Raw genomic sequence first — 446,205 nt, 5'->3', positions numbered from 1 at the left:
GATCATCCTTGGAATCGTCATTCCCATCGCTACTGCGCGCTGGTGGCCCGACCGCCCCAAGTCATTCCGCACCTGGCCGATGCTGCGCTACTGCGTGCTGGTAATCTGGGACATTCTGGTCGCCAATGTGCAAGTGGCTTGGATCGTCCTGACCAAGCCCAATTCCAAGATGCAACCGAAATGGGTGGTCATCCCGCTGGAGCTGCGCTCGCCGGAGGCGATCAGCATTTTGGCCAGCACCATCACGCTGACCCCGGGCACTGTGTCGGCTGACCTCTCTGACGCGGGTCATTGCCTGCTGGTGCACGCCCTTGATGCCGAGGACGCAAACGCCGTACGCGACGAGATCAAGGACCGCTACGAACGCCGCCTACTGGAGATTTTCCAATGACCCTAGCCACAGATCTGATGAATTGGGCGCTGTCTGCGTCGTTCATAATCGTCGCGGGGTCGCAGATCATGGCGATGATCCGATTGTGGATTGGGCCAAGCACCGGTGACCGCATTTTGTCGCTCGACACCATGGTCATCAACGCGATAGCGCTGATCGTGCTGTTGGGCATCCACCAGGGCACCCAGATTTACTTTGAGGCCGCGCTGATTATCGCCATGCTGGGGTTCGTCTCAACCGTGGCCTACGCCCGGTTCGTGCTGCGGGGGGACATCATCGAATGAGCTTGGAAACCGTTGGCATCTTCGCAATTGCGCTGTCACTGCTGATTGGCATCATCTTCACGTTGGTGGCCGCGATTGGCCTGTTGAAGCTGAACGATTCCATGACGCGGCTGCACGCACCAACCAAAGCGGGCACTGTCGGGGTGGGGGCGTTCCTGATGGCGTCGATAATCAATTCCTACACGTTTCAGGACGGCTCACTGCACGAGCTCTTGATCATGGCCTTCCTGTTTGTCACCGCGCCGGTCTCGGCCAATTTCATCGCCAAGGTGAACATCCACCGCCGCGCCTGCGACGCGCTGCCCGAGCCGCCGCAAGATGACACATGGTCTACCCTGAACGTGCCCGAGGCTGACCTCGAGATTGAGGAAATGACGTCGGAGCAGTCTAGCTAGCGGCGGCCAAGGCGGGTTTTCTTGCTCGCCAAGCCGGGTTTTGGTACGCTCGCCCGGCATTATTGCGACAAGATTTATTAAAACGTGTAGCGCCCGCGCGGTGTTGGGGTTCATTTCTAACCCGGTTCCAACCTCGCTCATGCTGCCCATTGCCTGATTTTACGGGCATCATTTTGACGAGGAGATATTACAGTGAGCATCACCATCAATGGCGAAGAAAAGCGGATCGGGTTGGCGTTGTCTGGCGGCGGGTTCCGCGCAGCAGCCTTCCACCTTGGCACCTTCCGCAAGCTTCAGGACCTGGGGCTGCTCGACAAGGTCGATCTCTTGTCCTGCGTCAGCGGCGGCAGCATCGCCGGGGCGTTTCTGGCCTCCCACTGGGGCAACCCGAATGTGTTGGATTCCTTGGAAACCTATGTGCGGACCCGCTCGATAGCGGTCTCTTCTTTCCTTGGCGGCGCGCTGAACCCGTTCATCACGCGGCTCGACGCATTGGCCGCATCTTACGATAAGCACCTGTTTCAAGGGGCCACCATGTCTAGCCTCGCCAACGGGCCGCGCATCTACCTCAATTCGACCAATCTCTCGACCGGCAACATGTTCTTCTACGTTGCGGGCGGCGGGCTGCCTGAGGAGATGGGAGAACACGAGCTGGGCCAATCCTCTGCGTCCAACCAGAAGATCAGCGATGCTGTGGCTGCGTCGTCATCCTTCCCGCCGGTCTTTCCGCCCCTTATGGTATCTGAAACCGATTTTCCGAATGAAGAGACCGAATTTGTCACGCTGACAGACGGCGGCGTCTACGACAATTTGGGGGTCAATCCGTTGATGCGGATGGACCGCAACCGGCTGGACTACGCTTTGGTCAGCGACGGTGGCAAACCGTTCGTGATCAATGATGCGCCCACGCAGTCCGGCTCAAAAGTGTTGATCGAGGCGATTGGCATCCTGATGGAACAGGTCCGCGGCCTGCAATTCCAACGCATGGCCCTGGCGCATGCCGCCGGTTCCGGCCCGCACCCGGTCTGGTTCTCCATCGACAGCAAGGAGGGGGAGCTTCACCCGGGCGATTCTGAATTCGCCTCCAGCATCGGCACCAACCTCAAAAAGCTCAGCGAGGCCGAGTTCACGGTGCTGACCCGCCACGCCGGAGCCCTCTGCGAGGCCCGTATCCGCAAATGGGCGCCGGAGCTTATTCAATAGGCAGCTTAGCAGGGCCCTGCAGTTGGATCGCACATCAGCGTTTCGGGGATGCCCTCACCAAAGATCGACCTCAAGTTGGGCATGGCCGTTGCTTGTTCGCTCCATCGAATGGCCCTTGGGGCCGACAACGCCGCTGATGCGCGACCGGAAGTTAGAGAAGCCGTCGGAGGTAACGACGTCAATTGCCTCTTCCAGCTGCAGCTCCAAGCGGAACCATTGCGGCTTGACGTTGGCCACAGACACAACATGCGCCGTGAACGGTTTGGATAGGAACCTGCCTTTCACCTTGCTGCCAACAGTCCACCCGTGGGGAGGACCATTGGCAATTGCGGCGGACATCGTGTTCCAATCGCGAAAGCCGTGCCGATGGGCAACGATCTCAAGGGACTTGGCATGACCCAAAGGCGCGCCGTCCCTGCCAGCCTTGGTGCGCAATTGTCGGGCTTGGTCTTTCGCTTGCGCTGCTGTCGGAAGTTGCGGGCTCATGACGCGGCTCCTTTCTGAGCATGAAACAGGCCCCAATGCAGGGTCGATTTTCGCGCCGTTTTCCAAAGCACCAATCCCGTCAGACCGGCCAACATTGCCTCGGCAACGGGGCCGGCAGCCCAAATTCCGATCTCCCCAAGCCAAACAGGCAGCAAAAACGTTAGTGGGATTGCAAAGGCATAGGGTTTGGTCAACCCCAACAGGGCCGCTTTGCCGGCAGCCCCAATCGCCTGAAAATAGGCGGCAATCATCATCAACGGCCCCATCAGGAAGAACACACAGGTCATCAGCGGCAAAATGCGTGCCACTTCGGCGATGACTGCCACATCGTTGACAAAGGTGCTGGCGATTTGGGCGGGAAGGCTCATCACAACGATCTGCACAATGCTGCAGTAGAGAAATGCCCCCCATATCGCCATGCGCAAGCTGGCATCCGACCTGCTCCAGAGCGAGGCGCCGTAATTGTTGCCCGCAATCGTTTGCATGGCAAAGGATAGCCCCAGCAGTGGCAGGTAGGCAAAGGTGATGACGCGGGTGATGATCCCATAGGCCGTGATGGTGTCGGCATAACCTGGCCGACCAACCCATTGCAAAGCTGTGATAATCGCCGCCGATCCAAGCGCCAACCCGATGAAGCCCAGGCTTTGAGGTGCGCCCAATGCAAGGATTGCCCCCCAATTCCGGCTCAATGAATGGGACAGCAGCGTCGCGGGTCGCAGGGAAGTCTCGCCGCGGAAGCGAAATGCGAGAATGATCAGGAAGGCGAGCGCCTGTGCCGCTGCGGTGCCATAGGCAGACCCGGCCACGCCCATGTCCAACATAGCGATTAAGACGAAGTTGAACGCGATGTTTGCTATTGAGACCAAAAGGCTCATCGCCGCCATGAAGCCGACGCGCCCCTCGTTGCGCAGGGCGTCAGAGTTGACGGATAGCATGAACAGCAGTGGTGAGAAAAAGACCGTGATCCGAAGATAGACGACGCCCAACTCTGCCAGTGATTCCGTCCCTCCCGCTGCCAACAGGGCAACCGGTTGCCCAATGAGGACAAACAACAGGATCAAAAGAGCGCCCAACGCAATGGCCAAACCGTGCGCGCCCGCAAATGTGGCGCGTGCTCCGTCCATATCGGCGGCACCGAGCGACCGCGCGAGAAGGCTCGACATGCCATTGGCCACCAATGTGGAAAGCGCCACGATCAGCATATAGATCGGGAACATCAAGGTAACGGCTGCCAATGCGTCGGGACCGACGTAAATGCCAAGAAACAGCGCGTCCGCGACGGACAACAGCCCGTTCATTCCCATCACCAGAATGATCGGCAATGCGGTTTTGAGGTAAATGGTCCCAAGGGGCCCGTTGGTAAACGTATTTCTGGGGGTAACAGCCATATCCCGTATCTCTCTAGCCTGATCGCGCAGAATAAGATGGGACCCGCATTACCATCCGCGCGATATGCGGAAAGAGGTAGGTAGATATGTGTTGCAGAACTTCACCATGACAAGTGTCAGCGAGAGGCAGGCGTCTACGGCCTGCGCTTGGGCTATTCCAATATGTATCGATGGTCAAGATGGGGGTTGCCGACCGGGCATCCTCATTTGAAAGCAGCTGACAGTCTGAAGTCAGGTCCCGCAGATGTTGGGCACCAATGAGTGGCAGATCCCCCATCCGGTGCGGATCCGAATTCGACCTCATTGACCGTTGAGGTCGGCGCGAATCTCAGGATACGACACATGTGGGCGTTGATCGCTGCTGGCCCCTCTGTGCCCCTGAACGTTTAGAATAAGCGTCCGCAGCCCCGCTGCGGGTGATCGACACACCGCCCCGGCTGATGCCGCCATCAGTCGCGAAACCCCACTAGGACAGATCACCTTGTCAAAATAAATTAGAAATCTGGAATGCAATGGGTTTTGGCCTGCCTGGGCAATCAGGCGCGTTCGCTCGGGTCGATGCGGTCAAGACGCCGGTAGAGTGGGCCGCAACAATGGCGCGCATCCGCAGCGTTGCGGGTGAATTTGTTCAACGAGATCAATGTGACTATTGATTTTTAGTGGAGGCGAGTACCGGAATCGAACCGGTGTACACGGATTTGCAATCCGCTGCGTCACCACTCCGCCAACTCGCCTCACATGGTGCCGGATGTCTCTAGCCTAGGCATAATTTCCGCGCAAGAGCGCAAAGCGGCTGATCGGTTGTTGTCGCCCCTTTCTTTATGTGGCAAACCGAGTATAACCGAAACTAGACTGATGAGTTTAGTATGACTGACTTTGCCGCAAACCGCACCATGATGGTGGACACTCAGGTCCGCCCGTCTGACGTGACCAAATTTCCTATCATCGACGCCATGTTGACGGTGAGGCGGGAGGCCTATGTACCGTCCGCGCGCCGCGAGGTGGCTTATGTGGACGCAAACATTGGGCTGCAACCCGGCCGTGTCATCTTGGAGCCGCGTACCTTGGCCAAGATGCTGGACGCGATGGAGGTGGAGCAATCCGACGTGGTGCTCAACATCGGGGCAGGGCTTGGCTACACGGCGGCGGTTCTGTCGCGCATGGCGGAGGCCGTGATAGCGGTTGAGCAGGACGAAACCCTCGCCAAAGACGCAGAGGCCGCGTTGATTGAGCAGGGCGCCGACAACGTCGTGGTGATCGAGGCACCGCTCGCTGAAGGCGCTGCCAAACACGGGCCGTACGACGCCATTTTGATTGAGGGCGCCGTCGAAATGGTACCGGCTGCTCTGACTGACCAGCTCAAAGATGGTGGCCGCATTGCGGCCGTTTTCGCGAAAGGCGCGTTGGGCGAGTGCCGCATTGGCTACAAAATTGATGGCAATGTCAGCTGGCGGCTGGCGTTTAACGCAGGGGCACCGGTTCTTCCCGGATTTGAAGCCGAAAAGGCATTTTCCCTTTAAAGCAGGATTGCGAGGCGTGATGAAAACCAAAGTTTGGCGTAAGGTGGTTGGTGCCGCCGCGACAGTTGCAACGCTTGCTATCACCCCGACCGCCGCTTCGTCCGAGACCCTGCAAGACGCGTTGGTGGCGGCCTATCTCAATTCCAACCTGCTCGAGCAGAACCGTGCCTTGCTGCGCGCCACCGATGAAGACGTGGCTGTCGCGCTGTCGGCCCTGCGGCCGCAAATCTCGGCCATCTCGACGTTTGGACATGCCGATCAGGCCACCGGCCCGGCCGGCGGCAATCTTTCGGCCACGGTCAGCGTCGGCCTTGATCTGCTGCTCTATGATGCCGGGCGCACCAAGCTGGGGGTTGAGGCCGCCAAGGAGACGGTGCTCGCCACCCGTGCGCAGCTGGTAAATGCCGAGCAGCAGGTGCTGCTGAATGCGGTCAACGCTTATGTGGGGGTGCTGCGCGACGCGCGCGTGGTGTCGCTGCGCCAGAACAACCTGCGCCTGATTACCCAGGAACTGCGCGCCGCGCGGGATCGGTTTGACGTGGGTGAGGTGACCCGCACGGATGTGGCACAGGCCGAGGCCCGGCTGGCTGAGGCCCGCGGCGCGCTTGCTCAGGCGCAAGGCAATTTGGCCATTTCGCAGGAACTCTATGTGGCCACAGTCGGCAAACGCCCGGGGAACCTGAGCGCGATCCCGTCATTGCCGCCGCTGCCGGGCTCTGTCGCCGATGCCCGCGCCCTGGGGGAGCGTAACAGCCCCTCCATCGACCAGGCCCAGCACGAGATACGGGCCAACGAACTGAACGCCGCGCGCGCCCGCGCCGCAATCCGGCCCACCATTGGGCTGACCGCCAATGCTGGGCACAGCCGCCGCAATGACAACAACTCGTCCATCGGGCTGCAAATGACGGTGCCGATCTACCAAGGCGGGCAGCTAAAGGCATTGGAACGCAAGGCGCTCGCGCAGGTGCATGCGTCGCGGTCCAACCTCAATCAGGCGGTGCTGATCGTGCGCCAGAATGTGTCGGACAGCTGGTCGACGCTGGCCGTCGCCAATGCGCAGCTGCAGGCGTCTGAGCGCCAAATCCGCGCCGCGCAGGTGGCATTCAACGGGGTGCGTGAGGAGGCTAAACTTGGGGCCCGGACCACCCTCGACGTGCTAGATGCAGAGCAATCCCTGTTTGACGCCCGCACCAACCGCGTGGTGTTCGAGACACAGGTCTACGCTGCCGCATACCAGCTCTTGTCGTCCATGGGGTTGTTGACGGTCTCGGACCTCAAACTGCCTGTAAAACAATACGATCCCAACGAATATTTCGATGCCGTCAAGGGCGCTCCGGTACGTCGCACCAAGCAGGGCGACAAGCTCGATCGTATCCTCGGTCGCTATCAAAAGTAGCGACAATTTGATCCGTGAGTTGTCAGGGCAGGGCCCAGACGTTATTCTTTGCCCAAAAGTGTGGAGGCACGAGCATGTCTGACCCTGTAGCCAATGTTGGAGATGTCGAAGACGTTTTGTCTTCGATCCGTCGCCTTGTGTCCGAAACATCCTCAGACGCGCGCGCGGACGGCCCCGCGGATGATGAAGCTGAGGCTACGCCGGCCGAGGGTGAATCTGAGATGCTTACCGATGACACGACGCAGGTCGAACCTGAGGCACAGGCGCAAGATGCGCTGATCCTGACCTCTGCCCTGCGCATCAAAGAGCCTGAGCCCCCGGTCCCCGCCAACACCGTGTCCGAGCTGGACAGCCTGCGCAAAGCCGTGTCCGGCGCGTTTGGCGATGCTGACGAAACGGATGACGCGCCTGAGGTGGCCGAGGACGATGCGGCTGAGGCGACTGCCGGTGATGTCACCAAGCTGGACCTGCCTGAAAGCCGCCTGCATTTGGCCAGTTTCAAGGACATTGAGAACGCCGCCGAGGAAGAGCAGCAGCCGACAAGCTGGTCGGGGAAGCCGCCGGAAGACTATTACGAAGATGAGGTGGAGGAAGACGCCTCTATCGCCGCCGCCGCTGATGATGATGAGACATGGGTTTTCAAAAAGCCCGACATTGCGCCGGAAGAGGTGGAGGCTGAGGAAGACACGCTCGACGCTGCGACCGACGAAGTCGAGGATGAAATCACCGAGGAAGAGAATGGCGAGGTAGACAGCGCCGAAATCCACCAATTTGCGGCGCCCGAGGACGCAACAGCCGAAGAGGCCGTGGACCAGTGGCACGAAGGCGAAGCCGAAGCCGAAGATGTGGCAGTCGATGTCGCCGCGGAGGAAGACGTCGCAGAACACGCGGGCGATGAGGCTAACGATACGCCGCAGATGGCCACATTTGTGCGCGCCGCGCCAGATGTTTCAGAAGTTGAGGCCGCCGAGATCGCGGAGGCAGTCAACACAGAGGAAGAGCCCGCAACCATGTTCGACAGCGACGAGGAAGACGATCTAAGCGACGACGGCCCAACGATTGACCTGTCAGAATTGGACGAGGGCGTGATTGACGAGGATATGTTGCGCGACATGGTCGCCGACATCGTGCGTCAAGAGCTTACCGGCGCCATGGGTGAACGTATCACCCGTAATGTGCGAAAGCTGGTTCGTCGCGAAATTCACCGCGCGATGGTTGCGCGGGAATTCGACTAACTGTCTGATCTAAAATCTAAACATTCGTCGCAAGCGCAAGTAGGCGAGGGAGGTCGACATGCGCCTCCATATGATCGGCTAGGGCGTTTAGGGCGTCTTCGACGGACGCGGTATAGTCGCCCACCTGCGCAGTACCGCCCAGCTCGGCGATGAAGCCCGCGCGAAACGCATCCGACCCAAAAAGCCCGTGCAAATAGCAGCCGCGCACCCGGCCATTTTCTGAAGCCGCGCCAGCGGCTTTGCCCGCAATCTCCAACCACGCGCGCGCGCAATCCGGCCCGGTGGTGTGCCCGATATGGATCTCGTAGCCCGTCACTTCTGTGCCGCCGGGCCGTGTTTCACCACGTACCTGCGCCAGCTGTTTTTCTGGCGACATCACGGTTTCAACGTCGAGCAGACCCAACCCCTCGACCGCGCCCGGCGCGCCCTCAATGCCCTCCGGGTCGTCAATCCGCCGCCCCAACATCTGATAGCCGCCGCAAATCCCCAACACATGCCCGCCGCGCCTGACATGCGCGGTCAGATCAATATCCCAGCCTTGCGCTCTGAAATGCGCCAGATCTCCGATGGTGGATTTCGATCCGGGGATCAGCACCAGATCGGCGTCGCCGGGCAGGGGACGTCCCGCTTCGATTATTTCGACAGACACACCGGGTTCCTGGCTCAACGGATCCAGATCGTCGAAATTGGCAATCCGCGACAGGCGTGGCACCGCGATTTTGATCCCCGCACCCTTCGAGGACGCAATATCCATGATGTCTTCCGCGGGCAGCTTCCACGCATCGGTAAACCACGGCAGCACGCCCAACGCGGCCCAGCCCGTGCGCTGGGCAATCGCCGCGTCGCCCTCATCAAACAAGGACACGTCACCGCGAAACTTGTTCACCAAGTAGCCCACGATCCGCTCGCAATCCTCCGCCGGCAGCACCGCATGCGTACCCACCAGCTGCGCAATTACGCCGCCTCGGTCGATGTCACCCACCAACACCACCGGCGCGCCGACCGCTTCGGCAAAGCCCATATTGGCGATATCACCAGCCCGCAGGTTGATCTCCGCCGGGCTGCCCGCGCCCTCGATAATTACCAAATCCGCATCAGCCGCCAAACGCTGAAAGCTTTCTACCGTCTTCGACAACAACTCCGGCTTCGCCTTCGCGTAATCCCGCGCCTTCAACGTGGCAAACCGTTTGCCCTGCACGATCACCTGCGCGCCTACATCGCTTTCAGGCTTAAGCAACACAGGGTTCATATCCACCACCGCGGGTACCCCGCAGGCCAAAGCCTGCAGGGCCTGCGCGCGGCCAATTTCCCCGCCGTCGCTCGTCACGGCAGCGTTATTCGACATGTTTTGCGGCTTAAACGGGCGCACGCGCAGGCCCCGCCGCGCAAACACCCGACACAGCCCCGCCACGATCACCGACTTGCCCACATTCGAGCCCGCCCCTTGGATCATAATCGCCTTGGCCATTTCACGCTCCTGCCGTTACGGTTTCGGGGTGACAAGAAGCGGCACCAAAGTAAAGACCACATGAACACCCCGACTCATCTGATTTTCGGCGCCGCCGCCTTCGCGAAGGAAGGCCAGCCCCGCGTCACAACCGCCGCATTGCTCGGCGCGCTTGCCCCCGATCTGTCGCTCTATCTTATGGCCAGCTGGCACCTGTTCTTGATGGGAACCGACGCAGAGATCGTCTTCCGCGTCCTCTATTATTCCGACACATGGCAGGCGATCTTCGCGGTCGATAACTCCTTCTTCGTCTGGGGCGGGCTCCTGGGCTTTGCGCTTTGGGCCAAAAGCCCGGCCTTCATCGCCTTCGCAGGCGCGGGGCTGTTGCATTTGGCGCTTGATTTTCCGCTGCACAACGATGACGCCCGCGCGCATTTCTGGCCCGCCACCGATTGGAAATTCATCAGCCCCGTCAGTTATTGGGATCGCAACCACTATGCAGGCGTCGTCGGACCTATCGAGATGGTCGCAAGCGTCACCTGCCTAGCTATCCTCTGGCGCAGGTTCCAAACCCTGATCCCGCGTCTCATCCTGACATTGGCCGCGCTGATGCAGCTGGCTCCGGTCTTCATCTGGGTCTTCGTCTTCGACCGCTAAATCAGCTCTTCCTTCACCGCCTCCATCACCACATGGGTCGAGGTGTTCGACACATGCGGCAGTGACGAGATTTGCTCCCCCAAGACTTGTCGATACGCCTTCATCGACGACGTGCGCACCTTCAATATGTAGTCAAACCGCGACGCCGTCATGTGGCATTCCTCCACCTCTGGCACCGCCATGACGGCAGCGTTAAACGCGCTCAAAGCCGCCTCCCGCGTGTCGTCCAGCTTCACCTCGACAAAGGCGATGTGGTCCAGCCCCAGTTTCACCGGGTCCAGCATCGCCTTGTAGCCCGTGATGATCCCGTCCTTCTCCAGCCGTTTCACCCGCGCCTGCGTCGGCGTGTTCGACAGGTTGATCCGCCCCGCCAAATCGGTGATCGAAATGCGCCCCTCCGCCGCCAGAACCCGCAGAATAGCTTGGTCATAGTCGTCTAAGGTCTTATCCATGCATCTGCCGTTCGTCAGAGAATTTCACCACGTTTCTATCAAAAATGGAGAGAGTAAATCAAGAAATATGCTAAACTGCATGTAATCTATGTCAAAAGGTGCTGCTATGAAATCCCTCGAAAGCCTTCGCAAAACCATCCGCACCCACACCATGCCTGACGAGGGCGCGGCCGTCGCCCGTCTGACCAAAATGGCCAACCTTACCGCCAAGGAACGCGCTCGCATCGTGGTCGACGGCGCCAAGCTGGTCTCCGACATCCGCACCTCCGCCAAGCCCGGTCTGATGGAGGTCTTCCTCGCTGAATACGGCCTCAACACCGATGAAGGCGTGGCGCTGATGTGTCTGGCCGAAGCCTTGCTCCGGGTGCCGGACGCCGACACGATGGACGCGCTGATCGAGGACAAGATCGCCCCGTCCGATTGGGGCACGCATCTGGGCCATTCCTCCTCCTCCCTCGTCAACGCCTCCACCTGGGGGCTGATGCTGACGGGCAAGGTGTTGACCGACGACGAACCCGGCATCGCAGGCCAGCTGCGCGGCATGGTCAAACGGCTGGGGGAGCCGGTGATCCGGGCCGCAACCGCCCGCGCCATGAAAGAAATGGGCCGCCAATTCGTGCTGGGGGAGACCATCGAAACCGCGATGCTACGCGCCAAAGATGAGGAAGACCAAGGCTTCACCTACAGCTACGATATGCTTGGGGAGGCCGCCAAAACCGACTCCGACGCGCTGGGCTACCTCAAGTCCTACCGCGACGCGATCACCGAGATTGCCAAGGGCGCGACCCACCAAGATATCCGCGAAAACCCCGGCATCTCGGTCAAGCTGTCCGCCCTCTATCCGCGCTACGAGACGCCCCACAAAGAAGACGTCATGGCGATCCTGCAACCCCGCCTGTTGGAGCTGTGCCAACAAGCAGCAAAAGCCCAAGTGGGCCTCAACATCGACGCCGAAGAGGCTGACCGCCTTGATATCTCCCTCGATATCATCGAAAAAACTCTGAGCGATGAAACACTTAAAGGCTGGGACGGTTTCGGCGTCGTGGTGCAGGCCTACGGACACCGCGCCAGCTTCGTGATCGACTGGCTGCACGCGCTTGCCACCACCCATGACCGCAAAATCATGGTCCGCCTCGTCAAGGGCGCCTATTGGGACACTGAGATTAAGCGCTCTCAAGTGCTGGGGCTGGACGGCTTTCCCGTCTTCACCCACAAGCCTGCGACAGATATCAGCTACATCGCCAATGCCCGCAAATTACTGGGCCTGACGGACCGCATCTACCCGCAATTCGCCACTCACAACGCCCACACCGTCGCCGCTATCCTGTTCATGGCCGAGGACACACAATCATTCGAATTCCAGCGCCTGCATGGCATGGGCGACCGCCTGCATGACCTCGTCATGGCCAAAGGCGAGACCCGCTGCCGCATCTACGCCCCCGTCGGCGCGCATCGCGACCTCTTGGCCTATCTCGTCCGCCGCCTGCTGGAAAACGGGGCGAACTCCTCTTTCGTCAACCAAATTGTCGACGAAGACGTGACCCCAACCGAGGTCGCCTCCGACCCGTTCACCGACATTGAAGACGCCACATATCCCGCGGTCACCCACCCGCGCGACCTTTTTGCGCCGCGTATCAATTCCAAAGGCTGGGACTGGAACGACCCCGTCCACATGTCCAACATCGCCAAGGCCCGCGCCAGGTTCGCGGACACCCCGCTGACCTTCAAACCCGCCGATACCGCCAAGGCGCTAAAAGCCGCCAAACCGTGGGACGCCGACGTCAAAACCCGCGCTGACGTGCTGCGCAAGGCCGCAGACCTTTATGAGGACAATTACGGCCAAATCTTCGCCGTGCTCGCCCGCGAGGCCGGAAAGACCACCATCGATGTGATCGGAGAACTCCGCGAGGCCGTCGATTTCCTGCGTTATTACGCCGATGAGGCAGCAAATCACAAAGGCGCGCCGCGTGGCGTCTTCACCTGCATCTCGCCATGGAACTTCCCGCTGGCCATTTTCACCGGCCAAATCGCCGCCGCCTTGGCGACCGGCAACGCGGTTCTGGCCAAACCGGCCGAACAAACGCCGGTCATCGCTGAACTGGCCACGAAACTCCTGCACAAAGCTGGTGTGCCCAAATCCGCCCTTCAATTACTGTCCGGCGGCGGCGCTGTCGGGGCCGAATTGACTGCCAGCCCCGCCATCGACGGTGTGTGCTTCACCGGATCGACGGCGACAGCGAAACGCATCCACGAGACCCTCGCCACCAAAGGCAATTGCCAAGCGCCGCTCATTGCGGAAACCGGCGGCCTGAACGCCATGATCGTCGACAGCACTGCGCTGCCGGAACAAGCGACGCGGGACATCATCGCGTCGGCTTTTCAGTCCGCAGGGCAACGGTGCTCTGCGCTGCGCTGCCTCTACGTACAGGAGGATATTGCCGAAGGATTAACCGAGATGCTGACCGGTGCCATGGCCGCTTTGAAGGTCGGCGACCCGTGGGACATGGAAACCGATATCGGCCCGATCATCGACGCCCCCGCCCGCGACAAGATCGCCGCCCATATCGAAACCGCGCGGGGCGAGGGCAGGGTGGTCTTTGAGACGCCGCACAAAGCGACCGGCAACTTCATCGCCCCAACCATGATCAAACTCGGCGGCATCGCCGATATGGGCGAAGAGATCTTTGGCCCTGTCCTCCACATCGCAACCTTCAGGTCGCACGAACTGGATCAGGTCATCGCCGACATCAACGCCACCGGCTACGGGCTGACCTTCGGCCTGCACTCGCGCATCGACGACCGGGTGCAGCAGGTGGTCGATCAGGTCCATGCGGGCAATATCTATGTCAATCGAAACCAGATCGGGGCGATTGTCGGCTCGCAGCCCTTTGGCGGGGAGGGGCTGTCGGGCACCGGCCCCAAGGCGGGCGGGCCGAACTACCTCGCAAAATTTGTTTATACGCAGTCCAAACGCAAAGTAGACGGAACAAAGACATTGCCCGGACCCACCGGAGAGAGCAATCAGCTGACCATCCTCCCCCGCGCGCCGATGCTGTGCATCGGGCCCGATATTGGCAAGCAGATGGCGGCCGTGGACAAGGCCGGTGGCCGCCCGATTGAGGGCGAGATGGATGACATTGCCAAGCTCGAAGACATTGGCGGCGTGCTTTACTGGGGCAAAGACGGCGCGGTGATGCGGCAAATCCGCAAACTGCTCTCTGCGCGTGACGGGCCGATTTTGTCAATGATAACAGGCACGCCCAGCCCTGCAGACGTCATCGCAGAGCGGCATACCTGCATCGACACCACAGCCTCGGGCGGCAACGCGCAATTGCTGGCGGAGGTCGGCCAGTAACGGGCGGCACCAAACTCTCCCCGAGAGTTTGGAGGCAGAGTTTCGGTGAAACTCTGCGCCCCCTTGCCTCTGGCGGCAGACTAGGCCAGCCTCGCGCCCATGTTTCCAATTCGCGACCACAACCCGTCCGAGCGCACGCCCTATGTGACCTACGCGCTCCTGGCCGCCAACATCCTGATTTTCCTCAGCTATTGGCCGTTGCAAACCAACAACCCGAACGACCTGGGGGCCTTCTGGGACGCCTGGGCCATGCGCCCCGTCGAGATCAGCAATGGCATCGACCTGCACACGTTGGTAACCTCCATGTTCCTGCATGGCGGCTGGATGCATTTGGCCGGTAACATGCTGTTTTTGTACATCTTTGGCGACAATCTGGAGGATCAGCTGGGCCATGTGCCGTTCCTGCTGTTCTATCTTGCCTGCGGGGTGCTGGCGGATTTCGGGCAAATCCTGGCCGATCCCAATAGCCCGATCCCCAATGTGGGCGCGTCGGGCGCGATTGCGGGCGTGATGGGGGGGTACCTTCTGCTCTTCCCCAAGGCCAAGGTGGACATCATCATCATTTTTATCGTCTTCTTCAAAATCTTCCCGATCCCGGCTTGGGTGATGCTGGGCCTGTGGATGGCGTTTCAGCTGTTTAACGGGATCACGGCGGATATTTCGGGTGGCGGCGTCGCCTACTGGGCGCATGCGGGCGGGTTCATTGCGGGTTTCGTGATCCTGATTCCGTTTTGGCTCAGACGTGGCGGCCAAGCATTTTGGCAGCAGACCGAGGGACACCCGCCACATCCTGACGCCAAGTATTCACCCTCCACCATTCCCGTTATCCCGAGGCGCAAATGACCGAACGTTCCATTGCCACCTGCCATTGCGGTGCGGTGAAGATCTCCTTCGAGATGGAGGGCGGATTAGACGGCCTGCGCCGCTGCGATTGCTCTATCTGCCGCCGCAAATACCCCGCAGCCGTGTCGGGGCGCAGAGATGATGTGGTGATCGAGCAGGGGGCGGAGAACCTGTCCACCTACCAATTCGGCACGATGACCGCGAAGCATCATTTCTGCAAAACCTGTGGCATCCATGTCTATCACAACCGGCGGTCCAACCCGTTGGAAATAGGGGTCAATGTTGCCTGTGTGGAGGGCCTGCCGCCACGCATTGCGGGGGATGCCAGATGGGTCGACGGGGTGGTGCACCCCAACGACGCCTAGCGCGTCATGTAGAGCGCCCATTTCTCAAGGCTGACCTGTTTGAACCCCATGGCTTCAAGCTGCCCGATCATCGTCTCCAGCGAGGTGCCGCGCTGTTCCAGGAACTGCGGGTGGACCTCCATGATGATCTTGTCGCAATGGGCGAAAGTCTCGGCGTCTTGGGCCACCAGGTCGCCCTCCATGCCCTCGATGTCGCAGATCAGGGTGAAGCGGCCACCGACCAGCTGATGCAGCTCTTTTAGCGACGTGGTCGGCACCGAAAAGCTGTTCGCACCGGCGGCGGCACCCTCCACCACGCGGTTGTCCAGCAAGGAGGCATCCTGCTGCAATACCACCTCATCCACGCCATAGCCAATCGCGGCGCGGCGCATATGGGTGCGTTCCCCGCTGCCGGCATTTTTGGTGCAAATGTCAAAGATGGCCGGGTTGGGTTCGACCACAACATGGGTCCCTTCCGGCCCAATCTGGTCGCGGATCACCTTGGAAATCACGCCCAGCGCGCCGCCAAGTTCAATCACCGTTTCGCCGGAGACGACATGTTGGCGGATCAAGGCGGCCTCGGTGTTTTCGTACCGGTTGCGGGCGATGAAAAACCGGATGCGTGTGTCCACATCCGCAGGAATGTCCACCGTCACGCCGTGAATGGGGAATCGCGTGCGGGAGGCCCCGCCCGTCAGGGCGAGATACACCAATTTGCCGAATGTCTTGATGCGCCGTTTCATAGGCGGCAGCCCTATCAGGCCCGCTCGCTATATTCCATGCTTTCCGTGTCGACGATGATCGCCTCATCTACGTTGATGAAGGGCGGCACCATGATGCGGAACCCGTTATCCAGCACCGCAGGCTTGAAAGACTTCGACGCCGTCTGGCCTTTGACCACCGGTTCCGTCTCGGTCACCGTGCAGGTGACTTTTTGCGGCAGCGACACGCTCAGCGCTTCGCTTTCGTAATATTCGATCTGCGCGTTCATGCCATCCTGCAGGAAGGGGCGGCGCTCGCCCAGAAGGTCGGCGGGCAGTTCGATCTGTTCGTAGGTTTCGGTGTCCATGAAGGTCAGCATGCCGTCTGTCTCAAACAGAAATTGCTGGTCTTTCTGCTCAAGGCGGACCTTTTCGACCTTGTCGGCGGACCGGAAGCGTTCGTTCAATTTCGACCCGTTGCGCAGGTTCTTCATCTCGACCTGTGCAAATGCGCCACCCTTGCCGGGTTTTACGTGGTCAACCTTAACGGCGATCCACAGGCCGTCATTATGTTCCAGGATATTGCCCCCACGAATCTCGTTTCCGTTGATCTTTGGCATTGTGGCATTTCCTTGACAAAAGGTTGATCGAACTTTGGCCGGACCTATATATTGGTAATGAATCCGGGGCAAGACAGCTAAATGCAGTGACAATTTGGTTTAAGTTATGCGTTGAGCGCATAGCTGCTATATAAGAATTGCAATGACGAATCGGTAGAGATGCGTCATAAAGAGCGCCACGCCCAAGATACAAGAGCAAAAACAAAAGGACGCGAAATGGCTGCTGATTTCGTAGACGGTACCGCTTTTAACTTCGAGCAAGGTCAACGCTCCCGCAAGCTGTTTGCGGCTGTTGTTCTGGCTGCGCTGGATGATGCGATTGCCGACGATAAGAAATATGGAAATGGACCAGAGCAAATTGCGCGCTGGGCACGCTCCCGCGATGGGCGCGAAGTGCTGAGCTGCGCCGGCATCGACCCAAACGAGCGGGTTGTGTCGGGCCTGATGGAATTTGTGGGCAATGGTGTGCGCACCTCCGTCGCGCTATCGCGCGAAGAGAGCGAACGCCGCTCGCAGGCCGAAGCCGCTTAATCCGCGCCTTATCGGTCGACCTGATAGCGCGTCCCCTTGGGGGCGCGCTTTTTCGTTGGGGTTATGTCTTCCCCTGATAAAGTGCCCGACATGATCTTCGACAGCCCCACCCCCATCCTGCAGTTTCTGGACCTTGCCGCCGCCGTGGCCTTTGCCATCACCGGCGCGCTGGTGGCGTCGCGCAAGCAATTGGATGTGCTGGGCTTCATCTGGCTGGCGGTGATCACCGGCGTGGGCGGCGGCACGGTTCGGGATCTGGTCTTGGGTGTGCCGGTGTTCTGGGTGGTGGACCCGACACCTGTGGTCGCCTGCATGGTGACGGCCGTGTTGGTGCATTTCGGCGCGCATCTTCTGGAATCACGTTATCGGTTCATACTGTTCTTTGACGCGTTCGGCATGGCCTTGGTGGCTGTGGCCGGGACGGCGAAGGGGCTGGATGCGGGCACCAGCGCCCTGGTGGCGGTGATGATGGGCGTGATGACCGCCGCCTTGGGCGGCATCATCCGCGACACGTTCGGGCAGGAGCCGTCGATTATTCTGCGGCGCGAGATCTATGTGGCGGCTGCCGTCGCGGGCGCCTGCGCCTATGTTGTGATGGTACAGTTCGGGGTGGACCGCGTTGTTGCCATGGGGGCCAGCTTTGTGCTGGCCTTTGTGATCCGGGTTCTGGCCGTGCGCTACAACTGGTCACTGCCTGCGTACCGGGGCCGTGAAGGGCGGGATATGTCTGGAGAATGAGGGTTTGCGCCGGGCGTTGCCCGTCGCGATGCATGGGGGCTCTGCCCCCAAACCCCCGAGGTATTTTTGAAACAATGATGGGTCAGAGGTAAGGGGCGAGCACTGCGCCCATATCGACGTGCGCTTTCAGACGCGTGGCGAGCAGGTAGATGCCGCCGACTTTGCGTTGCAGAAACAGCGTGTCGACAGGGGGGAGGGGCACGTAGGAGCGGTCGTCAGCCATGTCGAGGCCAGCCTCGCGCAGCTCGCCCAAGAGGTCAGTGTTGCCGAAATCATAGACGGCACCGGAGCGCAGCGGGGCCATGGCCATCTCGAAAACGTGCATCAGGACCGCCTCGATACCTTCGGGGATCTGGTCGTCATAGAGGCCGATATCGATGAAGGCCGCGCGCAACGCCTCGCTGTCGGCGGCCATGCCCGCGTGAAGAACCGCCTTGTATTGACCGCCCATCTCGGGTGCGAAGATGCGGGTGGCGCCGAAATCGAGCAGCACGATATTGCCCGTCTCCGCATTGTAGCGGTAGTTGGCGAAGTTGGGGTCGGTCTGCATCACGCCAAATTCGAACAGCTCGCGCAGCACCAGCTTGATCAGCTCGGTGGCGACATGGTCGCGGGTGAGTTGGTCCGCCGTGGCAAGCTCTTCAATTGCCACGCCTTTCTCGAAGGACATACCCAGGATATCGGGGGTGACGAAATCCTCTTGCAAGCTGGGCAGGGTGAACCCCTCGGCCCCTTGCATCAGGTTGCGGTATCTCAGCAGGAAATTTGCCTCCCGTTCATAGTCGGCCTCGTCATGCAGCTGCAGGCGGGCTTCTTCGAGCATCGGCGCAATATCGAGGCCCTTGGGCAGCATGCCCGACATGGCGATCAGCGAGGCCACATTGCGCAGGTCGCTGTCGATACTGTCGCGCACGCCCAGGTACTGCACCTTCAGCGCGATGTCGCGGCCATCCGTCGTTGTTGCGCGGTGAACCTGCCCGATGGAGGCAGCGGCGATGGGGTGTACGTCGAAACGTTTGAACCGCTTGATGAAGCCTGCGCCCAAGTTAGCGGTCAGCACCTGTTTCAGCTGCTTGGGCGGCATGAAATGCGCGTCTGAGCGGAGCGCGGACAGGATGTCGGCAAGTTCGGGCGGCATCAGGTCTGCGGCCTCCATCGACAGCATCTGGCCCATCTTCATAGCCGCCCCGCGCATTTGCGACAGCTGCTTGGTCAGCCGCGCGGCGTTGGAGGGCGTCATCACCAGATCGCGCAGCTCGGGCCTGCGGCCCGACACCAGTTCCCGCCCGCCTGCAAGGGCGACGTTGCCTGCCACCGAAGCCGCCAACCCGCCCATCCGCGCCAGCCGGGAAATACGACCAGAGGGAACGGCGAGGCCGCGTCTTGTGTCCGGCTTCGGGCTCACAAGATAGCGAGCTTGATCAGGTACGCCACAACGCTCAGCACCGCGACGCCAGCGAACCAAAGGCCCACGAACCACGCCACCTTTGACATCAGTGGTACCCCTCATTCGGGTCGATCTTGCCGCGGAACACCCAGTAGGAATAAGCGGTGTAGGCCAGAATGATCGGGATCAGGATCACCGCGCCCACCAGCGCGAAGGCAAGGCTGCTGTCGGGGGCTGCGGCTTCCGCGATGGTCATGCCGGGCGGCACGATATGCGGGTAGAAGCTGATGCCGATGCCGACGAAGCCCAGCACGAACATGCCCACGGCGCACAGGAACGGCGCGGTGTCGTGATGCCGCGACAGCCCGAAGAACAGCCGCCAGATGCAGAAGGCCAGCAGCAGCGGGATGAGGGCGGCAAATGCGATGCTGGGCCAAGCAAACCAGCGGTCGAAATAGACCGGATCAAGGAACGGGGTCGCGAAACTGACCGCCCCCATGAACACCACGGTGGCAATGGCGGCGGGCCATGCAAGATCGCGCATATGGGATTGAATGCGACCCTCCAGCTTCATATTCAGCCATGTGGCCCCCAGCATCATGTAGCCCACGGTGACGGCCACCCCGGTCAGGATCGAGAACGGCGTCAGCCAATCCCACCAGCCGCCCGCGTAGGCGCGGTCCGCGACCTCGATGCCCTGCACCAACGCGCCAAGCGCGATACCCTGCATGAAACCCGCCATGTAAGACCCGCCCGCAAAGGACATGTCCCAGACCCATTTCCAGCGCTCAGTACGCCAGCGGTATTCAAAGGCCACGCCCCTGAACACCAGCGCCAGCAGCATCAAGGTGATCGGCATATAAAGCGCGGGCAACACAACCGCGTAGGCCAGCGGGAACACCGCAAATAACCCGCCGCCGCCCATGACCAGCCACGTCTCATTGCCGTCCCAGACGGGGGCGACCGAGTTCATCATCATATCCCGCTCCTTCTCCTTCTTGGTGAAGGGGAAGAGCATGCCGACGCCAAGATCGAACCCGTCGAGGATCACATAGGTCAGCACCGCGAAGGCGATGATGCCGGCCCAGATGAAAGAAAGTTCCAGTCCAAAGATCATGTCACTTGCTCCGCCGGTTGGCTGGTGCGGGGGCCAGCCGGGTGCAATCCGGTGCCGCGCATCGGGCCCTCGCGCAGGCCGATTTTCTTTTGGTCGGTGGGTGGCACGCCCATCATGCGCAGCAGGTAGAAAGTGCCCGCGCCGAAGACGAAGAAATAGACCACGATGAAGGCAATCAGCGAGGCCGCCACGGCCGGGGCCGCCACCGGCGCAAGGCTCTCGGAAGTACGCATCAGCCCGTAGACAGTGAAGGGTTGACGGCCCACTTCCGTGGTGACCCAACCCGCCAGCACGGCGACAAACCCCATTGGCCCCATCGCGAAGGACGCCCTGTGCAGCCATTTGGATGTGTAGAGCGTGCCGCTCCAGCGGGACCAAAGCGACCACAGACCCAGCCCCAGCATCGCAAAGCCGATGCCGATCATGATGCGGAAGGAGAAGAAGACGATTGTTACGGGCGGCTCGTCCTCGTCGGCAATCGTGTCCAGCCCATCCAGCGGCGCGTTCAGGTCGTGCTTGAGGATCAGGGAGGACAGTTTGGGGAATTCGATGGCGTAGTCGATCCGCTTCTCCTCCTCATTGGGGATGCCAAACAGGATCAGCGGGGCGCCCTCGGGGTAGCTGTCGTAATGCCCCTCCATCGCCATGACCTTTTGCGGTTGGTGCTCGTAGGTGTTCAGCCCGTGCAGATCGCCGGCAAAGATTTGCAGCGGGGTCACGATGACCAGCATCCACATGCCCATGGAAAACATCTTGCGGCTGGGTTTGTCGGCGTCGCCCTTGAGGAAGTGATACGCCCCGGCCCCCGCCACCACCAGCGCAGTGGTCAGGTAGGCGGCCAGCACCATATGGGTCAGGCGGTAGGGGAAGGACGGGTTGAAGACGATCTCCCACCAGTCTTCCGGTACGAACTGGCCAACTTCGTTGATGGAATAGCCCGCGGGGGTCTGCATCCAAGAGTTTACCGACAAAATCCACGTGGCCGACATCAGCGTGCCGAAGGCCACCATGCCGGTGGCAAACATATGCAGCTTGTCGCCCACGCGGTTGCGGCCAAAGAGCATGATGCCCAGGAATCCGGCCTCCAGGAAGAAGGCCGACAGGATTTCGTAGGCCATGAGCGGTCCAAGGATCGGCCCCGTGCGGTCGGAGAAGACCGACCAATTGGTGCCGAACTGATACGACATCACGATGCCGGACACGACGCCCATGCCGAAGGCCACGGCGAAGATTTTCTTCCAGTAGTTGAACAGGGTCAGATAGGTCTCGTCGCGGGTTTTGAGCCAAAGCGCGTTCAAAACCGCCAGATAGGAGGCCAACCCGATCGAGAAGGACGGGAAAATGATATGGAACGACACGGTAAACGCGAATTGGAACCGGGCCAGTGTCTCTGCTGTAAATCCGTCAAGCATGGGAAAATGCCTTCATCCGAGTTTTCTTTGTCTAACACATAGGGTGGCATTTGGGGCGCGACAGGTTCCTAACTGTCGCAGTCAGCCCCATTGGGGGGCGCAAAGTGACGCAGGGGCTTGGCTATTGCGACGAGGCGCGGAAGGCGCGGGGCGATTGTCCGGTTTTTGCCTCAAATGACCGGGTAAAGGCGCTGCGCGACGCAAATCCGACCAGCTCGGCGACGCGTTTCACCGGCAAGTCCGTTTCACGCAGCAGCGACCCAGCGCGGAGCATGCGCAAATCGCGCAGCAGCTCCATCGGGCCGGACCCATAGGCGTCGGCAAAGCGTTTCGCAAAGGAAGCCCTGCTCATGCCGACGCTGTCGGCCAGGCTTTCGACCGTATGTTTGTCGCCGGGCGCATCCAGCATGGACCGCAGGGCGTTCCACACCGACGGGTCGGCCAGGGCGGCCATCCAATGCAGGGCGCGGTCATTTGTCGTCAGCCTGGTCCGCAACATCTCAATCATGCATTGCATCAGAAGGGCGCGGATCATCGCGCGGCTGCCCAGACCGGGGTTGGACACCTCGACCAACAAAGCCTGAAGCGCGGGTCGCAACTGGCTGGAAGAGGACACGTTTTCGATCAGCGGCTCGCGAATGAGGTCGATAACGTCCGTGATGCCGCGCAATCCAACGCTGACATGGGCGCAAAGGGCGGTGAGTTGGCCATTGTCGCTCTGTCGGCTGCCGGCCATCAAGCTGGCCAGCTTCAGCGCGGCAGGTTTGCAGCTCGGCACCGGGTCGCGGGTGGTTCCAAAGCTGTGCAGGGCGTGGCTTTGCAGCGCCGGGATAAGGACCAGAGTGCCGCGCGATACCTTAAGCGGGGGCTTGGACCGCAGCCTGATTTCCCCCTCACCTGACAAGACGTAGTGCAAGGTGGCGGATGCGTCGCGGCCCAGGCCAAGGTCACAGGTCCCCTTCAGTTCGCAAAGCGCAAACGGGTTGGTCTCAATTTCCAGCTCTTCGAAGATGTGCTCGTAGTTCATGGCTTCTGCGTAACGCGATTTTAGACGGAAAGGCACCTTTGAAATAGATTGGGCACAAGTATCGGACGGAAAGGCACATGCGAGGTTCTAGGCATATTTCGCATACCGCAAAGAAAAGGATCCAAGAAATGTGTAATTGCGACAATCCAGACCACAACCACAAAGGCCCCGAGTTGACCCGCCGCGCGGCGCTGCGGGGCGGCATCGCGGCCTCCGCCGCCGCTGCAGCTGTTGTTGCCGGTAGCCAATCGGCGCAGGCGCAGGCGGCCAGCCCCTATGCTGACCCCGCCGAACCCGCGTTGCCGCCATCCAACATGAAGCTGGACCTGTCCCGCGCCGCGTTGGTGGTGACCGACCCGCAGGTTGATTTTCTGCACCCCGAGGGCGTGACCTGGGGCGTCATCGGCGCCAGCGTGACCGAGCATAACACCGTCGAAAACATCGAAACGCTGTTCAAAGCAGCGAAGGCTGCTGACATCACCACCGCCGTCTCGCCGCATTACTACTACCCGACGGATCACGGCTGGAAATTCGAAGGCGCGCTGGAAAAGCTGATGCACAAGATCGGCATGTTTGACCGCAAAGGCGCTTTGAACCTCGACGGGTTTGAAGGGTCCGGCGCTGATTGGATGCCTCAGTACAAGCAATATATCGAGGACGGAAAAACCATCGTGACGTCGCCGCACAAGGTCTACGGCAATGACACGAACGACCTGTCGCTGCAGCTGCGCAAGCAAGGGGTGGATCAGGTCATTCTGGCGGGTATGTCGGCCAATCTTTGCACCGAAAGCCACATGCGCGAACTGCTTGAAGACGGGTTCGAGGTTGCCGTTGTGCGCGACGCAACCGCTGCTGCAATGCTGCCGGAAGGGGACGGCTACCTCGCCGCCTTGATCAATTTCCGCTACATGGCGAATGCCGTCTGGAGCACCGAAGAGGCGGTTGCACAAATCCAGGCCGCAACCTGATGTTACGAACGACCCCTTGCCCCACTGGAATGGGGCAGGGGGTCAGCCCCGGCGCATCGCGACCTAGTGCAGATCGAATTCCTTACGTATTTCTGTGGCATGGGCGTTCAGCAGCGGCGCGCCTACCGTGGCCGACGGTCTTTGGCCGTCCAACCGAATGGGGCTTCGCATCGTTTCAAGCTTGGATGACGACGCGTGGCCGATGACGGAATGAATGCCCAGACGGTCAAACGCCCCCATCGCGGTAAGCTCGTCCCACCCGACCACCTCGGCGCACCAGACCTGCTTTGCGGACAAGTCGGCTTCCCAGTCGCGCGCTGGTCGCGTGCGAAGGTGACGTTCAATGCGGCGGTATACTTCGTCGCGGGACTGGAACGCCGCATGCGGCTCCCGAAGATCAGCAAAGAGGTCCGCGTCACCAAGCGCTTTGGCCAAAGCGGGGAGCGGGGTCATGGCAATGGCCAGAAAACCGTCTGACGTCGGGTATACGCCATATGGCGCGGCAAGGTAGCCATGCGCCGATCCGCGCTGCAGCCGCTCCGGGGGGACCAACCCGTTATTGCGATAGGTCGTCAGGAACTCGAATTGCAGGTCGATCAGGGCCTCAAGCAAGCTGGTTTCGACATGCGCGCCGCGCCCGGTCCTTGCGTGCCGGAAAAGTGCGCCCAACAGCCCCTGTGCCAGTGCGGCCCCTGCGGCAATGTCGGCAATCGGAAGGCCGAGCGGGACGGGGCCGTCATCGGAGTTTCCGCTGAGCCACATGATGCCGGATCGCGCTTGGGCCAGAAGGTCCTGACCTGGCGCGTCGGCCCAGGCGTCAGCGGCTCCGTAGCCTGAAATTGAGCCGTAGATAATGTCGGGTTTTATGGCCGCCGCAGTGGCATATCCCACACCCAACCTGTCCATGACGCCGGGCCGAAAGTTCTGGATTACGATGTCGGCCTGCGCCATCAATTTCCGCGCGCTTTCAAGGCCTTCAGCGGTTTTCAGGTTCAGCGCGATGCTTTGTTTGCCGCGGTTTATCGCGTGAAAAAGGGTGGAATCGCCGTCAACCTCGGTTTCGCTCAGGTAATGGCTCCGGCACAGGTCGCCGCCATCCGGGTTTTCAACCTTGATAACCCGCGCGCCCATGTCCAGCAGCCGCAATGATGCGTATGGGCCGGCAAGGAACTGGCTGAAATCGACGACAAGAACGCCGTCCAGAGGCAACTCCATGCGCTAGACCCTTTCTGCAAATATGTCCGCGGTATCTGCGCCAAGCCTCGGCGCGCCTTGCTCTGATCTCAGCTGCTTGCCGTCAATCCGGATCGGGCTGGTCGTGGTGCGCGCCTCTGCACCAGAGGTCGACCGAATGGTCTGAACCGCGTCAAGTGCCTTGAAGCCGTCCGTTTTGACAAAGTCCGGCCAATTCAGCACCGGCGCGCACCAGACGCCGGCGGGCTCCAACAGGTCAAGCCAATGCTGGGTGGGTTGGGTCAAAAACACGTCGGCGATAATCGCCTTGATCTCGTTGAGGTGGGAAAAGGACTGGTCTTGCGAAAAGGTTGCGACCTCGGGCGAGCCCAACAGATCCGCAACTTTTTCAAGCGGGGTCATCGCGAAGGCCAGATAGCCGTCCGCCGTTTTGTACACGCCGTAAGGGGCCGGTTGGTAAGGGTTGGCGTTGCCCAGCGCGTGGCGCTTTGGTTGGGTCAGATGGTCGTTCAGAAAGCAGGTGAATTGCTCAAATGTCATGTCGAGCGCGGCAGATAGCAGGTCCACCTCGACCAGACCGCCCTCGTTGGTGATCCCGCGGCGGACCAGACAGGCCAGTATGCCCTGCACCAGGTTGCCTGCGGTCGCCACGTCAAGCATCGCATAGCCCGTCGGCACCGGCCCGTCCTGCGCGTTGCCGTTCAGCCAGGCAATGCCTGACAGGGATTGGGCCAGCAAATCTTGCCCCGGTTTGTTGCTCCAGGGGCCCACGGTGCCGTAGCCTGACACTGCGCCATAGACGATACGCGGGTTGAGGCTACGCACCGTCTCATATCCGAGCCCGACACGGTCCATAACACCGGGGCGAAAGTTGTGGATCATCACGTCGGCGGTTTTGATCAGGCGTTTGACGGCGGCAAGGTCGCCGGGGTCCTTCAGATCCGCGGTGACGCTCTTCTTGCCGCGGTTGAATGTATGAAAAACAAGGCTGTCCTCGTCCAGCCTCTGATCGTTGACGACCATGGACCGGCACAGGTCGCCGCCTTGCGGTCGTTCGATTTTGATAACCTCAGCGCCCAGATCGCAAAGCCTCAGCGCAGCCACCGGTCCAGCAAGGAATTGAGCGAAGTCCAATACGCGCAGCCCTTGCAAGGGCAACTCAACGGCGGTCTGGGTCATCTTCACAGGGGGTCCTTATTGGGTGAGCGGGGTCTCAAACGGGCTGGTCTCCAGCAAGAAGCCCAATGACTGCGACAGCTCCAGCGCCGTCATCCGGATTGTTGCGAGCGCGGCGTCGGCATCGGTATTGGCGTCGCGTTGCTCGATAAAGCCGGACGTGATCGCCGCGGCGACGCCGCGCGTGTCAAAGACCGGGACGCAGAGGTTTCGAACGCCGTGGATCATGGTGCTGGGCGTGTCCTCAAACCCGTTCAGGCGGATGCGCTCAAGACGGGCCTTCACGGCGGATTGCTCCTTCTTGGGCAGCCGCCCGATATACCGCTCTTGGATGTCTGCCGTTGAAAACGCCAGGATGACATGGCCAGAACTGGTCTGATCGACCGGAAACAACGCGCCCGTGCGCACGGAATACCCGGCGGGCAGGGGGCTTGGCACGGATGCCAGCACAAGCACATTGGTGCGGTTGAGAACGCCCAGATGACAAGATTGCCGCGTCGCCGCCGCGATGCGTTCCAGCAAGGGGACCCCGGCGGCGATCAGCCGTTCGGTCGGGTCGTGGGTATGGGCCAGCTCAAACAGTTTGAGGGTCAGCGCGTAGCGGCTGGTGTCGCTGCTTTGCTGCAAAAAGCCGCGCTCCGCCAGGTAAACGACAACGCGGTACAGCTCGCCCATCGTCCGCCCCAGCGCGTCAACGATTTCGTTCATCGTCAAACCGTCCGGGGATCTGGCCAGCAGCTCCAGGACGTCCAGCGCCTTTTCAACGGCGGGAACCGCCACTTTGGACTTCCTGTCCGTGGCGGAAATGCTTTTGCCCTGTCGCGTCATGAGTGTTCTCCGTTTTTCTCAGCGCGCAGCTTAGCGTGTTCGGCCTTGGCAAAGCAAAGTGACATCAGATCATTCTCATGCCGCAGCCCCTGTTCGGTGGATAAATCCATCGCGCCACGCACGGCGGCCTTCACCGATTGAGTCGCAACGCTGGAATATTCGGCGATTTGCGCGGCTATCTCGCGCGCCTTGGCAAGCTCCGCCTCAGGCTCGTCCTGAACAAGCCATTCCACCATGCCCATTGCGTCCGCCTCCTCGGCGCTGAACCGGTCGCCTGTCAGCAGCAGCTTCATGGCCTGCCCGTAGCCGCACATTTGGGTCAGGTGCTGGGCCGCCCCGCCGGCTCCGTTCCATCCCAGCCGAACCTCTGGGGCCGAAAACACCGCAGACCGCGCCACCACCCTCATGTCGCAGGCAAGCGCGATTTCAAGCCCGCCGCCAAGCGCCCAGCCTTTGATCGCGGCGATGGACGGTTTGCGCAGGCCTAGGATTGGCGGGATGTAGTCGAACCTGTTGCGCCAGGCCCAGAAGTCTTCGTACCCCTCCAGCGCCTTGATGTCGGAGCCGGCGCAAAACGCGCGTTCACCGGCGCCGCGGATGATCACCACATGGACGGCGGATGTTTCATTGGCGTCGGCGCAGCAGGTCGCAATCTTGCGGTACATGTCCGGCGTCAACGCATTGTGTTTTGAGGGGCGGTCAAGGATGATTTCGCCGATGTGATTGTCGACGTCTAGCCGCACGTCGCCGTCCGTTTTGTCCGCCATATGCTCCTCGGGTCGCCCGGATGTCTGTCGTCGCGGGGAAGTCCGCAAATGTTAGTGACCACATTTTCCGCTCATCGTAATACCACGTCACTTGCAAATATCAAAATCATTTTGACACTTGCAAGTGATTGCCGCGCCGCGCCATAATCGATGGCAGGATTTGCAAGGCGGCAACGATGACACTCAAAGGAATGACCTGGGACCACCCGCGTGGCTACGATCCCGTTCTGGCGGCGTCTGAGCGGTTCGCGCTGCAGACCGGTGTGCGCATTGAGTGGGACAAGCGGTCGCTTCAGGCCTTTGCGGACGCGCCGATTCTGGGCTTGGCCGAAACCTACGACCTTATCGTGCTGGATCACCCGCATGTCGGACAAATCGCCGAGTCGGGGGCGTTGTTGCCGCTTGAGCCCCCAGATGATCCGGATGCTTCCTTAGGTGGGTCCGCCGAAAGCTACAATTGGAACGGGCAGTGCTGGGCCTACGCCTTGGATGCGGCCTGCCAGATGGCGGCCTATCGGCCTGATCTGGCCCCGCCGCTGCCAAAGAGGTGGGAAGACTTTTTGAGCGAAGAGGCCGCGCAGTACCGGCCGCTGACCCCGCTCTTGCCGGTTGATGCGTTTGATATGTTCATGACGCTGGTTGCCGGTCGGGGCGGCGCCGACATGCCGGTGGATGCTGACAGGTTCGTCAGTGACGACAATGGGATATACGCGCTGCAGGTCCTGCGCGCGCTCTATCGCCTCGGGCCGGGCGACCAGATCAAGATGAACCCCATAGCCGTGTTGGACACGCTTTGCGAGACGGACGAGTTCTCCTGCGCGCCCTGCCTGTTTGGCTACGTGAACTACGCAAGGCCGGGGTTTCGCCGAAACCGGGTCGCCTATTTTGATTTGCCGCTCTGCGCCGGGCAGTCCCTGCCACGTGCGATCCTGGGGGGCGCGGGGATTGGGGTCTCTGCCAAAACGACGCATCCGGACACCGCCACCCGGTTTGCGCGCTGGATCACATCGCGCGAGGTGCAGTCGGGCGTTTACCTGTCCAACAACGGCCAGCCCGCCAACCGGCACACGTGGCTCGACCATCAGGAAGACGCGGATGTTGCGGGATTTTTCAAAGGCGGCCTGCGCACCATTGACGCGGCATGGACCAGGCCCCGCGCGCCTTGGTTTCTGGGTTTCGTCGACGCCGCTTGCGAGATTATGCCCGGTTTCTTCACCACCGGCGTCGCGTCTGAGACCTTTCTCGCCACCATTAACACGCTTTATCGCCATCACGCAGGGAGGTACTGACCCATGCCCGTCGCCGTCATCACAGGTGGAAACAAGGGCCTCGGCCTCAGCCAGACCAAACGCTTTCTAGGGGCGGGGTTCGACGTGCATGTCGTGGCGCGCAGCCAAGGCGGCACAGATGCGCTTGGCGCGCACTGCGTCTTTCATGAATACGACATCGCCCAAGACCGCGACGCGACTTGGCTGGACGACATTTATCAGACCGCGGGCCCGATCGACGCGTTGATCAACAATGCTGGCGTGCATCTGAAAAAGCCGGTGTGGGACGTCAGCGCTGACGAGCTGGACATGGTGCTCGATATCAATGTGCGCGCGATGTTTGCGGCCTGTGGGCGGTATGTGAAGCTGCATCGCACGACAGGCGGGGCGATCGTCAACGTGGCGTCGATGGGCGGCATCATGGCGCTGCCATCGGCGGCTGCTTATGTCACCGCGAAAACGGCCGTGGTTGGGCTGACCCGCTCCGTCGCGGTGGACGCGGCGCTGTTTGGCATCCGCTGCAATGCGGTCAGCCCCGGCTTCATCGACACGGACATGACCAGAGCCGTGCTCGCCAAAGATCCGGCGCGCCGGGACAAGATAGAGGGGCGCATTCCGAGCCACCGTTTCGGCACCCCCGAGGATGTGGCCAACACCATCTATTATTTGGCGTCCGATCAGGCCGGATATGTCAACGGGGTCAATCTGCCCGTCGACGGCGGCTACGCCATTGGTTTTTGAGGGGCGAATGACATGTCGATGATTGAAACGAAATTGGTCGCGGCCCGCGAGGTGACGACCGCCACGCAGGCCAGCAACGTCTTGCCGGTGGGCCATGTGCGGGTGCAGCTTGCAGCGGCCAGCCTGTGCGGCACCGATCTGCATTACTATTCGCAATTCTCCAACGCCGGGTTCGTTCTGCAAAACCCGGTCACGCTGGGGCACGAGGCCTGCGGATACGTGGTGGACGCCAATGGGTCCGGGCTTGAGACTGGTCAGTTGGTGGCGCTGAACCCCATCATGAATTGCCAGATCTGCGACCCGTGCAAACGCGGCGAGATGAACCTGTGCACGGCAAAGAAATTCCCGGGGTCGGCGACCACGGTGCCGCATCTGGACGGTTTCTTTCGCGACGTCATTGATCACCCCGCACGGTGTTGCCGCCCGGTGGCCGGTAGCGTCAGCCCGCGTCACCTGACATTCGCGGAGCCGATGGCCTGCGCACTACACGCGCTCAACAAGGGCGAGGTGCAGGCGGGTCAAAAGGTACTGGTGACGGGCTGCGGCCCGATGGGGCTTTTGGCGGTTGCCGGTGCGGTCGCACGGGGCGCCGATGTCACGGCACTTGATCTGCGCGCCCCGGCTGTCGAGGTCGCAAAACGGGCAGGCGCGTCGACCGGGCTTGTCCCTGGCACGTTCAAGGACGCCGAGATCGAGAAACGATTTGATGTCGTGATCGAGGCCAGCGGCGCAATTGCCGCCTTCAACACGGCCCTGAAGGCGGTTCGGCAAAAGGGCCGCATTTCTATCCTCAGCAACATTCAATTGCGCTCCGCCGAAGTGGCGCTGCACCTGATCATGCTCAAGGAGATCGAACTTGTCGGCTCCTTCCAATTCAACCGCGAATTTGAAGAGGCGGTTCAGCTGATCGAATCCGGTGCGGTCGATTTTGACGCCCTGACGGCGCAGGCCTTCCCGCTGGGGCAAATAGATCAGGCTTTGCAACTCATGGCCTCGGGCGGGGCCTTCGGGAAAATCATTCTATTGGGGCAGGGGAGCTAGACGAATGTTCTATAAATGCATGATCGATAATGAATGGATCGGCGCGTCTAACGGTGCCCGCATGCCTGTGTTCAACCCCTCAACCGGCAAGCAATGGGCCGAGGTGCCTTCATGCACGCCAGATGACGTGGCGCGCGCGCTGGACAGCTCGCAAAAGGCGCAGCGCCGCTGGCAATTGCTGCCCCCGGTTGAACGCGCGCAGCACATCTACGCAATCGCCAAAGGCGTCGAAAACGAGCGCGAGCTGTTTGAGGAATTGCTGGTACAAGAACAGGGCAAGACCCGCACCGAGGCCGCGGGTGAGGTCACAGACACAATCCGGTACCTCACTTATTCGGCCGAGGCCGCAAGGCGGTTGCGCGGCGACATATTGCCCTCCGACAACCCGCGCGAGCAGCTGTTCATCTACAAAGTGCCCTATGGCGTCACGCTTGCGCTTTGCGCATACAATTATCCGTTGGCGCTAATCGGGCGCAAAGTCGGACCGGCGCTAGTCACCGGCAACACAATGATCATCAAGCCGCATGAGGCGACGCCGGTCACCGCGTCAGTCTTTTGCCGCATCGTGCAAGAGGCAGGGGTCCCGCCCGGCGTGATCAACATGGTTACGGGCACCGGCGTGGATGTCGGCGCGCCGCTGACCACCAGCCCCATCGTGCGCATGATCACGCTGACCGGCTCAATCCGCGCGGGTCAGATGGTGGCCGAAGCCTCGTCGAAAAACATCACCGCCCTGTCGCTGGAGCTCGGCGGCAGTGCGCCGTTCATCGTTCTCAAGGACGCCGATATCGATGCCGCCGTCGAGGCCGCAGTTGTCGCGCGATTTGCCAATGCCGGGCAGGTCTGCATCTGCAATGAAACCGTGCTGGTCGAGGACAGCATCGCCGACGAATTCACCGAAAAACTGCTGAAGCGTGCGGCCAAGGTCAAACTCTGCGACCCCACGTCAAATGGCGGGATGGGCCCAATAACCACGCCGGAGGCGCTTGAGCGCGTGGAAAGGATCGTCGCGGACACCGTGGCGCAGGGCGCCAAAATTGCGCTTGGCGGCAAACGGCCCAATGAGCCTGCGTTTCAGTCCGGGAATTGGTATGAGCCTACGGTTTTGGTCGGCGCGACGCCCGCCTCGGCGGCTGTTCAGGAAGAGATTTTCGGCCCCGTGCTGCCCATCGTGCGGGTCGCCGATTACGAAGAGGCGCTGTCTGTCGCAAATGCCAGGCCGGATGGGCTGTCTGCCTATTTGTGGACCCAAAACCCGTCAATCTACATGGACGCAATTCAGCGCCTTGAAACGGGCACGATTTTTCTGAACTCGGGAATTGTTGGCTATATTCAAGGCTATCACAACGGCCACAAGCTGAGCGGTGTGGGTGGCGAGGACGGTATGCACGGGATCGAAGGATACCTGCAAAAGCGCACGGTTTATCAAAAATTCTAGGACATGGCCCTTGCGATTCCGGGGCGCTCCGAGATCGGTTTATAGTTGTTGCAAATATAAAAGCGACTTGCTTAAATGAAAGTGGAGTAACTGAACGCCTTTCGTGACTGCGCTTCGCGGTCCGGCATTCAGTCGGGAAATTTGAGGAGGAAATCAGAAATGAAGATGCTATTTGGAGCGATTGCTGCGGCCGCGATGTCGATGGCCAACGCCGTGTTTGCGCAAGACATCACCATCGGGCTGTCGGTTGATCAGCTGTTTGAAAGCCGTGTTGCGGTGAATAACGGGATCAAGGCAGGCGCGGCCGACAAGGGCTACGCGGTTGTCGAAGTTGTCGCGGACGGCGACGCCCAGCAGCAAAACGCGCAGATCCAATCTCTGATTGCCCAAGGGGTGGACGCGATCCTCGTCTGCGCCGTGGACCAAAACACGATCGAGCGGGCGCTGATCGCCGCGAAACGGGCCGGTATTCCTGTTGTGGCCTATGATCGCGACCTGCCAGACAGCCAGGTTGTGCAGGCATTTGTCGGGCCGGACTCGCTGATTGATGGCCGTTTGGCAGGTGACTACACCGCGCAGGCGCTTGCGGGCCGCGAGGGCGAGATTGTGATCGTCGAGCTGATCGGCGCATTGAATGACCAGAATGGGATCGACCGCTCTGCGGGCTTCCGCGAAGGCATTGCCGCGCTCAAAAACGTCAAGCTGATCGAGGTTCCGACCGATTGGGACTCGGCGCGCGCCTTGTCCGGTACCCAGAACGCCATTCAGGCGAACCCCGACGTGGCGGCGGTCTTTGCGGCCACCGATACCCATATTCCGGCGGTTGAAACCGTTCTGGCCGATACCGGCAAGCTGGTGCCAATGGGCGAAGACGGCCATGTGGTCATCACCGGTGTGAACGGGTCGCGCGACGGCTATGACGCGGTCATGTCTGGCACCGCGGATGCGTTTGTGGTGATGGGAACAGACGCGACGGGCCGCAAGGCGGTTGATCTGGTGAGCAGCATTCTGGCAGGCGAAACCGTTGAGCGGCTGAACTATGTCGGTGGCAATCTCTACACCGCCGAAAACACCGAGGCGAACGCTGCCAAAATCTGGGGCGCGCCGAAGTAAAGGGCCCGAAGTAAGCCGCGATGTGCCGCTATGGTGGCACATCGCATATAGAATTCCGGGGCCCAGCGCGTGACATCCGCACTAAAATTTCTGAAATTCTACCCGGCACTTGCAATCATTGCTGTGCTGTTGACGGGGTTTTCGTTGCTGTCGCCCTTCTTCCTCACCGCAGGGAATGTCGAGGCGATGCTCGGCGCCAATGCGGTGGTTTTGATCGCCGCCGTGGGCATGACGGTTGTGTTTCTGACAGGCGGCATCGATTTGTCGATCTCGACGGTGATCAGCGTCAGCGCGGTCGTCTCCGGGCTGGCAATGGCCGCGACGGGAAACGTGGCGCTGGGGGCGGTCACGGCCGTCGCCGTCGGATTTGCGTTCGGGGTCCTGAATGGGGTGTTGATCGGCTATTTCCAGATGACGCCGTTTATCACGACCATGGCCACCGGGCTGATCGCGCGGGGGCTGGCCTTTGTGTTCAGCTCCGGCATCGCGGTGCGGGGAACGCCCTATTGGATGCTCGATTTCGGCTTCGTGCTCTGGCTCGGCATTCCCGCCGTTATGGTGATCGCCTTGGCCGTGGTGCTGGTGTCCGGCTTGGCCATGGCGCACACGACGTGGGGGCGGCACATCATGCTTGTCGGGTCCAACGCCGAGGCGGCGCGGTTTTCGGGCATAAATGTGCGCTTCACGACATTCAGCGCCTATCTCTTTGCCGGAACGCTGGGGGGCGTTGCGGGCTTTATCTCCATCGCCAATCTGGGCAACGCGATCCCGGGGGTGGGGGACACGTTGCTGCTGATCATCATTGGCGCGGTTGTGCTGGGCGGCACCGGCATGACCGGCGGCGAAGGTTCGGTGGAGCGCACCATATTGGGCGTCGCGATCCTGGCCATGCTGACGAACGGGCTGAACCTGCTGGGCATCCCGTTCTATGACCAACTGATCATTCAAGGGGTGCTGATCTTTCTGGGCACATGGATGGCGATGAAGCTTGGCGCGCGGAGGCAGCAATGACCGGCGCGCCGACCTTGTCCGTGCGCGGGCTGACGAAAACCTTCGGGGACAAAACGGTCGTCGCCGACGTCGCCTTTGACCTCAGGCCGGGCGAGGTTCTGGCGCTGGTGGGCGAAAACGGCGCTGGGAAGTCCACGACCAAGAACATGCTATGCGGATTGCTGCAACCGACCGGCGGCCAGATCACCATCGCCGGGCAGCAGGTGGCGAAAGTCACCGCGTCTGAACACGGCATTTCTGCGGTTCACCAGGAGCTGTCCTTGTTCGGATCGCTCAGCGTCGCTGAAAATATCTGCGTCTCCGATCTGCCGGGCTCCGCCGCGCGGGTGGACTGGTCACAGGCGGGACGTATTGCCCAGGAACAGATCAATTTTCTAGGGATCGACATCGACCCGCGGGCCCTGGTCGAAACGCTGGGCGCGGGCAAGCAGCAGGTGGTGGAAATCGCCAAGGCGCTGCTGCATGCCGATAACGTGCTGATCCTCGATGAACCGACGACCTCCCTGACGGCGGTCGAACGCGAAAAGCTGTTCGCGATCATCGATAAGTTGAAGGAGCGCGGGCTGTCGATCATCTTCATCTCGCATTTCATGGAGGAGATCTACCGCGTCTGCGACAGCTTCGTCGTGTTGCGCGATGGCCAGCAGGTGGGCCACGGCAGGTTGGAAGATGTCACCCAACGGGCGTTGGAAGAAATGATGGTGGGCCGCACCATCGAGGACGCGCAGGTCGCATTGGCCGCGCCCACGCAAACACCGGCGCTGGAGGTGCGGGGGCTGTCCTCGCCGGATTTCCGCGATGTCAGTTTCACCGTGAACCGCGGCGAAATTCTGGGCATCGCGGGGCTGATGGGGGCAGGGCGCACCGAGATCGCCGAGGCCATTTTTGGCCTGCGGCAGGCAACGGGCGACGTGCTGATCGACGGGGAAGTTGTGCCACGCACTGTGGCGGGGATGAAGGCGCAGGGCCTGTGCTATGTCACTGAGGACCGCCGCACCAACGGATTGTTCCTCAACCGCCCCGTGCGCGAAAACCTGTCGGCCTCCGCGATTGCAAATTACGTCAAGCGCGCCATGCGCGGCATCGGTTTCCGGGGCGAAAAGGCCAAGGCGGCCGGCATGGTCGAGGACATGAACATCTCGGTCCCGCATATCGAAAACCACGTCAGTGACCTATCGGGGGGCAACCAGCAGAAGGTGTTGCTGGGCCGCTGGCTGTCGATGAACCCGGACATCCTGATCTTTGACGAGCCGACAAAGGGCGTCGATATCGGCGCCAAGTTCGACATTCACGAAGCAATTGCCGATCTGGCCCGGTCGGGAAAAGCCATCCTGATCGTGTCCTCGGATTTGCCTGAGCTGCTGCATATCACGCACCGGTTGCTTGTCATGCGCAAGGGGTGGATCGTGGGGGAGGTGCAGCGCGAGAACTACGACAGCGTGGCCATTATCTCGATGGCGGCAAGTTCGCGCGAAGGAAGCAGCCATGACGCTTGATGCCCTGAAATCCCTGATGTCGCGCCAAAAATGGGTCGCGGTTGCGTTGGCCACCATTGTGCTGGCGGGCGTCTTGTCGGTGGCCTCGCCGGTGTTTCTGACCTTGTCGAATTTTCAGGCCATCCTCATGCAGTCAAGCGTCACCGCCATCATGGCTGTGGGCATGACCTTCATCATCTTGACCGCGGGCATCGACATTTCGGTCGGGGCGATCCTCTTTTTGACGTCGGCCTTGTTTGCACAACTGATGCTCGACACCGAAAACTACTTTCTGTCGTTCTTCGTGACCATCCTATGCGCGACGGGGCTTGGCGCGCTGAACGGGTGGCTCATCATAAGGTTCCGGGTGTCGCCCTTGATCACAACGCTGGCCACCTACTCGATTTATCGCGGCGCGGCGATCCACCTGACGGGGGCGCAAAACATCCCCGTCCCGCGCGAGATGGGTTTCCTGGGCAATGGGCGCATTCTGAACATTCCTGTGCCTATTCTGATCCTGGCGGTTGTGGTGATCGTGGGCGTCTATGTGCTGAGCCGTACGCGGCTTGGCGTCTACGCCCGCGCAATCGGAAACTCGGAACGCTCAGCCATGGAAACCAACCTGCCGGTGGGCCGCGTGACCGTTGCGGTCTACGCGTTCAGCGGGTTGGTGACGGGCATTGCGGCGCTGATCTTGCTGGCGCGCGTCGGCGGGCTGCAATCGGGCATCGGCATCGGGATAGAGTTCACGGTCATTGCGGCGGTGATCCTTGGCGGCACGAAGCTTACGGGCGGGTCGGGCACGGTGATCGGATCAGTGATCGGCGCGGTGTTTCTGGTGCTGATCGACAACGGCCTGAACCTGATGAACGCGTCGCCCTATATCTACGACGTGGTGCGCGGCTCAGTCCTGTTGGCGGCGGTTGCCATTGACCGCTATTCAGCGGTGCGAAGCCATGCCGCCCTGCAGGCGCGGAAAGCTGCGCGGCTGTAGCGGTCGCGCCTTGGTGGGGCACCCTTAGGTGAATTTGCGGAACAGTTTTGTCTGGTCGAACATGTCCTCCAGCGCCTCCATCCGGTCTTTGGTGTCGCCCCAGGTCAGGTTTTGCACCGCTGAAATCATCGCCTCCACCAGCAGCAGCGGCGTGGCGGCGGAATCCCAGGCGGAGGGGGCCACGATGCGGCTGCTGAGGCTGATATCGGCCAATTGATGCACCGGGGATCGCCATTGGTCCGTGAACAGGATCAGTTTCGCGCCTTTGGCATGGGCCATCTCGGCCAGCTTCAGGGTGTTGTTCTCGTAGCGGCGCATGTCGAAAATGATGAACACGTCGCCCTCCTTGACGTCCAGCAGATAATGCGGCCACGCGTTCGAGGTCGACTGGATATGGGTGATCTGCGGCCGGATGACCTGCATATGCAGAAACAGATACTCCGCCAGCGTGTGGGTGATGCGGCCCCCCACGATGTAGAGATGGCGGTCGGGGTCGGCGCACATCGCGCAGGCGGCGTCGAAATCGTCGGGGTCGATTTGTCCCAGCGTATGCCGGATGTTGTCGATCACGGCGTCGGTAAAGCGGTTCAGGATATGCTCGGACGGGGCGCCGCCCGCCCAGGTGTCATGCTTGGCGATCGGGCCTTTGGCCTTGGCTTTCAGCTCTTCGCGCAGCTCGGTCTGGAATTCGGGGTAGCCGTTGAAGCCCAGTTTCTGCACCATCCGCGCGACCGTGGGCACCGAGACTTTGGCGTCTTTGGCCAATGCGCTCAGCGGCCCCAGGCCGGAGGCGGGGTAATTTTCCAGAATGGAATGCGCCAGCTGCCGCTCCGCCCGGGTGAGGTCGTCAAACTGGTTCTGGATGCGATCCGAGATCGTCAGACTGGCTTCGCTCATCAAAGATGCCTCGCTTTTGATCGAAAAAATAACAACACGGCAGATTATGTGATAAATTTTTCACAAATATGTTGACAGATACGCCATTTGGCAAGACGTTTACCGGCACGGGGGACGCATGTCACTGAACCACATCGATGCATTGCAGGGCTATGTTGTGCCGATAAACCCGGACGGGTCGTCCTGCGTTGTGCTTGTGTGCGAACATGCCTCCAACCATATTCCGGCGTCCTTTGATGCGCTGGGGCTGTCGCCCGAGCAACGCCAAAGCCATGCCGCATGGGATCCCGGCGCGATGGGGGTGGCCAGCCGCCTTGCAGACCGGCTGGATGCGGCGTTGATCGCCGGTGGCGTGTCGCGGCTGGTCTATGATTGCAACCGCCCGCCCAGCGCGCCCGACGCGATGCCCGCCCGCAGCGAGGTGGTCGATGTGCCCGGCAATGCGGACCTGACCCAGTCCCAGCGCGCCGCGCGCGCGGCAGATTTTTACCACCCGTTCCATTCCGCCCTGCGGGCGCAGATCGCGCGGGTCACGGACCCGATCCTGATCACCATCCACAGCTTTACGCCGGTCTACCACGGCGCGCGCAGGGCGGTTGAAATTGGCGTCCTGCATGACAGCGACACCCGGTTGGCGGATGCGATGCTGCACACCGCCGCCGCCTACACGCAAGCCAATGTGCAGCGCAACGCGCCCTACGGGCCGGAGCATGGCGTGACCCACACGCTCAAGGAACACGCGATAGGGCAGGGGCATCTCAACGTCATGTTGGAGATGCGCAATGACCTGATCGAGACCGCCGCGCAGCAGGACGCCATGGCTGACATGTTGGCGTCATGGATTGCAGCGGCATGCGCCCATGTCGGGGCCGCGGGGGGTGTGCAATGTCGGGCGTGATGCGGGGCTATATCCGGGCCGTTGACGCCGCAAACTACCGCGTCGGGCGGCTGATGATGTATTTCATCTTTGTGCTGATGGGGATTTTGCTGTGGTCGTCGATCAGCAAGACCTTCTTCCTGCCGTCGCTCTGGACGTTGGAAATGGCGCAATTTGTGATGGTGGCCTACTACATCCTTGGGGGCCCGTACTCGTTGCAGCTTGGCTCCAACGTGCGCATGGACCTGCTCTACGGGGAGTGGTCGCCGCGCAAGAAGGCGTGGTTCGATCTGGTCACCGTGCTGTTCCTGATCTTCTACCTCGCGGTGCTGCTCTACGGGGCGATCAGCTCAACCGCCTATTCGCTGGGTTATTGGGGGACCGAGCCGTTCTCTTACTTCGGCGGGCTGTTGACCGGCTCAGAAGAACTCGGCCGGATGGAGCGTTCGTCAACGGCGTGGCGGCCATATCTGTGGCCGGTCAAGTCGATCATGATCCTGGGGATGTTTCTGATGCTGCTGCAATGCATCTCGGAGCTGTTGAAGGACGTGCTGCGGTTGCGGGGCGAGGCGATCTGATGAGCTACGAATTGATCGCCACCTTGATGTTTTCGTCCATGATGCTGATGCTGCTGACCGGGCAGCGGGTCTTTGGGGCCATTGGCTTCGTCGCCGTTGTGGCGGCGCTTTTGCTGTGGGGCGATCGGGGCGGGTTTGACATTGGCTTCGCCGCCGCCATGAAGCTGATGAAGTGGTACCCGCTGCTGACGCTGCCGATGTTCATTTTCATGGGCTACGTGTTGTCCGAGAGCAAGATCGCCGATGATCTCTACCGGATGTTTCATGTCTGGATGGGCGGCCTGCGGGGCGGGTTGGCCATCGGCACGATTGGCCTGATGGTTCTGATCTCGGCGATGAACGGGCTGAGCGTGGCGGGCATGGCCATTGGGGCCACCATTGCGCTGCCTGAGCTGTTGAAGCGCGGGTATGACAAGCGGATGGTGACGGGGGTGATCCAGGCGGGGTCCAGCCTGGGCATCCTGGTGCCGCCCTCGGTGGTGCTGGTGCTATACGCAATGATCGCGCGCCAGCCGGTGGGGCAGCTGTGGCTGGCCGGGGTTGTCCCGGGGCTGATGATGGCCGCGCTCTTTGTCATCTACATTGCGGTGCGCTGCCGGGTGAACCCGGTGTTGGGGCCGGTGCTGGACGAGGAGGAGCGCTCCATACCCCGCGCCGAGAAGCTGCGCCTGCTGCGCGCGGGGCTGCTGCCGGTGGTCATCTTCGCAACCATGATGGTGCCTTTCGTGAACGGCTGGACGTCGCTGGTGGAAAGCTCCGCCATCGGGGCGCTCGCGGCGTTCACTGCGGCGGTGCTGAAGGGCCGGATGACCAGAGAGGTATTCGAGAACTCGGTGCGCAACACCCTTGGGATCACCTGCATGTTCATGTGGATCATCCTGGCGGCGCTCGCCTTTGGGGCGGTGTTTGACGGGCTGGGCGCGGTCAAGGCGATTGAAAGCGTCTTCACCGAGCGGTTGAATCTCAGCCCGTGGATGATCCTGATCCTGATGCAGCTGAGCTTCATCCTGATGGGCACGTTCCTGGACGACACGGCGATGCTGGTGATTGTGGCGCCGCTCTATGTGCCGCTGGTCGGCGCGCTTGGGTTCGACCTGATCTGGTACGGCATCCTGTACACCATCACCACGCAGATCGCGTATATGACGCCGCCCTTTGGCTACAACCTGTTCCTGATGCGCGCCATGGCCCCGCCCGAAATTTCGCTGCGCGACATATACGCGTCAATCACGCCCTTTGTTCTGATCATGGTGGCGGCCCTGGCGCTGGTCATGGCCTTCCCCGGCATCGCGCTGTGGTTGCCTGAATATGTGTACGGGAGATGACCGCCATGGGGGCTAACTCCGCCGACCGGAACTGCCACGTTTTTCGAATGACCGAGGCCAAAAGATGGAGCCGTAATTCCAATTCAATTTAACCAGAGCCGCAACCAAAGCGGACGCCAATTTCAACGAAGGAGAAAAGCTATGACTTCAAGACGTAAGTTTATCCAAGGGGCGGCGATTGCGCCCGCAGCGGCGCTCGCGACACCGGCGCTTGCGCAAAGCACGATCAAATGGCGGATGCAGACCTATGCGGGGGCCTCACTGGCCGCCGAAGTGATCGTTCCGGCAGTTGAGATGTTCAACAAGATCGCGGGCGACCGCATGCAGATCGAGCTGTTCTTTGCCGACCAGCTGGTGCCGACGGGCGAGCTGTTTCAGGCCATGCAGCGCGGCACGATTGACGCGGTTCAATCCGATGACGACTCGATGGCCTCGCCCACCGACGTGACCGTGTTCGGCGGGTATTTCCCGTTCGGGTCGCGCTACTCGCTCGACGTGCCAGTGCTGTTCAACCAATACGGCCTGAACGAGATCTGGGACGAGGAATACTCCAAGGTCGGGGTCAAACATATCTCTGCCGGCGCGTGGGACCCGTGCCACTTTGCCACCAAGGACCCGATCCGCTCGCTCGAAGATCTCAAAGGCAAACGCATCTTCACCTTCCCGACCGCCGGCCGTTTCATGAGCCAGTTTGGCGTCGTGCCGGTGAACCTGCCATGGGAAGACATCGAGGTGGCGGTGCAAACCGGTGAGCTTGACGGCATCGCGTGGTCGGGCATCACCGAGGATTACACCGTCGGCTGGGCCGACGTGACCAACTACTTCCTGACCAACAACATCTCGGGCGCCTGGGCGGGGTCATTCTTTGCCAATATGGACCGCTGGAACGAGCTGCCGGAGAACCTGCAAACCCTGTTCCGCGTCTGCTGCGACCAGTCGCATTACTACCGCCAGTGGTGGTACTGGGGCGGCGAGGCCAACCTGCGCGTGAACGGCACCAAGATGGAGCTGACCACCATCCCCGACGAGGAATGGGCGACGGTTGAAGCCGCGGCTCAGGAGTTCTGGGAGGAAATCGCGGCAGAATCCGACGTGAAGCGCCGCGTGGTTGATATCTTCAAGAAGTATAATGCAGATATGATCAAAGCGGGCCGCCCGTATCGCTACGGCTGATCCTGACTGCGCATCATGGGGGCGACCGACCCGTCGCCCCTATCCCCCGATAGAAAGTTGAACAGACATGCCCGGATTGATGACATTTGACGAGCTGAAGGCCAGCGTTGCGGACGGGGCCATCGACACCGTTCTCGCCTGTTTCGTGGATATGCAGGGCCGCCTGATGGGCAAACGCTTTCACGGCGCGAATTTTGTGGAGACCTCGTTTGAGGAAACCCATTGCTGCAACTACCTGCTGGCCACCGATCTCGAGATGGCGACGCCCGACGGCTACGCCTCGACCAGCTGGCAATCTGGGTATGGCGACTATGTCATGAAGCCCGATCTGGCGACCATTCGCCCCGTGCCGTGGCTGGAGGGCACCGCGATGGTGCTGTGCGACATACTTGATCACCACACGCATGCGGACGTGCCACACGCGCCCCGCGCGATCCTCAAACGCCAGATTGCCCGGTTGGAGGCGCTGGGCTTTGAGGCCATGATGGCGACCGAACTTGAATTCTTCCTGTTCGAGCAGAGCTTTGACGACATCCGCAAGGGCGGTTACCGAGTTCTTGAGCCGATCAGCGGCTATAACGAAGATTACCACATTCTGCAGACCACCAAGGAAGAGGGCGTGATGCGGCCGGTGCGCAACCACCTCTACGCCGCGGGGCTGCCCATCGAGAATTCCAAGGGGGAGGCCGAGGCCGGGCAGGAAGAGCTGAACATCCGCTACGCCCCCGCGCTCGATTGCGCCGACCACCATTCCATCGCGAAACACGCGATCAAGGAAATTGCATGGCAGCAGGGGCGCGCCGCGACCTTCCTGCCCAAATGGCACAAGGACCGCGTCGGGTCCTCCAGCCACGTGCACCAGTCGCTCTGGACGGACGGCAAGCCCGCGTTTTTTGAGGCCTCCGCCAAGCACGGCATGTCGGATGTGATGGGCCACTACATGGCGGGGCTGATCAAATACGCGCCTGATTACACCTATTTTCTGGCCCCCTATGTCAACAGCTACAAACGTTTCGCGAAGGGCACTTTTGCGCCCACGAAAACCGTCTGGTCGGTTGACAACCGCACCGCCGGCTTCCGCCTGTGCGGCGAGGGCACCAAAGGGGTGCGGGTGGAATGCCGTATCGGCGGCTCGGACCTGAACCCCTATCTGGCGCAGGCCGTCATGCTGGCCGCCGGCATCAAAGGCATCGAGGACAAGCTGGACCTGGCGCCCGCCACGACCGGCGACGTCTACGAGGACCAAAAGGCGGCGGACATTCCGCAGACGCTGCGTGCGGCCACGCAAACGCTGCGCGGCTCGGGCTTTTTGCGCGAGGCGCTGGGCGATGACGTGGTGGACCACTACACCCGCGCCGCCGAATGGGAGCAGGAAGAATTTGACCGCGTCGTCACCGATTGGGAAATCGCGCGCGGCTTTGAAAGGGCTTAGGCTGATGAGTTTGGAATGTATCTCGCCGATTGACGGGTCGGTTTATGCGACACGCGAAACGCTGGGGCAGGCAGATGCCGAACGCGCCGTCGCGCGGGCCAAAGCGGCGCAAACCGCATGGGCGGCGCGCCCTCTGGCCGAGCGCATCGCATTGGTTCAGGCGGGCGTCGCCGCCGTGGGCGAGATGAATGACGAGATCGTGCCCGAGCTGGCATGGCAAATGGGCCGCCCGATCCGCTATGGCGGCGAATTCGGCGGCTTTGACGAGCGGGCAAGCTACATGGCGCAAATTGCGCAAGACGCGCTCGCCCCGATCGAGGTCGAAGACAGCGACGCCTTCCGCCGGGTGATCAAACGGGTGCCGCATGGGCTGGTTCTGGTCGTCGCACCTTGGAACTACCCCTACATGACGGCGATCAACACCGTCGCGCCCGCGTTGATCGCGGGCAATGCGGTGATGCTGAAACACGCGTCGCAGACCCCGCTGGTGGGGGAACGCATGGCGCGGGCCTTTCACGCGGCAGGCATCCCCGAAGACGTCTTTCAAAACGTGTTTCTTGACCACCAGACCACCTCGGCGCTGATTGCGGGGCGCGCGTTCGGCTTCGTGAATTTCACCGGCTCAGTCGGGGGCGGCAAAGCGATGGAGGCCGCGGCCAGCGGCACGTTTACCGGCCTCGGGCTTGAGCTTGGCGGCAAGGACCCCGGCTACGTGATGGAGGACGCAAACCTTGACGCGGCGGTCGACACGCTGATTGACGGGGCGATGTTCAACTCGGGCCAATGCTGCTGCGGGATCGAACGCATCTACGTGCAAGACAGCCTGTTTGCGGAGTTCGTCGACAAGGCCGTGGCCATTGTGAACGGCTATACGCTTGGCAATCCGCTGGACCCGGCCACAACGCTGGGGCCGATGGCGCATGTCCGCTTCGCCGATGCGGTGCGCGGGCAGGTAGCCGACGCGGTAGCAGACGGGGCGACGGTGCATGTCGACCCGGCGACCTTCCCGCAGGATGGCGGCGCGTATCTGATGCCGCAAATCCTGACCGGCGTGACCCACGATATGCGCGTGATGCACGAAGAAAGCTTCGGCCCCGTTGTGGGCATCATGCCCGTCAAGGACGATGCCGAGGCGATCGCGCTGATGAATGACAGCGACTTCGGGCTGACGGCGTCGCTGTGGACGCAGGACGCGGCGCGGGCGGAGGCCATTGCCGATCAGATCGATACCGGCACCGTGTTCATGAACCGCGCCGACTACCTTGATCCCGGGCTGTGCTGGACCGGCTGCAAGGATACCGGCCGCGGCGGCGGGCTGTCCGTCATCGGCTATCACAACCTGACCCGCCCAAAATCATACCACCTGAAGAGAGCCTGAAAGACATGAGCATCACCGCCAACTGGTCATACCCCACCGCCATCCGCTTTGGCGCAGGCCGTATCAGCGAAATTGCCGATGCCTGCGCGGCCGCCGGGATCACAAGGCCGCTGCTGGTCACGGATCGCGGGCTTGCCAACATGGACATCACCACCCGGACGCTGGACCTGCTGGAGGCCGCCGGGCTGAGCCGCGCGATCTTTGCCGATGTGGACCCGAACCCCAATGAAAAGAACGCCGCCGCCGGTGTGGAGGCCTTCAAAGCTGGCGGCCATGACGGGGTGGTTGCCTTTGGCGGCGGCTCCGGACTGGACCTTGGCAAGCTGGTGGCGTTTCTGGCGGGCCAGACCCGCCCGCTTTGGGATTTCGAGGATATCGGCGACTGGTGGACCCGCGCCGACGCCGATGCCATTGCCCCGATTGTGGCCGTGCCAACGACGGCGGGAACCGGGTCAGAGGTGGGGCGCGCCTCGGTCATCACCAACTCGGTGACCGAGGAGAAGAAGATCATCTTCCACCCGAAATTTCTGCCCAGCGTGGTGATTTGCGACCCCGAACTGACCGTCGGCATGCCCGCATTCATCACCGCCGGGACCGGCCTTGACGCGTTCGCCCATTGCGTGGAGGCGTTCTGCTCGCCCCATTACCACCCCATGTCGCAAGGCATGGCGCTTGAGGGCATGCGGCTGGTCAAGGAATATCTGCCCCGCGCCTATGCGGACGGCGCCGATATCGAGGCCCGCGCCCATATGATGTCCGCCGCCGCGATGGGGGCCACGGCGTTCCAAAAGGGGCTGGGCGCCATTCACGCGCTGTCCCACCCGATCGGGGCGATGTATCACACCCATCACGGCACCACGAATGCGGTGTGCATGCCGGCGGTGCTGCAGTTCAACAAACCCGAGATTGCGGACCGTCTAGGGCAGGCGGCAAACTACCTCGGGATCGCGGGCGGATTTGACGGGTTTTGCGCCTATGTTGACGCGCTGAATGCCTCGCTTGGCATTCCAAAGACGTTGGCCGGTCTTGGCGTGGAAAACCCTGATATCGACCGCATCGTCGCGGGCGCATTGGCCGACCCCAGCACCGGCGGCAACCCGGTTGAAATGACCAGGGAAAACACGACCAAGCTGCTGCTGGCCTGCCTGTGACGGGGGTGCCCTATTGGGCAGGTTGGTGCAGGTGAGAGGACAAACCTCGAACCAAACCAGTGCTCAAGTGGCGCTCCGCGCGGTAGCACAATAAAAGGTGGTGCGGGCGGGGGGACTTGAACCCCCACGGGCTATGCCCCACAGATTTTAAGTCTGCTATGTCTACCATTCCATCACGCCCGCGATGGTTTGCGGATGGAGTATCATGCCCTGTCGGATTGGCAAGAGCGCCCGTGACTTGGAGCGGCCTCACAGGTCGGTGTCGGAACCCGCGCCCCGCACGTCTTCCATGGCCTTGAGCTGAAACCGCTCCGGCAGCCAGGGGTTCATGGTCAGCGCGTGGCGCAGCGCCAGCTGGCCTTCCACGTCGCGGCCCATCCTGAGCAACGTCAGCGCCTTGCCGGAGGCCGCTCCGATATGGTCGGGCGTGATCTCCAGCGTTTTGTCCAGATCAACCAGCGCGGCGGGGTAATCCTCCCGCAGGAAGCTGACAAAGGCGCGTTGGTTGTAGCCCTCGGCGTAATGCGGGCAATAAGCGATCAGCGCGTCGAACGACGCCTTGGCGCCGAGAAAGTCAAAGGAGGCGCGGCGTGACATGCCGCTGTCCAGCATCTCCTGCGCCGCAGCGTCGGGCGCGGTGGTCCAAATCTCCCAGAGCCTGGTGTTCAGCTCTTGCGCCAGCGTCTCGGTGCCGGCGGCGCGGACCTGTTCCATCAGCTGGTCCTGCGCGGCGCTGCGCGCGGGAAGGGGCGGGCAAGTGGCCGCGGCCAATGACGGAGCGCAGATCAGGGCGAGGGCGAGCAGTCTCATACCGCCACCAAATGTCGCGGGCGCGCCGGGGTCAAGTCACGTTGCCGCCAGTGTAGCGCTGGACTTCGGGCCAGCTTCGTCGTTTGCTGCACGGGCATTGAGAGGTGGGCGCAGCATTTTATGAGACGGTTCGGGACATGGATTGCGTCGGTGTTTTTCGCGCTGGTTCTCCTTTGGGTTGCCACCGGGCCGGAACAGGCCGACCTGACGCTATATGACGCGGACGCGGTTTTGGAACGGGTGGGGGACGGCCATCTAAGCCCCAAGGCAGGCCGCGTCTTCAACGGTAACTTTCAGCGCCAGACATTTTTCGGGGCGTTTTACGTGGGCAAATCGGGCCATTTCGGCTGGGCCGCTGGCCGCCATTCCCTGGCGGAGGCCCATACCGAGGCCCGCGCGTATTGCGAGCAGGAGGGGCCGGGGGACTGCACCGCCTACGCCATCGTCGTGCCCGCCAATTATGACCCCGACCGGCCCGGTCTGACCGGGCGGCAGTCGATGAGCGATGTGCGCCACGCGAAATGGTTCGACCGTGGCCGTCCGGTGGTGTTTGCGATGTGCAACAGCGGCGCATGGGCGCTTGCGGGGTCAAAGGACGGGCCGGCGCTGCGCCACATCTTCGTGCGCCAGCGGGCGCAAGGGTTGGCGGGGGACAAGGGGCGTCCGGCCAAGCTTGGAGAGCCGGTTTGCCGCGCCTATCGCGGCACCGTCACCCGCCTGAAAGGCTGAGGCACACCTTGCGCCGCGCCAGCCTTGGGGCTGGGCGGTGGGGTCGTTGTCTCGTGCAGTGAAGGAAGAAAGGTGGCGCCACCCTGATCGACATGGGGGGGCGCGGTTCCCGCCGGGGTTTTGGCCCCGACCGGCCTTGCCTGTCTCCGGAGGGTGCAAGGCAGCCCAAACGAACTGCCGCAGTCCCGTTCTGTCTTTGCGCGGCGTGAGAGGCCCCGCTGGATCCGAGAGCGGGTTTAGCGCGTTGGAATGAGCGGATGGTTAACCATGCGGGCGCAGCGCCTGGGGTTGGCGCAACGCTTTTGCATATTTAGAGCAGAAAGAAGCGATCAGTCCCGCGTGCCTGCGAAACGTTGGGCCCATTCCTCGCGCTCATCGTCGGTGATTTTGGCAAACAGCACCTCGGGCACGGTGAATGCATGTCCAGCGGGCAGCGCCGTTAGCGCGACGTTCACGTCGTCAGGCCAGCTGGTGTCGAGCGTGTTCATCCCCGACAGCATTTTGGCGGCGGCGTCCGGGATGAAGGGCGCGGACAGCACGGCGTAGACGCGGATCAGGTTGAGGGCGAGGCGGATTTGCATCGCGGCGCGCTCGGGGTCGGTTTTGAAGACGGTCCACGGCGCCTCGGCCTGCAGGTATTCGTTGCCCGCCACCCAGATGCCGCGCAGCTCGTTTGCCGCCTTGCGCACGTCCATGTCGGCCATATGGGTCTCGTAGGCGCGGATTTTGGTGGTGAGATCGGCGATGAGCCTGGTTTCGGCCTCGCCATACGCGCCGCCCTCGGGCAGGGCCTCTGAGAATTTGGAGCGGCAGAACTTGGTAACGCGCGAGACGAAATTGCCCAGCACGTCGGCGAGGTCCTTGTTGGCATCCGTCTGGAACGCCTCCCAGGTGAATTCGGCGTCGGAGTTTTCCGGCGCGTGGCTGAGCAGCCACCAGCGCCAATAATCCGCGGGCAAAATCTCAAGCGCCTGATCCTGGAAGATGCCGCGCCCTTGGGAGGTGGAGAACTGCCCGCCATCATAATTGAGGTAGTTGAACGATTTGATGTAATCGACCAGCTTCCATGGCTGATTCGACCCCATGATCGTGGCGGGGAAGCTGAGCGTGTGGAATGGCACGTTGTCCTTGCCCATGAATTGCACGTATTTCACGTCATCCGCGCCCTTGTCGGTGCGCCACCAGCGTTCCCAGTCGCCGCCGGTTTTGTCGGCCCATTCATGGGTGGCCGCGATGTATTCGATGGGCGCGTCGAACCAGACGTAGAAAACCTTGCCTTCCATGCCGGGCCAGTCCTCGGTGCCGCGTTTGACCGGCACGCCCCAGTCCAGATCGCGGGTGATGCCGCGGTCTTGCAGCCCGTCGCCGTCATGCAGCCACTTCTTGGCGATCGACGTGGTGAGAACGGGCCAATCCGTCTTGCTGTCGATCCATGCCGACAGCTTGTCCTTCAGCTGGGACTGCTTGAGATACAGGTGCTTGGTGTCGCGCACCTCCAGATCGGTGGAGCCGGAGATGGCGGAGCGTGGCTCGATCAGATCAGTGGGGTCCAGCTGCTTGGTGCAGTTCTCGCATTGGTCGCCGCGGGCTTTGTCGTAGCCGCAATTGGGGCAGGTGCCTTCAATGTAGCGATCCGGCAGGAAACGGCCGTCGGCGTTGGAGTAGACCTGTTGTTCGGACACTTCCTCGATCAATCCCTCATCCGCCAACTGCCCAGCAAAGGCTTGGGTCAGCGCATGGTTTTGCGGCGAGGACGAGCGGCCGAAATGGTCAAAGGACAGCCCGAAGCCCGCGCCGATTTTGGCCTGCACCTCATGCATCTCGGCGCAGAATTCGGCCACCGGTTTGCCGGCCTTCTTGGCGGCAAGCTCGGCTGGGGTGCCATGCTCGTCCGTGGCGCAGATGAACATCACCTCATGGCCGCGCGCGCGCATGTAGCGGGCATAGAGATCGGCGGGCAGCTGCGAGCCCACCAGGTTGCCCAGATGCTTGATCCCGTTGATATAGGGGATCGCCGAGGTGATGAGGATACGAGCCATGAGACGCGCCTTCTTGGTTCAGGTCCGGCCCATGTACCGCAAGGCCGCGCGGCTTTCCAGCGGGGCCCTTGCATATTTTTGCCAAGATGAAACTAGGCGCCGTCGCGGTGACGCCTGAGCAAGCGGCCAATGGTGAAGGAGGTGCGCGGGGTGTAGGCGTAGGGGGTGCGGTCATCGACGGTCCGGCGCACCTTCATGCGGCTGAGGCCGAAGACGATCAACAGCCCGTGGCCCGCGGAGATCAGAATGAACAGCGCCTCCGGGCCGAACGCGTCGATCAGGCTGGAGGCGACCAGCGGCGAGGCAATCGCGCCGATGGCGTAGAAGAACATCAGCGCGGCGGAGAGTTCTACCCGTTGCTCGGAGGTCGCGAAGTCATGCGCGTGCGCCGCGGCCACCGAGAAGATGGGGAAGGTCGTGAAACCGAACAGGAACGCGGAAAACATCACGGCCTGCGTGCCGCCGCCCGCAAGGCCCACCGTTGCCCCGCATGCCAGCATCGACACCCCCGACAACCAGATCAGCACCCAGCGGCGGTCATATTTATCGGCCGCCCAGCCGGCCGGGTATTGCGCCATGGCCCCGCCCAGCACGAAGGCGGCCAGGAAATAGCCGATTTGTTCGGCGCCAAGGCCCACCTCCTGGCCATAGATCGGCCCGACCATCCGGAACGCCGCCGAAGTCAGGCCCGCGACCATCACCCCCGCCACGGCCAGCGGCGACATTGCCCAGGCCAGTTTCGGGCGCAAACGCGGGGCCTCGGGCGTGTCGGGCTGGCTGGCCTTGGTCAGCGTCAGGGGCAGGATCGCGGCGCAGCACAAGAGCGCCAGCAGGTTGTAGGACACGTAGGAGGCGGGCTCCAGCACCCCGATCATCAGCTGCGCCACCAGCGACCCACCCATGTCAACGATGCGGTAGGTGCCCATGGCCCGGCCGCGTGTCGTGTTGGTGACCTTTGCGTTCAGCCAGGCCTCGATCACCGTGTAGCACCCCGCCACGCAAATGCCCGACGCGACGCGCATCAGGGCCCAGGCATAGGGGTCGATGACCAGCATATGCGCCAAAAGGCCGATAGCCCCCGCGGCGGTGAAGGCCGCAAATGCGCGGGAATGGCCGACCGACCCCATCAGGCGCGGCGCCCACCAGCAGCCGACGAAAAAGCCCACAAAATGCGCCGAGCCCAGAAGCCCCACCTGCTGCGTGGAAAAGTCGAGCGAGAGGCCGGACAACGCGTCCAGCGGGCCTACCGCGCCGGAGCTGAGCTGCAGCAAGATCACGGACACAAACAGCGCGGCGAAGGAGATGAGCAAGCGCATGGGGGTGCTGGATCCGGTTGTGATGCGGGTTTGGTTCGCCCCAGCTAGATCACGGCCCGCACGGGGCCGCTAGCGGTTTTTCGACGGCGGGCGTCGTTTCTGGCTTTTGACCCGCTCAGCTTTTGACCCGGGCCACGATATCGAGCCGGATCGTGTCATCAACCAGGTCGCCGTAGCCCGTCGCCCCGAAGGCGCTGCGGCTGACGGTGCCGTTCAGCCGGAAGCTGAGTTTGGACAGGTCGCCCGCCTCGGTGCCGCGTTGCCGGAAGAGGGCGGCGTTCAGCGTCACCGGCCGGGTGACGCCGCGGATGGTCAGGTTGCCGTCAATCTTGGCTCCATCGGCCAGGTTGCCCGCCCCGTTCAGCCGGATGCGGGTCGACACAAACCGGATGGTGCCGAATTTCCGGGCGTTGAGCACGCTGGCCCCTTTCAGGGCCTCGGTGGCGAAGATGAAGCCGGTGCGCGCGCGGCGCACATCCACCGTGACATCCACCGATGAGCGCTGCAGCGCCGCGGTGTCGATGGTGATGTTGGACGATTTGATCGGCATGCTGCCTTTGGCGTCCGCATTGTTGAGCTTGAACACGAAGCCCACCTGCGACTTGGCGGCCTCCAGCGCGTAGGCCACGGGGGCGGCGATGACCGTGGCGGGCAGGGTCAGGGCGAGGGCGGTCAGAAGTGCTTTGATCATGGGGAATATCCTTCGGGGTTGTGGGCATCGTAGCTTGAAAACACGCGAGCGGGCCGAAATATGCGATCACGGCGTTTCACCTCCCTGTGTGTGATTGCCCCAGTGTGTGCTTGCCCCCGTCGGTCAACGCGTTAGCTTACGGGCAACAGTTTCCCCCGAATTGAGAGGCATTTTCAGATGAAAACCATCCCCCTTGGCGCGACCGACATTTCCGTTTCCCAGCTGTGCCTGGGCTCCATGACATGGGGCACCCAAACCTCGGAGGCGGGCGGGCACGCGCAGATCGACGCGGCGCTGGACGCAGGCATCAACTTCATCGACACCGCCGAGGCCTACCCGGTCAACCCGATGAACAAGGAAAACGCGGGCAAGACCGAAGCGATCATCGGCACCTGGCTGGCCGCGCGCGGGCGGCGCGACGCGGTGGTGATCGCCACCAAATGCGCGGGCGCGGGCAACTACATTCGGGACGGGGAGGCGATTTCGTCGAAAACCATCCGGGAAGCCGTTGAAGGCTCGCTCAAGCGGATGCAGACCGACTATATCGACCTTTACCAGCTGCACTGGCCCAACCGGGGCAGCTACATGTTCCGCCAGAACTGGACATATGACCCCTCCGGGCAGGACAAATCCGCCACGATTGCGCATATGGAAGACGTGCTGGGCGCGCTGAAGGCGTTGGTCGCCGAGGGCAAGATCCGGCACTTTGGCCTGTCGAATGAAAGCGCCTGGGGCACCGCGCAATGGCTAAAGGTTGCCGAGCGCATGGACGCGCCCCGCGTTGAGACCATGCAGAACGAATATTCGCTGCTGTGCCGCCTCTACGACACTGACATGGCAGAGCTGAGCCATAACGAGCAGGTCACGTTGCTGGCCTTCTCCCCTTTGGCCGCGGGATTTTTGACCGGCAAATATCAAGGGGGCGCGGTACCCGATGCGTCGCGCATGTCGATCAACGCCGGCATGGGCGGGCGCATGTCGGACCGCGTGCTGGGTGTGACCCAGGCCTATCTGGACATCGCCGCCAAACACGGGTTGCACCCGGTGCATATGGCGTTGGCGTGGTGCTGCCAGCGGCCATTCCCGGTGTCGCCAATCTTTGGCGCCACCGATATGGAGCAGCTGCAGATCATCCTGGACGGCAAGGATCTGGTGCTGGACGCCGAGATCATGACCGAGCTCGACGCCGCGCACCGCGCAAACCCGATGCCCTACTGAGCCCCGCGTGATCCAAATGGGCTGACGCGCGTGACAGACGCGGCCCCCACCCTGGCCCTCCCCCCGGGGGAGGGGAGCGGGAGTGCCGGCCGACCCCGTTTGAACGGCGATGTGCCTCTGAGCCCGCCCGGTATTTTGCATATTTGGGGCAGAAAGAAGCTTGGGACAATATTGGCTTCTTTCTGCTAAAAATATGCTTGCCTGACGGGTGCAAAAAGCGTCACCTCCGACAAAAGGGAGGAACGCGATGCCACTTGAGATGAACCGTGAGGTCTTTATCACCTGCGCCGTAACCGGAAGCGGCGGGACGCAGGATCGCAGCCCGCATGTGCCGCGCTCGCCCAAACAGATTGCCGACAGCGCGATTGCCGCCGCCAAGGCCGGGGCCGCCGTGGTGCATTGCCATGTGCGCGACCCTGAGACAGGCACGCCCGCGCGCGATCTGGCCTTGTACCGCGAGGTGACCGACCGCATTCGCGACGCCGAGGTTGACGTGGTGTTGAACCTGACCGCCGGCATGGGCGGGGATATTATGTTTGGCGGGGTCGAGACACCGCTGCCACCCATCGCTGGCACTGACATGGTGGGCGCGAGTGAGCGGGTGGCGCATATCGCCGAATGCCTGCCCGAGATTTGCACGCTGGATTGCGGCACGATGAATTTTGCCGAGGCCGATTACGTGATGACCAACACGCCCGGCATGTTGACCGCCATGGGCCGCATGATGACCGAGCTGGGCGTGAAGCCCGAGATCGAGGCCTTTGACACTGGCCATCTGTGGTATGCCAAGCAATTGGTCAAAGACGGCGTGCTGGACAGCCCCGCCTTGGTGCAGTTCTGCATGGGCGTGCCGTGGGGCGCGCCCGATGATCTGAACACCTTCATGGCGATGGTCAACAACGTGCCGGATGACTGGGCCTTCTCGGCCTTCGGGCTGGGGCGTCATCAGATGCCGTATGTGGCGGCCTCGGTGCTGGCAGGTGGCAATGTGCGGGTCGGGTTGGAGGACAACCTGATGCTGGACCGGGGCGTGCTGGCCACCAACGAGGCCCTGGTGGGCCGGGCGGTCGAGATTATTGAACGGCTTGGTGCATCGGTGATCGGGCCTGGCGAGGTGCGCGAGAAGCTGGGGCTGGTCAAGCGGGCAAGGCCGTGAAACGGGTTGCCGCCGCCTTATTGCTGGCGATAGCGGCCTGCGCACCGAGCGGCGAGGTGTCCTCAACCTTGCGGGACGTATCGGTTCCGATCACCTCCAGCACGCGCTTTGATGCGGCGCGATTTGCCGGGGATTGGCATCTGGTCGCGGCGATTTCCCCGTTTGCGGTGCCTGCTGGCGTGACCCGTTTCAGCTTTGACGGCATGGAGCGCATTTCAGTGCAAACTCTGCCTGCAGAAGGGGATACTGCCGATCTTGACGGGCGGCCCGTCCCCTATCGCCTTTCGGGACCGGGACAGATGACCGCGCTTGGCGCGGCGCTGCCCATTTGGGTCTTGTGGGTGGATGAGGATCATCGCACGGCCGTGATCGGCAACCCGCAGGGTAGCTTTGGGCAGATCATCAACCGCACCCCGGCGCTGCGCGCCGACCGGTTTCGCGCGGCGGCGGAAGTGCTGAAGTTCAACGGCTACGACCTGCGCGAGCTGAAGGCGGTGACCCCGTGATCTTCATTCTGGCCATTCTTGCCGTTGTCATGGCCGGCGCGATTGCCGCGTTCAAGCCGCGCTTTGGGTTGAAACGGCCTGCAATTGCGTTTTTCCTGCTTGGGCTATGCGGCGCGATCAGCAGCATGGTCGGCATGTCGCAAACCTCGATAGAGGACGTGGAGGCGGGGTTGGTGCCGATCTACGCCACGTTGGGCGTGCTGATGACGCTGATCGCGGTGCTTGGCCTTTTGGTGCTGGCGGTGCTGTTCGCGCATCGCAAATGGACCGGATTTTACAAGGAGCATAGCCCATGAAGACAGCGGCGATCATTGGCGGCGGGGTGATCGGCGGCGGCTGGGCCGCGCGGTTCCTGCTGATGGGGTGGAACGTGCGGGTGTTTGACCCCGACCCCGAGGCGGAGCGCAAGATTGACGAGGTGCTGGCCAATGCGCGGCGGTCCTTGCCGGGGCTGTCGGATCGCGCCATGCCCGCAGAGGGCGCGCTCAGCTTTCATGTGGAGATGGCCGACGCCGTGGCAGGCGCGTCCTGGATACAAGAGAGCGTGCCGGAGCGGTTGGAGCTGAAGCACAAAGTCTATGCCGCGCTGCAGGAGGCCTGCGATGAAGGTGCGGTGATCGGGTCCTCGACCTCCGGGTTCAAGCCGTCCGAGTTGCAGGAGGGGGCCGCGACCCCGGGGCAGATCGTCGTGGCGCATCCTTTCAACCCGGTCTACCTGCTGCCTTTGGTGGAGCTGGTGCCGTCAGAGGCGAATTCCTCTGCGGTGATAGACGCCGCCAAGGAGATACTGGCCGGGATCGGGATGTTCCCGCTGCATGTCCGCAAAGAGATTGACGCCCATATTGCCGACCGCTTTCTGGAAGCTGTCTGGCGGGAGGCGTTGTGGCTGATCAAGGACGGGGTGGCCACGACGGAGGAGATCGACAACGCGATCCGCTACGGCTTTGGCCTGCGCTGGGGGCAGATGGGGCTGTTCGAGACCTACCGCATCGCGGGTGGCGAGGCCGGGATGGCGCATTTCATCGAGCAGTTCGGGCCGTGCCTCGCCTGGCCCTGGACCAAGCTGATGGACGTGCCGGAGCTGACAGACGAGCTGGTGCAGACGATTGCGGACCAGTCGGATGCGCAATCTGGCATGCATTCGATCCGCGATCTGGAACGCCTGCGCGACAATAATCTGGTCGCAATGATGCGCGCGCTGAAGGCGCAGGATTTTGGGGCGGGGGCGTTGCTGAACGCCGCCGAGCCGGCGCCCGTGGAGCCGGAAGATATCAGCGGGCCGATTGTCACCGTGGCCCGCGCCGTGCCGCTCGATTGGACGGATTACAACGGCCATATGAACGAGGCGCGGTATTTGCAGGCCTTTGGCGACGCGACCGACCGGTTCATGGAGATTGTGGGTTGCGACGCTGAGTATATCGCCTCGGGCGGCAGCTATTTCACGGCGGAGACGCATATCCGGCATCTTGACGAGGTCCATGCCGGCGCGCGGATTTCGGTGGAGACGCAAGTGCTGCTGGGCGAAGGCAAGAAGATGCACCTGTTCCACCGGATGTTTGAGGGCGACCGGTTGTCGGCGACCGGGGAGCATATGCTGATCCATGTGTCTTTGGAGACCCGCAAAGCGTCGGTGCCTGCAGATCATATTGCGGCGCGTCTGGGGGAGATTGCGGCGGCACATGCCGCGTTGAGCCTGCCTGAGGGCGCGGGTGCCGCCGTGGGTAAACGATGAGGGTTTTGATCACGGCAGGGGCCTCCGGCATAGGGCGCGCGATGGGGCAGGCATTTGAGCAGGCCGGTGCGCAGGTCTGGGTGACGGATGTGGACGGCGCCGCACTGGACGCGTTGCCGGAGGGCTGGACGGGGCGCGAGGTGGATGCCAGCGACGAGGCGGGGATGGCCGCGCTTTTTGCCGAGATTGACGCCGAATGGGGCGGGCTGGATGTGCTGTGCGCCAATGCAGGCATTGCGGGTCCCACAGCATTGGTCGAAGACATCGCATTGGCGGACTTCCGGCGCTGCCTGCAGGTCAATCTTGAGGGCGCGTTTCTGGCCGCGAAATATGCGGCCCCGATGATGAAAAAGGCCGGGGCGGGCAGCATCATCGTGACCTCGTCAACCGCAGGGCAGCACGGCTTTCCCAACCGCGCGCCCTATGCCGCGGCCAAATGGGCGGTGATCGGGTTGATGAAAACGCTGGCGATGGAGCTGGGGCCCTTTGGCATCCGGGCCAATGCAATCTGCCCGGGCGCCGTTGAGGGCCCGCGCATGACCGGCGTCATGGAGCGCGAGGCGGCGGCCAAGGGGATGAGCTACGACCAGGTCTATCAGGGCTACGCGTCCGGGACGTCATTGGGATCGCTGGTGGAGGCGTCAGACATTGCCGATATGGCCGTGTTTCTGGCCTCAAAACAGGCGCGGATGGTGTCGGGGCAGGTGATGGCCGTGGATGGCCATACGGTGAACCCTGACCCGAAGCTGTGAGCTGCCCAAAGCTGTGACCTGATTGTGCGCCTGCGGCGCGCGTGATGTTTCGCGTTCTTTCGGGGCTTTGCCCCGGGCCACGCGGGCTAAAACCCCAAGGTATTTTTGAAACAATGATAGGATCAGGTGATCTCGTCATGCAGGGCGCGCAGGAAGGCGGGCACGTCACGGGATGACAGTTCGGCCTCCCGGATCAACCCGTCGAAATGCAGGGTGATGGCCTGCACCCGTTCAGTGTCGCGGAAGGCCAGATAGTTGCGCCCCAGATAAATCACCGCCAGCAAAGGCCCGAAAATTGTCACCGGCGCGGAGTAGAGCTTGCGGGCGTCAAAGGGATGCAGCCGCAGGCTGGGGTAAAGCTGGGTGTGCAGCTCGATCATATGGCGGAGCTGGTCGCGGCGCAGATCGGCGGACAGGCCGTCATAGTAGCCTTCCGCGCGCGCGAAGGCGCGCAGGTCATGGATCGGCAGGGCTATTTCATAGTCCGAACCTGAGGCCCGCATCCAGTCCAGCCGGTCCTCCGAGGCGCCGATGGCCTGATCGGTGGTGCGGCCGAGATGCGGCTCGTATTCCCATTGCAGAATGGCGCGGGTTTTCATCATGTCGGGCAGGCCTGCGGGGACGTGGCGGACCTTGTAGCCCGCAGCCTCCTGGTGCCATGCGAAGATTTGTTCGTCGACCAAGGCGCGCGGCGCCTCGGTCATGCTGAGGGCGGAGGCCAGCAGCTCTGCCGCCTGTTCCGGACGCTCGGTCAGGCCCAGCAGCCAATCGGCGGAGACCCCCAGCGCAGCGGCGCATTCCGCCACCAGCTGGGCGTTGGGCAGCCGCGCCGTATCCCCTTTGAGCAGCTGGGAGATCGTGGACCGGTCGACATTTGCCGCGCGGGCCAGCCCGCTTTGCGTAGCACCTGCCAGGTCCATCGCCTGCGCCAGCCGGGCCCGAAACAGGGTGGAGCGGTCGCGTTTGTCCGTATTTGTCACCATATGTCGCATAAAATCACATATGCTGGAAAATGTGAACTATTCGCGGAATTGTGGCACCACGCTGTCAGCAGGCACAGTCATTGCATGAACAGCAATCCCCGCAGCATCTTGAAAGCCACGCGTCAGACCGCCCTTCGGTACGGCGCGATGCGCCGTCGCGGGATCGAATGGCCGACCGTGGCCCTGATCGGGCTGTGCTACGGGGTCTGGCTGCTGGGCACCGGCCTGATGGCGCAATGGCATGTGGGGTTGGGCATTGTGGCGACGGCCCTGGCGATTGCGTTATATTCGTCATTGCAGCATGAGGTGATCCACGGCCACCCGTTCAGATGGCGTTGGGTGAACGAGGCGCTGGTGTTTCCGGCGCTCAACCTTGTCATTCCCTACACGCGTTTCCGCGACACCCATCTGGCGCATCACAAAGACGCCGATCTGACCGACCCCTATGACGACCCGGAAAGCAATTTTTGGGCCCTGTCGGATTTGCGGGCCCTGCCGCGATGGGTGCGCGCGGCCCTGCGGTTCAACAACACGCTGCTGGGGCGGCTGACCATCGGCCCGGTTGTGGCGCAGGTGGTGTTCACGCAGCAGGAATGGCGCCGCGCCCGGGCGGGTGAGCGGGCGGTGATCCGGGGTTGGGTGCTGCATGCCGCAGGGGCGGGTATGGTGCTGGTGTGGCTTTTGGTGTTTGCCTCGTTGCCCCTGTGGGCCTACGCGGCGGCGGCCTATGTGTCGCTGTCCATCGTCAAGATACGCACCTTTCTGGAACATCAGGCCCATGAGAAGGCGCGCGGGCGCACCGTTATCATTGAAGACCGCGGTCCGCTGGCGTTCCTGTTTCTCAACAACAACTTCCACGCGGTGCATCACATGTATCCCGGTGTGGCGTGGTACCGGCTGCCCGCGCTGTATGCCCGCGGCCGCGAGCGGTTCCTGCGGTGCAATGACGGTTATGTTTTCAAGTCATACCGCGACATCTTCCGCAGCTATTTCCTGACCGCCAAGGACGAGGTGGCGCATCCGCTCTGGCATCGCGACTGACACCGTGCCACAGAAGGCGGCATGAGCCTTTGGATACCCGTCACATTGCTGGCCGCTTTCATGCAGAACCTGCGGTTCATGCTGCAAAGGCATCTCAAAACCACCTCTTTGTCGACGGCGGGGGCCACCTATTCGCGGTTCCTGTTCTCGCTGCCGCTGATTGCGGCGGTGGTTGCGGGCTACCTTATGGTGACGGGCCACGGCTTCCCCGACCTGACGGGCCGGTTTTGGACGTTCATCGTGATTGGCTCTGTCTGCCAAATTCTGGCGACCTCCTTCGTGGTCGCGCTTTTTGCCGAGCGCAACTTTACGGTGGGCATCGCGCTGAAGAAATCGGAAGTCATCCTGACGGCCATTGTCGGCCTGCTGGTGCTGGGCGAGGCGGTCACGGCGATGGGGCTGGTGGCCATTGCCATCGGCTTTGCCGGGGTGATCCTACTGTCGGACCCGCCCAAGACGGATGTTAAACTGCGCTGGGCCGACCGGCTTTTCAACAAGGCCTCCGGCTACGGTTTGGGGTCAGGGTTGTTGTTTGGCTTTTCCGCCGTGGGCTATCGCGGCGCGACATTGGAGATCGCCTCGGACGATCCGTTCCTGCGGGCGATGTCGACATTGGCCGTGGCGATTGCGGTGCAGGTGCTGGTGATGACCGCCTACATGGCATGGCGCGAGCGCGACGAGATTGGCCGGGTGCTCGCCAGCTGGCGGGTGTCATCCCTGATCGGGGTGACGTCGATGCTGGGCTCGTTGGGGTGGTTCATCGCCTTCACCCTGCAAAATGCGGCCTATGTGAAAGCGTTGGGTCAGGTGGAGCTGATCTTCACCTTCATCGGCTCCTACTTCGTCTTCAAGGAGAGGTCTTCAACACGCGAAGTTTTGGGCGTTCTTCTGATCGTTGCGTCGATCTTGTGTTTGGTCGTCGCACTTTAGGTTTTTGGGCGGCTTGCCGCGCGCGGCTGATCCGGGCCCGTTCCTGCAACGCCTGGAGGCCCAACGGGTTGACCGGCTCGGCCTTGGGTCCGGGCAAATGCAGGGTCGGGAAGGTTTCCCTCAGGTAGCCGATGATCAGCTCCTGGCGGGTTTCGGTGAACTCCACAAGGAAGGGCTTTTCGGTCGTGCCTTGCCCGATTTGGGTGGGTGTCTTCTCGCGCGTTTCGCGCGACTGCACCGTATAGGACAACGCCAACAGCATCATGGTGATGCTGAAGGTGGCAATGGCGCATTTGAACAAAATTCGGATCACTTGGTACATTTCCCGCATTTGCAGTCGCGAAAAACTACACCGCAAATGTGGCCGAGATTGGACGGCTGTGCGGCCCCGATTTGGAGTTAAACCTGAAAAATGTCCGTTGCTTCAGGGTGTTTGCGCCGCCACATGTTCAAAAACGGGCACAGCGGAACCACCTGAAACCCGCCTGCGCGGGCGTCTTCGACAAGGAACCGCGCCAGCTGGCCCGCATGGCCCTGACCTTCGGCCCCAATTGGAACCTCGGTGTGGTCGACAATGACGAGTGTGGGAGAGGTGATCGAAAAAGTCATCACGGCCTCCCCCTTGTCGGTGGGAAGAGAATAGCGGCCGTGGCCGCCATCCAGTGTCTTGGTGACCTCAGACAATCGTGGCCTCGGTTGCGGCGCGCAGCTCGTCTTCCGTCACGCCGTCGGCGGTTTCGACGATGCTGAGGCCGCCTTCGACCACATCGAGCACGCCCAGATTGGTGATGATGCGGTCCACGACCTTCTGGCCTGTCAGCGGCAGGGTGCATTCGGTCAGCACCTTGCTGTCGCCGTGCTTGTTGGTGTGGTCCATGACCACCACCACGCGGCCGACGCCCGCGACCAGATCCATCGCGCCGCCCATGCCTTTGACCAGCTTGCCGGGGATCATCCAGTTGGCGAGATCACCGTTTTCGGCGACTTCCATGGCGCCCAGGATCGCCATGGCGATCTTGCCGCCGCGGATCATGCCGAAGCTTTGGGCGCTGTCGAAATAGGCGGTTTGCGGCAGCTCGGTGATGGTCTGCTTGCCCGCATTGATCAGGTCGGCGTCTATTTCGTCCTCGGTCGGGAACGGGCCCATGCCCAGCATCCCGTTTTCCGATTGCAGCGTCACCTCGACGCCGTCGGGGATGTAGTTGGACACCAGCGTCGGGATGCCGATGCCGAGGTTGACGTACCAGCCGTCTTGCAGTTCCTGCGCGGCGCGTGCGGCCATTTGGTTGCGATCCCACATTATGCTGCCCTCGTCGTGCGTTGTTCGATGCGTTTTTCGTGCTCGCCCTGGATGATGCGGTGCACGTAGATGCCGGGCAGGTGGATGCTGTCAGGGTCGAGCGATCCGGTTTCCACGATTTCCTCCACCTCGACCACGCAGGTTTTGCCGCACATCGCGGCGGGCGGGTTGAAATTGCGGGCGGTTTTGCGGAACACGAGGTTGCCGGTGGCATCCGCTTTCCACGCCTTCACGATGGACAGGTCGGCGAAGATGCCTTCCTCCATGATGTAGGTTTCGCCGTTGAAGTCCTTGTGCTCCTTGCCCTCGGCAATCACGGTGCCGACGCCGGTCTTGGTGTAGAAGCCCGGGATGCCGCAACCGCCTGCGCGCATGCGTTCGGCCAAGGTGCCCTGCGGGTTGAATTCCAGCTCCAGCTCGCCCGAGAGGTACTGGCGCATGAATTCCGCGTTTTCACCGACGTAAGAAGAGATCATCTTCTTCACTTGCCGCGTTTGCAGCAGGATGCCGATGCCGAAGTCATCCACGCCTGCGTTGTTGGAGGCAAAGGTCAGATCCTTGGTGCCCGCGTCCTTGATGGCGTCGAGCAGCAGCTCGGGAATGCCGCAAAGGCCAAAGCCGCCAGCAGCGATAAACATCCCGTCATGCAGCAGGCCGTCCAGGGCCTCGGCTGCGGAGTTGTAGACTTTTTTCATGTGACGTCGCGTCTCCCGAATGTCTGATGAATTTCGCGGCATTGTGACGTTGCTTTCAGCAGAGTCAACGAGATTGCTGCGATGCGGAAAAAATTGCAACCGGTTGCAAAAAACGGTAGCGCTAACCCCCGCATTTCCATGTCAGGTCAAGGCGTGTAACCCTGCAGCGGTCAACAAAGGGTGGACCCATGGCTAAACTGAAAACATCGGCTGCCGAGATGGTGGCGGCGGCAAGGGCGCGGATCGAAGAAGTCGAGACGGCGGACGCGATCAAAATGGTGGGCGACCCGGAGGTGGTTATCGTCGACATCCGCGACGTGCGCGAACGGGAGCGGGGCGGTTTCATCCCCGGCAGCTTTCACTGCCCGCGCGGGATGGTGGAGTTTTGGGTGGACCCCGACAGCCCCTATTTCAAAGAGGTGTTCGGGCAAGACAAGAAATTCGTCTTCCACTGCGCGTCAGGTTGGCGGTCCGCGCTAAGCGTGGCGACATTGCAGGATATGGGGTTTGAGGCCGCGCATATCCGGGAAGGGTTTTCCACCTGGGAAGAGCAGGGCGGGCCGGTGGAGCGGGTGGCCAAGTCAGAAAAATAGACCCTCCAGATCGTCTATGAAGCCGCTGTGCAAGCGTTGTAGCCGTTGGGAGGGTTGGCGGGCCTCAAACGTTTCGGCCAGCGGGTCGGGGGCGGCAATGCCGCTGCCCGACATTTGTTGCAGCACGGCGTGGCCGCAGAAGGGGACGTAGACCTCGGAATAGCCGCCCTCGTGCACCTGCACGAGACGCCCGTCGCACAGGTTGTCCGCGGCCTCCATCACCTGTTCGGTCATGGCGCGGAAGGTCTCTGCCGTGGCCAGCATGCGTGACAACGGGTCGATGGCCGCCGCGTCATAGCCGCAGGCGATGATGATGACATCGGGCTGATATTGGGCGAGCGCCGGCAGCACCAAGCGGTCCATGGCGTCGAGGTACAGCGCATGCCCGCCGCCCGGCGGCAGCGGGATGTTCATGTTGTAGCCTTCGCCTGCGCCAACCCCACGATCTTCCGCGTCGCCGGTATCTACAGGATAGTTATGTTCCTGATGCAGCGAGATCGTCAGCACGTCGTCCCGGTCGTAGAATATCGCCTCCGTCCCGTTGCCATGGTGCACGTCCCAATCGATGACGGCGACGCGTTCGGTCAGGCCCTCGGCCAAAGCGGCCTCGACCGCGATTGCGATATTGGCGAGCAGGCAGAAACCGTTGGGGAAGTCCGGCAGGCAGTGATGGCCGGGCGGGCGGGACAGGGCGTAGGCGTTGTCGACGCGGCCCTTCAGGACATCAAACAACGCGCCTTTGGCCAAACCTGCCGAAAGGGTTGCGGCCTCGAACCCGCCCTGGGCGAAGGGGGTGCGCAGGCCAACTTCGCCGCCGCCATTGTCTGACAGGTCCTTGAACTTGCGCAGGAAGGCGTCGGGGTGGACGCGGGCGAGATCGTCCCACGTGGCCTCGGGCGCGGATTTCGGTTTGAGGTCGTGGATCAGGCCGGTGACGTCGAGCAGGTTTTTCAGGCGGCGCTTGGTCTCTGGGCTTTCGGGCAGCCCGCCTGCGGCCAGTGGCTGGACCAACCCGCCCAAGGGCAGCGTAAACGCGTAATTGCCGCCGCCATGCCAGAAGCAGCGTTCATCCCAGAAGAAGGCGGTGCTCATGTCACTTCCCGCTTTTCAATCCGGTAGCTTCCCTCGGGCAGGTTCAGCGCGGCGGCAAGGTCGCTGGCCTGCCGCAAGGAAAAGGTGATGCGTTGCAGCCGGTCGGTCACCGTGTCGTGTTGTTCCAGCGTGACACAATCCTCGAACACGTTGACGGCGACATCATCTGTCAGATGCGGGCCGCCCTCATCGACCAAGGTGATGACGGTTGAATCAAATTCGTGCTCGATGGTGAACATGGGCGCGGGCCTCCTTTGCGTCGGGTTGATGAAAGCAGCGAACGCGGAAAAGTGCAAACGCCGCCTGTCGTGATCGGCTGGGGACTTGGCGCGGCCCGCCGGGGGCGTTAGGTGTGGGGCAACACATGAGGTCAAAATGAGAATAGCAGTCATCTTCGCCGCTGTGCTGGCACTTGCCGCGTGCGAACCGATCCCCACCGAGACCAGCAGCCCGTCCGGCAGCGAGGCAACCCCAGTCGCAACGCAAACCCCAGCGCCGCCAAAGGTGTCAACGCGTCAGGCACAGGCAAACTTCGCCGCCGTCGTGCGCCAGGTCGAGCCGGTCGCGGAGCGCGAATGCCGCCGCCGCGCGCCTGATCTGAATTGCGATTTCAAGATCGTCGTGCAAAGCGACCCTCGCCTGCCGCCGAACGCGTTCCAGACGCTGGACCGCACGGGGCGGCCGATTATCGGCTTCACCCTTGCCCTGATCAAAGACGCGCGCAACCGCGACGAGATCGCCTTCGTCATGGGGCATGAAACGGCGCACCACATCGCGCGCCACCTTGAAAAACAACGCCAGTCGGCCGTGGGCGGCGCCATTCTGGGGGGGCTGGTCGCCGCTGGGCTTGGCCTTGACGTCGATGCCGGTCAGCAGCTGGGCGGCACCGTGGGCGCCCGGGCCTATTCCAAGGACAACGAGCTGGAGGCTGACGCGCTAGGCACCGTGATCGCCAAACGTGCCGGGTTTGACCCGGTCAAAGGCGCGCAGTTCTTCACACGGATCCCCGACCCGGGCGACAGGTTCCTGGGCACCCATCCGCCCAACCGCCAGCGTATTGAGACGGTACGCCGCGTGAATTCGCAGCTTTGAGATGAAGCTTGTCCTGCTGGAATGGGCGCGGTTCGTGAACCGCTGCATCTGGTCCTGGCAGGGCGTCGCCGAAATTTGGCGCACCGAGGCGAGTTTTAGGACCTGGGTGCTGATCAACCTGATCTCGGCGATCTTTGCGGTGATGGTCGATCTCACCGGCGCGGAGCGGGCGTTGATCCTGTCGTTGGGCGTGCTCATTCTGGCGATGGAGTTGATGAATTCCGCCATTGAGCGCGCCATCGACTACATCAGCGAGGACATCCATCCCTTGGCCAAAGCCGCCAAGGATGCGGGCAGCGCGGCCGTGGCTGTCACGGCCGTTGGAGGCGGCATCGCGTGGCTGGTGATTTTGATCGGCTGAGTCGCCCCGGAGCAGTGGATAGATCCCGACATTGTTCGAAATTCGTGTTTAATCACAGGCTGCTAGCGGACACTGGCCCTGTTTCGGCGACAATATTCGTAATAAAGTAAGTGTTCCCGTAATTTCGGGAAGACGCATTCGTCCGTATTTTTGTCCTCAGTGCGTTCCTGCGAGCCCGATCTCCTCTGTTGTTTCATTCCGGCCCGCGTCCAACCACGAACCCGAGGCAAACCATGACACATATGACCACACTGCCAATCCCTCCCTCCGACGCGCAAGCGCCGGTCACTTTCAGTTTCCACCCGCGCCTTACCCTGCCGGCCCATGCGCGTTGGGCCAAGACCCCGGTGCATGCGCCCGTCGCAGGCGACGCGGGCGTTGAACTTGAGACGCACCTTTGCTTTGTCGCGGGCACCCGCCTGATCACCCGCGAAGGCCGGTTGCCGGTTGAGCGTCTGAGCGCGGGCAAAATGGTCTGGACCCTGCAAAACGGCTTCCAGCCGCTGCGCGCCATGGGCCGGTCCACCATCCGGCTGAGCAAGAGGTGCTTTGCCCGCCGTCCGGTATTGCTGCGCAAGGACGCGTTGCGGCCAGGCGCACCGTTGCGCGACATCCGCATCCCGCCGCGCCTGAACCTGCTGGTGGATGACTGGATCAACGAACCCGATATGAACGAGGCGGGTTGTTTCGTGTCCGCCGCCAAACTGATCGAGCAAGACCGCGCAGAGCGCGATCTGCACTGCAAGTCGGTGACCTATTTCTACCTTGTGTTCGACAAGCCCGAGATCGTCGAAACCGAAGGCCTGCTGAGCCAGATTCCTGCCAGCGAGAAGGTCAACGAATGCGCGTGATATCCGTGCCGTAAAGGCAGCGCGGGTAGAACGGGTAGGCGTCAGTCGCGAAATAGACGTATTCGCCGTCCAGCATGGCGCCGTTGCATTGGTCCAGGTTTCCATAGCCGCGCACGTATTCGAAATCCTCGTTGTAGGACCCGTCATACGCCCCGCCCGGCGCGGTGGGGCGTGTGCCGTTTTTGAGCATGTAGGACGGTTTGGCTGAGCCGCCGACATAGTGAATCTCAAACCCGTCAGCGGCCCAGCCGATCAACGTGTCATCGGACGTCTTGGCCAAAGCCTCCGGCACGCCGTGGTAATGGTAAATGCCGCGGTTATCGACATGCGCGTTATTGGCATCCAGCCCAAGCGTGTTGCCCGGCCCCATGCCATCGAGGTTCCACCCGCTGGAGCGGTCCCGCGAATGCCCCCGCGGGCTGGAGGCATCGTAGTAATCCGCCGTGCCAGGGCGGATGATGATACCGTTCTTGGCAATGCCAACCGTTTCCACCTCTTGTGCGCGGTTTCCCTTTTGCGGGTTGGAGGTCACGCAGACCTTGATGTTCTGGCTCTTGATGCTGTGCGGATTGCCGCGGTTGGGGAACTGCCCGACGGCATGGTCGGGGATCCCGTTGGAGGTGATGCATATCTCGTTGGCGGATTTGGCCAGGGCCACACGGTTGGTCAGCGCGTAAACAGCTGTCGTGAGGGTGGCAACCGCGACGGCGGCGAGCAGGAGTGCTTTGGAGTTCATGTCCCTGGGTCCTTTGTCGTTATCTTCCGTTCTAACGGCTGGCCTTCCGGGTTCCGTCGCGCTTATGTGGCGATATGCAGATTTTCGAAGGATTTTTGACCGACCGTGGCTCAAAATATGCGGTTTCGGGTGGCCCCGCAGTGACCAAGGCCGCGGCTGTGGATTTTGTTAAGTCTCTATGCCGAAACAAGAAATTTTCCAAGGCCACGCATAACACCTGGGCGGTTATCCTGCCCGACGGCACGCCTGTCAAAAACGATGACGGGGAAAGCGGGGCGGGGATGGTGATCCTCAGGATGCTGGAGCGCGAGGAGATAAGGGGCGAAATTGTCGTGGTCACCCGCTGGTTTGGCGGCACCAAGCTGGGCGGGGACCGGTTCCGCCGGGTGCAGGACTGCGTGCGCCATTACGTCGAGCATCGCGACTAATTCCCCGCGACGCGGGCGTCTGGACATCGTATTCAGCCCTTGTGCAAACCGCATAGACATATCAGGGGGTGGCGATGAAAGTTCTGATCAGCGTAGGGGTGCTCTGCTTGGCGCAAGGCGCGGCGGCGCAAGATGTGGGCCTTCAATTTGACGAGATGCCCGTTGGCACCCAATGGACCATTGAATATCTCGATGATCAGGCGCGCCGCGAGGAAACCTATCTTGGCCGGGAGGGCGACTTCCACATCACCGAATATGTCGGCATCAAGCCGACCGGCGAACGGCGGGTCATTTTCAAGCGTTCGTATGACGCGGAGGGGCGACTGGTCAAAGGGGAGCGCGACGGGGCGGCGAACACGACCTTGCCCTTCTCGTGCCGTTACGCCGTGGGTGAATGCACCCATGAGAGCAAGATCCCCAACGTCTACTCACCAAGTAATGACGGCTTTCTTGAGAGCACCCGGCGGCATGTGAACCGGCTGGAGGGCGGCGTGTTCTATTTCGGCATGGTGCTGTCGGACGGGACAGTGCGCGAGTTTCCGTTTGAGCTGGGCAAATACAACATCCGGGTGGCGCAGGAATATGAGAACAACCTCGGTCAGAAACGCGGCTTCAAGCTGATCTCGATCGTCGAGCCCTAGCGATTTGGTGCGCCAATGCCGCCCGCCGGCGCTGCGATGTTGAATTCCCGTAACAAAGCAAGCATGGTCGCGCGCAAGCGCGCCGCTTTCCCGTAACCGGGGGCGGTGCCGGGGCGACAAAAGAGGGGCCGTAAGGTGCGACACAGAATATGGTCTCTGCTGAGACGTTTGCGAGGATTTAGAATGGACCCAGAGGCCCTTCAGACAACCGAATTCGAGGTGGACGGCGTCCAGTACCGCTTTGTGTGCTCGACCCCCACCGACGCCATTCAGGCCACGCTGCTGGACGGCCGCCTGTTTGACCAAAACGAGCTGATGACGGTTGCGAAATACATCTCCGACGGGGACCGCATCGCCGATATCGGGGCCAATATCGGCAATCACGCGGTGTTCTTCTCCAAGCGCTTCCCGGCCTCCGAGATTGTGTGCTTTGAACCGAATGAGGAGGCCATGTTCCTGCTGCAACGCAATCTTGAGGAAAACAACTGCACCAATGTGGTTCAGGACTTTATCGGCTACGGCCTGTCCGACGAGCCCGGCGACGCCATCAGCTGGCGGGGCGGCGACAACAATCTTGGCGGCTCCCGCGTGGTGGACCTGAGCCATGCTGACATGGTCAAGGCGCATCCCGACAAATTCCATTACACAAAGCTGACCACCGGCGACGAGGTCTTCCTCGAGAGCGGGGTCGACTTCCTCAAGATCGACGTGGAGGGGCATGAAATCCCTTGTCTGAACGGCTTACGCCAGACCATCACCCGGCACCGCCCGGTCATTTTTGTCGAAATCTCGAACGAAAATATGGACGAGGTCATGGGGATGTTTGACGCGTTTGGGTACCGCGAGGAATGGGTGGACACCCATTATGCCAAGGTGACCAACAAGATCATGCTGCCAAACTGACGGGGGCCTGGGTGTCTCAGGCCTCGTCATCTGGCAGGTAGCGGATCACCAACTCTACCAGAAAGGCCGTTGAAAGTCCGAAGTTCAGCAGCCCTGTGACCGCCCCCATGGCGGCAAAGATGCGGATGTCCTCGCCCACGATAATGTCGCCGTAGCCCAGCGTGGTGTAGGTGGTGAGCGAGAAATAGAGCGCTTGATCAAGCGTGGCAAACGCCTCGAGCATTACGAAACAGATGGCCCAAATCCAGACCTGAATGGTGTGCCCCAGCACCACCGCTGTGAAGGCGCCTGCGATGAACCACCCCCAATGAAGGCGGCTGTGGTGTTTGTGGAACCTGCCCAGCACATTGACCGACCGGATCAGCAGGATCAGATGCACGGCGGAGCAAAGGCCAAGAACGGCGGAGCCTGCGGCGATTTGGGCGAATGTCGTCATGGCAATGAAACTTGCACAGCCAGGCGGCGGGGTGAACCCCGTCCTACCGATTGGTCTGAGACCGTCGCAGACGGGCTGGCTGGCGGATTGCCCGCAGGCCTACCAGAGGGCCTGCTGGGTCAAAAAGAAAGGTTTGCGAAGGGGGTTACGTGTCGATGCCATCTACATGTTCCCATTGCGCGGTGATCATGCCGGAATAGCTGAGATACCCGCCTTTGACCGCCGCGCCCGCCTGTTGCGGGGACCAGACAACGCCGAAATTACCGCCAATGGCGGTGACCACGGCCCAGTGGTATTCCGGCCCGTTGAACGCAGACGGCGCAGTGCCGCAGTCCTGGACTGGCCCCGTGCCGAAGCCGTAAGGCGCGGTTTGACCGTCTTCGTTCGGAAACATCCCCGACGGCATGAAGGAGGTAGAGCCGTAGCTGATTTGTTCCTCGCCCTCGAGGGTGGATGTGGTGTCGGCGTAGAACGCCTCGTCAGTCGGGTAGAGGGCGACCTCATGGGCGAAAACGGCGATGCGGGCCTGCACGGTTTTGCCGGTGAACATCTCGAAAGGAGCGGACACCTGTTTGGTGCGGCCGAACCAGCCCTTTTGGTCTTCCAATGCGCGTGACGACAGGTTCACCATCAGCGCCTGCGTACGGGTCGCGACCTCGCCGTCCTCAAGGATGGAAAGGTGCACGTCGGCCTCAAGGAACGCGTAAGTTTCCTGCCCCTCCAGCACCGCGTCCACCGTGGCGGCAAAAAGGCTGCCCTTGGAGAACATCGGGTTCGCGGTCAGCATATTGCCATTGCCGTCATCGCCGACCCAGACGGCCTCCGAGTTGGGGCCGGTGAAGACATTGTACCATTTGACGGGGCCCATGACTTCGCTGTGCGCGAGCCGCGGGTTGGCCTCCGGGTCGATACCGTTTTCAAGGTCCTCGTAGCGGAGGCCAATGCGGTCGAAATTGGAGAGTTCGGTCATGTGGGGGGCCTTGCTGCGCGTTTTGGGGAGCGTAGCCAGCGGGTGGGGGCGGTTCAATCGGGGTGGGTTCGTTCATCTTTGCGCCATTGAGGGGAATGCCCAGCGATGATGATAGTGTCGTTCCAATGAACCTTGAAGAAAGGGGATTGTGATGCCCGTTCTGCGGGACGAAGCTGCTGTTTGGTGAGGGCATAGCCGGACCGCGGGGTGGCGGCCCAACAGCCATTCGGCAGCACTTTATGGCAGCAAGGTCATCTTCCACACATTCGACGCGCCAAGATCAACAAAATCGCCAGCCCTGTCGGGCGGTCTGGCGATGCCCGGGGCCTACGGCCTGTTAACCGGGCTGGTGCAAAGAACTCAAGTCGGCAGGCAGGGGCTCAAACCAGACCTAAATTCATTGCGCTGACGAGCCCGGAACAAGGCGAAGCCGCCGGGCCAAAACCTGACCATTACCGGCAGGGTATCGCTTAGTGATGCCCGAGAGGCGTCCGGCGGGCTGGTGTTTTGGTTGCCGTGCCGTTCCGAAATTTTGTGGAGTGTGTTTGGCTGCCATTAAGCGCTGTCGAAGGGGGTGGGAACACCAGCCCCCGGTCAGGTGGTGGCCCGGCTTGGGGTGGTGTTGGATCGCGAGATGGGATCAAGAAGGGGGCTGGCCCTCGGGGCTCCGCCCGTCGAATGACCGAAACGATCCCCCGGATCGGTTCCTAGGAGGTCATTCGACCCCACAAATCATACTCCCCAGCTTCATCCACCTCGACCGTCACAAAATCCCCCGGCTTCAGCCCTTCGAACCCTTCGTCGATAAACAGGTTTCCGTCGATCTCGGGGGCGTCTGACATGGTGCGGCAGGTGGCGGCGTCGGCGTCAACCTCATCGACGATCACTTGGATCGTGCGGCCGACTTTGGCGGCGAGCTTGGTCTCGGATATGGCTTGTGCCTTCTTCATGAAACGGTCCCAGCGGTCTTGTTTGACCTCCGGGGCGACGTGGTCCGGCAGGGCGTTGGAGCGGGCGCCGTCGACATTTTCGTATTGGAAGCAGCCGACGCGGTCGAGCTGGGCCTCGTCAAGCCAATCCAGGAGGGTTTGGAACTCGGCCTCCGTCTCGCCGGGGTAGCCCACGATGAAGGTGCTCCGCAGCGTGATGTCGGGGCAATCCGCGCGCCATGCGGCGATTTCATCGAGGGTTTTGGCCCCATGCGCGGGGCGGGCCATGCGTTTGAGCGTGTCGGGATGGGCGTGTTGGAACGGGATATCGAGATAGGGCAGCACTGCGTTCGCGGGGTCGGCCATCAGCGGGATCAGCTCGCGGACATGGGGGTAGGGGTAGACGTAGTGCAGCCGCACCCAGAGGTCGTTTTGATGCGCCAACTGGCCCAGCTCGCGCGACAGATCGGTGATGTGGGAGCGGACCTCGCGGTCCTTCCACGGGTTCAGGTCATAGCGGCGGTCGAGGCCGTAGGCGGAGGTGTCCTGCGAGATGACCAGCAGTTCCTTGACGCCGTTGTCCACCAGCTTTTCGGCCTCGCGCAGGATGGCGTGGGCGGGGCGGGAGGCGAGCTTGCCGCGCATGTCGGGGATGATGCAGAACTTGCACTTGTGGTTACAGCCCTCGGAGATCTTGAGGTAGCTGTAGTGGCGCGGGGTCAGGCTGACGCCGGTGGCGGGCAGCAGGTCGATGAACGGGTCTGGGCTGGGCGGCACAGCTTGGTGGACGGCGTCGAGGACCTGTTCGTATTGGTGCGGGCCGGTGACGGCCAGCACGGAGGGGTGGGTGCCGCGGATGTAGTCCTCCTCCGCGCCCAGGCAGCCGGTGACGATGACGCGGCCGTTTTCTGTCAGCGCCTCCCCGATGGCATCGAGGGATTCCGCCTTGGCGCTGTCCAGGAAGCCGCATGTGTTCACGATGACGGCCTCGGCCCCTTGGTAGTCGGGGGAGATCGCGTAGCCCTCCGCGCGCAGGCGGGTGAGGATGCGTTCGCTGTCGACCAGCGCCTTGGGGCAGCCGAGGGAGACCATGCCGATTTTGGGCTGGTTATTGCGGGTCTCTGGGACCTGAGCGCGGGCGAGGTCGGGGCGGAGGTTTGGGGGGTTCTGAGCCATGCACGGCTTCTACGCGGGGACTGGGGGGAAGGAAAGTGCTCCTGCTTGCAGTGGGGCGCTCAGTCCAACACCGCGAAACGGGCCTTTAGCAGCGCCTCGTTGTATTCGTCTTCCAGCGTGCTGTCATGCACGATGCCGCCGCCGACGTTGAGGCGTACCTGGTCGGTGGCGTCGCAGATCAGGGTGCGGATAGCGACGTTGAAGGACATCGCCCCCGACGGCGCGATCCAGCCGATGGCGCCGCAATAGGCGTCGCGGGGTGCGGGTTCCAGATCGCGCAGGATTTGCATGGCGCGGATTTTTGGCGCACCCGTGATCGAGCCGCAGGGGAAAAGCGCCCTGAAGATCTCCGCAAGGGTGGTGCCCGCGTTCAACCGCGCGGTGATGGTAGAGGTCATCTGGTGGAGCGTGGCATAGGTTTCGATCTCGAACAGGCGCGGCACCTTCACAGTCCCGATGCGGGCCACGCGCGAGATGTCGTTGCGCAGCAGGTCGGTGATCATCAGGTTCTCGGCACGGTTTTTCTCGGACCTGCGCAGCCAGTCCACGTTTTGCGCATCCTGCGCGGGCGTGCCGCCGCGCCGGGCGGTGCCTTTCATCGGGCGAGCGGTGAGGCCCCCATGCTCATCGATGCGGAAGAACAGCTCGGGCGAGCGCGACAAAAGCGTTCCGTCCCCCAGATCGACCAGCGCCCCGTGCGGGGCGGGCTGCTTGGCACGCAGCCTTGCATACAGCGCGTCAATCGAACCGCTGCGCCGTGCCGTCAGCGGGAAGGTGAGGTTGGCCTGATAGATGTCGCCCGCGGCAATGAAGTCCTGCAACGCCGCGAAGGCGGGCGCGTAGTCGTCCAGCCCCCATTGGGCGCGGGGCGGGGTCAGGGTGGCGTCCTCATCGGTGTCACGAGGCGTAGGTTCGGGCGCGTCGAACACGCCAAACTGCAGCAGCGGCGCGCCACGGGTTTGGGGCAGCAGATCATGCAGCTTGCGCGAAAACAGGTAGCCAAGCTCGTAGCTGGCGAACCCCGCCAGCCATTTGCCGTCGGACTGAGCCTCTTGCAGCGCGGACAGGGCAGCGGGCACGTCCTGCGCGGCGTCTGCTCGGATCACTGCTCCAGGGGCGCGGAACGCGGTCCCGCCCGCAAGTGGGCCGTGGTCAAAAAGGACGCGCGGGGACATGGGTCAGATATCGGCGGCGATGCGCAATTCGCGCAGCGGGCGCACGACGGTGATGGCCTCGGCGTAGATCGGGTGCGCCTTGTAGGCGGCCATGTCGGCGGCACTGGCAAATTCGGCGTATACCACCACGTCGACCTCTCCCGACAAGGCGTCGGATTGGGTGTTTTCACGCACTTCAAAAACCTGAGAATGCGGGATATTTCCGAGCTCCGACAGCCCGGCCACGATTGCGGGGACGTCGGATTTGTCCTTTGCGGAGAAGAACACGATGTGGCGGATGGCGGGGCGGTTGGGCATGGCGGTTTCCTGTGTTGCGCAGATGCGGCCAGTGACCACGCCGCCCTACCACGCGCAAGGCAAACCCAAGCCCGCGATTGCGACATTTTTTCCGGCCTTCAGCGCGGTACGCTTGAGCGAAGGCGGGGTTCGGCCTAGCATTGACAAAAATACAAGGCGGAGCAGGCCATGCGGTGGATCATTCGGATTTTTCTGACCCTTTTGACGTTTGTGGTCGTGGCCATAGCCGCGGTGTTCCTGATCCCGGCAGAAAAGATTGCACGCATTGCCGAGACCCAATTCGAAAAGAACACCGGTCGCAGTTTGTCGATCACTGGCGGTGTGTCCCCGACCCTATGGCCCCGACTGGGGGTGACGCTTGAGGGCGTGACCATTTCCAACGCGGATTGGGCGGGGGACGCGCCGATGGTGCAGACCGCCAAGCTGGACGTGGGCGTGGGGCTCGCCGCGCTGCTGGGCGGCGATATCGAGGTGCAGGGTTTTTCTATCGAGAACCCGGTGATCTTGCTGGAAAAACGCGCCGACGGCGTCGCAAATTGGGAATTTCTGAGCGAATTGGGCGGGAGTGAGGACGCGGGCGACGGAAGCGGGATCAACTCGCTGTCTTTGCCCAAGGGCGTGATCACCGGCGCGATTGTGCGCTACCGCGACGCGGTGACCGGCGTGTCGGAAACCTTGGAAAACCTGGATGCCGAGGTCTCGCTGACCGGGTTGGGCGGGGAGGCGACGGTGACGATGTCGGCGCTGCGCAACGGGCAGGCCTTTGCGCTGGACGCCCGCGTTGACGGGGTTCAGCAACTCCTTGACGGCGAGGTGCGGGGCGTTGTGGGCGCAGCCTCCTCAGGCCCCAACACGGTGAAGTTCGACGGGGCGGCCGGGTTGACCCCGTTGCAGGCCAAGGGCGCGCTGGACGTCGCCATCAAGGATCAAACGGCGCTTTTTGGGCTGCTGGGACAAAGCGCGCCTCGTATCCCGGAGGGGCTGGGCCAGCAGGTCGAGCTGCGCGGCGACCTGACCTTGACGCCGGATCTGGAGGTGTTTCTTCGCCAAGCCACCATCGCCTTGGATCAAAACATCCTGAAGGGAGACGTGGACGTCGCGCTGGGCGGATCGGTGCCGCAGGTGACTGCGCGGCTGGCGGGCGACCAATTGGATTTCTCCGCGATGAGCACAGACACCACGGAAGGTGACGGCGCGGCGAATGCCGGCGCGGGCGGTTGGTCGGACGCCCGGATTGACGTCAGCGGGCTGTCGGCGGCGGAAGGGTCCTTCACATTCAAGGCCAATGCCGTTGATCTGGGGTCGATCCAGCTTGGCCAAAGCGAAATTGCGGGGACGTTGGACCGCTCCCGGCTGGTTCTGGATTTCAAACAGCTGAGCGCGTTTGACGGATCGGTGACCGGCCAATTCGTGGTCAACAACCGCAGCGGGCTGTCGGTGGGCGGCGACATGACCGCCTCGGGCGTGGCGATGCAGCAGGTTCTGAACGATTTCGCGGGGTTTGACCGGCTGGTGGGTGACGCGGCGCTATCGCTTCAATTTCTGGGCGTGGGGCAGACGTTGGACCAGATCATGAAATCGCTCAGCGGGTCGGGGCGCATGGATGTGGGCGCGGGCGAGCTGCTGGGGCTCGACATCGCCGGGATGATCCGCAATCTTGATGCGTCCTATCAGGGCGAGGGGTCGAAAACGGTGTTTGACGACATCACGGCCAGCTTCAACATCAACGACGGTATTTTGCGCAATGATGACTTGCGGTTTGAGGCCTCGCTGCTGACCGCAGACGGGGCGGGGGCGCTTGATCTTGGCGGGCAGACGATTGACTACCGCGTGGTGCCTGTGGCCTTGGCCACGCAGATCGACAACGGGATCTCGGTACCGGTGCTGATCACGGGCCCATGGAGCAACATCAAATTCCGCCCAGACCTGAAGTCCCTGATCGACCGCGAGCTGGAAGAAGAGAAAGAGAAGCTGAAGGCGGCCGCAAAGGCCAAGGAGGCAGAGCTGCGCGCCGCCGCAAAGGCCCGCGAAGCTGAACTGAAAGCCCAGGCCGCGGCCAAGTTGGAAGATGAATTGGGCGTGACCCGCGAGACCGGCCAAAGCGCAGAGGATGCGCTAAAGCAGGGGTTGGAGGACAAAGCCAAGGACGCGTTGCGCAAGCTGTTCGACTGACATGGCGGCCATATCTGGCGCCTTTCTGCATACTGCCAGCTATGCCTCTGCTTCAAAAATCTCTTCTACCGTCTTTCCGAACAGCCCGGCGATGCGAAGCGCCAGAGGCAAGGACGGGTCGTATTTTCCGTTCTCGATGGCGTTGACCGAATTTCTCGAAACCCCCAATTCCTTTGCAAGGTCGGCTTGGGTCCATCGACGTTCGGCACGCAGGACCCTGATACTATTCTTCATCGCTTTGAGGCCCACCAGATGGTCGAGCCGACACAAAGAGAGGTGCACAGGGCGAATACGGCAAAGGCCACCCCCAAACCAAACCCTGCAGCAGCGGGGCTTAGATTGTTTTCTGCAGAACTCGCCATGAATGTGATCGCGTCTTGGATAGCCGGGACGGCGCTCATTACCATGACAAATGTTATCGAAAGGGGGGCACCAAGACCGCTTGCGAATGCGAGAGCATATCTCACACTTGCGGATTCAACCTCGTCCGGCCCCCGAAAAATTTCCATAAAGTACCACGCCGCCCAAGAGAAACAGACAAGCACAAAGATGATCTGAACGATGAAAGGTGGATTGAAGAAGAGCAAACAGGCTGTGCCAAGAAAGATGGCAAAGAGTGCAGCGACTTGGGCGCGTCCGGTGCGAATCATATCAAGCTTCCTTTTCATTATGCAAAGCAAACTTGTCACCAATTGATGCCGGAGTAAAGCCGTATTGTGCGTTGCAGAACCTGCCGGGTTGGTTCTGATCTGCTTCGATCCCGTGAATCGCGGCATCACATTCGCTCTGTACTTCAGAGTAACTCTGCGTTACAGAGTAGTTGAGAGCTGCGAGGAAAAATGAAGATACTCAACATCACAAACGGAGATGGTGCGGCGAACATCATCAAACAAAGCGCCATTGTTGGGGACGTGTTGCCGTGGCGAGATCCGATGCATCACGGGCCATTTCCTGCAAACCTGCCCCTTTCCGAACTGAGCAATCTGCGGGCCCGCTATCTGGTGGGGCCTGATGCAGATCCGACAGAGGCCGAAAGAGACTTTCAAATCAGAGATCAACATCTCACGACGTCGTCCGGCTACGACACCGTCATCCTGTGGTTCGAGCATGACCTGTTGGATCAACTTCAGGTTCTGCAAATTCTCGACTGGTTCCATCATGCGAAGGCGACGGGACCCAAGCTTGAAATGATTTGCATTGACCGATTTCCCGGAGAGCCAAACTTCCGCGGTATCGGCCAACTTAGTGCCGATCAAATGGCCACCCTTACCAGCCTTAAACGTCCCATCACGAAGCAGATGCTGAGATTGGCGGCGTCCGGATGGGCGGCATTCCGATCAAGCGACCCAAATGATCTGCTGGCCTATATCAATGGGGACCTGAGCGCATTGCCCTTTTTGGGTGCCGCCCTGCGTCGTCATGTTGAGGAATTCCCCAATGCGAAAACAGGGCTGAGCAGGACGGAGGCCCAATTGCTCAGCCTCATTGGCGCAGGCGTTCAAACGCCGGGGCAGCTCTTCTTGCAGAATATGGATTTGGAAACAGCTCTCTATATCGGCGACTGGCCGACCTTCAGGACAATCGACGCCCTTTGTAGGGGGGGCCTTGTCACGTGCGACCCAAACCCATTTCGTTTTCCTTCCTTCACAACGACGGAACATGCGGCATTCAAAACCCAAGTTCTGAGCCTGACGGAGGTTGGCCGCCGCGTCCTGGACGGTGCGCAAGACGCGACGGGTTTGATGAGACGTGATGGCTGGCTGGGCGGGGTCGAGCTGCAGCAGTCCGGCACCATCTGGACATGGCACAAGGACGCCGCGCATTTCTTGCGGCGGGGCATCTGATGGCGCCGGTACCGCCTGTCCCCGATGCAATGTTCCATCAGCCGGTAAGGACGCGGCTTGGGCTGTTGCTTTATGTCGGCGAGCCAAGTTTTTCCCAGCTGAAGGCGTCCCTTTCAATCACAGATGGAAATCTGGACGCCCATCTCAAGAAGCTTGGCGCTGCGGGCTATCTGCACAGCCGGATGGTTTTGGAGGGACGGCCGCATACGGTCTATTGCCTCTCCGATAGCGGCTCGGTCGCATTCCGGGCGTACCTGGATGTCCTCAAAGCCATCTGCGCAACAGCAGAAGCGCTGACTTGGGACACTGACTAGAACGCAGGCATTCGGGCGGTCTGCTGCATCGGACGAAGGGCCTACATATTACGGAAACGCCAAAAACGGCCAGACACGAAAAAGCCCGCGCAGATACCTTTGCGCGGGCCTGATAACTGTCAGGGTCGGTTCCCTACCGGCGGCGGTCGCGGCGGGCGGACATGGGTTGGAAGGCGACGCCAACATGGGCCTCGCAATAGGGTTTGCCCTGTTGCACGGTCAGCCCGCAGAACCAGAAGTCATCCGTGGCGGGATCACCAACAGGCCATTTGCAGGTCCGTTCGGTCAACTGCATCACCGTAAGCTTCTTGGCCTTCTTTTCGACCTCGCGCACCGAAGCGAGCGCTTCGGGGCTAATTTCATTTGCAGAGGGCTGCGGCGGCAGCGGTTTGCCCGCAGTCACAACCAGTTTGGGGCGCGGGATGATTTTCGCCGGCTCCAAAGTGGTGGGTTTGGGGTCGGGGGTCGAGGCCGCGACCTTGGGCTTTTCGGGCGCCTTGGGCTTGGCCGGTGCCTTTTCCTTGGCGGTTTTTGCGGGCGACGCGCCGCCGGAGCGATTGGACAGGCCCAGGCGATGCACTTTGCCGATCACGGCGTTGCGGGTCACGCCGCCAAGCTCCTTGGCGATTTGGGACGCGGATTTGCCCTCGCCCCACATTTTTTTCAGAACGTCTACGCGGTCTTCTGTCCAGGACATGTGTGTGCCTTCTGCTTGAATCGAGAAGCCGCCCCGTGACGGAGCGGCGTGTTGCTCTATATTTTAAGGGTGGTGGGCGGCGGATACAAGGCTCTTGCGTTCGCCGGAGGTTTGCGGCTAAGTCGCGGCCATGATCAAGACCGCACATATCACCGTATTGCGACGCCGACGCTAAGACCGTCCGCGATTGATCCCGCCTGGGCTTTGCCAGGCACCCGTTTTCTGAAATTGACACCACCTTCGAATATCCTGACAGTCAGGACTTCGTTTTATGCGTAAAGGAACACGCTCATGATCCCGTCCATTATGCCGACCTACGGCCGCGCCAAGATGACTTTTGAAAAAGGCGAAGGCAGCTGGCTGATCGAGCGAGACGGGACGCGCTACCTTGATTTCGGCGGCGGGATTGCCGTGACGGGATTGGGCCACGCGCATCCTGATCTGGTTCGGGTCGTGCAAGATCAGGCGGCGTCTTTGTGGCATACGTCGAACTTGTACAACATTCCCGCGCAGCAAGAGCTGGCCGACAAGTTGGTGGCGGAGACCTTTGCCGATACCTGTTTCTTCACCAACTCAGGCGCGGAAGCCATGGAATGCGCGTTGAAAACGGCGCGGAAATATTGGTCCAGCAAGGGCCAGCCGGAGCGGGTGAATATCATCACCTTTACCGGCTCGTTTCACGGGCGGACGCTGGCCACGATCTCGGCCGCGGCGTCTGAGAAGTTGACCGACGGGTTTGGTCCGTTATTGCCCGGGATTATCAACCTTGAGACGGGTGATCATGACGCTTTGACAGCCGCGATGGACGACACTATTGCCGCTGTCGTTGTGGAGCCGGTACAGGGCGAGGGCGGGATCATCCCGCTGCCCGACGCCTGCCTGAAGGGGCTGCGTGACCTGTGCGACCTGACTGGCGCGCTGATGATTTGTGATGAAATTCAATGCGGTATGGGGCGGACGGGCAAACTGTTTGCCCATGAATGGGCGGGCGTGACGCCTGACATTATGGCCGTGGCCAAGGGCATCGGGAACGGGTTTCCGTTGGGCGCTTGCTTGGCGACGGAAGACGCCGCAAGCGGCATGACGGCGGGCTCGCACGGCTCGACCTATGGCGGCAACCCGTTGGCCTGTTCCGTGGGATCGGCGGTGATGGACCATATCGCGGATGAGGAATTTTTGGCGGAGGTGAGCCGCAAGGCCGGTCTGATGCGGCAGAAACTGGAAGGGCTGGTGGCCTCCCACCCTGACATCTTCGAGCTGGTGCGTGGGGCAGGCTTGATGATTGGCTTGAAATGCAAGGTGCCCAATATGGACGTGATCGCGGCGGGGTATGAGCAAGAGATTTTGTCCATCCCCGGTGGTGACAATGTGATCAGGATTTTGCCTGCTCTCAACATCGGCGATGACGAGATTGCGGAAGGTGTGGCGCGGTTGGACCGGGCGGCGACTGCGTTGGAGGCGGCGTTGTGAAGCATTTTCTGGACATTCACACGACCTCTCCCGCTGATCTGCGCAAGATCATCGACACGGGCAGGATCATCAAAGAGGCGCGGGCGGGCAAGCCCAAAGGCGCGCTGGATCAGGACACGCCGCTGAAGGACCATGTGGTGGCGCTGATCTTTGAAAAGCCCTCCACCCGGACGCGCGTATCATTTGACGTGGGCGTGCGGCAAATGGGCGGCTCCACCATGGTTTTGTCGGGCGCCGATATGCAACTGGGGCATGGCGAGACGATTGCCGACACCGCGCAGGTGCTGTCGCGCTACGTGGATCTGATCATGATGCGGACCTTTGAAGAAGACACCCTGCTGGAGATGGCGGAACACGCCACGGTGCCGGTGATCAACGGGCTGACCAACCGCACGCATCCCTGCCAGATCATGGCCGATATCCTGACATTTGAGGAACATAACGGCCCGATCAAAGGCAAGAAGGTGGTGTGGTCCGGCGACGGCAACAACGTCTTTGCCAGCTTCGCCCATGCCGCCAAACAGTTCGAGTTTGATCTGGTGTTCACGGGGCCTCCGCCGTTGGACCCTGAGGCGTCATTGGACGGGCTTTATACGACAGTGCGCGATCCGCATGAGGCCGTGGACGGCGCGGATTTGGTGGTGACGGACACCTGGGTGTCGATGCATGACCCGCAATCGGCGCGGGAACGTCGGCACAACCAATTGCGCGGCTATCAGGTGAACCGGGCGCTGATGGACAGCGCCAAGCCGGACGCGTTGTTTATGCATTGCCTGCCCGCGCACCGCGATGACGAGGCGACGTCCGAGGTGATGGACGGGCCGAATTCCGTGATCTTTGACGAGGCGGAAAACCGGCTGCACGCGCAAAAGGCGGTGATGAAGTGGTGCTTGGAGAGTTGAACTCCGCATGACGATCTATTTTTACGCGCAAACCGACGCCTATTCCGAATTTTCCAACTTTGCGCCCTATGGTGTGGCCATGGATGGGGTCTGGTGGCCCACCGTGGAGCATTACTTCCAGGCGCAGAAATTCGGGGATTCCGGATATGCCGAGAAAATTCGCAAGGCCAATAAGCCCAAGGATGCCAAGGCCTTGGGCATGACCCGTGCCCTGCCGGTGCGCCCGGATTGGGAAGACATCAAGGACGCGATTATGCTGGACGCCGTGGAAGTGAAGTTTCGCACGCATGAAGTGCCGCGGGACTTGCTGCTGGGCACTGGCAATCAGCAGATCGTCGAAAATGCCCCAATGGACGCCTATTGGGGCTGCGGGCCGGACGGGCAGGGGCTTAACAAGCTGGGAAAAATCCTCATGGTGGTCAGAGACCGGCTGAGGGAGAAAATGCCATGATCGAAGAACCGCCACGGCTGACAGTTAATTCCAATCGGAAGAGACCCACGGCGGCGCAGATTGCGGCGTTTCAGGGGGTGCCCACGGGATTTGTTGTGGACGCGATGCATGGCAAGGGCGCGTTGTCGGGGACAATTGCGCCGATTGGCTTTGGGCGTGACATTGACTGCGTGGCGGCTGGGCCTGCGTTTACGGCAGACAACCGGCCCTCGGACATTATGGGGACTTTGGCGGCGCTGAATTTTTTGCAAGATGGCGACGTGATGGTCGCCGGGTTTGCCGGGTTTCAGGGCTGCGCCTCGGCTGGCGATCGGGTGTCGCAGATGATCAAGAATAGGGGCGGCGCAGGCTATGTGACCGACGGGCCGATGCGCGATTACGCGGGGGTCGTCGAGGTGGGGCTGCCGTGCTGGTGCACAGGGCTGACGCCGAACTCGCCCTATGCCTCTGGGCCCGCAACTGTGGGGCTGCCGGTCGATATTGGCGGCGTGCGGGTGGAGACTGGCGACATGATCGTGGCGGATCGCGACGGCGTCGTTGTCGTGCCATTTGCCCGGATTGATGCGGTGATTGCGGCGCTCGGCTCGGTCCGTGCCGCCGAGGAAGCGTTGGATGCCGAGCTGTCCGCTGACCTGACCCTTCCGTCTGGCATTATGCAGATCATCGAGGGCGACGACGTGTCTTACGTGTAAAGACGTATGAAACAGTTCGCGCGGCGCGTACGGCGTCACCGTGCCATTGGATCAAATATTTCACGTAAAAACAGCTGTGTAACAGGTTTGTTAGATGAGTGATCCTTTCGCGCATTGCCGCGTATCCCTTATCACATGCCGATTGGGCATGGGGACATTTAGGGAGACAAACTCATGAAAACTCTGATCAAGGCCGCCGCCATTGCCGCCGCAACCGCTGGCGCCGCGCAGGCGGCCACCATCGCCGAAATCGCCTCGGGCGATGAGCGGTTCACGACGCTTGTGGCCGCCGTCAGCGCCGCCGGGCTTGTTGATACGCTGAACAGCGAAGGCCCGTTCACCGTGTTTGCGCCTGTAAACGACGCGTTTGCCGCGTTGCCGGAGGGGACTGTGGAAACGCTGCTGAAACCTGAGAACAAAGGCCAGCTGACCGACGTGCTGCTGTACCATGTGGACGACCGCAACCTGACCGCTGAAAAAATCCCGGGCGGGTCGAACTATTTCAAGCCGGTTCTGGCCTCTGAGCGTCTGTGCATTACCAAGGATGCCTCCGGCGTGTCGATCGCAGATGGCACCGGCGAGTCGGCCAATGTGGTGATTGCCAACATCCAGGCCAGCAACGGCGTGATTCATGTGATCGACAAAGTGCTGCTGCCCGGCACGCGTCCAGCGTGCCATTGATAAAAGCGGCTACCCGCCCGGCCTAGCCACTAAAGCGCCACTGAAGCATTGGGCGGCGGGGGGCCGCGCATGATGCGTGTGCCCCCCTCCTGGGCCTCCCCCTTAGGGGGAGGAAAGCCTTGGCTGGCCGACCCAGCCAGATGGACCGCCGCGCCTTCGGGTTTGCGGCGGTTTTCGCATATTTTTGCCAAGATGAAACGGCTTACGGCGTCATGATGATGCAGGTGGTGGAGCCTGTGGCGTAGAGTTTTTGGTCGCTGACACCCACGACTTGGCCCGTTGAGACACCGGTGGAGCGGCCAGCGTGCTCGGTGGTACCGATGCAGTCGACCTGCATGCCTTCGGGGATCGGACGGATGATGTTGAGTTTGAGCTCCAGCGTTGTGTAGAGCGATCCCTTGGGCACCTTCGTCATGATCGCGCAGGCCATGGCACTGTCGAGGATGGTGGCGTACCAGCCGCCATGAATTGTGCCGACGGGGTTCATGTGGTCGAACGCAGGCGTGCCGCGGAAGGTGACCGATCCGTCCTCGACGGCGTGCAGCTGGAAGCCCAGCGTTTGCGCGATGGGGGCGGAGGGGATTTTGCCCTCCAGAATGGCGCGCATGAAGTCGAAGCCGGACAAGGACAGTACAGTGTCGCGGTCGGGCAGCTCTGCGGCATTGTTTGCAAAGAAAATATCGGTCAATTTGTGCCTGCCTCCTATGGTCGGGGAGACGTTAGGAGGCAGGCACATGCTGCGCAAGCAGCATATCTCAGGCGATGGGCCACGTGTGGGTCACGCGACTTGAGCAAGCTCCACCTGAGGGGATAGGCCAAGCGCGACGCAGACGTCGCGGGTCAGTTCGGGGCGGTTGAGAGTGTAGAAGTGCAAGTGATCCACGCCGCCTTCCATCAGATCGGTGCACAGCTCGGTCGCGATTGCCGTTGAGAGCAGGTCAGCGCGGCCGTCACGGATGGCAGCAGCATAGGCTTCCTCCAGCCAGGTAGGGATTTGCGCGCCGCAGCGGGCGGCGAATTTGCGGGTGCCGGCCCAGTTTTCAATGGGCAGGATGCCTGGCAGGATTGGCTTGTCGATCCCGGCTTTGACGCAGGCATCGCGGAACCGGAAAAAGGTGTCGGCCTCGAAGAAGAACTGCGTGATGGCGGCGTCGGCGCCTGCATCAAATTTGGCCTTGAGGTAGTCGATATCTTGCGCGGTGTTGATCGCCTCAGGGTGCGGGTCCGGGTAGGCACCCACCCGTAGCGTGAAATTGCCGGTGTTTTTCAGGGCGGAGATCAGTTCCACCGAGGATTTGAACCCGTCTTTGGTGGGTTGGAACAGCCCGCCGCCCGGCGCATCGCCGCGCAGGGCAACGATATCGGTGACGCCTGCATCGGCGTAGCGCTGCGCGATCTGCAGCGTCTCGGCCTTGGTGGCATCGACGCAAGTCAGATGCGCGGCAACCTTCAGGCCGGTGGATTTTCGGATGGTGGTCACCGCCTCATGGGTCAGCTGCCGCGTGGTGCCGCCTGCGCCGTAGGTTACCGAGACAAATTCCGGCGCGTAAGGGGCCAGCACATTGAGCGTGTCCCAGAGCCGGAAGGAGCCTGCGAGGTCCTTTGGCGGGAAGAATTCGTAGGAAACGGTGGGGGCGGGCATTGCGGAGATTCCTTTCAAAGGTCTGTCAGGGTTGTCCCACAGGCCGCTTTGTGAAACAAATTCATAACATTCAAGATAAACATGAGGTTCATGTGCATATCGAATTTCGCCACCTGCGCACCGTCAAAGCCATCCATGAATGCGGCGGGTTGGCCAAGGCGGCAGACCAGCTCAACATCACCCAGTCGGCGTTGAGCCATCAGATCAAAGGGCTGGAGGACCAGGCGGGGGTTGAGCTGTTTATCCGCCGCTCAAAGCCGATGAAGCTGTCGCCTGCCGGGATGAAGCTGCTGCGCGCCGCGGAACGCATATTGCCGGAAGTCGCGGCGCTGCAGGAGGAGTTCCTGTCGCTCAGGATGGGCAAAACTGGGCGGCTGCATATCGCGATTGAGTGTCACGCCTGCTTTGAATGGCTGTTTCCGGTGCTCGAAGGGTTCCGCCAAAGCTGGCCCGATATTGATGTCGATATCCGGCCCGGCTTGTCGTTTGACGGGCTGCCTGCGCTGATGCGCGAAGAGGTGGATTTGGTTGTCTCGTCCGACCCTGAGGATCTGCCGGGCGTCGATTTTACGCCGCTGTTTGACTATGAGCCGGTTTTTGTGGCCTCAAGCGCCAACCCTTTGGCACAGAAAGACTTTATTGAGGCGGAGGACCTGAAGGACCAGATGCTGATCACCTACCCGGTGGACCGCACGCGGCTGGATGTGTTTACCGAATTGCTGATCCCCGCAGGCGTCGAGCCGCGCGCGATGCGGCAGGTGGAGTTGACGGCTGTGATCTTGCTGTTGGTGGCCTCCAACAGGGGCGTTGCGGTTCTGCCCGACTGGGTTGTGCGGGAGGTGCGGTATAACTCGGACTATGTGACGCGGCCCTTGACCAAAGGGGGCAAGACCAAGCGGCTTTACGCGGCCACCCGCAGCGAGGACACGCATAAGCCGTTCATGTCCAACGTGATCCGGCTGGCGCGGACCGAGCCCGTGAAGCTGCAGCGCACAGGCTAAGCCGCGCGCGCTGTCCGGTTCTCGCGGAAGATGATGTAGAGGCCAGCGGCGATGGTGATGGCGATGCCCAATTGGGCCAACCCGTTGGGCCAGTCGCGGAAGATCAGGTAGCCGATCACCGTGGCGACGGGAATTTCAAGATATTGCATGGGTGCCAGCGTTGCTGAGGGCGCGAAGCGCAGCGACCATGTCATTAAGAGATGCGCGAACGTGCCCAGTGAGCCGATCAGCAAAAGCAGCATCAGTTCACTTTGCGACGGGGTGACGATGGCCAAGGCCCCGCCCATCATGCCGCCAAAGAGCGGGTAGAGTGCGCCGAGGATCACGCAGGCCATGACGCCGGACACCGCTTGCATCGAAATCGGGTCAACATCCTTGGCCACCTGCCGTGTGACCAGCATGAACAGCGCAAAGACTACCGCGACCAGCAGGGGCAAAAGCGCAGGCGCGCCCACGGCGGCGAAGCTGGGCTGGATCACAAAAAGTGTGCCGATGAAGCCCACGATGCAGGCGATGAGGCGGCGGGGGCCGACCTCCTCGCCCAGCACGTATTTGCCCAAGAGCAGCATGATGAAGGGCATAACGAAGGCAATGGCCACCGTGTCGGCCAGCGGCATGTAGCGCAGCGCGGTGAACATCGCGCCAATGCCCACAATGTGCAGCACCGTGCGCAGCGCGGTCAGCTTGAGCACGCGGGCAGACATGGCGAAGCTGCGCGCCGTGAAGAGGACTAACGGGATCAGCAGGAGTGCCTGCACGCCGAAGCGTGTCAGCAGCAATTGGCCAAGCGGGATGGTTTCGCCCAAGAGCTTGGCCAAAGCATCGCCCATGGGCGCGAGCACGCAAAAGCCCAGCATCAAAAGAATGCCGAGCGACGGGCGGTCTGCTGTTGTGGTTTGCGTCATAGGTAAGAGGTTATGCCCTAAATTGGCGACCCGCAATGGGTGCTCTCCCGGCCTGCTTTGACGTCGGGGGCGTGGGTTGACCAGCATGCACCGAGGCTGTTGGCCCCGGAAATTTTTGGCGGGGGTTCACATTCCCCGCCGCACCGCCTATGGGTCGCGCTGATCTTTTCACGGAGTCTCTGACATGCAAGGCAGCGCCAATCTCAACATCATGGTGAAAGCCGCCCGGGCGGCGGGCCGGTCCCTGGTGAAGGACTTCCGCGAGGTGGAAAACCTGCAGGTCTCGATGAAGGGCGCGGGGGATTTCGTCTCGAAGGCCGACATTGCCGCCGAGGCGATCCTGAAAGAAGAGCTGATGGGCGCGCGTCCGACTTATGGCTGGCTGGGCGAGGAAAGCGCGGAGGAAGAGGGCAAGGACCCGACGCGCCGCTGGATCGTCGACCCGCTGGATGGCACCACCAACTTTCTGCACGGCATGCCGCATTGGGCGGTTTCGATTGCGTTGGAGCATAAGGGCGAGATCGTTTCTGCGGTGGTCTACGACCCCGCCAAGGACGAGATGTTTTTTGCCGAAAAGGGGCAGGGCTGCTGGCTAAACGACAAGACGCGTTTGCGCGTCTCGGGCCGGTCGCGGATGATTGAAAGCGTGTTTGCCACGGGCGTGCCATTTGGCGGCGGCAAATATTTGCCCGCCACCTTGCAGGACCTTGCGGGGCTGATGCCCGAATGCGCCGGCGTACGCCGCTGGGGTGCTGCGGCGCTGGATTTGGCCTATGTCGCGGCCGGCCGTTATGACGGTTATTGGGAACGCGGGCTGCATATCTGGGACATTGCGGGCGGCGTGTTGCTGGTTAAGGAAGCTGGCGGCTTTGTGGAGCCGATCCGCGAGGGGCAGAACCTTTTGGAGGACGGCCACCTGATCTGCGCCAACCCCGATATTTTCCCGGCGTTTTCCAAAGTGATCCGCGCGCGCGACTAAATTGTGCGGCTGCGCCGCGCATGATGTTTTTGCGCTGTCGCGCAGACTTGGGGCGCTGCCCCAAACCCCGGAGTATTTTCAACCAGTTGGAGGGGTCAGGGTGAGCGTGGCCGCCCCGGCTTGCATTGTGCCCTTGGCGCGGTCAAAACGCAGATAGGCGAGGGCCTGGTTGCCCGCAACCGTGTGCAGCGTGCCGACGGGTTTGCCATCTGCCGTGATCTCGGTGCCTTGCGCCGCGGAGCCGTCAAGGGTGACTTTTGCAAGACCTTTGCGCAGCTCTGTCTTGTGTTTCATGCGGGCGGTGACCTCCTGGCCGACATAGCAGCCCTTTTTGAAATCGACGCCATTCAGCCGCTCGAACCCCATTTCAAGGATGTAGCTGGCATCCGGGATCAGTTCCGCGCCTGAGGCGGGGATTTGGTGGGTGACATAGAGGGATGCCCAATCGGTCTGCGGGGTGTCGCCTGATGGGCCATAGGCGCGCCAACCCAGCGCGGGATGTCTGGGATCAGCGAAACCGCCGTCCGGGGCGGGGCCAGTGCCGCCGGTCACGGCAATATCGGCGGGGGTGACGTCCACCTTGGCGCGCAGGCGGTACATGGTCAGGCGTTTCAGAAGCGCGGGCGCGAGCGTGTCGGCCACGTCGATCAAGATCGCCTCGGGCTGGGGGGCCAGAAAGAAATCGGCCAGATATTTGCCCTGCGGCGACAAAAGGGCGGCGTAGACCAGCCCGTCTGAGAGCTTGTCCACATCATTGGTCACCAGCCCTTGCAGGAAGGGGATACGGTCCTCGCCCGTGACGGTGAGGATTTGGCGGTGCTCGATCAGTTCGCCGGTCAAAATTTGCTCTCCCGCTTTGGGTGTGGGTGACATATAGGAGGTCGGGACCGCCGCCAACAGGGGCAACATGGCCGCAAGACTATCCATCATCATCCCAACCTTGAACGCCGAGGCCGATTTGCCCGCGACACTGGACGCTCTGTTGCCGGGCGTGGCGCAGGGGGTGATCCGGGAGCTGATCGTCACGGATGGGGGCAGTCAGGACGCCACGGTTATCCTGGCTGATGATGCAGGGGCCGAGATTGTGACCGGCCGCGCAGGCCGGGGCGGGCAGCTTGCGCGCGGCGCGGCCACGGCGCGCGGGGACTGGCTGTTGTTTGTCCATGCTGACACGCATTTGCCGCCGGGTTGGGTCGGCGCGGTCTGCACCCATATGGACCGCTGTGAGGGCGCGGCAGTGTTTCGGCTGTCTTTCCGCGCAAGCGGGATCATGGCACGGGTCACGGCGGGCTGGGCAAATCTGCGCACAAGGCTGTTCGGTCTGCCATATGGCGATCAGGGGCTGCTGATCTCGCGCGGGCTTTATGACGCGGTTGGCGGGTTTGCCGACCTCGCGTTGATGGAGGATGTGGCCATGGCCCGGGCCCTGAAGGGGCGCATCACGGTGCTGGATGAAACCGTCACCACCGACGCAGGCCGCTACGTTGCAGGGGGCTGGCTGCGGCGCGGTACCCGCAATTTGTGGACACTGACACGCTATCTTGCAGGGGCTGACCCAAAGCAGCTGGCCGCGCGTTATCACAAACGGTGATTGTACCTGTCACATGTCTGCGATTGACCCCGGCCAGGGGCCAGCCTACCTCTGGTCGCATTGTTGGAAAGGACCTCTGCGATGACGTTGAACCATGGCCGCCATACCCTCGCCATTCCGGGCCCCTCGATCATGCCGGACCGGGTGCTGCAGGCCATGCACCGCGCCGCGCCCAACATCTATACTGGCGAGTTGATTGATCTGGCGGCCACGTTGGTGCCAGACCTCAAGACGATTGCCCGCACCAAGCACAAGGTCGCAATGTATATCGGCAATGGCCACGCCGCTTGGGAGGCATCGCTGGTCAATGTGCTGGCCCCCGGTGATACGGCCTTGGTGCCTGCCACGGGCAATTTTTCGCATGGCTGGGCCGGTATGGCTGAGCGGCTGGGGATCACTACTCAGGTCATTGAGTTCGGACGGCGGTCGGCCTTGGAACCGGCTTTGGTGGCCGAGGCGTTGGACGCTGACAAAGGCCATAAGATCAAAGCGGTGCTGTGCGTGCAGACGGACACTGCGACCTCGGCCAAATCGGATGTGGCGGCCTTGCGCGCTGCGATGGATGCCACCGGCCACCCGGCGCTGCTGATGGTCGATTGCATCGCCTGCCTTGGCTGCGACGAGATGCAGATGGACGATTGGGGCGTCGACGTGATGGTGGCGGGCTGCCAGAAGGGGCTGATGACCCCGCCGGGCATGTCTTTCGTGTTCTTCAACGACAAAGCTGCCGAGATCCGCGCCAAAATGGAACGCGTGTCGAGCTATTGGGACTGGACCCCACGCGCCGACCCAGAGCAGTTCTACCAATATTGGTGTGGCACTGCGCCGACCCATCACTTGTATGGCTTGCGCGTGGCGCTGGACATGATTGTGCATGAGGAAGGGCTGGAGGCCGTTTGGGCGCGCCACGCGACGCTGGCCCGCGCGGTTTGGGCCGCGTTTGAGGCCTGGGAAGTGGGCGGTCCTTTGGAGCTGAACTTGGCGAACCGGGCCATCCGGTCAAACGCCGTGACGTCAGTCCGCATTGGGGCGCCGACGGGCACGCAGCTGCGCAATTGGCTGACGGAGCAGGCGGGCGTCACGCTGGGCATCGGTTTGGGCATGGCCACAGAGGAGGACCCGCAATCAGACGGGTTCTTCCGCGTGGGCCATATGGGGCATCTCAATTCCCACATGCTGCTTGGCACGCTGGGCAGCATTCAGGCCGGGCTCAATGCCCTCCAGATCCCGCATGGCGGCGGCGCATTGGAGGCGGCGGCGCAGGTCTGTGCAGCCGGTGCCGACGACACTGCTGATTTGACCGTTGGCGCGTCAGGAAGTTGCTGCGGCTAGTCCGCGCGTGGCAGCAGCCCGATCGCAAGGCGGATCACGCCCGCCCCGAGCAGGGCCGCAAGATACCCGAAGCTGGCCCAAAGCGCGACCAGCCCCATGAACAGCACCAGCCCGGCCGACCACAGAAAGGCTGTGGTGTAATTCTCGACGCGGCCCGCCGGGCGTCTGGGTTGGTACTCTCTCATAGCGTCGATGTTAGCGGGATTTTCGGGTTAGGGAAGGGCGCTCAGGGCCTTGGGAAGGGCGGCTGCGAATATGTCCAGATCGGCCTCTGGCCCGCAGCTGATGCGGATGCAGCGGTCTTGCGGGGCCACGAAGGGCATGCGCACGAAGACGCCTTGCTGGATCAGCGCGGCCAGCACCGCGCGGGCATGGTCTCCGTCTTTGCCGCAATCAATCGCGACAAAGTTGGTGGCGGAGGGCAGCGGGGTCAGCCCGTTTTCTTGCGCAATCAATGAGATACGGTCGCGCGCGGCGGCGACTTTGGCCTGCACATCCGCCAGATAGCCTTGGTCTTGCAGCGCGGCCAAGGCCCCGGCCTGGCTGATGCGGCACATGCCGAAATGGTTGCGGATCTTGTTGAAGGCGTCGATCAGCCCGGCCTCGCCAATCGAGTACCCCACCCGCGCGCCGGCCATGCCGTAGCCCTTGGAAAACGTGCGCATGCGGATCACATTTGCGTTCGAGGTGTCAATCGGCGGCGAGACGCTGCCCGGTGCCAGCTCTACATAGGCCTCGTCCAGTACCAGCAGGCAGCCCTCGGGCACCGCGTCGATCATGTGCTGCACGGCGGCGGGGTCATGCCAGCTGCCCATCGGGTTGTCGGGGTTGGCGAAGTAGATCAGCTTGGCGTTGGTTTCGCGCGCCATGGCGAGCAGGCTGTCCGGGTCCTCTTTGTCGTCCACGTAAGGCACTTTGTGCAGCGCGCCGCCAAAACCTGCGACATGGTAGTTGAACGTCGGGTAGGCCCCGTCGCTTGTGACGACGGCGTCGCCCGGACCGATAAGCAAGCGGACCAGGTACCCCAGCAGGCAGTCGATGCCTTCGCCAATCATCACGTTGGCAGGGTCCACGTCGTGATGGGCCGCCACTGCGTGGCGCAGGTCATGGCTTTCCGGATCGCCATACATCCAAACCTCGCTGGCGGCCTTTTGCATCGCGGCGATCGCCTTGGGGGAGGGGCCGAAGATGCTCTCATTGGCGCCAAGTCTTGCGTCGAATGCCGCGCCTCGGGCGCGTTCGTGAGCCTCGGGGCCGACAAAAGGGACTGAGGCGGGCAAAGATTGGGCGAGCGGGGTGTATCTGGAGCCTGTCATGGCCGCGATCAAACCAGAAGCGCTGGGCAACGCAAGCTTGAAATGAGCCCGGGTAACGCCCACATGCAAATCACTCGCAACTAAGGGGGCCAACATCATGCCCAACCTCACCCGTCGCGGCTTTATCGCGGCCACCGTCGCCGCAGGCTCGGTCCGAGCGCTGCCGCAGATCGCCAAAGCCCCGCCTGCGCGGCGCATCCTGACGTTGGTCTATGATAAGTCCGTTGGCGCAGTGCGCGCCGTGGAGCGGGTCGTAAGGTAACGCTGGCCTCACGGCCCGCGCGCTTCTACGCTGCAAGGCATGAGCCTTGTAACTACCGAGATTGCCGACCGCATCGCCGTGGTCACCTTGAACCGACCTGATAAGTTGAACGCTATCAGCCTCGATATGCTGGACGCGGTGATCGACGCCGCCCATGCGTTGAAAGGCGCAGATATTGGTTGTGTGGTGCTGGCTGGCGCGGGGCGCGCGTTTTGCGCGGGCATCGACATCATGTCGCTCTCCAGCCTGCTGGGGCAGGACATGGAGGAGGTGTTGGTCAAACGCACCCATGGCGACACCAACCGGTTTCAGGAATTCGCGCTTGCCTGGCGGGACCTCGACGTTCCGGTCATTGCAGCGTTGCACGGCGCGTGTTTCGGGGCGGGGCTGCAGCTGGCCTTGGGGGCCGATATTCGGGTGGCTGCGCCCGACGCGAAACTGTCCGTGATGGAGATGAAATGGGGGCTGGTCCCCGATATGGGCGGCATGGTGTTGCTGCCGCCGCTGGTGCGCGGCGACATCCTGCGCCGCCTGACCTACACGGCCGAGATCATCGACGCGGCCCAAGCGCTGGACTGGGGGTTGGTGACCGAAATAGCGGATGATCCACTGGCGCAGGCCATGGAGCTGGCCATCCGGATTGCAGGTCAAAGTCCCAGCGCCATCCGCGCGGCGAAGCGGTTGATCGGGGAGGCGGAAACCGAGGGACGCGCCGATGTGCTGATGTCGGAATCGGTAGAACAAGCCGCCTTGATCGGAACACCCGACCAAATGGCCGCAATCGCGCGCGGCATTGCAAAGAAATAGGCGACCAGAGTTGCCCCCGGCCGCCTTGGTAAAGATCGCATTCAATGCGGTCTCCATCCGGTCCGGTCATCGGCTCTCCAGCCTGTACCGGATCTTCTGATTAACGCCATCTCGTTTCCATTTGGTTAAAAATACTCATATCGAAGCGCTTACCGCAGGCGTGAGAATTGAGTATTTGAAAACCAAATGGAAACAGGGGTTTATCCCAGTTCAGCCAACCGCGCGAGGGCGGCTTTCAACTTGCCTTCTTCCTCTTCGCGGGCGGCGAGGTTTTCTTTGGCTTCGGCCACCACCTCGTCAGGCGCGGAGGCCACGAATTTGGGGTTGTTCAACCGGCCACGCAAACCGCCGAGCTCTTTGGCGAGTTTTGCTAAGCTCTTCTCCAACCTCGCTTTTTCGGCGCTGACGTCGACAATGCCGGCCAGCGGCAGGGCGAAGTTGCCGCCCGCCACTGGGATGGAAACGGAGCCCTTCGGAGCCTCGCCGGTGCTGACCTCACCCAACCGCGCGAGCTTCTTGATCAGCGCTTCGTTATTGGCGAAAGCGGTTTGGCCCGCGTCGTCCAGATCAACCTGCACCAGCGGCACTTCCAGCGAGGCAGGCACGTTCATTTCGCCGCGGGCGGAGCGGACGGATTCGATCAACGTGATGACCCAGTTCATTTCGCGGTCGGCGTTTTCGTCAACCAAATCAGAGGCTTGGTAGGTGGGCCAGTCGGTGACGGCCAGCAGCTCGTCGCGCTTGTAGGTCTCTCCCCACAGCTCTTCGGTGATGAAGGGCATGGTGGGGTGCAGCATGATCATGCATTGGTCCAGAACCCAGCTCATGACCTCCCGCGTCTCGGCCTTTTGCGCGTCAGTGCCGTCGTAAAACAAGGGCTTGGACAGTTCGACATACCAGTCGCAGACCTTGCCCCAGACGAACTTGTACAACGCGTCGGCGGCGTCGTTGAAGCGGTAGGCCTCAAGCGCCGCATCCACCGTTTCGCGGACCTTGGCGGTCTCCCCGATGATCCATTTGTTAACGGTCTGAGTGATGTGCACATCGCGTACACCATCCGTACACACCCCGTACTGACGCGCGCCATCAGCGAAGCATTCGTTAAGCTCTGCAAAACGCACGGCGTTCCACAGTTTGGTGCCGAAATTGCGGTAGCCCGCGATGCGCTGGGTGTCGAGTTTCAGCACGCCCCCAAGCGAGGCCATGGCCGCGTTTGTGAAGCGCAGCGCGTCGGCGCCGAACTCGTCGATGATGTCGAGCGGGTCCACCACGTTGCCGGTGGATTTCGACATCTTCTTGCCCTTGGCGTCGCGGACGAGACCGTGGAGGTAGACGGTGTCGAATGGGACCTGATCGACGACGGCCAGCTGCATCATCATCATGCGGGCGACCCAGAAGAACAGGATGTCCTGGCCGGTGATCAGCGTCGAGGTCGGGAAGTATTTTTTGTATTCGTCGGTTTCCTCGGGCCAGCCGAGCGTGCCGATGGGCCAAAGGCCGGAGGAAAACCATGTGTCGAGGACGTCGGGGTCGCGCAAAAGAGTATATATCCATCGACCGTTGGCTAGTTTTTGCGGCGCAATTAGCGTTCTAAGCAGTATGTCAGGCGTCACGCGTAACCCGGACTTTTCATCAATTGGAAGTGTTTCACCCGAAATTTCTTCGTATTGCTTCGCGTTGTCGGGACTGAAAAAGTCAAAGAAGTAGATATTTTCTGGTTCTTCGCCCAACCTTGATGCGACGGTTTTGCGTGCCAAGTTTTCCGCTTCGCAGCGCGACACTGCGCAGAATTTCATTTTCTGATTGTCACGGTATACAAATCCTTCGTTCTGATTTGCTTTTGGCACGACTTCGCCGTTGATGTATTCGAAATCTCCAGCATACCAAACCGGGATCTGATGACCCCACCACAGCTGCCGTGAAATACACCAAGGCTCGATGTTTTCCAGCCAGTGGAAATACACCTTCTTGTCGCCCTCGGGCATGATCCGGGTGCGGCCATCATTGACCGCGTCCAGCGCGGGCTGGACGATTTGGGACGTGTCGACGAACCATTGATCCGTCAGCATCGGCTCGATCACCACCTTCGAGCGATCGCCGAAGGGCTGCATGATCGGTTTGCTCTCGACATAGGGCTCAAGGCGGGAGCTTTCTTGGCCGTCTTCCTCGTCAATGACAGGTACGGAGTGCATGACGGCGAGGCCTTCGTCGGTGATGTCTTGAACGACAGCCTTACGCGCCTCGAACCGATCCAAGCCGCGATAGGCCTCAGGCACCAAGTTCATCGCGGCGATCACGGACTCGTCCGGCATTGGCACGTCGCCATTGGCGATTTTCTGTGCGGCTTCGGCTTCCTCCGCATAGGGTTTGCCGTCGGCGCGCATCGCGCCTTTGGTGTCCATCAGCGAATACATCGGGATGCCGCCGCGCTTGGCGACCTCATAGTCGTTGAAGTCATGCGCGCCGGTGATTTTGACGGCACCCGAGCCGAACGTCATATCGGGATATTCATCCGTGATGATCGGGATCAGGCGGCGATGCTCTTTCGGGCCGACGGGGATTTCGCAGAGCTTGCCGACAATAGGCGCGTAGCGCGCGTCTTCGGGATGGACGGCAACCGCGCCGTCGCCGAGCATGGTTTCGGGGCGGGTCGTGGCGATGGAGATGTAGTCGCGGGTCTCGCGCAGGGTGACGTTCCCATCCTCATCCTTCTCGACATATTCATAGGTTTCGCCGCCCGCCAACGGGTATTTGAAGTGCCACATATGGCCCGGCGTCTCGATGTTCTCGACCTCCAGATCGGAGATCGCCGTCTCGAAATGCGGGTCCCAATTGACCAGCCGCTTGCCGCGGTAGATCAAGCCCTTGTTGTACATCTCGACAAAGACCTTGATGACGGCGTCGTGGAAATTGCCTTCGTTTCCGTCAGGCGCACCCGGGGCGCCGGACATGGTGAAGGCCTCGCGGGAATAGTCGCAGGACGCGCCCAGCCGCTTGAGCTGGTTGATGATGGTGCCGCCGCTTTCGGCCTTCCAGTCCCAGACCTTTTCAAGGAACTTTTCGCGCCCCATCTCGGTGCGCTTGGGCTGCTGGGTTTCCATCAGCTGGCGCTCCACCACCATCTGGGTGGCGATGCCCGCGTGGTCGGTGCCCGGCTGCCACAGCGTGTCGAAGCCGCGCATCCGGTGCCAGCGGATCAGAATGTCCTGCAACGTGTTGTTGAAGGCGTGGCCCATGTGCAAAACGCCCGTCACATTGGGGGGTGGGATCATGATGCAGAAGGTCTCGGACCGGCTCGCATTTGCGCCGGCCTTGAAGCAGCCCGCTTTTTCCCAAGCCGCCGACAGCCGCGCCTCGGCCTCGGCCGCATTGAATGTCTTTTCCATCGCCATGTCAGAATATCCCAATCCGCTTTGCGCACGGTCTACCCAATGGGCTGGCGGAGGGGAAGGCGGTTGGGACCGGGATTTTGAGTATTTGGGCCAAAACGAAACCCGTATACCCAATTGTAACGTTTCGCAGGGTAATGAGGCGGCGCGGTACAGGCGGGAGCGCCGATGGCCGTCCAAGACGAAGCCGCCCTGGTCAGAAGGCCTCGATGTTTCATCGCCCGGCTGATCAGGGCGTCTTCACTTGGGCTTCGTTTTGGCAAAAATACTCATGCGACGGCTGACGTCAGCGGCACCCTTTCCCCCGGACGGATCACGGCCGGGTCATACGGGTCCCGCGCGAAGACGGCGCGCACCATGTCGCGGAAGAACGCGACGTCCTCGTGGGGGTAGTCGGGGTCGAATGACGACTGGTCCCACCGCTCGCAAAACGTCGCGCAATCGTCGAAGTAGATATGACCCTTATAGGCGTCGCGCTTGTGCTGGTTCCCGCCCACATGGTGGCCGTAATACAGCATCTGGAAATCCCCGTGCTTTTCGACCACCCAGGTGCATTGCTCCCGCACGAAGGGTTTCAGGATCGAGGCCGCGTATTCGTCGTGGTTGTAGGGCGCGAAGATGTCGCCGATGTCGTGCAGCAGGGCGGAGACCACCCAGTCGATGTCGGCCCCGTCGCGATGCGCCCGCGTCGCCGATTGCAGCGAATGGCCCAGCCGGGTGACCTGATACCCCGACAGCGTTTCATCCAACGACACCAAGGCCGTCAGCAGCCGGTCGGCGGTGCCCGAGGCATATTCGACCTCTAGCGGGTGCAGCAGGTCGTAATCGGCTTTGTCGCCATCCTTCATGGCGGTGAATTTGACGGTGTCCATCGCGGCGTCCTCCCCGGTTTGCCAAGCCCACCTTGGCGCAAACCCGGGGCTGTGGGTAGCATTTTTCTGCGCCGTTCGATCGGGTGGTTGACGTCACTATAATCGCGGATAAGGTTAGTCCATGATTCGAGCAGAGGGCCATATATGAAACTTGGCGACGGTGTAGAGCAGGCTATTCATGCCGTGGCCATGCTGGCGGCGCTGCCGGATGGCGGGCTGCTGTCGGCGGCCGCCCTGGCGGAGTTTCACGGCGTCTCTGCCAGCTATCTGTTGAAGCACCTGCAATCGTTGTCGCGCGCCGGCATTATCGCCAGCGAGCCGGGGCCAACCGGCGGGTACAAGATCGCCAAGTCGCCCGACGCCATATCCCTGCTGGATATTGTGCTGGCGGTCGAGGGGCCGGAGCCCGCCTTCAGGTGCCGCGAAATCCGGCGCAACGGGCCGAACCCCATGCCGGATGGCAGCTTCACCGCCCCCTGCCAGATCAACGCCGCGATGTTGCGGGCCGAACGCGCCTACCGCCGGGAGCTTGGACGCGTCACCATCGCCCAGCTCGCCCGGGAGGTTGAGGCCAGCGACGACGGGTCCATCGCCGCGCGCGGCTGCGCCTTCGTGGAGCTGCACATGCGCCCCTCAAACCGACAAACCTAACCCTTGAAAGGACACCCCATGCACCCTCGTCTGGATTACACCAAAGCCGCCCCTGATGCGTTTCAGGCGGTCTACGCGTTGGAACGCTATGTGTCCGAGCAATCCGGGATCGAGCCGCGGCTGATCCATCTGCTGAAGCTGCGGGCGTCGCAGATCAACCACTGCGCCTACTGCGTTGATTTGCATACCAAAGAGGCGCGGCGCGACGGGTTGAGCGAACAATGGATCGCGCTGGTCTGCGTCTGGCGGGAATCGCCCCTTTTCGACGCCCGCGAACGCGCTTTGCTGGCTTGGGTAGAGGCCGTGACCCTGGTTGCCGATGAGGCGGTGCCGGACGAGATTTTTGACGGCATGCGGGCCCATTTCACCGATGAAGAGATCACCAAACTGACGGTCGCGATCGGCACGATCAACATCTGGAACCGGCTGTCGGTTGGCTTTCAGGTGACCCACCCGATTGATCAGGCGTAGATGCCCTTATTAGTGGCAGCGCCGTCCATCATCACCTTTGCCTGCGCCTGGCGGACGTCCTCGTAAAGCGCCAGGGCCGCGGGCTCAAAATTGGCTTGTGGGGCGGGTAGCAAAGTGGCCCGCCCGGATGTGTCGGACCCGCGCGCCAGCATCGCCTCGGTCCGGCCCTCGGCGGGGACAATGTCGGGGCGCATATAGCGGATGACGGCGGCGATGCGGCGGTCATCCGACACATTCGGGCCGGATCCGTGGATCGTCAGGCCGTGATGCAGGCTCATCTGGCCGGGGTGAATTTCAATGTTGACCTTGTCGGCCTCGTCCACATCCACCGCCACCTCCTGCCCGCGCGACAGCAGGTTGTTGGCGTCAAACGTGTCCTCATGCGGCAAGATCGCGTCTTTGTGGGAGCCGCGCACAAAATCCATGCATCCCGAGGCGGGCGTGGCGGGCGACAGCGCGACCCAGGCCGTGACCAGCCCGTCCACCGCGCCAAGGCCCCAATAGGTCAGATCCTGATGCATCGACACAATCTGCGTGGTGCGCGGCTCCTTGATGAAAAATTCGGCGGAAAACACCAGGATGTCCGGCCCCAAAACGCCCTCGACCACGTCGAGCACGCCGGGGTGCATGGCAATGCGGTGGGCCAGCGGCATCACGATGTTGGCGTTGACGCGTTTGTAAGTGTTGAGCGGCAGCGGAAGGTCTGCGTCCAGCCAGTCGCGTTCGATCTGTTGCAGCTCCGCGCGCATCTCTGCGGCCTCGGCCGGGTCCATGACGGGAACCGGGAACAAGAACCCGTCCTGCCAGTATTGTGTGCGAAGGGCGGCCGGCAGCGTGCCGTGATCCAGGGGCAGGGATGCAAGCATGGTTAGGTACCTCCTGCATCAAGACAACCCGTTTGAAGCGCGCAGGTCTTTTCAAAATGCGACACGGGGCCATGTCGCGATCCATCCTCGTTTCATCTTGGCAAAAATATGCACATCCGGCCGCTGGCCTACCCGCGCAGCCTTTTCATATCCGGGTGGCGTACCCAGGGCAGGCGCCGCGCCATGCCGCGTTTGCGCTCGAACACGCTTTCATGGGCCGTCTCGGATGGGTCGCGGCCAACCACCCGCGCCCGGCGTTGCAAAAACAGCTTGCCCCAGCCGCGAAACGTGCCGACCGACGGCGCGTTGACGTCGCGCGGGTAGCGGTCCTGCCAGCCCTCAGGCAGCGGCAGGCCACATCTGGACGCGTTTTCCAGCATCCAGACCAGCGGGATGTTGGACAGACCGCGCGCCGGCTCAAACCCCGTCAGATGCCCGCCCACATCGCCATGGCTGCCGGGGAACCAGACCTGCTTCAGCGTGCCGGTAAAGTCAGGGCGGCAGTTCCACAGCACCGGCGAGAACGCCTTGCGCGTCTCGTTCAGCGCGAGCGCGTGGAAGCCGTTGCGCACCGTGTTGCCCAGCGCGTGGGAATGAAATTCATGCTCCACCGGCGAAAAGCGCCACAAAACCGGTGCGCGAAACCCCAGCGCGCGCACCGTATCCCAGACGCCGACCATTTCGACCGGCGCGCTGTCATAGCAATGGGCGGCGCGGAAGGAAGTGGCGATCAGGCTGTCAGGGTCGATGCGGTAATGGCGAAAGGCCTGGCGAACGTTCCGCTCGGTCGCGTCCTCGGCGCGCAGCAGGCCCACGCGGTCGATGACACCCGCCAGTGACCGCACCGCATAGGCCCCGCGCGAATAGCCAAACAGAAAGATTTTGTCGCCAGGCCGGTAGCGCGAGGCGATGAACCCGTAGGCGCGCCTGATCTGGCGGTTGATGCCAACCCCCGCCAGCACGTCGACCGCCCGCGACAGGCCCTGCCACTGAATGCCCGCCTCGTATTTCAACGACACCGCTTTGTTTGGCCCCATCTCGGAAAGCAGCCGGAACGTGCGTCCCGCATTTGTTTCAAACCCTTCCTCCAGCGAGGACATGGTGCCGTCGAGAATAATGACATGGGTGACCGGACCGCGCGCGGCGGCGGCGGACGGGTGGACCGTCTGCTCTCCGGGCCCAAAGCCCGCCAGATGTTTGAGACGCCCCGACATGGACAACCCATGCCCCAAAAGTCTTTTCATCACGTTAGGCAGGCGCACGGTCGTCTGGTCCTTTCGGCAACATCAAGTCGCGTCACGTTAGGGCAGGTCGCGGGGCGGGGGAAGCGCCGCGCGCGGGATCAGGTGATGATCGTTGCAAACATGACCGAGGCCAGGCCGTAGCCAATCAGCAGCTCCAACACCATGACGTTGAGCATCATCTGCCGGAAACGATGGGCAAGTGCCACAATGGCCAGCGCACATAACAGCAGGTGGAACCCGGCGGCAAAAGCCGCCGCGGAGAAGTAGTAATAGGCGTCCGGCCCGAAACCGGGCTCCAGCACGACCTCGGTCACCACGCGGGCGCTGAAGGCAAGTGGCACAAGCAGCAAACCCAGCGCCATACCCAGCAAGATCATCCACTTTGACACCGTCTTGCGCGGTGGTTGCGCGACGCGGTCGTTGAAATCGGTATTCGCCATCGGGGCCTCGTTGAACGTCAGTGGCCCCCAATATTTTTGCAAATTTTGGCCGAATTATGGTGGCCGCGCGAATAACTGCCGCTGATTTGCGCCGCAACTCGCCCGAAATTCGGGGCGGCCCGGCCGCCTGAAGGTCAAAACCCGATGATCTTGCCGGCCGAGCGGTCTTCGGACAGCCGCATCTCGGACAGGGCCTCCGAAAAGTCGGTCTGCTGCAGCGCGACGGTTCCGTTCTCACCGCTCAGCCGTTCGCAGCCGATCTGGACGGCGCGGAATACCCATTCCTTGATAAAGGCCTGGCTGGCACCGTCCGTTTCCGCGCTCAGGGTGCCGATATCAAGATGGCCGCTGTCATAGTCGCGCAGCTGATGGCGGATGAACCGCGCCCGCAGGTCCGCATCCGGGGCGCCCATGTAGATGCACTGGCTGATACGCCCGGGCCGGTCCTTCAGCGCGTCTTCCATGCGGTCGATGGCGTTGGTGGTCATCACCACGCTGATGGCTTCATGCACCCGCAGCCCGTCCATCTGGTCCATCAGCTCGCCCAATATGCCGGTGTTCATGTTTACGTCGCGGTTGTTGAACATCAGGTCCGCGTCTTCGACAAAGACCACCGATGGCTGGAACAGCCGCGCCAGCGAGAACACGGCCCCCACATTGGCCAAAGACGAGCCGGTGACAAAGATATGGGTGACCTCGGGCATCTCGTTGCACAGATGGCGGCAGGCATAGGTTTTGCCGGTGCCGGGCGGGCCGTGCAGCAACACGCCTCGTTTTGGAGGGACGCCGTTGGCCTTCAGCAGCTCCCGCCGAGTCGCCAAATCGATGACATTGCGTTTCAGCAGGGCGCGGTGCTGCTCGCTCAGCACAATGTCCGCGCTGCCCACCGGGGTGATCGGAGAGAAGAGAACCCGCAGCATTTCCTGCTTCTCCACGTCGCCATATTCGTCACGCCGTTCGCTGCTATAGGACAGATGCAGGATCTTGCCACGATAGACGGAGTTTCGGCTGCTCGCCTCAACGATGTCGTTGATGATCCCTTCGGCCAGCTCCGGGCTGGGGGCGGCGGCCTCCAGATGCGCTTTGCCGGTCACCCGGTTGCGCAGCAGCCGGATCACAAATGCGCTGCTATTGTCGCCGCTGCGATACACCCAAAAGCAGCCGTTGGGCAGGAACTCCTCGCTGCCGGGGCCGTTTGCGAAAGGCACCCGGTTGGCCTTGCCGATGGCACGCACGGTCCATTGGTTGCGGCCGGTATGCAGCAGCTGCGTCAGCTCTTCCATCAGCTCGGATTCGATGACTTTGGCGTGGTCGCCCGCACGGGCCGCCGCTGCGTGGTAGAGGTCGAGATAGCGGTATTCCGGCAGCTCCAGCGCGCTGCAGACCAACAGAGACTTCAACGGGCCGATCAGCTCTTCCAGCCGGTCGTCCATCTGCGGTTCGGAATTGAAAAGGTTAGACAAAAATCCCATTAAATCAGTCTACTCCGCCGCATCATTCATCCAGCCCCACACGCGGTGCGGGGTGAAGGGCATGTCGACATGGCGCACGCCTTCCTCCCAAAGCGCGTCAAGTGCGGCATTGGCCACGGCGGCAAGCGCGCCCACGGTTCCGGCTTCCCCGCAGCCTTTCATGCCCAGATCATTGGCTGTTGAGGGCACGGGTTCGGAATAAAACGCAATCATCGGCACGTCGCCCGCGCGCGGCAGGCCGTAATCCATGAAGGTCGCGGTCAAAAGCTGGCCGTCCTCGTCAAACACCACATGCTCGCTGATCGCCTGGCCGATGCCTTGCACCACGCCGCCATGCACCTGTCCTTCGGCCAGCATCGGGTTCATCAGCACCCCGAAATCATCCACCACCGTGTATTTTGCCACCTGCGTGACGCCGGTGTCGCGGTCGATCTCCACCTCGGCGATGTGGCAGCCATTGGGGAAGGAGCGGCCGGGCAGGGTGGTGGTCTCGGACGTCACCAGCAGGTCATCATTGCCCGCCTCGCGCGCCAGATCCGCCGCCTCGATCAGCGTCATCACCGTGTTGGAGCCTTCGGCGCGGAAGGCACCATCCTCAAACGCCACGTCTGGGACGCCCAGCTGATCGGCCACGAAAGGCTTGAATTTCTCGACAATCGCCTCGCCGGTGGCCTTGATCGCGGTTCCTTGGGTGGTAACCGACCGAGACCCCCCGGTGCCGCCGCCCTTGGCAATCAGGTCGCTGTCGCCCTGCACAATGGTGATCTTGTCCAGCGGGATGCCGGTATAGTCGTGGGTCAGCTGGCGGTAGACGGTTTCATGCCCCTGACCGTTGGACTGGGTGCCGACATACAGCGTCGCGCCCCCTTCGGTGAAGGCGATCTTGGCGGTCTCGGACGGGTCGCCCAAAATGCTCTCGATATAGTAGCAGGTGCCGATGCCGCGCAGCTTGCCCGCCTTGGCCGACGCCGCCCTGCGCGCCGCGAACCCCGCCATATCGGCTTCCTGTTCGGCGCGGGTCAGCACCTTGTTGAAATCGCCCACATCGTAAATCTCGCCCGTCACGGTGGTGTAGGGGAAGTTGCCAGCCGGGATGAAGTTGCGCCGCCGCAGTTCATGTCCGTCCACGCCCAATTGGCGGGCGGCATGATCAATGGCGCGTTCCAGCTTGTAGATCGCCTCTGGCCGCCCCGCGCCGCGGTATGCGTCGACTTGGGTGGTGTTGGTGTAGATGCCCACATTGCGGAACCACGCGGCCTGTACGTCATAGACCCCCATCAGCACGCGGCTGGCCAGATCGGACTGGATGAACTGCGCAAAGCCCGAGTTGTAGGCCCCCATATTTGACGTGGTATCAACGCGGTAGCCGGTCATCTTCAGGTTCTCGTCAAACGCCATTTCCACGGTGGAAACCAGATCACGCCCCGCATTGTCGCTGAGCATGGATTCAGTGCGTTCCGCCTGCCAACGGACGGGTTTACCCAACGCATGAGCCGCATGACCAACCATGAAATATTCAGGGTAATCAAAGGCTTTCATGCCGAAGCCGCCACCCACATCGGGCGTCGTGACATGTACGCTTTCCTTGTCGATCCCCAGCGTGGACGACAGGGAGCCCTTCAGCCCCCACACCCCTTGGCCCGAATAGGCCATGTGCAGCCGGTCGCCGTTCATTTCGGCAAAGCAGCCGCGAGGCTCCATCGAATTGGCAATCACCCGGTTGTCGGCAATCACCACGCTGGTGGTATGGGCCGCCGCCGCAAAGGCGGCCTCCGTCGCGTCCTTGTCGCCTACGGCCCAGTCATAGGCCACATTGTCCGGCGCTTCAGGGTGGATCGCGGGTCCGCCCGGCTCGACCACCATGGAGGCCTCCAGATCGTCATAGTCGAACATGATCAGGTCAGCGGCGTCTTTCGCCTGCGCCATGGTATCGGCCACGATGAAGGCCAGCGGCTCGCCCACAAAGCGCACCCGGCCTTTGGCCAGAATGGGGCGCCCCGGGGCCGCGCCTTTCGTGCCGTCCTGATTGTTGATGATCGACGCGCCCATGTTGTTGGTCACGCCCGCCGCCTCAAATTCGGCCGCCGTCATCACCATATGCACGCCGTCCGCGTCCTGCGCGTCGCTGATATCAAGCACGGTGATCTCGCCATGTGCCACAGAGGACCGCAAAACATACAGATACAGCGCGCCCGCTGGCACGATGTCGTCAAGGTAGCCGCCGGTGCCGGTCAGGAAACGGTCATCCTCAAACCGGCGCACGGGTTGGGATGTGCCGAACTTGCTGCTTTGCTGGTTCATGGGGGCGCTCTCCTTGCTGAATTGATCTGACACTAGCGGGCGGGGGGCCGCTGTCCAGAGATGGCTGTTTCGTTTTGGCAAAAATAGTCAGGACACACGCTCACGTCCCGCGCGGTTTGGCCCGAACAGTGGGCTCCGCCTGTGTCGGGTCCTCCGGCCAGGGGTGGCGCGGGTAGCGCCCACGCATGTCCTTGCGCACATCGGCGTAGGAGTTGGTCCAAAACCCAGGCAGGTCCTGCGTCACCTGCACCGGCTTCTGGCCGGGCGAGAGCAGGGTGATTTTCACCGGCAGGCGGTCTGGCCCCACTGTGGGGTGCACGGTGCAACCAAACATTTCCTGCAGCCGCACCTCGATCCCCGGCACGTCGCCTGCGTAATCCACCTGTGCCTTGCGGCCCAGCGGCGTGGTGATCGCGGCGGGGGCCAGCCGGTCGATGTCCTGCAGCGCCTCCCAGCTCAGCGAGTTGCGCAAGGCCTCGGCCAGATTGACCGATTTCAGGTCCGCAGCCGTCTTCTTGCCCGCCAGATAAGGCAGCAGCCAATCCTCCAGCGAGGCCAGAAGCCCCGCATCCGACCAATCCACCGCGTCGCCCAAATACCGCCCCCGCGCCCGCAGCAAGGAGGCAGGCTTTGACCAGTTCAACGCGCCCAAACCCAGATCGCGCACACCCTCCAGCAAGGCCCGTGCCACGGCGTCGGGGTCGGGGTCCTGCCAGATGCGGTCATCCAGCACCAAGGCGCCCAGCATCTCCTGCTTGCGCGTCAAAACGCGCCCCTCGCGGCGAGACCATGCGCAGACGTCGCGCCAAGCGATCTGGTCTGCAAAAAGCCCGCGCAGCTCTGCCTCGCTGACCACGGCGGCTGCGCGCACCCGCGCCTCCCGCGCGTCGCCGTCCAGATCGGCCACGGCCAGCAGCCGCTGGCTGGCCAATGCGTCCTCGGCCGGCACCACCGCGCCCTTGCCGCCTGATAGATGATACCGCGCATCCGCGCCCTTGCGGCGCAAGGCCACGCGGTCGGGGTAGGCCAGTGCCACCATCTCGCCCAAGGACCGCCTTTCGCCCTTGGCAAACCGCGCCAGCCGCTTGGCCTCCGCGTTCACTTCGCGGCTCTGCGCGTCCCGCATCCGCGCCGCCAGATCAAGCGTGCGCGCCGCCCCTGGCCGGGCCGCCAACACAGCCGCGACCGAGGCCGCCTCAGCCCCCGACAAGGCCAGCATATGCGCCAGCCTCGGATGCAGCGGCACCCGTGCCAGGGCGCGCCCATGCTCAGTGATCCTGCCTTGGGTATCCAACGCGCCCAGCATCGCCAACACGCGGCGCGCGGCGGCAAATGCGCCCTCGGGCGGCATGCTCAAAAAGCTCAAATCAGCAGGCTCCGCGCCCCATGCCGCCAGATCCAGCGCCAGCCCCGCCAAATCCGCCGTCTCGATCTCGGGCGGGGCAAACGCGCCCATCACGCCTTCCTCGGCTTTGGTCCACAGCCGGTAGCACACCCCCTCCGCCACGCGCCCCGCGCGGCCCTGCCGCTGCGTGGCCTCCGCTTTTGACGCCCGCTCCGTCACCAGCCGTGACATGCCGGACCCGGCATCGTAGCGCGCGCGGCGCGCCAGCCCGGCATCGACCACCACCCGCACGTCCTCAATGGTCAGCGAGGTCTCGGCAATGGACGTTGCCAGCACCACTTTGCGCGCGCCGCCTTCAGCAGGCGCAATCGCCGCGCGTTGGGCGGCAAAGGGCAGGGCGCCATAAAGCGGGCGCACCACAACGCCCGCAGGCAGGCTCAACGCGCCCGCCACCCGCTCAATCTCCCGCGCGCCGGGCAGGAAGGCCAGCACGCCGCCCTCCGTCTCCGCCACGGCCAGCGCGATCAGCGCGGCCATATCTGCGTCCAGCCGCGCGCCGGCGCGGCGGGGTGTGTCCAGCCAACGGGTTTCCACCGGAAAACTGCGCCCTTCCGAGGTCACCACCCGCGCGCCGCCCAGCAACGCGGCCACGGGGGCTGCATCCAAGGTCGCCGACATCACCAGCACCTTCAGGTCCTCGCGCAGCGCCCCGCGCGTCTCCCACACCAGCGCCAGCCCCAGATCGCCATTGAGGGACCGCTCGTGAAACTCGTCAAACACCACGCAGCCCACGCCCGGCAATTCGGGGTCAGCCTGCACCATGCGGGTCAAAACGCCTTCGGTCACGACCTCGATGCGCGTGGCTTTGGAAGTCTTGCTCTCGCCGCGCATCCGGTAGCCGACGGTTTCGCCCACGCGCTCCCCCAAGACCTGCGCCATCCGCTCCGCCGCCGCCCGCGCCGCCAGGCGGCGCGGCTCCAGCATGATCAACCGGCCCGAAAAGGCCCCGGCCTCCAGCAAAGCCAACGGCACCCGCGTTGTCTTGCCCGCCCCCGGTGGGGCTTGCAAAACACAAACGCCCCCGCCGGTCATCTGACGGGCAAGGGCGTCTATCACATCTTCTATCGGCAAGCGGCTCATGGCCCCTGTCTAGCGCCCACGTCTCCAAGGCACAGCTTCTTTTTGCCAAAAATATGCCGGGGGAGGAGCGTCAGCGACGGGGGCAGAGCCCCCTAAATGAAAACCGGGGCAGAGCCCCTCCTTACCGCCGCGTCATCGTCGCATTGCCATAAAGCGTTTGCGTGACCACCTTCTCCACCCGGTACCGCCCGTCAGCCGTCTTGGCGTAATACAGGTTGAACGGGAACCGCGTCTTCTCGGCCATGTCCTCGGCGGAAAAGCCCTTCAGCCGCCGGTACTCGCCGTCGCATTTGATCATGTTGCCATCCGCGCGCGGGCTGGCCAGCTTCACCTGGGACCGGCGCTTGCCGTCAAACATCTGCACATTCAGCTTGCACACATCCGCCTGATCGACGTCGCGAAACGCCGCATAAATCGCTGTCTGCGGGTCCACCGTGCCCTTTTGCGAGGCGGGGTTCAGGTCGCCGGTTGATCCCGCCACCACCTTTGGCACGCCGCCCGAATAGGTCATGGTGGTCTTGGATTTGCGCTTGCCGGTATCGGCGTTCTCGTCATAGCGCCAGGGCCGGAACGACGACCCCTTCACCGCACCTTTGGCCGATGCGGTGTATTTCAGCGATTTCACCAGCCCAACCAGCCCGCCCGATTGCAAAACGCCGGTGGTGGAATAGCTGCCCCCCTGTTCCGACCCTTTGACCGTCAGGGTGCCGGCGGTGATCCCACGAATGGCCACGCTGAACACCGCGTTGGTAGACCCGTCAGACAGGGCAGGGGTGCCGCTCAGGCAGGCAACAGAGGCCAAACCAAACAAAATACGCTTCATTACTCTTACCTCGCAGATGCAATTCTTGCTTGCTCCTTCATATTGGGGCTTCCACAAAGGGGAACCACCCCCTTCACGGTGAATGGGGCGAAAAAACAAGCGAAAGACCGCGCAGCGTTGAAACATATTGAAGAATTGGCCGCCAAAGTCACCAGCGGGGAGCGCCGTGCGCTCGCGCGCGCCATCACGCTTGTCGAAAGCGGCCGCGCCGATCATCAACAGGACGCGCAGGCCCTGCTGCAATTGGCAGGCCAAAAGGGCAGGCAGGCCCTGCGCATTGGCCTCTCTGGCACCCCCGGCGTCGGCAAATCCACCTTTATCGAGGCCTTTGGCACGCATCTGACGGCTCAAGACCTGAAAGTTGCCGTGCTGGCGGTCGATCCCAGCTCAACCCGCTCCGGCGGCTCGATCCTGGGCGACAAAACCCGCATGGACCGGCTGTCGCGCGACAAAAACGCTTTCATCCGGCCCTCACCGTCGCAATCGCATCTGGGCGGGGTCGGGCGGCGTACCCGCGCGGTCGTGGCGCTGTGCGAAGCGGCAGGTTTCGACGTGATCCTGATCGAGACGGTGGGCGTCGGCCAATCGGAAACCATGGTGGCCGAGATGTCGGACATCTTCACCCTGCTGCTGGCCCCCGCAGGCGGGGATGAGCTGCAAGGCGTCAAACGCGGCATCATGGAGATTGCCGACCTTATTCTGGTGAACAAGGCCGATGGGGAGTTGAAACCGCAAGCCATCCGCACCACGGCAGATTACGCCGGTGCGCTGAGGTTGCTCAGAAAGCGTGCGCAAGACCCCGAAGGCTTCCCCAAGGCGCAACCTGTCTCCGCGCTGGAGGAAGACGGGCTGACGCAGGTCTGGCAGGACATGACCACGCTGGCCGATTGGCGCAAGGCCCAAGGACACTGGGACAAAAACCGCGCCCGGCAGGCCGTGCATTGGTTCGAAGAAGAGGTCCGCACAAGGCTGCTGTCGCGGCTGACGACCGACCCAGCGATCAAAGCGCAGATGGAAACCCTGTCAGCGCAGGTTCAATCACGCGCCACAACGCCGGCAAGCGCCGCAGAAACGCTGCTGAGCACCCTGCGCCAAAGCGATCCGTGACCCCATCACTGTTTCAAAAATACCTCGGGGGAGGAGCGTAGCGACGGGGGCAGAGCCCCCATAAAGCATGATGCGCCGCGCAGCGGCCCATTTTGATCCGCCCACGCCCCATTCCCCGCTTGACGCCCACAGACTCACTGGCTAAACCGCGCGGACAGAATTCAGAGGGTCGTGACCGGCCCTTTTACGTTATGAAAAGGAAACGTCATGTCTCGCGTTTGCGAACTTACTGGTAAAGGCCCGATGACTGGCAACAATGTCAGCCACGCCAACAACAGAACCCGTCGTCGTTTTCTGCCGAACCTCAATGATGTGACGCTGACCTCCGACACGCTGGGTCAGTCCTTCAAATTCCGCATCTCGGCAGCGGCGCTGCGCACCGTGGATCACCGCGGCGGCCTCGACGGCTTCATGGCGAAAGCCAAAGACGCCGAGCTGTCCACCAAGGCGCTGAAAGTCAAAAAGGACATCGCAAAGGCGCAGGCAGCCGCCTAAGCCCCGCGCGACGACCGGATTTGAAAACGGCCTCGGCCCACTCGGGCGGGGCCGTTTTCTGTTGCGCACCCCACATCTGCGTGAGCCTGCCGGGCTGCGACGCCATTGCCCCTTCACAATCCCCACAACGCCCCGTATCCCGAACCGGATATGAGCATGCTGCGCACCTTCCTGATGGGCTTTCTGGCCGCCGCGATGATCCTCACCTCCGGGGGGATGGCGGTTGCCCGCACCGCCCCTGACGGGCAGACCATGGTGATCTGCACCGGCATGGGCGTGGAAACGGTCACGCTTGACGCCAATGGCGAACCGATGGACGCCCCGCCAATCTGTCCCGATTGCGTCATCCACGCCGTAGCGGTGCTGGAAAATGGGCCGCGCGTCTCGGGCCCTACAAGTAAGCTGACGCTGCTGCACCCGACCCCGGCGGCGCAGCTCACCTTCTCCTTTGAAGCGGTGCAGGCCGCGGCCCGCGGGCCGCCTGCTGGTGCGTAACTCGCACCCGGCCCACCAAATACAACTTTTCAAAGGACGACACAGATGTCTTTCAAATCCACCCTCTTTGCTGCCGCGCTGACGCTGGCGCCTTTCGCGGCCTTGGCCGAAGACGCCAAGATCATGGTCATGGACCCCTACGCGCGCAGCTCCACGCCCAGCTCCAAATCGGGGGCGATCTTCTTCGAGCTGATGAACCACGGCCCCGCCGACCGGCTGATCGCCGCCTCCACCCCCGCCGCCAATGAGGCGCAGCTGCACACCCATCAGGAAGACGCCAATGGCGTTATGAAAATGCTCCATATCGAAGAGGGCTTCGAGGTCCCTGCAGAAGACTCCGTCACCTTCGCGCGTGGCGGCAAGCATGTGATGTTGATGGGGCTGACCGGCCCGCTGGAAGATGGCGCGACGGTGCCGTTGACCCTGACGTTTGAGAACGCGGGCGAGGTGACGGTTGACGTTCCGGTCGATCTGAAACGCAAACCGGCGCATGGCGACAGCGGTCACGGTGATCACGGTGATCACGGAAATCACGGGGCCGGCCACGGGCACACGCAAAAGGCGGATGACAGCTAAGGCTTGGGTTAACGTATACGGCCACGCCGGCGCTATTGGCTTGCGTGGCCCGACCACAACACAACTACGGTAATTAAGTACCACTTTAACCTTAGCGTAAGATTTGCTCTTCCCAAGCGGTCATTCCAAAAGGTAAGGAATTCCTTACCTTTTGGAATGACCCATGACCGACCGCATCCTCTTCGTATGTCTCGGCAATATCTGCCGCTCCCCCCTCGCGGAGGGGGTGTTGCGCCGACGCGCGGAAGAGGCCGGGCTTGATCTGTTCGTTGACAGTGCAGGCATCGGCGATTGGCATGTGGGCGACCCGCCGGATGCCCGCGCCATGGTGGCGGCCCGCAAACATGGTTTCGAGATTTCTGCACAACGCGCGCGGCAGTTCAGCTCGGAAGATTTCTCGCGCTTTTGCTACATCCTGGTGATGGATCACGACAACATGACCGAGGTCGAAGCCCGCCGGCTTCCCGACGACGAGGCCAAGGTCGACATGCTCACCAAATTTGGCAGCGGTACGCAGGGCGAGGACATCGCTGATCCGTATTATTCAGGCAAGTTCGACCCGGTGATTGCCAAGATCGAGGATTGCGTGGCGGGGCTGATCGCCTATCTCAAGGACGAGCAGGACCGCTCCGCGTCCGACGCAAACACTTTGTAGCGCTTCCAGAAGGCCTCGTTGCGGGGGTTGTCCGACTGGCGGACATCCTGCGCCTTTTGCGGGTTCGGGAAGAAGCTGGCCGCCAAAGACTGGTCGCTGGAAGACAGCTGGGTGTTGGCCACGGCCTGGATACAGCCGCAGAGCTGGCGGTTTGACGCCTTGCGGTCGGACCTGTTGCAGGCGTTTGAAATGGGGCCGGTGGCAAAGCTGGCCTGATAGCCGCTGCCGCCCGTTGGCGTCGCCAGCCGCCCGCCGCCGCAGCCTGCCAGCACAAGCGACAGCGCGCAGGCCGCCGCGAATTTCATTTGTTGGGTCATGCGTACCGCCCCTCAATTGCAAACCCTGCTGCCGGTGCCGGCTCGGGTCCGCGTTACCTCACATCGCCCGCTTATTGGTCTGCGGGTCGTATTGGGCGCAGCATACAAAAAAACCACGGCGAAACGCAATCGCCGCGGTTTTCACTTTTTGGCGCAGAGGCGGGCGCAAGCGGGGGCTCGCCGTCTCTGCTCCGGGTTAATAGTTGGCGTTGGCCTCGACCTGAAGGAACTGGCCGTTGGTGGGGCCGGTGACGCCTTGGGGCGGGGAAACGGTTTTGCCGGTTGTCACACCCACGCGGTCGCGTCGCACGAACAGCGTGTTGGCCTCGCTGTAGCCCGCATCGCGCACAATGCCGGTGCCGCGGTTCGGGCGGTAGTTGATCGGGTTGGAATAGCTGCCCGTGTAGCCCGTCACATGCGTGTGGACATAGCTAACCAATTGGTCGGCAGAGGCGGCAGAGGCAGACAGGCAGAGAGCGGCAGCGGCGATACGGAACATCAAAATCATCCTATTACAGAGGGCGGCAGAACAGATTTGCTTACCATCCGTTAACCCTTTGATGCCGTCAAGTTATTGCCATATTTCAAAGGGTTAAGACGGTTATTTGGTGTGTCGCATGATGTAAACCGCTATCCCTGCCATGATTGTTTCCGCACCGGAAACGCCGCTCGCCGCAATAGCGCCACATTTCAGACCTTGGGGGCGTAGGTGATTCACCCGCCCGGCGGCGCAAGGACCGCGGGATGCGGATGAGGCACGACCACCTCGCATCCCCCATTGACCAACCCCGCAAAGCCCTACATATCAACGCCATGACAGACCTCGCACATATCCGCAATTTCTCCATCGTGGCCCATATCGACCACGGCAAATCCACGCTGGCCGACCGGTTGATCCAAGAGACCAACACCGTGGCCGAGCGGGACATGAAAGAGCAGATGCTCGACAGCATGGATATCGAGCGGGAGCGCGGCATCACCATCAAGGCCAACACGGTCCGGATCGACTACACCGCCGATGACGGGGAGCAATATGTGCTCAACCTGATCGACACCCCCGGCCACGTGGACTTTGCCTATGAGGTCAGCCGGAGCATGCGCGCCGTCGAAGGCTCGCTGCTGGTCGTGGACTCCTCGCAAGGTGTCGAGGCGCAGACGCTGGCCAATGTCTACCACGCCATCGACGCCGACCACGACATCGTGCCGGTGCTCAACAAGATCGACCTGCCTGCCTCCGACTGCGACCGCGTGGCGGAGCAGATCGAGGACGTGATCGGCATCGACGCCACCGGCGCCATTCAGGTTTCCGCCAAAACGGGGCAGGGCATCCACGAGACGCTGGAGGCCATCGTCAAGGAACTGCCTGCCCCCAAGGGCAACCGGGACGCGCCCCTGAAGGCCATGCTGGTGGATTCGTGGTACGACAGTTACCTCGGCGTCATCGTGCTGGTCCGCATCATCGACGGCGTGCTGAAAAAGGGCGAGCGCATCAAGATGATGTCGAACAACTCGACCCACCACGTGGACCGCATCGGCGTATTCAAGCCGGAGCGCGAGGATATCGCGGAGCTTGGCCCGGGCGAGATCGGCTTCCTGACGGCGTCGATCAAACAGGTGCGCGACACCCGCGTCGGCGACACGATTACGCATGAGAAAAAGGGCTGCGAAACCCCGCTTCCGGGCTTCAAGCCGTCCCAGCCGGTGGTGTTCTGCGGCCTCTTCCCGGTGGACTCAGCCCAGTTCGAGGACCTGCGCGACGCCATCGAGAAACTGGCCCTGAACGACGCGTCCTTCAGCTACGAGATGGAAACCTCCGCCGCCCTCGGCTTCGGCTTCCGCTGCGGCTTTCTGGGCCTCTTGCACCTCGAAGTGATCCGCGACCGGATCGAGCGCGAATATGACATCGACCTGATCACCACCGCGCCGTCGGTGATCTACCACATCCACATGCGCGACGGCGAAATGATGGAGCTGCATAACCCCGCCGACATGCCGGACCTGACCCATGTCGACCATCTGGAGGAGCCGCGCATCAAGGCCACCATTCTGGTGCCTGACGAATATCTTGGCGACGTGCTGAAGCTCTGCCAGGACCGCCGCGGAATTCAGGAGGACCTGACCTATGCCGGCTCCCGCGCGATGGTGGTCTACGACCTGCCGCTGAACGAGGTGGTGTTCGACTTCTACGACCGCCTGAAATCGGTGACCAAGGGCTACGCGTCGTTTGATTATCAAATGACCGGCTACCGCGAGGACCGCTTGGTCAAGATGCAGATTTTGGTGAATGACGAGCCGGTAGACGCGCTGTCCACCATGGTCCATTTCGACCGCGCCGAGTCCCGTGGCCGCGCGATGGTCGAAAAGCTCAAAGACCTCATCCCCCGCCACATGTTCAAGATCCCGATCCAAGCCAGCATCGGCGGCCGCATCATCGCCCGCGAGACCCTCTCTGCCATGCGCAAGGACGTGACGGCGAAGTGTTATGGCGGGGACGCGTCAAGGAAGCGCAAGCTGCTGGACAAGCAGAAGGCGGGTAAAAAGAAGATGCGGCAGTTTGGGAAGGTGGATATTCCTCAAGAGGCGTTTATTTCGGCGTTGAAGATGGATGGGTAAGAATGAGAATTTACGAACCAGATTTCTCTAAAGATGGCGTTGACTTTTTTCAAGAGATGAAGAAATGGCAAAACTCTGTAACGCTAGATCGCATTGAACGACTTCAAGCAATTAAAACACAACTTGAAGTCGATGACATTTTTAATCCCCGTGACTTCCAGTCTGTTCGTTATGAGACTGGTTCACAGGGAGAATGGGCCGAGCACATCGGTGTATCTTCTGCAACGGTAGGCAATTATGAGAGAAATCTCACTACGCCAAACGCGAGCCGACGACGAGAAATCGCAAAGGCAATATCATTCTTTATTGACCAACAAAAGCGAACCATTGATCTTGCCGAGGAAAGAGTTGGAACAAACATCGATGTCCTTGCAGCAAAAGACAAGTTGCGTGACACCGTTCTAGAGGCTTCCCTTACAGATTTTTCATTTGACCCTTCCGTACAACAGATTGTTCCAGTTCCATTTGCTGAAGATGAAGATAATCGGTCGAGCAAACTGTTGGAACAGAATCGAAACGACCTCGCATCCGCACTCCGAGAACACGCTGCAGACATCTCAAACTCTCTAAGTAACTCCAATATTGGCGGTCTTAGACGGCTCGTCTCGTCACTCAAGAGTTATGAATTGGAGTGTGCAAAGGTTCGTGCAAATCCAAGAAGGCTCTATCGCCTCGGATTGACTATTTCTAGAGCCAGTACAAATAGGCAAGTTGTCGAAATTGTCTCGGAAGAAGATTTGTCGGAGTTAAATGGTTTTCGGCAAGACCACCAAGAACTAATGCGTCTCTACTACCGAGAAGCGTTGCTGAAGCTACAATCAATTGATGAGTTGGAAATAGTCGAGCAATTTGATTTACCTTCAGGGCAGGACTTCCGGAACTTTGCAGAGGAAATTGAAAAGGCCAAAGATAAAGACGGAAATAAGATATTTGACCCCGAAATTTCAAACCTTTTGATTGATATCTCATCTGAGGTTCAAGAGCTGGAATCAGATGAGATCCTAGCTGATACGGCGGCAACGAAAGAAATCGTGCGGAAAAGAAAGGGGCAGGCCGTGAAAAATGGTGCTATCCTCGTTGGACGGTTTGTCATCTTTGCGGGTTTTTTAGTTGCAGTAGACCCGCTTGTCGCAATCGGGGTCGCGGGGTCGATTGCGTCAATACTTGGCTTCATTGAACAAGGAAAGCCGGGTCTTATTCAAAAATACTATGAACAAATGCGTCAGGCTCTTCCTTTCCTTCCACCTTATCCGTTCCAAAGGCAGTAAATTGATCTTGATGACCCTTCCATAGGAGCTGCTTTCATCTAAAACGGCTTTCGGCGTGACATCTTACCCCCTCGTTTCCCCCTGACCCCCTCCCTACATTGAGGTATCCACAACACACCGCAATTCTTGAGGGGACGCCGCCCATGTTCAAATTCCTGTTTGGCAAGAAATCCGTTGAAGCCGTCAAAGAGACCCAGCGGGAGACCGTGACCCGCGCGATGGGGGAGGTGAACGACATCCTCGCCCTGATGGCCGAGAAGCCGAATGTGTCAGTGGATCTCAACACCGGGTTGGTCCACATCGTGCTGCCGGAGCAGATGCCGGACGAGGCGCTTGCGCTGCCCGCGCCCGAGGACACGCCGGAGCCTGAGGTCGACACCACCGAGCCAGAGCCGGACACCGAGGCCAAAGACGACGCAGAAGAAGAAAAGGCCGCCGCCTGATCCTGCGGGCGGGGCTGCTAAGCCTTGCAGTCCTGACGGGCTGCGCAGGACCGAACCATCTGGGCAACCCGCTGACGTTGCCGGTCAGAGGCCTGGCCTCAGCCTTGGAGAATGCCAGCTACAACAGCCAACGGCGCGCGGTCAAAAGCTGGATCGCCACCAACGCCGCCGCGATGCGCGCGGAAGGCTTCCAAGGGCCAGTGACCGATGAATTGCTGGCGACACTACCGGTGGACCACCGCGAGAAGGTCCGCCGCGAGATCGAAGAGGTAGCCTCCTTCCCCGATTTCACCGAGCGGGCGACGGTGATTGTGATGGTGCATCGCGACTGAGTCGCCACCACACCCGCGAAAATTCCGTGAAAATCTGAAACATCCGCGCCAACCGACGCCGCGCTGCCGCGCCCAAATTTGCTCTTGCGGCAACCGGGCCGGGGCGCAGGGAAATCCGGGACCATCCCCAATTCATCCACAGGCCTGTCCCCCGCCCGTGCAGGTTTTCATCCCCAAGAAATGCGCCGCCGCGGACAGATTTCATTTGCCCGAACGCCTCACCAAGCCCAATCTGACCCTACCGCAGCAGAGTTCTTTGAACGACGCGGTGGACGCAAAGACCCTCTGGGGGAACTGGCGCAAGGGGATAGGAGCTTCGGTTTCAGGCCCCAAGCGTAAAGACCACAGAGACGCAGGTCGGACTGTATGGGGGCGAAAGTCTCGAAACGGAAGGGCGGTGTCAGCAGGGGCGGCGCGGGGGATCGCAGGTTTTCGGATCGGTGGTTTCGGCTGAAAGGGGTGACCCTTGAAGGCAAGCTGGGCCGGCAATCGCCCTCTGGGGGGATGATAGGTTCAAGGAAGGCGTCAGGGTGTGCCGCAAGGCACGAACGCGAAGGTTTCGGCCGGAGCACCTGGCGCTTTTTCTTGTTTTACCCCCAAATTTCGTGAAATTACCCTGCGTCACGTCATTTCCGCGACGGTTTTCCCCCTTATTTTTCGATCCAAATCAGCCGAGACAGGGCGCATCACATTTGGGAGGATACGCAATGCTTGTTTCGACCTCATATCTTGTTGCCGGCATTATTGCCCTCGCGGCCTTGGTTTTGGTTGTTTGACCCGTGCGGGGCCCGGTTTGCGCCCTCGATTTGCCCAAGGCCTCATCGCTTGAGTGTTATTGATTTGCCGCGATGCCTGCGCTGGGGCAGAGTTGCGGCCATGCGGCTTTTCGTGATCCTTCTCTTGCTGTGCCAACCCGCTGTCGCGCAGTCGCGATACGAGTTGGACAACTCGCTGCGCGACCGCGCCAAGTGGAAGAGCTTTGGCGTTGAGGACTGGGTGACGGGCGACCCGATTGAACGCGCGCGGGCGGGGCGGGGCCGCGTGCAGACCTTTGAGCTGAACAGTATCGGCGGCGACACCCCCGTGGCGCGGCTGAAATCGCTGATTGCGGTCGCGGAGGCGGGCCCCAAGGGCTATGACGCGGTGCATGTGGGCGGGCCGAAGAAGCCGCCGAAACGCCCGACGCAGATGACCCTGCGCGAGATCGCCGCCTGGGTGAAGGCCACCCCCGGCCAGCCACATGCAATTGGGCGATACCAGATCATCCCGTCGACGATGAAAGAGCTGATCCGGCGGTCCGGCTTCTCCCCTCAGACGCGGTACTCGCCGCAGGTGCAGGACGCCTTTGCCGACATTTTGTTGGCCGATGCGGGGTTGCAGAAATTCCAGAAGGGGCGCATCTCGCGCAAGCGGTTCATGAACAACCTTGCCCGCATTTGGGCGGGGCTGCCGACGTCCAACGGCAAGAGCTACTATGACGGATATGCCGGGAACCGGGCTACGATCAGTCTGGCCTTCTATCGCCAGCAGATGGCGAAGTTCTTCCCACGCTCAAGCTGACAGGAAGACGCGCACCGTCGCCTCAAACTCGCGCGGCTTTTCGGCGTGCAGCCAGTGGCCCGTGCCAGGTAGCTTGGCGAAGCGCGCCGATGGGAAGAGCGGCTTGATGATAGGTCGATGTTCCCGCAGGACGTAGTCAGAGCTGCCACCCGACAGAAACAGCACCGGCTTGTCAAAGCTGCCGGAAACCTCGGGGAAGCCGATGATTTTGGGCATCTCCGCCTCCAAAACATCGAAGTTCAGCCGCCATTCCTTGGCCTTCACGTCGAGGGATTGCAGCAGGAAGGCGCGGATACCGTCTTCTTCGACGAACTGCGCCAATTGGCGGTCGGCGTCGCCCCGGGTTGCAACCTGCGACAGGTCGATCTTGCGCATCGCCTCGATCAGATGCGCCTGCGTGTGGCCGTAGCCCACAGGTGCAATGTCGGCAATCACCAGCTTTTCAACCAGCTCCGGGTGAGCAAGGGCCAGCACCATCGCGGATTTGCCGCCCATGGAGTGGCCCAAAACGTGCGACGGGCCGATGTCGCGCAACACCTCCGCCAGATCGCCCGCCATATCCGCGTAGCTTTGCGTCTGCCCGCGCGGGCTTTCGCCGTGGTTGCGCATGTCGACCGCGGTGACGTGGAACTGGTCGGACAGGCGTTTGGCGATCACCCCCCAATTGCGGGCGGAGCCGAACAGCCCGTGGGCGATCAGGAGGCGGGGCAGGGCGGGGTCGCCATATGTGACGGTTTTCAGCATCACGAGCGGCGTAACACGGGCGCGGGGGGCTTGGAAAGCGCAGGGGTGGGGTTGTAAGGAGGGGCGTCTTCTTAGGTGAGAGAGTCGTGGAACCCATCGTCATTCAGCAACTGACCAAGCGCGTGTTTGAGCTGCTTGAGGAAACGATGGGCGCCAAGGGGCGGACATTGGAAAAGCGGCTTACCTATGTGCAGCGCAAGCTGCCTGGGCGGGTCAAGCGCGCCGGCGCGGTGTTGGTCAGTGCCCAGGGTATGGCGGACAGCCCCCGGCTGGCGATGCAGCTGGACAGCGAAACGGTCAGCGCCGCCTATGACGAGATTGAACGTTACCTGAAAGAGCTGGATGTGGCGGCGGAGAAATCCCGCAAGCGCTACAACGTCATGGCGGCGGTTGCGGCGCAGTTTCTGCTGGTTGTGGGGGCTTTGGTCGCGCTGCTGGTCTGGCTTGGATACATTTGACTAAGGTCGGATCTGAGTATTTTTGCCAAAACGAAACATGAGTGTTCCGTATGAGGCCGCCCCCCGCTTGAGAGGCGGCCGTTCTCTATTTAGTGCGCCGGTTTGATGAACGTGTCGTTGCGCAGGTCGGCCATGGCCTGGCGCAATTCCTCTTGCGTGTTCATCACGATGGGGCCGTGCCAAGCGACAGGTTCCTCAATCGGCGCGCCTGAGATCAGCAGGAAGCGGACCCCTTGTTCACCTGCTTGCACGGTGACCTCGTCGCCCGTGCCGAATTGGATCAGCGTGCGGTCGCCGGAGAGGTCGCGGATGTTGACTTCTTCGCCGCGCACCTCTTTCTCCAACAAGATGCCTGCGGGTTGGGAGGCGTCGCGGAAATTGCCCGCGCCCTCGAACACATAGGCAAACGCGCGGCGGTAGGTGTCGACCTTGAAGGTCTTGCGCACGCCGGCCGGCACCGTGATGTCGAGGAATTGCGGATCGGCGGCGATGCCGTCCACAGGGCCTTTCTTGCCCCAGAACTCGCCGATAACCACCCGCACCTTGGTGCCGTCATCGTCGATGATCTCCGGAATTTCGCCTCCTTCGACGTCCTGATAGCGGGGCGCGGTCATTTTGAGCGAGCCCGGCAGGTTGGCCCAGAGCTGGAAGCCGTGCATCTGGCCTTGCGCGTTCCCCTTCGGCATCTCCTGATGGAGAATGCCGGAGCCCGCCGTCATCCACTGCACCGCGCCGTCCCGCAGCTTGCCGGTGTTACCCAGGCTGTCGCTATGTTCAACCTCGCCCTTCAGCACATAGGTGATGGTCTCGATGCCGCGATGGGGATGCCACGGGAAGCCGCGTTCGTAATGCGCAGGGATATCGTTGCGGAAATCATCCATCATCAGGAACGGGTCCAGCATGGTGGGATCAGTAAAGCCGAAGGCGCGGTGCAGATGCACGCCGGCGCCCTCCATTGTGGGCATCGCTTGCGAGGTTTCTTTGACGGGTCTGATGGACATGATTGCGTCCTCCTTTGCCCCCTAGGTAGGGCCTTGCGCGACGCGGAACAATCGCATGGGCGCACGGGGGCAGTTCTGCGACGCACAGAGGGTCGGTTTCGGGCAAGACGGGTGCGCCATAGCGGGCAGGGTGGGCTGAACGGGCGAGGGAGGAATGGCCATGAAGATCGGGTTTATCGGGTTGGGCAATGTGGGCGGCAAGCTGTCGGGGTCATTGATCCGCAACGGCTTGGACGTGACGGTGCGGGATTTGGACGACGGACTGGTGGCGGACGCGGTGGCGCGCGGGGCCAAATCGGCGGCGTCACCGCGCGAGATGATGGAGATCTGCGACGTGGTGATCACCTGCCTGCCGCATCCCACGATTTCGGCGGCGGTGGTTGAAGGCCAAGACGGGCTACTGGAGGCCAGCGGGCCGGGCAAGATCTGGTTGGAGATGTCCACAACAGACGAGGCGGAGATCAAGCGGCTGGGCGCGAAGGTGATCGCCACTGGCGCCGCAGCGGTGGATTGCCCGGTGTCGGGGGGCTGCCATAGGGCGGATACCGGCAATATCTCGATCTTCGCGGGCTGTGACCGCGCGACCTTTGAGCGGGTGTTGCCACTTCTGACCACAATGGGGCGGCGGGTGCTGCATACCGGCGATCTGGGCACGGCGTCCATGTTGAAGGTGATGACCAACTATCTGGCGACGGCGAACCTGCTGAGCGTGTGCGAGGCTTTGGTGGTGTCAAAAGCGGCGGGCATGGATTTGGCGACGACCTATGAGGCGATCAAGATTTCCAGTGGCACCTCCTTTGCGCATGAGACGGAGAGCCAAGTGATCCTGAACGGGTCGCGCTGCGTCGATTTCACCATGGATCTGGTGCTGAAGGATATCGGGCTGTTCCAGGAAATTGCCGACCGCAATGGGGTGCCGCTGGAGCTGTCGCCCAAGCTGATCGACATTTTCAAGGACGGGCAGGCGCGCTACGGCGAGCGGGCGCAATCGGATGACATCATCCGCCGATTGGAGGAAGCCACGGGGCTGGATATCCGTGCGCCGGGCTTCCCGGCGGAGCTGGTGGATGACGAGCCGGAGGAGCCGGGCTACGAGGTTGTGCCCAATCGCGGTTGAGACCGGCCCGCACAGGCGCTATGGCGTGGGCTGACGTTTTTGGAGGCGGCGCATATGTCTGAGGTTATCACCGGGATCATCCCCTCCGCCCCGCGGCGCGCGTTCGGCACGGGCGTTTTGTACGCGCTTGGCGCGACGTTGCTCTTCGTGTCGGTGACCAACCCGCCATCCCCCGCCTTGGCGCTGTTTCTGGTAGGCATGGGCGCGCTGTCGGTTTTTGGGGGCTACAAGATGTGGCAGGTGACGGGGCGCGTGATCGAGCTGACCGAGGACGAGCTGCGGCTGTCGGACGGCACGCTGATTTGCAAAACCGAGGATATCCAGAAAGTGGACCGCTCGTTTTTCGCGTTCAAGCCGTCGAACGGGTTTCTGGTGACCACCAATGTCAGCTACCCGACCGCATGGGCCCCGGGCTTGTGGTGGCGGTTTGGCAAGCGGATCGGCGTTGGCGGCGTGACGCCGGGATCGCAGAGCAAGGTCATGGCCGACACGTTAGCGGCGATGGTCGCGACGCGAAGCTGAGAGGTGCCGACCCGTAGCGCAAAAACTCTTCTCCGAAGAGTTTTGACGGAAGAATTTTCGATCGAAAATTCTTGCACCTGCGCCCGTCACAGCCGTTGGGCCGCGCGGGCTAAGGTGTCTCGGTATTCTGAATAAAGAAAGGTGGCGCCACCCTATTTGGCATCACGGGTTTTGCGGTTCCCCCAGCGGTATTGCCCGCCAGCGGCCTTGCCTTGTCACCGGTGATCGCAAGGCAGCCCAATGCGAATTGCCGCAATCCCTCTGTGCCGTTGTGCGACGGGTGTTCGCCGTCGCTGGATCCGGGGACGGGTTTAGCCCGTGAAATTTAGCGGGTGGTTAACCATGCGGGCGCAGCACCTGTGAATGGCGCAACGCATTTGCATATTTTTGGCAGAAAGAAGCCTAGAGACCCTTCGCGCGGTAGCTGCTGGCGATGCGTTCGATCGAGACCAGATAGGCTGCCATGCGCAAGTCTTCGACTTCGTCGCGTTCGTGCCAGACCTTGCGCATCGCCTGATAGGCCGTGCGCATCGTGTCGTCGAGGCCGGAACGGACCAGTTCCAGCTCCCCCGCGCCCTTCATGAACTTGGCCTTGAAATCGGGGCTGAGCTCCCAACCGAGACCCTTGTCGGAAGACAGCCGCTCCAGCTCTTCGATCAGCAAGCGGTGTTGCGCCTCTTCCTGGCGTTTTTCCATCCGGCCGAAGCGGATGTGGCTGAGGTTTTTGACCCATTCGAAGTAGGACACGGTCACACCGCCGGCATTGGCATAGAGGTCGGGGATGATGACGCAGCCCTTCTTACGCAGGATTTCGTCTGCGCCAGCGGTGACGGGACCGTTCGCGGCCTCGATAATCAGGGGGGCTTTGATATTTTTTGCGTTGCCCATGTGGATCACGCCTTCCAGCGCCGCCGGGATCAGGATGTCGCATTCCTTCTCCAGCACCGCGCTGCCGTCCTCCGTGTAGGTGCCGCCTGCAAAGCCCTTCACCCCGCCATTGGCACGGATATGGGCCGACAGTGCCTCAACGTCGAGGCCTTCGTCATTGATGATCGCGCCGTCGCGTTCGATCACGGCAGTGATCAGGGAGCCGTCCTCCTCGCTGAGGAACTTGGCCGCGTGAAAGCCCACATTGCCCAGGCCTTGTACCACCACGCGTTTGCCCGCCAACGTGCCGCTGAGCCCGGCCTTTTCCATATCTTCGGGGTAGCGGAAGAATTCCTGCAGCGCGTATTCGACGCCGCGGCCAGTGGCCTCCGTCCTGCCCTGGATGCCGCCCGCATTGATTGGCTTGCCTGTTACGCAGGCGCGCGCGTTGATGTCGGTGGTGTTCATCCGCGCATATTGATCGGCCATCCACGCCATTTCGCGCTCCCCCGTGCCCATGTCTGGCGCAGGTACGTTTTGCGAAGGGTGGATCAGGTCGCGCTTGGCCAGCTCATAGGCGAAGCGGCGGGTGATCTGTTCCAGCTCGTGCTCCTCCCATTCGTTGGGGTCGATGCGCAGCCCGCCCTTGGAGCCGCCAAAGGGCGTCTCCACCAGCGCGCATTTGAATGTCATGAGCGCAGCGAGCGCTTCGACCTCGTCCTGATGCACAGCCATGGCGAAGCGGATGCCACCTTTGACGGGCTCCATATGTTCCGAATGCACGGCGCGGTAGCCGGTGAATGTGTGCAGGTCGCCGCGCAGCCGGACCCCGAAGCGCACCGTGTAGGTCGCGTTGCAGACCCGAATTTTTTCCTCAAGACCAGGGGACAGGTCCATGAGCTTGACGGCCCGGCTGTACATGAGTTCGACTGAATCGCGGAAGGATGGCTCTTGAGTTGTGGACATGACGTCTCCCTGACGTGTCAAAGGCTATTCGATGATCTGTAGGATCAAATATATAGCAAAATATAAACACGGGCCGGTTGCAAACGTAACCAAAATAGTGTGCTGCCAGAAGATTGCGCCCGTTTGCCCCTGGATTCTGCCCATTTGCAGGCTATTGGACACGGTTGGGAAACAACCCCCGATATTCCGATTAATTGTATATTAACAAAGGGTTAATTTGCCCTTTTTTGAACATTTTTCGCCCAATTCTAGCCACACTGCTCAGGTCAATTGAGCGACGGACGAATCTCGTTCGTTGTATGTATTTGCGCGTGCTGGCGCAGGGAAGGGCAGTCATGAGTGGCTTGAAAAATTCAACTGCAGATTGCAGCGGCTTACGCCGCATCTGGCAGCGTGTGGCGGGGTTCCGTCGCAACGAAGGCGGCGGGATGATCATATTCGGCCTCTATATCTTCGTGATCATGCTCTGGATGGGCGGCATGGCGGTTGACTTCATGCGGTTCGAACATGAACGGGCCAAAGTGCAATACACGCTGGACCGCGCAGCACTTGCCGCGGCCTCCCTCAATCAGCCGCTGCCATGTGAAGACGTGGCGCGCGACTATTTCGAAAAATCTGGCATCGACAGCAATCAGGTAACCGTGACCGGCACATGCACGGACCTGTCTTCTATCGTGACCGTCAGCGCCGAAACCACGGTGAAGAGCTTCTTCATCAACCTGATGGGTATCGAGTCGATGACCGCCGCCGGCACAAGTACTGCCGAAGAAAGCATCAAGGACGTCGAAATCAGCATGGTGCTGGACGTCTCCGGCTCGATGGGCTGGGACGACGCCACCGGGACACAGACCAAATTGGCCGCGCTGCAGACCGCAGCGGGTGAGTTCCTGGACGAATTGCTGACCAATGACAACCTGGACCGTATCTCGGTCAACGTCATTCCCTACAACATGCAGGTGAATGCGGGCGAGGATATCCTCAACGAATTGAACGTCTCCAACGAGCACGATTATTCGCATTGCATCGACTTCAAATCTGAAGACTTCGCAACTGTGGAAATCAGTGCGGATGTTGCCGAAGGCGCGTCGCTGGGCGACCTGAGCCTGGACGGCACAACCGTGATGGGGACCCGCGACGAGCTGCAACGCTCGGGCCATTTTGATCCGTTCTACACGACCAAGGATCTGGACCACATCTCGTCCGATGACGGGGCCACACGGTTGTTCAACTGCCCGACGTCCGAGGAATCCGAAATCACATTGATGTCGCAAAACAAGTCCGAGCTGAAGACCATGATCAACAGCCTGACCGCTGGCGGCAACACATCCATCGACCTTGGCGTAAAATGGGGCTCGTTCTTCCTGAACCCCAATGCAGAGCCGCTGGTGGACGCGCTAGCCGACGACTCGACCAACCTGACATCTGGCGGCGTTCCCGTGGCCTTTCAAGATCGCCCATACGAGTATGACCGCGAGAACACGATCAAGATCATGGTTGTGATGACCGACGGCGTGAACACGACGCAATACATGCTTGACGAGGATTACGACTCCGGGGACTCCGACATCTGGCTGGACCCGAATTCGTCCTGGTTGTCGCACTACAAATGGCGCGCCGGCCCCGACAACAACTACTTCATGTCTTATGGCTCAACCAGCTATGACTATTTCAGCGGCAACCGGTACAATCAGGGCGGCGACGAGCGGCTGACATATCCTGAGCTGTGGAAGCAGGTCGGCGTGAAATACTTCGCCTACTACTACAACTACGTCCGCGACTGGGATGCCAACGAGTATTACGACACCCGCGACGACATCCTCGACTACGTCTATGCGTCGGAGAAGAACACGCGTTTGAACAACGCCTGTACCGCCGCCAAGGACGAAGGCGTGATCATCTACTCGATCGGGTTCGAGGTGTCTGATGCCTCCGCCGTCGTGATGGAGAACTGCGCGAGTACGCCGAGTGACTTCTTCCGAGTTGAAGGTACTGAAATTTCTGAAGCGTTTGGCAAGATTGCCCAGACCATTCAGCGCTTGAAGCTGACTCAATAGGGTCGCGGAGGTAGTAATGAGAAAATTGTGTAAATTGATACGCCGGAGCAAAAGCGAGGACGGCAACGCGTCGGTCGAATTCGCGCTGATGTCGCCGCTGTTCTTCTTCCTGTTCATCTCGATCTTCGAGCTGGGGATGGCAACAGTCCGCATCACGATGTTGGAGCACGGCATGGACATGACCATGCGTGACATCCGCCTGAGCACCGGCAGCGCCAACATCACGCAGGAGAAAATCCGCGACCGGATTTGTGAACGTGCGGGCCTATTGAAGGATTGCAACAATTCGCTGCTTGTTGAGATGGTGGTCATCGACCGCAACACATTCAGTCTGCCTGCTGTTCGCGCGACCTGCATCGACAAAAGTGAAACAGCCCTGCCGGTGACATCAGTCATCAGTGGCGGCGACAGCGACCTGATGTTCCTGCGCGCCTGTTTCGTGGTGCGCCCGCTGCTGCCGACCCTTGGTCTTGGCAAGCTGCTGAAGAAAGACCCGGCAGGGAACATGCAACTGGTGGCTAGCTCAATCTTTGCGCAGGAGCCGAAGTAATGTTGAAATTCCGCAAAACACTCGCCCGCGCCTGGGACACCGTTTCGGACCCATTGCGCAAGGAAGACGGATCGTTGACGGTTGAGGCCGTCATCATCCTGCCATTGCTGGCCGGCTTCTACTGCGCGTCCTTCGTGTGGTTTGACGCGTTCCGCCAAAAGACATTGGTGATGAAGGCCAGCTACGCTGTCAGTGACGTTTTGTCCCGCCAGTCCGAGGTAGATGAGCCGTTTCTCGACAACATGCACATGATGCTGGACTACATGATCCCAAGCTATGCGCGCCCGCGCATGCGGATTACCCACATCACCTACAACCCAAGCTCTTCCGACACCACAAGCGGTTACGAGATCAACTGGTCCTACGGCCCCAACGGCATGACCGACCTTACTCAGGCTGAAGTGGACAGCGACACCAGCTGGATCCCGATCATGGGCGAGTATGAAACGGTTGTTGTGACGGAGACTTTTGTGTCCTACCAGCCGATCTTCCGCGTCGGTATTCCGGACCAAATCTTCAAGAATGTCATCGTGACGCGCCCGCGCTTCCATCCGCAACTCAAAAAGGAGGGGGAATGGGACGGTTCGACCGATTATGATGACGAGGATGATGATGGTGATGGCGATCCAGTCGGATCATAATCCCTGACAAAGCATTGCGAAATGGCGGCCCCCGTGGCCGCCATTTTTCATTTTGGCGCTGGGAGGCCTGAATTTGTCTCATATGCGCATTGATCTCGCAGGGGCAGGGTGGTTGTCTGCAATGGATCCACATCCCGGGGGACATCGGCACATGGGCTACAACGCCTTTCGCATTCTCAAAGAGGGCCTGACCGGCAACAAGGGGTGGGGCCCCGTCTGGCGGTCGCCCGAACCCAAATCCGAGTATGACGTGATCATCATCGGCGGCGGCGGGCATGGGCTGTCGACCGCCTACTACCTGGCGAAGAACCACGGGATCACCAACATCGCGGTGCTGGAAAAGGGTTATATCGGCTCCGGCAATATTGGCCGCAACACCACGATCGTGCGGGCCAATTATCACATGCCCGGCAACTCGGAATTCTATTCCCATTCGCTCAAACTCTGGGAGGGGTTGGAACAAGAGCTGAATTACAACGTGATGATGTCGCAGCGCGGGGTGATCATGCTGTGCCATTCCGACGGTCAGCGCGACGCGTTTGCGCGGCGCGGCAACATGATGCGCAACCAAGGCGACGACGCCGAACTGTGGAGCCCCGAACAGGTGCGCGCGGAGATCCCCTTTCTCGATTTCGACAACACCCGCTTCCCGATTTATGGCGGGTTGATGCATTCGCGCGGCGGCTCTGCCCGCCATGACGCGGTGGCGTGGGGCTACGCGCGCGGGGCGGACCGGATGGGGGTCGACCTGATCCAGAACTGCGAGGTCACCGGCATCGATGTGGTGGGCGGCGTGGTTCAGGGGGTGCAGACCTCGCGCGGGCCGATCCGGGCCAAGCGGGTCGGCATTCTGGCCGCTGGCCGGTCGTCGCAAGTCGCGGCCATGGCGGGGCTTGAGGTCCCGATTGAAAGCCATGTGCTGCAGGCCTTTGTGTCGGAAGGGCTGAAGCCCGCGATCGACCACGTCATCAGCTACGGCATGGGGCATTTCTATGTCAGCCAGTCCGACAAGGGCGGGCTGGTCTTTGGCGGCGATCTGGATTTCTACGCAAGCTACGCCGCACGCGGCAACCTGCCGATGGTCGAACATGTGATGGAGGCGGGCATGACGCTGATGCCCGCCATTGGCAAAGCCAAGGTGCTGCGCAGCTGGGGCGGGATCATGGACATGACGCCCGACGGCTCCTTCATCATCGACCGCACGGAGGTGGAGGGCCTCTATATGGATTGCGGCTGGTGCTATGGCGGCTTCAAGGCGGTGCCCGCATCGGGCTGGTGCATGGCGCATCTGATGGCCGAGGACGCGCCCCACGAGGTCGCCAAGCGCCACACGTTTGATCGGTTCAAAACGGGCGAAGGCCTGATGGATGAGGAGGCCACCGGTGCGCAACATAATCTTCACTAGCCTTTTGGCCTTTGCACTGCCCGCGCAAGCGCAAGACATGCAGTCCTGCTACGCGCGGACCTATTCCGATGCGCATCTGGCCAAACATCCCGCGCAAGTGGTCAAGGCCATGGTGATGGCCTTCGAACTGGGTGATGCAGGGGACAGCTACATCCGGATGTCCGCGCTGATTGCCGATGGGGGCCACGCCAAAGGTGGGCCTTTGGTGGGCCAATGGGTTGATCAAGGGCTCTACTGCTTTGAGGGGAGTGCGGATCAGGTGGGTACGCGTTGCGGCATTGATTGCGACGGCGGTGTGCTGGAGGTCACCAAAGTCTCCACCCAAAGTCTGACCTTCCGCACCACTTACCTGACAGTGGGTGAGCGGGAGGAATGCGGCGGCTCCATCGATCTGGCAGAGGAAATCGGCAAGCCCGTCTCTTACAGGCTGGACCGCGTGGACCCGGCCATTTGCACGGAGCGATTGAGATGAGGATCACCTGTCCCATTTGCGGCGACCGCGACCGGCGCGAGTACTACTACATGGGCGCCGATGTGTTTCTGGACCGTCCGGAGGAGGGCGACCAGGACGCGATGCACCGCTATCTGCACCTCCGCGAAAACCCCGCAGGCGTGACCAAGGACCTGTGGCATCACGAGGCGGGCTGCGGCGCGTGGCTGGTGATCGAACGCAATGTGTCGACGCATGAGATTTTTGGGGTCGAACTGGCCTCGAAGGTGGCGTCATGAGGATTGAGGGCAAGGGGCTGGTGGACCGCTCCAAAAGCGTGACGTTTTCATTCGACGGCAATCGCTACACCGGGTTTGAGGGCGACACGATGGCGTCCGCACTTATGGCCAACGACATCAAGCTGGTGGGGCGGTCGTTTAAATATCACCGCCCGCGCGGGATCATGTCGGATGGGAGCCAGGAACCCAACGGTTTGGTCGAACTGCATCGCGGCAACCAGATCACCCCCAATGTGCGCATGACCCAGCAAGAGCTGCACTCCGCGCTGGACGCGCGGTCGCAGAACCACTGGGGCAGCCTCGAATGGGATGTGTTGGAACTGAACGACCTCTTGTCGCCATTTCTCAGCGCCGGGTTCTACTACAAGACCTTCATGTGGCCGAAAGCCTTCTGGGAAAAGCTGTACGAGCCAATCATTCGCCGCGCGGCGGGGTTGGGCAAGCTGTCGATGCAGGCCAATGACGACTACTACGAGAAGGCCTTCGCCTTCTGCGACGTGCTGGTCATAGGCTCCGGCCCGGCGGGCATCATGGCGGCACTGACGGCGGCTGGCGCGGGCGCGGATGTGATCCTTTGCGAAGAAGATTTCCGCCTTGGCGGCCGGCTGAACTTTGAAACCATCGAGGTCGGCGGGCAACCCGGGGCTGATTGGGCCGCTGCTCAAATTGCCAAGCTGCGCAAGATGCCCAACGTGCGGGTGATGGCGCGCACCACGGTGACGGGGGCCTATGACGGCGGTACCTATGGCGCGGTTGAACGGGTGTCCCACCATTTGGCCAAGGCGGGTGACGCCCCGGTGGAGACGTTCTGGCGCATCGTGGCCAAGGGCTGCGTCTATGCCGCCGGCGCGATGGAGCGGCCCGTGGCCTTTCGCAACAATGACCGGCCGGGTGTGATGATGGCGTCGGCCCTGCGCGGCTATCTCAACCGCTACGGCGTGGCGGCGGGCAAACGCGCGGTGATCTTCGGCAATAATGACGACGCGTTCCGCACAGCGCAGGATCTGGCGGCGGCGGGCGTGCATATCGCGGCCTATGTCGACAGCCGCACCGATGCGCAGATCAAGGGCGATTTCCCGATCCATTTGGGCTGCCAGGTCTCCAACGTCAAAGGCCGCATGGGGGTCGAGGGCGTGACAATCACGGGGCCGTCCGGCTCGGATGACGTGATGGCCGATTGTCTGGGCGTCTCCGGCGGGTGGAACCCGACGGTGCATCTGACGTGCCACATGAACGGACGCCCGCAATGGAATGAAAACATTGCCGGATTTATTCCCAAGCCCGGTATGATACCCGGCATGGAAGTGGCTGGCTCCGCTGGCGGCACCTTCTCCACCCATGGCTGTTTGAAGTCGGGCATCTTCCGCGCCAAGGAGGTGTTGAAGGCCCTCGGCATTACTGCGCGCGCCCCACGTATGCCGGAGGCGGAGGACGCGCCCTACAACATCAAACCGCTCTGGGCGGTGGAGGGCAAAGGCCGCGCCTGGTTGGATTTCCAGAACGACGTGACCGTGAAGGACGTGAAGCTGGCGGCGCAGGAGAACATGCAATCCGTCGAGCATATGAAGCGCTACACGACGCAAGGCATGGCGCCGGATCAGGGCAAGAATTCCAATGTCGGGGCCTTGGCTGTGCTGGCGGATGCAACCGGTCGGGGCATCCCGGAGACCGGAACAACGACCTTCCGCCCGCCCTATATGCCTGTGTCCATCGCGGCGATGGGGGCTTACGCGCAGGGTGACGGGTTCGCGCCGCAACGCCGGACCACCTCGGACGCGGCATCCCGCGCAATGAAGGCCCCGATGATCGAGGCCGGGCTGTGGTATCGCCCGTCCTACTTCCCCAAATCGGCGGAGACGCATTGGCGACAATCCTGCGACCGGGAGGTGGGCATGGTGCGCAGCGCCGTGGGGGTCTGCGATGTGTCCACCCTTGGCAAGATCGACCTGCAAGGCCCTGATGTCGGGGCATTTTTGGATTTCGTCTATACCAACACCTTCTCAACCTTGAAGATTGGCAAGGTGCGGTATGGGCTGATGCTGCGCGAGGATGGGCATGTGCTGGATGACGGCACCTGCGCGCGGATGGGGGAACATCACTACGTGATGACCACCACCACGGCAGCGGCCGGGCTGGTGATGCGGCATCTTGAGTTCGTGCATCAATGCCTGCGTCCCGATCTGGATGTGCAGTTCATCTCCACCACCGAGCAATGGGCGCAATTTGCCGTTGCCGGGCCGAAGTCGCGGGAGTTGCTGAATGCGGTTTTGGACAAAGAGATCGACAATGACAGCTTCCCCTTCATGGGCTGCGGCGAGGTGTCGGTTGGCAAGGTGAAGGGGCGGCTCTTCCGCATCTCCTTCTCGGGGGAGCATGCCTATGAGGTTGCGGTGCCTGCCAGATACGGTGCCGCGCTCTTTGACGCGCTGCTTGAAGCCGCCAAGCCGCTGGGTGGCGGGGCATACGGGATGGAGGCGCTCAATGTCATGCGGATCGAGAAAGGCTTCATCACGCATGCCGAAATTCATGGCCGGGTGACGGCGTTTGATATTGGCATGGGGCGGATGATCTCCGCCAAGAAGGACTGCATTGGCAAAACCGCCGCCGAACGCCCCGGATTGCTTGGCGACGGGCGCGAACAGCTGGTGGGGATCAAGCCCGTCGGTGCGGTGAAAGAGCTGAACGCGGGCGCGTTTTTCTTTGAGCCAGATGATGCCCCGGATGCCAAAAACCAGCAGGGCTACACCACCTCTGTCGGCTTCTCGCCTGAAATGGGCATGCTGGGCATGGGCTTCCTGCGCAACGGGCGCAACCGGCATGGCGAGACGGTCAAACTGGTGGATCATATCCGGCAGGTGGAAACGCTGGTGGAGGTTTGTGACCCGGTCTTTCTGGACCCAGAGGGAGGGAAAGCACGTGGTTAAACTTGATCCCGTAACCCCTTGTGATGGTTTGCTTCCTGTGGCGCATGGCGAGGTCTCGCTGCGGGAGCTGACGCCCGCCAGCATCACCTCCGTCGCGCCGTTGAGTGGCGCGGAAAAAGCTGTCTCGACCGCTTTGAAGAAAGCAATCGGCGCTGGTCTGCCGGATGTGGGGCGCGCCGTCACAGGCAAAACGGGCGAGGTCCTGTGGACCGGCCAAGGCCAGTATTTCGTGCTGGACGGCAAGGTGCCGAAATTGAAAGCCGCCGTCACGGATCAGTCCGACGCTTGGGCCTGCGTGGCGCTGGAGGGCGGCGGGGCTACGGATGTGATGGCGCGGCTCTGCCCGCTGGATTTTGGGGCCATGGATGAGGGCGACGTTGCGCGGTCCATGGTTGGGCATATGATGGCGGTGATTGTGCGGCGCTCGGACGGGTATGACCTGATGGTGTTCCGCTCGATGGCGGGGACGTTGGTGCACGAGATGTCCACCATCATGCGGTCGGTGGCCGCGCAGGCGGCGTTGAAGGGGTAAGCGATGAGCGAGACGGGCGGCAACATCAAGAAACGCTACCTTTTGTTGGGGCTTTTGGGGCTGGTCGTGTGCGTGGCGGCCTTCGGGTTGATCACCGTGATAACCCCAATGGTCGGCGATCCGGTGCTGGTGGCCTCGACGCTGGGGGTCATCGCCGGTTTGGGCGGCGCGGCGGGGTGCTGTTTTCTGCTGTTGGCGATCTTCAAGAAGAACCCGGAACCCTAGCCGAGGCCCTAGACTCTGCCCGCCCGCGCCCCGATATATGATCCATGAGCCTGCCACCCGGATTTCTTGACGAGCTGAAGACCCGCACCTCGATCGCGCAGGTGGTGGGGCGCAAGGTCGTGTGGGACGCGCGCAAGTCGCAGCCCGGCAAGGGCGACATGTGGGCGCCATGCCCGTTTCATCAGGAAAAATCAGCCTCCTTCCACGTGGATGACAAGAAGGGCTATTACTATTGCTTCGGCTGCCACGCCAAAGGCGACGCGCTGGGGTTCATCAAGGAAACCGAAAACGTCTCCTTCATGGAAGCGGTTGAGATCATGGCCCGCGAATGCGGCATGACCATGCCGGCCCGCGACCCCAAAGCGCAGGAAAAGCAGGACCGCCGCGCCGAGCTGGCGGATGTGATGGAAAAAGCCGTGCAGTTCTTCAAGCTGCAGCTGAAGACCAGCCAAGGCACCGCAGCCCGCGAATATCTGACGGGCCGTCAGCTGAACGAGCAGGCGCTGGACCGCTGGGAAATCGGCTTCGCGCCGGAGGGCTGGCAAAATCTGTGGGACCATCTGACTGGCAAAGGCGTCAAGGAAGACCAGATTTTGGCTGCGGGTCTCGCCAAGGCGTCCAACAAGGGAAAGAAGCCCTACGACACGTTCCGCAACCGTATCATGTACCCGATCCGCGACGCGCGGGGGCGCTGCATCGCGTTTGGTGGCCGTGCGATGGACCCCGCGGATAACGCCAAATACCTGAACTCGCCTGAGACGGAACTGTTCGACAAAGGCCGCTCGCTTTACAACCACGGCCCCGCGCGGGAGGCGTCCGGCAAGGGCGCGCCGCTGATCGTGGCCGAGGGATACATGGACGTGATCGCGCTCAGCGAGGCGGGTTTTGGCGCGACCGTGGCGCCGTTGGGGACGGCGGTGACCGAGATGCAGCTGCAAATGCTCTGGCGCATCGCGCCGGAACCCATCATCACGCTCGATGGCGACACGGCGGGTCAACGCGCGGCGCTCAGGCTCATCGACCTCGCGTTGCCACTCATTGGCCCCGGCCAGTCGCTGCGCTTTTGCATCCTGCCCGAAGGGTTGGACCCGGACGACCTGCTGAGAGACAAAGGGGCAGGGGCCATGCGCGCGTTGGTGGAGAACGCCAAACCGCTGGTGCATCTGCTATGGCAGCGCGAAACCGACGGCATCGTCCTGGACAGCCCCGAACGGCGCGCGGCGCTGGATCAGTCGCTAAGGGCGGCGCTGGGCAAGATCACCGATGCAGGCCTGCGCAACCACTACGCGGCCGAGATCAAGTACCTGCGGTCCGAATTGTTCGCCGCCCAACGCCCACAGCGCGAAAAGGGCGGGTGGCAGAAGGGCAACAGTGGCAACTGGTCCAAATCCGGCAAGGGCCGGTTTGAAAGCAAGGGCGTCGCGGTCCCGTCGACCAAGAATTCCCTGCTGGCGCAAAGCACCGATGTTGAAGAGCGGGTGCGCGAGGCGGTGATCTTGGCGATCCTTGTGAATCACCCCAAGCTGATCGGGGAGTTTCTGTCGGACCTCGAAGTGCTGGACCTGCATGGCCCCGACCACCGGGCGCTGATTGCCGGCCTCTTGCGTCATGTCGAGGAAACCGACCGCGAGGTGTTGCGTAAAATTTTAGAGGCCGAACTGGGCCCCGCGCCCCTTGAAAAGCTGTATTCGCTGCGCCATGTGCAGACTGTCCCCGCCACCAGAAGCGGGGCGGATGACGACCTTACCCGAATGACCCTGGCAGAGGAGCTGGCCAAATTGGAAGCGCGGCGCGGCGTGCAGCGTGAAGTGGCAGATGCCGTCGAAGACCTTGCAGGCGTGGCCGATGAAGGGCTGACCTGGCGGGTCGGGCAGGCGGCGGAAGCAAGCGAAGCGGCCAACCGCAAGTCCATGTCGGACGATGAGGGTGACGGCGAGGATCGGGGCGCTATGTCCCAGTATCTGCAAAGTCTCATCGACGGTGAGATTTGGGTAAAGAAACGAAAGTAAACCAGTTCGAGAAACCGGCGTGCGAATCACTCTGATTCGCGATATTGATTCGAATAACGAATCAGTGCGAATCACTTTAGCGATCCGTAGCCACACATCGCGTTAGCAGGAGCATCCCATGGCCCCCAAAGACACAGACGACCAGAAGCAGGAACGCGAAGATACCGCCGCTGGCCTCGATATGAGCCAGGCCGCGGTGAAGAAGATGATCGCCGAGGCGCGTCAGCGTGGCTACATCACCTATGACCAGCTGAACCAGGTTCTGCCGCCAGAGCAGGTCGCGTCCGAGCAGATCGAAGACGTGATGTCGATGCTGTCGGAAATGGGCATCAACATCATTGAAGACGAAGAAGCCGAAGATGACAGCTCGAAAGAGCTGGTGACCAAAGAGGGCGCGAAGGAAATCGTGCTGGCTGGCTCCAACACGGAAGCCTTGGACCGCACCGATGACCCTGTCCGCATGTACCTGCGCGAAATGGGCTCGGTCGAGCTGCTGAGCCGTGAAGGCGAGATCGCGATTGCCAAACGCATCGAAGCGGGCCGCAAAACCATGATCGAAGGGCTGTGCGAAAGCCCGCTGACCTTCCAGGCGATCACCATCTGGCGCGACGAGCTTTTGTCCGAGGACATTCTGCTGCGCGACGTGATTGATCTGGAAACCACCTTTGGCGACCAAATGGAGGAGGAAGGCGAAGACGAAAACGTCGTGGCCGCCCCCGGCGCCGAGAAAGCGGACAGCGCCAAGGAAGAAAAGCAAGAGTTGGATGCCGACGGCAACCCGATTGCCAGCGACGACGACGATGATGACGAGGACGAACAGGCCAACCTGTCGCTCGCCGCAATGGAAGCCGCGCTGAAACCGCGTGTGCTGGAAACGCTGGACGTCATCGCCGGTGACTACGAAAAACTGGCGGAGATGCAGGATTTGCGGATCTCGGCCGCCATCAACCATGACGACACCTTCTCCAAGAAGGAAGAGGGCGCGTATCAGAAGCTGCGTCAGGAAATCGTCGATCTGGTGAACTCGCTCCACCTGCATAACAACCGGATTGAAGCGCTGATTGACCAGCTTTACGGCATCAACCGCCGCATCATGTCGATTGACTCGTCCATGGTGAAACTGGCCGACCAGGCCCGCATCAACCGCCGCGAGTTCATCGACGAGTATCGCGGCTACGAGCTGGATCCGGGCTGGGTCGACCGCATCGCCGAAAAGACCGGCCGTGGCTGGGTCGCGCTGATCGAAAAGTCCCGCGAAAAGGTCGAAGACCTGCGCGCCGAGATGGCGCAAGTGGGTCAGTATGTGGGCGTTGATATTACAGAATTCCGCCGCATCGTGGCGCAAGTGCAAAAGGGCGAGAAAGAAGCCCGTCAGGCCAAGAAAGAAATGGTCGAAGCCAACCTGCGCCTCGTCATTTCGATTGCCAAGAAATACACGAACCGCGGCCTGCAATTCCTTGATCTTATTCAGGAAGGCAACATTGGCCTGATGAAGGCCGTGGACAAGTTCGAGTATCGCCGCGGCTACAAATTCTCCACCTACGCGACATGGTGGATCCGTCAGGCGATCACGCGTTCGATTGCGGACCAAGCCCGCACCATCCGTATCCCGGTCCACATGATCGAGACGATCAACAAGCTGGTCCGCACCGGCCGCCAGATGCTGCACGAAATTGGCCGCGAGCCGACGCCGGAGGAATTGGCAGAGAAGCTGCAAATGCCTTTGGAGAAGGTCCGCAAGGTCATGAAGATCGCGAAAGAGCCGATCTCCCTTGAGACGCCCATCGGCGACGAGGAAGACAGCCAGCTTGGCGATTTCATCGAGGACAAGAACGCGGTGCTGCCGCTGGACTCGGCCATTCAGGAGAACCTGAAAGAGACCACCACCCGTGTGCTGGCCTCGCTGACGCCGCGCGAAGAACGCGTGCTGCGCATGCGCTTCGGCATCGGCATGAACACCGATCATACGCTTGAAGAAGTGGGGCAGCAGTTCTCGGTCACCCGCGAACGTATCCGCCAGATCGAAGCGAAAGCGCTGCGTAAGCTCAAACACCCAAGCCGGTCACGCAAGCTGCGCAGCTTCCTCGACCAGTAGGCAAGCACCACAATCAGGAGGGGCCGATGTCACTCTTTTCTAAGCTGTTCGGCGGTTCCTCGGGATCAAAGCCCGAGGTGCAGAGCGTCGACTATAACGGCTTCAAGATCACGCCAACCCCGATGCCCGAGGGCGCGCGCTTCCGGTTGTCCGCCCAGATCGAGAAGGGCGAGCAAAGCCATACGCTGGTGCGCGCCGATGTGCTTGACAGCCACGACGCCGCCGCCGAGGCCGCGGTGAACAAAGCCAAGCAGGTGATTGACGAGCAGGGCGAGCGGCTCTTTTCCTGACAGACCCTGCCTGCCCAGCTGAGACTTTGGAATTCCCACAAGCTCTGCTAGCCTCCCACCAAGACCATGCGGTCAAGGTTATGGAAGGAGATGAATTTCATGCGCATTCTCAAATGGATATTGGGCATCGTTGCGGTGCTGGCCGTGGCCTTTGTGGCCGTTGGCATGTTGCTGCCGCGCGAGGTGACGGTGGAACGCTCAGCGGAAATTAACGCGACCGCCGACAAGGTGTTCCCGCATGTCAACAACCCCAAAGCGACGGAGGCATGGTCGCCATGGCTCGGCCTCGACCCGGATGTGCAGACCACCTATGGCGACATTGCCGAAGGCGTGGGCGCCAAGATGGAATGGGCGTCCGACAACCCGCAGGTCGGCAGCGGCAAGATGGAAATCATCGAAAGCGTGCCCAATGAGCGTGTCGCCTCAGCGCTGGATTTCGGCGATATGGGGACCGCCACGGCCACCTATCAGCTGACAGAGGCAGGTGGAAAAACCACCGTGACCTGGGGGCTGACGGCGGATATGGGCGCAGGGCCGGTGGGCCGCTGGTTCGGGTTGAAGATGGATGATTGGGTCGGCGCGGATTACGAAAAGGGCCTCGCCAACCTCAAGGCGCTGGTGGAAGGATAATCATGCGATCTTACGTTTTGGCGGCAGTGCTTCTGCCGCTGACAGCGCCTATGGGCTGGGCGGCCTGCGCGCCCGGCCAAGACGCCCGCTTTCACTGCAGCGTCAAAGGTGGGGCCAAGCTGGTCGAGGTTTGCCACGGCGGCGGCGTCACGCAATACAGCTTCGGCGCGGCGGGCAAACCGGCGGAACTGGCGCTTAATGACCCGATCGAGACATTGGATTACACCCCATGGAACGGCATCGGGCGCAGCATCTATGAAGAGGTCGCCTTCGCCAATGGCGACTACCTCTACACCGTCTATGCCGCCTATGACCGGTTGGTGGAAGGCGATGACGCCGATCGGCTGTCCGGCGGCGTCGTGGTGACCAAGGCGGATCAGACATTGGCGCAGCTGGAGTGCGACGCGGGCAGCATCAGCCACCAGCTGGACGCGTATTACGACGACAAACTGAACGCCGGCCAATGCTGGAATTTTGAAACCTTCAGCTGGTCCTCGGACTGCCCGTCCAACTGAGCCCAGGCAAACCACCGGTTTCACCATCCAGACCTCGGGGCAGGGGTTGTACGAATTTACGCGACAGGTCACCGGCTGGGTTGCCGGGCAGGCCGTTGAGGACGGGCTGCTGACGCTCTTTGTCCGCCACACCTCCTGCTCTCTGCTCATTCAGGAAAACGCGGACCCCGAGGTGCAGACCGATTTGCGCAACTTCTTCGCGCGGCTGGTGCCGCCAACGACGGACCCGTCCATGTCCTACCTCACCCATACCTATGAGGGCCCCGACGACATGCCGGCCCATATCAAGGCCGCGATGATGCCGGTGTCGCTGTCCATTCCGGTGCAATCGGGCGCGCCGGTCCTGGGGACATGGCAGGGCATTTACCTGTTCGAGCATCGCGACCGGCCGCATCAGCGGCAGGTTGTGGCCCATCTAGGGGGGTAAATTCCCCTCTACCCAAACTCTAGCTGGTCCCCTATAGTCACTGTGGATAACTGGGGATGAACACCCAGACGGGCTTTGAGAGGGAATTTCGGGATGCGCTGTCCTTTTTGCGGAAATGTAGACACTCAGGTGAAGGACTCACGTCCTGCCGAGGATCATGTGGCCATCAGGCGGCGTCGGTTCTGTCCGGCCTGCGGCGGGCGGTTCACCACCTATGAGCGCGTGCAGCTGCGCGATTTGGTGGTCATCAAGACCTCTGGCAAGCGCGAGGACTTTGACCGTGACAAGCTGGAGCGCTCGATCCGCATTTCCATGCAGAAACGCCCCATCGAGCCGGAGCGCATCGACCAGATGATTTCGGGCATTGTGCGGCGGCTGGAAAGCATGGGGGAAACGGATATCCCGTCTACCTCCATTGGTGAGATCGTGATGGAAGCGCTCGCGCGGATCGACACGGTCGCCTATGTGCGCTTTGCCTCCGTTTACAAAAACTTCCAGGCGGCAGACGATTTCGAAGAATTCGTCTCGGAACTGCGCCCGCCTGTCCCGTCTGACGATTAAACCATGAGTTCGGGTGCGGCGGTGCACGCCGACGCACAGGATGACGCGCGCTGGATGGCGCTTGCCCTGTCGCTGGGCAGGCGCGGCATGGGGCGCGTCTGGCCAAATCCGGCCGTCGGTTGCGTTATCGTGAAAGACGGCCGCGTCCTTGGGCGCGGTTGGACGCAAGATGGCGGCAGGCCGCATGCCGAAACGGTGGCGCTTGCGCAAGCAGGCGGTGCCGCGCGCGGCGCGGATGTGTTCGTGACGCTTGAGCCCTGCGCCCATACCGGAAAGACCCCGCCCTGTTGTGACGCGCTGATTGCCGCGGGGGTGGCGCGTGTGGTGGTGGCGATCTCTGATCCGGACGAGCGTGTGGCCGGGCAAGGTCTTGCGCGGCTGCGTGCGGCGGGTATTGACGTGGTGACCGGCGTCCTGGCGCAGGACGCCACGCAAGATCACGCGGGCTTTTTGTTGCGGATCGAACAGCACCGTCCTTTTGTCACCCTGAAACTTGCCATGTCGCTGGACGGGCGGATTGCGACCGCGTCTGGCGAAAGCCAATGGATCACTGGCCCCGAGGCGCGTCGCGCCGTGCACGCCATGCGCGCGCGCCATGACGCGGTGATGGTGGGCGCGGGCACGGCGCGGGCGGATGCGCCATCTCTGACGGTGCGCGGCCTTGGGGTCGCGAGACAGCCGGTGCGGGTGGTGCTCAGCCGGACGCTGGACGTGCCGCGGAGCGGGCCGCTCTTTGACACCGCGCAAACCGTGCCTGTGTGGCTGGTGCATTGCCGCGAAGCGCCACCTGAGGCGCGCAAAGCGTGGGCCGATGCCGGAGCGCGGCTTTTGGAGGGGGCGGATGGCACTGTCGCCTCCGCGCTGCAGGCTTTGGCGGCGCAAGGGCTGACCCGCGTCTTTTGCGAAGGCGGCGGCGCGGTCGCGGCCTCTTTGCTGGAGGCGGGGCTTGTTGATGAACTTGTGGTCTTCCATGCCGGGTTGGTGCTGGGGGCGGGCGGGGTCGCGGGCGTCGCGGCGCTGCCGGACGGCGCGCTTGGCGCGGCACCGCGCTGGAGCTTGCAGCGCACGCAACAGATTGGCGCGGATACGCTTCAGGTCTGGCGGCTCAGCGCGCGGCCAAACCTGACCTGATTGAAAAACCCCGAACCTGCGGTCCGGACTTTTGCACGATTCTGCCCTGCGGGCCGCATGTGGGTACGCGACGCGCCGAGACGGCCCATGCGCGCATTGAGGGCGTCGGCCGGGTACGGAATTCCGCCGCTCATCGCCACCCGGTGATGGTTTTGCTTGCATTGTGGCGGCGCTTGGCCGTCACTACATACACAGCAGGCACTAAAAACCGACAAGGCAGACGTTATGAGCTTACTCGGCTCGCTTCTTGGCCGCAGCAAGGGCCAGACCCAAACAGAACCCAAAGCGCCGGCCACGTTGCCCGCGCCGGATCAGCCGGTTTTCGCGATTGGCGATGTGCATGGGCGGCTGGAACTGCTGGAGCAGATATTGGAGCTGATCGACCACGAGATTGGCAGCAAGACGCTGAAAAACCCCAAGCTGGTCTTTGTCGGCAATCTGCTGGATCACGGGCCGGACAGTGCCCGGGTGCTGACGCGGATGCGCGAGCTGACGCGGGAATTTCCGCACAACGTGCTGTGTCTGATGGGCAATCACGAACAGATGTGCCTCGACTTCATCGACGCGCCCGCGGCCCGCCACGCCAGGTGGTTCAAGGACGGCGCCGGCGCCACCTTTGCCAGCTTTGGGGTGGCGGTGCCTGACGAGGGGTTGGACGGCGATGCGGCGCCACAGATGGCGGCGGCGCTAGGGCAGGCGATGGGCGAGGACATGGTCGCCTGGTTGCGCGACCGGCCGCTGATGACGTCGAGCGGCACGCTGCATGTGGTTCACGCGGCTGCCGACCCGCGCCGGGCCATGGATGATCAGGCCGCCCGGGTGCTGACCTGGGGCCACCCGGAATTTCTGTCGGTGACCCGCGGCGACGGGCAATGGGTGGCGCATGGGCACACAGTGTTCGAACGGCCTGTGCTCAAGGACAGCCGGATTTCGGTTGATACCGGGGCGTGGCAAAGCGGCATCCTGTCGGCGGCAATGATTCTGCCGAACGGGCAGGTCGAATTTGTGCAGGCGACGGCCTGACCGCCGGGCAGGCTGGTCCAACATTAGATACGTAACAACCGGCCAAATAGTTTCACAAAAAATCAAAATGTGAGCCGTTCTCGCGCGGTCGTTATGGGCTGCTCGGTGCTGCACTAAATTGGTGCGTGATTGCACAGACATTTCAAAATTCTCACGCTTACGTTCATTGATTGTGAGTTACCCGCCTCCTAAATTCAATTCATCGAAACGGCGCAACGCCAAATACTAGAACCACATACTGGAGAAACACATCATGAAAACCATCATCGCAACAGCCGCCCTCGCACTGTCCTTCGCTGCACCTGCCGCCGCGGACATCTCGACCCAGCAGTTCTTCGCATTGTCCAACGACTCCGCCGCTGAGCGTATCGTCAGCGAAACATCGACCGGTGACGTTGTCGCCGCTGCAAAGAAATTCGCGCTGACAAATGACAGCGTTGCTGAGACGACCGTCAACTTTGACCGCGCACGCAGCGTCGACGTTGATGCGCTGAAGAAATTCTTCGCCATGGGCAACGACTCTGCCGCAGAAATCTAAGCTTTGATGCCTTTGGTCTGACCCCTCATCTTCAGACTGGCAGCTGGCCCTCGCTTTTCAGGCGGGGGCCTTTTTCATGTCAGCGCCGCCAAAGCGGGGCAAAACCCGCAAACAGGCCCTGCAGCTTGGCCAATATCCGGTTTGACGCGCTTGGGCGTGGCAGATCGCCCTCTGCCAACCGCTCGACCACAATCATGGGCGGGCAGGGCAGGTTGGTCTTAGGGTCGTGATAGCGCGGGTAGTCGATCAGCGCGGCATGGATTAGTTGCAACAGATCGGGCTCAATCCCCCTCCTGCGTGCGGGCTGTGCCATACGGTCATCGCTCAGCCCCCAGCCTGCGTAAAACGGCATGCCGTAGCAGGTGACGGGAACGCCGCGCAACAAAGCTTCGAACCCCATGAGCGACGTCATCGTGGCGACCCGGTCGGCCTGCGCAAGCAGCGCATGCGGGTCCGCGTCATGCGCCACGAGATCGGCGTCAGGCTCTGACACAGCACCGGGGCGCAGCCCGGCCTCGATATCGGGATGCGGTTTGTAGACCACGAAACTATCGGGGAAATCCCGCCTGACGGCGGCCAGAAGCGCCGCATTGGTTGCCACCTTGTCAGTGCCCAGCCGGATCGAGGCGTCATCCTCGACCTGCCCCGGCACAAGGATGATCTTCTTGTCGCCCGCGTCAATCTGTGGCGTCTGCCCGTCCAGATTGTACTTGGTCACCCCTTGCTCGACGATCTTGCGCCGCAGCCGGTCGGCCCGCATCAGGGCCTGTTCCGGCAATTGCCGTGCGGCGCTGATTTTGGCCTCTATGTCCGATGGCCCGGTGGGGTCGTAATAGATGCCCTTCCAATCGGTCACCAAGGACACAGGCGCGATCAGGTCCGCGCCAAGCCCGCGCGAGCGCAGGAAACCGTCCTCGACTTTGGCGTAGGGGCGAGGCATATCGGGCGGCGTTTTGCTGGCCCATGTCAGGATCGGCTTGTTTGTGGCGCGCGCTTCGCTTTCGGTCTTTGCAAAGACCAGCGGCGTCGTCTGCCCGAAGAAGTCCTGCAGCGGTTTGCGCTTCCACAGGCTCATGCCCAATGCCACATGGCCGTTCTTGTCCTGACGATGCGCGCGGGTCATCGCCTCCAGCGTATCCAGTACCATTTCCAAGTCGCACAGCCGGTCGCGATAGGGATCATACCAGCGCGGGTACAGCATCATCGCGCCCGCAAACAATTGCGCGCGGGTCAGGTTGCGCTGCCGCCGGTCGATAGGCTGCATGTCTTGGGTCAGCCCCCAGCCCGCGTAAAACGGCTGGCCGAACACGATGGGTTTGTGGCCCGCCAGCACCGCCTCGAACCCCATGCCGGAACTGACGGTGTAGACGGCAATTGCCCCCTCCATCAGCGCGTGGGGGGAAACGGGGTCGGTCATCAGCGTCATGCGATCGGTCAGATGTTCGGGGCCGAAATGCCCGTCACGATGCCCGCCCACGGTTTCGGGGTGGGATTTGATGATGATGCGCGCGGTGGGGTGGTCTTGTTGCGCGTAGACCAGCATTTCGCGGAACGCGGCGACCGAGCCGCCGCCATATTCAATCGAGGCATCGCCCCGCGTCTGGTCGATGACCAGCACATAGCCCGGCTCAGGCATCGGGGTTGCAGGGTCGAAATCATTGTATTTCGACAGGTGCAGCGCCCTGATGCGTTCAATATTGGCCCGCGCACGGGTCATCATCGCGGCATCGTCCAGCGGCTCCTCGCTGAGGAGCGTTTCGAGATCAGACGGCCCGGAGCTGTCGAAATAGGGGCGTTTGTGGTCGATGGTCAGCCCCAAAGGCGGCTCCCCGTCGCGGCCCGGTTTGATGGAGCGTAAAAACGTGTCTTCGATATGGACCAACTGCGCGCCGGTATAGTCGCCGACAGCCTCCCCGCGCCCGGAGGTGGGGCTTTTGCCCCAGACGGCGATCTTGTCGCCCGCGCCGGGCTTGCCAAGGCTCAGGTCATAGCCTGCCAAATCAAGGATGCGCCGCACGCGGGATTGGGTGAAAAAGCCGCCATTGAAATAGAAAAGCCGCGAGCGGTGGGAGGATCCGCTCGCGGCCTTTGATGGGACTTGCGCCCCGGTTGTCACGTCAGTTGCCGCCAGCCGCGTTCGACAGCGCGTTGACCGAGCTGAGCGAGCCGGTCAGGGCGGAAATGGTCTTGTTCCAGGTCACAAACGGGGCTTCGGTCACATAAACCGTGTCGTCGTCGCGGACCACAAAATCACGCGCCTCAAACATGCCGGTGGGTTCGGTCAGGTCCAAAACGTAAACCACGCGCTGCGTGCCTTGCAGGTCGGTGCGGCCCAGCACTTGGTTGGCAATTTCGGCCGGCTCATTGCGGAACACAAACACGCCGGTGGGATCAGCCAGGTTGGAATTTAGACCGCCGACTTGGGCAATCGCCTCAATGGCCGACAGGGTTTGCGTTTCAAACTCCAGCCGGTTCTGCTGGCCGGTGGCGCCCAACACGGTGAAGGCGCGCTTGTCTTCCTCGATCAGGATGCGGTCGCCGCCGCGCAGGGCGATGTCGAATTCGGGGTTGGTGTAGAGGTCCTCAAACCAGATGGTGCAGCGATGCGAGCCGCGAAGAACGGTGATCTGCGCAATTTCCGGCGGGATGGAGATGCCGCCCGCGCGCGCGATCATCGCGGACAAGGTGCGGGTCGGGCGTTCAATGGCGAAGAGGCCCTGCTGGCCCACGCCGCCCACAAGCGACACGGTCGAGCCGTCGCCCGCGACGCGGCGCACGATGACCTGCGGGTCAGGAGTCTGGGTGTCCAGCTTGCCGGTGATGATGCGGCGCAAAGCTTCCGGCGTGTTACCGGCGGCTTTGATGCGGCCTGCGTAAGGAACGAAGATGAAGCCCTGCCCGTCCACCTGAACCTCGTCCAGCGGGGTGGCGTTTGCGCCGTCGGCGGCCAGAAGCCCGTCATCGACGTTCTCGTAGATCAGCAGGCCAAGGGTGTCGCCGGGGTTGATGGTGTCGGACCCCAAAATGCCTGCGTTCAGGAACGCGTTGGAAAAGCCCAGCACGGGTTGCACGGCCGTGGCGCGGGTGACGCGGCTGTTGACGGCCACGATGAACGCGTCGCCTTGCTTCTGGACGGAGCCTGCGAAGATTTCGCGTTTGCCCGGGCCGGAGCGCGGCAAACCGCATGATGCGACGAAGGACGCAATCAAAAGCGAGGACACAATTGTTGTGCCCTTTTTGGATAGAATAGTCACTGCGTGGGCTCCTCGTTGGGAAACTGCCTCAAGTTTTTCTTTTAAACCTATAGAAACGCGGTAAAAAAGAAAGGCCCTGTGTCAGTTGACCACGTGTAACTGTTGCCGTGGCGTCGCAGTGCCGGAGGTCAGGGCGTCATAGGGGTCTTCGGCCACCAACATCATGTCCACAACCTGGCGCAGCAATTGCCGCCGCCCGCGGGCCGAATAGAAGCCGCCCGGTATTTGCGATGTCTCAAGCAAATAATGCCTGTAGTCGCGATAGGCCTTGCTGTCGGGGCGGGTCGGGTTGACGAAAAATTCGGGCAATGACTGCGTCGAAACGAATTCCGGCTTGTTGTACACCGCCTCGCCGAAAACCTTCAGCGGGAAGCCGCGCCACAGCACCTGTTGGGCGGCTGTTGAATTTACCGTGACCGCGCTGCGGGCGGTGTTGAGAAGGGAGGCCAATTTGCCGCCCCGCACGTAATGCACGCGGGCCTCGACGCCCTTTTCGCGCGCCAGCCGCCTGATTTCACGCCGAACGGGCACGCGGCCGTCCTCCAAAGGGTGGGCTTTCAGAACCAAATGGTGATGCGCCGGCGCGCCCTTGGCGAAGCCGTCAATCGTCAGGTCCAGAAAGTCGGTCATCGTCTCGAAGGGGGAATGCATCTGGAAGCTCGAGTCATGTTCCAGCTGCAGCAGGCACAGATGGTAGGGGAAGCCGCCATGCTTGATGCGGTAGGTCGCGGCCGCGCGGCCCAACGCGGTGAAGGGCATTGTCATTAGGCGCTTGATATACAAGCGGAATTCCTTGGTGACCGGCACTGCGCGATGTGGGCGGAAGTTGCGGTATTTCCAGTTCCGCAGGAACACGAAGTAATGGTAAACGGCGCCGTAAAACACGTGCTGGCGCATGTCGCCCCAGCGGGCAGGCGCGTCTGGTAGGTCCAGGTCCAGCCCCTCCAATGCTTTGCGCATCTGGTCCACATCCATGTCCATCAGGCGGGAGTTGCCGTTGGTGCCGCCGCGCTCATACGTCACCCAATAGGGGCGCAAATAGCCCTCTTCGAAGACATGGACCTGCAGGCCCAGCTCATTGGCGATCTCGACCGCTTGCGCGTGGATCGGGCGGGTGTCGCCGTAAAGCACGATATCGGTGACGGATTTCTCGGCCACTATCTCGCGAAAGCGGTCGGGCCAGGTGTCTTGCGGGTCGGTGAAGGGCAGGTAGGTTTTGTTGGAGAACCAGAACGCGTCATCGCCCTTGTTGAAGCCCACACGCCACACGTCACAGCCCGCCGCCGTCAGCATTTTGCCAAGCCGGTAGAAAAACGGACCGTGCGGCCCTTGCAGAAACAAGAATGTGCGGCGTTCGCCGGACATGGCACTCTTTCCTTCGTCGAGCTGAGACAGCGTTCAACATACACGTGTGACCGCGATTTGCGATCCACAAGGCAGACCTATTACAGGATTTCGGCACCATTGTGGCGTCAGACCCGTCTTGCGGCAGATTTTTGGGCGGGGTAGGTCAGGGGGCAACCACCCGGAGCGACGCCCATGTTCACAGGTATTATCACCGATATCGGCCAGATCACCGAGCTAGAGCAGCGCGGCGACCTGCGCGCCCGCATCGCCTGCAGCTACGATACGTCCGGCATTGATCTGGGCGCGTCCATCGCCTGCGACGGCTGCTGTCTGACGGTGATCAATCTGGGCGCGGATTGGTTCGACGTCGAGATTTCCGCCGAAAGCGTGTCAAAGACCAACATTGGCGATTGGGCCGAGGGCAGCCGCATCAACCTGGAACGCGCCTTGAAGGTGGGGGACGAGCTGGGCGGCCACATTGTGTCCGGCCATGTCGATGGCGTGGCGGTGATCACGGCAATGGAAGACGAAGGCGACAGCACCCGCGTGACGCTTGAAGCCCCGGATGCTTTGGCGCGGTTCATCGCGCCGAAAGGCTCTGTTGCATTGAACGGCACGTCCCTGACGGTCAACGCGGTTGACGGCGCCAGCTTCGGCATCAACTTCATCCCACACACCAAACAGGTGACCAACTGGGGCGACGCCAAGACAGGCGACCGCATCAATTTGGAAATCGACACGCTCGCCCGCTATGTCGCACGTTTGCAGGATTGGGCATGAGTTTGCTTGGCCATAATAACGGCCCCTCGATGGAGGCCGGTTACGGCTGGCGCAAACACAGCTGGGCCAAGGCCCGGCGCGACTTGTTGCCGACCCTGCCCATCGAAGTTCTGCGCCGCCGGGTAAATCGCGCCAAAGAACTGGGTCTGCCATACAAAACCTACGCCTCCGTCCGCGCGGCATCGGGGCATGATGTGGTGGCGTTTCTTTTTTCCAGCAACGCGCTGCGTGTGTTTCGCGACGGCGCGCCGATGCCGGCGCATCGCGCTGAAAAACTGCTTTCGGTGGAAAGGGCGAGCCTCACGACGCTGGCCCAACCTCCCCTTGATCCGGCGCGGCTAATCGCGACGCTGATGTCGGAGCACGGCATCGCCCTGAAAGCCGCCGGACCTGCCCCGCATTTCGCGGCGTCATGGTCTGATATCGGGGCCGCCGTCATCGCCCCGCTGCGGGCGGCTGGCCTGCCGAGAGACGGCGTGTTGGTGGTGGGCGACACCGATGCGGAACGCGATTGGTGCGCGGCAGGACGGCTCGCAGGTTTTGTCCCAAGCGATGTACATTTTGGGGAAACGGCCTGAAAGTTTTGCCCCAAAATGTCGCAAAACTCCGCGAGGCGGGCTCTAACCCTTTAAATCGGCTTAAGCCCGCGCTATCTCGCGAGGGGAGTGAGGAAGGCTGCCCATGACCGATTATTCCGACGCGATTTCCCCGATTGAGGAGATTTTGGATGATGCCCGCAACGGCCGCATGTTCATTCTGGTGGACCATGAGGACCGCGAAAATGAGGGCGATCTGGTCATCCCAGCGCAGATGGCAACCCCGGAAGCCATTAATTTCATGGCAAAATATGGCCGCGGCCTGATTTGCCTGACTTTGACGGGTGAGCGCATCGACGCGTTGGGTCTGCCGTTGATGGCCTCCTACAACTCGTCGCGCCACGAGACCGCTTTTACCATCTCCATCGAGGCCCGCGAGGGCGTGACCACCGGTATCTCCGCCCACGATCGCGCCCGCACCGTCGCCGTTGCAATCGACCATTCCAAGACCGCCGCCGACATCGCCACCCCGGGTCACATATTCCCGCTAAGGGCCCGTAACGGCGGGGTTTTAGTGCGCGCAGGCCATACCGAGGCGGCTGTTGATGTGTCTCGTTTGGCAGGCCTAAATCCGTCCGGTGTGATCTGCGAAATCATGAATGAGGACGGGTCCATGTCCCGCTTGCCGGACCTTGTGGGCTTCGCGCAGTTGCATAACCTCAAGATCGGCACGATCAGCGACCTGATTGCCTATCGCCGCCGCCACGATAACCTTGTGAAAGAGTCGTCAATTCAAAAGGTTACGTCTGAGTTTGGCGGCGAGTGGGACATGCGGATTTTCACCGATGAGACACACGGATCGGAACATATTGCGCTGACCATGGGGAACCTTGAAAGCCCTGCGCCCGTTCTGACGCGTATGCACGCACTGAACCCGATCGAGGACGTGTTGGGCCTTGGTCCGTCACCCGCAGGTGAGCTGCGAAATGCAATGAAAACAATCGCCTCTGAAGGGCGCGGCGCGGTTGTTCTGCTGCGCGATACCACGATGAAGTTGGTCACAGATGGCGAAGTGTCGCCTCAAACATTGCGGCAGTACGGTCTCGGTGCGCAGATATTGGCAGCTCTTGGGCTACACAAGCTGGAGCTTTTGACCAACAGCCCCGCCCCAAATGTGGTCGGCCTCGACGCCTACGGGCTGGAGATCACCGGTACCCGCAACATCCCAACGGAGGGTTAGAAAATGGCCGGATCAGAGGCCCATCACGTGATGGACACGCCCAAGTTTGACGAGCCCACCAAGCTGCTGATTGTGGTGTCGCCCTACTATAAAGATATTGCAAACAATCTGTTAGAGGGCGCCAAGGCCGAGATCGAGGCTGCGGGTGCAACCTATGAGATTGAAGAAATGCCCGGCGCGTTGGAAGTGCCCTCTGCCATCCGCATTGCGGACAGACAGGGTGATTTTGACGGCTACGTGGCGCTGGGCTGCATCATTCGCGGGGAGACGACACATTACGAGACAGTCTGCAATGACAGTTCGCGCGGGCTGATGTTGCTGGGACTTCAGGGCTGCAATATCGGCAACGGTATCCTGACGGTGGAGAACCGAAAGCAGGCCGAGGTGCGCGCTGATCCGAAAGATCAGAATAAAGGCGGCGGTGCCGCCGCTGCGGCCTTGCATCTGATCGCGATGCAGCGCAGATACGGGCCGAAATCGCGCGGGCTGGGGTTCCGGCCGGGCGGCAATGATGAAGACGACGGAAGTTTCCAGATCGCATGACCACCTCGAACAACCAGAAACGGGCGATGAAATCGGCCTCCCGCCTCTACGCGGTGCAGGCCCTGTTCCAGATGGAGCATTCAAGCCAGTCGATTGACGCCGTCAGGGCGGAATTCGAGGACCACCGTTTTGGCGCGGTCTATGAGGGCGAGGAGATGATCGAGGGGGATATCGACACGTTCCGGGGGCTTTTGGAAGGGGCCGTGTCGGAGCAATCGCAGATTGATCAGCTGGCGGATCGGGCGATTGTAGAGACCTGGAAAATCGACCGAATTGATCCGACGTTGCGCGCCCTTTTCCGGGCGGCAGGTGCGGAATTGGTGGCGAAAAAGACGCCACCCAAGGTGGTAATCGTGGAATTTGTCGACGTCGCCAAGGCGTTTTTCCCTGATGGGCGCGAGCCGAAATTTGTGAACGCCGTTCTGGATCACATGGCCCGCGAGGCGCAGCCAGACGCATTCTAAGCGGATTTGCTTCTTCGGGAAAACGTGCAAGGGGCTTGGGTCGGCGGGTTACTCGGACGGGTCAGTCGCCATATTGTAGTCGGTCAATTGCTCGGGCAGCAGAACGTAAATCTCATCTGGTGGCGTGACCAAGGCGTGCCTCATGATCAAGGGGTCAACGCCCATATCGTCGAGATAGGCCATGACCTCGCCCTGACCGCGCTGAATGTCTTCTACCGCCAAAAAGGCAGGCAGGGCGGAATTGGTGCCGAAGTAATGTTGGTGCACACCGACCTGGGCGTCGTCATGAATGGTGCGTTCTGCGCCAGAGGCGAGGATGTAGGGGCAGGCGGAGAGGCAAATGTCGCCCGCGCCGAGAAGTGTGTTGTAGTCCTTTTCCCTCAGCTGGCGGCCGATTGTCAGCGCGTCGCGAACCGACCCACCTGGGGAGTTCAGGCGAATATGGGTGATGCTTTGCGGGTTGGCGTTGAGGTATTCGGCGAAACGGTCCGCGTCCCCTTCAGCAATTTGGCCGGTCAGAGTGAGCGTTTCTCCCTTGATTTCAAAGGATATGCGCGACGGCATATCGCCGGTGGAGCGATACGGACGCGCGGGGTTGCCCTCGTCCGCTGGCCGGAGCGGGGTATCGCCAGGATTGTAGCGGCGGGTTTGGTCGCCCGGGATAATGGGCGTGTCGAACCGAGGCTGGCTGGACGGCCAGGCGATATGCGGGATAGCCGCAAACAGGTCGCGTCCCATCAAGAACAGTGCGATCCCGAGCTGAACGGCCAGGACGAGCTTGATCACGCCCTTCGCGGTGATCTGGCCTTTGGGCTGGTCCGGCTTCAGGGCTTGCTTCGCCGCCTTGCGGGCCGCGCGCCTTTCAGCGCGGGTGGGCGGTAGAACCGGTATGTCCGTGCTGGCAGTCATGCCTGCTTGTCTGCCTTCACGCCGGACGGCACCGGTTTGATTTCGGGCTTTGTCTCAGGCTTTGGCGCGGGTGCAGGCGTCCAGGTTTCGCTACCTCTGAGCGAGTGCTCGACGTCTTGCACGGCATTCAGCGCAGCGCGCAACTCGGCCAATGTCAGGGTGTCTTCGACACCGACACGGGATTTTCCGGACCGGATCGCGGCCTGCGTGATCGCGAGAATGAACACCAAAACGGCGGGCAGCAGGTCGATGGCAATTGCACCAGCCCAACTTGGCACGAAATTTTCGGCATAGCGGATCACCGCGTCAGCAGTGCTGATGGGGGTATAGATCGTGTCTTGGGGGGGCTCCATCGCGATGACCCCGTCGGCGGCGATGCGCAAAGTGTCGGCACGTTGGCCCAGAAGCTGCAGGACGGAAGAGATAGTTGATTGCTGGCCCGCGCGGTTTTCGGCGGTGCGGCCGTCGAGTTCTGGCAGGATAACGGAGGCCGAGAGATCTTGGGCCGCGCGTGAGACAAGCGGAGCGACGGAAAGCTGCCTGAGCTGCGTGATCACGCCCGCAAGGCGCACGGCCTCTTCGGAAAATTGAACGGACCGGGCTTCGATGGGGCCGGGTTCCACAGTGAGGGATCGCATCCGGCTAAGAATGGCGTTTCCTTCCGTGAAGGCGGCATTTACCAGCGGTTGTTGCGACGCAATTTGACGTTCCAGCCCGGCGAGTTCGTCGGACTTTTGTCTCAGCACGCGGAACACCGCACCGCGACCGGCGAGGCCGGACAGATCACCGGTGGCTTCTTGTTCGGACAGGTCCTCGAACGACTGGCGGACGCGGGCGACATCGCGGCCGAGGCCCTGGGCGGAGACGGCGATTTCGTTGCTGCGTTCTAGGGCAGTTTGGTAGTCTTGCACCGTGCGGGCCAGGTGCTGTTCGACGGCGGCCGCGCCTGCGAGGGCAGCTGCATTGAGCCAGCTGGACATGGCGATGATGGCCAACGAGCCGAGCAACATCGATACGAAAAGCCCGATCCTAGCGCCCATTGTGCGGACCGCCGGCAGCAGGCGCATCAAGTAAGACCAGAAGACGAATATGCCGACCGAGACGGCGATGGAGTAGCTGACGGCGGCAAAGAAGCTGAGCGCACCGTTGTCATCAAGCAGGGAGGAGACACCGAGATAGGTGTAGATGCCTGAGGCCACGGCCAGCACACCGAGGGCGGCGGCGGTGAAACTGTCGAGCCAGGAAACATGGCCTTCCAGCTCTTTGGCGTAGCGCAACCCTTGCGCCTCAGCCCGGGTCAATCTGTCGTCATCCATGCGGCGTGCTCCCATAACCAGTGGCTAATATGGGGCGCTTACGGGGATTTGGCCAGTTACGAGTGCGTTAGAGCGGGCTGTTCAAGCGGCGTCACGCTGCGGCGGCTTGCCTGACAGGAGGTTGTTAAGTTCCTGCTCGGGCATGGGTTTGTGATAGAAGAAACCTTGCGCGAAGTGGCAGCCGAGATCGCGCAGGGTTTCGACATCTTCCACAGTTTCCAGCCCTTCCGCGATGATATCAACGCCAAGCTCCTTACCCAGAGCAAGCAAAAGCCGAACGATACCACGAGAGACGGGGTTTGCGTGTGCGTCGCCCGCGAAGGCGCGGTCAATCTTCAATGTCGTCAGGGGCAGCGACTTGAGATAGGCCAGATTGGAATAGCCCGTGCCGAAGTCATCCACCGAGATGCCGCAACCCAACCCGCGCAACCGATTGAGGTTCTTATCCGCGGTTTCAAAATCGTCAATCAACGCGGTCTCGGTTACCTCAAGTTTGATGTCGGACGGTTCAAGGTCGTTCAGGTCAAGAACATGCGTCAGAAAATCTGTGAAATTCGGGCGGGTGATATCCTCACCTGAGATGTTGATTGACGCATACAACCCCTCGGGTGCACCGCTTTGTTGCTTCATACGGGCGAGTGCCGCGCAAGCTTCCATGAGGGCAAGGTTGGTGAGATCGCCAATCGAGCCCATCGCCTCGGCACTGGCGATAAAGCGGTCTGGAGGCACAAAGCCGCGTGTTGGGTGAATCCAGCGCATCAGGGCCTCGAAGCCAACAATTCCTCCACCGGCAATTTCTACGATAGGTTGGTAGACGAGGAAAAACTCTTTGTTTTCAATGGCCTTTATCAAATCCGTTTCAAATTTGAATTCTTCAATGAGGTTGTCGGCGTCACGTAACGTGCTCGGCGCGAACGGGACTGTTGATCCCTTGTTGTTGGCCTGTTCGCTGAATGTCCCTGTAAAGCTGATTGAGGTTTCGACACAGGCGCGCAGCACCGGGTCGAGTTTTTCGAACCGGTTCAAAATCTGGTCGGCGGATACACGAAAGACCTGACAATCAGTGACCGCTTCCACGGTAACCGTGCGTGGCTGGCCGGTGAGAATTGACAACTCCCCCACGATGGACCCTGCGCCACGCCGTTCGATATCAACCCGCTGTCCGGCCAGGTCCGTGTGCAGGATGATCTCACCCGACGCAACAATGAAGCCGCAATCATTCGGATCGCCTTGTTGATACAAGATCTCCCCCGGGGAGAGCAGAATTTCGGTCACTGAAGACATGGCGACGGGTCTCGGCCAGTTGTGGTTTTAACTGGTGAAACGGATAATGGTCTTGATTGCCGAAACCGTTAATGGCCAGATTCAAACTGCGTGCAATTTGCCTTAACTCGTTCAGCGCCTGATAACATCTGTTACTCAGACGGATTGCATTCAGGGCAATTTGCGCTTTGCTTGCGCGTCTAGCTGGGCGACGAACGCGTCTTCAGACATCCCCTCAGACAATGCGCGGGACATGAATTCCGCCTGACTTTCCGGGATCAGGCCGCCGATTGGCGGATCGCGGTCGAGATTGGTGGGAAAGGCATACCCTTCCGCTGACGCCGCAATGACGCGGCGCGGATCGGCATGTGAGCGCAGCACCGGGTAAAGAGCCTTGCACATCGCGGCGCGGTCTACGCCCTCGATGCTGCGGCCAAAGGGTGAGCCGATTTGCAGCAGGTTTGCCAAGCGGAATTTATCCGTAGTCGTGTTGGTCCCCGCGCCGTGCATGACGGCCGGATTGAAGAAGACGGCGTCACCTTTCTCTAGCGGAAGCTGGGTGCGGTTGGCTTCGAAGTATCGCTGGAAGTCGTCGCGCTGGAAAGCCACGTAGCCTTCGAGCATTTGGTGGGAGTAGGGCAAGTATAGCGTGGGGCCGGTTTCCAGCGGCATGTCACAATGCGCGATTGCACCTTGCAGGGTCAGCAAGGGCGACAAGGCGTGCACCTGTGCGGGGTAGGTGGCCACGCGGGCAGAGGGCATGAAGCCGAGGTGGTAGTCGCGGTGCGCTGTTTGCGCGGCCCCGCCAGGGTTCACCCGGTTCACCTGCGCCGTCAACTGATAGCCTTCGCCCAGCCAGGCGCGGCAGGGCAGGTCAATGGCGGGGGTGTCGAAGTATTTGGCAAAATTGGCGGGGTCTTTGAGACAGTGCTTTTGGGCCGCGTTCCAGACCCGGTCATTGGCGCCGGGCTTTGCGAAATGGTCGCCGCCGCCTGTGCCGCGTTCATCCTCGATGAACTGCTCAAAGATTTGGGTGGCCGCGTCCAGCGTCGCCCGGTCAGAGATCGCGCCTTTGATGGCGACGATGCCGGGGCCCAGGTCGAAGACGCGGTTCAGCTCGGTCATGAGCGCGGTTCGGTCTGCGGTGCGGAACGTGTCGCCCGCATAAATCACGGTGTTTTGTTCGATGGCTGATGCCAGCGGATAGTCGGCCTTGTCGGTGTCCTGCTCTACCAGCCGTTTCAGATCATCCAGCGAGCCGGATGTGTCAGTGAGCCAGACGGGCGGTTTGGTGGATTTGAGCATGGCGGCCTCCCTATGGGGAGTTAGCCACGGATTTGCGCTCGGGGGAAGTGGTGACGGAACCGCCGCAGGGGTCGAAGAACTTATTCCCGCAGACCTGTATATACAGGTGGGCGCCAGGTAACTGGACCAGGGTCCAGACAGAGCCAGCTCCCGAGGAATTGCTTAAGGCCACCAGAATGTAGTCTTCATGTGTGACACAGAGGGCAGAACCGTCACCCTTGCAGATAAGGTGCGGCTGTCGGTCTGGCAAGGTGTGCTATGGTGCACGCGGAGGATTTGACCATGGTGACTGAGAACAAGACCAGGCCCGAGTCTGCGGATGTGACCGCCTTTGTGGCGGGTGTGGCCCATGACGTGCGGCGCGCGGATGCGGAGGTGCTGTTAGAGCTGTTTGGCCGCGTCACCGGCTGGGAGCCGCAGATGTGGGGCCCGAGCATCGTGGGCTATGGACGGTACCATTACCGCTATGACAGTGGCCGCGAGGGGGAGTCGCTTGTGACAGGGTTCAGCCCGCGCAAATCCTACACCAGCCTATACATCATGCCCGGATACCAGGACCTTTCAGACGAGCTGGGGCGGCTGGGCAAGCACAAGGCGGGCAAAGCCTGCATCAACATCAACAAGCTGGCGGATGTGGATCTGGGTGTGGTGGAAGAGATCGTGCGCAAAGGACTGGACATGATGTTGGTCCGCTACGAGACCTTCGACCGCTAAGGCCGAAGGCCCGTTGTTTTAGTCCGCGTGAGCATCAGCCCGCATGCGGGCGAGGTGATCGTCCCAGCCCTTGTCGAGCGCGAGGGTGAGGCCGAATGCGTCGGCCCCTTGGGGCAGGCCGACATGTTCCAGGGACAGGCGGGTGCCGCCGGGGACGTCTTCCAGCCGCCATTTGACGGTGCTGACGGCCTCACCCATCGGTTTGATGGTAAAGGTGTATTCCAACACATCATGCGGCTCGCAGGCGGTGACCTTGCCCCACATCAGCTTGTCGCCGCTTTCGGTGCCATACATCGCGTAGTCGGCGTCCTTTGCCAGCGTCTCTTTGGGTTTATGGAACCAGATGCCCAGCTTGTCAGGGTCTGTCAGATAGGCCCAGACGGTTCTCTTGTCGGCTTTGAGGAAGATGTTCTTTTGGATGATCGTGTCAGTCATTGGAATGATCCTTTTCAATGGCGGATATCAGGTCAGCAAGTTTGTCGTCCCAGAACTGGTCGAAATAGGAGAGCCAGTCGAAAACCGGGGCGAAGCCTTCCTTGTTGATGGCGTTGATCTTCTCGCGGCCTTGGGCGCGGACCGTGATGAGGCCGCCGTCACTGAGCACCGTGAGATGCTTTTTGACCGCAGCGCGGGTCATGTCGAAATTTTGCGCGACCTCGGCGATGGTCATGTCCTGACCGGCCAGATGACGCAGGATGTCCCGCCGTGTGGGGTCGGCGAGGGCGCGGAAGGTAGGTTGGCTGCTTGGCATCATTGCGTCACCGGCAGGAAGTCGAACTTCCCGTCTTGATAGAGGAAGGTGACGCAGGGCGTATCCGAGATGCAGGACGACACATGGGGCAAGTCCTTGGGGATTTTGTAGAACGCGCCGGTGGGCAGGGGCGTTGCCTGGGTTGTCGCTCCGTGCGGCGCGTGTGTCATGACGCCCTCGATGACGACCCCGAACATGTTGGCAGATTTGACATGGGGCGGGCTGACAAGGCCTGCGGGCAGACGGACCATGGCCATGTAGTCTTCGGTAAATCGGTCGCCTTGCAGGGGGGCGAAAGCGACGCCCTCGGGCGTGGTGGCCCAATCCAGCGCGGGCATGGGCTGGGTGATGATGTCTGTATCGGCGGCGAGGGCGGGGGCCGCGAGGCAGGTAAGTAGGAGGGTGAGGCTGCGCATGACGCGCTCCTTTCGAAAATATGAAACCATTTGGTATTGCTTATATATGAAACCATTTGGTATCGCGTCAAGCGATTCCTTGGGCTTGATTTTTGTTTACGTTTTGTTCACTAATTGCGGATGCCAGACGATTTGACGCCCTCCGTCCATATTCAACCCGGCCAGTTGCTTGCGCGCGGGGTATGCAGGCATCTTGCCAGCCATGATTTCGCGTGCATCGAGGAGTTCACGCCTGAGCGCGGCAAGCGCGTGGATGTTATCGGGCTTGGGCCAAAGGGCGAGATTTGGGTGATCGAATGCAAATCATCGCGCGCCGATTTTCAGACCGACAAGAAATGGGAAGGCTATCTGGAATGGTGCGACCGCTATTTTTGGGCCGTGGATGAGACGTTTCCCGCGGAACTGCTGCCTGACGGCACCGGGTTGATCATTGCTGACGCCTATGACGCCGAGATTATCCGCATGGGTCCGGAAGATAAGCTGGCTGCAGCAAGGCGGAAGGTGCTGATCACCAAATTCGCCCGTCACGCAGCACGACGGCTGCATGGGATGCGAGATCCGGATTTTGTTCTGCCTTTTGGGTGAGGTAATCCGATTGTGCGCCTGCGGCGCGCATGATGTTTTGCGTTCGCCACGCAGGCTTTGGGGCTCTGCCCCGCTCGCGTTGCTCGCCCCCCGGGATATTTATGAACGAAGGAAAGGGACAGGCGCTAGCCGATGGCGCGGGCGCGCTGCGCGGCAGCCTTGATTTCCGCGGCAATTTCTTCGGCCTCTTCCGGGTCGAAATCGAAGGGCAGGTCTATTCCCTCACCTTGGACATAGAGGCGCACCATGCCCTGATCGGTCGGGCCGATTTGCAGGTTTGCGGCGATATCGTTCTCTGTGTTGATGCCCATGGCGATGTCTCCTGACCGGTTCCGAATTAGCTACCGGCATCCTTGAGGGGAGGCAAGACATGCCAATCGTGCAGTGCCGCCGCTATCTTCATATTTGGCCGATGTTGGCCCGTTGCTCCGCTGAGTTGACACTCAGGCGGTGTCACAGCCACTGCGCGCTCCTTGAGGTGCAATTTAGTGGCGCAAACCTGAGCCGGAGCGCGTTAGAGGGTCTTGCATTCGCGCAAGGTCGCCGCTAAATCACCCCTCGTGTGTGCCGCCTTAGCTCAGTAGGTTAGAGCGCTTGATTGTGGATCAAGAGGTCCCTGGTTCGAGACCAGGAGGTGGTACCACACTTATCACTCAACGATGATGGTCTGGATCAGCTCTGACGTGATGCGATCGAAGATCAGGATTTGATTGTTCTGGGTGACCACGGCATACCAGTCGGGCGTGGTGGTGAACGCAGTTGCCACGGTGCCACCAGGCAGATTGATCTGCTGTGGGATCGCCAATGTCGCGGCGGGTTGCTGCACCCTGATGACAATCAATGCGATCAGGACTAGAAGGCCCCCAATCATCACCGCCGTCAGCGTCGTGACGAGGCGGCGCAGAAATTTCAGGTTGGCAGGTTCAGGCTGACCGCCTTCAGGATCGTTTATGTCTGACACTGTCATCTCCGTTGAAATCTCGGAAAACCCCGACAAGCGGCTTGATAAGGCATTGGCGCGCGACGTGCCAGTGGAGGCGAACCTGTCGCGGTCGCGGTTGGCCAAATTGCTGGCTGAGGGCGCGGTGTCGCGGAACGGCGTGGTGGTGACGGATCAAAAAGCGAAGGTGGCTGAGGGCGAGGTCTACGAAATCCGCGTGGCGGAGGCCGTGGATCTGGAGGCGTCGCCGGAAAACATACCGCTGGATGTCGTTTATGACGATGATGCGCTGATTGTGGTGAACAAGCCTGCGGGGATGGTGGTGCATCCGGCGCCGGGCTCGCCGTCCGGGACGTTGGTGAACGCGCTGCTGCATCACTCGGCGGACAGCCTGTCGGGGATTGGTGGGGCGAAACGACCGGGGATTGTCCACCGAATCGACAAGGACACGTCGGGGCTGCTGGTAGTCGCCAAATCGGACGCGGCGCATCAGGGGCTGGCCAAGCAGTTCGAGAAACATAGCGTGGAGCGGCATTACCGGGCGCTGTGTTACGGGCGGCCCGACGCGGCGGACCCGCGGCTGCGTGGCATGCCGGGCGTGGATTTTGAGGCGTCGAACTTGCTGCGGGTGAATGCCAATTTGGCGCGGCACAAGACGGATCGTCAAAGGCAGGCGGTGGTCAAGAACGCCGGGCGGCATGCGATCACCCGGGCGCGGGTGGTCGATAGCTACGGGACGCCGCCGACAGTGTCGTTGCTCGATTGTTGGCTGGAAACGGGCCGCACGCATCAGATCAGGGTGCATATGGCCTATTGCGGGCACTCCCTGATTGGGGACCCTGTGTATGGGGGCAAGCGCAAATTGGCGAAGAAATCGCTGCCCGATGCGGCGATTGCGGCGATCGGGGGCTTCCCGAGGCAGGCTTTGCATGCCGCCACTTTGGGGTTCATCCACCCTGTTTCTGGCGAAAAATTGAGCTTTGAAGCCCCATTGCCGCAAGATTTTGCCGAATTAATCACGGAATTGTCCCGCTGAGCGCACAAGTATGTGAAGCCTTATTACATTGGGTTTCGACGGATTATCTTTGACCGTACGTTTAACGAGAACTTAACGCGCACGGTTTATGTGCGCACGGTGATCTTGAAATTGAACCGACCTGTTCATATTTCTAAATCAACCAAGAAACTGAACCTCAAAGGGGGGCACATAATGGCTAATTACGCTAATCTTCCCGCACCAAGCCCGGAGCAGGGCCTGAACCGCTACATGCAGGAAATCCGCAAGTTCCCAATGTTGGAGCCTGAGGAAGAGTACATGCTGGCCAAGCGTTGGGTCGAGGAGGAAGACACCGAAGCCGCGCATAAGATGGTGACATCTCACCTGCGGCTCGCTGCCAAAATTGCAATGGGCTATCGCGGCTACGGCCTGCCGACGGCTGAGGTGATTTCCGAGGCCAATGTCGGCCTCATGCAGGCGGTCAAGAAATTCGACCCCGAAAAAGGCTTCCGCCTTGCAACATATGCGATGTGGTGGATCCGCGCCTCCATTCAGGAATATGTGCTGCGGTCGTGGTCTATGGTCAAACTTGGCACGACCTCCGCGCAGAAGAAGCTGTTTTTCAATCTGCGCAAAGCCAAGAACCGTATTGGCGCGTTGGAGGAGGGCGATTTGCGCCCTGAAAACGTGGCCCGTATCGCCAACGATCTGAATGTGACCGAGGACGAGGTGATCTCGATGAACCGGCGCATGTCGGGCGGGGACGCGTCGTTGAATGCTGTGATCTCGGCGGATGGCGAAGGGGCCACGCAGTGGCAGGACTGGCTGGAAGACGAGGATGCCGACCAAGCAGGCGATTACGAGGCCAAGGACGAGCTGGATGCCCGTCGTGAAATGATGGCAGAGGCCATGGACGTGCTGAATGATCGGGAAAAAGACATCCTGATGCAGCGCCGCCTGATGGAGAAGGCCGTGACGCTTGAAGAGCTGTCGGGCCAATACGACGTCAGCCGCGAACGTATCCGCCAAATCGAAGTGCGCGCGTTTGAAAAGCTGCAGAAGAAGATGCGCGAGTTGGCCGCCGAGAAGGGCATGCTTGCCACAGCCTAATTTCCGTCTCAATGACGCCATGAACGATTGCGATGCGTAGCGGGAAACCGCTGCGCATTTTATTTTGGCGGTTTGATGGAAGGACATTTTTTGACGGATAAGCACCCAGCGGATCAGGTTCGTGACGCAATTTTGGATTTTGCAGCCGCAGACAAGGCACAAGAGATTTCAGCACTGGCCAACATGTTGGGCGAGATAGGCGCAGTTGGGTCAAACCCCGATCTTGTTGTCGCGTTGGACGACCTGCCAACAGATCAGGCAGACGGGTTGCGCACCATGTTGGCTCAGGCGCAAGCGCTCGAAGCGCTGAGCGCAAGGCTGGTCACGGCAGAGGCCGCGGGCGACACACAAGCCATGCAGGCATTGACCGCCGAATTTCAGTCGGTCATGCCAATGCCGGAATTAGAACCAGATCCGCTGGACCCGCCATATGACCTGATCGAAGTCGCCATTCAGGACGACGATGTTGCCGCACTGGAATCGGCCTTGGCCGGCGACCCGGCACTGAACGTGCATCTCGGCAGGTATGGCAGCTTCCCACTTGCCAGCGTGATGCGCAGCCATGGCAGCAATAGGCTGTCAATGGCCAAGCTGATGCTGACCCGCGGCGCGGATGCAGCTTTCGCCACGCCAGAAGGCTACACGGCACTGCATGTTTTGATGGATTGTGGCGACCGCGCGGACACTGTTGCACTTATTGACGTGCTGATTGCCAATGGTGCGCCGACGGAGGCGGTCAATCACTATGGTTGGACACCTCTTCTGCAGGGCATCATGGAGGGTTCCGCCGTGATGATTGAGGCGTTGCTGGAGCGTGGTGCCAACGTGCATGCCCGTTTCCCCGACCAATCCATGCCCCCATTTACGCGGGGTTGCACGGCGATGATGGCCGCCTGCTACGAACCCGACAAAATCGGGGTCTTGCTGGCATATGGCGCGGATCCCGCCGGGGCGCATGACAACGGGCGTGGGTTCAACCGCTACGCGGATGCGGTGATCAAGGAAGGCAATGACGCAAGACTTGCGGCCTTGGTCGAAGACAGCCGCGCGTTGATCAATGCCGCAAAGCTCGCTTAGCCCTGTTGCTTCTTCCGGATTGCCTCTAGCCTGATTTGAGACAGGCAAAGGAGACAGCCATGCAAACTGTCAATTGGGGCATTCTGGGTGCTGCAAAATTTGCGCGCCAGCACATGGGGCCGGCCATTCATGCCGCTGCGGGGGCACGGCTTTACGGGGTTGCGTCGCGCTCGGGCGACATATCGGGGTTTACCGCATTTGCGCCGGATTGCGTGGGCTTTGACAGCTACGACGCGCTGCTGGCCTCCCCGGAAATTGACGCGGTTTACATCCCGCTGCCCAACCATCTGCACGTGGAATGGGCCGAAAAGGCGTTGCGGGCGGGCAAGCATGTGCTGTGCGAGAAACCGATTGCGATGAAGGCGGATGAGATCGACGCCCTGATCGCGCTGCGTGACGAGACGGGGCTGCTATGCGCGGAGGCCTACATGATCGTGCACCACCCGCAATGGCAGCGCGCCCGCGAGATTGTTCAATCGGGCGGCATAGGCGATCTGGTGCTGGTGGACGCGGTGTTCTCCTATGACAACTCCGCCGAGACGGACAACATCCGCAACAAGCCTGACACGGGCGGCGGCGGCATTCCCGACATTGGGGTCTACACCTTTGGGTCCGTGCGGTTTGTAACCGGCGAGGAGCCTTCGGAGGTGGATGCGCAGATCACATGGGAAAACGGAGTGGACGTATTCGCCCATGTCACGGCGGATTTTCCGTCTTTTCGCTATTCGTCCGTCACCTCCATGCGGATGCATCCACGGCAAGAGGTGACGTTTCAAGGGCGCGACGGGGTCTTGAAGCTGACCGCGCCGTTCAACCCCAACGTCTTTGGCGAGGCGCGGCTGCATTGGCACCGCAACACCCATGGCGGCGGAGCGCCGTCTGTCACGGTCGAACGCTGGCCCGGCGTGAACCATTACGTGCTGCAGGTAGAGGCGTTTTGCCGGACGGTGCGGGAGGGGGCTGATTATCCGACCACATTGGAATTCGCCAAGGGCACCCAGGCGATGATTGACCGCGTGTTTGAAGCGGCGGGCTGAGGATTTCGCCGCGCGTGCGCGCGTCGACCGGCTGGGGGCTCTGCCCCCAAACCCCCGGAATATTTGCGACCAAATGGAAAGGCGGGAAACCGCTATTTGGCTTAGAGGCGCTTCAGCTTCTCGTGGTTGTTTCGAATGTATTGGGCAATCGCGTCTGCTATAGAGCCAGCCTCGTCGAATATGTAGGCCTCTGCCGACTTTGCCTCATCTAAGAAATGACCAAATTTGTTGTCCGATAATGATGCGATTGCGTCGTCTATTTGTCTGGAGGTTGCCACCTTGTCGAGGCCGAGCAGGTTCAGTGCACGGGCTATGATTTCGGCAAACTGGGGAAGTCCGAGGTCCTTAAAGGCTTCATATCCGGAGGCAGCGTGTCGAGATTGCAACTCAAAGTAGCTGAACAACCCGCTTGACTGCGTGCACAGATAGAATTGATCTGCGGCGCAAATCAGGCGCTCTTCATGACACAGAAAGAGGCCGGATTGACAGAGCGCAAAAGAGTAGCGCCCCCAATCATCTTCTTGTCCGTCCAAAAACCTTGCCAGTTCTCGATTGGTATTCTCATTGTTGGAAATGGTCATGCTTGGTGGTGAAGACCGGCTGCGGTGCGACCTTTCACCCCTCCATCGCCTCCAGTTCGTCGATCATGCCGGAGATCATCGACAGGCCCTTGTCCCAGAATTTCGGGTCCGACGCGTCCAAACCAAAGGGCGCCAGAAGCTCCTTATGGTGTTTGGACCCGCCCGCCTTGAGCATCTCGAAATACTTGTCCTGGAAGTCGTCGCCGCCTTCCTCATACACCGCGTAAAGCGCGTTCACCAAGCCGTCGCCGAAGGCGTAGGCGTAGACGTAGAAGGGCGAATGCACGAAGTGGGGGATGTAGGCCCAGAAGGTTTCATACCCGTCCATGTATTCAAACGCAGGCCCGAGGCTTTCGGCTTGCACCGACATCCACAAAGCGTTGATGTCGTCCGGGGTCAGCTCGCCCTTGCCGCGGGCGTCGTGGAGCTTGCACTCAAAGTCGTAAAACGCAATTTGGCGCACGACTGTGTTGATCATGTCTTCGACCTTGCCCGCCAGCATGACCTTGCGCTGCTCCTGCGTATCGGCCCCATCGAGCATCTTGCGGAAGGTGAGCATCTCGCCGAAGACCGAGGCGGTTTCGGCCAAGGTCAGCGGGGTTGAGGACAGCATCTCGCCTTGGCCTGCGGCTAGAACCTGGTGCACGCCGTGGCCCAATTCATGCGCCAAGGTCATCACATCGCGCGGTTTGCCCAAGTAGTTCAGCATGACGTATGGGTGCACGTCAGTGACGGTGGGATGCGCGAAAGCGCCGGGAGCCTTGCCGGGTTTGACGGCTGCGTCGATCCAGCCATCCGTGAAGAACGGTTTGGCAATCTCGGCCATCTCGGGCGCGAAGTCGGCATAGGCTTCCATCACTGTGGATTGCGCCTTGTCCCAATGGACCAGCGTTGGATCTTCCATTGGCAAGGGCGCGTTGCGGTCCCAGACCTGCATCACGTCGAGACCCAGCCATTTGCGCTTCAGCTCGTAGTAGCGGTGGGAGAGCTTCGGGTAGGCGGCGACGACTGCATTGCGCAGGGCTTCGACCACCTCGGGCTCCACATGGTTGGACAGGTGGCGGCCGGTCTGGGGTGTGGGCATGCCGCGCCAGCGGTCCTCGATCTCTTTCTCCTTGGCCAGCGTGTTGTGCACGCGGGCAAACAGCTTGACGTTGTCGCCAAACACGCGGGCCAATTCCCGCGCGCCGGCCTCGCGGCGATCACGATCGGGGTCGGTCAGCAGGTTCAGTGTGCCTTCGATGTTCAGCTCTTCGTCGTCGACGGTGAAGGTCAGCCCGGCGATGGTTTCGTCAAACAACCTGTTCCACGCGGCGGAGCCGACGGTGGATTGATCATGCAGGAATTTCTCCAGCTCGTCAGACAGCTGATAGGGCTTCATCGCGCGCAGGCGCTCGAACACTGGCTTGTAGCGGCCAAGGTCGGCATTTTGGTCCAGCCAGCCGTCAAGTTCGGCATCGTCGATGCGGTTCAGCTCCAGCGAGAAAAACACCAGCGGCGTGGTGAAAGCGGTGATCTTGTCCTGCGCATTCGCCATGAATTGCGCGCGTTCCGCGTCGGTGGTGTTTTGGTAGTAGCGCAGGCCCGCGAAGGACATGATGCGGCCGGTGATGCTTTCGATTTTTTCGTATCGTAGAACGCATTCCAGCATCCCCGTCGCGCCCAGATTGGCCATTTTGCCTTCGTAGTCGACCGCGAAGTCGGCGCAGGCTTTTTCCAGCCAATCCATGTCGCGCTTCAGTTCTTTGGCGTCCTCGCCGGCGTAGAGATCGCTCAAGTCCCATTCCGGCAGCTCGCCAAGGCCCCCGCCGGCGTCGTGCGCATCACGCAAAAGGGTAGGGGCGGTCGGGCGGAATGGGCTTTGCATGCGGGGAGTCCTTTGAGCAATTGTTGCCACGAACCTATGGCCCCCAGCAGCCACTCTCAAGGCAATGCGCTAAAAAATCGCGTGACCCAGCAGTCCAAGCGCCATCACGCCGAGCAGCGCGAAGGTGGTGGTCATGGTGAGGGTGCGCATTTTGATCGATTCCGGCGTTTGCGATATGAAATAGGCGTGCCCCGTCCTGCTGACCAAGATAAGCGCACCAAAGAGATGCAGGACGTAGCCAGGGCTGCCCTGAAGCTCCATCACCACCAGCATTAGCAGCAGCATCGGCGCATATTCCGACAAATTGCCATGCGCGCGGATGCGTTTGCGCAGCTCCTTGTCGCCACCATCCCCATGTGTTGTGCGCGCGGTGTAGCGCTGCCGGACCACCCTGACGGCCAGGCACATGTAAAGCAGCGCGCACAGCGCGATGTAGATCGGCGAAATGGTGATCATGGAAGCCTCCAGCCAGAGATTAAGTTACTGATATTCATCCGGAAAATGGGTCGCGCAGAGGGGTTGCGGCCTCGGCGATTGCGAAGTCCTCGGTATGGACGACGAAGCCCGCGGGGCCGGCCAGAACGATGCCGTATGCACCCGGCTCATCAACGGAATGATCGGTATCGGCGGCGCCCAGCATCATCGGTTGCTGATGGCAGGGGCTTTTGAAGATGGTGAAGGACAGCCCGTTGGCATGGCCCGATATCGTGCGATGCAAGTGGCCGCAGATCACATGGACGAGCCCAGGGTAGTCGTTGAGGATCACGCGCAGTGCTGTCGGGTCGCGCAGTGCGATCCCGTCCATGCCGGGAAAGCCCGTTTCAACCGGCGGGTGATGCATGGCGATCAGAACTGGCCGCCCCTGGGCCCAGGCGAGGCAGTCTTGTAGCCATGTCAGTTGCGCCGCGGTTAATGCGCCGGAATGCGCAGGGTCCGCGTTAGGGTCCAGCGTGTCGAGGGTGATCAGGCAGGTTTCCCCCAAATCCACCATCTCCTGCACATCGCCGGAAGGGGTGGTTTCGGCGTGTGGGAAGAGCTTGCGGAACACATCGCGGTTGTCGTGGTTGCCCATCAGATAGCTGACGGGGACCGGCACATCGGCCAGAAGCGTTTTCAACCTCTCATACTGGGCTGTACGGCCCTGATGGGTCAGGTCGCCCATCAGCACCAGCCGCTTTGCATCAGGATGTTGGGACAGCGCGTGGTGCAGCCCTTGCGCAAACCGCGCGGCGGGGTCGAGGCCAATGATGTCCTCACCTTGGTTGACGAGATGCAGGTCGGTGAAGACAAGAAGCTTGGTGGGGAGGTCTGCCATGATGCGCTCGCGTTTGGTGCTGCGCCTAGTGTTAGGCTGGGTCTTGCCGCCGCGCAATACGGGCCGCGTCAGGATTGGGCCCCATTGCGGCGAAGCCATTCGTCGGCCACATCGCCCATGGTTTTGCCGGCTCCGTCCTTGATCCAGGCCATGAAAGGCCGATCAAATTTGAAGCCGTCCCCGCATTCAGCAGTCAGGAACCGGCGTACGTTCTGGGTGTTTTTGTAAGTGTTGGTCACCGGAGTGTCGCGGGTGATCGGGTTGGAGTGCCAGTCGAATGTCATGCGGGTCTCCTATTCAGGTGGTGCCGCATGACATTAGAGGTGTTGTCCAGTTACTCCAACTCCACCAGCAGGTCCTTGGCGTCGATCTGCCCACCGGGCGTGACGTGCACCGCGCTGATCACCGCGTCGCGTTCGGCGTGGATGCCGGTTTCCATCTTCATGGCTTCGATGGTCAACAGCAAATCACCTTCCTTGACTTCTGCGCCGGGTTTGACGGCGACCGTGGCCACCACGCCGGGCATTGGCGCGCCGATGTGGTTGGGGTTGCCAACCTCGGCCTTGGGCATCTTGGCGACCACGGCGGCTGCTTTGCGGTCCTGGATGCGCACCACGCGGGGTTGGCCGTTCAGCTCGAAGAAAACTTTGGCCTCGCCGTCATCATTTGTGGCAGATCGCGCCTGCATGCGGACCTCCAGCGTTTTGCCGGGGTCGATTTCCACGCTGATTTCTTCGCCGGGTTTCATGCCGTAGAAGAATGTGTGCGTGGGCAGGGTGCGGACCGGGCCGTAGGTGCGGTGACGGCCCATGTAATCAAGGTAGACCTTGGGGTACATAAGGTAGCCGTTGAGGTCCTCGTTATCGATCTCCTTGCCGTCCAAAAGGTCGGAGACCTCTTGACGCACCGCCTCAAGATCAACGGGTTTCAGCTCTTCGCCGGGCCGTTTGGTAGAGGGTTTTTCGCCCTTGAGGATCTTCTTCTGGATGCCTTTCGGCCAGCCGCCGGGTGGTTGGCCAAGCGAGCCGCGCATCATGTCGACGACGCTGTCAGGGAAGGCCACGTCCGTCTTGGGGTCCTCGACCTCTGCCTGCGACAGTCCTTGGGAGACCATCATCAAGGCCATGTCACCTACCACTTTCGACGACGGGGTCACCTTCACGATGTCGCCAAACATCTGGTTCACATCAGCATAGGTCTGCGCCACTTCATGCCAGCGTTCTTCAAGGCCGACTGATCTTGCCTGTGCCTTGAGGTTGGTGAACTGCCCACCGGGCATTTCGTGCAAGTAGACCTCGGAGGCCGGGGCCTGCATGCCGCTCTCGAACGCGGCATACTGTCCTCGCACCGCTTCCCAGTAGTCGGAGATTTGGCGCACAGTTTTGATGTCGAGGCCGGTGTCGCGCTCGGTATGGGCGAGGACCTCGACCACCGAGCCGAGCGTCGCTTGCGACGTGTTGCCCGACAGCGCGTCCATGGCGCAATCTACCGCGTCCACGCCCGCGTCTGAGGCCGCGAGGATCGTGGCCACGGCGGTGCCGGCGGTATCATGGGTGTGGAAGTGGATCGGCAGGCCGACCTCTTCTTTCAGCGCTTTTACCAGCAGGGTGGCAGAGGCGGGTTTCAGCAAACCGGCCATGTCTTTGAGGCCCAGCACATGTGCGCCAGCGGCTTTCAATTCCTTGCCCATGGCGACGTAATATTTCAGGTCGTACTTGGCTCGCTCTGGGTTCAGGATGTCGCCGGTGTAGCAGATCGAGCCCTCGCAGACCTTGCCGCTTTCCACGACCGCATCCATGGCGACGCGCATGTTTTCGACCCAGTTGAGGCTGTCAAAAACGCGGAACACGTCGACGCCGGTCTCAGCCGCCTGGCGGACAAATTCCTGCACCACGTTGTCGGGGTAGTTGGTGTAGCCCACGCCATTGGAGGCGCGCAAAAGCATCTGTGTCATCAGGTTGGGCATCGCTTTGCGCAGGTCGCGCAAGCGCTGCCATGGGCATTCCTGCAGGAAGCGATACGCCACATCGAACGTGGCGCCGCCCCAGCATTCCATTGAGAACAGCTGCGGCATGTTGGCGGCATAGGTCGGGGCCACGCGGATCATGTCTATGGATCGCATGCGGGTGGCCAGCAAGGACTGGTGCCCGTCGCGCATGGTGGTGTCGGTGATCAGCAGTTGTTTCTGTTCGCTCATCCAATCGGCCACGGCCTGCGGCCCATGATCTTCGAGGATATTGCGCGTGCCGTAGGCGGGCTCGCCCTGAGGTTCCGGCGCTTTCGGGGTGCGCATCTCGGCGGGTAGAGGCCGGCCTTCGGTTTCGGGGTGGCCGTTGACGGTGATGTCGGCGATGTAGGTCAGGATTTTCGTGGCCCGGTCGCGGCGCTTTTTGAAGTCAAACAGCTCCGGCGTCTCGTCGATGAATTTGGTGTGGTACTCGTAATTCAGGAAGGTCGGGTGCTTCAGCAGGTTTTCCACGAACGCGATATTGGTAGAGACGCCACGAATGCGGAATTCGCGCAGGGCGCGATCCATGCGGGCAATCGCGGCCTCGGGCGTAGGGGCCCATGCGGTGACTTTTTCCAGCAGCGAGTCGTAATAGCGGGTGATCACAGCACCGGAATAGGCGGTGCCGCCATCCAGCCGGATGCCCATGCCGGTGGCCCCGCGATAGGCGGTGATGCGGCCGTAATCGGGGATGAAATTGTTTTGTGGGTCTTCCGTGGTGACGCGGCACTGCAGCGCGTGGCCGTCGAGTTTGACGTCATATTGCGAGGCGGTGCCGGTGGCCTCGACCAGGCTCTTGCCCTCCGCAATCAGGATTTGTGCGCGGACGATGTCGATGCCGGTGACTTCTTCAGTGACGGTGTGTTCAACTTGGACGCGCGGGTTTACCTCGATGAAGTAAAACTCGCCCGAGTCCATATCCATCAGGAATTCGACCGTGCCCGCGCATTCGTAATTCACGTGCTCGCAAATCTTCTTGCCCAAGGCGCAAATCTGTTCGCGCTGGGTGCCGCTGAGATAGGGGGCAGGTGCGCGTTCGACGACCTTTTGGTTGCGGCGTTGCACGGAGCAGTCGCGTTCCCACAAGTGGTAGATTTGGCCGTGCGTATCGCCCAGGATTTGAACTTCCACGTGGCGCGCACGCAGGATCATTTTTTCCAGATAGCCTTCGCCATTGCCGAACGCGGCCTCCGCCTCGCGGCGGCCCTCGAGGACTTTTTCTTCCAGCTCATCCTCGGACATGATCGGACGCATGCCGCGTCCGCCGCCGCCCCAGCTTGCTTTGAGCATCAGCGGATATCCGACGTCTTTGGCGTCCTTCTTAATGGCTGTCATGTCGTCGCCCAGCACGTCTGTCGCAGGGATGACGGGGACGCCGGCTTCAATAGCCACTTTGCGCGCGGAGGCCTTGTCGCCGAGTTTACGCATGGTGGCGGCCTTAGGGCCGATAAAGGTGATGCCGTTTGCTTCGCAGGCATCTACGAATTCCGGGTTTTCCGACAGCAGGCCGTAGCCGGGGTGGATCGCGTCCGCGCCGGACATTTTGGCGACGCGGATGATTTCGTCGATAGACAGATAAGCGGCGACGGGGCCGAGGCCCTCACCGATGCGGTACGCCTCGTCGGCCTTGAAGCGGTGCAGGCCAAGCTTGTCTTCCTCGGCAAAGACCGCGACCGTTTTCTTGCCCATCTCATTGGCGGCACGCATCACGCGGATCGCAATTTCGCCCCGGTTGGCGATGAGAATTTTTTTGAAATCGGCCATGTCAGCTGTCCCCGCTAGGTCGTTCATTGTGCAGTTGCAGCATGCATAAGCAGGAATTGGCGTGACGTAAACTAGTTACAATTGGGTATGTCTGGTTTGCGGTGCGCTGCGCGCGCGTGAGGTTTTGCGTTCTTGAAGGGGCTTTGCCCCTTCGCCACGCAGGCAAATTCCCAGCATATTTCCGGCAGAAAGAAGCTAAAGCAGGCGGTGTGGCAGATCCTGCAGGGTTTTGGTGCCAAGTTGGCCCATATTGGCTTCCATATCCTTGCGCAGCATGTCAGCCAGATGGGCGGGGCCGTGCTTGCCAACGGCACCCAGCGCATAATGCCACGCACGTCCGAGCATGACGAAATCGGCGCCCAATGCGAGGGCGCGGATGATGTCGAGGCCTGACTCTATGCCGCTGTCGAAGATGACGGGGAGCGTGGTGGCGGCGCGCACATGCGGCAGCGCGGTGATGGCGCCTTGGGCGCCGTCAAACTGGCGGCCCGCATGGTTGGAGATCCAGATCGCGTCGACGCCTTCATCCTGCAGCCGGGCAGCGTCGTCGGCTTGCGTGACACCTTTGACAATGAGTGGGCCGTCCCATGCGTCGCGCAGGCGCTTGAGGTAATCCCAGTCGGGCGAAGTTCTGAGCAGATAGCCGATATGTTCCGTCGAGGGCAGTTGACCCTTGAAGTCCGAATATTTGTCGAGCGTTTTCATGCGCGGCATGCCGGTCTGGCGGATGCCGTTGAGCCAGATGGGACAGTTTGCGGCCTGCATGGCCAGGCGCGGGGTCAGCTGGGGCGGTTGCGTGAGGCCGCCGCGGGTTTGGCGCTCTCTTCTGCTGGCGACGGGGACGTCGACGGTCAGGATAAGGGTGCTGAAACCGGCTGCTTTGGCTCGGGATATCATGTCGTCGCGGATCGCTTCGTCCCGTGGCGGGTACATCTGGAACCATGCGTGGTCGCCCAAATGCGGCGCGATGTCTTCAGGGGTTTGGGTGGCGACGGTGGACATGGCATAGGGGATGCCGATGTCTTTGGCCGTGTCCGCCAACATCCGTTCTGCGCCGGGCCAGATCAGGCCGGACATGCCCACGGGCGCGATGCCAAAAGGCAGCGGGAAGCCACGACCCAAAAGTGTGGTGGTCAGGTCGGGTGCGAACTCGCCGTGCAGGATCGAGGCTTTGAACAGGATCTCGTCCAACGCAGTGCGGTTGCGTTTGGCGGTCATTTCATCACCGGTGGCGCTGTCCAGGTATTCCCACACGAAATGCGGGATGCGTTTGCGGGCGGCGCGGCGCAGGTCAGCGATGCCGGGATATTTGCTGTGCAGGTCCATATCACGCGTTGTCGGGCGGATGGCGGCGCTTGTCCACAGAAAGCTGCGGAACGAAAGCAGAACACCTCTTTCCCTGAAGGTCGGTTCGCGCTATCTTGAAACCCATGAGCAGCTCTGACGATTTTGACGCCTTCGAGGCGGCCGCGAGCGCGCCTGCGGGCGTGCCTTTGTCTCAACGTGCGTTCGGGGCGGCGGTCGCGTCGCGGGCCACGCCCTATCTGGACGGGTTGAACGACGCGCAGCGCGAGGCGGTCGAGGCCCTCGGCGGCCCGGTGCTGATGCTGGCGGGCGCGGGCACCGGCAAGACGCGGGCGCTGACGGCGCGGATTGCGCATTTGCTGACAACAGGCTCGGCGCGGCCCAATGAGATACTGGCGGTGACCTTCACCAACAAAGCGGCGCGCGAGATGAAGGACCGCGTGGGCAAGCTGTTGGGCGAGCAGGTGGAGGGGGTGCCCTGGCTGGGCACGTTTCATTCGATCTGCGTGAAGCTGTTGCGCCGCCATGCAGAGCTGGTCGGGTTGAAGTCGAATTTCACCATCCTGGACACGGATGACCAGCTGCGGCTTTTGAAGCAATTGATCGCCGCGGAGAATGTTGACGACAAACGCTGGCCCGCGCGGATGCTGGCGGGGCTGATCGACACCTGGAAGAACCGCGCCTGGACGCCGGAGGCTTTGCCTGCCTCCGAGGCGGGGGCCTATGACAACCGGGGGGGCGAATTCTATGCTGCCTACCAGCAACGGCTAAAGACGCTGAACGCGGTCGATTTCGGCGACCTGCTGCTGCACATGGTGACGATCTTTCAGAGCCACGAAGACGTGCTCGCGCAGTATCAACGTTGGTTCCGCTACATCCTTGTGGACGAGTATCAGGATACCAACGTGGCACAGTATCTGTGGCTGCGGCTCTTGGCGGCCGGGCACAAGAATATCTGCTGCGTCGGCGATGACGACCAGTCGATCTATGGCTGGCGAGGTGCGGAAGTCGGCAACATTTTGCGGTTCGAGAAGGATTTCGTAGGCGCCAAAATTGTTAAACTGGAACAAAACTACCGATCGACGGAACATATTCTGGCGGCCGCCTCAGGGGTTATTGCGGGCAACAAAGGCCGGTTGGGCAAAACGCTATATACCGAGGCCAAGGGCGGCGAAAAGGTCCGCCTGATCGGCCATTGGGACGGCGAGGAAGAGGCGCGCTGGGTTGGCGATGAACTTGAAGCCATGCAGCGCGGTACACGTGGAATGGACCCGATGTCGCTCGACGACATGGCAATCTTGGTGCGCGCGTCGCACCAGATGCGGGCGTTTGAAGATCGGTTCCTGACGATTGGGCTGCCATACCGGGTGATCGGCGGGCCGCGGTTTTACGAGCGGATGGAGATCCGCGACGCCATGGCCTATTTCCGGCTGGCGGTCAGTCCTGAGGATGATCTGGCGTTTGAGCGGATCGTGAACACGCCCAAGCGCGGACTTGGCGACAAGGCGCAGCAGAAAATTCAGATGACGGCGCGCAGCAACGGCGTGTCGCTGCATGAAGGTGCGCGGATTTTGCTGATGGCCAAGGGGCTGGGCGGCAAGGGTGCGGTTGAGTTGCAAAAGCTGGTGGATGGGATCGACCGCTGGTCGGCCCAAATCAGGGGCGAGGCGGATACGCATATTGAGACCTCTGAGATGATATTGGAGGAATCCGGCTACACCGAGATGTGGCAGAACGACAAAACGCCCGAGGCGCCTGGACGGCTGGAGAACCTCAAGGAGCTGATCAAGGCGTTGGAGGGGTTCGAGAATCTTCAGGGGTTCCTGGAACATATCTCGCTCGTGATGGACAACGATACGGAAAACGCCGGTGAGCAGGTCTCGATCATGACGCTGCACGGGGCCAAGGGGCTGGAGTTTCCCGCCGTATTCCTGCCGGGCTGGGAGGATGGGTTGTTCCCCTCGCAGCGGTCTATGGATGAGAGCGGGTTGAAAGGTTTGGAAGAAGAACGCCGGCTGGCCTATGTGGGCATTACGCGGGCGGAGCAGTTTTGCACGATTTCTTTTGCGGGCAACCGCAGGGTTTACGGGCAGTGGCAGTCGCAGCTGCCGTCGCGGTTCATTGATGAGCTTCCCGAGGATCATGTAGAGGTGCTGACCCCGCCGGGGCTTTATGGCCATCAGGGCGGCGGGCGGGATCACATGATGGGCTCGCTGGCGGGCAGTGATCTGCATGACAAGGCGGCGAATGCCAATGTTTACAATTCGCCGGGCTGGCGCCGGCTGCAGGAGCGGCAGGGGCAGCGGGGGATGAGCCAGCCTCGGGAGAGCAAGAATATGGTGATCGACGCGCAGGCGGTGTCGGCTTTCACGACGGGGGACCGGGTGTTTCACCAGAAATTCGGCTACGGCTCGGTAGAGGCGATTGAGGGCGACAAGCTGGACATCGCTTTTGATAAGGCCGGCTCAAAGAAGGTGGTTGGCAAGTTTCTTGTGGCGGCTGAGTCCGCCGGAGATGTGCCGTTCTAGGCATGGCCCCCGGCGTCCCAGTTCGCCAAATGCCATCTTCCGAGCGACCACCTGCCAATTTGCCGCGACTCTGCCAGTGACGGCTTTGCGGACAGAGCGCCATTTTGCTGCCAACTCACGAATGTCTGGATTGAAGAACGGACGGGACGGGTCGAGGAGCAGTCAAAGGTGTTCAATCATTTTGGTTGCGACTTCTAGTAACGACGCTTTGGCAATCGAACGGCGGTTGCCAAACGGACGAGATGCTCGTAGTATCAATTATTGACATAATGATCCACAATATGGACCAATTAAGATGACGAACACGCTATCTGGAATTCTGCCAGTGGTCCCTACGCCATACCAGGATGGCGGCGGCGTGGATGAAGGCGCCATGGCGCGGCTGGTGGAATACGCGATTGGCTCTGGTGTTGACGGGCTCGTCTTTCCCGGGTTCGCCAGCGAGGTTGAGCATTTGACAGCGCAGGAACGGCGCGACCTGTTGGGCAAAGTTGTGCACGAGACGGCGGGCAAGGTGCCCATCATTGCCGGAGCCAGCGCCGAGACGGCGGAGGACGTCATCGACCATGGGAAAGTGGCGAGCGAACTGGGCGTTCGATGGTTGATGATCCAGCCGCCCAAAAGCATAGGGTCGGACGCAGAAGCGGTGATAGCGTTTCTTGGCCAAGTCGCCGCCGCCCTTCCCGACGCCCGGATCATTTTGCAGAACGCGCCAGCACCACGGGGGTCTGATCTGTCGCCCGCCACCATTCTCGACGTGGCGCGCGCTGTGCCGCAGGTTGCCTATGTGAAGGAAGAAACGCTGCCCGCTGGTCCGGCGATCTCCGAGATCATGGCCCATAGACCCGACACGCTTTTGGGTGCCATCGGCGGTGGAGGCGCGCGCTATGTTCTGGACGAATACGCCCGCGGTGCCTGCGCCGCCATGCCCGCGATTGAGATTTCCGGCGAACATGTCGAACTTGACCGGGCCTGGCGGTCCGGCAATCAGGCGAAAGCCCGCGAAATTTACGTCAAGACGCTGCCGCTTCTGGCACTTCAGGCGGTTTACCGGATGCGATTGACCAAACACGTCATGATCCGGCGTGGCGTCCTGGAAAACACGATTGTTCGCGCGCCAACGCCTGAGCTTGATGAATTGGCCACCGCAGATATTGACGCGAACCTGCTGGAATTGGGGATAATAAGCCGTCAGGAGGATCTGATTGCCTGATGTCGTCGCATCCGTAGAGGTCTTCACCCTCACACAAACGCGGGAAACGCCCTATCTGGGCGAGCGCTTGCCCGGTGAGGAGGTAAACGCCAAAGGATATCTGGTGCGCAAAGACAATCGCACTGTCTATCCGACCTTTGACCGCTCGGTTCTTGTAAGGATCGAAACAAGGCAGGGCGTTATCGGATGGGGCGAGACCTATGGGATCGTGGCGCCCGGCGCGGTCGCGGCCATCATCAACGATTTGCTGGTTGATTTCACAATCGGACGAGACCCGACTGACCCATCCGCGATTTATGACGACCTTTACGATCTGATGCGCGTGCGCGGCTATACGGGCGGTTTCTACGTGGATGCGCTTGCGGCCATCGACATCGCCTTATGGGACATTGCGGGCAAACAGGCGTCCAAGCCGGTTGCCGAGATGCTTGGCGGCGTGGTTCATGGCCAAATCCCGGCCTATGTGTCGGGCCTGCCGGAAGTCACACTGGATGCGCGCTGCGCGCTGGCGGTAAGCTGGCAGGCAAAGGGGTATTCCGATTTCAAGTTCGCTTCGCCGATGGCAAATCAGGGCGTAGAGGCCGAATTGCGCGCTCTTCGCGCGGCCTTGGGGTCAGACGCGCGGATAGCGGCCGATTTGCACTGGAACCATACCGCCGACGAGGCAATATCGCTGATCACCGCCATGGAGCCGCATGGGCTCTGGTTCGCGGAAGCACCGGTCAGGACCGAGGGGATCGGGGCATTGGAACAGGTGAGCAAATCAGTGGAAACACCCGTCGCCGTGGGCGAGGAATGGCGCACCGATCATGACATGCGCCAACGGGTCGAGCGGTGCAGGATCGCGATTGTTCAGCCCGAGATGGGCCACAAGGGTATCACCAATTTCATGCGTATAGGAAAAATGGCGGCAGCGCATGGCATCGATGTTCTGCCCCATGCAACCATCGGGGCGGGCATTTTCTTGGCCGCAAGCCTTCAGGCCAGTTCTGCGCTTGAAGCCGTCATTGGTCACGAGTTTCAGCACTCGATCTTCGAGCCGAACCGCTGGTTGCTGACTGGCGACATGGACTGCGCGGCAGGCGCCTATTCACCACCGACAGGGCCCGGACTGGGCGTCGAACCGACAAGGAAGGCGCTAGATCTTCTGCAACAAATTTAACCAATCAATCTGATCCAACGGGAGGAGACTCAAACCATGAAATCCTTACTCAAGACAGTCGTTTGCACCGCTGCAACGGCAGCGCTGCTGTCGACAACGGCGCTGACAGCGGCACAGGCCGAGACCTTGCGCTTCATCTCGTGGCAAAACGACGATGGCGGAATGGGCGACTGGTGGCGCGCGGCCATCGCCAAGTTCGAGGCCGAAAACCCCGGAACTTCGGTAGACTTCACCAAGGTCGACCGGGGCAGCTATGCCGACACCATGACCACGCTCTTCGCAGGCGGCCAGCCGCCGCATATTGTTCACCTGGCTTCGTTCGAATATCAAAACTTCGCCGAGAACGGCTGGATGGAGAATCTCGACCCCTGGTTCGAGAAAGACGGCATCGACATGACGGGCTGGGCTGGTCAAAGCACCTGCGTCTGGAAAGGTGAAACGGCCTGCGTGATGCTGCTCTATTTTGGCTTCGTCATGGGCTACAACGAAAAAATCCTGGCCGAGGCGGGGCTCGAGGTTCCGACCACTTGGGACGAATACTTGAACGTCGTGCGTGCCACGACAAAGGACCTCAATGGCGACGGCATCACCGATCAGTTCGGCACCGGTCATGAAACCGTTGGCGGCGCTGGCCAGTATCTGACCGAACTTCTGAACTATGTCCTCAGCGCGGGCGCTTACTGGACCGACAAGGAGGGCAACGTCACGATGGACACGCCCGAGATGATCGAGGGTCTGACCCGCTACAAGACGATCATTGACGAAGGCTTGTCGCCTCGCGACATGAAGTCGGGCGATGTTCGCAACCTTTTTGCCGATGGCAAGATGGCGATCCGTCTGGATGGCCCTTGGATTTATCCGATCATGCAAAAGGGTGCCGCGGCGAGTGATCTGAAGATCGCGGTTCCGGCGATGAGCCCTCCGGTCGGTGGCTCGTCCAACGTCTTGGGCATGGCAAGCGAGATTTCGGATGACGAAAAAGAGCTTGTCTGGAAGTTCATGAAGATCGTCATGTCGCCTGAATTCCAGCGCACTTACGCAACGGAAGCAGGCAACACGCCGCCAAGCCCGGCCGCTGATTTGTCTGGTGTCGAGGAGAGCGTGCCGCACTTCCCGCTTCTGGTGGAAACGCAACAGGCCGCTGCTGCGGCTGGCGTCGACCGAATTCCGACCGGCCTGGAAATCCAGTACGGCGAGTTTGGCAAGATGGTGCAGGAAGAAGTCCTGCGCATGATCATCGAAGACCTTGATCCCGCCGACGTCGTGAAAGTGTTGCAGGAAAAAGCCGTCGCGATCCAGAACGGCTAAGCGTCCAAACAACGCACTGCCCCGTTGCTCTGGGGCAGTGCACCGATCCGGGATCACCCATTGCCAACCGACGGAGCCACGTCATGAGACTTGTACCAAAGCTCGATCTCGCCCGACCAAGCCGCCGGTATATCTTGGGGTATCTGTTGCTGGCACCGGCCCTGATCATGGTCGCGGCGATCATCATCTATCCGCTGCTAATTTCGTTGGATCTGTCCTTTCAAAACGTGAAACTGGCGCGCATCGGTGCGGCGCGCAAGCCGTTCACCCTCGGGAATTACGAAAAACTTCTCTTTTCGCCAGACTTCTGGATGGCCTGTTGGGTCACGCTGAAACTGGTTCTGGTGGTGGCCTCCGCCTGCCTCGTGATCGGGCTGGGCTCGGCACTATTGGTCAACAACCGTTTCAAGGGCCGCACAATGGCACGCCTTTTGATGGCTTTGCCCTGGGCGGTGCCAGAAGTGATCGCCGTGGTGATATTCGCCTGGATCTTTGACAGTTCGTTCGGGTTTCTCAGTTGGCTGTTCATCCAGATCGGGCTGGCCGACGAAATGATCACCTGGGTCTCAGATCCGTCCGCCGCCTTCTGGGCGGTGGCCCTGACGATGATCTGGAAGGGCTTTCCCTTCGTGTCAATCATGACGCTGGCCGGGCTGCAATCGATCCCCGAGGACTACTACGCCGCCGCAAAGGTGGACGGTGCCAGCGTCTTTCAACGGTTTCGCTGGATCACACTGCCGTCGCTTGTTCCGGTGCTTGGCGTCACGCTGGTCTTGGTGGTGCTTTGGGTCTTCCGCGACTTCTCGATCATCAAGGTCCTGACCGATGGCGGACCGCTGAAGGCGACGACAACGTTGTCGATCATGACCTACGATCAGGCGTTCGGGTTCTTCAAGTTCGGCTACGCCTCGGCCATCGGGGTTGTGACCCTGGTCATCTGCATCGTTGCATCGCTTTTGATGCTGCGCCGCGAAGACAAGTCGTTGATGTAGGGGGCCAAGATATGCGACGCACGCCTTTTCAAACCATCCTGCTCTACGCAACTGTATTTGCGGCAGCGATCATCATTTTGTTCCCGGTCTACTGGCTTTTGATCACGGCACTGTCCAGCACCGACGAGCTTTCCGGGCTACCGCCAACCTTCTGGCCCGCCGCGCCCGATTGGGGCGTGTTCGCGCGCGTGCTCGACGAAAAGCCGATCCCGGCATGGATGCTTAATTCCACACTGGCCGCCCTTGGAGCGGTCAGCCTGTCGATGGTCGTTTCTGTTCTGGCGGGTTACAGCCTGTCGCGATTTGACGTCAAAGGCAGCCACGAGTTGGGCTTGTTCATACTGACGGCCAAGATGCTGCCGGCTACATTAATGGTGATCCCTCTTTTCGCGGTGTTTCGCAGCTTTGGCATGATCGGCAGCCTTTGGACCGTCATCATCGCGCAGGCCACGCTGATCATTCCCTTCACCACCTGGATGCTGAAGGGCTATTTCGACACGATTCCGAAAGAACTGGAGCAGGCCGCAATGGTCGACGGGTGCACGCCAATCAGTGCAATGGTGCGCGTGGTGCTGCCAATCTCGGCGCCCGGGCTGGCTGCGACTGCGCTTTATGCCTTTGTCCTTAGCTGGTCGGAATACGCCTATGCGCGGACGTTTCTGGTGTCGGACAAGAATAATTGGACCGCGAACCTGGGCGTCGCCACGATGCGCGGGGAATATACATCGGAATGGAACGAGATTGCTGCGGCCTCGGTCTTTGTCGCGATACCGATCATCATCATCTACCTCTTCCTTGAACGCTACCTTGTCGGTGGGTTGACCGCCGGGTCGGAGAAATAACATGGCCAGCATTTCGATCCAGAACCTGCACAAAAGCTATGGCACTTTGAATGTGCTGAAGGAATTCTCGCTGGATATCGAGGACGGCGAATTTGTAGTGCTGGTAGGGCCGTCGGGGTGCGGCAAGTCCACGATCCTGAAACTGCTGGCTGGGTTGGAGCCTGCTTCGGGCGGCAAGATCATGCTGGGCGACCGCGATGTAACCGACGTGGCTCCCGGCGAACGTGACATCGCGATGGTGTTCCAAAACTACGCGCTTTACCCGCATCTGACGGTGGCCCAGAACATCGGCTTTGGCCTGAAGATGCGGAAGATGTCGCAAGCCGAAATCGACCGGCGCGTGATGGAGGCCGCCAAGACGTTGGCGGTTGATCCCTATCTCAACCGGCGACCCAAGGATCTGTCGGGAGGTCAGCGCCAGAGAGTTGCCCTGGGGCGCGCGATTGTGCGCGAACCACTGGCCTTCATGATGGACGAGCCGTTGTCGAACCTCGACGCAAAACTGAGGGTACACATGCGCGCCGAAATCGGTGCTCTGCACAAACGCGTCGGCGTCACCACGGTCTATGTCACCCACGATCAGGTCGAAGCGATGACCATGGCCGACCGCGTGGTGTTGATGCGCAACGGCGAAATTCAGCAGATCGCCGATCCTGACACTTTGTTCCAGAAACCCGACAACCTCTTTGTCGCCAGTTTTATCGGCTCGCCGGGGATGAACTTTGTCTCTTCGCCTGTGGAACGCGCCTCTGGTGCCGCGATGGTCGAGGTCCTTGGTACGAAAGTGGATGTGTCCGATCACAATGTTGACGGCGTCTCTGACGTCATCGTTGGTTTCCGCCCCGAGCACATCAACCTTGGCGACGGCCTCGTCAATTTCAATGTGCGCCCAAGTCTTGTCGAAAGCCTTGGCTCAGAAAAATACGTCTATTTCGATGGCGGATCGACACAGGTCAGATTGAGTGCGGGGACCGAGGATGAAAACTCCAAGGGCCTGATCGCCCGCGTGGCCCATACCGGTGCTTTCGACGAAACTGCGGAGCAGAGGATGTCGCTCGACCCCGCCAATCTTTACCTCTTTGATCCCAAAACGGAATTGGCGCTTTAGGATGAGAATTTTGGTCACCGGTGCCGCCGGACGGATCGGGTCGCGGGCTGTTTCAGCGCTTCTCGGCCGCGGCCATGAGGTGCGCGGATTTGATCTCCGCGCGGGCAACCAGCTTGACGAGTGTTATCAGGACATCGTTGGATCATTGGTAGACGATGCGCTGGTTCGAGAGGCCATGGCGGGCGTCGATGCCGTGCTGCACCTCGGCGCGTACATGTCCTGGGATCCGGCGGAACAGGGGCTGATGTTTCAATCAAACGTCGAAGGCACGTCCATCTTGCTCGAGGCCGCCAAAGCAGCCTCGGTCAACCGGTTCGTCTTTGCCAGCTCGGGCGAAGTTTATCCCGAGAACGCACCACAGACCTTGCCGGTCACCGAAGATCATCCGCTGCACGCGAACTCGCCCTATGGGCTAACCAAACTTCTGGGCGAGGAACTCGTGCGGTTCCACCAACGCACCGGCGACATGGATACGGTGATCCTGAGGTTCTCCCACACGCAAGACGCATCGGAACTGCTGGACGAAGAAAGCTTTTTTTCGGGCCCGCGTTTCTTTCTGCACCCCCGCATCCGGCAGCAAGAGAAATTCGGCAATCACGCGATTGCTGAGATCCTTCGGGCAGCTGATCCAGGAACGCCAGCCCATGTTTTGGCCCGCAATGAACACGGTCGGCCGTTTCAGATGCACATCACCGACACGCGCGACATAGTGCAAGGGCTGATCCTGGCGCTGGAACACAAGGACGCGGTCGGCGAAGTGTTCAATCTTGGTGCAACGGAGCCTGTCGATTTTGAACGCCTTCTGTCCAAAATGTCCGCCATAACGCAGCTGCCGGTGGTCACGGTCGACCTGCCCGGCGAAGGTGCCTATTATCAAAACTCAAACGCGAAGATGCGCAGTCAGTTGGGATTTGCACCGGAATGGACGATCGATCAGATGCTCATCGAAGCGCAGGCGGCGCGAAAGGCTCGGATGATGGGGTGATCGAAGCCAAAACCGATGTGCCCGCCGGGGCGGCGGCGCTGGCCAAGGGCTTGACGCTCTTGGACTTGATCGCGGACGCCGAAACGCCGCTTCGCTTCGCCGAGTTGCAACGGCGCTCCAAACTTCCAAAGCCTACGTTTGCGCGCATCATCAGGACGTTGATTGCCTTCGGTCTGGTGCATCAGAACGGCATCAAGGGAACCTACACACTTGGATCGCGGTTCATGGAATTGTCGCACCGGGTTTGGGATACCTTCGATCTTGTGTCCTTCGCTTCGCCGGAATTGGCAAGATTGTCCGAAGAACTGGGCGAAACCATCGCGCTTTGTCGTCTGGACGGGACCGAGGTTCAATATATTGGCGAACGGTCCGGATCCGGGCTGGGGGTACGTGTAGATACGGGACGACGCGCGCCGTTGCATTCCACTGCAGCGGGCAAGGTTCTTTTAGCATTTCTGGAGCCTTCAGTCAGCAGGCCGCTGATCGACCAATTGGACCTTGAGACTTTCACAAAGAACACTCTATCTACCAAGCAGACCCTTGCCGCCGACCTCGCCGTGATCCGGGCGCGTGGTTATTCGGTTTCATTTGAAGAACATCTGCAAGGCGTGAACTCGGTTGCCGTTGCAATCGTCGGGCAAGACGGTTCGCCGATTGGGGCTTTGGTGGTGCTCGGCCCGGCATCGCGATTGGATGCCGCCCAAATCCACCCGGTCGGCCGAGAACTCATCGCGGCGGCGCGTCGCATCACCGGCACTGCTGGTGCGGTCGCCATCAGCTCGCGTCCCCGTCCGCGCGTGACGGCCGATGCCGAGGTGACGAGCCTGGAATGCGTGCTGCCCTGGGGCGCTCAATTGGGCGAAGCGCCGGTGTGGCACCCGGGCGAAGACAGGCTCTATTGGGTCGACATCCTGCAACCCGCCGTCTATCGGTTTGATCCGAAATCCGAGCGCAACGAAACCTGCGCTTTGGGCAAACTGGTAAGCGCCGTGCTGCCGGTCGCCGGAGGAGGCGTTATGGTCGCGACCCAGGACGGGATCGAGGCCCTGGACTTCGATACCGGCGCCTTGACCGTCTTCGCCGATCCCGAAAGCGAGGTCGTCGACAACCGTTTGAACGACGCTAAGGTCGGGCCGGGCGGCGCGATTTGGGTTGGGTCCATGCGGTTGGATGCCAGCAAGCCGACCGGCGGGCTGTTCCGCGTCACGACAGGTGGCAGAACTGAGCGTAAGGAAAGCGGGATCACCGTTTCAAACGGTCTTGGCTGGAGCCCAGATGGCCGGACGTTCTACTTCGTCGATACGATCCCCGGCATCATCTATGCCTATGACAGCGAACCAGGCACGGGCGCCCTCAGCAACCGCCGGGTCTTTGCCCGGATCCCACAGGAAGAAGGACGCCCGGACGGGCTGACCATCGATCAAGCCGGCGGCGTCTGGTGTGCGATCTGGGACGGATGGTGCGTGCGCAGATACACGAGCGAAGGCGAGTTGGACCGGGTGATCGAACTGCCTGTGCCACGACCAACCAGCGTCAGTTTCGGCGGGCCGGACAACGCCACGCTTTACATCACCAGCGCACGCACGCGATTGCCTGCAACCACGCTAGCAGAGGCACCTCTTTCGGGCGGCATCTTCGCATGTACACCGGGCGAAACCGGGATCGCGTCAAGCCTGTTCGACTTGAAGCCATGAGCTTTGCCCTCGACGATATCTTCGGACTTACAGGACGCACCGCTTTGGTCACCGGCTCCAGCCGCGGAATTGGTGCCGCCATTGCTCAAGGACTGGCTGGCGCGGGCGCCCATGTCTTTGTGCATGGTCAGTCGGCAGCATCGGCGACGGCCACCCGCGATGCGATACGCGCAGCGGGCGGGCGTGCCGTTGCGGTCGGTGGCAATCTGGCTGAAGCCGGCGCTGGTAAAGACCTGATCGACCATTGCGTGAAACAGGCGGATCGTCTCGATATATTGGTGATCAACGCCTCGGCCCAGATCAACGCGCCCCTCGCTGATTTGACGCCAGACGATCTGTCGTTTCAGATTGACGTGAACCTACGCGCGACGATTGAAATGCTGCAAACCTGCCTGCCGCAGATGGCAGAGCACGGCTGGGGTCGCGTTATCAGCATCGGCTCCATCAACCAATCCGGGCCGAAACCCATCGTCACCGCCTATGCCGCGACCAAGGCCGCACAGCACAACCTAATCCAAAGCCAAGCCCGCGAATATGCCCAAACTGGCGTAGTCCTGAACACCCTGTCACCGGGCTTGATCGACACAGATCGCAACGCTCACCGAAAAGCCGAGGATCCAGACGCGTGGGATGCCTACACAAAGGAAGCCAACTGGATGGGACGTGCGGGCACTCCGCAAGACGTGGTTGGGGCTGCGATCTTTCTGGCTTCAGACGCGAGCACCTTCATGACCGGAGAGGTCGTCACCCTGTCGGGCGGTTGCTGAAACCGGACTGAAAACCTAGGCTTGCCGCGCCATGAATTCCAAGTATCTAGCGACATCCATGTCGGCAAAAAAAGCAACGACCGCAGCCCGAACAGGCCCGGCCATGCCCGAAAGGATGGCCCCTTCCCGCGATGCTGCGTCGTAGGTGCGCCAGGAGTGCGTGAACGCAAATGAGATCTTTGGGCTGTGTTGTAACGATCAGCGGGCATCATCGGGTTGAGGTCCAGCGTCGTCAATCCATCCTATAGAAAATCCGCGCAAGCAGACTTTTGCCACTCAGCGACCAACTAATGTAGGACCGATGGAGCCTCCTCGCCTACCAAACATATCGCGAACGTCCTCATAGGAAAGTAGGTATCAACAGTTCCAGCGCATCGCCAAAAGAATGACTTCTGTGGTAAGAGATATCAGTGGAATGAGTTCTCTTGCAAATTAGCTCATTCGCCTTTTTGGCTCACTTGAATGTTCACCGAAAGCAATCATCGCAACGGTCGCGATCAAGCCACATCGTTCGAGCCAACGTATCTCGTGCGTTCCTGTGTTCCACGCTCTTTTGGATGCGAAATTGGAACAGCTGACAAAAGCGCTTGTGTGTAGCTGTGTTGGGGGCTTGTGCACACGGCCTCGGTATCTCCGGCCTCGACAATTCTTCCCTTGTACATAACGATGACTCTGTCACAAAAGAAACGGACAAGCCCTACATCGTGGCTGATGAAGATGAAGCTAATATTGAGTTTTTCTTGTAAGTCCAGCAACAGCTCCATGATTTGGACACGTATACTGACATCAAGCGCCGATGTCGCTTCGTCCGCGATAACGATACGCGGGTTCGGTGCAATTGCGCGGGCGATGGAAATACGCTGACGTTGGCCGCCTGAGAACGCATGCGGGAAACGCTCCATCGCTGCAAGCGGCAATCCAACAAGCTCGAGCAATTCCGCGATGCGATCTCGCCGTTCCACTTTGTCGTGCATCCCGCTTAGGTAAAGGCTTTCGCCGATGATCTCAGAGACCGTCATTCTTGGATTGAGGGACGCAAACGGATCTTGAAACACCGTCCTGATATCCTGCCAAGCGGGCTTGAGCTCCTTGTCGCTGAGATATGCCAACTCCGTCGTCGAGCCTTGAGCGTCACGATAGCTGAGTTCGCCGCTGTCGATGGAATGAATGCGTTGGATGCAACGAGCAAGCGTCGTCTTACCTGACCCGCTTTCGCCAACTATACCCAGCGTTTCACCTTCCCGGAGATCAAAGACTGCATCGTCAAGGGCAAGAAACGTGTTTTTCTTTAATCCCAGAAAGCCGCCGCTGGACCGAAACTCTTTCCTAAGGCCCCTGGCCGACAAGACAACATCACCCAGAGGTCTTGCCTTTCGCATTTCAAGCCGCCTCTCCGACGGCCTTTGCGTCTCTTTCGCCGCGGAAAGGAGTGCTTGAGTGTATTCGTGTTTTGGAGCTTCGAAAATCTGATCGACCGGGCCGGCCTCTAACAGCTTTCCATGGCGCATAACCGCGACCTGATCTGCTGTCTCTGCAACAACACCCATGTCATGGGTTATGAAAAGGGTTGCCATATTGTGCTTTTCTTTCAAAGCTCCGAGCAAATCTAGGATTTCTGCCTGAATTGTAACATCGAGAGCTGTCGTCGGCTCATCTGCAATCAATACTTTTGGATTGCAGATGAGCGCCATCGCGATCATCGCGCGTTGACGCATGCCACCGGAAAATTCGAAAGGATACTTTTTCACGGCATTTTCAGGATCTGGAATCTCCACATCCCGCAGCATTTCGATTACACGCTCCATAGCAGCCTTCTTGGCAAGGCCTTCATGAAGCTTCACGCTTTCGGCAATCTGGTCACCAATTCTGTGAACAGGGGACAAGGAACTCATGGGTTCCTGGAAGATCATCCCAATGTCGCGCCCTCGGATATTTCGCATAATGCTACCGCGCGGATTGAGTTTAGCGAGGTTGAGGGTGCCGACGGCATGCTCGGACTTGGATGGGTTAGCCTGGTGCAAAAGGATGTCGCCTGAGACAACGCGACCAGGTTTGTCGACCAGTTGCAAAATCGATCGCGACAAAACACTTTTTCCGCTGCCGCTTTCCCCGACAAGGCAGAGTGTCTGCCCCGGACGCAGCGATAGCGAGACGTCGTCGACGGCATTGAACACGCCGTGACGTGTCTGGAAGGCTGTGACGAGATTTTTGATTTCTAGGATGGGTTCGACATCCGCCATTTGCATTCCCTCTCAGGTTGGATCTTGCGAGTAGGGATCAGCCGCGTCTCTCAGCCCGTCACCAAGGAAATTCAATGCAAGCACAGCAAACATGACGAAGAAGCCAGGCACAAACAGCCAAGGAGCCTGTGCAATCGAGCGAATATTCTGGGATTCCTGGAGCAGAACGCCCCACGAGATCGTGGGAGGCAAAAGACCCAAGCCGAGAAACGACAGTGACGTTTCCGCCAGGATCATTGCCGGGATCGCCAAGGACACAGACGCGATGATATGGCTCATGAGCGAAGGCATCATGTGACGGAACACCACCCGGCGTGGCGAGGCGCCATCCAGGCGGGCGGCAGTTACGAAATCCTCGGTGCGCAGGGCAAGAAATCGCCCGCGAACGACACGGGCAAGTTCTGTCCATCCGATAAGCGACAGTATCACTGTTATACCAAAGTACCGTAGAAGCGGGTCAATTGTCGGTGGGATCGTGGCGCTTAGCCCTAGCCAGATGGGAATCGTCGGCATGGACAAGATGAGTTCGATTGCGCGAGTCGAAATTGCGTCGAACCACCCGCCCAGATATCCAGCCAGTCCACCAATAAGCGTGCCAAGCACCAAACTTAGCGCGACGCCGACCAGACCAATTGACATCGAAATCCGAGTGCCCGCGATGGTCCGGCTGAACATATCACGCCCGAGACGATCAGCGCCGAATAGATAAAATCGTTCGCCCTCATTCACTGCCGCAATCAGCCGGGTCTGCATCGGAATGAACCCCATTAGTTCATAGGGCTCCGACTTTCCAAGAAGGCGGATATAGATCTTCTCATCCGGGTTCACTGCGTAAGACGTCGCAAGCGTCTCTGGATCACGTGTAAGCGTCATGCCCAGAAAATGCGGACGAAACTTGCGCTGTCCGTCCTTGCTCAGATCAAAAAACTGAATGGCTTGCGGAGGATGGAATACGTCCCGTCTGGAGGTTTCTTCCGGATCAAAGGTTTGGAAGAACTCCGAGAAAGCGGCAACCACATAAAACAACAGAACGATATAGAGGCTGATCAAGGCGACCTTGTGCTTCTTGAATCGCAGCCACATCAGTCGCCACTGTGAAGCCTCTGCGATGTCGGTTGGTTGGCGGGGATCAGACGTATCAGTCATGTCAGCGGAACCGAATTCTTGGGTCGATAAAGGCGAGAACGATGTCCGAAACGATCATGCCTACGATGGACATGACGCTTAGTAACAGGATGAACGCACCAGCTAGGTACATGTCTTGCGTAAGCAGCGCTCCGAGCATCAAAGGGTCAACCGTCGGGAGGGATAGCACCACGGCAACGATGGTTGATCCGGAAATGATTTGCGGAAAGATCCAGGCGATTGTCGATGCAAATGGATTGAGTGCTATGCGCACTGGGTACTTCATGATTGCCTTGAATTCGGTCAATCCCTTGGCTCTAGCGGTCGTCACATAGGGCTTGTAGAGCTCGTCTAACAAATTGGCTCGCATGATGCGGATAAGGCTGGCCGTTGCCGAGGTCCCAATGATGACGACCGGAATTATTAGGTGCTTGAGGAGGTCGACAAATTTTCCCCAAGACCAGGGCGCGTTCGCATACTCTGCTGAGAAAAGTCCGGTTACGTTCGTCCCAAACACTACGACACCCACATACATCAGGATCAGCGCGACAAGGAAATTGGGCGTCGCAAGGCCAATGAAGCCGATGACACTGAATATGTAGTCGCCCACACTATATTGCTTGACGGCTGAGTAGATCCCTATTGGCAACGCGATCGACCAAGTAAACAAGAGCGTCGATGTCGCCAATATCACCGATAATAACATGCGGTCACCGATCAGTTCGGATACCGGTTGCTGCCATTGGAACGAAAGTCCGAAGTCGCCCTTGGATATTCCACTAATCCATTTCCAATATTGGACGAGGAACGGTTCGTCCAAGCCGAAGCGATCCCGAAGCGATCGGATTCTGATTTCATCAACCTGTTGACCATCGGCCTCCAGCTTGGCCGCATAGCTCTCGACGTAGTCGCCGGGCGGCAATTGAATGATGACAAACGCCAGAAAGGATGCTGCGAAGAGAAACGGCACCGACCAAAGTAAACGGCGCAATATATACGCGAACATCGATCCTCCCCTACGACCAAAACCTGTCAGAACGCTCAATTACGAATCAGCACTTTTAGCCTTTAAAAGCCAATCATACGGCAATGACTGCTCCCTCAATTTAGTGTAAATAAGCTTATTTTTTCAAAATGTCGAGACTCATGTTGATTTTTTGGGTATAAAAAACCACATTTATGCTATGGAAACCATACGCCTGGATTTTGCGAAGCCAAAGAAGCTTCGGAAGCCGGCGACGGTTGAGCCGGTCCGGAAGGCGCACCTGCGCCCACGGCTTTTTTTCAAAAGGAGGAGAAAAATGAGACATAAATATTGGCCGGGGCTGCCTGCCACGTTGCTCACGTTATTGCTTGCAGGCGGAGCGCACGCCCAAGCGACCGGCGAAGCGCCGGAACTGGCTGAGCTTGTCGCAGCAGGGAAAATTCCACCAGTTTCTGAACGCGCCTCGATGGAACCGGAAGTCATCAACTACGGCTCCGTCGGCGAATATGGGGGCAAGATCCGCTTTGGGATGCGCGGCGTGTCAGATGAGGGCACTCTGCGACAGGCAGTTGGCACCAATGGGCTGGTGCGATGGCATCACAATTTATCCGACCTGATCCCCAATATCATCCGCGAGTACGAGGTCTCGGATGATGCAAGAGAGTTCACCTTTCACATGCGCCGCGGAATGAAGTGGTCGGACGGTGCGCCGTTTACGTCGGAAGATATCGACTTCAGCATCAACGATCTTTTGCTGAACCCCGATTGGGACGAACTGTCGACACGCTATAAGTCCGGTGGCGAACCGCTGATGCTTGAAGTCGTCGACGAGTACACGTTCAAGATCAAATTCGAACACCCAAATGGCGGTTTCCTGGGCCAAATGGCGCGCGAAGAAGGCGCGCGCCTCAATCATTATGCAAAGCACTACTGCAGCCAATTCCATCCCAACTACAACGACAACATTGACTCGGTGATCGCCGAGGAGAACGTCGCAGACTGGAAGGAGCTGATGTACAAGAAATGCGGCGACGTCAGAGACGAGGTCCGCTGGATCAATCCGGAACGTCCCGCGCTGGACCCATGGATTCTCGAAAGGCCCCTGCGTGGCGGCACAACCAGCGTTACCTTTGTGAGGAACCCCTATTTCTGGCAGGTCGATACTGAGGGCAATCAGCTTCCCTACATCGGTGAGATGGAGTCGACGATCTACCAGGATGCGGAAGCGATGCTGATCGCCGCGATCGCAGGCGATTTTGACTTCCAGTATCGGCGCATCGATGCGCCAGGCAACCGCCCCGTACTGGCAGAGAACCGCGAGGCGGGCGACTATCGCTTGTATGAAGTGACGGCTGCTGGCGGCAATTACAACTGGATCCAGCCCAACCTGAACCACAAGGATCCTGTCGTGAACACCCTTTTCAATGAAAAGGACTTCCGCATTGCTCTTTCAATTGGCACCGACAGACAGGAAGTCATCGACACAGCCTTGCTGGGCGTCGGTACGCCCTGGCAAACCGGGCCGTTCGAGGAAAGCCCTCTGCATCACGAGCGGATTGCCACACAATACTTGGACTACGATCCCGACGAGGCCAACCGGCTTCTCGACGAGCTTGGTCTGACTGAACGCGATCAGAACGGAATTCGGCTTTTGTCCGACGGTCGTCCGGCGCGGTTCCTTGTCGACATTCGAAATGGGCATCCGCACATCATCGACATGATGACCATCGTCAAGCCGCAGTGGGAAGAGATGCTGGGCATTCAAATTGACCTGAACGTTGTCGACCGCTCGGTGCATCGCCAACGGTCCCGTCAAGGAGACCATGACATGACGGCCGACAGCGGAAACGCGACTTGGCTCCCCGGCCAGCTGCCATCTGCGTTGCTCCCGATCGACAGCAGCTCGCGCCATGCGCCCCTTTGGACGGCCTGGTATCAAACGGATGGCGCAGATGGGCTTGTCCCACCTGATCACGTCATGGAGCGCTATAAGATCTGGGAAACGATCTATGCTACAGCCGACCCGGCCGAGCAAATCCGACGCTATCACCAGCTCGCCGACATTGCGGCTGATCAGTTTGAAGCTTTTGGGATCACCAAGAATGCTTCGACCTTTGGTGTGGTTAAGAACGGTCTCATGAATGTGCTCGAAGGCATGAAAAGCACGGGCCAATTCCCAAGCCCGGCCAATGTCTTCATGCCCCAGGCGTGGTACTGGAACCGGTGACGCCGGGCAGCTGAAGACAATTTCGGTCGGCGAATGGTGACCGAGTTTAACTTGAGTGAGGCGGCGTTCTTTAGGGCGCCGCCTCACGCATTGGTCAAGGAGGGACTGTCAGATTAAATCGGCTTGAGCCGAGCAGGGGACGCGCCTAGCCTTTTGGATGACCAAACCCAGCCCATTTCGTTACTTCAAAACCAGCTCTGAGATCATTCGCCTGGCAGTGATGCTTTACATCCGGTTCCCACTTTCACTTCGAAACGTTGAGGACCTGTTGCATGAACGTGAAATCGAAATCAGCCACGAAACAGTTCGCCTCTGGTGGAACCGCTAAGGTCCGATGTTCGCCAGCGAGATAAAGAAGCGCCGAATTCAAGGTATGAAATCCAGCAAGTGGAAGTGGAAGTGGCATTGAAATCCCTCAGGAAATTGATGCGCAAACATGGAAAATCTGATGATCTTGTTACCGACAGGCTCAAATCTTACGGCGCAGCCCTTCGCGATCTGAATGCGCCCTAAAAGCAAACGTGTGGCCGTTGGAAGAACAATCGGGCCGAAAATTCACATCTCCCTTTTCGACGACGAGAACGTGCAATGCTGCGGTTCAGGCGAATGCGATCTCTGCAGAAATTTGTGTCCGTCCACGCCTCAGTTTACAACCACTTCAATCAAGAAAGACTTCTTTCAAGCCGAGACATCTTCAAGCTGAAACGCACTGCTGCCCCTCGCGAGTGGCGCGGTCTTTGCGCGGGATATAGGACAGTCATCCTGTCCTAGCAGAGACTGGCTCGCATTAGTCTGACAGCACAACTTATGGACATGACCGACCCATGCGCACGAATTCCGCGCAATTGGTATTTGAAGACAGTCGTACTGTTTCCCCGTATTGCGGACATTTGTTCAAGGCGCAGCATGGGTCAATTTGGGCTCGAAGCGGCTATTTCTCTCAATTCCCCGGGCCCTAAATCAAGGCCGCTGGCTGCCAGAATGGCCCTCAGTTGGCGATTTCGAAAATTCCGGCGCGGGACAAGAATAGATAGAGGATCCGGCAACCATAAGGTTTTGCGGACCTGGCATCAGATCGCCATCCGCCGGTCTCGCGTTGCCCGGCTCGGGCTTTCTGCCCCACCGCATCACCTGTTCAGGATCGCGGCCATTTGCTGTTGCAGATCTGGCTCCCATTCGTCGGCCATGGCGCGGACCTGGGCCATGTAGGTCTCGTTTTCTGTGGCGGGGATGGCCGGGTCGTAATGCTGGGCGAGCGCCAGCATGGCTTTGCGGTCCATCTGGTTGAAGGCTTCCTTCATCTCTTCGGCCTTGTCTTGCGGGATGCCGAGGGACTCCAGCGCTGACCGACCCAGACGCAGAGAACTGTCATAGGTGTCGCGGATGATCTCACGACAGCCTGCCTGATAGAGGTCGTAAACATGTTGGCGGTCCACCGCGCGGGCCACAACCTTGAGGTTCGGGTAGGTCTTGATGGCGTAGGTCACCAGCTGGGTGATCTGTTCCTTGTTGTCGATGGCCACAACCAGCAGCTTGGCCTCGGCAATGCCTGCGGAGTTCAGCAGATCGGCGCGCGTGGCGTCGCCGTAATAGGCCTTGAAGCCGAATTTCGCGAGCATTTCGAGCTGTTTGGAGCTGTAGTCAATGACCGTGGGCGCATGGCCCGCGCCTTTCATCATCCGGTTGACAATGCCGCCGACGCGGCCATGGCCCGCAATGATGATGTGGCTGTCATGTTCGATCTCGTCGGCCTCACGGTCCTGGTCACTGTCGTATTTCGGCGCGATAACCTTGTCGTAGAGGATGAAGAGCGCAGGGGTTAAGAGCATTGAAAGAGCCACGACGAGGAGGAGCTGGTCGGCAACTGTGGGCGGGATCACCTGGTTTGCGACCGTGAAGGACAGCAGCACAAAGCCGAACTCGCCCGCCTGGGCAAGGCCGAGGGCGAAGAGCCATTTATCCGCACCCTTCAGTTTGAAGATGATCCCGAGGGCGTAAAGCACGCCTGCCTTCAGCACCATCAGCCCGATGGTCATGGTGAGGATCGCGCCGAGATTATCAAAGAGCAGCCCAAAGTTGATGCCCGCACCGACGGTCATGAAGAACAGGCCCAGAAGGAGACCCTTGAAGGGGTCGATGTCGGATTCAAGCTCGTGGCGGTACTCGCTATTGGCCAGCACCACGCCTGCGAGGAAGGTGCCAAGCGCGGGCGACAGACCAACGAGCGACATCAGAAGCGCAATGCCGATGACCATCATTAGCGCCGTGGCGGTGAACAGCTCGCGCAGCTGGGCGGCGGCGATGAAGCGGAAGATGGGGCCGGTCAGGAAGTTGCCGCCGAGGATGACAACGGCAATGGCGAGGATGTTGACGATGGCGGTTTCCCAAGGGCCGAGGCTCGCAACGAGGCTTATTTGTGACCCATGGCCGTCACCGTGATCATCGCCATGTGCATCACCATGGCTATCCGCGCCGTGGGCCAATTCGGCCTCCAGCCCCATCAATTCGGGCATGGCCAGCAAGGGGATCAGCGCCAGCATAGGGATGACAGCGATGTCCTGGAACAGCAGGACCGAGAAGCTGGACTGCCCGCCGTCGCTTTTCATCAGGCCCTTTTCGCCCAATGTTTGCAGGACGATGGCGGTAGAAGACAGGGCCAGAACAAGGCCGATGGCGAGCGCGATGGTCCAGGGCTGGCCAAAGATCATGGCTATGGCCATCACGGCGAGGGTGGTCAGGCCGACCTGACCTCCGCCAAGGCCCATGAGTTTGGTGCGCATTTGCCAGAGCATTTTGGGCTCAAGCTCCAGCCCCACGAGGAACAGCATCATCACCACGCCGAATTCAGCGAAATGCTGGATGGACACCACGTCGACATTGAGGATGGCGAGCACGGGGCTGATGACGATGCCCGCGATCAGGTAGCCCAGCACCGACCCGAGGCCGAAGCGCGACGCAATTGGCACCGCGATCACGCCGGCGATCAGGAAGATGAAGGCGAGCAGCAGGAAGTCGGTCATCGGTGGGTCCCCCAGTTGTTGCGGCCCAGCCTATGATCAGATGCGGAGAGCGAAAAGCCCTAAGCGCGCATGGCGCGATTTGCTAGGTGATCAGCACCGGATAGAGCGACGCGATCAGCAGCACCGCCATCCCCCAGTTGAATACCCGCAACCGGGTCGGGTTGGTCAGGATGCGGCGAAGTTGCTGGCCGATGATGGTCCACGTGCTGACCGCCGGGCCATTGACGATGCCGAAGGTTGCGGCCACTGCGGCGACGGCCAAGGGCGTGGTGCCCAGCGAATAGACGGTGACCGCCGTCAGCGCCATGGCCCAGGCCTTCGGGTTCACCCATTGGAAGGCCGCTGCCTGCAGGAAGGTCATGGGGGTGCCTGCTGTCTCGCCCTCCCGCGGGGGCGCCGCATTGGCGATTTTCCATGCCAGCCAGCACATGTAGAGCACGCTCAACACCTTCAGGACGTCATGCAGAACGGGGTAGGCGTCGAAAACCTGCGCCAAGCCCATGCCGACGAGAAACACCATCACGGTGAAGCCCAAAGCGATGCCCAGCATATGCGGCATGGTGCGCACGAACCCGAAATTTGCGCCTGACGCCATCAGCATCAGGTTGTTGGGGCCGGGGGTGATCGACGATACGAAGGCAAAGACCACGAGGCCGTAGAGGATGTCTATATTCATAGGCGCAACATTATGTCGGGGCTTGCGCAGTTTGATTGCGTTGTTACCCTGCGTGGCAATATTTTTGGCAACATGGCGGCGCGATGGATCAGATCAACGAAAAAATATTGCGGTTGCTCTCTGTGGATGGGCGGCTGAGCAATATCGAGCTGGCCGACCGCGTCGGCCTGTCGGCCTCGGCTTGCTTGCGGCGTGTGCAGGATTTGGAGCGGCGTGGGGTCATCAAAGGATACCGGGCTGTCTTGGACCGGGACCAGATGGGCGCCGGGTTCGTGGCCTACATTGCGGTGGGGTTGTCGGACCATTCCAAGGCCAGTCAGGAGGCGTTTGAGCGCTCCATCGGGCGGGCCAACGAGGTGCGGGAGTGTCACAACATCACCGGCACCGTTGAATACTTGCTGCGCATCGAATGCGCGGATCTGCCCAGCTACAAACATTTCCATACTGAAATTCTGGGTGTGCTGCCGCAGGTGAATTCGATCACCAGCTATATTGTGATGGGCTCGCCAAAAGACGAACGGGCATAGGTGACGCATTCGCCATTGGTGCGGCCCGTTTCAGTGGACCGAGCAAGCCAAGTAAACCACCCCTAGGAACCCTGGACAATTTCCCTGTCTACGCGGTCAATTTCTGCTTCATACCAAGCGATGGTTCCCTTGGGGTCTGCGCGAAACGCCTCTGCAAATGTGGCCGGGGCCTCTGTTTTGTCGTCATATTGTGTGGACCATACCATCAGGCCAATCAGGGCGGGCAAAATATCACGGGCCTTTCGCGTCGGGAAATAGCAGACGCGGCTCGCCTTGCGTGGGTCGATCTTCCGGTCAAGCAACGCCGCAGATTCCAGCCGGGACAAACGATCCGCCAGAATGTTGGTCGAGATGCCCTCAGGCGAGTTCAGAAAGTCGCTATAGGTCCGCTTTCCGTGCAGCAAGACGTCCCGCAAAATCAAAAAACACCATTTGTCACCGAAGATACCGGCGGCGTAGCGGGTTGGGCAGCCGTGCCACTCAAGAGGTTGGGGTCTGGTCATGCGTGGAACATAGGTGTGTGGAATAACTCTTGCAATATGCAAGTGCCTTGGGTAGCTAGAAATAACTTGCAAATTAAAAGAGGAATTCTGCTATGCCTTCACCCTTCGTCTGGTTCGACAATGTCGGGGGCAACCGCGCTGCCACCACCGACTTCATGACCAATGCTTTTGGTTGGGCCCCCAAGGATATTGGCCCGATGACCTTCCTGACCGCCGAGGGGGAGAGCATGCCGTTTGCTGCAACCACTGACGCGATGGAGGGGGTCACCGGTTGGGTTCCTTACCTCGAGGTCGATGATCTAGCTGCGGCCGTCGAAAACGCGCGCGCTCATGGGGCAGAAATTATTGCCGAAAATCTGAAGGGTCCGGCAGGCAATGCCAGCTTTATCCGAGATCCGGGCGGCGCGCCGCTGGCGCTTTGGAAACGCGCAGCCGGGATGTGAGGGACCTGTAATGACAAAGATACTTTTGGCGGCAACCGGCTACGTAGTCGTTGTCTTCCCGTTGGCGTATGTCTGGCACCTTGGCTTGTTCAAGGAAAAATACGAAGCGTTCGGCTACTTTGAAGGCGAGCCGAACATTCCGCTGGGCCTCGCGACAATTGTCATTCAGGGGGCGGCTCTGTCCCTGTTGTACATGTTCTTTCACACCGGTAGCGCCGGCCTTGCACGGGCGTTTCAGTTTGCGGGCCTTGTGGGGCTGTTCTTCTGGACGTCTCATGTTCTCGCCCTCGTTGCCAAGCAGGATGTGCCAAATGCTGGCAGCTTCATCGCCATGGAAACCGGGTATCTGGTGATGCAATTCGGGCTCTTTGCGTTGGTACTGGGGTTGGTCCATCGGGGGGCAGAATGACGCAACCAGACGTTGATGTTTCCGAAAAGGTCGATGCGCCGCTTGACGCTGTTTGGGAAAGCTGGGCCGACTTCGGCGGCATTTACAAGTTTCATAGCGACGTTCTGAGAACCACAATCTTGACCGGTTCGAATTCGCGTGGGGTCGGGGCTGTGCGCCGTTGCGAGCTTTCGGATCACCGCAATGATATCGAGGAACGCATTGTCGCTTGGGAACCCAAACGGTTGATCGGGTTTGAATTCAAACGGACCAGCCTGCCGATCGCTACGGCTTGGGGGGACTTTTCGTTTGAATCTTGTTCCGCTTCGCAAACACAGGTCCGTATGCGCTTTTGGTTTACGCCGCTGGGTCTGGTGCCACGGCTCATGAAGCCGGTGATGACCTGGAAAATGCGATCAGGATTCGAAAAGCTGCTGGCGAACAACAAGAAATTTGTTGAGCAGGGCACGCATTGGTCGGAATACGAAACAGGACGAGAAAGCGCCTAGATACAAAAAAACGGTGGTGCCGGGAGGAGGTGGCACCACCGTTCTTATTGTCACGATCTAACCTCAGGGAGGAGGTTGGGTTAGACCGTTAAGTGCGGCGCGTTCCCTCGGGAGGAGGTGAGGGGGTGGCGTCGCAGGTCTTGCGGTGGGGCATCAATCGGGAGGACATCGGACCCAGCGCAAATTCGGTTAGTTCTTGTAAGCGGCCTCGTAAGCGAGGCGCTTGATCTCGGAGCGGTGGATACCCAGGTCTGCCAATTCGCGACCCGACAGAGCGTTCAGCTCAGCCGCAGTGGTGCGATAGACGCGTGCGTTTGCCGCGCGCTCGGAGAAGTCTGCGATTGCCGCACGGACACGATCCATGAAGCGGACGCTCGATGTAGAGATATAAGCCATGTTATATTCCTTTTGCGGTTGTGGCGGCGGTGCGGACGTTTCCGCGTTGCCGATGTTTGTTGTTCTGTTGTGACCCATATTTAGGGATATGCTGCGCCGCCGCAATACCCATGAACTCAATGCTGCTATGCAGCAATTGCATAGCTTATAGGATTGATTTTATTGGTTAACTTCACGTCAACGTGAGGCCCGGAGTGGCGAAATTTTGCCCGTTTTGTCGCCCAACTGCCGTCAATATGTGCCATTTTGCAAAACTGTCGCGGCTGCACGGGGTTGTTCTTTACCGCTGCGCCGTACAAGTAGGCAGTACGGTCACAATTGAGGCGTTCCGATGTCTGCCACCAACGAGCAAATTCTCGCTGCTTTGCGCAGCCTAGGTCTTCCCGATGGCGGCGATCTGGTCTCACGCGACATGATCCGCGCTTTGAGCATCGACGGCGGTGCCGTTCGATTCGTCATTGAGGTGTCTCCGGACCAGGCCCCGAAATTCGCAGGCGTGCGCGACGCGGCGCAAGCGATTGTCTCGCGCGTCGACGGTGTAGAGAGTGTCTCCGCGGTTCTGACCGCGCATGGCCCCGCGCCGACATCTGCCGCGTCAGCCGCGCCCGCGGGCGCACCACCTTCGCTGAAAATTGGCGGCCACCCCAAACCGCAGGCGGAAGCCACCAAACCGTCCGGCGTTGACCGCATCGTGGCGATTGCGTCCGGCAAGGGCGGGGTGGGCAAATCCACATTGTCGTCAAATCTCGCTGTCGCGCTTGCCAAACAAGGCCGCAAGGTCGGGCTTTTGGACGCTGATATATACGGGCCGTCTCAGCCGCGCATGATGGGCGTATCGGAGCGGCCAAAGTCGCCGGACGGCAAATCCATAATTCCGCTGCAATCGCATGGTGTCACGATGATGAGCATCGGGCTGATGATGGACCCGGACAAGGCCGTGGTCTGGCGGGGTCCGATGTTGATGGGCGCGCTGCAACAGATGATGGGGCAGGTAGAATGGGGCGAGCTGGACATTCTGCTGGTCGATCTGCCGCCGGGCACTGGCGACGTGCAGCTGACGCTCTGCACCAAAACGCAGATGACCGGAGCCATTGTGGTCTCCACTCCGCAAGACGTGGCGCTGCTGGATGCGCGCAAGGCGCTCGATATGTTCAAGACGCTGCACACGCCTGTCTTGGGGTTGGTTGAGAACATGTCACATTACATTTGTCCCACCTGCGGGACAGAAGCGCATATCTTCGGGCATGGTGGCGTCAGGGACGAGGCCGAGAAGCTGGGGCTGCCCTTCCTTGGTGAGATCCCGCTTGATTTGGATATCCGTCTTGCGGGTGACAGCGGCACACCGATCTCAGCAGGCGAGGGGGCATTGGCTGCCGCCTACACCACGTTGGCGCGCCGTTTGATCGATGGCGGCATGGCCTGACGGGCTGACCAAACGCAATTCAGTTGGTTTAGGGGGGGGCGCTCCGGCGCAATCCCGCCGGCGTGCCTGTGGATAACCTTGAATCGCGAATCAAAATGACTCACATACGGGTGATTCGGTGGGGTTGGCATGGGAATTGATCCCCAAATTGGTCGCGAAACCGAAAATTCGTGGGAAATTATGGGAAAACTCACCAAAAAATTGACCCACTATATCTAGTAGCTATCGGACCGCGTTCCGCTAGTGGTGCCGATTTTGGGGTCAAAATGGGATGTGTCGCCAAGCTGTGTGACCACATGTGACCATCATTACCCATAATTTTCCATTGCTTCCCATGATCTCCCATGGCACAACAGTTCCACGATGAGGACGGGCCATAACAAGGGGCGCTCAAGAACCCCAAAGGCGACCAAAAGGTTTCATACAGGCACCCTTTCACATCGAAAGACGTCGGACCCTGCGCGAGCAGACATCCCCCCAGGTGGCGCGGGTCCGACACCTCCCCAAGTGGGAACACGCGGCGAGTTGATCAGTGGCAGCAGATCAACTCGCCGTTTCCATTTCTAAAGACGGCTGGGCGGGAATACGGGACAAGGGGTCACTTGAGTGGCGCAAAGGTTCAGAGGCGAAAGCGTCCACAAGGTGGACAGCAAGGGCAGGGTGTCTATCCCGGCCCTCTTTCGCCGTGTGCTGGAGGCCTCGGACGCTGATTGGACCGAAGGGCTGCAGCCCAACGTTGTAATCGTCTATGGCGGCGCGTCCCAAAACTACCTTGAATGCTATACACAAGAGGCGATCACCGAAGTTGACGCCAAAATCAGCGCTTTGCCGCGCGGCTCAAAAGGCCGCCGCGCGCTGGAACATATCTTTAACGGACAGTCGCTGCCAACGCAGACCGATGACACCGGTCGTCTGGTTCTGCCCGCCAAGTTACGTGAAAAAATTGGCATCACCAGCGAGGCATATTTCAAAGCGGCTGGCGACACATTCCAGATATGGGCACCTGACGCCTATGAGGCCCGCAACGCGGATATCGAGGATTGGCTGTCCGAGCAGGGGGATGATTTCGATCCTTTGACCCTGCTGGATGATGACCCAGTCGCGTCGGCGGGAGAGTAAGACATGGCCTCTTCCGTGCGCGAGCCTCAAAGTGATGCACCGCACCTGCCGGTTCTTATCGACGCTATTTTAGAACATGTGGACGCCTCGGGCGTCTGGTTGGACGGCACATTTGGCGCGGGCGGCTACAGCCGCGCGTTTCTGGACGCTGGGTCTTCCAAAGTCATCGGCGTCGACCGCGACCCGATGGTGTTCGACATGGCCGAGCCTTGGTTGGGCGACTACGGCGACCGGCTGATGCTGGTCGAGGGCACATTTTCCGATTTGGACAGTCTTGCGGGCGATTTGCTGCCATTAGACGGCGTGGTCTTGGATCTGGGTGTATCGTCAATGCAGCTGGACCAGCCGGAACGCGGCTTTTCCTTCTTGCGCGACGGGCCGCTGGACATGCGGATGGGGCAAGACGGGGTCTCTGCAGCCGATCTGGTGAATGGCGCGGACGAGGCGTTGCTTGCTGACATCCTGTTTCAATACGGTGAAGAGCGCGCCTCGCGTCGCATCGCCCGGGCCATATTGTCGGCGCGGCCAATGACGACAACAGGAGAGCTGGCGGCGGCGATTGAAAGCGTCTTGCCGAAATCAAAGCCGGGGCAAAGCCATCCCGCGACCCGCAGCTTTCAGGCGATCCGGATTGCGGTGAATGACGAATTTGGTCAATTGATCAAAGGCTTGGAGGCCGCGGAACGTGCGTTGAAACCCGGCGGGCAGCTGGCGGTTGTCAGCTTCCATTCGCTCGAAGACCGCGTGGTGAAGAAGTTCCTCGCCTCCCGCGCCGGCGCCACAGGCGGCGGGTCGCGCTACGCCCCGGCGGTCGAGACCGAGGCCCCCACATTCGATTTAACACCCCGCCGCGCGATCGCGGCGGATAATGACGAGCTAGCGCGCAACCCGCGCTCCCGCTCTGCAAAATTGCGGGTGGCGACCCGCACTGAGACCCCGCCACGCGACAGCGACCGCGCGGGGCTTGGACTGCCGAAACTTGTTGGGAAGGACCTATTGTAATGCGTGGTTTGTTGTTCGGGTTGTTTGCGGTGATCGTCATGGGCCTGGCCTATTGGTCTTACTCGGAAAACTACAAAACCCGCGACAGCCTACGCACAGCCAGCGGCTTGCAGCGCGAAATCGGCTCGTCGCGCGAAACCTTGAGCGTTTTGCAGGCGGAATGGGCCTATCTGAACCGCCCAGAACGTCTGGCCGATCTTGCCGATCTGAACTTCGAACGGCTGCAATTGCTGCCAATCACCAGCGCGCAATTTGGCAGCGTGACGCAAGTGGGCTTCCCGCCTGCGACCTTTGATATCAACGAGTTGACGGGTTCTGTTGACGTGCGTGGGCAGATTGATCCTGCCAACCAGACGTCGCCCGATGAGGACTATCCATGATCCGCACACCGCTGCGCCCGTTGGCGCGTATCCTTCCGGCCCGGCTGCGCGGCGAAAACACCGACCGTATCGAGGCCGACAACATCCGGCAGCGCCATGAGGAAATGCGCGACCGCGCGCGCGCGCGCGCTGAATCGCGTCTGCTCTTTGTCGCCGTGCTGTTCCTTGCGGGCTTCTCGGTTATCGGCGCGCGCATGACGGTTCTGGCCTCATCCGAGGCGGTCGAGCCGCAGGCCTCCGCCTCCTCCGCCAGCATCGTGGCGCAGCGCGCCAATATCGTGGACCGCAACGGGCGGGTGTTGGCGACCAATCTGATTACCAACTCGCTCTATGCTCAACCCAAGTTGATGGTAGAACCCGAACGCGCGGCCGAGGAATTGGCGGCGATCTTTCCTGACCTGAAAGAGGAACGCCTGCTGAAAGACTTCACGGGCGCGCGTAAGTTCCTGTGGGTGAAGAAGAAAATCAGCCCCGAGCAGATGCAAGCCGTGCATGACATTGGCGAACCGGGGCTGTTGTTTGGCCCCCGCGAGATGCGTCTTTATCCCAATGGCCGTCTGGCCGCCCACGTCCTCGGCGGCGCCTCCTTTGGGCGGGAAGGCGTTCATTCGGCCGAGGTGATCGGCACGGCGGGCGTCGAAAAGGCGTTTGACGACTTCCTGCGCGACCCGGCTCTGGAGGGCGCACCACTGCGCCTGTCCATCGACATGACCATCCAGTCGGCCATGCGCCGCGTGCTGGATGGCGGCATGAAGCTGATGAACGCCAAGGGAGCGACCGCCGTTTTGATGAAGGTCGACACCGGCGAGGTCGTGTCCATGGTGTCGCTGCCGGACTTTGATCCCAACACCCGCCCACGCGATCTGATCGAAGGCGATCCGTCGGACAGCCCGCTGTTCAACCGCGCCGTTCAGGGCGTCTATGAACTCGGCTCCACCTTCAAGATTTTCGCCGCCGCTCAGGCGTTGGAGCTGAAGTTGGTCAACCCTACTACGATGCTCGACACCAAAGGCCCGATGCGCTGGGGTCGCTACAAAATCCGCGATTTTTCCAACTATGGCGACACGCTCAGCGTCACGGATGTGATCGTTAAATCCTCCAACATCGGCACGGCGCGGATGGCGCTGAATATCGGCGCGAAGCGGCAGAAGGAATTTCTTGGCAGCTTGGGCTTCTTTGAGCCGTCCCCTGTGGAATTGGTCGAGGCACCCGGCGCCAAGCCGCTTTTGCCCAAGAAGTGGTCCGACATCTCCACGATGACGGTCAGCTACGGCCACGGCATGGCTGCCAGCCCGCTGCACTTGGCCTCGGCCTACGCAACCGTGGTTGGTGGCGGCACATTGGTGAAACCGACCTTGCTGAAGGTCGACAGCGTCAAACCCGGGCCTCGCGTGATGTCGGAACAAACCTCCCGTCAGGCGCGCGAGATGCTGCATCAGGTGGTCGAACGCGGCACCGCATCCTTCATGAAGGGCACGGGCTACATGGTGGGCGGCAAGACCGGCACCGCCGACAAGCCGAAACCACGCGGCGGCTACCACAAGGACAAAGTGATCGCGACGTTTGCCTCTGCCTTTCCGATGAATGACCCGCAATACGTGTTGATCGTGACGTTGGACGAGCCGTCCGAAAACTCTGGCAAGAAGCCACGTCGCACGGCAGGTTGGACGGCTGTCCCGGTCGCCGCCGAGATCGTAAAACGCACAGCGCCGCTCTTGGGCCTAAGACCGATTGAATCTGGTCCTGCAACCGGGGTAACAACGGTCAAATATTAAGGCGCAAACGCATTCGGGGGCTGCATGGGGCAAAGATCGGCAAAGCTAAGTGCCCTTGGGCTGACCGCCTCGGGCGGGGCCGACGCGGACATAACCGGCCTTTCCGTTGACAGCCGGTTCGTAAAGCCGGGGCATCTGTTTGCAGCCCTTCCCGGATCAGCGGCGCATGGCGCCGACTTCATCAAATATGCGTTGCGGATGGACTGCGCCGCCGTTCTGACCGATCCCGCCGGCGCCGAGATTGCGTCCGAGGAATTGGCCGCTACGGACGTCGCCGTTGTCGTCACCGAAGACCCGAGACAGGCGCTCGCATATGCCTCCGCCTTGTGGTTCGGTGCGCAGCCCGGCTCGATGGTGGCGGTGACGGGAACCAATGGCAAAACCTCCGTGGCCAGTTTCGTGCGTCAGATTTGGATGGAACTTGGGCTGGAAGGGGCAAACCTTGGCACCACCGGCGTCGAAGGCGCGTACAGCGCGCCGATGACCCACACGACGCCAGAGCCGATCACCTTGCACGGGCTGTTGGCAGACATGGCGAAAGCTGGGGTGACCCACGCCGCGATGGAGGCATCCTCCCACGGGTTGGAACAACGTCGCCTTGACGGCGTGCATCTGATGGCCGCGGCATTTACGAATTTCACGCAAGATCACCTCGATTACCACGCGACGTTTCAGGACTATTTTGACGCCAAAGCGGGCCTGTTCCGCCGAGTGCTGGCGCAAGACGGCGTGGCGGTGATCAACATGGACGACCCGCGTGGACGCGATATGGCATCGGTCGCCAAGGCGCGCGGGCATCATTTGCTGCGGGTTGGTTCTGCTGACGGGAATGAGCTGCAGCAGCTGGGCCAGCGGTTTGACGCCACGGGTCAGGAGCTGCGGTTTGCCTATGGCGGCGACGTGCATCAGGCGCGGCTGAACCTGATTGGCGGCTTCCAGGCCTCCAACGTGTTGGTGGCCGCCGGATTGGCGATTGGCTGCGGCGCGAAACCTTCAGACGTGTTCGAGACCCTGCCCATGCTGACAACTGTGCGCGGACGCATGGAAAAGGCGGCGACGCGTGAAAATGGTGCGGCGGTTTTCGTGGATTACGCCCATACCCCCGCCGCTTTGGAAACCGCACTGCAAGCCATGCGCCCCCATGTGATGGGCCGGCTGATTGTCGTCTTTGGCGCAGGCGGCGACCGCGATACCGGCAAGCGGCCTTTGATGGGCAAGGCCGCCGCAGACAATGCGGATGTAATCTTCGTGACGGACGACAACCCGCGATCCGAGAGTCCTGCCGACATTCGTGCGGCGATCATGGACGCTGTGCCCGATGCCACGGAGGTGGGCGACCGGGCGGAGGCGATCCTGCGCGGCGTCGACGCGCTTGGGCCGGGCGATACGCTGCTGATTGCCGGGAAGGGCCATGAAACCGGGCAAACCGTGGGTGATGACGTGCTGCCATTCGACGATGTAGAGCAGGCCAGCGTTGCCGTCGCCGCGCTGGATGGGAGGCTCTGACAATGGCGTTATGGACATCCTCAGAGGCTGCGAAAGCCACCGGGGGCCGCACTGTTGGTGACTGGTCAGTTGACGGCGTCTCCATCGACACGCGCACCATTGAGGCCGGCGACTTGTTTGTCGCCCTGAAGGATGTGCGTGATGGGCATGATTTTGTGGCCCAAGCATTGGAGGCCGGGGCCGGTGCTGCGCTGGTGTCACGTATTCCGGACGACGTGGCAAACGACGCGCCGCTTTTGGTTGTTGACGATGTGCTGCAGGGGCTGGAAGCCCTCGGTCGCGCCGCGCGGGCCCGCACGCAGGCCAAGGTCATCGGGGTGACTGGCTCGGTCGGCAAAACCTCGACCAAAGAGATGTTGCGCAGCTGCCTCGAAGGGCAGGGTGCGGTTCATGCGGCCGAAAAGAGCTACAACAACCATTGGGGCGTGCCGCTGACGTTGGCGCGGATGCCGCGAGAGACGGATTACGCGGTGATTGAGATCGGGATGAACCATCCCGGAGAAATCTCGCCCTTGGCGCAGATGGCGGATCTGGACGTGGCGCTGATCACAATTGTGGCGCCCGCGCATTTGGAAGCATTTGAGGACATCTCCGGCATCGCGCGCGAGAAAGCGGCCATTTTTGACGGGTTGCGCGACGGAGGCGTTGCGATTGTGAACGGGGATCTGGATGTCTCCGATCTGTTGATCTCTGCCGCGCCAGGCGCGTGCCAGACATTCGGCACGCAGGACGGCGCGACATGGCACATGCAACAGCCGCAGCAGGGGGCAGATTGTACAGTGTGCCGGGCGCGCCATGGGGATGAGACGGTGCTCTTCAAGATCAACGCCCCCGGAGCCCATTTCGCCATGAACGGCCTCGCCGCATTGGCAGGCTGCGTGGCTGCAGGGGCCGATCTGGGCCAGTCAGTGATTGCGCTGGGCCAATGGCAGCCGCCCAAGGGGCGCGGCCGCAGGCATTTCGTCCGGCTCGACGTGGTTGACGAGCGTGTCGGCATCGACTTGTTCGATGACGCCTACAATGCCAACCCGGCCTCAGTTGGGGCCGCGCTGAATGTGTTGTCTGTCATCCCGCCGCCGCATCCGCGCGGCAGACGAGTGGCCATCCTGGGCGACATGAAAGAATTGGGACCGACCGAGGCGCAGCTGCACGCCGAATTGGCGCAGCTGAAGGCCACAGGCGAGATCGGGATTTTCCATTGCGTCGGCCCCCTTATGAAACATTTCTACGACGCGCTGCCCTCAGAACAGCGCGGGCTTTGGGCGGAAACCTCCTCAGAGCTGGCCGCCAAACCGTCCCGGCTGGTGCATGCAGGTGACGTGGTGATGGCCAAGGGGTCGTTGAGCATGAAAATGGCACAGATCGTTGACGCCATCAAAAATTTGGGTCAAGCGGTAGACAACAAAGACGAGGGACACCGCTAGATGTTGTATTGGCTGACGCTTTTTTCGGATGGCGGGGATTTCTTCAACCTGTTTCGCTACATCACCTTCCGGGCAGGCGGCGCGTTCTTTACGGCGCTGATCTTTGGTTTCATCTTCGGACGCCCGCTGATCAATCTGCTCAAACGCAAGCAACGCAACGGCCAGCCGATCCGCGACGACGGGCCGGAAAGCCATTTGCTGACCAAGCAGGGCACACCCACCATGGGCGGCGTGCTGATTTTGGGGGCGTTGATCCTGTCGACATTGCTGTGGGCGCGGCTAGACAATGGCTTTGTCTGGGTGGTGTTGCTGGTCACGATGGGCTTCGGGCTGATCGGTTTTGTGGATGACTACGCCAAAGTCACGCAGAACTCCCATGGCGGGATTTCGGCGCGGTCGCGGTTGATTGTGGGCTTCGCTATTGCCGCCGTTGCGGGCTACGTCACCACGTTGTTGCACCCTGATGCGCTGACCAATCAACTGGCCTTGCCGGTGTTCAAAGACACGTTGGTGAATTTGGGCTTCATGTTTATCCCGTTTGCGATGTTTGTGATCGTGGGGGCGGCGAACTCGGTCAACTTGACGGATGGGTTGGACGGGCTGGCGATCATGCCGGTGATGATTGCGGCGGGCGCTTTGGGCGTGATTGCATACGCCGTGGGCCGGGTCGATTTCACCGACTATCTGGGTCTGCATTATGTGCCAGGCACCGGCGAGCTGTTGATTTTTGTCGCTGGCATCATCGGCGGGGGCCTTGGGTTTTTGTGGTACAACGCCCCGCCGGCGGCGGTGTTCATGGGCGACACCGGGTCGCTGGCTTTGGGCGGCGCGCTGGGCGCTATTGCGGTGCTGACCAAGCACGAGCTTGTCATGGGCATCATCGGCGGGCTGTTCGTGGTGGAAACGCTGAGCGTCATCATTCAGGTGCTCTATTTCAAGAAGACCGGCAAACGCGTTTTCCTGATGGCGCCGATCCACCACCATTTCGAAAAGAAGGGCTGGGCCGAGCCGCAGATCGTGATCCGGTTCTGGATCATCTCGCTGATCCTCGCGATGATCGGGCTGGCCACGCTTAAGATCAGATGATCCCAGTTCAGGGATATTCCGGCGCACACGTTGCCGTGCTCGGACTTGGCCGGACCGGGCTTTCGGCGGCCAAAGCTTTGCGTGAAGGCGGGGCAACGCCAATCCTTTGGGATGATAACGCCGAGGCGCGGGAGCGGGCGGAGGGCGAGAGGTTTGAGCTGCGCGATCTGACCAAGCAAGGCGCCTTTGAAGACATCGCGGCCCTGATCGTATCGCCTGGCATCCCGCATCTTTATCCAGCGCCAAACAAGACCATTGCGGCAGCGTGGGCTGCGGGGGTGCCGGTAGACAATGATATCTCGCTCTTCTTCCAGTCCTTTGCCACGCGGGACTGGGAAAGCTTCGACCAGATGCCCAAGGTCATCGCGGTCACAGGCTCTAACGGCAAATCCACGACATCGGCCCTGATCCACCACATCCTCGAAGAGGTGAACCGGCCGACGCAGCTGGCCGGCAATATCGGGCGCGGTGTGTTGGACATCGAACCCGCGATTGACGGCGAGGTGGTGGTGCTGGAACTGTCGTCCTACCAGACCGATCTGGCCCGCAACCTGACGCCGGATGTGGCGGTCTTCACCAATCTCAGCCCCGATCATCTGGACCGTCACGGCGGGTTTGGCGGGTATTTCGCGGCCAAGCGACGCCTGTTCGCCGAAGGCGGCCCCGACCGCGCGGTGATTGGCGTGGACGAGCCGGAGGGGCAATATCTAGCCAACCAATTGTCAGGCGGCAATGGTGATGACCGGGTGACCCAAATCTCCTCGGGTACCAAGCTCAGCGGTCCGGGGTGGAACGTCTTTGCCAAGAAGGGCTTTCTGGCGGAGTGGCGAAAGGGGCGGCAGGTCGCCAACATTGATCTGCGCGCGGTGCCCGGCCTACCCGGCGCGCATAACCATCAAAACGCTTGCGCGGCCTACGCCGCCTGCCGCACCTTGGGGTTGGCGCCTCGGGTGATTGAGAAGGCGTTTCACAGCTTTGGCGGCTTGCCGCACCGGTCCCAGCGGCTAGCTGAAATTGGCGGCGTGTCTTACGTCAACGACAGCAAGGCGACGAACGTGGACAGCGCCGCAAAGGCGCTGCAGGCCTTCAAGAACGTCCGCTGGATCTGTGGGGGGCTTGAAAAGGAAGGCGGGCTGGACGGGCTGCTGCCCCATCTGGGCGACGTCAGGAAAGCCTACGTCATTGGCCGCGAAGCGCAGGCCTTCGCGCTGCAGCTGGGCGATTTGCCTTGCGAGATTTGCACCTCGATGGATGTGGCGGTTGCCAAAGCGGCGGAGGAAGCGGAAAGCGGGGACACGGTGCTGTTGGCTCCGGCGGCGGCAAGCTTTGATCAGTATGATAGTTTCGAGAAACGCGGCGAGGATTTCGCAGCGCAGGTCGCGCGGATATCAGCGGGCTGACCAGCAATTGCGTGTAGGCTGCCTTCTTTTTGGTAGGCATAAACTTGTAACGCTCAAGACTTGGCGGCTCCTTCGCGCGGGATATGAACAGATTACCGCCGATTTCGTGGGGAGAACAGCCAAACTGAGGCTGGATTCGCATGGCAAATAAGGCTACTCTGGCCGGATAGACCCGAAAAATCGGGCGTTGAGGCAGTAATGGCGGTATTCTCATGACTGAGATGGTGTATGGCACCGTGACGGCACGCGTGGGCGAGCCGATCCTTCCCAAATGGTGGCGGACTGTGGATCGTTGGTCGATGGCCTGCGTGTTTGCTCTGTTCGGCATGGGGCTGTTGCTGGGGCTCGCCGCATCGCCGCCCCTGGCTGCGAAAAACGGGTTGGACCCGTTCCACTACGTCTCCCGGCAGGCGGTGTTTGGCTGCATGGCAATGACCACGATGGTGATCATCTCGATGATGTCGACCAATCTGGTGCGCCGTTTGGCCATTCTGATGTTCTTCGCGACATTTGCCGCCCTCGCATTGCTGCCAGTCTTCGGGACCGACTTTGGCAAGGGAGCGACCCGGTGGTACTCGTTGGGTTTTGCATCCTTGCAACCGTCTGAATTTCTCAAACCGGTTTTCATCGTGTTTTCAGCGTGGCTGATCGCCGCAAGCCAGGAAATCAACGGGCCTCCGGGCAAGGTGTTCTCCTTTTTGTTGACCTGTGTGGTGGTGGGGTTTTTGGCCCTGCAGCCCGACTTCGGGCAGGCCTGTCTGGTCCTCTTTGGCTGGGGCGTGGTGTATTTTGTTGCCGGCGCGCCGCTGACCTTGCTTGTAGGTATGGCAGGGGGCGTCGTCGCTGCCGGTGTCAGCGCCTACAACATGTCAGAACATTTCGCGCGCCGTATTGACGGATTTCTGGCGGCGGAAGTCGACCCGACCACGCAGCTCGGCTACGCCACAAACGCAATCCGCGAAGGCGGGTATTTCGGCGTCGGTGTGGGCGAGGGGTCTGTCAAATGGTCCCTGCCGGACGCGCATACCGATTTTATCATTGCCGTCGCGGCTGAGGAATACGGGTTGGTTATGGTGATCGCGATCATTGCGCTTTACGCCGTGTTCACGATCCGCGCGTTGCACCGCTTGATGAAGGAGCGCGACCCGTTCATCCGCCTGGCGGGCACCGGTCTTGCGGCCATGTTTGCGATGCAGGCCATTATCAACATGGGCGTGGCGGTCCGGTTGCTGCCTGCCAAGGGCATGACACTTCCGTTTGTGTCCAACGGCGGCTCCTCGTTGATCGCGGGCGGCATCGCGCTTGGCATGCTGTTGGCCTTTACCCGCAAACGCCCACAGGGCGATATGCGCGACATCATGATCCAACGGGGCCGGGGGTGAGCGCCCCGCTGCTTGTCATCGCGGCGGGCGGTACCGGCGGGCATATGTTTCCCGCGCAGGCCTTGGCTGAGGCCATGTTGGTCAAAGGTTGGCGGGTGAAGGTGACCACGGACGCGCGCGGCGCGCGGTACGTGGGTGGGTTCCCACACATTGTCGAGATAGAGCAGCTGAAGTCTGCGACGTTTTCGCGTGGTGGGGTGCTCGGAAAGCTGACGGCCCCGTTCAAGCTGGGCGCGGGCGTATTGTCGGCGATGTTGAAGTTTCGGCGCGACCCGCCATCTGTAGTGGTCGGCTTTGGCGGCTACCCTTCTTTCCCCGCAACTGCTGCAGCATGGGTCATGAAGCTGCCACGCATGATCCACGAGCAAAACGGTGTTTTGGGGAAGGTGAACACGTTTTTCGCCCGAAGGGTCGACAAGGTGGCTTGCGGTACCTGGCCGACAGATTTGCCCGAAGGCGTCGAGGGCGTATACACCGGCAACCCGGTGCGCGGCGCGATCCTGGAACGCGCGGCCGCGGGCTACATACCCCCAGGCGATTACCCAATGAGCCTCGTTGTGATCGGTGGAAGCCAAGGTGCGCGGATTCTGTCTGAGGTGGTTCCTGCGGCGGTCGCACTGCTGCCCGAGGCGCTGCGGGTCAATGTGCGGGTCGCCCATCAAGCGCGGGACGAGGACGCCGAAAATGCTGAAAGGGTCTACGCCGAGAATGGCATAACGGCAGAGATCTTGCCGTTCTTCAATGACATCCCGCGCCGGTTTTCCGAGGCGCAGCTGGTTGTCTCGCGCTCCGGTGCATCGTCCGTGGCAGACATATCTATCATTGGCAGGCCGTCTATCTTGATCCCATTTGCGGCCGCAATGGCAGATCATCAAACCGCAAATGCACGTGGGTTGGTTGAGGCGGGTGCCGCGATCATGATCCCGGAAAGCCAACTGACGGCGGACGCCCTGGCGGAGCAAATCAATACCATCCTGACGCAAGATCAAGCTGCCATTCAGATGGCGAATGCGGCATTGAGCGTGGGCAAACCCGATGCAACCGAGGCGCTTGTCGCCTTGACCGAAGAACTCAACGAGAAGAACAGCCAATGAATGCTGCAGCAACAAAGCTCCCCCTAGAACTCGGCGCGATCCACTTTGTGGGCATCGGTGGCATCGGAATGTCCGGTATCGCCGAGGTGCTGCTGAACCATGGATACAAGGTTCAGGGGTCGGACCTGAAGTCCTCGCCAATTACAAAACGTCTGGAGAAGCTCGGCGCGACGGTATTCGAAGGTCAGAGGGCCGAAAATCTGGAACATGCAGATGTCGTTGTGATTTCTTCGGCCATCAAGCCGGGAAATGCGGAGCTGGATGCGGCACGCTTGGCGGGCTTGCCCGTCGTAAGGCGGGCAGAGATGCTTGCGGAGCTGATGCGGTTGAAATCAAACATTGCGGTCGGTGGCACCCATGGCAAAACGACGACAACCACGATGGTCGCAGCGCTTTTGGATGCGGGCGGGATCGACCCGACGGTGATCAATGGAGGCATTATCCACGCCTATGGTTCCAACGCGCGCGTGGGGCAGGGCGAGTGGATGGTCGTCGAAGCGGATGAGAGCGACGGCACCTTCAACCGACTGCCCGCGACAATAGCAATTGTGACCAATATCGACCCTGAGCACATGGAGCATTGGGGCGATTTTGACAAGTTGCGCCAAGGGTTTATGGATTTTGTGTCCAACATTCCGTTCTACGGTTTGGCGGTGTGTTGCACGGACCATCCAGAGGTGCAGGCATTGGTCGGCAAAATTAGCGATCGGCGCGTGGTGACATTTGGGTTCAATGCCCAGGCCGATGTCCGGGCGGTGAATCTCAGCTACAAGGCAGGCGTCGCGCATTTTGACATCGCGCTGCAAAACGACGGAATGGTCATTGAGGGCTGCGAGCTGCCGATGCCCGGCGATCACAATGTTTCCAACGCCTTATCCGCCGTCGCCGTGGCGCGACATTTGGGGATGAAGGCAGAAGAGATTAAGGAAGCGTTAAAGAGTTTCGGTGGCGTTAACCGGCGATTTACCAAGGTGGGTGAGGTTGGTGGCGTGACGATCATTGATGATTACGGCCACCACCCGGTCGAGATTGCAGCCGTTCTGAAGGCCGCGCGGCAGGCCACCGAGGGGCGCGTCATTGCGGTGCATCAGCCGCACCGGTTTACCCGGTTGCATGACCTGTTTGACGACTTTTGCAGCTGCTTCAACGACGCCGATGTTGTTGGAATCACTGACATTTTCTCCGCCGGTGAGGATCCAATTGCTGGGGCGGGGCGCGATGATCTGGTGGCCGGTCTGATCCGGCACGGGCACCGTCATGCGCGTGTGGTGGAGGATGAAAACGGGCTCGAAAAGCTGGTGCGCGAGCAAGCCAAGCCGGGCGACATGGTGGTCTGCCTGGGCGCAGGAACCATCAGCGCCTGGGCAAATGCTTTGCCCGAGAAGCTGTCAACATGAGCGTGTATTCTCAGTACATTTTCCCCGCATGCAGCGTGTACCCGTCTGCGCGGAAACCCGTCCAAAGGTATGAAAAGCCTGACTTTCCTCTGAAACTCTCTCAAGGCAGACTGAACCCATCCGATGTGCTGGAGCATGTGTCGTGAGTCCATCGTTGATCCTCGCAGCCCTTTGGGCCGTTGCCGCCACGCTCGTGGCGCTTCTCCCTATGCGGTATCAATATGTGCCAGGCGTCACGCTGCTGATCGCAGCTCCCTTTTTGATTGGGTTCATCGGCTATGAGCACGGCATCTGGTTCGCGGCCCTCGGGTTGGCCGCGTTCGCGTCGATGTTCCGCAACCCGCTGATCTATTTCTACCGCCGCGCGCGGGGCGAGAAACCGGAGATCCCGCGATGAGCTGGTCTTTGCTGTGCGCCTTCCTCTGGCTGATCTCGGCCAATGTCGTGGCGATGTTCCCGTCGCGCGACCACCATTGGCGGTTTGCTTATGGCATGATCGCTTTAGGCATTCCGCTGCTGGGCTGGGTGACGTGGGAGAACGGGCCATGGATTGGACTTATCGCCATGGCTGCTGGGGTGTCGATCCTGCGCTGGCCGGTGCGCTACTTGGGTCGCTGGGTGCGGCGCAGGTTGGGGATGGGCAACCCCGTCCCTCCAGCGGAGTAGGTTGCGATACGACCCTGCGGGGCGGATATTTTTGAACATGGAAAGTTCTGGGTGCGGTGATGAGTGATAGGTTCCCCGAAGTGCGTGGCACGATAACGCCGGATCGGGGTTTGGCGGATTTGACATGGTTGCGCGTGGGCGGGCCTGCGACGGCCTTGTTTCAGCCAGCGGACCGGGATGACCTGTCGGATTTTCTAAAGAGTTATGACGGCGACGTGTTCCCGATGGGCGTGGGGTCCAACCTGATCGTGCGCGACGGCGGGGTTGAGGCCGTGGTGATCCGGCTGGGGCGTGGGTTCAATGGGTTCTCAGTCGACGGCAATCGCGTGACCGTGGGGCCTGCTCTATTGGACGCGCATTGCGCCCGGAAGGCGGCCGATGCGGCGTTGGATTTGACCTTCCTGAGAACTATCCCGGGCGCGATTGGCGGCGCGGTAGCGATGAATGCCGGGTGTTACGGCAGCTACATGGCAGATGTGTTTGTGCAGGCCACGGCGGTGCTGCGTTCGGGCGAGGTGGTTGTGTTGGGGCGCGACGATGTCTCTTTCGCCTACCGGCAGTCGGACCTGCCGGACGGCGCGGTGCTGGTCGAGGTGGTGATGGAGGCGCCGAGTGGTGATCCGGCGGAGCTGCATGCCCGGATGGAAGACCAACTGGCCAAGCGCGACGCGACACAGCCCACCAAGGACCGCACGGCGGGCAGCACGTTTCGCAATCCGGTCGGGTATTCCTCCACGGGCAAGGCCGATGACACGCATGATCTGAAAGCGTGGAAGGTGATTGACGACGCGGGACTGCGGGGCGCGCGGCTGGGCGGGGCGCAGATGAGCGAGAAACACCCCAACTTTCTGATCAACACCGGCGACGCCACGGCGGCGGATTTGGAAGATTTGGGCGAACTGGTGCGGAAAAAGGTTTTCGAGAACAGTGGAATAGAGTTACAATGGGAGGTGCTTCGGGTCGGTACACGTACTGGCTGAGGGGGCTCACAACATGTAGCGGTCAGCAAGGTCGCACATACAAAATAAGCTCTCACTAAGAGAGCGGCGGTAAAATGAGGCGGATATGTCGAGCAGGGCATTCCGCAAAGTAGTGGTTTTGATGGGCGGCCCCTCGGCTGAGCGCGAGGTATCGTTGTCCACTGGGCGTGAATGCGCCGCTGCATTGCGGGACGAAGGGTATGAGGTGATTGAGCTGGACGCGGGTCCGGATCTTGCCGCGCGCCTGAGCGGTATTTCCCCCGATTGCGTCTTCAACGCGCTGCATGGTCGCTGGGGCGAAGATGGCTGCGTGCAAGGCATGCTGGAGTGGATGAAGATCCCCTATACACATTCGGGCGTGCTGGCCTCGTCACTGGCGATGGATAAGGAACGCACCAAGGACGTCTACCGCGCGCACGGCCTACCGGTGTGTGACAGTGTACTGGCGTCGAAAGCGGATGTGATGGCGCGCCATGTGATGGCCGCGCCTTACGTGGTGAAGCCCTATAACGAAGGGTCCTCGGTCGGGGTTTATCTGGTGGCCGAGGGGGCGAACAGCCCGCCCAAATTGTCCGACGACATGCCGGAGACCGTCATGGTCGAGGCCTTTGCGCCGGGGCGCGAACTGACCACCACCGTGCTGGGCGACCGCGCCTTGGAGGTGACCGACATCATCACCGACGGGTGGTACGATTATGAGGCGAAATACGCTGATGGCGGATCGCGGCACGAGGTGCCTGCGGATATCCCATCCGACATTCGCGAATTGTGTTTTGACTATGCGCTGACGGCGCACCGCGCGCTGGGATGCCGCGGTGTGTCGCGCACCGACTTCCGGTGGGACGAGGCCAAGGCCCAAGCCGGCCTCGTTCTGCTGGAAACGAACACGCAGCCGGGCATGACCCGGACCTCGCTGACGCCGGAGCAGGCGGGCAAGGTTGGCATGAGCATGGGCGAATTGTGCTCCTGGATCGTGGAGGACGCCTCATGCGATCGTTGAGAGGGCAGAAGAAGATCAGCCTGAAGCGCGACCCCGCACCCAGCCGCTGGGCCTACCGGATGGAGCGGCTGTGGCTGACCCCAAATTTCCGCCGTGCCGTGCGCGTGGGCGCGCCCTTGGCTTTGGTGATCGCATCAGGCGTTTGGTATTTCGGCAACGAGGCGCGCCAGCAGGCGATTGTGGAATGGGTGGCCGAGGCGCGGGCATCGATAGAAGAACGCCCCGAATTCATGGTCAAGGTCATGGCTATCGACGGCGCATCCGACACCTTGGCGGGCCATATCCGCGAAGTGATGCCGGTGAGCCTGCCGATCTCCTCCTTTGATCTGGACCTCGAAGCGATGCGCAAGCAGGTCGAGAGCCTTGATGCTGTCAAGCGCGTCGACGTGCGCGTGCGCTCTGGCGGGTTGCTGGCAGTAAATGTGGTGGAACGCGTGCCTGCCGTGATCTGGCGCGGGCCGGACGGGTTGGAACTCTTGGACGAGGGCGGCCACCGGGTCGCAGCCATCGGGTCTCGGTTAGAGCGCTCGGACTTGCCGCTGATTGCTGGCGAGGGCGCAAACGTCTCGGTACCTGAAGCCCTGGCCTTGATTGAAACAGCGGCCCCGCTGAAAAGCCGCGTCGTGGGTCTGGTGCGGATGAGCGAGCTGCGTTGGGATGTCGTGATGGACCGCGGGCAGCGGATCATGCTGCCCCAAAACGGGGCGGGACCGGCCTTGGACCGCGTGATTGCACTGAATGAAGCACAGGATTTGCTGGCGCGAGACATTGCGCGGGTCGACGTGCGCAATGGGCAACGGCCGATTTTACGACTGACAGAAGGCGCGTTGGACGAATTGCGCGCGCTGAAGAGCATTGAGATCAAAGGGACCACAGAATGACCGATCTTTACCAAACCCAGCGAGCAATGCGGAACCGCAGGCAGGCGGCGATCCAACGTGGGGTGATTGCGGTGCTGGATGTGGGCTCTGCCAAGATCGCGTGTTTTGTGCTGCGCTTCGACGGGCCGGAGCGGTTCAAGGACAGCGACGGCATCGGCACGATGGCCGGGCAGTCGGCATTTCGGGTGATCGGGGCCGCGACGACCCGGTCGCGGGGCGTGCGCTTTGGCGAAATTGAAACCATGCACGAGACGGAGCGGGCCATTCGGACCGCCGTTCAGGCCGCGCAGAAGATGGCGAATGTGCGGGTGGACCATGTGATTGCGTGTTTCGCTGGCGCGAAGCCACGGTCTTACGGGCTGGCGGGGACGGTGGAGTTGCATGACGGGCAGGTGACCGACAATTGCGTGGCGCGGGTGCTATCGAGCTGTGACTTGCCGGAATATGGCCAGGACCGCGAGGTGTTGCACGCGCAGCCGGTAAACTTTGCGGTGGACCACCGGTCTGGCCTTGGTGACCCGCGCGGGCAGGCGGGCAATTCGCTGTCGACGGATTTGCATATGCTGACGGTGGACCGCTCGCCGATTGAGAACCTTCTTTACTGCATCAAGCGCTGCGATCTGGATGTCGCGGGGATTGCGTCGTCGTCCTATGCCGCCGGTATCTCGTCGCTGGTGGAAGACGAGCAAGAGCTCGGCGCGGCTTGTATTGATCTGGGCGGCGGGTCCACGGGGATTTCCATCTTTATCAAGAAGCACATGATTTATGCCGACACCGTGCGGATGGGCGGGGATCACGTGACCTCGGACATCAGTCAGGGGTTGCAGGTGCCGATGCCAACGGCGGAGCGGATCAAGACGTTTTACGGCGGCGTGGTGGCCACGGGTATGGATGATCGGGAGATGATTGATCTGTCGTCTGACACCGGTGACTGGGAGCATGACAGGCGTACCGTCAGCCGCGCCGAGGTGATTGGCGTGATGCGGCCACGGATGGAAGAGATCTTGGAGGAGGTGCGCTCCCGGCTGGATGCGGCCGGGTTCGAGCACCTTCCGAGCCAGCGGATCGTGTTGACCGGTGGGGCCTCGCAACTGCCGGGGCTGGATGGGCTGGCCACGAAGATTTTAGGACAACAGGTCCGGCTTGGAAGGCCTTTGCGGGTGCAGGGCTTGCCGCAGTCGGTGACCGGGCCTTCTTTCGCCGCGGCGGTGGGGACCTGCCTGTTTGCGGCGCATCCTCAGGACGAATGGTGGGACTTTGATGTGCCGGTCGACAGCTATCCGGCGCGGTCGCTGAAGCGGGCGATGAAGTGGTTTAAGGACAATTGGTGATCTGGCATATGTCGAATTGCTCGTAAGCCTTTGAGATAAAGCGGTAAACAACATCCATGTTTGCCCAGACGCTGCCCCGTCCATGGGGGAGAACAGAGAATCGGTGCGACGCTCAGTCGGCCCGGGCTGGAAATTTTTGCCTAAGTGTTGTGGTTGAGAAGGTTTTCGAGGCGAGATTTGCCGTGTTTGGCAAGATACCGCCGAAATTCCTAAAGTTTTCCCCAGATTTTGTGGCAAAAATGCCTTTTTCGCGTGACGCGGCCGCAGACTCGAGATACAGTTTTGCGTTAAGAGGCAAAATAATAAGGGCCGAATGGCTCATTTATACCCGGTACACGTACAGACAGGCGGACAACCCATGGCACTAAATCTTCGGATTCCCGAGCAACCAGAATTGAAACCACGCATCACCGTCTTCGGTGTGGGTGGCGCAGGCGGCAACGCGGTCAATAACATGATCGAAAAGGAACTCGACGGCGTCGAGTTTGTCACTGCCAACACGGATGCGCAGGCGCTGCAGCATTCCAAGGCAGCCGCAAAAATTCAGATGGGTGTCAAGGCCACTGAAGGTCTGGGCGCGGGCGCACGTCCGTCAGTTGGCTCCGCCGCCGCTGAAGAGACCATCGAAGAAATCGTCGACCATCTGGCCGGCGCGCATATGTGCTTCATCACCGCCGGCATGGGTGGCGGGACTGGCACAGGCGCTGCCCCAATCATCGCGCAAGCCGCGCGGGAGCTGGGTGTTCTGACCGTGGGTGTTGTCACCAAGCCGTTCCAGTTTGAGGGCGGCAAGCGCATGAAGCAAGCCGATGAAGGCATTGAAGCGCTTCAAAAAGTTGTCGACACGCTGATCATCATTCCAAACCAGAACCTTTTCCGTCTTGCCAACGAGAAAACCACCTTTACCGAGGCGTTTTCGATGGCTGACGACGTGCTCTACCAAGGTGTCAAAGGCGTCACCGACCTGATGGTGCGCCCGGGCCTGATCAACCTCGACTTTGCGGATGTTCGCGCCGTGATGGACGAGATGGGCAAAGCCATGATGGGCACCGGCGAGGCAGACGGCGAAGATCGCGCAATCCAAGCGGCTGAGAAGGCGATTGCCAACCCACTACTGGACGAGATTTCGCTGCGCGGCGCGAAGGGCGTGCTGATCAACATCACCGGCAGCCACGACCTGACCCTGTTCGAACTGGACGAGGCGGCCAACCGCATTCGTGAAGAAGTCGACCCGGATGCCAACATCATCGTGGGCTCCACTTTGGATACGTCGATGGACGGTCAGATGCGGGTCTCCGTAGTGGCCACCGGCATCGAGGCATCAGAAGAATTGCTGGCGCAGCCCGTGCCGCGCCGTTCACTGGCCGCGCCTCTAACACAAGATCGCCCCGGCGAGACCGGCGCGCCGGCTTCTGTCGCGGTCGAGATGACACCAATCGAGACGCCCGCTGTGACCGAACCGTCGCTGTTCGAAGGCGTTGCTGAAACGGCACCCGCTGCGCCTGCGGCCGAGGCCCCTGTATTCGCGGCTGCCGCAGCGCCAGAGCCGCAGATGGAAGATGGTCTGCCAGCTCCGGTTTACCAGCCCGCTCCTGAGCCAGCCCCGACACAAGCCGCGGAAGCGCCAGCGGCATATGCCGCACCAACGCCGCAAGCGCCGCCTGTCGCCGGAACACCAACTCCTGAAGCTATGGACCGGCTACGCGCCGCGGTCGGCAAATCACCCACCGCGGAACCTATGCGTGCGGAACCGGCTGCACCGTCAGCTGCGGATAAACCACGCTTCGGCATCAACTCCCTGATTGGTCGCATGACCGGCGGGGCAGGGGAAGAGGGCCAACAGGCGGTCCGTCAACAGCCGCAGCCCAGCACGTTGGAGCCATCAGCTGAAGTGGACCCAGAGCAGGAAAAGATCGAGATTCCGGCCTTCCTGCGGCGCCAGGCCAACTGACAAACCATACTGTGACGTAACGTCTAAGGCCGGGCAATGCCCGGCCTTTTTCTTTTGAAAACAGAGGCTTGCTGCGCCTGCAAAATCTTTTTGTTACAATACGACAGATATGTTGCAGACGGTCACAAAGAGTGAGTTGAGACCTTGGGACCCAAACCCTATTTTTCAGGCATCAGGAACTGGGGGGTTCTTGGGACGTTAAGTACAACTAGAAATCTGCCGCTTCTTAGGAGGCTCTACGGTGCAAGCAACTCTGATCTCTGATGTCACCTTTCACGGTGTCGGATTGCATTCCGGCGTCGCGACAAAGATGACTGTGCGCCCGGCTGGTATCGGCCACGGCGTCTGGTTCAAGCGCGTGGACGTGGCAGAGGACGGCTCTGGTCGCGACCCGCATGTGCCAGCCAGCTACGACGCCGTCGAGATGAAGCCGCTTTGCACCCGCATCGTGAATGCCGACGGCGTAGAAGTGCAAACGATCGAGCATATCACCGCGGCGCTTGCGGGGTGCGGCGTGCGCAACGCACTGATCGAGCTGGACGGACCGGAAGTGCCTATCATGGACGGCGCGTCGGGCGACTTTGTGCGCGCCTTTGTCGAGGCTGGCGTGAAGGCACAGGACGCGGCGATGTACGCGATCGAGATTTTGGACCCTGTCACGGTCGAGCAGGACGGCGCGGTTGCGACCCTGTCGCCCGCTCGATCACTGGAAATCGACTTCCGTATCGAGTTTGACGACGCCGCCATTGGAGCGCAGTCGAAGACACTGAACATGGCCAACGGCACTTTCGTGCGGGAGCTGTCGGACAGCCGCACCTTCTGCCGCAAATCCGACATCGACACGATGCATGCAAATGGGCTGGCCCTTGGCGGCACCTATGAGAACGCCGTTGTTGTTGACGGCGACGACGTGCTGAGCCCAGGTGGCCTGCGCCACGCGGATGAAGCGGTGCGCCACAAGATGCTGGACGCGTTGGGTGATTTGTCACTGGCCGGGGCGCCAATTCTGGGTCGCTACACGGGTGTCCGCGCCGGGCACGCGTTGACCAACAAGTTGCTGCACAAGCTTTTTGCGACACCCGGTTCCTATCGTTTGGTGCCATGCACCCCGGCTCAGCTAAGCCGCCTTCCCGGTGTGGGTGTGAAACGCGCCGACCTGGCCTTGGTTTCCTAAAGCTGACGGCGGTTTGACCGGCGGGGTGTTTTTACTTTGCAAAAACCGCACCAAAGACGTTTTGCATGCCCAATACATGTGCTAGAGCTTGTCGAAAGCGCCGCAACCCCGCAAAACGGGGGCGGTAACAGTGCAGGGTTGGCGGTCTTCTAATATGCCGAACAGGTCAGTCATCAAAACCGCGATCATGGTCTCGCTTGTGGCGAGCCTGTCTGCATGCGGCGGCGCGCGTGACGGTGAACGGGGTGGATTTCTGGGCGGGTTCTTCGCCTCGAAGCAAGAAGCGCCGCTTGAAAGTTTCCCTGCCGAAGAAATCTTCCGCCGCGGCGAAGCTGCTTTGGAAGGTGGCGATCCAAACGAAGCCGTCCGGCTTTTTGGCGAGGTGGAGCGGCTCTATCCTTATTCCGAATGGGCCAAACGCGCGCTGATCATGTCGGCCTTCGCCTACCATTCCGACCGCGAATACGAACAATCGCGCGCCTCCGCGCAGCGGTTCCTGGACTTCTACCCCGCCGATGAGGACGCGGCCTACGCGCAATATCTGCTGGCGATCAGCTATTACGACCAGATCGACCAGGTGGGGCGTGACCAGGGCCTGACTTTCCAGGCGCTGCAAGCGTTGCGCACCGTGATCGAGCGTTACCCAGATACGGAATATGCGCGCTCTTCGATCCTGAAATTTGACCTCGCTTTTGACCACCTTGCGGGGAAGGAAATGGAAATCGGGCGCTACTACCTGAAACGCGGGCATTATCCGGCGGCGATCAATCGCTTCCGCGTGGTTGTCGAAGAATTTCAAACCACATCCCACACTGCCGAAGCACTGCACCGGCTGGTGGAAAGCTACCTGTCCCTGGGCCTGACCGACGAGGCGCAGACGGCGGCAGCGATTTTGGGCTACAACTACCAGTCCAACGACTTCTACCAGGACAGCTTTGACCTGCTGGCGGGGCGCGGGCTGAAACCGGCGCCGCGCGGTACCGGCTGGTTGGTCGACATTTACCGGCAGGTTATCCGCGGCAAGTGGCTGTGAGGAAGGCGGGGTGAACCCCGCCCTACGGGCCGCATCATGCTTCGATCTTTAGACATTCGCGACATGCTGATCATCGATCAGCTGCTGCTTGAGTTTCAACCTGGCCTGAATGTGCTGACCGGTGAGACCGGCGCAGGTAAGTCTATCTTGCTGGATTCCTTGGGCTTTGTGCTGGGTTGGCGTGGTCGTGCTGAGCTGGTGCGCGCAGGTGCCGAGAAGGGCGAGGTCGTGGCGGAGTTTGATCTGCCTGCGGGCCATGCGGCCCACGCGGTTCTGGAAGAGGCGGGGTTTGACGCCGCTGATGAGTTGATCCTGCGGCGTGTGAATTATCCCGATGGGCGCAAGCAGGCCTGGGTGAATGACCGCCGCGCCTCGGGTGAGGTTTTGCGGGCGCTGTCAGACGTTTTGGTGGAATTGCATGGGCAGCATGACGACCGCGGGCTTTTGAACGCGCGGGAACACCGCGCGTTGCTGGATCAGTTTGCAGGGGTCGATCTGAGGCCGGTGCGTGCGACCTGGTCCGCCATGTCGAAGGCGCGCAAGGCGTTGCGCGAGGCCGAGGAAGCCCTGGCCCGAATGAGCGCGGAGGAAGATTTCCTGCGCCATTCTGTGGAGGAGCTGGAAGCGCTTGACCCGCAGCCCAGTGAAGAGCCTGCGTTGGACACACAACGCCGGACCATGCAGGCAGGTGAGCGGATCAAGGGCGATATTTCCAAAGCTTTACAGGCGCTTGGTGGGGCCGGGGCAGAAGGGCAGATGGCTGACGCCATTCGCTGGTTGGACGGTGTTGCCGACAAGGCAGACGGGCATCTGGAAGTGCCTTTGGCGGCGTTGGAACGGGCCTTGACCGAGCTGGGGGAGGCGCATCAAGGTGTAGAGAGCGCACTGGATGCAGTCTCATTCGATCCGTTTGAGTTGGAGCGCGTGGAAGAACGGCTGTTTGCGATCCGCGGGTTGGCGCGCAAGCATGATGTGTTGCCAGACGAGCTGACGGAATTGACCGCGTCCTACCGCGCGCGTCTTGACGCGCTGGATGGCGGTGCGGCGGAGATTGACGGGTTGGAGCGTGCCGTGACGGATGCCGAGGACGCATACGGCGTTGAGGCCGACAAGCTGCGCGACATACGTGTCGCGGCGGCCCTGAAGCTGGACGCGGCGATGATGACGGAATTGGCTCCGTTGAAGATGGAACGCGCCGTTTTCAAAACAGAAATCACTGATGAAGCCTACGGGCCGGAGGGGCATGACAACGTGGCCTTCACTGTGGCAACGAACCCCGGCACCCCCGCAGGGCCGCTGAACAAGATTGCCTCCGGCGGTGAATTGTCGCGATTCCTGCTGGCGTTGAAAGTGTGCCTGACCGGAACCACAGGCGACGTGACGATGATCTTTGACGAGATTGATCGCGGCGTGGGCGGAGCCACGGCGGACGCTGTCGGGCGGCGGCTGGCCTCGCTTGCGGATGGGTCGCAGGTTTTGGTGGTGACGCATTCGCCGCAAGTCGCGGCGTTGGGGGGGCATCACTGGCGGGTGCAGAAATCGGTGAATGATGAGGTGACGCTATCAACCGTTGTGGCGTTGGACATTGACGCGCGGGTCGATGAAATCGCGCGGATGGTGTCAGGGGATACCGTGACCGATGCAGCGCGCGACGCGGCAAGGGCTTTGCTGGACGGGGTGCATTGAGCCTCGTTTAGGAGAGTTTTGGGTTCTGTGGTACGGTTTGATCATCAGATCAGCCCGACGAGTGCCCGATGCCGCCAAATGATTCCGAAAATCAAGCCCCGTCCGAAAAGGACATTGATGCTGAATTGGCGGAGGCAACTCCACCAGATCAATGGTCGGATCGCTTCATTGAGGAGATATATTCCGAACGAAGCGATGAATGCCATATCTCCATTTCAGTGACCAAACCAACGTTTGGGCTTCCTGTGCTGGGCGATATTCGCGGGTTGTCGCAGGCAGAGGCGACCTTGGCAGATGTGGCTGGATTGGCAGGTGACATCACCAATCTGATCCGCGACGAATTGCCAGGTTTTGTGAATGATTTCCTCGACCCGTTTTTTGGTAGATTTACCCCGCCACCTAACACATTCCCATTTCCGATCCCGCGGCCGTTGCGGCTGCAAATGCGCGTCGGTGCTCTGGTGGCCCAGATAGCCGCCCAGCTTGACGCCTTCCCCCCGCGCTTTTCGGTGGTGCCGCCAACCCCGGCTGCGCCGCATTTCTCACCCGTTGATGGCAATGTTCACATTCGCTCGCGTGATGACACCGAGGTGGCTCTGTTCATGTGGTCCAAAATGACCTCAAGCTATACGTTTGGGCGGACGCTCGGCACGTCCCACACCCCCTCAGCCGCGCCCCTAGATCGCGGCACCGATCGCCCGTGGTTTGGCAAGGCGATCCTGCCCAAGGCGGTTTTTGACCCGCTGGTCGGTGACCAGTTTGTGGGCACCGGTCGGTCCTACGTCACCCAGCTTGGCATAGGCGGGGAGGAAACACGGCGGGTTGAGGGCACGCTCAAACTGCGAGCCATCAGCCATGGCGCGAGCTTTCCTGTGCGCTATTGCGGCAATTACGGGAAGCTGCGGGTGCTCGTGGTCCCAGAGGCGCCCTGCAAGGTGGTTTGGGTCGATATTGATGTCGCAGGCCCGTACGAGGAAGACATCGCCCGCCAGGAAGACCGCCGCTTCACCGCGATTGAGGTCCGGCGCGACGCTGCACGCAAGGCGATGGTCGATATTCAGAACACGCTGGTGATGTTGGGAATTGCGGCCTCTACCCTGCCAGTCGCCGGGCCTGTCATCAATCTGGCGCTGCGCCGAATCGTGCTTATGCTGGAGGACCGCAAGGAGACATTCTCGGAGAAACTAAACCGGATGAACCGCCAGCAGCGGGCGCTTAACTACAGCGCTGCAGAGTTCTACCCCGAATACGGGCCGATAGGCGGCACAGAAGATACGCCGCTGCCTTGACCGGATGGCAGACGCGGCAGGGGCGTCGCTAGACGGGTGATGCTGGGCGCAAATTCCTTCTGCGAAGGAATTCGAATTTTCTTCGATGAAGAAAATTGCCTTCGGCGGGGATATTTTTGGAACAATGATGGGGGTGGGTTGCGCCTAGTTTATCTGCACCATTTTGCCGGGGTTCAGGATGTTTTGCGGATCAAAGCTGCGTTTGATGTCTGACATGACGGACCAGGCGTCGCCGTGCTCGCGGGTCATGTACTTCATTTTGCCCATGCCGACGCCGTGCTCGCCCGTCACCGTACCGCCCATATCGAGGGCGCGGTCGACCATGCGGTCGGCGAGGCGTTTGGCTTCCTTGAGCTCCTCGGGGTTGTCGGGGTCCATCATCAGGATGGCGTGAAAATTGCCGTCGCCGACATGGCCTAGAATGGGGCCGGGCAGGGGGCTGTCTGCGATGTCGTCTTGGGTTTCGGTGACGGCCTCCGCGAGCCGTGAGATCGGCACGCAGATATCGGTAGACATGGCGGTGCAGCCCTTTCTTGACGCAAGGATCGCGTAATAGCCGTCATGGCGCAGCTTCCAGAGCGCGTTGCGGTCCTCAGGCCTTGTGGCCCATTCGAAGTCGGACCCGTCATGGTCCTTGACGATCTCGCCGAAGCGTTCGGATTGTTCTTTGACGGACGCGTCGGAGCCGTTGAATTCCACCAGCAGATGCGGTTTTTCGGGCATATCGCGTCCGGAATAGGCGTTGAAGGCCATGGTTGTGGCGGCGTCGACAAACTCGATCCGGGCCATTGGGATGCCCATTTGGATGGTGCTCATCACGCATTGCACGGCGTCCTCAATGCTGTTGAAGGCGCAGATACCGGCAGAGATGGCCTCGGGCTGGCCTCGCAGTTTGAGGGTCAGCTCGGTAATCAGGCCCAGCGTGCCCTCCGAGCCCACGAAGAGGTGCGTGAGGTCATAGCCCGCCGAGGTTTTGCGGGCGCGGGAGCCTGTGCGGATGATGCGACCATCGGCGAGCACCACTTCGAGCCCCATCACATTGTCGGCCATGGTGCCGTACATCACCGTCGTCGTACCCGACGCGCGGGTGGAGGCCATGCCACCGATGGACGCGTTTGCGCCAGGATCGACGGGAAAGAATAGCCCCGTAGCGCGCAAGTCCTCGTTGAGCGCGATGCGGGTGATGCCGGGTTGCACGCGGCAATCCATGTCTTCGGCGTTGACCTCGAGGACCTTGTTCATGCGCTGGAAGTCGACGGTGACGCCGCCTTTCAGAGCGAGCGCGTGTCCCTCCAGCGACGTGCCGGTGCCCCATGGGATGACAGGGCAGTCATGACGCGCGCAGGTTTTGACGATCTCGCTGACCTCTTGCGTCGTCTCGGGGTAGGCCACGGCGTCGGGGGGCATGGGTTGGTAATATACCTCGGACCGGCCGTGAATGTCGCGATCGGACTTGGAGACGTTGAGCCTTTCGCCTAAGAGGGATTGGAGTTCCGAGATCGCTGCGGCAACGGTCATGTCATTGGCCTTGCTGTGGTTTTGCCAGATGTTAGGCCAGTGCGGCCGCAAGGGAAAGCGTGAGGCTGTGTGATGGCCGACCCCAAGCCGTCCTTCGTGCGAGGACAGATCAACGACGTCGTGGAAGCCTGCCAAAAGGGCTGGACGGTGATGCGCCACCGGGGGCCGTCGCAGCTGCAGTTTTGGTTCATCGCATTGCTGATCGGGATTGCCGCCGGTCTAGCGGCGGCTGGGTTCCGGATCAGTATCGAGTGGCTGCAGGGCGTGCTGTACGACGCCAAAGACGTGCGGTCTTTGCAGGAATTTGTGACCGACCTTGAATGGTATTTCATCCTGCTGATCCCCGTCGCGGGCGGGCTGATCACCGGGGTGGTGCTGCATCTGTTCACCCCAGACGGGCGGGCGCGGTCGGTGGCTGAAGTGATTGAGGGCGCGGCCATGCACAATGGGCGCGTGGAGAAACGCGCCGGGCTGGCTTCGGCCTTTGCGTCGATGATCACGTTGTCCTCTGGTGGCTCAACCGGGCGGGAGGGGCCAGTGGTGCACCTGGCGGGCGTAATATCCAGCTGGGTGTCTGGGCTGATCAAGGCAGATGGTATCACCGGGCGCGACCTGTTGGGCTGCGCCGTGGCCGCCGCCGTGTCGGCCAGCTTTAATGCCCCGATTGCGGGTGCGCTATTTGCTTTGGAGGTCGTACTACGCCATTTTGCGGTGCACGCCTTTGCCCCGATTGTGATCGCCAGTGCGGCAGGCACCATCATCAGCAGACTGACTTTTGGGGACGTGACGGAATTCATGCTGCCGGTCGAGTCGGCATTGGGCTTCTACCGCGAACTGCCCGCCTTCCTGATGCTGGGGTTGCTCTGCGGATTGGCCGCCGTGGTGATGATGCGCGCCATCTTTTGGGCGGACACGATTGGGACCAAATTTCAGGCGGCGACAGGCATGCCGCGTTGGTTGCGCCCGGCCATGGCAGGATTGCTGCTGGGCGGGCTGGCCATCTGGTTCCCGCATATCATAGGGGTCGGATACGGAACCACCTCGGCGGCCTTGACAGGCGAGCTGTTCCTCTATGAGGCGGTGATCTTCACTGTGCTGAAGGTCATCGCGGTTGCCATCACGATGGCGGGGCGCATGGGGGGTGGGGTGTTTTCGCCGTCCCTCATGGTTGGCGCGCTGACCGGGCTGTCTTTCGGCTTGATTGCAACGGGGGTGTTCCCCGATGTGTCCGGGTCAGAGACGCTATATGCGCTTGCGGGAATGGGTGCGGTTGCGGCAGCTGTGCTGGGCGCGCCCATATCCACCACGTTGATTGTCTTTGAGCTGACTGGGGACTGGCAGACCGGTTTGGCAGTGATGGTGGCGGTGTCGCTATCCAGCGCGCTGTCCAGCAAGCTAGTCGACCGGTCCTTCTTTCTGACGCAGCTGGAGCGGCGCGGGGTGCATCTGGCGGCCGGGCCGCAGGCCTATCTGCTGTCGATGTTCCGCGTCAACAACGTGATGCGCGGGCCCGACCATCCGCAAGCGGCCGATGACGACCTGGTCTGGCAAGTGATCGAAGAGGGCGTGTTCATCGGTCCCAACGCGACGTTGGAAGACGCGATGCCCATTTTTGAGGACACCAACCGCGCCTTCCTGCCGGTTGTGACGCTGGGTGCGGAAGGTGAACCGCCCACCATCTTGGGGGCGCTCTTTCAGGTGGACGCCCTGAAGCAGTATAACCGCGCCTTAGCCGCCACGGCGGCCGAGGAGCATTCCTAGGTCTCTTCGACGGTGACTTTGTCGTTGTAAAACGCCAGATGTCCCGCGATGGATTCCAGGCCCGGTGTCGGGGTTTCATAGGACCATGCCGCATTGGCAATCGGGCCGCTTTTGGCCTGGATTGTGTAGTAGCTGGCATCGCCCTTGTGCGGGCAATGTGTGCTTTGATCGGTTTTGTCAAAGAATGCCATAGCGAGATCGGCACGTGGGACATAAAGCACGGGCGCGTAATCGCCCTCGCGCAATTCAATCACATTTGAGCTTTCCCCCAACACGGCCCCCGCCGCGCGGATGGAATATGTGCCACTGGCACCCTGCAACTTGATATGATCGGACATCCGACGAACCCTCCCTCGAAGAAATTTGCGCGTGAATGAATAGAGGCGCCACATGACAGGATTACGCCCAGCGGCACAAGGTCATGAATCGATCCATGGTGTCGCACCACGAATGCGGCTAAAGCGGCGCCGTGGCGGCCTCCAGCCAATCCTTTGCGGCCCCCTCAACGCTAATTTTGTTAGCGATTTCTGCGTGATAGGCATTGATCCAGTCGCGCTCATGCGGGGCAAGCATGTCGGTGGCAATCAGGCGGCGGTCAATCGGGACCCATGTGATGGTTTCAAAACTCAACTGGTCGCGGTTGTCGCCTAGTTTGGCCGCTTGCTGCACCACGATCAGGTTTTCTATGCGGATGCCGAACGCGCCTTCGCGGTAGTAGCCGGGCTCATTAGACAGGATCATGCCTTCCTTCAGCGGCACCTCGGACATCCGGCTGAGGCGTTGCGGACCCTCATGGACCGACAGGTAGGTGCCGACACCGTGGCCGGTGCCGTGATCGTAATCCAGACCATGCCGCCAAAGCGGCGCGCGGGCGAGCGCATCCAGATCACGGCCCGCCACGCCGCGCGGGAAGCGGGCTTGACTGATGGCGATCATGCCTTGCAGCACCAGCGTGAAGCACTTCTTTTGCTCCTCCGTCGGCTGGCCGATGGGGATGGTGCGGGTGATGTCGGTGGTGCCGTCGACATATTGCCCACCTGAATCCACCAGCATCAGGTCGCCGTCTTTGACGGTGCGGTTGGTGTCGTCGGTCACGCGGTAATGCACAATGGCCCCGTTGGGTCCCGCGCCAGAGATGGTTTCAAAGCTGACGTCGCGCAGCGCGTTGGTTTGCGCGCGGAAGCCTTCCAGGCTTGTGGCCACGTCGATTTCCGTGAAGGTGCCGGGGGTTTGGGCGTCAAGCCAGGCGAGGAAGCGCACCATCGCCTGCGCGTCGCGGATATGGGCCTGTTTGGTGCCCGAGATTTCAGTCTCGTTCTTGCAGGCCTTGCGGAGGATGCAAGGATCCATCGCATAGGCAATTTCTACCTCTGCCTGTTGCAAGATTTGCGAAACCGCCAAGGGTGCGCTGCCCGCGCCCACACGCACAGGGCCATCGAGCTGCGCGATTGCGTCCGCAAAGCTGTCTGGCGGTTTCACGGTGATGGCTGGGTCAGGTCCCAAATGATCGACGCGGGTCTGGTCGATGAACAGATCGACGCGGGCGTCAGCATGGATCACCGCGAAGCACTGCACGATGGGGATGCGCGGAATGTCTGTGCCGCGGATGTTCAACAGCCAGCAAATTGAATCCGGCAATGTCAGGATGGCGGCCGTGTGGCCCTTGTCGCGCAGTTTCTCCGCGATCTCTTGTCGCTTGTCAGGCGACCGCTTGCCGCTGAGCTCAATCGGGTAGGCCTCAACCTTTCCCGCGGGGGCGGCGGGCTGGTCTTCCCAAATCGCGTCGACGAAGTTGGCTGAGGGGACCAGCGTGATATCGGTGCCTTTCAGGCCTTCCGTGATTTCGTCAATTTGCAGCTTGGTAAATAGCCAAGGATCGAACGCGACCTTGCCGGATGTGAGCTTCTCCTTCAGCCAGTCTTCAGGCTTGGTTTCGGGCCAGTGCACGGGGGTGAAGTACGACGTGTCGACTTGTTCCTTCACCTGCACGCGGTATCGGCCGTCTACGAAAACGCCTGCAATATCTTGAAGAACAATGCAGAAACCGGCTGAACCCGTAAATCCCGTTAGCCAGCTCAAACGCGCGTCCCGGTCGGCGACATATTCGCCTTGATGGGCGTCGGCGCGCGGGACGATGAAGGCGTCAAATCCTTCCTTTTCAAGCGCTTCTCGCAAGGCTTTCAAACGGGGTGGGCCTTGCTCGGGGGAGGTCGTGGCTTGGAAGGTCTGGAACATCAGCTGGCCCGTTTCATGCCCATCACCCGCGCGCGGGCCCTTGGGTCGCTGTCAAAGAGCGCGGCCAGCTGTTCAGTCATCGCGCCGGCCAATTGTTCGACATCTGTAATTGTCACCGCACGGTCATAATAGCGGGTCACGTCATGCCCGATGCCCACCGCGATCAATTCGACCGCTTTGCGTTTCTCAACCATCGCGATCACATCGCGCAGGTGTTTTTCCAGATAATTTGCGGGGTTAACGGACAAAGTTGAATCGTCCACAGGTGCACCGTCAGAGATCACCATCAGGATCTTGCGGCTCTCGGGACGGCCCACCATGCGGCGATGGGCCCATTCCAGCGCCTCGCCGTCAATGTTCTCTTTTAACAAGCCCTCTTTCATCATCAGACCCAGATTTGGGCGCGCGCGACGCCACGGGGCGTCGGCGGATTTGTAGATGATGTGGCGCAGGTCATTCAGACGGCCCGGTGCCTGCGGGCGGCCGTCGTTCAGCCAGTTTTCCCGGCTTTGGCCACCTTTCCACGCGCGGGTGGTGAAGCCCAAAATTTCGGTTTTGACTTGGCACCGCTCTAACGTGCGCGCCAGAACGTCGGCGCAGATCGCGGCAATAGAGATCGGGCGCCCCCGCATGGAGCCGGAATTGTCCAAAAGCAGCGTCACGCAGGTGTCGCGGAATTCGGTGTCTTTCTCGACCTTGAACGACAGCGGCGTGGTTGGGCTGACGATCACACGGGCGAGGCGGCCTGCATCCAGAATGCCTTCCTCAAGGTCGAATTCCCAGGATCGGTTCTGCTGGGCCTGAAGGCGGCGTTGCAATTTGTTGGCCAGACGCGATACCGCGCCCTTGAGCGGTTCCAGCTGCTGGTCAAGGTAGGCGCGCAGGCGTTCCAACTCTGCCGGTTCGGCAAGGTCTTCGGCTTTGATTTCTTCATCAAACTCGGTCGAGTAGACGATGTAATTCTCATCCGCCTCCGAATGCGGCGCAGGCGGGGGCGGGTCCATTGGGGCCTCGCCCTCGGGCATCTCGGCCTCGTCGCCCATTTCGGCGTCGGCCATGTCATCCAGCTGCACCGTTGCTTGGGAAGCGTCTTTCTGTTCCTCCTGCGACTGCTCGCCAGACGCATCTGCATCTTCGGAATTGTCTTCCTTGTCAGGGTTGGCCTCGTCGTCTTGGTCGGCCTGATCTTCGTCCTGGCTGGCCTCGTCTTCCTGATCTTCGTTGATGTCGTCAGGGTCGTCGCCCAGCTGGTCGCCATAACCAAGATCATCAATGATCTGGCGCGCGAATTTCGCGAATTGAGCCTGATCGGACAGCACATCCTGCAGGTTGTCCAGCGTGCCACCGGCCGCGCCTTCGATAAAATCCTTCCAAAGATTCATCACGTTAGAGGCCGCAGGCGGCAGGTCGCGCCCTGTGGCGAGATGGCGGATCAGGTAGCCCGCCGCGACGGATAGCGGCGCTTGCCCGGCCTCGGTGATCTGGCCGTAGCCCTTGCGATCCGCCTCGTTGCCAATCTTGGCGTCGATATTGCCAGCGGTGCCCGGCATTGTGCGCGCGCCCATCGCCTCGCACCGGGCGGTTTCCATCGCGTCGTAGAGATCGCGGGCCATGTTGCCTTGTGGCTCATACCGGTTCGATGTTTGCGTGTTGTGAAATCTGCGGCGCAACGCGTAGGCATCAGCCGTGCCACGGGCCAAAAGAACCTCGTCCTTGGTCATCCGGCGCGTCACTTGCGGCAGCCGCACCTGATCATTGGTCATGCCCGGAGGGTCGACCGAATAGCTGACGCCAAGATCGGGGTCATTGGCCAGCGTTTTCGTGGCCTCGGCGAGGGCCTTCTTGAACGGGTCAGCAGGGTTATCGTTTTGGGCCATGTCGCACGCGATATAGATGATTTCCGCTGCAACTTAGTGCGAATTGCGGAGGATGACCATGCGAAAGAGGGGCGACTTATTGCCCAGTCGTGACACGTGTCTACAGCGCAGAACGCCTAGATTTGAGCGGCCAGATTGCGGCAAATTTGTAGGTCGGCGGCCCATAGCTCATCGGAGGAATAGGCGTCCGAACCAGCCGCCACGTTTTTTTCGTAGCGGCGGAAATACAGTGTAGATGCGGCAAAGGCTTCTGCCACAGCAAGCTGGCTGACATCCGCTTGTGCGCCGCCTGTTTCCGTCATGCGCAGCTGGGTGCCGGCTTCCAAGAACAGTGCCGCATTGTCCTTGGCCTGTTGGCTGGCTTCGACGCCTAAAAGCGCCTCGCCTGCGTAGTCCCAGACGGAATGGAACAGGCCGGCGCAACGCAAGGCGACGACACTCAGCTCAGCACCGCCCTCTACGATCTGACCGAGAGGAACAAAGGGGTTCGGCTCATGTTCTGCGGCAAAAAGCGGGGCGGCGATGAGCGCCCCCAAAAAGGTCCCGATATGCAGGACTTTCTTCACCCGAGGCTAACGGAAGCGGCGCTTTCGGGCAGCTCTTCGTCAAAGCAGCGCTGGTAGAACTCGGCCACTGTCTCGCGCTCCAGCTCGTCGCATTTGTTCAGGAAGGAGGTGCGGAACGCGTAGCCTACATCCTTGAAAATCATGGTGTTTTGCGCCCATGCGATAACGGTACGTGGCGACATAAGCGTAGACAGATCTCCGTTCATGAAGGCCGTGCGGGTCAGGTCCGCGACGGTCACCATCTGGCCCACGGTTTTGCGCCCTTTTTCGGTGTTGTAGGTTGGGTTCTTGGCCAACACGATCGCGGCTTCCGCGTCATGGCTGAGGTAATTCAGCGTGGTCACAAGCGACCAGCGGTCCATCTGGCCTTGGTTGATCTGCTGCGTGCCGTGATACAGACCCGTCGTGTCGCCCAAGCCAACCGTGTTGGCGGTCGCGAAGATGCGGAAATGGGGGTGCGGGTTGATCACTTTGTTCTGGTCGAGCAGCGTCAGCTTGCCGTCCACTTCCAGCACCCGCTGGATCACGAACATCACATCCGCGCGGCCTGCATCGTATTCGTCGAACACAATCGCGGTCGGATTGCGCAGCGCCCAAGGCAGGATGCCTTCCTGAAACTCGGTGACTTGCACGCCGTCTTTCAGCTTGATGGCGTCCTTGCCGATCAGGTCGATCCGCGAGATGTGGCTGTCGAGGTTCACCCGCACGCACGGCCAGTTCAACCGCGAGGCCACCTGTTCGATGTGGGTGGACTTCCCTGTGCCGTGATAGCCCTGGATCATCACCCGGCGATTATGGCTGAAGCCTGCGAGAATAGCCAAAGTGGTGTCGGGGTCGAACTTGTAGGTCGTGTCCAGATCAGGCACCCGTTCGGTGCGGTCGGCAAATCCTTTGACCGTAATGTCGCTGTCGATTCCAAACACTTCGCGCACCGAGACATCTTCGGTTGGTTTCGCGTTCAAATCGATGCTGCCGTCGGCCATGGTCTTGTCCCTTTCGCTATCTCTCGCGGCATGCCTCAATTCGGGGGGGAGAGCAAGGGGAAGCCCCCCAAATCATCCCGCGCCGGAGCGTCGCAGGCATATAGTAAGTCTCATTTCTTGAACTGGACGGCCCTAGTCCGCGAAATTGCGGCTTTCCTTGATCTGGTCCCAGGCCCAGACCACCTGCTGCAGCTGGTCCTCATCGGCGCGGTTGCCACCGTTCATGTCTGGGTGAAGTACCTTGATGAGCGCCTTGTAGAGCTTGCGCAGCTCCTTCTTTCCCATGTCGGGCTTGCCGTCGAGAATCTCCAGCGCCTGCCGCTCGGTCGGTGGCAGCTTGCGCCCGGCATTGCCGCCGTTGCGGCCCGGGTTGCGGGTGGCGTTCTCGCCCAGTACGGCCATCGGATCGTCCACGCCTAGGCGGGACCAGGCGCGCTGCTCCTCACCCTTTTTCATCGGCTTGGTGGGGCGTTCCCATACCTTGTCCGACGACATCTGGCGTTCCATCTCTTCCTGAGTATGGGTCTCGAAGAAGTTCCATTTCAGGTTGTATTCGCGGGCATGCGCTTTGCAGAACCAGTAGAAATCATCCAGCACGTCAGGGCTTTTGGGCGCGCGATACTGGCCGGGCTCTTCGCAGCCGGGAGCTTCGCATTGGCGCTGAGAGGTTTCGACCGCACCCGACATGCCGCGGCGGCCGCGGGCGCGTTTTTTCTTGTCGGTGGAAACGGAAATATCGAATTCAAACGGGTCGAACGGGGCGCGCGCCATCACTGAGCCTTTCGTAATTGGAGGGGAGAGTTTAGGGTTTTTTGGAGCAAGGTGAAGAGGCAAAGGGCAGAATTATGGGGATAGTTTCGGAAATTGAGCAAAAGCTCGCTGCGGCGTTTCAGCCCAGCGTATTGGAGGTGGTCGATGACAGCGAAAGCCATCGGGGCCATGCCGGGTTTCAGGAAGGCGGCGAAAGCCATTTCAACGTGAAAATCGTGTCAGACAAGTTTGGCGGCATGTCCCGAATTGCCCGCCATCGGGCCGTTCACGGAGCAATCGGGTCGGAGATTATCGGCCGGATTCACGCGCTTGCGCTGGACATTTCAGACTGAAGCTAACGCCTTACTCGGCGGCGACGTGGTCGCGTTTTTCCGCGTCGTCATTGGCAGGTTCGGGCATGTCTTCTTCAGGAGCGGCATCAACCGTTTCTTCAACGATTTCAGGCTCTTCCACCGGCTCAGGTTCGTCCACGGGTGCTGCGAGCGCGAGCGTTTCCTCCGCTTCTTCCACCTCGGTCGCCACCTCTTCGACGGGGCGACGGAAGACCAGCATGGAATGGTATTTCACCGTCTTGCCAGTCAGGCCCTGACGTTCTTCGCAGGGCAGGGTGTCGGCGCGCAGGTATTCCCAGCCATCGGTGCCCATCTCGTTCATCAGGCCGGTGACGGCATTAGCGAATTTCGCCGGTGCGCCGCGCGTGCCTTTGCCGGATTTGCCTTTGCGAGGGGCCGGAACGGCGCGGTACTCAAAAGCGGACATGATGGCGGTCTCCCCTAGAAAACAGGAGGTTTGGGTAGCATCCGGGGGGCGCGTGATCAAGGGGAAGCGGCACGGGTTGAGGCAGGGTGGTGCAAAGGGGAGACGTCCGCAATTCAGGCCCAAACCGGGTGTCTAGAAAGCGTCTTCGTTCCAAATAGATCGCGTATCGACGTTTGCCGGCCCATCGCGCAGCAGGTCCTTCTAAGACCGGCGGGCGAATTTGCGACGCAACCCCAGCATCGTCGTCCGGTTGAGATACCAAACAAAATATCCGATTGCGTTGTTGCGCGCGTCAGTCTGAGGCATCAGCCCACGCGACATGCGGTTCATCTGCCAGGCGTAATATTCGACCTGCGACACCGTGTTGATCAGCTTAATCAACCAATTTTGCGCATTCGCACCGAACCGGCCCTGACCGATCATCAGCCCATCTTCATTGATGCCAATGCGTTCGGCGGTGCCTTCAAGAATGGTGTTAACCGCATGTGGCTGAACGCATAAGGGGCGGGCCAGACCGATCATGTCGATGCCATCTTCTACAAGTCCCTGCTCCATGGCGGCCACGCTGCGAAATCCGCCTGTCACCGCCAGCGGAACGGAGACGGCCTTTCGCACCTCGCGGGCATATTCCAGAAAATAGGCCTCGCGTTTGACTGTGCTTTCGCGTTGTTGTTCTTCGGTTCCGTTCACGAAGCTCATCTGTTCATATGTGCCGCCTGACAGCTCGATCAGGTCAATGCCGTCCTGTTCCAGCCATTGGGCGACCTGGCAGCTGTCTTCGATGGTAAATCCGCCCTTCTGGAAATCGGCAGAGTTCAGCTTGACTGCTACCGGGAAGTCCTTGCCAACGGCAAGTCGCGTGGCGGCATAGACTTGCCGCAAAAACTTGGCACGGTTCTCAAGTGATCCGCCCCATTCATCGGTGCGCTGGTTAGTGATCGGCGACAGGAACTGGCTAATCAGGTAGCCGTGTGCGGCATGTATCTGCACGCCGTCAAACCCCGCCTTTTGCGCAATTTCCGCGGTCATGGCATAGCGCCGGATGGCGTCTTGGATATCATCAGAGGTCATGGCCTTCGGTTTGCCGAACAGGCCAAGAATGCGCAGCTTTTCTGCTGACGGTGACAAGGGCCGGGTGTTCACCACGATAGGGCACTGACGTCCGGGGTGGCTGATTTGCATAAAGATCTTGCTGCCACCTGACTTCGCGGCCTCTGCCCAGGCGCGTAGCGCGTAGAGGTTGGTGTCATCTTCGACAACCACGTTGCCGGGCCGTTCAAGATAGCGTCGGTCGACCATGACATTACCGGTCATCTGAAGGGCAACGCCGCCCTTGGACCATTCTGTATAGAGCTTTTGGTGCCCGTCATTCGGCGCGTCATTCGCCCCGGCAAGCGCTTCGGTCATAGCGCTGCGGGCAAAGCGGTTTTTCAGACGTATGCCGCAAGGCAGGTCGAGCGGTTCGGAAAATCTATGCGCGGTCATCGCCTGTCCTGCCAATCAGTAGCTGAATTCGGTTTTTGCTGGGGTGTGTCGGGGGCTTAGTCAATCGTCGGGCAGCCGGTGCCGCCTATACCGTCGCCGGTGATTTCTTCCTGAGCGCAGTCGATGGGGGACTTGGCGACAGGGGCCGGTTCTTCAATGACTATCGCCTCTTCGATGATCGGGTCTGACAGGCCGGCGTCCTCTTCAAGGGCGGGCGCGCAAGCGGCTGTCGCAAACAGAAAGGCAATGGCGGCGGTGCGGAGGGTCATTCTTGCGCGTCCTGCTGGGCTGCATCTGTGGGGTAAAAATAGGCCCCGGCCCTGAACCTATGGGTGGCCTCGCCAGAGGGCAATACCTTCATTGCGGCGGCCTTGGCGGAGAGCCGTTCGAACACCTGCATCTGGGCCTCGCGGTGATCGGCCTGCAGCAGCGCGATCTGCGCGGCGGTCAGGCCCTCGTAATGCACCGCGCGTTCAAAATGTGGGGGCGTGTGGCCGGTGACGTTATCTGTTGCGGCCGCCATGTGATCCCCGAGGTTATGGGCGAGATAGGCAATCTGATCCTCGCTGCCCGCCAGCGGTTGGTAGGAGGTCTGCGCCAGCGTGATGTGGTCTTGCTCAACGGTAACAGTTCCCGCGGCTTCCAAGGTGTCGAGCATGGTGCGCGGGTGGATGTCGCGGCGGATATCATTGGCGAGCGCTTCAAAGGACGGGGCGGGGCCGGATTTTGGGATCGGCTGGCCCACATAGGCCCGGTCGGTCTGCCATCGTGCAATGAGCGTGGCGAGGTGGTTGGGGCGTTCCTCACGTGGCGGCTCGGCCCGAAGACGCGCGATGTCGCGGCGTTGCAACCCGGTGATCACGGAGATGCGGCTGTCCGTCTTTGCGCCGGAGCGGGCGGCGGCGGCCACGTAATGCACCTTCAGCCGTTCGGCCAAGTCAGGGAACGCCACGCCGCGGGCCACCATGAGGCGGGCGAGGGGGGCGAGCAGGGAATCCAGTACCTGAAGCATGATGTGCAATTTACACATTTTTCTTGACGAGGCCAGCAGATTCGTGACATGTGCAATTTACACATTTTATTTGGAGAGGCGTGATGATGCTGACAATGCCAGAAATATTGAACCGCAGAGTATGGGCTGGATTGGCCTTGGTAGGGGCGTTGTCCGCCTGTGACACCACCGGCGTCCGGGACGGGGCAGTGCTGGTTGATCCTGTGATTGAGGACCCCATTGTTGTCGAAGAGGCCCCGGTCGCGTTGGAAAGCCCGGCAGAATCCGCAGTCATTGCCAAACGGGTTCCGTCGCGCAGCCCGCGCGCGCCAAGGCGGGGCGTTTTGACCGCAGGCGACATTGACGACGCGCTGAACCTCGCGGCGTTTGCCCGCTATCAAGCCGGAGCGGCGAAGCGCCTCAAACTGGCGCGCACCAACCTGTCCAAGCCGGTGCTGGCGCGGATCACCACATTTGACGGCAAGCCCGCACCCGGCGTACGGGTCACCTTGCGCAAACCAGGGGCGGCGGATGCGTTCTACACCGGCTATTCCGGCGTTGACGGCTTGGTCAGCGTGTTCCCGGCGGCCTATGGCCACGGGCGACCCGGCGCAGTGGAATTGCGCGCGTTCCCAGAGGGGCAGGGCGTGGCAGTCACGCAAAAAATTGCGACCAATGGCACCCGCGCCAATGTATCCATCGCGGATGCTGAGGGCTGGAAGCCCGATTTCCTTGACCTGGCCTTTGTCGTGGACACCACCGGCAGCATGGGCGACGAGCTGGCCTGGCTGACCAAGGAGCTAAAATCCATCGTGCGGCAAGCCCGCCGGGCCGCGCCGGGGGTCGATATCCGCTACGGATTGGTCGTCTACCGCGACCGGGGCGACCAATATGTGGTGCGCAACTACGGGTTCACCAAGTCGCAAGGACAGATGCAGAAATGGCTGCGCGCGCAAAACGCGGGCGGCGGCGGGGACTACCCGGAGGCTGCGGCAGAGGCGTTGATGGCGGGTGCCAACCTGAACTGGAGGCGCGGCAAAGGGGAACGGCTGATGTTTCACATCGCCGACGCGCCGCCGCATGACCGTGACGCCAAAACCTACCTGAAAGCGGCGCGGCGCGCGGCGGCCAAGGATGTGCAGGTCTTTGGGCTGGGTGCCAGCGGCGTGGGCGCGGAATCGGAGTTTCTGATGCGTCAGGCCTCGGTGCTGTCCAACGGGCGCTACCTGTTTCTGACCGATGACAGCGGCGTGGGCTACGGCCACGCGGAACCGACGATCAGCTGCTACCAGGTGTCCCGGCTGAACGACCTGATGGTGCGGGTGCTGAAATCAGAGCTGTCGGGCACACGCGTCGAGGCGAAACCGGGCTCTGTCATCCGGCAGGTCGGCAGCTATCGGCGCGGGGTTTGCTTGAATTGAGCAAGGTTTGGCTGGTCATGCTGCAGTGCCGCACAGGGGGTCTGCATAGGCACACAAAACTGAACTGAATGGTTCAAAAACTTGCGGCGGAGATACAAGTTTCCGCCGCGTCAGGTCCTTATCTGCTGTTCTATGAAAGCGGGGTTGCCTCCCAAATCCCGCTCCTCCCAACAGAAGATGAGGACCAGACCTATGAAAACTCTATTGATCCCCGCATTTGTAACCTTGATGGCCGCCCCTGCATTTGCCGATGCCGAAGATTTCGGTGAGAAGATGCTGGCACAGAACGGCTCCAACGCTACGGCACAGACGTTGGTCGTGGCGGTAAGCAAGCTCAGCGAGGACAAAACCACAGATCGCATCATGCTTGGCGACAACGAAATCGTCTCCCGGTCCAGCGATCAGATGACCATTGGTCATCTGCAACTGGCGCGCAACATGGGCGTGAACCCTGCCGATTTCACCGTGGCCGAACTGTCCGCGATGTATATCGGCAAATACGACTGATTGGCGTCCCCCCAATCTCAGTCGCAGGCCAGCGGGTTCCCACCCGCTGGCCTTTTTTGCTTGTGGGGGATCAGGCGCGCAAAGCGGCGCGGTATTTGCCAGGGCTGCGGCCATGTTCTGTTCGGAACACGCGCGAGAAATGAGCTTGATCGGCAAAGCCGCAGCGGATGGCGATCTCTCCCAATGATAGCTGCCCTTCATGCAAGTGCACCAAAGCGGCGCGCAGCCGGGCTTCTTTCACGAAAGCCATCGGTGATTGGCCGGTGCGTTGCTTGAATTTGCGCCCGAAGGTGGCCTCGCTCATGCCGACGAGCTGTGCCAGCCGCGCGGGGGTGATCTTGGCGTCTAGACGTGCCTCGATATGGTCGAGAATCAAAACGTAGTCGTCCAGCCCGAACCCCGCGGGGCCATGCGTGTCGTAGGTGCCGTAGCGGCGCACCAAAGTGACCAGAAACACCCGCGCCAATGCGTCGAGCAGGATGTCCCCCCCGACGCCGTTTTGGCGGGAGGCCGCGTGCAGCTGGAACGCCGCAGCAGACAAGTCGGGGTCGGTAACGACCACTTCGTTCTCCAGCGTATTGCCGGTCAGCATAAGCCGCATCTCATGTTCGATGAATCGCAGCAGCGCGGCGGGGTCGAGCTTGATCAGGATTACCTTGGCGTGGTCGAGCCATTCCCACAACGTGTGCGAGCCCTGCGTCGCCAGGGCAATATCACCCCGGTTCAGCGTGTATTGCTGCGCGATGCCATCACGGGTTGCAATCACCCGCATCGGCGTGTCTTGCGCCGGGACCACCAGACAATGGTGATGCTCAGTCTCGGCCGTCTTCCGGCCAGGTCCCCCTTCGCAATAGGCAAGGGTCAGGGTCCCGCCCGCAGCTACAAACGGGGCGATTGGTGTGTCAGACGTTGAAAGCCGTCCCATGTTGATCGTGTCCTCGTTTGAACCTGAATATGGTCACTCGGAACATCCCGTCCTCCAGAGCCTTAAACGGCTGGGAAGCGGTTTTCTGTCGCGAAAAAATGTGAACTGGTTCGTTCACCAGATATGGTTGAGATGGGGCGTTTCGGCCGGAGCTTCAAGGGCAAGATTTTGAAATAGGCGGATTATTTCCGCACCACTACTCGTCGATTGGTGCGCCGCCCTGTTCCGTGCGTTTCGCGATGAAAGCGTCAATCGCTTCCATCCGGTCTTGCGGGAAAGCCGGTGGTTGGAAGTCTTTCAGCTTTTGCTGCCAGATCTCGTGGGCCCGTTGGGTGGCGGTCTTGCTGCCGGCTTCGGTCCATTGGCCAAAGTTTGACAGATCCGACAGGAAGGGGCTGTAGAACGCGTCCTGATAGCGCTCCATCGTTTGGGCGGTCTCGAAGAAATGCCCGCCGGGTTGCACCTGCGCAATGGCGTCAAGCCCGATATGGGCGTCGTCCACGGGGACCTGTTGCATCGCCTCGGCCAGCCCTTGCAGAATTTCGCAGTCGATGACCCATTTTTCGTATGACACCGTCAGGCCACCTTCCAGCCACCCCGCGGCGTGGTAGATCACGTGCGAATGGCCCATCAACGCCCCCATCAGCCCCATCATGTTTTCATAAGTGGCCTGGACGTCTGGGGCGTTGGAGGCGCTGCCCGCGCCGGAGCGCCACGGGATGTTGATGAGCCGCGCCAGCTGCCCCGCGCCGATATTGGTTTTGAAATGCTCTGGCGTGCCAAAGGCGGGCGCGCCGGATTTCATGTCTACATTGGAGGAGAAGGCACCGTAGATAACCGGCACCCCGGGTTTGACGATTTGGGCGAGGGTAATGCCTGCAAGCGCCTCGGCGTGGCTGAGGGTCAGCGCGCCCGCGATGGTGATCGGGGCCATGGCCCCGGACAGGCAGAACGGCGTCATCACTATGGGCTGGCCGTAGGACGCGAAGTCGATGATGCCGCGGGTCATGGGGATGTCGAGCTGGCGCGGGGAGTTGGAGTTGATGACGGTCTGGGTCAGCAGGTGGTTGGGCAGGTCCTCGATATCCAGGCCACGGGCAAGGGCCAGCATCTCGAACCCATCGACGACTTGTCGGTGGCCGCGCGCGTAAATGAAGGGCAGCTTGTCGCTGAGTTCCAACTGCGCCCGCATGGTGGCGTAGTGGCGGAGGTGGACGGGGACGTCCTGGGGTTCGATGGACGAGGACAGCTTGGCGATGACGTCCCATTCCTGGCTTAGCTTCATCAGGTCGCGGAAGCTGGCCATGTCGCCGGGGCGGCGGCCTCGGGTCATGTCGGTGACATTTGGACAGCCGCCAGCCGGAGAGAAATTCACATGGGTTCCCCCCATATGGATGGCGCGTTTGGGGTTGTCGGTTCTGAGCGAGAACTCAAACGGGGCCTTGGCGATGTGGTCTGCCACCATATCCGCGTCGAGAAAGACCATCATCGTGTCTTCATCGACCTTTGCACCGGCCCGCTTGAACAGCGCGCGGCCCTCGGGGAGGAGGACCTTGATGCCAAGCTCTGACAGCACGCGCAGGGCGGAGGCGTGGATATGGGCCAGCTCGTCAGCGCTGAAGACCTCCGCCTGCGGGAAGCGGTTGCGCAGCTGCGTGTAGTGAGTGGCGCGGGGTGTGCTGGGTTTCGAGCGGGCGCGGCGTGCCATGGGCGTGATCCTTTGGTCAGGGGATCACGGTAGCTGGATTTGGGCGGAATGCTAGGGAGATTGAAGGGGATGGGGGACGACGCGCGGCTGCGCCGACGCCCCGCCCGCCATCCCGGGATCTTGGGTAATGTGGAGAGGTGGTGCCGCTCTCGGCGCGTTTTCGGACAGGGAAAACACGCCTGCCGCGCACTGAACCAAAAAGCGGCTTACGAGTTTAGTTTCTTTGAAACTAATTCGTTGACCGCTTTTGGGTTCGCCTTCCCTCCAGTTGCCTTCATCACCTGCCCGACAAACCAACCCGCAAGCTTCGGGTTCTCTTTCGCCTTGGCCACTTGATCGGGGTTGTCGGCGATGATCTGGTCGACGGCGGCCTCGATCGCGCCGGTATCCGTGACCTGTTTCATGCCGCGTGCTTCGACGATTTCGGCGGGGTCGCCGCCCTCCGTGTAGACGATCTCGAACAGGTCCTTGGCGATTTTGCCTGAGATGGCATCAGAGGTGATCAGGTCGATGATGCCGCCCAATTGCGCGGGCATGACGGGGCTATCGGTGATCGATTTGTCGTCGTCTTTCTTCAGGCGGCCGAACAGCTCGTTAATCACCCAGTTCGCGGCGAGCTTGCCGTCGCGACCATCCGCCACCTGTTCAAAATAGGCGGCGTTGGTGGTGTCGGCGGTCAGGACGCTTGCGTCATATTCCGACAGGCCGAAATCAGCCATGAAGCGGGCGCGTTTCTCGTCCGGCAGCTCGGGCAGGCCCTTGGCGATGTCGTCGACCCAGTCCTGTTCGATTTCCAACGGCAGCAGGTCGGGGCAGGGGAAGTAGCGGTAGTCATGCGCTTCCTCTTTCGACCGCATGGAGCGGGTTTCGCCCTTGTCGGGGTCATAGAGGCGCGTTTCCTGATCGACCGTGCCGCCAGCTTCAACAATGGCGATCTGGCGCTTGGCCTCGACCTCAATCGCTTGCTGGATGAAGCGCAAGGAGTTCATGTTCTTGATCTCGCACCGCGTGCCGAGATGGGAGAAGTCTTGCGTCTCTTGGTATTTGTCATAGGCGCCGGGTAGGCAGATGGAGACGTTTACATCGGCCCGCAGGTTGCCGTTTTGCATGTTGCCGTCGCAGGTGCCGAGATAGCGCATGATCTGGCGCAGTTTGGACACGTAGGCGGCGGCCTCTTCAGGGCCGCGGATGTCGGGGCGGGAGACGATCTCCATCAGTGCCACGCCGGTGCGGTTCAGGTCGACAAAGGACATGGTCGGGTCCATGTCGTGGATCGATTTGCCGGCGTCCTGTTCAAGGTGGATACGCTCGATCCGCACGGTGCGCGCGACGCCGGGTTCCATGTCCACATGCACCTCACCCTCACCCACGATTGGGTGGTAGAGCTGGCTGATTTGGTAGCCCTGCGGCAGGTCGGGGTAGAAGTAGTTTTTGCGGTCAAAGGCGGAATAGAGGTTGATGTCGGCCTTCAGGCCCAGGCCTGTGCGCACGGCTTGCGCCACACATTCCTCGTTGATGACGGGCAGCATGCCGGGCATGCCTGCGTCCACGAACGCCACGTTGGAATTGGGTTCGGCCCCGAATTGGGTGGAGGCGCCGGAGAACAGCTTGGCATTGGTGGCGACCTGCGCGTGGACCTCAAGGCCAATGACCAGTTCCCAGTCATGTTTCGCGCCTGCGATGACTTTCGGTTTTGGGGTCTCGTAGGTGAGGTCCAGCATGGGGGTGCTCCGTCGCGTGTGTAACGCGTTGCTTTTATGGGAGGCCCGCTGGGCGGGCAAGCGCTATCCGGTCAGTTTGTAGAGGTCATAGCCGATGTCTCCGGTCCAACGCCAAGCGGCCAGCAGGGGTTGGTCATGGGTAACGCTGGCATGCGGGGCCATGGATGGGTGGAAGATGATGTCGCCCGTTTTGCGTGTGGTGGTGGTGTCATAGCAGCGCCAGTCGGCGGCGCCCGCGACCATGATGAAGGTTTCCTCCGCCGCGTGGACGCGGGTGACATAGTCGAGGCCCGCCTGTTGGAAGAAGAACCCGACGCGCAGGTGGTCACAAGGTAGCATGGCGTTGCGGCCGATGATTTCGGTGGTGAGCATGTGGCGGGCGATGTCTTCGCGGATGCGACCATCGGCGAGGCCGGAATAGTGCCAATCGAGACTGAGGATTGTGTCCTTGAGCGCGACGGCTTGCGGGTTTGGGGCGTAATCAAAGACCCGTGCCAGCGCAGAGGTATCAACGGGCGGCTCAAGGTTCACTAGGGGCGGGTTGGTTGCCGCGATTTCTGTCAGCGCTTTGGCGGCGGCGTCGCCGCCGGGGCGGTTTTCGACGGCAAAGAGTGTGGATAAAAAGGTCAGTAACGCGGACATATCAGCCATGGGCACTCCCTCGATTGACGCCTGATGTGAGATGAAACAACGCCAAAACGGCGGGTTGTTGCGCGTCTGGAAACGACACCGCCGCAATTTCGACAAATTTGTTGTCATGGGCAGGCTGATCTGCTCTCTATCCCGGCCATGCGCTGCCACGCACTTATAATCGCTGCCGCTTTAGCGGCCTTCCCAGCATTTGGGACGCCCTTGCCGGAGGCCGGCTCGACGGCCCCCAAGGTCGTTGTGTTGACGCCGGGATCAGACGCGGTGCGCCCGGTGCAGCGCCCGTCATATCTGCCGCGCGCCCGCTGGGATTTCCGCAGCGACGGGCATTTATGGACCCGCGCCACGATGTCGGCGCTCAACGGGCATGGGCGGCCCTTGTTAGACCTGGTCCCCGCCGATATCGCAGATTGGTGCCCCGCTTACCCCGAGAACGGCCCTGAGAAACGCGCGGCGTTTTGGAACGGGTTCATCTCGGCCTTGGTCAAGCATGAAAGCACCTACAAGCCCCGCGCCGTGGGGGGAGGTGGCAAATGGTATGGGTTGACCCAGATCCTGCCGGCCACGGCGCGGGGCTACAAATGTCGGGTTGGCACCGGGGCCGCGTTGAAGCACGGCCCGTCCAATCTGAGCTGCGCGGTCCGCATCATGGCCTTCACCGTGAACCGTGACGGGGTGGTGGCCAAGAAGAACGGGCGGCTGGCGGGTGTGTCTGCCGACTGGGGCCCGATGCATAGCCGCAAGAAGCGCAGCGATATGGCGGCCTATACGAAGCGGCAGAAATACTGCCGGTTGCTGTCCTCGGTGAAGCCGGTGCCGCGGCCCGCATCCATTGAGGCAAAACGGCCACTGGCGGACCGGTTGTCTGGCATCAGGCCTGCACAACGTCCTGCGCCCGCGGCAATCCCCGCGCTGTATTCCACGTCCAACGAGTGATCCAAATGTGCCTTCGGCGCATGATGCTTTTGCGCTGTCGCGCAGACTTGGGGCGCTGCCCCAAACCCCGAGGTACTTCTGAAACAGTGATGGGGATTAGCGACCGCCCGAGACATCGACCGAAGTGCCGGTGATGTAACTTGCGCCTTCGCCGAGCAGAAAGAGGATTGCGTGAGCGCATTCCTCCGCGTCACCGGCGCGCTTCATTGGAACCAGATGGGCGAGGTCATCGCAGCGGTCGGGCAAGCCGCCCTTGGCGTGGATGGCCGTTTCGATCAGGCCGGGGCGGATGGCCACCACGCGGATGCCTTCGGCTGCGACCTCATCGCTGAGGCCCTTAGTGAAGATGTCGATGCCGGCCTTGGTGGCTGCGTAATCCACATATTGGCCACCTGAGCCCAGCCGCGCCGCAGCGGAGCCGGTGTTGACGATCACGCCACCATCGCCGCCATAGGCGGTGGACATGCGCAAGACCGCCTCTTTGGCGACGAGCATGGGGGCGATGAGGTTCACATCGACCATGCGGCGCAATCGGTCATAGGACATCTCATCCACGCGTTGCGGCTTGTCGACGATGCCCGCATTGTTGACCAGCGCATCAAGCTGCGCGAAGGCCGCGTCAAATTCGGAAAAGACCCGTGTGACGTCAACCGGGTTGGACAGATCGCCCTGCAGCATATGGGTGATTGCGCCTTCCTGCTCGCACATCTGGGCGACGAGCTGCGCGCCTTTCAGGTCGGAATTGTAGTGGATGCCGACATCATAGCCATGTTTTGACGCAAGAACGGCCGTGGCCGCGCCGATGCCGGAAGACGCCCCGGTGATGAGGATCGATTTCTTGCGTGCCATTTTGCGGTGCCTCAGCTGATTTTGAACGCGGCTTGGATGTCTTCCAGCGCGGATTGTTGTTTGGAATTCATCGGGCCTTCGGCCTCGTTCAGGATGGTTTTGAGCACGGACATCAGCGGCGTGAAGGACGCGGCCTTGTCGAGCTTGTAAAGCTTGCGCGCCATACGGTCGATGCCCTCCTGCGCGCCGTTGCATTGGGTCATCATCCAACGGCCCAGCACGGCGATTTCGCCTGCGTCTTTGACATTGAGGCCAAGCTCGGCCTGAAGGCCGCGGATCATGGCGTCTTTCTCTTCCTGGGTGGGGTAGTCATCCAGCTCAAGGAAACAGACCGCGATGCCAGCTATAGCGATATTCGGGTCTTCGATGTCTTCGACCGGGTGGCGGTTATGGTTGCGTCGGAACCCGAAGCGGCGGGCGGCAGCGCGGATGTCGTTGGCGACGTCGAGGATTTCATGGGCGGTATCGGCGGCGTTGCGCGCGCGCCAGATCCAAAAGCCGATGGCCGAAATTGCGCCGAGGATAGTCAGTAAAAGGGGCATCGTGTGAACTCGTTGCTGTTGAATTGGCTGTAAACAAGGCGAGTTTGGCGGATTTGTGGCAGGGTGAGCAAGTTTTTTGGTGATGCGGCGCGTTCCTAAACAGGCGGCACCTGTCGGATGCCCTGGGGACAGGCCAGGAGCGGCCTAGCAATGGCGCGCTGGGTCATCAGGCGTAGTGCGGGATTTCAAAGAGGTGGGGCGGCAAATCACGCCCCGTCATCGTGGTGTGTGACGACGTTGAACCCCTCTTCCTGATCTGGCCAGGTAAAGTGTTTTGACAGCTGCCAGTATTGCTCTTCAGTTGCGGCGAACGGGTGGTCGCCGGCCGCATTGCGCGCCTGTAGCCTGGTGATGCAAGTCGCGTCGGGGATGTCGAGGACGTGCAGCATGTGGTCCGCGCCAGAGGTCTCTATCAGCCCGCGCATCCAGTCGCGGGACTGCGTCGTGTTGGCCTGAAAGTCCAGCACCACCGACACACCGGCCTGCAGCAGCGCGATGACATGCGGCGCGATCACCTCGCGCAGCTTTGCGGCGCAGCGGACATAGTCCTGGATCGAAGACATCTGGTCGGAGAAGAGCGCGTTCAGCCAGTCATCTTCAGCGATGACGACAGTGTGGTCGTTGCGACTAAGCCTTGCGGACAGCGTCGACTTGCCGGAGGCGATCTTACCACACATCAGGTGCAAGGTTGGCGGGTTGTATGGCACAGGGTTGGTCCTTGTTTGGCGAGTTCGCCGCGACGTCTTTTGTTAAACGGTACCCTGTTTGAATCGTCGGGTGAATGGCTGTTTGAGCCCAATTTAGCAGCTGCTGCATCGTGGCCGAGCGGCAGCTATGAATGTGTGAGTCCTTGGTGACTATGACAATCGGTATCCCGACCGTAACGCCTTGGACCGGTTCAGCCACGGCAACCCTGTCGTCGCGGGAGGGGCCATGGCGACGCTGCTAAGACAGCGCCTTGTCGCTATGCCCCTGTCAGGTCTTGGGCGAGCATCAGGGCGTTGTCATCAGGATCATAGAAAGTCGCAGTTTTCACCATGCCTTCGATCACATCAGTCTCGCCATCAAACTTCACGTTGGCCTGCTCTAACTTCTGCCGGGCGGTGTCTAGGTCAGCGATCCCAAACACAGGAACGCAGTTGCCGGGGACGGGTTTGGTATGTTCGCCAAGGCCAATCGTCACGCCAACGGTTTTGGTTTGTAGCTCCGACCAGCCTGCGTCATCTGCATGGTAGATCGTCTCAAAGCCCAACATGCTTTCGTACCACTTGGCGCTCACGTGACGGTCTTTGACCGACATCGCGATAGTGATAGTTTCGTCCAATGTAACAAGTGCCATGGGCTTTCCTTTTGATGAAAAATGTAGTAACTATATTTTATGTACATTGAGTCTTTTGTCAACATCACTTCCAGGGCTTGGGCAATCCCCATATTGTCGAGCTTGCATGAGGGTGTTGCCGGGCGACAGGCGGCGTTGCTGACAGCGACAGGAGCAAGCAGAACCGCCTTCGCTCAAAGCATGGACCACCTCATCAAAATGGGGCTTTTGGAGCGAAACCCCGGGCACGGCCACCCATTGCGGCCCGAGTTTCGTCTCACCCAGTTTGGAAAAGAGGCCGCTGCACTTGCGCATAAAATTCAGCGTGTATCTACCGAGGATGATCAGCCTTTGTTGCGCAAGTCATGGACGTTGCCGGTGCTGACCTCCCTGCATACACCGTGCCATTTCGGCGATATCAAGCGAAACCTTCATACGATCACCGACCGCGCTTTGTCACAGTCATTGAAATCTATGGAGGTGAAGGATTGGGTACACCGCAGCGTTGACGAAACGGCGCGTCCCCCACGATCAATCTACCGGACCGTGAACACCGGAAGTGTTATCAGTAGCATCACCGGGCAGGAAATCAGTTTGAGCCGGCAATGATCATGGCCCCGTGGGAGCGGCCATTGGCGCAGCCGTAGCGCCCGCGGAAAAGCCCTGGCCTTGCCCTATCGAAGGTTGATCTGCGCCTCCGTCATCCCCCCAGCAGCCGCGTCACCATTTCGGTGGTGTCGCCGCTCAGGCCTTCGGTGGCTTTGATGCGCTCCAATGCCTCGCGCATCATGGCTTGGCGGTCGGCGTCGTAGCGCCGCCACGTGTCAAATACTGTGGTCATGCGGGCAGTGGTTTGCGGGTTGATTTTGTCCAAGGTGATCAGGGCATCGGCCATGACGCGATAACCCTCGCCTGAACGGTCGTGGAAGCCGGCCACGTTGCCGCCCAGCGCGCCAAAAACCGCGCGGAAGCGGTTGGGGTTGGTCATGGTGAAGTCCGGGTGCTGGGTCATCGCCTGCGCTTTCGGCGCGGCTTTGTCCAGCTTGGCATGCATCACCTGCATCGCGAACCATTTGTCCATCACCAGCCGGTCGTCCTTCCACTGGTCGTAGAAGGCCTGGTTCTGGTTTTCGCCGACCTCTGCCCGCAGCAAACAGCCCAGGGCGGCAAGCTGTTGGGTCATATTGTCTGCGGTCTCGTATTGCTTGGCCGCCTGCGCGCCGCCATCAATGCGCGACAACATGGCGAGCGCGGCGTTGCCCCAGGCGCGGCGATCGGAATCCTCGACTTTTGGGCTGTAGGGGCCGGTCACCTGCATCTCGGCATAGATGCGCGGCAGCAGGTCCTGCATGGCCTGGCTGATTGAAAGGTTCAGGGTCTGGCCCGTAAGGAAGATTTTGGTGGGGTCGGGGGTGACGCCGCTGTCGACCAGCGCCTGCTGGATGTCGTCGTTGGACGGCCCCGAGAAGCAGAACGCCTTGAAGCCGGGGTCCAGCGTGTCGTCGCGGGCCACGGCGACAAGGCCGTCGAGATAGGCCTGATCGGGCGTCGCATCCTCTGTCACCATGCGCACCATGACGTCGCGGGCGAGGGCGCGCCCGGCTTCCCATTTGTTGAACGGGTCGGTGTCGTGGGCCAGCAGGAACGCGCGTTCGGCGTTGCTCTGGTCGCGCTCCAGGATGATGGGGGCGGAGAAGCCGCGGTTGATCGACGGGATGGGCTTAGCGTCCAGCGAGGTGAAGCGGAACTTGTGGACCTCGTCGGTGACCTCGCAGATTTTGGTTGGGTGGATTTCTTCGCCCGCGTCATTCAGCAGGCCCACGGCAACGGGGATGACGCGCGGGTCTTTCGTGTCTTGGCCGGGCGTGGGGGGCGTGGATTGCGTGAAGGTCAGGGTGTAGGTGCCATCCTGGAACGCCTCGTCCACCTTGACGCGAGGGGTGCCCGCCTGTTGGTACCACAGCTTGAATTGGGTCAGGTCGCGGCCCGTCGTGTCCTCGAAGCATTTCAGCCAATCCTCGATGGTACACGCTTGCCCGTCATGACGGGTGAAATACAGATCGCAGCCTTCGTAATATGCCTCGTCCCCGATCAGCGTTTTCAGCATGCCGATCACCTCGGCACCTTTCTCGTAGACGGTGGCGGTGTAGAAATTGTTGATCTCGACGAAGGACTCCGGGCGCACCGGATGCGCCAAAGGCCCGTTATCTTCCCGGAACTGGCGGGCGCGCAGTTGCAGGACGTCGTTGATGCGTTCCACCGCATGACCGCGCGTATCGCCGGAGAATTGCTGGTCGCGGAAGACGGTCAGGCCTTCCTTCAGGCACAGCTGGAACCAGTCGCGGCAGGTGATGCGATTGCCTGTCCAATTGTGGAAATACTCATGCGCGATGATCGTCTCGATCCGGTGAAAGTTGCCGTCGGTGGAGGTGTCGGGCGACGCCAGCACGGCCGACGAGTTGAAGATGTTCAACCCCTTGTTTTCCATCGCGCCCATATTGAAATCGTCGACGGCCACGATGTTGAACAAGTCGAGGTCATACTCGCGTCCATAGACATCCTCGTCCCATTTCATGGACCGTTTGAGGGCGTCCATGCCAAAGGGGGTTTTGTGCAGGTCGCCGTCGCGCACATAGATGTTCAGATCGACCTCGCGGCCCGACTTGGTGGTGAACGTGTCGTGCAAGTTGACCAGATCGCCTGCGACCAGCGCGAAAAGGTAGGCGGGCTTTGGATGTGGGTCGTGCCACTTGCCATCCCCAAGGTCGTTGCCGTTTGACAGTTTGACCTTCTCATCGCCTTCGATGGTGACGGTGAACACCGCCATCACATCAGGACGGTCGGGGTAGTAGGAGATCTTGCGAAAGCCCTCTGCCTCGCATTGGGTGCAATACATGCCGTTCGACATGTAAAGCCCTTCCAATGCGGTGTTGGTGGAGGGGGAGATTTCGACCTCCGCCTCCCAGATGAACGGCGCGTCGGGAACCCGGGCGGTCAGGCCATGCTCGGTCGCGTATGGTTTCCAATCCTGCCCGTCGATAGAGGCGCGAATCAGGGTCAGGTCCTCCCCGTGCAGGTAGAACGTCTTGTCCGTCGCCTCAGGGTTGGGGCGGAATGCGATCTTCGAGATCACCCTTGTTTTCGTGGGATGCAGCTTGAAGGTCAGCTCTACCGTGTCGACCAGATAGGCGGGCGGTGTGTAGTCGCTCAGAAAGATTTCAAGCGGGGCGGCGGCGGGGCTGGCGTCTTTCATGGCGGCTCTCCTGCGGGCAAATGGGTCGGGTGTAGATAGGCATGGGCGTCAGGGCGGCGCAACTGCGATTGCCTTTGCGCGATGCGCGGCTAGGTCCGATTGCATGACGACGAAGTTCCATCGGCCGAAACGCGACGTGCGGGTCAGCGACCATACTGCGCTGCGCTTGGCGGCAGAGGGACGGGTTTGTATGCCAGTCGCCGCTGGTGCCCCGAGCTGGCCGAGGTGCCGGACAGGTTTCTGCAGGTGCCGTGTTGATGGGACGGGGCGGGGCGATATGTGATGGCAAAGATGCGCAAGAAGCCCGACCTGTCTTCCAAGACTTGCGCCACGTGCGGGTTGCCGTTCTCGTGGCGCAAGAAATGGGCGAAGGTCTGGAAGGAGGTGAAATATTGCTCCGAGCGATGCAGGCGGTCAAAATCCCCCTGATCGGATGGATTGGTAATTTTTTCTTACCAGTTTGTTGCGTTCAGGAAGTTTGTTTCGTAAAGGAAACATGTACGATTGCATACAAGGATTCTCTCCATGACTGACCGCGTCACACGCTCCGAGCTGGCTGTCGACAAAATCCTCGCGGATTTCATTGAAAATCAGGCGCTTGAGGGCACTGGCGTCTCGGCAGATACGTTTTGGGACGCGCTGTCGAAGCTGGCTCACGAAATGGGGCCGCGCAACGCCGCATTGCTGGAGAAACGCGAAACCATTCAGGGGCAGATTGACGCCTGGCATGTCGAAAATCGCGGCAAGACCCATGACCACGCCGCCTATAAGGCGTTTCTGCAAGAAATAGGGTATCTGGTACCCGAAGGGGGCGATTTTCAGATCGACACCGCCAATGTGGACGAAGAAATCGCGACAATCGCGGGCCCGCAGCTGGTGGTGCCCATCACCAATGCGCGCTACGCGCTGAACGCGGCAAACGCCCGCTGGGGCTCGCTCTATGATGGGTTCTACGGCACCGATGCTATGGGCACGCCCCCATCCAAGGGTGGCTATGATAAGGGGCGCGGTGCCCGGGTTGTGGCGCGCGCACGGGTGTTTCTGGACGAGGCCTTCCCGTTGGAAGGGACAAGCCACGCCGACGCCCGGCGCTATTCGGTGCGCGACGGCGCGCTGATGGTGGACGACATGCCGCTGGCCTCGCCTGAGAAATTTGTGGGCTACCGGGGTCATCCTAAAGCGCCTGACGCCATATTGTTGAAAAACAATGGCTTGCATGTCGAACTTGTCTTCGACCGCACCCATATGATCGGTTCTCGCGACCAGGCGGGGCTGGCCGATGTGGTGATGGAAAGCGCGATGTCGGCGATCATGGACTGCGAGGATTCGGTGGCTTGCGTGGATGCCGAAGACAAGGTGCTGGCCTATGGCAACTGGCTGGGCCTGATGCGCGGCGATCTGGAGGAGACGCTGGAAAAGGGCGGCAAGACCATCACCCGCGTGCTGAATGGGGACCGCACCTACACCGGGCCGGATGGCGGCAAAGTGGTTGTAAAGGGCCGCGCGCTGATGCTGGTGCGCAATGTCGGGCATTTGATGACCAACCCCGCCGTGCTGGACCGAGACGGCGGCGAAATTTACGAAGGGCTGATGGACGCGCTGGTCACCACGCTGATTGCGATGCATGACCTGCAGCGCGAGGGCGGCAACTCGGTGACGGGCTCCGTCTATGTGGTGAAGCCCAAAATGCATGGGCCGGAAGAGGTCGCCTTCACCGACGAGATTTTTACCATGGTGGAACAGGCGTTGGGCCTGCCCGCCAATACGGTGAAGATCGGCATCATGGACGAGGAACGCCGCACCACGGTGAATTTGAAGGAGTGCATCCGGGCCGCTAAGTCTCGGGTGGCGTTCATCAACACCGGGTTCCTGGACCGCACCGGCGACGAAATCCACACCTCGATGGAGGCGGGGCCGTTCTCGCGCAAGGATTTCATCAAGCGCAAGGCGTGGATTGGCGGCTACGAGAACCAGAATGTCGATATCGGGCTGGAATGCGGGCTGTCGGGCAAGGCGCAGATCGGCAAGGGGATGTGGGCCATGCCGGACATGATGGCGGCGATGCTGGAGCAGAAGATCGAGCATCCCAAATCGGGCGCCAACTGCGCCTGGGTGCCGTCGCCCACGGCGGCGACGCTGCATGCGCTGCATTACCACAAGGTTGACGTCTTCGCGGTCCAGGAGAAGCTTTTGAAAGGTGGCCGGCGCGGCCATGTGGAGACCATCTTGGAAATCCCGCTGGCAACTTACGGCATGTGGACCGAGGGTCAGATCATGCGGGAGGTGGAGAACAATGCGCAAGGCATTCTCGGTTATGTGGTGCGCTGGATCGATCAGGGGGTCGGCTGCTCAAAAGTGCCGGATATCAACAATGTGGGCCTCATGGAGGACCGCGCGACCTGCCGCATATCCAGCCAAGCCTTGGCCAACTGGCTGCACCACGACGTGGTCAACGGCCAGCAGGTGATGGCCGCGATGCAGAAGATGGCGGCTGTTGTGGATGAGCAGAACGCGGGCGACGCCAGCTACACCCCGATGGCGCCGGACTATAACGGCATCGCCTTTCAGGCGGCCTGCGATCTGGTCTTCAAGGGGCGGGTTCAGCCGTCGGGCTACACCGAACCGGTGCTGCATGCGCGGCGGCTGGAGCTGAAAGCAAGCTGATTTCGCCGCGCTTGCGCGCGTCGATCCGCGGGGGCCCGCCCCCGCACCCCCGGGATATTTCTAACCAAATGGAGACGGTATGGCTGAGATTTCGTTGAACAAGGCGCGCACCATTGTGCGGAAGGCGATTGCAAAGGGCCAGGAGCTGGAGCTTAAACCGCTCTCGGTGGTGGTGCTGGATGCGGGGGGCAACGTCAAAGCGTTTGAACGCGAGGACGGCGCCGCGCCGGGCCGCTTTGCGATTGCGCATGGCAAGGCCTACGGGTCGGTCATGCTGGGCATGGCGGGCACCGCGCAGATGGCACGCGCCGAGCAGCAGCACTACTTCATGACAGCCGTCAACGGGCTCTTTGGCGGGCAGGTCGTGCCTGTGCCTGGCGGCGTTCTGGTCCGCGACAAACGCGGGGCGGTGATCGGGGCCGTTGGGGTCACCGGCGACACCTCCGACAATGACGCGATTGCGGCCATGGCGGGCATCGACGCGGCCGTGCTCACGGGAGAGGCCTAAGCCTTTCTTAAACTGCACATGCTATGTGCGGCGGGACGGCTCGACACCGGGCCGTCCTTTTGCGTATGTTGCCTAAAATTAGGGAAGGTGACCACATGTCTCGGCCTGTCATTGGCATCATTGGCAACTCGTATCTGATCAACGACGAATACCCCGCCTATGCCTGCGGCAAGATGAATTGCGACGCCGTGGCTGACGCCACGGGCGCGCTGCCTGTGATCATTCCCACCAACCCCGATTATGCGACCACGTCTGAGCTGATGGACATGTGCGACGGCTTCCTGTTCACCGGTGGGCGGCCCAATGTGCACCCCGAGGAATACGGCGAACCCGCAACCGAGGCGCATGGCGCCTTTGACAGGGAACGCGACGGGGTTGCCTTGCCGCTGATCCGCGCCTGCGTGGCCTCAGGGTTGCCATTCTTTGGCGTCTGCCGGGGCTTTCAAGAGGTCAATGTGGCAATGGGCGGCACGCTCTACCCGGAAATCCGCGACCTGCCGGGCCGCATGAACCACCGGATGCCGCCCGATGGCACTTTGGAGGAAAAGTTCGAGTTGCGCCACACGGTCAAATTCACCGCAGGCGGCCCCTTCCACCAAATCCTCGGCGATGCGGAGGTGATGACCAATACGCTGCACGGGCAGGGTATCAAGGATGCGGGCGAGAGGGTGATCATCGACGGCTATGCACCCGATGGCACGCCCGAGGCAATCTACATCAAGGACGCGCCGGGATTTTGCCTGTCGGTGCAATGGCATCCCGAATATTGCGCGGTGCAGGACCCGGTGTCCAAACCGCTATTCGAGGCGTTTGGGGACGCGGCGCGGCAATGGAAGTCCGGCAACCGCCCAAAGGTTCTGAAAACGGCCTGAACGTCTTCTTTCTGCTCAAAATATGCCGGGTGAAGGCGCGTATGCGCCGAGGGCGGAGCCCTCAATATCGCTGATATCAGCGAGGGGCATAGGGTGCGGCGCAGCCGCTCAATTTGGTCACGCTGTGAGTATGTCGCTGACCTTCAGGGCGCGCATCTGGTTACCGTCGACCTTCAGCTTGCCCGACATCACCGCCATGATGGGATTTTGTGACCCGTCCAGAATGGCGCGGAAGGTTTTCTCGGACGCTTTCAGCGTCACGTCAGCGTCTCCATCTGTGGCCGTGGCCCCGTCTTCCGACAACATGACCGCACCGTGATCCTTGATCACCAGCTTGGCAGTGCCTTTGATGGTGCCTCGCACTTTTGGGGCGAGCGTCGTGACAAAGTCTTCTAGGACGGTTTGCATAGGGTCTCCTGACATTGGCGCCACTTTGGCACGCTCACCCGGCTTCGCAATGAAAACGTGGCGTCAGTCGAACCCGTAAAGCGCGACCGGCGCGTCAACGAGGATGGTCCGGCGCGCCGAGGCGCTGGAAACCACGCGGTGGAACGCGTCAAGCGCAAGGCCGGCATCGGGCATCTCGGCATCCGCAAGCATGATATAGGGGAAGTCGGACCCCCAGAGGCAACGTTCTGGGTTGGCCTGTGCCAGCGCTTCGACCAGCGGGTCAGTATCGTGCCACGGGGAGGTTGAGACGCGGTAGAGGCCCGAAAGTTTGACATAGGCGGCGCCGTCCTTGACGAGGGCCACCATAGCTTGAAAGCCAGGCTCGGTGGGGCCCGCGGCGACGTCGGGCCAGCCAATATGGTCGAAGACGACCGGGCATGGCAGCGCGCGGATATCGCCCGCGATTTCGGCCATATGTTTGTCAGAGTTGACCAGCATCTGCAGATGCATGCCGCGATCTGCGAGCGCGGGGGCAAGGGCCTTCGCGCCGTCCCAGCTGAGCACGCCGCCATGCACATAGTTCAGGCGGATGCCTTTGATGTTGGCCTCTGCCAAGGCGTCGAGCTGCGCTTCTGTGGCGTTGTCGGTCAGCAGGCCGATGCCGCGTGCGTCGTCGCCAAGGCGGCGGACGGCCTCGATGGTAACGGCGTTGTCCGCGCCGTACAGGATTGAATGCACCACCACAGTGCGGCGGATGCCGAGCGTGGCACATTGGCTTTTGTAGGCGTTGAGGAAGCCGTCCATCGTAAGGCCGGCTGGATCCTCGACCCGGGATGGGGACAGGGGGAACTCATCCGGCGCGCCCAGCACGTGAATATGGGTGTCTACCGCGCCCTCGGGGGCCTGTTGCTGCGGTGTGCTCGCCGGACGCGGGGCGGCGCTGATGGGGATATCGGGATTTTGCATATTTTTGCCAAGATGAAACTTAGCCGTATTGTTCCAGCATTTCGTTGAGGTCGTCCAGCGTGTTTGCCTCGTCTATCGGCTTATCATGCCGCCAGCGGGACATGCGCGGAAAGCGCAGGGCCACGCCGGATTTGTGTCGGGGGGATTTCTGGATGCCCTCGAATGCGATCTCGAACACATGTTGTGGGGTGACCTGCCGCACGGGGCCAAATTTTTGCACCGTGTTGCGTTTGACCCAAGCGGTGATCTGGCGGAATTCGGCATCCGTCAGGCCGGAATAGGCCTTTGTGAACGGGACCAGCTCGTTGCCGTTGCGCACGGCGAAGGTGAAGTCGGTGAACAGGTTGGCGCGCCGGCCCGATCCTGCTTGCGCATAGATCATCACCGCATCGATCATCAGCGGGTCGACCTTCCATTTCCACCAATCGCCCTTTTTGCGGCCCGACCGGTAGGGGCTGTCGCCGCGTTTCAGCATGAAGCCTTCTGCCAACCGGTCGCGGGAGATCTCGCGCAGCTGGCCAAGTGCGGCCCAATCCGCAAATGGCTCGTTGGCCGACAGGCAGATCGGGGCGTCGGGCGGCAGGGCGGCGATAGTTTCGGCGAGGTGTTTGCGTCTGACGTCATAGGGCTGGCCGCGGATGTCGGTGCCTTGATGCTCAAGCAGGTCATAGGCGTAAAGCACTGCCGGCGCTTCTTTGAGCAGCTTTTTGGGCACGGTTTTGCGGCCGATACGTGGTTGCAGCGCGTTGAAGGATTGCGGCGCGTCGGCCGTGTGGTCCCAGGCCAGTATTTCGCCGTCAAAGACGGTGCCGTCAGGGACGAAGTCGCGCAGCATGGCGAATTCGGGGAAGCGGTCGGTGATCAGCTCCTCCCCGCGCGACCACAGGTGATGGGCGCCGCGCCGGATCACCAATTGCCCGCGAATGCCGTCCCATTTCCATTCGGCGCGCCAGTCCTCGGGCGGGCCGAGTGCTTCAAGGTCTTCCAACTGATAAGCCAGATAGAACGGGTAGGGCTTGGAGGCGTCAGCCTCCGGGTTTTCCGACAGGATCAGGTCTTCGAAAGTGGTGGTGTCGGGTGTCCAGTCGCCCATCAGGCGGTGGGCAAGGGTGGCCTCCTCGATCTCGGTGGCCTGTGCCAGCGCGCGGGTCATCAGCTTTTGGCTAACCCCGATGCGCAGCCCGCCGGTGATGAGCTTGTTGAACAGGAAGCGTTCGATGGGGGGCAGGCTGTCCCATGCGTTGAGGATGATCTCTTTCTTGGTCGCGACCTCGTGTTTGCCGATGTCGCGCACCACCTCGATCCAAGCGGTCAGCGTGCGGTCCGAGGTGCCAGTGGCCGGCGGCAGCACCAGCGCGATGGTCTCCGACAGGTCGCCCACGATGGGGTAGCATTCCTCGAATAGCCAGAGCGGGATTCCCGCTTTCCCCGCCGCCCATTCGCGCAGCAATGTGGTGGTCACCCCGCGTTTGGGGCGGCGGCCCGACAACAGCGCGATGGTCCACAGCTTGTCGGTATCGGATGCGTCCCTGAAATAGGACGCGAGCGCGGCCACCTTGGCGTTGGTCTTGGTGGTCTGGTCCAGCGCCGTGAAGAGTTGGGCGAAGCGTTTCACGGCAGATGGGACCTCAGGAAAGCTGCCATGCGCGTCACGGCCTCGTCTGCTTCGGGGCTGCGGCCCGCGGCCAGTTGCCATCCATGCGGAACGTCCTGCCAAATGTCGACCGAGGCGTCGGGAATGGTGTCCCCCAAGGCCACGGCCTCGTCGAAGAACATCTCTCCTTCGGCGATCTGCACCAGCGTCGGAGGCAACGTAGACAGATCGGCAAAGGCGGGCGAGGCCTGCGAATCTGTGGCGTCATGCCCGGCCAAATAGCGTGCGGTGGAGCTGGTCACCCAGGAATGGGGCAGCACCATATCGGTGTCGCGGAATGCCTGCCTGCTGGCGCTGGACCCCGTCAGGTCGGTCAACGGTGACAGCAGCCCCAAGGCGGCTGGCATGGGCAGGCCCTGTTCTGCCGCTCGGGTCAGGGTGTTCAGCGCGAGGCACCCTCCCGCGCTGTCGCCTGCGATCACGATCCGCTTGGCGTCGGTCTGCTGCAACAACGCGCGGTAGGCGGCGAGGCAATCCTCGGGCGCGGCGGGGTAGGCGTGGCGGTCGCCAAGCCGGTAATCAGGCAGGTAGGCCGTGGCCCCGATCTGATCGGCAATGCGCGCGGCCAGCCAGCGGTAGGTGAAGGACGACCCGATGGTGAAGCCGCCGCCATGCAGGTAGAGCAGCGTGTTTCCTGCGGCCTGTGGCGGCGTCATCTGCCGTGTGGGCACGCCACCCAGCGCGGTCATGTTGTCTTGGGTGCCGGGCAGCGGCTTCATGGAATAGGCCATCAGGCCGAAGATCCGGTTCAACAACCGTTGGTTGCCGACATGGGCCAGCATCGGCTTTTGCAGGTAGCGCGACAGGGCGTTGAAACCCTTTTGTTGCTTTGAAATCATTCGACGACCTCCGGTTCCGGTTGGTCGAGGCTTTCGCCTTCAAACTCGGTCTCCACCACGGCGGCGTCATAGCCTTGATCGCTGAGCCAGCGGGAAAATTGAGCGGTGTAGCCATGTGTGACAAAGACCCGTTCCGCGCCGGTGGCCTTGATGGCGCTGTTCAGCCCCTCCCAATCGGCGTGATCCGACATCACGAACCCTCGGTCGGCGGAGCGGCGGCGGCGCACGCCGCGCATCGCCATCCAGCCGGACGCGAACGCGGTGGATGCTTGGCCGAATTTGCGCGCCCAGGGGCCATTCATGGCCGACGGCGTCGCGATGACCAGCGCGCCGGCGTGGTCTTTGACATGGGTGTCAGCCGTGACATGGACCGTGTCGGGCAGGGGCACGCCTTGCGCGCGCAAGACACGGTTGGTGTTCTCGATCGCGCCATGGGTCAGGATCGGCCCGATGGAGGTGTCGACATTGGCCAAAATGCGCTGCGCCTTGCCCAACGCATAGGCGCCGATGATCGAGAATTTGCCGGCGTCTTTGTTGGCCTGCCACCATGCGTTGATGGCGGCGATGACATCATCCTGGGCGTCCCATTTGAACACGGGCAGCCCGAATGTGCTTTCCGTGATGAACGCGTGGCATTGCACCGGCTCGAAGGGTTCCGACAGCCCGTCATCGGTGGTTTTGTAGTCGCCGGAGGCCACCCAGACCTCCCCGTCGACCTCAACGCGGACTTGCGCCGAGCCGGGCACGTGTCCCGCTGGGTGGAACGAGACCTTTGCGCCGCCGATCTGGCGGGTCTCGGCATATTTTGTGGTCTCGATCTTGATGTCGCCAAGGCGGTGCTTGATCACGGGCGTCGCGGCCTCGGTCGCGAGGTAGCGCTTCATGCCCCAATGCGAATGGTCGGCATGGCCATGGGTGATCAACGCGCGGTCCACCGGCTTCCACGGATCGATGTAGAAATCTCCGGCGGGGCAATAAATGCCTTGGGGGCGGAATTCGAGAACCATGTGCATATCCTAGCAGCGTTTCGCGGGGTTGCGAGGGCGGGGTTTTGGTATTTTTGAAACAATGATGGGAGAGGGGTTTCGCTTTGATCCTGCGGGCGTACTGTGTCCCCAAGCAATTGGGAGAAAGCATATGAGCATCGCGGATCTGAAAGCGCGGATGACAGGAGGGGACCGGCTGGTCGGCACGTTTTTGAAGACGCCGTCGGTGGATTTGATCGAGATACTGTCCGGGTCGGGCCTGGATTTCATTGTTTTGGACGCGGAACACGCGCCATTTGACCGGATGCGGCTGGATGCCTGCCTGGCCGTGGGCCGCGCCTTGGACTTTCCGCTGCTCGTGCGGGTGCCTGCGGGGACGCCTGATGAGCTGCTGAAAGTGCTGGATGCAGGTGCCGTGGGGGTTGTGGTGCCGCATGTCGACAGCGCCGAGAAGGCCGAGATAGTGGCGCGGTCCTCGCGCTTTGGGCCGGGTGGGCGCGGCTATGCCGGGTCGACCCGCTGGGCCGGGTTTGCGACGCGAAGCATGGCGGAGGTGCTTCAACAGGCGAAAGACGAGACGATTGTCATCGCGCAAATCGAAGAGGTCGAGGGCGTTGAGGCCATCGATGCCATTGCCGGATGCGACGGCATTGACGGCGTGTTTATTGGCCCGGCCGACCTCAGCGTGTCTCTGGGCAAATCGGATATCAATTCGCCGGAGCTGGGCGAGGCGATGCAGCGCGTGGGAGAGGCGGCCAAAGCCCATGGCGTGGCCTACATCACTTGGGTGCCGGGGCCGGAAAAGGCGGCGGAATGGGACAAGTATGGCTTCACCACCTATGTTGCGGCGTCCGAGCATAGCTGGATGTTGGCTGGCGCAAGGGCCGCGGCGGCGGGCATAAAAAGGTGACTTAAAGGAAGGTTACCTCCGGGCTATGCGTTTTATGCATAGCGGTTTTTCGCAATTGGGGGATGTTGCTGCGCCGCAGCATGCCTATCTTTGTCTCAACAGAAACAAAGACCCGAACCGGAGCAAACCCATGAGCGATACCTACCAGTCCATCAACCGTAACGACATCGAAGCCCGCGCTCGCCAACTGCGCGCAGAAGCGGCGCGCGAAGGCCTGCTGGCCCTGCGCAAAGCCGTCGCAAACGCCTTTTCGACAGTGTTCGCTGGGAAAGTCAAAGCGGCCTGAGCCTTCTCCTTCCGAGAGCAGTGGTCGCTTTAAGGCCCCGGAATCGCCCGTTGCGGCTGGTCCGGGGCCTTTTGTTTGAGGTGCCTTTGCCGCGAATGCGCCTTTCGCGCAGGGCCCAATGGGGGTAGGGGGAGGCCATGACAGATACTCAGCCCCCCGCCCAAATCGCCACCACCAGACCGGTGGTCCGCCTGAAACCCAAAGCCGACGCCCTGCGCATCCGGCGCGGCGCGCCTTGGGTCTATGCCGATGACATCGTGACCGACCGGCGCACCAAGAACATCGCGCCCGGTGCAATTGCCGTCCTGCAGGACGCGGAGCGGCAGGAGATCGGGCTGGTGGCCGTCAACGGGCTGTCCAAGATCATGGTGCGGATGCTGGATGACGACATAGAGGCGGAGATTGATCAGGCGTGGTTTAAGGCACGGTTTTCCCGTGCCTTGGCACTGCGCGAACGGCTCTATGACGCGCCGTTCTACCGCCTTGTCCACGCGGAAGGCGACGGGTTGCCCGGCGTGGTCGTGGACCGGTTCGGCGAGATTTGCGTGGTTCAGGCCAATGCGGCCTGGGCCGACACACGGTTCGACATGCTGGTGGACGCGCTTGTCGCGGCGACCGGCGTCGCGACCGTCTACAAAAGCGCCAGCGGACGCACGCGGGAATTGGAAGGCCTCGACACTGAAAGCAAACTGGTGCGCGGTGCGCTGGACGGCCTGGTGCCGGTGGTGATGAACGGGGCCACCTATTTGGCTGACATCGCGGGCGGGCAGAAGACAGGGCTCTTTTACGATCAACGGCCAAACCACGCCTTCGCGGCATCGCTGGCGGAGGGCGCGCGGGTGTTGGATGTGTTTTCCCATGTGGGCGGCTTCGGGCTGGCGGCCTTGGCGGGCGGCGCAGTGTCCGCTTTGGCCGTGGACGGATCGCAGCCCGCATTGGACCTCGCGGTGCAGGGCGCGGCGGCGTCAGGCTTCGCGGACCGCTTTGACACCCGCAAGGGCGACGCTTTCAAAACCATGGAGGCGTTGCTGGAAGAGGGGGCCAGTTTCGATCTGGTTATCGCCGACCCGCCTGCCTTTGCGCCCTCAAAGAAGGCGCTGCAAAACGGGCTGACGGCGTATAGCCGCGTGGCCTCGATGTCGGCCAAGCTGGTGGCTCCGGGGGGGTATCTGGTGCTGTGTTCCTGCTCCCATGCGGCGGAGCTATCGAAGTTTCGGCAAGCCTCGCTGCGCGGGGTGGCGCGCGCGGGACGCAGTGCGCAGTTGATCGGCACGGGTGGCGCGGGGCCGGACCATCCCGTGCATGCGGCTTTGGCCGAAAGCAGCTACCTCAAGGCGCTGTTTTTGCGGCTGGACTGATGCGCGTCTGTCTGGACGCTTGCGTGCTGTTTCCGACAGTGCTCAGGGAGGTGCTGACCGGTGTCGCGGCGCTGGGATTGTACCAGCCGATCTGGTCCGAGCGCATCTTGGAGGAATGGGCGCGCGCAACAGTGAAGCTTGGGCCGGGCGCGGAAACTCAGGCGCGGGGGGAGATCGCGGTGCTGAAGGCGCATTTCCCGAATGCGTCTGCGCAGCCCCGGGCGGGGGACATGGCGCGGCTGCATCTGCCCGATGAAGATGACATCCATGTGCTGGCCTCGGCCATTGCGGGCTCGGCGGATGTGATCGTGACGCTGAACGCGAAGGACTTCCCGCGCCAGACATTGGCGTTTGAAGGGGTCAAACGCCTCAGCCCCGACGAATTTCTGATGGACCGGTGGATGGAAGCGCCTGCGGCGGTCGAACAAGTGGTGAAGGACGTGCATGGTGTGGCGGTGCAGATGATGGGCGAAGACATCGCCCTGCGCGCGCTGATGAAACGGGCGCGGCTGCCGCGTTTGGGCAAGGCGCTCGCCTAGGGCGCCCATTTTTTCAACGAAAAAATGGAGCCAGAGTTTCGGGGAAACTCTGTCAGGTCACGCCCCACTTCGCCTCGTTTTCTTCAATGGCGGCGATACGCTCCGCTGTTTTGGGATGGCTTAGCAGCCAGGCAGGGGTTGCCCCGCCCATCCCCGCCGACAACATGTCCAGCTTTTCAAACAATGTTTTCTGCGGCCCGGTCCCGATGCCTGCTTTGGTCAGCAGGGCGGAGGCATAGGCGTCCGCCTCATACTCGTCACGGCGCGACAGCTTGGCGGCCAGCATTGTGGTCAGCATATTGGCCAACCAGACACCCGCAAAAGGGATCAGGCGGCCCAGCAACGAGGCCAGCACGACGCGTATCGCATTCTGGCCGGAGAAGTCGATCATCCGGCGGCGGCTATGGCCCAGCGCCACGTGCCCCAGCTCATGGGCGATGACGGAGGCCAGTTCCTCTGCGCTGACATCGCCAGCTTTGTACTTGTTGTAAAACCCCCGCGTGATGAAGATGCGCCCATCCGGCGCGGCCAGCCCGTTGACGGGCTCAACCTCGAAAATATGAACGTTGATCTGCGGCACATCCAACGCGCGGGCCATGTCCTTGTTCATCTGCTCCAGTGTCGGGTCGGCCAACCGGGTGGATTTGGCATTCAGCATCCGCCGCGTGTTCCACGCCGAGAAGCGGTAGGACACATATGCATAGAGGATGGCCAGCAGGATGGGGGTGAGCTTGATCATGTGTTGGATATGGGGCGCGGGGCGGTTGTTATCAAATTGAATCAGGGCGCATCGCGGTTTGCGGACGTGGGATTCGCATATTTTTGGCAGAAAGAAGCGGGGGGGGTTGCGCGCTTGTTTCAGCGTTCTCGCGTTTTGTGAGCGGGTTCTCACGGCGGCGTGAGCCTGTGGTCCGTGGTGTTTAGGTATATGTGCGTGAGCGCACTAAAATCACGTATGTTTCGTGTTTTGGTGCATTGAAAGAGGCGGCGGGAAGGCGCATATTCAACTCATCAAACGGCAAACACGCCGAACACACACAACGCCGGAAACGGCACCACATACTGGAGAAACTGAAATGAAAACTGTAATCGCATCCGCTCTCGTCGCCCTGTCCCTTGCTGCTCCTGCTGCGGCAGACGTGTCCGACGCAAAAGCCTTCTTCGCGCTGAGCAACGACTCTGCTGCCGAGCGCATCGTTGGCGACACATCCACCGGCAACCCCGTTGGTGCCGCCGAAGTTCTAGCGCTGACCAACGACTCGCCTGCCGAGAACATCGTGAACTTCGACCGTGCTCGCAACGTTGACGTGTCGGCGATCCAAGCGATGTTCGCGCTGACCAACGACTCGCCTGCAGAGAACTAAGTTCCCCCCCGATCTTTCCTCCCAGAAGATCACCAAGCGGCCTTCCCCAAACCGGGGGAGGCCGTTTCTTGTTATCTGGTGAGCAGTTTCATGCCGCGCTCGATGCCGTCCAACGTCATCGGGACCATGCGGTCCGCGCCAAAAATCTGTTGGATCATCTGCGTCGATTGGGTGTGGCGCCAGTAGCGTTCGTCCAGCGGGTTGATCCAGAGGTTGGACTGCCACTGGTCGCGGGCGCGGCCCAGCCAGACCTCGCCGGTTTCCGCGTTCCAATGCTCATTCGCGCCGCCGGGATAGGCGATCTCATAGGGTGACATCGACGCGTCGCCCACGAAAATGCATTTGTAATCCGGCCCATAGGTGCGCAGCAGTTCATGTGTTTCCGTTTGCTCAGACCAGCGGCGTTTGTTGTCCGTCCACACGCCTTCGTAAAGGCAATTGTGGAAGTAGTAATGTTTGAGATGTTTGAACTCGGTCTTGGCGGCCGAGAACAGCTCTTCCACCACTTTGACATGCGGGTCCATCGAGCCGCCCACATCCAGAAACAGCAGCACTTTGACGGCGTTGCGCCGTTCAGGCCGCGTTTTGACGTCCAGATAGCCGTTTTCCGCCGTGGCGCGGATGGTGCCGCTGAGGTCCAGCTCGTCTGCCGCGCCGTCACGGGCCCATTTGCGCAGGCGTTTCAGGGCCACCTTGATGTTGCGGGTGCCAAGCTCGGTGGTGCCATCCAAATCGCGGAATTCGCGCTTGTCCCAAACCTTGACCGCCCGCTGGTGGCGCGATTCATGCTGGCCGATGCGCACGCCTTCGGGGTTGTATCCATAGGCACCGAACGGGCTCGTACCGGCGGTGCCGATCCATTTGGAACCGCCTTGATGGCGCTTTTCCTGTTCTTTCAGGCGTTCTTTCAGCGTCTCCATCAGCTTGTCGAAGCCGCCCAGCGCTTCAATTTCGGCGCGCTCCTCCTCGCTGAGGTGCTTCTCGGCCAATTTGCGGATCCATTCCTCGGGGATGTCGACGGCTTCCAGCATTTCGGCGGTGTCGATATGTTCCAGCCCCTCGAAGGTGGCGGCGAAGGCGCGGTCGAACCGGTCGAGGTGGCGTTCATCCTTCACCATCACGGCGCGGGCGAAGTAGTAGAACCCGTCCATGTCGTAGGTCACCAATCCGGCGCGCAGCCCTTCCAGAAAGGACAGGTATTCGCGCAAGGAAACGGGGACTTTGGCGGATCGCAGATTTTCGAAAAACCGCAGAAACATAAGGGGTTACGCCGCCATGCGCAGCGCGAAAATCCAGATGAACATCGCCACAAAGCCGAAAGACACGCCGTAGCCGGCCGCGTATTGTGCGATGTCTTTCTTGTTGCCGCCGCGCCGACCGACAATGGTGCCGCCGGTGAGTGCGCCCACACAGGCGCCAATCAGGAAGGCTGTCATCTCAGCGGTTACCCTCGTCTGGGTGTCAGCGCCCGAATTTCGTTCAGCCGGGCGCGCACGTTGCGGTCAGAGCCGAACCCATACCGCCCCCAGGCCAGCGCGTCCAGCCGGGTGGCCTGCGCCTCTGCGTCGCGGTTGGTCTTTTCCAGGGCTTGCGCCTTGATCATCAATAGCGTCGCCAAAAGCGCGGCGTTTTCGCCGGCTTGGGCGGCGGGAATGGCCTCATTCGCGATTTGGATGGCTGTGCCATATTGCGCCGATGACAGCGCGAAAGCGGCCAATTGGGTGGAGACATGCGCGGCCTGAACCGACGCGCCGTACAGGCTTTTGTAAATCTCACCCGATTGCACGAAGCTTTCGATGGCCAGTTGCGGCTTTTGGCCCAAGGTGACCCGGCCCTGCACGAAGAGGGAGAACGCCAGCCGGTTGTCGCGCCACCCTTGGTTTTTGGCGATGTTGACGGCCTGGGCTGCCAGATTTGCACGTTTGGACGGGGTCGCGCGCGGTGCCAGTGAGGCGGCGATGATGCGGTTCCATTCCTGCGGCGTCGCAGATGCTGCGCGCATGCCGGTCCGGGCGCCGCGCGGGTTCAGCCGGGCCAAAAGACCGGGCAGAGCGGCGCGCGCTTGGGCGCGGTTCATGCCGTTGCGCATCTCGGGCGAATAGTAGGCGCGCAGGATCAGCATGTCGAAGCCGGTCAGGACGGTGTGAAAATTGTCGTCATTGAAGATCGAATCCGGCAAACGGTAGAGGTCATTGAGAGGCCCGAGCGCCTGGGCCACTTCCTCATGCAGGCAGTCGCGCACTTCTTGCGGGGAGACGTCGGACGGGATGATCACCGTGGCGCGCTTGCGCGTGGTCAGCTTGGTCCAGTCTGTGACCCCGCGGGCACGGTTCTTCTTGAATTCGGCCCAGCCCGACACGTTTGGCACCACGAAACAGGCCGCTTGCGGGACCGCTTTTTGTAGCTTTTTGCGCGGGATCGCTTCGATGATGATCTGCGCGCTTTCACCGCTGCGGGCGCGGGAGATGTCGATCCCCGCCTCGTTGCGCAGCCGCGACATCAGCTGTGCGAGGTCGTTTTCCAGGTTTGCCGGCGCCCCGCTGGAGACCGCTACTTTGATCGGTCCCTGAAATTTTGTGAGGAAGGGAAGCTGCCGCCCGCTTTCCATCTGGAAGGACAAGTCTATGAAATCACGCGCAATTTCTGCGTTTGACTTTAGGACAGGCTTGCCGCGCCTGGCGGCAAAGCTCTTCATGGGCGGCAGGTTGGACGTGGTCGCCGCGCGTTGCGCGACCTCCGTGACGGAGGTCGGGGCGCAGGCTGCAAGGAGGAAGCTCAGTCCCAGCGCTGCTGTCGGCAGAATCGGTTTCATATAGGCAAGCATCAGGCGGTTATACTCGTTTGTATTTGATAAAGGGGGTTTTTTCGCCAATGCGATCGTAGAGTTTTCGGGCCGTTTCGTTGAAGTCCTGCGTCAGCCAGTACACGCCCGGGGCGCCTGCTTCATCGGCGGCGGCGTAGACCGCCTCCATCAATGCACGTCCCGCGCCGGTGCCGCGAACGCCTGGATCGACATAGAGATCCTGTAGATAGCAGACATTTTCGACGGACCAGCCGTGGCGGTGAAACAGGTAATGGGTAAGCCCGACCGGTTGGCCGTCATAGAGCGCGATCAACCCGTGGTAGTCCTGCGGATCGTCGCCAAGAAGGCGGCCGAAATAGGTGTCGTAAACGGTTTGCGGGACCGTGGAGTCGTAGAAATCGAGATAGGCCGTCCACAGAACGCCCCACGCGTCCCTGTCCGCCGCCTCGAGCAGTCTGATCGTCAATTCACCCACAGGTATCGTCCCTCATTCGTATTCAATAGCCGTGATCCACCGAGATTGGGGCGGTGTCATGCAACGAATGCGGCATTTTATGGATCAATGCAGGATTTCGGTGGAGATTGTTTCGTTGACGTGGCGTTAAGCGATGCAGGCAGAAGACTGGGAGCTGGCGGTTATGCGCCGGCGGCTCGATGGTTGGCTTGCTGGAAGACGCCTCGACTTCGGCTTGCGCCTCAGCGACCCGCCCACCAGCCGCGCCTACCTCTGGGCCCGCGCCATGAAGGCAAGCCGTTCGAACAGATGCACGTCCTGCTCGTTCTTCAGCAATGCCCCATGCAGCTTGGGCAGCGCATTCGCGCCGTCACGTTTCAGGTCTGAGGGATCAAGGTCCTCTGCCAGCAGAAGTTTCAACCAGTCCAGCACCTCGGATGTTGAAGGCTTCTTCTTCAATCCCGGCGTCTCGCGTATCTCAAAAAACTCGGTCAGCGCGGCGTTCAGAAGCGCCGGTTTGATGCCCGGATGATGCACCTCGACAATCTTCTTCAGGGTCTCGGCATCCGGGAATTTGATGTAATGGAAGAAGCAGCGGCGCAGAAACGCGTCCGGCAGCTCTTTTTCATTGTTGGAGGTGATGATCACGATGGGTCGCTGTTTGGCCGTGATCGTCTCGCCGGTCTCGTAGACATGGAACTCCATCCGGTCGAGCTCCTGCAGCAGGTCGTTGGGGAATTCGATATCGGCCTTGTCGACCTCGTCAATCAGCAAGACCTTGCGCTCGGAGGCCTCAAAGGCCTGCCACAGCTTGCCTTTGCGGATGTAGTTCTTGACGTCATGCACCTTCTCGTCGCCCAGCTGGCTGTCGCGCAGCCGCGATACCGCGTCGTACTCATACAGACCCTGCTGCGCTTTCGTGGTGGATTTGACATGCCATTCGATCATCTCCAGCCCCAGCGCGGCCGAGACCTGGAGCGCCAGCTCGGTCTTTCCGGTGCCGGGCTCACCCTTGACCAAAAGCGGGCGCTGCAGCGCGACAGATGCGTTTACGGCCACCGTCAGGTCATCCGTGGCCACGTATGTGTCAGTTCCAGTAAATTTCATCGCGCGATCAAGCCCCTGCAGGTCGGTGTTGGCGAGGCTCACCTCGCGTTCAATTTCCCTTCATAACGTCCCTTATCTGCGTGACAAGGGCGGGCGGTTTCGGTAGACGATGCGCAGAGACAGCCAGCTGCGGGCCTTGAGTCGAGGGTGTTAACCATGTCTGGCCCAGTTTAGGGAGTTTAGGGGATGAAAGCTGAAGTGTTTTTGCCGGATGATTACCGTCCTGCCGAGGATGAGCCGTTCATGAACGAGCGCCAGACCGAATATTTTCGTCGCAAGCTGACCGATTGGCGGCAGTCCATCCTGGATGAGACCAACTCCACCATCGAAGGCATGCAGGAAGGCACCCGTAACATTCCCGACATTGCAGACCGTGCCTCGGAAGAAACCGACCGCGCGCTGGAATTGCGCACCCGGGACCGTCAACGCAAGGTGATCTCCAAGATTGATGCCGCGCTGCGCCGCATTGACGAAGGCGAATACGGCTATTGCGACGATACTGGGGAGCCGATTTCGCTGAAGCGTCTGGATGCCCGCCCCATTGCCACCCTGAGCCTTGAGGCGCAGGAACGCCACGAACGCCGCGAGAAAGTCCACCGCGACGACTAAGCCGCGACACAGATATTCGACGATGCCGGGCCTAGCGCCCGGCATTTTCTTTTGTAGGGTAGGGGTATGCTGAGTTTCGCCGCTGCCGTCTTCTTGTTGATCATCACCCCTGGTCCGGGCGTGCTGTCGCTGGCGGGCGTCGGCGCGGCCTACGGGTTTCGCGCGGGGCTGCGCTACTTCATGGGGCTGTTCATCGGCACCAATCTGGTGGGGTTGGCGGTGGTCACCGGGCTTGCGGCGTTGATCCTGGCCAATCCGGTGATCCGCACGGTGCTGATGGCGGCCTCGACCGGGTATCTGCTGTACATGGCCTTCAAGATTGCCACGGCGGGCAGCAAGATCGGCTTCACCGCCGCAACCCGACAGCCGGGCATTCGCGACGGGCTGATGCTGCAGGCGATCAATCCGAAGGCCTATGTGGTCAACACCACGCTGTTTTCGGGCTTTGCCTTCCTGCCGGGCGCCTATGCTTTGGAAGTCACGCTGAAATTCATCATCATGAATGTCATCTGGTGCGCGCTGCATTTCCTGTGGCTGTGGGTCGGTGCTCGCATCAAGGCGATGAACCTTGCCCATCGCACCCAACGCGCCATCAACATCTTCATGGCCTGCGCGATGCTCGCGGTCGTGGGGCTGGCCCTGTGGACGTCGCTGAACGCGTAGTCTTCATCTTGGAAGAAATATGCCGGGGGTTTGGGGGCAGAGCCCCCATGGAACGGGGGTGTGGGGGCTGGCCCCCACCATCGCGACGCGCGCAAGCGCGGCGCAAAACCTTACAAGTCGAGCTCCACCCAGACCGGCACGTGGTCTGATGGTTTCTCCCGCCCGCGTATCTCGAAATCAATCTTGCACTCGGTTAGACAATCCGCCGCCTGCGGCGATAGCAGCAGGTGGTCGATCCGGATACCGTCATTGCGGTTCCACGCACCGGCTTGGTAATCCCAAAAGGAGAACTGCTCCGGCAGCTGGTTGCGCGCGCGGAAGGCGTCGGTGAAGCCCAAATTCAGGATCTTGCGAAAGGCGGCGCGGCTCTCTGGCCGGAACAAGGCGTCGTCTTGCCAGGCGTCGGGCCGCTTGGCGTCCTCGGGCTGGGGGATAATGTTGTAATCGCCCGCCATCATGGCAGGGATTTCTTCAGCCAAAAGCTCTTGCGCGCGGACGTACATCCGCTCCATCCAGGCTAGCTTGTAGTCGTATTTCGGCCCCGGTGCCGGGTTGCCGTTGGGCAAATACAGCCCGCAAATGCGTATCGGACGGGTCTCGCCCATCACCAGCGCTTCGATCCAGCGGGCCTGTTCGTCCTCGTCGTCGCCTGGCAGGCCGCGCCGCACGTCTTCCAGCGGCAATTTGGACAGAATGGCCACGCCGTTGAACGACTTTTGCCCATGGGTTTCGACGTTGTAGCCGCGCTCTTCAAAAACCTCGCGGGGGAAGGCCTCATCCACCGATTTGATCTCTTGCAGCACCGCCACGTCAGGTCGCGCCTCGTCCAGCCAGACGGGCAGGGCGTTGATGCGGGCCTTGATGCCGTTGATGTTGAATGTGGCGATTTTCATGTGGCGGCCCCCAGATGCGTCATGGGTCACGTATCGCGCGAAGACCCCGCCGCCGCAAGCCAAAGCGCGTCCAGATCCGCCAGTGCGGCGGCGTCAAAGCGTTCCAGCTCCTCCCAATACCGACCGGAGGCGGCCATATAGCCCAGCGCGTCTTCGCGGTGCAGCGCGTCATCAACCAAATTCTCGACAAAGCCGCGCGGGGACACGTCCTGCAGATCAAACGGCGTCCGGCGCGGGAAGAGAAGGCGGCTGTCGGCTTGTGACAGGTTCACCACGGCGCAGCCTTGCCGCGCGGCAATTATTTCCAACCGCGCTGATTTCGCCTCCAGCGATTGCAGGGTGATGTCGTCACGCAGCGGGTCAGCTTCGCCTGTCCCGTAAAAATGTGTCTCCCCACGGGGGGCATAGGTCATGTCGCAGCCCAAATACGCCAGACAGCTGGGGCGGTGGTGACAAAGCGCCCAGTAGCCCGCCGTGAAGGCCATGGTGCCGCCCGCATAGACAAAGCCGCCATAAGCGTTTTGGGCGGGCACATAGTCATCAGCGGTCACAATGGATTGGGCGGGCTCCAGATGCCGGGGCAACCTGTCCGGGTCGAAATCTTCGGGGTGGATCAGGCTGTCCCAGTCGGGGCGCACTGCAAAGGCATTGTTAATCGCCAGAATGTGGTCAAACGGCGCGCGCGGCCAAACCCGCGCGTCCAGCACGTTTGGGCCGCTGCCCAGGATCAATACAGTCGTCATCTTCGATTCCGCTTCGCCCGTCTTGAGGCTTGACCTAAGGCGCAATCCGCGTTTGACGAGGGGGGAGGGACGCATTCTCGTGGCATTGTCTTCCTTTTTTGGACAATCCGGCTGGAATTGGAAGATTTTGCAAAAATTTTCGATATTGCCACATTTGCGCCCCAATCCCCGACGATAAGGGGAACAATAAAAAAGACGACCGAGCAAATTTACTGTGGGGCAGTGATGAAAAACGTAATGATTATAGGCGCTTTAGCTATGCTCGCCGCATGTGGTGTGCCGGCGAATGAGGACATTTCCTCCAAGTCCGACTTCAAACCTCTGGGACAGGCTTTCTTCGTGCCCGTCAACCCGGCTGAGCTTGCTCAGTCGCAGGCGTGGGCCGAGGTTGTGGAAAGCTATCAGTAAGCATGAAAAAGGGGCGATAAGACCCTATGCTTTCTGAATAAATTGAATTTCTGACCAATCGGCTGCGGCCGATATCACCTACATCGAAAAAGACGTCCCGCAGCCGCAGGACGAGGTGGCGTTCGGGTTGTCGATGACAAACCGGGCGCCTATCAGCTCTTCGGTGAAGTCGATCACCGCATTTTCCAAAAACGGCAGCGACACGCTGTCGACCACGACTTTCTGGCCTTTTTGTTCCAGCACCAGATCGTCATCGGCCGGCGCGTCGAGCTTGATTTCATACTGAAACCCCGAACATCCGCCGCCTTCGACAGCGACGCGCAGCGCTTGGCCTTCGTCACCTGCACCAATCTCGGCAAGGCGCGCGAAGGCGCGGTCGGTCACTTTTGGGGGCAGGGCGAGGTCCATGTCATGTCTCGTATCTGTTGCCAGCTCAATGTAGGATGCCTGCGGGACAAGAACAAGAAGAGGCAGCCACATGACGCGGGCAAACTACGCGTGCCACCCCGAAGACAGCCGGGGCAGGCTTTATCCTGAGCAGGAAAGCACCTTCCGCAGCTGCTTTCAGCGCGACCGGGACCGCATCATTCACGCCTCCGCCTTCCGGCGCTTGAAGCACAAGACACAAGTGTTCATCGAACATGAGGGCGATTATTTCCGCACCCGGCTGACCCATTCCATCGAGGTGGCGCAGGTGGCGCGCACCATCGCGGGCGTTTTGGGCCTGAACGAAGAACTGACCGAGGCTGTCGCCCTGGCCCATGATCTGGGCCATACCCCCTTTGGCCACACGGGCGAAGAGGCGCTGGACGCGTTGATGACCCCTTATGGCGGGTTTGACCACAACGCGCAGGCGCTGAAAATCGTGACCTCGCTGGAACGCCACTACGCGGAATGGGACGGGTTGAACCTCACCTGGGAAGCCCTTGAAGGCATTGCGAAACATAACGGGCCGGTTACGGGCGATTTGCCCTACGCATTGTCCGAATATTCTGCGCGTCACGATCTGGAATTGGGCACCTATGCCAGTGCCGAGGCGCAGGTCGCGGCCCTTGCCGACGACATCGCCTATAACAACCACGACCTGCATGACGGGCTGCGGGCCGAGCTGTTTTCCACCGACGAGCTGGCCGAGTTGCCGTTGGTGGGTCCGTGCTTTGCCCGGGTAGATGAGCTTTACCCCGGGCTGAACTACTACCGCCGCCGCCATGAGGCGCTGCGCCGGTTCTTCGGCATTCTGGTGGAAGATGTGATCGCCGTGGCAAAAGCGCGTTTGAACGCGCTTGGCCCGTCATCGGTGGTCGACATTCGTGCAGCAGGCAAGCCGATGGTGCAATTCTCGCCCGAGATATGGGAGCAATTGAAAGTGATCCGCCGCTTCCTGTTTGAACGCATGTACCGCGCGCCTGCCGTGGTGGAGATGCGGGTGCAGGTCACTCAGGTGGTGGATGAGTTGTTTCCGTTGTTCATGTCGCAGCCTGACCTGCTGCCCAAGCAGTGGCGCAAGGATGTTGAGGACGCTGCGGGCGAGGTGGAACTGGCGCGCATCGTGGCCGATTACATTGCGGGCATGACCGACCGGTTTGCCTTGCAGGAACATGCCCGCCTGATCGGCGGGATCGAGGCCGACAGCTACGTGATGGGGCAGCCTTGATCCAATTGTGCCTGCGGCGCGTCTTTGTTTATTGGGGGCTAGCCCCCAAACCCCCAAGGTATTTTTGAAACAATGATGGGGTGGACCGCAGGGCCTGTCGTGATAAACCGCGCGTAACTTTTTGAGGTGATGAGATGAACCTGTTTTCAGATATCCGCGCGCTGGTGATTGCCGCGCTCGACACCATGGTGGCCGAGGGCGTTTTGCCCGAGGGGTTGGACTTTGCCAATGTGGCGGTCGAGCCGCCGCGCGACGCGGCGCATGGCGATATGGCGACCAATGCGGCCATGGTTCTGGCCAAGCCCGCCAAGCTGAAGCCCCGCGATATCGCGGAGGCCCTGGCGGCGCATTTGCAGGCCGACCCTCGGGTGGATTTGGCCGAGGTCGCGGGGCCGGGCTTTTTGAATCTGCGGTTGGCAACATCCGTGTGGGACGGCGTGGTGCAGACGGCGTTGACGGATGGCGCCGCGTTTGGCCAGTCCTCCATGGGCGCGGGCCGGAAGGTGAATGTGGAATATGTCTCCGCCAACCCGACGGGGCCGCTGCATGTGGGCCACACCCGCGGGGCGGTGTTTGGCGACGCTTTGGCCTCCTTGCTGGCCTATGCGGGCCACGAGGTGACGCGGGAATATTACATCAACGACGGCGGCGCGCAGGTCGATGTTTTGGCGCGGTCGGTCTATTTGCGTTATCTGGAGGCACATGGTCAGGAGGTGGCGTTCCCCGATGGCACCTATCCCGGCGACTATCTGGTCGCCGTCGGTGAGGCGTTGAAGGCTAAGGTCGGCGACGCCTTTGTGGACAAGGGCGAGCAGTTTTGGCTGGATGACGTGCGCGACTTCTCAACAGAAGCCATGATGGATTTGATCCGGTCCGATCTTGCCGCTTTGGGCATCGAAATGGACGTGTTTTATTCGGAAAAGTCGCTCTACGGCACCGGCCGGATTGAGGCCGCCATTGCCGAGCTGGACGACAAGGGCCTGATCTACGAGGGCGTGCTGGAGCCGCCCAAAGGCAAGAAGCCGGAGGACTGGGAGCCGCGCGAACAGACGCTGTTCAAGTCAACCGAACACGGCGACGATGTGGACCGGCCTGTCAAGAAATCGGACGGGGCGTGGACCTATTTCGCGCCCGACATTGCTTATCATTATGATAAGGTTTCCAGAGGGTTCGACGCCCTTATTGATGTGTTTGGCGCCGATCACGGCGGCTACGTCAAACGCATGAAAGCGGCGGTGTCGGCGCTGTCTGACGGCAAGGTGCCGGTCGACATTAAGCTGACCCAGCTGGTGAAGCTGACCAAGAACGGCGAGCCCTTCAAGATGTCGAAACGCGCCGGCACCTTCATCACGTTGCGCGACGTGGTCGATCAGGTAGGCCCCGATGTGACCCGCTTCGTCATGCTGACCCGCAAGCAGGACGCGCCGCTGGATTTCGATCTGGACAAGGTGCTGGAGCAGTCCAAAGACAACCCGGTTTTCTACGTGCAATACGCCCATGCGCGGGTGTGCTCGGTCTTGCGCAAGGCGCAGGACGCGGGCTGGGACATGTCCGACGCGGTGCTGGCCAAGGCCGATCTGTCTGGCAACACGCATGAGGCCGAGCTGACGTTGGCCGCAAAGCTGGCCGAATGGCCGCGGTTGGTCGAAATTGCCGCCCGCACGAACGAGCCGCACCGCATCGCGTTCTACCTCTATGAGCTGGCCGGAGAACTGCACGCGCTGTGGAACCGGGGCAACGACGTGCCCGAATTGCGGTTCTTGCAGGACTCTGAGGCCGCATCCTTGCCAAAAATTGCGCTCGCACGTGCCACGGCGATTGTTATTTCCGCAGGTCTTGGTATTCTGGGCGTAACTCCGGCTACCGAGATGCGCTGACGCCAAACGATCAGCCTCCTGCCGCGAGTGACGAGCAGAGTTAAAGACAGACCATCCGGGCTTGAACCCGGGGGCGGAGAGGCTGACATGGCACATCACGACTACGACGCATATGGTGCGCAAAACGAGCCCTATGGCGGGCAGGAATTTCAAGTCCCGGCCCATCCCGGCATCCTGTCAAAAATGATGAGCTATGTGGGTGCGGCCAGTTCCGTGGCCCTCGTGATTGGCCTTGGCATTTGGGGCTACCAGCTGACGATCCGCGACGTGACCGAGGTGCCGGTGATCCGCGCCCTTGAGGGACCGGCTCGCGTGAAACCTGACAATGCAGGCGGCCAATTGGCCCAGCATCAGGGGCTGGCCGTCAACACAGTGCAAGCCGAGGGGGAGGCCGAGGGGCCGGTGCCCCAAGTGATCCTTGCGCCCGAACCGATTGACCTGACCAATGACGACATCATCCTCGCCGCGCCCTCCGAGACGGAGGTGGTCGCAGAGGACGAGGTGGCCGAGGCCATCGGCACCGTCGTGTCACTGTCGCTTGAAGAGCAAAACCTGACGGTCGAGCAGCAAGCCGAACTTTTGGCGTCGCGCCTGGCCGATGGGGTGGAGCCGCTGGAACCCCTGACAGGTGAGATTGGCGAGGTTCAAACCACTCTGGCGCGGCCGGAGGTGCCTGCCGTGGATCCGTCCGTGCCGGGGGTCAAACGATCACCGCGCCCTGCGCTTCGCCCGAAGGTGGATTTGCAGAACTTGCAGCAGACCGCGGCGATCGCTGCGGCCGTCGGCTCTGTACAGGCGATCACAGAGGTGGACCCTGCCAGCATCGCGTCCGGCACTCGGTTGGTGCAGCTGGGCGCCTATGATGACCGCGAAACCGCCATTTCCGAATGGAACAAGATCGCGGGCAAGTTTGAGGATTACATCGAGGGCAAGCAACGCCTGATCCAGGAAGCCAAAAGCGGCGGGCGCACATTCTACCGGCTGCGGGCGGTCGGGTTTGACGATCTAAACGCCTCTCGCCGGTTCTGCGCGGTGCTGGTGGCCGAAAACGCCGCCTGCATCCCCGTTTTGGCCCGCTAAAGTTGCACAATCACAAGCCGCTTGGCCCGACATGGCCAGAGGAAATTTGTAATGCCTTGTAATTCCGTCATTTTCGGCTGTGAAAGCGAGGTGCTCAGCCCCCAGGAATCTCGGTTTTTTGCAAGCGCAAACCCGTGGGGATTCATTCTATTTGCCCGAAATATCGCTGATCGAACGCAGCTGAAGCGGCTCACAGATGATCTGCGGGCCTCTGTTGGCTGGGATGCGCCGATCCTGATTGATCAGGAAGGCGGCAGGGTGCAGCGCATGCGCGCCCCTGAGTGGCGGGAGTATCTTCCGGCCTTGGACCAGATGCAGGCGGCAGGCGACAACGCCGCGCGCGCCATGTATCTGCGCAACCGGCTGATTGCCGAGGAGTTGCACGAAGTCGGCATCGACGTGAACTGCGCGCCCTTGGCCGATGTGATCTGGCCGGAAAGCCACCCCGTGTTGCGCAACCGTTGCTACGGCGACGACGTGGACACGGTGGTGGCCATGTGCCGCGAAACGGTCAGGGGTTTCCTCGATGGCGGGGTGCTGCCGGTGCTCAAACATATCCCCGGATATGGCCGCGCAGTGGTGGACGGGCACAAGGACCTGCCCACCGTCGATGTGTCCCGCGACGAACTGGAGAAATTGGATTTCGCGCCGTTCAAGCAGCTCAACGACATCAAGATGGGCATGACCGCGCATATTGTGTTTCCGGTGATCGACGACAAGCCCGCCACCACCAGCGCAAAGGCGATGGAAATGATCCGCAAAGATATCGGCTTTGACGGGTTGATCATGACCGACGACATCTCGATGGAGGCGCTGTCGGGCACGATTGCGGACCGATCAAAAGCCTCGCTCGACGCAGGCTGTGATCTGGTGCTGCATTGCAATGGCGAGATGGCGGATATGGTCGCCGTGGCCGAAATGTGCGGACCCATGCCACCCAAGGCGCAGGCCCGCGCGGATGCGGCGCTTGCGCAGCGCAAAACCCCAACAGAGATTGACATTTCAGCCGCCACCCGCGAACTTGAGCGCCTTATTTCTGGGTAGGGCGTAGCCTGTAAAAATGTCGGATGCTCCGGGCAGTGAAACGGTAGACACCTCGTGGGAAACCGAGGGGGTCGAGGCGCGTCTGGCCGCCGAGGCACTGATCGTCGATGTGGACGGTTTCGAAGGCCCGCTGGACCTGCTGCTGACCCTGTCGCGCACCCAAAAGGTCGACCTGCGGAAGGTCTCCGTCCTGCAACTGGCAGAGCAATACCTGCTATTCATCGAAAAGGCGAAAGAGCTGCGGCTGGAATTGGCCGCCGACTATCTGGTGATGGCCGCATGGCTCGCCTTCCTCAAATCCCGCCTGCTTTTGCCGCCGGACCCCACCGAAGAAGGTCCCTCAGGCGAAGAACTGGCCGCGCATCTGGCGTTCCAGTTGGAACGGCTGGCCGCAATGCGTGAGGCGTCGGCCAAATTGATGGCCCGCGACCAGCTGGGCCGCGATTTCTTTGCCCGTGGTATCCCCGAGGATGTGACCCGCATCCGCAAGGTGACCTACACCGCCACGCTGCTGGATTTGATGCAGGCCTATGCGCGGATCAAAACCAAGGACGAGTTTCGCCCCTTTGTGATGGACCGCGAAAAGGTCTTCACGATGGAGCAGGCGCTGGACCGTATGCGCGGCCTGATCGGCTTCGCGGGCGAATGGTCGGACCTGACAAGCTGGCTGCCCGAGGGGTGGGAAACCGACCCCGTCAAACGCCGCTCCGCCACGGCAGCCACTTTTGCGGCCTCGCTGGAACTGGCCAAGGCAGGTCAGATCGAATTGAGGCAGGGCGACGTGTTCGCCCCCATCCAAATCCGCAAACGAGACGAAAATGACCGAAGAAACTGAGACCAAAGAGGCCGAGGGCCCCGAAAATGACAGCCTGTTCGAGGCCCCGCCCATGGGCGAGCAGGAGCGCATGGTTGAGGCCATCCTCTTTGCCTCGGCAGAACCGATCTCGGTGCGCGAACTGACCGCGCGCATGCCGCATGGGTCGGACCCGGCGGAGGCGTTGGTGCATCTGCGCAAACGCTATGATGGGCGCGGCGTCAATCTGGTCAAGGTCGATGACGCATGGGCGATGCGCACGGCGGGCGATCTTGGATTTCTCATGCAAAAAGAGACAGTTGAGACCCGCAAACTGTCCCGCGCGGCGATCGAGACGCTGGCCATTTGCGCCTATCATCAGCCTGTCACCCGCGCTGAGATCGAAGAAATTCGCGGCGTGTCCGTGTCGCGCGGCACCGTCGATCAGCTGATCGAGATGGAATGGATCCGTTTTGGCCGGCGTCGCATGACCCCGGGCCGGCCCGTCACTTACGTGGTCACCCAGCATTTCCTCGACCATTTCGGGCTGGAAAACGCCCGCGACCTGCCGGGCCTCAAGGAATTGCGCGCTGCGGGCCTTCTGGACAACCGCCCGCCGCCCGGCGCGGATGCCTTGCCCGATGATGACGAGGACGAGGATGAAAGCCCCGAGGGTCAGAACGAGCTGTTCGAGGATTGAGCTGGTTTCGCGACCTCACAGGGCTGTCCTCTGACGGGCATGCCGAGGTCTGGGACGTGTTTGATGTCGATGGGCCGGAACTGGTCAGCCGCCATGACGGGCGGCGCCTGCATTTCGGGACACTCACCACCCCCAGCCTGTCAGACCTGCGCGCCCGCACGGCGGGGCTGCTGGATCGGGGGAAACCCATAGGAGCGTCGCAAATCGTGGCCGACGCCGCCGCGCTGCACCGCGACGCGGCGCATGCGGGGGCGCTGTTTCAGGTGGCCTCCCAGTTCAACCTGTTGGAGATGATCAGCCCAGAGGCGACGCCTGAGGACGGCATCACCGGCTACGCCCATGACCACACCCAGGGCCCGGTTTGCGCCATAGCCTGCGGGGCCGGAACGCTGTTTCGCAACTACTTCTTGCCGTTCGGCCCGCATCGCGGCCAGCTGATCTATCGTCAGCTCGACATGGCATCGGACTTGGAGGCGGCTTTGGGCGATGTGGGCAGCTATTGGCGGATGGAGAACGGCTACCTTCTGCCCCATAGCGAGGCTGCGTTGCATGAAGTGAATACCAAGTTAATGCCCGACATGGACGGGCTGCTGCGCATCGGATTGCAAGGCGACACCAGCGTCACCGGCACTGACATAAGGGTGACCCAAGCCTATTGCAGCGCCGTGCCTGTCAGTTATTCCGGCCTGTCGCCAACCCTGTGGAAGCCTCTGGGCTGCATGGTGCTGAACGCCGCCTACGAGGCGACACTTCACGCCGCCATTCTGAACGCAGAGGCCACCGGCAATGACCGCGTGTTCCTGACGCTGCTCGGCGGCGGGGCCTTCGGCAATCCCAAAGAGTGGATCACGGATGCCATTGAGGCAGCGCTGCGCTGCTTCTCGCGCTCTGGGCTGGACGTGCGCGTCGTCAGCTACGGCGCGCCCGACAGCGCGTTGGACGCGATGATCCAACGCGCGCTTTGAGCGGTTCCGTTCCCGTGCTATGCCAGCGTCATGAACCAGATTATCAACATGGCCGTCCGTATCCTGTTGCGTCAGCTGATGCGCTTGGGGATCAAGAAGGGCATTGGCATGATGTCGAAGCGGCAGGCCAAAACCGCCCATGCGCAAGAGATGACGCCGGAGCAGCAACGGATCGCTGCGGAGCAAAGCAAACGCGCCAAGCAAGCGATGCGCATGGCGCGCCGGGGTGGCAGATGAGTTTTGAAGAGGCCATTGCCCTTCAGCCCGCATGGGTCGGGATTTGGCTCAATGTGCTGTTTCTCGGGGCCTTCGTCCTGCCAGTGGCGCTGCTTTTCTGGAAACCGTCCCGCATGGTGGCCGTCTGGACACTGATCGCGTCGCTTTTGGCCGGGGTCAGCGTGGTCTGGATGTTCGGGCAGATGGGCTATGTCAAATTGCTGGGCCTGCCACATCTGATCCTCTGGACCCCGCTGGCGATTTACCTCTGGAGGCAGATCGGGCGTATCGACATGCCCATCTGGCCGCGCCGGATTATGTGGGTCATTCTGGGCATCATCGTGATTTCGCTGGCCTTCGATTACGTCGATGTCGCGCGATACATCCTGGGCGAGCGCGGCTCTTTCGTAGTGCAGGGGTAGGGCAGGGCAATCGCGCTTCCGCCAATCTCTCCGCTGACGTCAGCCTCCGCCCCTTTGCGCAGCGAAAGCCTGAAAGGCATCGCCTGCATGGCGTTTGGCATGTTCCTGTTCTCAGGCGCTGACACGTTGGCCAAACTGCTGACCAGCGACCTGCACCCGGTCCAGATCGTCTGGTCCCGGCAATTGGGGCTCTTGGTGGGGGTGTTGGTCCTGTTGGCGATCAAGGGGCGGGGCATATTGCGTTCCGCCAATCCCAAGCTGCAGATCGCGCGCGGGGTGTTGGCCGTCGGGTCCGGCACGTTCTTCATCTTTGCGATTGCCTATGTGCCGCTAGCCGATGCCGTGGCGGTCAGCTTTGTGGCCCCGTTCGTGGTCACCGTGCTGGGCGCGCTTGTGTTGAAAGAGCGGGTCGGCCGCCGCCGCTGGATGGCGGTCGGCGTGGGGTTTCTTGGCATGTTGATGGTGATCCGCCCCGGGTTGGGCGTGGTGCATCCCGCGATGTTGCTGGTGGTGGTGGCCGCCACATTCTTTGCGCTGCGCCAGATCCTCAGCCGGGTGCTGAGCGGCGCAGACAGCACCCTGACCACCGTGGCCTATACGGCGATCACTTCGAGCCTGATCCTGACCGTGCCGCTGCCCTTCGTGTGGCAAATGCCGGATTTGAGCACCGAGCTGCCCCTGCTGCTGGGGCTGGCCGCGCTTGCAGCCTGCGGCGAGACATTGGTGATCAAGTCGCTGGAGCTGGCGCAAGCCGTGGTGCTGGCCCCGGTGCATTATTCGCTGATCATTTGGGGGACGGGTTACGGGTATTTCGTCTTTGGCCAGCTGCCAGATATGTGGACCTGGGCCGGGGCGGCGGTGATCATGGCGACGGGGCTTTACGTGATCCACCGGGAGCGTTTGGCCAAAACCTAGTTTCGCCGCGCTTCGCGCGCCGATCCGTGGGGGCTCTGCCCCCACACCCCCGAGGTATTTTTGAAACAATGATGGGTCAGGGCGCTTTGAAATGCTTGGAGAGTTTCAAGCCCTGACCCTGGTAGTTTGACTTGATGTCGATGCCGTAAAGCTGGGCCGGGACCTCGGACATGTGTTCATAGACGAGCCGGCCAACCACCTGGCCGTGTTCCAGCACGAAAGGGGCCTCGTGGCAGCGCACTTCCAGCACCCCGCGTGAGCCGGTGCCTTCCGTGGAATGGCCAAAACCGGGGTCGAAGAACCCTGCGTAATGCACCCGGAATTCGCCGACCATGGCGAGGTAGGGCGCCATTTCGGCGGCGCAATTGGGCGGGATGGTGATCGCCTCACGGCTGACGAGGATATAGAACGCGCCGGGATCGAGGATGATGCGGCCATCGGTGGTGCGGATTTCTTCCCAATACTCCGCCGGGTTGTAATGGGCCAGATTGTCGAGATCGATAACGCCAGTATGCGGCTTGGCGCGGTAGCCTACGAGGTCGCCTTGTTCAGGCTTCAGATCGACCGAAAAGCCCAGCCCGTCTGAGATGACCGCGTCACCGGAGACAATCGGGGTCTCGGCGTGCAGCGCTTTCAGCGCGTCGTCGGTGATGATGGTTTTGCCGACGCGGAAGATGATCTGGTTCAGCATCTGCCCCTGCCTCGCCACGACGGAGAAGGAGCGGGGGCAAATTTCCACATAGAGCGGGCCTTGGTAGCCATCGGGCACACGGTCGAATTCCACGCCATTGTCAGTGATGACCCGGGTCAACAGGTCCAGCCGCCCGATGGAGGATTTGGCCGAGGCCGCACCCGTCATGCCCTTGGGCAGGGCGAGGCCTTCTTGCAGAGGGACCACATAGACGCAGCCCTTTTCCAGCACCGCGCCTTGGGTCAGGTCGATCTTGTGCATCTCGAACAGTTTCAGGCGGTCCGCAACAGTATTCCCTTTGCCGGCCAGAAACGAGGCGCGGACACGGTAGGCGGTTGATCCCAAGCGCAGGTCAAGGGACGCGGGCTGGATCTGGCCGTCGGTGATTGTCGTCTCAGACGTGATCTGGCCCGACGCGATCATCGCGGTCATTTGCCGGTCCGACAGGACCCCGTTTGCCATCTGCGTTGTCACGTTTCACACCCCTGATACACGAAACGCCCGCACCCCAAGGGGACGAGCGTTTGGTGATTGGTCGGGCTAGCAGGACTCGAACCTGCGACCTTCCGTCCCCCAGACGGACGCGCTACCAGGCTGCGCCATAGCCCGACGAATGGCCCTTCATACGAGTTTTGCGCGGGCGCGCAAGGGCCGGTTTTGGATTTAGGCGTCATTCGGTTGGATGCCGGTTCAATCGCCGCGCCTAGGGGGCGGCTGCGTCGTTGGCCATACGCTCACGCAGGGTCTTGAGGCGTTCGGCAGCGCGGGACGCGGCCTTGACCCGTTCCGGCGACAGATTGCCCACGGTCGAGGCATGACGCAGCGCTTTGCGGTTTGCTACGGCGTTGGCCTGATCCGCGTCCAGCATGATGCTGGCAGGATCGGGTGCGGGGGGTGCGTCGACTGGCGCCGCGGGGGTCGGTTCGGGGTCCGGTTCGGGCGTGACATCGGGTGCGGCCTCGGCGATTTCTGGCTCTGGCTCTGGCTCTGGCTCTGGCTCTGGCTCTGGCTCCGGCTCCGGCTCTGGCGCAGGGGTTGGTTCTGGCGCGGGGGCTGGCTCTGATGCGGTTTCAGGTTCGCTCTCAAGGTCGAATGTGGGTTCAGTGTCGGGCTCGGGGTCGGAGTCCTCTGCAGGCGCGACCTTGGGTGGGGCGGTGTCGCGGCCCATCATGGGGACCACGTTGTCGCCCCCAACGGGGGCGTCCTCGACATGGGTGAAGGGGGCCTCGGGGGCGTCTTGTTCTGTTGCGGCTTCTTCCGGGTGTGATGCTTCAGGTGCGGGTGCTGCGGGGGTAGGCGCGGGCGCTGCGTCGGTCTTTTCCGACTGGCGGGCGGCGCGGCGGGCGCGGCGGGCCTTGCGACGGGCGGCACCTTCTTCTTCCGATGGCATGTCCAATGGCGGGGCGAGGGCGGAGATGGCCTTCACCCCATCTTCTTTCAGCATCTTCTGAACGCCGCGAATGGTCAGCCCGTCATCGTGCAACAGCTTTTTGATGCCGCCGATCAGCCGCATGTCGGCGGGGCGGTAATACCGGCGTCCGCCTGCGCGTTTGACCGGCTTGATCTGGCTAAATTTGCTTTCCCAAAAGCGCAGCACATGGGCCGGGATGTCCAGCCAGTTGGCCACCTCGGAAATTGTACGAAACGCGTCGCGCGCCTTGTCAGCCATTACTGCTCCCCCGCTGGTGTCGCGATCAGGACTTGTTGCCGTCTGCGACGCGGTCTTTCATCAGGTGGGACGGGCGGAAGGTCAAAACGCGGCGCGGGTGGATTGGCACCTCTTCGCCTGTTTTGGGGTTGCGGCCCACGCGGGCCGACTTTTCGCGGACGCTGAACGTGCCGAAAGAGGAGATTTTCACCTGCTCCCCGCGCACAAGGGCGTCGGACATGTGTTGCAAAACGCTTTCGACCAGATCAGCCGATTCATTGCGGGACAGGCCTACTTCGCGAAACACCGCCTCGCTTAGATCCATCCGTGTTAGTGTCTTTGCACTCATTATGTCCCCCGACGTTGAATTCACTTATTTTTCAGCCACGATAGGGGACGCGCAAATTCAGAGTCAATATCAAGGGCTTGCAACACACCGTTTAAGCGCAAAAACGACGCTTACAGGCGCAAAACCACGGCGCCCCAGGCCAAACCGCCGCCGATTGCCTCCATCACCAGCACCTGGCCGGGGGCAAATTTGCCCTCTGACTTGGCCACGGACAGCGCCAATGGAATCGATGCGGCCGAGGTGTTGCCGTGGTCCTGCACGGTCATGACGACCCGGTCCATCGACACGCCCATCTTCTGCGCGGTGCGGGTGATGATGCGCGAATTGGCCTGATGCGGCACAATCCAGTCGACGTCGTCAGGGGTCAAACCGGCCTTTTCCAGCGCCGTTTCCGCCGTCTGTGCCAGCTTTTCGACCGCGTGGCGGAACACCTCCTTGCCCTGCATCACCAGCACGCCGGTGGTCTGAGTGGAGGACACGCCGCCATCAACGTAAAGCAGGTCGCGGAACCGCCCGTCGGAATTCAGATCTGTGGCCAGAATGCCCGCGTCACCGTCGCCCGCCTCCAGAACGACCGCGCCCGCGCCGTCGCCGAACAGCACGCAGGTGGTGCGGTCTTCCCAGTTCATGATGCGCGAAAAGGTTTCGGCCCCGATGACCAACACCCGGTTGGCCTGCCCGGAGGTGATGAACGCATTGGCGGTCGACATGGCGTAGACGAACCCCGCGCAGACGGCCTGCACGTCGAAGGCAAAGCCATTGGTGCCCAGCGCGCCCTGCACCACGGTCGCCACAGATGGGAAGGTCTGGTCAGGCGTCGAGGTGGCCACGACCAGCGCGTCGATGTCTTCTGCCCCTATCCCGGCATCGGCAAGGGCTGCCTTGGCGGCATGGATGGCCAGATCGGAGGTCAGCTCCCCCTCGGCGGCAAAATGGCGGCGTTCGATGCCGGAGCGGGTCTTGATCCACTCGTCGGTCGTGTCGACCATGCTCTCCATTTCGGCGTTCTCTACGACCCTTGCGGGCAGGTAATGCCCAACCCCGCGCAAGATGGCTTTGCGTGTCATTTGCTATCCGTTTGGTCGTTATGATCCCCAGCATCACCGCTGGTCTCAGCGGCGTCGCGTTCGTCACCTTGGCCCGAGGTGACATTGGATGCAACCCGTGCGGCCAGCTTCTCGGTGAATCCTGTTTGAGCGAGCGTGAAGCCCAGCTTGATCGCCGCCGAAACGCCGGTGGCGTCCGCCGATCCGTGGCTTTTGACCACGCTGCCGTTCAGCCCCAGAAACACCCCGCCATTGACCTGGCGCGGGTCGATCCGTTTCGAAAGGCGTTTCAGCGAGGGGTAGGCCAGCAGCGAGGCGATGCGCGACAGCGGCGTGTATTTGAACGCGGCGCGCAACAGTTCCGAGATCAGGGAAGCTGTGCCTTCGGCGGTCTTTAGCGCCACATTGCCGGTGAACCCGTCAGTGACGATGACGTCGACGCGGTCGCTGGGGATGTCGCCGCCCTCCACAAAACCCACATAGTCGAAATCATTGGCTTGCGCGGCGTCGGCGATGATATCGTTGGCCACTTTCAGCTCGGCGCGGCCTTTGTGTTCCTCGGTGCCCACATTCAGCAGCCCCACGCGCGGGCGCTTCAGCCCAAACCCGTTGCGGGCGTAACTCATGCCCATCAGCGCGTATTGCAGCAGGTCGTCCTGATCGGCGCGGATATCGGCGCCCACATCCAGCATGATGTTGAAGCCAGACGCGTTGCGCGACGGCCAGAGGCAGGCAATGGCGGGGCGGTTGACACCCTCGGCCTTGCGCAGCCGGATCATCGACACCGCCATCAGCGCGCCGGTATTGCCGCAGGAGATGCAGACATCCGCCTCCTTGTCGCGCACGCTTTCAATGGCCGACCACATCGAGGTCTTCTTGCCGTGGCGCATCACATAGGAGGGTTTGGCGTCCATCGACACCACTTCCGCCGCGTCGCGGATTTCGCATTGCGCGTCCAGTTTGCGTTTGGAGATCAGGGGGGCCAGTTCCGACCGCGGCCCATGCACGATGAACCGGATGTCGGGATTCTTGGCCGCAGATTTGGAAATACCGGCGACAACTGCCGCCGGTCCGCGATCCCCGCCCATGGCGTCGATCGAAATAACTGTCTTAGATGTGCCCAACGGCGTGCCTGCCCGAACTGTTCTACCCTACCTTGCGGTAAGCCAGTTCAGCCTAAGCTTATGCGGCGTCGTCGTCCAGTTCGACTTCGTCCACCATCGCAACAACTTCCTTGTCGTCGTAATGGCCGCACGAGGCGCAAACGTGGTGCGGGCGCTTCAGCTCGCCGCAGTTGGAGCATTCGTTGCGGGCATCTGCGCTCAGCGCGTCATGTGCGCGGCGGTTGTTGCGGCGCGACTTGGAAACTTTATTCTGCTGGACAGCCATCGTGTCGTCCTCGTTGGGGGAGGGGCAAAGGCCCTCGCGTGTCATCTGATTGTCGCCCCTTGAGGGCGCTTCGGGCTGCGTCTAACGACTCAGCGGGGGCCAGTCCAGCCCGTTTTCCGAAAGAAGCGTGGGATATACTTGGATTCTACATATTTGCAAGCCCCATGCGGCCTTGGCGGGGGCCAAAGACCAGGGCCTTTGCAGATTTTTTTGGCCCCGGATTGAACCAGATCATCCGCCCGGCGCACCTTAGATATGACAACGGCAAAAAAGGCAGGACGTCGGTGACCCGTAAATCGCGCAGTTTGGAGCATTACCTCGTGGCCGCCGCCCAATTGGGCGAGCGATCGGCGATGGAGCAGCTTGTTGCGTTGCGCGGGCCCAGGTTGCAGGTGCATGCCACCCGATTGCTGGGGGACCCCGAAGAGGCGCGCGACGCGGTTCAGGACGCTTGGGTGGCCATTTTCAAGGGCCTGAGCGGCCTGCGGGACACCCAAGCGTTCCCGGCCTGGGCGACCCGGATCGTGACCCGCCGCTGCGCTGCGGTGATCAAACGCAAGCAAGGCGACCGGGCGCTCAGCGCCGCGCTGCTGGCCGAACGTGAAGACGCCGCGCCCGAAACCGGGCCGGATGCGGTGCGTGCGGCCCATGTGCGTCGCGCCATTGCAAGCCTGCCACCCGACCAGGCCGCCACGGTGGCGCTGTTCTACCTCGACGATATGGGTGTCGCGGAGGTGTCCGTCGCGATGGACGTCCCCGTTGGCACCGTGAAACGCCGCCTGATGCTGGCGCGCGACAAATTGAGAACCACTCTGAAAGGAGAAGAAAATGACCAATAGCGAAAAAACCCGCCTCGACGACCTGATCAAGGCCGCCCTGACCGGGCAGGACAAAGACATACTCAAGGAGACGGAGGAATTGGGCTACCTCGCCCTTGGCCTCAGCCAGTTCGGCGGCAAGCTGGGCTGGGTGACATGGGTGATCATGGTGGTGCAGGCGGTCCTGTTCATCGTGGGCGTTTGTTGCGCGGTTCAACTCTTTGCTGCCGTCGACGTTTTGGCCGCGGTGAAATGGGGGATATCGTCCGCCGTGCTGATGATCATGGCGGTGCAGCTGAAGCTGAGCCTCGCGCCGCAAATGCAGGCCGACCGGGTCATCCGGGAGGTGAAGCGGCTGGAGTTGTTGGTGGTCAACGCGTCCGACACATGAGCAACGCTGCTGCGCATGCCCGCACCAATGCCTGCTTTGGGGCTTTTGGCCCCGCGCAGGTGGTGGGTGTCTCGAAGCTTGGTGTGGATGGGGTTGGCCATCCCGCCATATCGTTCGGGAGCGAAAGAAAGGTGGCGCCACCCTGATCCATATCAGAGGAAGCGGTTCCCGCCTGCGTTTTGTGCGCAGACCGGCCTTGCCTTGTCACCGGTGATCGCAAGGCAGCCCTGAACGAACTGCCGCAATCCGTGATATGTAGTTGGCGTTCGAAAGACGCCTCGGGTTCCCGGGGAGGGGTATAGCCGCGTGGATTTAGCAGGTGGTTAACGGGGCGTTCGGTGGGGGGCAAAGGATGCAATGCGACCCATTGCGGCCTTTTGACAGTTAAGCCAAATCATTGATCAGCTGTCTGTACAGGACATCTTTCGGCGTCGCGTCGAAAGGTGCCGTGACCCAAGTCCGATCAATTTCGAGCTTGCCAACCGCCACAATCTGGCGCGCGATTTCGGGCGGCGTCGTTTGATCAGCCAACCCGTTTTCCCAATCGTGAAGCGCGGTTGAGTAGCGAATGGATGCGCCGCTGGCTGGCAGCTCGATCAGGCCACCTTCCGCAAAAAACCTGAGACCGTCGCCCATGTCTTCTCCGATGATTTGCAGCTTGCGCTTCAGCCGATATCGCAGGATCGCGACAAAGACGATTGCAGCAGAGAAGGTGAACTTATCCACCAGCACGGCGCAGCCGTTTGTCCGGGCGCTTTCGGTGATAGCGTCGATCAGCGGCATCGTCGCCAGAAAGTCGCCTCCTGTGTTGCCTCGAAGATCGATCACAAGGAAGCCGTCGCGCCGGGACCGGACCCAAGTGGCGGCCCTGTCAATTGCTTCGGGGAACGCGCGTTCGTCAGGATCGAAGAAACTTGGCAGCGTCAATGCGAGGCCGTCATCGGCGTAGTCGTGGATGGCCACAAAACCATTTGGGGACCAGACGGGATCAACCTGGCCATGCTCGTTGCTGGGATAGAATTCCGACGCCGGGACAGCATCAGAGATAGACACATTCGCCTTGGCTGTGTGCCCGTCGCCAGTTTCAAACTGATATTGGGTTTTGTCACCGCTTGATGCACACCCCAGATGGACCAAAGCCGCCGGCCAGGCAAATAGCAGCGGCCCGATCACGCGTTTCCTCTGCGATGTCCCCGCCAACAGGCATTCTGCCGCGCGTTCGATACGTTCGACAGGGACGCCGTTCACCGCGACCAGCTTGCAGGGCGCAAATTCTGCGACCGGCGTTGATGCTTTCGTCAGGAACACCGACGTCCCGACTGTTACGAATCGAAGCGGCAGTACATGGATTGCATCATTGGGGATCAGGCGCGTGTGGCGATTGCCTGACAGGGCCAGCAGACGCATCGCCGAAAGCAGGAAACGGTCTTTTGCAGTCCCTGACGCGTACCGATGGGCATCTTCGGCATGAGAAGCGATCTGTTCAGGATCGACCGATCCAAAGCTCGGGTCGATCCGTTTTACGACGTCCAGAATGGGTGCAAGATCTTGGCTAAACGACACAGATGATCTTAGCGTCTTCGCAAAATGGATGTCCACCTGGGCTCGTAAGCGGACAGTCGACGAAGGCTCCCCACTATCCTGTCTCAGTTGGCTGCATTGCGGGACAAAACAGACCTCTAGGCAAATACGCTCGATGAGCGGTTCCAACCCAAAGCGGACATTGTATCATGGCGTTTACCAAGTAACCGAACGGATAATGTTGGCATTTTGAGAGTGTCCGCACTAAGACAAATCCAGTGTGATCGCCCACCAACCATGAGCAAACGCTTGCAGGACTCAGCCTAATCTACGGATTGTTCTGAACGTATTGCTCGGCCGCCATAAATGGGAATTGAACAAGTGTGGACCCGAGAAAAGAGAACAGAAATTCGCATAGCTTTCCTTTCGTGGATGCTTGTTTGGCGCGGTCAAGAGGCACAAAAATTTCATGAAAATGAGGTTACTGGAGACTTCAAAACTTGGAACATGTCGTACCGTGTAAGCATGGAAGTTTTGTCCGCTTTGTCTCTAATCGCTTCGATTGTTTTCGTTTGTCTCAGTTTCGGCTGGGACCGTCGCGATTGCGCCGAAGAGCCCATGTATTGGTTTCAGAGGTCAGGTGCATTGTTGGTTGCCGCTTCAGTTTTTGTCGAGTTCGCCAACTTGGGTCACGCGACTGGGTACAGAACGTTTGAGAGAGGCTGGGTGCATCCAGTCCGCAAGCTGTTACCATCAATTGGTTTTGTTCTAGCGTGTGCTGGCACAGTCATTTGGGCCTATGGCGACATCCCGTTTACTCGATAGTTTTGAATATAAGAGGTAAGTTGTTCTGTTGATCTTGGAATACTTTGCAAAGTCCACTTTCTGCGATTAGCCGCCGATCGTGTATCTTGCAGCAACAGTCAATTTGGGCTCAAAGCAGACTTCCCGTCACGTTGGCAACAGGCCCGGCCTATTGTCGCGCAGCCTCGGCCATCTCGCGTGCGGATGTCAGGATGCCGATACGCAGGTCGGGGGCGTCCTGCATGGTCAGCAGCACGAAGTCGAAAGAAAGGATGGTCAGCGGCTCCTCGGCCACGATTTTGTCGAAGGGCAGGAAGAAGGCCGGGTGGAAAGGGCGCAAGATGAAGGGTGGTTTGATGATGATGCCCGTCTTGGTGGCGCCGACGGCCAGGCGGCCGCGCATGCCGGCAAAGGGCAGGTGGGCACGGTAGACGCCGCCGCCGCCGCGGTGTTGCCATTTTAGCGCTTCTTCGCCGGAATAGGGGTAAAGCCGTGCCAGCACGTTCCAGCCCGACATGCGCGCCGTGATCCACAGCACGAAAGACCAGATCGCAAGGAACAACAATGGGAAGGCGATGACAAAGAACAGCCAGAAATAGGGGCTGTTTTCGAATTCTTGTAAGGATCCAGACATGGTAGCAGCTTACCCCTTTTTGGGGAGCTGCGTTAAGGGGAATTCGTGGCCCAGAACGCCAATTAGGGCGGGTTAGCCCTTGTTTTCCATCTTCTTCTTCAGATCTGCGAGGCTGGCGAAGGGTTTTACCGTTTCTTCGTTCAACGGCTCGATGCCGGGTTCTGCATGCACCATCGCCCCAAGTTCCGCGCCGTTGGCGCGCGGGTAGGCGGGGATGGCCAGCGACAAGGCCTCGGTGATCGTGGCCATAACGTCGATCTCGGCGCCCAGCGGCTCGGATGTGTCATCGCCGGGCATCTCTACCTCGGCATCCTCGGGGTCCTGCCAATCCGAGATGTAGTGCCGGGTCACGTCCTCCTCGACCCGCGTGGTGACCGGATCGAGCGTGATCACGCAAGGCTGCACCACGGTGGCCCCAAGATGGCCCGTGAGCGTCCAGTCGGTCTTGCCCGCGGCGCGTAGCGTGCCTTTGAAGGCCAGTTTCTTGATTTGGGCGACCTCCAGATCGGCGGCCATGGCCGCGCGCTGGGCCGCGTCTGCGGCAAATTCCAGCGGCGTGATCCGCTTTTGGGGCAGGTCAGCGGTGCGGAAGAACAATGGATTTGTGTCAGACATGTGAACGGCGCTCCCGCATCTTTCTTGAACAGCTTGGGTTCCTTCTGTAAGCCTAAGCCAAGCAAAAGAGCAAGACGTGAGGGTGCGGGCATGTTGCGGGCAATGAACCGGAAAACGGCGGGGGCAGTTCCGCTGCTGCTTTGCGCGGCGCTAATGGCGCTGAGCGCGTGCCAGGAAATCATCCGCCAGCACGGCTATATCCCGCCGCAAGAGGACCTGGACGCCATCATCGTGGGGGTCGACACCCGCGACAGCGTCGAGGCCGTTATCGGCAAACCGGCGGCCTCAGGCGTGCTGCGCGAAGGCGGCTATTTCTACATCGGCTCAAAAGTGCGCCATTTCGGCGCGAAAAAGCCAAAAGAAATCGACCGCCAGGTTGTGGCGATCCGCTTTGATGGCAATGACACGGTGACAAATGTGGAGCGGTTTGGGCTGGAACGCGGGCAGGTGGTTACGCTGTCGCGCCGCGTCACCGAGACATCGGTGCGGGATGTGACCTTCATCCGCCAAATCATTCGCAACTTCGGCCGGATTGACCTGGGCGAGGCGCTGGGAGGATAGGGCGGAAAATCCTCACCGAGGATTTTCAAGTAAAATTCTTCGACGAAGAATTTTGCCCCTCAGCCGCCGTCTGGCTCATGGGTCAGGGACGCCCCGTTGATGCAGTAGCGCAGCCCCGTGGGCTGCGGCCCGTCGGGAAAGACATGGCCCAGATGGCCGTCGCAGGCATTGCAATGCACCTCGGTGCGCTTCATGAACCAGCTGTTATCCTGGCTTTCGCCGACATTTTCGCCGTCAATCGGCGCATAGAAGCTGGGCCAGCCGGTACCGGAATCGAATTTGGTGTTGCCCTCAAACAGCGGTGTGCCGCACCCCTTGCAGAAATAGGTGCCGCCGGTTTTGGGGAAGGCGTCATTGCTGAAGGCGCGTTCGGTGCCATGTTTGCGCAGGACCTTGTATTCCATGTCGCTGAGCTGCGCGCGCCATTCGGCGTCGGATTTGATGACTTTGTCGACCATAGGTGATCCCTCCTGAACTGCCAACGTCATGCGCCCGTTACGGGCTATGCTTAGGCTTTGCGTTGCGCCATAGTTAATCGCGTGTGTGCTGCTGTCCAATAGCGGCTCGCGCTTGTGTGACCTGAGTGAAGGAAAACCGCCCCATGTTGCAAACGCCCATCCGCCTGTCGCGTGGCCGCTACACGGCCCGCTTCGCGTGTGGCGCGGCGGATTTGGCGGCGGCGCAAGGCCTGCGGCACCGGGTGTTTCGCGGCGGCGAGGGGGTGGATCGTGATGCGTATGACGCAAGCTGCGATCACGTGCTGGTGGAGGATGCCGAAACGGGTGCATTGGTGTGCTGCTTTCGGATGATGACGTTGGCCTCAGGGGACGAAATTTCGCGCAGCTACGCCGCGCAATTCTATGATTTGGCAGGGCTATCGGGATTTCAGGGCGCGATGGCCGAGGTCGGCCGTTTCTGCGTCTCGCCGCGGGCCCTGGATCCCGACATTTTGCGTGTTGCCTGGGGCGCGGTGACGGCGCATGTCGATGCGCATGGGGTGGGGCTGCTCTTTGGCTGCTCCTCCTTTGAGGGCACGGCGGCGGATCGGCATCTGGACGCGCTGTCCTTGCTCAACGACCGGCATTTGGGGCCCGATCCCTGGCGTCCGAAGGTCAAGGCGGGCGAGGTGGTGGCCTTTGTGGATGTCGTGACATCCGGCGCGTCGGACCTGCGGTTGGGGGTCAAGGGCCTGCCGCCGCTGTTGCGGACCTATCTGGCGATGGGCGGCTGGGTCAGCGACCATGCGGTCGTGGACCGTGATCTGGGGACGTTGCATGTGTTTACAGGCGTCGAAATTGCCGCCATCCCGCCGGCCCGGGCGAAGGCGCTGCGGGCGGTGGCCGGGTGATTTGCATATTTTCAGCAGAAAGAAGCCGTGAGGTTGACGCGCCGGGGCCGAGCGATTAGCGCCTGTCGGCATGGCTAGAGCACCCCTCCTTCAACTGACCGACATTTCGCTGACCTTTGGCGGGGATCCTGTTTTTTCCGACCTTGGGCTGGTGGTCCAGCAGGGCGACCGCGTCGCCTTGGTGGGGCGCAACGGGTCGGGCAAATCGACCTTGATGAAGGTGATGGGCGGGTTGGTGGAACCCGACACCGGGGCGCGGTTTTTGGCGCCGGGCGTGACCACCGGCTACATGCAGCAGGAGCCCGACCTGTCGGGGTTTGCCACGTTGGGGGATTTCGCGTTGAGCGAGATGGACCCTTCCGAGGAATACAAATTATTGAGTGCTGCGGAGGGGTTGAAGCTTAACCTTGATGCAACGGTCGAGGCCGCATCCGGTGGAGAGCGGCGCCGCGCGGCCTTGGCCAAGCTGCTGGCGGAAGCGCCGGAATTGATGTTGCTGGACGAGCCGACCAACCACCTGGATATCGAGGCAATTGCGTGGTTGGAGGACCATCTGTCGACCACGCGGGCGGCCTACATTTTGATCTCGCACGACCGGGCGTTTTTGCGGGCGCTGACGCGGGCGACATTGTGGATTGATCGCGGCAAGGTCAGCCGTCAGGAACAAGGGTTCGACCGCTTTGAGGAGTGGCGCGACAAGGCGTGGGAAGAGGAAGACGCGCAGCGCCACAAGCTGAACCGCAAGATCAAGGCGGAGGCGCGGTGGGCGGTTGAAGGCATCTCGGCCCGGCGCAAGCGCAATCAGGGGCGCGTGCGGGCGTTGCAGGAGCTGCGAGCGGAACGCGCCAGCCAGATCAAACGGCAGGGCACGGCCGCGATGGAGCTGGATGCGGGGCGCAAGTCCGGCAAGCAGGTGTTTGTGCTGGACGGCGTTTCCAAGGCGTTTGAGGACAAGACCATCGTGCGGGATTTCTCGATCAAGGTGAACCGGGGCGACCGGATTGCCTTGGTGGGGCCGAACGGGGCGGGCAAAACCACGTTGCTGAAGCTGATGACGGGGGAGGTTGACCCCGACAGCGGCACCGTGAAGATGGGCACCAATCTTGATATGGCGGTGTTTGACCAAAACCGCGCGGCGCTGAACCCGGAAGACACGTTGTGGGGCGCGCTGACCGAGGACCCCGCCACCCGGGTGCGGGGGATGGGCGACCATATCTCTGTGCGCGGCACGCCGAAACATGTGGTGGGGTATCTCAAGGACTTCCTGTTTGACGAGGCGCAGGCGCGCGCGCAGATCAAGTCGCTGTCCGGCGGCGAGAAGGCGCGGCTGCTTTTGGCGCGGATCATGGCGCGGGAAAGCAACCTGCTGATCCTTGACGAGCCGACCAACGATCTGGACATCGAGACGCTGGATTTGCTGCAGGAATTGATCGGCGATTATGACGGTACGGTGATTCTGGTCAGCCACGACCGGGATTTTCTGGACCGTGTGGCCTCCACCACCATTGCGTTGAAGGACGGCAAGGCAACGGTTTATGCTGGCGGCTGGTCTGACTATCAGGCGCAGGCCCGTGAGGGCGGCGGCGATGTCGTGCTGTCGGATGGGCCAGCCAAGTCGCGCCGCGCCAAAGGGCGGGAGGCGGCGGAGGCCAAGAAGGCGGAGAGCGGTTTGTCCTTTACCGAAAAGCACCGGCTGGAGGCGCTGCCCGACGAGATGGCGCGTCTGGAGGCCGAGATCGCCAAGCTGACCGAATTTCTGTCGAACCCTGAACTGTTCACGTCGCAGCCCGCCAAGTTTGCCAAAGCCAGCGAGGCTTTGGTAGAGCGCAACACCGCGTTGCAGAATGCGGAAGAAGAATGGCTGATGTTGGAGGAGAAGGCGGGTGGCTGAGGTAACGCTGGACCAGATTGAAGACGTCTCTTTTGCGGCTCTGCGCGCGCATGGGGCTGTCGAATGGATCGCACGAGAGGTGGCTCGCGCCGTTCGGCGGGCGGAGCAGACGGGCAATGTGATTTGCGGGCTGTATTATTTGGAAAGCTATTGCACGCAGTTGGCATCAGGGCGGGTGTCGGGCTCGGTGGAGCCTGAGGTGACCCGCGTGCGACCCGGTGCGGTGAAGGCGGATGCGAAGTTTGGCTTTGCGCAAGCCGCGTTTTCGCGCGGGTTTTCTGAGGCTTGCGCGGCCGCGCGGGAGAACGGCACCGCGTCATTTGCCGTGGCACATGCGCATACCTGCACCTCGCTGGGCTTCTTTACGGAGCAATTTGCAGAGGCTGGTTTGGTGGCGATTGGCATGACCAATGCGTCGCCGGTGGTTGCTCCTCCTGGCGGGAATGCCAAGACGATCGGGACCAACCCGATTGCGATGTCTGTGCCTGCCAAAGGTGGTGGCGTGGGGATGCATTTCGACTTTTCGACCTCGGCTGTGGCCTTGGGCAAGATCACCATGGCGAAAGCGGCAGGGGAGAGCATTCCACTGGGCTGGGCTGTGGATGCGGACGGGGAACCCACGGAGGACCCGGAGGCCGCTTTGGGCGGGGCGTTGGTCTCGGCTGGGGGCTACAAGGGTTGGGGCTTTGGGCTGATGGTGGAGCTGCTGGCGGCGGGCATGACGGGGTCGGTCAACTCGCTTGACGTTGGCGGGTTGAAGCTGGCCGACGGGCCGCCGCATGGGCTGGGGCAGTTCTACATCGTGATGGACCCCGGCACCTACACGGACGCGTTTTTCGACCGTTTTGCGCGGGTGGCTGAGGCCGTGGAGGCGCAAGAGGGCGCGCGCGTGCCCGGCGCTGCGCGGCGCGAGATGGATGTGGTCGATGTGCCGGATGCATTGTGGACGAGCGTGTCGGCGTTAGGCTAGCGGGCGGCGATTTGGGTGATGAAGACGCCCGCGGCCATCACCGTGATGCCAGAGGCGCGGATCCAAGTCAGGGGCGTTTGCGTGGCCCCGAACAGCGCGAAATGGTCAATGGCGGCGGCTGAGATCAGCTGGCCCAGGAGCACGAAGAACACCGCGTTGCCGACCCCGAAATGCGGGGCGATATAGGTGATACTCAGCACGTAGAACGCAATCAGCGCGCCCGCCAGCAGCAGGTGTTTTGGGGCCGTGGCGACCTTGGCTATGGCCTGCGGGCCGGTGAAGATCACCACGGCGAGCGAGGTCAGGAAGGCTACGACGAACAGCACCACCGAGGCGGCTGCAGGGGCCGAGATGGCGCGGCCCAAAGCGGCGTTGAGCGCGGCGAGCACGGGGATGCCGATGCCGGCCACCAGCATGATCAGGGCGTAGGATGTGTTGGTCATGGCGGGAGCCTCCGGCGGGGATATTTTGGAACATGGAAAGAGTGGGGCGTTGCGCGACGAAAGGGAAGAGGGGTGCACGGTGTTTGTGCGGAATTCGGGAGATGTGATCTTTGGCGGGGCGCGTTAACCTTAATGGAATGCTATGGAGCTGTGTCGATGCCGAATGTCTATCATGAGATCGCGTTTACCCCTGCCGTAAAGGCGCTGCAGGAGGCTGAGGGCAGCCGCGAGATGTACGCCAAATATGAGGCGTCCGAGAAGCGGATGAAGACGGAATTGGGTGAGCCGGAGATGGGATATATTGCGGGGCGAGACTCGTTTTATATGTCATCCGTGTCGGAGACCGGGTGGCCTTACATGCAGCATCGTGGCGGGCCGGTTGGGTTTGCCAAGGTGCTGAACGCGCAGGAATTTGGGTGGGCGGAGTATTGGGGGAACCGGCAATATATCTCGACCGGGAACATTGCGGGCAACGACCGAGTGTCGTTGTTTTTCATTGATTACGCGTCGAAGACACGGCTGAAAGTCTATGGCCATGCGCGGGTTGTGGGGTTGGACGACCCGGTGATGGAGACGCTCACCGAGGGCAGCGACGGGTTGAAGGTGGAGCGGGGCATGGTCGTGACAGTGGCGAGCTTCGAGTGGAATTGCCCGAAATATATCACCGAGCGCTACACCAAGGGCGAGGTGCAACAGGCGTTGGCCCAAATGGGCGCGCGGATCGCGGAGTTGGAGGCGCAGCTGGCGGCGAAGGGTTAGGGGCAGTTTTGCGGCGGGATGAGCGTTGATTTGTCGACGCCGGAGAACCGCGTTGTGGTTTGACGCATGCAAGCCTCCGCAAGTTCGGGGTGAAGCGCGTAATACAGGCTCGGAAGAGTTCTGCGTGATCCGTCGGCCAATTCTATGACAATCCCGGGCTCGCTTCGGGCGGCGTTTTCGGAGCTGGTGCGGGAGGTCCCCCGTTCAATGATCGATACGCGCACAAATGTCGGTTCAGTTTCAGGTTCCAGCCAAAAGACCATGATGGCTCCCAACATCAGAGCCAAGATAATCCACACAAAGACCGAGCTGGCCAGACGGGCCTTGTTGCGGCGGGGCGCCCGGCTCAATAGGTGGCCCGCCCGCCGGACAGATCAAACACCGCACCCGTCGTAAAGCTGTTCTCGGCGGAGACGATCCAGGCGATCATGTTGGCGGCTTCCTCGACCTCCAGGAAACGCTCGCGCGGGATTTTGGAGAGCATGTAGCCGATATGCTCCTCGCTCATCTGGTCGAAAATCGGCGTGCGGGCGGCGGCTGGGGTGACGCAGTTGACCGCGATGTCCTTATCGGCGTTTTCCTTGCCCGCCGATTTGGTGAAGCCGATGACGCCCGCCTTGGAGGCGGAATAGGCGCAGGCGTTGGGATTGCCCTCCTTGCCCGCGATGGAGGCGATGTTGAGGATGCGCCCGTAGCCGCGGTCCCGCATGCCCGGCAGCACCGCCTTGTTGGTGTTGTAGGTGCCAGTCAGGTTGATGGCGACGATCTGCGCCCAAGCGTCATCGGGGTAGTCCTGAATGGGCATGTTGGGCCCGGCGACGCCCGCCGAGTTGACCAAAATATCAACGGGACCAAGGGCTTGTTCGGTGGTCTTAAGTGCAGACTGGACGGAGGCCATATCCGCAATGTCGCAGCTTGCGTTGAAATCGCCCGCCTCCGAGGCAGTCATATCCCACACCGCGACCTTGGCGCCGGAGGCCTGCAGGCGCGTGACCACCGCCAGCCCGATGCCCTGCGCGCCGCCGGTGACGATTGCGGTTTTGCCGGTGAGATCGATGGTGTTCATGTAGGCTCCTTAGCTGCAAATGCCTTGGGTCATGACGCCTTTCCACGGCAGCACAACCGGGGTTTGGGGCAGGATTTTGCTGAGATTTTGGATCGGGAATTCCTGTTCCAGCAGGGCCTTCAGCCGCTGGGTGCGCCTGCCCTCGGGGTCCAGCGCGGCGCAGCACACGTATTCGGCGGCAATTGCGCCCTGTTGCTCGTAGCCGTAGTCGAGGAATTTGGCCTCGTTGGACAGATCAAACAGGTAGGGGTCTTCGGAATACTGGTGCTCGCGGGCGGCTTTCAGCGGGTGGTAGCCGGTGCGGTCGCGGTGCTGCCATTGCCATGTGTGCACCAGTTCATGGGCCAGAAACATCGTGGCGCGCAGATGCGCGGCGCGGGGCCAGGCGGCCATGTAGTCGCGGGCGGCGATGTCGGGGTTCACGGTGATCTTGTTGAACAGCACGGTCGCCGCGGGGGAGCCGGTGTAATGCGTGTCGGTGCTGGGCGGCAGGATATTTTCGGCGCAGGTGGTGCGCGGCGGGATGGGCGAGGTGGAGACGTAAAGCTTGATCAGCGGGTTCTGCACGATGCGCACCTTTTCGGTGTCCAAGCCCTCGCCGTGCCAGGCGCGGGCGAAGGCTTCCTCCCCCTCTGACAGGGGCCTGCCGCAGGCGGCGGTGAGGGCAAGAAGGAGCAGGGCGGCACGTCTCATGGGCGGAGAGTGGCCGACAGGCGGGGTCAGGGCAAGGGCTTGATTTGGGTCAAAGTAAGGGCTGCGGCGGGCGGCTAGGTTGGCAGGACCAAAACAGGAGCAGCATATGAGATATTTGGCCTTTCTTGCCGCGGTTCTGGCCGCCGGGTGCGCGCCGGAGCCCGAAACGCCAGACGGGGCGCGGCTTTTTGCGGAGAATTGCGCGGGGTGCCACGGGGCGGACGCCAAGGGCCGCGGGCAGGCGGCGACAGAGCTGGCGGTGCGGCCGGCCGACCTGACGCAGATCTCGGCGCGCAATGGCGGGTTGTTCCCGATGGCCGAGGTCTTGAGCACGATTGACGGGTTCCACCGCACGCGCCTGCCCGAAAGCGCCATGCCGGAATGGGGGCTTATCTTCAGCGACCCGACCGAGCTGGTGGATGTGGGCGACGGGGTGATGACGCCCGTGTCGCCCGAAATGCTGGCAATAGCGCAGTATCTGGAGGCGTTGCAGGAGGAGTGACTCGCCGCCGGTGGGGGCGCTGGTTTGGCCCGTGTCGATTGCATATTTTTGGCAGAAAGAAGCGTGGGCCCGGGCCGCCAGCCGGCCGCGTCAGGCCCGCTTGATTTCGTCAAAGGCCGCTTCCAGGCGGTCAAACTCGTGCTCGTCGAGGCGCACATAGAGGATGTTGCCCCAGGAGCTGAAGCGCAACATGTATTCAGGGTTGGCGGCGGTGCCGCGTTTTTGCACGCGGAGATTGGTGTGGTTCAAGCCCGGCCTGACCTCCGCCCGTGGCGAGGTGAAGGAGGAGAAGAAGTCCCTGAACGAGCTGTACATGAAATTGAATTGCATAGGGTCCTTTCTGTTGGGGGTAACTTAGAGGTTGGGACCGGGTGGCAGCGTTTCATGGGGAATTGGAGCGGCGGTTTCCCGATTTCGTGTATTTTACTTTGGGTTTCGGCGCATTCCTGCGCGGCTTGGGTGGGGTGGTGCGTGTTAATATGCACCCGACGCGTGCTACGGCTTGCCAGCTTTGACTACGGATGTTGCATTGAAAGCGGTTCTAATCCACGATTTGGCAAACGTGATTTCAAATAAAATATTTCTGTATGGAGAGTGAATTGAATACTTGGGATGTTGGTAGTGATGCACTTGCGCGTGTTCACCGTGAGGCTAATAACGGAAAATTTTCAGGCTATTTTACTGGGTTTCTGGAGGGTGTCCGGGCGAGTCAAAGAATTGAGCTTGGTGAAGTTGAACCTTTGGTTGTTGTATGCGCGCAGATGTTGGACGCAATGGGGGACGAAGACGCATACGACATACTAGAGGATTTCAAAGCTGACGTTTTGGATTTTCAGCAGCTGGAAGACATAGTTGTATTCCGAAGCAAGAACCTAAAGCAGAACTGCCAAAAAACAGAAATAAATAGGTTTATGGGCTATTGCTCAGGAATAGCTTGTGATGACCTAATCACTCTTGAGGAGGCGCAGGGGGTGCTTAATATGGCAGCAGCATCACCGTCAGTTCTGGAAGATCCCATTTCTCGTACCATCGTCGTCTGCTGTGCGGATTCAGTAGATGATGGAGTGATCGACCCGGGGGAATCACAGGAGATTTGTCGCGCGATCACCCGGCTAGTGGGAGATTGCTACGCAGATACTGGAATCAGTTCGCTTGGATATGTGCCGGTATTTGAAGAAGCGACACTATCTTCGATAGACGACTTTGAGAATTCGCTGCTTGTGTTGACAGGAAACTTCGAAACTAAACCGCGTCGAATTCTTGAGGACTACCTTGCTGCATGTGGCGCACGGGCAAAGTCGTCGCCATGCAAGAAAACCAATTTCGTGATAATAGCAAATGAGTCTTCTCGGGACTGGAAATATACTCACAAAGGTACCAAAATTGAAAAGGCTATTAAGTTAAGAGAAGCCTCCGGTAAGCCCGAGTTTATTTCAGAAACACAGCTGATGAAGTTGCTAGCTAGTGCAAATATCTAAACATCCACATCCTCAACAAACCGCGCGTTCTCCTGAATGTACTCGAACCGCAGTTCCGGCTTCTTGCCCATCAGCCGCTCGACCAGGTCGCCGGTCTCACCCGGAACGTCCTCGCCTAGGGTGACCCGGATGAGCTGGCGGGTTTTGGGGTTCATGGTGGTCTCTTTGAGGTCCTTGGCGTCCATCTCGCCCAAACCTTTGAACCGCTGCACGTCGATCTTGCCTTTGCCGCCCAGACCCTTCTCCATCATCTTGTCCTTTTCCTCGTCATTGGGGACGTAGATGCGGTGCGCGCCTTGGGTGAGGCGATAAAGCGGCGGGCAGGCCAGATACAGGTGGCCCTGATCGATCAGCGGGCGCATTTGCACGAAGAAGAAGGTCATCAGCAGTGACGCGATATGCGCGCCGTCGACATCGGCGTCGGTCATGATGATGATCTTTTCATACCGCAGGTCGTCAGCGTTGAACTTCGCGCCCATGCCGCAGCCGAGCGCTTCGCACAGATCGGAAATCTCGGCATTGGTGGTCAGCTTGTTTGAGGCCGCGCCCAGCACGTTCAGGATTTTGCCTTTCAGCGGCAACAGCGCCTGCGTTTCACGGTTGCGCGCGCCTTTGGCGGAGCCGCCAGCGGAGTCGCCCTCGACGATGAACAGCTCGGTGCCCTCGCGCGATTTGGCGGTGCAGTCGGTCAGCTTGCCGGGGAGGCGCAGCTTCTTGGTTGCGGATTTGCGGGCCGTTTCCTTTTCCTGGCGGCGGCGCAGGCGTTCTTCGGCGCGCAGCACGAGGAAGTCGAGGATGGCTCCGGCGGATTTGGTGTTGGCGGCAAGCCAGTTGTCGAAATGGTCGCGCACCGAATTCTCCACCATGCGCTGCGCATCGACCGTGGCCAGCCGGTCCTTGGTCTGGCCCACAAATTCGGGGTCGCGGATGAAGCAGCTGACCAGCGCGCCGGCCCCGGTCGTCAGATCCTCGCGGGTGATGGTGGAGGCCTTCTTGGTGTTGGTCAGCTCGCCATACGCCTTGATGCCTTTCAAGATCGCAGCCCAGAAGCCCGCCTCATGCGTGCCGCCCTCGGGCGTTGGGACGGTGTTACAGAAGGATTGCATGAACCCGTCGCGCGACGGGGTCCAGTTGATCGCCCATTCGACCTTGCCGGGTGCGTTGAACTTCTCGAACGACACGGAGCCCGCGAAGGGCGCATCGGCATAGGTTGTCGAGCCGCCCAGCGTTTGCATCAGGTAGTCCGACAGCCCGCCGGGGAAGCGGAACTTGGCCTCCGACGGTGTGGTGCCGTCGTCAATGCCGGTCTTCCAGCGGATTTCGACGCCGGAGAACAGGTAGGCCTTGCTTTCGGCCATCTTGTAGAGCACCGCCGGTTTCAGCTTCAGCGGGCCGAAGATTTCGGCATCCGGGTGGAAGGTGACGGCTGTGCCGCGCCGGTTGGGGGCCGCGCCGATCTTTTCCAGCTTGCCCTGCGGCACGCCACGGGAGAATTCCATGGCGAAGAGCTCTTTGTTGCGGGCCACTTCCACGCGCAGATAGTCCGACAGCGCGTTGACGACGGAGGAGCCGACGCCGTGCAAACCGCCAGAGGTCTGGTAGCTATCGCCTGAGAATTTGCCGCCCGCATTCAGCGTGCAGAAGATGATTTCCAGCGCCGACTTTGACGGGTCCTTGGGGTGCGGGCCGGTGGGGATGCCGCGGCCGTTGTCGCGGATGGAGACATGGCCACCATCATGCAGCTCCACCTCGATCCAGGTGGCGTGACCGGCGACGGCCTCGTCCATCGAGTTGTCGATGATCTCGGCGACCATGTGGTGCAGCGCGCGCTCGTCCTTGCCGCCGATATACATGCCGGGGCGCAGGCGGACATGTTCCATGTCCTCCAGCACCTCGATGGAGGAGGCGTCATACTGATCTGCGGATTCGGTCTTCAGAAGGTCGGACATGGGCTGGCTGCTCTGCTCTTTTGATTGCGGCTGAGTATGCCAGAGTGCGCGGGGCGGGGGAAGGGTTTGCGGTGCCTGGCGGGCAGAGGGATTGCTGGATTTTTCGAGGTGAATGTGTAGGCTTGGGGCACCTGGATACCGCTTGGCGTCGTCCAGTGCATTTGAGGAGAGTGGTAAATGGGACTAAAAATTGCATTATTCATGGTCATCGCGTTCGCGATCGGGACCTGTGAGACACCGAGATACTCTAGTCCGCAATTGGTCGGCACATATTCCTACGAGGGAAAGGAATACCAAATCGTCAGTATGACTTATCAGACCAATTCCTCTGGCGGCAGCGCCTATTTTCTATACGAGCCGGGCACCGACGACTATTTTCCGCACAAAGCTGCCGCATCCTGCTTGGATACGTCATTGGAAGCGTGCCGCACGGAATTCGGCAAGCAGCTGCGTGCCGCCGGGTCGGCCGTCCGCGATGAGGGCGGCATGTACTAATTTGGCCCGGCTCGGGCGGGGCAAGGAGGTATACAAATACGCCTTTTTCGGCAATGATACGGCATAGCTTTTCTTATTTGAGATGTCTGCCATGCCCAAATTGCTGCTTTGCGCGCTTGCGCTTTGTTTAAGCCTCCCCATCGCCGTCAATGCCGAGACCCTGACCAGCGGCGTTGACGTGTCCCACGATCAGGGCCCGGTTGATTGGGCCAAGGTGAAGGGGGCGGGCGTGGATTGGGCCTACGCCAAAGCGTCCGAGGGCGACACGGTGGGGGACCAGACCTTTGCCACCAATTGGCCCGCCATGAAATCCGCCGGGCTGACGCGGGGGGCCTATCATTTCTACGTGGTGGGAGACCCGCCCAAAGACCAGTTGGCCAATTTCACCAAACACGTGACGCTGGAGCCCGGGGACCTGCCGCCGATGGTGGACGTGGAGCGCAAGCAACACCCGCAGGGGCGCACCGCGATGATCGCCGACCTGCATGAATTCCTGAGCCTGTTGAAGGCGCATTACGGGGTCACACCGATCGTCTATACGGAGCCCGCGTTTTGGAACGCCAATTTCGACGGCTCATTCTCGGATTACCCGCTTTGGGTGGCCGAATACGGGGTACGCGCGCCGCGCCCTGTCACCGGTTGGACCGGCTGGACGATCTGGCAGCATTCTGAAAGCGGCAAGGTGTTAGGGATCAACACCCCGGTCGACCTGGACCACTTCAAAGGCACGTTGCAGGACCTGAAAAAGCTGGCGGTTCCGGGTGGATAAAGCCCGGGCATTGCCTATTGCCGTGGCCCCAATATCCCCATCTCGAAGCCCAGCCGGTTGTCCTCATCCACCTGCTTTTTGATGCGGTAGAGCTCGTCCCATGATCCGCCGTAATAGAGCCGAATTTTCTGTTTGCGGTCGGGGAAGTTGATGAACGCGCCTTCAACGTGACCCGTGTCGGCAAGCTTTTTGCGGAAGCCGCAGACCCAGTCAAGGATCTCGCAATTCTTCACCTTGGGTGAGTCCTTTATCCACCACGCTTGCACCTGCAACATGTAGGCCTTGCCGCGCCAGGGGAAGGCGGCGTCGACATTTTGGGTGGTATCCGCGCCGCATCCGCCCATGCCGTGCAGGCTGAGATACATATTGGTATCCGCCTTGTCCTGATGGGCGTCGATATAGGCCTCAGCGGCAGTTAGGACCGCCTCATCACACCCGTCTTCAACGATGGCGGAGCTGATCTTATGCGGCTCGGGGGTTTTGCAGGTGCTTTTGGGGCCGTCCGCCGACAGCGCCCCGACCTGCAACGCATAGGCCTGCAGCGGCAGCAGCTCGCCGGTGGCATTGTCGCGGGGACCTTCGCCCCCGGCGCTCAGGAACATGGCGCGCTGATAGCTGTCCTGCGTGCCGAATTCATGCGGCTCGATACTGATCGAGAAGGGCTCTTTCGCCAGCACCGGCTTGAGCGCCTCTGCGCAATCTGCCTGTGGGCCGTAGAACACCCCGATGATGGAAAACGCGGGCCGCCGCAGCTCGATGGCGTCGCCATCGGCGACCGACATGCGGGCGAATGTGTTGAGCCTGTGATCGGCTGATCTGCACAGCTCCATCCACGCCAAAGCCGCCTCGTGACGGCTGGGTTTGCCATATTGTAGTGCGAAGGTGGTGAAGACCGGGCCGGGGTCGTAAAGCTCGAACTTGAAGCGGGTGACCACCCCGAAATTGCCGCCGCCGCCGCCGCGGATGGCCCAGAACAGGTCCTTCGCCGTGGCGAGGTCGGTATTGCCTTTGGTGAATTTTTCCTTGTCGAAGGACACGATTTCCCCGTCGGGCAGCACCATCTCCACCTCGCGCAGTGCGTCCACTGTCAGCCCCTTGTTGCGGTAGGACATGCCCCAGCCGCCGCCATTGGTCAGCCCGCCCACATTGACCGAGCCGCAGCCGCCCGTTGGCATCATCCGACCATGCGAGGCCAGCTCGCCAATGATCTCGCCGAGCTTGCGTCCGGGCGCGATCCACGCGAAGTCACCGATGATCTTCAGCGGAATGTCGGGTTGCATCACCAGCACCACGCCATCGTCGTTGGAGCACATACCCTCGTGGTGATGCCCGCCGGAGCGCACCGAGATGGAGATGTCTATGCCCTCAAGCGACTGCATCCAGAAAGACACGTCTTGCGCGTCGCGGCAGGTCACGATGACCAGCGGATCGCTGTCCAGCCGCGCGTTGTGCACCGCTTTGCGCTCTTTGTAGTCGCCGCTGTTGCACGTGGTCACGGTCATGCCGCGCGCGCAGGCCTCGGTGATGATTTTTGTAATGTCTGGCGGTGTCGCTGATGCGTTGGTCATTCAATGATCCCCTTAAATACCGGTCGTGAAATGGCCCCCCAACGGGTGCCACAGCCGAAGCCTAGCGCCGGCATCGGGCGCAGACCAAGGAATTTCCGCTACGGGCGCCCAGTGCCGGGTGCGCGCCGAAACTACGATGCCGGCCTGGCGCGTCACCAAAATTGGTGATGCGTGACCGGGGAAAAGCGGCCAAGCTGCGGCTCTGTGGGGCAAAGAATGAGAGGTGTTATGAGACGATTTGTATTGGCGGCGCTGGCGCTAAGCTTCCTGGTGACCGCGTGCACCGTTTACGGCAACCGAAAGCGCGTAGGGACCTTCACCTATGAGGGCAAGGACTACCCGGTGTATAGCGCGATTGAGGACGGGCCGTTCCTGTCGCCGGGCGCTGTGTTGCTTATGTATGAACCGGGGGCCAACCTTGCGACCGCGTCGCCGATAGAGGTGTGTGAGGGTGAAGACCTGGAGGCTTGCCGGACCCGGTTCGGCAAGGCGCTTCGCCCCAAGGAGGCGACGCCGGTGCGCGACGAGGGCGGCATGGGGTATTGAGGGCTGATGCCGGTTGGGCGCCTAGTCCTGACCGGGCATCCCGCCTTTGATTTCGATAACGCGGCGCGGGTAGGGCATCTCGATGCCTTCGTCCTTCAACGCGTTCCAGATCAAAAACAGGATGTCGGAGGTGTATTTATGCTCCCCGTCATCCAGCCCGTTCACCCAGAATTCACAAGCAAAGTCGACGCCGCTTTCGCCGAAACCGCGCAGCTCGCAATCGGGGGGGAAGGGCTCGGACAGCACGTCCTTGTGGGTGGCGACAGCTTTTTCCACGATGTCAGGGACGCGGTTGATGTCGGTCTCGTAGGTGACGGAGAAGGGGGCTTCGAACCGGTTGGCGGAGCCGGAGTCGGAGTAGTTGATGACGCGGGTGGTGATGAAATCCTCGTTGGGCACCACGACCCAGCGGCCGTCGAACGTCTCCAGAATGGCGGCGCGGGCCATCATCTTGACGATCTTGCCCTGTTCGCCGCCATCGAGTTCCACGTAGTCGCCGACGGTGGCCTGACCTTCCAAGAGCAAGATCACGCCGGAGATGAAGTTGGACGCGATTTTCTGCAGGCCGAAGCCGAGGCCCACGCCGATGGCGCCGCCCAAGACGGCCAAAGCGGACAGATTGATGCCCATGATGTTCATCAACAACAGGAACGCCGCGCCGAAGATCAGGAACTCGACCGCCTTGATCAGCAGCGTGCGCAGCGAGGGGCGGATTTCCTGCTGCTCGATATAGTCAGCGGATTGCTGGTTGGACCAGCCACCGAGCCAGAACAGGATCGACCCCGCGATGACCCCGCGCACGATCGCCATCAGCGAGAAGCCGATATTGCCGATCTGCACACGGGTGTCTTCCAGAAACAGCGTGGCGTTGTCCAAAAGCCCGACCGCATAGAGCGCGGCCACCGGGATCAGGATGTATTTGCCAAGAAGCTTGAGGAACGGGACCTTCAGAATGTCGCGCACGAAGATGCGGGCGGCAATGAAGATGAAGACGCGTTTGCCAAAGGCGATGACCTCGCCGGAGCCGAAGATTGATCGCGTGGCCTGTTCGCCGACGCCAGTCAACACGAAGGCGATGAGCGGCAAGAGCAGCGGCAGGAATTGCAGCACGAAACGGCGCGCGGTTGCGAGGGCGGATTGATTGTCTGCCGGCGGGGTCAGCACTTTGGCGATGCGGGGCACCGCCATGCGGCTGACCACCACCGCCAGACCATAAGCCACCACCAGAATGGCAAATTGCGACCATGCGGCGGGGGACAGCAACCAGCCTTGGGCAATGTCCCAGCCCTGCGCCAGATAGTCCAATGCCTGGGCCACGAAAGGGGGCAGCGTGTCGGTGTCCATAATCGGTCTCGCCTGTCAGTCTTGCTGCACCGCTATGTCACAGCCGCCGCGCGTGAGGCAAGCGTGACCTGATTGAGCGCCTGCGGCGCGCGCCATATTTAGCCTCGCGGTGCTCGGCGCCCGCCCTGATCCGAAGGGCGCGCGTCGGGCCAGCGGGGACATATGAGTATTTGAGACCAAATGGAGCGACATCCGGACAGCCAAACTTTTTGGGCCGCATCACCAGAATTGGTGACGTCGAACGCCGCGCTTTGGGCCATCCTTTTGGCAACGCGTGTTGGCAACGCGCGGTACTTGCAAGAGGGACAGAGAAGGGGAGACCGATAATGAAGGCAATTGCGAAGACATTGGCGGCGGGGCTGATATTGGCGGTGAGCGCCTGCTCGTCGTTTGAGAATTTCAAGCGCATTGGCACGTATGAATACGAAGGCACGCAATACGATATCTACACAGCGGACGACGTCGAACACAGCGACAGTCAGGTCAACCAAAGCTCCTACGTCCTTATTCCAAAAGGCGAGAGGGCTCACCATTTGAATGTTGTGGTAAGCTGCGACATTGGCCTTGGCGGGCCATCGGCGGCCGGCTTGAAGGAATGCGAAAGGGAATTGGGCCGCCAGCTAAAGAACAAGGCGAACCCCACCGCGCCGCGCCAAGAAGGTGACATGTACTGACGCGCATTACCGCTTGAAATGGCCCCGGCGCAGGCGTAGCGCTGGGCCATGACCTACCCCCAGCACATACGCGCCCTTCTGGTTCTTGGGCTGCCACTCATTGGCAGCCACCTGGCGCAATTTGCCGTGCATGTGGTCGATACCATCATGCTGGGGTGGTATGACCTGACGGCGCTGGCGGCCTCGGTGCTGGCGACCTCCTTCTTCTTTGTGGTGTTCATCATGGGGTCGGGCTTTGCCTTCGCGGTGATGCCGATGGTGGCGGAAGCGGCCGAAAAAGACGACGCGATGCGCATACGCCGCGTCACCCGCATGGGGATGTGGCTGTCGGTGATCTATGCCGCCGTGTTCCTGCCCGCAATGATCTGGTCGGGGGCCTTGCTACAATTGGCCGGGCAGACGGAGGAGCTGTCGGCGCTGGCGCAAGACTATCTGCGCATCGCCGGTTTCGGGCTGTTCCCGTCTTTGCTGGTGATGGTGCTGAAAAGCTACCTGGCCTCGATGGAGCGCACGCAGGTGGTGCTGTGGGTGACCGTCGCGGCGATTGGCGTCAATGCGGGGCTGAACTGGCTGCTGATTTTCGGAAATGGCGGCTTCCCGGAAATGGGGCTGCGCGGCGCGGCTTTGGCATCGGTGCTGACGCAGGTGCTGACCCTCGCGGCGCTGGGCCTCTATGCCACGCAGGTCGACGGGCTGCGGGACCACGCCTTGTTCCAGCGCATCTGGCGGCCCGACACGGGCGCGCTGGACGAGGTGTTTCGGCTGGGCTGGCCCATTGGGCTGACCAATCTGGCCGAGAGCGGCATGTTTTCCGCCTCCGCGCTGATCATTGGGCTGATTGGCAAGCTGCCGCTGGCCGCGCATGGAATTGCGCTGCAAATCACCAGCGCCACCTTCATGATCCATATCGGGCTGAGCCAGGCGGTCACCGTGCGCGCTGGTCGCGCGGTTGGGCGGGGCGACATGGCGGGGCTGGGGCGCGGCGGGATGGCGGGCGTCGGGCTGTCGCTTGGGATTGTCGGGCTGACGATGATCGCGTTCCTCGGTGTGCCCGAACTGCTGATCAAAGGCTTCATCGCCCCCGACGAGCCGAACCGGGAGGTGATCCTGACCATAGGCGCGTCCCTGCTGGCGGTGGCGGCGCTGTTCCAGCTGGTGGATGCGGGCCAGGTGATGGCGCTTGGCGTGCTGCGCGGCATCCAGGACACCCGCGTGCCGATGATCATGGCCGCGTTCAGCTATTGGGTGATGGGCATCCCAGCCAGCTACATTCTTGGCATCACGCTGGGCTATGGCGGGGTGGGCGTGTGGATGGGGCTGGTCATCGGCTTGCTGTTTGCCACGGTGCTGCTGTGGTGGCGCTTCCTGCGCCGCTTCCGCGAGATGTCGGCAGGTGTGGCGCAAGGCGGCTAGTCCGAAGGACCTTCATAGAGCTTGATTTCGAGGCCAAGCCGGGCTGCCAACTGCTCCGCCTGCGCATCCAGCGCGTGCGGGTCGCCATGGGCGTAGGCCAGCGTGATCCAGCTTTCTGGCAAATGGGTCTGGCCGGAGCGGGCGAAATTCAACTTCACAAGTGCCTCCATGCCGCCCCGACCGCCGGTGATGCGATCCAGGGCTATGGCGGTGATCCAGCTGCGTGGCACGATGTCGACCAGCCCGGGCGCGGTGGCGCATAGCAGCGCCGCATCGTCTTGCGCGAAAGCCGGGCCGAGGGGCAGGGACGCCAAGTCACCCGGCCAGTCGCGGGTCAGCGGGCCGACAGGGCCGTAGGCGGCGGATTGGTGCGCGCCCAAATCCAAAGGCTGCGCGGTCTCGCAATAGGCGCGTTCTTCGGCGCTGAGCGGCGGCCGCCACGCGGGGGTGAAGGTAATCGACGCTTCGGTAATGGTTTCTGGAAACATGTCGTGCCGGGAATTGCGGCCCTTGTCCTGGCGCTCAGGCGGCCAGACGGTGCAGCTGAGCCTCGCATGGCCGAACCGCCACTCCCGCGCGACCGTGTTCGACGTGCTTGACGGCTCGCCTTTGCCAAACAGGCCGACAAGCGCATGGATCGCCTTGGCGTAGTTGAGGCGGTGGTCAGCGCTTTCCTGCACGGCGCAGAAGAAGTAGTTGGCCGGCACCAGCAGGTCGGTGTCGCGGGAAAACTGGAAAGTGGGCTGGTGGGCCAGCCCCGCAATGAATTGCGCGTGGCCTTGCGGCGTGCAGGTGTCGAGAGCCTCGCTCCACCCAATCGGGTAGGACCCGTATTGGGAAATCAGATCGGCCATCGGGGTGCGAAACGGAATGCCGCAGGCGTCGAGATGGTCCCAGAGCGGGGCTTCGGGTGCGGCTCCGACGAGGCGCCTTTTGCCCGCGGATGCCAAACGTTTCAACAACTTCATCTGGCGACTATGGCATTATTCGGCGGGGTCATCCAGCCGCGTGACGGGGACGCCGATGCGCTGTGCGACCTGCTGTGGCGGCGTCAGCCAATGGTCCGACGTGGCATCATAATGGGGGGTAAGCGCGGTGGTAAAGTCCCGCCCGCTTGCCCTCTGCTGGCGTAGCAGGCCCGCCATCGGGCGCCGGCAGGGTGGGGCAGTCCAACCACATGGTTTTCGTTCTACCCGTCACCCTTCAAGAGCCGGTCCGCCTTCTTGCGGACCAGCACGGTGCGCAGGTCATGCATCGCCAGCAAAAGCCCGTCAGTGACGTCTTCAAGCTGCTCTTCATCGGCGCGGGTCTGCGCCCAGTGGGTTGTGAGGTTGAGATAATCCACGGCGCGGTAGATGTCATCGATGGCGCGGGTTTCCATCACCGCGATGCGTTCGTTCATCCAGTCCTGGATGACCTCCATCTCGTCAGGCGTTAGCTCATGCTCGCCATGCGGCTTGATCTGCCCGTTCTTGACGTTGACCACCGCAATTTCCGACATGTCGATGCGGCGCTGCCGGTTCTCGGTGTCCACCCGAAACACGGTGGCCCCGTTCTCCCGAACGCGAAAATAAAACTCTGGAAGCTCGCCTGCCATGTCCTGTTACTTGCCTGTGACGTGAACGTTAGGCGTGCCTAGCACAAGTCAGTGCGCTCGGGGAACAGGGATTCTTGGCGCTTAATTCCCCGTTAACCTTTGTCCCAGGGTTGGCGGCTGCTTTCAAAGACATGGTTGCCAAAATCCACCTCTGGCGGATGTGACAGCGCGCCGGGGTAGATGAAGACCAGGTCAGCGGCCTTGCCGGTGGCCTTGAACAGCGGAGACCCGCATTCCGCGCAGAACGAGAAGAACAGGTCGCTGCCCGCGTCCGATTTCTGAGTGTAGGTCTTGACCGGCCCTGCGGAAGAGAATGCGGCGCGGGCGACGCCGATCTGCGGCAGATGCCCCCCGCCTGAGACGTGCTGGCAGTCCCGGCAATAGCATTGAATCGCGAATTTATGGGGTTCTGTGACGCTGAAGCTGGACGCCCCGCACAAGCACTGGCCTGTTGTTGTCTCGTTCATTGGATCCTCCGACCTGAGTTGGAGGATCCTAACACCAAAGCGCTGTTTCGCGAAGTCGCGGGTCCCTAAGTCAGCCCCGCGCAGAAAGCCTGAATGCGGGTGCAGGCCTCTTTCAGGTTCTCATCCGACGTCGCATAGCTGACGCGGAAGTTGGGGCTGAGCCCGAACGCCGCGCCGAAGACGACGGCAACGCCGTGCTCCTCCAGCAAGGCCGTGGCAAAGACCTCGTCGTTCTCGATCAGCGTGCCAGCGGCCGAGGTTTTGCCGATGCAGGCAGCGATGGAAGGGTAGACGTAGAATGCGCCCTCCGGCGTCGGGCAGGAAACGCCCTCGGCCGCGTTCAGCATCTCGATCACCATATTGCGGCGACGGACGAATGTCTCGTTGTTGGGCGCAAGGAAATCCTGCGTGCCGTTCAAAGCCTCAACCGCGGCCCATTGCGAGACGGAGCAGGGGTTCGACGTGGATTGCGACTGCACCTTGCGCATCGCCGCGATCAGCTTTTCGGGACCGGCGGCGTAGCCGATGCGCCAGCCGGTCATGGCATAGGCCTTGGACACCCCGTTGCAGGTCAATGTGCGGTCGTAGAGCTTTGGCTCCACCTCCGCCGGGGTGCAGAATTCGAACCCGTCATAGGCCAGATGCTCGTACATGTCGTCGGTCATGATCCAGACATGCGGGTGGCGCAGCAGCACGTCGGTGAGTTCCTTCAGCTCCTCGCGCGAATAGCCCGCTCCGGTCGGGTTGGACGGCGAGTTGAAGATGAACCATTTGGTGTTTGGCGTGATCGCGGCCTCCAGCTGGTCGGCGGTCAGCTTGAAATTGGTCTGCAAGGAGGCCTCCGCCACCACGGGGGTGCCACCTGCGAGCAGCACCATGTCGGGGTAGGACACCCAGTAGGGGGCGGGGATCACAACCTCGTCGCCCTCGTTGAGGGTCGCCATCAGCGCGTTATACAACGTCTGCTTGCCGCCAGTGCCCACCGAGACCTGCGCGGGGGTGTAGTCCAGCCCGTGGTCGCGTTTCATCTTGGCGCAAATCGCCTCTTTCAGCTCCGTAATGCCGTCTGGCGCGGTGTATTTGGTCTTGCCGTCCGCAATGGCCTGCACAGCGGCGTCCTTGATGTTTTGCGGCGTGTCGAAATCCGGCTCCCCCGCGCCAAGGCCGATCACGTCCTTGCCGGCGCGTTTCAGCTCAGCGGCCTTTTGCGTCACCGCAATGGTGGGGGACGGTTTTACGCGGGACAGGGTTTCGGACAGGAAAGACATAGTGTGACGCCTCGTCAGGTTGCATATGTACTCTTCGGCTTTTAGGCAGGGCAGCAGGCGCGTTCAAGCGCTGATATGGAGACACCGATGAGCGAGCAGGCAGAAGATTATTTTGGCAATGACACGGCAACATTTGGCGACCGTGTGACCGCCGCCCGCGAAGGGCTGGGGCTGGATCAGGAAACCTTTGCCCGCAAGCTGGGGGTCAAGCTGAAGACCGTGCGCGGCTGGGAGCAGGACCTCAACGAGCCGCGCGCCAACAAGCTGCAGATGATGGCGGGCATGTTGAACGTATCGATCATGTGGCTGCTGACCGGCGAGGGCGAGGGGCTGCGCGACATGGATGAGGAGGGCGCGCTGCCCGCCGACATGGCCGAGCTGCTGGTCGACCTGCGCCGCACCCAGGCCGACATGAGGGGGCTGACCAACCGCATGGGCCGGATGGAGAAGCGCCTGAAAGCCATGCTGGACGGCGTCTGATGCGCGAAGAGCCCCGCCATGACGAGCCGCGCGAGACGCGGGTGCGCCGTCTCAAGCTGCGCTCCATGCGGCGTGGCATCAAGGAGATGGACCTGATTTTGGGCGGTTTTGCCGCCGCGGGTTTGGACGGGCTGAGCGACGCGGATCTGGCGCTGTATGATGAGATGCTCAGCGAAAACGACCATGACATGTATGCTTGGGCCTCGGGGCAGGCCGCCGCGCCGGACCGTTTCGCCGCACTTATGGCACATGTGGTGGCCACTGGCGGCGCGCTAAAACGCTAAAATTCTTCTCAATTCCGTTTTTGGCTTAACCGAATATTCAACTCTGAGGCTCTATCACCGCTTCAAGAGCAGTTAAGCCACGGAGAAAATGATGAGTATTCAGCAACGTTTCATGCCCTCGGAGGCGCATGATTTCATGGCAGGCTATCTGGAAAGCCTCGCCCTCGTGGAACGGCTTCATCGCCTGTTGCTGGACGTCATCAAGGATGAATTCGAACGGCTGGGCCTTTTGGACATCAACGCCGTCCAGGCATTGCTGCTGTTCAACATTTCCGACAACGAGGTCACGGCAGGCGAATTGAAGTCGCGCGGCTACTACCAGGGGTCAAACGTATCCTACAATCTCAAGAAGCTGGTCGAAATGGGCTATATGCACCACCAGCGCTGCGAGATTGACCGCCGCTCGGTGCGGGTGCGTCTGACCCAAAAAGGGCGCGAAGTGCGCGACCACGTGCAGGGCCTGTTCTCCCGCCACGCGGAGGGGATGGAAAAGAACGGCTTGCTGGGCACAAACGGAATTGACGAAATCAACGGATCGCTGCGCCGGATGGAACGGTATTGGAGCGACCAGATCCGTTACATCTACTAAAGTTTATTTGGGCTTTTCGCCCAGCTGGGCTTCGATTTGCGCAAGCTGACGCTTCACCGCCCGGCTGCGCCAGACCGACAGCGCGATGATTGCAATCAGCGCCAACAGGGACACCGCATATGCGCTCAGGACGGCGTCCTGGTATTTTCCAAGGTCAGGCATCATTGCGCGGGACTTTCAACGGGAGCAGCAGCGGCGGCCTGTTCGCGCGCCAGCAGCGCCTTATATCTTCGGCTTCGTATTTCGGTGCGCGTTCTCAGCAAAACCAGCGCGATGAACAGCAACCCAAACCCAACCATAGAGATCGCCAGCGGCACAAAGAACACATCCGAGACTGAGCGTTCGCCGGTGGCCACCGGCACTGATGTGCCCTGGTGCAGACCCTGGTTCCAAAAATTCACCGCATAGCGGCTGAGCAATGCAAACACCGACCCGACCAGGCAAAGAATTGAGGTCAGATCAGCGGCGGTATCTTGCGTTTCAATCGCCTGCCACAGCGCGATGTAGCCAAGGTAGAACAGAAACAGGATCAGAAACGAGGTCAGGCGCGGATCCCAGGCCCAATAGGTGCCCCACATGGGTTCTCCCCAGATTGCGCCGGTGAGCAGGGCGATCACCGTCATCGTCAACCCCACAGGCGCGGCCGCCTTGGCCGCAAGCGCAGAGACATGGTGGCGCCGGACCAACCAGATCAGGGAGGCAACCAGCATCATCAGCCAGGCATTGATGGCCATCAACGCGGAGGGGACGTGCAGATAAATGATCTTGACGGTGGAGCCTTGGCGGAAATCATCGGGGGTAAAGAAGAAGCCCCAGATCAGCCCCGTCGCCACGCTGATGGCCGCCGACACGGAAAAGAGCGGCAGCATCCACGACGTGGTACGCATGAACTGCGTGGGGTTGGCGTATCTCCAAAGCGACATGATGCCGGTGTTACTTGAGCTGGCAGTGCGCCGCAATCGCAACCCACGAGAATGTTAGCGACGGCGGTTGGAATTTTCTTCGTCCGAAGAAAATTGCTCAAAACTCTTCGACGAAGAGTTTTACCGCTACGTCACCGCAAATTCATGCGCAGAGCAGCCGCCGTCGCAAACGGCAGCAGCGCCACGCAGCCCGCGGATATCCCCGCCATCAACAGCAGCGGGGTCGTGGCGTCCAGCCCCTCTGCGCCGCGGCGTGCGGCCTCGGCCCCGAAAAGTAGGGTTGGCATATAGAGCGGCAGCACCAGCAGCGAAATCAGCAACCCGCCGCGTTTCAGCCCGACCGTCAGCGCCGCACCGAACGTGCCGATCACCGACAAGGCGGGCGTGCCAAGCGCGAGCCCCAAAACCAACCATGGCGTGGCTTGGGCCGGAAGGCTCAGCAACTGCCCGAGCGGGGCGGCGGCCATTGTCAGCGGCAAGCCGGTCGTGATCCAATGAGCCAGCGACTTCAGTGTCGCCACGCCTTCCAGCGGCAATGGTGAGGTCGCAAGCAGGTCCAGCGTGCCGTCTTCGAAATCCAGTTGGAAGATGCGGTCAAGCGACAAGAGGCAGGCCAGCAACGCGCCCACCCACAGGATGCCCGGCGCGATTTTCGCAAGCGTGCCACTTTCAGGCCCGACGCCAAACGGCACCAGAAGGCACAGGATCAGGAAAAAGGCGAGGCCAAGGCCGAAGCCGCCGCCCGCGCGGACGGCCAAAGCCAAATCACGTCGCAGAAGGGCGATCATGACAGGGCCTCATCCAGGAATGGATCGCCCATACCTGTTTGCGCGGCCCTGAATTGGGACAATTCCAGCGTTTCGGCCTCTGCCAGCCCCAAGTCGATATGGGTTGCGATGACGGCCGCGCCGCCGCCTGCGAGATGGCCGCGCACGGCGTCCGCAAATTGCGCAACGGCGGTGGTGTCTAACGACACGGTCGGTTCATCCAGCGCCCAAAGCGGCCGGCCGGTGAGCACCAGCCGCGCCAGCGACAGGCGGCGCTTTTGCCCGGCAGACAGGTTTTGCGTGCGCCGCTCCAGCAACGGGCGCAAATCAAACGCATCAAGGGCCGCGGCCACATCGTGCGCGCCGAAAATTTGCGCCCAGAAGGTCACTGTCTCAAGGACGGTCATCTGCGCCTTCAGCCCGTCGGCATGGGCGGCGTAGGCGACGTCATCGGTGGAAAAGCCCAGCGACCCCGCGACAGGCGGCGTCAACCCGGCGAGACACCGCAACAGCGTGGTTTTGCCGGACCCGTTTGGCCCGCGCAGGATCAATGCGGTTCCCGGCCGCACCGTCAGGTTGACCCCCGAAAGCACCGTCAGGTCGCCGCGTCGGCAGGCCAGATCATGAACCGAAAATTCCATTTCACCGCCTTAGCGGATTGGCGCGGCGCAGGGAAGGGAGGGGCAAAACATGCCGCACGTATCGAATTGTATGCAATAGTATACGAAAATGTCGGAATCCCCCTTGATCCCTTTACCCGCTTGGCGGTAGAGCAGGGCCAAATTCATTGTCATCGCCACAGCCCTCAAGGAGCACAGCCCATGACCGTCACTGTCGGACACGATACCTCCAACACCCGCAAGACCCTGAAAGTTGGCGACAAGTCCTATGCTTTCTACTCCATCAAGGCCGCCGAAGAGGCCGGCTTGGGCGACTTTTCCAACCTGCCTGCCGCGTTGAAGGTGGTGCTGGAGAACATGCTGCGGTTTGAAGACGGCAAGACGGTGCATGTCGAGGACATCAAGGCCTTTGCCGATTGGGGCAAGGCCGGCGGCAAGAACCCGAAGGAGATTGCCTATCGTCCGGCGCGCGTTTTGATGCAGGATTTCACCGGTGTTCCGGCGGTGGTCGATCTGGCCGCGATGCGCGACGGGCTGGTGGCTTTGGGCGGCGACGCTGAAAAGATCAACCCGCTGAACCCGGTTGATCTGGTCATCGACCACTCGGTCATGATCGACGAGTTCGGCAACCCGCGCGCGTTCCAGATGAATGTGGACCGCGAATATGAACGCAACATGGAGCGCTACACCTTCCTGAAATGGGGCCAATCCGCGTTTGACAATTTCCGCGTGGTGCCGCCCGGCACCGGCATCTGCCACCAGGTGAACTTGGAATATCTCGCCAAAACGGTCTGGTCTGACACCGACCAGAATGGCGAGATGGTGGCCTATCCCGACACGCTGGTGGGCACGGACAGCCACACGACCATGGTCAACGGCGCGGCCGTGCTGGGCTGGGGCGTTGGCGGGATTGAGGCGGAGGCCGCGATGCTGGGCCAGCCAATCTCGATGCTGATCCCCGAAGTGATCGGCTTTGAGCTGACCGGCGCGATGGTGGAAGGGACCACCGGCACCGACCTCGTGTTGAAAGTGGTTGAGATGCTGCGCGAAAAAGGCGTGGTGGGCAAATTTGTCGAATTCTTCGGCGAAGGTTTGGACCGCTTGCCACTGGCAGACCGGGCGACCATCGGCAACATGGCCCCGGAATACGGTGCGACCTGTGGCTTCTTCCCGATTGACGGCGAGACCTTGCGCTACCTGCGCACGACCGGCCGTGAAGAAGAAACCATCGCATTGGTTGAGGCCTACGCCAAAGAAAACGGCTTCTGGCGCGACGCGGGCTACCGCCCGATCTACACCGACACGTTGAGCCTTGATATGGGCACGATTGTGCCTGCGATCTCGGGCCCGAAACGCCCGCAGGATTACGTGGCGCTTACCGAGGGCGGTGCTGCGTTCCGCCGCGAGATGGAAGAGACCTTCAAACGCCCGATGGGCAAAGAAGTGGCCGTTGCAGGCGAAGACTACACGATGGAAAGCGGCAAGGTGGTGATCGCGTCGATCACGTCGTGCACCAACACATCGAACCCCTATGTGATGATCGGGGCAGGGCTGGTGGCGCGTAAAGCGCGGGCGTTGGGGCTGAACCGCAAGCCTTGGGTGAAAACGTCGCTGGCGCCGGGCTCTCAGGTAGTCTCGGCCTATCTGGAAGCGGCCGAGCTGCAGGAAGATCTGGACGCAATTGGGTTCAACCTGGTGGGCTATGGCTGCACGACCTGTATCGGCAACTCCGGCCCGATCCAGAAAGAACTGTCGGATGCGATTGCCGAGGGCGATCTGGTGGCAACATCGGTGCTGTCAGGCAACCGCAACTTTGAAGGCCGCATCTCGCCTGACGTACGCGCCAACTATCTGGCATCGCCGCCGCTGGTGGTGGCCTACGCGCTGGCCGGAACGTTGGATATCAACCTCGCATCGGACGTCATCGCTCAGGACAAGGACGGCAATGACGTTTACCTGAAAGACATCTGGCCGACGTCACAAGAGGTGGCCGAACTGGTCGAGCAAACCGTGACCCGCGAAGCCTTCATGGAGAAATATGCCGAGGTCTTCACAGGCGACGAGAAATGGCAGGGCGTGGAAACCACCGACAGCCTGACCTATGACTGGCCGGCGACCTCGACCTATGTGCAGAACCCGCCCTATTTCCAAGGCATGTCGGCGGAGCCCGGCGTGATTGCGGATGTTAAGGGCGCGAAAGTGCTGGCGCTGTTGGGTGACATGATCACCACTGACCACATCTCACCAGCTGGCGCGTTCAAGGAATCGACCCCTGCGGGTCAGTACCTGATCGACCGTCAGGTCGCGCCGCGTGAGTTCAACAGCTACGGCTCGCGCCGGGGCAACCACGAGATCATGATGCGCGGCACGTTTGCCAATATCCGCATCAAGAACGAGATGCTGGACGGCGTTGAGGGTGGCTACACCAAGGGCCCTGATGGCGCGCAGACCTCGATCTTTGACGCGGCCATGGCGCATCAAGCCAACGGCACGCCGCTGGTGATCTTTGGGGGCGAGCAATACGGGGCAGGGTCGTCGCGCGACTGGGCGGCAAAAGGCACCGCGCTTTTGGGTGTGAAGGCCGTGATTGCCGAGAGCTTTGAGCGTATCCACCGCTCCAACCTGGTGGGTATGGGCGTGATCCCGTTTGAATTCACCGGGGGCGACTCGCGCAAATCGCTGGGTCTGACCGGTGAAGAAACCGTGTCGATCACCGGGCTGGAGGGCGATTTGAAGCCGCTGTCCGAAGTGCCTTGTGAGATCACGATGGCCGACGGCACCGTGAAAAACATCATGCTGAAATGCCGGATCGATACCGCGATCGAGAAAGAATATATCGAGCATGGCGGCGTGCTGCATTACGTGCTGCGCGATCTTGCAGCGGCGTAACGCCCGATTTTCTCTGTAGAAATGGCCCGCCCCGACTGCGTCGGTGCGGGTCTTTTTGTATTTAGGGGGCTCTGCCCCCGTCGCTGACGCTCCTCCCCCGAGGTATTTTTGAAACAATGATGGGGTTGGCGCGGCGCGTATTCACCGGCATGGTGCGCCCATGAAGGGGTTTCCTGATCTTCCGCCTGTGTGGCTTGTCGTGTTTTTGGTTTTGAACTGGGCCATTGAAAAAGTCGTGCCCGGCTTTCCTGTTGGCACATTCACAACCGCGCTCAGCTGGAGCCTGATTGGCCTTGGTCTGGCGCTGATCGGATGGGCGGCGGCGTGGTTTTGGCGACGCAAGACCACCATCGAGCCACATCACATGCCGCACAAGCTGATCGTCGAGGGCCCGTTCCGCCTGTCGCGCAACCCCATTTATCTGGCCATGGTGATCATCCTGATTGGCGCCATTTTTGGACGCGGCCAGCCTATCAGCCTGTTTTTGCTGCCAATTTTTGTCGTGGTGCTGAAGGCGCGTTTTGTGTTGCCGGAAGAGGACGCCTTGGCCAAAACCTTCGGCAGCGACGCGGAGGCGTATTTCAAGGGGACGCGCCGATGGCTGTAGGAGCCACATATAACAGACGCTCGCAAAGGGTTGATTGGCCTCATCGCGCGGGGGAGGCTAGGTGTAGCGTAGCCGAAAAAGGGATATCGACACATGCGTAAGGGTCTGGCAATCGCTGCCACACTGATGTTGGGACTGCTCCCGGTGCAACAGGCATCGGCGGATGTGGTCGTGGAACTTTATACGTCGCAGGGCTGCTCGTCCTGCCCGCCGGCAGATGCGCTGTTGGGCCAGCTGGCCAAGCGTGACGGGGTCATCGCCTTGTCCTTGCACGTGGATTATTGGGATTACCTTGGCTGGAAGGACGCGTTCGCCAACCCCGCCTTCAGTGACCGTCAACGGCGCTATGCCGCTGTGGCCGGGTCGTCGATGATTTACACGCCGCAAATGATTATTGGCGGCAAGGACCACATTGTGGGCACCAAAGGCATGGATCTGGCCGACACGATTGCCAAACACAGCGCCTTGCCTGAGAAGGTGACGATCAGCGCCAAACGCAGCGGCGAGGCCGTGATGGTTCGCGCGCAGGCCAAAGGCGCCGCGCCCGGTCGGATGGTGGTGCAGCTGGTGCAATATTCACCAAGCGAGAGCGTCGCCATCAAGCGTGGCGAGAACGCAGGCCGCCAGATCACCTACCACAACGTGGTGATGGGCTGGACCAAAGTGGCTGACTGGGACGGCAAAACGCCGTTGAGCTTCGACACCACAGCGCAAGGCGACCGCCCGGCCGTGATTATCATTCAGGAAGGTCTTGGCGGGCCCATCGTGGCCGCGGCCAAAGTGAACTAGGCCTTGCCGGCAATCTCGCGCAGCTCGGTCTGCTCGGGCTTCCAGCGGCGATGTATCCAAAACCACTGATCCATGTGCTCCCGGACCAGCGCTTCGAGAGAATCGTTAAGCGCCTGCGTCATCTCTTCTGGCGTGCTGTGCGGGATAGGGGCCTCGCAAACCACCTCGAAATCCAGGCCGTTGGGTTGGCGGATGCCATAGGTCGGCACCACCAGCGCGTCATATTTCAGCGCCAGCTCGGCCGCGGACAGCGCGGTGGGGGCCAGCTTGCCGAAGAAGGTCATATTGGCACCGTCAAACATGTATTGGTCGATCAGGAAGCCGCCCATGTTGCCCGCCCGCAGGAATTTGATCAACCCAGACAACCCCCGCCGCCCGCGCGGGAAGACCGGGGTGCCGACCTGGCTGATGGCGGCCACGTAATGGTCGTTGAAATAGCCGTTATTCATCTCGCGGTAGAGCGCGCCGACGTTGAACCCTTTGGCGATCAGGGCCGCGCGCGGCGCGTCGTAATTGCCGAAATGGCCGGTGACCAGCACGACGGGGCGTCCGGCGGCATGGGCCGCTTCCAAGGCTGCCACGCCGGGGCCAGTCAGCGGCGCGTGCGCGAAGCGGTCGGTGAAGCCTTTGCCGGAATAAATCTCGATCAAGGTGCGCCCGGCATTGTCGGGCACCGCGCGCATCAGGCGTTTGACTTCGGCCTCCGGCAGGTCGGGGCAGACATGGGCCAGGTTGTCCTTCACCCGCCGCGAATACCCTGCCAGCGGGGCCACCAGCCGCGACACGATCCAGCCTGCCATCGGCACGCGGTACCTGTAGGGCACCAGCATCGCCGCCCCGATCACCGCGCGGATCGCGAGGTTGGAGGCAAACTCGACCGGGCCCTTACGCCCGCCTGCTGTCTCACCTAAGGCCATGGGTTACACGTGCTTTCCTGAACTGCGACCCGGCCTGACATAATGGCGCTCTGCGCGGACCACAAGCCGCGGGCTTAGCCCGGCTGCTTGGGCAACCCGGTGCCGATCATGCTGTCGCGGGTCACCAGTTCGGCCAGTTGTTCCTGGCTCCACCCATCGGTGTCTGCAGGCCGCGCGGGCAGCACGATGTAGCGCATGTCGGCGGTGCTGTCATGCACGCGGCAGGTCGTGCCGTCGGGCAGATCAACGCCAAATTCGGCCAGCACCTTGCGCGGCTCCTTGACGGTGCGGGACCGGTACTCGCGGGTCTTGTACCAATCAGGCGGCAGCCCCAGCAGGTTGCGCGGGTAGCAGCTGCACAGGGTACAAACGATCACGTTATGCGTGTCTTCGGTGTTTTCCACGGCGACCAGGTTCATCGGGCCGATGTCGAACCCCATCTCGCGGGTGGCCTTTGAGCCGTCGGCCAGCAACGCCGCCTTGAACTCCGGCTCGTCCCAGGCGCGGGCCACAACCTTGGCGCCGTTGGTTGGGTTGCGGGCGTCCATGGCTTCGATCTGCGCGTTGACTTGCGCCGCGGTGAACTCGCCCTTTTCGATCATGATTTCGCGGATCGCGATTTCCATGGTCTGCCAGTAGCTGAGCGGCGCGTCATTGTCCTCACGATAAGGATGGCCCGACGGCGACAGGTGGTCATGGTCGTGATGATCATGCGGCATGGCTTAGCTTTCGATCCAGTGTTCGTAAATTTCGGCGTCCAGCGTGTCGTCCGGCGTCTCGGCGTCGTCGCCCCATAGCTCGGCCATGGAAAAGCGCACGCGGTAGAGCTGCTTTTCGGGGGCTGGCAGGCAATAGGCCCGCTGCTCAGGGTTTTCATATGGCCCAAGCGCGCGTTCGATCACGCCGGTTTTGCCGCGCAGATAATGCGGCGTCCGGATATGGCCGGGCGGGGACATGTTGCGGATGCGGACCTGCGCGCCTGCCTCAAGCATCCTGCGCCGCCCCGTATGTGTCGCCGCGCGCTTTGACCTCTGCCATCTTCGCGCCAAGTTCTTCCAGCGTGTAGACACCGGCCTCGATGAAATTCTGGTTCACGGAGGCGACCCAGCGCTCGTAATAGGTCATCTCTTCAAAGGCTTTCTCCCCCATGTCTTCGAGGCAGCGGCGCAGCCCGTCTACGGTGAAATGGCCGCGCGCCGATCCAAGGATCATCAGCGCGTCAACGCGCTTCTCCCACAAGGCGAAGTCATGTTGGTCAACGGGCACGGGACCGGCGGCGTCGCCGCCCATGTCGTGCCAGCGGCGCGCTTCGGAAAAGTCATGCCATCTATGGTCTGGTGATTTGCTCATAGGGGCAAGCTAGGACGCCGCTTACTAGTTCGCAAGCATATCCAACTGCCCGCGCATCTGCTCCATTGGGTAGCCCGCGTCAGCCATGGCGGCCAGAATGTCATCAGTCGCCATTCGCCCAGCCTGCGACAGCCCCCACAGGATCGCGGACCGGGTGCCAGACGCGCAATAGGCCAGCACTTTGCTGCCTTCTGTTTTGCCCGCACGCTGCGCCTCGATCATGTCCATCGACAGCTGCCCGCCGGCCATCGGGTTGTCGGTCCAGCCCAGCCCGGCACCCTCGGCGGCCTGTTTGATCAGGTCCGGCTGCTGGTCCGGCGCGCTTTCAAAAGCGGGGCGGTTGCAGATGACATGGGTGAAGCCTTGGTCGGCCAGAATAGCCACGTCCGCGGCATCAATCTGCGGGGCAACGGCGAAATCGGGGGAAAGGGTGCGGGTATCCATGCCCTTCAACTACCCCGCGCAAACGCCGCTGTCACCCGCGGCTGCGCCATCATCGCGGCGCACATGGCGACGAAAAACACCAGCCCTTGCCAGCCGCCAAACCCAAGCGAGGCCATGGCGGGGCCGGGACAAAGCCCCGACAGGCCCCAGCCGACCCCGAACAACGCGGACCCAACCGCAAGGCGCGGGGTGATCTCAGCGTCCGGCTGCGCGGGCATCACACCGCCCAGCACTGCATCGCGCCGCTTTGCCGCGATGCGCCAGGCAATGGCCATCGGGATAATCGCCCCGCCGAGCACGAAGGCCAAAGTCGGATCCCACGCGCCGAACAGGTCCAGCCAGCCTTGCACCTTGGTGGTGTCGGTCATGCCAGAGGTCAAAAGCCCCATCCCAAACAGCCCGCCAGCGGCCACTGCGATCAGCCCCCGCATCAGATCAGCCCCAACATATGGCGGAAAGCCAACACGGTCAGCCCGCCCGCGGCCAAATAGAGAACCGTCGCCACAATCCCACGCACCGAAAGCCGGGAGATGCCGCAGACCCCGTGCCCCGAGGTGCAGCCATTGGCCAACCGGGTGCCGAAACCAACGCATAACCCCGCCGCGATCAGCACGGCGATGTTAGACGTCAAATGCGTCTCCGGCGCGCCGCGCACCATATGCCAGACAAAGGGCACCCCGATCAGCCCCGCCAAAAACAGCACCGCCTCAGATCGCGCCGCGCCCTTGCGCGAGCCATCCACGACGCCGCCCAAAAGGCCCGAGGCCCCCATGATCCGCCCGTTCATCAACAAAAACACCGCCGCAGCCGTGCCAATCATAAGGCCCCCTACGAGGCCCCACACCCAATCCAAAGGCATCCCGCCCTCCGCTTCGTTTTGGTAAAAATACTCAAATCCCGCAGGTCACAAACCGTCGACCGGCACTTTCAGGAACACCTTCCCGCTGTCATCGGGCTCCGGCATGTTGCCCGCCCGCATGTTGACCTGCAAAGACGGGATGATCAGTTTCGGCATGCCCAGCGTGGCGTCGCGGCCCTCGCGCAATGCGACGAACGCCTCACGCGTGACGCCGCCGCCAATATGCACGTTGCCCGCCTTCTCCGCCGCCACCGAGGTTTCCCACGCAAACTCGTCCCGCCCCGGGGCCTTGTAGTCATGGCAAACAAAAATCCGGGTCTCATCCGGCAGCGCCAGTATCTTCTGAATGGAGTCGTACAAATCCCCCGCCGATCCGCCCGGAAAATCGCATCGCGCGGTGCCGAAATCCGGCATGAACAGCGTGTCGCCCACAAAAGCCGCGTCGCCGATCACGTAGGTCATGCAGGCAGGCGTGTGGCCCGGCGTGTGCAACACGTCGCCGCGCAGCTGGCCGATGTGGAAGCTGTCACCCTCCTTGAACAGCTGGTCAAACTGGGACCCGTCGCGCTGAAACGCGGTCCCCTCGTTGAAAACCTTGCCGAACTGTTCCTGCACCGTCGTGATCGCCGAGCCGATCCCGATCTTGCCGCCAAGCGCGTCCTGCAGATAGGGCGCGGCGGACAGGTGATCCGCGTGCACATGGGTTTCCAGCAACCAGTCCACCGACCAGCCCTTGTCTTTGACAAAGGCAATCACCTCGTCGGCAGAACGCGTATCCGTGCGCCCCGACGCGTAGTCAAAATCCAAAACGCTGTCGATAATCGCGCAGCTCGACCCGTTAGGGTCGCGCACCACGTAGGACGCGGTGTTGGTCGCTTCATCGAAAAAGGCGTGAACTTCGGGCTGCATATCCATGACGATGTCCTCCTGCGCGCCAGTTTCGCAGAATAAGCGTCTTCGTCCAATCACGAATGCTAGATTTTTTCCTGCGTATATCGTCGCAGCTCGGCGCGGGCGACCTGGCGGCGGTGCACCGCGTCCGGCCCATCGGCCAGCCGCAAGGTGCGCAGATGCGCCCATTGGCGCGCCAACGGCGTATCTTGCGAAATGCCCTGCGCCCCGAACATTTGCACCGCCTGATCGGTGATCTCCAAAGCGATGCGCGGGGCCTCCACCTTGATCTGCGAAATCCACGGCGCGGCGGCGCGTGCGTCGCCTTGGTCCATCATCCACGCGGCTTTCAGGCACAACAGCCGGGCCTGCTCGATCTGCATGCGGGCATTGGCGATGTAGTCAAAATTGCCGCCCAGCTGCGCCAGCGGTTTGCCGAAGGCCTCCCGCGCCAGCGAGCGTTTGCACATCAGCTCCAGCGCACGTTCCGCCATGCCAATCGCGCGCATGCAGTGATGAATACGTCCCGGCCCAAGGCGGCCTTGCGCAATCTCAAAACCGCGACCCTCCCCAAGCAACATATTCTCCGCAGGCACCCGCACATCCGTAAACCGGATATGCATATGTCCATGCGGGGCCTCGTCGTCGCCGTAAACCTGCATGGCGCGCAGCTTCTCAATCCCGTCCGTGTCCGAGGGCACCACAATCATCGAATGCTGCTGGTGCTTCGGCCCATCCACAGCCGTGCGCACCATCACGATATACACCGCGCAGCGCGGATCGCCCGCGCCGGTGGCCCACCACTTTTCACCATTCAGCACGTATTCATCGCCGTCTCGCACGCAAGACAGCGAAATGTTGGTCGCGTCAGAAGACGCAACATCCGGCTCCGTCATCAAATAGGCCGACCGGATCCGGCCTTCCAGCAATGGCACCAGCCACTGCGCCTTCATCTCGTCCGAGCCGTATTTCTCGAACACCTCCATATTGCCGGTATCCGGCGCGTTGCAGTTGAAGGTCTCCGGCCCCAGATGCGCCTTGCCCATCTCCTCGGCCAGGTAGGCGTAGTCCACCGTGGAAAGCTGATGGCCCGTCTTCGCTGACCACAGGTTCCATAGGCCCGCCGCCTTGGCCTTCGACTTCAACCCTTCCAAAATTTCGCTCTGGCGCGCGGTCAGCGTCCAGCGGTCACCCACCTCCACTTCGGCAAAATACTCCGCCTCCAACGGGGTCACGTCGTCGCGGACCATTGTTTTGACAGCCTCAAGGATGGGCTGCAGGCGGTCAGAGGGGCCGAGGTTCATGGGCAGTATCCTTCAAGAATGGGGGCAAAGCGCAGCCTATGGCGACCACACCGCTTGTCAATCGGCACCGCGCGCGTAAAGTCGGGGCATGGGGTCCTCCACCGACATACAAGTAGACGACTTAGCGCCCTATCTGGCCGATGCCGCGCCCGAGATCGGAGCGCCCCTGTCGTTGGAGAAATTTGCGACCGGCCAATCCAACCCGACCTACAAGCTGCACTGCGAAACAGGGACCTATGTGCTGCGCGCCAAACCCGCAGGCACGTTGCTGAAATCGGCCCACCAGGTCGACCGCGAACACCGCGTCATGGATGCGCTGCAGGGCAGCGACGTTCCGGTGCCGCGCATGATCCATCTGGCCACAGACGACGCATCCCCCTTGGCCCGGGCATTTTTCATCATGGAAATGGTGGCGGGCCGCATCTTCTGGGACCCGGCCACGTCTGAGGTGGGCAAGTCAGAGCGCGCCGCGATCTATGACGAAATGAACCGCGCACTGGCTGCGTTGCATGACGTGGATGTGGAGGCCGTGGGCCTTGGCGATTTTGGCAAACCCGGCAACTACTTCGCCCGTCAGACCGACCGTTGGTCGCGGCAATATGTGGCCTCCAAGGTAGCTGACAACGCGGATATGGACCGGCTGATGGCGTGGCTTGAGGCGCATATGCCTGCCGATGACGGCCAGGTGTCGCTGGTGCATGGCGATTACCGGCTGGACAACATGATCTTCGCGCCGGACAGCCCGACGGTCGTCGCAGTGCTGGATTGGGAGCTTAGCACATTGGGCCACCCGCTGGCCGATCTGGCCTATCAATGCATGCAATGGCGGCTGCCTCATCAGGGCGGCATGCGCGGACTTGGCGGGCTGGACCGCGCGGCGCTTGGCATCCCGTCGGAACAGGATTACGTCGCCAGCTACTGCGCCCGGCGCGGGATCGCCGCCCCCGACAACTGGCCATTCTACCTGGCCTTTTGCTTCTTCCGCCTTGCCGCGATCCTGGAAGGCGTTGTACGCCGCGCCCATGACGGCAACGCGTCAAACCCCGAGACGGCCAAAACCTACGCCGCCGCCATCCCCTTGCTGGCCCGCGCGGCGGGCGACATCATTTCCGGAAAGACCGCATGAAACACCCCGTCCGTCTAGAGCGCCAGAACGGCGTCGCCCTGATCGCCATCGAAAATCCGCCGGTCAACGCGCTGTCCACCGCCGTGCGGCGCGGCATCCTCGGCGCACTGGGCGCGGCGCTGTCTGATGATGCCATCAAAGCCATCGTCATCGCGGCCAACGGCAAAACCTTCCCGGCGGGCGCCGACATCTCCGAGTTTGGCCAACCCTTTGCGGAGCCCGACCTGCCAGAGCTGTGCGACCTGATCGAGGGCGCCGACAAGCCGGTGATCGCGGCGTTGCATGGCACGGTTCTTGGCGGCGGGTTGGAGCTGGCCATGGCCGCGCATTATCGCATCGCGCATGAAGACACCAAGCTGGGTCTGCCCGAAATCAAGCTGGGCCTTTTGCCCGGCGCGGGCGGCACGCAACGCGCGCCGCGGCTGGTGGGCGTTGATGTCGCGCTCGACATGATGCTGACCGGCGCGCCCATCACAGCCGCCCACGCGCAGCGCGCGGGGCTGGTCGATGGGTTGGCGGGCGATGATCTGCGCGACGTGGTCAAGGCGCTCGCCGCCGAGACAACCGATATCCGCCGCACGCGCGACCTGCGTCGGCACCTGACCGACGGGGCCGCCTACATGGCGCGGATCACGCAGCGCCGCGCGGCGTTGGGCAAGGATGTTGCGCCGCACAAGATCGTCGATTGCGTCGAGGCGGCGCTGCTGTTGCCTTTTGACGCCGGGCGGCAGGTGGAACGCACCGCGTTCGCTGAATGCCTGGCCACGCCGCGCTCGGCCGGGCTGCGCCACAGCTTCTTCGCCGAACGCCGCGCGGCGAAATTTGCAGAGCTGGCCCATGGCCATGTCAGGCCGATTGAGGGGATCGGCATCCTCGGTGGCGGTGCGTTGGGCGTCAGGATGGCGATCAATTGCCTTGATGCCGGGCTGCCGGTGACCCTGGTCGAGCAGGGGGAGGCGGGGGTCGGCCTCGTGCTGGACCGGATCGGGGCGCATTACCAGCAGGCCGTCAGCGCCGGGCGCATGTCCGAGGGGCAGGGGGCGGCGGCGCTGACCCATCTCAACCTGACAACAGATTTCGGCTCTCTGCGCAGCGCCGATATTATCATCGAGGCGTTGCCCGAGCAGGCCGGTCTGCGCCAGGCAGCCTTTGACGGGCTGGGCAAAACTGCCAAGCCGCGCGCGGTGCTGGCCACGACCAGCGCTTATGCCGACCTGAGCGAGCTGCAGCGGGTCAGCACCCGCGCCTCTGAGGTTGTGGCGCTCCATTCCTTCCCCGCGTTGCCGGGGCTGGACGGTATGGAAATTGGCGTGCCCGCCGGCGTGGACCCTGCCGCCGTCACCACGGCGCATGCTTTCGCCAAGATGCTGGGCAAGCTGCCCATTCGCAGCGCCGCGCATCCCGGGCTGGTCGGGGCCTATCTGATGGAGGCCGCCCGCCGCGCGGCGGACCGGCTGTTGCTGGACGGGGCGACGCCGGACCGCATTGATGCGGCGATGCGGTCCTTCGGGATGGCTTTGGGGCCGTATCAGGCGATGGACCTGATGGGCCTCAGGCAGGGCTGGATGCACCGCAAATCGCACCCGCATGAGCCGGACCCGCGTTATTTGGCGCTGGCCGACCGGATGTGCGAGGCCGGTTGGTTCGGCCGGGAGGCCGGGCGGGGCTACTATGTCTATGCCGAAGGGGAGACGCATAGCGTGCCAAACTCGGACATGCTGCAGCTGCTGGCCGAGGAGCGCCGGTCCAAAGGCATCACCACCCGCAGCTTCACCGACCGGCAGATGCGTGACCAGATCATTCTGACCTGGGTCAATGAGGGCGCACGGTTGGTGGGCAATGGCATCGCCACGCGGCCCTCGGATGTGGATGCGCTTCTGGTGCATGGGTTTGGCTACCCGCGCGGGCGCGGCGGGCCGATGCAGGACGCCGATCAGACGACAACTTTCCAGATTTTGCGCCGCGTTGAAATATTGCACGAGGCCGATCCGACGGGATGGGACATCGCTCCCTTGTTGCGCGAATTGGCGGCGGAGCGGCAGAATTTCGGGGACCTCAATGGCTGATAGCGAAAATTCGGGCTTGCAAACGCGCGCTGGGCTTGCCACGATCACGCTATCTGCTGCCAGAATACGTATTCTCTACTGAAAAAGTATGACTATTGGCGGTTTTCGATATTTCGGCCCCGGCCGCTAACCGCGGGTCACACCACAGGGAGAACCAAATGAAACACATGAAATTTGCACTGCTGAGCGGCGTTGCCGCTGTGGCATTTGCCTCCGCCGCAATGGCGGATGGTCATGCATGCGATATCGGCGAAGGCCGGGTCAGCATCATCGGCAATGAATTCCCGGCCATCCAGACTTTGGGCGCGGGGGCTGCGGCCTGTGCCTCGGACTCTGCTGAGGTCACGGCCAACCTGACCAAAGAGCACAAAAACATCCAAGTGCCCGGCATGACCAACAACCCGGCGGAATACACTGTCGCGATCATCTCGAACGGCTCTATCGCGCCGCTGATGACCGACAACCTGATCCGCCCGCTGGATGATCTGATCGCCGCGCACGCGCCTGACCTGCCCAACCAGCAAAAGATCACGCTGGACGGCAAGGTGATGGCCGTGGCCTTCATGGCGAACGCGCAGCACATGGTCTACCGTTCCGACATTCTGGCAGAGGCCGGTCTGGAAGCGCCGAAATCCTACGAGGACGTGCTGGCAAACGCCAAAGTCCTGCGTGACAAGGGCATCATGGAAAACCCCGTTGGCGGCGCATATTCCGCAGGTTGGGGCATCGGCCAGGAATTCAACAACATGTTCATCGGGCATGGCGGAGAGTTCTTCAAAGCAGGCACCGCCGAAGCGAACATCAACAACGAGAAGGGCGTCGCCACTCTTGAGATGATGAAGGCGCTGTCGGAATACATGAACCCCGACTTCCTTGCGCTGAACAACAACGAAATCTCCGCTGAATGGAAAGCTGGCAACGTGGCCATGCTGCAAATGTGGGGCTCGCGGACACCTGCGCTGCTGGACCCAGAGGGTTCTGTCGAAGGCGTGGCCGAGAACACCGCGTTGACCGGTCCAATGATGGTTGGCGATAGCGGCGTTCCTGCAACCACGCTGTGGTGGGACGGCTGGACCGTTGCGTCCAACATTTCCGACGCAGATGCGGAAGCGTCCTTCAAGGCGATGATGGCGTCCATTGATCCGTCCATTCTGGAAGCCGATGGCGTGAACGAGCAGGCGGTTTGGCTGATCGAAGGCTACGAGCCGACCAACCTGTCCGAGGGCGTGTTCCAGACCATCAAGTCCGGCGCCACACCTTACCCAACGCTGCCTTACATCGGCTTGCTGCACACCGCACTGGGTGCAGAGCTGCCTGACTTCATGCAGGGCAAGGAATCTGCAGAGCAGACGCTGGCTGACGTCGAAGCGGCTTACACTGCTGCGGCCAAAGAAGCAGGCTTCCTGCAATAAGACGACCTTGGCGCGGGGGCTTTCAAGCCCTCGCGCCAAGCACGAAGAATTGCTACCTCATGTAAATGAGGGTCGGGGGACACGGCGTTGAAACACAAGACATTCTTCTGGTTTTTCTTGCCCACCGGGCTGGCCATGTTGTTGTTTATTTTCCTGCCGATCGTCTCCGTTATCAGCCAATCCATGCACGTGCCGGTCGACGCCGTTTTGATCACGGTCGAGGAATGCGGACCGTTCGGCTGCAAACCCTCCACCACCATTGACCAGGAGGCCACGCAGATACTGCGCGACGCCAACCCGTTGGGCCAATGGGCGGGGCTGGAAATCTATCTTGACCGCAGCCATCTGGCGGTCGCCGAAGTCGGCGAATTGTGGCGTAATTCAGAGAGTTGGGGCGCGTTCTTCAACCGTCTGGGCAACCTGCCATTCTACCGCGCCATGGGTTTCACGCTCACCTACACGTTCGTGGTCACGCCGCTGATGATCGTCCTTGGTCTGATCATCGCGCTTGCGGTCAACACGCTCAGCAGCTGGGTTAAAGGCCTCGTGATCTTCTTCTCGCTGCTGCCCTTCATCGTAACGCCGCTGGTCGGCTCCCTGATCCTGTTCTGGATGATCGACGCCCGGGGGGTCGTCGGCTCGCTCATCCAATGGGTCTTCAATGACCCCACGCTCAGTCTGAAAGCCTCCACCCCGCTGACCTGGGTCACGTTGATGGTCTACGGCGTCTGGCACTCAGCGCCCTTTGCCTTCGTGATTTTCTACGCCGGTTTGCAAACATTGCCGCAGGACACGCTGGAGTCAGCGGTCATCGACGGCGCATCCCGCTGGCAGCGCATCCGCTACGTGGTGATCCCGCATCTGACGCCCTTGGTGACCTTCGTGGCGCTGATCCAGCTGATGGACAATTTTCGGGTGTTTGAGCCCATCGTGGGCTTCAACGCAGAGGCGCACGCGACCTCGCTCAGTTGGATCATCTACAATGACCTCAGCGGGGAGCAACGCTTGCTGACCTCGGCCGCAAGCACCTCGGTGCTGACCATCCTCTGCGTCGCCATCCTATTGAGCCCTGTGCTGATGCGCACATGGCGCGACTTCAACGGGAAGAGCTAAGCCATGTCGGAAACAACAGTGTCCCAAGCCCAGTCCCGCTCTGCCGCGCTGAATATCCTGATCTGGGTCTTCGTCGTCTTCTGGCTGATCCTCGCCGCGTTCCCGTTCATCTGGACCCTCTGGGGGTCGTTCAAGGTCGAGCTGGACTTCTTCTCCCTGCAGGACTGGACCAACGCGCTGTTTGGCCCGCAAACGCAAGCCGTGCACGGCTCTGCCTTCACCGGCGAGGGGTACGAGGGCGCTTGGGTACAGGAGGAATTCTGGAAAGCGGTGCTCAACACCTCCATCGTGTGCTTCTGCGTGGTTTGCATCTCGCTGACCTTCGGCACTCTGGGCGGATACGCGCTGTCGCGCTCGGGCTTCCGCTACACGTTCTGGCTGCTGATGATCGCGCTGATCTTCCGCGCCATGCCGCCGATCACGCTGGTCTCGGGCTATCTGCAGCCGTTCTTTGCATGGAACGTCTGGGGCATCCTGCCCACGTCGATCATCGTGCTGGTGGCGATCAACCAGCCGTTTACGCTGTGGATGCTGCATTCCTTCTTCACCAAAATCCCGATGGATCTGGACGAAAGCGCCAAGGTTGACGGCTGCACGCAATTTCAGGCCTTCCGCTATGTGATCATCCCGGTCATGTGGCCGGGCGTCATCACCACGGGGCTGTTTTCGTTCCTCTTGGCCTATAACGACTTCGCCGTGACCGCGATGCTCTTGGCCAAGGAGAACCAGACCATGGTGCCCAAGATCGCGGGTTTCCTCGGTACGACCCAGACCGAGGGCAACGTGATGTTCGCCGTCGCCGCCGTGGTCTCCGCCACTGCGCCCTTGTTCGTGCTGGTGCTCTTCTTCCAACGTCAAATTGTCAGCGGCCTGACCGCAGGCGCCGTGAAAGGCTGATCGAGATGGCTGAAATCAAACTCAAGAACGTTAACAAGCGCTGGGGCAGCTTTGTGGGGGTCAAGGACTTCAACCTCGACATTCCGGACAAGGAATTTCTGGTGCTGCTCGGCCCGTCCGGCTGCGGCAAGACCACGACAATGCGCATGATCGCAGGCCTTGAGGACCCGACCGAAGGCGAGGTCTGGATCGGCGACCGTATGGTCAACAATGTCGACCCCAAGGACCGCGATATCTCGATGGTGTTCCAGTCCTACGGGCTGTACCCGAATATGACGGTGTATGAGAACATCCGCTTCCCGCTGAAGGTCCGCAAGGTGCCGGAATCCGAGCATCATGACCGCGTCATGAAGGCCTCGGCCATGGTCGAACTTGACGATTTCCTCGACCGCAAGCCCGCCGCTTTGTCGGGCGGTCAGCGCCAGCGTGTCGCCTTGGCCCGTGCCATTGTCCGCAAGGCGCAGGTCTTCTTGATGGACGAACCGCTGTCCAATCTCGATGCCAAGTTGCGCGTCTCAACCCGTGCGCAGATCAAGAACCTCAGCCATGAACTGCAAGCCACCACTATCTACGTGACCCACGACCAGATCGAGGCGATGACCCTGGCCGACCGCGTCGTGGTGATGGAAAAAGGTATCGTCCAACAGGTCGGCACGCCGACCGACATTTACGACAACCCGGCCAACACCTTCGTGGCCTCCTTCATCGGCAACCCGGCGATGAACCTGGTGGAGGGGGAGCTGAAATCCGGCACCTTCACCGCCGCCAATATCGAGGTCAAAGGCCTGACCGGCCCCGACGGCCCCATCACGCTTGGCTTCCGGGCCGAGGACGCCTCGGTCTCGACCAAGAAGGCCCAGGTCGCGGCCCCGGTCTATTCAATGGAGCTGTTGGGGGACGCCACCATGGTCACGGTCCGGTCTGGGTCTGCGCTGATGGCGGTGAAAGCCGACAAGGAGTTCCGCGCCGAGATTGGCGACGACTTCAAAGCCAACGTGCCCGCCTCCATCTGCCACCTGTTCGACACCGCCACCGGCGCACGACTGTAGGGCGGGGTTCACCCCGCCTTCCCGTGGCGCGCCTTGGCTCCAAGCCACTTCAGCGCCCCGGATGAATGGCCGCTCAGGAGCCCAAATTGACCTCTCAATTGTCAGAAAATTGCGCTAGGCTAGGCGTCGAAATTAGGAGCAAGAGAAGGTCAGGTTAAGTGCATCTGAAGGAAGGTACACGAGTTAGGTATGATGGGCTCGAAGACGGAGCATCTGAGTATGGAGTTGTAGTGCATTGCTGGTTCAACGATGACATCCTAACCCATGATTGCTACATCGCATTTTTTGGACACGAGGAACCGGCCGGTGAGCCAAGTGAGAAGCCTTACATCCTTCGATACGCCGCAAGCTCTCTAACAGTGCTGTAATTTGCTTCTCGACAGTCCGCAAAGCAGACAGTGCCAGCACAGCCACCCTTTTCAAGTTGCCTCCCCAACCGCACCAAAATACCGTCCTGCCCATGAATATCCGCCACGCCACCCCCGATGACCACGACGCAATCTGGTCCATCCTGCGCCCCGTTTTCGCGGCCGGGGAAACCTATGCAATTGCGCGCGACATCTCGAAGGAAGACGCGCTGCAGCTCTGGCGCGATTTGCCCAAGGCCACCTACGTGGCCGAAGATCAGGGTCAGATCCTCGGCACCTACTACGTCAAGACCAACGCCGCAGGCGGCGGGGCGCATGTGTGCAATTGCGGCTACGTTACCGCCGCTGCCGCGCAGGGCAGGGGCGTGGCCCGCGCGATGTGTGAGCACTCCCAGACCGAGGCCCGCGCGCTGGGCTACCGCGCCATGCAGTTCAATATGGTGCTGGCGTCAAATGCCGGCGCGGTCGGGCTGTGGCACAAACTGGGGTTCGAAACCGTCGGCATGCTGCCGCGCGTCTTTGACCACCCCAAGCTCGGGCTGGTTGACGCGCATGTGATGTACAAATGGCTGGAGGAGGGATGACGCTGCGCCGCTCGCTCTTTCAGAGCATCGCCCCGCCCGCCATCCCGTAAACTGGCTGCGTTAACCTTGTCGCTGCGCAAGCCCCTGTCGGTACGGGCTGTGTACAGGGTGTGTACGCCCTGTGTACGTGGTTTTTAACGGTTTTGGGGTGTTAACCCTGTCGCGCGTCAACCCAGCAGGATGCCCACCACGACCATCATCAGGCCAAGCGCTGACAGGAACAATGCGCCCAGGTTCATCGGCACCGTGGCCTCCAGAACCGCCCGCAATTCTTCCTCCGGCAACCCCGCCTTGCGCGCCTTTGCCACCCGCAGGATACACACCATCAACAGGACCAACCCGACCACGGTGACGATGGCCCCTAGGGGGATAAGATATGCCATGAATTCAAGCCTTTAGCTGGGGTCGCGCGGGACCGAAGAAACCGGCGCTTGAAGCCTGCGCCATGCCGCTATATCCCATGGTCTCGACCCATTTTCAAGGAAGGCGCACCCCGATGTCCGATACCTCCGTAGTTGATAGTACCTACCGCGTCACCGCCGACGAGCTGCGCCAGTTTGTCGAGCGTTTTGAACGTCTTGAGATGGAGAAAAAGGACCTCGCCGACGCCCAGAAAGAGGTCATGGCCGAAGCCAAAGGCCGCGGCTACGACACGAAAGTTCTTCGTAAAATCATGGCGTTACGCAAGCGCGACCCGCAGGATATTTCTGAAGAGGAAGCGGTTCTGGAGCTCTACAAAGAAGCGCTTGGAATGTAGGTCTTAGAGCTTCGTTTTGGCAAAAATACTCAAAAGCCACTAAGGCCGCAGCAGCGTAACGCCTTCAATCAACGCGATTTTTTCGACGTCCTCGTCGTAAAGCGCCGACAGCTGTTCGACATAGTCCTCGGTCCAGCCCGGCAGATCGATCTCTTCCTCCAGCGCGTCTTCCATCGCGAACTTGTCCAGAAACGCCGACACAATCCGTCGCCGCTGCAGCTCGTTCTTCGGCGGATGCGCCTCAAGGTAGGACTGCATCCGCGCCAACCCGCCTTTGCGCATGAGCTCCCCCAGAAAATCGTCCCGCCCATCGAGCACGGTGAACTCGTCATGCCCGGACATTGCGCGCAGAATTTCGTGCCAAATCAACGGGGTATCTTCGTTGCACCAAACGGTGACAGGGGCGTCGGGGACCGCTGCGCGCAGCCGGGTGATCATGTCCGACCACCGCAGGCTAAGGGGGTCCGACCCCTCGATGAATTTCGCGAATTCAGGCTCCTTCGCCCGCCCGAACACGGCCGGAATGAACGTCGCGGGGTCGCGCAGGGCAATGAAAATCTCCACCTGAGATTGCCCAAACAGGTTGCGCAGCCGCGGCATCTTGAACGAGGTCGTTGTATAAAGCTGGTTGCTTTCAACCGCCCGCCCCGGCACCCCTAGAAAGCTGTCATGGCTCAACACGATGCGCGACGCGTCGTCGTCATCCATCATCGCGTCCAACAGCGTTTGCTGCATCTCGATCGGAGCGGCATCGTCCTGCAAAACATGCATAGCCTCGCGGATCACCGGCCGATAGCGACTGACATCGGGGACGTTGATCCCTTCCTCCGCCAGCTTTTCAGCGTTGCGGCGTAGGCATTTGGTCAACCGATCTTCATCCGTGCAATGAACGCCAAGGTGGAGGGCAATTTGCATGTGGTCATGGTCTCCGTTAACCGCGCCAAAGGGCGCATGTTGCTGTCTTATAGACCGGAATGTAGACAGGCAAACGCCTTTCAGTTAGGCACAGGGCCGATATGACTGAGCAAATCACTCAAGTAAGCCGCGTGCGGCGTCGGCCTGGCCCCGATATTTGGTCCGCAGGGGCTCTGCTGATTGCGGCGATGGTGCTTGCGCCGATCTTGGCGGTGTTCTGGATTGCACTGACCCCAACCGACAATATCTGGCCGCATCTCGTGTCCACAACGCTGCCACGGTACCTGATCAATACCGGGTTCCTGATGGTGGTCACCGGCAGTCTGGCGGCGGTTGCAGGCACTGCTGCGGCCTGGATGATAACGCAATACCGGTTCCCTTTGTCGCGGGTGCTGGAATGGGCGCTGCTTCTGCCCCTGTCGGTGCCGGCTTATGTCGGGGCTTACGCCTTGGTCGACTTCCTTGAATACGCAGGCCCGCTGCAGACGATGTTGCGTGATCTTTTTGGCTGGCAAAATGCGCAGGATTACCGCTTTCCCGAAATACGGTCACGTGGCTTTGCCTCCATTGTTCTGGCCGCGGCGCTCTATCCTTACGTCTATCTGCTGGCCCGCGCCGCGTTCCGCGAAGGCTCCGCCGACACATTTGATGTGGCCCGGGCTCTGGGGGCCGGGCCCTTTGCGCGCTTCTTCAAGATCGGTTTGCCGCTGGCCAGGCCGGCGATCGCTGCCGGCACGGCGATCGTATTGATGGAGACGGTCTCTGACTTCGGCACGGTCGAGTTTTTTGCGGTTCAAACGCTCACCACCGGCATCTTCTCGGTATGGCTGGAGGGCTACAATGCGGGCGGTGCGGCGCAGATCGCCTCGTTGGTCCTGATCCTTGTGCTTATGCTTGTGGGGTTTGAAAAGGCGGGCAGGGCGCGTTTGCGTTTCTTCCGACTGTCGCGGCAGAGCCGCCCTATCGTGAAGACGGCTCTGACGGGGCCGCGCGGTTGGCTGGCCTGCGCCCTGTGCGCTGTGCCGTTCCTCGTCGGGTTTGTGTTGCCCGCCACGGTCATAGCCTCCCACGCCGCCCACAACATTGAGGGGTGGGCCGACCCGGGCTTGATGCGGGCGTTGCTTAACAGCGCGGCCGTGGGCGGTACGGCCGCATTTGTCACCGTTCTGGGCGCGCTGTTCATGGTCTACGGCGTGCGGCAGACAGGCCGTCGCCTGCCAAGGCTGCTGCTGCCTTTCACGACCATTGGCTATGCTGCGCCTGGTGCAGTCATTGGCATAGGCATCTTGATTCCGTTGTCTTTTCTTGACCACGGTCTGGCCGATGCCATCACATTTATGACGGGCACGGACCCTGGATTGTTGCTCACCGGCAGCGCCTTCGCCATCGTGCTGGCTTATGTCGTGCGGTTCTTTGCGATTGCGCAGGGCGCTGTCGATAGCGCGATGGGCCGGGTGGCCCCGTCGCTGCCGCTCGCCGCCCGCTCGCTGGGGCGTGGTGTGGGCGGTGTGTTGCGCGAGATCTACGTCCCCCTGATCAAGGGTTCTGTTGGCACCGCATTGCTTTTGGTGTTTGTGGATTGCCTCAAGGAACTGCCGGCCACATTGCTGCTGCGGCCCTTCAATTTCGACACTCTCGCGACCCGTGTTTATGATCAGGCTTCGCTGGAAAACATAACAGACGCGGCGCCGCCCGCTTTGATGGTTATGGCCGTCAGCCTGGTCGCGGTGCTATGGCTTGCCCGGACCAACCGCTGAGGATCTGACCCACCTTCAGCTTGGTTCGAAAAGCGCGGTTTTTTCCCTTGCCACCGGCGCCCCGCCAAATGTATAGCACCGCCAGTGCCCCTATAGCTCAGCTGGTAGAGCAACTGATTTGTAATCAGTAGGTCCGCGGTTCGAGTCCGTGTGGGGGCACCATTTCTTGAAAAATCAAATACTTAACGTAACTTCCATCGGACCGTTTTATGGGTTCGGAATTAGTATTCCCATAGGAGCCAGGAGCTGAAATAGGAGCTGGGTCATCCTTTGGTGGCAGGTTACATGAAAGCACGGGCTCGGGTGGGGGCGCTGTCGGACCAATCTTCGAACGTCTGCGTCTGGACTTGGCGCTGTTGGACAAGATTGCTTAGAGGTGGCATAAATTGGGCTCACATCGCGTGCCGCCCAGGTGAACTACGAGGTATCTCATGTTTCATATTATGCGCCCCCTGCTGCTGAGCTTTGGCCTGATTCTTGTCAGCCCAACGGCTTTTGCCGACACCAAACCCAATCCCGTGCAGATGCATAACTCCAACACGGTCTGGTTTGAAAACTGGGTCGGGCTGGCCAATGCCTCGCTGGTTGTGGCCTCTCCGGACGGCACCATTGAACGGGTTGAGGCCCGGAACGGCACGCCGGTCTATCGCCTGTCCGGCAGTGCGATAGACGGCATTTACCAATTTGAACTGCGTGCCGCGACGGACAAAGAAGACACCCGCAAGCAAAAAAATGCCCTCCGGATCCAGGAAGATGACGACGCGCCCAAGCTGATGATCCCCTTCTACCGCACGGGCTTTTTTGTGGTGGAACGCGGTGTGGTCATCACACCTGAAGACGTCGAAGAAGAAGAGGAAGGCTGAGATCGCTTGAACAGGAAGGGGTCATCGCCCGGCAGATAGCCAACCAAATTCAAGCGGAAAGCGGCGTGGTCGCGACCATGGCTCGGCGAGCGTACCCAGAGGCGTTTTTGGCGAAAAGTTGACGTAAAGGAAGGGGCAGGGCACAATCGCGCGCACATGGTGAGTGACCGGACCGATCTCTGAGTACTGCCCGGCACCCTCATCTATCTTTGGAGGAGTAAGTGTTATGATGCGTTACCTAGTGCCCGCCTTCGCCCTTTGCCTGCACACCACACCGCTTTTGGCTGATCAGGTGATCAATGACGATTTGATTGTAACCCGCGACATCTGCGTCGGTTCAAGCACCTGCATGGACGGTGAGCCGTTCAACGGCGAAGACATCAAAATCCGCAGCACAAATCCCGAGATTCTGTTCTTTGATACCAGCACCACTGCTGGCAATATGTGGCGCATTCGGGGTGACAGCGACGTTGGTCTCTTCGACAGTTTTGCCATCAGAAACGACGCGACCGGGTTCACGCCCTTTATCATGAGTGAAGATGCGCCAGGCAGCGCATTCGTGATGGCCCCGGATGGGGATATTGGTCTGGGAACGGTCCTTCCAGAGACCACGCTTCATATCGTTGATACGGGGTCACCCGGCATCCGTATCGAGGCGACCAATGGTGTAGCGCCAGATTGGCTGATGAATGTGGGATCGTCCGGACTTGCCATCTTTGACATGAATGCTGGTCCGGCGGTTCCTTTTACCATCGCCAATGGCGCGCCCAGCAATTCGCTCCGCATCCGAGATAACGGCAACGTTGCCATGGGGGTGTCGTCGGCGTCCGTTCCTCTACACGTCAGCCGAGCAGACGGAACGGCCAGCGTATTGGTCGAGAACAGAGCTGGCTCTCCCTCTGCAGTGCGCGAGATGTTCAGAATGGCGAATAACGGCGGGTCCTTCTTCACCCTCGACAACACGCAATCGGGGACGGAGTGGTTCTTTGTTCATGAAAACGCTGCGCCCAACCGGTTCATCATCACCGATGGCATTCCCGACGGGCCGGAGATGACCCTGACCGCCGAAGGTGTTCTGACGGTCGAGGGCGGCTTTGTGGCCGGGTCCACGACGTTGAACGTGCCGGACTATGTGTTTGGGGAGGACTACGCGTTGCGACCCTTGGCAGAAGTGGCCAGTTTCGTCCGGAAAAACAGCCACCTGCCTGACGTGCCTTCTGCTGCCGAGATCGCCAGAGACGGGCTGAACATGACTGACATGCAGATGACCTTGCTCAAGAAGGTGGAAGAATTGACGCTATACACCATCGCGCTTGAGGAAGAGGCCCATATCCAGGCGGAAAACTACGCGAACCAAACCAGGCTGATTGCGGAACTCAGCGCGCGGCTGGACCGGCTGGAATAACCACCGGCCTTTGACCTCGATGGTGTGCTTTGGCGGCAGGTTCTTGTCTGACCTTTCTGAAGGTCTCTGTACGGCTGGAACCAGGGCAAGCAGGGTTCAAGTCGCTAGACAGGTTAACACAAACCTTCAATACTCATTGTCTAGTGAACGCTGGCACTGCCGGGTGAGGTACCGATTTGTTTGTTGAGAAGACTCTGACCCGGCCCGATGTTGTTTCAACTGCACCGCCCCAGAGGCGACCCCCCGTATTGGCTGACTTGAATGCGCCGTCTTGCACGCGCGCGGCGTCGATCTGTGCGGCCGCCGACCAAATCCCGGCCGGGGGGCGTGCCCGCACCCCCAAGCCACACCCTGAAGCGCATCAGTCGTTTTCCGAACACGGCGCTTTGCATCGCATACCGCAGAACCTTTCGTTCTGGCGCGTTTTTGAAAGGACTTTCTGATGAACCGACTTGTCTTAACTCTGGCAACCGCCGTGATGGCCACACCTCTGGCAGCCCAGAATCTTACTGGAAACGATCTCACCCTCAGTGGAGAGATCACCCAGAACGGGGCGGGGACAAACTTCTTTGACGCCAATGTCAATGCTATCGCAGGCCGCGCCTGTATCGGCCCAGTCTGCACCGGCACGGAGACCATTGTACAAGACCCCCTGCGGCTGAAATGGTCCGAGCCCGACATCCTGTTTGAAGACAGTTCCACCGCAACGGGCATTTCCAGCAACGATTGGCGGCTGCTCATCAATGACGTGACCGTCAGCAAGTTCGCCGTGCAAGACGTTGACGGAAACACCATTCCTTTCACCATCGAAGCGACGGCCCCAGACAACAGCCTGTTTGTGGAAGACTCCGGGGATATTGGCATCGGCACAAGCATTCCCACGGGCCGCATTCATGTCGAGGATGACTTCCGTGCAGATATCCGTCTGCACCGCAACACCTCTGGTGGGCGGACTCGCTCGGATTGGGAAATGGTATCCGACAGCAACGGCTATTACGTGAATGACCTAGTGAACGCTCAGGTGCCCTTCCGCATCGAAAACAATGCGCCGGTGAATGCCTTGCGGATCGGGGCGGGCACGGGGAATGTGGGGTTGGGCATTGCAAGCGCCGACGCTCCGCTGCACGTGGCGCGCAATGACGGCACAGCCCGTCTGATTGTCGAGAACGGCGGCGTCTCTCCCTCCGCGGTGCGCGAGATGTTCAAGATGTCAAATAACGGCGGCTCCTTTTTCACGCTGGAAAACTCGCAGGCGAACACGGAATGGTTCTTTGTCCATGAAAACGCCTCTCCGAACCGGTTCATCATCACCGATGGGGTGGCGGATGGGCCGGAAATGACCCTGACAGCGGACGGCAACCTGACCATCGAAGGGCAACTCTTCACCGCCGGGTCCTGCACGGCGGGTTGCGACCGGGTTTTTGACACGGACTATCCGCTGCCCACGATTGCAGAACAGGCGGCAATGATGCGCAAGCTCAAGCATCTGCCAAACGTTGGCCCCACGCCAGAGAGTGGGCCTTTCAACATCACCGCCATGACCGGTGGGATGCTCAACGAGCTGGAGAAAGCGCACCTATATATTGCGCAGCTCGAAGAGCGGCTTGCCGCTGTCGAGGTGCAATTGAAGGATTAGCGCGGCGCTTGACAAGGAGGGGCCACGCCGCACACATGGCGCGTCCTTCCTCGTTGCGGAGTGCCGCGTGAAAACCATCTATCTGCACATTGGCCGAGGCAAAACCGGCACCACGGCGCTGCAACATTTTCTCTCGACCAATCGCGAGGCCTTGTTGGCCGGTGGCATGGATTATCTGCTGACCGGCGACGCGGGGCAGGGGCATCAGGCCTTTGCCAAGAGCTTTATCGCAGACCCACCGGGCTACATGGAGATGCCGGACGATCTGGCGGAATTGCGTCGGCGCACAGGGCAGGAAATCTGCGACAGCGCAGCTTTTGCCGTTCTGCTCAGCTCGGAGAACTTTCCGCTTGCCGATATTCGAGCCCTTGCGAAGTGGCTTGACGATCTGCCCATCGAGACGTGTACCAAGGTCATCTTCTTCGCCCGCTCTCAAGATGAAGTGGCAGAATCCGAATACAACCAGATGGTCAAGCTGAAGGGCGAAACCCGCCCCTTTGCCGTCTATGCTGAGGCGCTGGAGGGGGCGGACTACGCGGCCGAATGTGACGCTTGGGCTGCGGTGTTTGGCGACGATGCCATCATAGCGCGGGTCTACGACGCGGCGCGAGACACGATCGAAGCGGATTTTTTGAACTGCCTGCCCTTGTCTGCGGACACGATCAACGCCCTCAGCATGGCCCGCAAGAACGCCCCGATGACCGTTGCCAACAGGTCGCTTGGCGCGCGCGCCTTGCAGGTGTTGCTGATGCTCAACGCGATCACTTTCGAGGACCGCAAGGCGCTACAAAGCAATCTGCTGGCGGCCCTTGGTCCCGAAGATATTCCGGCAGTCTTGATGGATGCACCCACCGCCGCGCAATACCGCGCCACATTTGCAGCCAGCAACGCCCAGTTTTTGTGCCGCTATCTGGGGCGTGAGGGAAGCGATCTGGGCGGGCGTCGTTTTGATGATGCAACACGCGATCGCCTGCACGCAGAGGTGCGCGCGCTGACCTTCCTGGTTTGACCGCCGCGCCTGTCCAAGGCCTTGCGAGGCTGGTCATCGGCACCGCACTGCCGTATGCCGGAAGAGCAGGGCCCGCAGGGTAAAGACCGAGATCACGCAATGGATTTGAAAGCCTATTACGATGCACGGGTGGCACAATTCGGCCCGGAACAGCACCTGGAACAGGTAGGTCATACCGTCAACGGTGCTCCTATACCGCGCGCTCATCTGGACGCGCTGCTCGCACAGATTGCGTCATTGCTGGCACTTGGGTCACAGGACTCTCTGTTGGATTTGTGCTGTGGCAACGGGGTGCTGACCAGCGCGCTCGCCCCCCGGGTGCGGTTGGTTTGCGGGGCGGATCTGTCGGACTGCATGATTTCTGTGGCCCAGAGCGCGCATTCCGCGCCTAACCTGCGCTATTTTTCCATGGACGCCCGTAACGCCGCTCACCTGCAAGACAGCGCAGAGGCTCCCTTTGACAAAGTCCTGCTCTATGGAGCGTGGCAGCATTTCGATGCTCAAACGGGCCGCGAAGTGCTGAACGGTCTGGCCAGGATCACAGCGCCTCAGGCTCGCATTCTGTTAGGTTTCGTGCCTGATCTTGCGCTCAAGGATCGCTTCCTTGACACCCCCGCCCGACGCGCGGCCCATGCGGCCCATGTGGCGTCGGGCACTGACATGATGGGCACCTGGTGGAACCGTGACACCCTCCGCGCGCTTAGCGAAGAACTCGGCTTCACCTGTAGCTTCAGCGATCTGCCTGCTGACCTGGATGCTGCGCGGTATCGGTTCAATGCCCTGCTCTGCCGTCCCTGAGCGCGCCATAGGCGGCGTCTTTGAGGCGCAGCCTGCGGGGGCGCCTGTACCGGGCAGCCTTTGGGCTACCATGACCGCCGGGGCCGCGTCGGTGTTGACCTTCCGCAACGCCCGTTCGGCCTTTGCCCATGTGCTGCGCAGCCTTGCACCACGCCGGGTGTTCTTGCCGGCCTATTGCTGCACCGACATGCGCGCGGCTGTAGCGGCGGTGAGCCAAGCGCCGGTGTTCTACCACAGCGATGTTGATCTTTGCCCGGATATTGGCGCGTTGGAACGTGCCCTGCGCCCTGGCGACTTGGTGTTGGGGATCAATCACTTTGGCCGCCCCGCGCAGGATCTGGCAGCCTTGGCGCGCGCGCGCAGCGATGTGATCTGGGTCGAGGATTGCGCGCAAAGCCTTGCAGGTAGCGGCTGGGCCGACCTGCGGATCTTCAGCCCGCGCAAATGGCTTGGCGTGGCGGATGGCGGCGTGCTGATCGACACGCAAGGGACGCTGCCACACCCGTACCAACGCCCTGCCGCGAGCGCCGCATTGCGCCATGCTGGGCTGCTGCGGCGACACGATCAGGCGGATCGCGACAATGCCCGCTGGTTTGCCGCCTTTCGCAGGGCCGAGGCGCACATGCAGGTCAGCGATTACGCGATGAGCGCTGACACATTACACATCCTCCAAGCGACTGCTTTCGCCCCGCTCGCTAACGCGCGCCGTGCCAATTATGCGCAGTTGTATGCGGCGTTGGGAGACTCGGCGCTCTGGTCTGATCCTGCGCCGGAATGGGTGCCCCTTGGCTTTGCGTTGCGCTGCGCGGATGCGGGTGCGCTCGCAGCGCGACTGGCCCGGCACCGCATCTTTGCGCCGCGCCATTGGCAAACACTGGCGAGCGACGCGCCTTCGCAAACGGAACGCATGCTATCCGGCAGCCTGCTGACGCTGCCCTGTGACCAACGTTACGGCAGCCGCGACATGGACCGCGTGATCGCCGCCGTTTCAGAGGCAATGGCATGACGCATCCCTACAACACGTTGACATATGGGCAAACTCTGGCGGGAACAGGGCAGGTGGTGATGTCCGAAACCCTGGGCGTCCCCCTGCATCTGCGCACAATCCCCGGCTGCGTGGAACTGGACGCTGCAGGGCTTTACCCGCTCTCCCCCAAGTTGCGCACCGTCACCCGCGACGCGGTGCGCGCGGAGCTGCGCGCGCTTGGTGCGATCAGTCTGGTGCTGGTCAGCGACCCGGCCAGCACACCGGTGCCGCCAGACTGTTTTGATCTCGTGCGCCCCTATAAGGACCACCACGTGATCGAAGGGCGGCGGACGCAGCCCCCCTACAGCAAGCACCACCGCGCGGAGCTGCGCCGGGCCGAGCGGCGCTGCGAGGCGCGTGAGATCGAGCTGGCGGATCATCTGCAGGACTTTACCCGGTTGTATGAAGTGCTGATCGCGCGCCATGCGCTGGGGGAAACTCACCGTTTTGAGGCGGCGCATTTTGCCCATCTGGCCGCACATCCAGAAGACTTCCCGGCTTTCGGAGCGTTTGCGGAAGGGCGTCTGGTCTCGGCCCATATCTGGGCGCGACATTGGCGTTTCGCCCATAGCCATCTGGCCGCTTCGGATGCGGAGGGCTACGAGGCAGGGGCGGCCTATGCCGTGAATGATGTGGCGATCCGCACCTTTGCGGGTAGCACCCTGATCAATCTTGGCGGTGTGGCGGATGACAGCGCGGGCGACGGGCTGGCGCGGTTCAAGGCGGGGTTTGCGAATGCGACCCGCCGTGCGTATCTGTGCGGCTTGGTCGCGGATCAAGAGGCTTACAACAGGCTGAGCGCGCCTCTGGCCGCTCTCGGCCCGTCCGAATACTTCCCGCGCTACCGTCAACCGCGCTCGACGCATTGAGCCTTGGGCCTAAACATGGCATGACGTGCTGACCGCCGCGCAAAGGCACACCCCGAGAATGACTGACACCGCTCCTCACAAACGCAAGGCTCTGCAGACCCCTGCTGATCTTGCTTTGCTGGGCGCGCCGCCTTTGTTTGCCGTTCCGCGCCATGTGAACCGACCCCATGTCCCGGATAAGGCCGCCTTCGACGCGCGCATCAACGCCGCGTGGGAACGCCGCTGGTTCACCAATGACGGCCCCCTCGTGAAGGAACTGGAGCAGCGCCTATGTGACTACCTAGACGTGCCGCACTGTGTGCTGATGTCCAACGCCACGGCTGCCCTTGATCTGACAATGAAGGCTCTTGGCGTCAAAGGGGAGGTGATCCTGCCCGCCTACACCTTCATCTCGACAGCCAACATATTGCACATCGCGGGGCTGACCCCGGTGTTTTGCGATGTGGACGCCTCGATGGCGCTGGACCAGGCGGCCTGTGCCGCGCGCATCGGGCCGCGGACAGGGGCGGTGGTCGCCACACACGTCTGGGGCAGCCCTTGCGACATAGACGCGCTGCAGGAGGTCTGCGACGCGCATGACATTCCGCTTTTGTTTGATGCAGCCCATGCCTTTGGCGCGCGCCATAAGGCTCACCGGCTGGGGCGATTTGGGCGGGCGGAGGTCTTTAGCCTGCATGCCACCAAAGCCTTTCACACATGTGAGGGTGGGCTGGTAACAACCTGCGACAGCACGCTGGCCAAAACACTGCGACGTATGCGCAACTTCGGCTTCGACCCCATGGGCGCGGTTGAGTGCGCGGGCCTCAACGCGAAGATGTCGGAGATGCACGCGGCAATGGGGCTGGGCAATCTGGATCAGATCAACGCCACCCGGGCCCTGGCCCAGGACGTGCACCGGGCCTATGCGCGCGGACTTGCGGACCTGCCGGGTTTCATTCTGAAGCTGCCCCCTGCGGCGGAGGAGAACAACCATCACTACGTTGTGGGACGCATCAACGCAGCGGAGTTCGGCATGGATCGTGACAGGTTGCATGCTGTGCTGGTCGCAGAAAACGTGCTGGCCCGACGGTACTTCCGTCCGGGCGGGCACCGCTGTCCTCCTTACATTGCGCAGACCAAGGCGGCGGGGTTGGAACTGCCGCAGACCGATGCGCTTTGCAATGATGTGCTGGTCCTGCCGGGCGGCGCGGCCGCCGATCCTGCGGATGTAGCGCTGATCTGCGCCCTGATCCGCTTTGCTCATGACAACGCTGCTGCCATTGCGCCCCCACAGGGCTAAGCGCCGATCCTATTGCTTGCGCCAGAACTGATAGCGTGCCGTACGCCGTTTGATCCGCGACCCCATCCCGGTGCCGGGGCGCTCGAACGGGTAAACCCCTTTGGTGATCTCATGGACATGGCGCTGGAACACGGCATTCGAGCCTTCGAGATCGTCTTCGAGGAACTCCGCGAACGCTCGGATGTCGGAAAAGATGTGATCCCGGCGAAACGGCTTTTCACGCAGGTAGTGCAAAAAGACCACCTGCGCGAGTTCGTTGGCTTGAAGCCTGTCTGCTCTGACATCATTGGGGAAGTTGTAGCGCATAGGTAGAGCATCGACAGGTAAACCAAGGTCAAAACAGGTTAGCGCCAACGACACCTGGGGTGCCCACCATTCTCCAAGCAGCGGGCTGACCTTGGGCCGCAGTTCCTTGTCCCGGTCGTTGAAGGCCTTGAGCTGAGCGGGCGGACCGGCAAACATGCCAAGGTTGATATAGAACGGGGCATCTGTCGGTGCGCCGGGATCAAGCAGCGTGTAGCTGAATGGCCGTGAAATATCGCGGCCCAGCACCGCATGCGCTATCTCGGGCCAGTCAATATCTGGTTGGGGTGCCCGTCCTTCCCAGGGAAAATGAAGATGCGCAATCACGCCTCCGAGAGCATTGGCCTGCTTGAGCTGGGCCGCCAACGGGGTGACCGGACGCAGCACCGCTACATCCGCATCACAGATGAAAGACACATCCGCGTCGGGGTCGAGCAGTTCAAAACGCATGTTGTGCTGTTTGGCATGTCCGGGATTATCTGCACCCGGTTCATGCGCCCAATGTACCTCGATCCGCTCAAAGAAGGGCTGCCATGCATTTGGTATCTCCGCCACTTCGTGATCACCAAAGACACAGACCAGCCGCGCTGCCGCCTCATCACCCCCTAGGGCATCAAGACAGAGCCGGAAGAACGCCATCTGCGAAAAAAAACCTTCCGTGGGGCTGCCACACAGCAGAAACTCAAGCTTCATGGGGAGGGCGATACTCCTTCGCGGCATCATCCGCCTTGATAGGCTGAACGATCAGCGCATTCACTGTCGGTTTGATGGCCCCTTTTTCAAACGACGGGGAAGGGCATTCGGGCAGTGCCATGGGTCGTATCCTTACGGCTCCGTTCGCATGCGCAACGCGGAAAATCAAAAGACTATCACCAAGCAGAATCATGCGCAATGTGATGGTGTTGATATCTGTACTGGCACCCCATTTGCTTGGGCGCGGGCCCGCGTGACCGGCACTTACTTGGTCTGGAGTCCATCATACCCAGCACCCCGCCAGACCGACCATAGGGGCATGTGACCTAACCCTCAAACTGGTGCTGTTGGGTTGGATTTTAGAATGGACAAAGGATGGTACGCAGGCCGCATTCAGACGAAACTGTATCGAAGCTACTGCGGAAGATTTACTGAAGCTGGCGACCGGTTCGGATATAGCATCGGCGACAACGTGCGAGTTCCACTAGCTCCGCATTTGGGCCGGTACCTAAAGGCCGGTTTGAGCGGCCTCATCGCAGCGTGTCATTCATGACGTGGATGGCGACTTGTGGGCAAATTGACGATCATGAGGGGCAGTGAGGTCTTGTCTAATAGTGTGGCTTGATTTATTTCGCTAAATAGCGAATATATTGCTATATAGCGAATCGTTAATCGGGAACGCCCCAATGACCCCATCTCAAAAAGCAGCACTTGATCAATTCTATGCCGGCGCCACGGCGCAGGACGCCTCGATGATCCGCCATCTGCTGACCGATGACTTCACCTTCAAAGCCCCGATGATGAGCTTTGATGAACCGGACGCCTACGTCGCCCATCTGGTCGGCTTTTGCGGCTATGCGAAGGGCTCGCGTTACATCGCCCAAGGCGATAACGTCGTTCACATCTTCACGCTGGTTGCCATGATGCCGGATGGAGAGAAGGAAATGGACATGTGTGATGTCTTCACCTTCAGGGGCGACAAGATCGTGCGGCAGGAACTCTATACCGACTCCAGACAATTCCCGGAAGAAGAAGCGGCCTAACCTTCTACTATTCCAATCCCGCAGCCAATGAGAATGTAGATGCAAGAGATTACCCCAGACTTGGTACGCACCTTTTCAGCCCTTAGCGATCCTGTGCGGATGGCAACGCTGGCCAGGCTGGCCGAAGGCCCGGCAACGGTAGGCGAGTTGGCCGAGCCGTTCGCTCTGTCCCCGGCGGGGTTCTCAAAACATCTGTCCGTTCTTCAAACGGCGGGATTGGTTTCGAAGAAGCTGGATGGACGCAAGCACATTTGCAGTTTGGAGGTGGAGCCACTCCACGCCGCATTCGATTGGCTGTCCTTCTATCGGCAATTCTGGTCAGACAATCTGGACCGGCTGGGAGAATTTCTTGAGCGAAGCAAGGCCAACGATCACGGGAAGAAAACAGGCAAATGACCGATGCTCACAGCGTCTTGCAGACACGTATCCTGAACGCCTCACCGGAGGAGGTCTGGGATGCGTGGACCAAGGCCGACCTCATGACACAATGGTTCTGTCCCTTGGGCATGAAAGCCGTTGAAGCCGAGACCAATCTGAAAATTGGCGGCGCATTTCGCATCGTCATGGACGCGAGTGATGCTCCGTTGAGGCCTCCCCCTGACATGGGAAATTTTCTGACCGCCTATGGCAGGTATCAGCGCATCGAACCGCCAAGGGAGCTGGTCTTTTCCTGGGCCTGGGAGGGGCGGGATGAGACGAGCCGCGTGACGATCACGCTCGCACCCAGAGGCGACAAGACAGTGCTGGTACTGGAACATGATGGGCTGATGGATGAGGCGAGCCGGATTTTCCATGAGGATGGGTGGGCGCCGACGCTGGAGAACCTATCGCAGTATCTGAGCGTCAGAGACGCTTGGGGATAGGTTCGCTCTTCAATTGTCGGACCGACAATGCTAGAGCACACGGACATTTCGGAGATTTTATGTCCCTGTAACGCGGATGGCCCAAAGGCCATCAAAAACCAGCACGAAAGCAAGCCGCTCAGCGGCCCGATTTGTGTGACTTCTCAACATAGATGACAACATGCCCCGACCTTAGGTCGGTGGCTGGGATATGAAAGTACCAAAACCAATGATCAGACAATATCAACCTGAAGATACCGACGCCGTGATCGCCGTATGGCAGAGGGCCAATGCCTATGCCCATCCGTTTCTGCCTGAGGACTTTGTTGTGCAAGGCACCAATGACATGCGTAACATTTACCTACCAAATGCTGAGACCTGGGTGCTTGAGCATGACGGGGCACTCGCTGGCTTCATTTCAATGGTCGGAACCGAGATCGGAGGCTTGTTCCTTGATCCGAGTTTGCATGGCAAAGGTTATGGTCGAGCGATGACAGATCATGTCGCCAAATCGCATGGCCCGCTGACTGTCGAAGTTTTCGAGCAAAACGCCGTGGGTCGACCGTTCTATGATCGTTATGGTTTCGTAGAAACCGGTCGATATGAACACGAGCCCACAGGCGAAGTGGTCATCAAGATGGCACTGAAGGCGTCATAGTGATGCAGCGGAGGCGACCCGTGGGTCGCCTCCCATTTCACAAAGCGTCGTCCCTGATAGTGAAGCGTTAGAGGACATTCGCAATACAGGGGCACTGGTCCGGTTCGTCCCGCGTTGCGACTTTCCGGGCCACTCTCGGCTGTGTCAAACGAGCAAGCGTCCGCGCTGACCCCATCCATACGACATCTGCGAGCGGCCGCTAACTTCGGCTTTGTTGTTCGATCTGTGGCGCAATGGACGCGCCTAGTGCATCCATTAAGGCCCGAACACGTGCGGTTTTCCTCAAGTCGGAATGCGTTACCATCCAGAGGTCAGTTTCGATCTCTGGCAGGTCAGCGCTTACACCAACCTGAGCGGAGGCGGCGTCACCAAGAGACCTCGGAAGAACACAAAGATCCTGACCGGCCTGCGCAGTGGCGTACATGCCCAGCACGCTATCTACTTCGTGCTTGCAGCGTGTATCGAGGTCCCGCTTTGACATCCAGGACTTCACCTCTGGATAGACCATGGCCTCATCCGCACCTATCCAGTTTCAATCCGCAAAACGGAGCCCCGTTCGGTCATCTGGCAAAATGTGTTTTGCTCCGTAGACGGCGAACTGTAGCGTCGCGACCTTTCTGCCAAAGAGTGTCATAGCCGACATTGCCCCGGGTTGCTTGGGCGGCAGAAAAGCCCTGCGTCGCAGTCATCAGTATCGATATTAACCTATTCGTTTTTCGACAGCATACTGTGCATAGGTGTTGGTTTTTGATGCAAGAAAGCATGGTATATCGAAGCTCATGAATTGGAACTCCATATCATTCGACTGGAACCAAGCCCGGTCATTCCTTGCGGTTGCGGAAGAACGGTCTCTCTCCGCGGCTGCCGAAGTTCTGGGCGTTACACAGCCGACAATCACGCGACAGATTGCGGCTCTGGAGAAGGATTTAGAAGTCACCCTGTTTGAACGTAGTGGGCGGTCAGTGTCCCTGACACCGATTGGTTTGAACCTTCTCGATCACGTTCGGATCATGGCCGACGGCGCAAATTTGATGTCACTGACGGCCTCCGGCCAATCCCAAGCCATCGAAGGTCTGGTCCGCATATCTGCCACGGAAGTGACCGCATCCTACGTGTTGCCGCCAATGCTTGATCAACTCATGGCGATTGCACCACAGCTTGAGCTGGATATCCTAGCGGACAACCAACTCAGCGACCTTCTGGTTCGTGAGGCTGACATCGCTATTCGCCATGTGCGGCCTGATCAACCGCACCTCATCGCGAAACTTGTGTGCGAAGATCCAGCCCGCTTCTACGCCGTCGCCAAATACGTGGAATGTTACGGTCAGCCCAAGCTGGACGAAGACCATTCACAGCACCAGTTTGTCAGCTTTGGTGATGTTGAGGGCATGCTTGAGCACCTTCTAAAACTCGGGCTCGTGCTGACAAAGAAAAATTTCAAATACGTTTCACGATCTCAAATCGTGGAGTGGGAAATTGCGCGCCAGGGACATGGCATTGCGATTATGACGGACCGTATCGCGGCAAAGTTCCCGGAATTCGAACCTGTGCTGACCGAAATTGAGCCCTTCTCAATACCAACCTGGCTGGTCGCACACCGTGAGCTGCACACCAGTCGCCGGATCAGGCTGGTGTTCGACCTGTTGACGAACTGCCTGTCCGAATAACCGTGGTGCATGGTTTCGCAGCACCACATATTTTTTCTTGCCAGAGAGGCGGATCATGCTTTTTCCTGCTTTGTTGCCCTATCTCATAATCGGCTGCGGCCTCATATTGGGACGGGTAGGCCTGCGCCCCGCGATGTTAGCTTGGGGGATCTGCATGATTGGTGCTCTTAGCGGGCTCGTCATTGCTGTCACGATCTTGGTGATTGGACCGGCGCATTCGTGGTTCCTTGCGGCTGTATCAGCTCTTCCATTTGTCACCGCTTGCATGATGGTGATCAAAGACTTGCGCCATCCACGCATTAACGACGTCGCCACTGATCTCGACAATCCAATTGCATTTGGCGCAGCGCTGCGTGCCCGTGCCAACGAAAATCGGGACATGACCTATCCCGAACACTTCAAGTCACGAGCTCGCAGTGCCTATCCGAGTGTGCGGCCGCTCATTCTGGACGAACCTGCTAACCAGGTCTTCGAGCGGGTCTGTCATCTTGCTGAAAGTCAACCTGGTTGGCGGATCACTCGCCAAGATAACGACAGCAAGACCGTTGAGGCGGAGGCTACGACTGCGCAACTGCGCTTTGTGGATGACGTCATCGTGCGAGTCACAAGTCAAGGCGGCAAATCCCGGGTCGATATGCGGTCCAAGTCGCGTGAAGGACTTGTGGACGCCGGAAAGAACGCACAGCGGATTGAGATGTTTTTGAAGCAGGTACCGCGGGGCGCGGCCGTCGGGAGCCCGCAAAGCCCAGACTGCTAAGCCGCCGGCTTTTTTAGGCTTCCCAAAGACCCCATATACGCCAGGCGAAGATGTGGTCGGCATTGTGGACGCCGTGGAACAGGACGTGACCAAACTTCAAGTCGGCGAACGCGTGGCTGGCTGGTCATTCGGGCAGGGCAGTGGATATTCTCAAACGATCACTCGGCCCGCTAACCACGTGTCCGTATTCCGACCAAGGCGGGTTTGACACCATCCGAGATACTTTTTAACAATGAAGATATGGGGCCCGCAAGAACCCCGTGAGGCGCCAGCCCTATCTTGCATCCTTCCAGTTCTATGATTTTCGCATGGAGGATGCTTTTTGGCGTCACATACAAAATTCTCGGCAACGACTGTGACGCTTGCGGCAGGCACACCGGATTGTCCCGTCTTTCCTGATATGCTTCGCGACGACGACTTCTACAATGATCGAAAGTCGATACCTGGTGCGTATCGCACCGCCAATCTGAAAGTTTCTGTTCCAGCGGAATTTCACGGAGAAATCCAAAATGGCCGCGAAGATGCTGGCCATTCCGATCTTGCTTGCCTCGGCAGTATTGGGGCGCTCGCGTGGCGACTGGTCCCATGACGAGGCGTCACCTAACTCTCATCGAACCACCGACTTCAGAAAGGGAACTCCCATGACCGATGCTTCGAACCCTTCACGCCAAGAGCCCATTGATCACTTAGTCAAAGGCATCCCATTCAAAGCACATAAAATCTCCGGCTTCACTCCGGAAATGCTGGAGCGGTATTACGAGAAGGACTATGGCGGCACGATCCGGGCGTTGAGTGAAATCGACACGAAAATAGCCGCGCTCCGGCATTCGGGCTCACCCAAGTCTGAGCTGGCCTCTTACGTCCGTCAGCAGGCCGCACTTGCCGATCTTGTTGTGCTTCAAGAACTGTTTTTGGCCGGTTTGGCGGAAGATGGCGGCGCAGACATCGATGACGGCGATCTGAAGAAAGCGATCTGCGAAACCTATGGTGATGTGGCGGGTTGGCAGGCGGAGTTCGCAATGATGGCGGTCTCGCAAAGTGACAGGTCAGGATGGGTGGCACTTGCGTGGTGCGCGCGGTTTGACCGCCTGCAAATCGTTGCATCCGAAGATGGTCGGTTGGTACTCGGCAGTTCGGTTCCGATACTGGCGTTGGATTTGCGCGAACAGGTCTATGCCGCGGACTTCGACGGCGATCAGCTCGCCTATGTGAAGACGTATTTGAACAATATCCACTGGGACCGCGTCGCAGAAGCGCTCCAACATGCCAAAGGCGCTACGCACCACGAAACGAAACCGTCAGAAAGCTCTGAACTGATATCTGTCGCCGAGCTCAAAAGCATGATGCAAAGAGACGAGGACGCCCCCCTTGTTCTTGACGTGCGCCACGACGATGATTGTGAGCGGTATACGTCGCGGATCAGCGACACGGCCTGGCGAGATTCATTCAAAGTCGCCGAATGGGTCAATGAAATGCCAAAGGACAAGCCCGTTATCGTCTATTGCATGTATGGGTTCTGGGTCAGCCAGAAAGTGGCGCAGGAACTGCGTGCCGCCGGGGTTGACGCACGTAGTCTCGAAGGTGGCGTAACCGCGTGGCGCGCCATGGGCTTTCCTTCGACGGAATACTGAGCGCCGCGGTGGTCAGAATGCCGTTGTGTCGCGGTATTCTTCCAAAAAGCGTCTCTTCAACGCTTCATATTCTCCTTCCGCAATCCCGGAGCGCACTTCATCTTGTTCCGCTGATAGGTCTTCGTAGTTGATTGGATGTTCGAATTGGGGGGCGGTGAAATCGATCGTTTCGCCTCGAACACTGTTGTAGAAATGAAGGCCGCCTTGCACCGGGGTCGCTAATATTCTGCCGCCAAAGAGCTCACTCACCAAAAGCGCCGTCACATTACACTGACCGGCGGCCGGGTTTTCGGCCGTCCATTGGCCCGCACTTTCGAGCGACCAGGCTCGCATCAGCGCGTCCTGAACAGATCTTTTTTCGTAGTTCATGTTACGAAGCTACGATAGGGGAGGGCCATTTCAAAGGCTGTCATTGGATGAGCCAAAAGAGTGGGCGGCTATGTCCGAAAGGCGCAGACTACCTGCCCTGAGCCCAACTTGGTCGACGCTGAGGTCTGCACGAACGACCCGTGCGGATGGGTCCTGCATAGCAAGACATCATTTGAAACTATAGGAGCGTTTGTAAGATCCAGTCGCGTTTCCGGCCCGATTGCGCAGCATTTAGTCGGCTACTGAAATTCTGATTCTAGCAGCACCTGTGTCGTAATATGCCTGATAATATTCGAGGCGCTCGCCATTTTGATCGTAGCCTATGGATTCAATATGGATCAGAGGCTTTGGGTCGTTCAACTCCATCCGCTCGCAGATCAGAGCATTTGGCATATGCGCATCCAACCAACGATCAGCACGGACCACTTTCAGGCCATAGAGCTGTTTGATTGCAGCAAGAATTGAGCGGTTCTTGATGTCTTTATGCGCGAAGCCCGGGAGTTTCGCCGCCGGAAAACTGATAACCGAATGGGTGATCGGCATGCCATCCACCCGAAACAGGCGCGTAATTCGGACGACGTCGTCATCGGGGCCTAGCAGCAACCCCTGTTGTTCTTCCGGGTCAGCTTTTTCGGTCGTGAAGGCGAATGTCTTCGTGTCAATTGAGGCTCCGCGCGCCATCATATCTTCGAACAGCGAGACGTTGGACGTGACAAACCCGCTTTCTTTTGGCCTTTCGCACACGAACATGCCTTTGCGGGGCAACTTCACCACAAGCCCCTTTGACGCAAGTGCAGAAATGGCATGGCGGACAACGGCCTTCGATACTCCAAACAGATCACACAATAGCGGTTCAGATGGGATGCGGCTGCCGACAGCCAGCTTGTCGCTCAAAATCAGGTTTTCGAGGTGTTGGTAGAGCTGTTCCCATAGCGGCAATGATGCCGTGCGCGACAGAACAACATGCTGTGACTGCCTTTGAAAAATCTCGAAGGCCATTCCTTCGACGGCCTGAAAACTGGGGCGCCCAGCCGTTCGTTTCTTGGTGTTGGAAGTATTCAAGGCCTTTGAAGTCCTCTAGTGGTCGAGCATTTTCCAGAGCTTGCGCTTGATATCCAGAAACTCTGATGTAAGGCGCATATCGTCACTGCGCGGGCGGGGCAGGCTGACATCCTCGATATGGCTTATCCGCCCGGGACGCGCCGACATAACAACAATCTGATCTGACAGGAAGATGGCCTCTTCAAGATCGTGAGTGACAAAGATGATGGTCTTTTGTGTCTCTTTCCAAGTGGCCAGAAGATCGGATTGCAGTCTTTCCTTGGTTTGCGCATCCAAGGCGCCGAAAGGTTCATCCATCAGCAGCACATCCGGGTCATTTGCGTAGACACGTCCGATATCGACGCGTTTGCGCATGCCGCCGGAAAGTTCGCGTGGCCACCGGTCCTCAAATCCTTTCAGGCCCACAGCCTCGACCCATTTGGCTTCAGCCGCTATCTGATCCGCCTTGGACGCCCCATGGATACGCGGCCCGTAGGAGATATTCTTGGCGACTGTCATCCAAGGGAAGACCGCGTCTTGCTGAAAGACCATGCCGCGCTTTCGGTCCGTTCCTTTGATGACTTGCCCGTCCAGTGTCATTTCGCCATCCGTCGGGTCGAACAGCCCTGCCATCATTTTCAGCAAGGTGGACTTGCCGCATCCAGACGTGCCGACGATGGATGTAAAGCTGCCGGCCGGAAAGGTCAGGTTGATCCCTTCCAGCACGGTCAGCGCCTCAGGTGTGCCTTTTGCAAAGGTATGGGTCAGGTTGTCGACAATGATTTCAGACATCATTCACGCGCCTCCGACCAAACCATCAGGCGTTTTTGGATCGCGCGGAATGTGCGGTCCATGATGAAGGCACAGGCTCCGATAATGACGATGATCATCATCACCTGATCGGTCAGGAAATACCTGCGGCCTTCCTGAAGCATGTAGCCCAGCCCGCTGGGTGCTGCTATCAGTTCTGCGGCGACCAGTGTTGTCCACGCGGCAGCCAAAGCGATGCGGTATCCCGTGATGATAAAGGGCGTGGCAGCCGGAATGGCGACGGTGCGAAACACCTGGAACCGCGAGGCCCCCATGGTAGACGCCGCGTCCACGTAGACTTGCGGGACGTTCTTCATGCCTGCGATGACATTCACCACGCAGACCATGAAACAGGCGATGGAAATGAGCAGCACCCGGCTGAACTCTTCGATTCCGAACCAGATGATGATGATCGGGATGTAGGCCAGCGGCGGTATAGGGCGGATCGCCTCGATCAAGGGATCGATCAGATACTCCACAGTTTTGTACCAGCCGACCAGACAGCCAATGATCAGGGCGCAGGTCGTGCCGATGAAAAACCCAAGGAAAATGCGGTAGAGACTGGCGCCCAATGCGGCTTGTAGTGAGCCCGCTTCGATATTGGTGAAAAAGCTGGCGATGATGTCGGGAATTGGGGGCAGAAGTGCAGGGTTGTTGTCCGGCTGCATCGTGATCAGCTGATAGGCGCCCAACACCAGCGTGATTGAAAGGGCGCCCAATGCAAAGCGCCCTGACAAGATGCGTTTAATTGCGTCCATCACAAACTAGATTTTCGCGACGATCTGGTCTGACACAAGCGCGTCGAGATCCGGCACGCCTCCGATCCGTTCGTTCGCGACGAGGAAGTCGGACTGCACCTGAAGCGCGCTATTGAGGATACCGCGGGCGTAGACGTCTTTGATCTCGGCCTTGTCGAAGTAGAAGTAGCCGTTCAGCAAAGGTTCGACATCTGCCGCCGTGACGCCGGCGCGGCCCATGCCGGTTTGCCATTCGATCATCCGCTCGACCACTGCCGCGTTGTCATCGCGCAGCATCGGCACGGCCTTGTCGTGGAACGCGCGAACGATTTCCACGTATGCGTCCTCATGAGCGTCGATGCTTTCTTGCGTCGACATGAAGACGTCCATGATGGATGGGCGCGCATCGATTGGCATGGCCGAGCCGTCGGCCAAAAGCGACGCGTCGGGAAGGGCATCGTAGATGAGTTTGCGCGAGGTCGCCAAAGGCACCGTCGCATCCACAGCACCCGCGATAAAGGCGGATTGGCCATCGATGGGTTCCATGTTCACACGTGTCAGAGGCATGTCGCTGAGCCCCTCATTGGCGAGTGCTACGCCAAGGAAGAAGTCAAAGTTCGAGCCGGAGGTGACGGCGATCTTCTTGCCTTCAAGGTCGGCCAGCGAACTCATTCCGGGTTTGCCGACGATCTGGAACAGGCCGGACGCGTCGCCGCAGATCGAGATTTCGCGGAAGTTTGCGACCTTGCGGAACATCGCTGCCAATGGGGGGACCGAGCCCACCGTGATCGTGTCAACCGATCCGCCAACCATGGCCTCGATCGCAGGAGGGCCCGACGGGAAAACGCTGAACTCCATCTCGACACCGGGCGCAAATCCTTGGTCTTGGATCAGCCAGTACAGGCCAAACGAGTATGCGGGAATGATGCCGACTTTGAGCTTCTCATTCGCTGCGTGGGCCTTGCCGACGAAGAATGTCGGTGCGGCCAGTGCGGCGCCTGCCGCCAAGCCTCCGCGCAATACGGTGCGCCTACTTGTGTAGCTGTTTTTTGAGTTCGCCATGATAATTTTCTCCCAGATGCTGTTCCGATTTAACAGGCTTGCAGTCGCCATCGGTTAATGCCTTTATGATTATGATCAGAAATGAGGTTCGTCAACTTTTCAAATTTATTATTGAGTTGAACCATAACATTCTGATTATAATCATTATGGCGTATTGCGCTGATGCCAGAGCTTTTGCTTGATTGGGGAGGACACCATGAACATCATTCTCGTCTTGGTTGACAGCCTCAACAAAGAGGCCTTGAAGATCTACAATTCTGACACCGTGTGCCGCACGCCGAACCTGGACGCCTTCGCTGATAAGTCGCTGGTATTCGACAATCATTTCATCTCGAGCTTGCCGTGCATGCCCGCCAGACGTGAAATTTTTGCCGGGCGCAAAGAGTTCATGTGGCGCCCATGGGGCCCGCTTGAAGTATTTGATCCCAAGCTGCCGCGCGAGGTGCAGAAGCAAGGCTACAACACCGGCATGGTCACCGATCACTACCATTATTGGGAAGAGACGGCGAATGGCTACATGCAAGGCTTCATGACGCTTGAGATGATTCGCGGGCATGAGACCGATTACCACCAACTGCCTCATGACGGAGACGTGCCCAAATGGGTCGAAAAGATGAGTGAGTATCGCTCACCTTATCATATGCGCCAATATTGGGAGAACGTGAAGGATTTTGGCGGCGAAGAGGATTACTTCCCGGCCAAGACGTTCACAGCGGCTTCAAACTGGCTACGAAAAAACGCCGGCCGTGGGCCGTTTTTCTTGCAAGTCGAGAGCTTTGACGTCCACGAGCCGTTCCATGTGCCCGCCCCCTACGACACGATGTATACGGACGATCTGAAGGGGGATGCGGGCGACTACAACATCTGGCCGCCGTATCAGGTCTATGCCGATCTTGATGCTTTTATGGCGCAGACAACGCCGGATGAACTGGCCTATCTGAAAGCTCAGTACTACGGCAAGACCACCATGGTGGATAAATGGTTCGGCCACTTGCTCGACACGATTGGGGATCTCGATTTGTGGGATGACACGATGGTCATCTTCACAACGGATCACGGGCATGATCTTGGTGAGCGCGGAGCCTTTGGCAAGCAATACCCGCATTACGACAGCCACGCGAATATTCCGATGGTCGTCTGGCATCCCGGTCGCAAAGGAGAAGGGGGGCGCTCAGCCGCGCTGACCCAGACTGTTGATCTGTTTTCGACGGTCATCGACGCCTCCGGTGGCACGCCGCCAGACGAAACGCGCCATTCCGTCAGCTTGATGCCGTTGATCTCAAAAGGCGAAGCGCCGCATGCAGACATCACCTACGGAACGTTCGGGCAGGGTGTTTGCATCACGGATGGGGAGTGGACGCTGTTTAAATCACCTGTCGATGGTCATGACTTGTTCAGCTATTCTACGATGATCGCGCGGCCGTTGCTGGTGGATAATCCGGTTGATGGGCGTGTGGGGAGCGCCCCGGCGCAGCCTGTGGATCAGGCGCAGTTCGATCCGTCGGTGCCCTATCCAATGTGGAAAATGCCGATCCAAGTTGACCCACGCACTTACGAAAACTTCTTGTTCCACAGGGGGCAGGACCCGGATCAGCGCGACAACCTATGGGACAGTCACCCAAGCGAACGGGACCGGATGGTCGCCTTGTTACTTCAACGCTTGCAAGAAGAAGGCTGCCCGCCTGAACAGCTTGAACGGTTGGGGCTCAACGCTGCCAACATCGCGGCCGAGTAGCGCCATGACGACCGGCGAAGAACATGACAAAAGACAGGCAATCATTGACCATTGCCTCAAGCTGAACAACTCTGGATTGAATCAGGGCACGTCTGGCAATGTCTCTATCCGGCATGGTGACGGCCTGCTGATTTCGCCAACATCGACGCCCTATGCGGACCTGACACCCGACAAAATTGCCTACGTACATATGGACGGGCGCGCGGAAGGGCCCATAGCGCCGTCGTCCGAGTGGCGGTTCCATCGAGATGTTCTTGCGGCGCGATCTGATGTCGGGGCAATCGTCCATGCGCATCCGACCTATTGCACGATTTTGGCAATCCATGGGCGGGAGATACCACCGATCCACTACATGATCGCGATTTTCGGCGGGCCAAACATTCGGGTGGCGCCCTATGCTATCTTTGGCAGTCAGGAGCTTTCTGATCATGCGGTGACCGCTCTCGAGGGGCGTCACGCTTGCCTCTTGGATCACCATGGCTCCATCGCTGTGGGTACGTCGATTGAACAGGCCTTTTGGCGCGCGGAAGAGTTAGAGACGTTGGCCCGGCAATATCACGGCGCACTGCTTTTGGGGGAGCCGCCGCTTTTGACTGAACAGCAAATAGAAGACGTGATGAACAAGATAGCGGGCTACGGCTTGACGGAGGCGGAATGACGGCGTGCGACCTGAGTGCCGTGGGCTTTGTCGTGCTGGACACGCTTTGCGCCCATGCGGATGCGATGCCGCCGCGCGGCGGGGCGACGTTTGTGGATCAGATGACGATGACCGTCGCGGGAACGGCTGGGGCAACCGCGCTGGACTGCGCGATGCTTGGGCTGAATGTGAAGGTCGCAACCGAGTTGGGCGAAGATCCCATGGGCGACTGGTTGGCTTCTGCCATGACCGATGCCGGGATCGACCTCTCTCTGGTCAATCGAAATGCCCAAGTGCAGACGCCCATGTCGATGCTGCCAATTGCGCCAGACGGCGCGCGGTCAGCTTTCTTTGTGCCGGGCACGTCCAACACTTTCACGTTGGACGACGCGGGGATCGAAGCGGCCTGCGATGCGCGGATCGTACATCTGGGCGGGACAGGGCTTCTGGCCGCTTTTGATGGCGCACGGTCCCTTGCGCTTTTGAAGCGGGCCAAAGAACTGGGCCGGACGACCGTCTTTGACCTGATCCTTGCCAATGACAAGACCATAGCGCTGGTTGAACCTTTGCTGCCTTACATCGACTATTTCGTCCCCTCTATCGAGGAGGCGCGGACCATGGCGGGGGGCGGCACTCCGGCGCAGGTGGCTGCATGGTTCAAAGCGCGCGGCGTACAGAATGCGCTGATCACGCTTGAGGGCGATGGTGTTTGGGTCGACCCCGCCGTTGGCGACGCTTTTCAGCTTCCGGCGCATAAGATCGACGTTGTCGACACCACTGGGTGCGGCGACAGCTTTTCCGCCGGCGTGATCGTGGGCCTGTCGAAAGGTTGGGACCTCGCTAAAACGGCGCGGTTTGCCAATACGGTGGCTGCGCATGTGGCGTGCGGGCTCGGCTCCCAGGGCATTCTGCGCGACTTTGATCAGACATATGCGGCCATGGAAAGCTGGCCGGTTAAGGAGCTAAACTCATGATCCTCAAAGACAAAACGGTTCTTGTCACCGGCGCATCACGGGGCATCGGCGCGGCACTGGCCAAAGGGATGGCAGAGGCGGGCGCGGATATCGTGATCACGGATTTGGAGCATGAAGCAAATGCCATGGCTGCCGTCGCGGGACAGGTTGAAGCCGCAGGCCGCCGCGCGATGTGCATCCCGATTGACGTCACCAACAAGGCCCGTGTCGAAGAAGTCGTTGCAGAAGCAACCGCCGAGATGGGCCAGATTGATGTCTTGGTGAATAACGCGGGCGTTTTGAAGCTCAGCCGTCTGGATGCTCTGGACGAGGCGACGTGGGATCAGCATTTCGATGTGAACGCCAAGGGCATCATGCTGTGCACCAATGCCATCCTGCCCCAAATGAAAGAGCGGGGGACAGGTCGTATCGTCAACATCGCCTCGCTTGCCGGGCGCCAAGGGATCGAACAGCAAGGCCACTACGCCGCGACAAAGGCGACGGCGATCACATTGACACGGGTCTATGCGCAAGAACTTGGCAACCAGGGCATCTACGTCAATGCGCTGTGCCCGGGGATCATCATGACGGAGATGGGCCAGAACAATCTGCAAAAGCAGGAAGACCGCGACTATTGGGCAGGCGCAACCGCGCTACGTCGTCTTGGTGAACCAGAGGACATTGTGGGGCCCGCCGTCTTCTTCGCCTCTGATCTGTCGGGCTTTGTGACCGGCCAAGCGCTCAATGTGTGCGGCGGTCTCTACTTCCATTGAGCCGCGAGGTCATCATCATCGGCGCGGGCCCATCTGGTTTAGCTGCCGCACGCTGGCTTTTGTCGCGCGGGTTTTCACCACGGATTTACGAGGCACATTCACAGGTCGGCGGGCAGTGGTCATGGACAAATCCGCGAAGCGGCGTTTGGCCCCAGATGGTCAGCAATACATACCGGGACGCAACCCGGTTCTCTGATTTGAATTTCCCAGATCGCACCCCGATCTTTCCGCATAACTCCGTAGTGCGGGACTATTTCGAGAGCTTCGCCAACAAGTTCGGGATTTTGGATCTTATCCAGTTTGGAACCAGCCTAAGACAGCTCCGACGCGGTGACACGGGGTGGGAGCTAGAGCTTGATCGCGATGGTACCCAACTCACCGACACCGCGCCCTATGTTGTCGTCGCAACCGGCAGGTTCAACGCACCCGTTATTCCCGACATTCCGGGGGCCGAAAATATGTCAGGTGAATTGGGTCTGATCCACGCTTTCAATTACAAGTCGCCGAAGGCGTACCAGGACAAGCGCGTTGCCGTTCTGGGCGGGTCGATATCCTCACTCGAAATCGCCTCGGATCTGTCGATGCTTGGCGCGGCCTCTGTGCATCTTTGCCAGCGGCGTCAGCGCTATGTGAACCCGAAGATGTTTCTGGGCGTTCCGATCGAATACCGGCTGTTTACTTACGAGCGGGGCCGCTTGGCCTTGGATGACCCCGACGCGCTCATGCGCGATAGCGAAGCCAAGGTGATGGAGCATGCAGGTGATCCCAGCAATTACGGCACGCCAAAGCCGCACTCCGATTTTGCCAAGGCAGGCGCAACCGGGTCGCAGCACTATTTGAACCTCGTGGCCGAAGGGCGCGTGCACCCGTTGCCATGGCCCAAAGAAATAGACGGGACATCCATCAGGTTTGCCGATGACCGCGCTATCGAGGTGGATGGCATCATTGCCGGAACCGGATACCAACTGAGCTTGCCGTTCCTGCCCTCAGACATCGCGGCCACTCTTAACCTTTCAGACACATCGATTGATCTGGACAGCTTCACCTTTCACCCCGACCTGCCGGGGCTGGCATTTATGGGGCTTTGGTCCCAAGCGGGAAGCTATCCGACCCCCATTGAACAACAAGCTCGGTTCCTCGCCTACACTTGGTCAGGGCAGATACCGCGACCTGTAGACACAATGCGCGAAGGACTTCTAGATTGCGTCCGGGAGGGTCATCAAACGATGCCGCATTCTCAGGCCGAAATGGCCCTGCGCTTTGCGCGGCTTTGCGGAACCGACCCATTGGGTGAGACGGACGGATGGGAGGCTGAGCATATCAAGGCCAGCCCGACGACCAGCATGCTGTACCGGCGGGTTGGCCCTGACCGCATTGAGCCCGCAGAGAGGATGAATGATGGCTGAGCGCACCTATTTGACGACCAACCACTGGGGCACCTACCGCGCGGTTGTCGAAGACGGCAAGCTTGTCGAGATGCGTGCGTTTGAGGAAGACAAGGACCCCTCCCCAATCGGGCAGGGCATCCTCGATGCGCTCAACGCACCTAGCCGCATCACATCACCAATGGTGCGCGAAAGCTGGCTACGTGATGGTCCTGGCGCACAGACCGATTTGCGCGGGAAGGACCGCTTTGTCGCGCTGGATTGGTCCGAGGTGGAAGAGCTGGTGGCGCGTGAGATCACGCGCGTGCGCGACACGCATGGCTCAAACGCCATTTATGCGGGGTCTTATGGATGGGCCAGTGCCGGGCGGTTTCACCATGCGCAAAGCCAGCTCAAGCGGTTTCTGAATTGTACGGGTGGGTTTACCAGTTCCAAGTTCACCTATTCCTTTGCGGCCGCTGAGGCGATGATCCCGCATGTGCTCGGGTCTTACCGCGAGTTTCTGAACACGACCAATAGCTGGAGCGCGATTGCAGATCATGGCCAGCTGGTCGTGGCGTTTGGCGGCATCCCAATCAAGAACAGTCAGATTGATGCAGGTGGCATGGGGGTCCACAGTCAGCGCGCGGGCATTGAACAGGCAGTCGCAGCGGGCGTTGAGTTCGTCAATATTTCCCCGTTGAAGGGCGACGTGATCCCTGAGACAAACGCGGAATGGCTGCCCGTAAGGCCCAATAGCGACGTTGCTTTGATGTTGGCTTTGGCCCACACGATTTACACTGAAAAGCTTCATGCGCAGGCGTTTCTGGATCGCTATTGCGTGGGGTTCGAGCGCTTTGCGAACTACCTGACGGGTGCCAAGGATAGCATTGCGAAAGACGCCGACTGGGCGGCTTCGCTGACCGAAATCCCGGCTGACACGATCCGGGCATTGGCGCGGCGTATGGCGCGCAGCAAGACTGTGATCTCGGTTGCCTGGTCCCTGACCCGGCAAGACCATGGCGAGCAGCCGTTTTGGATGGCGATCACTCTGGCGGCGATGCTGGGTCAGATCGGAATGCCCGGAGGTGGATTTGCCTTCGGCTTTGCTGCGACCAATAGCATTGGCGGGGATTATCCATTGCTCAAGGGCGGCTCCCTTCCGCAGGGTCAGAATGGCGTGACGGACTACATTCCTGTTGCGCGCATAACCGACCTTTTGCTGGGTGCTGGAAAGACCGTTGAATTTGACGGGCACAGCCTGACCTATCCCGACATAAAGCTTGTGTGGTGGGCAGGTGGTAACCCGTATCACCACCATCAGGACCTTAATGCTTTGGCAAAGGCGTGGGAAAAGCCTGACACGGTCATTTGCAATGACTGGTGCTGGACCCCCACGGCGAAGCGCGCAGATATTGTTCTGCCATGCACCACACATGTCGAGCGCGACGATATCAGCATGTCCCAGCGCGACCCCTATGTGATCCGGGTGGAACAGGCGGTGCCGCCTCCGGCGGATGTTCGAAACGACTATGACATCTTCACCGGCATCGCGCGTCAGATGGGTCTGGAGACACAATTTACCGAAGACAAAACAGCCGATGACTGGATCCGCGAAATCTATGGCAAGACGGCCTTTTCTGCCGGCAAAGTCGGCGACCTTGCGTCCACCGAAGTCGATCAGGCCAAGTCAGATCAGCCTAAGTTGAACTTACCGGATTGGGAGGCGTTTTGTGCCAAAGGCTGGCTTAAAGTGGAAACCAATGACCCACCGCGCGTGATGCTGCAGAGATTTGTAGATGATCCAGAGAGCAACCCGCTGAACACCCCAAGTGGAAAGATCGAAATTTTCTCGGAAACTGTCGCGGGCTTTGGGTATCGCGATTGCTTTGGGCATCCCGCGTGGTTTGACCCCTATGAGTGGCTTGGAAATGCGACGGGCGAAGACTTGCACCTGATTTCCAATCAGCCAAGCACAAAGCTGCACTCGCAATTGGATCAGGGTGCGATCAGTCTTGCAGGAAAAATAGACGGCCGCGAACCCGTCCTCATCAACCCGCAAGACGCCAAACGCCGTGCCATTGCCCACGGAGGTTTGGTCCGGTTGTTCAACGCGCGAGGTGCCTGTTTGGCTGTCGCCCAGGTTTCAGATGATGTGCGCGACGGGGTCGTTCAAATGGCGACCGGCGCTTGGTGGGATCCCGATGAAACCGGCATGTGTCGCCATGGAAACCCGAATGCTTTGACCCGCGACAAGGGGACATCTGATCTGGGGCAGGGGCCGACAGCGCATACCTGCCTCGTGAAAATTGAGCGGTTTGACCGCCCCGCGCCGGCGGTTCGTGCCTTTGATCCGCCAGAAATCATTGACGGGCGACAGAGCTAGTTCTGACAATCAGAGCGTTCAGCATCTAGCGAATTAAGGAGAGGAAAATGTCAGAGTGTTGTGGGCCGGGTTACGCTTCTCCTGCGGATGCGATTGAAGCGCCAAGGGAGACGCTGCTTTACACCATTGCGATCTATACCGGGACGGGCATTCAGAAGCCGGATTATCTGGCGACGGTGGATGTTGACCCGGACAGTCCGACCTACAGCCAGGTGATCCACCGGCTTGAGATGCCGGGGATCGGGGATGAGCTGCATCACATGGGCTGGAATGCGTGCTCGTCTTGTTTTGACGATGGCTCCATGTCGCGCAAATATCTGATCTTGCCCGGCGTGCGGTCGAACAATTTGCATATCGTGGACACGGCCACCGATCCGCGCGCGCCGCGTTTGCACAAGGTCATCGATGGGGCTGAGATCAAGGCCAAGACCGACTTGAGCGGCCCCCACACCGTGCATTGCCTGGGCTCCGAGATCATCATCTCGATGCTGGGCAATGCCAAGGGTGAGGCCCCGGGCGGCTATCTGCATCTCAACAAGGATTTCGAGATTGTAGGTCGGTGGGAAAACTCGATGGGCGACATCAAGTTCGGTTATGATTTCTGGTATCAGCCGCGTCACAACATCATGGTCAGTTCTGAATGGGCCGCGCCCAATACATTCATGCCGGGGTTTGATCTGGAAGAAGTCGGCCACCTGAAATACGGGCGCGAGCTGCATTTTTGGGATTTCGAAAAGCGCGAGCCGGTTGAAAGCTTCTATCTTGGCGAAGACGGGCTGTTGCCGTTGGAGGTCAAGTTCCATCACGACCCCGACAGCACGCACGGCTTTTGCGGGGCGGCGCTGAGCACCAATGTGATCCACTGGTGGAAAGAGGGCGGCAAATGGCAGTGGGAAAAGATCATTGACGTGGAAAACGAGATGCATCCCGATTGGCCGATCCCTTTGCCCGGTGTGATGAGCGCGATCCTGATCTCGATGGATGACAAATATCTGTATCTCAATAACTGGCTGCATGGCGACATGCGCCAATACGACATCTCTGATCCGCACAATCCGGTGCTGACGGGGCAGGTGTTTATGGGCGGGCTTCTGGGCAAAGCCCCGCAGGTTAATGGCGTAGATGTGGCAGGCGGGCCGCAGATGTTCCAGCTGAGCCTTGATGGGCGGCGGCTATACGTGACCACCAGCTTGTTCAGCACCTGGGACAACCAGTTCTACCCGGAAATCCGCACGAAAGGCGGTGTTATGGTGCAGATCGACTGCGATCCGGAAAATGGGGGCATGGTTATCAATCCAGACTTTATCGTTGATTTTGGTAAAGAACCAAATGGCCCCAGCCGCTGCCACGAGGCGCGCTATCCCGGTGGCGATTGCACAAGCGACATCTGGTTATGACCACTCACACCGTTACCCTGGCCAACCGCGAGAACGCGCAATACGCGGTCAATGATCGCCGTCCGCTGTTGGAGCAGTTGCGCCAACAGGGCGTCGATCTGCCCTACGGTTGCGAATATGGCGGTTGCATCACCTGCGCGGCCAAGCTGACGGATGGCAAAGTGGATCAGCGCCGCCAAGTCGCGCTGAGCAACCGCCAGATCGACAATGGCTATGTCATCTTGTGCGTCGCGCGGGCGACCTGTGACATCACACTGGAGATCGGGGTGGAAAGCCATGGCAAGCTTTACCGCAACCCGTTTCTCGATCCGCTGGAGCCCCACGAACTCAAGGCGGATATCGCCAGCCCGAAAGGACCCTGAGATGCCAGAGGCCGAAATAGACCATATCTATGATTATGATCCGAAGTACTTGGCCGACATCCTGAAGTCAGTCAAAACCATCGCCATGGTCGGGGCCAGTGCGGACAAAACCAAGTTCAGCTACGGCGTGTTGCGCCAGCTAAGCGAGATTGGGTACGATATTTTGCCGGTCAATCCCAATCCCAAGCTGAAAGACATTCGCGGGCTCAAAGTGTACCGTTCGCTCGAAGAGATCGATAAGCCGGTCGATATGGTCGACGTGTTTAGACCCAAAGAAGAGCTGTACGGGTTTGCCGAGAAAGCAATCTCTATCGGTGCCAAGGTTTTGTGGGGTCAGATCGGCGTCTATGACGATGCCGCCGCAAAACTGGCCGAAGACGCGGGCCTGAAGGTCGTCATGAATCGCTGCCCAAAGATTGAGCTGTTTCGCCCGTTCTGGAAGCCAAGGCTCGATTTGGAGATCTAACTGTCGAAGGCGCGCACAACTCAGAAATGTCTTCTTTTTCAGGACGTCGCCCGGGCACCTCTCAAAGCTTTGCCTTCGAGGGATTTTTTGATCCGTATACCCCGTCCGTTTTGAGCCCATATTGTTGAAGGCTGCTCTGCGCGAGAACGGCAGCCTTAGCTAGCAGGCCATGAGCCGATCCGTTTCTTGCGATTTCGATTCTGCATGCTCAACACGCGCAGGAAACGGGTCGAGCATGACATACCTCTTTCCCTATCTGTTCGGCATGCAAATTTGGAAAGGCATGGCCATGGAACTGAAAGACAAGACAATCATCATCACCGGGGCGAGTAGCGGCATAGGAGCCGCTGCAGCGCTTGTGTTTGCTGCGGAAGGGGCCAATGTCGTGCTGGGCGCCCGCCGTGAACCCCAACTCAGAACGCTTGTCGGGCAAATCACGCAAAGCAATGGGAGCGCTGTTTGCCTCGCGGGTGACGTGACTGACGAAACTTACTCCAGACAACTTGTCGACCTGGCCGAAAAGCGGTTTGGCGGACTTGACGGCGCATTTAACAACGCGGGCGTTTTGGGTGAGATAGGGCCAATTCCTGAAATGAATTCAGATACTTGGCAGTCGGTGCTCGCGACGAACCTAACCAGCGCGTTCTTCGCGGCAAAGGCTCAGATTCCGGCGCTGGAGAGACGTGGGGGAGGATCCATGGTGTTCACGGGCACCTTTGTTGGTTTCAGCAACGGGGGTATGCCCGGAATGGGTGCCTACGCCGCTTCAAAGGCCGGCTTGATTGGGCTCATGCAATCTCTGGCGTCAGATCATGCGGCAAATGGCGTTCGCATTAACACCATACTGCCTGGCGGAACGATGACCGATATGGCAGGCGACGATCCTGAGACACATGATTTCATCGCCAATCTACACCCCATGAAACCGATGGCTCAGCCAAAAGAAATCGCCCAATCTGCATTGTTCTTGTTGTCCGACAGATCCAGTTTTGTGACGGGGTCTCCGCTCGCCGTTGATGGCGGCATGGCAACTCGTCTGCTATGAAAATCTGCCGTTGGTTGCATCGCGACCAACGGCAATTTCGATCTGCATCCAGCGCAACCGCGGTTCAGATAATTTTGCTTGTGCAGCAAGGTCTGGAATGATGGGTCTGGCCACATGACACAGGCGCGACCCGCGAAGGTCAGAATTGGGCCATTGGTGAGGCTGTGGTGCTTTGGTTCCTGATGACATCACGCATGAGTTCAACAAACGCCTTCACGCGCGGTTTCCGAAAGGCCGATGGCAATTGGACGCTTTGGATTGGAATTGTGCGGGAGTGGAACTTGGGAAAAAGGTCAACCAGCCTTCCGGCTTTCAGGTCATCTGCAAGAAACACATCCGGACAAATGAAGATGCCTTGACCTGCGCGGGTTGGCACAAGACACGCGGAAGGGCTGTTTGCGAGGATAGGGCCGGAGACGGGCACCTGCACCGTCTGACCCTCGATCTGAAAAGGCCAACGATTTGGGTCGGGGTTGTTGGCGTCGCGTATGCAAATGTGATTGGACAATTCTGCTGGGTGGGAAGGTGTGCCGTATGTCGCCAGATAGGATGGCGTAGCGACGACCTTCATTTGGGTTTCTCCGAGTTTGCGGACAATCAGGCTTGAATCGCTGAGGGAGCCAATTCTGATGGCGATGTCGAACCCACCTTTGGCTAGATCGACGTAGCGGTCGGAGAGGTCAAGTTCGACTGTTACGTTTGGATGCTGTTCTACGAACCGGGCAGCGGCTTTCGCTACTGCCATGTCTCCATAAGTGATGGGCGCTGCCACGCGTACAACGCCTTTTAGACCTGCTGAGCCATCAAACTCGGATTCCAATTGTTCCAGCTCGGCCAGGACTCGCCGCGCACCTTCAAGGTAACGCTCGCCCTCATGGCTCAGCGACATAGATCGTGTTGTGCGGTGTAGCAGGGTCATCTCGAGGTGGTTCTCAAGCTGCGCCACTCGCTTGCTTACCAACTTGTTGGAAATTCCGAGGCGTTGCCCGGCTGCGGCAAAGGAGCCGGTGTCTACGACAGCCACAAAGCTCTGCATCCCATCAATACGGTCCATTTATTATCTCCAATTGAGCGATACATACTCCTATTTATCGCCATTTCATGGGTGAATGACCATCGCTAAGTTCGTCACAAGCTGAAACGTAGGAGAAAAGAACATGGCAACCTCAGACGCCCCTATCTCGATTGGTCAGGTCGCCCTGACGGTGCGCGATTTGGATATGACCGCGGCCTTCTATGAAGACGTGATCGGGCTGGGACTGATCGAACGCACGGGTGAGACCGCCAGACTGGGCAATGATACCGGCACACTGATTGAGCTGCGCCAAGATCGCGACGCCAAACCCTTGCCGAAAGAGGCCGGGCTGTTTCATACGGCATTTCTGCTGCCTTCCAAACAAGACCTTGGCGGGTGGCTGATCTATGCCGCAGAGCGGGGCGTGAAGCTTGACGGCGCATCCCATCATGGAGTTAGCGAGGCGCTTTACCTAAGTGACCCGGAAGGCAACGGCATCGAAATCTATCGGGACCTGCCCCGTGACGCCTGGAAGCGAGAGGGCGACATGGTACAGATGACCACGCGCCCACTTGACCTGAATTCACTTGCAGAAAGTGCCGCCGGATGGGAAGGCGCTCCACAAGGGACGGCCATCGGGCATGTCCATCTTCGTGTCGGTGATGTGAGTGAAGCTGCGCAGTTCATCACGCGAGAGCTTGGGATGGTTCAGACTTTCGCGCAGCCCTCCGCGCGCTGGTTTGGGTCCGGAGGATATCACCACCACCTTGCCGCGAATGAGTGGTACTCCAAAGGGGCAAATTTTCGTTCGAAAGGAAACACTGGACTCGCGAGTGTCGAGCTATTGGCCCCGCCCGAAAGCCACACCTCCGGATATTTGATCGATCCTTGGGGGACAGAATTCAAGATCACCTCGGCGCAAGCCCGCGCTGCGTGAGCTTGAGTTGCTCGTGATGTCACGTGTGCGGCGAAAGCCCGGAATGCGGGCTGCAACCGCGGCATAGTGAATGCAGGGTGAAGGTCCGGTTAGGATGAACCTTTCAATTCGCCTAGACTTTGTTCTGGGTCCAGCATCAGCCCATTGCAGAGTTGACCATGAACAAGATCGCGCCTGACAGAATTGCGGCGGCTTGGAGGGTGATGACCCAAGCCGCAACAGTTGTCATGGCGTGCGAGCGTCGGAACAGTTTTCGGCGCATAGATTGCTCATACCGGCAAAGCCAGCCGCGCTTTCCGGATCCGCTGTTCGGCGTCCCCTTCCCGGGATCCTAACAGCGGTGCTGGTTAGTTTGGTGACGGTCAAATAAGCCAATTAGACCAGTCCTTTCGCGCGGTGGTGCCGACCTGAAGCCGGTCCAATTGCTAACCGCCAAAATCTTGTCTCAGCACGTTCTTTTGCACCTTGCCCATGGTGTTGCGGGGTAGGGCGTGCATGGGGATGTACCGCCTCGGATGCTTGAAGCGCGCCAGTTGGGTTTCGACCTTGGCTTTGAGAAGTTCGACATCAAGGGCTGTGCCGTCTTGGGGCACCACCGCCGCAACGACGCTCTCCCCGAAGTCCGCATGAGGTATGCCAAAAACGGCGCTCTCTTTCACGCCGTTGATTTCGTTCAGCACATCTTCAATTTCTTTGGGGTAGATGTTGTAGCCGCCCGAGATGATCAGGTCCTTTGCGCGCCCTACGATCGTGATCCGACCGTCTTCGTCCTGGGTCGCGAGGTCGCCGGTCAGGAAGAACCCGTCTGCGCGGAGTTCCTCGGCGGTTTTCTCTGGCATGTTCCAATATCCTTGGAACACGTTGTCACCGCGCACCTCAATAACGCCGGTTTGGCCCACAGGCAGGATATCTCCGCTGTCGGGATCAGTGATTTTCACTTCGGTGCCGGGCAGCGGATACCCAACAGTGCCAGCCACCCGGTCGCCCTGGTACGGGTTCGACGTGATCATATTCGTTTCTGTCATTCCATAGCGCTCCAGAATGCGATGCCCGGTGCGGGCCTCGAACGTGGTGTGCGTCTCGGACAAAAGAGGGGCGGAGCCAGAGATAAACAGCCGCATCGAAGACGTCAGCGATTTACCGAAACGGGGATATTCCAGAAGGCGCGTATAGAATGTCGGGACCCCCATCATCAGTGTGGATCGGGGAAGCTCTTCAAGAATGGCATCCAGGTTGAAACCAGCCATCAACCGCACCTCTGCCCCCGCCAACAGCGCGGTGTTCATTGCCACAAACAGCCCATGCGTATGAAAGATTGGCAATGCGTGGATCAGGCGGTCTTTGGAGGTTATGCGCCATAGATCGGTCAAGACCTGTGCATTGGACAGCAGGTTCTTGTGCGACAGCATCGCGCCCTTCGACCGACCCGTGGTGCCAGAGGTATAAAGCAACGCCGCAAGGTCATCTGGTGCTCGAGGCACGGTGGCGAACTTGTCTGGTTGAGCGTCGGCAGCCGCGCTTAGGTTTCCAGAAGTGCCGGCTAGCGTCAGGACGCGCGCGTCGACGCCCTTTGCAATCTCAGTGACCGCGGCCTCGTCTTTGGTATCGCACACGATCAATGCCGGTCTGGCATCCTCGACGAAGTACCGCAGCTCGGCATGGGTATAGGCGGTGTTAAGCGGCAGATAGATTGCACCCGCCTGAACCGTTCCGGCAAAGAGCGCTACGGTGTCGGCCAGTTTTGGTGCCTGTACAACCACGCGGTCGCCCGGAGATACCCCAGCGGCGACAAGCAGATTTGCCATTTGTGCGCTTCGTTTCATGAAGTTTGCATAGGTCAGCGTGGTTCCATCGTCGCCGACCAGAAACGCAGAGCCATTTGCTTCATGCGGGGCGATTAATGCGTCATAGAGGGTATTGGTCACGCGGCTGTATCCTTGCACTTGGTGGGCTCGGGAAAATGAAGCAGTGATGCGGCAACAGGCAGGCCATGATCAACACCAAATGGCCTTGGTGGGCAAGGTGAGGGGGCCGGCTTTGCGTGTCGAGTTCACCATCAGGCATGCGTCAGTGGGTTCGTGATACGGTTTGTCGCCTTAGTCAGCTCAGTGCTCCAGCTACCTATGGGGGCCAGTATAGGTAAAGATGCGACCGGCCCCGTCCAGCGTATGGGTCGACTGCGCTGCCGTCCGGCCGCGGGTGATTTTTTCCATGTCGCCGGGAAGCAGGTCCGCAAGAAACAGGAAGTCAGTATGCTTCACAGCATATGTCTGTCCGGCATAATACTCTTTGAACTGGGATCCTGGCACGCGGTACTGCACCCGCCCGGGGGAGAACAAGGTCCCCATATTTTCGTAACTTCCCAGGAAATCCAGCGCCTTCACACCGCGATAGTAGTTGCCGCAGGCGTCGATGTAGGTGTCTGACAGAACATATCTCAGCACGACATCGGCCTGCTGGCATGGGATGCGCCGGCCCGTTTCTTCGGCCCGTCGGATGACCCGGTCGATAGCAGCCTGTGAACGGTTGCCACCCGCGCCGGGTCTACGGTCCCCAATTTGGGACAAGACGCATTCCTCGTCGCGTGCGTCCAGTTCGCGCGCGTTGTATCTTGCGCGATCGCCCACGTGGTAGGTTTTGTTGTCCTGTGCTGGATGCGTTGGGTAGAGATTTGGGTCTTGGGGGCATTGGAACTGTTTGCGTGACAACGCCTCAAGCGGGACATCGGGGACCGCGTATTCCCGAAAGGGGCCCAGTGCATCCGTGCTGTAGTCCTGCGCCATGGCTAACCTTCTTTGTCCCAGTCCGGTCCGTACTTCTTCAAGTTACGGACGCGGATATCGGCGCTCATGGTGCGAATGCCTTCGATGTCAAAGAGCGCGCGGTTCGGATGCGTGTCAGGGTCACATTTGAAGTTCGGGTTATCCTCCATGCTCTGCTGCCCAAGTATGAGATAGCTGTAGGCGAATGAGCTGAACGGAAGGTCATCCCAATACCCGCAGCGCCGCGCTGTCGCCAACAACTGATCCTCAAGTTCCACGCTGAAAGGCAACTTTAGATATTGCGCTTCCTGCTGGGCCAGTTGCCGGACGCAAAGGCGTCGCTGAAACAACTCAAATGCCGCTACAAAATCCTGGGTCAGTTCAGGGAAGGTGCCATAGGTCGCTTTTGCGTCGGACGCGTTCTGAATGTCGCACGCATGCACTACCCAGCCGCTGTTTTCGATCTGTTTGACCGGTATGGCCCGTACGGCATCAGGCAGGGTCAGTTCTTCGCGCAACCCGTTCTCGGTGGCCGGTTGCATCAATTTGGCCTGCAGAGCTTGGTCCTGAATGGAAAAGCTGAAGATGGTGTCCTGATAACCACGGGCAACGATCCGCGACATGTCATGGGTCAAATGGGCGGCAAGTGCGGGGCCTGCATTCAGCAGGAAAAAGGACATGATCACCGGCAGGCAAATCGCATAGCTGCCCAGCCGCCCGGTGGCCGGGTGAAAGTAATAAAGCCGCTCTCCGATCCGCGTCGCGAGGTCCTTCAGGGGTAAATGGGAGGCAACAAAGATGCCCAGACCTTTTGCGACCAAGGCATGGGTTGATGCTTCATCGCCGGGTGCCACGGGCAAGGCCAGCAAGTTGGGGGCATCGCCAATATGGGCTGCCTGGTCGAAGCCAGGAAATGCGCTCAAAGCGTCTTTTTGGGCAGGATCGGCAAGGGTCAAATCCGCCAGCACATAGTGCGGCATGGTTTCACTCATTGCGGCCGGCTTCTTTGTCGCATTCGCCGTCACCCAAGGGGGAGACGCTGCGGAAGCCTGTGGTGTTCAGCCCAGCGGCGGCCACGGTCGGCACAGAGGGGCGCATTTGTCCGATATTCACATTTGGCGAGCCAGCCGCCGCGGCTCCGCCGCAGTCAATCGGGTCACCCACGCGCCCTGCTTGTTTGCCGTTGATGTAAACCGTCGCGCTGCCCGACGCCAATGCGCGGCCATGTGGCGGCGCGGGGCAAGGGCCGCAGCCGTGGGGGGCGTAGGGATCGCCTTGGCGGACGGCGGGTATCCCATTCACATTGACATCCGGCGAGCCGCTTGTGGCAGGACTCGGCGGAAAGTGGCAGGCATGACCCGATCCAATGTCGCCGACGCGCGCTGCTGGTTTACCTGCCATTTCGGGCCTCCTGCCTGTTTTCTAGCACAGTCCCTACATAAATTCTGAATTGCAGCTTGATGGCAAGGCCGCGTTTGTTTTGTTCCTGTCGGCTTTCGCAGCTCGCGCGCAAGCGCGCCTGACCGAGACCCTATGGAAGGACCACAATGTTTCCTGTGTGTTGTTTCTCAATGAAGGCCGTTTGCGCCGCGTGCAACTCTTCCAGCGGGTAGGTCGCCGCAAGCGCGGGTCTGACGGCGCCGGCCTCAATGTAGCCCACCAGGTTTCGGGTGACTTGTGGGTCGATGACCGTTGATCCGGTGAAGGTCAGGTCGCGCAGATAAAATGTTCTGAGGTCAAGTTCCACGATTGGCCCCGCAATCGCGCCCGAACAGGTGTAGCGCCCGCCGCGTTCCAGGATATCGATGAGCTTGGGCCAGTAGTCTCCGCCAACTATGTCGGCAACGACGGTAATTTTCTCTTCGCCCAAAGCGGCCCGCAGGTCGGCGGGGCTGCGGTCAATCAAAACGTCCGGCCCAAACTCAGCAACGTCGGTATGTTTCGCGGCCGATGCCATTGCGATAACGCGGGCACCCCGGCGTTTGGCCAGCTGCACGAGACCGCTGCCGACACCGCCAGATGCGCCTGTTACCAGCACAGTGTCAGCATCGGTAACATTCGCACGGGTGAGCATGCCTTCGGCGGTCGAATAGGAACAGCTGAACGTTGCCAGTTCGGCATCAGACAGGTCAGAATGGACCGCAATCGCGTTGGTCGCCGGGATGGTCGTGTATTCCGCAAACCCGCCATCCCGCTCTGATCCGAAATACCCGGTTTTGCTTTTGTTGGTGGGGTCCGCCGGATCTCGCAGCCAATTGTCAGAAATGACGCGCTCACCAATGCGGGCCTGATCAACGCCGGTTCCGACCGCGACGATCTCGCCGCAAATGTCGGCCCCTTGAATGCGCGGAAATTGTATGGGCGCGGCGCCCCAAGTGGGGTCTTCGTCGCTGACGGTCTGATACGCGTCGCCTGTGGTGGCCTCGGTAACGGCCTTGGAATACCAACCAGAACGGGTGTTGACGTCGGTGTTGTTCAGCCCGCAGGCGCGCACGCGGATCAGAACATCCCCCTCCTTGGGCTCTGGCCTCGGCCAGTCCGTATGCAGCACCATTCTGTCCAGACCGCCATGGCCCTCGGTTACCATGGCCTTCATCGTCTTTGGCAATGTCATGGCTGTCCCTCCCAGAGTGTTGCGCCGTTTCGCCTCAGTCTATTGGGCGGCAGGCATGCTTTCGGAAGCAGCCGCGCCCTGTAACGATCTACGAACGACATCTTGCGGCGCGCCTGCTTGTGCGGCAAGTCTTCATGGTGGCAACGCGATGCCCGCCAATGGCTGCACGAAAGGGCTTGTTATGAGCGTATTTGATGAAGATCTGTTCCTGAAGGGGCTAGAGCAACGCAAGGCAACGCTTGGCGCTGACTATGTCGAAAAGAACCTTGCCGCCGCGGATGACTTCACTTTGCCGTTTCAGCAGGCGATGACCTCCTGGTGCTGGGGGTTTGGCTGGGGCGACGATGTCATAGACGCCAAGACCCGCTCCATGATGAACCTGTCCATGATTGGCGCGCTCGGGAAGATGGCGGAATGGGAATTGCATCTGAAAGGCGCATTGAACAACGGTGTCAGCGTCGAGGAAATTCGCGCAATCATCCACGTCATCGCGATCTATTGCGGGGTGCCGCAGGGGGTCGAGTGCTTTCGCGTCGCGCGTAACGTATTGACCGAAGAAGGCCGCCTTTAGGCGCGCTTCTTCTCGCTGGCGGCGTTTCGTGATGCTGCGAGGTCGGTGATCTCTGCCTCCGGTGCGCGCGCTGACTTGAGCGCCGACAGACGCGCGACACGCTTGTGGATGGCCCGTCCCGGCACGGAGGCGACGTCATGCTGCAAGAAATTCAACACAAGCTGAAATCCCACCAAAAGTGGGACAGCACTGAGCATGACCGTACCGGCAGTGGCCGGCGTGTCGGTCCGCGCGCCTTCTACCCATGCGTCGATGCCGAAGATGAGCCCGAACAGGATCATCGGCAACCCAACGATGAGGCTGAGCGACGCGGCAGAAAAACCGCGCAAGATGTAGTTGTAGACGATCCGCTTGAACAGGTTGCGACCGTGCAGGAACGGGAAGGATAGCAGCGTCTTCACCGCGCTCATGTTGCTGACCTCGTCGCCATAAATTGGCGCCATTGGCACGTCCACAATGCGTGCCCGGACGGTTGAAAGGCGGAACAACAGATCAGACTCGAAGAAATATCGCTGATGCAGCTTTTTCAGCGGCAGCACCCGCGCCACGTTGGCATGCAGCGCCGTGAACCCGTTGGTCGGGTCAAACAGATCCCAGTAGCCGGTGGTCATTTTGGTCATCAGCGACAGCCCCGCATTGCCGACAAGGCGCACGGTCGGCATGCAGCGCAATTCTTCGAGATCAAAGAACCGGTTGCCTTTGGTGTAGTCGGCGTCGCCCTCCAATATGGGAGCGATGAGCGGGGCAATGAAGTCAGGATCCATTTGGCCGTCAGCATCAATTTTCACCAAAATCTCCGCGCCTTCGTTCAGCGCCCGCAGATAGCCGGTAACCGTCGCGCCGCCGACACCCTTGTTTTTGACATGCGAGACGACCTTGACCCGCGCGTCGAAGCCCGCGATTTCGTCAAGCACCTCTTGCATGTTGTCATCGGAGCAGTCGTTTACGCAGACGATCGTTTTCACATAGGTGGGGACCGAGGCCACGACGTCACCAATGGAACGCGCCGCGCGGAAACACGGGATCACAACCGCAACATGCGCGTCGATCTCCGCTTCCGTCATCTCTTTCCCAAGATGTGCCATTTGCCTACTCCACCAGATATTCGTTTCGGCAAGGTTTATTTACAAAAATGGGCCAATCTATGGCTCGAAACCGGTTTGTCCGCCTTAATGTTGACAATTCTATTGGTAAGTTCCGCGAGACAATAACGAGCAAATGCGGGACATTGAGGAAATGCAGTCAACAATGGAAACGGGGCAAATGTCCGATTTTTCAACGGTTTCGGGTAAAGGGCGGGGCGTCCTTGCTGCTTTGCCCCATCTGGTCTTCTTTGGCCTTGCGGCCGCCTTCATGGCCGTGACGTGCTACGCGGCCACCCACTTGGCGTCCGTCGTCTCCTATGAACGCGATATCTGGCATCACCTGGCCGTCTACCGTGAACTCATTGCAGCGCCATTTAATGCGCTGAACCCCCATGTGGCCACCGATGATCCGTCCCGGTCATTCTCCCCCTGGACAGTTTCCGTCGCGATTATGGCGCGGTCGCTGGGGCTCGATGCCTTTGGCGCGATTGCCATTTCGGCCATTGCGTCAACTTTGTCCGTGTTGGCTGGCCTCTATCTGTTTTCCAAGGAGTATTGGCGCCATGTCTGGGCGCCCGCATTGATGCTGGTGACGTTTTTCGGGACGTGGATTTTGGGCGTCAACCACACCGGCTACCACACCATTGCGACTTTCCTCTATTCGATATCGTACCCGTTCGGCATTGTGCTGGGCGTTGGGTTCATCAGCTGGTGGTTGACGCTGCGCGCGTTGCGGTCACCGCGATATTTCCTGCTTTATGGTGTGTTGTTGACACTTATCAGCGCGGCGTTGTTCATCACGCATCAGCTGCAAGGGTTGTTTGCCGTCGGCGGGGCGCTTGCGTTTGCGCTGTTCGCGGGGCAGGCGGGGCTGGGTCGCAGGCTGCTGCTCGGCGCCTTCTTGTTGGGTGGGCTCTACCTGTCGCAATTCTGGATGTATTTCGACCCGGTGGCCTATGTGCTGAACCCGGAGGTGCGCAAGGGGCATTCGGCCGTGCGGTTCCTGAATTACTCGCTCGACAATATCCCCTATATTCTGGTCACACTCGGCCTGTCTTTGTTGGGCGTTCTGGGTCTGGTCGATCTCCGCACGGGGCGTCCCAGATACGAGCTGTTGCTCTCCGTCGCGGTTTTGCTGTCAGGTTTCGTCTTTCTGTTGTCGAAGGACAATTGGGTCAGCGTCCGTGTGGTGCCGTTGTTGGTGGTTTTCCTGCAATTGGGGTTGGTCAGCTTCTTGCTGACGCCGGCCGCACAGACCGCACTGGGCCGGGCCGGGCACGCATTGCGCGCGGTGATTGTTGTCGCCTTGTTGCTCGGGTTGTTGCTGAACATCACCAACGGGCGCAATGCCTACGCCAAGTCGCGCACCTTCCTGGAAACCGGCCAGATCGACGCGCAGCCGATCACATGGAGCAGGGACATTCTCGCCGCCTCTGATTTCGCTGTCTCCCTGGTGCCCGAGGGCTCAACCGTCATAGCGCATCTGCAAACCGCCTTCCCGATGGAGGCAACCTCGCTGAAGGTGGTGGCCATCCCGCGCCTGTTTGCGGAAGTCGCCGACATGCTGGAACGTCAGACCAACAACCGCGCTTTCTTTGACGCGGCGACCGATACAGAAACGCGGTGCGCGATCCTGGCGCAATACGATGTGCAAATGATCGTCTATCGTGACTATTGGCTTGATGACGCAGTAGAGGCGCAGCTGTCCGCCTTTGGCACCCGCCAACCCATGGGCGATATGTCCTTCATCCCTGCGGCAGACGGCAGGTTCGAGGCCTGCGCGGGATGACGTCCGAGACTAAGCCTTGGCGCTACATCCTGTCCGCAGGGCGGACCGGAACCGTGTTCCTGGAGAAGTTGCTGGCCGAATACGCGCCGGATGCCGTGGCCGAGCATGAGCCAAAGCCAACCCGTGGACAGATGATGCTGGCCAATATGCGCAACGATTGGGGCATCGGCCATAACGGTCTGGCGCGCTGGTTCAACGCAGCCCGCGCACGGCGCGACAAGGCGCATGGCACCTATATTGAGGTGAACCCGTTCCTATGTGCCATGACAGATCTATTGCCCGACCCCAAGCGGCCCATTCGGGTGGTCCACATAACGCGTGAACCCGCTGGCTGGGCGCGGTCCATGACCGTGTTCAAAGCGTCAACCAAGTTTCGCTGGTTCATCGACTATGTGCCCTTCGCCAAACCTTACCCAAGCCCCCGCCCGGACGGGTGGGCCGGTTGGTCCTTCTATGAACGTAATCTGGCGAGATGGGCATGGTGCAACACCCGCATCGCAGAGCTTGAGGGCAAAGCGCAGGCCTATGTCCACATCCGCTACGAGGATCTTTTTTCCGACGATCTGGTGACGAAAGAGGCGGCGGTGATGGCCCTCTTTGACACTTTGGGGTTGGAGCGGCCTTCCCAGATTGACTGGTCCCTCTTTGAAACCCGTGCAAATCCGGCCCCACCTTCAGGGGCAGAGTTTGACAAGGCAGCAGCGCCCCGGATCTGCGGCGACGCCGCCAGACGGTTCGACTATGACCTTTAGCCGCAATCGCATCTTGTTGGGCGTTGTGGTCGCAGTCATCCTGGTGGCGATCCTTGCAAAATTCGCCGACCTGAGATGGGCGGATTTCGCGAGGGTTTCACCGCACTATGTCGCGCTGTCAGTCTTGTTTTCCATGCTCACGCTGGCCTTGCGGGCGTTGAACTACCGGGTGATCGCGGCATTGCCGGAGCCGCGCCCGCTTGGCGCATGGATTGATCTCAGCCTGAGGCATCAGTTTCTGTTCACCGCGGTCCCCTCCGGCCTCGGCGATATCGGCTTCCCGGTGCTGGCCAAAAGGTTTGTCGGCACCGACATCGCGAAGGGGGCGGGTATCATCGGCATGGCGCGGTTGCGCGACCTGCTTGTTCTGCCGGGATTGGGGTGTCTTGGGCTGGCCGTCGGGGGGCATATGACGCCGCTGATCGGTGTTCTGGGCGCCGCACTTATCGGCGGCGGCCTGATGGCCGAACAATTGGTGGCACCACTGCGCGCGCTCTTGCGCCGGTTTGGCCTGTCAGGCCCAAACCTGTCAGGCCCCACTGCATTTCAAGCGCAACTACACCGAACCACCCTGACGCTGGCCAGTTGGGGCGCTGCCGGGGCGGCGCTTTGGTGCGCATACGCGGCAGCAGGGGCCACATTCCCGGTGGGTGATGTCTTCATTATGTTGGCTGGACTAAATCTCATTGGCGTCTTGGCCATATCGGTAGGAGGGCTCGGTGTGGCCGAGGCCGGCAGCACCGGCGTGTTGGCCTTTCTGGGATACACCTTGGAAAAGGCGGCGCAGCTATCCTTGGTGGCGCGGCCCATCCTGTTGGTCAGTGTGCTTTTGTCCTGCGTTTTGTGGTGGGGCATCCGCAAGCTCGCGCGCTAGCTGTTTGGGGCTTTGCAGCGGGCCAGACAAAGGCGTATGTTGCCCGTAGTCCTAACATCTTCCGAGGCCCCAATGATCACCCGCATCCTTGTCGCGCTGGTCGCGGCCTCAATTGGGGTCGTGGTGTTTATCGCAGCTGACCTGCCGCTGCCGTGGTTGTTGGGGCCGATGTTTGCCTGCCTGATCGTATCGCTTGCCGGCGTGCGCCTGAGTGGCCCGCCTTTGATTGGGGACGCGATGCGCACGGTTTTGGGGGTGGCTGTCGGTGCATCCATCACGCCGGATGTCGCCGCGCGCTTGCCCGATATGGCGGTTTCCATTGCGCTGATCCCGCCATTCATACTGGCCATTGGGCTGGTGGGTTACCCGTATTTCCGAAAGCTGTGCAAATTTGACGCCGCCACCAGTTATTACGGTGCGATGCCGGGCGGGTTGCAAGACATGCTGGTTTTCGGCGAAGAGGCTGGCGGCAATGTCAGGCATCTGTCGCTGATCCATGCCACGCGGGTGCTGATCGTTGTCAGCGCTCTGCCCGTGGCGCTGACCTACGTTCTGGGCCTCAGTATGGATCAGCCTATTGGCCAGCCCGCCGCGGACATCCCGCCGTTGGAGCTGCTATACATGGTGATCATCGCGATTGTCGGTTGGCTAGGGGCCAAACGCATTGGGCTGTTCGGGGCCTCTATCCTTGGGCCGCTGATCCTGGCCACCATCGCGAGCCTTGCCGGATTGATCCATTCCCGCCCCCCGATGGAGGCCATTCTTGCGGCACAGTTTTTCATCGGGTTGGCTGTTGGCGTCAAATATGTGGGCATTACATGGTCGGAACTGTCGCGCGTTGTGTTGGCAGCCGTGGGCTACACGGCGTTGATCGGTGTGCTGTCTCTGGCATTTGCTGAAATCGTGATCCATCTGGGCCTCGCTCCGGAGACCGAGGCGTTGTTGGCGTTCTCTCCGGGCGGGCAGGCCGAAATGACGGTGCTGGCAATTGTGGCGGGGGCCGATATTGCTTTTGTGGTGACCCATCACCTGACACGAATTGTCGTGGTGATCATTGGCGCGCCGATTGTGCGGAAATGGCTCTCGTAAAACTGTCTTGTTTCGTATCGGAAACCTGCTAAGCATACCGTCGTACACGACGGGAGAATCGACCAAGAAAGTCGATGCCGAAGGAGCAACCGCCCCGGAAACTCTCAGGCCACAGGGACCGGCGTGCGACGTAGAAAGACTCTGGAGAGAGGCGCCAAACGCGTCCGCCGAAGGGATAACGATCTCAGGCCAAAGGACAGAGGGGGCACCAAAGCGCGGGCATGCTCGCGACCAAATGGTGCCCGGACGATTTTTCAAAGAAAAATCACGCCGGCCTGAGAGAAGGCGGACGATCTATGTCTGATTTGCTGAAGACCCCGCTACACGGGCTGCATCTAGAGCTTGGGGCGAAGATGGTGCCGTTCGCAGGCTACGACATGCCGGTGCAATACCCCATGGGCGTGATGAAAGAACATCAGCACACCCGCGAAAAGGCTGGTCTTTTCGACGTCAGCCATATGGGGCAAGTGGTCGTCAAAGGCGCGTCCTACAAAGAAGCCGCATTGGCTTTGGAATCGCTGATCCCCGTTGACATCTGGACCCTTGGCGAAAATCGGCAGCGCTACGGCTATTTCACCAATGAGCAAGGCGGCATTGATGATGACCTGATGCTGGCCAATCGCGGCGACCATGTTTTTGTGGTTGTGAACGCTGCCTGCAAGGCGGCGGATATCGCTCGTATGAAAGCTGCCCTCGAACCCGCTGTTAAAGTTGAAGAAATCATCAATCGCGCTTTGCTCGCATTGCAGGGCCCGGCGTCACAGTCCGTGCTGGCCCAATTCGATGCAAAGGCCGCTGACATGTCCTTTATGGAGGTGGCCACACTTGAGGTGAACGGTGTCGAAGCGTGGGTTTCCCGCTCCGGCTATACGGGTGAGGACGGCTACGAAATCTCGGTCCCGTCCGATCAGGCAGAAACCATTGCCCGCGCCTTGCTGGTGCATGAAGATGTTGCACCAATCGGCCTCGGCGCTCGCGACTCCTTGCGCTTGGAGGCCGGGCTTTGCCTTTACGGCCATGATATTGACACTGGAACCACGCCAAGCGAGGCCGCACTGACTTGGGCAATCCAAAAGGCCCGCCGCGAGGGCGACCGCGCGGGCGGTTTCCCGGGCGCTGACATCATTCTGGCGCAAATGGCGAACGGCGCGGGGCGCAAACGCGTCGCGCTGCGGCCCGAAGGCCGCGCGCCAATGCGCGAGGGGGTTGAGCTGTTTGCCTCGGAAGACAGCACCAATCCAATCGGAACCATCACCTCAGGGGGATTTGGTCCGACGGTGGGGCACCCCGTCGCCATGGGCTACGTCGCCACCGAACAGGCGGCTATCGGCACGACAATATATGGCGAACTGAGGGGCAAACGGCTGCCACTGCAGGTCGCAAAGTTGCCTTTTGTGCCAGCGAATTTCAAACGATAACAGGGAGATAAGAGATGAAGTTTACAGAAGAACACGAGTGGCTGCGCGAAGAGGGCGACCTGATCGTCGTGGGCATCACCGAACACGCCGCCACGCAATTGGGCGACGTGGTGTTTGTGGAGTTGCCTGATGTGGGCACCACCGTGTCCAAGGATGACGAAATCGTTGTGATCGAGTCCGTCAAAGCGGCCTCAGACATTCTGGCGCCGCTGGATGGCGAGATTGTCGAGGTGAACGAGACGCTGGGCGATGAACCCTCAAAGGTCAATGACGACCCCATGGAAGGCGCGTGGTTCTTCAAGATGAAGGCCTCCGATCTGAGCCCCATGGACGACTACATGGACGAAGCCGCCTACAAGAAAATGATCGACTAAAGGAACTCGGACGATGACCTTCACCCCCACCGACTACCTGCCTTACGATTTCGCCAACCGCCGCCACATCGGGCCAAGCCCCGCTGAGATGGCCGAGATGTTGCAGCTGGTGGGGGCAAAATCGCTCGACGCGCTGATTGATGACACGCTGCCCGCAAATATCCGGCAGAAAAAGCCGCTGGATTTCGGCAAGGCCAAGTCAGAGCGGGAACTGCTGCACCACATGCGGGTGACGGCATCCAAGAACAAGGTGCTGACGTCGCTGATCGGGCAGGGCTATCATGGCACCGTTACACCGCCCGCCATTCAGCGCAACATCCTGGAAAACCCGGCCTGGTACACGGCCTACACGCCCTATCAACCCGAAATTAGCCAGGGCCGGTTGGAGGCACTGCTGAACTTCCAGACTATGGTGTCGGACCTCACGGGGCTTGAGATCGCCAATGCCTCCTTGCTGGACGAGGCAACCGCCTGCGCGGAGGCCATGACCATGGCGCAGCGCGTCAGCAAAACCAAAGCAACCGGCTTTTTTGTGGATGAAAACTGCCACCCGCAAAATATTGCCGTGATGAAGACCCGCGCTGCGCCGCTGGGCATTGAACTGATAATTGATGACCCCGATAAGCTGGATGCGTCGCAAGTCTTCGGTGCGATCTTCCAATACCCCGGCACCTACGGGCATCTGCGCGACTTTACTGACCCGATTGCGCAACTGCACGACCACAAAGCGATTGGCATCATCTCCGCCGACCCGCTGTCACTGACGCTGTTGAAAGAACCCGGCGCCATGGGGGCTGACATTGCCGTCGGCACAACGCAGCGCTTCGGCGTGCCTATCGGATATGGCGGTCCGCACGCGGCCTACATGGCGACCAAGGCCAACTACGCGCGCAACATGCCCGGCCGCATCGTCGGCGTCTCCATCGACAGCCATGGCAACCGCGCCTACCGCTTGTCGCTGCAAACCCGCGAGCAGCACATTCGGCGCGAAAAGGCCACGTCGAACGTATGTACCGCGCAGGCGCTGCTCGCTGTGATGGCGGGATTCTATGCGGTGTTCCACGGCCCTGAAGGCCTAAAAGCCATTGCCCAACGCATTCACCGCAAAACCGCGCGGCTGGCCGAAGGGCTGAAGCAGGCCGGTTTTGACGTCCGCCCGGCCACCTTCTTTGACACCATCACGATCGAGGTCGGACCGCTGCAATCGGCGATGATGAAATCTGCGGTAGACGAGGGCATCAACCTGCGCGCCGTGGGCGAGACCAAGATCGGTATCACCGTGGACGAGCGCACCCGCTCCGCCACGATCGAGGCCGTGTGGCGTGCCTTCGGTATTGACCGCAAGGACAAGGACTACACCCCGCATTACCACATGCCCGAAAAGCTGATCCGCACCTCGGACTATCTGACCCATCCCGTCTTTCATATGAACCGGGCGGAGACTGAGATGATGCGCTACATGCGCCGATTGGCGGATCGCGATCTGGCGCTCGACCGCGCCATGATCCCGCTTGGGTCCTGCACGATGAAGCTGAACTCGGCGGCGGAAATGATGCCGGTCAGTTGGCGCGAGTTTTCGCTGCTGCATCCGTTCTGCCCCAAAGATCAGGCCGAGGGCTATCACGAGATGATTGACGACCTGTCGTCCAAGCTTTGCGATGTGACGGGCTATGACGCGATCTCGATGCAGCCTAACTCCGGCGCTCAAGGCGAATATGCGGGGCTGTTGACCATCGCGGGCTACCACAAAGCGCGCGGCGAAGGGCACCGCAACATTTGCCTTATCCCAATGAGTGCGCATGGCACCAACCCTGCCTCCGCGCAGATGGTCGGTTGGAAAGTCGTGCCGGTGAAATCGGCTGATAACGGCGATATTGATCTCGATGACTTCAAAGAGAAGGTGGCGCTGCACCGCGACAACCTTGCGGGTTGCATGATCACCTATCCTTCCACCCACGGTGTTTTCGAGGAAACTGTCATTGATGTCTGTAAGATCACCCATGACGCAGGCGGGCAGGTCTATATTGATGGGGCCAACATGAACGCAATGGTCGGCCTCAGCCGCCCCGGCGATCTGGGCGGCGATGTCAGCCACCTCAACTTGCACAAGACCTTCTGCATCCCGCATGGAGGCGGCGGGCCCGGCATGGGGCCAATCGGGGTTAAGGATCATCTGATCCCGCATCTGCCCGGTGATCCAAACGGTGATCCGGCGACCGGCGAGGGTGCGGTTTCGGCCGCGCCCTTCGGCTCCCCATCCTTGTTGCCGATCTCGTGGGCTTATTGCCTGATGATGGGCGGGGAGGGGCTGACGCAGGCGACCCGCGTGGCCATTCTCAACGCCAACTACATCGCCAAGCGCCTCGAAGGCGCGTTTGACGTGCTCTACAAGGGGCCCTCGGGACGTGTGGCCCATGAGTGCATCATTGACACAAGGCCCTTTGCCGACAGCGCCCATGTCACGGTGGACGACATTGCAAAGCGCCTCAGCGATTGCGGTTTCCACGCGCCGACAATGTCTTGGCCGGTGGCGGGCACTTTGATGGTGGAACCCACGGAGTCCGAGACCAAGGCCGAGCTGGACCGCTTCTGCGACGCGATGCTCGGCATTCGCGAGGAAATCCGCGCGATCGAAAGCGGCGCGATGGATCCTGAAAATAACCCGCTGAAAAACGCGCCTCATACGATGGAGGATCTGGTGAAGGACTGGGACCGGCCCTACAGCCGCGAAACCGGCTGCTTTCCTGTGGGCGCGTTCCGGGTCGACAAGTACTGGCCACCCGTGGGGCGTGTCGACAACGTCTGGGGAGACCGCAACCTGACCTGCACCTGCCCGCCGATGGAGGACTACGCCGAGGCGGCCGAATAGGAGAGCCGCTTTGAGTTCCGCGGCAGGGGCGCGATTCAACCGTCTGAGGCGGTTTGTCGCGCTTTCTTGCCGCGCATTTGAGGCCGCGCCACGCCAAGTGCGTGATATGTAACAATATTTGTACAGTTGATTATGTCAATCAAACCTTACATACTTGGGGCATGACACTACCGATGTAAGTCGAGTTGTAGAGGTGGAGCCATATTTCCCCGTCGGGGAATGTGCTTTGGGTAACCAAGGCAGGCCCCGGCATACACACTAGGATACGGAGGGACGTCATGTCTTCAAATGATCCTGATAAGGTCTGGCCAACTGGCTTGACTCTGAGAGAAGCAGAAGAGCTTCACAGCTATCTTATCGACGGCACACGTGTCTTCGGTGGGATTGCGCTCCTGGCACACATACTCGTCGCTATTTCGACGCCGTGGCTGGGATAGGGAGGTAGCACAATGAACAATTCAAAAATGTGGCTTGTTGTGAAACCAACCGTCGGTGTTCCATTGTTCCTGTCGGCTGTGGCCGTCGGGTCCTTCGCGGTCCATGTGGCCGTGTTGTCGAACACCACTTGGGTGTCGGACTTCTTGTCCGGCAAAGAGCTTGGCGCAATGTCGTCCGCGGCTGTCATCATTGATGACCCGGACACAAATACCGCTAACGCTTCGTTCGTGACGCCGGAAACGGTCAGCGCGACGGGGGCTCAGGAAGTTCTGGTCACCATGCCGGACGGAACCCAAAGGCGGGCTGTGCTTCAACCTGCAGGTGAATCCCTCTAGCGAGGATCGCCTAACAAAATTGCCGTCCCCATCAGGGGCCGGTTTGTCGGGTGCCGTTCTGCGCGGCAACAGCCAAGGGGACGGCCCCGACGAATAATTCAGGACGGCGCGCGGTGCTGCGGGCCGCGCCATGAAGGCGCATACGATGTTGAACTATCGAAAATTTGCCTTGGGCAAACTGGCGCAAATCGGTCCCCGTTATCTGCCCTTCGCGGATGTGGCCTCTGAGAATGTGCCGCTATCCCGCCTTCTGCGGCTTTCATTGTTCCAGGTCACCGTCGGCATGGCCCTGGTGCTGCTTGTCGGCACCCTGAACCGCGTGATGATTGTCGAACTCGACGTCTCCGCCGCCCTGGTGGGCATCATGATTTCCCTGCCGTTGTTATTCGCGCCGTTCCGGACGCTGATCGGCTTCAAATCTGACACGTTCGGCTCCGCCTTCGGCTGGCGCCGCGTCCCGTTCATCTTCAAAGGCACTATGCTGCAATTCGGCGGCTTCGCGATCATGCCCTTCGCGCTGCTGGTCCTCTCTGGCTATGGGGAGGCGGTCGATGCGCCGCGCTGGATCGGCCTTGCCGCCGCGGGCCTTGCGTTTCTGCTTGTGGGCGCAGGCGTCCACATGGTGCAAACCGTGGGCCTCGCGCTAGCCACTGATCTGGTGCCCGAGGAGGATCAGCCCAACGTCGTTGGCCTCATGTATGTCATGCTGCTCGTCGGTATGATCGTCAGCGCCTTCATCTTCGGCGCGCTGCTGGAAAACTACACGCCGGGCCGCTTGATCCAATGCATCCAAGGCGCTGCGGTCATCACAATCGTGCTAAACGCGGTTGCCGTGTGGAAGCAGGAAGGCCGCAACTGGGACCGGGCCCAGGCCCATATTCGTGGTGACGCAAAACCGGAATTCTCCGACAGCTGGCGCGAGTTTATCGCGGGGCAGGGCGCCATGCGCTTGCTTGTGGTCATCGCCTTCGGGACGCTGGGCTTCGGCATGGCTGATGTGCTGCTGGAGCCATATGGCGGCCAAGTGCTGGGCATGAGCGTTGCCCAAACCACCAAGCTGACCGCCGTGTTGGCGTCTGGCAGCCTGATCGGGTTCGCGCTCGCCTCCCGTGTGCTCAGCAAAGGGGCAAGCCCCGTCAACATGTCCTTCTACGGCGCGGCGGTGGGGCTTCCGGCCTTCGCTGCGATTATTGCGTCCGCCCAATTGAACGCGCCGATGGTCTTCGTTCTCGCCACGCTCGCAGCGGGGTTCGGGGCCGGGCTATTCGGTCACGGCACGCTGACGGCTACAATGCGCAGCGCGCCAAAAGAACAGATCGGCCTGAGCCTTGGGGCGTGGGGCGCGGTGCAGGCAACTGCTGCAGGCGTGGGCGTCGCCGCTGGCGGCATCATCCGTGATGTCATGGTCAGCCTGCCAAGCGCTGCAACCGCGCCGCCGCAGACCGCCTACATTCCCGTTTTCGCGCTAGAGCTGGTCTTCCTGGCCGCAGCGCTCATCGCCATCTACCCGCTCATGAAGAAATTAACTGGAACCCGCCGGACCAAAACCTATCTTCCTGTCGAGGAAACCTGATCTAGGGCCGGCTAAAATTACGGCAACACAACACTGGAGGACCCATGACAACAGTCATCTCAAGGCTCTACGCCGACGCCAAAACCGCGAATGCGGCGGTCGCTGACCTCAAAAAGGCAGGCTACAAGGACGACATGCTGGACGTCATCAAACCCGGCCCCAGCGTGAAAGACGCGATGGAGCAGGCCCGTGTCGGGTCCGCCGCTATTGAGACATACGCCAGCCATCTGACCGGGTCGAACACGCTCGTCGTGGTCCGCGCCCCGCTGATGCCGCCGGGGGCGGCTTATGTTGCGATGGATTGTGTGGACGCGCACCCAAGCGTCAATGCGGGCGTCGCCAATCAGAACGAATATATCCGTGAGTCCTTTGACAGAAGCAGGTTCGGCAAATCCGTTGGCAATCACCGCCATATCATTGGTCAAGATCTGACGCCGGGTTACAGCGAAAGATACGGGTTGGTGACGCAGGCCTTCGGTCTGAAACACCTCAAGCCGCATCGCACCAAACGCTCCGCGATTGAAGGCGGCGGATTCAAGTCCCGCATGTTCTGGCCAATGCCGCTTCTCAAGAAGAAGGACGGGTCCAGCTCTGCCATTTCGGGTGGCGCACATATGTCCAAGTTCTTCTGGCCGATGCCGCTGATTTCCCGTCGGGAGGCCTCTGCCAAAACCTGGTAAGCACGCGACTGATCTAAAGTGAATGCCGTCTTGTCTCTCAGGGCGGCATTTTTAATGTATACATTATGGACTTGCCCTTCCTTCGGGATCGGCGTTGACTGCGGGCAATCAAACACCAAAGGAATATCCATGTTCGCAGTCACCGTAACCTTCACCATCAAAGAGGGCCAAATGGATGCCTTCCTGCCCCTGATACTCAAGAACGCGCGCGCCTCGGTGAAAGACGAACCCGGCTGTCGCCAATTTGACGTCTGCACTGACCCGAGCCACCCCAACACGGTGTTTCTCTACGAACTTTACGACGACGAGGCCGCTTTTGAGGCGCATCACCAAATGCCCCATTACAAAGACACGGGGCCAGCGGTCGCAGGCTTGGTCGCGGATAAGCAGCTGCGCACCTTTGATACCGTTGCCAGATGAGCAACTGGCAGGTCCACGCGGTCAAATACGCCGACCGCAACGCCCGCACGCGCGCTGACAGCTTCATCTTCGATGACAATCACGACGCGCCTCATGCGATGGATTACTTCATGTGGGTGCTCCGACGTGGCGATGACGTCATTCTGGTCGACACCGGATATGACGAGGCGGAAGCCGCCTCGCGCGACCGCCCAATCAGCATGGACCCGCGCGAGGCCCTAAAGCCGCTGGGCCTTGCTGCCGGAGACATCACCCAGCTGATTGTCACCCATCTGCATTACGATCACGCGGGCGGGCTGCACCTGTTCCCAAACGCCACCATCCACCTGCAAGCGGCCGAGATGGCCTTCGCCACGGGGCCATGTATGTGCCATGGCACCTTGCAAATGCCCTTCACGGCTGACCACGTGTGTGAGGCGGTGAAACGGGTCTATTCGGGTCGTTGTGTCTTCCATGAAGGCGACGGTGAGGTGGCTGACGGCGTCACTGTGCACTGCCTCGGTGGCCATTCGCGCGGCCTGCAGGCCGTCCGGGTGCGCACGGATGCCGGGTGGCTTTGCCTGGCATCAGATGCCACCCATTATTATGAAAATGTGTTTGAAAATAAGCCGTTCCCAATCGTTGTTGATCTCGAAGACATGCTGCAGGGCTTCGAGCGGCTGCACCGGTTGGCCTCCGATCCCAAGCTGATCATCCCCGGCCACGACCCGCTGGTTCGCGAGCTGTTCCCGCAAGATGTGGCCGACCATATCTACCGGCTCGACAAAGGCCCTGACCGCTGGGTCTTCTGACGCGACCCCTTTTCCATGTTCCCAATTTACCCCGACGGAGGCTCCAAGCCTGCGCCAGAGACTGTGTCACCCAATTTTCCAAACCGCACAAAATTTACCATTTGATAAAAAATAAAACTGTGCCAAGCTGAACCAGAATTCAGCGAGGGGGAATACATGCCCAACAGCCAGATGACGCCAGGAATAGTGCCGGGCAGGGTGCCCGCAAACCAGTTGGCCGATAATTTCGACGACCTGCACCCCGCCTACGCGCCGCATGAGGCTGCCGTGGCCGCAGATCGCTGCTACTTTTGCCACGATGCGCCCTGTATTACTGCCTGTCCCACTGACATCGACATCCCGCTGTTCATCCGCCAGATCCAGACCGGCACGCCAGAGGCGGCGGCCAAGACCATCCTGTCGCAAAACATCCTTGGCGGCATGTGCGCCCGTGTCTGCCCGACCGAGACATTGTGCGAACAGGTCTGCGTGCGTGAGGTTGCCGAAGGCAAACCGGTTGAAATCGGACGCCTGCAACGCCACGCAACAGATACGCTGATGGCGAAAAACTCCCATCCTTTTTCGAGGGCGCCGGACACCGGCAAATCCGTCGCCGTTGTGGGTGCAGGTCCAGCCGGTCTGGCCTGTGCGCACCGGCTCGCGATGCATGGCCACAGCGTCACGCTCTATGATGGGCGTGCCAAGGCGGGCGGGCTGAATGAATTTGGCATCGCCGCCTATAAGACTACCGATGATTTCGCCGCGCGCGAGGTTGATTGGCTAATGCAAATCGGCGGCATCACTTTGGAATTGGGGGCTCGCCTCGGCGAGGATCTTAGCCTCGAAGAACTCAAGAACATCAACGATGCCGTCTTCCTGGGTATCGGTCTGGGCGGTGTGAACTCCCTGCGCGCCGCCGGTGAAGAAAGGGACGGTGTCAGCGACGCCGTCTCTTTCATCGCAGATTTGCGGCAGGCGACAGATTTGGCTGAGTTGCCGGTCGGGCGCAACGTTGTTGTCATCGGCGGCGGCATGACCGCCGTGGATGCTGCCGTGCAATCCAAGCTGCTGGGCGCGGAAAATGTGACAATCGCCTACCGACGTGGCCGCGACGCCATGAGCGCCTCGCGTTTCGAACAGGACCTCGCCGCGTCGCATGGCGTCAACATCCTGTTCAACGTGCAGCCCAAAGAGGTGCATGGAAACGGCGCTGCGGCAGAGGTCGAATTCGAATACACCACCACTGACAACGGCAAGCTGAAAGGCACCGGCGAGACCTTCCGGATCAAGGCCGATCAGGTCTTCAAGGCCATCGGTCAAACGCTCGACGGTGTGCCGGACGGCTTGGACCAAGACGGCGGCAAGATCGCAGTCACCGGCGCGGGCCAAACCTCGATCCAGGGCGTCTGGGCGGGCGGTGACTGTGCGTTCGGTGGCGACGACCTGACGGTGACAGCCGTTGCCGAAGGCCGAGACGCGGCAGAAGACATCCATTCCACATTGATGGGCTAAGGAGAGCGACATGGCAGATCTGACAAGCACCTTCATTGGCATCAAAAGCCCAAACCCGTTCTGGCTGGCATCCGCGCCACCCACGGATAAGGAATACAATGTCCGCCGCGCCTTTGAGGCGGGCTGGGGCGGCGTAGTCTGGAAAACGCTGGGCGAAGAAGGCCCGCCCGTCGTCAACGTCAACGGCCCTCGCTACGGGGCGATTTACGGTGCCGACCGCCGCCTTCTGGGCCTCAACAATATTGAGCTGATCACCGACCGCCCGCTCCAGCAAAACCTGCGCGAAATCAAGGCTGTCAAACGGGACTACCCGGATCGCGCGATGGTCGTGTCCCTCATGGTGCCGTGCGAGGAGGAGGCGTGGAAGGCCATCCTGCCCGTGGTCGAAGAAACCGGCGCCGATGGGATCGAGCTGAATTTCGGCTGCCCGCATGGCATGTCGGAACGCGGCATGGGCGCGGCTGTGGGGCAGGTGCCCGAATACATTGAAATGGTCGCCCGCTGGTGCAAGCAAAACACCCGGATGCCGGTCATCGTAAAACTGACCCCTAATATTACGGACATCCGCAAACCGGCCGAAGCCGCTTTGCGGGGCGGGGCGGACGCGGTCTCGCTGATCAACACGATCAACTCGATCACATCCGTGAACCTCGACACGATGAGCCCAGAGCCATCCATCGACGGCAAAGGCAGCCATGGCGGCTATTGCGGTCCGGCGGTCAAACCCATCGCCATGTCAATGGTGTCCGAGATTGCCCGTCACGAGGCGACGCGCGGCCTGCCCATCTCAGGCATCGGCGGCATCACCACATGGCGCGACGCGGCAGAATTCATGTCGCTTGGCTGTGGCAATGTGCAGGTTTGCACGGCCGTGATGACCTACGGCTTCAAAATCGTGTCCGAGATGATCTCTGGCCTGTCCGATTGGATGGATGAGAAGGGCCACACATCTACCGCCGACTTCATCGGTCAGGCCGTGCCGAATGTCACCGACTGGCAGTATCTCAACCTCAACTACGTGGCCAAGGCCAAGATCGATCAGGATGCCTGCATCTCCTGCGGCCGCTGCTTTGCTGCCTGTGAGGACACGTCACATCAGGCAATCGCCATGTCCGAGGACCGCACTTTCAGCGTGATCGACGAGGAATGCGTGGCATGCAACCTCTGTGTTGATGTCTGCCCGGTGGAGGATTGCATCTCGATGGTGCCGATGGAGCCGGGGCAAACCGACCCGCGCACCGGCAAAGTGGTGGAAAAGGAATACGCCAACTGGACGACCCATCCCAACAATCCCGGTGCGGTTGCGGCGGAGTAAGATTTTTCGCCGAAAAATCTGTGCCAAAAACTCTTCGACGAAGAGTTTTTCTGCCTCGTGTGTTTCGCTCAAATATGTAACTGTGGGCGTGACTTCGAGCACAGAATGATAAATTGATCGCCCCATTCCATCACATGAAAGCCGCGGCTTTGCACTTCAACAAAGAAGCGTTCGCGGCCGACTTCCCGCTCTACATCGCAAACGGCGCGGCGGACAATTCCGCCGCTGCGGGCGGCCTTGGCGGAAAACAGATGGTCGATCCATGGATGGCGGGGCGCAGAGGCGATGTGATGCGTCATACCGCTGACATAACTGCCTCAATATGACTCAAACCTTAAGCGTTTGGTGAAAAACCTGGGTCAGATAGGCTTCCGCCCCATCAAACGGATCTTCTTCACCCAAAACGGCCCGCACCTGTACATCAAAATCGGCGTAATGCTGGGTCAGCGACCAGATTGAGAAAATCAGATGATGTGGATGGATGTCGGCAATTTTGCCATCTCTGGCCCACCCCCGGATGACCGTACATTTCTCGTCGACAAGTCGCTTGAGATTGCCTGATAGTTCCGCCCCAATATGAGGCGCACCTTGCAGGATTTCATTGGCGAACAGGCGGCTTTCGCGGGGGAACTCCTGGCTCATGCGCAGTTTGCGGCGCACATAGCCCATGATCTCTTCCACGGGGTCGCCATCGGGGCGCATTTCTTTCAGCGGGTCCAGCCAGGTTTCCAAGAGGCTCGATAGCAGCTCTGCATAGATCGCGTCTTTGGAGCGGAAGTAATACAGCAGGTTTGGCTTCGACAGGCCCGCTTCCGCGGCGATCTGGTCAAGGGTCGAGCCCCGAAACCCGTATTTCGAGAAAACCTGCAAGGCCGCTTCGCGAATGGTGGCCCTGTTCCGCGCCTGAATGCGGGTTTCTTGCCGCGGGGGGGTGATGTCATGCGGCATAATTTATCCGGTTGCCTAATCGTTTAGCAGGTGACGACAAACGCGGCGGATTGGCCAGCCTTTTTCTTGACGGATCGTAACTCTCTGTTAGCGTATGTTTGACCAGTCGGTCAAATTCTGGCTGGCGCAGCAATCGGCACCATTAGGTTGCCGCACTTGGGGGAAGTCATGGCAGCACCTGGTGAAAACCTGAAGATCGACGGCGCGCGGCTGTGGGACAGCCTGATGGAGATGGCCAAGATCGGCCCTGGCGTCGCCGGCGGCAACAACCGCCAGACAGTGACCGACGAGGATGGAGAGGGCAGGGCGCTTTTTCAAAGCTGGTGCGAGGCGGCGGGCTGCACCATGGGCCTTGATCAAATGGGCAACATGTTCGCGCGACGCGAGGGCACCGACCCTGACGCGCTGCCGGTCTATGTGGGCTCCCATCTCGACACGCAGCCCACTGGCGGCAAATATGACGGCGTTCTGGGTGTGCTCGGCGGGTTGGAGATCATTCGCTCCCTCAACGACCTGAACATCAAAACCAAACATCCCATCGTTGTGACCAACTTCACCAACGAGGAAGGCACGCGTTATGCACCAGCCATGCTGTCATCTGGCGTCTTTGCTGGCATCCACACGCAGGATTGGGCCTATGAACGCGAAGACGCGGATGGCAAGACATTCGGCGACGAGCTAAAGCGCATTGGCTGGCGCGGCGACGAGGAAACCGGCGCCCGCAAGATGCACGCCTTCTTTGAGCTGCATATCGAACAGGGCCCTATTCTGGAGGCCGAAAACACCGATATTGGTGTGGTCACACATGGCCAAGGCCTCAGCTGGGTCCAATTCACTGTCACGGGCAAGGACAGCCACACCGGCTCCACCCCGATGCCAATGCGCAAGAACGCAGGTCTCGGCATGGCGCATATCTTGCAAAAGGTGGATGAGATAGCGTTGTCCCACGCGCCCCATGCCGTGGGCGCGGCCGGCCATATCGACGTGTTCCCGAATTCGCGTAACGTGATCCCTGGAAAAGTGGTATTCACTGTTGATTTCCGCTCGCCAGACTTGTCGGTGATCGAGGATATGGAAAAACGCCTTGCCGCCGCCGCGCACGAGATCTGCGACGGGATGGGGCTTGGCCTCGAAATGGAAAAGGTGGGCGGCTTTGATCCCGTGGCCTTTGACGAAGGCTGCGTGACGGCGGTGCGCAACGCCGCTGAACGGCTTGGTTATAGCCACATGAACCTGATCTCCGGCGCGGGCCATGACGCCTGCTGGATCAACCGTGTGGCGCCTACAGCGATGGTGATGTGCCCCTGCGTAGATGGTCTCAGCCACAACGAGGCCGAGGAAATCAGCCCGGACTGGGCCGCAGCGGGGGCCAACGTGCTGTTTCACGCGGTCGTTGAGACCGCGGAGATCGTCGGGTGACGTCAGCCGGTCGTGAGTGTCTGCTGGCGGTCGCGCAGGGATGCGCTATGGTCAGGCCACGCCGCACCGTCGCGGCGCAACGCTGTGGTCGTGTAGACGTCGTTCTTGGCCTGCAGTCACAGATTGCTAAAGGCAACCCATGATCAGACTTTTCCGTTTCATATCAGCGCTTTTTGTTGTGGCTCTCATCGCCGCCTGCGCGCCGCCCGCGCCGCCCGTTTCAATCCGCGGAGGTATCGGGCAAACAGCAAATCTCGACGCTATTCGTCCGCCGTCCGGCGTGACCTACCGCTATCAGATGGAAACAGACGGCGTGCCGGTTCCGGTTGAGCTTCGTCTGCGTTCTAAGCGCCGCAGCGCGTCAGTCTACGACTATCGCGGCAATCTGACCATATTGCTGCCGGAGGCAGACAATCTCGAAGAGATCGGTCGCTTGATTGGTGAGACGTTGAAGGTCGATGACATCAAAATCGGCATCCAGGGCAACAAGTTGCTGATCCCGGTGAACTTGCGCACCGACAACCGGTTCCGCTCGCTGTCCTCCAGCCTGGTGCTGCTCGAAAGCAAATACGCGCCACATGATTGCTTCGCCGTCATCGGGACCTGCCGCTACACGGCTTTTGAGGGCGACAAGTCAATCGCGCTGGTTGCCGAGACGACGGAAAAAAACGGCGTCTGGCGCACCCGGACCAAGCCAGATCCGCGCAAACGTAAGCCCGGCCAGCAAACCGGGGCGCAGTCGCTTGTCTATTCGATCGACAAAAACGCGGTCCTGATCGACATGGTGCTGACCTCCGTGCGTGGCGGGCAGCGATCCTCGGTCGTGTTCCGCAGAAAATAGGCCCAACCCGAAGGAGACCCTCATGAGCAAAGTCATCAAAGGTGGAACCATTGTCACTGCAGATCGCAGCTGGCAGGCGGATGTGTTGATTGAAGGGGAGAAAATTGCGCAGATCGGGGAGAACCTAACAGGGGATGAGGTGATTGACGCCGAAGGAGCTTATGTCATCCCCGGTGGCATCGACCCGCATACGCATCTCGAAATGCCCTTCATGGGCACCACAGCCGCCGAAACCTTTGAAAGCGGGACCTTTGCGGCGGCGGCTGGCGGCACCACCATGCTGGTCGATTTCTGCTTGCCGGGCGAGGACGGATCGCTGCTCAATGCCATTGATGATTGGGACCGCAAATCCAAAGATCAGATTTGCTGTGACATCTCCTATCACATGGCGATCACCGGCTGGAACGAGAGCGTTTTCAACGAGATGCAGGACGTTGTTGAGAAACGCGGTATCAACACGTTCAAGCATTTCATGGCCTATAAGGGCGCGTTGATGGTGGAGGATGACGAGATGTACGCCTCCTTCAAGCGCTGCGCTGATCTGGGCGCGCTGCCGCTGGTCCATGCTGAGAACGGCGACATCGTGCAGGAGCTGCAGCAAAAATATCTGGCCGAAGGCATCACCGGCCCGGAGGGTCACGCCTATTCCCGTCCACCTGAGGTGGAAGGCGAGGCCGCCAACCGCGCCATCATGATCGCCGATGCGGCAGGCACGCCGCTTTACATCGTGCATGTGTCCTGCGAGCAGGCCCATGAGGCCATCCGCCGGGCCCGCCAAAAGGGGATGCGCGTCTATGGGGAGCCGCTGATCCAGCACCTGACCCTCGATGAAAGTGAATATTTCGACAAGGACTGGCAATACGCGGCGCGCCGCGTGATGTCGCCGCCATTTCGCTCCAAGGATCATCAGGCCTCGCTCTGGGCGGGGCTCAGTTCGGGGTCCCTGCAGGTCGTTGCCACCGATCACGCGGCTTTCACCGACAAACAGAAGCAAATGGGGCTCGACAATTTTACCACCATTCCCAACGGCACTGGGGGGCTGGAGGAACGCATGGCGATGCTCTGGACAACCGGTGTTGAGACCGGTCGGCTGACGCCGGAGGAATTCGTGGCGGCGACCTCCACCAACATCGCCAAAATCCTCAACATCTACCCGCTCAAGGGCGGCATCGCCGTTGGTGGCGACGCGGATATCGTGGTCTGGGACCCCAAGATCAGCAAGGAAATCGCGGTCTCAACCCAGAAATCCATCATTGATTACAACGTGTTCGAGGGTATGACGGTCACGGCGCAGCCTCGGTTCACGCTGTCACGTGGTGACGTGATCTGGGCGCATGGCCAAAACTCCCAGCCACAACCCGGTCGCGGCAAGTTCATCCGCCGTCCAGCCTTCGCCTCCGCGTCCAAGGCCTTGGGCAAATGGAAGGCCCTGAACACCCCGCGCAAGATCGAGCGCAACCCGATGAACATTCCGTCAGGCGTTTGAGACCTTATGCGTACTACGAACAATACCTTGGCAAACGCCCTACTAGCGTCACAGATTTGCCCAATTGCACTGCGAGACCCTTGCTCAATACAATTTTTTGACGAGGGAATTCATCATGAGTCCGAAACTCATTCGCGCGATGCTGGTCGTCGCATTGGCCTTCCTGGCGCTGGCCACATGGGTCAACGATATTGCCATGGCCGACGCCATGTTCATCTTCGCGGCGTTTTCGATTGGCGGCGTCTGGGCCAAAAACAGCCAGGCGGCAGACCCAGCCTAGCCCAACTTGCGACGAAGGGGCTTTAGATGGCCCCTCTACCCGATCCCGTCGTCTCGGCGCACAACCTTGATCTGACCTTTCAGACCGGGGATGGGCCTGTTCACGCACTCAAAGACGTTTCGCTCGACATCGAAAAGGGCGATTTCGTCAGCTTCATCGGCCCGTCCGGTTGCGGCAAAACCACCTTCCTGCGCTGCATTGCCGGGCTGGAGCAGCCCACGGGCGGCACGCTCACCGTCAACAACATGACCCCGGACGAGGCGCGCCGCGCGCGAGCCTATGGCTACGTCTTCCAGGCGGCAGGCCTCTACCCGTGGCGCAGCATTGCGCGCAACATCTCGCTGCCGCTGGAAATCATGGGCTACTCCAAATCCGACCAGAAAGCCCGCGTCGACCGCGTGCTCGATCTGGTAGAGCTGTCGGGCTTCGGCGGCAAATACCCGTGGCAATTGTCCGGCGGGATGCAGCAACGGGCCTCCATCGCGCGGGCACTGGCTTTTGATGCGGATATTTTGTTGATGGACGAACCGTTCGGTGCCTTGGATGAAATCGTCCGCGACCATCTTAATGAGCAGCTCTTGGCACTCTGGGCCCGCACCGAAAAAACCATAGGCTTTGTGACGCATTCAATCCCGGAGGCGGTGTACCTCTCCACCAAAATCGTCGTCATGAGCCCCCGTCCGGGACGGATCGCTGACGTCATCGACAGCCCGCTCCCAAAGGAACGGCCGCTGGATATCCGCGACAGCCAAGATTTCATCGACATCGCCCACCGGGTCCGAGAAGGGCTCAGGGCAGGGCACGCAGATGACGCTTGAACCAAATATTAAGGTTAACGCGCCCCGACCTGAAAACAGGCCGAGGCGACTGCAATGTGGTCAAAGACCCCATCACCGTTTACGGCCATCGACTCCTCAGCCTGTACCGCAAAGCCATGCTACGCTGGGATTTATGAACGAACCCTTACCATCACTGTTTCAAAAATACCTGAACTCTCTCGTCTCGACAGGTGCGCCATTTGCAGTTGTGGGACGCTCCGCGGGAGGTATTTTTGAAACAATGATAGGGAGGCGTCATGCGTAGCTTTCTGCCTATCTTCACCGTGATCGCCGCCATCATTGCCCTTTGGTACGCGGCGGTCGTGCCGATGAACATCAAGGAAACTCTGACCCAGCTGGAACGCGGCGGGGCGGAGGTCTCACCACCTTCCGCACAGGAGCGGCGCGATATGGGGCATCTGGGCTTGGTCGCGGCCAATAGCTTTGCGGCCTCCGCCACCCTCTCCCAAGACCGGCCCCGTTTGCCTGCGCCACATCAGGTCGCCGCCGAGCTTTGGGACGGCACGGTGGACAAGAAGATCACCTCCAAACGCAGCCTCGTCTATCACGGCTGGATCACCCTTAGCGCCACCTTGATGGGGTTCGCCATCGGCACCGGGCTTGGCATTTTTCTGGCGGTCGGCATCGTGCACAGCCGGGTGATGGACAAATCCGTCATGCCTTGGGCCATCGTCAGCCAAACCATCCCGATCATCGCATTGGCCCCAATGATCGTGGTGGTGCTTTATTCCGTCGGCCTGCAAGGCCTGTTCCCCAAGGCGGTGATCTCCGCCTATCTCAGCTTCTTTCCGGTGGTGGTCGGCATGGTCAAGGGGTTGCGCAGCCCCGACCAGATGCAGCTGGATCTGCTCAAAACCTACAATGCCAACACCAATCAGGGCTTTTGGAAATTGCGGCTTCCGGCCTCCATGCCCTATCTCTTTGCGTCCCTCAAAATCGGCATCGCGGCGGCCATGGTGGGGGCCATCGTGGGCGAGCTGCCGGTGCAGGGTGGGGGCCTTGGCAATCGCATGCTGACGGGTAGCTATTACGGCCAAACCATCCAAATCTGGTCCGCGCTCTTCGCCGCCGCCATACTGGCGGCCACGTTGGTTGCCGTCATCGCCATGATCCAGCGCGGCACGCTCAAGCGGATGGGGCTGGCATGATCTATCTCGTAGCAGCTTTCGCCATTTGGCTGGCGCTCTGGGCGCTCAACACCAAGTTGGCCAACGGGAGAAGCAGTGAAACCCGCGCTGTTTCCCTTGCCATCCCGCTGATCTTCGGGGCGACGCTTCTGATCATCTGGGAACTGGCCGTCCGAGGGCTTCAGGTCCCGCTCGTCATTCTGCCGCCGCCTAGCCTGATCGCGCAAACGGTGGCCAGCCAGACAGCAACGCTTTGGGCCGATTTTGTGCAAACCTTCATCAAGGGCGCGCTGAGCGGCTATGTCATTGGGGCGATTGCGGCCTTTGTGACCGCCATTCTGGTGGACCGTTACGACTTCCTCAAACGGGGCCTCCTGCCTGTGGGCAACTTCATGGCGGCGCTGCCCATCGTTGGCACGGCACCAATCCTCGTGATGTGGTTCGGCTTCGACTGGCAGTCCAAATCGGCGGTGGTCGTGGTCATGGTGTTCTTCCCGATCCTCGTCAACACCGTCGCGGGTCTGGGCGAAACCACACAAATGCAGCGCGACCTGATGCGCACCTACGGGGCCAGCTACATGCAAGGCCTGATCAAGCTTAGGCTCCCCGCCGCCATGCCCTTCATCTTCAATGGGCTCAAAATCTCCACCACCCTCGCGCTGGTGGGCGCCATTGTGGCCGAATTCTTCGGCTCGCCCACCCTTGGCATGGGGTTCCGCATTTCCACATCTGTGGGCCAATTGGCGCTCGACATGGTGTGGGCCGAAATTGTCGTCGCTGCTTTGGCGGGCAGCGCGTTTTATGGCATCATCGCCGCAATAGAGAAGGGGGTCACGTTCTGGCACCCCTCGCAACGCACGTAAAAACCAACCTGGGAGACTAACGATGAAAAAGCTACTCACAACGGCAGCCTTGGCCCTCGCAATGGCGACACCCGCCATGGCCGACGGCCACGCAAACAGCGTCAAGCTGCAGCTGCAATGGGTCACGCAAGCGCAATTCGCGGGCTACTACGTGGCGCTCGACAAGGGGTTCTACGAGGAAGAAAACCTAGAGGTCGAAATCCTCGCAGGCGGCCCCGATATTGCGCCCCCGCAGGTCCTCGCAGGTGGCGGCGCTGACGTCATGCTGAACTGGATGCCGTCGGCCTTGGCCGCGCGCGAAAAGGGGCTGCCCGTGGTCAACATCGCGCAGCCGTTCAAAACCTCCGGCCTGATGCTGACCTGCTGGAAAGACACTGGCATCACTGGCCCGCAGGACTTCAAGGGCAAGACCATCGGCGTCTGGTTCTTCGGCAACGAATACCCGTTCCTCAGCTGGATGAGCCAGGAAGGCATCTCTACCGATGGCGGTGAGGATGGCGTCACAGTGCTGAAACAGGGTTTCAACGTTGACCCGCTGTTGCAGCGCCAGGCCGACTGTATCTCGACGATGACCTACAATGAATACGGTCAGGTGCTGGATGCGGGCGTCTCCGAGGACGAGCTTGTCACCTTCAAATATGAAGAGCAGGGCGTGGCAACGTTGGAAGACGGCATCTATGCACTGGAAGAAAACCTCGCTGACCCGGTCTTCAAGGACAAAATGGTCCGCTTTGTGCGCGCCTCCATGAAGGGCTGGAAATATGCCGAGGCCAACCCGGATGAGGCCGCAGGCATTGTCCTCGACAATGACGAGACCGGCGCGCAAACCGAGGCACATCAGGTCCGCATGATGGGCGAGATCGCCAAACTGACCGCAGGCTCTGACGGGTCGCTGGACGAGGCTGATTTCCAGCGCACCGTTGACACGTTGCTGGCTGGCGGTTCCGACCCCGTGATTTCCAAACAGCCAGAAGGCGCTTGGACCTCCGAAATCACGGACGCCGCGCTGAACTAAGCGCAAGGGCGGGAGTTCCCCGCCGTCGCAAAAAGAACGCGCGCCCAAACGGGCGCGCGTTTTTGATTTTGGGTGTCCGAATTGCCGGGCTGCGGTATCGGCCGACTTTGCATCCTAACGACCAGTCTTAGGTGCCTCGGGCGGGATGCTGTCGCACAAACTCCTGTTCAAAAACCTCAGTGCCCCACTGTGTGCCAGGGGTTTCATGTGCCAATAGGAAGCCATGCTTTTCATAGAGGTGACGCGCTGCATCGAGCCCCCGAAAGGTCCAAAGACGCGTCCGATCAAAGCCTGTGTCGTCAACGAAAGCCGTGGCTTTGCCGAGCAACAGTTTTCCTATGCCCAAACCCTGCGAGTTAGGGCTGACGACAAACCAGCGCAGATGGGCTGCGCCGTCCCCCAAGTCTTCTCCATCGATGGACACCGACCCGAGCAGTTCGTCCCCGACAAAGGCAGAAAAAGTCGTGTTCACTGGGTTGTCCACCCGCCCCATGAATTCTGACATTTCCATCGCCACCTTACGCTCGAACACGGCGCCGAAGTTGTAATGCTGGGCGTAGAAGGTGGCATGAAGATGCGTCACAGAGGCGATGACACCGGCGCAGTAGCCTACCCGCACGTCGATCTGAGGTGTCGCTGCGGCAGCTTGCGGGGGCGGCGCTTTCATTGCTCTGGCAAACAAGGTCAGCCCGGTTTCAATCTGCGCCACGTCGTTTTGCGACAGCACATTCAAAGCAGACCGCAGCTGCGTCCGTCCGAAGTCTTCGACATCACGGAGCAGGGCTTGCCCCTTGGCAGTTAATGAGAACACACGGGAACGCATGTCATCTGGGTCAGGTTTGGCTAAGATCAGATCGTGCTTCTCGAGCTTTTGAACAAGGCGACTGACGCTGGATTTTTCCAAATGGAGAAGTGCTGCAAGATCACTTGCCGTCTTCACAGTGCCATAACCCAGTTCAATGATCGTATGTACCGCTGACGGTGAAAGGTCCGTGCCTGCAAGGCCCTTCTGCATAAAGCCAAGCTCACGGACTATATGCCGCGCTGATGAGCGTATCTTGTCGATGCGGTCGATTGAGAGGTCTTCAGACATAGTTGTATGATACAACCAATCTGATCTTGCTGTCTAGCGGAAACGGGCCGTCGTCGCTTCGCAGCAAGTACGGCAGCGCACATCAAAATCAATCGACCTGACGCCGTCTCGCGTTTGTCGTTAGCCCTGATGCATCATGATCTGTTTCCAGATCGCGACCTCGTCGAACAGGGTAAATTCATGCCGCAACCCGTTAGGTCCGAACTCCGCATGGGTCATGCCCATCACATGCACCTCGGCGCCGGTAGGGGCGCCAAACAGCCCGTATCCTTCATGTTTGCCTGTTAAGGACCAACGCACCGCAGCGCGCGGGGGCATCATTGGGTCTTCGCGGCCTATGACGTGATGCACCTCAAACTTGGCAGACGGAAAAGACGACCGCAAAGGCAGCCAGGCGCGGTCCGCGCCCTGATGCGAAATGCTGTCCCGCGCGCCGGGATGATAGATATGGCAGGCGCGGTCATATTCCGCTGGAATGACCGCAAAGTCCTTGTCCATGATGCGTGAAAGGATGTCGTTAAGTCGTTGACCCCATTCATTATCATTGCCCTTGGCGTTGTAGCCGCCGTCAATATCCTGATCGGGGGTGAAGGGCCTCACGCAATGCTCCACACCGCCCTCGCGCGCGATCATCTTGCGGGTGAATTTGCGCACGTCCTTGCCCAGTTGTTTGACGATGCCGGACACGTCGCGGATCAGCCATTCGTCGTAAATGGCGTTGTTCCTGGCGGCGCAGTCGGCAATCGCGCGGATGGTGAAGCGCTTCCCCGTGGGTTTGCCGAACGCGCCGTGACCCAGATGCGTGCCGGTGGTCAGGATACGGTGCGACGACAGAAAACCGGCGTCCTCGTCGCCGGACCAGATCACATCCTCGCCCAGCAATTCGCGGTCGGGAAATTCGGCAATCGTGGCCATCGTGCCGTTGATCACGTTCTGATTGCCGGTCACCAACCCTGACGGAAACCGCATCGGCAGGTCTTTGGCATAGTAGTGGTGCAGGGTGGCCAATCCGCGATCTTCCCAAATCTCCCGCGTGATCTTGATTATGTAGTCCGGCAGGTCTTTGAATTCGTTCGAGAAACCTCTCATTCGCCCCATCCCTTTGGTATGCGTGATGACCCTCTGACGATCAGCGGCCCGTCTATTTCAATATGCTGCGCCTCGCGCGACTTGCCCTCGATCTGCGCGATCAACTGCTCCACCACGGCATCCACCATGCGGTTCGCAGGTTGTCGCACTGTGGTTAACTCGAAAGTAGGCCAAGCGGCCAAAGCCACATCGTCATAGCCCACAACTGAGACGTCTTTCGCGGGCGCTATGCCCAGCTCGGTTCGCAGGACCTCGATCACAGCGAAGGCCATGTGATCGTTGCCGACAAAGATCGCATCCGGCGGAGGGCCGCCCGCAAACAAACCTCGTGTGGCCGCGGCCGCCGCTTCGCGCGAAAACAACCCATCTACGATCGCATGTGGCGTAAGCCCATGATTTGCAAGACCTTCCTTGAAGCCTTCGGAACGCTCGAAACCGGTTGAGGCCCCTTGCCACCCCGAAATGTGGGCAATCCGTTCATGTCCGCCGGCAACCAAAAATTCTGCCACTTTCAAGCCGCCTGCGTGGTTGGCGGATGTCACAGAGCTCAACGATTTGTCGCTATGCCCACGGTTGAAGAGGATCAGCGGAACGCCTTCATCCACCAGTCTTTCAGTTAATGCTGAAGAGGCAGAGACCGACGCCAGAATGATCCCGTCCACCTGATGATCCAACAAATCATGCACAACCCCGTCCACATCGCTGGCATGGTTCGCGGCCATGAAAATCATGATGTTGTAGCCGCGTTCCTTCAGCGTTTTGCTAAGCTTTTCAAGGGCTTCTGTGTAGAACGGGTTGTCCAGGTAGGCCACGATCAGCCCGATGGTCATGGATTGACCCGTGATCAGCGAGCGGGCCAGCGTGTTGGGGCGGTACCCCAATTCCCGCGCGGCGGTGCGAACCTTTTCTTCCAATGCCTCGGACACTTTCACGCCGGGGGTAAACACGCGGCTGACCGTAGGCTGGGAGACCCCGGCCGCGCGCGCGACGTCTTGGGAGGTGACCTTGAGCGTTGCCATGTCTATTCAGCCGCGTCTTTGTAGGGCGCGGGCCCGCCGTAGGGGATGTTCACGCCGCCATATCGCCGCACCCGCAGATTGCATTGCTCCGCATGGCCCACAAATCCTTCCAGCAGGCAAAGGCGGGACCCGTAAGCCCCAACATCCGCCGCCGCCTCATCGGTGGTTATTTTCTGATAGCTGTGCGTTTTCAGATACTTGCCGACCCAAAGGCCGCCGGTGTAACGCCCGGCCTTCTTGGTAGGCAGCGTATGGTTGGTGCCGATCACCTTGTCGCCATTGGCCACATTGGTGCGCGGCCCAAGGAACAGCGCGCCGTAACAGGTCATATTGTCCAGGAACCAATCGTCGCGATCTGTCATCACCTGAACATGCTCGGAGGCGATGTCGTCGGCAACTTCCAGCATCTCGTCATATGTGTCGCACAAGATGACCTCGCCGTAGTCTTCCCATGATTTCGTGGCCGTGTCCGCGGTCGGGATAATCTCAAGGATTCTGTCGATTTCGCTTAACGTGTCATCGGCCAGCTTGCGCGAGTTGGTCAGCAGCACGGCGGGCGAGTTGTACCCGTGCTCCGCCTGACCAAGCAGGTCAGTTGCACACATCTCGCCATCCACTGTTTCATCAGCAATCACCATCGTCTCGGTCGGACCAGCAAACAAGTCAATGCCCACACGACCAAAGAGCTGCCGTTTGGCTTCGGCCACAAAGGCATTGCCGGGGCCCACCAGCATATGTACCGGATCAATCGTCTCGGTGCCGATGGCCATGGCGCCGATGCCCTGAATGCCTCCCAGCACATAAATCTCATGCGCGCCGCCAAGGTGCATGGCGGCGATCACGGCTGGGTTCGGCTCCCCCTTGAAGGGCGGGGTGCAGGCGATGATGCGCGGAACCCCCGCGACCGAGGCCGTGGCCACCGACATATGCGCACTTGCCACCATCGGGAACTTACCGCCCGGCACGTAACAGCCAACGGACTGCACCGGAATGTTTTTATGGCCGAGGATCACACCCGGCATGGGTTCAACCTCGATATCCAGCATCGAATCCCGCTGGGCCTGCGCGAAATTGCGGACCTGTTCTTGCGCAAACTTGATGTCGGCCATGTCGCGGTCAGACACTTTTTCCATCAACGCTTCAATATCGGCCTCCGACAGCTTGAAGCTTTCGGGGGTGTAGCCGTCGAATTTCTCGGACAGCTCGCGCACAGCGACGTCGCCACGGGTTTCGATATCCTTCAGCGTCGTTTCTACAACCTGGCGGACCTGGGCATCGTCGTCTTTACGATCCGCTTCGGGTTTTCCGCGTTTCAGATATTCGATGGCCATGTATGATCCTCCGCTGGCAGCAGTGTTGCCTGAGTCTTATCACCCAAGAATACGTATTCAAGTTTATTCACAAAGGTGCGCCGTATAACGAGGAAGTTACAAGGCAGGGCAACACGTCGCGGCTCTGTCGCTTGACCTATTGGGGGTGAACCGCCCATTACAGAGACATGAATTTGGAACCTGCTCAATGATACCCGAACTTGGCCAATTCGCGCTCGCGCTCGCCTTGATGGCGGCGCTGGTACAGTCGGTGCTTCCGATCTGGGGCGCGTCGCGCGGCAATGCCACATGGATGAGCAGCGCGCAGACCACTGCTTTGACCCAGGCGCTGCTGGTGGCGTTTGCTTTCGGGGCCTTGATGCACAGCTTCATTGTCAGCGATTTCACAGTCCGCAATGTCGTGGAGAACTCCAATTCGCTGAAACCGATGCTCTACAAAGTGGCGGGCACTTGGGGCAGCCATGAGGGGTCGCTGCTGCTTTGGGTGCTGATCCTCGCGGTCTTCGGGGCGGCGGTTGCGGTGCTGGGCAACAACATCCCGCTGGCGCTGAAGGCGCGTACGCTGTCTGTGCAGGCGTGGATTTCGGTGGGCTTCCTGAGCTTTATGATCCTGACCTCCAACCCGTTTGACCGGGTTTTCCCTCCGCCGTTGGATGGCAACGACCTGAACCCGTTGCTGCAGGACTTCGGTTTGGCGATTCACCCACCGCTTTTGTACATTGGCTATGTCGGGTTCTCGATTGTGTTTTCCTTCGCTGTGGCCGCGCTGATCGAAGGGCGGGTCGACCCCGCGTGGGCGCGTTGGGTGCGCCCGTGGACGCTGGCCGCCTGGATGGCGCTGACCGGGGGTATCGCATTGGGGTCGTGGTGGGCCTATTACGAGCTTGGCTGGGGCGGATGGTGGTTCTGGGATCCGGTGGAGAACGTCTCGTTCATGCCGTGGCTGGCGGGGACCGCGCTGTTGCATTCGGCCATCGTGACCGAGAAACGCGATACATTCAAAGCGTGGACCATCCTGCTGGCAATCCTCACCTTTTCGCTGTCGCTGCTGGGCACATTCATCGTCCGCTCGGGGCTGCTGACCTCTGTCCATGCCTTCGCGGTGGACCCTGAACGCGGGCTCTATATCCTGGGCTTGCTTGGGGTTTCTATCCTCGGCTCACTTGCGCTATTCGCTTGGCGCGCGCCGTCGATGGAAGGCGGGGGGCTCTTCGCGCCCATTTCACGCGAGGCGGGGCTGCTGATCAACAACCTGCTGATTGCCACGGCCTGCGCAACCGTGCTGTTCGGCACGCTCTACCCGCTATTTCTGGAGGCGATCACGGATGAGAAAATCTCCGTTGGGCCGCCATTCTTCAACGCCTCCTTCATCCCGATCACCCTGCCGCTTATCATCGTCATGGGCATAGGGCCGCATCTCAGTTGGAAACGCGCTGACCTGCCGGGGGTGCTGGCGCGGCTGAAATGGCTGGGGGTTTTCGTGCTGCTGTTCATGTTGGTGGTCTGGTGGATCGCCAATGGCGGGCCGCTTCTGGCAGTCATCTCCATGGGCATCGCAGTGTGGCTGATCGGGGCAACCATTCAGGATTGGGCACGGCGCGCCAAGCTATTGCAACCTGGTGCATGGGCGCGCATCAAACGCCAACCCCGCGCCAGCCACGGCATGTCGCTGGCGCATCTGGGTGTCGGCGTGCTGATGATGGGCGCCATCGGCGCAAGCGCATGGAAAACGGACACGGTCAGCTTTGCCGAACCCGGCACGCAGGTGCCAATCGCGGGGTTCGAGGTCACCTTTGAGGGTATCAATCAAGTGCAGGGACCGAACTACATCGCCCAGGTCGCCACGCTCAACGTCACCAAGGACGGGGAGTTCGTAACGCAGCTGTTCCCAGAACGTCGCGTCTACCCGGTGGCGCAGACGACCACCACCGAAAGCGACATACGCCAAACTCTGGCCGGCGACCTTTATGTCTCGATCGCAGAGCCGGCGGCGGAGAATAGCGAAGGGCTGTGGACCCTGCGCCTGATCTATGAGCCGCTGGTGAATTTCCTCTGGCTTGGCTCGGTCATGCTGGTTCTGGGCGGCGGCTTGTCCCTGTCGGACCGCAGGCTGCGCGTCGGCGCGCCGCGTCGCAAAGCTGCCCCCGCAAACGCCACCCCAGCCGAGTGATCTGATATGAAACGCCTTCTTTTTGCAGCGCCGCTTTTGCTGGCAGTCGTCATCGGCGCTTTCGCGCTTTGGGGCCTGTCGGGGGACCGTGACCCGTCCGAGATACCTTCCGCGCTGATCTCCAAATCTGTGCCGGAATTCGACCTTGGGCCAATCGATGGCGTCGACACGCCCGGATTGAAAACCGCTGATTTGCAAGGACAGGGCCTGACACTCGTCAATGTCTTCGCCAGCTGGTGTGGCCCGTGCCGCGCGGAACATCCCGTCCTGACCCGCATGGTCGAGGATCAAGGCCTGCGCATCGTCGCGATGAACTACAAAGACAAGCCCGAGGCCGCTGCCGCCTGGCTGGAAGAGTTGGGCAATCCCTATGCGCTGATCGGCTCTGACTATTCCGGCCGCGCGGGCATTGAATGGGGCGTCACCGGCGTTCCGGAAACCTTCATCGTCAACAATGACGGCGTGGTTGTGCACCGCTTCCCGGGACCTGTTGTGGGCGACGGGCTGAGACGCTTCCAGGAGGCGCTGGATTTGGCGAAGGCAGCGCATTGAGGCACCTATTGCTTGCCATATGCATGGTGTTCGCCACCCCGCTTTTTGCGGTCGAACCGGACGAGGTGCTGGATGATCCTGTGCTCGAGGCCCGCGCGCGCGCAATTTCTGAGGATGTGCGCTGCGTGGTCTGCCAGAACGAGCCGATTGACAGCTCAAACGCGGGCGTGGCGCGTGACCTGCGGATGATCATCCGCGAACGGCTGTTGGTCGGGGATACTGATCAGGAGGTCTTCGATTTTCTGGTGCTGCGCTACGGCGATTACGTGTTGTTCAACCCGCCGTGGAAGCCCTCCACCTATGCGCTGTGGCTGGGGCCCTTTGTCATTTTGTTTGTTGGGTTCGTCGCCGTCGTGATCGCGTTGACCCGCCGTAGAACCGCGCAACCGGCATCCTTGACCAAGGCTGAGCAAGAGAAGCTGGACGCGATGCGGGGTGGGGACGCACCATGATCTGGGTCGTTGCCGCACTTATGGCGCTTTCGGTGGGTGTCGCGCTTTTGTGGCCGTTGGGATCAGGCGGGGCGCCGCGTCAGGGACGGGCCGCCAAGGCCATGGCCATCTACGAAGACCAGTTGTCTGAACTGGACCGTGACGCCGAACGCGGCCTGATCACGCCAGAGGAATCGCGCGCCGCACAGGTCGAAATCAAGCGACGTATGTTGGGTGTTGGTGATACGTCCGAAGCCACTGGCTCAACGTCGGGCCGCATGGCCATAGTCGCCGCCGCGCTATTTGTGCCGGTCGCGGCCTTTGGCCTCTACACACAGGTGGGCGCACCTAGCATTCCGGCGGTGCCGTTCGCCGAACGCAAGAACGAAGTGCAAAATGCAAACCAGCTCAACACCCTCATCGCTGAATTGGTGTCGCGTCTCGAAAACGATCCCGCCGGAGGAGAAACCCGCGGTTGGGAGCTGCTGGCGACCACCTACATGAACCAGGGTCGCCCAGCGGAGGCCGCTGCGGCCTTTGAGGAAATCATTGACCGAGACGACGCGACCTCCGCGACGTTCTCTCAATATGCGGAAGCCTTGATCACGGCTGATCGCGGCATAGTCACGCCGCTTGCCAGCCGGATGATCACGCGCTCCATGGAGCTGGACCCATCCAACCCTGCTGCCACGTTTTATCGCGCGATTGAGCTGGAACAGGCGGGGCAGGGCGCGCAGGCCCGCACGCTGCTGCTGGATCGTATTGCCCAGGAATCGCAGGCGCAACCATGGATGCCGACCTTCCTGCAGACGGCAAACCAGATGGGTGCGACGCTGGGCGAAGCTGCTGTGGAACTGCCAGATTTCGCGGCTCCACGTGGCCCCACGCAAGAAGATATCGAAGCGGCGTCCGAGTTGTCGGCCGAAGACCGGCAGGCCTTTATCCTCAACATGGTTGACGGGCTTGAAGAGCGGCTGCAGGATGAGCCGGAAAATCTAGACGGATGGCTGCAACTCGCCCGCGCCTTGGTGGTACTCGGGCAAGAAGACCGTGCCGTCAAAGCGCTGCGTAGCGCCAAGCCGTTGGTTGTTGATCTGCCCGAAGACGACCAACGCCGCCGCTTGGTTGAAGAAGGCCTCAAACGCTTTGAGGGCGGTAACTAGCCGGCGCCGCTGGCTTTGTTGATCGCGTCAATGACCGCGTCCTTAGTCAGCAGTTCCGGCAACGCGATGCCCTTGGGCGCGCCCGGCCCGTAGACGATGTTGAACGGGATGCCAAAACGGCCGTTTTCCTTCAGGTAGGTCAGGATGCCCTCATCGGGGCGGGTCCAGTCACCGCGCATGGCAATGATGCCGTCAGATGCCAGCATGCCGGCGACGGGGGCACGGTCCAGCACCAGCGCCTTGTTTGCCTTGCAGCTCAGGCACCAGTCGGCGGTGACGTCCACAAAAACCACGCGGCCCTCGACCACCCATCCAGAGATGCTGTTGGGGCTTAATGTCCGCCAATTCGATGTCGCTTCCTCAACGAGTTGGGCTGGAGGGGTCGATGCTGCTGGCACAACCAATGCGCAGGCGATGATGGCGGCACTTATACCGGCGCGTGCGCGAGGCGCGAAGGCGACGGCAATGACCGCGCCAAGCAACAACGCCGCTACGATCAACGCGGCGGTCCACCCGATCACGCCGATCAGGACGGAGACCAGCCAAAGCGCGGTTGCGGCCAGCAGGAGGCCCATCACCCATTTGACGGTGCCCATCCATTTTCCGGGCTTCGGCAAGGCGCGGACAGTTTGCGGCCAGACGGCGACGGCCAGGTATGGCAGGGCAAGGCCCAACCCAAGCGCGGTGAAGATCACCACGGTCTGCAGCGCCGATCCGGCAAGCGCGAAAGTGACGGCAGTGCCCAGGAATGGAGCCGAGCATGGTGTTGCCAACACAGCCGCCAATGCGCCGATCGCGAAGTCGCCCCGCAAGCTGCCTGCGCTGCCTGCATCCGCCATTTTGGTGTTCCATGATTGCGGCAGGGCGATCTCGAACAGGCCGAACATGTTGGCGGCAAAGAGCGTGACAATGGCGGTCATGATTGTCAGGAAGTAGGGGTTCTGGAACTGAATGCCCCATCCAACCGGGCCGCCCGCAGCGCGTATGGCAATCAGCGTAAGTGCGAGCGCCCACATGAAGGCCATGACGCCCAGCGCAGACATCAAAAAGCCGCTCCGCACCCGGGCAGGGCTTTGCGCGCCGGCCTTCAGGACTGAGGTGAATTTGATGCTCAACACCGGCAAGACGCAGGGCATGACGTTCAGGATCACGCCGCCGATGAAGGCCAGCAGGAAGAACCACAAGATGCCTGGTGCGTCGGTTGTTGTTTGCTGGATGGAACCACTGGTCGCTGGTGCGAAGGCAGCGGCGCGTGCCCCGTCCGTGACCACGAATTCCAGCGGCGGCGGCGCGTCAGGGGCAGACAGTATGTCAAAGCCCACCGTCGCCTTTGACCCGCCGTCTTGCAGCGCGATCTGCGGCGGTCCGAAAGCTGCATCGGGGCCTAGGTCGGGGATCACGCTCAGCGATGAAAAGGCATTTGCGCTGCTCAGGGCAAGCTCAACCCGTTTCGCGTCCAGATCGAGGGACGCGGCATCAATTACAATGTCCGAAGCGTCGGCCGGGATGGGTATCTTGTTCGCGGCCTGCGCAATCAGGGTTGCGGCATCACGGTCGATCGCGGTGCCGGTGGGCAAAACAAGGCTCAGCGAGAAATCTTCGGGCACGCAAAGGTCGGCGCAGACCAGCATATTGACGCGGGCGGACAGGACCAGCGCGTCGTCCGCACTGTCTACCATCAGTTTGATCGGGTAGGTGACGGCTTTTTCGTAGCCGTAATTTTCTATGTCGAATGCTTCGAACCGGGTCGGGGCGGGCCACAGGAGCTCATGGTCTTTCAGGTTCACAGACCCCGCCCAGTCAATCGAGACGGGGTAGCCAACAGCGCCCGGCGATTTCCAGTAGGTCTTCCAACCTTCGGCCAGGGTCACCTCCAACGCGGCGGAGACCACCTGCGCCCCGGGCGCCACGCCGTTTTCCGCCGTGATCAGCCGTGCGGTGACGCGGTCGCTCACATAGGCGGGGGAGCTGCCAGCGAATGCCGCGAAACTGAATGCGGCCAGTGCAATCAGGCTGAGCAAGGCTTGGCGCAAGAGGGTCATGAGGCGGCTTTCACGGGGGTTCGGCTAATATGGGCTGGCGTCACATGCGGCGGGTTGTGGGTGAAGGTCAATCAACATCGCCGTGAAGGCAAGCAAACTGCTGCGTTCTCACCGCTCTGTGATAGCGTCCTGTTTGACAACCGGCAGGGCAGGCCGCAGTGTCTGCGCAACAAAATTTCCTCCGCACCGCCAAAAGGTATCTTCACATGTTCCGACTGACCGCAGCCGCTGTAACGGCCCTGTCCCTCGCCTTGCCGGCCGCCGCGCAGCAGATGGATGAGGCGGCCATGCGCGCCCTGATCCTCGAGACGATCCGCACCAACCCCGAGATCGTCATGGAAGCCATCGAGATATTGCAGACCCGAGAAAATGAGGCGCAGGCCCTGGCCGCCGCGCAAGCGTTGGAGGCGCAGAAAGGCGCGCTGCACAACGACCCCAATGCGCCGGTGATGGGCAATCCCGACGGCGACGTCACAATCGTCGAATTTTTCGATTACAATTGCGGCTATTGCCGCCGCGTCTTTCCGTCAGTCAAAGAGCTGATCGCGGGCGATGACAACATCCGCGTGGTCATGCGGGAATGGCCCATTCTGGGCGAAGAAAGCGTCTTTGCGGCCCGCGCCGCCTTGGCGTCACGCAAGCAAGGCAAATATGCGGAATTCCATGACGCTCTGATGGCCAATGAGGGCCGCGCCTCGCAGGCCAATGTGTTGAGCATCGCCGATGATCTGGGCATGGACATCACCCAGCTGCAGGCCGACATGGCCGGGCCTGAGGTGGACGCCCATATCGCCACGTCGCGGCAATTGACCCAGGCGCTGGGGCTGAACGGAACGCCGGCCTTTGTTTTCGGGGATCAACTGGTTCCCGGCGCGATTGAATTGAACCAGATGCAGCAGCTGATCGAGCAGCTGCGCAGCTGAGTTTCGCCGAGGCTACGCCTCGTCGATCAGGCGGGGGCTTTGCCCCCCGTCGCTGACGCTCCTCCCCCCAGGATATTTTTGAACGAAGAAAGGGGACTAGGCGTTCGTGATGAGCGTGCTGATCTCTTTGACTTTGTCGGCCAGCAGCGCGCGGTCGCCCTTGGCCTCGACGTTGAGGCGTAGCACCGGTTCGGTGTTGGACTGACGCAGATTGACCCGCCATTCGCCCATATCAAGCGAGACGCCGTCCAGCCGGTCCACGTCCTTGGCGTGTTGGACATACCTTGCCTCAAACGCGTCAATGGCGGGTTGTTTGTCAGCAAGTTTGAAGTTGATCTCCCCTGAGGAGGGGAAACGCGCCTGCATATCCGCCACAAGCGCCGACAAGGGCTGGCCCGTGCGGCACATATGTTCCGCCACCAAGAGCCACGGGATCATGCCGCTGTCGCAATACATGAAATCGCGGAAATAGTGATGGGCCGACATCTCGCCGCCATAGACCGCGTCCACCTCGCGCATTTTGGCCTTGATGTGGGAGTGGCCGGATTGTGACACCACCGGCTCACCGCCGCCGGAGGCCAACAGGTCCGTAAGCGCCCAAATCACGCGTGGGTCATGGATGATCTTGGCGCCCGGATGTTTCGGCAGGAAGGCGGAGGCCAAGAGCCCCACCACGTATTCCCCGTCCACAAAGGCTCCAGTCTCATCAAAAAAGAAGCAGCGGTCAAAGTCGCCGTCCCAGGCAACGCCCAGATCGGCCCCTTCCGCGATGACGCGGTCGGCAGTTTGCGCGCGGTTTTCTTCCAGAAGCGGGTTGGGGATGCCATTTGGGAAGCTGCCGTCGGGGTCATGGTTGTGGCGGATGAACTCAAATGGCGCACCGGCTTTGGCCAGCTTGTCGGCAATGACGTCGAAGGAGGGCCCGGCCACCCCGTTGCCTGCATTGACCACGATCTTCATGGGTTTCAACGCGGACAAGTCTGCGAAGCTGACCACCCGATCCGCATAGGCGTCGCGCGGGTCGCGGGTTTCATAGGTGCCGCGCGCCTTGGGCGCGCCGAAATCATCCGCCGTGGCCAGGGTGTTGATCTCGCCCAAACCATCGGCGGCGGAAATGGGCCGGGAGCCTTCGCGCACCATTTTGATGCCGTTATAGTCAATCGGGTTATGCGACGCCGTGACCATCAGCCCGCCGCCCAAACCGTAATGGGAGGTCGCGAAATAGACCTCTTCGGTCCCGCATAGGCCGATGTCGATGACGTTGACGCCCTCGTCCCGCAGCCCCTCGGTGAGGGCGGCGGCCAAATCGGGCGATGTGGGGCGCACGTCGTAGCCGATCACCACGGTGTCGGGGGCCATGGCCACGGCGAAGCCGCGGCCGATGCGGTAGGCGATTTCCACGTTCAGCTCGTCGCCAAGCTGGCCCCGCACATCGTAGCTTTTGAAACAGGTCAGCATCGTCAATTCCCTTTCAGGTCCGCGGCTTGAGTAGCGCCATATGGGGCGGAGACCAAGGGGGCAAAATCAAAACGGCCCGCCATGTCAGGCGGGCCATTCGATTCGGTTCGCGGGGGCTAGACCTCTTCGGGAAGAAGGAGGTTCAGCGCGATCGCGACAATCGCGGTGGGAGCCACTGCGGAGGTTGCCAGGATCTTAACGACGCCCGGCAGGTACTGAACGGCTGTCGGCACCAGGTTCAGACCCAGACCAGCCGCCAGCGACACCGCGATGATGATCATGTTGCGGCGGTTCATCTTGACCTCGGTCAGCATGTTCAGACCCGCGGCGGCCACCATGCCGAACATCACAATCACGCCGCCACCCAGAACGGGCAGGGGCATGGAGGCGATGACGGCGCCCACCTTGGGGATCAATCCGCAAAGGATCATGATGATGCCCGCGATGGTCACCACGTGGCGCGACATGATGCCGGTCATCCCAACGATCCCCACGTTCTGGCTGAAGGAGGTGTTCGGCAGGCCGCCAAAGACGCCCGCAACTGCGGTGCCGAGGCCGTCGGCGTAGGTCGCGCCCGCGATCTCTTTGTCCGTTGCGATACGTCCGGCGCCTGCTTTGGTGGTGGCCGATGCGTCGCCCACCGTTTCAATGGCAGAGACCACCGACACCAAGGTCACTGCAATTACCGCGCCCAGCGAGAACTCAAATCCGTAGGGCAAGGGCTGGATGGAAGTGATCCACGACGCCTTGCCAACCGCCCCGAAATTCACCATGCCAAGGATGTAGGCCAGCACATAACCGGCCAGCAGGCCAATCAGGATGGCCGCGTTGGATATCGGGCCTTTCATGAAGAATTTCAGCGCAAGCGACACGACAATCACCGTCAGGGCGACCGACCAGTGCATCAAGGATCCGAAGCTTTCAGCCTCCATCTGGAACGAGGCGGCCCCGCCCGCGGCGTATTTGATCGCCACCGGGATCAGGTACAAACCAATCGCCAGGATCACCAGGCCGGTGATCAGCGGCGGGAACAACCAGCGCAGCTTCTGGATCACCGCACCAAGGCAGAAATGGATCACGCCGCCGATGATGCACGCGGTCAATGCCACGCCCAAACCTTGAACGGCTGCAACGCCTGCCAAAACACCAACAAATGCAAAAGACGTACCCTGCATGATGGGCAGGCGCGCACCAACTGGACCGATGCCCACGGTTTGGAACAAGGTTGCGACGCCCGCAAACAGCATCGCCATCTGGATAAGATAGACCTGTTCGGCAGAGCCAAAGGCCAGCCCGGCCGCACCCGCCACAATGATCGAAGGGGTCACGTTGGAGGCGAACATCGCCAATACATGTTGTAGGCCCAGCGGTACCGCTTGGGCCATGGGCGGGGTGGTATTCGGATCGGAATACGCCCCCGCGTTTGAAGTTGCGTCAGTCATGTCGTTTCTCTCCCCGAGATGTTATCTGGGCCGGTCGCGGTCCCTCGCGCCGTCTCTCTTGATATTGGCCCGCCAGCACGCAGGCTTTGAAAGGCGCAGCGGCGCCCGGTGCGAGCATTTATGCTCCGCACGTCAAAACCTAGTCATTTTGCGACATGTTTGTCTATATATTGTGCGTTTTTGGGGCTTTTGGTCCCATTTACAGCCCAGCGTGGCGGTTCACGTCCTTGTAGAGCAAGTAGCGGAACGGCCCTTCCCCCGTGGCGCGGCACGCCTGAGGGCAGAAGGCGCGCAGCCACATGAAATCGCCGGGACCCACGCTGACCCAGTCACGATTCAGCAGGTAATCGGCAGTGCCCTCCAGCACGAAAAGCCCGTGTTCCATCACATGGGTTTCTTCAAACGGGATCACGCCGCCGGGCTGAAAATTGACGATGTTCACGTGGAAGTCGTGGCGCAGGTCACTCGGCTCCACAAAGCGGGTGGTGGACCATTTGCCGCCTGTGTCGGGCATTTCGACCACTGTTCCGTCCTCGTCATGGGTCACAAAGCACTCGGGGGCAGGGACGCCGTGCGCCGGTTGGTACTTCTTGCGGATCCAGTGGAAGGTGGCGATCTGGTCGCCCTCGTTGCGCAACCGCCACCCTGCACCGGCAGGCAGGAACACGTAGCTGCCGGGGCGCAGATCGAAGCGGCCAAGCGGGCAGTGCAGCACCATATGGCCGGATGTGACGAACAGGACGCCTTGCGCCTCTGGGTTGCTTTCCGGGACGTCAGACCCGGCGCCGGGCTGCAATTCCACGATGTATTGCGAGAACGTTTCCGCGAACCCAGACAGGGGCCGCGCGATCATCCACATGCGCATCCCGTCCCAGCCAGGCAGGTAAGAGGTCACGATGTCGCGCATCGTGCCGGCGGGCAGAAACGCGTAGGCCTCGGTGAACACTGCCTTGCCGGTCAGGTCATCTGTCTGCTTGGGCAAACCGCCCATGGGGGTCGCGTAAGCCATCAGTGATCCTCCGGCAGCATAGTGGTGAGGCGGTGATAGGCGATGCGCTCTACCTGGCGGCAAGCTTCCTCGAATTCCACTTCGCTGGTATTGCCAATCCGCCGCTCAAACGCCGCCATGATCGAAGATTTGTCATGGTCCTTCACCGCAATAATGAAGGGAAATCCGTGCTTTGCGACGTAATCCTCGTTCATCTGGGCAAAGGCTGCGCGTTCTGCATCCGACAAGACATCCAACCCGGCAGAGGCCTGCTCTGCCGTGCTTTCCTTGGTCAATTGCTTTGCTGCGGCCAGCTTGCCAGCCAAATCAGGATGCGCATCCAACACATCCAAGCGTTGCGGCGCGGGGGCCGACCTGAACGCCCGGACCAGGGCTGCGTGCAGCCCCGTTGCGCTGTCATTGCTTGGGCCAAGTTCCAAGTCCCAAGCGTGTTCGGCGACCCAAGGGGAATGCTCAAACACGCTGCCGTAAGTGTTTGTAAAGGTGGTCTTATCCATCATGCATGGCCGCGTCTTCGGGGCCGCCGGGTGGACCTGTGCCCAATGATCCGCAATCTGTTCGCGCGTGGCAAACCATACGCCGTCATGGCTGTTGGCGTACTCAATAAACCGTTTCAGCGCCTGAACCCGCCCGGGGCGGCCCACCAAACGGCAATGCAGCCCAATGGACATCATCTTGGCAGCACCTTCGACGCCTTCGGCATAAAGCGCGTCAAACGTGTCGCGCAGATAGGCCTCGAACTGGTCGCCCGAGTTGAACCCTTGCGGCGTTGCAAACCGCATGTCGTTGCAATCCAACGTATAGGGCACCACCAGCTGATCGACCCCGTCAAACCGCGTCCAATAGGGCAGGTCGTCGGCGTAGCTGTCGGCGCAATAGGCGAAGCCGCCTTCTTCTGCCACCAGCCGCAACGTGTTCTCGGAACACCGCCCCGTGTACCAGCCGCGAGGCCGCTCCCCCACAACTTCCGTATGCAAAGCAATGGCTTGGCGCAGGTGGTCGCGCTCTTCGTCCTCGGTAAAGTCCTTGTACTCGATCCATTTCAACCCGTGGGAGGCGATCTCCCACCCGGCGTCTTTCATCGCCGCCAGCTGCTCAGGCGCGCGCGCCAGTGCCGTTGCCACGCCATACACAGTCACCGGCAAATCCTTCAGCAAACGGTGCAGCCGCCAGAATCCAGCGCGCGCGCCGTATTCGTAGATCGATTCCATGTTCCAGTGCCGCTGCGCGTCCCATGCAGAGGCGCCCACGATCTCCGACAAAAACGCCTCAGACGCCTTGTCGCCATGCAGGATGTTGTTCTCGCCGCCTTCTTCGTAGTTCAGCACGATCTGAACCGCGATTTTGGCCTCGTCAGGCCATTGCGGGTCCGGCGTGCGCGGACCGTAGCCGCGCATATCTCTGGGGTATCTGTTCATGGGTTAACCATTAGGCAAAACCCGTCCATCCGCCAAGCTTTATGCGGTGCGCGCGCGCCGGATGGTGTTGAGGAAGGCCAGGACAAATAGCCCTGACAGGATCAGCACGATGGTCGGCGCAGGCGCGCTGTCGATGAAGAAGCTCAGGTAAACTCCCGCAACACTTGAGAAAACCGCAACGGCCACAGCCGTCAGCAACATCTGCCCAAATTGCCGGGTCACCAGGAACGCAACCGCGCCGGGGCCCACGAGAAAGGCAATGGCCAAGATGATGCCCACGGCTTTCAATGCCGCCACGACGGTCAGCGAGATCACCGCCAGCAGCCCAAAATGCAACCAGCGCACATTCAACCCCAAGGCCCGTGCCTGCTGCTCATCAAACGCATGCAGAAGCAGGTCGCGCCAGAAGGCCAGCAGCAGGACGGTGACACCGAGGGCAATCACCCCCGTCAGCCACAGATCAGAAGGCCCCACGCCCAGCATATTGCCAAACAGAATGTGATCCAGATGCACGTCGCTCTCGATCTTGGTGTAAAGCACGATCCCCAGCCCAAACATGGCTGAGAACACCACCCCCATCACCGTGTCCCGCTTCACGCGGGAGTTTTCGTCGATCCACCCCGTTAGCAAAGCGCAGGCCATGCCTGCGGTAAAAGCGCCTATAACCAAGGGGATGCCGACGACATAGGCCAACACCACACCGGGCAAAACCGCATGCGAAATCGCGTCGCCCATCAGGGACCAGCCCTTCAGGACCAGAAAGCAGGACAGCAGCGCCGCAGGCACCGCCAGCATCACCGTGATCAAAAACGCGTCACGCATGAACTGGAATTGGAAGGGCAGCAGCAACTCGTCCATCACAGCGCCTCCGCCGCGCGTTTGCGCGACGCCAGCATCCCGTGTTTGGGCGCAAACAAGAATGCCAATCCAAAGACAGTTGCCTGTAAGCACACGATGACGCCGCCCGTGGCACCATCCAGGAAATAGCTGATATAGGCCCCGAAAAACGAGGTTAACGCGCCAATGGCCACCGACACCATCAACAGGCGCGGGAAGCGGTCCGTCAACAAATACGCCGTCGCCCCGGGCGTCACCACCATGGCAATCACCAGAAACGCGCCCACGGTCTGCAACGCCGCCACGGTGCAGGCGGATAACAACACAAAGAACAGCAGTTTCAGCCGCTCCGGGTTCAACCCGATGGACCGCGCGTGGCTTTCGTCAAAGAAGGTCACCATCAGGTCCTTCCACTTCACCAACAGGATCGCCAACGACACAAACCCGATGATCGCCAATTGCAAAATGTCGGAAGGGGAGATCGCCAGCACATTGCCCAAAATGATCGTCTGAATGTTGATCGAGGTCGGCGATAGCGACACCATGAACAGTCCCAGCCCGAAAAACGAAGTGAAGATCAGACCGATAATAGCGTCCTCTTTCAGCCCCGTGCGCTGGTTCAGAAACAGCATCGCGCCGCCCGCCAATCCACCGGCAAAAAAAGCGCCCAAGGCAAAGGGCAGCCCCAGCATATAGGCCCCGGCAACGCCGGGCACGATGGAATGGGACAACGCGTCTCCGATCAAAGACCACCCCTTAAGCATCAGATATGCCGACAGAAAAGCGCACACGCCGCCGACCAGGGCCGACACCCACATCGCATTCAGCATGTAGGTATAGGCAAACGGCTCAAGCATCGCTGTGGTCCCCGTCATCGTGGTCTTCGTAGATCACGAACGGCCGTTCATCATCGGAAATCACGGTCAGTCGCCGCTTATCCTCGTCATCATCATGCAGGTCCGCGCCTTGCATGACGAAATGCCTCAATACGCCGCCAAAGGCGCGTTCCAAGTTCTTCGAGGTAAAGATCTCCTCCGTCGGCCCATAGGCCAGCACGGTCCCCTTGATCAGAACGGTGCGGTCGCAATACTCCGGCACCGAGCCAAGGTTATGGGTCGACACCAACATCACGCGGCCTTCGTCGCGCATTTCGCGCAGCAGTTTGATAATCTCGTCCTCGGTCTGCACATCGACACCGGTAAACGGCTCATCCAGCAGGATAACCTTGGAATCCTGCGCCAAGGCACGCGCCAGAAACACGCGTTTCTTTTGCCCGCCGGACAGCTCGCCAATCTGGCGTTTGCGGTAGTCGATCATGCCGACGCGGGTTAGCGCGTCTTCCACGGCGCGGTGATCGGCAGGCTTGGCAATCCGCAAGAACCCCATATGCCCGTAGCGGCCCATCATCACCACGTCTTCGACCAGAACGGGGAAGGACCAATCCACTTCTTCCGCTTGAGGAACGTAGGCTACCACATTGCTTTTTAATGCATCTTTGACGCTTCCGCCGAGCACTGAAATGCTGCCAGACGCCGTTGGCACGAACCCCATAATCGCTTTGAACAGCGTCGATTTTCCCGACCCGTTCACGCCCACAAGTGCGGCAATCGTCCCCGTTGGCAGCTCAAAGGACGCGTCCCGCAGCGCCGTATGCCCGTTTCGGTACGTGACCGTGATGCCTTGGGCCGTCAGTCCCGTCACTTGGTTAACCCCGCGGCAATGATGCTCACCGTCTCACGCAACAAGTCCAGGTAGGTTGGCACCGGCCCATCTGCCGTGGATAGCGAGTCCACATACAACGCCCCGCCATACGCAGCCCCGGTCTCGCGCGCCACTTGCTCCGCAGGGGCCGAGGACACCGTGGATTCCGAGAACACCACCTTGATGTCGTTCTCGCGCACCGTATCAATCACAGCGCGCACTTGGCTTGGCGTGCCTTGCTGGTCCGCATTGATCGGCCACAAATACAGCTCTTTCAGCCCCAAATCCCGCGCCAGATACGAAAACGCCCCTTCCGAGGTCACCAACCAGCGGTCCGCCTCCGGCACCGCTTCAATCTGCGCATTCAACGGCCCAAGCTCTGCCAGAATCTGGGCTTTGTAGGCCGCGCCATTGGCCGCATAAACGTCAGCGTTTTCAACGTCATGCTCGGAAAAAGCGGCGACGATATTATCCACGTAAATGACCGCCGCGTCCACCGACATCCACGCATGTGGGTTCGGTTTGCCAGTGTAAGGGCCTTGCGCGATCCCCATCGGCTCCACCCCATCTGAGACCACCGCAGAGGGCACATCCCGCAGGTTGCGGAAAAACTGCTCGAACCACAGCTCCAGGTTCAACCCGTTCCACAGCACCAGATCGGCGTCCTGCGCCTTTAAGATATCGCGCGGGGTAGGGGCGTAGTTGTGAATTTCGGCGCCCGGCTTGGTGATGCTCTCCACCACGGCCGCGTCACCAGCCACATTTCGGGCCATGTCGGCGATCACGGTGAAGGTGGTGACGGCCTTGAACTTGTCCTCCGCCAGTACGGGGCCAGCCACAAGCAAAAGGGCGGAAATCAGCAGGGAGCGCATCGCGAAACACCTTATATTGTCAGGACATCAGACAATATGAGAACGATTCTCAATAAGTCAATCTAGTTGCGACTAATTCTTAGCTAAAGATCTTGCGCGCAGGTGGCGCGGGCCGCCGACCCCTTCGCGTTGCGCCATTTCCCGACGGGTCATTTCTGTGGGAATGTCGCCCGCCATGCCGACTTTGAAGGCCGGGTCGGCGGGCAGACAGCCCATCCCGCAGATTTGGCGAATGGATCGGGACCGGTAGTCTGTCATCCAGAAACGCCCCCCCGGGGTCGCGACGAAGCCGAAAACGCGGTCGGCGTAGTCAATGTCCAGATCGGCGAGCGAGGGGACCTCGGCATCTGCCATATGATCAAAGGCACCATGTGTGTGGTATGATGCTACCGGAACGATTGTTTTGTCGGCAAATCCACGCGGGTTGCACCCGCTGGTGCGGCCGCGGCGTGCGGGGCTGGCAATCAGCTCGCCCGCGCTGGTGCGCCCAATCATCCCGCAATACTCGCGGTTTCCGCTAAAGGACTGATGCTGCAAGGAAATCAGGCTCTTTTTGGCGAGCTTGGTGATGGCTTTCAGGTCGGATTCAGCAAATGCAGGCGCAGCGCAAGCCGACGCGACGATAGCAAGGCACAGTAGTGTCTTCTTCATCCGACAGGTTTCCCAGTTTCCCCAACCTTGTAAATAAGGGCTTTGACCATCAGTCGTCAAGGCCACGTTCCCGCGCGTCCAGCTGGGCTGCGGTGTAGCTCGACCGGACGCGGCCCTCGTCACTGGGGTCGTATTCGGGGTCTTTGGGCAAACACCCGACGCCACAGATCAGGCGAACCGAGTCGGTGTTGGGCTCGGTTTTCCAGAATCTGCCGCCCGGGGTGGCGACGAACCCGATGACGCCTTCCTCCTTATCCGCGCGCAAGTCATCTAACGAGGGGACCTCCGCGTCGGCGCCTGGGTCATGGCTGCCATGGGTGTGGTAGGACGCTAGCACGTCGACGTCATTTGTCCGAAAGGGGCGGGGCAGGCAGCTGTCGCGGCGTCCCTTGCGGGGGCGAGTGATCACGATGTTTCCGGCCGAGTTGCGCCCGATCATGCCGCAATATTCCCTGTCGGCATTGAAGGAATTGTCTTGAATGCTCGCCAACGTGGATTTGGCCGCGCTAATGAGGTCTGCGTCCTGTGCATGCGCTGGTGCGGCAAGGCACAAGGCCAATCCAAACATCTTTATCGCTCTCATTGCCCGCCACTTTCTGTTTACGCCCCACAAAACCCTATGCGGGGCGGGGCCGGTCTGTCAAAACACAGTTGAAATTAATGTTAACCAGTGAGACCGCATGACAAATTACGCAATTGATCCACCCGCGCAGGCCACCCTTTCCGTGGCCGGTAGTGACGCCTGTTTCCCGCTGAGGCGTGTGTTTTGCGTCGGCCGCAATTACGAGGCGCATGTGCGCGAGATGGGCAATGACACCCGCGAGCCGCCGTTTTTCTTCATGAAGCCCGCCGATGCCGTGGTGCCCAACAATGCCGCGATTGCCTACCCGTCGGCGACGTCGGAGCTCCATCATGAGGTGGAATTGGTCGTGGCTCTCGGTGCCGGCGGCAAAGATGTCTCGCCCGAGCAGGCGTTGGGCCTCATCTGGGGGGCTGCGGTGGGCATTGACCTGACCCGCCGCGACTTGCAGGCGCAGGCAAAGTCAAAAGGCAGGCCATGGGATATGGCCAAAGGGTTCGACGCCTCCGCCCCCATCGCGCCGTTGGTGCAAATGGCCGATGTGACAAGCCTCAGTTCTGGCAAGATCTGGCTGAGCGTCAACGGCAGGACGCGGCAGGACGCCAATCTGGCCGATATGATCTGGCCGGTGGCCGATTGCATCGCGCATCTGTCGACGCTGGTGGAATTGGCGCCGGGGGATCTGATCATGACCGGAACACCGGCCGGGGTGGCGGCCCTGTCTCCGGGGGATGAGGTTGTCGCGGGCATCACCGGGTTGCCGGACCTGAAGGTCTCCATCGCGCCTTAAGCGGTATCTACCGTGTAGGGCGTCGCCAGCGGATGCTCCTGCAAATTGGCTCCGGGGCCGATCCGGTCAACGACGGCGAACAGCCCGGGCGGGTGCAGGGGGGTCAGCACCCCGTGCCAGACGCCTTTGTGGATGTTTACCGCTTGCCCCGGTTGGCTCAGGAAAGCCAATGGGGTGCCGGGCACGCCGCCATCATCCGGGGCGACGCAGATCAGAAACCCGTGCTCGCTCATCGGAATGAAGCACTGGCTTCCCTGCGGGTGGCGCTCCATCAAATCCAGCGTGTAGGGCAGGGCGCGCGGTGTGGCCTGAAACAGGCTGACGCCTGCGCGGCCTTCGTCAAATTCCATATCGGCGCGATCATGGTAGCGCCCGCACATGCCCTGGTTGATGATTTTGTCCGGCGCGCCCGCGCAGTCGATGACGTCCCCAAAAGGGGCGAAGGCGGCGGCGGTCAGCTTTTGCGTTACAATTTTCGTCATGGCGCGGCCATAAAGCCCGCAATCCGGCGAAGCTTCAACCTTGCTTTCTGCTCCCGTTAGACGTGAGACTGCACCCAGACCCAAACGCTATCGGAGGCCCATATGCCCGGCTATCTCACCACCCACGTCCTCGACACCGCGCGCGGCTGCCCTGCGCAAGGGGTTAAGATCATGCTCTACCGGGTGTCTGGCAACAGCCACAGGAAAATCGCCGAGGCCGTCACTAATTCCGATGGCCGCACCGATGCGCCGATCCTGCCGGAGGGAAAGTTCAAGACCGGGACCTACGAGCTGATCTTCGATGTCGAGGCCTATCTCGACGCGTCTGGCACCCCGGCCGAAGAGCCGCGCTTTCTGGGCCAGATCCCAATCCGCTTCGGCGCGTCTGAGGAGGCCCATTACCATGTCCCGCTGCTGCTTTCCCCCTTTGGATATTCCACCTATCGCGGCAGCTGAGTGGGTCTTCCCCTCCCATACTCAAAAGTACCGCGCGGGTTACGCGCAAGGTACAGCGCCGCGTCTTTTTTCTTAGCGTGCGTAGATCACCGGGAACCAATCTTCGCGCAAACGGTCGCCCGCGGTCATGCCGTGACCCGGAAAGGGCGGCGAGGTGGGGCCGGGGCGCTCCACATATCGTGCGTCGTCGCCCACCATCCGCAAAGAGAACGCCCGCCGCCTCGCCGCCGCGTCATTGCCGCGCGCGCCATGTAGAACGTTGTAATTGAAGGCGACGGCGTCGCCGGGCTCCATTTCGAACTCGCGGATATCCATGCCGTCGGCATCCGGGTCAGGCACTGCCATATAGTCATCTTCATTGGGGTAGAATGAGGTCTCCGCCAACCAGCGGGTCGGCAAGACGGGCTTCTCCCACAAATGCGACCCGGCCACGCAGCGCAGGGACGCTTCGCGCACGGGGTCAACCGGCGCCCAGAACGACACGTTCTGGCGGCCTTGCACGAAGTAATAAGGCCCATCCGAATGCCAGGGCGTTGGTTTCGAGGTGCCGGGTTCTTTCACCAGCACATGGTCGTGGAAAAGCTGCGCGGTGTCTGACCCCATCAAATCCGCGGCAACCTCTGCCGCGGGGCTGTCACGGATCACGCGCTCAAATTCGGGGATGCGCTGCCAATTGCAGTAGTCATCAAAAAATCTGCCCTGTTCACCGTCTTTGAGGTTTTCGGCGGCGTAGGGGCCTGGTGCTGCCATGTTGGCCTCGATCCCGGCGCGGATTGTATCAACATGCCCCGCAAACAGCCTTTTGATCAGCACGACCCCGTCGCGCTGGAAGGTGTCGATATCTTTCTGGTGCAGCAAAGGGTGGGGCATCTGGTCTCTCCGTCTCGTCGCAGGCGAGCCTGCACCGGCGATGCGGCGCGGGCAAGCCTCGCTCTTTAAATGCGCTGCCGCCGGTGCTATCTGCCCGCCATGACCCGCAACCCCGCCACAATTGCCGCCAGGCTGTCCGTCGCGCCCATGATGGACTGGACCGACCGCCATTGCCGGTATTTCCACCGGCTGATGTCGCGCCGCGCGTTGCTTTATACGGAAATGGTGACCGCACCTGCTTTGGTGCGCGGCGGGGCCGTGCATTTGCTGGATCACGACGCGGCTGAGCATCCAGTCGCGTTGCAACTAGGCGGCTCTGACCCGGCCGAGTTGGCCGAGGCTGCGCGGATCGGGGCGGATCACGGCTATGACGAGATCAACCTCAATGTCGGCTGCCCCTCGGACCGCGTGCAATCGGGCTGCTTTGGCGCGGTGTTGATGGAGCGTCCGGGGCTGGTCGCTGAATGTGTTGCGGCTATGATCGCGGCCCAACCGGTCGATGTCACCGTCAAATGCCGCATCGGGGTGGATGATCAGGACCCCGCGCAGGTGTTGCCTGATTTCCTGACCCGCATCTCGGACGCAGGCGTGAGGCGCGTGACGATCCATGCGCGCAAGGCGTGGCTGCAGGGGCTGAGCCCCAAGGAAAACCGCGACATACCGCCGCTCGACTACGCATTGGTCCATGCGATGAAAGCACAGTTTCCGCAGCTCCATATCTCGATCAATGGCGGCATTGCGACGCTGGACGCGGCCGCGCCGCATCTGGATGGTCTGGACGGCGTGATGATCGGGCGGGCGGCCTATCACCAGCCATGGGACATTCTGGGGCGCGCCGACAGCGCGGTGTTCGGGGAGGCCGACCCGCTGCAATCGCCGCAGCAGGCCGTGCATGCCATGCTGCCCTATATCGAGCGGCACCTGTCCCAAGGGGGCAAGTTGCATCAGGTCACCCGCCACATGTTGGGCCTGTTCGCTGGCCGCCCCGGCGCGCGCCACTGGCGGCGGACACTGTCTGAGGGCGTTTCAAAAGAAGGCGCGGGGCCAGATTTGGTGCTGCAGGCGCTAGAGGCCGTTGATGCGCAACATCAGGCCGCACAATGACCCCAGAGGCGGCGTTGGCCACTAAAGGCTGGTGCCGGTTCGACCATGACCCACTGTTGTCCCAATGGGTGCACGCGGTGCATCCCATTGCCGCCGCGCTGACCCGCGACCCGCGAAACATCGAGGACTGGTTACGGTGCGGCGGCACATGGTTCGCGGGTGTCAACGTTTTGCCCAACGACGCGCAGGGCGGAGTGGAGGACGGGCCTCAGCTTTGCGGGCGCGCTGTGGACGTGGTCACGGCGCTACATGGCGCGCAAAATTGGGACCGCGCGCAGGTTTCGGTGATCTATCCGCGCTACCCGCTGCCGATGGAGGGGGAAAGCGCGGCCGCCTTCGCGTTCCGTCGCGACCGGGACGCTGCGCATGTGGATGGGCTGCTGCCCATTGGGCCAGACCGGCGTCGCCATCTGCACGAGCCGCATGGCTTCGTCCTGGGCATTCCGCTGACCGAAACCTCGAAAGGGGCCAGCCCTATGGTGGTCTGGGAGGGCAGCCATAAGATCATGCAAGCGGCATTCTGCAAAGTATTGGCAGATGTGGCGCCTCGGGAGTGGGGGCAGGTGGACCTGACTGACATCTATCAGGCGGCGCGCCGTCAGTGTTTCGCGGACTGCCCGCGCGTTGTGGTGCACGCGCAGCCGGGGGAGGCCTATCTGATCCACCGGCTGGCGCTGCACGGGGTGGCGCAATGGGTTGATGGCGCAGATGCGCCCCCCGAAGGGCGCATGATTGCTTATTTTCGCCCCGAACTTTCCGACATATCCCGGTGGTTGGCGTGACCTAAAGGCGCGTCTGACGACGCCCGCTATGCTTTATTTGGCACCCAGCACGGGCGGTTTGGCCTTCAATCTGGCAGCGCGCCCGCCGCGGCGTTTCTTCAACAGCCCCTCGCGGGATGGCAATTCGTCGATCAAGGCCGCGCGGGCTTCATTGCTCATCCGCGACCAGGCGGCGATCTCATCGATCGAGCGCAGGCAACCGGTGCAAATGCGCTCGGTGGGATGCACGACGCAAATTTTCACGCAAGGGCTTTGCACCTCGTCGCGGCTCCATATGTCGTCCATCAGCTGCTCTGCCTTATATGTCTTATGCGGTCCAACGCGCCTTGCAAGATATACCCAGCGGCGACGTGGTCAATCACCTCTGAGCGACGTTTTCGTGACGTATCTGCCTCCAATAGCGCGCGTTCGGCGGCGACGGTGGACAGGCGTTCATCCCAGAACGTGATCGGCAGGTCGGTCAGCCGCGACAGGTTGCGCGCAAATGCCCGCGTTGATTGCACGCGCGGCCCGTCCGAGCCGTCCATATTCAACGGCAGCCCAAGGATGAACCCGCCCAGCGACCGTTTCGCCGCGATCACCAGCAAAGCCTCAGCATCTTTGGTGAATTTGGTCCGGCGCACGGTTTCCAGCGGGGTGGAAACAGATTGCATCACGTCCGACACCGCCACGCCGACGGTTTTGGTCCCAAGATCAAGCCCCGCGAGGGGAGTAATGGTCCCCACGGCGTCTGCAAACTCAGCAATGTCGTTGAAAATTTCGCCCAAACGCCCTGTCTCCATTTGGTTCCAAATATTCATGCCACGCTGGCAAAGTCCACTGCCCGGCGGGACATAAAACCGCTCGGGGCAAGCTGGCATGTCGCAAGGCCTGCATGTAGTGTCGCGCAAGTTGCGACGCGGGGCCATGCGCTGTCGCAAAACATGTCAGAATTCTACGCGTTTGGACCTGCCCATATGAAACGTTATTCCGCCTTTGCAATCGCCCGCGAAGCCGCCCGATACCACCAGGGGTGGGAACGCGCCTGGGCCTCGCCTGAGCCCAAGAAGAAATACGACGCGATCATCATCGGGGCAGGCGGGCACGGGCTGGCCTCGGCCTATTACCTTGGTAAGAATTTCGGCATCACCAATGTGGCGGTGATCGAAAAGGGTTGGCTAGGGGGTGGCAACACGGGCCGCAACACCACGATCATCCGGTCGAACTACCTCCAAGACCCGTCGGCGGCGATTTACGAAAAAGCGCTCAGCCTTTATGAGACCATGTCGCAGGACCTCAACTATAACGTGATGTTTAGCCCCCGCGGCGTGATCATGCTGGCCCAGACCCATCACGAGGTGCGCGGCTATCAGCGCACGGCGCATGCCAATGCGTTGCAGGGCGTCAAAACCGAGTGGATTGAGCCTGCCCGTGTCAAGGAGCTGTGCCCGATCATGAACATCAACGGCCCTAGGTACCCCGTTCTGGGCGGCCTCTGGCAGGCACGCGGTGGGACGGCGCGCCATGACGCGGTCGCTTGGGGCTATGCGCGGGCGTGTTCTGATATGGGCATGGACATTTTGCAGAAATGCGAGGTTACGGGGGTGACCTCTGAGGGTGGCAAGGTAACGGGCGTGACCACGTCGCGTGGTGACATCGGCTGTGACAAGCTGGGCATCGTCGTGGCCGGCAATTCCGGCCATGTGGCGGAGATGGCGGGCTTCCGGCTGCCGCTCGAATCCGTGGCGCTGCAGGCGCTGGTCTCCGAGCCGATCAAGCCTTGCATGGACATCGTGGTGATGGCCAACACCGTGCACGGGTATCTCAGCCAGTCCGACAAGGGCGAGATGGTTATCGGCGGCGGCACCGACAGCTACAACAACTACACCCAGCGCGGGTCCTTCCACCATATCGAGGAAACCGTACGCGCCCTGATTGAGACTTTCCCGATGTTGTCGCGCCTCAAGATGCTGCGCCAATGGGGCGGCATCGTGGACGTCACCGGCGACCGATCACCCATCCTGTCGAAAACCCCGTTGGAAGGCTGTTTCATCAATTGCGGCTGGGGCACTGGCGGGTTCAAGGCGATCCCGGGCTCGGGCTGGGGCTTTGCGGAGCTGATGGCCAAGGGCTATTCGCCGCTCACGGCTGAATTCGGCATGGACCGCTTCAAAGAGGGCCGCTTCATCGACGAAAGCGTCGCCGCCGGGGTGGCGCACTGACATGTCGAAGCTGGGCGACATCTGGAAGGTGTTCCGCAACCTGTGGTCGCTGAGGGCGAGTGACGGGACAAATGCGGATATCCTTCACGCCACGCAGCAGACCATGGGCGATCTGGGGCTGGGCTACGGCTCGGCGCCCGCGCTGGATGACGCGGCGATCAACGCGCTGCTGGACCCGGATTTTGACGCGCTGTATCCCGACGCTGCTCGACTGACGCAAGGCCAGCTGATGCTGATCCGTAAGGCGCGGCTTGGCTGGAATACCATGGAAGTTGGGGCGCCCCAGCTTGATCTGGCAGAGCCATATACCGGGGGGCGTACGCCTCAGCATCTGGCGGAGATTTTGGGCGAGGACGCCACCGACATGGAAAAGGCGGAATTTCTGATCTCCATGGTGTCCGCGTATCAGCAGTTCTGCGGGCAGGCGCAGATAGCGCCCGGTTCCTACAAGGTGGCCAACATCCGCGAAGTCGATATCGCGGAGGCGGCGGGCCATGACGACGAACGCGCCGGGTGGTTTGGTCTGAACCCGGATGGCTCGGTCGTTCTGACCGAAGATCTCATTGCGCTGGTGCGCAACCTGCAATGGGCATGGCCCGACGAAGACGATATGGGCGACGTGCTCTACAAGGGTGAATTTGCGGGGCCAACGGTTGACCCCAAACGGCCCTATGGCGACATGTCATATTATCAGCTCGATATTCACCGCATCTTGGGCTGGCCGGCTGAGCAGAAAGACGAAGACGGCTACGTAAAGCTGACCGACGCACAAGAGGCGCGGGCGAGCGATCTGCATTTCAAAGTGATGCTGGCGGCTCAGGTGGTGATCGAACATGGCCAAATGGAGCTTGGCGATGCGCAATAACCCGCACATTTCTGGGATTGCGCGGGTATGCGCGGGGTTTTGCCTCTGGCGTGGCCGCGATTTGGCCGAAACAGGCTCAAAACCCCGGTGCAGCGCCGCAGCCGTTGAGACGCGTGCCGTGACTGGCGAATGTATCCTCACACAAATGGAGGAACACCCATGTCTGACTACACCACGAATGACGAAGGCCTTGGCGGCAAGGCTCTGGTTGTTGCCGCAGTACTCATTGGCCTCTTTATCCTTGCACTTGCCTTCATGGGCGCGGGCGATGCCCCGAACCTGCCAGCAGGTCTTACCGACCCGGCTGCACTTGAAGGCGCTGCACCCGCAGCCGAAGGCGCGACCCCAGCGGTCGACCCTAACGCTTTGGCGCCAGCAACCGACTGACGCCACCTCTAGAACTACTTCCCTCGATTTTACTGGCAGTCGCTTTTCAGCGGCTGCCTTTTTGCATGTCCAAAAGGTGCTGCCATGCTGATCCTCAACTGTCCTTATTGCGGTGTGGACGCCGACGAAACCGAGCTGGCCGCAGGCGGGCAGGCGCATATCAAGCGCGAAACCGTGGGTTCTACGGATGATGATTTCGAGGAATACATGTTCATGCGGGAAAACCCGCGCGGGGTGCATTTCGAACGCTGGCGGCACGCCAATGGCTGCGGCAAGTGGTTCCACGCCGCCCGCTGCACCACCACTTTGGAGGTCTTTGGCACGTATAGCGCGCAAACCCTGGCGCCGCCCAAAGAGATATGCGACCGCATCTCCGGCAAACGACCCGGCTGGTCCCTGGCACAATGGGGCGGGGGGATGTTCTCATGAGCACACGTTTGGCGTCTGGCGGTCGGCACCTCGACCGCAACACTTCCGTCACGTTCGAATTCAATGGCCGCAAGCTGAAAGGCTTCAAAGGCGACACGCTGGCCTCCGCGCTTCTGAGCAATGACCAGATGCTGGTGGGCCGCTCCTTCAAGTACCATCGCCCGCGTGGCATCGTGGCGGCGGGGCCGGAAGAGCCCAACGCGCTGATGAACCTCGGCGAAAACGGCCATTTTGAGCCCAACGCCCGCGCCACCACGACGGAGATTTTTTCAGGCCTGACCGCGCAGTCGCAAAACCACTGGCCGTCGCTGGATTACGACGTCGGCGTGGTCAACAACTACGCATCGCGCTTCATGCCCGCAGGCTTCTACTACAAAACCTTCATCCACCCGCGCCCCGCGTGGAAACACGTGTTCGAGCCGTTCATCCGCAAGGCCGCTGGCTTGGGCAAAGCCCCGAAAGAGCGCGACGCGGACACCTATGAGCATTTCTATGCCTTCGTCGACGTTCTGATCGTCGGCGGCGGTGTCGCGGGCCTTTTGGCTGCGGAGCGCGCAGGCAAAGCCGGGGCCAAGGTCCTGCTGCTGGAGCAATCCGCCCATTGGGGCGGCCGCGCGCCGGTAGATGGGGCCGAGATCGAAGGACGTCCGGCGGATGCCTGGGTGACGAACACCGTGCATGCGCTTGAAAACATGGACAATGTCACGATGTGCAAACGCTGCATGGGGGCGGGGGTCTATGACCACGGCTACGCGCTTGGCTACGAGCGGCTGACGGACCACGTGGCCCCCTCAACCGCGCCGCGTCACCGGCTCTGGCGCATCCGCGCCAAACATATCATCACCGCAACCGGCGCGATCGAGCGCCCGCTCAGCTTTGCAGGCAATGACGTGCCGGGCGTGATGCTGGCAGGCTCCGTGCGTGACTACGTGGTGAACTACGGCACCTCCGTAGGCGACCGCACCGTGGTCGTGACCAACAACGATGACGCCTACCGCACGGCGCTGATCCTGAAGGATGCAGGCCTAGATGTGCCGTGCATCGTCGATGCCCGCCCGCATGGTGGCGGCGCGTTGATGGAGAAGGCCAAAGCCGAAGGCATCCGGGTTGCGACCGGCAAGGCCATTGCCAAGGTCAAAGGCGGCAAGCGCGTCGAAGGCGTGGCGCTCTGCGCGCAGGCGGGCGAGGGCGCGGTGCTGGAGGAAATCGCCTGCGACGCGGTCGCCATGTCCGGCGGCTGGTCGCCGGTGGTGCATCTGTGGTCCCATTGCGGCGGCAAGCTGATCTGGGACGACGCGCATGCGCATTTCCGCCCCGATCCCGCCAAAGCGCCCACTGGCGCGGATGGCAAGGGCTTCGTGTCGGTGGTGGGCATCGCCAACGGCGCTATGAACACGGCGGAATGCCTGACGGATGCGGTCAAAGGCACCAACACGGTGCTGACCGATCTGGGTTTCTCCCCCAAACGGACCGCAGCGCCGAAAGCGGCGGAGGAGCCGGAAACCCCGATGGCCGCCGTCTGGAAAATGCCGCAGGGGGCCAGTTACAAGCTGCGCTCCAAGATGTTCCTGGACTACCAGAACGATGTGAAGGTCTCTGACGTGCAACTGGCCGCGCAGGAGGGCTTTGAAAGCGTCGAGCATACCAAACGCTACACGACGCTCGGCATGGCGACCGATCAAGGGAAACTCAGCAATATCAATGGATTGGCGATCCTTGCTGACAGCCTGAATGCGGAAATTCCAAAGGTCGGCACCACCACGTTCCGTCCACCATATCACCCCATCTCCATGGGCGCGATTGCGGGCGAAGCCAGCCGCGAAATCTTCCAGCCCATCGACAAAACCCCGCTGCATCAATGGGGCGAGGACAACGGCGCGCATTGGGAACCTGTAGGCCACTGGCGCCGCGCCTATTGCTACCGCAAGCCTGAAGAGAGCGTCGAACAAGCGGTCAACCGTGAGGTTAAGGCCGTGCGCGACAGCCTCGGCCTGCTGGATGCCTCCACCCTCGGCAAGATCATCGTCAAAGGGCCGGATGCAGGCAAATTCCTCGACATGATGTACACCAACATGATGTCCAACCTGAAACCCGGGAAATGCCGCTACGGGTTGATGTGCTCGGAGAATGGGTTCCTCAGCGATGACGGCGTGGCGGCACGTATCGACGACGACACGTGGCTCTGCCACACCACCACCGGCGGGGCGTCGCGGATCCACGCCCATATGGAGGAATGGCTGCAAACCGAATGGTGGGACTGGAAGGTCTACACCGCCAACCTCACCGAACAATACGCCCAAATCGCCGTGGTCGGACCAAATGCGCGGAAAGTGCTGGAAAAGCTGGGCGGCTTGGATGTGTCCAAAGAGGCGCTGGGCTTTATGGAATGGAAAGAGGGCAAGATCGGCGGTTTCGACGCCCGTGCCTTCCGCATCTCTTTCTCCGGCGAATTGAGCTACGAAATCGCCGTGCCTGCGAGCCAAGGCCGGGCCTTCTGGGACGCATTGATGGAAGCAGGGCAGGAGTTCAACGTCACCCCCTACGGCACTGAATGCCTTCACATTTTGCGCGCCGAGAAGGGTTTTATCATGATCGGGGACGAGACCGACGGGACCGTCATCCCACAAGACCTTGGTCTGCATTGGGCCTTGTCCAAGAAGAAGGACGACTACCTGGGCAAACGTGCGCAGCAGCGCGACCACATGACCGACCCGAACCGCTGGAAGCTGGTGGGGCTGGAAACGGTCGATGGCTCAGTGCTGCCGGACGGGGCCTATGCCGTCGCCGACGGCACCAACGAGAACGGGCAACGCAATACTGAGGGCCGCGTCACCTCGACCTATTACTCGGCCAATCTCGACAAGGGCATCGCCATGGGGCTGGTGCTGAATGGGCCGGACCGCATGGGCGAGGTGATCACCTTCCCCAAAGTGGACGGCACCGAAGTGCAGGCCAAAATCTGCGATCCGGTCTTCTATGACAAGGACGGGGAGAAGCAAAATGTCTAATGCAGTCAGCGCCTTGCAGGGCGTAACTTACGAAGGCTACGTCACCGTCACCGAGATGGGCCTGCGCGGCATGATCACCCTGCGCGGCGACTTGTCGTCGGCCAAGCTGAAGAAGGCGGTGAAGGCCGTGTCTGGCGTCGATGTGCCGGGCGTAAATTCTTGCGTGCTGAAGGGAGACCAGGCAGTTGCATGGATGAGCCCTGACGAGCTGCTGCTCATGTGTCCGCATGACAGGGCGGACACAGCAGTAGAAAAATTGTCAACGGCGTTGAAGGGCCAGCATTTTCTGGCCGCCAACGTCTCTGACGCCCGCGCCGTGTTTCAGGTTCAGGGGCAGGCAGCACGCGAGGTCATCGCAAAACTCGCCCCGGTCGACATGTCGCCGGACGCATTTCCTGCAGGCCACTTCCGGCGCACCCGGCTGGCCCAAACGCCCGCAGCATTCTACATGCCGGATGCACAGACCGTTGAATTGATCTGCTTCCGCTCTGTGGCGGGATATGTGTTTGACCTGTTGTCGCGGGCAGCTACACTGGGCGCTGAGGTTGAATATTTTTAGGGAATACAATTGTTTATGAGTATGTTTCGGGTGTTGGGCGTTGCGATTGTCGGGGCGGTAGCCCCATTTTTTGCAACGGCCGTGGCAGCTCAATCGGTCCCGACGCTGACCCAATGCCAGCTGGGCGGTAAGCCAAGCGGCATCATCGCGCCCGAGATCGCGTTCAGCGTTGCCCCGGACGGCAAAACCGCGACAGTGTCAGATGTTGTGACGCTCCGATTTGAGGGCCGGCCCGCCCCGGCAAAGGTCACGCGAAATACCAAACGCAAGCTCGGCCTGAGTTGGAAGGTCAACAATGTGCGCGACGCGCGGGGCAATGTTGCCGTCGCCATAGTCTACCGCGCGGTCCTGACCAAGGCGACGGGCGTTTTGAATGTCAGCGCCAGCCCGCTCGGGTTTTCAGAAACCTTCAGCCGCCGTGGCAAATGCCGCACCAACAGCGCGGCGGAGACGGCGGCGCTGACAGACAAGATCAAACGCGCCAGCCGATCTGTGAAACGGCAAGGCAATATGCCGTGGGGTATCAGCGCGCAGCGCAAGTTTGCATGCTCCGTGCCGCGCACCAAACAGGGATCGGGGCAGGCTCTGCCGGATTGGGCGTTCACGGCATTCCGCGTGGATCATGACACAACCCAAAGCGTCGCGCAGGTGACAGCGAGCTATGGCAATCTGGGCGTATCCTCGCGCAGCAGGGCCAAATTCACAAACAGACATAAGTTTGGCTACGTGTCTTACAGGTGGCAGGCCTCCGTTGTTTCGAAGCAAAAGCGCAAAGCGGGGGAGAGCGCCAAGGTCACCATGGAAGTCCGGTTGCGGGTGGGGATACAAGACAGCAAGGCGGAATTGGTGATTGACGGCCATAAATCGCGGCGCCTTCAGACCTTCTCGCTGAATGTGGATTGCAAGCCGATCTAAGCGAAATCACCCTGCCGCATCCGCATCCGCATCCGCACCGAAGTCCGGGGCTCAGCATACTTGCATGCGCGCCCGGGTTCCGCTTCACTGCCTTCAGGGGAGATTAACCAGAAGGACCATTGTTATGATGAACTTTAAGTTACTAAGTGCCCTCGCTTTTGGGATTATGACCATCTCTGCTCCGCTTTCTGCTGCCACCTATGACTGCAAGATCGCGCCCAAGAAAACGGTGACACACTATAATGGGGTGACGCCCACCAGAATGCGGGTGACGATCGGCTCAGGCGGGACCGTGCGTGTGTCCGACAACATCATTCGCAAATCGGGCCGCCGCAGCGTTGACGGTACCTTGGGGCGCAAGATCGGCAATGTGCAGCTGTTCAACTGGCGAATTTCGCCAGTGCCACGTAACATGCTGCCCCCGACTGAGACCAAATTTTACGAGCCAACGGTCAATTACCGGGCACGGCTCGACACCCGCACGGGCAAATTTTCAATGCGCGGCAGCTTCGTCACGCGGGAATCCAGCGCCAATAGTGGGGTGAATATGCAGGGCTTTGGTAAATGTCGTAGGGTCTGAGCGCCCTCAGTGGCTAGGAACGTTTCAAGCCATGGGAACGTTCGCGACGCCGCCGCGTTAGGGCTTTGCTACCTTGACGCGGCGCGCGAACGCGCTCAGTTAGGTCTCAGAACTTACACACCAACCGACAGGGGGCCCAAATGGCTTTTGAACTTCCACCACTTCCCTACGCCCATGACGCATTGGCCGATAACGGCATGTCCAAGGAAACCCTGGAATACCACCACGACCTGCACCACAACGCCTATGTCACCAACGGCAACAAGGCGATTGAGGGCACCGAGTGGGAGGGCAAGTCGCTCGAAGAGATCGTCAAAGGCACCTATGACGCCTCGGCCGTGGCACAGAACGGGATTTTCAACAACATCTCGCAACTGTGGAACCACAACCAGTTCTGGGAAATGATGGGGCCGGGCAAATCCTCCATGCCGTCCGAGCTGGAAGCCGCGCTGAAAGACAGCTTCGGGTCGGTTGATGAATTCAAATCGCAATTCTCTGCCGCCGGCGCGGGCCAGTTCGGGTCCGGCTGGGCCTGGTTGGTGAAAAACGCAGACGGCTCTTTGGCGGTGACCAAGACCGAGAATGGCGTCAACCCGCTGTGCTTCGACCAAACCGCACTTTTGGGCTGCGACGTGTGGGAGCACAGCTACTACATCGACTTCCGCAACGCGCGGCCGAAATACCTGACCAATTTCCTGGACAACCTGGTGAATTGGGAAAACGTCGCATCCCGTATGTGAACTGAAGTTATCCACAAGAAATCTGAACGGCTCGGGTGCTCCCGGGCCGTTTTCGTTTTGACAGGGTGAAATCCTTCCTCCAAATTTAAAGGTATTATTGTACGCGGCTTTGTCGCAATTTTAGCTTTGGGGGAAGCAATGAGAAATTTGGTACTAGGCTGTGTCTCAGCAGCCGTTTTGTTGTCTGGCTGCACATTTGTGAAAGATGAACGTGGATATCCTGGTGGATTCTCGGGTCGCATTGCCGACAACAAGATAATCCAGACGCGAAACCACGAACAGCGCATTGCGAGATACGCTTACTCACTTGCCCTTGTCGCCCCGCTTGTCGCAGAGACTGCACAAACTCCAAGTGAGGCGCAGGCCTCTGCGAACGCTATCAATGCGGTGTATGCAAAGTTGAAGCAGCTTGAAATGCTTCGGAAGAACTGCCCTCTACTGGTCGGCGAGGTTGAGGATACAACCGGTGCGATCTTCTCTTCAAATTCATGCAGTCTCGTTGGAGCAGGAGATGATGCAAGTACGGACTTGGGCAGTGCGTTTGCATTTGAGTCGAATGCTTTTGAGGTGGATCGGACCATGGTGCGTCTTGCGAAGACGGCTGCCGACAACATTGGGGTTCGCGGTTCGCTTAGCAGAGCTAAGAACCTCACGGTGATCGATTTGGCAAAATCCATTTACCGCGCGCGCAAGGTTGTGCCGATTGCGCTGAAGTACTTCGCAACTTATCGCGATGTCTCCCTCATTGTCGGTGATGCGATTGCTTCGACATGCACGGGGAACTGCGACAATGTCATTAACGATTTTCGTAGAGTTTTGTCAGATCGGTCGGATATTGCGGATGCTCGAAATGCATCGCGCCCGATCTCTAAGATATTTGCCGGAGCCAAGACGCTGGCAAGCAATGGCGTAGGATGGAGATTTAGTCCTCGCCACTACCGGGCCCTTGTTCATCACGTCGACCGTGCATGCGAACAACTCTATTACAGACAGCTGGTCACGGGGTCTGGCATAGCTCCAGTCCGCTGTAGCAGTGTCGATAATGGCGGCAGCGATGACCGAAACGAATTTCTGAGTACTTTCGTCAAAAGCGGTTAGCATTTTCTGGCGACATTGTGATTGGTCTGGAGGCGGCACCTCTGCCAGACGTCGATTTGGATATTTCTAACCAAATGGAGACACCATGCGCGCGCTTCTGAGTTTCGTTTTGATCGTGTGGGGGATGGCCGCGCAGGCGGAGATCGCACCGCGGGACGGTTGGGTCGTGATGCCCACCACCAAACCATATGCGCAGTTGGTCGATGACGTGAAATCGGCCGTGAAAGCCAACAAGATGGGTGTCGTGACCCAAGCCGGGCCAACGGGGGCCGCCAAGAACCGGGGGATTATCATTCCGGGCAACCGCGTCATCGGCGTCTTCAACAACAGGTTTGCCGTGCGCATTCTTGGCCTGTCGACTGCGGCGATGATTGAGGCGCCCATTCGCCTTTACGTGACCGAGAATGAAGACGGCACGGCCAGCTTGTCCTACAAAACGCCGTCTACCGTGTTTGCGCCCTATATGGCCGAGGCGGATGCCGATCTTGGCGTGGCGGCCGACGAACTGGACGCGATTTTCCTGTCGATTGCCAAGGCGGCTGTGCAATAACGCCAGCAATGGGCTGAGAAGGACATTTCCATGACCAAAGAGATGCGCGCCGCCGATCTGGTGGCCCACCGCCTGTATGAGGCGGGCTGCCGCCACGCCTTCGGCATGCCGGGCGGCGAGGTGCTGACCATTATCGACGCGTTGGAGCAGGCGGGGATCGAGTTTGTTCTGTGCAAACATGAAAACGCCGCCGGCTTCATGGCCGAAGGCGCGCATCACGTGACCGGCGCGCCGGGCATTCTGGTGGCCACTGTGGGGCCGGGCGCGATGAACGGGGTCAACGTGGTGGCCAACGCGCATCAGGACCGGGTGCCGTTGATTGTGCTGACCGGGTGCGTCGATGCGGATGAGGCGCTGACCTATACTCACCAAGTGCTGGACCACCGCGCCGTGTTTGACGAGATCACCAAGGCGACGTTTACGCTGACCGCTCAAGGCGCGGATATCATCGCCGACAAGGCAGTCGGCATTGCGCGCGAGGGCCGCGAGGGCCCGGTGCATATCGATGTGCCGATTTCCGTGGCGGATGAGAATGTCTCCCCACAGCTGCGGCGCAGACCGCCTGCCTCTGTCACCGCGCCGATTGGGCCGGATCTGCAATTGGCGCAAGACTGGCTGGGGGCCGCTGAACGGCCCGTCATCATTGCGGGCCTCGATGTGCTGAAAGACGGCAGCGCGCCTGTCCTGCAGGCCTTTGCCGAGGCGCGCGGCATCCCTGTTGTGACCAGCTACAAGGCCAAGGGTGTCTTGCCGGAAACCCATGAGCTGTCCCTGGGCGGCGCGGGGCTTTCCCCGTTGGCCGACAAGCACTTACTGCCCTTTGTTCAATCGGCAGATCTGATCCTTTGCGTGGGCTACGACCCCATTGAGATGCGCCCCGGGTGGCGGGAAATCTGGGACCCGTCCCAGACCCGCGTCATCGACATCGCGGCGGTGCCGAATGACCATTACATGCATCAGGCGACGTTGAATTTTGTCGCTGACACCGGCGCCACGCTGGTGGCGTTGGACGCGGCGCATACGCCTGTCACTTGGGATGGCGGCGAGGTTGCCGCGCTGAAATCGGCGCTGAACGCGGCCTTCCCGCTTGACGATGTCTGGGGGCCGGGGGCCGTGATTGATGTGTGCAACCGGATGTTGCCAGATGACGCGATTGCCACGGCGGATTCAGGCGCGCACCGCATTTTGCTCAGCCAGATGTGGACCTGCCACCACCCCAAGGGGCTGCTGCAATCCTCGGCTTTGTGCACCATGGGCTGCGCAGTCCCTCTGGCGATGGGGGCGAAATATGCTGACCCGTCGCGCACCGTCGTCAGCTTTTCGGGCGATGCCGGGTTCCTGATGGTGGCAGGCGAGCTTAGCACCGCCGCCGAGCACGGGCACAACACCATCTTTGTCGTTTTCGTGGATGCCTCGCTGGCGCTGATCGAGCTGAAACAGCGCGGTCGCCAAATGGCCAATCGCGGCGTGGATTTCGGGCGGCATGATTTCGCGGCCATTGGCGAGGCGTTTGGCGGGCATGGCCACACCGTCACCAACCGCGCCGAGCTGGAAGCCGCGTTGACGGCGGCGCAACAAGCCGACACATTCACCGTGATTGCGGCGGTCATCGACCGCCAGGGCTATGACGGACGTATCTAGATGATCCCCAAAGGCGCGTTGGATGGGCTGACCATCCTTGATCTGTCCCGCATTCTTGCGGGACCCACCTGCACCCAGCTTCTGGGTGATCTGGGCGCGGAGGTGATCAAGATCGAGAACCCAAAATCCGGCGGCGATGACACGCGCGGATGGGGCCCTCCGTTTGTGAATGGCGTGGATGGGGAGAAGACCGACCTCAGCGCCTATTTCATGTGCGCCAACCGCAACAAGCTGTCCGTCTCCATCGACATCGCGACGGAAGAGGGGCAGCAAACCGTCAAAGCTCTGGCGGCGACGGCGGATGTGGTGATCGAGAATTTCAAGCCGGACGGGCTGGTGAAATACGGGCTGGACCATGCCTCGATGCTGAAAGAGCACCCGCATCTGATCTATTGCTCCATTTCCGGCTTCGGGCAGACCGGGCCGAACCGCGAAAAGCCGGGCTACGACCTGATGGCGCAGGGCTATGGCGGGATCATGTCGCTGACGGGGGAGCCGGAGGGTCATCCCATGAAGGTCGCCGTCGGCATCGCCGACGTGGTCTGCGGGCTCTATTCCACCATTGGCATTCTGGCGGCACTCAGGCACCGCGACCAGACGGGGGAGGGGCAGCATATTGACGTCGCTTTGGTCGACACGCAGGTCAGCTGGCTGATCAACGAAGGCGTGGCACATCTGACCACCGGCAAGCCGCGCCCGCGCCGGGGCAACGAGCATGCAACAATCGTGCCCTACCAGACCTTCAAGACCAGCGACGGGCATGTGCTGGTCGCCGTTGGCAATGACAGCCAATACGCGCGGTTCTGCGACTATCTGGGCCGGCCTGATCTGGCCGAGGGCGAGAACGCGGTGAATGCCAACCGCGTCACCAACCGCGCGGCGTTGATCGCCGAGTATGAGGCGGAGCTGGCCAAACGCACCATGGCCGACGTGATCGCCGGGCTAGAGGCGCGCAAAGTGCCGGTTGGACCGGTGAATACGTTGGAGCAGGTTTTCACGTCCGAGCAGGTCGCGGCCCGCAACATGAAGATCGAAATGGCCCGCGACGATGTAGAAGGCGGCCACGTTAAGCTGATCGGCAACCCGCTGAACCTGTCGAAAACGCCCGTCACCTACCGCCACGCCCCGCCGCGCTTTGGCCAAGACACGGACGAGGTGTTGGGCAAGCTGGACAAGGGCTGATGGGCTTGGTCCATGGCGGCTGCCTTTGCGGCAAACTACGCTTTGTGGCCTCCGGTCAGCCAGACAGAGTTGGCATTTGCCATTGCATGGACTGCCGCAAACATCACGGTGCTCCGTTCTACGCAGCGGCGATATACCCCGAAGAGGCTGTGACCATTGAGGGCGAAGCGGGCGCATATCAAGGGCGACACTTTTGCCCGACCTGCGGGTCATCTGTCTTTGCACGCAGTGGAGCCGAGATCGAGCTGTATCTTGGTGCGTTGGACAAGCCCAACCAATTCACGCCCGAATACGAATGCTGGACCGTGCGGCGGGAAGCCTGGTTGCGTGAATTCGCCGGTGTGACTGGCTATCAACATGACCGCGACGGTGAGGAGTAGGACCGCTCTGGTCTGGACAATGGCAGGCGGTCACATCAAACTGACCACGATTTCTCGTTTCGGCTGCCTTCGGTAGATGCCCCCTGCGCATGCGTGGGGGCAATGCATTGACGCTGACCAAATGGAATTTCCAGACATGAAACACCCAACCATTCGCGCCGCCGTGGCGGAAGACCAACCCGCCTTGATGGGCATCGCTGAGGCCTGCGGGCTGTTTGATGCAGATGAGCTTGAGGACTTCACGCAGATGACCGCCGGGCATTTTGCCGACCCGCCACAAGACCACCATTGGCTGATCACCGAGACAGAGGATACAGCAATCGGGGCCGCTTACGTAACGCCGGAAGCATTGGCCGATGGCGTATGGAACCTATGGTTCATCGGCCTCATGCCGGCGGCGCAGGGCAAAGGGCAGGGCAGCGCGCTGTTAGCCCATGTCGAGGCATTGGCCACATCCTCCTCAGCCAGATTGTTGCTGATTGAGACGGCCAGCGGGGAGGATTTTGCGAACACGCGTGGCTTCTATTTAGCTCGTGGCTACAACCAAGAGGCGTTGATCCGGGATTACTACGCCAACGGCGTGGATAAGGTGGTCTTTCGCAAGGCGCTCTAGCGTTTGGGCCCGGCTGGGGCGAAACTTCAGTCGGGCTCAACCCCGTCCACGACATGCACCCCGGTGATGTACCCGCCATCCGAAAACCGGATGCCCAGCGACATGTGGCAGGATTGGGCGATATGCGATTTCAGCACGTCTTGCAGGTCAGACAGCAGCGATTGGATGAAGGCGGCGTCGCGATGCGCTTTGGGCAGCATGCACACCTCAAGCAAAACATGGGTATGGTGGACGTGGTCGCAGGGGTAAGCGCGGCCTTTGCAGGCGCCTGACCCGCTGTCCTTGGCTTGTATCGTCTCTTCAACCTTGCGCAGCAGGTCGGGGGCGTCGAATATCAGGTCGGAGGAATATTTCAGCTCGGCATGGGGCATAAAGTGGCCTTTCGGGGCGGTGACGCAATGTTAAAGGTGACAGCGGCGCGATCTTTGTTACGTTGACGTCAGAGTAGTATCGTATCCGCAACGCGCTGTAGTCTCATGCATTTTCCCCGTCTCCACGCCCGCGTCCACCCCGAAATTGCCGTCAAGTTCGCGTTGTTCCCCTATCTGCTGGCCCAGGGGGCCTGGTTGCGGCAAACGGCTCTGGTCTTGCCCGAGCCGCCCGGCGCGCGCACCGGATTTGCGGGCAAAGGCGCGCCGTTGCGCATGCTGGTGCTTGGTGACAGCTCTGCCGCCGGTGTGGGGACCGAGCACCTCGATCAGGCCCTGCCGGGGCAGCTGCGCGACCTGCTGGCGCCGCATTACGAAATTCACTGGCATCTGGAGGCCAAAACCGGCCGCACCACGCGCCAGATGTTCAAACGCCTGGTCAAGATGGAGCCGGAGCCCTTCGACATCGCCGTCACCGCCTTGGGGGTGAACGACATCACCAAACGGGCGTCGCGCGAAAACTGGCTGGAAGACACCGAATTGATGCTGGACCTGCTGGAGACCAAATTCGGGGTGCGCCAAACCTATGTGTCAGGCATCCCGCGCATCGGGGATTT

General features: G+C 60.7%; 466 protein-coding genes, 5 tRNA genes, 2 pseudogenes and 2 riboswitches (2 of these 475 only partly in view). Of the genes and pseudogenes, 278 read left to right on the top strand and 195 right to left on the bottom strand.

The window, feature by feature from the left end; all coding sequences use genetic code 11:
* The 4 genes from Q0899_RS08140 to Q0899_RS08125 form a co-directional block, all read left to right on the top strand.
* Positions 1 to 391: the 3' portion of a Na+/H+ antiporter subunit E gene (locus Q0899_RS08140; protein WP_298297754.1), read on the top strand. It extends 110 nt beyond the left edge of the window; only the last 391 of its 501 coding nucleotides appear in the window; its start codon lies off the left edge, out of view; its stop codon occupies positions 389 to 391.
* Positions 388 to 675, top strand: coding sequence for a K+/H+ antiporter subunit F (locus Q0899_RS08135; RefSeq protein WP_298296586.1), 288 nt, complete (start codon positions 388 to 390; stop codon positions 673 to 675). The genes Q0899_RS08140 and Q0899_RS08135 overlap by 4 nt, the downstream gene beginning before the upstream one ends.
* A complete protein-coding gene (gene mnhG, locus Q0899_RS08130) occupies positions 672 to 1,070 on the top strand; it encodes a monovalent cation/H(+) antiporter subunit G (RefSeq protein ID WP_298296589.1) in 399 nt (132 codons plus the stop codon). The genes Q0899_RS08135 and mnhG overlap by 4 nt, the downstream gene beginning before the upstream one ends.
* A gap of 192 nt (positions 1,071 to 1,262) precedes the next feature.
* Complete coding sequence (locus Q0899_RS08125) at positions 1,263 to 2,273, top strand: patatin-like phospholipase family protein (protein WP_298296592.1); 1,011 nt, start codon at positions 1,263 to 1,265, stop codon at positions 2,271 to 2,273.
* 54 nt (positions 2,274 to 2,327) lie between these two features.
* Here the strand turns inward: Q0899_RS08125 and Q0899_RS08120 are convergent, their stop codons facing one another.
* The 3 genes from Q0899_RS08120 to Q0899_RS08110 all read right to left on the bottom strand — a co-directional run bounded on the left by Q0899_RS08120 (position 2,328) and on the right by Q0899_RS08110 (position 4,881).
* Positions 2,328 to 2,759 (bottom strand): glyoxalase superfamily protein, encoded by a 432-nt coding sequence (locus tag Q0899_RS08120; RefSeq protein WP_299192063.1) that lies wholly within the window; start codon positions 2,757 to 2,759, stop codon positions 2,328 to 2,330.
* On the bottom strand, positions 2,756 to 4,147 hold the full coding sequence (locus Q0899_RS08115; protein ID WP_299192061.1) for an MATE family efflux transporter: 1,392 nt from the start codon (positions 4,145 to 4,147) through the stop codon (positions 2,756 to 2,758). The genes Q0899_RS08120 and Q0899_RS08115 overlap by 4 nt, the downstream gene beginning before the upstream one ends.
* 660 nt (positions 4,148 to 4,807) lie before the next feature.
* Positions 4,808 to 4,881: transfer RNA gene (locus Q0899_RS08110), tRNA-Cys, on the bottom strand.
* Positions 4,882 to 5,013: 132 nt separating this feature from the next.
* On the opposite strand from Q0899_RS08110, the gene Q0899_RS08105 reads away from it, so the two are divergent.
* From Q0899_RS08105 to Q0899_RS08095, 3 genes are all read left to right on the top strand, one after another.
* On the top strand, positions 5,014 to 5,667 hold the full coding sequence (locus tag Q0899_RS08105; RefSeq protein ID WP_298296714.1) for a protein-L-isoaspartate O-methyltransferase: 654 nt from the start codon (positions 5,014 to 5,016) through the stop codon (positions 5,665 to 5,667).
* Positions 5,668 to 5,686: 19 nt separating this feature from the next.
* Positions 5,687 to 7,063, top strand: coding sequence for a TolC family outer membrane protein (locus Q0899_RS08100; RefSeq protein ID WP_298296717.1), 1,377 nt, complete (start codon positions 5,687 to 5,689; stop codon positions 7,061 to 7,063).
* Positions 7,064 to 7,137: 74 nt separating this feature from the next.
* Entirely contained in the window at positions 7,138 to 8,298 is a 1,161-nt protein-coding gene (locus Q0899_RS08095; protein ID WP_299192058.1) for a hypothetical protein, read from the top strand.
* A 16-nt stretch (positions 8,299 to 8,314) separates the two neighbouring features.
* Here the strand turns inward: Q0899_RS08095 and Q0899_RS08090 are convergent, their stop codons facing one another.
* Positions 8,315 to 9,766, bottom strand: coding sequence for a cobyric acid synthase (locus Q0899_RS08090; RefSeq protein ID WP_299192056.1), 1,452 nt, complete (start codon positions 9,764 to 9,766; stop codon positions 8,315 to 8,317).
* Between the two features lie 60 nt (positions 9,767 to 9,826).
* On the opposite strand from Q0899_RS08090, the gene Q0899_RS08085 reads away from it, so the two are divergent.
* Positions 9,827 to 10,402, top strand: coding sequence for a cobalamin biosynthesis protein CobQ (locus tag Q0899_RS08085; RefSeq protein WP_299192054.1), 576 nt, complete (start codon positions 9,827 to 9,829; stop codon positions 10,400 to 10,402).
* On the opposite strand, the gene Q0899_RS08080 is transcribed toward Q0899_RS08085, so the two are convergent.
* Complete coding sequence (locus Q0899_RS08080; protein ID WP_298296729.1) at positions 10,399 to 10,854, bottom strand: Lrp/AsnC family transcriptional regulator; 456 nt, start codon at positions 10,852 to 10,854, stop codon at positions 10,399 to 10,401. The genes Q0899_RS08085 and Q0899_RS08080 overlap by 4 nt on opposite strands.
* Before the next feature lie 106 nt (positions 10,855 to 10,960).
* On the opposite strand from Q0899_RS08080, the gene Q0899_RS08075 reads away from it, so the two are divergent.
* The 3 genes from Q0899_RS08075 (at position 10,961) to Q0899_RS08065 (ending at position 15,417) form a co-directional block, all read left to right on the top strand.
* On the top strand, positions 10,961 to 14,209 hold the full coding sequence (locus Q0899_RS08075) for an L-glutamate gamma-semialdehyde dehydrogenase (RefSeq protein WP_299192051.1): 3,249 nt from the start codon (positions 10,961 to 10,963) through the stop codon (positions 14,207 to 14,209).
* A 99-nt stretch (positions 14,210 to 14,308) separates the two neighbouring features.
* Positions 14,309 to 15,052 (top strand): rhomboid family intramembrane serine protease, encoded by a 744-nt coding sequence (locus Q0899_RS08070; protein ID WP_299192049.1) that lies wholly within the window; start codon positions 14,309 to 14,311, stop codon positions 15,050 to 15,052.
* Entirely contained in the window at positions 15,049 to 15,417 is a 369-nt protein-coding gene (locus tag Q0899_RS08065; RefSeq protein WP_299192047.1) for a GFA family protein, read from the top strand. The genes Q0899_RS08070 and Q0899_RS08065 overlap by 4 nt, the downstream gene beginning before the upstream one ends.
* On the opposite strand, the gene Q0899_RS08060 is transcribed toward Q0899_RS08065, so the two are convergent.
* Positions 15,414 to 16,139: an FkbM family methyltransferase gene (locus Q0899_RS08060; protein ID WP_299192045.1), complete on the bottom strand. Its 726-nt coding sequence runs from the start codon at positions 16,137 to 16,139 to the stop codon at positions 15,414 to 15,416. The genes Q0899_RS08065 and Q0899_RS08060 overlap by 4 nt on opposite strands.
* 14 nt (positions 16,140 to 16,153) lie before the next feature.
* Positions 16,154 to 16,717, bottom strand: a complete 564-nt coding sequence (gene efp, locus Q0899_RS08055) for an elongation factor P (protein ID WP_299192043.1) — start codon at positions 16,715 to 16,717, stop codon at positions 16,154 to 16,156.
* Positions 16,718 to 16,933: 216 nt separating this feature from the next.
* Between efp and Q0899_RS08050 the strand changes: the two genes are divergently transcribed.
* Together Q0899_RS08050 and Q0899_RS08045 are read left to right on the top strand one after the other, a co-directional pair.
* Entirely contained in the window at positions 16,934 to 17,248 is a 315-nt protein-coding gene (locus Q0899_RS08050) for a DUF6280 family protein (RefSeq protein ID WP_298296748.1), read from the top strand.
* Positions 17,249 to 17,311: 63 nt separating this feature from the next.
* Entirely contained in the window at positions 17,312 to 17,986 is a 675-nt protein-coding gene (locus tag Q0899_RS08045; protein WP_299192040.1) for a trimeric intracellular cation channel family protein, read from the top strand.
* An 82-nt stretch (positions 17,987 to 18,068) separates the two neighbouring features.
* Here the strand turns inward: Q0899_RS08045 and Q0899_RS08040 are convergent, their stop codons facing one another.
* The 5 genes from Q0899_RS08040 to Q0899_RS08020 form a co-directional block, all read right to left on the bottom strand.
* Positions 18,069 to 19,391, bottom strand: coding sequence for an AarF/ABC1/UbiB kinase family protein (locus Q0899_RS08040; protein WP_299192038.1), 1,323 nt, complete (start codon positions 19,389 to 19,391; stop codon positions 18,069 to 18,071).
* Entirely contained in the window at positions 19,388 to 19,480 is a 93-nt protein-coding gene (locus Q0899_RS08035; protein ID WP_299192036.1) for a DUF2474 domain-containing protein, read from the bottom strand. The genes Q0899_RS08040 and Q0899_RS08035 overlap by 4 nt, the downstream gene beginning before the upstream one ends.
* On the bottom strand, positions 19,480 to 20,490 hold the full coding sequence (gene cydB / locus Q0899_RS08030; protein ID WP_299192034.1) for a cytochrome d ubiquinol oxidase subunit II: 1,011 nt from the start codon (positions 20,488 to 20,490) through the stop codon (positions 19,480 to 19,482). Before cydB ends, Q0899_RS08035 begins: the two co-directional genes overlap by 1 nt.
* Positions 20,487 to 21,902: a cytochrome ubiquinol oxidase subunit I gene (locus Q0899_RS08025; RefSeq protein WP_299192032.1), complete on the bottom strand. Its 1,416-nt coding sequence runs from the start codon at positions 21,900 to 21,902 to the stop codon at positions 20,487 to 20,489. Before Q0899_RS08025 ends, cydB begins: the two co-directional genes overlap by 4 nt.
* A 121-nt stretch (positions 21,903 to 22,023) precedes the next feature.
* Complete coding sequence (locus Q0899_RS08020) at positions 22,024 to 22,929, bottom strand: AraC family transcriptional regulator (protein ID WP_298296766.1); 906 nt, start codon at positions 22,927 to 22,929, stop codon at positions 22,024 to 22,026.
* A 128-nt stretch (positions 22,930 to 23,057) separates the two neighbouring features.
* On the opposite strand from Q0899_RS08020, the gene Q0899_RS08015 reads away from it, so the two are divergent.
* Positions 23,058 to 23,897 carry a cysteine hydrolase gene (locus Q0899_RS08015; RefSeq protein ID WP_298296769.1) on the top strand — a complete coding sequence of 280 codons (840 nt, stop codon included), beginning with the start codon at positions 23,058 to 23,060 and terminating at the stop codon, positions 23,895 to 23,897.
* Positions 23,898 to 23,960: 63 nt separating this feature from the next.
* Here the strand turns inward: Q0899_RS08015 and Q0899_RS08010 are convergent, their stop codons facing one another.
* The 4 genes from Q0899_RS08010 to Q0899_RS07995 are packed head-to-tail and all read right to left on the bottom strand — an operon-like array spanning position 23,961 to position 27,862.
* Entirely contained in the window at positions 23,961 to 25,112 is a 1,152-nt protein-coding gene (locus Q0899_RS08010; RefSeq protein WP_299192029.1) for a CaiB/BaiF CoA-transferase family protein, read from the bottom strand.
* 3 nt (positions 25,113 to 25,115) lie between these two features.
* Entirely contained in the window at positions 25,116 to 26,270 is a 1,155-nt protein-coding gene (locus tag Q0899_RS08005) for a CaiB/BaiF CoA-transferase family protein (RefSeq protein WP_299192027.1), read from the bottom strand.
* 15 nt (positions 26,271 to 26,285) lie between these two features.
* Entirely contained in the window at positions 26,286 to 27,095 is an 810-nt protein-coding gene (locus tag Q0899_RS08000; protein WP_299192025.1) for an IclR family transcriptional regulator, read from the bottom strand.
* The gene (locus Q0899_RS07995; RefSeq protein ID WP_299192023.1) at positions 27,092 to 27,862 is read right to left on the bottom strand and encodes an enoyl-CoA hydratase/isomerase family protein; all 771 of its coding nucleotides are present in this window, start codon (positions 27,860 to 27,862) and stop codon (positions 27,092 to 27,094) included. The genes Q0899_RS08000 and Q0899_RS07995 overlap by 4 nt, the downstream gene beginning before the upstream one ends.
* A 176-nt stretch (positions 27,863 to 28,038) precedes the next feature.
* On the opposite strand from Q0899_RS07995, the gene Q0899_RS07990 reads away from it, so the two are divergent.
* The 8 genes from Q0899_RS07990 to Q0899_RS07955 all read left to right on the top strand — a co-directional run bounded on the left by Q0899_RS07990 (position 28,039) and on the right by Q0899_RS07955 (position 36,943).
* Positions 28,039 to 29,151, top strand: coding sequence for an extracellular solute-binding protein (locus Q0899_RS07990; RefSeq protein ID WP_299192021.1), 1,113 nt, complete (start codon positions 28,039 to 28,041; stop codon positions 29,149 to 29,151).
* Positions 29,152 to 29,154: 3 nt separating this feature from the next.
* The gene (locus Q0899_RS07985) at positions 29,155 to 29,871 is read left to right on the top strand and encodes an SDR family NAD(P)-dependent oxidoreductase (protein ID WP_299192019.1); all 717 of its coding nucleotides are present in this window, start codon (positions 29,155 to 29,157) and stop codon (positions 29,869 to 29,871) included.
* A 12-nt stretch (positions 29,872 to 29,883) separates the two neighbouring features.
* The gene (locus tag Q0899_RS07980; RefSeq protein ID WP_299192017.1) at positions 29,884 to 30,912 is read left to right on the top strand and encodes an alcohol dehydrogenase catalytic domain-containing protein; all 1,029 of its coding nucleotides are present in this window, start codon (positions 29,884 to 29,886) and stop codon (positions 30,910 to 30,912) included.
* Between the two features lie 4 nt (positions 30,913 to 30,916).
* Positions 30,917 to 32,350 (top strand): aldehyde dehydrogenase family protein, encoded by a 1,434-nt coding sequence (locus Q0899_RS07975; protein WP_299192015.1) that lies wholly within the window; start codon positions 30,917 to 30,919, stop codon positions 32,348 to 32,350.
* Positions 32,351 to 32,509: 159 nt separating this feature from the next.
* Positions 32,510 to 33,463, top strand: coding sequence for a sugar ABC transporter substrate-binding protein (locus tag Q0899_RS07970; RefSeq protein ID WP_299192013.1), 954 nt, complete (start codon positions 32,510 to 32,512; stop codon positions 33,461 to 33,463).
* Positions 33,464 to 33,532: 69 nt separating this feature from the next.
* On the top strand, positions 33,533 to 34,474 hold the full coding sequence (locus Q0899_RS07965) for an ABC transporter permease (RefSeq protein WP_299192011.1): 942 nt from the start codon (positions 33,533 to 33,535) through the stop codon (positions 34,472 to 34,474).
* Complete coding sequence (locus Q0899_RS07960; protein WP_299192009.1) at positions 34,471 to 35,970, top strand: sugar ABC transporter ATP-binding protein; 1,500 nt, start codon at positions 34,471 to 34,473, stop codon at positions 35,968 to 35,970. The genes Q0899_RS07965 and Q0899_RS07960 overlap by 4 nt, the downstream gene beginning before the upstream one ends.
* The gene (locus Q0899_RS07955) at positions 35,960 to 36,943 is read left to right on the top strand and encodes an ABC transporter permease (protein WP_298296802.1); all 984 of its coding nucleotides are present in this window, start codon (positions 35,960 to 35,962) and stop codon (positions 36,941 to 36,943) included. The genes Q0899_RS07960 and Q0899_RS07955 overlap by 11 nt, the downstream gene beginning before the upstream one ends.
* Before the next feature lie 24 nt (positions 36,944 to 36,967).
* Here the strand turns inward: Q0899_RS07955 and Q0899_RS07950 are convergent, their stop codons facing one another.
* Positions 36,968 to 37,840 (bottom strand): MurR/RpiR family transcriptional regulator, encoded by an 873-nt coding sequence (locus Q0899_RS07950; RefSeq protein ID WP_298296804.1) that lies wholly within the window; start codon positions 37,838 to 37,840, stop codon positions 36,968 to 36,970.
* A gap of 118 nt (positions 37,841 to 37,958) precedes the next feature.
* Here Q0899_RS07950 and Q0899_RS07945 point away from each other — a divergent pair, with 118 nt between their 5' ends.
* The 7 genes from Q0899_RS07945 (at position 37,959) to Q0899_RS07915 (ending at position 45,754) form a co-directional block, all read left to right on the top strand.
* Entirely contained in the window at positions 37,959 to 38,738 is a 780-nt protein-coding gene (locus tag Q0899_RS07945) for an N-formylglutamate amidohydrolase (protein WP_299192006.1), read from the top strand.
* The gene (locus Q0899_RS07940; RefSeq protein ID WP_298296810.1) at positions 38,726 to 39,295 is read left to right on the top strand and encodes a TRAP transporter small permease subunit; all 570 of its coding nucleotides are present in this window, start codon (positions 38,726 to 38,728) and stop codon (positions 39,293 to 39,295) included. Before Q0899_RS07945 ends, Q0899_RS07940 begins: the two co-directional genes overlap by 13 nt.
* Positions 39,295 to 40,620 (top strand): TRAP transporter large permease subunit, encoded by a 1,326-nt coding sequence (locus tag Q0899_RS07935; RefSeq protein WP_299192003.1) that lies wholly within the window; start codon positions 39,295 to 39,297, stop codon positions 40,618 to 40,620. Before Q0899_RS07940 ends, Q0899_RS07935 begins: the two co-directional genes overlap by 1 nt.
* 141 nt (positions 40,621 to 40,761) lie before the next feature.
* Positions 40,762 to 41,793 carry a TRAP transporter substrate-binding protein gene (locus tag Q0899_RS07930; protein ID WP_299192001.1) on the top strand — a complete coding sequence of 344 codons (1,032 nt, stop codon included), beginning with the start codon at positions 40,762 to 40,764 and terminating at the stop codon, positions 41,791 to 41,793.
* A gap of 67 nt (positions 41,794 to 41,860) precedes the next feature.
* On the top strand, positions 41,861 to 43,225 hold the full coding sequence (locus Q0899_RS07925; protein ID WP_298296819.1) for a glutamine synthetase family protein: 1,365 nt from the start codon (positions 41,861 to 41,863) through the stop codon (positions 43,223 to 43,225).
* A 4-nt stretch (positions 43,226 to 43,229) separates the two neighbouring features.
* Positions 43,230 to 44,603: an aldehyde dehydrogenase family protein gene (locus Q0899_RS07920; protein WP_298296822.1), complete on the top strand. Its 1,374-nt coding sequence runs from the start codon at positions 43,230 to 43,232 to the stop codon at positions 44,601 to 44,603.
* A gap of 5 nt (positions 44,604 to 44,608) precedes the next feature.
* On the top strand, positions 44,609 to 45,754 hold the full coding sequence (locus Q0899_RS07915; protein WP_299191998.1) for an iron-containing alcohol dehydrogenase: 1,146 nt from the start codon (positions 44,609 to 44,611) through the stop codon (positions 45,752 to 45,754).
* A 98-nt stretch (positions 45,755 to 45,852) separates the two neighbouring features.
* Here the strand turns inward: Q0899_RS07915 and Q0899_RS07910 are convergent.
* Positions 45,853 to 45,937, bottom strand: a tRNA-Leu gene (locus tag Q0899_RS07910).
* A 66-nt stretch (positions 45,938 to 46,003) separates the two neighbouring features.
* Entirely contained in the window at positions 46,004 to 46,564 is a 561-nt protein-coding gene (locus tag Q0899_RS07905) for a hypothetical protein (RefSeq protein WP_299191996.1), read from the bottom strand.
* 120 nt (positions 46,565 to 46,684) lie between these two features.
* Here Q0899_RS07905 and Q0899_RS07900 point away from each other — a divergent pair, with 120 nt between their 5' ends.
* On the top strand, positions 46,685 to 47,293 hold the full coding sequence (locus Q0899_RS07900) for a hypothetical protein (protein WP_299191994.1): 609 nt from the start codon (positions 46,685 to 46,687) through the stop codon (positions 47,291 to 47,293).
* A 329-nt stretch (positions 47,294 to 47,622) separates the two neighbouring features.
* On the opposite strand, the gene metG is transcribed toward Q0899_RS07900, so the two are convergent.
* The 3 genes from metG to Q0899_RS07885 form a co-directional block, all read right to left on the bottom strand.
* Positions 47,623 to 49,332 (bottom strand): methionine--tRNA ligase, encoded by a 1,710-nt coding sequence (metG, locus tag Q0899_RS07895; protein WP_299191992.1) that lies wholly within the window; start codon positions 49,330 to 49,332, stop codon positions 47,623 to 47,625.
* 92 nt (positions 49,333 to 49,424) lie between these two features.
* Positions 49,425 to 50,648, bottom strand: coding sequence for an MFS transporter (locus Q0899_RS07890; RefSeq protein WP_298356264.1), 1,224 nt, complete (start codon positions 50,646 to 50,648; stop codon positions 49,425 to 49,427).
* A 115-nt stretch (positions 50,649 to 50,763) separates the two neighbouring features.
* Positions 50,764 to 51,339 carry a YceI family protein gene (locus Q0899_RS07885; protein WP_298296840.1) on the bottom strand — a complete coding sequence of 192 codons (576 nt, stop codon included), beginning with the start codon at positions 51,337 to 51,339 and terminating at the stop codon, positions 50,764 to 50,766.
* A gap of 177 nt (positions 51,340 to 51,516) precedes the next feature.
* Between Q0899_RS07885 and Q0899_RS07880 the strand changes: the two genes are divergently transcribed.
* The 6 genes from Q0899_RS07880 (at position 51,517) to Q0899_RS07855 (ending at position 56,703) form a co-directional block, all read left to right on the top strand.
* Positions 51,517 to 52,557, top strand: coding sequence for an aldo/keto reductase (locus Q0899_RS07880; RefSeq protein ID WP_299191989.1), 1,041 nt, complete (start codon positions 51,517 to 51,519; stop codon positions 52,555 to 52,557).
* A 247-nt stretch (positions 52,558 to 52,804) separates the two neighbouring features.
* On the top strand, positions 52,805 to 53,713 hold the full coding sequence (locus tag Q0899_RS07875) for a 3-keto-5-aminohexanoate cleavage protein (protein ID WP_298296846.1): 909 nt from the start codon (positions 52,805 to 52,807) through the stop codon (positions 53,711 to 53,713).
* Positions 53,710 to 54,219 carry a lipocalin family protein gene (locus tag Q0899_RS07870; RefSeq protein WP_299191987.1) on the top strand — a complete coding sequence of 170 codons (510 nt, stop codon included), beginning with the start codon at positions 53,710 to 53,712 and terminating at the stop codon, positions 54,217 to 54,219. The genes Q0899_RS07875 and Q0899_RS07870 overlap by 4 nt, the downstream gene beginning before the upstream one ends.
* Positions 54,216 to 54,515 carry a hypothetical protein gene (locus tag Q0899_RS07865; RefSeq protein ID WP_298356274.1) on the top strand — a complete coding sequence of 100 codons (300 nt, stop codon included), beginning with the start codon at positions 54,216 to 54,218 and terminating at the stop codon, positions 54,513 to 54,515. The genes Q0899_RS07870 and Q0899_RS07865 overlap by 4 nt, the downstream gene beginning before the upstream one ends.
* Positions 54,512 to 55,951 carry a carnitine 3-dehydrogenase gene (locus Q0899_RS07860; RefSeq protein ID WP_299191985.1) on the top strand — a complete coding sequence of 480 codons (1,440 nt, stop codon included), beginning with the start codon at positions 54,512 to 54,514 and terminating at the stop codon, positions 55,949 to 55,951. The genes Q0899_RS07865 and Q0899_RS07860 overlap by 4 nt, the downstream gene beginning before the upstream one ends.
* Positions 55,948 to 56,703 (top strand): SDR family oxidoreductase, encoded by a 756-nt coding sequence (locus Q0899_RS07855; RefSeq protein WP_299191983.1) that lies wholly within the window; start codon positions 55,948 to 55,950, stop codon positions 56,701 to 56,703. Before Q0899_RS07860 ends, Q0899_RS07855 begins: the two co-directional genes overlap by 4 nt.
* A 122-nt stretch (positions 56,704 to 56,825) precedes the next feature.
* On the opposite strand, the gene Q0899_RS07850 is transcribed toward Q0899_RS07855, so the two are convergent.
* Positions 56,826 to 57,686: a helix-turn-helix transcriptional regulator gene (locus Q0899_RS07850; protein ID WP_298296858.1), complete on the bottom strand. Its 861-nt coding sequence runs from the start codon at positions 57,684 to 57,686 to the stop codon at positions 56,826 to 56,828.
* Between the two features lie 84 nt (positions 57,687 to 57,770).
* Here Q0899_RS07850 and Q0899_RS07845 point away from each other — a divergent pair, with 84 nt between their 5' ends.
* Positions 57,771 to 58,727 carry a fatty acid desaturase gene (locus tag Q0899_RS07845; protein WP_366942099.1) on the top strand — a complete coding sequence of 319 codons (957 nt, stop codon included), beginning with the start codon at positions 57,771 to 57,773 and terminating at the stop codon, positions 58,725 to 58,727.
* 21 nt (positions 58,728 to 58,748) lie between these two features.
* The gene (locus Q0899_RS07840) at positions 58,749 to 59,657 is read left to right on the top strand and encodes a DMT family transporter (protein ID WP_299191980.1); all 909 of its coding nucleotides are present in this window, start codon (positions 58,749 to 58,751) and stop codon (positions 59,655 to 59,657) included.
* Here Q0899_RS07840 and Q0899_RS07835 read toward each other — a convergent pair.
* The 4 genes from Q0899_RS07835 to Q0899_RS07820 form a co-directional block, all read right to left on the bottom strand.
* Positions 59,575 to 59,970: a hypothetical protein gene (locus Q0899_RS07835; protein WP_299191978.1), complete on the bottom strand. Its 396-nt coding sequence runs from the start codon at positions 59,968 to 59,970 to the stop codon at positions 59,575 to 59,577. The two genes, Q0899_RS07840 and Q0899_RS07835, sit on opposite strands and share 83 nt — an antisense overlap.
* Before the next feature lie 86 nt (positions 59,971 to 60,056).
* Positions 60,057 to 60,341 carry a GNAT family N-acetyltransferase gene (locus Q0899_RS07830; RefSeq protein ID WP_298296867.1) on the bottom strand — a complete coding sequence of 95 codons (285 nt, stop codon included), beginning with the start codon at positions 60,339 to 60,341 and terminating at the stop codon, positions 60,057 to 60,059.
* Positions 60,334 to 60,960, bottom strand: coding sequence for a 3-oxoacid CoA-transferase subunit B (locus tag Q0899_RS07825; protein ID WP_298297770.1), 627 nt, complete (start codon positions 60,958 to 60,960; stop codon positions 60,334 to 60,336). Before Q0899_RS07825 ends, Q0899_RS07830 begins: the two co-directional genes overlap by 8 nt.
* Positions 60,957 to 61,652: a CoA transferase subunit A gene (locus Q0899_RS07820; RefSeq protein WP_298356290.1), complete on the bottom strand. Its 696-nt coding sequence runs from the start codon at positions 61,650 to 61,652 to the stop codon at positions 60,957 to 60,959. Before Q0899_RS07820 ends, Q0899_RS07825 begins: the two co-directional genes overlap by 4 nt.
* 188 nt (positions 61,653 to 61,840) lie before the next feature.
* On the opposite strand from Q0899_RS07820, the gene Q0899_RS07815 reads away from it, so the two are divergent.
* On the top strand, positions 61,841 to 62,245 hold the full coding sequence (locus Q0899_RS07815; RefSeq protein WP_298296873.1) for a rhodanese-like domain-containing protein: 405 nt from the start codon (positions 61,841 to 61,843) through the stop codon (positions 62,243 to 62,245).
* Here the strand turns inward: Q0899_RS07815 and Q0899_RS07810 are convergent.
* On the bottom strand, positions 62,234 to 63,337 hold the full coding sequence (locus Q0899_RS07810; RefSeq protein ID WP_299191975.1) for a class II histone deacetylase: 1,104 nt from the start codon (positions 63,335 to 63,337) through the stop codon (positions 62,234 to 62,236). The genes Q0899_RS07815 and Q0899_RS07810 overlap by 12 nt on opposite strands.
* Entirely contained in the window at positions 63,334 to 63,576 is a 243-nt protein-coding gene (locus Q0899_RS07805) for a hypothetical protein (protein WP_299191973.1), read from the bottom strand. Before Q0899_RS07805 ends, Q0899_RS07810 begins: the two co-directional genes overlap by 4 nt.
* Positions 63,577 to 63,712: 136 nt before the next feature.
* Between Q0899_RS07805 and Q0899_RS07800 the strand changes: the two genes are divergently transcribed.
* From Q0899_RS07800 to Q0899_RS07790, 3 genes are all read left to right on the top strand, one after another.
* Positions 63,713 to 64,429 carry a M48 family metallopeptidase gene (locus tag Q0899_RS07800; protein ID WP_298296882.1) on the top strand — a complete coding sequence of 239 codons (717 nt, stop codon included), beginning with the start codon at positions 63,713 to 63,715 and terminating at the stop codon, positions 64,427 to 64,429.
* A gap of 1 nt (position 64,430) precedes the next feature.
* A complete protein-coding gene (locus Q0899_RS07795; RefSeq protein WP_299191971.1) occupies positions 64,431 to 64,790 on the top strand; it encodes a diacylglycerol kinase in 360 nt (119 codons plus the stop codon).
* Positions 64,791 to 65,023: 233 nt separating this feature from the next.
* Positions 65,024 to 65,641, top strand: a complete 618-nt coding sequence (locus Q0899_RS07790; RefSeq protein WP_299191969.1) for a Hint domain-containing protein — start codon at positions 65,024 to 65,026, stop codon at positions 65,639 to 65,641.
* Here the strand turns inward: Q0899_RS07790 and Q0899_RS07785 are convergent.
* Positions 65,625 to 66,377, bottom strand: coding sequence for a YHYH protein (locus Q0899_RS07785; protein WP_298296891.1), 753 nt, complete (start codon positions 66,375 to 66,377; stop codon positions 65,625 to 65,627). The genes Q0899_RS07790 and Q0899_RS07785 overlap by 17 nt on opposite strands.
* Positions 66,378 to 66,451: 74 nt before the next feature.
* Here Q0899_RS07785 and Q0899_RS07780 point away from each other — a divergent pair, with 74 nt between their 5' ends.
* From Q0899_RS07780 to Q0899_RS07770, 3 genes are all read left to right on the top strand, one after another.
* Positions 66,452 to 66,805 carry a YigZ family protein gene (locus Q0899_RS07780; RefSeq protein ID WP_298296895.1) on the top strand — a complete coding sequence of 118 codons (354 nt, stop codon included), beginning with the start codon at positions 66,452 to 66,454 and terminating at the stop codon, positions 66,803 to 66,805.
* 74 nt (positions 66,806 to 66,879) lie between these two features.
* A complete protein-coding gene (locus Q0899_RS07775; RefSeq protein ID WP_298356311.1) occupies positions 66,880 to 67,446 on the top strand; it encodes a hypothetical protein in 567 nt (188 codons plus the stop codon).
* Positions 67,447 to 67,629: 183 nt separating this feature from the next.
* On the top strand, positions 67,630 to 68,349 hold the full coding sequence (locus tag Q0899_RS07770) for an FkbM family methyltransferase (RefSeq protein ID WP_298356314.1): 720 nt from the start codon (positions 67,630 to 67,632) through the stop codon (positions 68,347 to 68,349).
* 16 nt (positions 68,350 to 68,365) lie between these two features.
* Here the strand turns inward: Q0899_RS07770 and Q0899_RS07765 are convergent, their stop codons facing one another.
* The 5 genes from Q0899_RS07765 to Q0899_RS07745 form a co-directional block, all read right to left on the bottom strand.
* Positions 68,366 to 68,785: a potassium channel family protein gene (locus Q0899_RS07765; RefSeq protein ID WP_298356317.1), complete on the bottom strand. Its 420-nt coding sequence runs from the start codon at positions 68,783 to 68,785 to the stop codon at positions 68,366 to 68,368.
* 145 nt (positions 68,786 to 68,930) lie between these two features.
* On the bottom strand, positions 68,931 to 69,755 hold the full coding sequence (locus Q0899_RS07760; protein ID WP_299191966.1) for a hypothetical protein: 825 nt from the start codon (positions 69,753 to 69,755) through the stop codon (positions 68,931 to 68,933).
* A gap of 707 nt (positions 69,756 to 70,462) precedes the next feature.
* Positions 70,463 to 71,860 carry a 30S ribosomal protein S12 methylthiotransferase RimO gene (rimO, locus tag Q0899_RS07755; RefSeq protein WP_299191964.1) on the bottom strand — a complete coding sequence of 466 codons (1,398 nt, stop codon included), beginning with the start codon at positions 71,858 to 71,860 and terminating at the stop codon, positions 70,463 to 70,465.
* A gap of 59 nt (positions 71,861 to 71,919) precedes the next feature.
* A complete protein-coding gene (locus tag Q0899_RS07750; protein ID WP_298356327.1) occupies positions 71,920 to 73,035 on the bottom strand; it encodes an aminodeoxychorismate synthase component I in 1,116 nt (371 codons plus the stop codon).
* Between the two features lie 3 nt (positions 73,036 to 73,038).
* Positions 73,039 to 73,332 (bottom strand): Dabb family protein, encoded by a 294-nt coding sequence (locus tag Q0899_RS07745; protein WP_298296916.1) that lies wholly within the window; start codon positions 73,330 to 73,332, stop codon positions 73,039 to 73,041.
* 168 nt (positions 73,333 to 73,500) lie between these two features.
* Between Q0899_RS07745 and Q0899_RS07740 the strand changes: the two genes are divergently transcribed.
* Entirely contained in the window at positions 73,501 to 75,504 is a 2,004-nt protein-coding gene (locus Q0899_RS07740; RefSeq protein ID WP_299191961.1) for an AsmA family protein, read from the top strand.
* 39 nt (positions 75,505 to 75,543) lie between these two features.
* On the opposite strand, the gene Q0899_RS07735 is transcribed toward Q0899_RS07740, so the two are convergent.
* Both Q0899_RS07735 and Q0899_RS07730 read right to left on the bottom strand, forming a co-directional pair.
* Positions 75,544 to 75,738: a helix-turn-helix transcriptional regulator gene (locus Q0899_RS07735; RefSeq protein WP_298296922.1), complete on the bottom strand. Its 195-nt coding sequence runs from the start codon at positions 75,736 to 75,738 to the stop codon at positions 75,544 to 75,546.
* Positions 75,735 to 76,154, bottom strand: a complete 420-nt coding sequence (locus Q0899_RS07730; RefSeq protein ID WP_298296924.1) for a hypothetical protein — start codon at positions 76,152 to 76,154, stop codon at positions 75,735 to 75,737. The genes Q0899_RS07735 and Q0899_RS07730 overlap by 4 nt, the downstream gene beginning before the upstream one ends.
* 189 nt (positions 76,155 to 76,343) lie before the next feature.
* Here Q0899_RS07730 and Q0899_RS07725 point away from each other — a divergent pair, with 189 nt between their 5' ends.
* Together Q0899_RS07725 and Q0899_RS07720 are read left to right on the top strand one after the other, a co-directional pair.
* Complete coding sequence (locus Q0899_RS07725; RefSeq protein ID WP_299191958.1) at positions 76,344 to 77,348, top strand: hypothetical protein; 1,005 nt, start codon at positions 76,344 to 76,346, stop codon at positions 77,346 to 77,348.
* Positions 77,348 to 77,662 (top strand): transcriptional regulator, encoded by a 315-nt coding sequence (locus Q0899_RS07720; protein ID WP_298356336.1) that lies wholly within the window; start codon positions 77,348 to 77,350, stop codon positions 77,660 to 77,662. Before Q0899_RS07725 ends, Q0899_RS07720 begins: the two co-directional genes overlap by 1 nt.
* Before the next feature lie 133 nt (positions 77,663 to 77,795).
* Here Q0899_RS07720 and Q0899_RS07715 read toward each other — a convergent pair whose 3' ends face one another.
* Positions 77,796 to 78,359, bottom strand: a complete 564-nt coding sequence (locus tag Q0899_RS07715) for a GcrA family cell cycle regulator (RefSeq protein ID WP_298296932.1) — start codon at positions 78,357 to 78,359, stop codon at positions 77,796 to 77,798.
* 291 nt (positions 78,360 to 78,650) lie between these two features.
* Between Q0899_RS07715 and Q0899_RS07710 the strand changes: the two genes are divergently transcribed.
* From Q0899_RS07710 to Q0899_RS07690, 5 genes are all read left to right on the top strand, one after another.
* A complete protein-coding gene (locus tag Q0899_RS07710; protein ID WP_298296935.1) occupies positions 78,651 to 79,829 on the top strand; it encodes an aspartate aminotransferase family protein in 1,179 nt (392 codons plus the stop codon).
* A complete protein-coding gene (gene argF / locus Q0899_RS07705) occupies positions 79,826 to 80,731 on the top strand; it encodes an ornithine carbamoyltransferase (RefSeq protein WP_299191955.1) in 906 nt (301 codons plus the stop codon). Before Q0899_RS07710 ends, argF begins: the two co-directional genes overlap by 4 nt.
* Positions 80,732 to 80,738: 7 nt before the next feature.
* The gene (locus Q0899_RS07700; RefSeq protein ID WP_298296940.1) at positions 80,739 to 81,182 is read left to right on the top strand and encodes an NADAR family protein; all 444 of its coding nucleotides are present in this window, start codon (positions 80,739 to 80,741) and stop codon (positions 81,180 to 81,182) included.
* Positions 81,179 to 81,874 (top strand): RraA family protein, encoded by a 696-nt coding sequence (locus tag Q0899_RS07695; protein WP_299191952.1) that lies wholly within the window; start codon positions 81,179 to 81,181, stop codon positions 81,872 to 81,874. The genes Q0899_RS07700 and Q0899_RS07695 overlap by 4 nt, the downstream gene beginning before the upstream one ends.
* 174 nt (positions 81,875 to 82,048) lie before the next feature.
* Positions 82,049 to 82,555, top strand: coding sequence for a fasciclin domain-containing protein (locus Q0899_RS07690; RefSeq protein ID WP_298356352.1), 507 nt, complete (start codon positions 82,049 to 82,051; stop codon positions 82,553 to 82,555).
* Between the two features lie 202 nt (positions 82,556 to 82,757).
* On the opposite strand, the gene Q0899_RS07685 is transcribed toward Q0899_RS07690, so the two are convergent.
* Together Q0899_RS07685 and metF are read right to left on the bottom strand one after the other, a co-directional pair.
* A complete protein-coding gene (locus tag Q0899_RS07685; RefSeq protein ID WP_298297773.1) occupies positions 82,758 to 83,234 on the bottom strand; it encodes a PaaI family thioesterase in 477 nt (158 codons plus the stop codon).
* A 99-nt stretch (positions 83,235 to 83,333) separates the two neighbouring features.
* Positions 83,334 to 84,197: a methylenetetrahydrofolate reductase [NAD(P)H] gene (gene metF / locus Q0899_RS07680; RefSeq protein WP_299191950.1), complete on the bottom strand. Its 864-nt coding sequence runs from the start codon at positions 84,195 to 84,197 to the stop codon at positions 83,334 to 83,336.
* 92 nt (positions 84,198 to 84,289) lie between these two features.
* Here metF and Q0899_RS07675 point away from each other — a divergent pair, with 92 nt between their 5' ends.
* Positions 84,290 to 85,198, top strand: coding sequence for a LysR family transcriptional regulator (locus Q0899_RS07675; RefSeq protein WP_298356358.1), 909 nt, complete (start codon positions 84,290 to 84,292; stop codon positions 85,196 to 85,198).
* On the opposite strand, the gene Q0899_RS07670 is transcribed toward Q0899_RS07675, so the two are convergent.
* Positions 85,195 to 86,103: a DMT family transporter gene (locus Q0899_RS07670; protein ID WP_299191947.1), complete on the bottom strand. Its 909-nt coding sequence runs from the start codon at positions 86,101 to 86,103 to the stop codon at positions 85,195 to 85,197. The genes Q0899_RS07675 and Q0899_RS07670 overlap by 4 nt on opposite strands.
* A gap of 184 nt (positions 86,104 to 86,287) precedes the next feature.
* Between Q0899_RS07670 and Q0899_RS07665 the strand changes: the two genes are divergently transcribed.
* On the top strand, positions 86,288 to 87,082 hold the full coding sequence (locus Q0899_RS07665) for an inositol monophosphatase family protein (RefSeq protein WP_298296956.1): 795 nt from the start codon (positions 86,288 to 86,290) through the stop codon (positions 87,080 to 87,082).
* Positions 87,083 to 87,160: 78 nt separating this feature from the next.
* On the opposite strand, the gene Q0899_RS07660 is transcribed toward Q0899_RS07665, so the two are convergent.
* Positions 87,161 to 87,922, bottom strand: a complete 762-nt coding sequence (locus Q0899_RS07660; protein WP_299191945.1) for a folate-binding protein — start codon at positions 87,920 to 87,922, stop codon at positions 87,161 to 87,163.
* A 67-nt stretch (positions 87,923 to 87,989) separates the two neighbouring features.
* Between Q0899_RS07660 and Q0899_RS07655 the strand changes: the two genes are divergently transcribed.
* Both Q0899_RS07655 and Q0899_RS07650 read left to right on the top strand, forming a co-directional pair.
* Positions 87,990 to 88,673, top strand: a complete 684-nt coding sequence (locus Q0899_RS07655; RefSeq protein WP_299191943.1) for a TIGR04283 family arsenosugar biosynthesis glycosyltransferase — start codon at positions 87,990 to 87,992, stop codon at positions 88,671 to 88,673.
* Between the two features lie 81 nt (positions 88,674 to 88,754).
* Positions 88,755 to 90,005, top strand: a complete 1,251-nt coding sequence (locus Q0899_RS07650; RefSeq protein WP_299191941.1) for an aminotransferase class V-fold PLP-dependent enzyme — start codon at positions 88,755 to 88,757, stop codon at positions 90,003 to 90,005.
* Here Q0899_RS07650 and Q0899_RS07645 read toward each other — a convergent pair.
* Together Q0899_RS07645 and Q0899_RS07640 are read right to left on the bottom strand one after the other, a co-directional pair.
* The gene (locus Q0899_RS07645; RefSeq protein WP_298296967.1) at positions 90,002 to 90,190 is read right to left on the bottom strand and encodes a hypothetical protein; all 189 of its coding nucleotides are present in this window, start codon (positions 90,188 to 90,190) and stop codon (positions 90,002 to 90,004) included. The two genes, Q0899_RS07650 and Q0899_RS07645, sit on opposite strands and share 4 nt — an antisense overlap.
* Positions 90,191 to 90,217: 27 nt before the next feature.
* Positions 90,218 to 91,321: a pyridoxal phosphate-dependent aminotransferase gene (locus tag Q0899_RS07640; RefSeq protein WP_299191939.1), complete on the bottom strand. Its 1,104-nt coding sequence runs from the start codon at positions 91,319 to 91,321 to the stop codon at positions 90,218 to 90,220.
* Between the two features lie 97 nt (positions 91,322 to 91,418).
* Between Q0899_RS07640 and Q0899_RS07635 the strand changes: the two genes are divergently transcribed.
* Together Q0899_RS07635 and Q0899_RS07630 are read left to right on the top strand one after the other, a co-directional pair.
* Positions 91,419 to 91,583, top strand: coding sequence for a Tat pathway signal protein (locus Q0899_RS07635; RefSeq protein WP_299191937.1), 165 nt, complete (start codon positions 91,419 to 91,421; stop codon positions 91,581 to 91,583).
* Between the two features lie 39 nt (positions 91,584 to 91,622).
* Entirely contained in the window at positions 91,623 to 92,390 is a 768-nt protein-coding gene (locus Q0899_RS07630) for a crotonase/enoyl-CoA hydratase family protein (RefSeq protein WP_299191935.1), read from the top strand.
* Between the two features lie 200 nt (positions 92,391 to 92,590).
* On the opposite strand, the gene Q0899_RS07625 is transcribed toward Q0899_RS07630, so the two are convergent.
* Together Q0899_RS07625 and Q0899_RS07620 are read right to left on the bottom strand one after the other, a co-directional pair.
* Positions 92,591 to 95,782, bottom strand: coding sequence for a valine--tRNA ligase (locus tag Q0899_RS07625; protein WP_299191933.1), 3,192 nt, complete (start codon positions 95,780 to 95,782; stop codon positions 92,591 to 92,593).
* A 266-nt stretch (positions 95,783 to 96,048) separates the two neighbouring features.
* Positions 96,049 to 96,651, bottom strand: a complete 603-nt coding sequence (locus tag Q0899_RS07620) for an HD domain-containing protein (RefSeq protein WP_299191931.1) — start codon at positions 96,649 to 96,651, stop codon at positions 96,049 to 96,051.
* 144 nt (positions 96,652 to 96,795) lie between these two features.
* Between Q0899_RS07620 and Q0899_RS07615 the strand changes: the two genes are divergently transcribed.
* Positions 96,796 to 97,302: an Rrf2 family transcriptional regulator gene (locus Q0899_RS07615; RefSeq protein WP_299191929.1), complete on the top strand. Its 507-nt coding sequence runs from the start codon at positions 96,796 to 96,798 to the stop codon at positions 97,300 to 97,302.
* Between the two features lie 18 nt (positions 97,303 to 97,320).
* A complete protein-coding gene (locus Q0899_RS07610; protein ID WP_299191927.1) occupies positions 97,321 to 97,773 on the top strand; it encodes a carboxymuconolactone decarboxylase family protein in 453 nt (150 codons plus the stop codon).
* Here Q0899_RS07610 and Q0899_RS07605 read toward each other — a convergent pair.
* From Q0899_RS07605 to Q0899_RS07575, 7 genes are all read right to left on the bottom strand, one after another.
* Positions 97,764 to 98,639, bottom strand: coding sequence for a phytanoyl-CoA dioxygenase family protein (locus Q0899_RS07605; protein WP_299191925.1), 876 nt, complete (start codon positions 98,637 to 98,639; stop codon positions 97,764 to 97,766). The genes Q0899_RS07610 and Q0899_RS07605 overlap by 10 nt on opposite strands.
* Positions 98,640 to 98,767: 128 nt before the next feature.
* Entirely contained in the window at positions 98,768 to 99,901 is a 1,134-nt protein-coding gene (locus tag Q0899_RS07600) for a DUF2235 domain-containing protein (protein WP_299191923.1), read from the bottom strand.
* An 80-nt stretch (positions 99,902 to 99,981) separates the two neighbouring features.
* Complete coding sequence (locus tag Q0899_RS07595) at positions 99,982 to 100,323, bottom strand: hypothetical protein (protein ID WP_298296999.1); 342 nt, start codon at positions 100,321 to 100,323, stop codon at positions 99,982 to 99,984.
* Positions 100,324 to 100,457: 134 nt separating this feature from the next.
* The gene (locus tag Q0899_RS07590) at positions 100,458 to 101,795 is read right to left on the bottom strand and encodes an ATP-binding protein (RefSeq protein WP_298356400.1); all 1,338 of its coding nucleotides are present in this window, start codon (positions 101,793 to 101,795) and stop codon (positions 100,458 to 100,460) included.
* Positions 101,796 to 101,804: 9 nt separating this feature from the next.
* Entirely contained in the window at positions 101,805 to 104,096 is a 2,292-nt protein-coding gene (locus Q0899_RS07585; protein ID WP_299191920.1) for a xanthine dehydrogenase family protein molybdopterin-binding subunit, read from the bottom strand.
* A 100-nt stretch (positions 104,097 to 104,196) separates the two neighbouring features.
* Entirely contained in the window at positions 104,197 to 106,581 is a 2,385-nt protein-coding gene (gene hrpB, locus Q0899_RS07580) for an ATP-dependent helicase HrpB (RefSeq protein ID WP_299191918.1), read from the bottom strand.
* Positions 106,582 to 106,702: 121 nt separating this feature from the next.
* The gene (locus tag Q0899_RS07575) at positions 106,703 to 107,404 is read right to left on the bottom strand and encodes a DUF3108 domain-containing protein (protein WP_299191916.1); all 702 of its coding nucleotides are present in this window, start codon (positions 107,402 to 107,404) and stop codon (positions 106,703 to 106,705) included.
* 117 nt (positions 107,405 to 107,521) lie between these two features.
* Between Q0899_RS07575 and meaB the strand changes: the two genes are divergently transcribed.
* From meaB to Q0899_RS07550, 5 genes are all read left to right on the top strand, one after another.
* A complete protein-coding gene (meaB, locus tag Q0899_RS07570) occupies positions 107,522 to 108,511 on the top strand; it encodes a methylmalonyl Co-A mutase-associated GTPase MeaB (protein WP_298297015.1) in 990 nt (329 codons plus the stop codon).
* 207 nt (positions 108,512 to 108,718) lie between these two features.
* A complete protein-coding gene (rpmB, locus tag Q0899_RS07565) occupies positions 108,719 to 109,006 on the top strand; it encodes a 50S ribosomal protein L28 (protein ID WP_298297017.1) in 288 nt (95 codons plus the stop codon).
* Between the two features lie 156 nt (positions 109,007 to 109,162).
* Complete coding sequence (locus Q0899_RS07560; RefSeq protein WP_298297019.1) at positions 109,163 to 109,501, top strand: hypothetical protein; 339 nt, start codon at positions 109,163 to 109,165, stop codon at positions 109,499 to 109,501.
* 45 nt (positions 109,502 to 109,546) lie between these two features.
* Positions 109,547 to 110,077 carry a copper chaperone PCu(A)C gene (locus tag Q0899_RS07555; RefSeq protein WP_299191912.1) on the top strand — a complete coding sequence of 177 codons (531 nt, stop codon included), beginning with the start codon at positions 109,547 to 109,549 and terminating at the stop codon, positions 110,075 to 110,077.
* A 163-nt stretch (positions 110,078 to 110,240) separates the two neighbouring features.
* On the top strand, positions 110,241 to 110,732 hold the full coding sequence (locus Q0899_RS07550) for a low molecular weight protein-tyrosine-phosphatase (protein WP_298297025.1): 492 nt from the start codon (positions 110,241 to 110,243) through the stop codon (positions 110,730 to 110,732).
* On the opposite strand, the gene Q0899_RS07545 is transcribed toward Q0899_RS07550, so the two are convergent.
* Complete coding sequence (locus Q0899_RS07545) at positions 110,681 to 111,049, bottom strand: arginine transporter (RefSeq protein ID WP_298297028.1); 369 nt, start codon at positions 111,047 to 111,049, stop codon at positions 110,681 to 110,683. The genes Q0899_RS07550 and Q0899_RS07545 overlap by 52 nt on opposite strands.
* Before the next feature lie 196 nt (positions 111,050 to 111,245).
* Positions 111,246 to 111,548, bottom strand: a complete 303-nt coding sequence (locus Q0899_RS07540) for a hypothetical protein (RefSeq protein WP_298297031.1) — start codon at positions 111,546 to 111,548, stop codon at positions 111,246 to 111,248.
* 314 nt (positions 111,549 to 111,862) lie between these two features.
* On the opposite strand from Q0899_RS07540, the gene lepA reads away from it, so the two are divergent.
* From lepA to Q0899_RS07515, 5 genes are all read left to right on the top strand, one after another.
* Positions 111,863 to 113,662 carry a translation elongation factor 4 gene (gene lepA, locus Q0899_RS07535; protein WP_298297034.1) on the top strand — a complete coding sequence of 600 codons (1,800 nt, stop codon included), beginning with the start codon at positions 111,863 to 111,865 and terminating at the stop codon, positions 113,660 to 113,662.
* A 2-nt stretch (positions 113,663 to 113,664) separates the two neighbouring features.
* The gene (locus Q0899_RS07530; RefSeq protein WP_299191909.1) at positions 113,665 to 114,930 is read left to right on the top strand and encodes a helix-turn-helix transcriptional regulator; all 1,266 of its coding nucleotides are present in this window, start codon (positions 113,665 to 113,667) and stop codon (positions 114,928 to 114,930) included.
* Positions 114,931 to 115,073: 143 nt separating this feature from the next.
* Positions 115,074 to 115,373 carry a hypothetical protein gene (locus tag Q0899_RS07525; protein WP_299191907.1) on the top strand — a complete coding sequence of 100 codons (300 nt, stop codon included), beginning with the start codon at positions 115,074 to 115,076 and terminating at the stop codon, positions 115,371 to 115,373.
* A gap of 77 nt (positions 115,374 to 115,450) precedes the next feature.
* Positions 115,451 to 115,705 (top strand): hypothetical protein, encoded by a 255-nt coding sequence (locus Q0899_RS07520; RefSeq protein ID WP_299191905.1) that lies wholly within the window; start codon positions 115,451 to 115,453, stop codon positions 115,703 to 115,705.
* A gap of 888 nt (positions 115,706 to 116,593) precedes the next feature.
* A complete protein-coding gene (locus Q0899_RS07515; RefSeq protein WP_298356422.1) occupies positions 116,594 to 117,265 on the top strand; it encodes a hypothetical protein in 672 nt (223 codons plus the stop codon).
* On the opposite strand, the gene Q0899_RS07510 is transcribed toward Q0899_RS07515, so the two are convergent.
* The gene (locus Q0899_RS07510) at positions 117,257 to 118,009 is read right to left on the bottom strand and encodes an alpha/beta fold hydrolase (RefSeq protein ID WP_298297047.1); all 753 of its coding nucleotides are present in this window, start codon (positions 118,007 to 118,009) and stop codon (positions 117,257 to 117,259) included. The two genes, Q0899_RS07515 and Q0899_RS07510, sit on opposite strands and share 9 nt — an antisense overlap.
* An 86-nt stretch (positions 118,010 to 118,095) precedes the next feature.
* Here Q0899_RS07510 and Q0899_RS07505 point away from each other — a divergent pair, with 86 nt between their 5' ends.
* The gene (locus tag Q0899_RS07505) at positions 118,096 to 118,467 is read left to right on the top strand and encodes a hypothetical protein (RefSeq protein ID WP_298297050.1); all 372 of its coding nucleotides are present in this window, start codon (positions 118,096 to 118,098) and stop codon (positions 118,465 to 118,467) included.
* Positions 118,468 to 118,556: 89 nt separating this feature from the next.
* Here Q0899_RS07505 and Q0899_RS07500 read toward each other — a convergent pair whose 3' ends face one another.
* Positions 118,557 to 119,468: a pirin family protein gene (locus Q0899_RS07500; RefSeq protein ID WP_298297053.1), complete on the bottom strand. Its 912-nt coding sequence runs from the start codon at positions 119,466 to 119,468 to the stop codon at positions 118,557 to 118,559.
* A 160-nt stretch (positions 119,469 to 119,628) separates the two neighbouring features.
* Between Q0899_RS07500 and Q0899_RS07495 the strand changes: the two genes are divergently transcribed.
* The gene (locus tag Q0899_RS07495) at positions 119,629 to 120,585 is read left to right on the top strand and encodes an NAD(P)-dependent oxidoreductase (protein ID WP_299191902.1); all 957 of its coding nucleotides are present in this window, start codon (positions 119,629 to 119,631) and stop codon (positions 120,583 to 120,585) included.
* Between the two features lie 54 nt (positions 120,586 to 120,639).
* Positions 120,640 to 121,107 carry a hypothetical protein gene (locus Q0899_RS07490; RefSeq protein WP_298356431.1) on the top strand — a complete coding sequence of 156 codons (468 nt, stop codon included), beginning with the start codon at positions 120,640 to 120,642 and terminating at the stop codon, positions 121,105 to 121,107.
* 402 nt (positions 121,108 to 121,509) lie between these two features.
* Here Q0899_RS07490 and Q0899_RS07485 read toward each other — a convergent pair whose 3' ends face one another.
* Positions 121,510 to 122,940 (bottom strand): Glu/Leu/Phe/Val dehydrogenase dimerization domain-containing protein, encoded by a 1,431-nt coding sequence (locus Q0899_RS07485; protein WP_299191899.1) that lies wholly within the window; start codon positions 122,938 to 122,940, stop codon positions 121,510 to 121,512.
* Positions 122,941 to 123,275: 335 nt separating this feature from the next.
* Here Q0899_RS07485 and Q0899_RS07480 point away from each other — a divergent pair, with 335 nt between their 5' ends.
* From Q0899_RS07480 to Q0899_RS07390, 19 genes are all read left to right on the top strand, one after another.
* Positions 123,276 to 124,994, top strand: a complete 1,719-nt coding sequence (locus tag Q0899_RS07480) for a TadE/TadG family type IV pilus assembly protein (protein ID WP_298297063.1) — start codon at positions 123,276 to 123,278, stop codon at positions 124,992 to 124,994.
* A gap of 16 nt (positions 124,995 to 125,010) precedes the next feature.
* The gene (locus Q0899_RS07475; RefSeq protein WP_298297064.1) at positions 125,011 to 125,544 is read left to right on the top strand and encodes a TadE/TadG family type IV pilus assembly protein; all 534 of its coding nucleotides are present in this window, start codon (positions 125,011 to 125,013) and stop codon (positions 125,542 to 125,544) included.
* Positions 125,544 to 126,185 (top strand): hypothetical protein, encoded by a 642-nt coding sequence (locus Q0899_RS07470; protein WP_298297067.1) that lies wholly within the window; start codon positions 125,544 to 125,546, stop codon positions 126,183 to 126,185. Before Q0899_RS07475 ends, Q0899_RS07470 begins: the two co-directional genes overlap by 1 nt.
* Positions 126,186 to 126,336: 151 nt before the next feature.
* Complete coding sequence (locus tag Q0899_RS07465; protein WP_299191897.1) at positions 126,337 to 127,590, top strand: sarcosine oxidase subunit beta family protein; 1,254 nt, start codon at positions 126,337 to 126,339, stop codon at positions 127,588 to 127,590.
* Entirely contained in the window at positions 127,568 to 128,062 is a 495-nt protein-coding gene (locus tag Q0899_RS07460) for a hypothetical protein (RefSeq protein ID WP_298356437.1), read from the top strand. The genes Q0899_RS07465 and Q0899_RS07460 overlap by 23 nt, the downstream gene beginning before the upstream one ends.
* Positions 128,059 to 128,319, top strand: coding sequence for a sarcosine oxidase subunit delta (locus tag Q0899_RS07455; protein ID WP_298297077.1), 261 nt, complete (start codon positions 128,059 to 128,061; stop codon positions 128,317 to 128,319). Before Q0899_RS07460 ends, Q0899_RS07455 begins: the two co-directional genes overlap by 4 nt.
* Complete coding sequence (locus Q0899_RS07450) at positions 128,316 to 131,243, top strand: sarcosine oxidase subunit alpha family protein (RefSeq protein WP_299191894.1); 2,928 nt, start codon at positions 128,316 to 128,318, stop codon at positions 131,241 to 131,243. Before Q0899_RS07455 ends, Q0899_RS07450 begins: the two co-directional genes overlap by 4 nt.
* Positions 131,236 to 131,775 carry a sarcosine oxidase subunit gamma gene (locus tag Q0899_RS07445; RefSeq protein WP_299191892.1) on the top strand — a complete coding sequence of 180 codons (540 nt, stop codon included), beginning with the start codon at positions 131,236 to 131,238 and terminating at the stop codon, positions 131,773 to 131,775. Before Q0899_RS07450 ends, Q0899_RS07445 begins: the two co-directional genes overlap by 8 nt.
* A gap of 3 nt (positions 131,776 to 131,778) precedes the next feature.
* A complete protein-coding gene (locus tag Q0899_RS07440; RefSeq protein WP_299191890.1) occupies positions 131,779 to 132,000 on the top strand; it encodes a hypothetical protein in 222 nt (73 codons plus the stop codon).
* A gap of 44 nt (positions 132,001 to 132,044) precedes the next feature.
* Positions 132,045 to 134,009 (top strand): DNA primase, encoded by a 1,965-nt coding sequence (gene dnaG, locus Q0899_RS07435; RefSeq protein ID WP_298297087.1) that lies wholly within the window; start codon positions 132,045 to 132,047, stop codon positions 134,007 to 134,009.
* 118 nt (positions 134,010 to 134,127) lie between these two features.
* Positions 134,128 to 136,104: an RNA polymerase sigma factor RpoD gene (gene rpoD / locus Q0899_RS07430; RefSeq protein WP_299191888.1), complete on the top strand. Its 1,977-nt coding sequence runs from the start codon at positions 134,128 to 134,130 to the stop codon at positions 136,102 to 136,104.
* Positions 136,105 to 136,130: 26 nt separating this feature from the next.
* The gene (locus tag Q0899_RS07425) at positions 136,131 to 136,394 is read left to right on the top strand and encodes an HlyU family transcriptional regulator (protein ID WP_298297093.1); all 264 of its coding nucleotides are present in this window, start codon (positions 136,131 to 136,133) and stop codon (positions 136,392 to 136,394) included.
* 99 nt (positions 136,395 to 136,493) lie between these two features.
* Positions 136,494 to 137,024: an SRPBCC family protein gene (locus Q0899_RS07420; protein ID WP_298297096.1), complete on the top strand. Its 531-nt coding sequence runs from the start codon at positions 136,494 to 136,496 to the stop codon at positions 137,022 to 137,024.
* A 2-nt stretch (positions 137,025 to 137,026) separates the two neighbouring features.
* On the top strand, positions 137,027 to 137,539 hold the full coding sequence (locus Q0899_RS07415) for a hypothetical protein (protein WP_298356458.1): 513 nt from the start codon (positions 137,027 to 137,029) through the stop codon (positions 137,537 to 137,539).
* A 25-nt stretch (positions 137,540 to 137,564) separates the two neighbouring features.
* On the top strand, positions 137,565 to 137,966 hold the full coding sequence (locus Q0899_RS07410) for a secondary thiamine-phosphate synthase enzyme YjbQ (RefSeq protein WP_299195275.1): 402 nt from the start codon (positions 137,565 to 137,567) through the stop codon (positions 137,964 to 137,966).
* Between the two features lie 93 nt (positions 137,967 to 138,059).
* Positions 138,060 to 138,527, top strand: coding sequence for a transcriptional regulator NrdR (gene nrdR / locus Q0899_RS07405; RefSeq protein ID WP_298297106.1), 468 nt, complete (start codon positions 138,060 to 138,062; stop codon positions 138,525 to 138,527).
* A gap of 3 nt (positions 138,528 to 138,530) precedes the next feature.
* Positions 138,531 to 139,658, top strand: a complete 1,128-nt coding sequence (gene ribD, locus Q0899_RS07400; RefSeq protein ID WP_299191884.1) for a bifunctional diaminohydroxyphosphoribosylaminopyrimidine deaminase/5-amino-6-(5-phosphoribosylamino)uracil reductase RibD — start codon at positions 138,531 to 138,533, stop codon at positions 139,656 to 139,658.
* A gap of 225 nt (positions 139,659 to 139,883) precedes the next feature.
* Complete coding sequence (locus Q0899_RS07395; protein ID WP_299191882.1) at positions 139,884 to 140,681, top strand: metallophosphoesterase; 798 nt, start codon at positions 139,884 to 139,886, stop codon at positions 140,679 to 140,681.
* A gap of 253 nt (positions 140,682 to 140,934) precedes the next feature.
* On the top strand, positions 140,935 to 141,219 hold the full coding sequence (locus Q0899_RS07390) for a hypothetical protein (RefSeq protein WP_298297115.1): 285 nt from the start codon (positions 140,935 to 140,937) through the stop codon (positions 141,217 to 141,219).
* A gap of 79 nt (positions 141,220 to 141,298) precedes the next feature.
* On the opposite strand, the gene Q0899_RS07385 is transcribed toward Q0899_RS07390, so the two are convergent.
* The 3 genes from Q0899_RS07385 to Q0899_RS07375 form a co-directional block, all read right to left on the bottom strand.
* Positions 141,299 to 143,335: a capsular polysaccharide biosynthesis protein gene (locus Q0899_RS07385; RefSeq protein WP_299191879.1), complete on the bottom strand. Its 2,037-nt coding sequence runs from the start codon at positions 143,333 to 143,335 to the stop codon at positions 141,299 to 141,301.
* Between the two features lies 1 nt (position 143,336).
* Entirely contained in the window at positions 143,337 to 144,473 is a 1,137-nt protein-coding gene (locus Q0899_RS07380; RefSeq protein WP_298297122.1) for a polysaccharide biosynthesis/export family protein, read from the bottom strand.
* An 81-nt stretch (positions 144,474 to 144,554) separates the two neighbouring features.
* Positions 144,555 to 145,838: a capsular biosynthesis protein gene (locus Q0899_RS07375; RefSeq protein ID WP_298297125.1), complete on the bottom strand. Its 1,284-nt coding sequence runs from the start codon at positions 145,836 to 145,838 to the stop codon at positions 144,555 to 144,557.
* 174 nt (positions 145,839 to 146,012) lie between these two features.
* On the opposite strand from Q0899_RS07375, the gene Q0899_RS07370 reads away from it, so the two are divergent.
* From Q0899_RS07370 to nusB, 5 genes are all read left to right on the top strand, one after another.
* Positions 146,013 to 146,600, top strand: a complete 588-nt coding sequence (locus tag Q0899_RS07370) for a riboflavin synthase (RefSeq protein WP_299191876.1) — start codon at positions 146,013 to 146,015, stop codon at positions 146,598 to 146,600.
* Complete coding sequence (locus Q0899_RS07365) at positions 146,597 to 147,178, top strand: hypothetical protein (RefSeq protein WP_299191874.1); 582 nt, start codon at positions 146,597 to 146,599, stop codon at positions 147,176 to 147,178. Before Q0899_RS07370 ends, Q0899_RS07365 begins: the two co-directional genes overlap by 4 nt.
* 103 nt (positions 147,179 to 147,281) lie before the next feature.
* Positions 147,282 to 148,376 carry a 3,4-dihydroxy-2-butanone-4-phosphate synthase gene (gene ribB / locus Q0899_RS07360; RefSeq protein WP_298297133.1) on the top strand — a complete coding sequence of 365 codons (1,095 nt, stop codon included), beginning with the start codon at positions 147,282 to 147,284 and terminating at the stop codon, positions 148,374 to 148,376.
* Positions 148,377 to 148,379: 3 nt separating this feature from the next.
* Positions 148,380 to 148,919 (top strand): 6,7-dimethyl-8-ribityllumazine synthase, encoded by a 540-nt coding sequence (locus Q0899_RS07355; protein WP_298297136.1) that lies wholly within the window; start codon positions 148,380 to 148,382, stop codon positions 148,917 to 148,919.
* Positions 148,916 to 149,383 (top strand): transcription antitermination factor NusB, encoded by a 468-nt coding sequence (gene nusB / locus Q0899_RS07350; RefSeq protein WP_299191872.1) that lies wholly within the window; start codon positions 148,916 to 148,918, stop codon positions 149,381 to 149,383. Before Q0899_RS07355 ends, nusB begins: the two co-directional genes overlap by 4 nt.
* A gap of 48 nt (positions 149,384 to 149,431) precedes the next feature.
* On the opposite strand, the gene Q0899_RS07345 is transcribed toward nusB, so the two are convergent.
* From Q0899_RS07345 to Q0899_RS07330, 4 genes are all read right to left on the bottom strand, one after another.
* Entirely contained in the window at positions 149,432 to 150,292 is an 861-nt protein-coding gene (locus Q0899_RS07345) for a hypothetical protein (protein WP_298297142.1), read from the bottom strand.
* Positions 150,289 to 151,608 (bottom strand): hypothetical protein, encoded by a 1,320-nt coding sequence (locus Q0899_RS07340; RefSeq protein WP_298297145.1) that lies wholly within the window; start codon positions 151,606 to 151,608, stop codon positions 150,289 to 150,291. The genes Q0899_RS07345 and Q0899_RS07340 overlap by 4 nt, the downstream gene beginning before the upstream one ends.
* Before the next feature lie 81 nt (positions 151,609 to 151,689).
* The gene (locus tag Q0899_RS07335) at positions 151,690 to 152,892 is read right to left on the bottom strand and encodes an EAL domain-containing protein (RefSeq protein ID WP_298297150.1); all 1,203 of its coding nucleotides are present in this window, start codon (positions 152,890 to 152,892) and stop codon (positions 151,690 to 151,692) included.
* Between the two features lie 150 nt (positions 152,893 to 153,042).
* Positions 153,043 to 154,176, bottom strand: coding sequence for a phytanoyl-CoA dioxygenase family protein (locus tag Q0899_RS07330; protein ID WP_299191868.1), 1,134 nt, complete (start codon positions 154,174 to 154,176; stop codon positions 153,043 to 153,045).
* Between the two features lie 282 nt (positions 154,177 to 154,458).
* Between Q0899_RS07330 and Q0899_RS07325 the strand changes: the two genes are divergently transcribed.
* Positions 154,459 to 154,890 carry a DUF1801 domain-containing protein gene (locus Q0899_RS07325; protein WP_299191866.1) on the top strand — a complete coding sequence of 144 codons (432 nt, stop codon included), beginning with the start codon at positions 154,459 to 154,461 and terminating at the stop codon, positions 154,888 to 154,890.
* A gap of 18 nt (positions 154,891 to 154,908) precedes the next feature.
* Here the strand turns inward: Q0899_RS07325 and Q0899_RS07320 are convergent, their stop codons facing one another.
* From Q0899_RS07320 to Q0899_RS07310, 3 genes are read right to left on the bottom strand one after another with little or no spacing between them, the layout of a single operon-like run.
* Complete coding sequence (locus Q0899_RS07320) at positions 154,909 to 155,325, bottom strand: SRPBCC domain-containing protein (RefSeq protein ID WP_299191864.1); 417 nt, start codon at positions 155,323 to 155,325, stop codon at positions 154,909 to 154,911.
* Positions 155,318 to 155,644: a metalloregulator ArsR/SmtB family transcription factor gene (locus Q0899_RS07315; RefSeq protein WP_299191862.1), complete on the bottom strand. Its 327-nt coding sequence runs from the start codon at positions 155,642 to 155,644 to the stop codon at positions 155,318 to 155,320. Before Q0899_RS07315 ends, Q0899_RS07320 begins: the two co-directional genes overlap by 8 nt.
* The gene (locus Q0899_RS07310) at positions 155,641 to 156,057 is read right to left on the bottom strand and encodes a DUF4437 domain-containing protein (protein ID WP_299191860.1); all 417 of its coding nucleotides are present in this window, start codon (positions 156,055 to 156,057) and stop codon (positions 155,641 to 155,643) included. The genes Q0899_RS07315 and Q0899_RS07310 overlap by 4 nt, the downstream gene beginning before the upstream one ends.
* 120 nt (positions 156,058 to 156,177) lie before the next feature.
* Between Q0899_RS07310 and Q0899_RS07305 the strand changes: the two genes are divergently transcribed.
* Positions 156,178 to 156,642, top strand: coding sequence for an MmcB family DNA repair protein (locus tag Q0899_RS07305; RefSeq protein WP_299191858.1), 465 nt, complete (start codon positions 156,178 to 156,180; stop codon positions 156,640 to 156,642).
* Between the two features lie 125 nt (positions 156,643 to 156,767).
* Here the strand turns inward: Q0899_RS07305 and Q0899_RS07300 are convergent, their stop codons facing one another.
* A complete protein-coding gene (locus tag Q0899_RS07300) occupies positions 156,768 to 156,953 on the bottom strand; it encodes a DUF6324 family protein (protein WP_299191856.1) in 186 nt (61 codons plus the stop codon).
* 255 nt (positions 156,954 to 157,208) lie between these two features.
* Here Q0899_RS07300 and Q0899_RS07295 point away from each other — a divergent pair.
* Positions 157,209 to 157,285 (top strand) — tRNA-His (locus Q0899_RS07295).
* 6 nt (positions 157,286 to 157,291) lie between these two features.
* On the opposite strand, the gene Q0899_RS07290 is transcribed toward Q0899_RS07295, so the two are convergent.
* Complete coding sequence (locus Q0899_RS07290) at positions 157,292 to 157,609, bottom strand: DUF6476 family protein (RefSeq protein WP_298297173.1); 318 nt, start codon at positions 157,607 to 157,609, stop codon at positions 157,292 to 157,294.
* On the opposite strand from Q0899_RS07290, the gene Q0899_RS07285 reads away from it, so the two are divergent.
* From Q0899_RS07285 to Q0899_RS07270, 4 genes are all read left to right on the top strand, one after another.
* Positions 157,593 to 158,618, top strand: a complete 1,026-nt coding sequence (locus Q0899_RS07285) for an RluA family pseudouridine synthase (protein ID WP_299191854.1) — start codon at positions 157,593 to 157,595, stop codon at positions 158,616 to 158,618. The two genes, Q0899_RS07290 and Q0899_RS07285, sit on opposite strands and share 17 nt — an antisense overlap.
* A 174-nt stretch (positions 158,619 to 158,792) precedes the next feature.
* On the top strand, positions 158,793 to 159,689 hold the full coding sequence (rpoH, locus tag Q0899_RS07280) for an RNA polymerase sigma factor RpoH (protein ID WP_298297179.1): 897 nt from the start codon (positions 158,793 to 158,795) through the stop codon (positions 159,687 to 159,689).
* 90 nt (positions 159,690 to 159,779) lie between these two features.
* Positions 159,780 to 160,766: an ankyrin repeat domain-containing protein gene (locus Q0899_RS07275; protein ID WP_299191851.1), complete on the top strand. Its 987-nt coding sequence runs from the start codon at positions 159,780 to 159,782 to the stop codon at positions 160,764 to 160,766.
* A 59-nt stretch (positions 160,767 to 160,825) separates the two neighbouring features.
* Positions 160,826 to 161,803 (top strand): Gfo/Idh/MocA family oxidoreductase, encoded by a 978-nt coding sequence (locus tag Q0899_RS07270; RefSeq protein WP_299191849.1) that lies wholly within the window; start codon positions 160,826 to 160,828, stop codon positions 161,801 to 161,803.
* 101 nt (positions 161,804 to 161,904) lie between these two features.
* On the opposite strand, the gene Q0899_RS07265 is transcribed toward Q0899_RS07270, so the two are convergent.
* From Q0899_RS07265 to Q0899_RS07235, 7 genes are all read right to left on the bottom strand, one after another.
* Positions 161,905 to 162,384, bottom strand: a complete 480-nt coding sequence (locus Q0899_RS07265) for a DUF4375 domain-containing protein (protein ID WP_298356504.1) — start codon at positions 162,382 to 162,384, stop codon at positions 161,905 to 161,907.
* A 34-nt stretch (positions 162,385 to 162,418) separates the two neighbouring features.
* Positions 162,419 to 164,251: a M3 family oligoendopeptidase gene (locus Q0899_RS07260; RefSeq protein WP_299191847.1), complete on the bottom strand. Its 1,833-nt coding sequence runs from the start codon at positions 164,249 to 164,251 to the stop codon at positions 162,419 to 162,421.
* 69 nt (positions 164,252 to 164,320) lie between these two features.
* On the bottom strand, positions 164,321 to 164,707 hold the full coding sequence (locus Q0899_RS07255; protein ID WP_298297193.1) for an MAPEG family protein: 387 nt from the start codon (positions 164,705 to 164,707) through the stop codon (positions 164,321 to 164,323).
* A gap of 34 nt (positions 164,708 to 164,741) precedes the next feature.
* Positions 164,742 to 165,566, bottom strand: coding sequence for a metallophosphoesterase (locus Q0899_RS07250; RefSeq protein WP_299191844.1), 825 nt, complete (start codon positions 165,564 to 165,566; stop codon positions 164,742 to 164,744).
* A 68-nt stretch (positions 165,567 to 165,634) separates the two neighbouring features.
* On the bottom strand, positions 165,635 to 165,850 hold the full coding sequence (locus tag Q0899_RS07245; protein ID WP_299191842.1) for a DUF6434 domain-containing protein: 216 nt from the start codon (positions 165,848 to 165,850) through the stop codon (positions 165,635 to 165,637).
* Positions 165,851 to 165,900: 50 nt separating this feature from the next.
* Positions 165,901 to 169,338, bottom strand: a complete 3,438-nt coding sequence (locus Q0899_RS07240; protein ID WP_299191840.1) for a pyruvate carboxylase — start codon at positions 169,336 to 169,338, stop codon at positions 165,901 to 165,903.
* Between the two features lie 195 nt (positions 169,339 to 169,533).
* Positions 169,534 to 170,664, bottom strand: coding sequence for an alpha-hydroxy acid oxidase (locus Q0899_RS07235; protein ID WP_299191838.1), 1,131 nt, complete (start codon positions 170,662 to 170,664; stop codon positions 169,534 to 169,536).
* Between the two features lie 104 nt (positions 170,665 to 170,768).
* On the opposite strand from Q0899_RS07235, the gene Q0899_RS07230 reads away from it, so the two are divergent.
* The 10 genes from Q0899_RS07230 (at position 170,769) to Q0899_RS07185 (ending at position 183,242) form a co-directional block, all read left to right on the top strand.
* Positions 170,769 to 173,171: an ATP-dependent helicase gene (locus tag Q0899_RS07230; protein WP_299191836.1), complete on the top strand. Its 2,403-nt coding sequence runs from the start codon at positions 170,769 to 170,771 to the stop codon at positions 173,169 to 173,171.
* A gap of 295 nt (positions 173,172 to 173,466) precedes the next feature.
* The gene (locus tag Q0899_RS07225) at positions 173,467 to 174,384 is read left to right on the top strand and encodes a dihydrodipicolinate synthase family protein (protein WP_299191834.1); all 918 of its coding nucleotides are present in this window, start codon (positions 173,467 to 173,469) and stop codon (positions 174,382 to 174,384) included.
* Entirely contained in the window at positions 174,377 to 175,546 is a 1,170-nt protein-coding gene (locus Q0899_RS07220; protein ID WP_299191832.1) for a mandelate racemase/muconate lactonizing enzyme family protein, read from the top strand. The genes Q0899_RS07225 and Q0899_RS07220 overlap by 8 nt, the downstream gene beginning before the upstream one ends.
* A gap of 36 nt (positions 175,547 to 175,582) precedes the next feature.
* Entirely contained in the window at positions 175,583 to 176,854 is a 1,272-nt protein-coding gene (locus Q0899_RS07215; RefSeq protein WP_299191830.1) for a sugar ABC transporter substrate-binding protein, read from the top strand.
* 83 nt (positions 176,855 to 176,937) lie between these two features.
* Positions 176,938 to 177,846: a carbohydrate ABC transporter permease gene (locus Q0899_RS07210; RefSeq protein WP_299191828.1), complete on the top strand. Its 909-nt coding sequence runs from the start codon at positions 176,938 to 176,940 to the stop codon at positions 177,844 to 177,846.
* 11 nt (positions 177,847 to 177,857) lie between these two features.
* Positions 177,858 to 178,688, top strand: a complete 831-nt coding sequence (locus tag Q0899_RS07205) for a carbohydrate ABC transporter permease (RefSeq protein ID WP_298297226.1) — start codon at positions 177,858 to 177,860, stop codon at positions 178,686 to 178,688.
* A gap of 1 nt (position 178,689) precedes the next feature.
* On the top strand, positions 178,690 to 179,796 hold the full coding sequence (locus tag Q0899_RS07200) for an ABC transporter ATP-binding protein (protein WP_298356525.1): 1,107 nt from the start codon (positions 178,690 to 178,692) through the stop codon (positions 179,794 to 179,796).
* Position 179,797: 1 nt separating this feature from the next.
* Entirely contained in the window at positions 179,798 to 180,781 is a 984-nt protein-coding gene (locus Q0899_RS07195; protein WP_299191825.1) for an NAD(P)-dependent oxidoreductase, read from the top strand.
* Positions 180,718 to 182,475 carry an SMP-30/gluconolactonase/LRE family protein gene (locus tag Q0899_RS07190; RefSeq protein ID WP_298297235.1) on the top strand — a complete coding sequence of 586 codons (1,758 nt, stop codon included), beginning with the start codon at positions 180,718 to 180,720 and terminating at the stop codon, positions 182,473 to 182,475. Before Q0899_RS07195 ends, Q0899_RS07190 begins: the two co-directional genes overlap by 64 nt.
* The gene (locus tag Q0899_RS07185; protein WP_299191823.1) at positions 182,472 to 183,242 is read left to right on the top strand and encodes an SDR family oxidoreductase; all 771 of its coding nucleotides are present in this window, start codon (positions 182,472 to 182,474) and stop codon (positions 183,240 to 183,242) included. The genes Q0899_RS07190 and Q0899_RS07185 overlap by 4 nt, the downstream gene beginning before the upstream one ends.
* A 497-nt stretch (positions 183,243 to 183,739) precedes the next feature.
* On the opposite strand, the gene Q0899_RS07180 is transcribed toward Q0899_RS07185, so the two are convergent.
* Genes Q0899_RS07180 through Q0899_RS07170 form a run of 3 tightly spaced genes read right to left on the bottom strand, consistent with a single transcriptional unit; the run spans position 183,740 to position 187,613 of the window.
* Positions 183,740 to 185,482 carry an ABC transporter ATP-binding protein gene (locus Q0899_RS07180; RefSeq protein WP_299191821.1) on the bottom strand — a complete coding sequence of 581 codons (1,743 nt, stop codon included), beginning with the start codon at positions 185,480 to 185,482 and terminating at the stop codon, positions 183,740 to 183,742.
* Between the two features lie 12 nt (positions 185,483 to 185,494).
* A complete protein-coding gene (locus Q0899_RS07175) occupies positions 185,495 to 186,628 on the bottom strand; it encodes an ABC transporter permease (protein WP_298297244.1) in 1,134 nt (377 codons plus the stop codon).
* Position 186,629: 1 nt separating this feature from the next.
* Complete coding sequence (locus Q0899_RS07170; protein WP_298297247.1) at positions 186,630 to 187,613, bottom strand: ABC transporter permease; 984 nt, start codon at positions 187,611 to 187,613, stop codon at positions 186,630 to 186,632.
* A 295-nt stretch (positions 187,614 to 187,908) separates the two neighbouring features.
* On the opposite strand from Q0899_RS07170, the gene Q0899_RS07165 reads away from it, so the two are divergent.
* Positions 187,909 to 189,819, top strand: coding sequence for an ABC transporter substrate-binding protein (locus Q0899_RS07165; RefSeq protein WP_299191819.1), 1,911 nt, complete (start codon positions 187,909 to 187,911; stop codon positions 189,817 to 189,819).
* Between the two features lie 157 nt (positions 189,820 to 189,976).
* A pseudogene (locus tag Q0899_RS07160) lies at positions 189,977 to 190,590 on the top strand (DDE-type integrase/transposase/recombinase).
* A gap of 356 nt (positions 190,591 to 190,946) precedes the next feature.
* On the opposite strand, the gene Q0899_RS07155 reads toward Q0899_RS07160, so the two are convergent.
* Positions 190,947 to 192,839 carry a cation:proton antiporter gene (locus tag Q0899_RS07155; RefSeq protein ID WP_299191817.1) on the bottom strand — a complete coding sequence of 631 codons (1,893 nt, stop codon included), beginning with the start codon at positions 192,837 to 192,839 and terminating at the stop codon, positions 190,947 to 190,949.
* Positions 192,840 to 192,921: 82 nt separating this feature from the next.
* Positions 192,922 to 193,515 carry a LysE family translocator gene (locus tag Q0899_RS07150; RefSeq protein ID WP_299191815.1) on the bottom strand — a complete coding sequence of 198 codons (594 nt, stop codon included), beginning with the start codon at positions 193,513 to 193,515 and terminating at the stop codon, positions 192,922 to 192,924.
* Between the two features lie 83 nt (positions 193,516 to 193,598).
* Between Q0899_RS07150 and Q0899_RS07145 the strand changes: the two genes are divergently transcribed.
* Positions 193,599 to 194,042: an Lrp/AsnC family transcriptional regulator gene (locus Q0899_RS07145; protein WP_299191813.1), complete on the top strand. Its 444-nt coding sequence runs from the start codon at positions 193,599 to 193,601 to the stop codon at positions 194,040 to 194,042.
* A 62-nt stretch (positions 194,043 to 194,104) separates the two neighbouring features.
* Here the strand turns inward: Q0899_RS07145 and Q0899_RS07140 are convergent, their stop codons facing one another.
* Positions 194,105 to 194,545, bottom strand: a complete 441-nt coding sequence (locus Q0899_RS07140; protein ID WP_299191811.1) for a helix-turn-helix domain-containing protein — start codon at positions 194,543 to 194,545, stop codon at positions 194,105 to 194,107.
* Positions 194,546 to 194,637: 92 nt separating this feature from the next.
* Between Q0899_RS07140 and Q0899_RS07135 the strand changes: the two genes are divergently transcribed.
* Genes Q0899_RS07135 through Q0899_RS07125 form a run of 3 tightly spaced genes read left to right on the top strand, consistent with a single transcriptional unit; the run spans position 194,638 to position 195,885 of the window.
* Positions 194,638 to 194,988: a VOC family protein gene (locus tag Q0899_RS07135; protein WP_298356545.1), complete on the top strand. Its 351-nt coding sequence runs from the start codon at positions 194,638 to 194,640 to the stop codon at positions 194,986 to 194,988.
* A 10-nt stretch (positions 194,989 to 194,998) separates the two neighbouring features.
* Positions 194,999 to 195,397 carry a hypothetical protein gene (locus tag Q0899_RS07130; protein ID WP_298356547.1) on the top strand — a complete coding sequence of 133 codons (399 nt, stop codon included), beginning with the start codon at positions 194,999 to 195,001 and terminating at the stop codon, positions 195,395 to 195,397.
* On the top strand, positions 195,394 to 195,885 hold the full coding sequence (locus Q0899_RS07125) for an SRPBCC family protein (protein ID WP_299191808.1): 492 nt from the start codon (positions 195,394 to 195,396) through the stop codon (positions 195,883 to 195,885). The genes Q0899_RS07130 and Q0899_RS07125 overlap by 4 nt, the downstream gene beginning before the upstream one ends.
* Before the next feature lie 189 nt (positions 195,886 to 196,074).
* Here the strand turns inward: Q0899_RS07125 and Q0899_RS07120 are convergent, their stop codons facing one another.
* On the bottom strand, positions 196,075 to 196,248 hold the full coding sequence (locus Q0899_RS07120) for a DUF1127 domain-containing protein (protein ID WP_298297776.1): 174 nt from the start codon (positions 196,246 to 196,248) through the stop codon (positions 196,075 to 196,077).
* 364 nt (positions 196,249 to 196,612) lie between these two features.
* Here Q0899_RS07120 and Q0899_RS07115 point away from each other — a divergent pair, with 364 nt between their 5' ends.
* The 23 genes from Q0899_RS07115 (at position 196,613) to Q0899_RS07005 (ending at position 223,260) form a co-directional block, all read left to right on the top strand.
* Entirely contained in the window at positions 196,613 to 197,704 is a 1,092-nt protein-coding gene (locus Q0899_RS07115) for an Mrp/NBP35 family ATP-binding protein (RefSeq protein ID WP_298297274.1), read from the top strand.
* A 606-nt stretch (positions 197,705 to 198,310) separates the two neighbouring features.
* Positions 198,311 to 198,823 carry a division/cell wall cluster transcriptional repressor MraZ gene (gene mraZ, locus Q0899_RS07110; protein ID WP_298297277.1) on the top strand — a complete coding sequence of 171 codons (513 nt, stop codon included), beginning with the start codon at positions 198,311 to 198,313 and terminating at the stop codon, positions 198,821 to 198,823.
* A gap of 3 nt (positions 198,824 to 198,826) precedes the next feature.
* Positions 198,827 to 199,825 carry a 16S rRNA (cytosine(1402)-N(4))-methyltransferase RsmH gene (rsmH, locus tag Q0899_RS07105; RefSeq protein WP_298297280.1) on the top strand — a complete coding sequence of 333 codons (999 nt, stop codon included), beginning with the start codon at positions 198,827 to 198,829 and terminating at the stop codon, positions 199,823 to 199,825.
* Complete coding sequence (locus Q0899_RS07100; RefSeq protein ID WP_298297283.1) at positions 199,825 to 200,205, top strand: cell division protein FtsL; 381 nt, start codon at positions 199,825 to 199,827, stop codon at positions 200,203 to 200,205. The genes rsmH and Q0899_RS07100 overlap by 1 nt, the downstream gene beginning before the upstream one ends.
* Complete coding sequence (locus Q0899_RS07095; protein ID WP_299191804.1) at positions 200,202 to 201,980, top strand: penicillin-binding protein 2; 1,779 nt, start codon at positions 200,202 to 200,204, stop codon at positions 201,978 to 201,980. The genes Q0899_RS07100 and Q0899_RS07095 overlap by 4 nt, the downstream gene beginning before the upstream one ends.
* Positions 201,981 to 202,004: 24 nt before the next feature.
* The gene (locus Q0899_RS07090; protein WP_299191802.1) at positions 202,005 to 203,486 is read left to right on the top strand and encodes a UDP-N-acetylmuramoyl-L-alanyl-D-glutamate--2,6-diaminopimelate ligase; all 1,482 of its coding nucleotides are present in this window, start codon (positions 202,005 to 202,007) and stop codon (positions 203,484 to 203,486) included.
* 2 nt (positions 203,487 to 203,488) lie between these two features.
* A complete protein-coding gene (murF, locus tag Q0899_RS07085; protein WP_299191800.1) occupies positions 203,489 to 204,910 on the top strand; it encodes a UDP-N-acetylmuramoyl-tripeptide--D-alanyl-D-alanine ligase in 1,422 nt (473 codons plus the stop codon).
* Entirely contained in the window at positions 204,911 to 205,996 is a 1,086-nt protein-coding gene (mraY, locus tag Q0899_RS07080) for a phospho-N-acetylmuramoyl-pentapeptide-transferase (protein WP_298356563.1), read from the top strand.
* Entirely contained in the window at positions 205,993 to 207,396 is a 1,404-nt protein-coding gene (gene murD, locus Q0899_RS07075) for a UDP-N-acetylmuramoyl-L-alanine--D-glutamate ligase (RefSeq protein WP_299191797.1), read from the top strand. Before mraY ends, murD begins: the two co-directional genes overlap by 4 nt.
* 212 nt (positions 207,397 to 207,608) lie before the next feature.
* Positions 207,609 to 208,778, top strand: coding sequence for a putative peptidoglycan glycosyltransferase FtsW (locus Q0899_RS07070; RefSeq protein ID WP_298297300.1), 1,170 nt, complete (start codon positions 207,609 to 207,611; stop codon positions 208,776 to 208,778).
* Positions 208,775 to 209,872 (top strand): undecaprenyldiphospho-muramoylpentapeptide beta-N-acetylglucosaminyltransferase, encoded by a 1,098-nt coding sequence (gene murG / locus Q0899_RS07065; protein ID WP_299191795.1) that lies wholly within the window; start codon positions 208,775 to 208,777, stop codon positions 209,870 to 209,872. Before Q0899_RS07070 ends, murG begins: the two co-directional genes overlap by 4 nt.
* Entirely contained in the window at positions 209,869 to 211,269 is a 1,401-nt protein-coding gene (gene murC / locus Q0899_RS07060) for a UDP-N-acetylmuramate--L-alanine ligase (RefSeq protein WP_298297306.1), read from the top strand. The genes murG and murC overlap by 4 nt, the downstream gene beginning before the upstream one ends.
* Positions 211,270 to 211,411: 142 nt before the next feature.
* The gene (locus Q0899_RS07055) at positions 211,412 to 211,666 is read left to right on the top strand and encodes a DUF2484 family protein (RefSeq protein ID WP_298297309.1); all 255 of its coding nucleotides are present in this window, start codon (positions 211,412 to 211,414) and stop codon (positions 211,664 to 211,666) included.
* On the top strand, positions 211,663 to 211,935 hold the full coding sequence (locus Q0899_RS07050) for a DUF2484 family protein (RefSeq protein WP_298297313.1): 273 nt from the start codon (positions 211,663 to 211,665) through the stop codon (positions 211,933 to 211,935). The genes Q0899_RS07055 and Q0899_RS07050 overlap by 4 nt, the downstream gene beginning before the upstream one ends.
* Before the next feature lie 59 nt (positions 211,936 to 211,994).
* Positions 211,995 to 212,915 carry a UDP-N-acetylmuramate dehydrogenase gene (gene murB, locus Q0899_RS07045; RefSeq protein WP_299191791.1) on the top strand — a complete coding sequence of 307 codons (921 nt, stop codon included), beginning with the start codon at positions 211,995 to 211,997 and terminating at the stop codon, positions 212,913 to 212,915.
* A gap of 85 nt (positions 212,916 to 213,000) precedes the next feature.
* Entirely contained in the window at positions 213,001 to 213,915 is a 915-nt protein-coding gene (locus tag Q0899_RS07040) for a D-alanine--D-alanine ligase (RefSeq protein WP_299191789.1), read from the top strand.
* Complete coding sequence (locus Q0899_RS07035; RefSeq protein WP_298297321.1) at positions 213,903 to 214,796, top strand: cell division protein FtsQ/DivIB; 894 nt, start codon at positions 213,903 to 213,905, stop codon at positions 214,794 to 214,796. Before Q0899_RS07040 ends, Q0899_RS07035 begins: the two co-directional genes overlap by 13 nt.
* Positions 214,793 to 216,127: a cell division protein FtsA gene (gene ftsA, locus Q0899_RS07030; protein WP_298297323.1), complete on the top strand. Its 1,335-nt coding sequence runs from the start codon at positions 214,793 to 214,795 to the stop codon at positions 216,125 to 216,127. The genes Q0899_RS07035 and ftsA overlap by 4 nt, the downstream gene beginning before the upstream one ends.
* Before the next feature lie 358 nt (positions 216,128 to 216,485).
* A complete protein-coding gene (gene ftsZ / locus Q0899_RS07025) occupies positions 216,486 to 218,078 on the top strand; it encodes a cell division protein FtsZ (RefSeq protein WP_299191786.1) in 1,593 nt (530 codons plus the stop codon).
* A 241-nt stretch (positions 218,079 to 218,319) separates the two neighbouring features.
* Positions 218,320 to 219,252 carry a UDP-3-O-acyl-N-acetylglucosamine deacetylase gene (gene lpxC, locus Q0899_RS07020; protein ID WP_298297330.1) on the top strand — a complete coding sequence of 311 codons (933 nt, stop codon included), beginning with the start codon at positions 218,320 to 218,322 and terminating at the stop codon, positions 219,250 to 219,252.
* Positions 219,253 to 219,406: 154 nt separating this feature from the next.
* Complete coding sequence (locus tag Q0899_RS07015; RefSeq protein ID WP_299191784.1) at positions 219,407 to 220,285, top strand: outer membrane protein assembly factor BamD; 879 nt, start codon at positions 219,407 to 219,409, stop codon at positions 220,283 to 220,285.
* A 36-nt stretch (positions 220,286 to 220,321) separates the two neighbouring features.
* Positions 220,322 to 221,971 (top strand): DNA repair protein RecN, encoded by a 1,650-nt coding sequence (gene recN / locus Q0899_RS07010; protein ID WP_299191782.1) that lies wholly within the window; start codon positions 220,322 to 220,324, stop codon positions 221,969 to 221,971.
* A 68-nt stretch (positions 221,972 to 222,039) separates the two neighbouring features.
* On the top strand, positions 222,040 to 223,260 hold the full coding sequence (locus Q0899_RS07005; RefSeq protein ID WP_299191779.1) for a hypothetical protein: 1,221 nt from the start codon (positions 222,040 to 222,042) through the stop codon (positions 223,258 to 223,260).
* A 144-nt stretch (positions 223,261 to 223,404) separates the two neighbouring features.
* Here Q0899_RS07005 and Q0899_RS07000 read toward each other — a convergent pair whose 3' ends face one another.
* Positions 223,405 to 224,778, bottom strand: coding sequence for an FAD-linked oxidase C-terminal domain-containing protein (locus Q0899_RS07000; RefSeq protein WP_299191777.1), 1,374 nt, complete (start codon positions 224,776 to 224,778; stop codon positions 223,405 to 223,407).
* Between the two features lie 72 nt (positions 224,779 to 224,850).
* Between Q0899_RS07000 and Q0899_RS06995 the strand changes: the two genes are divergently transcribed.
* Positions 224,851 to 226,539 carry a chloride channel protein gene (locus Q0899_RS06995; RefSeq protein WP_299191775.1) on the top strand — a complete coding sequence of 563 codons (1,689 nt, stop codon included), beginning with the start codon at positions 224,851 to 224,853 and terminating at the stop codon, positions 226,537 to 226,539.
* Here the strand turns inward: Q0899_RS06995 and Q0899_RS06990 are convergent.
* The 6 genes from Q0899_RS06990 to Q0899_RS06965 form a co-directional block, all read right to left on the bottom strand.
* Positions 226,536 to 226,877, bottom strand: a complete 342-nt coding sequence (locus tag Q0899_RS06990) for a DUF427 domain-containing protein (RefSeq protein ID WP_299191773.1) — start codon at positions 226,875 to 226,877, stop codon at positions 226,536 to 226,538. The genes Q0899_RS06995 and Q0899_RS06990 overlap by 4 nt on opposite strands.
* A 118-nt stretch (positions 226,878 to 226,995) precedes the next feature.
* Positions 226,996 to 228,774: an aminopeptidase P family protein gene (locus tag Q0899_RS06985; protein ID WP_299191771.1), complete on the bottom strand. Its 1,779-nt coding sequence runs from the start codon at positions 228,772 to 228,774 to the stop codon at positions 226,996 to 226,998.
* On the bottom strand, positions 228,774 to 230,651 hold the full coding sequence (gene cobT, locus Q0899_RS06980; protein WP_298356593.1) for a cobaltochelatase subunit CobT: 1,878 nt from the start codon (positions 230,649 to 230,651) through the stop codon (positions 228,774 to 228,776). Before cobT ends, Q0899_RS06985 begins: the two co-directional genes overlap by 1 nt.
* Before the next feature lie 116 nt (positions 230,652 to 230,767).
* On the bottom strand, positions 230,768 to 231,217 hold the full coding sequence (locus Q0899_RS06975) for a hypothetical protein (RefSeq protein ID WP_299191769.1): 450 nt from the start codon (positions 231,215 to 231,217) through the stop codon (positions 230,768 to 230,770).
* Positions 231,214 to 232,200: a cobaltochelatase subunit CobS gene (gene cobS, locus Q0899_RS06970; RefSeq protein ID WP_298356599.1), complete on the bottom strand. Its 987-nt coding sequence runs from the start codon at positions 232,198 to 232,200 to the stop codon at positions 231,214 to 231,216. The genes Q0899_RS06975 and cobS overlap by 4 nt, the downstream gene beginning before the upstream one ends.
* Before the next feature lie 132 nt (positions 232,201 to 232,332).
* Positions 232,333 to 232,971 carry a J domain-containing protein gene (locus Q0899_RS06965; protein WP_298297365.1) on the bottom strand — a complete coding sequence of 213 codons (639 nt, stop codon included), beginning with the start codon at positions 232,969 to 232,971 and terminating at the stop codon, positions 232,333 to 232,335.
* 74 nt (positions 232,972 to 233,045) lie between these two features.
* On the opposite strand from Q0899_RS06965, the gene Q0899_RS06960 reads away from it, so the two are divergent.
* Positions 233,046 to 233,303 carry a BolA family transcriptional regulator gene (locus tag Q0899_RS06960; RefSeq protein ID WP_299191766.1) on the top strand — a complete coding sequence of 86 codons (258 nt, stop codon included), beginning with the start codon at positions 233,046 to 233,048 and terminating at the stop codon, positions 233,301 to 233,303.
* 10 nt (positions 233,304 to 233,313) lie between these two features.
* Here the strand turns inward: Q0899_RS06960 and Q0899_RS06955 are convergent, their stop codons facing one another.
* The 4 genes from Q0899_RS06955 to Q0899_RS06940 form a co-directional block, all read right to left on the bottom strand.
* Positions 233,314 to 233,730, bottom strand: a complete 417-nt coding sequence (locus Q0899_RS06955) for a DUF4177 domain-containing protein (protein WP_299191764.1) — start codon at positions 233,728 to 233,730, stop codon at positions 233,314 to 233,316.
* Between the two features lie 201 nt (positions 233,731 to 233,931).
* Positions 233,932 to 235,215 carry an NADH:flavin oxidoreductase/NADH oxidase family protein gene (locus Q0899_RS06950; protein WP_299191762.1) on the bottom strand — a complete coding sequence of 428 codons (1,284 nt, stop codon included), beginning with the start codon at positions 235,213 to 235,215 and terminating at the stop codon, positions 233,932 to 233,934.
* Between the two features lie 56 nt (positions 235,216 to 235,271).
* Positions 235,272 to 235,484, bottom strand: coding sequence for a hypothetical protein (locus tag Q0899_RS06945; protein WP_298356610.1), 213 nt, complete (start codon positions 235,482 to 235,484; stop codon positions 235,272 to 235,274).
* Entirely contained in the window at positions 235,481 to 236,245 is a 765-nt protein-coding gene (locus tag Q0899_RS06940) for a DUF6502 family protein (RefSeq protein ID WP_299191759.1), read from the bottom strand. Before Q0899_RS06940 ends, Q0899_RS06945 begins: the two co-directional genes overlap by 4 nt.
* A 65-nt stretch (positions 236,246 to 236,310) precedes the next feature.
* On the opposite strand from Q0899_RS06940, the gene Q0899_RS06935 reads away from it, so the two are divergent.
* Together Q0899_RS06935 and Q0899_RS06930 are read left to right on the top strand one after the other, a co-directional pair.
* Entirely contained in the window at positions 236,311 to 237,627 is a 1,317-nt protein-coding gene (locus tag Q0899_RS06935; RefSeq protein WP_299191757.1) for a vWA domain-containing protein, read from the top strand.
* 192 nt (positions 237,628 to 237,819) lie between these two features.
* Positions 237,820 to 238,134, top strand: a complete 315-nt coding sequence (locus Q0899_RS06930; protein ID WP_298356619.1) for a hypothetical protein — start codon at positions 237,820 to 237,822, stop codon at positions 238,132 to 238,134.
* Positions 238,135 to 238,204: 70 nt separating this feature from the next.
* On the opposite strand, the gene Q0899_RS06925 is transcribed toward Q0899_RS06930, so the two are convergent.
* The 4 genes from Q0899_RS06925 to Q0899_RS06910 form a co-directional block, all read right to left on the bottom strand.
* Complete coding sequence (locus tag Q0899_RS06925) at positions 238,205 to 239,059, bottom strand: AraC family transcriptional regulator (protein WP_299191754.1); 855 nt, start codon at positions 239,057 to 239,059, stop codon at positions 238,205 to 238,207.
* Positions 239,060 to 239,255: 196 nt separating this feature from the next.
* Complete coding sequence (locus Q0899_RS06920) at positions 239,256 to 240,767, bottom strand: trimethylamine methyltransferase family protein (protein WP_299191752.1); 1,512 nt, start codon at positions 240,765 to 240,767, stop codon at positions 239,256 to 239,258.
* 206 nt (positions 240,768 to 240,973) lie between these two features.
* On the bottom strand, positions 240,974 to 242,488 hold the full coding sequence (gene gatB, locus Q0899_RS06915; protein ID WP_298297394.1) for an Asp-tRNA(Asn)/Glu-tRNA(Gln) amidotransferase subunit GatB: 1,515 nt from the start codon (positions 242,486 to 242,488) through the stop codon (positions 240,974 to 240,976).
* Positions 242,489 to 242,551: 63 nt separating this feature from the next.
* Positions 242,552 to 243,139, bottom strand: coding sequence for a dimethylsulfonioproprionate lyase family protein (locus Q0899_RS06910; protein WP_298297398.1), 588 nt, complete (start codon positions 243,137 to 243,139; stop codon positions 242,552 to 242,554).
* A 201-nt stretch (positions 243,140 to 243,340) separates the two neighbouring features.
* Here Q0899_RS06910 and Q0899_RS06905 point away from each other — a divergent pair, with 201 nt between their 5' ends.
* Positions 243,341 to 244,072 (top strand): transglycosylase SLT domain-containing protein, encoded by a 732-nt coding sequence (locus Q0899_RS06905; protein ID WP_298356634.1) that lies wholly within the window; start codon positions 243,341 to 243,343, stop codon positions 244,070 to 244,072.
* A 96-nt stretch (positions 244,073 to 244,168) separates the two neighbouring features.
* Here Q0899_RS06905 and Q0899_RS06900 read toward each other — a convergent pair whose 3' ends face one another.
* From Q0899_RS06900 to Q0899_RS06885, 4 genes are all read right to left on the bottom strand, one after another.
* Entirely contained in the window at positions 244,169 to 244,921 is a 753-nt protein-coding gene (locus Q0899_RS06900; protein ID WP_298297404.1) for an SDR family oxidoreductase, read from the bottom strand.
* An 11-nt stretch (positions 244,922 to 244,932) separates the two neighbouring features.
* Positions 244,933 to 245,463 (bottom strand): hypothetical protein, encoded by a 531-nt coding sequence (locus Q0899_RS06895; protein ID WP_298297407.1) that lies wholly within the window; start codon positions 245,461 to 245,463, stop codon positions 244,933 to 244,935.
* A 206-nt stretch (positions 245,464 to 245,669) separates the two neighbouring features.
* Entirely contained in the window at positions 245,670 to 246,140 is a 471-nt protein-coding gene (locus tag Q0899_RS06890; RefSeq protein ID WP_298297410.1) for an ATP-binding protein, read from the bottom strand.
* Positions 246,141 to 246,427: 287 nt separating this feature from the next.
* Positions 246,428 to 246,802, bottom strand: coding sequence for a VOC family protein (locus tag Q0899_RS06885; RefSeq protein ID WP_298297413.1), 375 nt, complete (start codon positions 246,800 to 246,802; stop codon positions 246,428 to 246,430).
* Between the two features lie 39 nt (positions 246,803 to 246,841).
* Between Q0899_RS06885 and Q0899_RS06880 the strand changes: the two genes are divergently transcribed.
* Positions 246,842 to 247,390 (top strand): winged helix-turn-helix transcriptional regulator, encoded by a 549-nt coding sequence (locus tag Q0899_RS06880; RefSeq protein ID WP_298356641.1) that lies wholly within the window; start codon positions 246,842 to 246,844, stop codon positions 247,388 to 247,390.
* A 91-nt stretch (positions 247,391 to 247,481) separates the two neighbouring features.
* Here the strand turns inward: Q0899_RS06880 and pepN are convergent, their stop codons facing one another.
* Entirely contained in the window at positions 247,482 to 250,034 is a 2,553-nt protein-coding gene (gene pepN, locus Q0899_RS06875; protein ID WP_299191748.1) for an aminopeptidase N, read from the bottom strand.
* A gap of 282 nt (positions 250,035 to 250,316) precedes the next feature.
* On the opposite strand from pepN, the gene Q0899_RS06870 reads away from it, so the two are divergent.
* The 4 genes from Q0899_RS06870 (at position 250,317) to Q0899_RS06855 (ending at position 254,078) form a co-directional block, all read left to right on the top strand.
* Positions 250,317 to 250,463 carry a DUF2256 domain-containing protein gene (locus Q0899_RS06870; protein ID WP_298297421.1) on the top strand — a complete coding sequence of 49 codons (147 nt, stop codon included), beginning with the start codon at positions 250,317 to 250,319 and terminating at the stop codon, positions 250,461 to 250,463.
* 96 nt (positions 250,464 to 250,559) lie between these two features.
* Positions 250,560 to 252,698 carry a malate synthase G gene (locus tag Q0899_RS06865; RefSeq protein ID WP_299191745.1) on the top strand — a complete coding sequence of 713 codons (2,139 nt, stop codon included), beginning with the start codon at positions 250,560 to 250,562 and terminating at the stop codon, positions 252,696 to 252,698.
* Positions 252,699 to 252,777: 79 nt separating this feature from the next.
* Positions 252,778 to 253,206: a heme-binding protein gene (locus Q0899_RS06860; protein WP_299191743.1), complete on the top strand. Its 429-nt coding sequence runs from the start codon at positions 252,778 to 252,780 to the stop codon at positions 253,204 to 253,206.
* A 95-nt stretch (positions 253,207 to 253,301) separates the two neighbouring features.
* A complete protein-coding gene (locus tag Q0899_RS06855; protein ID WP_298297429.1) occupies positions 253,302 to 254,078 on the top strand; it encodes a gamma-glutamyl-gamma-aminobutyrate hydrolase family protein in 777 nt (258 codons plus the stop codon).
* Positions 254,079 to 254,195: 117 nt separating this feature from the next.
* Here Q0899_RS06855 and Q0899_RS06850 read toward each other — a convergent pair whose 3' ends face one another.
* The 5 genes from Q0899_RS06850 to Q0899_RS06830 form a co-directional block, all read right to left on the bottom strand.
* The gene (locus tag Q0899_RS06850) at positions 254,196 to 254,486 is read right to left on the bottom strand and encodes an SCP2 sterol-binding domain-containing protein (RefSeq protein ID WP_298297431.1); all 291 of its coding nucleotides are present in this window, start codon (positions 254,484 to 254,486) and stop codon (positions 254,196 to 254,198) included.
* 63 nt (positions 254,487 to 254,549) lie between these two features.
* Positions 254,550 to 255,434: an amidohydrolase family protein gene (locus Q0899_RS06845; RefSeq protein WP_299191740.1), complete on the bottom strand. Its 885-nt coding sequence runs from the start codon at positions 255,432 to 255,434 to the stop codon at positions 254,550 to 254,552.
* A 19-nt stretch (positions 255,435 to 255,453) separates the two neighbouring features.
* A complete protein-coding gene (locus Q0899_RS06840; protein ID WP_299191738.1) occupies positions 255,454 to 257,049 on the bottom strand; it encodes an ATP-dependent DNA ligase in 1,596 nt (531 codons plus the stop codon).
* Complete coding sequence (locus Q0899_RS06835) at positions 257,046 to 257,927, bottom strand: alpha/beta hydrolase (RefSeq protein ID WP_299191736.1); 882 nt, start codon at positions 257,925 to 257,927, stop codon at positions 257,046 to 257,048. Before Q0899_RS06835 ends, Q0899_RS06840 begins: the two co-directional genes overlap by 4 nt.
* A complete protein-coding gene (locus Q0899_RS06830) occupies positions 257,924 to 258,940 on the bottom strand; it encodes a ligase-associated DNA damage response exonuclease (protein ID WP_299191734.1) in 1,017 nt (338 codons plus the stop codon). Before Q0899_RS06830 ends, Q0899_RS06835 begins: the two co-directional genes overlap by 4 nt.
* A 124-nt stretch (positions 258,941 to 259,064) precedes the next feature.
* On the opposite strand from Q0899_RS06830, the gene Q0899_RS06825 reads away from it, so the two are divergent.
* From Q0899_RS06825 to Q0899_RS06810, 4 genes are all read left to right on the top strand, one after another.
* Positions 259,065 to 259,823, top strand: coding sequence for an aldolase/citrate lyase family protein (locus Q0899_RS06825; protein ID WP_298297445.1), 759 nt, complete (start codon positions 259,065 to 259,067; stop codon positions 259,821 to 259,823).
* Between the two features lie 130 nt (positions 259,824 to 259,953).
* Positions 259,954 to 260,109 (top strand): RSP_7527 family protein, encoded by a 156-nt coding sequence (locus Q0899_RS06820; protein WP_298297447.1) that lies wholly within the window; start codon positions 259,954 to 259,956, stop codon positions 260,107 to 260,109.
* Between the two features lie 137 nt (positions 260,110 to 260,246).
* Complete coding sequence (locus Q0899_RS06815) at positions 260,247 to 261,467, top strand: RSP_2647 family RNA methyltransferase (protein WP_298297449.1); 1,221 nt, start codon at positions 260,247 to 260,249, stop codon at positions 261,465 to 261,467.
* The gene (locus tag Q0899_RS06810) at positions 261,467 to 262,006 is read left to right on the top strand and encodes an RSP_2648 family PIN domain-containing protein (RefSeq protein WP_298356663.1); all 540 of its coding nucleotides are present in this window, start codon (positions 261,467 to 261,469) and stop codon (positions 262,004 to 262,006) included. Before Q0899_RS06815 ends, Q0899_RS06810 begins: the two co-directional genes overlap by 1 nt.
* A gap of 52 nt (positions 262,007 to 262,058) precedes the next feature.
* Here Q0899_RS06810 and Q0899_RS06805 read toward each other — a convergent pair whose 3' ends face one another.
* A complete protein-coding gene (locus Q0899_RS06805; protein ID WP_298297454.1) occupies positions 262,059 to 262,745 on the bottom strand; it encodes a M48 family metallopeptidase in 687 nt (228 codons plus the stop codon).
* Between the two features lie 337 nt (positions 262,746 to 263,082).
* Here Q0899_RS06805 and Q0899_RS06800 point away from each other — a divergent pair, with 337 nt between their 5' ends.
* On the top strand, positions 263,083 to 263,370 hold the full coding sequence (locus Q0899_RS06800; protein WP_299191730.1) for a hypothetical protein: 288 nt from the start codon (positions 263,083 to 263,085) through the stop codon (positions 263,368 to 263,370).
* Positions 263,371 to 263,441: 71 nt separating this feature from the next.
* Here Q0899_RS06800 and Q0899_RS06795 read toward each other — a convergent pair whose 3' ends face one another.
* The 5 genes from Q0899_RS06795 to Q0899_RS06775 form a co-directional block, all read right to left on the bottom strand.
* The gene (locus tag Q0899_RS06795) at positions 263,442 to 264,629 is read right to left on the bottom strand and encodes a VWA domain-containing protein (protein ID WP_298297457.1); all 1,188 of its coding nucleotides are present in this window, start codon (positions 264,627 to 264,629) and stop codon (positions 263,442 to 263,444) included.
* A 6-nt stretch (positions 264,630 to 264,635) separates the two neighbouring features.
* On the bottom strand, positions 264,636 to 264,806 hold the full coding sequence (locus Q0899_RS06790) for a hypothetical protein (protein WP_298297460.1): 171 nt from the start codon (positions 264,804 to 264,806) through the stop codon (positions 264,636 to 264,638).
* A gap of 8 nt (positions 264,807 to 264,814) precedes the next feature.
* A complete protein-coding gene (locus Q0899_RS06785; protein ID WP_299191727.1) occupies positions 264,815 to 266,182 on the bottom strand; it encodes a DUF2927 domain-containing protein in 1,368 nt (455 codons plus the stop codon).
* A gap of 19 nt (positions 266,183 to 266,201) precedes the next feature.
* Positions 266,202 to 266,648 carry a GNAT family N-acetyltransferase gene (locus tag Q0899_RS06780; protein WP_298356672.1) on the bottom strand — a complete coding sequence of 149 codons (447 nt, stop codon included), beginning with the start codon at positions 266,646 to 266,648 and terminating at the stop codon, positions 266,202 to 266,204.
* 246 nt (positions 266,649 to 266,894) lie between these two features.
* Complete coding sequence (locus tag Q0899_RS06775; protein ID WP_299195272.1) at positions 266,895 to 267,734, bottom strand: MoxR family ATPase; 840 nt, start codon at positions 267,732 to 267,734, stop codon at positions 266,895 to 266,897.
* A gap of 186 nt (positions 267,735 to 267,920) precedes the next feature.
* On the opposite strand from Q0899_RS06775, the gene dksA reads away from it, so the two are divergent.
* The gene (dksA, locus tag Q0899_RS06770) at positions 267,921 to 268,343 is read left to right on the top strand and encodes an RNA polymerase-binding protein DksA (protein ID WP_298297469.1); all 423 of its coding nucleotides are present in this window, start codon (positions 267,921 to 267,923) and stop codon (positions 268,341 to 268,343) included.
* Between the two features lie 66 nt (positions 268,344 to 268,409).
* The gene (locus Q0899_RS06765; protein WP_298297472.1) at positions 268,410 to 269,006 is read left to right on the top strand and encodes a LysE family translocator; all 597 of its coding nucleotides are present in this window, start codon (positions 268,410 to 268,412) and stop codon (positions 269,004 to 269,006) included.
* Between the two features lie 110 nt (positions 269,007 to 269,116).
* On the opposite strand, the gene xth is transcribed toward Q0899_RS06765, so the two are convergent.
* Both xth and Q0899_RS06755 read right to left on the bottom strand, forming a co-directional pair.
* Positions 269,117 to 269,899, bottom strand: coding sequence for an exodeoxyribonuclease III (gene xth, locus Q0899_RS06760; protein ID WP_299191724.1), 783 nt, complete (start codon positions 269,897 to 269,899; stop codon positions 269,117 to 269,119).
* 26 nt (positions 269,900 to 269,925) lie between these two features.
* Positions 269,926 to 270,642, bottom strand: coding sequence for a hypothetical protein (locus tag Q0899_RS06755; RefSeq protein WP_299191722.1), 717 nt, complete (start codon positions 270,640 to 270,642; stop codon positions 269,926 to 269,928).
* 258 nt (positions 270,643 to 270,900) lie between these two features.
* On the opposite strand from Q0899_RS06755, the gene Q0899_RS06750 reads away from it, so the two are divergent.
* Positions 270,901 to 271,050, top strand: coding sequence for a hypothetical protein (locus tag Q0899_RS06750; RefSeq protein ID WP_299191721.1), 150 nt, complete (start codon positions 270,901 to 270,903; stop codon positions 271,048 to 271,050).
* A 78-nt stretch (positions 271,051 to 271,128) separates the two neighbouring features.
* On the opposite strand, the gene Q0899_RS06745 is transcribed toward Q0899_RS06750, so the two are convergent.
* Positions 271,129 to 271,458, bottom strand: a complete 330-nt coding sequence (locus Q0899_RS06745) for an iron-sulfur cluster assembly accessory protein (RefSeq protein WP_298297779.1) — start codon at positions 271,456 to 271,458, stop codon at positions 271,129 to 271,131.
* 70 nt (positions 271,459 to 271,528) lie between these two features.
* On the opposite strand from Q0899_RS06745, the gene Q0899_RS06740 reads away from it, so the two are divergent.
* The 10 genes from Q0899_RS06740 (at position 271,529) to Q0899_RS06695 (ending at position 280,716) form a co-directional block, all read left to right on the top strand.
* Complete coding sequence (locus Q0899_RS06740) at positions 271,529 to 272,704, top strand: deoxyguanosinetriphosphate triphosphohydrolase (protein WP_298297484.1); 1,176 nt, start codon at positions 271,529 to 271,531, stop codon at positions 272,702 to 272,704.
* Positions 272,705 to 272,838: 134 nt separating this feature from the next.
* Positions 272,839 to 274,581 (top strand): arginine--tRNA ligase, encoded by a 1,743-nt coding sequence (gene argS, locus Q0899_RS06735; RefSeq protein WP_299191718.1) that lies wholly within the window; start codon positions 272,839 to 272,841, stop codon positions 274,579 to 274,581.
* An 87-nt stretch (positions 274,582 to 274,668) separates the two neighbouring features.
* Entirely contained in the window at positions 274,669 to 275,661 is a 993-nt protein-coding gene (locus tag Q0899_RS06730) for an SPOR domain-containing protein (protein WP_298297489.1), read from the top strand.
* A gap of 51 nt (positions 275,662 to 275,712) precedes the next feature.
* On the top strand, positions 275,713 to 276,705 hold the full coding sequence (nagZ, locus tag Q0899_RS06725; protein WP_299191716.1) for a beta-N-acetylhexosaminidase: 993 nt from the start codon (positions 275,713 to 275,715) through the stop codon (positions 276,703 to 276,705).
* 16 nt (positions 276,706 to 276,721) lie between these two features.
* Positions 276,722 to 277,540 carry a ScpA family protein gene (locus tag Q0899_RS06720; protein ID WP_299191714.1) on the top strand — a complete coding sequence of 273 codons (819 nt, stop codon included), beginning with the start codon at positions 276,722 to 276,724 and terminating at the stop codon, positions 277,538 to 277,540.
* A complete protein-coding gene (scpB, locus tag Q0899_RS06715; protein WP_299191712.1) occupies positions 277,524 to 278,198 on the top strand; it encodes an SMC-Scp complex subunit ScpB in 675 nt (224 codons plus the stop codon). Before Q0899_RS06720 ends, scpB begins: the two co-directional genes overlap by 17 nt.
* On the top strand, positions 278,195 to 279,163 hold the full coding sequence (locus tag Q0899_RS06710; protein ID WP_299191710.1) for a hypothetical protein: 969 nt from the start codon (positions 278,195 to 278,197) through the stop codon (positions 279,161 to 279,163). Before scpB ends, Q0899_RS06710 begins: the two co-directional genes overlap by 4 nt.
* A 30-nt stretch (positions 279,164 to 279,193) precedes the next feature.
* The gene (locus Q0899_RS06705; RefSeq protein WP_299191708.1) at positions 279,194 to 279,400 is read left to right on the top strand and encodes a hypothetical protein; all 207 of its coding nucleotides are present in this window, start codon (positions 279,194 to 279,196) and stop codon (positions 279,398 to 279,400) included.
* Positions 279,397 to 279,801: a hypothetical protein gene (locus tag Q0899_RS06700; protein WP_299191706.1), complete on the top strand. Its 405-nt coding sequence runs from the start codon at positions 279,397 to 279,399 to the stop codon at positions 279,799 to 279,801. Before Q0899_RS06705 ends, Q0899_RS06700 begins: the two co-directional genes overlap by 4 nt.
* A gap of 54 nt (positions 279,802 to 279,855) precedes the next feature.
* Positions 279,856 to 280,716 carry a DMT family transporter gene (locus tag Q0899_RS06695; RefSeq protein ID WP_299191704.1) on the top strand — a complete coding sequence of 287 codons (861 nt, stop codon included), beginning with the start codon at positions 279,856 to 279,858 and terminating at the stop codon, positions 280,714 to 280,716.
* A gap of 76 nt (positions 280,717 to 280,792) precedes the next feature.
* On the opposite strand, the gene Q0899_RS06690 is transcribed toward Q0899_RS06695, so the two are convergent.
* The 7 genes from Q0899_RS06690 to rpmF form a co-directional block, all read right to left on the bottom strand.
* Positions 280,793 to 281,869, bottom strand: a complete 1,077-nt coding sequence (locus Q0899_RS06690) for a 2'-deoxycytidine 5'-triphosphate deaminase (RefSeq protein ID WP_299195269.1) — start codon at positions 281,867 to 281,869, stop codon at positions 280,793 to 280,795.
* A 70-nt stretch (positions 281,870 to 281,939) separates the two neighbouring features.
* Positions 281,940 to 282,016 (bottom strand) — tRNA-Pro (locus tag Q0899_RS06685).
* Positions 282,017 to 282,110: 94 nt separating this feature from the next.
* Positions 282,111 to 283,076, bottom strand: a complete 966-nt coding sequence (locus tag Q0899_RS06680) for a MerR family transcriptional regulator (protein WP_299191702.1) — start codon at positions 283,074 to 283,076, stop codon at positions 282,111 to 282,113.
* 25 nt (positions 283,077 to 283,101) lie between these two features.
* A complete protein-coding gene (gene ihfA, locus Q0899_RS06675) occupies positions 283,102 to 283,404 on the bottom strand; it encodes an integration host factor subunit alpha (protein WP_298297514.1) in 303 nt (100 codons plus the stop codon).
* Positions 283,405 to 283,514: 110 nt separating this feature from the next.
* Positions 283,515 to 284,471 (bottom strand): beta-ketoacyl-ACP synthase III, encoded by a 957-nt coding sequence (locus Q0899_RS06670; protein ID WP_298356711.1) that lies wholly within the window; start codon positions 284,469 to 284,471, stop codon positions 283,515 to 283,517.
* Positions 284,468 to 285,574, bottom strand: coding sequence for a phosphate acyltransferase PlsX (gene plsX, locus Q0899_RS06665; RefSeq protein WP_298297520.1), 1,107 nt, complete (start codon positions 285,572 to 285,574; stop codon positions 284,468 to 284,470). The genes Q0899_RS06670 and plsX overlap by 4 nt, the downstream gene beginning before the upstream one ends.
* A 58-nt stretch (positions 285,575 to 285,632) precedes the next feature.
* Positions 285,633 to 285,839: a 50S ribosomal protein L32 gene (gene rpmF, locus Q0899_RS06660; RefSeq protein WP_298297780.1), complete on the bottom strand. Its 207-nt coding sequence runs from the start codon at positions 285,837 to 285,839 to the stop codon at positions 285,633 to 285,635.
* A 284-nt stretch (positions 285,840 to 286,123) separates the two neighbouring features.
* Between rpmF and Q0899_RS06655 the strand changes: the two genes are divergently transcribed.
* Together Q0899_RS06655 and Q0899_RS06650 are read left to right on the top strand one after the other, a co-directional pair.
* Positions 286,124 to 286,678, top strand: a complete 555-nt coding sequence (locus Q0899_RS06655) for an RNA polymerase sigma factor (RefSeq protein WP_299191699.1) — start codon at positions 286,124 to 286,126, stop codon at positions 286,676 to 286,678.
* Complete coding sequence (locus Q0899_RS06650) at positions 286,668 to 287,048, top strand: DUF6768 family protein (protein WP_299191697.1); 381 nt, start codon at positions 286,668 to 286,670, stop codon at positions 287,046 to 287,048. The genes Q0899_RS06655 and Q0899_RS06650 overlap by 11 nt, the downstream gene beginning before the upstream one ends.
* 384 nt (positions 287,049 to 287,432) lie before the next feature.
* Here the strand turns inward: Q0899_RS06650 and Q0899_RS06645 are convergent, their stop codons facing one another.
* The 3 genes from Q0899_RS06645 to Q0899_RS06635 form a co-directional block, all read right to left on the bottom strand.
* Positions 287,433 to 288,611, bottom strand: a complete 1,179-nt coding sequence (locus tag Q0899_RS06645; protein ID WP_299191695.1) for a peptidase S41 — start codon at positions 288,609 to 288,611, stop codon at positions 287,433 to 287,435.
* A 931-nt stretch (positions 288,612 to 289,542) separates the two neighbouring features.
* On the bottom strand, positions 289,543 to 290,007 hold the full coding sequence (locus Q0899_RS06640; protein ID WP_299191693.1) for a hypothetical protein: 465 nt from the start codon (positions 290,005 to 290,007) through the stop codon (positions 289,543 to 289,545).
* Between the two features lie 72 nt (positions 290,008 to 290,079).
* A complete protein-coding gene (locus Q0899_RS06635; protein ID WP_298356730.1) occupies positions 290,080 to 290,622 on the bottom strand; it encodes a DUF177 domain-containing protein in 543 nt (180 codons plus the stop codon).
* A 102-nt stretch (positions 290,623 to 290,724) separates the two neighbouring features.
* Here Q0899_RS06635 and bamE point away from each other — a divergent pair, with 102 nt between their 5' ends.
* Positions 290,725 to 291,183: an outer membrane protein assembly factor BamE gene (gene bamE, locus Q0899_RS06630; RefSeq protein WP_299191691.1), complete on the top strand. Its 459-nt coding sequence runs from the start codon at positions 290,725 to 290,727 to the stop codon at positions 291,181 to 291,183.
* A 59-nt stretch (positions 291,184 to 291,242) separates the two neighbouring features.
* Here the strand turns inward: bamE and msrB are convergent, their stop codons facing one another.
* On the bottom strand, positions 291,243 to 291,641 hold the full coding sequence (gene msrB, locus Q0899_RS06625) for a peptide-methionine (R)-S-oxide reductase MsrB (protein ID WP_298297543.1): 399 nt from the start codon (positions 291,639 to 291,641) through the stop codon (positions 291,243 to 291,245).
* A 143-nt stretch (positions 291,642 to 291,784) separates the two neighbouring features.
* On the opposite strand from msrB, the gene Q0899_RS06620 reads away from it, so the two are divergent.
* The 3 genes from Q0899_RS06620 (at position 291,785) to Q0899_RS06610 (ending at position 295,392) form a co-directional block, all read left to right on the top strand.
* On the top strand, positions 291,785 to 292,531 hold the full coding sequence (locus tag Q0899_RS06620; protein ID WP_299191688.1) for a GNAT family N-acetyltransferase: 747 nt from the start codon (positions 291,785 to 291,787) through the stop codon (positions 292,529 to 292,531).
* 70 nt (positions 292,532 to 292,601) lie between these two features.
* Positions 292,602 to 294,422 carry an ATP-binding cassette domain-containing protein gene (locus tag Q0899_RS06615; RefSeq protein WP_299191686.1) on the top strand — a complete coding sequence of 607 codons (1,821 nt, stop codon included), beginning with the start codon at positions 292,602 to 292,604 and terminating at the stop codon, positions 294,420 to 294,422.
* Positions 294,415 to 295,392 (top strand): Ldh family oxidoreductase, encoded by a 978-nt coding sequence (locus tag Q0899_RS06610; protein WP_299191684.1) that lies wholly within the window; start codon positions 294,415 to 294,417, stop codon positions 295,390 to 295,392. The genes Q0899_RS06615 and Q0899_RS06610 overlap by 8 nt, the downstream gene beginning before the upstream one ends.
* Here Q0899_RS06610 and Q0899_RS06605 read toward each other — a convergent pair.
* Positions 295,389 to 295,835: a DMT family transporter gene (locus Q0899_RS06605; protein ID WP_298297556.1), complete on the bottom strand. Its 447-nt coding sequence runs from the start codon at positions 295,833 to 295,835 to the stop codon at positions 295,389 to 295,391. The genes Q0899_RS06610 and Q0899_RS06605 overlap by 4 nt on opposite strands.
* A gap of 156 nt (positions 295,836 to 295,991) precedes the next feature.
* Here Q0899_RS06605 and Q0899_RS06600 point away from each other — a divergent pair, with 156 nt between their 5' ends.
* Positions 295,992 to 296,594, top strand: a complete 603-nt coding sequence (locus Q0899_RS06600) for a pyridoxamine 5'-phosphate oxidase family protein (RefSeq protein ID WP_298297560.1) — start codon at positions 295,992 to 295,994, stop codon at positions 296,592 to 296,594.
* Here Q0899_RS06600 and Q0899_RS06595 read toward each other — a convergent pair.
* The 3 genes from Q0899_RS06595 to Q0899_RS06585 are packed head-to-tail and all read right to left on the bottom strand — an operon-like array spanning position 296,591 to position 298,353.
* Positions 296,591 to 296,944 (bottom strand): hypothetical protein, encoded by a 354-nt coding sequence (locus Q0899_RS06595; protein WP_299191682.1) that lies wholly within the window; start codon positions 296,942 to 296,944, stop codon positions 296,591 to 296,593. The two genes, Q0899_RS06600 and Q0899_RS06595, sit on opposite strands and share 4 nt — an antisense overlap.
* Positions 296,941 to 297,660: an SDR family NAD(P)-dependent oxidoreductase gene (locus tag Q0899_RS06590; protein ID WP_299191680.1), complete on the bottom strand. Its 720-nt coding sequence runs from the start codon at positions 297,658 to 297,660 to the stop codon at positions 296,941 to 296,943. Before Q0899_RS06590 ends, Q0899_RS06595 begins: the two co-directional genes overlap by 4 nt.
* 9 nt (positions 297,661 to 297,669) lie before the next feature.
* On the bottom strand, positions 297,670 to 298,353 hold the full coding sequence (locus Q0899_RS06585) for a hypothetical protein (RefSeq protein WP_299191678.1): 684 nt from the start codon (positions 298,351 to 298,353) through the stop codon (positions 297,670 to 297,672).
* Between the two features lie 106 nt (positions 298,354 to 298,459).
* Here Q0899_RS06585 and Q0899_RS06580 point away from each other — a divergent pair, with 106 nt between their 5' ends.
* Entirely contained in the window at positions 298,460 to 298,855 is a 396-nt protein-coding gene (locus tag Q0899_RS06580; RefSeq protein ID WP_299191676.1) for a cytochrome c, read from the top strand.
* 90 nt (positions 298,856 to 298,945) lie between these two features.
* On the opposite strand, the gene Q0899_RS06575 is transcribed toward Q0899_RS06580, so the two are convergent.
* Positions 298,946 to 299,185, bottom strand: coding sequence for a hypothetical protein (locus tag Q0899_RS06575; protein ID WP_298356754.1), 240 nt, complete (start codon positions 299,183 to 299,185; stop codon positions 298,946 to 298,948).
* Positions 299,186 to 299,454: 269 nt separating this feature from the next.
* On the opposite strand from Q0899_RS06575, the gene Q0899_RS06570 reads away from it, so the two are divergent.
* Positions 299,455 to 300,333, top strand: a complete 879-nt coding sequence (locus Q0899_RS06570; protein WP_298356756.1) for a BRCT domain-containing protein — start codon at positions 299,455 to 299,457, stop codon at positions 300,331 to 300,333.
* Here Q0899_RS06570 and Q0899_RS06565 read toward each other — a convergent pair.
* Positions 300,330 to 302,282 carry a DNA topoisomerase IV subunit B gene (locus Q0899_RS06565; protein ID WP_299191673.1) on the bottom strand — a complete coding sequence of 651 codons (1,953 nt, stop codon included), beginning with the start codon at positions 302,280 to 302,282 and terminating at the stop codon, positions 300,330 to 300,332. The two genes, Q0899_RS06570 and Q0899_RS06565, sit on opposite strands and share 4 nt — an antisense overlap.
* Positions 302,283 to 302,459: 177 nt before the next feature.
* Here Q0899_RS06565 and Q0899_RS06560 point away from each other — a divergent pair, with 177 nt between their 5' ends.
* Together Q0899_RS06560 and Q0899_RS06555 are read left to right on the top strand one after the other, a co-directional pair.
* The gene (locus Q0899_RS06560) at positions 302,460 to 302,777 is read left to right on the top strand and encodes a hypothetical protein (protein WP_298356762.1); all 318 of its coding nucleotides are present in this window, start codon (positions 302,460 to 302,462) and stop codon (positions 302,775 to 302,777) included.
* A gap of 91 nt (positions 302,778 to 302,868) precedes the next feature.
* Positions 302,869 to 303,546: a glycoside hydrolase family 25 protein gene (locus Q0899_RS06555; RefSeq protein ID WP_299191671.1), complete on the top strand. Its 678-nt coding sequence runs from the start codon at positions 302,869 to 302,871 to the stop codon at positions 303,544 to 303,546.
* A 14-nt stretch (positions 303,547 to 303,560) separates the two neighbouring features.
* On the opposite strand, the gene Q0899_RS06550 is transcribed toward Q0899_RS06555, so the two are convergent.
* Entirely contained in the window at positions 303,561 to 305,114 is a 1,554-nt protein-coding gene (locus Q0899_RS06550; protein ID WP_299191669.1) for an FAD-binding protein, read from the bottom strand.
* Between the two features lie 228 nt (positions 305,115 to 305,342).
* On the opposite strand from Q0899_RS06550, the gene Q0899_RS06545 reads away from it, so the two are divergent.
* Complete coding sequence (locus Q0899_RS06545) at positions 305,343 to 305,660, top strand: hypothetical protein (protein WP_298297615.1); 318 nt, start codon at positions 305,343 to 305,345, stop codon at positions 305,658 to 305,660.
* Positions 305,661 to 305,681: 21 nt separating this feature from the next.
* On the opposite strand, the gene Q0899_RS06540 is transcribed toward Q0899_RS06545, so the two are convergent.
* Positions 305,682 to 307,004: a mechanosensitive ion channel domain-containing protein gene (locus tag Q0899_RS06540; protein WP_299191667.1), complete on the bottom strand. Its 1,323-nt coding sequence runs from the start codon at positions 307,002 to 307,004 to the stop codon at positions 305,682 to 305,684.
* 326 nt (positions 307,005 to 307,330) lie between these two features.
* Here Q0899_RS06540 and Q0899_RS06535 point away from each other — a divergent pair, with 326 nt between their 5' ends.
* Both Q0899_RS06535 and Q0899_RS06530 read left to right on the top strand, forming a co-directional pair.
* Entirely contained in the window at positions 307,331 to 307,678 is a 348-nt protein-coding gene (locus tag Q0899_RS06535) for a hypothetical protein (protein WP_299191665.1), read from the top strand.
* 48 nt (positions 307,679 to 307,726) lie between these two features.
* Positions 307,727 to 309,091, top strand: a complete 1,365-nt coding sequence (locus Q0899_RS06530) for an MATE family efflux transporter (RefSeq protein WP_299191663.1) — start codon at positions 307,727 to 307,729, stop codon at positions 309,089 to 309,091.
* On the opposite strand, the gene Q0899_RS06525 is transcribed toward Q0899_RS06530, so the two are convergent.
* The 5 genes from Q0899_RS06525 to Q0899_RS06505 all read right to left on the bottom strand — a co-directional run bounded on the left by Q0899_RS06525 (position 309,088) and on the right by Q0899_RS06505 (position 312,423).
* Positions 309,088 to 310,059 (bottom strand): hypothetical protein, encoded by a 972-nt coding sequence (locus tag Q0899_RS06525; protein ID WP_299191661.1) that lies wholly within the window; start codon positions 310,057 to 310,059, stop codon positions 309,088 to 309,090. The genes Q0899_RS06530 and Q0899_RS06525 overlap by 4 nt on opposite strands.
* A 15-nt stretch (positions 310,060 to 310,074) precedes the next feature.
* Entirely contained in the window at positions 310,075 to 310,236 is a 162-nt protein-coding gene (locus Q0899_RS06520; protein ID WP_299191659.1) for a hypothetical protein, read from the bottom strand.
* A gap of 44 nt (positions 310,237 to 310,280) precedes the next feature.
* Positions 310,281 to 310,688 carry a hypothetical protein gene (locus Q0899_RS06515; RefSeq protein WP_298297633.1) on the bottom strand — a complete coding sequence of 136 codons (408 nt, stop codon included), beginning with the start codon at positions 310,686 to 310,688 and terminating at the stop codon, positions 310,281 to 310,283.
* Between the two features lie 92 nt (positions 310,689 to 310,780).
* The gene (locus Q0899_RS06510) at positions 310,781 to 311,155 is read right to left on the bottom strand and encodes a GFA family protein (protein ID WP_298356779.1); all 375 of its coding nucleotides are present in this window, start codon (positions 311,153 to 311,155) and stop codon (positions 310,781 to 310,783) included.
* Positions 311,156 to 311,220: 65 nt separating this feature from the next.
* Entirely contained in the window at positions 311,221 to 312,423 is a 1,203-nt protein-coding gene (locus Q0899_RS06505) for a pyridoxal phosphate-dependent aminotransferase (protein WP_298297640.1), read from the bottom strand.
* Between the two features lie 87 nt (positions 312,424 to 312,510).
* Here Q0899_RS06505 and Q0899_RS06500 point away from each other — a divergent pair, with 87 nt between their 5' ends.
* The 3 genes from Q0899_RS06500 (at position 312,511) to Q0899_RS06490 (ending at position 313,776) form a co-directional block, all read left to right on the top strand.
* On the top strand, positions 312,511 to 312,903 hold the full coding sequence (locus tag Q0899_RS06500) for a helix-turn-helix domain-containing protein (RefSeq protein ID WP_298297643.1): 393 nt from the start codon (positions 312,511 to 312,513) through the stop codon (positions 312,901 to 312,903).
* Entirely contained in the window at positions 312,903 to 313,187 is a 285-nt protein-coding gene (locus tag Q0899_RS06495) for a succinate dehydrogenase assembly factor 2 (RefSeq protein WP_298297646.1), read from the top strand. Before Q0899_RS06500 ends, Q0899_RS06495 begins: the two co-directional genes overlap by 1 nt.
* A 91-nt stretch (positions 313,188 to 313,278) precedes the next feature.
* Entirely contained in the window at positions 313,279 to 313,776 is a 498-nt protein-coding gene (locus Q0899_RS06490) for a winged helix DNA-binding protein (protein ID WP_298297649.1), read from the top strand.
* Positions 313,777 to 313,779: 3 nt separating this feature from the next.
* On the opposite strand, the gene ccmD is transcribed toward Q0899_RS06490, so the two are convergent.
* The 4 genes from ccmD to ccmA all read right to left on the bottom strand — a co-directional run bounded on the left by ccmD (position 313,780) and on the right by ccmA (position 316,107).
* A complete protein-coding gene (ccmD, locus tag Q0899_RS06485; protein WP_298297652.1) occupies positions 313,780 to 313,941 on the bottom strand; it encodes a heme exporter protein CcmD in 162 nt (53 codons plus the stop codon).
* The gene (locus tag Q0899_RS06480) at positions 313,938 to 314,699 is read right to left on the bottom strand and encodes a heme ABC transporter permease (protein ID WP_299191655.1); all 762 of its coding nucleotides are present in this window, start codon (positions 314,697 to 314,699) and stop codon (positions 313,938 to 313,940) included. Before Q0899_RS06480 ends, ccmD begins: the two co-directional genes overlap by 4 nt.
* A gap of 131 nt (positions 314,700 to 314,830) precedes the next feature.
* Complete coding sequence (gene ccmB, locus Q0899_RS06475; protein ID WP_298297658.1) at positions 314,831 to 315,487, bottom strand: heme exporter protein CcmB; 657 nt, start codon at positions 315,485 to 315,487, stop codon at positions 314,831 to 314,833.
* The gene (gene ccmA / locus Q0899_RS06470) at positions 315,484 to 316,107 is read right to left on the bottom strand and encodes a heme ABC exporter ATP-binding protein CcmA (RefSeq protein ID WP_299191653.1); all 624 of its coding nucleotides are present in this window, start codon (positions 316,105 to 316,107) and stop codon (positions 315,484 to 315,486) included. Before ccmA ends, ccmB begins: the two co-directional genes overlap by 4 nt.
* 180 nt (positions 316,108 to 316,287) lie before the next feature.
* On the opposite strand from ccmA, the gene acnA reads away from it, so the two are divergent.
* From acnA to Q0899_RS06455, 3 genes are all read left to right on the top strand, one after another.
* Positions 316,288 to 318,975, top strand: a complete 2,688-nt coding sequence (gene acnA, locus Q0899_RS06465; RefSeq protein ID WP_299191651.1) for an aconitate hydratase AcnA — start codon at positions 316,288 to 316,290, stop codon at positions 318,973 to 318,975.
* A gap of 160 nt (positions 318,976 to 319,135) precedes the next feature.
* A complete protein-coding gene (locus Q0899_RS06460; RefSeq protein ID WP_298356794.1) occupies positions 319,136 to 319,582 on the top strand; it encodes an isoprenylcysteine carboxylmethyltransferase family protein in 447 nt (148 codons plus the stop codon).
* A 93-nt stretch (positions 319,583 to 319,675) separates the two neighbouring features.
* The gene (locus Q0899_RS06455; RefSeq protein WP_298356797.1) at positions 319,676 to 320,371 is read left to right on the top strand and encodes a thioredoxin family protein; all 696 of its coding nucleotides are present in this window, start codon (positions 319,676 to 319,678) and stop codon (positions 320,369 to 320,371) included.
* Here Q0899_RS06455 and Q0899_RS06450 read toward each other — a convergent pair.
* From Q0899_RS06450 to Q0899_RS06415, 9 genes are all read right to left on the bottom strand, one after another.
* Positions 320,368 to 321,288, bottom strand: a complete 921-nt coding sequence (locus Q0899_RS06450; RefSeq protein WP_298356800.1) for a lysophospholipid acyltransferase family protein — start codon at positions 321,286 to 321,288, stop codon at positions 320,368 to 320,370. The two genes, Q0899_RS06455 and Q0899_RS06450, sit on opposite strands and share 4 nt — an antisense overlap.
* 74 nt (positions 321,289 to 321,362) lie before the next feature.
* Positions 321,363 to 322,007, bottom strand: coding sequence for a nitrile hydratase subunit alpha (gene nthA / locus Q0899_RS06445; RefSeq protein ID WP_299191648.1), 645 nt, complete (start codon positions 322,005 to 322,007; stop codon positions 321,363 to 321,365).
* A 3-nt stretch (positions 322,008 to 322,010) separates the two neighbouring features.
* Positions 322,011 to 322,280 (bottom strand): SH3-like domain-containing protein, encoded by a 270-nt coding sequence (locus Q0899_RS19395; RefSeq protein ID WP_366941522.1) that lies wholly within the window; start codon positions 322,278 to 322,280, stop codon positions 322,011 to 322,013.
* The gene (locus Q0899_RS19390) at positions 322,273 to 322,578 is read right to left on the bottom strand and encodes a ScnB-like protein (protein ID WP_366942113.1); all 306 of its coding nucleotides are present in this window, start codon (positions 322,576 to 322,578) and stop codon (positions 322,273 to 322,275) included. The genes Q0899_RS19395 and Q0899_RS19390 overlap by 8 nt, the downstream gene beginning before the upstream one ends.
* Positions 322,579 to 322,662: 84 nt before the next feature.
* Entirely contained in the window at positions 322,663 to 323,082 is a 420-nt protein-coding gene (locus tag Q0899_RS06435) for a TIGR01244 family sulfur transferase (RefSeq protein WP_299191646.1), read from the bottom strand.
* A 5-nt stretch (positions 323,083 to 323,087) separates the two neighbouring features.
* Positions 323,088 to 323,513, bottom strand: a complete 426-nt coding sequence (locus tag Q0899_RS06430; protein WP_299191644.1) for a DUF6691 family protein — start codon at positions 323,511 to 323,513, stop codon at positions 323,088 to 323,090.
* On the bottom strand, positions 323,513 to 323,941 hold the full coding sequence (locus tag Q0899_RS06425) for a YeeE/YedE family protein (RefSeq protein WP_299191643.1): 429 nt from the start codon (positions 323,939 to 323,941) through the stop codon (positions 323,513 to 323,515). The genes Q0899_RS06430 and Q0899_RS06425 overlap by 1 nt, the downstream gene beginning before the upstream one ends.
* 45 nt (positions 323,942 to 323,986) lie before the next feature.
* Positions 323,987 to 324,850: an MBL fold metallo-hydrolase gene (locus tag Q0899_RS06420; protein ID WP_299195265.1), complete on the bottom strand. Its 864-nt coding sequence runs from the start codon at positions 324,848 to 324,850 to the stop codon at positions 323,987 to 323,989.
* 65 nt (positions 324,851 to 324,915) lie between these two features.
* Entirely contained in the window at positions 324,916 to 326,136 is a 1,221-nt protein-coding gene (locus Q0899_RS06415) for an acyl-CoA dehydrogenase family protein (RefSeq protein WP_299191640.1), read from the bottom strand.
* An 88-nt stretch (positions 326,137 to 326,224) separates the two neighbouring features.
* Here Q0899_RS06415 and Q0899_RS06410 point away from each other — a divergent pair, with 88 nt between their 5' ends.
* The 7 genes from Q0899_RS06410 (at position 326,225) to Q0899_RS06380 (ending at position 334,751) form a co-directional block, all read left to right on the top strand.
* The gene (locus tag Q0899_RS06410) at positions 326,225 to 327,262 is read left to right on the top strand and encodes a phosphotransferase family protein (RefSeq protein ID WP_299191638.1); all 1,038 of its coding nucleotides are present in this window, start codon (positions 326,225 to 326,227) and stop codon (positions 327,260 to 327,262) included.
* Positions 327,259 to 329,328, top strand: coding sequence for an enoyl-CoA hydratase-related protein (locus Q0899_RS06405; protein WP_299191636.1), 2,070 nt, complete (start codon positions 327,259 to 327,261; stop codon positions 329,326 to 329,328). The genes Q0899_RS06410 and Q0899_RS06405 overlap by 4 nt, the downstream gene beginning before the upstream one ends.
* 158 nt (positions 329,329 to 329,486) lie before the next feature.
* Complete coding sequence (locus Q0899_RS06400) at positions 329,487 to 330,740, top strand: extracellular solute-binding protein (RefSeq protein ID WP_298297698.1); 1,254 nt, start codon at positions 329,487 to 329,489, stop codon at positions 330,738 to 330,740.
* Positions 330,741 to 330,827: 87 nt separating this feature from the next.
* Positions 330,828 to 331,853, top strand: coding sequence for a carbohydrate ABC transporter permease (locus Q0899_RS06395; RefSeq protein ID WP_299191634.1), 1,026 nt, complete (start codon positions 330,828 to 330,830; stop codon positions 331,851 to 331,853).
* A 3-nt stretch (positions 331,854 to 331,856) separates the two neighbouring features.
* Positions 331,857 to 332,750: a carbohydrate ABC transporter permease gene (locus Q0899_RS06390; protein WP_298297704.1), complete on the top strand. Its 894-nt coding sequence runs from the start codon at positions 331,857 to 331,859 to the stop codon at positions 332,748 to 332,750.
* 5 nt (positions 332,751 to 332,755) lie between these two features.
* Positions 332,756 to 333,799 (top strand): ABC transporter ATP-binding protein, encoded by a 1,044-nt coding sequence (locus tag Q0899_RS06385; RefSeq protein WP_299191632.1) that lies wholly within the window; start codon positions 332,756 to 332,758, stop codon positions 333,797 to 333,799.
* A 460-nt stretch (positions 333,800 to 334,259) separates the two neighbouring features.
* The gene (locus Q0899_RS06380; RefSeq protein ID WP_298356823.1) at positions 334,260 to 334,751 is read left to right on the top strand and encodes an N-acetyltransferase; all 492 of its coding nucleotides are present in this window, start codon (positions 334,260 to 334,262) and stop codon (positions 334,749 to 334,751) included.
* A 167-nt stretch (positions 334,752 to 334,918) separates the two neighbouring features.
* Here the strand turns inward: Q0899_RS06380 and Q0899_RS06375 are convergent, their stop codons facing one another.
* A complete protein-coding gene (locus Q0899_RS06375; protein WP_298297715.1) occupies positions 334,919 to 335,134 on the bottom strand; it encodes a hypothetical protein in 216 nt (71 codons plus the stop codon).
* 113 nt (positions 335,135 to 335,247) lie between these two features.
* Here Q0899_RS06375 and Q0899_RS06370 point away from each other — a divergent pair, with 113 nt between their 5' ends.
* On the top strand, positions 335,248 to 335,508 hold the full coding sequence (locus Q0899_RS06370; protein WP_299191629.1) for a DUF2312 domain-containing protein: 261 nt from the start codon (positions 335,248 to 335,250) through the stop codon (positions 335,506 to 335,508).
* Between the two features lie 39 nt (positions 335,509 to 335,547).
* On the opposite strand, the gene Q0899_RS06365 is transcribed toward Q0899_RS06370, so the two are convergent.
* On the bottom strand, positions 335,548 to 336,423 hold the full coding sequence (locus Q0899_RS06365; protein WP_298356829.1) for a hypothetical protein: 876 nt from the start codon (positions 336,421 to 336,423) through the stop codon (positions 335,548 to 335,550).
* Positions 336,424 to 336,524: 101 nt separating this feature from the next.
* Here Q0899_RS06365 and Q0899_RS06360 point away from each other — a divergent pair, with 101 nt between their 5' ends.
* The 10 genes from Q0899_RS06360 (at position 336,525) to Q0899_RS06315 (ending at position 347,066) form a co-directional block, all read left to right on the top strand.
* Positions 336,525 to 338,180: an iron ABC transporter permease gene (locus Q0899_RS06360; protein ID WP_299191627.1), complete on the top strand. Its 1,656-nt coding sequence runs from the start codon at positions 336,525 to 336,527 to the stop codon at positions 338,178 to 338,180.
* A gap of 86 nt (positions 338,181 to 338,266) precedes the next feature.
* A tRNA-Thr gene (locus Q0899_RS06355) sits at positions 338,267 to 338,342 on the top strand.
* Positions 338,343 to 338,611: 269 nt separating this feature from the next.
* Entirely contained in the window at positions 338,612 to 339,043 is a 432-nt protein-coding gene (locus Q0899_RS06350) for a hypothetical protein (protein ID WP_298290009.1), read from the top strand.
* Positions 339,044 to 339,269: 226 nt separating this feature from the next.
* Positions 339,270 to 340,448, top strand: a complete 1,179-nt coding sequence (locus Q0899_RS06345) for a hypothetical protein (protein WP_299191625.1) — start codon at positions 339,270 to 339,272, stop codon at positions 340,446 to 340,448.
* Positions 340,449 to 340,890: 442 nt separating this feature from the next.
* Positions 340,891 to 342,084, top strand: coding sequence for a hypothetical protein (locus tag Q0899_RS06340; RefSeq protein WP_298290016.1), 1,194 nt, complete (start codon positions 340,891 to 340,893; stop codon positions 342,082 to 342,084).
* Positions 342,085 to 342,151: 67 nt separating this feature from the next.
* Positions 342,152 to 343,093 carry a hypothetical protein gene (locus tag Q0899_RS06335; RefSeq protein ID WP_299191622.1) on the top strand — a complete coding sequence of 314 codons (942 nt, stop codon included), beginning with the start codon at positions 342,152 to 342,154 and terminating at the stop codon, positions 343,091 to 343,093.
* A gap of 99 nt (positions 343,094 to 343,192) precedes the next feature.
* On the top strand, positions 343,193 to 343,891 hold the full coding sequence (locus tag Q0899_RS06330; RefSeq protein ID WP_299191620.1) for a class I SAM-dependent methyltransferase: 699 nt from the start codon (positions 343,193 to 343,195) through the stop codon (positions 343,889 to 343,891).
* Positions 343,892 to 343,961: 70 nt separating this feature from the next.
* Positions 343,962 to 344,897 (top strand): hypothetical protein, encoded by a 936-nt coding sequence (locus Q0899_RS06325; protein ID WP_299191618.1) that lies wholly within the window; start codon positions 343,962 to 343,964, stop codon positions 344,895 to 344,897.
* Positions 344,894 to 345,787: a GNAT family N-acetyltransferase gene (locus Q0899_RS06320; protein ID WP_299191616.1), complete on the top strand. Its 894-nt coding sequence runs from the start codon at positions 344,894 to 344,896 to the stop codon at positions 345,785 to 345,787. Before Q0899_RS06325 ends, Q0899_RS06320 begins: the two co-directional genes overlap by 4 nt.
* A gap of 58 nt (positions 345,788 to 345,845) precedes the next feature.
* Positions 345,846 to 347,066 (top strand): DegT/DnrJ/EryC1/StrS aminotransferase family protein, encoded by a 1,221-nt coding sequence (locus Q0899_RS06315; RefSeq protein WP_299191614.1) that lies wholly within the window; start codon positions 345,846 to 345,848, stop codon positions 347,064 to 347,066.
* A 9-nt stretch (positions 347,067 to 347,075) separates the two neighbouring features.
* On the opposite strand, the gene Q0899_RS06310 is transcribed toward Q0899_RS06315, so the two are convergent.
* Together Q0899_RS06310 and Q0899_RS06305 are read right to left on the bottom strand one after the other, a co-directional pair.
* Positions 347,076 to 348,062: a hypothetical protein gene (locus Q0899_RS06310; RefSeq protein WP_299191612.1), complete on the bottom strand. Its 987-nt coding sequence runs from the start codon at positions 348,060 to 348,062 to the stop codon at positions 347,076 to 347,078.
* Positions 348,052 to 348,183 carry a hypothetical protein gene (locus Q0899_RS06305; protein WP_299191610.1) on the bottom strand — a complete coding sequence of 44 codons (132 nt, stop codon included), beginning with the start codon at positions 348,181 to 348,183 and terminating at the stop codon, positions 348,052 to 348,054. The genes Q0899_RS06310 and Q0899_RS06305 overlap by 11 nt, the downstream gene beginning before the upstream one ends.
* A gap of 565 nt (positions 348,184 to 348,748) precedes the next feature.
* On the opposite strand from Q0899_RS06305, the gene Q0899_RS06300 reads away from it, so the two are divergent.
* From Q0899_RS06300 to Q0899_RS06285, 4 genes are all read left to right on the top strand, one after another.
* Complete coding sequence (locus Q0899_RS06300; protein ID WP_299191608.1) at positions 348,749 to 349,105, top strand: nuclear transport factor 2 family protein; 357 nt, start codon at positions 348,749 to 348,751, stop codon at positions 349,103 to 349,105.
* A gap of 39 nt (positions 349,106 to 349,144) precedes the next feature.
* Positions 349,145 to 349,501, top strand: coding sequence for a metalloregulator ArsR/SmtB family transcription factor (locus Q0899_RS06295; protein ID WP_298290042.1), 357 nt, complete (start codon positions 349,145 to 349,147; stop codon positions 349,499 to 349,501).
* Positions 349,498 to 349,968, top strand: a complete 471-nt coding sequence (locus Q0899_RS06290) for an SRPBCC domain-containing protein (protein ID WP_299191606.1) — start codon at positions 349,498 to 349,500, stop codon at positions 349,966 to 349,968. The genes Q0899_RS06295 and Q0899_RS06290 overlap by 4 nt, the downstream gene beginning before the upstream one ends.
* A 190-nt stretch (positions 349,969 to 350,158) precedes the next feature.
* The gene (locus tag Q0899_RS06285; RefSeq protein ID WP_299191604.1) at positions 350,159 to 350,605 is read left to right on the top strand and encodes a GNAT family N-acetyltransferase; all 447 of its coding nucleotides are present in this window, start codon (positions 350,159 to 350,161) and stop codon (positions 350,603 to 350,605) included.
* A gap of 199 nt (positions 350,606 to 350,804) precedes the next feature.
* On the opposite strand, the gene Q0899_RS19385 is transcribed toward Q0899_RS06285, so the two are convergent.
* Positions 350,805 to 351,113, bottom strand: a complete 309-nt coding sequence (locus tag Q0899_RS19385; RefSeq protein ID WP_366942098.1) for a LysR substrate-binding domain-containing protein — start codon at positions 351,111 to 351,113, stop codon at positions 350,805 to 350,807.
* Positions 351,114 to 351,342: 229 nt separating this feature from the next.
* Between Q0899_RS19385 and Q0899_RS06280 the strand changes: the two genes are divergently transcribed.
* The 4 genes and pseudogenes from Q0899_RS06280 (at position 351,343) to Q0899_RS06270 (ending at position 354,660) form a co-directional block, all read left to right on the top strand.
* The gene (locus Q0899_RS06280; RefSeq protein ID WP_366942097.1) at positions 351,343 to 352,272 is read left to right on the top strand and encodes a LysR family transcriptional regulator; all 930 of its coding nucleotides are present in this window, start codon (positions 351,343 to 351,345) and stop codon (positions 352,270 to 352,272) included.
* 55 nt (positions 352,273 to 352,327) lie between these two features.
* Positions 352,328 to 353,029: a DUF1499 domain-containing protein gene (locus Q0899_RS06275; RefSeq protein WP_299191602.1), complete on the top strand. Its 702-nt coding sequence runs from the start codon at positions 352,328 to 352,330 to the stop codon at positions 353,027 to 353,029.
* 34 nt (positions 353,030 to 353,063) lie between these two features.
* Positions 353,064 to 353,237: pseudogene (locus Q0899_RS19380) on the top strand (alcohol dehydrogenase catalytic domain-containing protein); the annotation flags it as partial.
* 433 nt (positions 353,238 to 353,670) lie between these two features.
* Positions 353,671 to 354,660: a Fe-Mn family superoxide dismutase gene (locus tag Q0899_RS06270; RefSeq protein WP_299191600.1), complete on the top strand. Its 990-nt coding sequence runs from the start codon at positions 353,671 to 353,673 to the stop codon at positions 354,658 to 354,660.
* Positions 354,661 to 354,672: 12 nt separating this feature from the next.
* Here Q0899_RS06270 and Q0899_RS06265 read toward each other — a convergent pair whose 3' ends face one another.
* From Q0899_RS06265 to Q0899_RS06245, 5 genes are all read right to left on the bottom strand, one after another.
* Entirely contained in the window at positions 354,673 to 355,029 is a 357-nt protein-coding gene (locus Q0899_RS06265; RefSeq protein ID WP_299191598.1) for a hypothetical protein, read from the bottom strand.
* A gap of 231 nt (positions 355,030 to 355,260) precedes the next feature.
* Complete coding sequence (locus Q0899_RS06260; protein ID WP_298290064.1) at positions 355,261 to 356,028, bottom strand: GntR family transcriptional regulator; 768 nt, start codon at positions 356,026 to 356,028, stop codon at positions 355,261 to 355,263.
* 78 nt (positions 356,029 to 356,106) lie between these two features.
* Positions 356,107 to 356,865: an ABC transporter ATP-binding protein gene (locus Q0899_RS06255; RefSeq protein ID WP_299191596.1), complete on the bottom strand. Its 759-nt coding sequence runs from the start codon at positions 356,863 to 356,865 to the stop codon at positions 356,107 to 356,109.
* Positions 356,862 to 357,599 (bottom strand): ABC transporter permease, encoded by a 738-nt coding sequence (locus Q0899_RS06250; RefSeq protein WP_299191594.1) that lies wholly within the window; start codon positions 357,597 to 357,599, stop codon positions 356,862 to 356,864. Before Q0899_RS06250 ends, Q0899_RS06255 begins: the two co-directional genes overlap by 4 nt.
* Before the next feature lie 45 nt (positions 357,600 to 357,644).
* A complete protein-coding gene (locus tag Q0899_RS06245; protein WP_298290070.1) occupies positions 357,645 to 358,679 on the bottom strand; it encodes an ABC transporter substrate-binding protein in 1,035 nt (344 codons plus the stop codon).
* Between the two features lie 196 nt (positions 358,680 to 358,875).
* Here Q0899_RS06245 and Q0899_RS06240 point away from each other — a divergent pair, with 196 nt between their 5' ends.
* The 10 genes from Q0899_RS06240 to Q0899_RS06195 all read left to right on the top strand — a co-directional run bounded on the left by Q0899_RS06240 (position 358,876) and on the right by Q0899_RS06195 (position 369,797).
* The gene (locus Q0899_RS06240) at positions 358,876 to 360,414 is read left to right on the top strand and encodes a sulfatase (RefSeq protein ID WP_299191592.1); all 1,539 of its coding nucleotides are present in this window, start codon (positions 358,876 to 358,878) and stop codon (positions 360,412 to 360,414) included.
* A 4-nt stretch (positions 360,415 to 360,418) separates the two neighbouring features.
* Positions 360,419 to 361,072 carry a class II aldolase/adducin family protein gene (locus Q0899_RS06235; protein WP_299191590.1) on the top strand — a complete coding sequence of 218 codons (654 nt, stop codon included), beginning with the start codon at positions 360,419 to 360,421 and terminating at the stop codon, positions 361,070 to 361,072.
* Positions 361,069 to 362,025, top strand: a complete 957-nt coding sequence (locus Q0899_RS06230; protein WP_299191588.1) for a carbohydrate kinase family protein — start codon at positions 361,069 to 361,071, stop codon at positions 362,023 to 362,025. The genes Q0899_RS06235 and Q0899_RS06230 overlap by 4 nt, the downstream gene beginning before the upstream one ends.
* The gene (locus Q0899_RS06225) at positions 362,022 to 362,777 is read left to right on the top strand and encodes an SDR family NAD(P)-dependent oxidoreductase (protein ID WP_298356875.1); all 756 of its coding nucleotides are present in this window, start codon (positions 362,022 to 362,024) and stop codon (positions 362,775 to 362,777) included. Before Q0899_RS06230 ends, Q0899_RS06225 begins: the two co-directional genes overlap by 4 nt.
* A complete protein-coding gene (locus Q0899_RS06220; RefSeq protein WP_299191586.1) occupies positions 362,753 to 364,183 on the top strand; it encodes an NAD(P)-binding domain-containing protein in 1,431 nt (476 codons plus the stop codon). Before Q0899_RS06225 ends, Q0899_RS06220 begins: the two co-directional genes overlap by 25 nt.
* Positions 364,176 to 366,527, top strand: a complete 2,352-nt coding sequence (locus Q0899_RS06215; protein WP_299191584.1) for a molybdopterin-dependent oxidoreductase — start codon at positions 364,176 to 364,178, stop codon at positions 366,525 to 366,527. The genes Q0899_RS06220 and Q0899_RS06215 overlap by 8 nt, the downstream gene beginning before the upstream one ends.
* A 47-nt stretch (positions 366,528 to 366,574) precedes the next feature.
* A complete protein-coding gene (locus Q0899_RS06210) occupies positions 366,575 to 367,924 on the top strand; it encodes a selenium-binding family protein (protein WP_299191582.1) in 1,350 nt (449 codons plus the stop codon).
* Positions 367,921 to 368,286 carry a 2Fe-2S iron-sulfur cluster-binding protein gene (locus tag Q0899_RS06205; RefSeq protein WP_299191580.1) on the top strand — a complete coding sequence of 122 codons (366 nt, stop codon included), beginning with the start codon at positions 367,921 to 367,923 and terminating at the stop codon, positions 368,284 to 368,286. The genes Q0899_RS06210 and Q0899_RS06205 overlap by 4 nt, the downstream gene beginning before the upstream one ends.
* Position 368,287: 1 nt before the next feature.
* Positions 368,288 to 368,752 (top strand): CoA-binding protein, encoded by a 465-nt coding sequence (locus Q0899_RS06200; protein WP_298290098.1) that lies wholly within the window; start codon positions 368,288 to 368,290, stop codon positions 368,750 to 368,752.
* Positions 368,753 to 369,041: 289 nt separating this feature from the next.
* Positions 369,042 to 369,797 (top strand): SDR family oxidoreductase, encoded by a 756-nt coding sequence (locus tag Q0899_RS06195; protein WP_299195259.1) that lies wholly within the window; start codon positions 369,042 to 369,044, stop codon positions 369,795 to 369,797.
* 139 nt (positions 369,798 to 369,936) lie between these two features.
* On the opposite strand, the gene Q0899_RS06190 is transcribed toward Q0899_RS06195, so the two are convergent.
* A complete protein-coding gene (locus Q0899_RS06190; protein ID WP_299191577.1) occupies positions 369,937 to 370,851 on the bottom strand; it encodes a LysR family transcriptional regulator in 915 nt (304 codons plus the stop codon).
* A gap of 103 nt (positions 370,852 to 370,954) precedes the next feature.
* On the opposite strand from Q0899_RS06190, the gene Q0899_RS06185 reads away from it, so the two are divergent.
* Entirely contained in the window at positions 370,955 to 371,749 is a 795-nt protein-coding gene (locus tag Q0899_RS06185; protein WP_299191575.1) for a VOC family protein, read from the top strand.
* Positions 371,750 to 371,885: 136 nt separating this feature from the next.
* Here the strand turns inward: Q0899_RS06185 and Q0899_RS06180 are convergent, their stop codons facing one another.
* From Q0899_RS06180 to Q0899_RS06155, 6 genes are all read right to left on the bottom strand, one after another.
* A complete protein-coding gene (locus tag Q0899_RS06180; protein ID WP_298293343.1) occupies positions 371,886 to 372,011 on the bottom strand; it encodes a hypothetical protein in 126 nt (41 codons plus the stop codon).
* A 163-nt stretch (positions 372,012 to 372,174) separates the two neighbouring features.
* Entirely contained in the window at positions 372,175 to 373,674 is a 1,500-nt protein-coding gene (locus Q0899_RS06175) for a malonyl-CoA synthase (protein WP_299191573.1), read from the bottom strand.
* Positions 373,675 to 373,866: 192 nt separating this feature from the next.
* Positions 373,867 to 374,532 (bottom strand): hypothetical protein, encoded by a 666-nt coding sequence (locus tag Q0899_RS06170; protein ID WP_298356898.1) that lies wholly within the window; start codon positions 374,530 to 374,532, stop codon positions 373,867 to 373,869.
* A 2-nt stretch (positions 374,533 to 374,534) separates the two neighbouring features.
* Positions 374,535 to 375,503 (bottom strand): hypothetical protein, encoded by a 969-nt coding sequence (locus tag Q0899_RS06165; protein ID WP_299191571.1) that lies wholly within the window; start codon positions 375,501 to 375,503, stop codon positions 374,535 to 374,537.
* A complete protein-coding gene (locus tag Q0899_RS06160; RefSeq protein WP_299191569.1) occupies positions 375,496 to 375,912 on the bottom strand; it encodes a PAAR domain-containing protein in 417 nt (138 codons plus the stop codon). Before Q0899_RS06160 ends, Q0899_RS06165 begins: the two co-directional genes overlap by 8 nt.
* 130 nt (positions 375,913 to 376,042) lie before the next feature.
* Positions 376,043 to 377,125: an alcohol dehydrogenase family protein gene (locus tag Q0899_RS06155; RefSeq protein WP_299191567.1), complete on the bottom strand. Its 1,083-nt coding sequence runs from the start codon at positions 377,123 to 377,125 to the stop codon at positions 376,043 to 376,045.
* Positions 377,126 to 377,306: 181 nt separating this feature from the next.
* On the opposite strand from Q0899_RS06155, the gene Q0899_RS06150 reads away from it, so the two are divergent.
* On the top strand, positions 377,307 to 377,696 hold the full coding sequence (locus Q0899_RS06150; RefSeq protein ID WP_298290121.1) for a carboxymuconolactone decarboxylase family protein: 390 nt from the start codon (positions 377,307 to 377,309) through the stop codon (positions 377,694 to 377,696).
* Here the strand turns inward: Q0899_RS06150 and Q0899_RS06145 are convergent.
* Complete coding sequence (locus Q0899_RS06145) at positions 377,693 to 378,781, bottom strand: glycosyltransferase family 2 protein (protein ID WP_299191565.1); 1,089 nt, start codon at positions 378,779 to 378,781, stop codon at positions 377,693 to 377,695. The genes Q0899_RS06150 and Q0899_RS06145 overlap by 4 nt on opposite strands.
* 178 nt (positions 378,782 to 378,959) lie before the next feature.
* Here Q0899_RS06145 and Q0899_RS06140 point away from each other — a divergent pair, with 178 nt between their 5' ends.
* From Q0899_RS06140 to preA, 15 genes are all read left to right on the top strand, one after another.
* Positions 378,960 to 380,570, top strand: a complete 1,611-nt coding sequence (locus Q0899_RS06140; protein WP_299191563.1) for a hypothetical protein — start codon at positions 378,960 to 378,962, stop codon at positions 380,568 to 380,570.
* A complete protein-coding gene (locus tag Q0899_RS06135; RefSeq protein WP_299191561.1) occupies positions 380,567 to 381,322 on the top strand; it encodes a hypothetical protein in 756 nt (251 codons plus the stop codon). Before Q0899_RS06140 ends, Q0899_RS06135 begins: the two co-directional genes overlap by 4 nt.
* Positions 381,312 to 382,196, top strand: a complete 885-nt coding sequence (locus Q0899_RS06130; protein WP_299191559.1) for a lysylphosphatidylglycerol synthase transmembrane domain-containing protein — start codon at positions 381,312 to 381,314, stop codon at positions 382,194 to 382,196. The genes Q0899_RS06135 and Q0899_RS06130 overlap by 11 nt, the downstream gene beginning before the upstream one ends.
* A 72-nt stretch (positions 382,197 to 382,268) precedes the next feature.
* Entirely contained in the window at positions 382,269 to 383,285 is a 1,017-nt protein-coding gene (locus tag Q0899_RS06125) for an AbrB family transcriptional regulator (RefSeq protein WP_299191557.1), read from the top strand.
* 40 nt (positions 383,286 to 383,325) lie between these two features.
* Positions 383,326 to 383,416: riboswitch (glycine riboswitch) on the top strand.
* A riboswitch (glycine riboswitch) is annotated at positions 383,417 to 383,495 on the top strand.
* Between the two features lie 86 nt (positions 383,496 to 383,581).
* Positions 383,582 to 384,703, top strand: a complete 1,122-nt coding sequence (gcvT, locus tag Q0899_RS06120) for a glycine cleavage system aminomethyltransferase GcvT (RefSeq protein WP_299191555.1) — start codon at positions 383,582 to 383,584, stop codon at positions 384,701 to 384,703.
* Between the two features lie 14 nt (positions 384,704 to 384,717).
* On the top strand, positions 384,718 to 385,077 hold the full coding sequence (gene gcvH, locus Q0899_RS06115; RefSeq protein WP_298356923.1) for a glycine cleavage system protein GcvH: 360 nt from the start codon (positions 384,718 to 384,720) through the stop codon (positions 385,075 to 385,077).
* A gap of 13 nt (positions 385,078 to 385,090) precedes the next feature.
* Positions 385,091 to 387,946, top strand: coding sequence for an aminomethyl-transferring glycine dehydrogenase (gene gcvP, locus Q0899_RS06110; RefSeq protein WP_299191553.1), 2,856 nt, complete (start codon positions 385,091 to 385,093; stop codon positions 387,944 to 387,946).
* 278 nt (positions 387,947 to 388,224) lie between these two features.
* Complete coding sequence (pufB, locus tag Q0899_RS06105; RefSeq protein WP_298290148.1) at positions 388,225 to 388,383, top strand: light-harvesting antenna LH1, beta subunit; 159 nt, start codon at positions 388,225 to 388,227, stop codon at positions 388,381 to 388,383.
* A 12-nt stretch (positions 388,384 to 388,395) separates the two neighbouring features.
* Positions 388,396 to 388,719, top strand: coding sequence for a light-harvesting protein (locus Q0899_RS06100; protein ID WP_298290151.1), 324 nt, complete (start codon positions 388,396 to 388,398; stop codon positions 388,717 to 388,719).
* A gap of 145 nt (positions 388,720 to 388,864) precedes the next feature.
* On the top strand, positions 388,865 to 390,292 hold the full coding sequence (locus Q0899_RS06095; RefSeq protein WP_299191551.1) for a PucC family protein: 1,428 nt from the start codon (positions 388,865 to 388,867) through the stop codon (positions 390,290 to 390,292).
* A gap of 44 nt (positions 390,293 to 390,336) precedes the next feature.
* The gene (locus Q0899_RS06090) at positions 390,337 to 390,972 is read left to right on the top strand and encodes a hypothetical protein (protein ID WP_299191549.1); all 636 of its coding nucleotides are present in this window, start codon (positions 390,337 to 390,339) and stop codon (positions 390,970 to 390,972) included.
* A gap of 129 nt (positions 390,973 to 391,101) precedes the next feature.
* Positions 391,102 to 391,392 carry a putative quinol monooxygenase gene (locus tag Q0899_RS06085; protein ID WP_299191547.1) on the top strand — a complete coding sequence of 97 codons (291 nt, stop codon included), beginning with the start codon at positions 391,102 to 391,104 and terminating at the stop codon, positions 391,390 to 391,392.
* Positions 391,389 to 392,183 carry an N-acyl homoserine lactonase family protein gene (locus tag Q0899_RS06080; RefSeq protein ID WP_298356938.1) on the top strand — a complete coding sequence of 265 codons (795 nt, stop codon included), beginning with the start codon at positions 391,389 to 391,391 and terminating at the stop codon, positions 392,181 to 392,183. Before Q0899_RS06085 ends, Q0899_RS06080 begins: the two co-directional genes overlap by 4 nt.
* Positions 392,184 to 392,339: 156 nt before the next feature.
* Positions 392,340 to 393,674 carry an NAD(P)-dependent oxidoreductase gene (locus tag Q0899_RS06075; protein WP_299191545.1) on the top strand — a complete coding sequence of 445 codons (1,335 nt, stop codon included), beginning with the start codon at positions 392,340 to 392,342 and terminating at the stop codon, positions 393,672 to 393,674.
* Positions 393,675 to 393,684: 10 nt separating this feature from the next.
* Complete coding sequence (gene preA, locus Q0899_RS06070) at positions 393,685 to 394,989, top strand: NAD-dependent dihydropyrimidine dehydrogenase subunit PreA (RefSeq protein ID WP_298290168.1); 1,305 nt, start codon at positions 393,685 to 393,687, stop codon at positions 394,987 to 394,989.
* A 68-nt stretch (positions 394,990 to 395,057) separates the two neighbouring features.
* Here the strand turns inward: preA and Q0899_RS06065 are convergent, their stop codons facing one another.
* Both Q0899_RS06065 and Q0899_RS06060 read right to left on the bottom strand, forming a co-directional pair.
* Complete coding sequence (locus Q0899_RS06065) at positions 395,058 to 395,288, bottom strand: N-(5'-phosphoribosyl)anthranilate isomerase (protein ID WP_298290171.1); 231 nt, start codon at positions 395,286 to 395,288, stop codon at positions 395,058 to 395,060.
* 28 nt (positions 395,289 to 395,316) lie between these two features.
* On the bottom strand, positions 395,317 to 395,937 hold the full coding sequence (locus Q0899_RS06060) for a TetR family transcriptional regulator C-terminal domain-containing protein (RefSeq protein ID WP_298290174.1): 621 nt from the start codon (positions 395,935 to 395,937) through the stop codon (positions 395,317 to 395,319).
* A gap of 168 nt (positions 395,938 to 396,105) precedes the next feature.
* Here Q0899_RS06060 and Q0899_RS06055 point away from each other — a divergent pair, with 168 nt between their 5' ends.
* The 8 genes from Q0899_RS06055 to Q0899_RS06020 all read left to right on the top strand — a co-directional run bounded on the left by Q0899_RS06055 (position 396,106) and on the right by Q0899_RS06020 (position 403,807).
* Positions 396,106 to 397,356 carry a Zn-dependent hydrolase gene (locus Q0899_RS06055; protein WP_299191542.1) on the top strand — a complete coding sequence of 417 codons (1,251 nt, stop codon included), beginning with the start codon at positions 396,106 to 396,108 and terminating at the stop codon, positions 397,354 to 397,356.
* 139 nt (positions 397,357 to 397,495) lie between these two features.
* Complete coding sequence (locus Q0899_RS06050) at positions 397,496 to 398,197, top strand: hypothetical protein (protein WP_298290181.1); 702 nt, start codon at positions 397,496 to 397,498, stop codon at positions 398,195 to 398,197.
* A gap of 22 nt (positions 398,198 to 398,219) precedes the next feature.
* On the top strand, positions 398,220 to 399,683 hold the full coding sequence (gene hydA / locus Q0899_RS06045) for a dihydropyrimidinase (RefSeq protein WP_299191540.1): 1,464 nt from the start codon (positions 398,220 to 398,222) through the stop codon (positions 399,681 to 399,683).
* A 115-nt stretch (positions 399,684 to 399,798) separates the two neighbouring features.
* Entirely contained in the window at positions 399,799 to 399,963 is a 165-nt protein-coding gene (locus tag Q0899_RS06040; RefSeq protein ID WP_299191538.1) for a hypothetical protein, read from the top strand.
* A 26-nt stretch (positions 399,964 to 399,989) separates the two neighbouring features.
* Positions 399,990 to 400,781 (top strand): ABC transporter ATP-binding protein, encoded by a 792-nt coding sequence (locus Q0899_RS06035; protein WP_298356950.1) that lies wholly within the window; start codon positions 399,990 to 399,992, stop codon positions 400,779 to 400,781.
* A 257-nt stretch (positions 400,782 to 401,038) separates the two neighbouring features.
* Positions 401,039 to 401,950, top strand: coding sequence for an ABC transporter permease (locus Q0899_RS06030; RefSeq protein WP_298290193.1), 912 nt, complete (start codon positions 401,039 to 401,041; stop codon positions 401,948 to 401,950).
* Positions 401,947 to 402,792 (top strand): ABC transporter permease, encoded by an 846-nt coding sequence (locus Q0899_RS06025; RefSeq protein ID WP_299191536.1) that lies wholly within the window; start codon positions 401,947 to 401,949, stop codon positions 402,790 to 402,792. Before Q0899_RS06030 ends, Q0899_RS06025 begins: the two co-directional genes overlap by 4 nt.
* A gap of 22 nt (positions 402,793 to 402,814) precedes the next feature.
* Complete coding sequence (locus Q0899_RS06020) at positions 402,815 to 403,807, top strand: ABC transporter substrate-binding protein (protein ID WP_298290199.1); 993 nt, start codon at positions 402,815 to 402,817, stop codon at positions 403,805 to 403,807.
* 127 nt (positions 403,808 to 403,934) lie between these two features.
* On the opposite strand, the gene Q0899_RS06015 is transcribed toward Q0899_RS06020, so the two are convergent.
* From Q0899_RS06015 to hisD, 4 genes are all read right to left on the bottom strand, one after another.
* Complete coding sequence (locus Q0899_RS06015; RefSeq protein WP_298290202.1) at positions 403,935 to 404,900, bottom strand: helix-turn-helix domain-containing GNAT family N-acetyltransferase; 966 nt, start codon at positions 404,898 to 404,900, stop codon at positions 403,935 to 403,937.
* A 120-nt stretch (positions 404,901 to 405,020) separates the two neighbouring features.
* Complete coding sequence (locus Q0899_RS06010; protein ID WP_298290205.1) at positions 405,021 to 405,989, bottom strand: ester cyclase; 969 nt, start codon at positions 405,987 to 405,989, stop codon at positions 405,021 to 405,023.
* A complete protein-coding gene (locus Q0899_RS06005; protein WP_299191533.1) occupies positions 405,986 to 407,008 on the bottom strand; it encodes a LacI family DNA-binding transcriptional regulator in 1,023 nt (340 codons plus the stop codon). Before Q0899_RS06005 ends, Q0899_RS06010 begins: the two co-directional genes overlap by 4 nt.
* Before the next feature lie 2 nt (positions 407,009 to 407,010).
* The gene (hisD, locus tag Q0899_RS06000; RefSeq protein ID WP_298356965.1) at positions 407,011 to 408,339 is read right to left on the bottom strand and encodes a histidinol dehydrogenase; all 1,329 of its coding nucleotides are present in this window, start codon (positions 408,337 to 408,339) and stop codon (positions 407,011 to 407,013) included.
* 187 nt (positions 408,340 to 408,526) lie between these two features.
* Between hisD and Q0899_RS05995 the strand changes: the two genes are divergently transcribed.
* From Q0899_RS05995 to ccmI, 4 genes are read left to right on the top strand one after another with little or no spacing between them, the layout of a single operon-like run.
* The gene (locus Q0899_RS05995; protein WP_298290214.1) at positions 408,527 to 410,509 is read left to right on the top strand and encodes a heme lyase CcmF/NrfE family subunit; all 1,983 of its coding nucleotides are present in this window, start codon (positions 408,527 to 408,529) and stop codon (positions 410,507 to 410,509) included.
* A 6-nt stretch (positions 410,510 to 410,515) separates the two neighbouring features.
* Positions 410,516 to 411,061 carry a DsbE family thiol:disulfide interchange protein gene (locus Q0899_RS05990; RefSeq protein ID WP_299191530.1) on the top strand — a complete coding sequence of 182 codons (546 nt, stop codon included), beginning with the start codon at positions 410,516 to 410,518 and terminating at the stop codon, positions 411,059 to 411,061.
* Positions 411,062 to 411,084: 23 nt separating this feature from the next.
* Positions 411,085 to 411,513 (top strand): cytochrome c-type biogenesis protein, encoded by a 429-nt coding sequence (locus Q0899_RS05985; RefSeq protein ID WP_299191528.1) that lies wholly within the window; start codon positions 411,085 to 411,087, stop codon positions 411,511 to 411,513.
* The gene (ccmI, locus tag Q0899_RS05980) at positions 411,510 to 412,655 is read left to right on the top strand and encodes a c-type cytochrome biogenesis protein CcmI (RefSeq protein ID WP_299191526.1); all 1,146 of its coding nucleotides are present in this window, start codon (positions 411,510 to 411,512) and stop codon (positions 412,653 to 412,655) included. The genes Q0899_RS05985 and ccmI overlap by 4 nt, the downstream gene beginning before the upstream one ends.
* On the opposite strand, the gene Q0899_RS05975 is transcribed toward ccmI, so the two are convergent.
* Entirely contained in the window at positions 412,652 to 414,697 is a 2,046-nt protein-coding gene (locus tag Q0899_RS05975) for a protein-disulfide reductase DsbD domain-containing protein (RefSeq protein WP_299191524.1), read from the bottom strand. The two genes, ccmI and Q0899_RS05975, sit on opposite strands and share 4 nt — an antisense overlap.
* Positions 414,698 to 414,903: 206 nt before the next feature.
* Here Q0899_RS05975 and Q0899_RS05970 point away from each other — a divergent pair, with 206 nt between their 5' ends.
* Positions 414,904 to 415,620, top strand: coding sequence for a DsbA family protein (locus tag Q0899_RS05970; RefSeq protein WP_298356984.1), 717 nt, complete (start codon positions 414,904 to 414,906; stop codon positions 415,618 to 415,620).
* A gap of 96 nt (positions 415,621 to 415,716) precedes the next feature.
* Here Q0899_RS05970 and Q0899_RS05965 read toward each other — a convergent pair whose 3' ends face one another.
* The 10 genes from Q0899_RS05965 to Q0899_RS05920 all read right to left on the bottom strand — a co-directional run bounded on the left by Q0899_RS05965 (position 415,717) and on the right by Q0899_RS05920 (position 425,591).
* Positions 415,717 to 417,084: a phosphomannomutase gene (locus Q0899_RS05965; RefSeq protein WP_299191522.1), complete on the bottom strand. Its 1,368-nt coding sequence runs from the start codon at positions 417,082 to 417,084 to the stop codon at positions 415,717 to 415,719.
* A gap of 110 nt (positions 417,085 to 417,194) precedes the next feature.
* Positions 417,195 to 418,520 carry a nucleobase:cation symporter-2 family protein gene (locus Q0899_RS05960; RefSeq protein ID WP_298290235.1) on the bottom strand — a complete coding sequence of 442 codons (1,326 nt, stop codon included), beginning with the start codon at positions 418,518 to 418,520 and terminating at the stop codon, positions 417,195 to 417,197.
* Positions 418,521 to 418,719: 199 nt separating this feature from the next.
* Complete coding sequence (locus Q0899_RS05955) at positions 418,720 to 419,532, bottom strand: bifunctional allantoicase/(S)-ureidoglycine aminohydrolase (protein WP_299195256.1); 813 nt, start codon at positions 419,530 to 419,532, stop codon at positions 418,720 to 418,722.
* Entirely contained in the window at positions 419,529 to 420,947 is a 1,419-nt protein-coding gene (puuE, locus tag Q0899_RS05950; protein WP_299191520.1) for an allantoinase PuuE, read from the bottom strand. Before puuE ends, Q0899_RS05955 begins: the two co-directional genes overlap by 4 nt.
* 39 nt (positions 420,948 to 420,986) lie before the next feature.
* Positions 420,987 to 421,808, bottom strand: a complete 822-nt coding sequence (locus tag Q0899_RS05945; protein WP_299191518.1) for a metal ABC transporter permease — start codon at positions 421,806 to 421,808, stop codon at positions 420,987 to 420,989.
* Positions 421,805 to 422,659, bottom strand: a complete 855-nt coding sequence (locus Q0899_RS05940) for a metal ABC transporter permease (protein WP_298290245.1) — start codon at positions 422,657 to 422,659, stop codon at positions 421,805 to 421,807. Before Q0899_RS05940 ends, Q0899_RS05945 begins: the two co-directional genes overlap by 4 nt.
* Positions 422,634 to 423,485, bottom strand: coding sequence for a manganese/iron ABC transporter ATP-binding protein (locus Q0899_RS05935; protein ID WP_299191516.1), 852 nt, complete (start codon positions 423,483 to 423,485; stop codon positions 422,634 to 422,636). Before Q0899_RS05935 ends, Q0899_RS05940 begins: the two co-directional genes overlap by 26 nt.
* Positions 423,482 to 424,357 (bottom strand): metal ABC transporter substrate-binding protein, encoded by an 876-nt coding sequence (locus tag Q0899_RS05930; RefSeq protein WP_299191514.1) that lies wholly within the window; start codon positions 424,355 to 424,357, stop codon positions 423,482 to 423,484. The genes Q0899_RS05935 and Q0899_RS05930 overlap by 4 nt, the downstream gene beginning before the upstream one ends.
* 72 nt (positions 424,358 to 424,429) lie before the next feature.
* Positions 424,430 to 425,008: a DUF4329 domain-containing protein gene (locus tag Q0899_RS05925; RefSeq protein ID WP_299191512.1), complete on the bottom strand. Its 579-nt coding sequence runs from the start codon at positions 425,006 to 425,008 to the stop codon at positions 424,430 to 424,432.
* Positions 425,009 to 425,057: 49 nt separating this feature from the next.
* Entirely contained in the window at positions 425,058 to 425,591 is a 534-nt protein-coding gene (locus Q0899_RS05920; protein WP_299191510.1) for a DUF4329 domain-containing protein, read from the bottom strand.
* Between the two features lie 97 nt (positions 425,592 to 425,688).
* Here Q0899_RS05920 and Q0899_RS05915 point away from each other — a divergent pair, with 97 nt between their 5' ends.
* Positions 425,689 to 426,378, top strand: a complete 690-nt coding sequence (locus tag Q0899_RS05915; protein ID WP_298290258.1) for a fumarylacetoacetate hydrolase family protein — start codon at positions 425,689 to 425,691, stop codon at positions 426,376 to 426,378.
* On the opposite strand, the gene Q0899_RS05910 is transcribed toward Q0899_RS05915, so the two are convergent.
* Positions 426,375 to 426,860 carry an ureidoglycolate lyase gene (locus tag Q0899_RS05910; RefSeq protein WP_298290261.1) on the bottom strand — a complete coding sequence of 162 codons (486 nt, stop codon included), beginning with the start codon at positions 426,858 to 426,860 and terminating at the stop codon, positions 426,375 to 426,377. The genes Q0899_RS05915 and Q0899_RS05910 overlap by 4 nt on opposite strands.
* 102 nt (positions 426,861 to 426,962) lie before the next feature.
* Between Q0899_RS05910 and uraH the strand changes: the two genes are divergently transcribed.
* Complete coding sequence (gene uraH / locus Q0899_RS05905) at positions 426,963 to 427,316, top strand: hydroxyisourate hydrolase (RefSeq protein ID WP_298290264.1); 354 nt, start codon at positions 426,963 to 426,965, stop codon at positions 427,314 to 427,316.
* 72 nt (positions 427,317 to 427,388) lie between these two features.
* Here the strand turns inward: uraH and Q0899_RS05900 are convergent, their stop codons facing one another.
* Positions 427,389 to 428,186: a phytanoyl-CoA dioxygenase family protein gene (locus Q0899_RS05900; RefSeq protein ID WP_299191507.1), complete on the bottom strand. Its 798-nt coding sequence runs from the start codon at positions 428,184 to 428,186 to the stop codon at positions 427,389 to 427,391.
* A 99-nt stretch (positions 428,187 to 428,285) separates the two neighbouring features.
* Between Q0899_RS05900 and dusA the strand changes: the two genes are divergently transcribed.
* Positions 428,286 to 429,290 carry a tRNA dihydrouridine(20/20a) synthase DusA gene (gene dusA, locus Q0899_RS05895; RefSeq protein ID WP_298357010.1) on the top strand — a complete coding sequence of 335 codons (1,005 nt, stop codon included), beginning with the start codon at positions 428,286 to 428,288 and terminating at the stop codon, positions 429,288 to 429,290.
* Positions 429,287 to 430,072, top strand: coding sequence for a hypothetical protein (locus Q0899_RS05890; protein WP_298357013.1), 786 nt, complete (start codon positions 429,287 to 429,289; stop codon positions 430,070 to 430,072). The genes dusA and Q0899_RS05890 overlap by 4 nt, the downstream gene beginning before the upstream one ends.
* Positions 430,073 to 430,105: 33 nt before the next feature.
* On the opposite strand, the gene Q0899_RS05885 is transcribed toward Q0899_RS05890, so the two are convergent.
* Both Q0899_RS05885 and ruvX read right to left on the bottom strand, forming a co-directional pair.
* Complete coding sequence (locus Q0899_RS05885) at positions 430,106 to 430,360, bottom strand: DUF1289 domain-containing protein (protein WP_298293262.1); 255 nt, start codon at positions 430,358 to 430,360, stop codon at positions 430,106 to 430,108.
* A complete protein-coding gene (gene ruvX, locus Q0899_RS05880; protein ID WP_298290276.1) occupies positions 430,357 to 430,872 on the bottom strand; it encodes a Holliday junction resolvase RuvX in 516 nt (171 codons plus the stop codon). Before ruvX ends, Q0899_RS05885 begins: the two co-directional genes overlap by 4 nt.
* Before the next feature lie 156 nt (positions 430,873 to 431,028).
* On the opposite strand from ruvX, the gene Q0899_RS05875 reads away from it, so the two are divergent.
* The 15 genes from Q0899_RS05875 to Q0899_RS05805 all read left to right on the top strand — a co-directional run bounded on the left by Q0899_RS05875 (position 431,029) and on the right by Q0899_RS05805 (position 445,220).
* Positions 431,029 to 432,273, top strand: coding sequence for a sarcosine oxidase subunit beta family protein (locus Q0899_RS05875; protein WP_299191504.1), 1,245 nt, complete (start codon positions 431,029 to 431,031; stop codon positions 432,271 to 432,273).
* A gap of 1 nt (position 432,274) precedes the next feature.
* The gene (locus tag Q0899_RS05870) at positions 432,275 to 433,138 is read left to right on the top strand and encodes a hypothetical protein (RefSeq protein ID WP_299191502.1); all 864 of its coding nucleotides are present in this window, start codon (positions 432,275 to 432,277) and stop codon (positions 433,136 to 433,138) included.
* A 159-nt stretch (positions 433,139 to 433,297) separates the two neighbouring features.
* The gene (locus tag Q0899_RS05865; protein ID WP_298290282.1) at positions 433,298 to 433,525 is read left to right on the top strand and encodes a hypothetical protein; all 228 of its coding nucleotides are present in this window, start codon (positions 433,298 to 433,300) and stop codon (positions 433,523 to 433,525) included.
* 84 nt (positions 433,526 to 433,609) lie between these two features.
* Positions 433,610 to 433,954, top strand: a complete 345-nt coding sequence (locus Q0899_RS05860; protein WP_298290284.1) for a sarcosine oxidase subunit delta — start codon at positions 433,610 to 433,612, stop codon at positions 433,952 to 433,954.
* Positions 433,951 to 436,962, top strand: a complete 3,012-nt coding sequence (locus tag Q0899_RS05855; protein ID WP_299191500.1) for a sarcosine oxidase subunit alpha family protein — start codon at positions 433,951 to 433,953, stop codon at positions 436,960 to 436,962. The genes Q0899_RS05860 and Q0899_RS05855 overlap by 4 nt, the downstream gene beginning before the upstream one ends.
* Positions 436,955 to 437,521, top strand: coding sequence for a sarcosine oxidase subunit gamma (locus Q0899_RS05850; protein ID WP_299191498.1), 567 nt, complete (start codon positions 436,955 to 436,957; stop codon positions 437,519 to 437,521). Before Q0899_RS05855 ends, Q0899_RS05850 begins: the two co-directional genes overlap by 8 nt.
* Positions 437,522 to 437,536: 15 nt before the next feature.
* Complete coding sequence (locus Q0899_RS05845) at positions 437,537 to 438,436, top strand: hypothetical protein (RefSeq protein ID WP_299191497.1); 900 nt, start codon at positions 437,537 to 437,539, stop codon at positions 438,434 to 438,436.
* Positions 438,437 to 438,560: 124 nt separating this feature from the next.
* Complete coding sequence (locus Q0899_RS05840) at positions 438,561 to 439,016, top strand: hypothetical protein (RefSeq protein ID WP_299191495.1); 456 nt, start codon at positions 438,561 to 438,563, stop codon at positions 439,014 to 439,016.
* Positions 439,017 to 439,156: 140 nt separating this feature from the next.
* Entirely contained in the window at positions 439,157 to 439,756 is a 600-nt protein-coding gene (locus Q0899_RS05835; RefSeq protein WP_299191493.1) for a superoxide dismutase, read from the top strand.
* A 138-nt stretch (positions 439,757 to 439,894) separates the two neighbouring features.
* Positions 439,895 to 440,854: a hypothetical protein gene (locus Q0899_RS05830; RefSeq protein ID WP_298357031.1), complete on the top strand. Its 960-nt coding sequence runs from the start codon at positions 439,895 to 439,897 to the stop codon at positions 440,852 to 440,854.
* Positions 440,855 to 440,939: 85 nt separating this feature from the next.
* A complete protein-coding gene (locus Q0899_RS05825) occupies positions 440,940 to 441,404 on the top strand; it encodes a DUF302 domain-containing protein (protein WP_299191491.1) in 465 nt (154 codons plus the stop codon).
* Between the two features lie 30 nt (positions 441,405 to 441,434).
* The gene (locus tag Q0899_RS05820; protein WP_299191489.1) at positions 441,435 to 443,045 is read left to right on the top strand and encodes a thiamine pyrophosphate-binding protein; all 1,611 of its coding nucleotides are present in this window, start codon (positions 441,435 to 441,437) and stop codon (positions 443,043 to 443,045) included.
* Positions 443,046 to 444,227, top strand: coding sequence for a CoA transferase (locus Q0899_RS05815; RefSeq protein WP_299191487.1), 1,182 nt, complete (start codon positions 443,046 to 443,048; stop codon positions 444,225 to 444,227).
* Complete coding sequence (locus Q0899_RS05810) at positions 444,227 to 444,607, top strand: GFA family protein (protein WP_298290311.1); 381 nt, start codon at positions 444,227 to 444,229, stop codon at positions 444,605 to 444,607. Before Q0899_RS05815 ends, Q0899_RS05810 begins: the two co-directional genes overlap by 1 nt.
* A 136-nt stretch (positions 444,608 to 444,743) precedes the next feature.
* On the top strand, positions 444,744 to 445,220 hold the full coding sequence (locus Q0899_RS05805; protein WP_299191485.1) for a GNAT family N-acetyltransferase: 477 nt from the start codon (positions 444,744 to 444,746) through the stop codon (positions 445,218 to 445,220).
* 26 nt (positions 445,221 to 445,246) lie between these two features.
* Here the strand turns inward: Q0899_RS05805 and Q0899_RS05800 are convergent, their stop codons facing one another.
* The gene (locus Q0899_RS05800) at positions 445,247 to 445,591 is read right to left on the bottom strand and encodes a hypothetical protein (protein ID WP_299191483.1); all 345 of its coding nucleotides are present in this window, start codon (positions 445,589 to 445,591) and stop codon (positions 445,247 to 445,249) included.
* A 105-nt stretch (positions 445,592 to 445,696) separates the two neighbouring features.
* On the opposite strand from Q0899_RS05800, the gene Q0899_RS05795 reads away from it, so the two are divergent.
* Positions 445,697 to 446,205, top strand: the 5' portion of a protein-coding gene (locus Q0899_RS05795; protein WP_299191481.1) for an SGNH/GDSL hydrolase family protein. The gene runs 259 nt beyond the window's last position; 509 of the gene's 768 nt are visible here — the first part of the coding sequence; its start codon is at positions 445,697 to 445,699; the stop codon falls past the right edge of the window.

Source organism: uncultured Litoreibacter sp., from assembly GCF_947501785.1.
Classification (GTDB): Bacteria; Pseudomonadota; Alphaproteobacteria; order Rhodobacterales; family Rhodobacteraceae; genus Litoreibacter.
Note: the sequence above shows the minus strand (reverse complement) of the source record. Positions and strands in the feature narration are given on the sequence as shown.

Coding starts and splice junctions, on each gene's coding strand:
- Q0899_RS08135 (WP_298296586.1), top strand. CDS start 388: ATGACCCTAGCCACAGATCTGATGAATTGGGCGCTGTCTGCGTCGTTC.
- mnhG (WP_298296589.1), top strand. CDS start 672: ATGAGCTTGGAAACCGTTGGCATCTTCGCAATTGCGCTGTCACTGCTG.
- Q0899_RS08120 (WP_299192063.1), bottom strand. CDS start 2,759: ATGAGCCCGCAACTTCCGACAGCAGCGCAAGCGAAAGACCAAGCCCGA.
- Q0899_RS08115 (WP_299192061.1), bottom strand. CDS start 4,147: ATGGCTGTTACCCCCAGAAATACGTTTACCAACGGGCCCCTTGGGACC.
- Q0899_RS08105 (WP_298296714.1), top strand. CDS start 5,014: ATGACTGACTTTGCCGCAAACCGCACCATGATGGTGGACACTCAGGTC.
- Q0899_RS08100 (WP_298296717.1), top strand. CDS start 5,687: ATGAAAACCAAAGTTTGGCGTAAGGTGGTTGGTGCCGCCGCGACAGTT.
- Q0899_RS08095 (WP_299192058.1), top strand. CDS start 7,138: ATGTCTGACCCTGTAGCCAATGTTGGAGATGTCGAAGACGTTTTGTCT.
- Q0899_RS08090 (WP_299192056.1), bottom strand. CDS start 9,766: ATGGCCAAGGCGATTATGATCCAAGGGGCGGGCTCGAATGTGGGCAAG.
- Q0899_RS08085 (WP_299192054.1), top strand. CDS start 9,827: ATGAACACCCCGACTCATCTGATTTTCGGCGCCGCCGCCTTCGCGAAG.
- Q0899_RS08080 (WP_298296729.1), bottom strand. CDS start 10,854: ATGGATAAGACCTTAGACGACTATGACCAAGCTATTCTGCGGGTTCTG.
- Q0899_RS08075 (WP_299192051.1), top strand. CDS start 10,961: ATGAAATCCCTCGAAAGCCTTCGCAAAACCATCCGCACCCACACCATG.
- Q0899_RS08070 (WP_299192049.1), top strand. CDS start 14,309: ATGTTTCCAATTCGCGACCACAACCCGTCCGAGCGCACGCCCTATGTG.
- Q0899_RS08065 (WP_299192047.1), top strand. CDS start 15,049: ATGACCGAACGTTCCATTGCCACCTGCCATTGCGGTGCGGTGAAGATC.
- Q0899_RS08060 (WP_299192045.1), bottom strand. CDS start 16,139: ATGAAACGGCGCATCAAGACATTCGGCAAATTGGTGTATCTCGCCCTG.
- efp (WP_299192043.1), bottom strand. CDS start 16,717: ATGCCAAAGATCAACGGAAACGAGATTCGTGGGGGCAATATCCTGGAA.
- Q0899_RS08050 (WP_298296748.1), top strand. CDS start 16,934: ATGGCTGCTGATTTCGTAGACGGTACCGCTTTTAACTTCGAGCAAGGT.
- Q0899_RS08045 (WP_299192040.1), top strand. CDS start 17,312: ATGTCTTCCCCTGATAAAGTGCCCGACATGATCTTCGACAGCCCCACC.
- Q0899_RS08035 (WP_299192036.1), bottom strand. CDS start 19,480: ATGTCAAAGGTGGCGTGGTTCGTGGGCCTTTGGTTCGCTGGCGTCGCG.
- cydB (WP_299192034.1), bottom strand. CDS start 20,490: ATGATCTTTGGACTGGAACTTTCTTTCATCTGGGCCGGCATCATCGCC.
- Q0899_RS08025 (WP_299192032.1), bottom strand. CDS start 21,902: ATGCTTGACGGATTTACAGCAGAGACACTGGCCCGGTTCCAATTCGCG.
- Q0899_RS08020 (WP_298296766.1), bottom strand. CDS start 22,929: ATGAACTACGAGCACATCTTCGAAGAGCTGGAAATTGAGACCAACCCG.
- Q0899_RS08015 (WP_298296769.1), top strand. CDS start 23,058: ATGTGTAATTGCGACAATCCAGACCACAACCACAAAGGCCCCGAGTTG.
- Q0899_RS08010 (WP_299192029.1), bottom strand. CDS start 25,112: ATGGAGTTGCCTCTGGACGGCGTTCTTGTCGTCGATTTCAGCCAGTTC.
- Q0899_RS08005 (WP_299192027.1), bottom strand. CDS start 26,270: ATGACCCAGACCGCCGTTGAGTTGCCCTTGCAAGGGCTGCGCGTATTG.
- Q0899_RS08000 (WP_299192025.1), bottom strand. CDS start 27,095: ATGACGCGACAGGGCAAAAGCATTTCCGCCACGGACAGGAAGTCCAAA.
- Q0899_RS07995 (WP_299192023.1), bottom strand. CDS start 27,862: ATGGCGGACAAAACGGACGGCGACGTGCGGCTAGACGTCGACAATCAC.
- Q0899_RS07990 (WP_299192021.1), top strand. CDS start 28,039: ATGACACTCAAAGGAATGACCTGGGACCACCCGCGTGGCTACGATCCC.
- Q0899_RS07985 (WP_299192019.1), top strand. CDS start 29,155: ATGCCCGTCGCCGTCATCACAGGTGGAAACAAGGGCCTCGGCCTCAGC.
- Q0899_RS07980 (WP_299192017.1), top strand. CDS start 29,884: ATGTCGATGATTGAAACGAAATTGGTCGCGGCCCGCGAGGTGACGACC.
- Q0899_RS07975 (WP_299192015.1), top strand. CDS start 30,917: ATGTTCTATAAATGCATGATCGATAATGAATGGATCGGCGCGTCTAAC.
- Q0899_RS07970 (WP_299192013.1), top strand. CDS start 32,510: ATGAAGATGCTATTTGGAGCGATTGCTGCGGCCGCGATGTCGATGGCC.
- Q0899_RS07960 (WP_299192009.1), top strand. CDS start 34,471: ATGACCGGCGCGCCGACCTTGTCCGTGCGCGGGCTGACGAAAACCTTC.
- Q0899_RS07955 (WP_298296802.1), top strand. CDS start 35,960: ATGACGCTTGATGCCCTGAAATCCCTGATGTCGCGCCAAAAATGGGTC.
- Q0899_RS07950 (WP_298296804.1), bottom strand. CDS start 37,840: ATGAGCGAAGCCAGTCTGACGATCTCGGATCGCATCCAGAACCAGTTT.
- Q0899_RS07945 (WP_299192006.1), top strand. CDS start 37,959: ATGTCACTGAACCACATCGATGCATTGCAGGGCTATGTTGTGCCGATA.
- Q0899_RS07940 (WP_298296810.1), top strand. CDS start 38,726: ATGTCGGGCGTGATGCGGGGCTATATCCGGGCCGTTGACGCCGCAAAC.
- Q0899_RS07935 (WP_299192003.1), top strand. CDS start 39,295: ATGAGCTACGAATTGATCGCCACCTTGATGTTTTCGTCCATGATGCTG.
- Q0899_RS07930 (WP_299192001.1), top strand. CDS start 40,762: ATGACTTCAAGACGTAAGTTTATCCAAGGGGCGGCGATTGCGCCCGCA.
- Q0899_RS07925 (WP_298296819.1), top strand. CDS start 41,861: ATGCCCGGATTGATGACATTTGACGAGCTGAAGGCCAGCGTTGCGGAC.
- Q0899_RS07920 (WP_298296822.1), top strand. CDS start 43,230: ATGAGTTTGGAATGTATCTCGCCGATTGACGGGTCGGTTTATGCGACA.
- Q0899_RS07915 (WP_299191998.1), top strand. CDS start 44,609: ATGAGCATCACCGCCAACTGGTCATACCCCACCGCCATCCGCTTTGGC.
- Q0899_RS07905 (WP_299191996.1), bottom strand. CDS start 46,564: ATGAGACTGCTCGCCCTCGCCCTGATCTGCGCTCCGTCATTGGCCGCG.
- Q0899_RS07900 (WP_299191994.1), top strand. CDS start 46,685: ATGAGACGGTTCGGGACATGGATTGCGTCGGTGTTTTTCGCGCTGGTT.
- metG (WP_299191992.1), bottom strand. CDS start 49,332: ATGGCTCGTATCCTCATCACCTCGGCGATCCCCTATATCAACGGGATC.
- Q0899_RS07890 (WP_298356264.1), bottom strand. CDS start 50,648: ATGCGCTTGCTCATCTCCTTCGCCGCGCTGTTTGTGTCCGTGATCTTG.
- Q0899_RS07885 (WP_298296840.1), bottom strand. CDS start 51,339: ATGATCAAAGCACTTCTGACCGCCCTCGCCCTGACCCTGCCCGCCACG.
- Q0899_RS07880 (WP_299191989.1), top strand. CDS start 51,517: ATGAAAACCATCCCCCTTGGCGCGACCGACATTTCCGTTTCCCAGCTG.
- Q0899_RS07875 (WP_298296846.1), top strand. CDS start 52,805: ATGCCACTTGAGATGAACCGTGAGGTCTTTATCACCTGCGCCGTAACC.
- Q0899_RS07860 (WP_299191985.1), top strand. CDS start 54,512: ATGAAGACAGCGGCGATCATTGGCGGCGGGGTGATCGGCGGCGGCTGG.
- Q0899_RS07855 (WP_299191983.1), top strand. CDS start 55,948: ATGAGGGTTTTGATCACGGCAGGGGCCTCCGGCATAGGGCGCGCGATG.
- Q0899_RS07850 (WP_298296858.1), bottom strand. CDS start 57,686: ATGGTGACAAATACGGACAAACGCGACCGCTCCACCCTGTTTCGGGCC.
- Q0899_RS07845 (WP_366942099.1), top strand. CDS start 57,771: ATGAACAGCAATCCCCGCAGCATCTTGAAAGCCACGCGTCAGACCGCC.
- Q0899_RS07840 (WP_299191980.1), top strand. CDS start 58,749: ATGAGCCTTTGGATACCCGTCACATTGCTGGCCGCTTTCATGCAGAAC.
- Q0899_RS07820 (WP_298356290.1), bottom strand. CDS start 61,652: ATGAAAAAAGTCTACAACTCCGCAGCCGAGGCCCTGGACGGCCTGCTG.
- Q0899_RS07815 (WP_298296873.1), top strand. CDS start 61,841: ATGGCTAAACTGAAAACATCGGCTGCCGAGATGGTGGCGGCGGCAAGG.
- Q0899_RS07810 (WP_299191975.1), bottom strand. CDS start 63,337: ATGAGCACCGCCTTCTTCTGGGATGAACGCTGCTTCTGGCATGGCGGC.
- Q0899_RS07805 (WP_299191973.1), bottom strand. CDS start 63,576: ATGTTCACCATCGAGCACGAATTTGATTCAACCGTCATCACCTTGGTC.
- Q0899_RS07800 (WP_298296882.1), top strand. CDS start 63,713: ATGAGAATAGCAGTCATCTTCGCCGCTGTGCTGGCACTTGCCGCGTGC.
- Q0899_RS07795 (WP_299191971.1), top strand. CDS start 64,431: ATGAAGCTTGTCCTGCTGGAATGGGCGCGGTTCGTGAACCGCTGCATC.
- Q0899_RS07790 (WP_299191969.1), top strand. CDS start 65,024: ATGACACATATGACCACACTGCCAATCCCTCCCTCCGACGCGCAAGCG.
- Q0899_RS07785 (WP_298296891.1), bottom strand. CDS start 66,377: ATGAACTCCAAAGCACTCCTGCTCGCCGCCGTCGCGGTTGCCACCCTC.
- Q0899_RS07780 (WP_298296895.1), top strand. CDS start 66,452: ATGCAGATTTTCGAAGGATTTTTGACCGACCGTGGCTCAAAATATGCG.
- Q0899_RS07775 (WP_298356311.1), top strand. CDS start 66,880: ATGAAAGTTCTGATCAGCGTAGGGGTGCTCTGCTTGGCGCAAGGCGCG.
- Q0899_RS07770 (WP_298356314.1), top strand. CDS start 67,630: ATGGACCCAGAGGCCCTTCAGACAACCGAATTCGAGGTGGACGGCGTC.
- Q0899_RS07765 (WP_298356317.1), bottom strand. CDS start 68,785: ATGACGACATTCGCCCAAATCGCCGCAGGCTCCGCCGTTCTTGGCCTT.
- Q0899_RS07760 (WP_299191966.1), bottom strand. CDS start 69,755: ATGACCGAACTCTCCAATTTCGACCGCATTGGCCTCCGCTACGAGGAC.
- rimO (WP_299191964.1), bottom strand. CDS start 71,860: ATGGCTCAGAACCCCCCAAACCTCCGCCCCGACCTCGCCCGCGCTCAG.
- Q0899_RS07750 (WP_298356327.1), bottom strand. CDS start 73,035: ATGTCCCCGCGCGTCCTTTTTGACCACGGCCCACTTGCGGGCGGGACC.
- Q0899_RS07745 (WP_298296916.1), bottom strand. CDS start 73,332: ATGCCCAACCGCCCCGCCATCCGCCACATCGTGTTCTTCTCCGCAAAG.
- Q0899_RS07740 (WP_299191961.1), top strand. CDS start 73,501: ATGCGGTGGATCATTCGGATTTTTCTGACCCTTTTGACGTTTGTGGTC.
- Q0899_RS07735 (WP_298296922.1), bottom strand. CDS start 75,738: ATGAAGAATAGTATCAGGGTCCTGCGTGCCGAACGTCGATGGACCCAA.
- Q0899_RS07730 (WP_298296924.1), bottom strand. CDS start 76,154: ATGATTCGCACCGGACGCGCCCAAGTCGCTGCACTCTTTGCCATCTTT.
- Q0899_RS07725 (WP_299191958.1), top strand. CDS start 76,344: ATGAAGATACTCAACATCACAAACGGAGATGGTGCGGCGAACATCATC.
- Q0899_RS07720 (WP_298356336.1), top strand. CDS start 77,348: ATGGCGCCGGTACCGCCTGTCCCCGATGCAATGTTCCATCAGCCGGTA.
- Q0899_RS07715 (WP_298296932.1), bottom strand. CDS start 78,359: ATGTCCTGGACAGAAGACCGCGTAGACGTTCTGAAAAAAATGTGGGGC.
- Q0899_RS07710 (WP_298296935.1), top strand. CDS start 78,651: ATGATCCCGTCCATTATGCCGACCTACGGCCGCGCCAAGATGACTTTT.
- Q0899_RS07700 (WP_298296940.1), top strand. CDS start 80,739: ATGACGATCTATTTTTACGCGCAAACCGACGCCTATTCCGAATTTTCC.
- Q0899_RS07695 (WP_299191952.1), top strand. CDS start 81,179: ATGATCGAAGAACCGCCACGGCTGACAGTTAATTCCAATCGGAAGAGA.
- Q0899_RS07690 (WP_298356352.1), top strand. CDS start 82,049: ATGAAAACTCTGATCAAGGCCGCCGCCATTGCCGCCGCAACCGCTGGC.
- metF (WP_299191950.1), bottom strand. CDS start 84,197: ATGCCCGCCCCCACCGTTTCCTACGAATTCTTCCCGCCAAAGGACCTC.
- Q0899_RS07670 (WP_299191947.1), bottom strand. CDS start 86,103: ATGACGCAAACCACAACAGCAGACCGCCCGTCGCTCGGCATTCTTTTG.
- Q0899_RS07665 (WP_298296956.1), top strand. CDS start 86,288: ATGCAAGGCAGCGCCAATCTCAACATCATGGTGAAAGCCGCCCGGGCG.
- Q0899_RS07655 (WP_299191943.1), top strand. CDS start 87,990: ATGGCCGCAAGACTATCCATCATCATCCCAACCTTGAACGCCGAGGCC.
- Q0899_RS07650 (WP_299191941.1), top strand. CDS start 88,755: ATGACGTTGAACCATGGCCGCCATACCCTCGCCATTCCGGGCCCCTCG.
- Q0899_RS07645 (WP_298296967.1), bottom strand. CDS start 90,190: ATGAGAGAGTACCAACCCAGACGCCCGGCGGGCCGCGTCGAGAATTAC.
- Q0899_RS07640 (WP_299191939.1), bottom strand. CDS start 91,321: ATGACAGGCTCCAGATACACCCCGCTCGCCCAATCTTTGCCCGCCTCA.
- Q0899_RS07635 (WP_299191937.1), top strand. CDS start 91,419: ATGCCCAACCTCACCCGTCGCGGCTTTATCGCGGCCACCGTCGCCGCA.
- Q0899_RS07630 (WP_299191935.1), top strand. CDS start 91,623: ATGAGCCTTGTAACTACCGAGATTGCCGACCGCATCGCCGTGGTCACC.
- Q0899_RS07625 (WP_299191933.1), bottom strand. CDS start 95,782: ATGGCGATGGAAAAGACATTCAATGCGGCCGAGGCCGAGGCGCGGCTG.
- Q0899_RS07620 (WP_299191931.1), bottom strand. CDS start 96,651: ATGGACACCGTCAAATTCACCGCCATGAAGGATGGCGACAAAGCCGAT.
- Q0899_RS07615 (WP_299191929.1), top strand. CDS start 96,796: ATGAAACTTGGCGACGGTGTAGAGCAGGCTATTCATGCCGTGGCCATG.
- Q0899_RS07610 (WP_299191927.1), top strand. CDS start 97,321: ATGCACCCTCGTCTGGATTACACCAAAGCCGCCCCTGATGCGTTTCAG.
- Q0899_RS07605 (WP_299191925.1), bottom strand. CDS start 98,639: ATGCTTGCATCCCTGCCCCTGGATCACGGCACGCTGCCGGCCGCCCTT.
- Q0899_RS07595 (WP_298296999.1), bottom strand. CDS start 100,323: ATGGCGAATACCGATTTCAACGACCGCGTCGCGCAACCACCGCGCAAG.
- Q0899_RS07590 (WP_298356400.1), bottom strand. CDS start 101,795: ATGGGATTTTTGTCTAACCTTTTCAATTCCGAACCGCAGATGGACGAC.
- Q0899_RS07585 (WP_299191920.1), bottom strand. CDS start 104,096: ATGAACCAGCAAAGCAGCAAGTTCGGCACATCCCAACCCGTGCGCCGG.
- hrpB (WP_299191918.1), bottom strand. CDS start 106,581: ATGAGCCGCTTGCCGATAGAAGATGTGATAGACGCCCTTGCCCGTCAG.
- Q0899_RS07575 (WP_299191916.1), bottom strand. CDS start 107,404: ATGAAGCGTATTTTGTTTGGTTTGGCCTCTGTTGCCTGCCTGAGCGGC.
- rpmB (WP_298297017.1), top strand. CDS start 108,719: ATGTCTCGCGTTTGCGAACTTACTGGTAAAGGCCCGATGACTGGCAAC.
- Q0899_RS07560 (WP_298297019.1), top strand. CDS start 109,163: ATGCTGCGCACCTTCCTGATGGGCTTTCTGGCCGCCGCGATGATCCTC.
- Q0899_RS07555 (WP_299191912.1), top strand. CDS start 109,547: ATGTCTTTCAAATCCACCCTCTTTGCTGCCGCGCTGACGCTGGCGCCT.
- Q0899_RS07550 (WP_298297025.1), top strand. CDS start 110,241: ATGACCGACCGCATCCTCTTCGTATGTCTCGGCAATATCTGCCGCTCC.
- Q0899_RS07545 (WP_298297028.1), bottom strand. CDS start 111,049: ATGACCCAACAAATGAAATTCGCGGCGGCCTGCGCGCTGTCGCTTGTG.
- Q0899_RS07540 (WP_298297031.1), bottom strand. CDS start 111,548: ATGTTCCGTATCGCCGCTGCCGCTCTCTGCCTGTCTGCCTCTGCCGCC.
- lepA (WP_298297034.1), top strand. CDS start 111,863: ATGACAGACCTCGCACATATCCGCAATTTCTCCATCGTGGCCCATATC.
- Q0899_RS07530 (WP_299191909.1), top strand. CDS start 113,665: ATGAGAATTTACGAACCAGATTTCTCTAAAGATGGCGTTGACTTTTTT.
- Q0899_RS07525 (WP_299191907.1), top strand. CDS start 115,074: ATGTTCAAATTCCTGTTTGGCAAGAAATCCGTTGAAGCCGTCAAAGAG.
- Q0899_RS07510 (WP_298297047.1), bottom strand. CDS start 118,009: ATGCTGAAAACCGTCACATATGGCGACCCCGCCCTGCCCCGCCTCCTG.
- Q0899_RS07500 (WP_298297053.1), bottom strand. CDS start 119,468: ATGTCCATCAGACCCGTCAAAGAAACCTCGCAAGCGATGCCCACAATG.
- Q0899_RS07495 (WP_299191902.1), top strand. CDS start 119,629: ATGAAGATCGGGTTTATCGGGTTGGGCAATGTGGGCGGCAAGCTGTCG.
- Q0899_RS07490 (WP_298356431.1), top strand. CDS start 120,640: ATGTCTGAGGTTATCACCGGGATCATCCCCTCCGCCCCGCGGCGCGCG.
- Q0899_RS07485 (WP_299191899.1), bottom strand. CDS start 122,940: ATGTCCACAACTCAAGAGCCATCCTTCCGCGATTCAGTCGAACTCATG.
- Q0899_RS07480 (WP_298297063.1), top strand. CDS start 123,276: ATGAGTGGCTTGAAAAATTCAACTGCAGATTGCAGCGGCTTACGCCGC.
- Q0899_RS07475 (WP_298297064.1), top strand. CDS start 125,011: ATGAGAAAATTGTGTAAATTGATACGCCGGAGCAAAAGCGAGGACGGC.
- Q0899_RS07470 (WP_298297067.1), top strand. CDS start 125,544: ATGTTGAAATTCCGCAAAACACTCGCCCGCGCCTGGGACACCGTTTCG.
- Q0899_RS07465 (WP_299191897.1), top strand. CDS start 126,337: ATGGGCTACAACGCCTTTCGCATTCTCAAAGAGGGCCTGACCGGCAAC.
- Q0899_RS07455 (WP_298297077.1), top strand. CDS start 128,059: ATGAGGATCACCTGTCCCATTTGCGGCGACCGCGACCGGCGCGAGTAC.
- Q0899_RS07450 (WP_299191894.1), top strand. CDS start 128,316: ATGAGGATTGAGGGCAAGGGGCTGGTGGACCGCTCCAAAAGCGTGACG.
- Q0899_RS07440 (WP_299191890.1), top strand. CDS start 131,779: ATGAGCGAGACGGGCGGCAACATCAAGAAACGCTACCTTTTGTTGGGG.
- dnaG (WP_298297087.1), top strand. CDS start 132,045: ATGAGCCTGCCACCCGGATTTCTTGACGAGCTGAAGACCCGCACCTCG.
- rpoD (WP_299191888.1), top strand. CDS start 134,128: ATGGCCCCCAAAGACACAGACGACCAGAAGCAGGAACGCGAAGATACC.
- Q0899_RS07425 (WP_298297093.1), top strand. CDS start 136,131: ATGTCACTCTTTTCTAAGCTGTTCGGCGGTTCCTCGGGATCAAAGCCC.
- Q0899_RS07420 (WP_298297096.1), top strand. CDS start 136,494: ATGCGCATTCTCAAATGGATATTGGGCATCGTTGCGGTGCTGGCCGTG.
- Q0899_RS07415 (WP_298356458.1), top strand. CDS start 137,027: ATGCGATCTTACGTTTTGGCGGCAGTGCTTCTGCCGCTGACAGCGCCT.
- nrdR (WP_298297106.1), top strand. CDS start 138,060: ATGCGCTGTCCTTTTTGCGGAAATGTAGACACTCAGGTGAAGGACTCA.
- ribD (WP_299191884.1), top strand. CDS start 138,531: ATGAGTTCGGGTGCGGCGGTGCACGCCGACGCACAGGATGACGCGCGC.
- Q0899_RS07395 (WP_299191882.1), top strand. CDS start 139,884: ATGAGCTTACTCGGCTCGCTTCTTGGCCGCAGCAAGGGCCAGACCCAA.
- Q0899_RS07390 (WP_298297115.1), top strand. CDS start 140,935: ATGAAAACCATCATCGCAACAGCCGCCCTCGCACTGTCCTTCGCTGCA.
- Q0899_RS07375 (WP_298297125.1), bottom strand. CDS start 145,838: ATGTCCGGCGAACGCCGCACATTCTTGTTTCTGCAAGGGCCGCACGGT.
- Q0899_RS07370 (WP_299191876.1), top strand. CDS start 146,013: ATGTTCACAGGTATTATCACCGATATCGGCCAGATCACCGAGCTAGAG.
- Q0899_RS07365 (WP_299191874.1), top strand. CDS start 146,597: ATGAGTTTGCTTGGCCATAATAACGGCCCCTCGATGGAGGCCGGTTAC.
- ribB (WP_298297133.1), top strand. CDS start 147,282: ATGACCGATTATTCCGACGCGATTTCCCCGATTGAGGAGATTTTGGAT.
- Q0899_RS07355 (WP_298297136.1), top strand. CDS start 148,380: ATGGCCGGATCAGAGGCCCATCACGTGATGGACACGCCCAAGTTTGAC.
- nusB (WP_299191872.1), top strand. CDS start 148,916: ATGACCACCTCGAACAACCAGAAACGGGCGATGAAATCGGCCTCCCGC.
- Q0899_RS07345 (WP_298297142.1), bottom strand. CDS start 150,292: ATGACTGCCAGCACGGACATACCGGTTCTACCGCCCACCCGCGCTGAA.
- Q0899_RS07340 (WP_298297145.1), bottom strand. CDS start 151,608: ATGGATGACGACAGATTGACCCGGGCTGAGGCGCAAGGGTTGCGCTAC.
- Q0899_RS07335 (WP_298297150.1), bottom strand. CDS start 152,892: ATGTCTTCAGTGACCGAAATTCTGCTCTCCCCGGGGGAGATCTTGTAT.
- Q0899_RS07330 (WP_299191868.1), bottom strand. CDS start 154,176: ATGCTCAAATCCACCAAACCGCCCGTCTGGCTCACTGACACATCCGGC.
- Q0899_RS07325 (WP_299191866.1), top strand. CDS start 154,459: ATGGTGACTGAGAACAAGACCAGGCCCGAGTCTGCGGATGTGACCGCC.
- Q0899_RS07320 (WP_299191864.1), bottom strand. CDS start 155,325: ATGACTGACACGATCATCCAAAAGAACATCTTCCTCAAAGCCGACAAG.
- Q0899_RS07315 (WP_299191862.1), bottom strand. CDS start 155,644: ATGATGCCAAGCAGCCAACCTACCTTCCGCGCCCTCGCCGACCCCACA.
- Q0899_RS07310 (WP_299191860.1), bottom strand. CDS start 156,057: ATGCGCAGCCTCACCCTCCTACTTACCTGCCTCGCGGCCCCCGCCCTC.
- Q0899_RS07305 (WP_299191858.1), top strand. CDS start 156,178: ATGCCAGACGATTTGACGCCCTCCGTCCATATTCAACCCGGCCAGTTG.
- Q0899_RS07300 (WP_299191856.1), bottom strand. CDS start 156,953: ATGGGCATCAACACAGAGAACGATATCGCCGCAAACCTGCAAATCGGC.
- Q0899_RS07285 (WP_299191854.1), top strand. CDS start 157,593: ATGTCTGACACTGTCATCTCCGTTGAAATCTCGGAAAACCCCGACAAG.
- Q0899_RS07290 (WP_298297173.1), bottom strand. CDS start 157,609: ATGACAGTGTCAGACATAAACGATCCTGAAGGCGGTCAGCCTGAACCT.
- rpoH (WP_298297179.1), top strand. CDS start 158,793: ATGGCTAATTACGCTAATCTTCCCGCACCAAGCCCGGAGCAGGGCCTG.
- Q0899_RS07270 (WP_299191849.1), top strand. CDS start 160,826: ATGCAAACTGTCAATTGGGGCATTCTGGGTGCTGCAAAATTTGCGCGC.
- Q0899_RS07265 (WP_298356504.1), bottom strand. CDS start 162,384: ATGACCATTTCCAACAATGAGAATACCAATCGAGAACTGGCAAGGTTT.
- Q0899_RS07260 (WP_299191847.1), bottom strand. CDS start 164,251: ATGCAAAGCCCATTCCGCCCGACCGCCCCTACCCTTTTGCGTGATGCG.
- Q0899_RS07255 (WP_298297193.1), bottom strand. CDS start 164,707: ATGATCACCATTTCGCCGATCTACATCGCGCTGTGCGCGCTGCTTTAC.
- Q0899_RS07250 (WP_299191844.1), bottom strand. CDS start 165,566: ATGGCAGACCTCCCCACCAAGCTTCTTGTCTTCACCGACCTGCATCTC.
- Q0899_RS07245 (WP_299191842.1), bottom strand. CDS start 165,850: ATGACATTCGACTGGCACTCCAACCCGATCACCCGCGACACTCCGGTG.
- Q0899_RS07240 (WP_299191840.1), bottom strand. CDS start 169,338: ATGGCCGATTTCAAAAAAATTCTCATCGCCAACCGGGGCGAAATTGCG.
- Q0899_RS07235 (WP_299191838.1), bottom strand. CDS start 170,664: ATGGACCTGCACAGCAAATATCCCGGCATCGCTGACCTGCGCCGCGCC.
- Q0899_RS07230 (WP_299191836.1), top strand. CDS start 170,769: ATGAGCAGCTCTGACGATTTTGACGCCTTCGAGGCGGCCGCGAGCGCG.
- Q0899_RS07225 (WP_299191834.1), top strand. CDS start 173,467: ATGACGAACACGCTATCTGGAATTCTGCCAGTGGTCCCTACGCCATAC.
- Q0899_RS07215 (WP_299191830.1), top strand. CDS start 175,583: ATGAAATCCTTACTCAAGACAGTCGTTTGCACCGCTGCAACGGCAGCG.
- Q0899_RS07210 (WP_299191828.1), top strand. CDS start 176,938: ATGAGACTTGTACCAAAGCTCGATCTCGCCCGACCAAGCCGCCGGTAT.
- Q0899_RS07205 (WP_298297226.1), top strand. CDS start 177,858: ATGCGACGCACGCCTTTTCAAACCATCCTGCTCTACGCAACTGTATTT.
- Q0899_RS07200 (WP_298356525.1), top strand. CDS start 178,690: ATGGCCAGCATTTCGATCCAGAACCTGCACAAAAGCTATGGCACTTTG.
- Q0899_RS07195 (WP_299191825.1), top strand. CDS start 179,798: ATGAGAATTTTGGTCACCGGTGCCGCCGGACGGATCGGGTCGCGGGCT.
- Q0899_RS07190 (WP_298297235.1), top strand. CDS start 180,718: ATGGACGATCGATCAGATGCTCATCGAAGCGCAGGCGGCGCGAAAGGC.
- Q0899_RS07185 (WP_299191823.1), top strand. CDS start 182,472: ATGAGCTTTGCCCTCGACGATATCTTCGGACTTACAGGACGCACCGCT.
- Q0899_RS07180 (WP_299191821.1), bottom strand. CDS start 185,482: ATGGCGGATGTCGAACCCATCCTAGAAATCAAAAATCTCGTCACAGCC.
- Q0899_RS07175 (WP_298297244.1), bottom strand. CDS start 186,628: ATGACTGATACGTCTGATCCCCGCCAACCAACCGACATCGCAGAGGCT.
- Q0899_RS07170 (WP_298297247.1), bottom strand. CDS start 187,613: ATGTTCGCGTATATATTGCGCCGTTTACTTTGGTCGGTGCCGTTTCTC.
- Q0899_RS07165 (WP_299191819.1), top strand. CDS start 187,909: ATGAGACATAAATATTGGCCGGGGCTGCCTGCCACGTTGCTCACGTTA.
- Q0899_RS07155 (WP_299191817.1), bottom strand. CDS start 192,839: ATGACCGACTTCCTGCTGCTCGCCTTCATCTTCCTGATCGCCGGCGTG.
- Q0899_RS07150 (WP_299191815.1), bottom strand. CDS start 193,515: ATGAATATAGACATCCTCTACGGCCTCGTGGTCTTTGCCTTCGTATCG.
- Q0899_RS07145 (WP_299191813.1), top strand. CDS start 193,599: ATGGATCAGATCAACGAAAAAATATTGCGGTTGCTCTCTGTGGATGGG.
- Q0899_RS07140 (WP_299191811.1), bottom strand. CDS start 194,545: ATGACCAGACCCCAACCTCTTGAGTGGCACGGCTGCCCAACCCGCTAC.
- Q0899_RS07135 (WP_298356545.1), top strand. CDS start 194,638: ATGCCTTCACCCTTCGTCTGGTTCGACAATGTCGGGGGCAACCGCGCT.
- Q0899_RS07130 (WP_298356547.1), top strand. CDS start 194,999: ATGACAAAGATACTTTTGGCGGCAACCGGCTACGTAGTCGTTGTCTTC.
- Q0899_RS07125 (WP_299191808.1), top strand. CDS start 195,394: ATGACGCAACCAGACGTTGATGTTTCCGAAAAGGTCGATGCGCCGCTT.
- Q0899_RS07120 (WP_298297776.1), bottom strand. CDS start 196,248: ATGGATCGTGTCCGTGCGGCAATCGCAGACTTCTCCGAGCGCGCGGCA.
- Q0899_RS07115 (WP_298297274.1), top strand. CDS start 196,613: ATGTCTGCCACCAACGAGCAAATTCTCGCTGCTTTGCGCAGCCTAGGT.
- rsmH (WP_298297280.1), top strand. CDS start 198,827: ATGGCCTCTTCCGTGCGCGAGCCTCAAAGTGATGCACCGCACCTGCCG.
- Q0899_RS07100 (WP_298297283.1), top strand. CDS start 199,825: ATGCGTGGTTTGTTGTTCGGGTTGTTTGCGGTGATCGTCATGGGCCTG.
- Q0899_RS07095 (WP_299191804.1), top strand. CDS start 200,202: ATGATCCGCACACCGCTGCGCCCGTTGGCGCGTATCCTTCCGGCCCGG.
- Q0899_RS07090 (WP_299191802.1), top strand. CDS start 202,005: ATGGGGCAAAGATCGGCAAAGCTAAGTGCCCTTGGGCTGACCGCCTCG.
- murF (WP_299191800.1), top strand. CDS start 203,489: ATGGCGTTATGGACATCCTCAGAGGCTGCGAAAGCCACCGGGGGCCGC.
- mraY (WP_298356563.1), top strand. CDS start 204,911: ATGTTGTATTGGCTGACGCTTTTTTCGGATGGCGGGGATTTCTTCAAC.
- murD (WP_299191797.1), top strand. CDS start 205,993: ATGATCCCAGTTCAGGGATATTCCGGCGCACACGTTGCCGTGCTCGGA.
- Q0899_RS07070 (WP_298297300.1), top strand. CDS start 207,609: ATGACTGAGATGGTGTATGGCACCGTGACGGCACGCGTGGGCGAGCCG.
- murC (WP_298297306.1), top strand. CDS start 209,869: ATGAATGCTGCAGCAACAAAGCTCCCCCTAGAACTCGGCGCGATCCAC.
- Q0899_RS07050 (WP_298297313.1), top strand. CDS start 211,663: ATGAGCTGGTCTTTGCTGTGCGCCTTCCTCTGGCTGATCTCGGCCAAT.
- murB (WP_299191791.1), top strand. CDS start 211,995: ATGAGTGATAGGTTCCCCGAAGTGCGTGGCACGATAACGCCGGATCGG.
- Q0899_RS07040 (WP_299191789.1), top strand. CDS start 213,001: ATGTCGAGCAGGGCATTCCGCAAAGTAGTGGTTTTGATGGGCGGCCCC.
- Q0899_RS07035 (WP_298297321.1), top strand. CDS start 213,903: ATGCGATCGTTGAGAGGGCAGAAGAAGATCAGCCTGAAGCGCGACCCC.
- ftsA (WP_298297323.1), top strand. CDS start 214,793: ATGACCGATCTTTACCAAACCCAGCGAGCAATGCGGAACCGCAGGCAG.
- ftsZ (WP_299191786.1), top strand. CDS start 216,486: ATGGCACTAAATCTTCGGATTCCCGAGCAACCAGAATTGAAACCACGC.
- Q0899_RS07015 (WP_299191784.1), top strand. CDS start 219,407: ATGCCGAACAGGTCAGTCATCAAAACCGCGATCATGGTCTCGCTTGTG.
- recN (WP_299191782.1), top strand. CDS start 220,322: ATGCTTCGATCTTTAGACATTCGCGACATGCTGATCATCGATCAGCTG.
- Q0899_RS07005 (WP_299191779.1), top strand. CDS start 222,040: ATGCCGCCAAATGATTCCGAAAATCAAGCCCCGTCCGAAAAGGACATT.
- Q0899_RS07000 (WP_299191777.1), bottom strand. CDS start 224,778: ATGACCGTTGCCGCAGCGATCTCGGAACTCCAATCCCTCTTAGGCGAA.
- Q0899_RS06995 (WP_299191775.1), top strand. CDS start 224,851: ATGGCCGACCCCAAGCCGTCCTTCGTGCGAGGACAGATCAACGACGTC.
- Q0899_RS06990 (WP_299191773.1), bottom strand. CDS start 226,877: ATGTCCGATCATATCAAGTTGCAGGGTGCCAGTGGCACATATTCCATC.
- Q0899_RS06985 (WP_299191771.1), bottom strand. CDS start 228,774: ATGTTCCAGACCTTCCAAGCCACGACCTCCCCCGAGCAAGGCCCACCC.
- cobT (WP_298356593.1), bottom strand. CDS start 230,651: ATGGCCCAAAACGATAACCCTGCTGACCCGTTCAAGAAGGCCCTCGCC.
- cobS (WP_298356599.1), bottom strand. CDS start 232,200: ATGGCCGACGGCAGCATCGATTTGAACGCGAAACCAACCGAAGATGTC.
- Q0899_RS06965 (WP_298297365.1), bottom strand. CDS start 232,971: ATGGCGCGCGCCCCGTTCGACCCGTTTGAATTCGATATTTCCGTTTCC.
- Q0899_RS06960 (WP_299191766.1), top strand. CDS start 233,046: ATGGGGATAGTTTCGGAAATTGAGCAAAAGCTCGCTGCGGCGTTTCAG.
- Q0899_RS06955 (WP_299191764.1), bottom strand. CDS start 233,730: ATGTCCGCTTTTGAGTACCGCGCCGTTCCGGCCCCTCGCAAAGGCAAA.
- Q0899_RS06950 (WP_299191762.1), bottom strand. CDS start 235,215: ATGACCGCGCATAGATTTTCCGAACCGCTCGACCTGCCTTGCGGCATA.
- Q0899_RS06945 (WP_298356610.1), bottom strand. CDS start 235,484: ATGACCCTCCGCACCGCCGCCATTGCCTTTCTGTTTGCGACAGCCGCT.
- Q0899_RS06940 (WP_299191759.1), bottom strand. CDS start 236,245: ATGTGTAAATTGCACATCATGCTTCAGGTACTGGATTCCCTGCTCGCC.
- Q0899_RS06935 (WP_299191757.1), top strand. CDS start 236,311: ATGATGCTGACAATGCCAGAAATATTGAACCGCAGAGTATGGGCTGGA.
- Q0899_RS06930 (WP_298356619.1), top strand. CDS start 237,820: ATGAAAACTCTATTGATCCCCGCATTTGTAACCTTGATGGCCGCCCCT.
- Q0899_RS06925 (WP_299191754.1), bottom strand. CDS start 239,059: ATGGGACGGCTTTCAACGTCTGACACACCAATCGCCCCGTTTGTAGCT.
- Q0899_RS06920 (WP_299191752.1), bottom strand. CDS start 240,767: ATGGCACGCCGCGCCCGCTCGAAACCCAGCACACCCCGCGCCACTCAC.
- gatB (WP_298297394.1), bottom strand. CDS start 242,488: ATGCTGGACCTCACCTACGAGACCCCAAAACCGAAAGTCATCGCAGGC.
- Q0899_RS06910 (WP_298297398.1), bottom strand. CDS start 243,139: ATGGCTGATATGTCCGCGTTACTGACCTTTTTATCCACACTCTTTGCC.
- Q0899_RS06900 (WP_298297404.1), bottom strand. CDS start 244,921: ATGGCACGCAAGAAATCGATCCTCATCACCGGGGCGTCTTCCGGCATC.
- Q0899_RS06895 (WP_298297407.1), bottom strand. CDS start 245,463: ATGCCCCTTTTACTGACTATCCTCGGCGCAATTTCGGCCATCGGCTTT.
- Q0899_RS06890 (WP_298297410.1), bottom strand. CDS start 246,140: ATGTGTGGTAAGATCGCCTCCGGCAAGTCGACGCTGTCCGCAAGGCTT.
- Q0899_RS06885 (WP_298297413.1), bottom strand. CDS start 246,802: ATGGCACTTGTTACATTGGACGAAACTATCACTATCGCGATGTCGGTC.
- Q0899_RS06880 (WP_298356641.1), top strand. CDS start 246,842: ATGTACATTGAGTCTTTTGTCAACATCACTTCCAGGGCTTGGGCAATC.
- pepN (WP_299191748.1), bottom strand. CDS start 250,034: ATGAAAGACGCCAGCCCCGCCGCCGCCCCGCTTGAAATCTTTCTGAGC.
- Q0899_RS06870 (WP_298297421.1), top strand. CDS start 250,317: ATGGCAAAGATGCGCAAGAAGCCCGACCTGTCTTCCAAGACTTGCGCC.
- Q0899_RS06865 (WP_299191745.1), top strand. CDS start 250,560: ATGACTGACCGCGTCACACGCTCCGAGCTGGCTGTCGACAAAATCCTC.
- Q0899_RS06860 (WP_299191743.1), top strand. CDS start 252,778: ATGGCTGAGATTTCGTTGAACAAGGCGCGCACCATTGTGCGGAAGGCG.
- Q0899_RS06855 (WP_298297429.1), top strand. CDS start 253,302: ATGTCTCGGCCTGTCATTGGCATCATTGGCAACTCGTATCTGATCAAC.
- Q0899_RS06850 (WP_298297431.1), bottom strand. CDS start 254,486: ATGCAAACCGTCCTAGAAGACTTTGTCACGACGCTCGCCCCAAAAGTG.
- Q0899_RS06845 (WP_299191740.1), bottom strand. CDS start 255,434: ATGCAAAATCCCGATATCCCCATCAGCGCCGCCCCGCGTCCGGCGAGC.
- Q0899_RS06835 (WP_299191736.1), bottom strand. CDS start 257,927: ATGATTTCAAAGCAACAAAAGGGTTTCAACGCCCTGTCGCGCTACCTG.
- Q0899_RS06830 (WP_299191734.1), bottom strand. CDS start 258,940: ATGCACATGGTTCTCGAATTCCGCCCCCAAGGCATTTATTGCCCCGCC.
- Q0899_RS06825 (WP_298297445.1), top strand. CDS start 259,065: ATGAGCATCGCGGATCTGAAAGCGCGGATGACAGGAGGGGACCGGCTG.
- Q0899_RS06820 (WP_298297447.1), top strand. CDS start 259,954: ATGAGCGATACCTACCAGTCCATCAACCGTAACGACATCGAAGCCCGC.
- Q0899_RS06815 (WP_298297449.1), top strand. CDS start 260,247: ATGACAGATACTCAGCCCCCCGCCCAAATCGCCACCACCAGACCGGTG.
- Q0899_RS06810 (WP_298356663.1), top strand. CDS start 261,467: ATGCGCGTCTGTCTGGACGCTTGCGTGCTGTTTCCGACAGTGCTCAGG.
- Q0899_RS06805 (WP_298297454.1), bottom strand. CDS start 262,745: ATGATCAAGCTCACCCCCATCCTGCTGGCCATCCTCTATGCATATGTG.
- Q0899_RS06800 (WP_299191730.1), top strand. CDS start 263,083: ATGAAAACTGTAATCGCATCCGCTCTCGTCGCCCTGTCCCTTGCTGCT.
- Q0899_RS06795 (WP_298297457.1), bottom strand. CDS start 264,629: ATGTTTCTGCGGTTTTTCGAAAATCTGCGATCCGCCAAAGTCCCCGTT.
- Q0899_RS06790 (WP_298297460.1), bottom strand. CDS start 264,806: ATGACAGCCTTCCTGATTGGCGCCTGTGTGGGCGCACTCACCGGCGGC.
- Q0899_RS06785 (WP_299191727.1), bottom strand. CDS start 266,182: ATGAAACCGATTCTGCCGACAGCAGCGCTGGGACTGAGCTTCCTCCTT.
- Q0899_RS06775 (WP_299195272.1), bottom strand. CDS start 267,734: ATGAAATTTACTGGAACTGACACATACGTGGCCACGGATGACCTGACG.
- dksA (WP_298297469.1), top strand. CDS start 267,921: ATGAAAGCTGAAGTGTTTTTGCCGGATGATTACCGTCCTGCCGAGGAT.
- Q0899_RS06765 (WP_298297472.1), top strand. CDS start 268,410: ATGCTGAGTTTCGCCGCTGCCGTCTTCTTGTTGATCATCACCCCTGGT.
- xth (WP_299191724.1), bottom strand. CDS start 269,899: ATGAAAATCGCCACATTCAACATCAACGGCATCAAGGCCCGCATCAAC.
- Q0899_RS06755 (WP_299191722.1), bottom strand. CDS start 270,642: ATGACGACTGTATTGATCCTGGGCAGCGGCCCAAACGTGCTGGACGCG.
- Q0899_RS06750 (WP_299191721.1), top strand. CDS start 270,901: ATGCTCGCCGCATGTGGTGTGCCGGCGAATGAGGACATTTCCTCCAAG.
- Q0899_RS06745 (WP_298297779.1), bottom strand. CDS start 271,458: ATGGACCTCGCCCTGCCCCCAAAAGTGACCGACCGCGCCTTCGCGCGC.
- Q0899_RS06740 (WP_298297484.1), top strand. CDS start 271,529: ATGACGCGGGCAAACTACGCGTGCCACCCCGAAGACAGCCGGGGCAGG.
- argS (WP_299191718.1), top strand. CDS start 272,839: ATGAACCTGTTTTCAGATATCCGCGCGCTGGTGATTGCCGCGCTCGAC.
- Q0899_RS06730 (WP_298297489.1), top strand. CDS start 274,669: ATGGCACATCACGACTACGACGCATATGGTGCGCAAAACGAGCCCTAT.
- nagZ (WP_299191716.1), top strand. CDS start 275,713: ATGCCTTGTAATTCCGTCATTTTCGGCTGTGAAAGCGAGGTGCTCAGC.
- Q0899_RS06720 (WP_299191714.1), top strand. CDS start 276,722: ATGTCGGATGCTCCGGGCAGTGAAACGGTAGACACCTCGTGGGAAACC.
- scpB (WP_299191712.1), top strand. CDS start 277,524: ATGACCGAAGAAACTGAGACCAAAGAGGCCGAGGGCCCCGAAAATGAC.
- Q0899_RS06705 (WP_299191708.1), top strand. CDS start 279,194: ATGAACCAGATTATCAACATGGCCGTCCGTATCCTGTTGCGTCAGCTG.
- Q0899_RS06700 (WP_299191706.1), top strand. CDS start 279,397: ATGAGTTTTGAAGAGGCCATTGCCCTTCAGCCCGCATGGGTCGGGATT.
- Q0899_RS06690 (WP_299195269.1), bottom strand. CDS start 281,869: ATGGCAAACGGGGTCCTGTCGGACCGGCAAATGACCGCGATGATCGCG.
- Q0899_RS06680 (WP_299191702.1), bottom strand. CDS start 283,076: ATGGCTGACAAGGCGCGCGACGCGTTTCGTACAATTTCCGAGGTGGCC.
- ihfA (WP_298297514.1), bottom strand. CDS start 283,404: ATGAGTGCAAAGACACTAACACGGATGGATCTAAGCGAGGCGGTGTTT.
- Q0899_RS06670 (WP_298356711.1), bottom strand. CDS start 284,471: ATGACACGCAAAGCCATCTTGCGCGGGGTTGGGCATTACCTGCCCGCA.
- rpmF (WP_298297780.1), bottom strand. CDS start 285,839: ATGGCTGTCCAGCAGAATAAAGTTTCCAAGTCGCGCCGCAACAACCGC.
- Q0899_RS06650 (WP_299191697.1), top strand. CDS start 286,668: ATGACCAATAGCGAAAAAACCCGCCTCGACGACCTGATCAAGGCCGCC.
- Q0899_RS06640 (WP_299191693.1), bottom strand. CDS start 290,007: ATGTCTGGATCCTTACAAGAATTCGAAAACAGCCCCTATTTCTGGCTG.
- Q0899_RS06635 (WP_298356730.1), bottom strand. CDS start 290,622: ATGTCTGACACAAATCCATTGTTCTTCCGCACCGCTGACCTGCCCCAA.
- bamE (WP_299191691.1), top strand. CDS start 290,725: ATGAACCGGAAAACGGCGGGGGCAGTTCCGCTGCTGCTTTGCGCGGCG.
- msrB (WP_298297543.1), bottom strand. CDS start 291,641: ATGGTCGACAAAGTCATCAAATCCGACGCCGAATGGCGCGCGCAGCTC.
- Q0899_RS06620 (WP_299191688.1), top strand. CDS start 291,785: ATGTTGCAAACGCCCATCCGCCTGTCGCGTGGCCGCTACACGGCCCGC.
- Q0899_RS06615 (WP_299191686.1), top strand. CDS start 292,602: ATGGCTAGAGCACCCCTCCTTCAACTGACCGACATTTCGCTGACCTTT.
- Q0899_RS06605 (WP_298297556.1), bottom strand. CDS start 295,835: ATGACCAACACATCCTACGCCCTGATCATGCTGGTGGCCGGCATCGGC.
- Q0899_RS06600 (WP_298297560.1), top strand. CDS start 295,992: ATGCCGAATGTCTATCATGAGATCGCGTTTACCCCTGCCGTAAAGGCG.
- Q0899_RS06590 (WP_299191680.1), bottom strand. CDS start 297,660: ATGAACACCATCGATCTCACCGGCAAAACCGCAATCGTCACCGGCGGC.
- Q0899_RS06585 (WP_299191678.1), bottom strand. CDS start 298,353: ATGAGACGTGCCGCCCTGCTCCTTCTTGCCCTCACCGCCGCCTGCGGC.
- Q0899_RS06580 (WP_299191676.1), top strand. CDS start 298,460: ATGAGATATTTGGCCTTTCTTGCCGCGGTTCTGGCCGCCGGGTGCGCG.
- Q0899_RS06575 (WP_298356754.1), bottom strand. CDS start 299,185: ATGCAATTCAATTTCATGTACAGCTCGTTCAGGGACTTCTTCTCCTCC.
- Q0899_RS06565 (WP_299191673.1), bottom strand. CDS start 302,282: ATGTCCGACCTTCTGAAGACCGAATCCGCAGATCAGTATGACGCCTCC.
- Q0899_RS06560 (WP_298356762.1), top strand. CDS start 302,460: ATGGGACTAAAAATTGCATTATTCATGGTCATCGCGTTCGCGATCGGG.
- Q0899_RS06555 (WP_299191671.1), top strand. CDS start 302,869: ATGCCCAAATTGCTGCTTTGCGCGCTTGCGCTTTGTTTAAGCCTCCCC.
- Q0899_RS06550 (WP_299191669.1), bottom strand. CDS start 305,114: ATGACCAACGCATCAGCGACACCGCCAGACATTACAAAAATCATCACC.
- Q0899_RS06545 (WP_298297615.1), top strand. CDS start 305,343: ATGAGACGATTTGTATTGGCGGCGCTGGCGCTAAGCTTCCTGGTGACC.
- Q0899_RS06540 (WP_299191667.1), bottom strand. CDS start 307,004: ATGGACACCGACACGCTGCCCCCTTTCGTGGCCCAGGCATTGGACTAT.
- Q0899_RS06535 (WP_299191665.1), top strand. CDS start 307,331: ATGAAGGCAATTGCGAAGACATTGGCGGCGGGGCTGATATTGGCGGTG.
- Q0899_RS06530 (WP_299191663.1), top strand. CDS start 307,727: ATGACCTACCCCCAGCACATACGCGCCCTTCTGGTTCTTGGGCTGCCA.
- Q0899_RS06525 (WP_299191661.1), bottom strand. CDS start 310,059: ATGAAGTTGTTGAAACGTTTGGCATCCGCGGGCAAAAGGCGCCTCGTC.
- Q0899_RS06520 (WP_299191659.1), bottom strand. CDS start 310,236: ATGGCGGGCCTGCTACGCCAGCAGAGGGCAAGCGGGCGGGACTTTACC.
- Q0899_RS06515 (WP_298297633.1), bottom strand. CDS start 310,688: ATGGCAGGCGAGCTTCCAGAGTTTTATTTTCGCGTTCGGGAGAACGGG.
- Q0899_RS06510 (WP_298356779.1), bottom strand. CDS start 311,155: ATGAACGAGACAACAACAGGCCAGTGCTTGTGCGGGGCGTCCAGCTTC.
- Q0899_RS06505 (WP_298297640.1), bottom strand. CDS start 312,423: ATGTCTTTCCTGTCCGAAACCCTGTCCCGCGTAAAACCGTCCCCCACC.
- Q0899_RS06500 (WP_298297643.1), top strand. CDS start 312,511: ATGAGCGAGCAGGCAGAAGATTATTTTGGCAATGACACGGCAACATTT.
- Q0899_RS06495 (WP_298297646.1), top strand. CDS start 312,903: ATGCGCGAAGAGCCCCGCCATGACGAGCCGCGCGAGACGCGGGTGCGC.
- Q0899_RS06490 (WP_298297649.1), top strand. CDS start 313,279: ATGAGTATTCAGCAACGTTTCATGCCCTCGGAGGCGCATGATTTCATG.
- ccmD (WP_298297652.1), bottom strand. CDS start 313,941: ATGATGCCTGACCTTGGAAAATACCAGGACGCCGTCCTGAGCGCATAT.
- Q0899_RS06480 (WP_299191655.1), bottom strand. CDS start 314,699: ATGTCGCTTTGGAGATACGCCAACCCCACGCAGTTCATGCGTACCACG.
- ccmB (WP_298297658.1), bottom strand. CDS start 315,487: ATGATCGCCCTTCTGCGACGTGATTTGGCTTTGGCCGTCCGCGCGGGC.
- ccmA (WP_299191653.1), bottom strand. CDS start 316,107: ATGGAATTTTCGGTTCATGATCTGGCCTGCCGACGCGGCGACCTGACG.
- acnA (WP_299191651.1), top strand. CDS start 316,288: ATGACCGTCACTGTCGGACACGATACCTCCAACACCCGCAAGACCCTG.
- Q0899_RS06460 (WP_298356794.1), top strand. CDS start 319,136: ATGAAGGGGTTTCCTGATCTTCCGCCTGTGTGGCTTGTCGTGTTTTTG.
- Q0899_RS06455 (WP_298356797.1), top strand. CDS start 319,676: ATGCGTAAGGGTCTGGCAATCGCTGCCACACTGATGTTGGGACTGCTC.
- Q0899_RS06450 (WP_298356800.1), bottom strand. CDS start 321,288: ATGGCCTTAGGTGAGACAGCAGGCGGGCGTAAGGGCCCGGTCGAGTTT.
- nthA (WP_299191648.1), bottom strand. CDS start 322,007: ATGCCGCATGATCATCACGACCATGACCACCTGTCGCCGTCGGGCCAT.
- Q0899_RS19395 (WP_366941522.1), bottom strand. CDS start 322,280: ATGCTTGAGGCAGGCGCGCAGGTCCGCATCCGCAACATGTCCCCGCCC.
- Q0899_RS19390 (WP_366942113.1), bottom strand. CDS start 322,578: ATGGGCGGCGACGCCGCCGGTCCCGTGCCCGTTGACCAACATGACTTC.
- Q0899_RS06435 (WP_299191646.1), bottom strand. CDS start 323,082: ATGGATACCCGCACCCTTTCCCCCGATTTCGCCGTTGCCCCGCAGATT.
- Q0899_RS06430 (WP_299191644.1), bottom strand. CDS start 323,513: ATGCGGGGGCTGATCGCAGTGGCCGCTGGCGGGCTGTTTGGGATGGGG.
- Q0899_RS06425 (WP_299191643.1), bottom strand. CDS start 323,941: ATGCCTTTGGATTGGGTGTGGGGCCTCGTAGGGGGCCTTATGATTGGC.
- Q0899_RS06420 (WP_299195265.1), bottom strand. CDS start 324,850: ATGCAGCCCGAAGTTCACGCCTTTTTCGATGAAGCGACCAACACCGCG.
- Q0899_RS06415 (WP_299191640.1), bottom strand. CDS start 326,136: ATGAACCTCGGCCCCTCTGACCGCCTGCAGCCCATCCTTGAGGCTGTC.
- Q0899_RS06410 (WP_299191638.1), top strand. CDS start 326,225: ATGGGGTCCTCCACCGACATACAAGTAGACGACTTAGCGCCCTATCTG.
- Q0899_RS06405 (WP_299191636.1), top strand. CDS start 327,259: ATGAAACACCCCGTCCGTCTAGAGCGCCAGAACGGCGTCGCCCTGATC.
- Q0899_RS06400 (WP_298297698.1), top strand. CDS start 329,487: ATGAAACACATGAAATTTGCACTGCTGAGCGGCGTTGCCGCTGTGGCA.
- Q0899_RS06390 (WP_298297704.1), top strand. CDS start 331,857: ATGTCGGAAACAACAGTGTCCCAAGCCCAGTCCCGCTCTGCCGCGCTG.
- Q0899_RS06385 (WP_299191632.1), top strand. CDS start 332,756: ATGGCTGAAATCAAACTCAAGAACGTTAACAAGCGCTGGGGCAGCTTT.
- Q0899_RS06380 (WP_298356823.1), top strand. CDS start 334,260: ATGAATATCCGCCACGCCACCCCCGATGACCACGACGCAATCTGGTCC.
- Q0899_RS06375 (WP_298297715.1), bottom strand. CDS start 335,134: ATGGCATATCTTATCCCCCTAGGGGCCATCGTCACCGTGGTCGGGTTG.
- Q0899_RS06370 (WP_299191629.1), top strand. CDS start 335,248: ATGTCCGATACCTCCGTAGTTGATAGTACCTACCGCGTCACCGCCGAC.
- Q0899_RS06365 (WP_298356829.1), bottom strand. CDS start 336,423: ATGCAAATTGCCCTCCACCTTGGCGTTCATTGCACGGATGAAGATCGG.
- Q0899_RS06360 (WP_299191627.1), top strand. CDS start 336,525: ATGACTGAGCAAATCACTCAAGTAAGCCGCGTGCGGCGTCGGCCTGGC.
- Q0899_RS06350 (WP_298290009.1), top strand. CDS start 338,612: ATGTTTCATATTATGCGCCCCCTGCTGCTGAGCTTTGGCCTGATTCTT.
- Q0899_RS06345 (WP_299191625.1), top strand. CDS start 339,270: ATGATGCGTTACCTAGTGCCCGCCTTCGCCCTTTGCCTGCACACCACA.
- Q0899_RS06340 (WP_298290016.1), top strand. CDS start 340,891: ATGAACCGACTTGTCTTAACTCTGGCAACCGCCGTGATGGCCACACCT.
- Q0899_RS06330 (WP_299191620.1), top strand. CDS start 343,193: ATGGATTTGAAAGCCTATTACGATGCACGGGTGGCACAATTCGGCCCG.
- Q0899_RS06325 (WP_299191618.1), top strand. CDS start 343,962: ATGACCGCCGGGGCCGCGTCGGTGTTGACCTTCCGCAACGCCCGTTCG.
- Q0899_RS06320 (WP_299191616.1), top strand. CDS start 344,894: ATGACGCATCCCTACAACACGTTGACATATGGGCAAACTCTGGCGGGA.
- Q0899_RS06315 (WP_299191614.1), top strand. CDS start 345,846: ATGACTGACACCGCTCCTCACAAACGCAAGGCTCTGCAGACCCCTGCT.
- Q0899_RS06310 (WP_299191612.1), bottom strand. CDS start 348,062: ATGAAGCTTGAGTTTCTGCTGTGTGGCAGCCCCACGGAAGGTTTTTTT.
- Q0899_RS06305 (WP_299191610.1), bottom strand. CDS start 348,183: ATGGCACTGCCCGAATGCCCTTCCCCGTCGTTTGAAAAAGGGGCCATC.
- Q0899_RS06300 (WP_299191608.1), top strand. CDS start 348,749: ATGACCCCATCTCAAAAAGCAGCACTTGATCAATTCTATGCCGGCGCC.
- Q0899_RS06295 (WP_298290042.1), top strand. CDS start 349,145: ATGCAAGAGATTACCCCAGACTTGGTACGCACCTTTTCAGCCCTTAGC.
- Q0899_RS06290 (WP_299191606.1), top strand. CDS start 349,498: ATGACCGATGCTCACAGCGTCTTGCAGACACGTATCCTGAACGCCTCA.
- Q0899_RS06285 (WP_299191604.1), top strand. CDS start 350,159: ATGAAAGTACCAAAACCAATGATCAGACAATATCAACCTGAAGATACC.
- Q0899_RS19385 (WP_366942098.1), bottom strand. CDS start 351,113: ATGGTCTATCCAGAGGTGAAGTCCTGGATGTCAAAGCGGGACCTCGAT.
- Q0899_RS06275 (WP_299191602.1), top strand. CDS start 352,328: ATGCTTTTTCCTGCTTTGTTGCCCTATCTCATAATCGGCTGCGGCCTC.
- Q0899_RS06270 (WP_299191600.1), top strand. CDS start 353,671: ATGACCGATGCTTCGAACCCTTCACGCCAAGAGCCCATTGATCACTTA.
- Q0899_RS06265 (WP_299191598.1), bottom strand. CDS start 355,029: ATGAACTACGAAAAAAGATCTGTTCAGGACGCGCTGATGCGAGCCTGG.
- Q0899_RS06260 (WP_298290064.1), bottom strand. CDS start 356,028: ATGGCCTTCGAGATTTTTCAAAGGCAGTCACAGCATGTTGTTCTGTCG.
- Q0899_RS06255 (WP_299191596.1), bottom strand. CDS start 356,865: ATGATGTCTGAAATCATTGTCGACAACCTGACCCATACCTTTGCAAAA.
- Q0899_RS06245 (WP_298290070.1), bottom strand. CDS start 358,679: ATGGCGAACTCAAAAAACAGCTACACAAGTAGGCGCACCGTATTGCGC.
- Q0899_RS06240 (WP_299191592.1), top strand. CDS start 358,876: ATGAACATCATTCTCGTCTTGGTTGACAGCCTCAACAAAGAGGCCTTG.
- Q0899_RS06235 (WP_299191590.1), top strand. CDS start 360,419: ATGACGACCGGCGAAGAACATGACAAAAGACAGGCAATCATTGACCAT.
- Q0899_RS06230 (WP_299191588.1), top strand. CDS start 361,069: ATGACGGCGTGCGACCTGAGTGCCGTGGGCTTTGTCGTGCTGGACACG.
- Q0899_RS06225 (WP_298356875.1), top strand. CDS start 362,022: ATGATCCTCAAAGACAAAACGGTTCTTGTCACCGGCGCATCACGGGGC.
- Q0899_RS06215 (WP_299191584.1), top strand. CDS start 364,176: ATGGCTGAGCGCACCTATTTGACGACCAACCACTGGGGCACCTACCGC.
- Q0899_RS06210 (WP_299191582.1), top strand. CDS start 366,575: ATGTCAGAGTGTTGTGGGCCGGGTTACGCTTCTCCTGCGGATGCGATT.
- Q0899_RS06205 (WP_299191580.1), top strand. CDS start 367,921: ATGACCACTCACACCGTTACCCTGGCCAACCGCGAGAACGCGCAATAC.
- Q0899_RS06200 (WP_298290098.1), top strand. CDS start 368,288: ATGCCAGAGGCCGAAATAGACCATATCTATGATTATGATCCGAAGTAC.
- Q0899_RS06195 (WP_299195259.1), top strand. CDS start 369,042: ATGGAACTGAAAGACAAGACAATCATCATCACCGGGGCGAGTAGCGGC.
- Q0899_RS06190 (WP_299191577.1), bottom strand. CDS start 370,851: ATGGACCGTATTGATGGGATGCAGAGCTTTGTGGCTGTCGTAGACACC.
- Q0899_RS06185 (WP_299191575.1), top strand. CDS start 370,955: ATGGCAACCTCAGACGCCCCTATCTCGATTGGTCAGGTCGCCCTGACG.
- Q0899_RS06180 (WP_298293343.1), bottom strand. CDS start 372,011: ATGCGCCGAAAACTGTTCCGACGCTCGCACGCCATGACAACTGTTGCG.
- Q0899_RS06170 (WP_298356898.1), bottom strand. CDS start 374,532: ATGGCGCAGGACTACAGCACGGATGCACTGGGCCCCTTTCGGGAATAC.
- Q0899_RS06165 (WP_299191571.1), bottom strand. CDS start 375,503: ATGAGTGAAACCATGCCGCACTATGTGCTGGCGGATTTGACCCTTGCC.
- Q0899_RS06160 (WP_299191569.1), bottom strand. CDS start 375,912: ATGGCAGGTAAACCAGCAGCGCGCGTCGGCGACATTGGATCGGGTCAT.
- Q0899_RS06155 (WP_299191567.1), bottom strand. CDS start 377,125: ATGACATTGCCAAAGACGATGAAGGCCATGGTAACCGAGGGCCATGGC.
- Q0899_RS06150 (WP_298290121.1), top strand. CDS start 377,307: ATGAGCGTATTTGATGAAGATCTGTTCCTGAAGGGGCTAGAGCAACGC.
- Q0899_RS06145 (WP_299191565.1), bottom strand. CDS start 378,781: ATGGCACATCTTGGGAAAGAGATGACGGAAGCGGAGATCGACGCGCAT.
- Q0899_RS06140 (WP_299191563.1), top strand. CDS start 378,960: ATGTCCGATTTTTCAACGGTTTCGGGTAAAGGGCGGGGCGTCCTTGCT.
- Q0899_RS06135 (WP_299191561.1), top strand. CDS start 380,567: ATGACGTCCGAGACTAAGCCTTGGCGCTACATCCTGTCCGCAGGGCGG.
- Q0899_RS06130 (WP_299191559.1), top strand. CDS start 381,312: ATGACCTTTAGCCGCAATCGCATCTTGTTGGGCGTTGTGGTCGCAGTC.
- Q0899_RS06125 (WP_299191557.1), top strand. CDS start 382,269: ATGATCACCCGCATCCTTGTCGCGCTGGTCGCGGCCTCAATTGGGGTC.
- gcvT (WP_299191555.1), top strand. CDS start 383,582: ATGTCTGATTTGCTGAAGACCCCGCTACACGGGCTGCATCTAGAGCTT.
- gcvH (WP_298356923.1), top strand. CDS start 384,718: ATGAAGTTTACAGAAGAACACGAGTGGCTGCGCGAAGAGGGCGACCTG.
- gcvP (WP_299191553.1), top strand. CDS start 385,091: ATGACCTTCACCCCCACCGACTACCTGCCTTACGATTTCGCCAACCGC.
- pufB (WP_298290148.1), top strand. CDS start 388,225: ATGTCTTCAAATGATCCTGATAAGGTCTGGCCAACTGGCTTGACTCTG.
- Q0899_RS06100 (WP_298290151.1), top strand. CDS start 388,396: ATGAACAATTCAAAAATGTGGCTTGTTGTGAAACCAACCGTCGGTGTT.
- Q0899_RS06095 (WP_299191551.1), top strand. CDS start 388,865: ATGTTGAACTATCGAAAATTTGCCTTGGGCAAACTGGCGCAAATCGGT.
- Q0899_RS06090 (WP_299191549.1), top strand. CDS start 390,337: ATGACAACAGTCATCTCAAGGCTCTACGCCGACGCCAAAACCGCGAAT.
- Q0899_RS06085 (WP_299191547.1), top strand. CDS start 391,102: ATGTTCGCAGTCACCGTAACCTTCACCATCAAAGAGGGCCAAATGGAT.
- Q0899_RS06080 (WP_298356938.1), top strand. CDS start 391,389: ATGAGCAACTGGCAGGTCCACGCGGTCAAATACGCCGACCGCAACGCC.
- Q0899_RS06075 (WP_299191545.1), top strand. CDS start 392,340: ATGCCCAACAGCCAGATGACGCCAGGAATAGTGCCGGGCAGGGTGCCC.
- preA (WP_298290168.1), top strand. CDS start 393,685: ATGGCAGATCTGACAAGCACCTTCATTGGCATCAAAAGCCCAAACCCG.
- Q0899_RS06065 (WP_298290171.1), bottom strand. CDS start 395,288: ATGACGCATCACATCGCCTCTGCGCCCCGCCATCCATGGATCGACCAT.
- Q0899_RS06060 (WP_298290174.1), bottom strand. CDS start 395,937: ATGCCGCATGACATCACCCCCCCGCGGCAAGAAACCCGCATTCAGGCG.
- Q0899_RS06055 (WP_299191542.1), top strand. CDS start 396,106: ATGGCAGCACCTGGTGAAAACCTGAAGATCGACGGCGCGCGGCTGTGG.
- Q0899_RS06050 (WP_298290181.1), top strand. CDS start 397,496: ATGATCAGACTTTTCCGTTTCATATCAGCGCTTTTTGTTGTGGCTCTC.
- hydA (WP_299191540.1), top strand. CDS start 398,220: ATGAGCAAAGTCATCAAAGGTGGAACCATTGTCACTGCAGATCGCAGC.
- Q0899_RS06040 (WP_299191538.1), top strand. CDS start 399,799: ATGAGTCCGAAACTCATTCGCGCGATGCTGGTCGTCGCATTGGCCTTC.
- Q0899_RS06035 (WP_298356950.1), top strand. CDS start 399,990: ATGGCCCCTCTACCCGATCCCGTCGTCTCGGCGCACAACCTTGATCTG.
- Q0899_RS06030 (WP_298290193.1), top strand. CDS start 401,039: ATGCGTAGCTTTCTGCCTATCTTCACCGTGATCGCCGCCATCATTGCC.
- Q0899_RS06025 (WP_299191536.1), top strand. CDS start 401,947: ATGATCTATCTCGTAGCAGCTTTCGCCATTTGGCTGGCGCTCTGGGCG.
- Q0899_RS06020 (WP_298290199.1), top strand. CDS start 402,815: ATGAAAAAGCTACTCACAACGGCAGCCTTGGCCCTCGCAATGGCGACA.
- Q0899_RS06015 (WP_298290202.1), bottom strand. CDS start 404,900: ATGTCTGAAGACCTCTCAATCGACCGCATCGACAAGATACGCTCATCA.
- Q0899_RS06010 (WP_298290205.1), bottom strand. CDS start 405,989: ATGAGAGGTTTCTCGAACGAATTCAAAGACCTGCCGGACTACATAATC.
- Q0899_RS06005 (WP_299191533.1), bottom strand. CDS start 407,008: ATGGCAACGCTCAAGGTCACCTCCCAAGACGTCGCGCGCGCGGCCGGG.
- hisD (WP_298356965.1), bottom strand. CDS start 408,339: ATGGCCATCGAATATCTGAAACGCGGAAAACCCGAAGCGGATCGTAAA.
- Q0899_RS05995 (WP_298290214.1), top strand. CDS start 408,527: ATGATACCCGAACTTGGCCAATTCGCGCTCGCGCTCGCCTTGATGGCG.
- Q0899_RS05990 (WP_299191530.1), top strand. CDS start 410,516: ATGAAACGCCTTCTTTTTGCAGCGCCGCTTTTGCTGGCAGTCGTCATC.
- Q0899_RS05985 (WP_299191528.1), top strand. CDS start 411,085: ATGGTGTTCGCCACCCCGCTTTTTGCGGTCGAACCGGACGAGGTGCTG.
- ccmI (WP_299191526.1), top strand. CDS start 411,510: ATGATCTGGGTCGTTGCCGCACTTATGGCGCTTTCGGTGGGTGTCGCG.
- Q0899_RS05975 (WP_299191524.1), bottom strand. CDS start 414,697: ATGACCCTCTTGCGCCAAGCCTTGCTCAGCCTGATTGCACTGGCCGCA.
- Q0899_RS05970 (WP_298356984.1), top strand. CDS start 414,904: ATGTTCCGACTGACCGCAGCCGCTGTAACGGCCCTGTCCCTCGCCTTG.
- Q0899_RS05960 (WP_298290235.1), bottom strand. CDS start 418,520: ATGACTGACGCAACTTCAAACGCGGGGGCGTATTCCGATCCGAATACC.
- puuE (WP_299191520.1), bottom strand. CDS start 420,947: ATGAACAGATACCCCAGAGATATGCGCGGCTACGGTCCGCGCACGCCG.
- Q0899_RS05940 (WP_298290245.1), bottom strand. CDS start 422,659: ATGACGGGGACCACAGCGATGCTTGAGCCGTTTGCCTATACCTACATG.
- Q0899_RS05930 (WP_299191514.1), bottom strand. CDS start 424,357: ATGCGCTCCCTGCTGATTTCCGCCCTTTTGCTTGTGGCTGGCCCCGTA.
- Q0899_RS05925 (WP_299191512.1), bottom strand. CDS start 425,008: ATGAAGAAGACACTACTGTGCCTTGCTATCGTCGCGTCGGCTTGCGCT.
- Q0899_RS05920 (WP_299191510.1), bottom strand. CDS start 425,591: ATGAGAGCGATAAAGATGTTTGGATTGGCCTTGTGCCTTGCCGCACCA.
- Q0899_RS05915 (WP_298290258.1), top strand. CDS start 425,689: ATGACAAATTACGCAATTGATCCACCCGCGCAGGCCACCCTTTCCGTG.
- Q0899_RS05910 (WP_298290261.1), bottom strand. CDS start 426,860: ATGACGAAAATTGTAACGCAAAAGCTGACCGCCGCCGCCTTCGCCCCT.
- uraH (WP_298290264.1), top strand. CDS start 426,963: ATGCCCGGCTATCTCACCACCCACGTCCTCGACACCGCGCGCGGCTGC.
- Q0899_RS05900 (WP_299191507.1), bottom strand. CDS start 428,186: ATGCCCCACCCTTTGCTGCACCAGAAAGATATCGACACCTTCCAGCGC.
- dusA (WP_298357010.1), top strand. CDS start 428,286: ATGACCCGCAACCCCGCCACAATTGCCGCCAGGCTGTCCGTCGCGCCC.
- Q0899_RS05890 (WP_298357013.1), top strand. CDS start 429,287: ATGACCCCAGAGGCGGCGTTGGCCACTAAAGGCTGGTGCCGGTTCGAC.
- ruvX (WP_298290276.1), bottom strand. CDS start 430,872: ATGAATATTTGGAACCAAATGGAGACAGGGCGTTTGGGCGAAATTTTC.
- Q0899_RS05875 (WP_299191504.1), top strand. CDS start 431,029: ATGAAACGTTATTCCGCCTTTGCAATCGCCCGCGAAGCCGCCCGATAC.
- Q0899_RS05870 (WP_299191502.1), top strand. CDS start 432,275: ATGTCGAAGCTGGGCGACATCTGGAAGGTGTTCCGCAACCTGTGGTCG.
- Q0899_RS05865 (WP_298290282.1), top strand. CDS start 433,298: ATGTCTGACTACACCACGAATGACGAAGGCCTTGGCGGCAAGGCTCTG.
- Q0899_RS05860 (WP_298290284.1), top strand. CDS start 433,610: ATGCTGATCCTCAACTGTCCTTATTGCGGTGTGGACGCCGACGAAACC.
- Q0899_RS05855 (WP_299191500.1), top strand. CDS start 433,951: ATGAGCACACGTTTGGCGTCTGGCGGTCGGCACCTCGACCGCAACACT.
- Q0899_RS05850 (WP_299191498.1), top strand. CDS start 436,955: ATGTCTAATGCAGTCAGCGCCTTGCAGGGCGTAACTTACGAAGGCTAC.
- Q0899_RS05845 (WP_299191497.1), top strand. CDS start 437,537: ATGAGTATGTTTCGGGTGTTGGGCGTTGCGATTGTCGGGGCGGTAGCC.
- Q0899_RS05840 (WP_299191495.1), top strand. CDS start 438,561: ATGATGAACTTTAAGTTACTAAGTGCCCTCGCTTTTGGGATTATGACC.
- Q0899_RS05835 (WP_299191493.1), top strand. CDS start 439,157: ATGGCTTTTGAACTTCCACCACTTCCCTACGCCCATGACGCATTGGCC.
- Q0899_RS05830 (WP_298357031.1), top strand. CDS start 439,895: ATGAGAAATTTGGTACTAGGCTGTGTCTCAGCAGCCGTTTTGTTGTCT.
- Q0899_RS05825 (WP_299191491.1), top strand. CDS start 440,940: ATGCGCGCGCTTCTGAGTTTCGTTTTGATCGTGTGGGGGATGGCCGCG.
- Q0899_RS05820 (WP_299191489.1), top strand. CDS start 441,435: ATGACCAAAGAGATGCGCGCCGCCGATCTGGTGGCCCACCGCCTGTAT.
- Q0899_RS05815 (WP_299191487.1), top strand. CDS start 443,046: ATGATCCCCAAAGGCGCGTTGGATGGGCTGACCATCCTTGATCTGTCC.
- Q0899_RS05810 (WP_298290311.1), top strand. CDS start 444,227: ATGGGCTTGGTCCATGGCGGCTGCCTTTGCGGCAAACTACGCTTTGTG.
- Q0899_RS05805 (WP_299191485.1), top strand. CDS start 444,744: ATGAAACACCCAACCATTCGCGCCGCCGTGGCGGAAGACCAACCCGCC.
- Q0899_RS05800 (WP_299191483.1), bottom strand. CDS start 445,591: ATGCCCCATGCCGAGCTGAAATATTCCTCCGACCTGATATTCGACGCC.